Here is a 461,373-nt window from a genome sequence, read left to right as displayed (position 1 = left end):
CTTTTCTCGCTTTACCATGAATGGAAGCAGCGCCGCTTTATTTTTATGAGATTTTTATTAGAGCGCTACTACGGAAAAAAATCGAGCCTAGCCGTTTTAAAGCCGATTCAAGCAAACGAACAGGATTTACTGATCCACGTCCTGGAAAAATTCCAGCGTGGCTGCAAACATCCGATTATCGTTGAAGCAGATGGCAAAGAAACAGGTACTTTGGACGAAAATGAGCTCCTGCACGCCTACTTTACAGAAAAACGGCTTTCCGATAAAATCAGCGACCTTCTCTTTTCCTACTATTAGGGTATAATAAGAAGAAAAAATAGAGGAAGTCGCAAAAAAGGGTCTGACCCCTTTTGAGACCATTTTTAACTGTAAAGTGAGGACGTATGGTTTGGAAACATTAATTGTTAATAACATCGCACGGGAAAAGCGGTTTGCTTATTTGCGAAACAACCGTGTTGAGAATATTGTTTTTGACCGACCAGAGCATCGTTCGCTGGTCGGTAATATTTATTTTGGGACGGTGACAAAGGTTTTGCCGGGGATGAATGCGGCATTCATAGATATCGGTGTCGATAAGAATGCCTACTTGCACCGCAATGTGCTGCCATCTTATGTACAATCTTCTGAAAAAGAAAAGAATATTACGTCGTTCGTGCATCAGGGTGAGAAGCTGCTCGTTCAAGTGGATAAGGATGCGACCGGTACCAAAGGCCCAAAAGTGACCGGGATTATCGAAATACAGGGAAATCAACTTATTTATTTGCCGCATGGTCGTTATCTGGCTGTGTCCAAAAGAATCGCGGATGAATCGAAAAAGGCAGTCCTGCACCGCGTCGGAGCCGATTTGAAAACGGAAGAAGAAGGCCTTATTTTTCGTACCTCTGCTATTTACAGTACAGAACCGGAAATTCTCGCCGAGCTTGAGGTCCTGCGTGCGAATTATCAGGACCTGTTACAAAAAGCTGCACCGTTAAAGAAGCCGGGATTACTTTTTCAAAAAGACACCTTTAGCCAAATGATCATCGATCAAGTGGAGCGAATGAGGTCTGGTGAAGTCATTGTCGATGATCTAGACCTTAAGCGGATGCTTGAGCAGATCAGCACAAAGGTCAAGCTCACCTACTACAACGGCAAAGAGAATATTTTCTCTGTCAATAAAGTCGAACATGAAATCGATAAAGCCCTAAAACGCGTGGTCTGGCTCGACCATGGCGCCTATCTGATCTTTGATGAAACGGAAGCCTTGACGATCATCGATGTCAACACAGGGAAATTTTCCGGAAAGGTCGATTATCAAGATACCGTATTGAAAACCAATCAGCTTGCCGCAAAGGAAATCGTCAGGCAGCTTCGGCTCCGCGATATTGGCGGAATTGTCTTGATTGATTTTATCGATATGAAACGTGAACAGGACAGGCAAGCGATCCTCGACACGATTGAAATCGAATTGGCGAAAGATGAAAAACGAACGAAAGTGATAGGCTTTACACCGCTCGGCATCCTCCAGCTTACAAGGAAGAAGACCAAGGTTACCTTATCGGAGGCATTAAAGGAAAAATGCCCGGTCTGTGATGGAACGGGCCGCATTTTAAGTGCTGAAACGGTTGCGTTTCGACTTGAACGAGAGCTGCTGGAGCACCGATACAGTGAATTTGAGGCGATCCTCATCGAAACGACACAAGCGGTAAAAGAGACACTTCTGGGCATTCATGAAACCCATAGAGTGGCATTAGAGGACATGCTCAAGGTAAAACTTTATTTTTCTGTTCAGCCGTCAGCCGCTCCTTATTATTTTTTAAAGCAGTTTGGGGATGTAAGCGAACTTTCACAAAAAGAAGTTGAAAACTTGTAAGTGCCCAAAATTCTATTGACACTGTTGGCTATCCTATGTTAGGATTTTAATGTTATGTTTGTAGCACCCGTGCTACAACCGCACAGAACAGGTAGTAAGATTTTGCTTTTTGGCAAAACGCCTGTATATGGCGAGTCTGAGTTTATAAGGAGGTGCAGTTCATGTACGCAATTATCGAAACTGGCGGTAAGCAAGTGAAAGTCGAAGAAGGCCAAGCTATCTACATTGAAAAATTAGATGTTGAAGCTGGTGAAACAGTTACTTTTGACAAGGTTCTTTTCGTTGGCGGTGAAACTGTGAAAGTTGGCAGCCCTGTTGTTGCTGGCGCTACAGTTACAGCTAAAGTTGAAAAGCAAGGTCGTCAAAAGAAAATCATCGTTTTCAAGTATAAAGCGAAGAAAAACAACCGTAAGAAACAAGGTCATCGTCAACCTTACACTAAAGTAGTCATCGAAAAAATCAACGCGTAAGGTGTTGGAAATAGATGATTGGAATTACGATCGATCGTACTGAGTCTGGTTCCATTCATTCGTTTGTTATAAGTGGTCATGCTTTTTTCGCTGAAAGAGGCAAGGATATTGTCTGTGCAGGCATATCTGCTGTTTCTGTTGGCGCAATCAATTCGGTTCATGCCTTAACCGGTGTTACCCCGGAGATTGAACAGGGAGATGGCTTTCTCCGTTGTGTTGTACCGGATAATCTTTCGGAAGACATTCATGGGAAAGTTCAACTTCTTCTTGAAGGAATGATCATTTCATTACAGACGATTGAAGAAGAATACGGAGAGCACATAAAAATAACCTTCAAAAAGTAGGAGGTGGAATAAATGTTATTAAAATTAGATCTTCAGTTGTTTGCATCTAAAAAGGGAGTAGGTTCTACAAAGAACGGACGTGACTCTATCGCAAAGCGCCTTGGTGCTAAGCGTGCAGACGGTCAATTTGTAACTGGTGGTTCTATCCTTTACCGTCAACGCGGTACAAAGATTTATCCAGGAGCAAACGTAGGCCGTGGCGGAGACGACACTCTTTTTGCTAAAATCGACGGCGTTGTAAAATTCGAACGTTTAGGTCGTGACCGTAAACAAGTAAGTGTTTATCCAGTAGCTCAAGAAGCGTAAGGATTACATCAATGGAAACTCTAACCTGTTTGGTTAGAGTTTTCTTTTTGCTAACGAAAGTACACCTTCCATTTTAACTTCAGGAATAACTACTTCGTAAAAGCTTCTTTTTGCCTCTAAACCATTTTCAAATATAAAAATTAGCTTACTCATGTTTGTTTTTTTGATATACTAACAAGATATAGAGAATCCAGCACATAATGTGGGAGTGTACGTATGGGGAAAGAGTGGGATATCGTGGAAGTGCTTCGGCACACACGACATGATTGGTTAAATAAGCTGCAGCTCATCAAGGGAAACTTGGATTTAAATCGAATTGACCGAGCAAAACAAGTAATCGACGAAATTGTAATGGAAGCACAGAATGAGACAAAACTTTCAAATTTACATATGCCGTTGTTTGCTTCGCTGCTGTTAAAATCCAATTGGGAGAATCCGTCTTTTAAATTGGAATATGAGGTTCTGCTTGATTCAGAGTCCATCAAAATTGATGATCATATCATGACCAAATGGACAACGTCATTTTTTGCCTGCTTGGAGCAAGCAATTGAGGCATTTCAAGAGAATCATTTATCAATTACCATTGAACCGCAATCAGAAGGTGTTCGTTTCTTTTTTGATTTTAGCGGGATAATAATAAAAAGAGAATTGCTTGAAAAGTTCCTTGCTGACCACACAAAAGATTTGGCGGTCAAGGAATTCACGGAGAAGGAACTCGCACTAGAGCTTTTTATGCCTACGTTGTAAAAGAGTGAGATCTTCGTTTAAATGTTCATTTAGATAAAGTGCAAGACTGGAGGAATAAGATGTTTGTCGATCAGGTCAAAATTTATGTAAAAGGCGGAGACGGCGGCAATGGTATGGTCGCGTTTCGTCGTGAAAAATATGTTCCAAATGGTGGACCGGCCGGCGGTGACGGCGGGAAAGGGGCCAATGTGGTCTTTGAAGTAAACGAGGGTTTACGGACCTTAATGGATTTCCGTTATCAGCGTCATTTTAAGGCTCCGCGTGGGGAGCATGGGATGTCCAAGGGAATGCACGGAAGAGGCTCCCAGGATATGATTGTTAAAGTGCCGCCTGGAACAGTGGTCATGGATGCAGAATCAAAAGAGGTCATTGCTGATTTAGTGGAGCATGGACAGCGGGCTGTAATTGCCAAAGGCGGCCGCGGCGGACGTGGGAATACACGGTTTGCGACACCATCAAACCCGGCACCAGAGATTGCTGAGAATGGCGAGCCAGGGCAAGAGCGCGATGTTATTCTAGAGTTAAAGCTGCTTGCAGATGTCGGCCTTGTTGGATTTCCAAGTGTTGGGAAATCAACATTATTATCAGTGGTATCCTCTGCCAAACCGAAAATAGCTGATTACCATTTTACTACGATTGTTCCAAACTTAGGCATGGTAGAAACCGAAGATGGCCGAAGCTTTGTAATGGCCGATCTGCCAGGATTGATTGAAGGGGCAAGTCAAGGTGTTGGTCTCGGACATCAATTTTTACGTCATATCGAACGGACAAGGGTCATCGTCCATGTCATTGATATGGCAGCGATCGAAGGCAGAGACCCGTTTGAGGATTATTTGACCATTAATCGAGAATTAAAAGAGTATAATTTGCGCTTGACCGAGCGTCCGCAAATCATTGTAGCGAATAAAATGGATATGCCGGATGCAGAGGAAAACTTGAAAAAGTTTAAAGAGCAGCTTGAAGAGGATTATCCGATCTTCGCTATTTCTGCCCTATCTCGAAAAGGGCTCCGCGAACTATTATTTTCAGTCGCAGATAAAATTGAGCAAACCCCAGAATTCCCGCTTGAGCATGAAGAAGAAGAAACGGGCGTTCATCGTGTATTATATAAACATGAGCCAGACCCAGATACCTTTACGATTACAAGAGATCCGGACGGCTCGTTTGTACTAAGTGGAGAAAAGCTGGAAAGATTGTTTAAGATGACTGACTTTTCAAGAGAAGAATCGGTTCGCCGCTTCTCCCGTCAGCTTCGTGGTTTAGGGGTGGATGATGCCTTGAGACAAAGAGGAGCAAAAGATGGGGATATTGTAAAATTATTAGAATTCGAATTTGAATTTATTGAGTAATTTTTAGTTCCTGGGTAATGTGGCGGTAAACGTTGTAGGAGATCGAGGTAGTGGTAAAATGGATAATTTTGATAAAAAATATTATTTAGTCCGCGAAGATGTGTTGCCAGAAGCGATGAAGAAAACGATTGAAGTGAAAGAAATGCTTGACAGAGGCAAGGCTGAATCCATTGCGGACGCCGTTCAAAAAGTTGATTTAAGCAGGAGTGCCTTTTATAAATACAGGGACACTGTTTATCCTTTTTCAACGATTCAGAAGGAAAAGATTATCTCCCTCTTCTTTCATTTGGAGGACCGTTCTGGGACTTTGTCAAAATTGTTAAGTGTCGTGGCGTCGTCAGGCTGTAATGTTTTAACCATTCACCAAACGATCCCGCTTCAAGGCAGAGCGAATGTAACATTGTCGTTAAACACCTCGAATATTACAACCAATCTTGATGATTTACTGACTGAGCTTAGAAAGCTTGAATTTGTTGAAAAGGTTGATGTGCTGGGAACAGGCGCTTAGTGGACCATGTCTACTGAGCCTGCTCTCAGCTTTCTTTTTAAAAAATAGGGAGTGGGGAAGCAATGAAAGTCGGTTATTTAGGTCCGAAAGCAACATTTACTGAACTGGCGGTACAAAAGGTTTTTCCTAATTACGAACAAGAACCGTATCAAACGATTCCTGGCAGTATGGATGCGATTGTAGGTCAAAAAGTAGATCTTGCCGTCGTTCCGGTTGAAAACGCCCTTGAAGGATCTGTTAATATTACGCTTGATTATTTAACCCAAGTCGTGCAAATTCCAATTGTTGGGGAAATTACGCTTCCCATCAAACAGCATTTGATGGTTCATCCAGCGAATCAGGAGCATTGGCAAGAGGTAACAAGGGTATTTAGTCATTCACATGCCATTGCCCAATGCCATAAGTTTTTACATACCCATTTAAAAGGAGTACCGGTGGAAAATGTCTATTCCACGGCCGCCGCAGCAAAAATGGTGATGGAGCAGCCTGAACTTAAGGCCGCTGCAATTGCAAATGAACTTGCAGCGAAAGAATATGGACTGGCCATCGTCCAAAAAAATATTCATGACTTTGACTATAATCATACAAAGTTCTTCGTGTTATCAGAACAGGTGCTGGATTTTGAATCGATTACCGGCTCAGATCGTTATAAAACGACACTCATGGTTACGTTACCGTCAGACCAAGCCGGGGCTCTTCATCAAGTATTATCAGCGTTTGCCTGGAGAAAATTAAACCTTTCTAAAATTGAATCCCGGCCAATGAAAACAGGGATTGGCAATTACTTTTTCATTATTGATTTGGAAATGAAACTCGATGACGTGTTGATTCCCGGGGCAATTGCGGAGCTTGAGGCATTAGGCTGCGGAGTCAGAGTTTTAGGAAGTTATCCATCGTATCTGGTGGAATTGGACTAGTAGTAAAGAGGAAGACTCAAAAAAGGGTCAGACCCCATGATTAAGATATGGGGTCTGACCCTTTGTGATTCTTCCTATGTTTCCATCAAAAAGCCTGCTGCCCTTAGTGCGGTTTCGGCTTTATCTAAAATTTGAGTACTTGATGCAGAAATAGTATGGAGATGGAACCCGGCGGTTAACTCTGATAAAAGGGATGCATTGGTTGTTTGGATGTTTTCCATAAATTGTTTAACCTCTTGTCGATTCGAAACCATTATTGATGCCGTTAAATCACCGTATACGGAGTGTTCAATTCTAACATCCTTTACCAACACACCATGGTCAACGAGTAAATTAAGTTCTTTTGCGGTATCCTTGGGTAAATGTTTGCAGGCAATGATCCTTTCAAAAGTAGGAGCCCCTAAGTTCGGTTTTAAATAAATGTAGCCCTGGCTCGTGGCGATAATCGGTTCATTTTTTGCTTTAAGCAGCGTAATATCCCCAACAATGACTTGTCTGCTCACATTGGTCATCGCCGCTAGTTCACTGCCCGTAAGTGGTTCAGTGCTATCTTTAAGGTGTTGGAGAATTAACGACCTTCTTTCCTCTCCCAATATTTTTTTTTGATCAGCCATAAAAATCCTCCTAAAATGTTATCTATTTTACTATTCTAGCACAGTTTTTTTATTATATAACGGACACAGACTTAAATGATTGGACAATGCCAACAATTGTTTCCCCAAGCTGAATGATCTCTTCCGTTTTGGAGGAATGGCCAAATGAGATACGGATAAATTCTTTTGCCTCTTCGTTGGTTAATCCAAGTGCCTTCGTAACCTTTGCTGGAGTTTGCATTCCAATCTGGCAGGCACTTCCCGTAGAGATGGCAAATCCGAGCCGATTGCATTCAAGCATCATCCATTGTCCCTCAATACTTGAAATCCGCATCCCAATGATAGTAGGAAGCTGCGAATCATCGTCAGCTTGATAAAGTCTTACGCTTTTCTTTATTGGCTCCAGATTCTCGATAAAAGCCTTCCGCTTCCAAATACAATTAGTAGCATCCTCTTCTATTCTTCCAATGATTTTCTGGGCAGCGGCCGTCATGGCGGCAATCGCTGGAAGGTTGAGTGTTCCTGGCCGGAATCCACTTTCATGTGACCCGTTTGGAAAAAATGGTTTCCAAGGAATTTCAGGGTTTATATAGGCTCCCCCAATGCCTTTGGGTCCATAAAGTTTATGACCGGAAAAAGAAAAACTGCTGACAATGGGAGCAAGGTTCTTTAGATTTATCTTTCCAAACGACTGGACAAAATCACTGTGAAAATGAATTCTGTTTGCTTTGCATATTTTAGCGATTTCTTTAATCGGCTGGATTGTCCCAATTTCAGAGTTTACATGTTGCAGTGCCACTAAAATGGTTTCTGGTTTTATTGCATTTATTAGCAGCTCTTGATCAATTAAACCCTTTGAATTAAAGGGAAGCAACGTGATTTCATATCCTGCCTTTTCCAGTCTAGTTAAAACTCCATGGATCGATGAATGTTCTGCCATCCCGGCAATGATATGCTTTCCATTCTTTTGAGGAGAAGACAATAGAGCTTCAATGGCTAAGAAATTCCCTTCAGAGCCACCACTTGTAAAATAGAGTCCTCTTTTATCGATTCCTAACAAGCTAGCCAGCTCTTCCCGGCAATTTTCAAGTAAAACCTGTGCCTGCCCCCCGATATCATGAAGACTCTGGGTGTTTCCAAAATAGTCGGTTGCCACTTTTACATAAACCTCGGCTGCTTCATGATCTAATGGAGTTGTGGCGGCAAAATCAAAATATATCATGATCGGTCTCCAATCCTGTTTTTTTAAGGCAAAATTAACGCTTCTGGTTTTGATTTTTTTTTCTTCAGCTTCTCGCGTTTCGGATTCAAAAACCCCCTGGCCAAACACTTCCACATTTCTATAAAAATACTTGTTTTTAGTTTAATTCTGTGTAAATATATATGTCAAGACACCTGTTGTGTCAGGAGGGTGAAACATGACAAATAGTGATGTAGTAATAATTGGTAGTGGCATAGCCGCTTTACAGCTGGCGGTCCAATTAAATATCGATCTAAATGTGAGGATACTCACAAAGGGAAATATAAGAATGGCTAATTCTTATCTTGCTCAAGGTGGTATTGCAGCAGCCATAGGTGCAAATGACCACCCATCCAAACATATTGTTGATACGCTGGAAGCAGGACGATTTCATAACAATCATGATGCTGTTCAGCAAATCATTAACGCTGCACCTTTCCTCATCAGGAACATGGCACAACAAGGAAATATTTTTGATAGAAATCAAAATGGTGAATTATATTTAGGGATGGAAGGCGCCCATAGCGAAAAAAGAATTGTTCACGGCGGCGGTGATGCAACAGGCAAAAACGTGATGGAACATTTGATTAATAATCTTAAAGAAAATGTCTGTATCGAAGAAAATGTTGCAGCTTACGAATTAATTCTTAATGCAGACAAAAATCGTTGTATTGGAGTCAAAGCAAAAGGAAAAGACGGGAAGATACGCAAGTTCTTTGGCAGTTACATCATTATTGCGTCTGGAGGCTGCGGTCAATTGTTTAGTTACACTTCCAATGCCAAAACAGTCTGTGGTGACGGAATCGCTATGGCCTATTTAGCGGGTGCAGAAATCGTTGATATGGAATTTATTCAATTTCACCCTACACTTTTATATATAAACGGTGAAACAAAGGGATTAATTTCCGAAGCTGTTCGCGGCGAAGGGGCCATTCTGGTTACGGATGACGGTACTCCGATCATGGAGGGAGTTCACCCATTAAAAGATCTTGGACCAAGGCATGTTGTTTCACAAAAAATCTATGAATATCTAAAAAAAGATGTACAAGTATTTTTAGATATTAGTAAGATTGAAGACTTCAGGAAAAGATTTCCTTCCATAACATCTATTTGTGAGGAGCAGGGAATTTGTTTAACCGATGGAAAAATTCCTGTCGCCCCTGGCTGTCATTTTTTAATGGGGGGAATCAAGACGGACTTAATCGGGCGTTCTTCGATTGAGGGGCTATTTGCCATTGGAGAAGCATCGTGCACGGGATTACACGGTGCAAATCGTTTGGCGAGCAATTCTTTATTAGAGGGGCTATACCAAGGGGCTCAATTGTCAAAATGGATTAATGAAGCTCGAAAACAGCCACAGGATTTTGAGTCCAATGTTGATTATTTTCAACATGTAAAACACGAAAAAGTAAACTTGCCAGATATTCAGCGAATGAAGGATCTAATGATGGAGCGGGTAGGTATTGTCAGGAATGAAGGGAATCTGAGCAAGCAGCAAGCCTGGTTAAAGCAATTCAACGCCGACAAGATCATTTTAGATACTTGTTCAATTTCTGATATATCAAAGGTATTTATGTTGATTATTGCCAGTCTTATTACCAAATCAGCATTGCAAAGAACAGAAAGCCGTGGAGGTCATTATCGAAGTGATTATCCATATGAAGACGATCACCATTGGTTAAGAAAATCAATTATTCATAAATATGAACAGGGAATGGAGAAGAACCATGAATTCACTGAAACTGCGCTCGCTACTTGAGAATTTTTTTAATGAGGATATTGGGGAACAGGACATGACTACCGATTTAATTTTTTCAGATGATACAAACGGGCAAATTGTTTTTCTCGCAAAAGATAAGGGTGTCTTTTGTGGTGAGGAAATTATAAAAACTGGTTTTCAGCTTCTTAACAACGATATTAAGGCCCAAGTGTTTGTAAAGGATGGTCAAGTTATTAAGAAGGGACAAGAGCTTGCTTACGTTTCTGGAAAAATAGCAGATTTATTAAAAGGTGAACGGGTAGTCCTTAATCTTGTTCAAAGGATGAGTGGGATTGCCACTTTAACGCGAGAAACCGTTAATACACTGGATAGCGGTCATACGAAAATTTGTGACACAAGGAAAACGACTCCTGGCCTCCGTATGCTTGAAAAATATGCAGTTTGCTGCGGTGGTGGCTTTAATCACCGGTTTGGTCTCTACGATGGAGTGATGATAAAGGATAATCACATTTCATTTGCAGGTTCGATTTCAGAAGCAGTAAAAGCTGTTCGGAACAAGGCCGGTCATATGGTCAAAATTGAAGTCGAAGTTGAAACGAAAGAACAGGTAATAGAAGCAGTAAATGCTGGTGCTGATGTCATCATGTTTGATAACCGTACACCGGATGAGATTAGAGAATTTATCAAACTAGTCCCTCCTATGGTCATTACCGAAGCCTCGGGCGGGATCCAATTAACGAATATTGCTGACTATCGGGAAACTGGTGTAGATTACATTTCCCTTGGATACTTGACTCATTCCTATCGAGCGCTGGATATAAGTGTAAAAGTGTTATGGAATAAAGGAGATGAATAATTTGAACATCTTAGCAAGCTTACAAAAAAATGTTATGATTCCTGAAAAATATAAACAAATGACGAGAGAAGAGCTGGAGAATCGAGTCACGGGGATAAAACAACAGTTGGGAAAACGACTGTTTATCCCGGGTCATCATTATCAAAAAGACGAAGTCATTCAATTTGCGGATGCAACGGGTGATTCATTAAAACTGGCACAATTGTCGGCTGAAAACACAGAAGCAGAGTTTATCGTTTTCTGCGGTGTCCATTTTATGGCCGAGACAGCCGATATTTTAACAAGTGACCAGCAAAAGGTTTTCTTGCCTGATATGCGGGCGGGCTGCTCAATGGCTGATATGGCAGATATCCAGCAAACGGAAAGAGCTTGGGAGCAACTGCAGGAACTTTTTGGAGACACGATCTTGCCGCTAACATATGTTAATTCAACCGCCGCAATTAAGGCGTTTGTAGGGGAAAAAGGCGGGGCAACCGTTACCTCCTCTAATGCAGAAACGATGGTTAAGTGGGCATTTGAAGTGAAAGAGCGGATTCTTTTTTTACCTGATCAGCATTTAGGTCGAAATACAGCAGCTGACTTAGGGGTAGGATTAGATGAAATGGCAATTTGGAACCCGATCACAAACACACTTGAATATGATGGGGATTTTTCAAAAATAAAAGTGATTCTTTGGAAAGGGCATTGCTCGGTACATGAAAACTTTACTGTGCAAAATGTGTTTGCGACACGCAGTCAATATCCAGACATGAACATTATCGTTCATCCGGAATGCCGCCGAGAAGTGGTGGAATTAGCGGATCTGGCCGGGTCAACAAGTTACATTATCAATGCCATTGAAAAGGCAGCACCTGGTTCAGCCTGGGCTATCGGAACAGAGATGAATCTGGTCAATCGATTAATAAACACTCACCCTGATAAAAAAATCATCTCATTAAATCCGCATATGTGTCCTTGCCTCACAATGAACCGAATCGACTTGCCGCATCTTGTTTGGAGCTTGGAGACCCTTGATGATTCAAATAATATCATTAAAGTCAGCCCAGAGATTGCAGCAAATGCCAAGCTTGCATTAGAAAGAATGTTATTACATTCATAATTGGATGCCCGCAACTTGCGGATGGCTGGGGGCAACTAGTAGATAGGAGGGTCCAACTAGTGGATGGCTGGGGGCAACTAGCGGATAGGAGGGGCCAACTTGCGGATAGCAGCCTGCAACTTGCGGAAAGCCATCCAACTAGCTGATAACCATCTCCAACTGACGGATAGCCATCCCCAATTGTCGGATAGCTGGGTCCAACTAGCGGATAGCAGTCCTCAATTGTCGGAAAGCCATCCAACTGGCGGATAACCCCCTCCAACTAGCGGATAACCATCTCCAACTGACGGATAGTCGGGTCCAACTAGCGGATAGCAGTCCTCAATTGTCGGAAAGCCATCCAACTAGCGGATAACCACCCTCAATTGTCAGACGGCCGCCATCTAACCCCACATCCTATATAATAAGAAAAACGTGGGGTCAGACCCTTTTGAGACATCCTTATTCGGTGGATAGACATCCCTAATAAAATAATCAGATTCATAATTTTGGCTAGCTTAGCATAAGTTTTTTTGAAGAATGTTAGCACTTTGCCCATTTTCACATACACTATATGGACTTATGCCATAGGAGGGAAATCAGAGTGAAGATCCATATCGTACAGAAAGGGGATACTCTTTGGAAGATCGCCAAGAAGTACGGCGTGAATTTTGAAGAGCTGAAAAAGATGAATTCACAGCTCAGCAACCCTGATATGATTATGCCCGGTATGAAAATAAAAGTTCCAACTTCAGGTGGATCCATAAAAAAAGAAGCACCAATGGGGGCCAAACCGGGAACAACAATCAACTTAGGAGCCAAGAAAGAAATGCCGTTTGCTGAGCAACCGTTTGCCAAGGAGAAGCCAATACCAGCACCGATTAAGGAAGCACCAATCAAAGAAAAGCCTGTAAAAGAAATGCCAATCAAAGAAAAGCCTGTAAAAGAAATGCCAATCAAAGAAAAGCCTGTAAAAGAAATGCCAATCAAAGAAAAGCCGGTTAAAGAAGTCCCAATCAAAGAAATGCCAGTTAAAGAGGTCCCAATTAAAGAAGTACCGATTAAGGAAGTACCAATTGCAAAAGAACAACCAATTATCAAAGAAACACCTAAAACACCTTATACACCAAAAATGCCTCTGCAAATCATCCCTGAAATTGATATTAACAATTATTATATGTCCAACATGACAAATATGACCAACCAACCACAGCTGCCTCCTAAACCTGCCAATATACTTCCTGAGGTCAAAGAAGTTCCAAAAAAGGAAATACCAATCCCAGTTCCACCACCAATCAAAGAAATGCCAGTTGAACTGCCACCACAGGAGTATTGTGTCCCTATTACACCGGTGATGCCTGGCCCTGGATTCTGTCCGCCATTTGGAGGTTTCCCAATGCAGCCACCAATGCCATACCCATCCATGCCAAGTGCACCTTTTGCACAGCAGCCTGTAATGCAGCCTGGAATGGTGCCTGGTGGTCCGGGATTTGCTCCAACCGTCGCCGGTGCATCTATGACGCCACAACCATACTATCATGAGGAATCGTCGTCGTTTATGCCGCAAATGCCTGTGGTTAATCCAGCCTATCCAGGAGCTTCAATGGGTGCTCAACCACCTGCCTATCAACAGCCAATGATGAATCCAGGAGGATATGGCCAAATGCCAGCAGGCTACGGCCAAGCGCCAGGAGGATATGGCCAAATGCCAGCAGGCTACGGCCAAGCGCCAGGAGGATATGGAGAAATGCCAGCGGGCTACGGTCAAGCGCCAGGAGGATATGGCCAAATGCCAGGAGGCTACGGTCAAGCGCCAGTAGGATACGGAGAAATGCCAGCAGGCTACGGCCAAGCGCCAGGAGGATATGGCCAAATGCCAGCAGGCTACGGCCAAGCGCCAGGAGGATATGGTCAAATGCCAGGAGGATATGGTCAAATGCCAGGAGGATATGGCCAAATGCCAGGAGGCTACGGTCAAGCGCCAGCGGGCTATGGTCAAGCACCAATGGGGTACGGAGAAATGCCGGCAGGCTATCCACAAGGATTCCCAACAGGAGCACCAACGGGTTCCCCAATGGGAGGCACAGGAGGAATGCCAACCCAATATCCAACGGAAATGGGCCAACCGGCACAAGGTTTGCCTGGAATGATGTATGGAAATCCAGGAATGGGAAGCCCATACGGCTATCCACAAATGGATGGCCCACGCCCGCAAGAAATGGGTGTACAAGAGTTTGATTCTCCTGACATGAGGGGAACTGATGCCTATGGTCAAATGCCATACTCGCAGACTCCTCCGAGTCAAAGTCTACCAGTAGGAACGGGTGCAGGAGGGGATTGTGGTTGTGGATCCATGCAGCCTGCAGGAATGGTCTCAAATCCTGCCCCGAATCCTGTACCAAACAACTTTGTACCACCGACACCACCTATTTACAGTGCACCATATATGGGGCCTGTCAATGTCGCACAACCTCCCTATATGAATCCATATGGGATGGGGCCAGAAACAAATCCTTACGGCATGCCGGGTTACCGAGATGAAAGCAATTAATAGGTCAGTTAACCAAAAAGGAGACGATGATTATTATGATCGTCTCCTCTCTTATTTTCAGTCACAATTTTTTGAAAAAATTATCGAGTTGGTACCGATTCGAAAGTTTGTTTTTTTATTAAAAACAGATCAAAACACTTACATCATCAAGGGGTACAATACTCCTAGCAGGCTGCGGCTCCAAGAAGCGTTTACTGCGACACTAAAAAAGGAAGGGTTTTTAAAAACGTATTCGTTCCTAACCACTCCTATCAAAGAACTGCTTTTTTTTGAAGGCATTTATTTTGGCTGTATCGAATATATCCCCCCGCATAAAATACCTTTTTCTTATTATACGCAAAAAAATCGTCAGGAAGGGATTGACCTGTTAGAGCATTTTCACCAAACCACGGCATCATTTGAGAGCCGCTATCGAACATTGCTCTCAAAAGGTCATTTAATGGACAAATGGACAGAGAGACTTCATCTTTTTTCGAAAAATCTTCCCTTTCTAAAATATTTTATTGATGACTCAACGATCTCAGAAATGGTGTTTTGGGCGAATTGGTCCTTGTTAGGAATGGAACAGAATCGCCGCTTTTTTCAAAATGAAAAGCCTGTAATTCTTCATGGTGATGTTGCCCATCACAATTTTTTACGTGATAGGAAGGGGGATTTAAATTTAATTGATTTTGATTTGATTAGTATTGGTCCACCATCATTCGATTATTTACAATATGCCAACCGAATCCTTCCATATATCGACTGGTCGTTGGAAAAGCTTTCCAGTTTAAAGCAAATTCGGACCTATTTACAAGAAGAAGCCTTTTTGTATGCTTTAGCCTATCCTGCCGATATTTTTCGAGAATGGAATCGATTAATTAGGGAAAAATCATACAAAGATCATGTTAAATTAAGACAAGTGCAGGATTTATCCATCAATCAATTTTACACGAGGAAAAAATTTATTGATCATTTACAGGAAATAGTGAATTGAATTTTCACGAATGAAACCCCTTCGAAAATAACACCCTATAAAGGAGCATGAATTTATGCTCAGGATGTTATTCGAGGGGGTTTTTCGCTTGAACAAAAAACAGTGGATGATTCCTCTTTCCGCTTGTTTACTGTTAGGTGTGGCGGGATGTGCAAGTGACAATAATCGGGCCGGAGTAAATGGAAATAATCTAGCCCGTCCGATTGGGTATTATTCCAATGAAAACCACCCAAATAACGATTACGAGTTATTAAGGGATAATGATGGTGCCATTCCAGACATGCTGGATCATAGTCTCGGTGATGAGGATCAGACAATCAATCAACAAACGAGAACACAGCTTCAAACTAGAGATGAAAAAGGGAATCCGAAAAACCCGACAACTCCGAGGGCGAAAAGGGATCGGAATTTTTTCCAGCGAGATAACCGGTTTAGTACAAGTGATATGAATTATCACGGCCATCTAAGTGCAAAAAATGGGAATAATGGAGTGGTGACGGATCCTAACTTCCAGGATAATGTTACCAATAAGATTAAAGATAAAGTTGCAGATATAGACAATGTCCAGAATGTAAGGTCAGTGGCATTTGGAAATACGGTCCTTGTATCAGTAACCTTACACGATAAAAATAAGGCAGCTGATACGAAAAGAGCCATTAAAAATGCGGTGAAGCCTTACGCGAAGGGACGTTCCGTAACGGTGATTACAGACGAGGGAACACTTGGCCGGGACCGCAACATTCATAATGACAGCCAGCGCAATAAGGGTGGAAGTTAACACCTTAGCACCATCGTGTCATCAACCGGAAAAGGGCAAAGCCTGTGAGCTTTGCTCTTTTTATTTTCTTGATCGGGATAAAAAAGGAAAAAAAGGCAAAACTAGAATTGTAAAGATTGTTCAATTTTTAACAATAAGAGGTGAGTAACATGAGGGTCAATTGGATAGCAATGTACCGGTTTGGAGTAGCCGTATGTGCTGTTATTCTCTTCATGTTTATCGGTAGTGTTCCTGGGATTATGACGACAGGTTCTGCTGCTCAGCAGGGCAACCATCAAACACCACAAAAGCAGCAACCCCTAAACATGACGGTTATATTGGAAAGAATCTATCTTGATGGCGAAATAAGTCAGGAAGTAGTCCACGAGACATGCTGGTCCATGGCGGATTTTTGGGCAAAATATGACCAATGGCAGCTTACCGACATCGATGATTCGACCTTTGTATTTAGAAAACAAGTAGATGATATATCCCCATTACTTAAAGTAAATGGATTTTTTGGTGTAACCGATGATGGGATCTTGACTATTTTTAATGGACGGCCAGGTCAATCACGAATCATTCAATCTTTTTTTCAAATAGATATCAAGAAATTAGAAAGTAAAAAGCAAGAAGAGCTGATACAGGGTATTCCCATTAAATCAAAAGATCATTATGTCGAAGTATTAGAAACGTTTAAGCCCTATTCTGTAAAAAGAGAATAGAATTATGACCGAATCAGACTGATTGAGTTAAATCAGCCTGTTTTTTTTTGCTCATTTCTTAAATTGATTATATTTTGCGAGGCCATAATAAGTTTATCCGCGAATTTCTTATGCTTATCCGCGAATCCAAGCATTTATCCGCGAATCGCATGTTATATCCGTGATTTTCAACTATATATCCGCGAATCACTAAAACTGAATAATCCAACTTTTCTTCTAAATACGATTTTCTTCAATTCCAGTCTTTACTTATGTTAAAATGAAAGACAGCATGAATTCCAAAGTGTTCTATTGGAACGTGGGTTCAAACTAGGGGAGAGAATACGATTGTATGAATTTGTAAAAGGAACCGTTGAGTTTGTTGGACCGGAATATATCGTCATTGAGAATAACGGCATCGGCTATCAAATCTCAACACCTAATCCGTTTATATATGCGGGAAAAATGGAAACAATGGTTACAGTATATACCTATCATTACGTCCGCGAAGATGTGATCGCATTATATGGTTTTGAAACAAGAGAAGAGAAACGACTGTTTACAAAATTATTAAATGTTTCGGGGATTGGACCTAAAGGGGCGCTCGCCATTCTTGCATCCGGTGAAGTACAGCAAGTGGTTATGGCTATTGAAAATGAAGATGAAGGCTTTTTGGTCAAATTTCCAGGAGTCGGTAAAAAAACAGCTCGACAAATGATTCTCGACTTAAAAGGAAAACTGCAGGATATTGTTCCCGATTATTTTCCTAATCTTTTCAATGCTGATAAACTGCCGCTCCATACACAAGCGGGCAATACAGCCCTTGAAGAGGCATTGTTAGCCTTAAAAGCCCTTGGCTATTCAGACAGGGAAATTAAAAAGGTTACCCCTGAGTTACGAAAAGAAGAACTTTCAACGGATCAATACATTAAGAATGCACTAAAGCGGCTTTTAAAATAGGCGGTGATGATTCATGGATGAGCGGATTATTTCTAGTGAAGTGGACGAAAGCGAAATCAGTTTTGAACAAAGCCTAAGGCCGCAAACCTTAAAACAATATATCGGACAGGACCAGGTTAAGGATAATCTTGAAATTTTCATAAAGGCCGCAAAGCTTCGTAAGGAAACATTAGACCATGTTCTCCTGTATGGACCGCCTGGATTAGGGAAAACAACCCTGGCTGTCATTATTGCCAATGAAATGGGCGTGAACATTCGGACTACCTCAGGACCGGCGATAGAAAGGCCTGGTGACTTAGCTGCCATCTTGACGGCGCTAGAACCAGGGGATGTATTATTTATTGATGAAATTCACCGGCTCCCAAGACAAATTGAAGAGGTCCTGTACCCTGCAATGGAGGACTTTTGCCTTGATATCGTCATTGGTAAAGGCCCGAGTGCCAGGTCTGTCCGACTTGACCTTCCTCCGTTTACGCTTGTTGGCGCCACAACAAGAGCCGGATCCTTATCTGCCCCATTACGGGATCGATTTGGTGTTTTGAGCCGTCTTGAGTATTATAAGGAAGATCAGTTAAAAAATATTGTGATGAGAACAGCTGATTTGTTTGAAACGAAAATTGATGAGCCTTCAGCAACAGAAATTGCCAGAAGAGCAAGAGGGACCCCGAGGGTGGCCAATCGTCTCCTTCGCCGGGTTAGAGATTTTGCTCAAGTGAAGGGAAATGGTATAATTGACCTTAAACTTGCAAGAGAGGCCCTTGAGCTGTTGCAGGTTGACCGCCTTGGTCTTGACCATATAGACCACAAACTATTAAAAGGAATTATTGAAAAATTTCGCGGCGGCCCAGTTGGTCTTGATACAATTGCTGCCTCCATTGGTGAGGAAGCCGAGACGATTGAAGATGTGTATGAACCGTATTTATTACAAATTGGCTTTTTGCAGCGAACCCCACGAGGAAGGGTAGTAACAGGAGCTGTCTATCACCATTTCGGCATGGAAGTGCCCATGGATTGACGTATCCGTTATTTACTTTTTTGGGAAGATTTCAATAAAGTAAGGTGTGTTTTAGATGAAAGTAGATTTATTTGATTTTCACTTACCAGAAGAATTAATTGCACAAGTTCCGCTTAAAAATCGGACAGACAGCCGTTTAATGGTCTTAGACAAACAAACAGGCGAAATTAAGCATGAAGTCTTTAAAGACATTACAAACTATTTGCGTGAAGGGGATTGCCTGGTCTTAAATGATACCAAGGTATTGCCTGCACGCCTTTTTGGTGTCAAAAAAGAAACAGGTGCTAAAATAGAAGTCCTTCTTTTAAAACAACTGGAAGGCGACCAGTGGGAAACACTTGTGAAACCGGCAAAGCGTGTAAAGGAAGGTACCGAAATCGATTTTGGTGACGGTATTCTCACCGCTCTTTGCACAGGGACATCTGATCACGGCGGCCGTATTTTCGATTTTAAATATGAGGGCATTTTTTACGAGGTGCTTGACCAGTTAGGTGAAATGCCGCTGCCACCTTACATAAAAGAGCAGTTAGATGACAATGACCGCTACCAAACGGTATATGCCCGCGAACCAGGATCCGCTGCGGCCCCAACAGCAGGACTTCATTTTACGGAAACATTGTTGGAAGAAATAAAAGCAAAAGGGGTACATATTGCTTTTATTACGCTTCATGTTGGACTTGGTACGTTTCGTCCTGTGAGTGTCGACGATGTTTTAGAGCATGATATGCACGCTGAATTTTATATGGTAACGGAAGGGACTGCCCAATTGTTAAATGAGGTCAGAAGGAAGGGCGGTAGAATCATTACCGTCGGAACAACCTCAACAAGGACGTTGGAGACAATTGCATCTGCAAACGATGGACAGTTTACGGAGGGCAGTGGCTGGACGAATATTTTTATTTATCCTGGCTATGAATTTAAGGCGATTGATGGAATGATTACGAATTTCCACTTGCCAAAATCCACTTTAATTATGCTAGTTAGTGCTTTAGCGGGAAGAGAAAATATTTTGCACGCTTATAATACGGCCGTATCTGAACGCTATCGCTTTTTCAGTTTTGGCGATGCAATGTTCATCATTTAGTGGAAAAGGGGCGGAGCGCCGCAAAAATAAATTATACTAAACAATATTTGCTGCAAAAATATATTCTTCACTTTTGTAAAATTTAGTTTAGCTCTGCTCACACCGCCTTTTGGAAGGAGACAAAAATTTGACTGCGATTCGTTATGAATTAATTAAAACATGTAAACAGACAGGGGCCCGGCTTGGCAGAGTCCATACCCCGCACGGGTCTTTTGATACACCTGCCTTTATGCCGGTGGGGACACTTGCAACCGTAAAAACGATGTCACCAGAAGATTTAAAGGAAATGGGTGCTGGGATTATTTTAAGCAATACCTACCACCTATGGCTAAGACCAGGCCACGAAATCATCAAAGAAGCGGGCGGTCTTCATAAATTTATGAATTGGGACCGGGCGATTTTAACGGATTCCGGCGGTTTCCAGGTCTTTAGTTTAAGTGAATTCCGTAAAATCGAAGAAGAAGGGGTTCATTTCCGTAACCATATGAGTGGTGAAAAATTATTTTTATCACCGGAAAAAGCGATGGAAATCCAGAATGCCCTTGGATCTGATATTATGATGGCCTTTGATGAGTGTCCACCATATCCTGCAACATTTGAATATATGAAAAAATCCGTTGAGCGGACCTCACGCTGGGCTGAGCGCTGTTTAAATGCCCACCAGCGTCCAGAAGATCAAGGGCTGTTTGGAATCGTTCAAGGAGGAGAATATGAAGAACTTCGCAAACAAAGTGCGAGGGACCTTGTATCTCTAGATTTTCCTGGGTATGCTGTGGGCGGATTATCCGTTGGTGAACCCAAGGACGTTATGAACCGGATGCTTGAATTCACGACACCATTATTACCTACGAATAAACCAAGATATTTAATGGGTGTGGGCTCTCCAGACTCATTAATTGATGGCGCCATTCGTGGAATTGATATGTTTGACTGTGTCTTGCCAACACGTATCGCAAGAAATGGTACTTTGATGACAAGCACTGGTCGTCTTGTAGTAAAAAATGCTCAATATGCTCGAGATTTTGGACCGCTCGATCCAGAATGCGATTGTTATACATGCCGAAATTATAGCAGAGCCTATATTCGCCACTTAATAAAGTGTGATGAAACCTTTGGAATTCGTTTAACGTCTTATCATAATCTCTATTTTCTGTTAAGATTGATGGAGAAGGTCAGACAAGCCATCATGGAAGACAGGCTTGGTGATTTCCGCGAAGAGTTTTTTGAACGTTATGGTTTTAATAAACCAAACGCGAAAAATTTCTAATAGATGCTATTTGGAAAGGAGGGAAACAAAATGTCAGGAGGACTTGGTACAATCATTCCATTGATTTTAATGTTTGTGTTATTTTATTTCCTATTAATTCGCCCGCAGCAAAAACGCCAAAAGTCAGTTGCGAACATGCAAAGCGCATTGAAAAAAGGGGATAAAATCGTCACGATTGGTGGTCTTCATGGTTTCGTTGATTCAATTGATGAATCAAAGGTCGTGATTAAATGTGGTGACGGCAGCCGTCTTACATACGATCGTTCTGCAATTCGTGAAGTCACTGAAGCTAGCACTACAGCTGGTGAGGTAAATCTTTCAAAATAAAAACAAAGAGGAAGCCATTAATAACTGGCTTCCTTTTCTATTTATATAAAAATTTATAAGTTTTGGCTTCGAGAATTGTCCAGCTCCAGCACCCTAGCGGCTAGTGTCCTTCGCTCTCCGCCCTACGATAAGTCAACATCGAATCGCTCCGCTCTTCGTGTTTCCTTTATCTCAGTTGGAGTGCTCCAGGCCATACGCCGCTGACCAGGGCGCTTCCGCTTTTCTATTTACACGGCCCTGCGTGAATTGTTGGTTGCGATATTAACTCCTAGAATTCCGCCCATCATCGCAATTAAGGTATAGCAGATGTGATAAACGATTTGTTCTGGTGCAAACAGACGGTCATAACCAAGGTATTGAAACATAAAGACAACAAATGAATAAATCAGCCCTGTTACTCCCCCGATAAGCCAACCCTTTTCTTTTCGCATACCGCCAGAAAGAAACCCGCCGCCAAATAGCCCAATAAATGATAGGGCTGTAATGACATATTGAAGTGACCCTTCCCGAGCAGATGTAAACCTGAGGATAAATGCAAAAATAAGGCTGCATATCACGGCAAAAGCAAAGATAAAAATTAATCCATATAGGATGGATGTTCCAAAGCTTTTCGATTCGATTTTAACTCTCCCCCTTCTGTGTCTACAGACCTGACTTATTTTTCATCCATATCCCATGTCCAAGACAGTTTCTTTCCTAGTACAAGCGTATTCAGGAATGGGGAAAAGTAGAATATAATATTGCTGTTTTTCTAAAGTGTAATTGGATATTTCTTCCGTAATTATTTGCCTGTTTTTGCAAATAATATCGTTGAAAGAAAAAAGGGGCGAAGGTTTTGGAAGATTTTATCACAATTGTCATTCGAACAATATTTTTTTATATTCTCATTCTCGTTATTTTTCGTTTAATGGGAAAGCGAGAAATTGGCGAACTTAGTATCCTCGATCTTGTCGTTTTTATCATGATTGGCGAATTAGCGGTCGTTGCAATTGAAAGACCGAATGTCCGTATATTTCATGCAATTTTACCTATGGTAATATTAATGCTTATCCAAATTTTACTTGCGGTCATATCGCTAAAAAGTAAACGATTTCGAGATCTTGTTGATGGGAAACCAAGCATTATTATTAACAGGGGAAAGATTGATGAGGCTGCCATGCGGAAGCAGCGCTATAATTTCGATGATCTTATGACTCAATTAAGAGAAAAGGACATTCGCAGCATAGCTGATGTTGAATTTGCTATCTTAGAGTCATCAGGAAGCTTATCAGTAATTGAAAAATTAAAGAATAGTCAGAGTGAAGCAAAACAAGGTGACATCACGATTCCTTTAATACTAGATGGTCAAATTGATGAGGAAAACCTAAAGAAAATCAATAAAAACAACCTTTGGCTGCGTCAGGAATTGAAAAAAAAAGGATACAGGGATATTAAACAGATTTCTTTTTGCAGCTATGAGAATGGAAAATTTTATATTGATATTAAGGATGAAAAATAGGAAGACACGCCGTATTTACAGCATGTCTTCTTTGCATTTATCACAAACCAAGTTCACATTAGTAAGCGAAAAAACGACCAATCCATGGTATTCGTTTAAGCTCCTCCTGTTTAATGAGCTGGAATACAATCAGTAAAATGAAATATGAAATTGCCATTGTCACTGTCGCGGTCATAACGCGTATGACTAAATGTTCATTTAGCAGGTAATGGTTGAACAGCCAATAGCCTAACCAGCCGGAAGCACCCATGACTAGAAATCCTTTTAGATAATCTAGGATATACAAAGATATGGGGATTTTTTTTAATACAGTTGCAAAATGGAGACCGGTGACTAAAACAAAACCGATCACAATCCCTAAAGCGGCACCGGTAATTCCAAAGGATGCTTGGGAGGCGAGTAAGAAAATCACAGCGGTTTTGACAATCGCACCAATTAAACTATTAATCATCGCAGCTCTGGCAAGGTTTAGTGCCTGTAATACGGCTTGTAATGGACCCTGATAATAATAAAACAAAAAGAATGGTGCCATCAGTCGAATAAAATAAGAGTCCTTAGCAGACCCATACATAAGTTCCATAAGCGGGTCAGCCAATACATATAAGATAATAACTGCAAGTCCGCCTGTTAAAAAAACAAAGCGCAATGCTTGCTGCAAGCGGTACTCGATTAATTTATAGTTGTTCTTTGAATTGGCCTCACTGATGGCAGGCACAAGAGAGGTTGCTAATGAGAAAGTAACAAATGAAGGCAGCATTAATAGCGGCATAGCATAGCCGGTCAGGGCTCCATATTGTTTCGTTGCATTTACTGCAATCACCCCGGCAAGGGCTAAGCTGTGAGCCACAACGATTGGCTCAAAAAACCAGGAGATCGACCCAATCATGCGGCTCCCCATCGTTGGCAAGGCAATTTCCATTAGTTCTTTAAACGTCCGTTTTCCTTTTTGAACCGATTGAAAGAAATTTTTTCTAACCCTAAACCGTTTTTTTAATTTAAAAGTGGTTAGCAGATAGAGGAGGGAAACGAGTTCACCTAAAACCGAAGCACCCATGGCTGCGGCTGCGGCATATTCAACTCCATAGGGAAGAAATGTTTTGGTAGCCAAGGCAATTAAGGTAATTCTTACAAACTGTTCTAAAATCTGCGAGATGGCTGACGGACGCATGTTTTGCCGTCCCTGAAAGTATCCTCTTAAAACAGAAGAAATGGCAATAATCGGTATTGCAGGTGCAATAGCTATTAAAGGATAATACGTTCTGGGATCGGTAAAGAGTGTTGTTGATAGAATGGGCGCTAACAAGATTATCGCAGGCGTAATTATAAAGGATAAACCGATGGTGATCGCTAAAGAGACAACGAGAATTTTTTTTATCTCAGGATAATCCCCTTTTGCTTCTGCCTCGGCAATATTTTTCGAGATAGCCACGGGCAGGCCTAACTGCGTTATGGTTACCACGAGAATAAACGTGGGATAGGCCATCATATATAGGCCGACGCCTTCCTCACCAATGCTGCGCGCTAGGACAATTCGATAAATAAAACCAAGGACTCTCGTAATTAACCCGGCAACTAATAGGATAAAAGTCCCCTTTAAAAACTTAGACATTTAGGTTCCCACCTTCTCAAAAAAGAAGAATTCATATACAATTAACTATATGCCTAAGGGTGGACAAAGCATGACAAGTAGAAAAAGCTTTTTGCAATGGTTTCATAAATATGGGATTTATCAGATCCTCGGGAGGCAATGAGAATGGATGATAGCCACGCAAATGAACATTTTCGTACCCAAGTACAACCAGCATTAGCAAGTAAACTTGCAGAGTTTCGCCTGCTAGGGGTTGATTCTGTAACGGAAAAAGAGCTTTGGGGATACTTAGTGAAGAAAAAATGGAAAAAGGTAAAGGCTGAAATGAGGCTTTATGAAATGATCCAGGATATTCTCTCTGTTAGGGTGAGTGATTATATAAACTATGCCACGATTGAGACGTATAAAAAGACCGAGTTTTCATTGGATGATGAAAGTGAATTGAAAGAACTTTTAAGATAAGTTTACATTAATTTAATTTTAGTAAATTGACAGTCAATCCAACTTATTTCATAATGAAAGCAGTGACTTTTTATTATACTTATATAAAGCTGTACGTAATAGGGCACAGGCACATGCGCTAAGGAGGAACAATACATAATGGTAAAGCGTAACAGGATTATTGCTTTCTTTCTAGTGGTTCTAATTATTGGAAGCACAATGGGAGCAACAACTAAGAACATCTTAAACAATATTAAGCTGGGGCTGGATCTACAGGGCGGTTTTGAAGTTTTGTATGATGTTAAAGAAGCCAAAAAAGGTCAAAAGATTGACAAAAATGTAATGGCTAGCACGGCTGAAGCGCTCGATAAGCGGATCAACGTCCTCGGTGTAAGTGAACCGAATATCCAGATTGAAGGTAAAAATCGAATTCGTGTTCAACTTGCCGGGGTTACGGACCAAAATAAAGCCCGTGAAATATTGTCCACTCAGGCCAATTTAACTTTTCGTGATGCCAATGATCGTCTAATGATGGACGGTTCTGATTTAAAACAAGGCGGGGCTAAGCAAACCTTTGATGAAAACGGAGCACCAAGTGTTTCTTTAACATTAAAGAGTTCTGATAAATTCCGTAAAGTATCCGAAGAAATTATGAAGATGGCACCAAATAATGTGCTTGTCATTTGGCTTGATTTTGAAGAAGGGAAGGACTCCTTTAAAGAAGAGGTAACCAAACCAAATCCTAAATTCTTGTCAGCTCCGACGGTAAATCAAATATTCAATCAGAATAGCGTTTCGATTGTCGGCAGTTTCACCGCAACAGAAGCCCAATCCTTGGCATCGCTTTTAAATGCGGGCTCCTTACCAGTTAAGCTAGATGAGGTGTACTCTACTTCTGTCGGAGCTAAGTTCGGGGAACAGGCATTAAGTGAAACGGTTACGGCTGGAATCATCGGTGTCGCAATCATTTTCTTGTTTATGCTGTTCTATTATCGTTTTCCTGGCTTTATTGCCATCATTACGTTATCCATATATATTTACCTAGTCTTATTAATTTTCGATTGGATGAATGGTGCCCTAACCTTGCCTGGTATCGCTGCGATTATTCTCGGGGTCGGTATGGCCGTCGATGCCAATATTATTACCTATGAACGGATACGAGAAGAATTAAAAGTTGGAAAGTCGGTTAAATCGGCCTTCCAAGCGGGTGAAAAAAATGCATTTTCATCGATTTTTGACTCAAATATAACGACGATCCTGACTGCAGCAGTGCTTTTCTTCTATGGGACTAGCTCTGTAAAAGGATTTGCGACCATGTTAATTATCAGTATCCTAATGAGCTTTTTAACAGCTGTTTATGGGTCGCGGTTATTGTTAGGTCTATGGGTTCACAGTAATCTCTTTAATAAGAAACCTAGCTGGTTTGGGGTAAATCCAGCTAAAATTCATGACATCGCTGAAAACTTTGATACACTAGATCTTCCTACTCGCTTCGATAAGCTTGATTTTGTAAAACCTAGAAAGAAATTTTTCACTATTTCTGGTGTACTCATTGCTGCAGGTTTAATTGTACTGATTGTTTTCCGCTTGAATCTAGCAATTGATTTTACAAGCGGTACGCGTGTAGAAGTATTATCGGACAAACCATTAACGACTGAAAAAGTAAAAGCTGCTTTTGAGGATCACAATTTGAAAACAGATGATATTGTGATTTCTGGGAACAACAAGGAACGCGGCTCTGCTCGATTTGTTGGTGTTCTTAAAAAAGACGAAATCGCAAAATTAAAAGCAGATTTTAAAAAGGAATTCGGTTCTGAACCAAATGTTAGTACCGTTTCACCTACAGTAGGGAAAGAATTGGCGAAAAATGCCTTTATTGCCTTACTGCTTGCATCCGTTGGTATTATCATTTATGTAAGTGTTCGTTTTGAATTCTCTATGGCGATTGCTGCGATTGCCTCATTGCTGCATGATGCCTTCTTTATGGTTGCGTTCTTCAGTATTACCAGACTTGAAGTGGATCTGAATTTTATTGCAGCTGTCTTAACCATCGTTGGTTATTCGATAAACGATACGATTGTAACCTTTGACAGGATGCGCGAGAATATGAACAAGAAAAAACGGCTTAAAACAAATGAAGATATTGCCGATGTGCTAAATACAAGTATCCGTCAAACCTTAACCCGTTCTGTTAATACAGTTTTAACGGTTTTGATTACCGTCGTGGCTCTGATGATCTTTGGTAATGCATCCATTTTCAACTTCTCAGTTGCCTTATTTGTCGGTTTAATGGTTGGGGTGTATTCTTCAATCTGTATCGCGGGTCCTCTCTGGTATGTCTTAAAAACTAGAGAGCTTAAAAAGAAAGGCACGATTAGAACAGTTAAAGAAAAGAAAAAATACTCTGATCAACCACAGGTATAAACTTAAAGAAAAAATCGCAGACTTTCTGCGGTTTTTTCTTTTTATTGAATCCTATTTCCCGCTCCTGTATAATTAGAAAGTTGAGGGGTGAATCTACCAATGTTAAAATCAAAAACGAAATGGATTGTTCGAAGTTCTGATAACAATCTCGTTACCAAACTAGCTAATGAATTAAAAATAACACCTCTAGTTGCATCGATGCTTGTTAACCGTGGATTAGATACCGTAGATTCTGCACGGTATTTTTTATTTGGACAGGATGAGTTTCACGATCCCTATTTGTTAAAGGATATGGATATCGCGGTAAAAAGAATTCGTGAAGCCATCGAAACGCAGGAACCTATCCTAATTTTTGGCGACTATGATGCGGATGGTGTTAGCAGCACCTCTGTGTTAATGATCACCCTTCGAGATTTAGGGGCGAATGTACAATTTTACATCCCTAATCGTTTTCGCGAAGGGTATGGACCAAATGAACCCGCATTCCGCCATGCCAAGGAAAATGGAATTAAGTTAATAATTACCGTGGATACTGGAATCGCCGCAGTCCATGAAGCAAGTGTTGCGAAGGAAATCGGACTGGATCTTATTATTACTGATCACCATGAACCAGGACCTGTTTTACCAGAAGCGCTTGCAATCATTCATCCTAAACTGCCTGATAGCCAGTATCCATTTCGGGAACTAGCTGGTGTGGGCGTTGCCTTTAAACTCGCCCATGCCCTTTACGGGGAAATTCCTGAACATTTATTTGAAATAGCAGTTATTGGTACGATTGCTGACTTAGTATCATTAACAGGGGAAAATCGTCTTATCGCCAAAAAGGGCCTAGAAAAATTAAAAGTTTCCAAAAATATTGGTCTTAAAGCTATTCTTAAATTAGCTGGCGCTGACCTTAAATCCATTAATGAAGAAACGATTGGATTTACCCTGGCCCCCAGAATTAATGCGGTCGGACGCTTGGAAGATGCTGATTTGGCAGTCCAATTAATTCTGACTGAGGATCCGGAAGAAGCTCAAGCATTAGCAGAAGAAATGGATGAATTAAATAAGACCAGACAGGCAATTGTTAATACGATTACAACGGAAGCCATAGAAGAAGTTGAAAAACATTATCCAATTGAGACAAATAAAGTTCTTGTCATCGGCAAGGAAGGCTGGAATCCCGGCGTCATTGGAATCGTAGCCTCGAGACTAGTCGAGAAGTACTATCGGCCAACGATTGTGTTGAATTTTGACCCGGAAAAAGGGGTCGCAAAAGGTTCGGCTCGAAGCATTGCCGGATTTGACCTTTTTAAAAACTTATCAACCTGCCGGGAAATTCTGCCGCATTTTGGCGGACATCCTATGGCTGCAGGGATGACATTGAAACTCGAACATGTTGCCGAATTGCGTGAACGATTAAATGTCCTTGCAGAAGTACAGTTAACGGAAGAGGATTTAATTCCGGTCACGTATCTAGACGAACAAGTCCGGCTTGAAGATATCAGTTTATCCTCATTAGATGAATTAAATCTGTTAGCTCCTTTTGGCATGGGGAATCCTAAGCCGAAAGTTTTAATAAATAACGTAGACATAACCAGTATCAGAAAAATTGGCAGCGAGCAAAACCATCTTAAGGTACTAGTCAACGAAAATGGTGCCAATTTGGATGGTGTTGGTTTTGGCTTGGGTGGATTAGTTGACCAAATTTCTCCTGCCTCGAAAATTTCATTAATTGGAGAATTATCTATTAATGAATGGAACAATATACGTAAACCACAAATCTTTGTCCAGGATATGGCTGTTGCTTCGTGGCAATTATTTGACCATCGAGGTCAAAGACGAATCAACAATCTTTTAGCAGCAATACCTGCAAAAAATAGGAAATTTGTTGTTTTTAATAAAGATCACCTTGAAAAAATAAATCCTGAATTGAGACTTGAGACGGTTCTCATTCAAGACATAGAAGAAGCAAAGGCTTTTGATGCGTCCTTGACAAATATTGCTCTAGTCGATTTTCCACAATCAAAAGAGATGCTTGAAGTTTTATTAAAGGGTAAACAGCCAGCAAGAATCTATGCGTATTTTTATAAAGAATCGAGTGATTTTTTCAGCATCGTTCCAACCCGCGATCATTTTAAGTGGTTTTATGCCTATCTTTTAAAAAAAGGTCCAGTTGACCTTAAACGTGATGGTGATGCCATCGCCAAACATCGCGGTTGGACACAGGAAACAATTATCTTTATTTCAAAGGTGTTTTCTGATCTGGATTTTGTTACAATAAACAATGGATTTATAACTTTAAAAACTGGAGCGCAAAAGCGTGACCTAACTGACTCAACAACTTATCAAACAAAGCAGGCTCAGTATGCTCTTGAAAGAGATTTATTGTTTTCGTCTTTTCAGGAATTAAAAGGCTGGTTCGATCAAGTTATTCAAGCGTCGGTTAAAGCTGAGGAGGCAATTGAAGAATGGATTTAAAGCAATTTATAACAATCGTACCCGACTGGCCAAAGCCGGGAATTAAATTTAAAGATATTACCCCGTTAATGAATAATGGTGAGGCATATAAATATGCAACCGACCAGATCGTTTCATATGCTAAAGAAAAACAAATTGACCTAGTTGTTGGACCAGAAGCACGTGGGTTCATTATTGGCTGTCCTGTTGCCTATTCATTAGGTGTAGGTTTTGCTCCAGTCCGCAAAGAGGGTAAACTTCCGAGGGAAACCATTCAAGTTGGTTATGGACTAGAATATGGTAAAGATATCCTTACCATTCATAAAGATGCAATTCAGCCGGGTCAACGTGTTTTAATTACAGATGACTTGTTAGCAACAGGCGGCACGATTGACGCTACAATTCAATTGGTGGAGCAGCTTGGCGGCGTTGTTGCTGGTATCGCTTTCTTAGTTGAACTAAGTTATTTAGAAGGCCGTAGCAAACTAGACGGTTATGATGTTTTAACATTGCTTCACTATTAAAAAGAAACACGAGGGCACTCTTAGGAGAGTGCTCTCTTTATATAAAGAAAAGCTGAAAATTCGACATAAATATCGAATTTTGCAGAAAAAACACTGCAAACTCTTTACATCTTCGCTATTTTTTTCGATAATAGTAACAATCATTCTAATTTACGAACGATTTTCAAAAAAAATAATATGACCTGGTAGAGATATATTCAAGGACCTATGAAACAAAGTTGCAGACAGATATATAGTTCGATTTGCTAAATAAAAATGAGATGAGAATAAAGGTGATTTCATGGCGAATGATCAAGTCTTAACAGCCGACCAAGTCATCGACAAGACAAGGAACTACTTAAACGATGAGCATGTGGAATTAGTTAAAAAAGCATATGAATATGCCAAACATGCACATCGTGAACAATATAGAAAATCTGGAGAGCCGTATATTATTCATCCCATACAGGTAGCTGGTATTCTTGCCGACCTAGAGATGGATCCAGCAACCGTGGCTGCCGGTTTTCTCCATGACGTTGTGGAAGATACGAGTGTATCCTTAAAGGATATTGAGGAAGCTTTCAATAGCGAAGTAGCGATGCTTGTCGATGGGGTAACAAAATTAGGGAAAATAAAATATAAATCTCACGAGGAGCAGCAGGCAGAGAATCACCGTAAGATGTTTGTGGCAATGGCGCAGGACATCCGGGTCATTCTTATTAAGCTTGCTGACCGTTTGCATAATATGCGGACACTTAAACATCTTCCTGTCGAAAAACAGCGTCGGATTTCAAATGAGACACTTGAAATTTTTGCACCTTTAGCTCATCGTCTTGGTATTTCTAAGATTAAATGGGAGTTGGAAGATACCGCATTGAGGTACTTAAATCCGCAGCAATATTACCGGATTGTGAACCTAATGAAAAAGAAACGGGCCGAACGGGAGCAATATCTAGAGGATGTTATCGAAGAAGTAAAGAATCGGATGGGTGAGGTTTCAATAAAAGCCGAGCTTTCAGGCCGTCCAAAGCATATTTACAGCATTTATCGGAAAATGGCCTTGCAAAACAAGCAATTCAGTGAAATATACGATTTGCTGGCTGTTAGAATTGTCGTGAATAGTATTAAAGATTGTTATGCCGTCCTTGGCATCATCCATACCTGCTGGAAGCCAATGCCTGGCCGCTTTAAGGATTACATTGCCATGCCAAAGCCGAATATGTATCAATCTTTGCATACCACGGTCATTGGTCCTAAGGGCGACCCGCTTGAAGTGCAGATCCGCACGTATGAAATGCACCGAATCGCAGAATTTGGGGTTGCTGCTCACTGGGCATACAAAGAAGGAAAAACAATCAGCGATACCTCAACCTTTGAACAAAAGTTAACTTGGTTTAGGGAAATCCTTGAGTTTCAAAATGATACCGCAAATGCCGAAGAGTTTATGGAGTCATTAAAAATTGACCTGTTTTCTGATATGGTGTTCGTCTTTACGCCAAAAGGTGATGTGATTGAATTGCCATCTGGTTCTGTTCCGATAGATTTTGCTTATCGAATTCACTCTGAAATTGGCAATAAAACGATAGGTGCAAAAGTGAACGGCAAAATGGTAACACTTGACTACACACTTAAGACTGGCGATATTATTGAAATCCTGACCTCTAAACATTCCTATGGTCCAAGTCAGGATTGGCTAAAGCTGGCACAAACCTCACAGGCCAAAAATAAGATTCGGGCTTTCTTTAAGAAACAGCGCCGTGATGAAAATGTCATTAAAGGCAAAGAGCTAGTTGAAAAAGAAATCCGCAATATGGAATTCGATATTAAGGAAATCTTAACCCTTGAAAATCTAAAAAAAGTGGCAGATAAATTTAATTTTTCGAATGAAGATGATATGTATGCCGCTGTTGGGTATAACGGGGTCACTGCCCTGCAGGTGGCCAACCGCTTAACCGAGAAATGGCGGAAAAAACGTGATAAGGAACAATCTGCAAGCATCACAAATGCGATTACAGAGCTAAAGGCCTTTCCTTCTACCAAAAAGCGGGAGTCGGGTGTACGTGTCCAAGGAATTGACAACCTGTTAATTCGTTTATCTAAATGCTGTAATCCTGTCCCTGGTGATGAAATAGTTGGTTTTATTACAAAGGGTCGTGGTGTTTCTGTTCATCGTTCCGATTGTACGAATATAGATTCCAATGATGCTCAATCAAGGCTCATTCCGGTTGAATGGGAAACGTCCTTAAATGACCGCAAAGAGTATAACGTTGATATTGAAATCAGTGGTTTTGACCGAAGAGGACTTTTAAATGAAGTTCTTCAAGCAGTAAACGAAACGAAAACCAACATTAATGCTGTTACAGGAAAAACAGATCGAAATAAAATGGCGACCATTAGCATGACGATTGCGATTCACAATGTCAGCCATTTACAAAAAGTTGTCGAACGAATCAAACAAATCCCTGATATTTATTCGGTTCGCCGGATTATGAATTAAGGAGTTTCAATTATGAGAGTAGTAGTTCAACGCAGCAAAGCGGCTAAGGTAACGGTTGATGGCGAAATCACTGGTCAGATTACAAAAGGGTTTGTCCTCCTAGTTGGGGTGACCCATGAGGATCAGGAAGAGGATGCAGCATACTTAGCTGATAAAATTGCTAACCTACGGGTTTTTGAAGATACGGAAGGAAAAATGAATTTGTCCTTAATGGATGTCGGCGGGGAAATTCTTTCCGTTTCTCAGTTCACCCTTTACGGGGACTGCCGAAAAGGGAGAAGACCCAATTTTATGGCGGCCGCTAGGCCGGAACATGCGGTCGAGATATATGAAGCTTTTAATGGATTGCTTCGTGAAAAAGGAATTGTAGTGGAAACAGGGAAATTCGGTGCCATGATGGATGTAGAATTGATCAACGATGGTCCGGTAACGTTAATCTTAGAAAGTAAGTAGAAAAGCCTCGGCAACGTGTGAACGATGCTGAGGCTTTTTGTTTTTTAATTGCTTTTAAAATAGCGGGCCAGTCCATCATATAGTCCTGAGGCAGTATTTTCCTGAAATAAACCGGATTTAAGGGTCGTTTCTTCTTCAGGGTTACTTAGATAGCCAAGTTCCATAAGGACAGCTTTTTGACTATTTTCCCGAATGACATGAAAATCACCCAATCGAACGCCGCGGTCCTTTAATTTCGTTTGAGCAACGGTCGAAGCAAACACCGACTTGGCAAGTGCTTTTTGGTAGTCATGATAATAATAACCAGTCATCCCTCGAACACTTCGATCCAAATTACTGTCATAATGCAGGCTTATAAAGGCATCAGCCTTGTACGACCGAGCAGCATTCACACGGGATGGCAGCGGTATAAATGAATCATTGCTTCGTGTAAGGTAGACATTTGCTCCGGCCGCTCTTAGTTTATCATACAAGAGCTGGGCAGTGCGTAGTGTCAGTTTTTTTTCTAATGTTCCATTTGCACCTGTTGTCCCATTGTCGCCGCCGCCATGTCCCGGATCGAGGACAATCGTTTTATTTTTCAAATAGCTTTCGGCCCCGGACTTTTGAATCTGCGAATTATTGCCATTAATGGAGACAATCCAGCCGGCTACGTAGCCCGTTTTTCCATTCTTCAACTTAATTTCATACCAATCCTTGACGATGCTCTTTACGGTATAGGTAGTACCTTCGTTTGCAAGCTCGACGACATTGGATTGGACATTTGCTTCTTTTCGAATATTTGTCCCATTATGTAAGATGGTAACAGAACTTTCTTTCGCAGCTTGTCCAGATTGTGATTTGGCTGTTGTTTTATCAAGGTACCAGCCGGCAATCCAGCCCATGCTACCAGACTTAAATTCTATCTTTACCCAATTATTATTCTCTTCTAAAATAGCAAAGCTTTGTCCCTTTGAAACCGTCCCGAGGAGACTGGAATTTAAGGATGGTCCTGAGCGGACACTAAGACTATTGGCCGTAACGGTTCCATTGATGCCACTAATTTCGTTTTTAACAGTATTCTTAACAGTACCTGCTTGGGTGTCAATAAACTCTGAACTTACCCAGCCTTTAAGATTGGAAAAGCCAATCTCAATCCATTTATTTTGTTTGGAATAAATGGTTACTCTCGATCCCTTTGCTAATTTTCCAATCACTGGACTGGAAGCGGATGGTTGTTTCCTTACATTTAACGTATCACCTATGACCATCCCAGTTCCTTGCTGCTTAGTAGAAGAAGGGGCAGTTTTCTGTTCTTCTTTGATGGTTTTAATTTTTAAGAAGTCTTTGACAACCCATCCCTCACCAAAGGTTGAGGTGATTTTATACCAATATTCATTTTGTTCAAGGATCGTAACCTGTTGACCTTTATTTAACAAACCTACGATTTGAAAGCTTGTCCCTGGGCCGGAACGAATCCTTAATTGATCTGTGTTGGCCTCAGCGCTCGTAAGACTTTGCCCGGATGAGGATGTGGACGAGGCTTTTTTTGGTTCATTTTCTTTTGTGACAAGCCAGTTCACAACCCAGCCAGTTTGCCCTAGAGATAACTTAATCTCGATCCAATCACCTTTTTCGGTCACAATCGAATATTTTTCACCTCGTTTTGCGATTTTTAAAAGGGGATAACTTAAACCAGGGCCACCACGAACATTAACTTGATCACTTGAAATGAGTAGTGAATCTCCAGCTGCACTGCTTATGCCCTGCGGCAGGAAGGCTCCGAAAACTAGAATGATAGACAATAATAGCAAACTAAATTTTTTGTACATCGATAACCTCCTTTATCATTGTTTATTTTATCGTAAAATTCGAGGAAATACATTCCTAAAATGACTTATTTCGAATATATATCCAATTTTTTCTTTAAAAACAGTCCATTTGTTATGAGCTATTCTCACAAAAAAGAGATGCTTCATTGGTCTAATCAACAAAAATCAGTTTGTCGTGCAAGTTTTTCACGAATGGGGGAGATACTAGAAGAAAAGATAGAGGTGAACGATATGCGGTCGAGTGAAAAAGGAATGAACATCCAGTCCATCGATGGACGTGTATTCGGTGTGGATTTTCATGATTTTATTCAAAAAGAACAACATTCAAACTCATTTGAGCTTGCATCAGAATTTGGATTATCGATGGCAGATGTCAGAAAGTTAAAAAAACATCTGGAAAGGTCGTAAACTCTCTTGACATTACTTCTGATGCTCCGTATTATTATATAAATATAAAACATATTCGGATATAACCAATGATGGAGCAGAGTAATTAAGCTAACCCATGAATAGAGAGGAAATGCCTTAGGCTGAAAGCATTTCTGCATGTGCCTTAATGAATGAACACTCCGTAGGCTTCACTCTGAAAAAGCAAAGGCTTTAGTAGGAGTTGAACGTAGCAGGCGTTAACTGTTAAAGAGGAAGAGCATTCGTTTATGATCATGCTGTTCAACTAGGGTGGCACCGCGGGAATTTAAAACTCTCGTCCCTTGTATGTATATACAAGGGATGGGAGTTTTTTTGTTTTATTTAACTATTTACATAAATGATTTTTTTGAGGAGGTATACCACGATGTCTATTAGCATTCCAAGAGGTACACAAGACATTCTGCCTGGTGAGGTAGAAAAGTGGCAGCTGATTGAAGCAAAAGCAAGAGAGCTTTGTGAAAAATATCAATATCAGGAGATTCGTACTCCGATTTTTGAACATACCGATCTATTTTCAAGAGGTGTGGGCGACAGCACGGATATTGTTCAGAAAGAAATGTACACCTTTGAAGACAGGGGAAAGCGCAGTATCACGCTTAGACCGGAAGGGACAGCAGCGGTGGTTCGCTCGTTTGTCGAGAAAAAAATGTTCGGACTTGCCAATCAGCCCGTGAAGCTTTATTACATGGGACCTATGTTCCGTTATGAGCGGCCACAGGCAGGGCGGTTCCGTCAGTTTGTTCAATTTGGTGTAGAGGCATTAGGCAGTAACGATCCGGCCATTGATGCAGAGGTTATCTCTCTGGCGATGAACCTTTACAAAGAAATGGGCTTACAAAAATTGAAGCTGATCATTAATAGTCTGGGTGACAAGGACAGTCGAACTGCCCACCGTGAGGCATTAGTTAATCACTTTAAACCGAGAATCGGAGAATTTTGTCATGATTGTCAAAACCGTCTTGAAAAAAATCCACTTAGAATCCTCGATTGTAAGCAGGATCGTGATCACGAATTAATGAAAACAGCACCATCCATACTTGATTATCTAAATGATTATTCAAAGGCTTATTTTGAAAAATTGCAGCACTACTTAACACAGCTCGATATTCCGTTTGAAGTCGATGCCAACTTAGTGCGGGGCCTGGATTATTATAATCACACGGCCTTTGAAATTATGAGTAATGCCGAAGGCTTTGGCGCGATAACCACTTTATGCGGCGGAGGCCGGTATAACGGCTTAGCAGAAGAAATTGGTGGTCCTGAAACGCCTGGAATTGGTTTTGCCTTAAGTATTGAGCGGTTTATCGCTGCACTTAATGCAGAAGGGATCGAACTTGAAGTTAATCAAGGAATTGATTGCTATCTCGCTTCACTTGGGGAGGAAGCGAAGGATTACACTGTTGGACTATTACAGCAGCTCCGCCTGGCTGGTTTTTCGGCAGAAAGAGATTATTTAGATCGAAAAATAAAGGCTCAATTTAAAGCAGCCGACCGCTTAAAGGCAAAATATGTAGCAGTTCTTGGTGACGATGAGCTGAAAAATAACAAAATTAATGTAAAAAATATGGCTACAGGTGAACAAGTAGAAGTTGACTTAAACACCTTTATTAAACAATTTCAGGAATTGCAATCTTAAGGGGGATAAATATGTTTGGCAGATCGTATTTTTGTGGTGAAGTTCCAGAGACAGCAGTAGGCGAAAAGGTAACCTTAAAAGGATGGGTTCAGAAACGCCGTGACCTTGGCGGGTTAATCTTTATTGACCTGCGTGACCGTTCAGGCATTGTTCAAGTTGTGTTTAATCCGGATTTATCAAAAGAAGCCTTGCAAACAGCTGAGAAAATCCGTAATGAATATGTTCTAGATATTGTTGGTACGGTTGTTAGTCGTGAACCTTCAACCATTAACAATAACTTGAAAACGGGTACCATAGAAGTGCAAGCGGAAGCAGTTACCATTATCAATGAAGCTAAGACGCCGCCGTTTATGATTTCTGATAAAACGGATGCTTCAGAAGATGTGCGCTTAAAATATCGTTATCTAGATTTCCGTCGCCCGGTTATCTTTGAAACATTGAAAATGCGCCATCAAGTGACACAGCTTGTGAGGAACTTTCTCGATGGTGAGGGCTTTTTAGATATTGAAACACCTATTTTAACAAAAAGCACTCCAGAAGGGGCACGTGATTATTTAGTCCCAAGCCGTGTTCATCCGGGTGAATTCTATGCCTTACCGCAATCACCACAATTGTTTAAACAATTGCTTATGGTCGGCGGAATTGAACGCTATTACCAAATCGCCCGCTGTTTCCGTGATGAAGACTTGCGTGCTGACCGTCAGCCTGAATTTACGCAAATCGATATTGAAACGAGCTTCATGAGCCAAGAAGATATTATGGCGATGATGGAAAAAATGATGTCACAGTTAATGAAGGATGTTAAAGGCGTTGAAGTGCCTGCTGCATTCCCGCGTATGACCTACGCTGAAGCGATGAGCCGTTACGGATCTGATAAGCCTGACACTCGTTTTGGTTTGGAGCTTGTGGACCTTTCCGAAATTGTAAAGGATTCTGGCTTTAAAGTGTTTGCTGCAGCTGTAGCAAATGGAGGCCAAGTAAAAGCCATTAATGTAAAAGGTGCGGCTGAAAAATATTCACGTAAGGATATTGATGCCTTAACAGACTTCGTTGCTGTCTACGGTGCAAAAGGACTTGCATGGTTGAAGGTTGAAGCAGAGGGCTTAAAAGGACCGATTGCAAAGTTTTTCACAGAAGAGGATGCAAAGGCAATCACGGCGACGTTGGAAGCCGATGCTGGCGATTTACTACTGTTTGTTGCTGATAAAAAGAGAGTGGTTGCTGATGCCTTGGGTGCGTTACGGTTAAAGCTTGGAAAAGAATTAGGCTTAATCGATCCAAGTTTGTTCAATTTCCTTTGGGTTACAGACTGGCCTCTATTCGAGTACGATGAAGAAGAAGGCCGTTATTATGCTGCCCATCATCCATTTACCATGCCATTTAGAGAGGACCTTGAGTTATTAGATTCTGATCCAGCGAAGGTTCGTGCCCAAGCATACGACATTGTTCTAAACGGTTATGAACTTGGCGGTGGATCGCTCCGGATTTTTGAGCGGCCAGTTCAAGAAAAAATGTTTGCTATCCTTGGTTTTACTCCAGAAGAGGCAAAAGAACAATTCGGCTTCCTTTTAAATGCATTTGAATATGGTACACCGCCGCATGGTGGGATTGCCATTGGGCTTGATCGTTTAGTGATGCTGCTTGCCGGAAGTTCTAATCTTCGTGATACCATTGCATTTCCTAAGACAGCCAGCGCAAGCTGCTTGTTAACAAATGCACCTAGTGAAGTAGCTGAGGCGCAGTTGAAGGAATTAAATTTGTCATTAAATGTTAAAAAATAACAGTCATTTGCTTATTTGAAAACTTGAAGGCCTTTGCGTTATATGGTAATATAAAAACAACAAAGAAGAGTCCTGAAATGTTCGTTGTATTACCTAATGTTTTGACCAACATTATTTATTCGGGAGTCTGGAGTTTTCAGATTGCGTAAATGCCTCGCCCTCTTACGGGTATGGGGACTTACAATTTCGGGAACAGGACACCCACCTGCAAAAGTTGCGGGATCAAAACTAAGGATCGAGAGCAACGGCACCATTGGGACTCTTCGCTATTTTAAATTATTAACCTTCTGCTGCGGCTGAAGGTTTTTATTTTGTCATTAAAAGGATTATTCCTATCAAAATACTACTTGTTTTTATGAGCGTGTATGATATATTTTTATGGTGAAAATATAAATATAAATTGAATTTAATTTGGAGTGAATGGTATTGTTACATCAATTTTCTCGCAATGAGCTTGCTATAGGTAAAGAAGGACTGGATATTATGAAAAACAGCACGGTTGCTGTTTTAGGAATTGGCGGTGTGGGTTCATTTGCTGCTGAAGCCCTTGCCCGTTCTGGGGTTGGCCGTCTAATTTTAATTGATAAAGACGATGTTGATATTACCAACATTAACCGCCAGCTGATTGCTCTATTATCAACCGTCGGCAGACCAAAAGTCGAAATCATGCACGAGCGGATTAAGGATATTAATCCTGATTGTGAAGTCATCCCGTTGAAAATGTTCTATACAGAGGACACCTATGAAGAAATTTTTAGTCATAAATTAGATTTTGTCGTGGATGCGTCTGATACGATTGTTTATAAAATTCATTTGATGAAAGAATGCTTAAAGAGAAACATTCCAATTATTTCGAGCATGGGTGCTGCCAATAAAATGGATCCGACCCGTTTCCAAATTGCTGATATTTCTAAAACCCATACGGACCCGATTGCCAAGGTAATTCGCACAAGATTACGGAAAGAACGAATTCATAAAGGAATTCCTGTTGTGTTCTCAGATGAAAGCCCGATTGTCATTCGCGAAGACATAAAGAAAGAAGTCGGAAATGAAAATGCGCCGATCCGTAAAGCGCAAATGCCGCCAGCTTCAAATGCCTTCGTCCCATCTGCAGCAGGTTTAATAATGGCAAGCTATGTCGTAAGACAATTGTTAAAAGACATCAAAATTCAACGTGTTTCGGATGAAAAATAGCGGAAGAGAGGATGGCCCCAAACAAAGGGTCAGACTCACAACCTCTAAAGGCGATTAGATTTTGACAGATAACGTGAGGTAGGCCCCATTTTGGGACTACCTCTCTTTTTTATGGAAAGGTCAGGAAATTTTTACTAAAGTAAGGTACACTTGGTTGAGACAAGTTTGTTTTAGTGAGGAGTGGAACTTTGGAAACAATTGTTGAATTGAAGGATGTAACGAAAGTTATCAAAGGAAAAACAATCATTGATCATATTAGCTTCCAAGTGAATAAGGGAGAAGTCTTTGGCTTTTTAGGCCCAAATGGTGCGGGAAAAACAACGACGATTCGAATGATTGTAGGGCTAATGGGGATTACTTCAGGTGATATCACCGTTGGCGGCTTCAGTATTAAATCACAGTTTGAAGAAGCTGTAGGTCATATCGGAGCCATCGTTGAGAATCCAGAAATGTATAAATTTCTGACCGGCTACCAAAACCTTGTTCATTACGCAAGAATGTCCAATGGCATAACTAAAGAAAAAATTGCTGAGACTGTGGAATTGGTAGGATTAACGGACCGAATTAATGACAAGGTAAAAACCTATTCGCTGGGAATGAGGCAAAGATTAGGATTAGCGCAGTGCCTTTTACATAATCCAGATGTGTTAATCTTGGATGAGCCTACAAACGGATTGGATCCAGCTGGAATAAGAGAAATTCGTGATTATATTCGCTTGCTGGCTCGTGAAAAAAATATGGCAGTCATTGTGTCTAGTCACATGCTTTCTGAAATGGAAATGATGTGTGACCGCATTGGCATCATTCAAAATGGCCGTTTAATTGATGTCCAGCTTGTTCAGGAGTTTGTGCATGACACGGAAGTGACCTACGAGATGGAAGTTGTTCCAAGTGACAAGGCCTTAGCCTTGATTGAGACGACTATTCCTCATGCTCGGGCCAACCGTTCTAGAAATGGAATATCAGTGGAGCTTGTGAAGGAAGAGATCCCTGAGCTTGTTAAATTACTAGTTGCCAGCGACATTTCGATTTTTGGGATAAAAGAAGTGGCGAAAACATTAGAAGATCGCTTTCTTGAAGTGACGTCTGAAAAGGAGGCCGCAGCTCGTGGTTAATTTATTCAAAAACGAATGGATGAAAATATTTAAACGCCCAGGAACCTATGTGATGATTGCGATTTTACTCATTGCTGTTGTCCTAATGGGGGTTGTAATTAAGTCGGAACAAAATCAAATGGATATTGCTCAGGATAAAAATTGGAAGCAAGTCTTACAAGAGGAAAATAATGCGTTAAAGCAGCAAATGGCACAAAGTCAGTCAAAAATAGAAACACAATTTTTTAAAAAGGAAATTGCCATCAATGAATATCGTATCCAGAACGATCTTCCAATTAGAGAAAATTATTCGGTATGGACATTCGTGAAAGATTCATCCCAACTGATTATTTTAGCAGGCTTATTTGTCATTATTATTTCGGCAGGAATTGTGGCTAGTGAGTTTAACTGGGGGACCATTAAGTTATTATTAATCCGTCCCATTAACCGGACTAAAATTTTACTATCAAAATATATAACTGTGTTAGTGTTTGCCCTGTTCATGCTGGCGATTTTGTTTGTTTTTTCAACTGTGCTTGGTGTTATTCTGTTTGGCGCACCAGACCAGCCGGTTCCCTATTTAAATTATCATAATGGCCACGTTACTGAGCAAAGTCCGGTTGTCCACTTGTTAATTTATTATGGGTTAAGCTCGATTGACTTCATTATGTTAGTGACAATGGCGTTTATGATCTCGTCTGTATTCCGAAATAGTTCCCTTGCGATTGGGCTCTCACTGTTTTTATTGTTTACCGGCGCTCAATTTACTGCCTTATTGTCCATGAAATTTACCTGGGCCAAATACATCCTGTTTGCAAACACAGACCTGATGCAATATATAGAAGGCACACCAATGGTAGAAGGGATGACTCCTGCTTTCTCTATTATCATGCTGCTCCTCTATCTTGCTTTATTCCTAACTCTGGCGATTACCGTCTTCAAAAAACGCGACGTTGCAGCGTAATCCTACGAAGAAGTTATAAAGAGAATGTTTCAAAACAAAGGGTCAGACCCTTTTGAAACATCCTCTTACTACTTCCGTGACCTTGTTAATTTTTCATAGACTGTGGCGAGGGCTTGTTCGAATTTTCCTGTTTTCTTTGGCTGGTAATATTTTTTGTTTTTTAATTTGTTTGGTAGGTACTGCTGTGGCACCCAGCCGTTTTCAAAGTCGTGGGGATACAAGTAGCCGATGCCTCTGCCAAGTTCTTTGGCCCCTTTATAATGGGCATCCTTTAAGTGATCTGGTATTTCGCCCACGATTCCTTTTTGAATATCCTCCAATGCTGCTTGGATGGCCAAAACAGCAGAGTTTGATTTTGGTGATAAGCATAGTTCAATCACGGCATTCGCAAGTGGTATTCTTGCCTCGGGAAAACCAATTCTTTCGGCGGTTTCAATCGCTGCTAACGTGCGTGCGCCAGCTTGCGGGTTGGCTAGTCCTACATCTTCATAGGCAATCACAATCAATCTGCGGCTAATGCTCGGAAGGTCACCAGCCTCAATTAATCTGCCAAGATAGTGCAAGGCCGCATTGACGTCACTGCCGCGAATTGATTTCTGAAACGCCGACAGGACATCATAGTGCCCATCTCCATCTTTATCGGCGACAAGACTTTTCTTTTGTAAACATTCTTCTGCGGTTTCAACATCGATCGAAATGGTGCCATTTTCATCTTCATCTGTTGAAAGAATGGCAAGTTCCAGTGCATTTAAGGAACTTCTCACATCCCCATTGGAGCCTTGCGCAAAATGCATTAGGGCATTGTCCGCTATTTTAACCTTTAATTTTCCATAGCCGCGCTCATCATCCTCGAGGGCGTGAGTTAGTGCTTGCTTCACCTCATCAGGTGATAAGGGTTTTAACTCAAAAATTTGACAGCGGCTCCGGATAGCAGGATTAATAGCATGATAAGGATTACTGGTCGTAGCCCCGATTAACACGATCATCCCATTTTCCAAAAAGGGCAGTAAAAAATCTTGTTTTGCTTTATCTAATCGATGGACTTCATCAAGTAGGAGAATCACTTTCCCAGACATTTTTGCCTCGGCAGCGACGATCTCCATATCTTTTTTATTATTTGTCACGGCATTTAAGGTTCGAAACGCGTACTTGGTACTTCCAGCAATTGCGCTGGCGATCGACGTTTTGCCAATTCCTGGCGGTCCATATAAAATCATCGATGTCAGTTGTTTTGCTTTCACCATTCGGGCTATAATTTTACCGTCACCAACCAAATGCTGCTGGCCAACGACTTCTTCAATCGTTCTGGGACGCATCCGAAATGCCAAAGGTTTTTGCTGCATAGTTATCTCTCCAAAATAAGAATTCTTCTTATCTTAGATTACCATTTTCCCATGGAAAAGCATATTAAAGAAGAATGTGATATAATTTTTAATGCCTATCAATTTACTGAGATATTTTTATTTAATTTAGATAGATACATGAATAGAGGTGCTTGTATTGAAAATTTCTACAAAAGGTCGTTATGGTCTTACCATTATGATTGAGCTTGCTAAAAAACATGGTGATGGACCCACATCATTAAAGACGATTGCACAGGCAAATGACTTATCCGAGCATTATTTAGAGCAATTAATTGCACCATTACGAAATGCAGGATTAGTAAAAAGTATCAGGGGGGCTTACGGTGGCTATGTGCTATCTACTGAGCCAGCTAAAATAACGGCTGGTGACGTGATTCGCGTGCTCGAAGGCCCGATTACTCCAGTTGAGGGTATTGAGGATGAAGAACCAGCCAAGCGTGAGCTTTGGATCCGCATTCGCGATGCCATTAAAGACGTTTTGGAAAATACAACAATTGAAGACCTGGCCAATCATAGTGAAGATCATGAACCAGAGGGCTATATGTTTTATATTTAATAAATTAGGAAATAATAAAGAATTATTTTGATTGAAGGTGTAAAAATGGAACGAATTTATCTCGATCATGCCGCAACTACTCCAATTCACCCATTTGTAATCGATAAAATGCTGACAGTTATGAATGCTACATTTGGAAATCCTTCAAGCATACATTCATTTGGCAGGGAAGCACGTCATCATATTGATTTAGCGCGTGCCGCTCTGGCTCACAGCATTGGGGCGAAGGAAAACGAGATTATTTTTACAGGCGGTGGAACAGAAGCCGATAATATGGCTTTATTTGGAGTTGCTGAAAGCTTCCAACATCATGGCAAGCATATCATTACGACTCAGGTAGAACATCACGCTGTGCTTCATGCCTGCGAAAAATTAGAAAAAATGGGTTATGAGGTAACCTATTTGCCCGTTGATGAAACCGGGAAAATTTCCATCTCGGATCTCCAGGCTGCATTAAGGGATGATACCATTCTAGTTTCGGTTATGTACGGGAACAACGAAGTGGGAACGATTCAACCCATTACAGAAATCGGCAAGCTGTTAGAGGGACATCAAGCCATTTTCCATACGGATGCGGTTCAAGCATATGGAATGGAGGATATAAATGTAAATGCGAGCAAGATTGATCTATTATCCGTTTCTGCTCATAAAATTAATGGTCCAAAAGGAACAGGTTTTTTATATGCTCGGTCAAATGTAAAAATAGCGCCCAGGCTTTATGGAGGCGACCAAGAGAGAAAACGACGTGCTGGAACGGAAAATGTGGCCTCGATCGTAGGGTTCCATGAAGCAGTTTTAATTGCTAGTGAAGACCGGACTGCCAAAAGAAAAAGGTATATGGAACTGAAAGAAGCAATGTTACAAACGCTTCGAAACTTAAAGGTTGAATTTAACATAAACGGATCGCTTGAAAATTCCTTACCACATGTATTAAACTTAAGTTTTCCTGGGACAAGTGTGGAGGCGATGCTGGTCAATCTTGATTTAGCAGGTATTGCTGTTTCAAGCGGGTCAGCCTGTACGGCTGGTTCGATTGAACCTTCCCATGTTCTGGTTGCCATGTTTGGTAAACAATCAGACCGGTTAACCAATTCCATTCGGTTTAGTTTCGGCTATACGACCACTACAGAAGATGTGGTAAAGACGGCTGAAGAGATCGCAAAGGTTGTTTCGCGTCTGAAAAAATAAATCAACTATGCTTTGACAACAAAGAGGAGAGGTGAAAAAAATGGAGAGAAAAGACCCAAAAGATACAAGAGTTGTAGTAGGAATGTCAGGTGGAGTAGATTCCTCTGTTGCCGCACTTTTATTAAAGCAGCAAGGTTATGACGTCATTGGTATTTTTATGAAAAACTGGGATGACACGGACGATAACGGTTTTTGCACGGCAACGGAAGATTACGAAGATGTCATTCGCGTTTGTAATCAAATCGGTATTCCCTATTATGCGGTGAATTTTGAAAAACAATATTGGGACAAGGTATTTACCTATTTCCTAGATGAATATAAGGCGGGCAGAACACCGAACCCCGATGTCATGTGTAACAAAGAAATTAAGTTTAAGGCGTTTCTTGAGCATGCGGTGAATTTAGGGGCGGATTACCTTGCCACGGGTCATTATGCTCGTGTTGAATACCGCGATGGGGAATATAAAATGCTTCGTGGTCTTGACGAAAATAAAGACCAAACCTATTTCTTGAATCAATTGTCTCAGGAACAACTAAGTAAAGTCATGTTCCCAATTGGAAATCTTGAAAAACCTAGAGTACGGGAGATTGCTAAAGAAGCAAACCTGGCAACGGCCACGAAAAAGGACAGTACGGGTATTTGCTTTATTGGAGAACGGAACTTTAAAGAATTCTTAGGTCAATATTTGCCTGCGCAACCAGGTAATATGGAAACCTTTGATGGTGAAGTGAAGGGTAAGCATGAAGGGCTCATGTATCATACAATCGGCCAGCGTCATGGTCTGGGGATTGGCGGATCAGGAGAGCCATGGTTTGCAATCGGTAAGGATTTAAAAAGAAATATCCTGTATGTTGGACAAGGTTTTCATCATGAAAAACTATATTCTGATGCGATTACAGCTGTCAATGTAAGCTGGGTATCAAATCAAGATAAGCCTGCTGAATTTGATTGTACAGCCAAATTCCGCTACCGTCAGGAGGACCATAAGGTGACAGTTCGTCTCTTAGAGGAAGATAAGGTCCAAGTAATCTTCCACGAACCGATTCGAGCAATCACTCCAGGTCAAGCAGCCGTCTTCTATAATGGCGATGAATGCTTAGGCGGCGGAACGATTGATGAAGTGTATAAAAATGGTGAACGTTTAACATATGTTGGTTAAAATAAAACCCTGATTCCAGTAGTGGAGTCGGGGTTTTATTTATTTGGCGGATTAAAGGGTAAAGTTGGCGGATATTGCATGGTTCGCGGGAATACCGTGGTTCGCGGGAATAATCCAGAAGTTCGCGAGATTAATTAGAAAATTGGCGGGATTAATTCAAAAGTTGGCGGAAAAATCGGTGGAATTGGCGGGAATAATCGGAAAGGTCGCGGGAATAACGTGGTTCGCGGGAATAATCCAAAAGTTGGCGGGATTAATTAGAAAGTTGGCGGGATTAATTCAAAAAAAGGCGGGAATATCGGTGAAGTTGGCGGGAATAATCGGAAAGTTCGCGGGAATACCATGGTTCGAGGAATTAACCTAGAAGTTCACGGGAATAATCTAGAATTCCGCGGAATTAACACAAAACTCCGCTGTAATACAAACAAAATTCAACCGAAAATCCAATCCACCCGCTTCACCCTCAAAACAGTCTCGAACTATTCCAGTTAGGAAATTAATTTTTAAATAAAATATGATATACTTTCTCTTAGGATTGGAGTTGGAAAAATGGATAAAAACCAATTAGGTGTACAATACATGCAAGAAGGTAACTGGGAAGAAGCGGCAAAGGCTTTTAATGAGGCCATTGAAGAAAACCCAACAGATCCCGTAGCCTATATTAACTTTGGCAATGTTCTATCTGCCGTCGGCGATGATGAAAAGGCCTTGAAATTTTATAAAAAAGCAATCGAAATAGATGAAAATGCAGCAGCAGCTTACTATAGCATGGGCAATGTATTTTTCAGTCATGACAACTTTAGTAAAGCCCAATTAATGTTTGAAACTGCGATGAAAAAAGGACTCCAAACAAGTGACAATTACTTTATGTTAGGCTTGACACTCGTTCAGCAAGATCAAGGTCGATTGGCACTTCCATACCTGCAAAGAAGTGTTGAACTGAATGAACAAGATGCAGAAGCTCGTTTTCAATTTGGGCTATGTCTGGCACAGCTCGAACTGATTGACGAAGCCATCATTCAATTAGAATCATGCATTGAGCTGGACCCAAACCATTCAGATGCCTATTATAATTTAGGGGTTTCCTATGCATTTAAAGAAAACGCTGCGAAAGCCCTTGACATGTTTAATAAAGCCCTTGATATTCAGCCAGACCATTTACTCGCGGGTCATGCCAAAAAATTACTTGAAAATAATTTGTAAAATGAAATTACCAGCTGGAGGGAGGGAACCGAATGGAAAAGCAAGACACTCTTGATTTATTTGCCGAACAAGGAAAGTTTGTGAAAGGAAGACCGATTGTAACCATTTTTCACAACGAACAAAATCTTTACTCTGTGGTGAGAATCCGCGTCGATGAAACAAATGATACATATGATGACAAGGAAGCAGTGGTTACCGGGTATTTTCCGAAAATCCATGAACAGGAAACCTATATCTTTTTTGGTGAATTTAAAGAGCATCCAAAGTTTGGAATGCAATTTCACACCAATCATTTCCGCAAGGACATGCCTCAGACTAAACAGGGGGTCATAGCTTATTTATCTGGTGAAATGTTCAAAGGTATCGGGAAGAAGACAGCCGAGAATATTGTTGAAACATTAGGAGAAGATGCCATCTCCAAGATTCTCAATCAGCCTTCCATCCTTGATTCCATTCCCAAACTCCCTCCTGAAAAAGCAAAAATGCTTTACGATACACTGATGGAGCATCAAGGACTAGAGCAGGTGATGGTGGCCTTAAATCAATATGGCTTTGGCCCTTCAATTTCCATGCGGATTTATCAAGCATATAAAGAGACGACCCTCGATATTATTCAAAAAAACCCCTATAAGCTCGTCGAAGATATCGAAGGAATCGGGTTTGGCCGGGCGGACGAGCTTGGTTATCAGTTAGGTCTCACTGGAAATCACCCAGACCGGATAAAAGCCGGCTGCCTCTACACACTCGAAAGTGAATGTATGCAAAGTGGTCATGTGTACATGCATGTTGAAGACTTACTAGAACAGGTAAAAACACTTCTCGAGGACAACAAACGCGACCAAATTGAATACATAGATATTTCCAATGAGCTTATTATGCTAGAAGAAGAGGGCAAATTAATTGGTGAGGAAAAACGCGTTTATTTACCATCCTTATTTTTCGCGGAAAAAGGCCTTGTCACTAGCATTAGCCGTATTTTAAAGCAGACAGAATACAAGGATCAATTCCCCGAATCCGAGTTTCTCCTGGCATTAGGTGGATTAGAGGATCGTCTTGGGGTTCAATATGCTCCCACACAGCGGGAAGCGATTCAAACGGCGCTTATGTCGCCTATGCTCATCCTAACGGGCGGACCAGGTACTGGTAAAACGACTGTTATCAAAGGGATTGTTGAACTATATGCGGAATTGCATGGCTGTTCGTTAGAGATTAAGGATTATTACAAAAAGGATGAGCCATTCCCGTTTATACTCGCGGCACCAACAGGGCGAGCAGCTAAACGGATGACAGAGTCGACAGGTTTACCAGCTGTAACGATTCACCGGTTACTTGGTTTTAATGGAATGGAAGCATTAGACCATGCTGATGCCAGTCCGCTTGAAGGGAAAATATTAATTGTCGATGAAACCTCGATGCTCGATATCTGGCTTGCCAATCAATTGTTTAAGGCCTTGCCTGAACATATTCAAGTCATCATGGTGGGGGACGAAGACCAGCTTCCTTCCGTCGGTCCAGGACAAGTCCTAAAAGATCTGCTGCGCTCGGAACGGATTCCGACAGTTCGCCTAACCGATATTTACCGTCAGGCAGAGGGATCTTCAATCATAGAATTGGCACATGATATTAAAAAAGGATATCTTCCTGCTAATATTACGGCAAAACAGGCGGATCGTTCGTTTATCAAATGTTCCACAGCCCAGGTGGCACAAGTGGTGGAAAAGGTAGCGCAAAATGCGAAAAGCAAGGGCTATACCGCCAAGGATATACAAGTGCTAGCACCCATGTATAGAGGGCCTGCCGGCATTGATCGCTTAAATGTCTTGTTGCAGGAGATTTTTAATCCTAACCCTGACGGCAAGCGGAAGGAAATTGCCTTTGGAGATGTGAAATATCGTATTGGTGATAAGGTGCTTCAGCTTGTGAACCAGCCGGAAAGCAATGTTTTTAACGGTGATATTGGGGAAATTATTTCGATCATTTATGCAAAGGAAAATACGGAAAAACAAGATATGATCTATATTTCCTTTGAAGGAAATGAAGTGGAATATACAAAACAAGACTTAAATCAAATTACCCATGCCTACTGTTGCTCTGTCCATAAATCACAGGGCAGTGAGTTTCCAATCGTGATTCTGCCCATTACAAGAAGCTATTACCGGATGTTACGAAGAAATCTAATCTATACAGCGATCACTAGAAGTAAGCAATCGTTAATTATTTGTGGTGAAGAAGATGCCTTGCGAATGGGTGTGGAAAGAGCAGACGAACTGAGCCGACAAACGACCCTTTGCCAAAAATTGCAAGAATCCATCTTCGTTGTGACATCGGAAGAGGTAAAGACCAATGGCCAAGCTCCCTCCCCTGAATTGTCATATGAGGAAGAGTTCATGCAAGTGAACCCGATGATCGGAATGGAAAACCTTACACCTTATGATTTTATGTAAGGCTTGTTTCAAAAGACCTTGAAAACACTTTGAAAATTTGTCAAATCAATGGTTAAAGTTATTTTTAAAAAATATTCTTTTCTTCTGCCGAAAACTTTTCGGCAGTTTTTTTAATATGTCACCCCACTACTCCTAAAATCATAAGCCATGTCTCTTTTAATTATTTTTTGAAAAACGATCAGATGACGCTTACTGTAATCCCTCTTCATTATTTACATAATATATTTTTAATTCTTTTAAAAAAGTATTAAGTGCTGGATTTGTTTCATCTTTATGCCATAGTACACCCCAATTATAATTAAGATTATTACCTTCAATGGCTATCCTTTTATGGTTTTCATCCCCTAAATTTCTAACACATTTAGGTAATATAGAAATCGCAAAACCGGAATCTACAAGAAGGAAAAGTGCTTCTATTTGATTTACCTGGAAGGCGATTTTTGGGGAAAATCCTTCATCTTTACATAGTTTAACTATTAGGTTATAACTTCCAGGTGCCTCAGATGGAGACATGATGACAAATGGTTCGTCTTCTAACGACGCAATATGTACTTTATCCTGGGTGGACAAATGATGATCTATGTTAGCAATTATAACCATATCGCCTTTAATAAAAGTTTCCCATGAAAGGTTTGGAAACTTTTCTATTCCGAATGAGAACATAAAACCTAGGTCTATCTCTTTATTATTGATTGAACTCATAAGTAAGTCAGCATTCATTTGATAGGGGATTATTTCTATAAATGGATATGTTTTTTGAAACATCCTTAGGAACTTAGGGAGAACCTCCATATATTGAACAAACCCTATTTTTAAAGTCCCTATAATTCCTTTGTTTGCTTTACGGGTGGCAGCAATGGCTTCTTTATATTGTTCAACTATTTCTTTAGCCCTTTCATAAAAAATAGCTCCAGCAGAAGTTAATTCAACAGTCCGTTTATTCCTAAAAAAAAGCTTTACCTGAAGTTCATCTTCTAATAATGCAACCTGCTTACTTATTGCTGACTGAGACACATAAAGGTGCTTACTGGCTTCACTAAAATTCAAATGTTTGCAGACTTCAAGAAAGTATTGTAAGCGGTAAATATCCAAAATAACACATCCTAAATAATTATCTGATAAGTTTGACTATTAACAATATACTATCTTCATTATTCAAATAGTTCAAGTTTGGAATTACTGTTATTCCTTTTAAATGTTTCAAAATTCAAAATATTATAGTTAATATAAAGGAAGATGGCAGCGTTTCCATACACGATTTAATAAAGGCTGCCATTTTTAAGTATCAAGAATCATAGGAGGTTTTAGTGATGGTAAGTAATTTAGAAGAGAAGGATTCTAGCATCGCCCGTACAGTTCTCGGGCCGGTGCCGTCCCGAGAATTGGGAGTCGTCCTCATTCACGAGGCGCTCTTATCCGTGGTGCCTGGGGCAGAGTTTGCACCAGAGATCAATATGGACGGGCCCCGGATTTTTGAAGTCCTTCGGCAAAGCCTTACTGAGTACCGCCGGCTTGGTGGTGGGACAATCGTTGACCGCGGCGGCATGTCCTTTGGCCGCGACGTGTCACTTTACCGTCTGCTCTCCAAGGAGACGGGCGTGCATATTGTGGCATCGACTGGCCTAGGTCCTGAGCCGATGGTGGGCGCATATTTCACCACTCCACCGACAATGATGTTGAACCCGCCCAGACCAATGCCGGTCGACCACCTGGCAGACCTATTTGCAAGAGAAATCACAGAGGGAATTGTTGTGCCGCGTCGTGAGCGGTCGGGCGCGGCCGGCGTGATTCACGTCGCCGCCAGCAGAGGAGGCATCACAGTATTCGAGAAGCAGCTTTATCGCGCTGCTGCTCAAGCAGCATTGTTCACCGGAGCAGCGGTGTCGCTTCAGGTCGGTTCCGACGCTGAGCATGAGCTTGACATCCTTGAGCGTGAGGGCCTTGCACCAGGCCGGGTTATCGTGGGGGACCTAGATCGCTTGGATATCATCGAGCGGGGGGATATCGTCTCGGTTGCCCGTCGCGGTGCCATGGTCGCACTAGACCATGCCGGTTGGTCTCCACACCAGGGGTACATAAGCGATTATCAGCGGGCACAGTTGGTGTTAGAGCTATGCGAGGCGGGGCTTGGTGATCGTCTGCTCATTTCGAGTAACGCCGTTGGCTGTGCCTTCGGCCATGATACCCCGCTCGTCGGATTCGGCCACCTGCTGGGCTCGTTCATACCGATCCTGCGCCAGGCCGGAGGAACCGAGGATCATATGCGTCTTCTGTTAGAAGAGAACCCACAACGCCTACTCACCCTCGGAGCGGCAGACTTTGTGGAAAAACAGTCAAAGGAGTGGAGTATAATATGAGTCAGATAAATACAGTTCTTGGACCAATTACGCCGTCAGCACTTGGGATCACTGCGATGCACGAGCATATTGGGTTCGGGCAACCAGGCTGTTCATTAGATCCGAAGTGGTGGGCACCTCCACACCGAATGTTTGAAGCTGCGTGTGAGAAGCTTGGCCGCTTCCGTCAACTTGGTGGCAGTACCATTGTAGACTGCACGGGCATAGGGTTTGGCCGCGACATCGCCTACTATCAGGTCATATCGCGGGCGACAGGTGTGAACATCATTGCCTGCACGGGATTCTGGGCGGGCGAGGGGGTCCTGCCGTATTTCCGCGATAAGTCAATCGAGTACATGGCGGACCTTTTCTACAATGAGATTACCGTGGGGATTGAAGGGACGGGGGTGAAGGCGGGCGCCGTCAAAGTAGGCGTCAGTAATAACGGCCTAAACGAATTTGATGAGCGAATCTACCGAGCAGCGGCGCGGGCAGCAAAAGCTACCGGTGTCCCAGTCCTCACGCACCTATCGAAGGATGCAGATCGTCAGATGGACTTGTTTGAGATGGAAGGTTTGTCTCTGGATCGGGTGATCATCGGCCATGCCGATCACGCCTTTGATTGTGATCCGGAACGTGACTTTAGGGTAGCGAAGCGGGGAGCGTTCGTGGGATTTGATACCATCGGATACGATGCCGAGAAGGCAACAATGGAACACCCGGCACCACCGTGGTCGCGGTCTCGGGACGAGCGTCTTCGCCAAATAGTTAATTTCCTCGAGAAGGAGGGTGCGCATCGCGCTATCATCTCGACGGACTCCAACTGTTGGCCATTGGGGTTTGACTCCCCTCCACAATCTGTCGCAGAATTGCTCGAAGTTTTCCTACCGGACCTCAGGGCGGCAGGTATCAACGAACAGGCGATTGAGCAACTTCTGGTACGTAACCCTGTATACCTGCTAACGATGCAGGACCCGCAACCCTTCACCTGTGTGACACAGGTGAGCAGGAAGTTAAACGAAGGTGCCCGTATGAGCAAAGGACACGTTACATCATAACGTTCTAGATCACATGTGCCTTGCTGGAAAAGAATCCGCAGCGCCTTCCCTCTCATACAGGGCGGAAGTTGAGAAAATTAAAATTGAAGGAGTAATTAAAATGATGGACAATTTGGTACGTGTCATTCCCATTGCATGCACCTTCGGCCGTTCAGCCTCGTACGCCTATTACATCGATGCTCCGCAACCTGTACTAATCGATACCGGCGTCGTGGAGTCGCCCTACCAGGTAATGGCACCAGCACTTGCAAGGCACGGCCTACGACTCGAGGATGTACGCTGGATTCTACTTACCCACGGACACGCTGACCATATTGGCGGGACCCGTGCCATATGGGAGCAGACAGGGCGACGTGCTGAAGTCGCAATTCATCAGGAGGAGTCGACGTTACTATGCGAACGCCGCCGGCACATTACAAATCATGAGCGCCTCCAGGGGCAGTATCTGGACTCGTCCACTCTTGCTCAGCAGACGGGGATTCTAATGGAGGTCATTGGGGACGAGATGGAACCGACACGTGAACTCGTCGGTGGAGAGCGACTTAAACTAGGAGGCGATGTTTCCATAACCGTCATCCATACTCCTGGACACTCTGCCGGTTCGTTGACATACTTACTTGAGGGCTTGGACTGGGCTTTTGCGGCCGACGCTGTACAGGTGTGCGGTACCATCAATACTCGCTTCCCATCGTATGAGCAACCTACCCTCTACCGTCAAAGCCTGAAGCATCTTCTCGAGGATGTTCGACCCCAGCGTCTGTACTTGGGGCACAATTACCTAGACCCGAACGGAGTTGCTATAAGCGAAAGGGTGGATGGAGATGAAGTTCCTGCTGTGCTGCGAACGAGTCTCGAGGTAGAAGCGAAACTGGCTGACGCAGTCCGAAAGCACCTGACAGGCGTGACTCAATTCGATGTGAAAGATGGACCGTACGCACCGTTCACGGCGATTGCCGCCGAGCTTGGATACACGGGCGATTCGAAGATCTTGCCTTCGCCGTTTTTTATCACTATGCACGGTTACAGAGAGGAGCTCACCGGTATAAGAGTAAGTGGAGGAGAGTCTATATGATCCAGAAGCAGTACGATAGTACCGCACATGCCATTGCCGACATGCCTGATGGGGCTACGGTACTCGTTGCAGGCTTTGGGGGGAGCGGACTACCGTCGCATCTCATCAAAGCCCTGATGGAAAAGGGAACGAAGGATTTGACAGTCGTTTCAAACAACATTGGTGCAGTCAGCGAAGGTGTGGCAAAACTTATTAGCAACAACCAAGTACGCAAGATAATCTGTTCCTTCCCTGTTGGCCCGCACGCTACCGAGCTGCTTAAATACCTCGAAACGGGCCGCGTTGAATTGGAACTAGTTCCTCAAGGGACATTGGCGGAACGTATTCGTGCAGGAGGGGCTGGTATCTCTGCCTTTTACACACCTACGGGTGCGCACACCGAACTTGAAGAAGGCAAGGAGACCCGGGTAATAGATAGACGTGTGAACCTTTTGGAGTATGCGATCAAAGGTGACTACGCCTTTATTAAGGCACATCGAGCGGACCGCTGGGGTAACCTCATTTACCGGAAGGCACAGCGAAATTTCAATCCGGTGATGGCAACGGCAGCGCACACAACCATTGCCGAGGTAAGCGAGGTCGTGGAGGTCGGGGGGATTGATCCGGAGGCGATCGTGACCCCAAGCATCTACGTACATCGTTTGGTGGAAGTCGATTCACAAGATGAAAGAAGTGTGTTAAGGGATGAATAAAGTTAACGAACAGATGCATGGGTGGACAATGACAGAGGTGGCGAATCGGCTGGCTGCTGATCTGGAGGAAGGATGGTTCGTCAATCTCGGTATCGGGTTGCCAACACTTGTAGCTGAAGCGATACCTGAAAAAAGAGAAGTCATCCTTCACACCGAGAATGGTGTTCTTGGGATAGGCCCGAAAGCTCAACCTGGCCAAGAAGATTCGGACCTCGTGAATGCGGGAAAGGAGCCTATCACTTTACTGCCGGGAGGATGCTACTTTTCACAGGCAGAATCATTTGCGATGGTACGCGGTGGTCATCTTGACGCCGCAGTGCTTGGGGCTTTCCAGGTCTCAATGCACGGCGATCTCGCCAGTTGGAAACTCCCCAACTCCTCCCTAGGGCGTGTCGGGGGAGCTATGGATCTAACCGTTGGCAGCCGGCGTGTGTTCGTCTTCATGCAGCATTGCACCCGAGAAGGAGATTCAAAGATCGTTGAACGGTGCTCGTACCCGCTGACCGCGCCTCGCTGTGTAGACCGAATTTACACGAATCTTGCGGTGCTCGACGTGACCGACGATGGTCTTGTTGTCCGGGAACTTGCTCCCGGTGTAAAGCTTGAAGACGTGCAGGCCTGCACTGCGGCTCCGCTTTAGGGCTGCAGTGCCCTGCACACTTGACTCGCAAATAATCTTAGTAAAAGGAGGAAAAAAATGAGTGGAATAAATCTTGTTGAGGTAGTAGAGCACAGTAAATTTTCCAAATTTCATGGTACACTTTTGGCATGGTGTTTAGTCATTATTTTTGTTGATGGGTTCGATCTTTCGGCGCTAGGTGTATCCTTACCACACATGATAAAGGAATGGAGCCTTACTCCTTTGCAAGCTGGTACCATAGGGAGCTATGGAGCATTGGGGATGCTTATTGGTTCCATTATTTTAGGTCCTCTAGCGGATAAACTAGGCAGAAAAATAACGATAATGATATGCATAATTCTCTTCAGTTTATTTACACTCCTTTGTGGTTTTGCACCAAACGCTCCTTTCTTTTCCATATTTAGATTTATTGCTAGTTTAGGTTTGGGCGGTTTAATGCCCAATATCTTGTCACTTGCTACGGAATATGCACCTAAGAAGCAAAAAGGCACCTTACCTGTTCTAATTCTTTCTGGTATATCAATTGGAATGATGGCTGCTGCAGGATTAGGTATTTACCTAATTCCACAATTCGGATGGCGATCGATATATGTTTTGGGAGGAATCTGTATTATTTTTATTCCTTTCTTGATCAAATATCTCCCGGAATCTCCTCGTTTTCTTTTAGCGAGGAAAGAGAAATATAAACTTTATAAGATTCTAAAAGAACTTGATCCTTCCATACAGCCTGAATCAGTTGAAAGCTTAGTAGCGATACCGACTAAGAAACAGGTCATTGATTTGAAAGGACCGTTTAAAGAAGGACGTGCGTTCAGTACAATTATGTTTTGGATAGCATTGTTTTTAAGTACTGTGGTTACTTGGGGGCTAAATACTTGGTTACCTGAATTTATGATACAGGCAGGGTACCCTCTTACTTCTAGTCTAACGTTTATGATGGTATATTTCGGAGGTGGCCTAGGCGGTACTTTAATTGGGGCTTTGCTGTCCGACCGGATTGGGATAAAAAGGACAACAGTTTCATTATATTTAGTTGGTGCGGCAGCTTTGATGCTGCTTGTGTTGAAGCCAGATGCGGTTTTATTCTATTTACTTATATTCTTAGCAGGAGCTGGAACCGTCGGTACACAAATGGTTGCCTTTGCTTTCGTAACAAATTATTATCCGGAAAAGATTCGATCTACGGGTGCTGGATTAGCGCTTGGGATTAATAAGTTTGGAGGTTTCTTTGGTCCAACGTATGGCAGCCTTTTAGTAATGTTTGATTTTTCTTTGCAGGGGAATTTTATGGCTTTTGCAGTCCCTTGTATTTTGATAGCGCTTACTTTGTCCTTGATTCATACAAAGGAGGAACATATTTCATATAACCAAACAAGTCAAGTAATTAAAAGCTAAAGGGTCAGGGGGGCAGGTTCCCATTAATTAAAAAATTCATATACACCAAATTTTAGAATCCGATGTAAGTAAAATTTTACAGGAACAAAAACAAAATTTTGAAATCCATTCTTATTCCGGACATCTTAATAGAAGAATAATAACTCTAAAAGAAAAAAGGAAAAATTCAACAAGTAAAATTTAGACTATTAAGTCTTCTGTACCTTAAGAGCGAAGCGTGTAATCCAAACACACTTAATGAGGTGTTGGACGCCTATTGTAAAACACAGAAAAATTCATGTGTGACGCTTGTGTGACTAATGAAGATAAATAACAGCTGGAAACATTTAAAAAAAAAGGGTTTATTTACAGTCCACAATGGAAAACCTTACACCTTATGATTTCATGACAAATGACTGAAACTATAAATGTTCGAGAGGAGGTGGACACTCTTTGCGGACATTTTCTTTATTGAAAGGTCAGCCTGTATTTGAAACAAGCACTGGAACAAAGATTGGGGAAATTAGTGACCTATGTATTTCAAGCACCGGTAATGTCAAAGGTCTATTAGTAAAAAAAGGCGTGTTCTTCAAACAAACCTATTTTTTGGACATTCAAAAAGTGGCTGCCTTTGGCTGGGATGGAGTAATGGTCGAGGAAATCGATCAGATGCAAAAGCTAACTGAGAGTCCAGAATATACGTTAAACCATCAACATTCGTTAGATGGTATGATGATGCTCTCGAAGAGCGGTGAATCGCTCGGTTTGTTAAAAGATGTTTATTTTCAGGAAGAAGTGGGCACAATCGTAGGGTACGAAATCACGGATGGCTTCTTTTCGGATATCACGGAAGGTAAACAAGTCATTCAATCCGGGAAGCCCTTAGCGATCGGAAAGGATGCCATTATCGTAGATGTAATAGATACGTGAGGTGTCCTTTCATGTTAAAGTGTCCTAATTGTCAAAGTAAAGATATCGGCAAAATTGGTATCAACCAATACTATTGCTGGAATTGTTTTATTGAACTCTCAGTTAACAAAGGTATCATTAATACCCATCAAGTAGAAGAAGACGGGTCACTGAGTTCATTAGATGATTTGTTTGAAGAAGAAGAGCGTCGTTACACCCTATAATATTTTATAAGAGGTGAGACGTATGAATAAAACCATGTCGACAATGATTGTTATTGGTGCAGGGATGGCAGCCTATAATATCGCCCAAAGAAATAATATGATGTCTGCACGCAATATGAAAAAAATGCGGAAAATGGTAAAACGAGCGATATTTTAAGTCACGAGAAGCTTAAAGGGTCAGACCCCACTCAGCGACACAGATGAGGTGGCGGGGTCTGACCCTTTGTTTTAGTTTTCCATCTGTATATTTCCACTAAATCTCTCCAAAACTAACCAAAAGGAGGCATTATGGTGGATATACGTTTAAAATGGTATTACCGAATTGGTTTTTTGCTCCTTTTATTAAGTGCGATTTTTGTTTTTTTAAAGATAAGCTCCTTGTGGATGCCGATTGTTAGCATCGTTGCTACTATTATCCTCCCCTTCATTATTGGAGGGTTTATTACGTACCTGCTTCACCCAATCGTGGAAACCTTACATGAAAAAGGGGTCCACCGTGGACTAGCTATTTTTCTTATTTATTTTATTTTTTTTGGCGGAGTCGGTTTTGCCTTATACAAAGGAATACCGGTCGTCATTGACCAAATTAAAGAACTGTCTGAAAGTGCACCGATCTTTGCTGAGCAATACCGAGGCTGGATTAATATGCTTCAATCACATACAAGGGAATGGCCGGACGGCCTTCAAGAGCGAATGAATGAGGGCATTGATGCTTTTGAAAAAAAATTGGATTCATTGCTGACCATTATTGTCAATATTTTAGCTGATTTTTTGAATTCGGCCTTACTACTGATGATTATTCCGTTCATTGCCTTTTATATGTTAAAGGATTTTCAGTTACTAAAGCGAACGGCCTGGTATCTAACCCCTAAAAAATGGCGAAAAAAAGCCACTCTTTTTTTAAAGGATGTTGATCAATCACTGGGAGGATATATTAGAGGTCAACTCCTTGTTTGTGTCATTATCGGCAGCATCTCGTCCCTATTATTTTGGCTGTTTCATTTGAAGTATCCGCTCTTATTAGGTCTTATTGTTGGGGCTACGAATGTCATCCCTTATTTTGGGCCGATTATTGGTGCAGTCCCAGCCGTAATCGTGGCAGCTACGACATCTGTTAATTTAGTCATGATTACATTAGTCATTGTTTTTGGATTGCAATTTCTTGAGGGCAATATTTTATCACCATATATTGTTGGAAAAAGTCTGCACATGCATCCACTATTAATCATGGTTGCCTTGACTGCTGGAGGTGAAATCGGCGGTATTTTAGGGCTGATTCTGGCGGTCCCTGTCTTAGCCGTTATTAAAGTAGGGATTATCCATGCTAAAAATCATTTTGTTAATCCAAATTGACAAACGATTTGTTGGTGGATATAATTCGACATATAGCATATTTGTATGAAAATGTAGAAGGATTGAGTATGTTGTAGTCCATCTGTCGCGCTGCTTGAGCGTAGAAGAGAGGAGCTTCCTTGGCTGAAAGAGGCTCTAGATGAAGGATAACAGAAAGCTAATCCGGAGTGCAGCTAATCACTGCCGTCGCTGCCGCGTTATGGCAATAGTTGAGAGATGAATACTTCTATTTGTATTCATAATCAGGGTGGTACCGCGAGCACGCTCTCGTCCCTGTTAGGGATGAGGGCTTTTTTGTGCGCTTTTCATTGCCTTGTTTCAACTTCTAAACGGTGTTATGCGTTTCTTAAACTAAAGGAGGTTTAAAATATGAAAAACTTAACAGGAGCACAAATTCGTTCGATGTTTTTACAGTTTTTTAGTGAGGAAAAAGGCCACGCAATTGAACCAAGTGCATCACTAGTCCCACATGATGACCCATCATTATTGTGGATCAACAGCGGGGTTGCAACCTTAAAGAAATACTTTGATGGCCGTGTTGTTCCACAGAACCCAAGAATCACAAATGCCCAAAAATCAATTAGAACCAACGATATTGAAAATGTTGGAAAAACAGCTCGCCACCATACATTTTTTGAAATGCTTGGCAATTTTTCAATCGGCGAATATTTTAAAGAAGAGGCTATTGTCTGGGCATGGGAGTTTTTAACTTCTGATAAGTGGATTGGCTTTGACCCAGAGCTATTGAGCGTAACAGTTCATCCCGAGGATCATGAAGCCTTTGAAATTTGGAACAAAAAAATTGGCATACCTGAGGAACGCATTATCCGTCTTGAGGGAAATTTCTGGGACATCGGTGAAGGTCCAAGTGGTCCTAATACTGAGATTTTCTATGACCGCGGTGTAGAATATGGGAATGACCCAAGTGACCCAGAGTTATACCCTGGTGGTGAAAATGACCGTTACCTTGAAATTTGGAACCTTGTATTTTCTCAATTTAATCATAACCCTGATGGCTCCTATACTCCGCTTCCAAAGAAAAATATAGATACGGGGATGGGACTAGAGCGGATGGCATCGGTTGTTCAAAATGTTCCAACCAACTTTGATACGGATTTATTTATCCCAATTATTCGGGCAACTGAGGAAATCTCTGGTCAAAAGTATGGTGTAGACAAAGAAACAGATGTTGCATTCAAAGTCATTGCAGACCATATCCGGACTGTTGCTTTTGCAGTAGGTGATGGGGCATTGCCATCAAACGAAGGCCGTGGCTATGTGTTACGCCGTTTGCTGCGCCGTGCGGTTCGTTATGCAAAACAAATCAATATTAACCGTCCATTTATGTTTGAACTCGTACCAGTTGTTGGCGAAATTATGCAGGCCTTTTATCCAGAAGTAAAAGACAAGACAGAATTCATTCAAAAAGTCATTAAAAATGAAGAAGAGCGTTTCCACGAAACCCTTCATGAAGGCCTGGCAATTTTAGAAAGTGTTATTAATAAGGAGAAAGAAAACGGCAGTGATACCATCACTGGTGCCGATGTTTTCCGTCTTTATGACACATACGGTTTCCCTGTAGAATTAACAGAAGAATATGCTGAAGAAGAGGGTATGAAGGTTGATCATGCCGGCTTTGACGTAGAAATGGAGCAGCAGCGCGAACGTGCGCGGGCAGCTCGTCATGATGTCGATTCCATGCAGGTACAAGGCGGCGTCCTTGGCGATGTAACGGTCGAAAGTAAGTTTGTTGGCTATAACGAGCTTAAGACAACTTCCAAAGTGGCAGCGATTATTAAAAACGGTGAACTTGTTGATATGGCAGAAACGGGTGAAGAAGTACAGCTCATCCTTGACGTAACACCGTTTTATGCTGAAAGCGGCGGTCAAATTGCTGACCGTGGATTGATTGAAGGACAAGGTGTAGCCGTTGCTGTAAAGGATGTTCAAAAAGCACCAAATGGCCAAAACCTTCACAGTGCTGTTGTCAAGAGCGGCACGTTAAAAACCAATCAGCAGGTAACGGCAACGGTTGACGTTGAAAGTCGTGCTAAAATTATTAAAAACCACACAGCAACCCATTTGCTGCAAAGAGCATTAAAGGATGTGCTTGGAGAGCATGTAAATCAAGCTGGATCGCTTGTCGAACCTGACCGTCTTCGTTTTGACTTTTCTCATTTCGGGCAAATAACGGCGGAAGAACTAGAACAAGTCGAACATATCGTTAATGAACAGATTTGGCGAAACATTGAGGTAGACATCAGCTTAAAGCCAATTGCTGAGGCAAAAGCAATGGGGGCTATGGCACTGTTTGGTGAAAAATATGGTGAGATTGTCCGCGTCGTAAAAGTTGGGGATTTTAGTCTTGAGCTTTGTGGCGGCTGTCATGTACCGAATACATCTGTTATTGGCTTATTTAAAATTGTTTCTGAAGGCGGTATCGGGGCTGGAACAAGAAGAATTGAGGCTGTAACCGGTGAAGCAGCTTACAGATCATTAAATGAGCAAGTTGGTTTGTTAAAGGATGCTGCTGAAAAACTTAAAACAAATCCAAAAGATATCGTAACCCGTCTAGAAGGACTTATGGCTGAAATGAAACAGCTGCAGCGGGAAAATGAATCGCTTGCAACCAAGCTTGGCAATATTGAATCAGGAAACCTTGTCTCGAAAGCGAAAGAAATTGATGGCGTAACTGTTTTAACAGCAAGAGTTCAAGCGGCTGATATGAATAATTTGAGAAATATGGCGGATGACTTAAAGCAAAAGCTCGGATCTGTTGTCATCGTTCTCGGTAGTGCCCATGAAGGAAAAGTGAATTTAATTGCAGCGGTCACAAAGGATTTAATTGAAAAAGGCTACCATGCTGGAAAATTGATCAAAGAAGTTGCTTCACGCTGTGGCGGAGGCGGTGGAGGCCGTCCTGATATGGCACAAGCAGGCGGTAAAGACCCTGAAAAATTGGATGCTGCGCTTCAATTCGTTGACGAATGGGTGAAATCCATTTGATAATAAGACAAAGTAGTGTAAAATGTAGGTAATTAAACTAAAAAGCGGAAGCGCCATGTCCTGGGCTCCTCCGCTAGTCAATACAATTCTCGTCAACTAAAAAGCGAGGTGCATGAAATGAGCTCATTTGACAAAACAATGCGATTTAATTTTCCAGAAGAGCCGTTTGAACATGACGTTAATGATGTTCTTTTGCAGGTTTATGAGGCTTTACAGGAAAAAGGATATAACCCTATTAATCAAATAGTCGGTTATCTATTATCGGGAGATCCTGCTTATATTCCACGTCATCGAGATGCCCGTAATATTATTCGCAAGCTTGAACGGGATGAAATTATTGAGGAGTTAGTCAAATCCTATTTAAAACAACAACGAGAGGGTTAAGTATGCGTGTAATGGGTTTAGATGTAGGCTCTAAAACGGTCGGTGTTGCCCTAAGTGATGAATTGGGGTGGACGGCCCAGGGGCTGAAAACACTTAAAATCAATGAAGAAAAACAAGAGTTTGGTTTTGAGGAAATTGGGCAATTAATAAATGAGTATCAAGTAGATACGGTTGTAATTGGCTTTCCAAAGAATATGAACGGAACGATTGGACCACGCGGTGAAGCCAGCAAGCAATATGCGGTTGAAGTTGAGAACAGATTTTCTGTGCCAACCGTTTTGTGGGACGAGCGTCTGACCACCATGGCGGCTGAGCGAGTGCTGCTCGAGGCTGATGTAAGTCGAAAAAAACGGAAGAAGGTCATCGATAAAATGGCCGCAGTAATGATTCTCCAAGGCTATCTTAATAGCAAAAATTAATGAGGTGAAGAAATGACACACGAACACAATCACGATCAGGAAGATCGCTATATTACATTGGTAGATGAAAATGGCGATGAACAACTATTTGAAATACTTTTCACATTTGATTCTGATGAGTTTGAAAAGTCCTATGTATTCTTTTATCCAGTAGGTGCAAATGAAGATGAGGAAGAAGAAATTGATATTCTGACCTATGCCTACATCCCAACAGAAGACGGCGGTTTCGGTGAATTAATGGAAATCGAAACGGAAGAAGAATGGGATATGGTAGAAGAAGTTTTTAACACCTTTAACGAGGATCAAGACGAAGAATAATAGGAGGAACCGGCTAAAATTGGCCGGTTTCTTTTTTTTGTCTTGATAAGGCGAACCACTGCTAAATCTACACCACATTTCTCTGAATTATGTATAAATTTTACAAATTAATTGATAAATTGACATTTTTCACACTATATGATGAAATTATTACAATATACTTTTATTAATAATACATAACAAAAATTTAGATTGTTTAGGTAGTTTCTATTGGTAAAGGGAAAGGGGGAACAAGATGACGACAGACGAAAAAGGCGGAAAAAAAGAAATCATTCGCCAAAAAATGCTTGAACAGCACCATGAAGCAAAAATTGTCCGAAAGATTGTGTTAATGATTACAATTTTCCTGCTATTATTCATCGTCATAATTGGCGGCGGAGGTTATCTCTACATACAATCAGCACTTAAACCTGTAGCAGCTAACAGTAAAACCCAGAAAACAGTTGAAATTCCTTTAGGGTCATCTGTCACAGGAATTGCTGAGAAATTAGAAGCAAACGGAATTATAAAAAATGCAAAGGTATTTAAGTATTATGTAAAACTGAAAAATGAAGGCGGATTTATGGCAGGAGATTATCAGTTGAGCCCTGCTATGGATGTGCCGGAAATTGTCAGCCGTCTGAAGACCGGTAAAGTTCTTGCAAAAGCCAGCTTTAAAATCACGATTCCAGAAGGAAAGCAACTTAAGGAAATTGCTGCAATTATGGCAAAAGCTACTAAGCAAAACGAAGCTGATGTGTTTACTAAATTAAATGATAAAGAATTTATTAAAACGCTAATGGCAAAATACCCGGACCTATTAACAGACGAAATTTTGCATTCGACAGTCATGTATCCTCTAGAGGGTTATTTATATCCGGCGACCTATCCGTTTTATAAGCCAAACCCTTCAGTTGAAGAAATGGTCACAGCCATGCTTACTAAAACACGAACCGTGTTAAGTGATTATACAGAAGAAAGTAAGGAGAAAAAGCTGTCCGTCCATCAATTATTAACAATGTCCTCTTTAGTGGAGGAGGAAGCCACTGAAAATGCGGATCGTAAAACAATTTCAAGCGTTTTTTATAACCGCATGAAAATAGGAATGCCGCTCCAAACAGATCCAACCGTGTTATATGCGCAAGGTAAACATAAAGAAAAGGTGTTATACCAGGATCTAGAAGTAAATTCACCGTATAATACGTATAAAAACACAGGACTTCCACCTGGGCCGATTGCTAATTCCGGCAGGGTATCTATCGAAGCCGCACTCGAACCCAAAAAAACCGATTATTATTATTTCCTTGCAACTGCTGAAGGAAAGATAATTTTTACCAAAACCTTGGAAGAACATAATCAGCAAAAGGCAAAATATATTTCCAATAAAAAATAATGAATTCGTGGGGGAAAGATTCGCAATCCCCCTTTTTTTATGGTAGAATAATTCAGGTGTTTTAATAAGTATTCTATAGCGTAACTCACAGTAAGGGGAATTTGTGGCAGCTTATGCCCAAAGTGCACTCAAGTTTGGTTTTTTAAGTGCAACGTCATACCTGTGAACGCTATTTTTTCATGTCTAAAGAGCGTTCTTTTGAGAGAAAATAGTAGTATTTGACTTTAAGGACATTCGAAGAAGGCTTATAAAGGATAGAGGTGAGGGCAGCTTGTTAAATGAGAAGCTGCATTCTTATATTGAAAATCTAATTTCCGACCGAAATCCATTGTTAACAGAAATGGAGAGCTATGCGAGCGAGCATCAAGTTCCTATTATGGAGCTTGCTGGAATTGAAACCATGCTGCAATTACTGCGGATTCAACGCTCAAAAAAAATATTAGAGGTCGGGACAGCAATCGGGTACTCAGCATTAAGAATGGCGACAGTACTTCCAGAGGCTAAAATTGTAACGATAGAGCGTGATTTAGAACGGATTCAAGTTGCAAAAGAATTTTTAAATCGTTCGGGAATTGGCGAGCAAATCACATTAATCGAAGGTGATGCACTAGAGGTTGAGGAAGTTGTTCGTGGACATGCTCCATTTGATGCGATTTTTATTGATGCGGCAAAAGGTCAATATAAAAAGTTCTTTGAAATGTATGAAAATGATCTTAGCGATACCGGAGTCATTATTACGGATAATGTCCTTTTCAAAGGGCTTGTCGCTGAGCAGGAAATTGAATCCAAAAGGACCCGTAATCTCGTTAAAAAAATTGACAATTTTAATCACTGGTTAATGAGTCATCCAGAGTATGATTCCATCATTTTACCAGTAGGAGATGGGATTGCAATTAGTAAACGAAGAGGTGAGAGGAAATGAAAAGACCAGAATTGCTTGTAACTCCATTGACAGTTGATGATATTTTGCCATTAGCAGAGGCTGGGGCAGATGCGTTTGTTGTAGGTGAGCAGCGCTATGGTTTACGACTTGCTGGGGAATTCAACCGTGAAGATGTTAAGAAGGCGATTGAATTAGCCCATAGCAAAGGGAAAAAAGTTTATGTAGCCATGAATGCGATTTTTCACAATGAAAAAATAGCTGAGCTTGGTGACTATATCGAATTTGCAGCAGCGGCGAAGGCCGATGCGATCATATTCGGGGATCCAGCTGTTTTAATGACAGCAAAAGAAGTAGCTCCTGAGATGAAGCTCCATTGGAATACAGAGACGACCGGTACGAACTGGTTCACCTGTAACTATTGGGGAACGAAAGGTGCAAAAAGATCTGTTCTTGCTCGTGAGATTAACATGGATGCTATCATTGAAATAAAAGAAAATGCTGAAGTGGAAATTGAAGTACAAGTTCATGGCATGAGCTGCATGTTCCAATCCAAACGATCGCTGCTTGGTAACTATTATGAGTACCAAGGAAAAGTGATGGAAATTGAAAATCGTAAAATGGAAGAGAATATGTTCTTGCATGACAAAGAGCGCGCCAATAAATATCCCATATTTGAAGATGCAAACGGAACACATATCATGAGTCCAAATGACATTTGTATCATTGATGAACTCCAAGACATGTTAGAAGCCGGTGTCGACTCTTTTAAAATTGATGGGATTTTAAAAAGCCAAGAATATATTTTGGCTGTTACAAAGGCCTATCGTGAGGCTATTGATTTATTTGTTGAAGATCCAGATGCGTATGATGATAAAAAGGATGAATTATTAGCTTCGATTGAAAAAATCCAGCCAGCCAATCGTCCATTAGATACAGGGTTCTTTTTTAAAGAAACCGTATATTAAATAAATTTTTAAATAGGGAGGGGTTCAACTGTGAATACAGTTAAAGACAAAATTTCTGAAATCGTCGATGGAAAACGTGTCATTGTAAAGAAGCCGGAACTCCTTGCTCCAGCAGGCAATCTTGAAAAATTGAAAATTGCTGTTCATTATGGTGCAGATGCTGTATTTATTGGCGGACAAGAATATGGACTTCGTTCGAACGCAGATAATTTTACCTTCGAAGATATGAAAGAAGGGGTCGAGTTCGCTAAAAATTACGGAGCTAAGATTTACGTCACTACCAACATTTTTGCTCACAATGAAAATATGGACGGCTTAGAGGAATATATACATGCCTTGAAGGAAACGGGCATTGCCGGCATTATCGTGGCAGATCCGCTAATTATTGAGACATGTCGCCGGATTGCACCGGAAATCGAAATTCACATTAGTACCCAACAATCACTTTCCAATTGGAAAGCTGCTCAGTTTTGGAAAGAAGCGGGGGCGTCACGTGTTGTATTAGCTCGTGAGGTTGGGGCGGAAGAAATTAAGGAAATGAAGGAAAAGGTCGATGTTGAAATTGAGACCTTTGTCCATGGTGCGATGTGTATTGCCTATTCGGGACGCTGTACGTTAAGTAATCACATGACGGCTAGGGATTCTAATCGCGGCGGATGCTGCCAATCATGCCGTTGGGATTACGATTTATACAAACTTGAAGGCGGCGCTCAAGAAGTAGCCCTTTTCACAGATGAGGACGAGGCGTTTGCGATGAGTCCTAAGGATCTTAATTTAATTCAAGCTATTCCAAGAATGATTGAGCTGGGGATTGATAGCTTAAAAATTGAAGGCCGAATGAAATCAATTCATTATATCGCGACGGTTGTTAGTGTTTACCGGAAAGTAATTGATGCATATTGCGCAGATCCTGAGAATTTTGTCATCAAGAGAGAATGGTTAGAAGAACTTGATAAATGTGCAAACCGTGAAACGGCACCAGCGTTTTTCGAGGGTGTTCCAGGGTATAAAGAGCAAATGTTTGGTAATCATAGCAAGAAGACAAAGTTTGAATTTGTTGGTCTTGTGCTGGATTATAATGAGGATACACAAATAGTAACATTGCAGCAGCGAAATCATTTTAAACCAGGGGAAGAAGTGGAATTCTTCGGACCTGAAATTCACAACTTTACTCAAGTGATTGATAAAATTTGGGATGAAAAAGGTAATGAATTGGATGCAGCCAGACACCCACTTCAAATTGTACAATTTAAATTGGACAAACCGGTATACCCTAACAACATGATGCGAAAGGAGAACGCATAATGGGAAAACCGGTTGTTATTGGTGTAACCGGCGGCTCCGGCTCCGGAAAAACCAGTGTAACGCATGCTATTTATGAAAGCTTGAAGGATCATTCTATTTTAGTACTTGAACAGGATTATTATTATAAGGATCAGCATGATGTGCCATTTGAGGAGCGGTTGAAAACGAATTATGATCACCCGCTTGCCTTTGATAATGATTTACTGATTGAACATATTGAGAAGCTGTTACGCTATGAAGCAATTGAAAAACCAGTTTATGATTATTCAATTCATACTCGTTCGAATAAAGTGATTCCGATTGAACCAAAAGATGTTATTATCTTAGAGGGGATTCTTGTGCTTGAGGATGAGCGTCTCCGCAATTTAATGGATATTAAATTGTACGTTGATACAGATGCAGACTTGAGAATCATTCGCCGTTTAACGCGTGATATTAGAGAACGTGGACGGACATTCGATTCTGTTATTGAACAATATCTAAATGTTGTCCGCCCTATGCATAATCAATTTATCGAACCAACCAAGCGTTATGCGGATATCATCATACCTGAAGGCGGGCAAAACCATGTGGCTATCGATCTAATGGTCACAAAAATTCAAACAATTCTTGAACAAAAATCATTTTTATGACACAATAGCAAAAGAATAGACTAAAAAAATATAAATAGTGTGGATGTCCCAAAAGGGTCTTCGCCCCCGCTTTAAGCAAAATATCATTTGGCTTAAAGCGGGGAAGCAGACACTTTGTATTGGGGCATCCGCAACTATATATTTAACAAAAAGCATAATGTCTACATACATTACATACACAATTCTAATGGGGGATTGTGAAGACTAGAAGGAGTGAGGGTTTTGGCTACAGAGAAAGAATTTCCAATGACACAAGCAGGTAAAGAAAAACTTGTACAAGAACTTGAGCAATTAAAATCGGTGAAACGTAAAGAAGTGGTTGAAAGAATAAAAATCGCCCGTAGTTTTGGTGACTTATCTGAAAACTCAGAGTATGATTCTGCAAAAGAAGAACAAGCATTTGTTGAGGGGCGCATAACAACTCTAGAAAATATGATTCGTAATGCCAAGATTATCGCTGAAAGTGAAATGGCTGGCGACTCAGTTACATTAGGCAGATCCGTAACGTTTGTGGAGCTTCCTGATGGTGAAGAAGAGACATACTCGATTGTTGGAAGTGCTGAGGCAGACCCTTTCGAAGGAAAAATTTCGAACGATTCGCCTATAGCTAAAAGCCTTTTAGGTAAAAAAGTTGGCGATCAAGTTTCGGTTCAAACACCTGGCGGCGAAATGAGCGTTCGAATTGTCAGCATTAAATAATTTTATTTTTTCAGCTATTCTTGTGAATAGGGTTTGAAAATGAACAACCTCGTCAAAACTTTTGACGAGGTGTTTTTATGTGGAAAAAACGGGCAATTGGCTGGCTTTTTATATGTATAATCGGTTTGGTACTGCTTTTAGTTCGGCTCATGCAAATACAACTAATCGAGACAGAGACCTTCTCGAAGCATAACGTAAATCTCCTGGAGGAAAGTGTCAATCAAAGAACACAAGAATTAGTGATTGATAATGGCAGAGGTAATTTTCTTGACCGAAATGGAGTAATGCTTACACACAAAAAGGTATCCGTCCTTGTCCTGTTTCCATTTTTAAAAAAGATAGATTGGGATGCTAAAAAAGTGTCTGACATTTCCGGAATACCGGCAAATGTTCTTAGAATGGCAGTTGAAGGGGCAAAAAAACCGTTTGCCTATGGTGACCCGCAGCCAGTTGAATTAACTACGTCCCAAATGGAAAGAATTAATGCTTTAAATATCCCCGGCGTATTTGCCATTGAAAAAAAGTTTGAACGTTCAAATATACCAGCGGAACAGTTAATTGGCTTAACTGGGGAAAATGCAAACGAATTAAAGAAGCGTTATCCCAATAAAGAGTTATCAGAAAAAACCTTACTAGGTGTCTCAGGACTTGAGCAAAGCTTCGATGAATTCCTCCTTCCCGAGGGTAAATCCAAGCTCGTTTACCATGTGGATGGCAGCGGTGCTCCATTATTCGGCATTAATGTTAGATATGTTGATCCTGCAAACCCCTTTTATCCTGTCAATGTACGAACAACGATTGATAAAAACATCCAGCAAAAGGCTGAGGACTTAGTGGATCACTATCAAATAAACAAAGGGGGGCTCGTCCTTCTTAATATTCAAGATAATAGTGTGCTCGCTATGGTGTCACGGCCAACGATTAATAAAAAGGATCCCTACAGCGGAGCAGGAATTACAAATAAAATGCTAAAACAACAAATTATGGGTTCCGTTTTTAAAACGGTTGTCGCAGCTGCATCGATCGATAAAGATTTGGATGAGCCATCCCGTTTATTTAATTGCAGTAAAAAAATCAATGGTCAGCCAGAGTTAAAATATAACTACGGGATGCTCGATTTTACCAATAGTTTTGCTCGAAGCTGCAATCGTACATTTGGAGAATTGGCTAGAGAATTACAGAAAATAGACTCCCATCTTTTAGAAGATTATGCTGCTAAATTATCGATTACTAGTTCTGTTGGCTGGCAAGGAGATGTTTATCATACAAGTGACTTCAAACAGTTTATTGGAGAAGATAAAGGCAGAGTGTTTTTGACCAATGAGGCAAGAACAGATGCAAATTTTGTGGCAATGTCCGGAATTGGTCAACATGAGGTTCGTGCTACACCTTTAGCGGTTGCCAATATGATGGCTACGATTGCTAGAGGCGGTAAAAAAGAGATGGTGCGGGCTGTTTCGAAAATTGAGTATAAAAATGGGACGACCATGGTTGATTTTCCAGAGCAAGGCATAAAAGGGGATACGATCTCTCCTTATACGGCCATGAGGCTGCAAAAATTACTTCGGGAAGTGATCGTCAACCCTAATGGAACAGGAAGGTGGTTTAAAGCCCTGCCCTATGAGGTTGCCGGTAAATCAGGTACGGCAGAAACAGGCAAATACGAGGGCGGCCAGCAACTTCATAATAAATGGTTTGCTGGTTATTTTCCCTATCAAAATCCTAAATATGCCTTGGTGGCCGTGAATTTGGATGTAGTGGATTCGGAAGGCGGAGTTAATTTGTTATTTGCCGATATGGTCAAGATGCTGTATGAAAATGACAAAGGCAAAATCGAATGAAGTAGGTTTTTCCTTCAAGTTCTCTCTAAATCATGATAGAATATTGAGAGCCTTAATATACGGAGGGATAAATTTGAGTAACGATTTTAATTCTAGTTCACGTTCTGGTTATCGGGCGAAAAGAAAAAAAACAAATCTCGTCTTAAATAGTTTGATTGTCATTGTCCTGCTATTAATTATTTTTGTTGCATATAATATTTTTTCATCGGGAAATGACAATGCCTCACCAAAGAAAGAAAGTCCAAAAACGGAACAAAAAGATACAACAAATAAAGTGAATAAGGATAAAGAAGATCAGGTGGATCAACCGGGCACGAAGGATGACACTTCCTCTGATAGTCCTGCTGAAGAAGAACAGGCGAGTGAGGAAGCCTCAACCCCTAAAACGGCAGATGAATCCCAGGCAGTGGTATCAGATGGGGGCAGTTCATCGAACGTTGTCAAAACCATTGAAAACCCGGGCTGGAAGCCTGTGGGTACAACACAAACTGGTGAGCATACACCTCAATTCGACGGGGTGGATTGGCAGGAGATGCTGTCAGCCATTTCATATGCTACAGGACTTGATCAAAGCAATATGAAGGTGTACTGGCTTGGAAGCGATAAATCTACAAGTAATGCAGCTGTGGGCACCGTGTACTCTGCAGATAAACAACAAAAGTATCGGGTCTTTATTAAATGGGTCGATGGCGAGGGCTGGCAGCCAACGAAGGTCGAAGAGCTGGCAGAACTTGAAAAATAAAGAATAGGATGGGCCGCTATAAGTGGCTCCATCCTATTTCTTTTTAAAATGAACGACGGCTGTAAAGTAAGTTTGTCCATTCTCGTGCACATGCATTTGGTGGCTAACAGAATGAACACCCAGCAAAATGGCTTTATTCTCGTCAATTTGTTGTTCGATTTTTTTTTGCAATGTTTTAAGGTTATTAGCCTCAAAAAATTCTACTTTATCCTCAATAAGATCAAATTGAAAATTCATTTAAAACCATCCTTTCCCTAATTCTATTTTAGTTAAATGTCTAGATAGTAGCAATGTATTTGAAGAAAAGTAAGAAGTATGATAACATGTGTTTGAATTAATTCATAGTATACTCATAGGAATTGTGTGCTATTTGCAGACTGTTGTGAGTTTTTTGACACTTTTAAGCATTGGCTTTTGTGTAGTCAGACTCCCTGTGGCAAGCAGCTTTCCTTTGGTGGTAAAATAGTGGGTGCGGATACGATGCATGAACCCGAGGTAGATTATAATAAATGCATTCGTTAGAGCAAAAACAAGGGCTTTCCATATCTAACAAAGAATAGGAAACTGAATAGTATATAACATATGAAAGAGGTCAAAGCATGAAAATCGCCATCATTGGAGCAATGGAAGAAGAAGTAACCTTACTAAGAGATAATATTAATGAAAGTACCCAAGAATCTGTAGCAGGATGTGAATTCACTTTTGGTAACATGCGTGGTGTCGATGTCATCCTTCTCCGGTCAGGAATTGGGAAAGTAAATGCAGCTATGTCCACTACCATCTTACTTGAAAAATATAAACCTGATTGTATTATCAATACTGGCTCAGCAGGGGGCTATAATCCTGCTCTTAATGTAGGAGATGCTGTTATTTCCACGGAAGTCCGCCACCATGATGTGGATGTCACGGCTTTTGGATATGAGTATGGTCAGGTACCACAGCTGCCAGCTGCATTTTTAGCTGATGAAAAATTAATTTCTGTTGCTGAAACAGCAGCAAACGAACTAGAAAATTTCCAAATTGTGAAAGGGTTAATTGTCACGGGTGATTCATTTATGGAAGATCCGGCACGAGTAGAATTTGTTCGCTCAAAATTTAATGATTTACAAGCTGTTGAAATGGAAGCAGCTGCCATTGCACAAGTGGCTCACCGCTTCAGTGTTCCGTTTGTCATTATCCGATCACTTTCGGATATTGCCGGAAAAGAGTCCGAAATTTCATTTGATCAATTTATTGATAAAGCGGCAACCAATTCTGCAACCCTTGTGATGAAAATGGTAGAAGCTTTAAGATAGTTGTCAGGAGTGGAAAAATGAAGGTCTATAAAAATGTACATGAATTAATTGGCCAAACACCAATAGTTGAAATTACACAGTTTTCTTTGCCAAAGGGCGTTCGTATATTTGCGAAGCTGGAATTCATGAACCCTGGGGGTAGTGTTAAAGACAGGCTGGGTGTCGAATTGTTAAAAGAGGCATTTTCGAGCGGGAAGCTTCAAAAAGGTGGGACAGTGATTGAACCGACCGCTGGAAATACAGGAATTGGCTTGGCACTGGCTGCTATAAATACAGGGGTACAGGTTATTTTATGTGTACCGGAAAAATTCAGCATAGAAAAACAGGATTTGATGAAAGCCCTTGGTGCTAAGGTGGTGCATACCCCAACGGAGCAAGGAATGAAGGGGGCCATTGCTAGGGCGGAAGAGCTTTTGAAAGAAATCCCTGGTTCCTATTGCCCTCGGCAATTTGGCAACCCAGCTAATCCTGAAACGTATTATAAAACGCTTGGACCGGAAATATGGAAGCAAATGGACGGACATGTGGATGTCTTTATTGCCGGCGCTGGTACGGGTGGGACATTTATGGGGACTGCCCGGTACTTAAAGGACCAGAAACAAGAAATAAAAACCGTTATCGTTGAGCCGGAAGGATCCATCTTAAATGGTGGTGAATCTGGCCCGCATAAAACAGAAGGCATCGGAATGGAATTTTTACCGGGTTATATGGATCCAGCCTATTTTGATGCGATTCATACGGTGACGGATGACAGTGCTTTTCGTCTCGTCAAAGAAATAGCTGTGAAAGAAGGCCTTCTAGTCGGCAGTTCTTCAGGGGCAGCCTTCCATGCTGCATTAAAAGAGGCAAACACAGCAGCGGAAGGTTCAAATATCGTCGTCATCTTTCCAGACGGTAGTGAGCGGTACTTAAGCAAGAAGATTTTTGAAGGAGGTATTTAGTGTGAAAAGAAAAACCCAATTAATCCATGGTGGAATAAGTGAGGACCCTGCAACAGGAGCTGTATCTTTCCCAATTTATCAAGTAAGTACCTATAAACAAGAAGGCGTCGGTGGTCATAAGGGCTACGAATATTCCCGGACTGGTAATCCAACAAGACATGCGCTTGAAGAGCTCATTAAGGAAATTGAGGGCGGTAAAGCTGGTTTTGCGTTTGGTTCAGGGATGGCTGCGATAACGGCTGTATTCATGCTGTTTAACAGCGGGGACCATGTCATTCTAACCGATGATGTGTATGGTGGAACATTCCGTGTCATGACAAAGGTCCTGAAACGTGTGGGTATTGATTCAACCTTTGTGGATACAAGCAATTTAGAAAACATAAAAGAGGAAATCAGACCGAATACGAGAGCCATTTATATTGAAACACCTACTAATCCACTGTTAAAGATTACAGATATTGAAGCAGCAGCTAAGCTTGCAAAAGAACATAATCTGTTAACCATAGTTGACAATACCTTCTCCACTCCATACTGGCAAAATCCACTTGAACTTGGGGCTGACATTGTCATTCATAGTGCTACAAAATATATTGGCGGTCATAGCGATGTTGTGGCGGGCCTGGCTGTTGTGAACAGTGACCAGCTTGCCGAAGACCTTCATTTTGTTCAAAACTCCACTGGCGGGGTTTTAGGGCCTCAAGACTCATGGTTATTAATAAGAGGGATTAAAACATTAGGTATCCGCATGGAAGAAACAGAATTAAATACGAAGGCAATTGTGGAGTTTCTTCAAGAACATCCTAAGGTGAAGAAAGTGTTCTATCCAGGTATAGAGACACACCCAAATCATGATATTGCCAAGAAACAAGCAAGAGGGTTTGGCGGAATGGTATCCTTTGATGTTGGAAGTGCTGAAAATGCCGACCAATTACTAAGTAAAATTAAATATTTTACCTTAGCAGAGAGCCTTGGCGCAGTCGAAAGCCTCATCTCCGTTCCAGCAAGAATGACCCATGCCTCCATCCCAGCGGAACGAAGAGCAGAACTAGGGATCACCGACGGTCTAGTACGTATCTCCGTCGGCCTAGAAGACATCGAAGACCTAATCGAAGACCTAACACAAGCATTACAATCATGATAAAGTAACAAAGAAGGATGTCTCAAAAGGGTCTGACCCTTTGTTTTGAGACATCCTTTTTTCTAACCGAATAAAATGGGCTTCTGACTTATTTTAAAAAAGTTCTGAAAAAAAGGTTTACAAAGTATTTGTTCGTGGATATAATTACCATAGAAAGTTAAAAATTCCAAAGGAGGTCGAAGAAAATGATGTTATTTGCAACTGCTACAACCGTATCTGCACCCGTTGTTAACAAAACTGTATATTTGAATAACACGCATTCGACCAGACTGGAATGGATTGCTTAACGTAAGTGACAATACATATCCATGCCGCAGGGAGAATGATGCCTTGCGGTATTTTTGTGCCTAAAAATAGGTTAACGCCGCAGGGATTCCTCTTTCTGCGGCCTTTTTGTGCCCTTTTTACTCGCCATTTGGATATGTTTTGCATAAATTGAGGATGTTGTTGCAATTCATTAGAAAATTCATTTAAGGAGGTGGTGGTTGTACATGACCCTTAATATTTTATTCTTCTCGATTACGATAAAAAAACGGAATATTAGTCTTCAAGAAGCAGCATACGAGGAAATGGTTGAAAAGCTTTATGAGCAAAATAAAGACCGTCAAATTTCTATGCATCGTTTCATGTAAGATAGCTCTAAGTAAAGGAAGTGAAACAAAATGACCCTGAATATTTTATTTTTAACCATTAGTATTAAGAAACGGAAAATCAGCCCGGAAGAAGCTGCACATCAAGAAATAGTAGAGAGTATTTATGAAAAAAACAAAGATCGTCAAGCAAACATGTATCGAATGATGTAATTCTTAAAAAATTCAATTAAAAGAAAGGTGGTTTTAATTATGTGGTTTTTACTGATGCAAGGACGAGGGGCTAGCTTATGGGATATGAAAGATACCACCTAGTTAATCTAAAAAATAGGAGGTAATAAAATGCCGTTGCATATTTTATTCTTGTCATTAATATTTAAACCAAAGAGAGCAAATAAGAGTACCAATTAATAATTTCAACATAATTAATTCTTTTTGAAAATAGTTTTATATAATTATTAACAAAATGTTCGTTTTTCCTCTAGGTAGTTACTGTGTAAATATGATAAATTCATATTAGAAAATATCAGATCTATCTAAGGGGTGGAGAATATGATGTTTATGGTTGTGATGGCTCTCGTTATTACAGGGGCAATTGGTTTTGTCATTTTAGCTGAATTAAGTGCAGAATAAAAGAGTGAGCATCGGCCCAGATTGACCGATGCTCATTTTTTTGAGATAAGATAGTATAAAAATCTTCGAGAATGGTCCAGCTCCAGCGCCCTAGCGGCTAGTGTTCTTCGCTCTCCGCCCTACGATAAGTCAAGCACGAATGCGCCTCCGGCTCTTCGTGTTTCCTTTATCGCGTTTAACGGGGAGTAGATTCTCAACTGCCCGTAAGAACCCGATCGGTTCAACTAACAATCAGCGAGAAAAACGTTCGCTGATTGAAGTTTCACCTTATCTCAGTTGGAACGCTCCAGGCCATACGCCGCTAACCAGGGCGCTTACGCTTTTCTTTCTGTAAGTTCCATGAATTCGTCAATATCGTCAAGACAAATGCCGACTGCTTTTTCCCAAAAATCTTTCTTGGTGAGATCAACTTGCAAATGTTTTTGTGCTAGGTCTTCCACTGACATGGAGGCGGTGTCTCTTAACAAGGCCATGTATTTTTCTTCATATCCTTTTCCTTCCTCTAGGGCCTGAGCATAAATGCCAAGCGAGAAAAGGTAGCCAAAGGTATATGGGAAGTTATAGAACGGAACCCCGGTAATGAAGAAATGGAGCTTTGAAGCCCAAAATAATGGATGATATTCTTCTAAAGCATCTCCATAAGCCTCCTTTTGGGCGGCCAACATTAATTCATTTAATCGTTCGGCTGTAATGGTTTCCTGTTTTCTTTCCTCATAAAAGCTTGTTTCAAATAAGAAACGGGCATGGATATTCATCAGAAGGGCTATAGTTCGTTGAATTTTATCATCCAAGAGAACCAGCTTTTCTTCTTCATCCTTGGCCTTTTTTACTGCTGCATCGGCGACAATCATTTCCGCAAAAGTTGAAGCGGTTTCCGCTACGTTCATGGCATAATTACAATTAAGATACGGGACATCCCTCATGGCATAGGAATGAAAACCATGTCCAAGCTCATGCGCTAGTGTGGATACATTTGAGGGCGTACCAGAATAAGTCATGAAGATGCGGGATTGTTCGCTTTCTGGAAGATAGGTGCAGAAACCGCCAGGTGCTTTTCCGGGACGATCTTCAGCCTCAATCCAATTGTTTTCAAAGGCATTTTTCGCAAAAGCAGCCATTTGCTCGCCAAACAGTCCGAAATTTTGTTCAATAAATTCTGCGCCTTCTTGATAAGAAACCTTGGATTCCGATTTTCCATATGGTGCATCCAAATCAAACCAACTCAACTTCTTGAGTCCTAAAAGCTGTGCTTTACGCCCTAAATAGTCAACAAGCTTCTGTTTATTTTCCGAGATAACGGTCCACATGGTTTCCAGTGTTTCTTTCTCCATGCGGTTTATGCTGAGCGGCTCTTTTAATACATCTTCCCAGCCACGTTTCTTATAGACACTTAAACGGAAACCGGATAGATGGTTTAAGGTTTTAGCAAGAATCTCTGCTTGGTCCCCCCAAGCCTTCTCCCAATTTTTAAATACACCGGCGCGAACTTCACGATCAGGACTTGAGAATTTATTAGCGGCCTGCCCTACGGAAAGCAGTTTCTCCTCACCGTTATGATTTAAGGTTACTTTGATTTTACTAACGATTAAATCATATAATTGTCCCCAGCTATGGTAGCCGTCCACCTCAAGTGCGCTAATTAACGCTTCCTCTTCTTTAGACAGCTTCTCTTTTGCCTTTTCGCGACTTTCCGTTAACACAAATGCGAACTCCTGCAACGATTCATCGGCTGTAAGTTGCTGCCAAACTGCATCATCGAAGGTTGTCAGCAGGTTATCTAGTGTCCCAAGAGCTGTTTGGAGGACTGCGCTTAAACTGGTGATTTTTGCATCAAGTGAATACGCTTGTTTATCTTCCGTATTTTGCGCAAGTAAGCAGCCTGTAAATGCTTCTGCTTGGATGAGCTTTTTAGAGTTCCTTTCCAAATCTGAGAGCAACTCTTTCAAATAAGCAGCGTCCTTTATGGAATTAACTGGGTTCCAGTTATTTACTTTTTCTTCAAACAGGTGAATACTTTCCTCAGTTTGAATCAAGTGCTTTTGGAATTCAGAAGAATTACTTCCACCTGTAAAAAATACATCAAGATTCCAAACCTCTGAATATGGATTTGTCATTTTTGTACCCCCTTTATGTATGTACATTTTTTATTATAATCTTTATTGTGAAAAATTCTATTTTTTACGCTTTTCGAAATAAAAAGGCGTAAGCAGCTTTATTATTTAGTGATGAAATTCCACATTTCGGGTACGTGTTTATAGTATAATTTTATCTAGATTTATGTGGCAGGAGAGGAACCTAATTGACAAAAATTTTGCTTGTTGATGATGAAGTAAGAATGTTAGATTTACTATCCCTTTATTTAACTCCAAAGGGATATAACTGTATAAAAATGACCTCGGCGATAAATGCCATTCGTTACTTAGAAGAGGAGAAAGCGGATCTTATCCTATTGGACGTAATGATGCCGGAAATGGACGGCTGGGATGCATGTACGGAGATTAGAAAGAATTGGGATATTCCGATTATAATGCTTACGGCCCGCAGTGGAAAAATAGATATTATAAAAGGGTTACACATTGGTGCAGATGACTATATTTCCAAGCCATTTGATGAAGATGAACTAATTGCTCGAATTGAAGCCATTTTAAGAAGGAATAGGGTACATGTTGGAACAATTGCTTTTAAGGGACTTGCCTTAAATGAAGAATCCTTTCAAGTTTCCTACAATCAACATCCTATTTCTGTTACACCGAAAGAATTTTCTTTATTAGCGCTGTTATTAAAAAATCAAAATAAAGTGTTTACTCGTGAACATCTTTTAACCACCATATGGGGTTATTCCGCCGTAACGGAAGATAGGACAATAGATTCCCACGTGCGGAATTTACGAGATAAACTACGAAAATCCGGTTTTCCTGTGGATGATTATTTGACAACTGTATGGGGACTGGGGTATAAGTGGATGGATAAGGAATCGTAAATGTAATCCTCATAGTTTACTATGAAGTTTTTCAGGAGGAACACTAATGAAGACGCAAATAAAAACAATGCTTGTCATTCTTATAGGGATTTTGCTTATTGCAACAGGCTGTACAAGTAAGAGTCAGGACCAAAAGAAACGCACTGCCGAAAATAACGCTGAAACAAAAACAAAATTTGAAGTAGTCAAGGCAAACACATTCACATTAAAAAATATCCGCGGGATGGGCTATCCGAGCAATGACAATGCCCTCTATGTCGCTGGAAATAAAGGCTTGAAAATGTACAAAGATGGAACATGGTATGAAACTACAACGAATCGACATGACTATATTGGATTTCAAGCGGTAGAATCAGGTTTTATAGCAAGTGGGCATCCGCAAAAAGGAATAGACTTAAAGGACCCTCTTGGTTTAGTCCAAAGTGAGGATAAAGGGAAGACACTTCAACCATTAGCCTTCTATGGGAAATATAACTTTCATTTCACAGCAGCCAGTTATTTCGGAAAAGGCATGTATGTGATTAATGAGCAGCCCAATGATGATTTAAGTTTAGGTGTGAATTATTCTATTGATAACGGAAAAAAATGGAAAAAAAGTGCATTCAAGGATTTTAATGCCGACTCTCTTGGAATGATAGCAGTCCACCCGAAAAATGGAAATACCATCGCTATGTCCACAAGGTCAGGGATCTATTTTTCAACTGATAATGGGAATACGATGATGCTGAAAACCGAGCCGGTCATGGTAACCGCTTTGACATTTAACGGGGATTCGATTCTTTTTTCAAGCGTTGAAAACGATAAGATTTTATTAAAGACATTAAATCCCGCAACAGGGGAACAACTGAACATGGCCTTTCCATATCTAGATTATGATAATCCCATTACTTTTTTGGCTGTTAACCCTAATAATAGCAACCAAATCGCTTTTTCTACCTATAAAAATGATGTGTATGAATCGGTGGATGGCGGGAAAAATTGGAGCAATCTTCTAAAGGATGGCAAATAAACACTCGGAAAAAGGGCAGGAGATTCCATTCTCCCGCCTTTCTGCATTTCCTTATTTCTTTTTTCTTTCTTTTTCAGCTCGATAAAATTCGTGGAACATTTTCATGAGGGCTCGCTTTTCAATTCGTGAAACATAACTCCTTGAAATGCCTAGTTCCTTAGCGATTTCCCGCTGGGTCTTTTCTTTTTGTAAATCAAGACCAAATCGGCCAATAATGACTTCTTTTTCGCGTTCATCAAGGACTTCAATATATTTTCTTATTTTTTCTAGTTCCATGTTAAGCTGAATTGTATCAATAACATCTTCGGATTCTGACTTCAGCACATCAATTAAGGATATTTCATTTCCCTCTTTATCTTGGCCAATAGGATCATGCAGGGATACATCTTTTTTTGTCTTCTTTAGAGCCCGTAAATGCATGAGGATCTCATTTTCAATACAACGTGCGGCATAGGTTGCAAGCTTTGTGCCTTTTCCCTCTGAATAACTCTCGATTGCTTTAATTAAGCCAATCGTTCCAATAGAAATTAAATCTTCCGAATCCTCACCGGTATTTTCAAATTTTTTCACAATATGCGCGACAAGTCGTAAATTGTGTTCAATGAGCATATTGCGCGCTTGCGAATCTCCCTCTGCCATTAAACGTAGATATTTTCTTTCTTCTGCAGCAGAAAGGGGTTGGGGAAAGGCATTATTTTTTACATAGGAAACAAGAAATAAAAATTCCTTCATTAAATATCCGAGAGCTGTTAAGATTCCAGACATCCACATCCACCCCCGTGTTTTTCTAGACTCAAGCCTAGTATTAATTCCTATGTAGAAAAGAAGAAATTGTGTCTGTCCTGTTAACTTTATTTGTAAAAAATAAAATAAAAAATGACCATCCTAGCAACGCGCTAACAGGAGATGGTCATTTATTTTTATTAAACTTTTTTCAGTTTAAAGGAGCTAACCATTAGGAATGATAGAATCATCACAATAAATAAAAACGTTTGGGCTGGAAGATAAGGAATGGTTAAAAAGCTTAATGTTGCCAAACAGCCGGCTGCCGTAATCGGTAACCCAGTAAAGTAGCCATTATTCTCGGAAATATTAAATCGGGCCAACCTAAATGCCCCACAGCCAATATAGAATACAGTGAAAAATGAACCGGGTCCGCCAAATTCATGTAAAATTCCTTGATATAGTAATAGTGCAGGTGCTACTCCAAATGATATAATATCACTCATGGAATCTAATTGTTTCCCCAACTCTGATTCAATATTGAATTTTCTGGCTACCATACCGTCAAACCGATCGGTTAGGGCTGCAATAAAAATCAGAAGCAGGCTTAATCGTAAATTTCCATGTAAACCGAATACAATCGCAAATCCACCTAATGATAAATTTGTTAAAGTGATAACATTCGCTGTTTGGGATTTCAATTTTTTTATTGTCTGATCCAATACATCCAATAAAAACATTCTCCACACCACTCTCCTTGCTTTTTTGGTCATTATTGGGTTTGAAGCTAAAAATTATTTCGATAGTTTATTCTATATTATTTAATTCTAAGCGTTTTATGTCATTGCGTAAAGAGTATTTTTACACTATTTGGGGGTTTATTCATGATACAAGGGTTTTATCGGTTATTGATTGAATTAACGAATGGAAGGTGGACATCCAGCATTCTAAAGAGGTTTGCTCGTTCTCGAGTTAGTCGTTTTATTGTGCCATCCTTTGCGAATCTTTATCATTTGAATCAGGATGAAATGGAGAAGGGGCTGTCCGAATATCCGACCCTCCATGATCTATTTATTAGGACATTGAAAAAGGATGCAAGGATCATTGATAAGAGTCAGGATTCTGTTGTTAGTCCCGTGGATGCTGTCATTGAAGATGTCGGGACGATCAGAGAGACAAGTGACATTATCGTAAAAGGCAAAATCTATTCGATTGCAGAAATGATGGGAGATCATGAGCTTTTAACAAAATATGTTAATGGCACCTATATGATTTTGTATTTAAGTCCTAGTCATTATCATCGTATACACAGTCCAGTTGATGGAAAGGTGACAAAGCAATGGACACTTGGTTCAAAATCCTTTCCAGTAAATAAATGGGGATTGAAATACGGACGTGAAACTCTTTCTAAGAATTATAGGGTGATTACGGAAGTGAAAACGGCCTATGGTCATGTTGCCATTGTTAAGGTTGGGGCTATGTTTGTGAATTCCATTGAAACAACACACCAAGGCTCTGAGCTAGAAAAAGGCAGAGAAATGGCTTATTTTAGTTTCGGGTCAACCGTTGTTTTATTATTTGAAAGGGGGAAATTTCAACTCGATTCCTCCATTCATACCCCTAAGGATATAAAGGTTGGAGAGAAATTAGGCAGTTTGAGTAAATAAGCAAGCACTTCCCATTGTAATATCAGAATTTATAAGTTATGGCTTCGAGAATTGTCCAGCTCCAGCACCCTAGCGGCTAGTGTCCTTCGCTCTCCACCCTACGATAAGTCAACATCGAATCGCCTCCGGCTCTTCGTGTTTCCTTTATCTCAGTTGGAGCGCTCCAGGCCATACGCCGCTGACCAGGGCGCTTGCGCTTTTCTTACTGAAGACAAAAAGAAAAGCCCTTTAAGGGCGAAGTGATCAATTAAGAAGTCCGTTTTATTTTATTGACTAAGGAACGTCTGTGAATTTCAGTCTCGATGAGACCAATAAATTCTGGACTTAAATTTAATTCTCTTGCTTTAAAATAGGATTCAATTAATAATTCATCTGACAGTTTACGCACGTCAGAATTCACCTCCAGTTTAGAAAAAATGGTTCTATCTGCAAAAAATTATACATAAAATGGTATGTTCAAATGTTGTACCCTAAATCTACCAAATTTATTCTTTCAGAACAATCGTTCTATTTATCCACAGGTTTTAGTGGATAAGTTGTGATTATTTTGTTTATAAATTAACGAAATGTAAATGATTCAATGGGTATAATGTTAATAAGGTTATCCACAGGCATCGGAAAAGTAGATGTTTGTCGAAAAATATTTTTTTAAACTTCAAAAAGCTGTCATGTTTTTAAAAGTGAAGATGGATTTTATTAAAGAAGATTGGAAATTGGATCTCATGTATTATCGACATTTGAAGAACAATAAAGACATGAACAAATTGTCGTACTTTGTGAGTTAGACAGGATCCTTTCGCATTTCTTTTGAAACGAAGGGTAAAATTGGGTATGATGATACAAGAAATATAAGTGACAGATACATTTCGCACGTAACTTTTTATTTAGAAATTAATGAGGTGTTAACTTAGTGTTAAAACAATTTTTACCGGATGAACATGTGAAAAGCATTCTGGATATATCTCCTGAAGAGTTAAAATCAAGAGGGGTTAAAGGGATTATTACCGATCTCGATAACACATTGGTGGAATGGGATCGTCCTACTGCAACTCCTCAATTGATAAAATGGTTCGATGAAGTGAAAAAACACAATATCTTAGTAACCATTGTTTCGAATAACAATGAAAACCGAGTAAAGGCATTCTCAGACCCGCTGCGAATCCCGTTTATTTTTCGAGCACGGAAGCCGATGGGACCGGCTTTTCGTCGTGCGATTGCACAAATGGGGATTACAAAGGATGAGGCGGTTGTGATTGGCGATCAATTATTAACGGATGTGCTCGGCGGAAACCGCAGTGGCTTTCATACGATCCTTGTTGTCCCTGTTGCCCAATCAGATGGGTTCTGGACAAAATTTAATCGCTTGGCGGAACGAAGAATCTTAAACTGGTTCCGTAAAAAAGGTATGCTTCAATGGGAGGATTAATTAGTGAGTGAACAACAATATATTTGCATGGGCTGCGGTGTAAAGGTCCAAACGGAAGACCCGAATGAACTTGGCTATGCTCCATCTTCTGCTCTGGAGAAGGAAGTAATCATTTGCCAACGTTGTTTTCGTCTCAAGCATTACAACGAGGTACAAGATGTAAATTTAACGGACGATGACTTTTTAAAAATATTAAATGAAATGGGTAAGACAGATGCCCTTATTGTGATGATCGTCGATATTTTTGATTTTAACGGCAGCTGGCTGCCGGGCTTACACCGATTTGTTGGAAACAATAAGGTCGTGCTCGTTGGAAATAAGGTCGATTTATTACCGAAATCTGTGAAGCATAACAAATTGATTCACTGGATGAAGCATGAGTCGAAAGAACTTGGATTAAGACCTGAAGAAGTGTTTCTTGTCAGTGCTGCAAAAGGCGTAAATATTAGAGAAACGGCGGCTGCCATTGATGAACTGCGCAATGGTAAGGATGTTTATGTTGTCGGATGTACAAATGTAGGGAAATCTACTTTTATTAATAGAATTATTAAGGAAGTAACAGGGGAAGCAGACGTGATTACCACCTCTCATTTTCCAGGGACGACATTGGACATTATAAAAATTCCGCTGGATGATGAAAAGTCATTAATTGATTCACCTGGGATTATCAACCACCATCAAATGGCGCATTTTATTAATAAGAATGACTTAAAGATTATTACGCCTAAAAAGGAAATAAAGCCAAAGGTTTTCCAATTAAATGAGGGACAGACATTGTTCTTTGGGGGATTGGCACGTTTCGATTATATTAGTGGTGGCAGAAGATCGTTTGTTTGTTATGTTTCCAATGAGTTGAATATTCACCGTACAAAAATGGAAAATGCAGATGAGCTCTATCAAAAACATGTGGGGGAAATGTTGACACCACCGGGACCAGATGAGCTAGAATCATTTCCAGAGTTGGTTAAGCAAGAGTTTATGGTGAAAGAAGCGAAAACCGACATTGTTTTTTCCGGACTTGGCTGGATTACTGTAAATGAGCCTGGCGCAAAAGTAGCAGCCTATGTTCCAAAAGGTGTTCAAACATTAATGCGAAAATCTTTAATCTAATTCATATAGAGAAAAGGTAATGGGATGGAGAGAAACAAATGAGAAAGCTATATGGAGTTTTAGGTAACCCAATCGGGCACTCAATGTCTCCGATTATGCACAATGATTTGTTTTCATTTTATAACATTGATGCACATTATCTTCCATTTCTAGTTAAGGAAGATCATCTAGGGGATGCGGTTAAGGGATTGCGAGCGATTGGAGCAGGTGGTTTTAATGTTACGGTACCGCACAAAAGTAAAATCATTCCCTTTCTCGATGAAGTAGATGAACTTGCCGCCAGTATCGGTGCCGTAAATACGGTTGTGAATGAAGATGGTAAGTTGATGGGTTACAACACGGATGGGCCGGGCTTTTTAAAAGGGATATTGCCTTACGTTCCAACTGTTGCTGGAAAAAGAGTATTAGTAATTGGCGCAGGTGGTGCAGCAAGAGCTATTTATTTCACCCTTGCCAAGGAAAAACCGCTTTTTATCGATCTTGCTAATCGCACCGTGGAGACAGCAGGAAGCCTTATTGAACAATGTCCATACCCTATAACTTCAAGGGCCTTGACATTAGATGCTGCTAGTCGCAATCTAGGAGAATATGATTTAATTATTCAAACGACAATGGTTGGGATGTCACCAAATATATTGGAACAACCTTTGAGTTTGAACCATGTAAGCAAGCAGGCAACGGTTTGTGACATTATATACAACCCGTTGGAAACCAAGATTTTACATGAAGCCAAGTTAAAAGGGGCAACGATTCAAAACGGAATCGATATGTTTGTGTATCAAGGGGCGCTTGCCTTTGAAAAATGGACCGGCATATTTCCGGATGTACAGCGAATGAAAGAAAATGTTTTGGAACAATTAGGAGGAAAACGATGTTAACAGGTAAACAAAAAAGATTTTTACGTTCAAAAGCACACCATTTGGATCCTATTTTTCAAGTGGGTAAAGGTGGCGTGAATGAAAATATGATTAAACAAATCGCAGACGCTCTTGAAGCTAGAGAGCTTTTTAAGATCAGTATCTTACAGAACTGCGAAGAAGATAAAACTGAAGTGGCCGAACAGTTAGCAAAGGGAACTGGCGCGGATGTCGTTCAGATTATCGGCAATACGATTGTCCTTTATAAAGAGTCTGTTGAGAAGAAAACCATTGTCCTTCCATAAGGAGGAACTTTAAAAGGATGGCGAATGCATGAAGAAAGTTGGAATATTAGGTGGCACGTTTAATCCGCCGCATTTAGGACATCTATTGATCGCCAATGAGGTTCTTTCAACCCTTCAGCTTGATCAAATTTGGTTTATGCCGAACCATGAGCCGCCACACAAGAAAAAGCCAGATTCGGTTAAGGACGAGGATCGTCTGCAAATGATTAACCTAGCAATCGCAGGAAATCCAGCGTTTACGATTCAACCGATCGAGCTGGAACGGGAAGGACCATCGTATACTGTTGATACCATGAAATTACTTAATTCCAAATATGTTGACCATCAGTTTTACTTCATTATAGGTGCCGATATGATTGAATATTTACCTAAATGGCGTGAAATTGATGTTCTTGTGGAATTAGTCCAATTTGTAGGGGTTGATAGACCATCCTACAGTCATCAAACAGCATATCCTGTACTTTTTGTTGATGTCCCAGCAATAAATGTATCATCAAGTATGATTAGGGAACGCGTAAAGTGCAAAAAGACGGTTCGTTATCTATTACCCGATTTAGTTATTGATTATATTGAGGAGAAACATTTATATGCAACGTGAAGAAGCTTTAGAACTAGTCAAGAAACAATTAACTGAGCATCGTTATCAGCATACGTTAGGTGTCATGGAAACAGCTATTTCTTTAGCAGGCCAATATGGTGCTGATGTAAAAAAAGCGGAAATAGCAGCCATTTTTCATGATTATGCAAAATTTCGTCCAAAAGAGGAAATGAGAGAAATTATTAGTGCACAGGGATTTCCTCAGGATTTGCTGGAATTTAATTCTGAATTATGGCATGCCCCTGTTGGCGCATATTTAGTTGAAAGTGAAGCGGGCATTACGGATCGTGATGTGTTGGATGCGATCCGCTACCACACTTCGGGCAGACCTAATATGAGCCTGCTGGAAAAAGTTATTTATTTAGCGGATTATATTGAACCGGGAAGGCATTTTCCAGGTGTTGATGAAGTTAGAGAAATGGCCGAAAAAAATTTAGATCAAGCCCTAATTAAAGCTGTGCAAAATACCATTATTTTTTTAATGAAAAAGAATCAAACGATATACCCGGAGACCTTTTTTACCTACAATGACCTTATCACCAAACTGGAGGACTGATGAATGGATAATCAAGAACTACTAAAAATTGCAGTAAAAGCGGCAGATGATAAACGAGCTGAGGATATTTTAGCTCTCAATATGAAAGGGATTTCGTTGATTGCAGATTATTTTATTATCTGCCATGGTAATTCTGATAAACAGGTACAGGCAATTGCGAGAGAAATGAAGGAAAAAGCCCAAGAACATGGATATGATGTAAAACGAATTGAGGGTTTAGATGAAGCCAGATGGGTGCTTATTGATTTAGGTGATGTGGTTGCCCATGTATTTCATCGTGACGAAAGAAGCTATTATAATTTAGAACGTTTATGGGGCGACGCACCGCTTGAAGACATCCATAGTGAGCTTAATTCATGAGTTATGAGCAGTTTGCCTATTTGTATGACGAGCTGATGAAGGACGCTCCATATGATCAGTGGGTAAAGTTTGTCAATGAGAGGCTAGAAAAATATAAGGTCGGTGGACAGCGCCTTTTGGATTTAGCGTGTGGAACAGGTGAGCTGTCTGTCCGCTTTGCTAAAGAAGGTTTTCACGTAACAGGCATTGATCTGTCGGACGATATGCTGGCTGTGGCTCAAGCAAAAGCCGTGGATGAAGGGGTTAAAATCCCATTTTATCAGCAAGATATGGCAGATTTAGAAGGTCAGGGACAGTTTGATATCATTGGCATTTTTTGTGATTCATTAAATTATCTACAAACAGAAGAAGAGGTAAAGGCCACTTTTGCAAATGTCCTTGAACATTTGCACCAGGATGGGATTTTCCTTTTTGATGTTCATTCCATTTATAAAATCACCGAGGTTTTCATCAACCAAACCTTCGCACTTAATGAAGAAGAGGTATCTTATATCTGGAATAGTTTTCCGGGGGAATATCCTAATAGTGTTGAACATGAACTCAGTTTTTTCGTTTTGGATGAACGAATCGGGAAATATGACCGAATCGATGAACTCCATTTCCAAAGAACCTATTCTATCGAGCAATATGCTAACTGGTTAGAAGCTGCCGGATTTGAAGTGGTGGAGACCACTGCTGATTTCCAACCCATCGAACCAGAGCAACAATCAGAACGGATATTTTTTGTTGCTAAGAAAAAGTAGAAAAAGCCATCAATTGATGGCTCAGATTGTCGAGAAAGGGTATTTTTCTCGGCAATTTTTTTTATTAGAATTAAATACCTATTTTTATATCAACTTTAAAGATAATCCCTGCCAAGAGGCCTGTTGATTTCCGCTCCAGGTGCTTTGCTTTCCCCGGCGCGCCCGCGGAAAGCGAAGTGCCTGGAGTGCCAATCAACAGGATGCAAAGTCAATCTAGGTATACCATACACATTTTCATGTTTAGCTAAGTGTGTCGCAATCTTTTTCATGTTCTGGCAAGCAGCGGTAGAAGAGCCTGCTCACTTGCTTTTTTTATACCCCTTACCATTCACTCACAGTCATCCATTAGAGCTTCTTGAGGACAAAAACTGCCATGAAAGGAGGAAAAATGTTCTCAAGAAGGGCTATTGAGAACAAAACTCGCCTAGCTAACTAGAAAAATGTCTTCAAGAAGGGCTATTGAGAACAAAATTTGCCTGGATATCTAGAAAACTGTCCTCAATAAAGGCAATTGGAGGACAAAACTTACCTGGATATCTAGAAATATGTCCTCAATAGGGAGGGCTCTCGGGAACAAAAACTTATTTGAAATGTCCCGTGAATGTAGTAGTGAAAAACTTGCGAATTAAATAGAGATTTGACTTGTGTTTTAATGTATTGCGCCTCACATGTAAACCCGTTACGATATGCAATGTTCATTTTCATTTCTTTTTCTAATTGCCTTTCGGAACGAATGCCAAAGAGATTCCCTATGAACATCATTTTAAAAAGAATAAGGGGATCAGATGGACGGCCGTTATCATCACTATAAAACGGACGTACTTTTTCAAGAGTAAATGAAAAATCTACCTATTTATCAATTAAACGAAGAAGGTGATCATCGGGAACTAATTCATCAATAGACACAAATTCATATTCACTTTGGCTAGACTCTTTTGGTTTAAACAGTGTCACCACTTATTTTTATAAATTTGGTTGAACTGCTCGTCTTATTAATAACACCTGTTGATTGGCGCGGAAGGCACGAAGACTCCTGCGGGAGTACGGGGCAGGGGGAGACCCCACAGGCGCCATGCGCCGAGGAGGCTCCCCGGCGTGCCCGCGGAAAGCGAAGTGCCTGGAGTGCCAATCAACAGACATATCGAATAGTCTATTTAATAATAATGTTATTAAAAATTAACGCGTTAAATGGTTAAAGATACTAAATAAAATAAAGACTGTCGAGAGTTTCTCGACAGCCTGATAAGCCATCATTTGATGGATTTTTTTCTAAATGGATGAAGGATTTTGTCAATTAAAAGCGAATTATTGTTTAGAGAAATGCAATTCTACTTTATCAAGTTCCTCTTTGAACTTTGCATGTGTTGCTTGAAAGATGTGTTCAAACACCATCCCAAGCTCGTTATCCAATACCTTTATCCCTTCACCCGTTATGCCGCCCTTCACACAAACCTTTTCTTGTAAGGACGGTAAGGTATAATGCCCCTGCTTGATTAATTCACCAAGGCCTACAATCATTTCACTTGCAAAAATCGTCGCTGTTTCAGTATCAATTTCAGTCTCTTTTACCGCTGCTTGGATAAAACTTTGCAGCAGATAACTAAAGAAGGCGGGTCCGCAGCTGACAATGTCTGAAGCTACCCTTGTAATTTTATCATCGATACAAACGGGCACAGAAATCTTCGAAAGTAACTTTTCTACCCTTGTTTTCCAATATTCACTACAGTTATCTCCATAGGTAACTAATGATACCCCGGCTAAGGCACGATTGGTGATACTTGGAATCGCCCGGATGGTTGAACAAGTAATCTTTTTTTCAATTTGGCTTGTACTGACAGGACTCGTTATAGAGATCAGACATTTTTCAGGGCTTAAATGTGGGTTAATCTGTTCCAATATTTTAGACATGTCTAAAGGTTTTACACAAACAAAAACTAAATCGGACTGTGCTGCAACTTCTTCCGCATTCGCCCCAATCCTAATATCCTTATATTTATCTTTAAGCAACATGGCTTTTGATTTCGTTCTATTGGTAATTATCATTGAAGAAGGGAAAATGGCCTTTCCATCAATCAAAGCCTCCACCAATATTCTCCCCATATTTCCGGTACCAATGATTCCTATATTCATTTTTTCGCCCCTCCTTCGCATGCAATTTTCTTTTATAACCATATGAAAATAAATAATGAAATATACCTTAGAAAGGATGGTTCATCTTGAAAGATTGGCTGCTAGAACATAAAGTTCAAGTCGTAGTTGTCATTTTATTTATTTTTGGCGGAGCTTACTATTTTTATAGCAATGGAGAAGCAGAGCCTGCCCCAATGACCCCTTTGATTGCTGAAAATAAGGTGAATGAGGAGGGGGGGGATGCAGAAAATGAACACCCCGCTAAACAAGCACCAATGCCGGAAAAAATTATGGTTGATGTGAAGGGGCAAGTAAAACAGCCGGGTGTGTATCAAGCGAATACTGGTGAACGAATAATCGATGTAATTAGCCGGGCGGGGGGATTAACCGAGCAGGCAGACCAAACTCAAGTCAATTTGGCAGCACATGTAGAGGATGAAATGATGATTTACATTCCTGCCAAAGGCGAGGAAGGAGTCATTACACCGGATCCATCCGGGGGTAGTATGCCGGTGTCTGTTGGTGCTGGGCAGAGCCAAGGAAAGATAAATATTAATAAAGCTGATGAGCAGGAATTGCAAAATCTGCCCGGTATTGGGCCTGCCAAGGCTGCCGCAATTATTGATTACCGAAATACCAGCGGGCCCTTTAAAGTAGTTGAAGATTTACAAAGCGTTAGCGGAATAGGGGATAAAACTTTTGAAAAATTAAAAGAATTAATCGTGGTAAAATAATCCATCATTGACCAAAATGGACAAACACCAGTAAACTTAAAAGAAAGTAGTTTGGAGGAGTGGAAGAAGTGGAGCGAATTTCGTGGGATCAATATTTTATGGCTCAAAGCCATTTGCTTGCGCTTAGAAGCACCTGTACTCGGTTGACTGTGGGTGCAACCATTGTTAGGGATAAACGAATTATTGCAGGCGGCTACAACGGCTCCATTGCAGGTGGTGACCATTGTATCGATAAAGGCTGCTATGTGATTGATCATCATTGTGTTAGAACTATTCATGCGGAAATGAATGCATTGCTGCAATGTGCAAAGTTTGGGGTCCCGACATCCGAGTCTGAGATATATGTAACGCATTTCCCTTGTCTTCAATGCTGTAAAGCAATTATTCAGGCTGGTATTAAAACCGTTTATTATGCAGAGGATTATAAAAATCATCCTTACGCGATTGAGCTTTTTGAGCAGGCCCATGTAAGGGTTGAAAAAGTTGAATTAACGGAATCCTCTATTGATTTTAAGAAAATTAAGCAATAATATCCTCAAAGGACGCCGGATACTCTCGGCGTCCACCTCATTTAAAAAAAACCCATCAAAATTAGGATAACCATAAATGGAGAAGAAAAATAATGAATGGAAAATATCTTTATCTTGCTCTTGCTGCCTTATTGGGCATTCTAAGTGCTCTTGTAACGTTTTTTCCTTTTTTTCTGGTCACACTACTATATCTTTATCTTTTAACTACGTATAAAAGATTGGCAAGTGCCCAGCTAGTAGTCGTTATGGCGATAGTATCTGCTTTTTTTCTTGTAGGAAAGCATGCGGAAATGAATCATAAGTCGGTCATTCCTGTCACGAATACCCATTTTATAATTGAGTATATTCAAGATCCCAAAATTGACGGTGATTTATTACAAGTACAGGCCATCGAAAAAAATTTCAGGGAAAAAATCCTTATCCGTTATAAAATTCAATCGGAAAAAGAGAAAAAAATACTAGCAAATCAAAGCGTTTACCAACAAATTTGTGTGGTGTCAGGCACCATGGAAAAACCATCGACAGCCAAGAATCCGAATGGCTTTGATTATCGGAAGTATCTAGTCACAAAGGATATTTATTGGGTTGTAGAAATAATCGAAAATCCATTTCAACAATGTACCCCTGCCGCCACCACGCCGCTAGTCTTCATTAAACAACTTCGTTTTTCAGGTATCAACTATCTTAAAACTCACTTCCCGCCCGAAATTGCTGGATTGTCCGCCGCGTTAATTTTTGGCGACAGAAATATGATTGATCCAGATTTATTAGGAGATTATCAAAAAACGGGTATCGTCCATTTGCTGGCCATTTCCGGACTCCATGTATCCTTATTGATAGGCATGGTTTTTTATATCGGGATTCGAAGTGGTCTTACAAGGCAGTTCATGACGAATTTTCTTCTCGTTTTACTTCCGGTGTACGTCATCTTAACAGGGAGTTCACCCTCTGTGATCAGGTCGGCCATGATGATTTTTCTTGTTTTGATCACCGTTAAGTGGAAAAAACATCTAAAGCTTTTACCGATTGACGCGATTTGCATTGCCATTATGCTATATGTATTTATTTCACCTTACATTATTTTTGATGTAGGTTTTCAGCTATCTTTCACAGTCAGCTTAGCCATTATTTTGTCGGCACCACAGCTCCTGCAACTGTATCATGGAAAGGGAACAGCTATGTTGGCTACATCGGTGACGGCTCAGCTGGCGGCCCTTCCATTTTTGCTCTACCATTACTTCGAAATATCGATAATCGGAATTCTTGCCAATTTGTTATACATCCCGCTATTCTCATTTATCTATCTTCCTGGACTTTATTTATTATTTCTACTCCAGTTGATATTTGGGACAACTCCAAATCCTTTTTTAGCTATCTTTTTAAAAATCATTACTCTTTCAAATCAGCTTATTGATTTCCTCGCTAATTTTTCATTTTCCCGGTTTTGTCCGGGAAGACCAAACCTATTCATACTAATCCTTTATATTTTCCTTATCCTTGTGATTTTTTGCCTATGGGAAAGCGGAACCTATTTGAAAAAGAAATACCTTCTCATTTTTTTAGGTCTCCTGCTGTTTTCAACTCAGAGCTCGTGGAATTGGCTAAATCCGGATGGTGAGGTGACGATGATTGATGTAGGGCAAGGCGATAGTATATTGATCCATTTTCCACATGGGCAGGGTGATTATCTCATTGATACAGGGGGAACAGTCCATTTTTCAGTGGATCAATGGAAACAGCGTTCCAAGCCGTTTGAGGTAGGCCGTGACGTTGTTGTGCCATTATTAAAAGGAAAAGGGATTACCCGGATTAATAAGCTGATTCTTACCCATGGTGATATGGATCATATAGGAGGGGCTTTATCCATTTTAGCAGAGGTGAAGGTGGAACAAATTTTAATGCCTTCTGTGACGCAGCCTTCTGATACTGAACTTGCAATCATGGATGAGGCAAAGAAGCAGGGAATTCCAGTCATAAAAGTATCGACGGGTGTCAGGTGGAAAAATAAGGATAGCGAATTTAATATTCTTTCACCTGAAAAAAATTTCACTGGCGAGCGAAACAGAGGATCCATAGCTATTGCTGCCCAAATTGGCGGGGTGAGCTGGTTTTTTGGTGGAGATTTAGATCAAGAAGGAGAAATGAACATTCTAAAATGGGTTCCTCATTTAAAAATTGATGTATTGAAAGCGGGTCACCATGGAAGTAAAACATCTAGTGCTGAATCGTTTATTAATCAGATTAAACCTAAAGCTGCTCTGATCTCTGCAGGAGAAAAAAACCGTTTTGGTCATCCCCATCAAGAGGTGTTAGATCGTTTAAAGGAAACCAATACGAAGATTTACCGTACCGATTTGCAAGGGGCGATTACCTACACTTTTTATCATGGGAAAGGAACCTTTTCAACCTACCTGCCATAAGATAACGTACCTAATAAAAAAAGACTGCACAAGTTGCAGCCTCTCTATTAACACATATGTAGCTATTCCATTATGAACCGATCAATTTAACAATTGTTGCAATAATAAACATTGTTGCAAAAAAGCCAAAGGAAACAATAAATCCTACCCCAGAATCAATCGCATCATTACGGTTATCACGCATGTCTTTTTCAAAATGATTCACAACAACCCCTCCTATTTTCAACTTTAGTATAAGCTATTCGTCTAAAAAAATCCAGCATCCATTTCCAGTATTCAAGCTTTAAAATCCAAATTTAGGTACTGGTGGAACTCAAAAGAAAAGGTTCTCTTAATTCGCTTCCTGTACTGACAAGAGTTGTCAAAATATTTGACACGCCAAAGGCTACACTATACTTACGGACCTAATCTAGCACTTCAAATCACCATCAACCATGGTCTATTCTCTTCCAAAGGGAACTCCGCCAAGCAATAAAAGATCCTAGGGCTGTTTATTGCTGGCGTTCATTATAGATCGGGAATTAACTCTACTTCGATAAGTGGAGTTAATTCCCTATAAGTACTTGTCAAATCGTCCAAGCTTCATTACGATAAGATGTGAGTGAAACGAAGGGGAGCGCTGGACAATGGTATTAAGTATTTGGCAAAAAATCAAAAAAAAGGAATTTGCCCCTATTTATTTATTATATGGAACTGAGGCTTTTTTAATCAATGAAACAAAACAATTACTACTTGACCATATTTTAGACGAAGAAGAGAAGGATTTTAATTTTTCTGCTTATGATTTGGAGGAAACACCGATTGATGTGGCCCTGGAAGACGCGGAAACCTTTCCGTTTTTAGGAGAGCGAAAAGTCGTTTTTTTACATAATCCCGGTTTTTTAACAGCGGAGAAAACAAAAGAAAAGGTTGAACACAACTTAGCAAAGTTTGAAGCCTATCTGAAAGAACCCGCTCCATTTACGGTCATGGTTATTTCAGCACCATATGAAAAATTGGACGAGCGAAAAAAGATTACCAAAGAATTGAAAAGGCAGGCAGAACTAGTCGAGGCAAAGAAATTAAATGAACATGAATTAAAAAATTGGGTCAAGGAACGTGCCAAAAGCAATGGGATTGAATTTGAGGCCAGTGCGATAGACCAATTACTTGCATTGGTTGGCACCAATTTGTTTATGCTTTCAAGTGAAGTGGATAAATTGGCCCTCTATGCTGCAGAGCAAAAGCACATTGATCGAAACTTAGTAGAGAAGTTAGTGGCCAGATCGCTGGAGCAAAATATATTTACCTTGATTGAAAAAGTAGTGCAGAGAAGGCTTGATGAGGCATTACGCATTTATTATGATTTACTAAAGCAAAATGAAGAACCTATCAAAATTTTGGCCCTGCTTGCAGGACAATTTCGGTTAATTTATCAAGTAAAGGAGCTTTCAAGACGAGGGTATGGGCAGCAGCAAATTGCGGGATACCTAAAAGCGCATCCATTTAGAGTAAAACTTGCTCTCGGCCAGGCCAATAAATTTACTGATGAAGAGTTGGCTGCCCTTATGGAACTCCTCGCAGAGGCAGATTATCAGATGAAAACGGGCGGAATGAATAAATCCTTACTGATTGAAATGTTATTATTTCGCTTAAAAAAATAAAAAAAACGATTCCCCTCAAAGGAATCGTTTTTTTACGCTTATCTATTTTTTGTCTACCTCAGTGCTTGGCACCTAGTGGACTTTGCAAAATTATAGAGCGTTAGATTTTTTCATTAGACGTGATTTTTTACGAGCAGCAGCATTTTTGTGGATAAGACCTTTTGCAGCAGCCTTGTCTAATTTACTAGCAGCAGTAACCAATGCTTCTTTTGCAGCAGCAGCGTCGTTAGTAGTTACAGCAGCTTCTACTTTTTTAACAGCCGTACGCATTGCAGATTTAGCAGTTGTATTTTGAGCATTTTTCACTTCATTTGTTTTTACACGCTTAATAGCAGATTTAATGTTAGGCATTACTTTCACCTCCTACAAAGAATCGAGACTATATGAACTCGACTTTACATTCATCCATAATAATTCAGAACAAGAAGTATTTTATCAAACGAGAGCTTATTTTGCAATACACAATTAAAAAGGTAAACAATTTTAGCGTGCATGTTTTACAATCTCTCGGGAAAAAATAGGAAATAGTTTCTATTTATAGGTATTTTAAGATAGGAGTGGTGATAGATGGGTGAGTCGATAGATTTAAGTCAATACTCTGTTCGAACAGATTTGGCAATTGAAGCAAGAGAAATGGTTCTTGCCGGAAGGTCTGTGGGGCAGGAGGAGAACCTTTCGCATATTGAAGGCGTCATAATTAAGGAAAAAGATGTTGATGATATAAAGATTTCTTTGGTTGAGGTAACGAAACAAGGTGCAGAGCAGCTTGGAAAAAAAGCTGGCAGGTATTTAACGATAGAGGTGCAAGGAATTAGAGACCAAAACACCGAGGTACAGCAAAAAGTAGAAGAAATTTTCGCCAGCGAATTTAGCCATTTTTTAGAAGGGTCAGGAATCAAGAAAACAGATTCCTGTCTTGTTGTCGGATTAGGAAATTGGAATGTCACTCCAGATGCACTGGGACCAATGGTTTGTGAAAATCTGCTTGTTACCCGTCATTTATTCCAGCTTCAACCGGAAAATGTTGATGAGGGTTTTCGCTCCGTTAGTGCTCTGTCACCAGGTGTGATGGGATTGACTGGAATTGAGACGAGCGACATTATTTTTGGGGTGGTTGAAAAAACAAAACCTGATTTTGTAATCGCGATCGATGCTTTAGCCTCCCGTTCGATTGAAAGGGTTAATTCCACGATCCAGATCTCAGATACTGGAATTCATCCTGGATCAGGTGTTGGAAATAAAAGAAAGGAACTAAGTAAAGATACATTAGGAATTCCTGTGATTGCGATTGGAGTTCCAACAGTAGTAGATGCTGTCTCCATTACCAGCGATACCATTGACTTCATTTTAAAGCATTTCGGCAAAGAGCTTAAAGAAGGGAATCGTCCTTCTAGAGCACTTGCACCGGCAGGAATGACTTTTGGTGAAAAAAGAAAGCTGACGGAAGAAGACCTGCCTGAAGAACAGCACCGGAAGACGTTTCTTGGTATTGTTGGTACACTGGAGGAGGAGGAAAAAAGGAAATTAATTTACGAGGTACTCTCACCGATTGGACACAATCTAATGGTGACCCCAAAGGAAGTAGATGTATTTATCGAGGATATGGCCAATCTGATAGCAAACGGTTTAAATGCCTCACTCCACCATGCCGTGGACCAAGAAAATGCTGGTTATTATACAAAATAACGATATTTAAATGAGGAGCCCAATTTATAGGGGCTCCTTTTTACATACGTTGATCTTTGAACTTCGGCGGCTATCCAGCAAAGATTCCGCTGTTATTTTTCGGTTCTATCAATTCTACTATTGTCATAAGATTTACTAGAATCGTTAATGAGAGGTGGAACCATGAAAAATGCTAAACCATCAGGTCCGTTTTTGAGTGTTCAGGGAACAAGCTTACTTAAAATAATTGCTGCTCTATCATTATTTATAATATTGGTCTTTTCGATTAGCGGCCTTTTAACCTCGTTAAAGCCACAATATAGAATTATGTCTTCTTCGGTGAATCAAGCCGCCACAAATGTAAATAGTGAATTGCTTTATCAATTAATGGGTTGGGAGAATCATCATTTTTTAAAGGTTGAAAATAATTGGGCAACTGTTCCTCGACTTACCAGTTTAATCTTTAAGCTATCAAGCAATATTAATTTAAATGACCCGCGAAGTCTTCTAGGAAGAGAGCTCCCTGGATTCTATCAATTTGATGGACAAATTGTGGTAGCTGGTGAAGGAACAAATTATACAAATATGCCGGTTGAATCGGCACCGCCTATTGAGATCATGAAAGCAGAAAGGGAAGCATCCCTTCAGAATTTAGAGGGAATAGAAACACCAGCAGATAAAAAACCTCCAGCATCTCCAGGACAAACAACGGGCAATCATAAGGTAGTATATGTTTACTTTACTCATAATCGGGAATCCTATTTACCATATCTTAAGAGTGTTACAGACCCTAATCTCGCTTATCATTCGCAAATTAATGTAACCAAAATTGGTGATCATCTAAAAACCAGATTAGAGGATCTAGGAATCGGTACGTTTATTGATAAAACAGATATCCAGGCGAATTTAAATAAAAAAGGCTTAAATTATGCTAAATCCTATCAGGAATCTCTCCCGGTTGTTCAATCTGCAATGACGTCGAATCGTGATTTACAGTATTTTATTGATATTCATAGAGATTCACGACGCAAAGACCAAACAACTGTTGCGATTAACGGTAAATCCTATGCAAAGCTTGCTTTTGTTATTGGTGGGAATAACCCAAATCATGAAAAAAATCAGAAACTTGCGACCGAACTCCATAATCTTTTACAAAAAAAATTTAAAGGTTTAAGTCGAGGAGTTGTGGTGAAACAAGGTGCCGGATCGAATGGCGTCTATAATCAAAACCTATCAGATAATGCGATTTTGATTGAATTTGGCGGAGTCGATAATACGTTTGAAGAGTTAAATCGTTCGGCTGACGCTCTTGCAGAGGTGTTTAGTGAATATTACTGGCAGGCAGAGAAAGTAAATCAGGAAAGTAAGCAACCGTCCGATAAACAATAGTCGTAAGGGAGTACTTTTATGAAAAAGTTTATGATAAAAAGTTTAGGACTAGCCGCAATAGTATTAATAGCTGTATTAACAGGTATGCAATTAGCAAATAATGGAATTCATAAAATGAAGGGCTATGACGATCCAAACTTTCAAACTGCAGTCAGTTTTCACGAAAAAGACAATGAGGTAGGGGCTTCATTTCTAGGGAATGATCTCTCCAGCCATGATATTGAAGCTAAAAAGAAGAAACTTGAGAAAATCAGTGCCTATAACTTCTTCTCATCGATGGGAAAGAAAATGTCTGACGGCTTGTCAGGGGTCTCTGAAAAACTAATCAAACATATAACAGAATAAAAGATAGCGGCGCCGTTTTGGTGCCGTTTTTTTTGTAAAGAGATTTTGTGATTGAGCTCCAGCACTCAGGGAATTGTAAACATCGCTTAACGATCACTCCGCTTTTCGTATTGAATCTTGAAAGTTGTGCTGATATAATCAAAAATAGTGTACATGTGCGAGTATAGTAGGAGTGGAAGACCATGAATAGAGAAGAAAGATTGAAACGTCAATCAAAAATAAGAAATTTCTCGATTATTGCCCATATTGACCATGGGAAATCGACATTGGCGGACCGTATATTAGAAAAAACCAACGCCTTGACATCTCGTGAAATGAAAGATCAACTTTTGGATTCTATGGATCTTGAGAGAGAACGCGGGATTACGATTAAGTTAAATGCCGTACAATTAAAATACAAAGCAAAAGATGGAGAAGAATACATTTTCCATTTAATTGATACACCAGGACATGTCGATTTTACGTATGAAGTCTCAAGGAGCCTTGCTGCTTGTGAAGGGGCTATTTTAGTCGTTGATGCAGCGCAGGGAATTGAAGCACAGACACTGGCAAACGTTTACCTTGCCCTCGATAACGACCTTGAAATTTTACCTGTCATCAATAAAATTGATTTGCCAAGTGCTGAACCTGAACGGGTTCGGAATGAAATTGAAGAAGTAATTGGTTTAGATGCCTCAGAAGCGGTTTTAGCATCTGCTAAAGCAGGAATCGGCATTGAAGAGATTCTGGAGCAAGTGGTAAAAACTGTACCAGCTCCAACAGGAGATCCGGATGCTCCGTTAAAGGCACTTATTTTTGATTCTTTATATGATGCCTATCGAGGTGTTGTTGCCTATGTTCGTGTGGTGGAAGGAACAATTAAAGTTGGCGACAAAATCAAAATGATGGCAACCGGTAAAGAATTTGAGGTTAACGAAGTGGGTGTGTTTACACCGAAAACTACACTGCTAGATGAATTAACGGTTGGTGATGTTGGATTCTTAACCGCATCAATCAAAAACGTGGGGGATACGCATGTCGGGGACACGATTACAAATGCCAAGAATGGGACGACTGAGCCGCTGCCTGGTTACCGTAAGCTCAACCCAATGGTCTATTGTGGGGTATATCCTATCGATACAGCGAAATTTAATGACCTGCGTGAAGCACTTGAAAAGCTTCAGTTAAATGATTCATCACTTCAATTTGAACCTGAAACATCCCAAGCACTAGGATTCGGTTTCCGTTGTGGATTTCTCGGACTTCTTCATATGGAAATTATTCAAGAGCGGATTGAACGTGAATTTAAGATTGATTTAATAACTACTGCACCGAGTGTTATCTATGAAGTTCATATGACAGATGGGTCGCAAATAAAAGTTGATAACCCATCGGATTTACCTGAGCCGCAAAAAATAGACCGTGTGGAAGAGCCATATGTAAAAGCAACCATGATGGCTCCGAATGATTATGTTGGTACGATTATGGAACTTTGCCAACAAAAACGGGGTATTTTTGTTAATATGGAATATCTGGCAGAAAATAGAGTGAGCATAATCTACGAGATGCCATTAGCAGAAATTGTCTATGATTTCTTTGATCAATTGAAATCAAGTACAAGAGGTTATGCATCTTTTGATTACGAGCTAATTGGTTATAAGCCATCCAAGCTGGTAAAAATGGATATATTACTTAATGCTGAAAAAGTGGATGCGTTAAGCTTTATCGTTCATAATGATTTTGCCTATGATCGTGGAAAAATCATCGTTGAAAAGTTGAAAGAGCTTATTCCAAGACAGCAGTTTGAGGTACCTATTCAGGCAGCGATTGGCCAAAAAATTGTTGCCCGTTCCACGATTAAAGCTATGCGTAAAAACGTATTGGCTAAATGTTACGGTGGAGATATCTCTCGGAAACGAAAATTGTTGGAAAAACAAAAAGAAGGTAAGAAACGGATGAAACAAGTTGGTTCCGTTGAAGTACCTCAAGAAGCGTTTATGGCTGTACTTAAAATGGACGATAACAATACCAAAAAATAAAATCAAGAGGAGGTTAGGAATTGCCTGTGGACAGGCTCTTCTAGCCTCTTTTTGTTAAAGAAAGAGAGGGAGAAAGATGATTCAGGCAGCCTATCTGCATATCCCCTTTTGTGAGCATATTTGCCACTATTGTGATTTTAATAAAGTGTTTCTTAAAGGTCAGCCGGTTGATGAATATATCCAAGCACTAGACCAAGAGATGAGGATGACCCTAAAAGAGTTTCCAGCATCTCAGCTTCAAACCATTTTTGTCGGGGGCGGTACTCCTACATCCTTAAATGAACAGCAGCTTGAGAGTTTTTGTGAAAGTATAAATAGAAACTTACCTAAAAGTGACAGCCTTGAATTTACCTTTGAAGCAAATCCTGGGGATTTAACAAAGGAAAAATTACAAATATTAAAAGATGCTGGTGTAAATCGAATAAGTCTTGGAGTTCAAACGTTCAATGAGGATTTATTACAAAAAATCGGCCGTGTTCATAAAGTAAAGGATGTCTATCAAACCATTGAAAATGCCAAAAAAATAGGATTTGAAAATATCAGTATCGATTTGATTTTTAGTTTGCCTACGCAAACCGTACAGGATTTTAAAGATTCGTTAACAAAGGCATTTGCACTCGACATTCCGCACTTTTCGGCCTACTCGTTAATCATTGAACCGAAAACTGTTTTTTATAACTTATTAAAAAAAGGCAAGCTGCCAACACCAGGTGAAGATTTAGAAGCTGGCATGTATGAAATGTTAATGGAAGAAATGGAGAAACATGGTTACAACCAATATGAAATAAGTAATTTTTCAAGACCTGGCTTTGAAAGCAGACATAATCTAACCTACTGGAATAATGAGTATTATTATGGGTTTGGAGCAGGTGCACATAGTTATGTGAATGGAATAAGACGATCCAATACGGGGCCTTTGAAAAAATATATGGATCAAATAAACAACGGTCAACTTCCAATCTTAGAGGACCATCCAGTTACAAAAGCGGAACAAATGGAAGAAGAAATGTTCCTCGGATTACGGAAAAATAAAGGAGTGTCCATTTCTCATTTTATTGAGAAATTTGACCTAAACCCGTTAGAGATTTTTGATGTACAGCTAACGGAGTTAATAGCAAAACATTGGATAGAAGTGAAAAAAGATAATATATATTTAACTAACCAGGGAAGATTTTTAGGAAATGAAGTGTTTCAAGCCTTTTTGGGTGTAGTTTAGTGTTTCCTATTTCTTTTTAATTGACATCTTCCCACCTTTTTTGATAATTTATTAGTATAATTAGCACTCAGTAACCAGGAGTGCTAACAGAGGTGATGAAAGTTGCTAACAGATCGTCAATTGTTGATTCTACAGGTTATTGTTGATGACTTTATTCGATCTGCCCAACCAGTCGGCTCAAGAAGTTTGTCGAAAAAAGAGGAAATTTCCTTTAGTTCAGCCACAATTCGTAATGAAATGGCCGACCTTGAAGAGTTGGGGTTTATTGAAAAGACACATACCTCCTCAGGGCGTGTGCCTTCTGAAAAAGGGTACCGGTATTATGTTGATCATTTACTATCTCCTCAGGTTTTAAACCCGAAGGATATATCGATTATTCAATCGATTTTTGCAGAGAAAATCTTTGAGTTTGAAAAAATTATTCAAAGATCTGCAAAAATATTATCTGAGCTAACCAATTACACATCGATTGTACTTGGGCCGGCCGTAAGTATTAATAAGTTAAAAAGAATCCAAATCATCCCGTTAAACAAGGATACGGCTGTAGCGATTTTTGTAACAGATACAGGACATGTGGAAAATCGCACGTTTACTTTACCTGCGTCGATTGATGCTGGGGATTTAGAGAAAACAGTCAACATCTTAAATAATCGCTTAGCAGGGGTACCTTTAGAAGATTTAAATGACAAGATTTATAAAGAAGTTGCAATGTTACTAAAGCAGCATATCCATAATTACGACTTAATGATGCATACGATTGCAGAATCATTTAAGATGCCCATCACTGAAAAACTTTTCTTTGGCGGGAAAACAAATATGCTTAGCCAGCCTGAGTTTAATGACCTTACCAAAATTCGTACCCTCTTAACCATGATTGATCAAGAGGAGTGGATTTCGAATGTAATTAGGAATAATTCCAGAGGGATTAATGTTAAAATTGGCACTGAAAATAATAATAGTGCGATGGACAACTGCAGCCTCATTACGGCGACTTATTCTGTTGGTATAGAAAAATTAGGTACAATCGCCATCTTAGGGCCAACTAGAATGGAATATTCACGGGTAATCAGTTTATTGCAATTTTTAAGCAAGGATTTAACCACTGTCTTAACAAAACTGTATCAAAATATTTAGTACTGGAAATATTGAGTAAGGGTGAAATGCCTTTCGTTTCACCCCCTTTTCCATGAAATAAATAGTAGTCTAAATAATGACCCATGCTTTAAGGGAGGTGAGTAAGTTGACAAATGAACAGAATAAAACGATGAATCAAGAAGAAGAAACGAATGTTGAACTTACCGAAAATCAGACAGTTGAGCCTGTTTTCGATGAAGGAGAAGCAACACCACAAGCAGATGTAAGTGCCAACGAAGAACTGTTGCAAGAAATTGAAACATTAAAAAGCAAATTAGAGGAAGCCGATAATCGCTATTTACGACTTCAAGCTGACTTTGATAATTTCCGCCGCCGGTCTAGATTAGATTTAGAGGCGAGTGAAAAATATAGAGCACAAAAACTAATCGCGGATCTTTTGCCAGCACTAGATAATTTTGAAAGAGCCATGAAAATCGAAGCTGACAATGAACAAACCAAATCGTTACTCCAAGGGATGGATATGGTGTACCGCGGCTTAATGGACGCCTTGAAAAAAGAAGGTGTTGAACTGATCGAGGCGGTTGGAAAAGAATTCGATCCTCATCGTCATCAAGCTGTTATGCAGGGAGAAGATGAGAATTTTGGTTCAAATATTGTTACTGATGAATTTCAAAAAGGTTACCTATTAAAGGACAAAGTTATTCGCCCTTCAATGGTTAAAGTAAATCAATAATTCTACATATTTATTTAGGAGGAAAAGGTAATGAGTAAAATAATTGGTATTGACCTAGGAACAACAAACTCTTGTGTATCTGTTCTTGAAGGCGGAGAACCTAAAGTTATTCCAAATCCAGAAGGCAATCGTACAACTCCATCTGTTATTGCGTTTAAAAATGGAGAGCGTCAAGTTGGGGAAGTGGCAAAACGCCAAGCAATTACAAACCCAAACACAATCATTTCAATTAAGCGTCATATGGGAACAAATTACAAAGTGGATATTGAAGGAAAAGATTATACTCCGCAAGAACTTTCTGCTATTATCCTGCAATATCTAAAATCTTATGCTGAAGATTATCTTGGTGAGCCAGTTACTAAGGCTGTTATTACAGTACCAGCTTATTTTAACGATGCAGAGCGTCAAGCAACAAAGGATGCAGGTAGAATTGCCGGCCTTGAAGTGGAACGTATTATCAACGAGCCAACAGCTGCTGCACTTGCATATGGTTTAGATAAAACAGACCAAGACCAAACGATTCTTGTTTATGACCTTGGCGGTGGTACATTTGACGTATCGATCCTTGAATTAGGTGACGGCGTGTTCGAAGTTAAATCAACTGCTGGTGATAATCGCCTGGGCGGGGACGACTTTGACCAAGTGATTATCGATTATTTAGTTGAACAATTTAAAAAGGATAATGGCATTGATCTTTCTCAAGATAAAATGGCCGTACAGCGCTTAAAAGATGCAGCTGAAAAAGCGAAAAAAGATTTATCAGGTGTAGCTTCAACACAGATTTCTTTACCATTTATCACTGCTGGAGCGGCTGGTCCACTTCACCTTGAAGTTTCATTAACGAGAGCTAAATTTGATGAAATTACTGCCCATCTGGTTGAACGGACAATGGGTCCAGTTCGTCAAGCTCTTAGTGATGCTGGCTTAACTCCATCGCAAATTGATAAAGTTATTCTTGTTGGTGGTTCAACTAGAATTCCTGCAGTTCAAGAAGCGATTAAAAAAGCAACTGGACAAGAGCCTCACCGTGGTGTTAACCCTGATGAAGTAGTAGCAATGGGTGCAGCCATCCAAGGCGGCGTTATCACAGGTGATGTTAAAGATGTTGTTCTACTTGACGTGACTCCATTATCACTTGGAATTGAAACAATGGGCGGCGTATTTACAAAATTAATTGATCGTAATACAACGATTCCAACATCTAAATCACAAGTATTTTCAACTGCGGCTGATAGCCAAACTGCTGTTGATATCCATGTTCTTCAAGGTGAACGGCCAATGGCAGCAAACAACAAAACATTGGGACGTTTCCAATTAACAGATATTCCACCTGCACCACGTGGAGTGCCGCAAATTGAAGTTACATTTGATATTGATAAAAACGGTATTGTTAATGTACGTGCCAAAGATCTTGGCACAAATAAAGAACAGCAAATTACCATTAAGTCATCCACAGGCCTTTCAGATGATGAAATTCAAAAAATGGTAAGAGAAGCAGAAGAAAATGCTGAAGCAGATAAACAGCGTAAGGAAGAAGTGGAACTTCGCAATGAAGCTGACCAACTTGTCTTTACCACAGAAAAAACGTTAAAAGACCTTGAAGGTAAGGTTGACGAAGCTGAGGTTGCCAAAGCAAATGAGGCAAAGGATGCATTGAAGCAAGCGATTGAAAAGAACGATCTTAATGAAATTCGTACTAAAAAGGACGCACTACAAGAAATCGTTCAGGCATTAACTGTTAAACTATATGAACAAGCAGCACAAGCACAGCAAGCACAACAAGGCGGTCAAGAAGGTGCCTCACCTAAAGATGATGTTGTTGATGCAGAATTCGAAGAAGTAAAAGACGATAAATAAGTAATAAGTAGATAAACAACTTACGAAAAGGTCAAAGTCAGACTAGGGGCTTTGGCTTTTTCTCTGTGAATAGCAGTGTTTTTATTGCAATGTACTTCTTAAGGGTGTTAGAATAATCTTTATGTGACAGATTCGGGAGTGGGTAATCATGAGTAAACGGGATTACTATGAAGTGCTTGGCGTTAGTAAGAGCGCTTCAAAGGATGAAATAAAAAAAGCGTATCGTAAGCTATCTAAACAATATCATCCAGATATTAATAAAGAGCCGGATGCAGCTGATAAATTTAAAGAAATCGCTGAAGCATATGAAGTGTTAAGCGATGAACAAAAAAAGGCACACTATGATCAATTCGGTCATACAGATCCAAACCAAGGCTTTGGCGGCGGTGCTGATTTTGGCGGCGGTTTTGGCGGGTTTGAAGATATCTTTAATACCTTCTTTGGCGGTGGCGGTGGATCGAGAAGACGTGACCCTAATGCGCCAAGACAAGGTGCTGACCTACAGTATACAATGACAGTTACTTTTGAGGAAGCAGCATTCGGTAAGGAAACAGATATCGAAATTCCACGAGAAGAAACTTGTACCACATGTAGCGGAACCGGTGCAAAGCCTGGGACTAAACCTGATACGTGTCAGCATTGTCATGGTACAGGCCAGTTAAATGTGGAGCAAAATACTCCATTTGGTAGAATTGTTAATCGTCGTACATGTAATTACTGTAATGGTACGGGGAAAGAAATTAAAAACAAATGTTCAACCTGTGGTGGTAAAGGAAAAGTGCAAAAACGTAAAAAAATTCATGTCAAGATTCCAGCGGGTATTGACGATGGTCAACAATTACGGATAGCTGGTCAAGGGGAAGCAGGATTTAACGGCGGCCCGGCAGGTGATCTTTACGTAGTATTCCAAGTACGCCCGCATGAGTTTTTTGAAAGAGATGGCGATGACATTTATTGTGAAATGCCAATTACATTTGTTCAAGCGTCATTGGGTGATGAAATTGAAGTTCCTGCCCTAAATGGAAAAGTAAAATTAAAAATTCCTGCTGGTACTCAAACAGGTAAAAAATTCCGCTTAAAAGGAAAAGGGATTCCAAATGTGCGCGGCTATGGTGTGGGTGATCAATATATTATTGTTCGTATTATTACACCAACAAAGCTTACGGATAAACAAAAGCAGCTTCTAAAAGAATTTGGCGAGCTAAGTGGCAATTCTCCGATAGGCGAACACGAAGAAAGTTTTTTTTCAAAAGTAAAACGAGCGTTTAAAAGCGAGTAAGGGATGGAGTTGGTAGAATGAAGTGGTCAGAAATTAGTATCCACACAACAAACGAGGCGATCGAACCTATTTCTAACATATTGCATGAAGCTGGGGCGAGCGGTGTAGTCATTGAAGATCCATTTGAATTGACAAAAGAAAGGGAAGATCAATTCGGAGAAATCTACCAACTCAATCCAGATGATTATCCTGACGAGGGAGTTATCGTAAAGGCTTATTTACCGGTCAACAGTTTCCTAGGAGAAACGGTTGAAGCCATCAAGGATTCCATTAATAACCTAATTATTTATGATATTGATTTAGGATTAAATAAAGTATCGATTATGGAAGTTCATGAAGAAGAATGGGCAACGGCTTGGAAAAAATATTATCACCCTGTTAAAATTTCTGAAAAATTCACGATTGTTCCAACTTGGGAAATTTATGAACCGGTAAGCAGCGATGAATTAATCATAGAATTAGACCCTGGAATGGCATTTGGTACTGGTACACATCCGACAACCGTCATGAGTATTCAAGCTCTTGAAAGAACTGTTCAGCCAGGAGATCGAGTCATTGATGTTGGAACAGGCTCTGGAGTGCTCAGTATTGCAGCAGCAATGCTTGGTGCGGAGGACGTTAGAGCCTATGACCTTGACGAGGTTGCAGTGAAATCAGCAAGGTTGAACATCAAGCTAAATAAGGTGAGTAATACTGTATCCATCTCCCAAAACAATCTTCTAGATGGAGTCACTGAAAAGTCTGCTGATGTAGTAGTCGCCAATATCTTAGCGGAAGTTATTATAAGATTTACGGATGACGTAGCGCGAGTCGTAAAGCCCGGAGGATCTTTCATTGCATCAGGGATTATTCAGCAGAAAAAGGATTTAGTGAAGGAAGCGATCGTAGCCTCAGGCTTTGAAATCTCAGAAACCATTCTTATGGAGGATTGGGTTGCGATCATTGCTAAAAGAAAAAAGTGATTTTTCAAAAGGGGTGGCGGAACCCCTTTTTATTTATAAAGAAGGTTTTAGAGAGGGTGCAATCGTGTGCAACGCTATTTTGTTAAACAACGAGCAAATAATAATCAGTTTTTCATTGATGAAGAAGACCGCCATCATATCGTGAAGGTTATGCGGATGCAAATAGGCGATCAAATTATTTGCGTTGATTCAGAAGGAAAACAAGCTGTTTGCCGGCTTGCAGAATTTACCGATTCAAGTGTCGTTGCAGACGTTGTACAATGGAAAGATGAGATTACAGAGCTCCCCATCTCTATTACGATTGCTAGTGGTCTGCCTAAAGGGGACAAGCTGGAGTGGATTATCCAGAAGGGGACGGAGCTAGGGGCACAACAGTTTCTCCCATTTATAGCAGCACGCTCAGTGGTAAAATGGGATGAGAAAAAAAGTGCGAAGAAAATGGAGAGATGGCAAAAGATTGCTAAAGAAGCTGCCGAACAATCACATCGTGCTTTTTTGCCTGAAGTGGTTAGTCCTATGAGTTTTAAAGCTATGTTGGCAAAAAGTAATGACTTTGATTATAAATTAGCTGCCTTTGAGGAGGAAAGTAGAAATGGAGAAACGTCTGTTTTTTCTTCTACGCTCCAAAAAATAAAAAAAGGCGAATCCCTCCTTTTGGTTTTTGGACCAGAAGGTGGCTTAGCAGATGAAGAAGTTGAGCTTTTAAAAAATCAAGGCTTTGATTTATGCGGGTTAGGTCCGCGAATATTAAGAACGGAAACGGCACCATTATATTCACTTGCGGCTATTTCCTATCATTTTGAATTATTGAGGTGAGAATCCAATGGCAACAGTTGCATTTCATACATTAGGATGTAAGGTGAACCACTATGAAACAGAGGCCATCTGGCAGTTATTTAAACAAGAAGGCTATGAACGGGTTGATTTTGAATCCATTTCCGATGTATATATCATTAATACTTGTACAGTTACAAATACAGGCGATAAAAAAAGCCGTCAGGTTATTCGACGTGCAGTAAGAAAAAATCCCGATGCGGTAATATGTGTAACGGGTTGTTATGCTCAAACATCTCCAGCTGAAATTATGGCGATACCTGGCGTTGATATTGTCGTGGGCACCCAGGATCGTGTGAAAATGCTTGGATATATTGACCAATATAAAGCAGAACGTCAGCCAATCAACGGCGTTGGTAATATTATGAAGAACCGTGTTTACGAAGAGCTCGATGTTCCTTCTTTTACGGACCGTACACGTGCATCTTTAAAAATTCAAGAAGGCTGTAACAATTTTTGTACCTTCTGTATCATTCCATGGGCACGGGGTCTTATGAGATCACGTGATCCAAAGGAAGTAATCCACCAAGCACAGCAGCTTGTAGATGCAGGCTATAAGGAAATCGTTTTAACGGGTATTCACACAGGTGGTTACGGAGAGGACATGAAAGATTATAACCTTGCTGCACTCCTCCGTGAGTTAGAAGCAGAAGTAAAAGGGTTGGAACGACTCCGTATTTCATCAATTGAAGCGAGTCAAATTACAGATGAAGTCATTGAAGTGATAAATCAATCAAACATCGTTGTCCGCCATTTGCATATCCCAATTCAATCTGGTTCCAATACCGTATTAAAAAGAATGCGCCGTAAATATACAATGGAATTCTTCGGAGAAAGACTTGAACGTCTGAAAGAAGTTCTCCCAGGTCTTGCCGTTACTTCTGATGTAATTGTTGGTTTTCCTGGCGAAACGGAAGAAGAGTTTATGGAGACCTATAATTTTATAAAAGATCATAAATTCTCTGAACTCCATGTATTCCCATATTCGAAGCGTACAGGTACACCTGCTGCTCGTATGGAAGATCAAGTGGATGAAGAAGTGAAAAATGAACGGGTTCATCGTTTAATCTCCCTTTCAGACCAGCTTGCTAAAGAATACGCATCGTTATTTGAAGGTGAAGTTTTAGATGTCATTCCAGAAGAAGAGTACAAAGAGGAAGCGGCATCTGGTTTGTATGTCGGCTATTCTGATAACTACCTAAAAGTTGTCTTCCCTGCTACAGAAGAGATGATTGGTAAAATTGTAAAAGTGAAAGTAACCAAAGCAGGCTACCCTTACAATCAAGGACAATTTGTAAGAGTGGTTGAGGATTCGGCTTTAATCAAAGAAGAATTGTTTAATCAAGAAGAAGCCGCCATTTAAGGAAAAAGGACCTAACCCAGGTTCTTTTTTTTTGGGACATACTAATAACAAATGTAATATAAATTAAAACCGAAATCGGAGGGAGCTTAAAAATGGCTACTGCTAATATTGCTGCAATGATTGACCACACCTTACTAAAACCGGATGCTACAAAGGGTCAGATTGAAAAACTTTGCCAAGAGGCGAAGGCAAACAAATTTTTTTCCGTTTGTGTGAATCCAACTTGGGTTCGAACTGCAAAAGAGTTATTAACCGGCAGTGATGTGAAAATTTGTACGGTAATTGGGTTTCCTTTAGGTGCCGCCACTACTGAAACAAAAGCCTTTGAAACGAGAAATGCCATTGACCAAGGAGCCGATGAAGTAGATATGGTTATTAATATTGGTGCTTTGAAGGATAAAAACGATGATTTAGTCGAGCGTGACATTCGTGCAGTTGTCGAAACAGCAAATGGCAAGGCACTTACAAAAGTGATTATCGAAACGAGTCTGTTATCGAAGGAAGAAAAAATTCGTGCATGTCAGCTTTCAGTGAAAGCAGGTACTGATTTTGTGAAAACTTCTACGGGATTTTCATCAGGTGGGGCAACCGTTGAGGATATCGCCCTTATGAGGCAAACTGTTGGTCCTGATATTGGGGTGAAGGCCTCGGGTGCAGTCAGAAGCACACAGGATGCCCAACAACTCATTGAAGCGGGTGCATCGAGGATAGGAGCAAGTTCTAGTGTAGCAATAATCAATGGGCTGAAAGTGACATCAGATTACTAAGAAAAGCGCTAGGGCGCTGGGGCTGAACAATTCTCGAAGCCAAAACTTATAATTTCAAAAATAATCTCAAAAACCAGTATCGTTCATTTTACGATACTGGTTTTTGAGGCTTTCTGTCGTGTAAAAATAAAATCATTTCACCGAACCGTGTAGCAAAAGGTAAGACCAGCAACGAGGTAGCTACATTAAAAATGACACTTATATGCGCTAATTGCACATCCTTATGACTCGAAAGCCATGCTGCGTGCTCAGTAAGCAAAGGGATTAACGGGATAAAGACGAAGACTCCAAAAACATTCAGCCAAACATGGGCAAATGCCGCCAATCTAGATTCTTTTCCACCACCAATCGATGCAATCACCGCCGTTATGCAGGTTCCAATATTAGCGCCAAGTACAATGGCAATGCCTGCATCAAGTTGAAGGAGCCCTGCAGTTAAAAAACCCATGGCAATTCCAGTCATCGCCGTACTCGATTGAATGATCGAAGTAATGATCGTTCCTGTTAAGAGACTTAAAACTATATTGTCATTTATCGATAAGATAAACTTGTTTATAAAAGCCATAGACGTTAAAGGTCCCGATAAAATTTCGAACCCTTTCATTGCCGTAAACACAGAGGCAATCCCGAATATGAGCATGCCAATACTTCTGGCTTTTTTATTTTTAAATAAAATAAGAAATGCTCCACTAATAGCTAGAGGAACAAGGATGGCATCCAAATCAAATGTTATTAATTCCGTCTTAAAGGTTGTTCCAATATTAGTACCAAGAATAATCCCAATTGATTGAGGAAATGTCATGATTTTTGCGGAAATTAGTCCAATTGTAATGACCATTACAGCTGAACTGCTCTGAAGTAATGCCGTAATAAAAGTCCCTGTTAACATCCCTTTAAAAGGTGTACGAGTTAATGAAATCAACCATGTTTTTAATTTATTGGCAGATAAGTTAAATAACCCAAATCTAATAATTGTCATCCCAAAAATAAATAATAAAATACAAAGAACAAATAATAATATGTATAGCATTGGATTGGCCCCCCTCCGTTCATTGTATGGTCGTTTTGGGTGGGACATGCCATTTTTTTAGACGAGTTATTGGATCAATTGCATAAAAAATAAAAAGCTCGTTTGTTCATAAAGAAATTCAGTTGACCTTGTATCAAGGTTATATTATAATTGCAAGGTACATGGATTGAATGTTAGTGTGTTGTGTTTCGGAGGGAGGGAAAGAGAATGTCTAAAACCGTCGTTCGTAAAAACGAATCGCTTGAAGATGCTCTTCGTCGCTTCAAACGTACAGTATCAAAAACTGGTACTTTGCAAGAGGCAAGAAAGCGCGAATTTTATGAAAAACCAAGTGTAAAACGTAAGAAAAAGTCTGAAGCAGCTAGAAAACGTAAGTTTTAAGAGAGGGTGTATTATATGAGTCTTCTCGAGCGTTTGAACAATGATATGAAACAAGCGATGAAAAACAAGGAAAAAGACAAACTTTCGGTCATTCGGATGGTCAAAGCTTCATTGCAAAATGAAGCTATAAAGCTCGGAACAAAAGAGCTTTCCGAAGATGTGGAGTTAACAGTCCTTTCTCGCGAAGTAAAACAACGCAAAGACTCCCTCCATGAATTTGATAAAGCTGGTCGTGAAGACCTGGTTGATAAATTGCGTACAGAACTCGCAATTGTCGAGCTGTATTTACCGAAACAGCTTTCTGAAGAGGAACTGTCAGAAATTGTAAAAGAAACTATTTCTGAAGTCGGCGCTAAGTCAAAAGCGGAAATGGGAAAAGTGATGGCTGCTATTATGCCTAAAGTAAAGGGTAAAGCAGATGGGTCGCTGGTTAATAAATTTGTACAACAACACCTTTCATAGTATTCTGACATAAAGACTGTAGGTTCTAATGCCTATGGTCTTTTTATATATTTCAATAAAGCTGAAACCTTTTTGATTCCCAGACGTAAAGAATATTGTCAGATAGAAACAAAAGAGAGGGGGGCCTTGAATGATTGAATTTCTTACTGACCCAATTGTTGTAACCGTTCTCTTAACGATTGCGGGTGTTGGAATAGTGATGGAACTTTTTTCAGCAAAATTTGGTGTGGCAGGATTTATCGGAATTTTTGCATTGCTTTTATTCTTTTATGGACATTTTCAAGCCGGTCTTGCAGGATATGGAACATTATTATTATTCGTGGCAGGAATCTTATTGATTTTCTTGGAATTCTTTTTGCCCGGTGCCATTTCAGGAACGCTGGGTGTGGCAGCTTTAATACTAAGTCTGTTCTTAGCAGGAGAAGATACCTTGCAAATAGGGGTTTCTATTCTAATTGCTATTTTCATTTCAATCTGCGTTTTCTTTATAATGATTAAGATTTTTGGAAAAAAACTGGTCCTTTTTAATCAAATGGTTCTGTTTGATTCAGCAAGGAAAGAGGATGGATATGTATCGAATATTAACCGTACTGATCTGTTAGGAAAGGAAGGCATGGCCTTAACAATTTTACGGCCTGCGGGAACGATGATTATTAATAATGAACGCGTTGATGTGGTAAGTGAAGGAGGTTTTATCGGGCAAAATGCAAAAGTGAAAGTCATTAAAGTGGAAGGAGCCCGTATTGTTGTTAGAGAGGTCAAATAACTAGTAGGGGGTCATTATATGGATATAGTGTCCGGAGGTACCATATTTATTATTGCAGTTGTTGTTGTTGCCTTAATCTTCTTTGGAATTTTATTATCATTTGTACCAGTCATGCTTTGGATTTCGGCATTAGCTGCAGGAGTGCGTATTAGTATTTTTACATTAGTTGGAATGAGACTCAGAAGGGTTACACCAAGCAGAGTGGTTAATCCCCTCATTAAAGCACATAAAGCTGGTTTAAATGTCACGACCAATCAGCTTGAAAGCCATTATTTAGCCGGGGGAAATGTTGATAGAGTGGTTAATGCCCTCATTGCTGCACACCGTGCCAATATTGAATTATCCTTTGAGCGCTGCGCGGCAATTGACCTAGCTGGCCGGGATGTATTAGAGGCAGTTCAAATGAGTGTTAATCCTAAGGTGATTGAAACGCCCTTTATTGCTGGTGTTGCGATGAATGGGATAGAAGTAAAGGCAAAAGCGAGAATCACCGTACGAGCCAATATTGAGCGTCTCGTCGGCGGGGCAGGTGAAGAGACAGTTGTGGCTCGTGTTGGTGAGGGCGTTGTCAGCACAATTGGCTCCTCTGACAGCCATAGTAAGGTTCTTGAGAATCCTGATTTAATCTCGCAAACGGTTCTGTCAAAGGGGCTTGATGCGGGTACTGCCTTTGAAATACTGTCAATTGATATCGCTGATGTGGACATCGGTAAAAACATCGGAGCTGAATTACAGACAGAACAAGCGGAAGCAGATAAGAAAATCGCTCAGGCTAAGGCAGAAGAGCGCAGGGCCATGGCTGTGGCCTTAGAGCAAGAAATGAAAGCGAAGGTCCAAGAAATGAGAGCAAAAGTGGTGGAAGCTGAAGCTGAGGTACCACTTGCAATGGCTGAAGCGCTCAAATCAGGTAATATTGGTGTAATGGACTATATGAATTTTAAAAACATCTCAGCTGATACGGAAATGCGGGGCTCGATCGGAAAGATCACTGGAGAGAAGAAAGATGAAAAGTAACCCACTTTTAATTAAAAGGATGGTATGATTTTGGAATCGATATTATTTTTGATCATTGTCGGTATCCTTTCGACTATTTTTAGTAAATCAAAAAGCAAACGAGCTCCATCTGCGAATAAGCTATTTTCAAAAAATAGTATGAGGGATATACGAACGGTTTTTAAAGAGGTTACAAATATTGAGCCCATTAAAAAAAGCCCAACTAAAACAGAACAAAAAACACAATCCATAATTAATAATTTGAAAAACCTCGAACAAGAGTATCAACAAGTTAGACAGGGGTCTGAAGCAAGTCGAATTGGGATGGCGACATCACGGCACAAACAAGAAATGGTTAACGACTCCATCATGATGGTTAAACCAGAGGAAGGTGTACCGCCTGTTAGCTTAGAAAATCCAGATGCAAACACATTAATTAATGGGATTATATGGTCGGAAATTCTTGGTGAACCACGATCAAAAAAACCTTATATGGCAAAAAGACGCTGAGTTAATCAATCAATCGAATCGAAAAAGGTGTGCTAGAACCCCCTTTCATTTCATAAATATGAGATGAAAGGGGGTTCTTTTTTTATGGCGAAAAAATGGGGCCAACGTGTTCGAAACTGGATGGCTAATAAAATGGATCTTCCTCAAGATGTCATGATGGATTTGCCTCGGATTACGATGATTGGACAAATCCATATTTATGTTGAAAACCACCGTGGCCTGCTGGCCTTTACTGATAAAGAACTCCGATTGCTGCTAAAACAAGGTCAATTATTAATCAAAGGTAAGTCCTTTGTGATTAAAACCATTTTGCCTGAAGAAATTTTGCTGGAAGGAAAAATTGATCAGGTCATTTATATAAATGATAATGCGGGAGGAACAAAATGAAGAATCAATGGTTTGAATTCTTATATGGAAAAGTTACCGTAAAAGTTTCAGGAAAAGGCCTTGAACGTTTTTTAAATGTATTAACAAGAAATGGTTTGCATATTTGGAATGTCAAACGTCATGGAACAGAGACGATTACGTTTCAAATGAGGCTGCAGGATGCCTTAAGAATTAGACAGTTTGCCCGAAACAGTGGCTGCAGGATCTCCTTTTTACAACGGCAGGGTGCCCCCTTTTTATTTAGAAGACTATTGAAAAATAGCGGTTTTATGTTAGGAGCTGCAGCCTTTATTTTCCTTATTATGGTCCTATCCAATATGATATGGGGAATTGAAATAAAAGGGGCAAAACCAGCGACAGAATATCAAATACGCAAAGAATTGGACAAGATGGGCGTTAAAATTGGCAAAGTGCAATTTTTCGTAGAGAATGTAGAGGGGATTCAAAGACGCTTAACCAATAATGTTGGTGCACTTACATGGGTTGGTGTGGAATTAAAGGGGACAACCTATCACCTCCAAGTGGTAGAAAAGAATGAGCCTAAAAAAGCAGAGCAATTATCACCACAAAATCTCATTGCGAAAAAGAAAGCCATTATTGTCAAGATGTTTGTGGAAACTGGTCAAAAAGTCGTTGATATCCATGATCATGTTGAACCAGGGCAATTGCTGGTTTCAGGGGCATATGGTCAGGAGGGTACTCCAGAATATACTGCCGCTAAGGGCGAGGTCTGGGGGGAAACGTGGTATAAAAGCCATGCCGAGCTTCCGTTAGTAACCAATTTTAAAGTATACAATGGCAAGGAAGTTCAGAAGCATGCTCTTTTACTAGGGAATTGGGAAGTACCGGTTTGGGGATTTGGGAAACCTGACTTCAAGAATTATGATACAGAGAAGAATGTCCATAAAATCCATTTTCTCAAATGGGAGTTACCAATTAGTTATATAAATAAAACACTACGGGAGCGAGAAGAGTATCAGCGTACCTATTCCCAAAAAGAGGCTGAACAAATTGCAGTGGAACTTGCAAAAAAAGAAATAAAAAGCAATTTAGCGGAGGATGCTATAATAAAAGATGAAAAAATTTTACACAAGGCATTTCGAAATGGTAAAGTTATACTAGATATCCATTTCAAGATAATTGAAAACATTGCAGTCGGACAACCGATTTCCAAGGAGACTCCTGAATGACAGAAAAATTAACTACCATAAATGTACAGCTGGAAAATCCTGCAGAGGCGATTAACCTTCTCGGGAATTCCGATCAAAATTTAAAGATTATTGAACAAGAGCTTAGTGTTTCGATTATCACACGGGGTGAATCTGTCAGTTTGTCAGGCGATGAAGACAAGGTCACGATGGCAGAACAAATTATAGACAGATTAATTTTTGTGATTCGTAAGGGCATTAATATTGGTCCAAGAGACGTTCTATATGCGATCCAAATGGCACAAAAAGGAATGCTTGAATATTTTGTGAATTTATACGATGAAGAAATTGCTAAAAATGTCAAAGGAAAGTCCATCCGCATTAAAACGCTTGGCCAAAAACAATATGTGACAGCAATCAAGAAACATGATCTTGTTTTTGGGATTGGCCCAGCTGGAACAGGTAAAACCTATCTTGCTGTTGTGATGGCCGTTAATGCCCTTAAAAGTGGACAGGTGAATAAAATTATTTTAACAAGACCCGCTGTAGAGGCTGGTGAAAGTCTCGGTTTCCTGCCAGGGGATTTAAAAGAAAAAGTAGACCCATATTTAAGGCCTCTGTATGATGCGCTTAACGACGTACTAGGGGCAGAACACACCCAGAGGCTGATAGAGCGCGGGACGATAGAAATTGCTCCTCTTGCTTATATGAGAGGCCGTACCTTGGATGATGCCTTTGTGATCTTAGATGAGGCTCAAAATACCACCCAGGCACAAATGAAGATGTTCTTGACCAGGTTGGGCTTCGGTTCAAAAATGGTGATCACAGGAGATCAGACACAAGTCGATTTACCAAAGGGTGCTAAATCCGGGTTAATTGCGGCAGAAGAAATCTTGCAACATGTAAATGGGATTTCGTTTATCTTCTTAGAACAAAGTGATGTTGTTCGTCATCCACTTGTCCGTCGAATAATTGAAGCCTATGAAAAACAGGCCAATCAACATTAAAATGAGGGGTAAACCTGTTGAGGGTTTATCCCTTCTTTTTGAGCGTGAAACCTTTCGGTAAAACTGTTATCATTTTACATAAAGCTCGCTTTCAGTAATAATTAAGGTATCTTTTGTTTAAATCTTGATTTAGGGCCGTGGTTGGAGGGATTTAGTTGGACAAACTACAGCAACACTTCATACGGATACGAAAATTACTTGATCATACTTTTTTTCGAATATTGTTTTTTCTTGTTTTAGGAATTGTTCTATTTGGAGCTATCTACAGTAACGTAAAACCAGAAAAGCTTGATCTAAAATTGTTTTCCGTTGCTGAAAAAACAATTCGCTCGCCAGGGACAGTAGAGGACAAGGCAAGTACAGAAAATAAGCGTAAAGATGCGCTGGATCAAGTGCAAGATGTGTATACCTTAAAAAAAGAATATACACAAAACAGAGTTGATTTAATAACGTCTATTTTTCAATCAGCGATTGAAGTAAATGACGAAATCACAGCAGGACCAAAGAAACAGGAAGAAACCGCTGCCGAGGATAAACCGGTAAAAGAGGAACCGAGTGTTGAAGATAAAGTAACAAAGTTAAAAGCAAAATTGACGGACGATGTTTCGAAGGACCTCTCGAATCAAGTCTTTACTGCTTTATCCCAAGCCAGCAATGATGAATTGTCAATTGCCAAGGATTTAACTGTTACGGCTATCAACAATGTCATGACGAACCGAATTTCTACGGATGAAGTGGAAAATGCTAAGAAAAGAGTAGAGGAAGAATTAAAGTATACTGCCTTAAATGATAATTTAAGAGTGGCTTCCATTGATTTAGGAAGATATGCTGTCATTCAAAATGAATTTTATGATCCGAATGCAACGGAAGAACTTCGACAGCAGGCGGCTGAGAGTGTCGAACCTGTAAAAATTCTTCAGGGTCAAATCATTGTTGAAGAAGGCGAATTAATTAATCAAGATATTTACCGGCAATTAAAACTGGTAGGTCTCTTAAATAATGACAAATCGTTCAAGCCATTTATCGGCTTGGTGGTATTGATTGCCATTATTCTTTCTGCCATCTACTATTATTTTTATCAAATGAAGTCTCTTCCTGAGAAACGGCAAACGCATTTGTTGTTATATGGAATCATTTTTATACTCACCATATTCATTATGAAAATCATTAGCATGCTCCAGGTTTTTAATTTTTCTGGGATTGGTTATATTTTCCCTGCTGCAATGTGTGGAATGCTAATAAAGATTTTAATTGATGAAAAGCTAGCCATCATGATGTCGATTGTTATGGCAGTGTGTGGGAGTATTTTATTTAATGAAGGGATTACAGGAACCTTTAACTTCTCGGTAGGAATTTATATCCTATTTAGTACATTAGCAGCGATCCTTTTTTTGAATAAACAGAATCACCGAACGAAAATATTACAGGCTGGAACCTTGGCGGCAGCTGTCAATGTTATGTCAATCAGTGCATTAATTTTATTGCCGAACGGACAGTTTTCAGGAATTGAATTAGGATACTATCTTATTACTGCGCTTGTTTCGGGGATAGGTTCAGCCGTTTTAACGATCGGTTTGCTGCCATTTTTTGAGGCTAGTTTTGGAATTCTTTCAACGATGAGGCTGATTGAGCTATCTAACCCTAATCATCCGCTTTTAAGAAAAATCTTAATGGAGGCTCCTGGAACCTATCATCATAGTGTCATGGTGGCTAATTTAGCTGAATCTGCATGTGAGGCTATTGGGGCAAATGGGCTGTTGGCTAGAGTCGGCAGTTATTATCATGACATTGGTAAAACAAAAAGACCGAACTTTTTTATTGAAAATCAGATGCATGTTGACAATCCCCATGATCGGCTCCCGCCTGATAAAAGTGCGACTATTATTATTGGACATGTGAGTGACGGATCAGCCATTTTAAAGAAATACCACATGCCTAAAGAAATTATTGATATTGCCGAGCAGCATCATGGGACAACCTTGCTTAAATTCTTTTACCATAAGGCACTTCAAATTGATTCTGATTTAAAGGAAGAAGAGTTTCGTTATCCCGGACCAAAGGCCATGACGAAGGAGTCGGCAGTTGTGGGCATTGCTGACAGTGTTGAGGCTGCAGTACGCTCATTATCACAGCCAACACCAGAATTAATTGAATCGCTTGTTAAAAAAATTGTGGTAGACCGTTTAGAGGATGGTCAATTAAATGAGTGTGATATTACCATCAAAGAAATTGAAACTGTATCCCATACACTATGTGAGTCCTTAAAGGGGATTTTTCACTCAAGAATTGAGTATCCAGAACTGACAAAGACAAAGAAGGTGAAGCAAGCATGACATTACTTATTGATTGTATAGACGAGACGAATGAACTAACAGAACAACAAATGCTTGAAATTGAAAGGTTACTATCTTTTGCGGCTGAGAAACAAAGCATTGAAGAGCACAGTGAGGTATCTGTAACCTTTGTTACAAATGAGAAGATTAGAGAAATTAATCGGGACTATCGTGATAAAGATGCCCCAACAGATGTCATTTCTTTTGCCATGGAAGAGCTTGGCGAGGGAGAAGTAAAATTATTGGGTGTTGATATGCCGCGGGTTTTAGGGGATATTATTATTTCAATCCCAAGAACAAAGGAGCAAGCGGAGGAGTACGGTCATTCCTTTCAACGCGAACTTGGTTTTCTAGCTGTCCATGGATTTCTTCATCTTTTAGGGTATGACCACATGACGGAAGAGGACGAAAAGGTGATGTTTACATTGCAAAAGGAAATTTTAAATGAGTATGGACTCACAAGATAAACGAAAATCATTCCGCTTCATGAGCTCATTTACGTTTGCCCTAGCCGGAATTATAACCACCATTAGGATGGAAAGAAATATGCGTTTTCATCTCATTAGTTCCTTAATTGTTATAATGATTTCTGTTTATTTTTCGATTACAAAAATAGAATGGGCACTCATTCTTTTTGCTATTGGAGGGATGTTTGCCCTAGAATTACTGAACACAGCCATTGAACGTGTAGTCGATCTTGTTACAGCTGAGTACCATCCACTTGCCAAACAAGCAAAAGATATAGCCGCAGGAGCTGTCTTAGTATATGCAGCTCTGTCTGTTTGTATTGGAACCATTATCTTTTGGCCTTATGTTCTTAAATGGTTTTAATAAGCTAGTAAATTTTAGAACTACCTAATTTGAATTGCTTAAGCTAATCCGATAAAATAACTTAATCAGCTTTTTTTTTAAAGACAAGTTGATTTATGAGAAAATTCTAATTTTTTAAAATTTTATATTTCTTTTTTGCTACAAATAATGATTTTCTCTAAATTTTGAGGTAAAATAAAGAAACAGCAGATTCCTGCTGGAAGGGAAGACGTTTTGTGAACATTGAACAATTAGTTGAAGAAGCAAAGAGTGCAAGAGAAAAAGCCTATGTTCCTTATTCGAAGTTTGGAGTAGGAGCTGCATTGTTAACGACAAATGGAAAAGTATATCATGGCTGTAATATTGAAAATGCCGCCTACAGTATGTGTAACTGTGCGGAACGTACTGCCCTTTTTAAAGCCTATTCAGAAGGCGACCGGGATTTTCATATGCTTGCAGTAATAGCAGATACAGATCGCCCATGTTCCCCGTGTGGTGCTTGCCGACAAGTCATTTCCGAACTATGCCCAAGAGACATGAAAGTGGTTTTAACAAACCTAAAAGGAGATATTCAAGAAATAACGGTTGCCGAATTATTGCCAGGTGCCTTTTCATCGGAGGATTTACATGCAAAATAATGGGAATGGAAACGCATACAAATCAGGATTTATTTCAATTATTGGACGGCCAAATGTTGGGAAGTCTACCTTTCTGAATCGAGTAATCGGCCAGAAAATCGCGATTATGAGTGATAAGCCGCAAACAACACGCAACAAAATCCAAGGTGTCTTATCACTTCCTGACGCTCAAATGGTTTTTATTGATACACCAGGTATCCATAAACCAAAACATAAATTGGGCGACTTTATGATGAAGGTAGCACAAAATACGCTAAAAGAAGTTGATTTAATTTTATTTATGGTAAACGCCGTAGAAGGCTTTGGCCGTGGGGAAGAGTTTATCCTTGAAAAATTCCAAACAGTTAATACCCCTATCTTTCTGGTTATAAATAAAATTGATCAAGTTCACCCTGATGAATTGTTGCCAATTATTGAATCATATAAACAAAAATACGACTTTAAAGAAATTGTGCCAATTTCTGCTCTTGAAGGAAATAATGTTGAACGACTTTTAGAACAAATTAAAACCTTCTTACCTGAAGGACCGCAATATTATCCTGCTGATCAGGTAACCGATCATCCAGAGCGATTTATTATTACAGAGTTAATTAGAGAAAAAGCCTTGCATCTTACCAGGGAAGAAATTCCACATTCGTTGGCTGTTGTCTTAGATAAAATGGAACGGCGAGAGGGTAAGGATGTTATTCATGTAATGGCAACCGTAATCGTTGAGAGAGACTCACAAAAGGGCATTATCATTGGAAAGCAAGGCAGCATGCTGAAAGAAATCGGAAAGCGTGCTCGTGTTGATATCGAAAATCTCCTTGGGTCAAAAGTATTTTTAGAGCTTTGGGTTAAAGTTCAGAAGGATTGGCGCAATAAGATGTCTCAACTTCGTGATTATGGCTTCAACGAAGATGAATATTAAATCATAACCCTATTTAAAATATTAACTTATTGACAAGTTTATGCGTGGACAAATTAACAAATATTTCGTCTTATGATTTTAGCAAAGCAGGCTATGATAATTGTAAGGTTTGGGATTAACTTTAGGCTAGTCTAAATAATGAAAGGTGGGGTTTTCAATGATGGATTTTACGTGGAAAGTATTCCTCCAAACAGGTAATATTGACACATATCTTCTCTTCAAAGAGCTTGAGAAGGAAAACCAAGAAATACCCGGAAATCTGAATGAAGATCTAGCACAAATCGATTTTCCCGTTATATAAGTTTGTTTTCGCGCTACTTTAAGAAGGTGACATTTATGCTTCAGAAGTGTGAAGGCATCGTCATTAGAACGACAGATTATGGTGAAACTAATAAAATAGTGACTCTATACACGAGGGAATGGGGAAAGATTGGTGTAATGGCACGAGGTGCTAAAAAACCAAACAGCCGCCTTTCCTCCATTTCTCAGCTTTTTACACATGGATATTTTCTCCTGCAGATTGGTTCAGGTCTTGGAAGCTTGCAACAGGGTGAAATCATCACTTCGCACCGATCAATTGGTGAAGATATATTTTTAACTGCTTATGCCAGTTATATCGTCGAATTAACAGATAAATGTACAGAAGATAAGAAACTAAACCCATATCATTTTGAATTGTTATATCAAACATTGCATTACATGAATGAAGGCTATGAGCCAGATATACTCATGAATATTTATGAAATGAAAATGTTAAATGTGATGGGACTGTACCCCATCTTACATCAATGCTCCGTTTGTGGCAGTACAGACGGACATTTTTCTTTTTCGATACGGGAAGGCGGGTTGATCTGTCATCGATGTGTAGGGAAAGATCCATACCATTTTAAATTATCACCAGCTTCGGTTAAGTTATTACGGCTATTTTATAATTTTGATCTTTCAAGGTTAGGAAATATTTCAGTCAAGGAAGAAACAAAGGCTGAATTAAAAAAAGTGATTACTGCTTACTATGAAGAATATTCAGGACTAAATCTTAAAACAAAGAAGTTTCTTAATTCCATGGAACAATTTCGAAATCTCTTATAATCGTCTTGTTGACAATCGTTAAACTTTTAGTTACTATTTCTTTAATAAAATATTTGCTGTGACGGAAAGTAGTACTTAGTCAGTTCTATAAAAGCGAACCTAGGATGGTGTGAGCTAGGGGATAGGACACTAACGAAGGCGTTCTTGAGCAATTTGTGTTGAATAAACACGATTTGAAGGAGGCTGCTATTTTTTTAGCAGCAAATAGGGTGGAACCGCGGGTAACTCTCGTCCCTATGCTGAACAAGCATAGAGATGGGAGTTTTTTATTTTTATAAGAAAAGGAGCAAAAAAAATGAATGTAACGATGGAACAAATTGTTTCGCATGCGAAGCACAGAGGATTTATTTTTCCTGGATCTGAAATTTATGGAGGACTAGCGAATACTTGGGATTACGGTCCGTTAGGCGTTGAATTTAAAAATAATATTAAGCAAGCTTGGTGGAAAAAGTTTGTTCAAGAATCCCCATATAATGTGGGCGTAGATGCAAGTATTCTAATGAATCCTAGAACTTGGGAAGCATCTGGTCATATCGGTAACTTTAATGACCCCATGATTGATTGTAAAAATTGTAAGGCAAGGCACCGCGCTGATAAATTAATTGAAAATGCCCTTGATGCTAAAGGTATGGAAATGGTTGTAGATGGTTTGCCATTTGAAAAAATGGAGGAGCTGATCAAGGAACATAATATTGCTTGTCCTGATTGTGGCAGCCATGATTTTACAGGCATTCGTCAATTCAATTTAATGTTCAAAACCTTCCAAGGGGTAACAGAAACAAGCACAAATGAAATTTTTCTTCGCCCAGAGACAGCACAGGGAATTTTCGTTAACTTTAAAAATGTTCAACGGACAATGAGGAAAAAATTGCCGTTCGGTATCGCTCAAATCGGTAAAAGTTTCCGTAATGAAATCACGCCTGGTAATTTTACTTTCCGGACAAGAGAATTCGAACAAATGGAATTAGAATTTTTCTGCAAACCGGGTGAAGAACTTACATGGTTTAATTACTGGAAACAATTTGCTGAAGGCTGGTTATTGTCATTAGGCCTTACGAAGGAAAATTTAAGACTTCGTGATCACTCTGAAGATGAACTTTCCCATTACAGCAATGCAACAACTGATTTTGAATTTAAGTTTCCATTTGGTTGGGGCGAACTTTGGGGAGTTGCTTCAAGAACAGATTATGATTTGAAACAGCACATGGAATTTTCCGGAGAAGATTTCCATTATCTTGATCCTGAAACAAACGAAAAGTATGTCCCATACTGTATTGAACCATCACTTGGTGCTGACCGAGTAACACTTGCATTTTTGATTGATGCCTATGATGAAGAGCAACTGGAAGATGGTACTTCTAGGACGGTTATGCATTTTCACCCTGCATTGGCGCCTTTTAAAGCAGCCGTTCTTCCATTATCAAAAAAATTATCTGATGAGGCTAGAGAAGTATTTGCGAGTCTAGCAAAACATTTTACAGTCGATTTCGATGAGGCAGGATCGATCGGTAAACGTTACCGCCGCCATGATGAAATCGGTACACCATTTTGTATTACCTATGACTTCGATTCGAAAGAAGATAACATGGTAACCGTTCGTGATCGTGATACCATGGAACAAACCCGTATTTCAATTGCAGAACTAGTAAGCTTTCTACAAGAAAAGATGGTTTTTTAAATAAGAAAAGCGAAAGCGCCCTGGTCAGCGCCGTATGGCCTGGGGTTGGACAATTCTCGAAGCCTAAACTGATAAATTCTTATATAAAAATAAAGGTGCGGGCAACCGCACCTTTTGATTAAGAGGTTGCATACATTACATCTAAAAAGGAAGTAGTATATAATATTCCTATAACGAATTGTAATTAGTGGATTTTTCAATAAGTCATGTAAGGTGGTGAGGACAATCGAACTAACTAAGCGTCAAGAACATATATTACAGATTGTAAAAGATAATGGCCCTATTACGGGGGAGCACATTGCTGACCAATTAAGTTTGACCAGGGCTACATTAAGACCAGATCTCGCCATTCTAACCATGGCTGGATTCTTAGATGCCAGGCCGAGAGTAGGTTATTTTTATACAGGGAAAACAGGAGCGCAGCTATTAACCGAAAATTTGCAAAAAATCTATGTGAAGGATTATCAGTCCATCCCTGTAGTGGTCAGTGAAAATGTATCTGTATATGATGCAATCTGTACCATGTTCCTAGAAGATGTAGGCACTTTATTTGTAGTGGACCAACACTCCAGCCTTGTAGGCGTTCTTTCACGAAAGGACTTGCTGCGCGCAAGTATCGGAAAGCAAGAGCTTACTAGTATACCCGTTAATATTATTATGACAAGAATGCCCAATATTACGATGTGTGAACGGGATGATTTATTAATTGAAGTTGCCAAGAAATTAATTGATAAACAAATCGATGCCTTGCCGATTGTGAAAAAAACCGAAAAAGGCTTCGAGGTAATTGGAAGAGTTACGAAAACGAATATAATCAAAGCCTTTGTGGCCTTAGGTGATGAATAAAAGATATCTGCAAAGAGGAGCTGTTGAGGAAGAATGAGCTTGCCTATCATTTATGTTGTATCTGATTCAGTCGGTGAGACAGCTGAGTTAGTCACGAAAGCGGCAATTAGCCAATATAATGGGTCTGGTATAACATTAAAGAGATTTCCTTATGCTGAGGATCATGACCATATCGATGAAGTGTTATCGCTTGCTTCTCATGATAAAGGCATGATAGCTTTTACACTTGTAAAACCAGATATGCGTACATACTTAAAGGAAAGAGCAGTAGAAGAAGGGATTGTGGCTGTCGATTTAATAGGACCTATCATCGATCAAATTCAGATTTTCAGTGGGAAAACACCACTATGTGAACCTGGACTTGTGAGAAAGCTTGATGAGGATTATTTTAAAAAAATAGAAGCAATTGAATTTGCGGTGAAATATGATGATGGCCGTGATCCAAGAGGGCTTTTAAAGGCTGATATTGTCCTAATCGGGGTGTCAAGAACTTCAAAGACACCTTTATCACAATACTTGGCACATAAACGATTAAAGGTTGCAAATGTTCCACTTGTGCCAGAGGTGGACCCACCGGAAGAACTATATAAAGTTCCAATCGAAAAATGTTTTGGATTGAAGATAAGTCCGGAAAAGTTAAATAATATTCGACGGGAACGATTAATTTCTTTAGGCTTAAATGATCAAGCAAGCTATGCGAATATTGAAAGAATTAAAGAAGAATTAACCTTTTTTGAAAAAATCATTGAGAAAATTAATTGTCCCGTTATAGATGTAACCAATAAGGCAGTAGAAGAGACTGCGAATGTCATTTTAAATTATATTCAAAAAGGGAGATCCTAACACATAGTCAATTGATTATGTGTTTTTACATGTTAAAAAAAATGAGAAAAAGTTATGGTAAAATGATAACGAATATACTATAATAAAAAATTGTGATAAAAATATATCTTTTTAGGTTTAGAGTTGCATTGGAACGAATAAACTATTTATTGTTAGATGTCAAGGCAGCCCCCTAAAAAAAATTCGACAGAAATCCTTTTAGAAAAGTTCATTCATTTAGAAGGAATATGCGGAGTGATGTAGAATTAATACTTATGTAAAAGGCATTCCAGCTATTTTTGTCGATGTAGATTTTTGCACAATCAAAGATGAGATTGTCGAATTACTTCCAAATTTTCCGTAGAGTTTTTTTATCGCTTCCTATGGTCATCATGTGAAAGTTACGATTACATATGCAACGTGGAAAAATGTTGATTCAGGAAAGGAAGCTGCGAATTTAAATGCCAAGGCAAGGAGAAGAGGAATAAGCGGAAAAGGACAAAAGTGATTTCAATCTGAGGTCGAGCAAGACTTGTGATGAAATTAACAAAAATTTTGTCGAAATTTGCAGGAATCTAATAAGTGCCTGCCGAATATGTGTAAGTACAAATGGAGATGTTTTCATGGCAGACCGTATAGCCGAAGAAAAGATTGACCAAATTCGTCAGGCTGTTGATATAGTCGAAGTCATTAGCGATTATGTTCAACTGAAAAAACAGGGGCGAAATTACTTCGGATTATGCCCTTTTCATGGAGAAAGCACCCCATCATTTTCAGTGTCACCTGACAAACAAATTTATCATTGTTTTGGCTGTGGAGCCGGTGGTAATGTATTTTCTTTTTTAATGGAGCTTGAGGGGACCTCATTCCAAGAAGCAGCCATTAAATTAGCTTCGAAAGTAAATATTGACCTTGAAATTAATTTATCTGCCGGACATGGTGGTAAAAAGGTATCCAAAGATTTTCAATCGATGCTTGATGCTCACGAGCTATTAAGAAAATTTTACCATCACTTGCTGGTAAACACAAATGAAGGTCAACAAGCATTAGAGTATTTGCTAAGAAGAGGTTTTACCCAGGAATCGATTGATAAGTTTCAAATTGGCTATGCATTAAATTCATGGGATTTCGTTTATAAATTCCTAACTAAAAGGGATTTTTCGCCTGAATGGATGGAAAAAGCCGGTTTAATTATCAAACGTGAAAGGGATGAAACGTATTTCGACCGATTTAGGAACCGAATTATGTTTCCAATTTTTGACCGTCATGGTAATACGATTGCTTTTTCTGGAAGGTCACTTGGGGCTGAAGAGCCCAAATATTTAAATAGTCCCGAAACAGCAATCTTTAATAAAAGTAAAATTTTATATAATTATCATTTGGCTAAGCCAAGTATAAAGAAAATGCAGAACGCTGTTTTGTTTGAGGGATTTGCCGATTGTATTGCAGCAGATCGGTCTGGAGTAGAGAATGGTATTGCGACAATGGGGACATCCTTGACAGATGAACATATAGCCCTTTTACGTCAAAGCGCTCAATCCATAACCATCTGTTATGATTCCGATAAAGCAGGAATTGAAGCGGCATATCGGGCAGGTAACCATCTTCATGATGCGGGTTTTCAAATAAAGGTAGCCATGATGGCTGACGGACAGGATCCTGATGAATATATCAAAAAAAATGGCGCTGAAAAATTCCGCAAAGAAGTAATTGAGGCAAGTTTAACATGGATGGCATTTAAATTTCTTTACTTTCGAAGAGGAAAAAATCTTCAGTTAGAAGGAGATAGGCTTGCTTATATCGAAGAAATAATCAAAGAAATCAACAAGCTAAATAAAGCTGTTGAAAAAGATCATTATTTGCGACAATTGGCAGCTGAATTTTCACTTTCTTTAGAAGCCTTGCAGGAACAGCAAAAACAAATGTTCTTTGCTGAAAAAAGAAAATCAAATGGGAAAAATGAACCCGTGCATAAACCTGTAGTAATTACTAAGCATGTGGAGGATTTAAAGCCCGCCCATTATACGGCTGAAAGATGTCTCATAGCCCATATGCTTAAAAATCGCGATGTGGCGTATAAGGTTCAGGATTTACTTGCAGGAAACACGTTTAATACAGATGAACATCAGGCAATAATAACATACCTGTTAGGCTTTTATGAAGATCACATGGTACCAGACACTAGTTCGTTTTTAACCTATATACAGGATGCAAATCTTAGAAGAATGGTTGCCACCATTGAAATGATGTCCATAAATGATGAGTTAACGAACCAAGAATTAACTGATTATATCAAACAGGTGTTGAATTATCCAAAATTGTTAAAGATAAAAGAAAAAGAAGTGGAATTAAAAGAAGCTGAGCGTCAAAGTGAATTTGGAAAAGCTGCAGCAATTGGTGTTGAAATCAATCAGTTGCGTAAATTGTTATAAACTAAAATGAAGTGTTTTTGATTCTGGAAGGAGGGGGACATATGGCTGCTGAAAAATCCGCCCGTTCAAAAGAGGTTGAAAATGAATTAACCCTTGAACAAGTAAAAGACCAGTTAACTGCGCTGGGTAAAAAAGTTGGTGTCCTTGCCTATGATGATATTGCTGAAAAGATGGCTAATTTTGAGTTAGATTCTCATCAAATGGACGAATTTTATGAGTTCCTCGGTGATCAAGGAATTGAATTAGTTGGTGATAGCGAAGAGGAAGACCCAGATGCTAAAAAGTTAGCAAAAGAAGACGATGAGGAATTTGATTTAAATGATCTTAGCGTTCCTCCAGGAGTTAAGATTAATGATCCCGTCCGTATGTATCTGAAAGAAATTGGACGTGTAGACTTGCTTTCCGCGGAAGAAGAAATAAAGTTAGCAAACAGGATTGAAGGGGGCGACGAAGAAGCAAAACGACGCCTTGCAGAGGCTAACCTGCGCCTGGTTGTAAGTATTGCAAAACGCTATGTTGGACGAGGAATGCTTTTTCTTGATTTAATTCAAGAAGGAAACATGGGTCTAATTAAAGCTGTTGAGAAATTTGATTACCGTAAAGGCTTTAAATTTAGTACGTACGCAACTTGGTGGATTCGTCAAGCAATCACACGTGCAATTGCGGATCAGGCAAGAACGATTCGGATTCCTGTTCATATGGTTGAAACCATCAATAAACTAATTCGTGTGCAGCGTCAATTACTACAGGACCTTGGTCGTGAACCAACACCTGAAGAAATTGGTGAGGATATGGATTTAACACCAGATAAAGTAAGAGAAATTTTAAAAATTGCTCAAGAACCTGTCTCACTTGAAACACCAATCGGTGAAGAAGATGATTCACACTTAGGTGATTTTATTGAAGACCAGGATGCCACATCGCCTTCTGAACATGCTGCATATGAATTGTTAAAAGAGCAATTAGAAGATGTTCTTGATACATTAACAGACCGGGAAGAGAATGTCCTTAGACTGCGTTTTGGCTTAGACGATGGCCGTACTCGTACCCTTGAAGAGGTAGGCAAGGTCTTTGGAGTTACACGCGAACGTATTCGTCAAATTGAAGCGAAGGCATTGCGTAAATTACGTCACCCAAGCCGCAGTAAACGTCTTAAAGATTTCTTGGAATAAAATAATGTGGTACCATAGTTTACTTCGTAAAAGGAGTAAACTATTTTTTTATTATTTTACTGAATTGTCTTTCATTTTGCAAATGGCCATTTACAATTTATGGCTGTTTTAGACTGATTTTGTTTTTGTGCAAAAGGAAAATAAATGTGTTTCTAGGTTGCTAAAGGTGATAAAGTGTTAATCGGTTTGATTTATTTCTTCACTCCCAAATAAGGTTGTTATATTTGCATAATATAATATAATTAAAAATTTTTAAATATTGTGAATTTATAACAGCTTCTTTTATAATTGAAAAGAAAGCGCATACAATTATGCTTTGGGGGGATGAAAATGAATTTTGATTTTACATCTGAACAAGAGATGATTAAACGAACAATTCGCCAGTTTGCTGATGAGGTAGTAGCGCCTGGTGTTACCGACCGTGATAGAACAAAGAAATTCCCTGTAAAGATCTTTAAACAACTAGCAGAAATGGGGATTATGGGATTACCTTTCCCGGAAGAATACGGTGGGGGCGGCGCAGACACAATCAGTTTTGCAATCGTGGTTGAAGAACTAAGCAGGGTATGCGGCTCGACGGGAATAACTTATTCCGCCCATATTTCTTTAGGAGGAGCACCCCTCTTTTATTTCGGAACCGAGGAGCAAAAGCAGAAGTATTTAACCCCTATTTGTACGGGAGAATCCTTTGGGGCCTTTGGGCTTACAGAGCCAAACGCAGGTTCAGATGCCGGAGGAACAAGGACATCTGCTAATATAGAAAATGGTGAGTTTGTAATTAATGGGAATAAGTGTTTTATTACTAATGCCAGCTATGCAAACCATTTAGCCTTAACAGCTGTAACGGGTGAAAAGGATGGGAAGAAAGAAATTAGTGCTATTATTGTCCCAACAAATGTGCCTGGATTTACCGTGGTTGATAATTATGAAAAAATGGGTTTGAATTCATCGAATACAACGGAGCTTGTGTTGGAAGATGTAAGAGTTCCGGTTGCAAACCTTTTAGGGAAGCGTGGAGAGGGCTTTAGACAGTTTTTAATTACGCTTGATGGCGGTCGTATTGGAATTGGTGCAATGGCTGTAGGAATCGCTCAAGGGGCGTATGACAAGGCTTTGCAATATGCACAAGAAAGGAAGCAATTTGGCAAATCGATTTCTTCTTTTCAGGCCATTCAGTTTAAACTTGCTGATATGGCCTTGAAAATAGAGTTAGCACGGAATATGGTATATAAGGCTGCGTGGTTAAAGGATCAGAAAAGACCTTTTTCTAAGGAAGCGGCTATGTGTAAACTTTACGCCTCCGAAATGTGTATGGAAGTTACCAGCCAAGCCGTACAAATTCACGGCGGATACGGCTACATGAAGGAATATCATGTTGAGAGAATGATGCGTGATGCAAAATTGCTTGAAATTGGTGAAGGGACATCGGAAGTTCAACGAATGGTAATTTCACGATTAATTGGTTGTTAAAATGTTAATAGGGAAAGATAACAGGGGCTATGTAATTGGCCTCTTTTTCTTTTTTTTACAAAGATTATAGTAATAAAATAAGTTTGGGGCTTTTCCTTCTGTTAATTTTCAAGTAAAATAGTAGTTGTTTGTAGACTATATGTTTAAGCGATGTTCGTACATAAGGGAGGTTGTATTATGAATCGGAATCCGGTCATTCCTTACATTCTTGTCATGGTTTTTGGAATTATTTTAGTGTTTATCCTTTCTTTCAAAGGCCTTGGAGATATGAAGGAAGTCGCCAAGGATAATGGGGAAGGAAAGGGCAGTGAGACAACTGAAGTTGCTGCATCCAAACCAGAAGATATTTACACACAAACATGTGTAAGCTGCCATGGCGATCAATATCAAGGGGTAGTTGGTCCAACATTAAAGGGTGTTGGTGATAAGTATTCAAAAGAAGAGCTTATGACCATCGTAACAAAAGGTAAAGGTAATATGCCAGCTGGTCTTGTAACAGAAGAACAAGCGGGGGCTATGGCAGATTGGTTATCAAAGATTAAATAAGAAAAGAAGTCCTTTGCATCTGTGAAGGACTTTTTTTATACTTAAGTGAAATACAACCTCAATAAATCGATATTAATATAAAAGTGGTGGAATTTTTGAATACAGATAAATTATCAATGCGCTTAACTACGGTTGCGAAATATGTGCCTGAAGGGGCAAGAATGGCCGATATTGGTTCGGATCATGCTTACTTGCCATGTTATTTGGCAAAGAACTTAAAAATCACAGCCGCCATTGCTGGTGAAGTGGCTAAAGGACCTTACGATTCAGCAGTAAGAAATGTAAAAGCGGAGGGGTTATCCGAAATGATTTCCGTCCGAATGGGTGATGGACTTGAGGTTATTCAGCCAGGAGAGGTCAATTGTATTACGATTGCCGGAATGGGCGGTGCGTTAATCTCCAGTATTTTAGAAAATGGAAAAGATAAACTTAGTTCGGTTGAACGACTGATTTTACAACCGAATATTAGCGCCATATCGATTCGAAAGTGGTTATTAGAAAACAACTGGGAGTTAGTGGCGGAAGAAATCATTGAAGAGGATGGGAAAATTTATGAAATATTAATTGCTGATAAAGGCGATTCCCAAAGACCCTATCAAACAACCAAGGAATTAGGTCTATTATTGGGGCCATATCTTCTCCAAAGTAAAGACAATGCCTTTATAAAAAAATGGACGTTGGAAAAGAAAAATTGGCAGCGAATTTTCGAGGCGCTTGAAGGAGCATCTGAAACAGATGAAACAAGGGAAAAAAGGCAAGAACTAATTGATAAGATAAAATTAGTAGAGGAGGCATTGAAAAATGAAGAATCCTAATGGGCATGAAATTATCCAACTTTTTGAACAGTTTTCACCAAAGGGTTTAGCTATGGAAGGTGATAAGATTGGTTTACAAGTTGGCCGATTAAATAAGAAGGTTGAACGAATTATGATCGCACTGGATGTATTGGACAATGTAGTCGATGAAGCCATTGAAAAAAATGTCCAGCTTATCATTGCCCACCATCCCATTATTTATCGACCACTTAAAAATGTGCTTACTGATACGGTTCAAGGGAACATAATCGAAAAATTACTAAAACACGACATTGCGGTTTACGCGGCGCACACGAATCTTGATGTTGCAAAGGGCGGAGTAAATGATCTCCTGGCAGAAGCCTTAGGCCTAGAAGATGCAGAAGTCCTTGTGCCCACATTTGATACAAAGCTTAAGAAATTGGTCGTTTACGTCCCTGCAAGCCACGCAGAAGGGATTAGGCAGGCAATAGGAAATGCAGGAGCGGGGGCTATTGGCAATTACAGCCATTGTTCCTTTTCAACAAGCGGGACAGGCCGATTTTTACCTGGAGAAAAATCGGAACCATATATTGGGAATGTAGGTCAGTTAGAAGTAGTGGATGAAGTTAGAGTTGAGACGATTATTCCGGAGCCGCTTCTAAAGAAAGCGATCACGGCGATGATCAAAGCGCATCCATACGAAGAGATAGCCTATGATGTCTATCCGCTTGAAAATAAAGGTGAAGTGCTAGGGCTCGGAAGAATCGGTAAAGTGAAGGAAATGACCTTAGAGGAGTTTGCTGAAAGGGTAAAAACGGCATTAGAAGTCACGAATGTTCGAGTAGTAGGGGATTTATCATCAAAAGTAAAAAAGGCTGCTGTGTTAGGTGGTGATGGTAATAAATATTTCATGAGTGCAAAATTTAAAGGGGCAGATGTTTATGTAACAGGAGATATTTATTATCACACCGCTCATGATGCCATGATGCAGGGGTTAAATATGATTGATCCAGGTCATAACGTGGAAAAAGTAATGAAAAAAGGACTAACAAAGGCGTTAAAAAAAATGTGTCAAGAATCAGGATTTAACGTTGAAATTTTTCCTTCCGAAGTAAATACCGACCCATTTCAGTTTATATAAAAACAAAGGGGATGTCACAAACCAAGGGGTCAGACCCCACTACCTCATTATATCGTTGAATATATTGAGTGTTAAACGTGAGGTCTGACCCCTTTATGATATCTTCTTTTCATTTTACCTTATTCTTCTGTCTTTTTTACTTTTGGTAATATTTTATTTAATTGTACTTTCTTGTGACGTTCCCATGTTGCTGGATTATTTGGATCAAATTGTTCCAGGAACGTAATGACTTCTTTTGTAATGGGTGTTGGGGTAGAGGCGCCAGATGTAACAGCGACATTTTTGGCATCCTTTATCCAATCAATTTCTAATTCAGTTAAATCAGCAATGCGATAAGCTTTTGTACCAGCAACTTCCTCTGAAACTTGTGCGAGCCGATTGGAGTTATTACTTTTTGGATCGCCGACCACAATAGTCACGTCAGCTTCAGTTGCTTGCTGTGCCACTGCTTCTTGGCGTATTTGGGTCGCATGGCAGATTTCATTATAAACTTCGACATGAGGATATTTTTCTTTCACCTTATTCATGGTATCTGCTACATCCCACTGACTCATAGTGGTTTGGTTAGTGACGATTAATTTCTTACTTTGTACGGTTAAGGCTTCCACATCACTTGGAGTCTCAACGAGATGAACCATTCCAGGCGCAACGCCAACCGCACCCTCTGGCTCTGGGTGTCCTTTTTTACCAATATATATGACTTGATAACCTTGTTTTGTTTTTTCCTCAATCAAGTCATGTGTCCTTGTCACATCGGGACATGTGGCATCAATCGCGACAAGTCCTTTCTTTTTCGCAAGCTCTCTCACCTCTGGAGAGATGCCATGAGCAGTAAAAATAACGGTGCCTGATTCTACTTTATCTAGGATATCCATCCTATTTTTTCCATCAAGGGTAATAATTCCTTCTTCAGCAAAAGCATCTGTGACATGTTTATTATGAACAATCATCCCTAAAATATAGATAGGACGAGGTAAGGTTTTATCTAATGCAGCATTCCTGGCAATAACCATGGCATCGACCACACCATAGCAGTACCCGCGTGGTGAAATTTTAATGATTTGCATATATATTAGTCCTCCTAAAAGACATGTATTAGTAGTCTATTTATTATTTATTATATAAAACTAATAGATATAATACAAAGATACATTTTTCCTGAAAGAAAAGCGGAAGTGCCCTGTTCAGCGGCGTATGGCCTGGAGCGCTCCAACTGAGATAAGGTGAAACTTCAATCAGCGAATGTTTTTCTCGCTGATTGTTAGTTGAGCCGATCGGGTTCTTACGGGCAGTTGAGAATCTACTGCCCGTTAAACGCGATAAAGGAAACACGAAGAGCCGGAGGCGATTCGATGTTGACTTATCACTTATCGTAGGGAGGAGAGCGAAGGACACTAGCCGCTAGGGCGTTGGAGCTGGACAATTCTCGAAGTCACAACTTATAAATTCTTATATTAAATTAAAAGAAAATGCTGTTGCCAGCATTCTCTAATTAAATATACATTTTAGGAATGGAACTGCCTTTTTGATGTGAAGTAGTCCGCTTAGTATTCTTCGTATGGTTTATTTTTCTGGAGCTCTCTTTTTGGCTTTTTCGACTGGTAGCTTTTTTGGATGTGATCTTTTCAGCGGATTCATTATTTGAAGATTCCTCACTTGAAGATTCTTCGTCTGCTATTTTTTTAGTTTCTGCCGATGACGAATCTGTGTCCTTTGACGCATTTTTGAAGCCTCGATATAGCTTCCATATAGCGGGTATATTTCGGACCATTGGTCCATACTGCTGAATCATGGGTCCAATCGATTGTGCTGTTTGTAATACTTGCTGGGTATTATTCAAAATACCTGAAAGTCCTCCAGGATTGCTCAAGGATTGAAGTAAATTTCCTGCGCCGCCTGCACCACGCGCTGCTCCAGGCATTCCCATCAAACCACCTTGGCCGCCAGCTTGAGTCCCACGTCCGAGAATTTTTGAAAGTAACCCCCCGCCGCCAGATCTATTCATTTGTGTCGGTCCCATTCTAGACCCCATCATTGGATTACCTCCGCCGAAGGGACTTGATGGCGGTCTCATCATCTGATTTCTTCCGGCAAACGGGTTCATTCCTGGTCCCATTCCACCATTCATGGGCATTCTTGGTCTTGGTTGCATACTACGACCTCCTTTCACCAAAACTTGATATATTAAAATATGCATCTTTCCTCATTTGGTTTAGGTATAATACACAAGGAAAAAACTAAATTTAGGATTTAAAAAGTAAAAGATGAAATAAAAGGAGTGAGGCTGGTTATTTATGATGATTTTGACTATAATTACATGATGGAAATAAAAGTGGAATCTCTTGCTAAAGAAAGATAAACTACTCCATAAATACTAGATTTTTTAAATAAGGAGCCATTATATGAAAGTAAATCGATTTGAACGTTTTCAGTTTCAGCCTTTTATTATAGAATCTCTGAACAAGTTTGGTTTTCATGAGCCAACGGAAATTCAGGAGCGGATGATCCCATTAGTTCTTAAAGGGGAAAGTGCCATCGGTCAATCCCAAACAGGAACGGGTAAAACTTTTGCCTATGTGTTGCCGATCCTTGAAAAGATTGATCCAAAGCGTCAAGAGGTACAAGCAGTCATAACTGCGCCGACCCGAGAATTAGCTTCACAAATATATCAACAAATTTTAAAGGTGACAGAACATTGCAGTCCTGACAGTCCTATTATGGCAAGGTGCTATATTGGTGGTACGGATAAGCAGCGCACGATTGAGAAACTGAAGGTCCAGCCACAAATTGTTGTTGGTACTCCAGGCAGAATTAAGGATCTTATGGTTGAGCAAGCTTTGTTTATTCATACATCCACTATTCTCGTTGTCGATGAAGCAGATATGATGCTCGATATGGGTTTTATTGAAGATGTCGATCAAATTGCGGCTAAAATGCCTGAACATCTGCAAATGCTGGTCTATTCCGCAACAATTCCAGAAAAACTAAAACCATTTCTAAAAAAATATATGGAAAACCCAAAAATCGTGCATATCGAACCAAAGCATAAAGCAGCTGAAAATTTACAGCACTATCTTCTCCCTTCCCGGCATAGAAGCAAAAAACAGTTGGTTCATGATGCTCTTTTAGCCTATAATCCCTATTTAGCGATTGTGTTCACCAATACGAAGAAAATGGCTGAAGAGGTGGCCTACTTTTTAAACGAAAAGGGGTTGAAGGTCGGCAGGGTACATGGCGACTTAAACCCGCGTGAACGTAAAAAAATGATGAAGCAAATTCAAGATCTGGAATATCAATATATCGTTGCGACTGACCTTGCCTCAAGAGGAATTGATATTGAAGGCGTTAGTCATATCATTAATTATGAGCTGCCAACAGACTTAGATTTTTATATCCATAGGGTGGGAAGAACGGCAAGAGCCGGGAATTCCGGAATTGCTCTTACCATTTACGAAAGTTCTGATGAAGACGCCTTAAATCGTTTAGAAAAAATGGGCATTCAATTTAAGCATATTGACCTCAAAAACGAGGGCTTTGTTGAAATTGATGAACGAAATAAAAGGAAGACACGAGTACGAAAAGAGGATGCGGCAGATAAAACGGCTAAATCAATGGTGAAAAAACCGCAAAAGGTAAAACCTGGCTATAAAAAGAAAATGCAATGGGAAATGGATAAAATAAAAAAACGGCAGCGAAGAATCGAGAATAGAAAAAAATAATCTTGGTAGAGGAGAGAGAAGGATGTTGAAAATAGGCTCGCATGTCTCAATGAGTGGTAAAGATATGCTGCTTGCAGCTAGTGCTGAGGCTGTATCCTATGGTGCCAATACGTTTATGGTCTACACTGGTGCCCCACAAAACACAAGACGGAAAAAAATTGAGGATTTGAACATTGAATTAGGAAGAGAGCATATGGAGGCTAATGGAATTTCAGATATTATCGTCCATGCTCCTTACATCATTAATATTGGGAATACCACTAATCCAGACACATTTGAATTAGGGGTAAGGTTCCTACGCAGTGAAATTGAGAGAACAGAGGCCATTGGGGCGAAGCAAATTGTTCTCCATCCAGGTGCCCATGTGGGTGCCGGAACGGAGGCGGGGATCAAGAAAATTATTGAGGGTTTAAATGAAGTATTAACTGGTAAGGAACAAGTCCAAATTGCTTTAGAAACAATGGCTGGTAAAGGGTCAGAATGTGGCAAGTCATTTGAGGAATTGGCGATGATTATGGATGGAGTTAACTATAGTGATAAATTATCTGTTTGCTTTGATACCTGCCATACACATGATGCTGGCTATAACATTGTCGAAGACTTCGACGGTGTTTTAACAGAATTTGATAAAATTATCGGCTTAGATAAACTCAAAGTGCTCCATATCAACGACAGTAAAAATGAAAAAGGCATGCGAAAGGACCGCCATGAAAATATTGGATTTGGTCATATTGGTTTTAAGGCCCTAAATTATGTAGTCCATCATCCTCAATTGATGGATGTACCGAAAATTTTAGAAACTCCGTATGTTGGAGAAGATAAGAAAAATAAAAAACCACCATATAAGTTTGAAATAGACATGCTGCGCGAGCAGAATTTTAATGAGGATTTACAAGATCTCATTATGCGGTCATAATAAAAAGCTGTGCAATCATGCACAGCTTTTTACGTTTATGACAGATGTGTACCTAATCCTATTTAATTAGTTCCATAAAAAGTTTATTTACTTCACGTGCAGTTTCTGGACCAGCCGCTTTAGCAATTTGCTTCACAAGTTTTGCTCGTTGTGTGTCATCGAAAATATTAACATTTTTACCTCTTAAGTATTCCGCAATTTTCTTAGCCTGTTGTTGTGTAACTGCTATGTTAAATTGATCCGCATACTTAACCAGTTCTTCAGCTGTGATGGTGTTAATTTTATGATTAATGATGTTTTCAAATATTTTCACCCTCATCACTCCTCCATGCTAATGTATGAAGAAGTTGCGGGAGTGTGACAGTAGATTTAACAGGTGCATATCGTTTTTTCTAGAGCTGTTAATCTTTACAATTAGAATTTCCTGTTGTATACTACTGGAAGTTAAATCGGAATGATTCTTATAATTAAAGGTGAGAGCGTGGACTATGCAATCAATTATTGAAATTAAACATCTTTTCTATCGCTACGAGAAGGATACTGTTCTCGAGGATATCAACATGATGATACCAAGTGGGTCATTTTTGGCCATTGTTGGTCCAAATGGGTCTGGGAAATCCACATTGTTAAAGTTGATCTTAGGTTTATTAAAGCTGCAAAAAGGAGAAATCCTTTTATTTGGCAAAGATATTAGTAAATTTAAGGACTGGCATAAAATAGGGTTTGTATCACAAAAGGCAAATTCCTTCAATACTGGTTTTCCGGCAACCGCATTTGAAGTTGTTGCCAGTGGTTTAACCAAAAAATTAGGCCTTTTTACCTTTTTTAAGAAGGAACATGAAAAAGTGGTTAATGAGGCATTAGAGGCCGTAGGAATGCAAGGGTTTAGCAAGCGAAATGTTGGTGAGCTCTCTGGGGGTCAGCAGCAACGCGTTTTTATTGCACGAGCCCTTGTTAGTGAACCAAGCCTGCTCATTTTAGATGAACCAACCGTGGGTGTGGATGCAGAGAATGTTCATTCTTTTTACCAAATGCTTATTGATCTAAATAAAAGTCGTAATATGACACTTTTATTAGTCACACATGATATCGGTGCAATATCGGATAAGGTTACACATGTAGCCTGCTTAAATAAACATTTGCATTTTCATGGCGAAACAAAAGAATTTGAACAACTTAGTTCGGATGGGTTGTCTAAAGTTTATGGTCATGATATTCATTTGCTTACCCATAACCATGAACACGGAGGCGTTATCAATTGATTGAGGGGATTTTTCACTATGAATTTTTACAAAACGCTTTCTTAACTGGAATCTTAATTGGGATCATTGCCCCATTACTTGGTGTTTTTGTGGTGGTAAGGCGACTCTCATTAATTGCTGATGCTCTAAGCCATGTAACCTTGGCAGGGATTGCTGCCAGTCTTCTTATAGAAAGTAAAATTTCAATGATGGCAGGCTTGAATCCGCTCTATTTAGGAATGGTGTTTTCTGTTGGGGGATCCCTATTTATTGAAAAATTAAGAGGGGTTTACAAACATTATCAGGAATTAGCCATTCCGATTATCCTGTCAAGCGGGATTGGCCTAAGTGTTATTTTTATTTCACTTGCAAATGGATTTAATACAGACTTGTTTAGTTATTTGTTTGGCAGTGTAACAGCCGTAAGTAGAACGGACCTTTTGGTTATTTTTTTCATTAGTATTATGGTTATTTTAGTCATTATTTTATTGTATAAAGAGTTATTTTTACTTTCATTTGACGAAGAGCATGCAAAAGCTTCAGGTATTGCAGCTAAAAGTATTCATTTCATTTTTATTGTCATGGTTGCCCTGGTTATTGCGGCTTCGATGCGAATTGTTGGAATACTGTTGGTATCCTCCCTAATGACATTGCCTGTAGCGGCTAGCATCCGAATTGCAAAAGGATTTAAACAAACCATTTTTTTATCTGTCATCTTTGGGGAAATTTCGGTGTTAGGCGGCCTTTTTACTGCCTATTATCTTAACCTTGCACCTGGCGGAACGATTGTTATGATTGCTGTTCTCATATTAGTTCTGGCGATCTTTTATAAAAAATTAACCAGTGCAATAGGGGGTGGAACAAAGTGAACGTAAATGAAGCCATTCAATACTTAAAAGAGAATGGGTTTAAACAAACAGGTAAGAGAGAAGATATCCTCCAATTATTTGCGGATAGTGACAAATACTTAACGGCAAAAGATGTTCTTGACCAGTTAAAGGATGATTATCCTGGTTTGAGTTTTGATACCATTTACCGTAACCTTTCCTTGTTTGTAAACATGGGCATTTTAGAGATGACAGAGTTATCTGGTGAAAAGCACTTCCGGTTTACTTGTTCTAGAAGCCATCATCATCATCATTTTATTTGTCTAGAATGCGGGAAAACAAAAGAAATAGATACCTGTCCAATGGATGGATTAAGTGAAAATTTAAAAGGGTATGATATATCGGGTCATAAATTTGAAATTTATGGACGTTGTCCTGAATGCACCCATTAAAAAAACAGCTTGTGTGCTCACACAAGCTCAGGCTGTCGAGAAATTCTCGACAGCCTTTATTTTATTAATTATCTTTAACCATTCACCGCGTTAATTTGTAATATTATAAAAAATAGATTATTCGACTTGTCTGTTGATTGGCGCTCCAGGCACTTCGCTTCCCGCACCGCCCGCGGAAAGCGAAGCACCTGGAGCGGAAATCAGCAGGCCCCTTAGCAGGGGCAATTTTAATAATATAAACAATTCAAATTCCAATAAAATAAGAAAATTGCCGAGGAATATACTCTTTCTCGATAATCTGAGCTTGTGCTCACACAAGCTGTTTTTTTCGTAATCCGTCCTTCTCCTTTAACCAGTCCGATACCCAAAGTGCCGCCTCTTTCCAATTTTTCACTCGAATAACACCGGTGGGAATGGGATCCTGATTATAGGGGGTATCAAATAAGATAACAGGAATCTGACACTCCTCATGGATTGCCACGGCATTATCATGTTTATCCTCAAAAAAGATATCAATTTCATGCTTTTTAACTGATGCAATCTTATCATGTGAACCGACAAGTTCAATGTGATGAAAGAATAATCCCTGGTGTAAAAACCAGTCCTCTGTCACGTCGAGTAAATGCGCACCGCGGGCACTAATAAAAATCAGTTCATGATCCCTTTTCCATTTGTTTAGAACTTTAATGGCGTCCTTTGCAGGGGGAGAGTCTCTGTAAATAATCGGTTCATTTTCCACAAACCATTTTGCAAATTCCTCTTCTGGAACATTAACAAAAGGCGTTAATTCATATTGATTAACATCCTCATACAAAATATTTAAGTTAAAAGCCTTATTAATAAAAGGAATTATGGAGGTAGGGCTTGTTACCGTTCCATCAATATCAATGCCAAATTTTTTTTTCATTATTGTTGTCACCTTCATCTAGAGTATCTTCTTATATTTTACCAAAGACTGTCGCACAATGATGTACTTATTTATAAGTAATCGGAATTTGAAATAAAAAACTATTTAAGACAAACATTAACATATTAAAAATCACCCGGTAGCTAACAATAATAAATGCTCCTATAACTGAAAGTGAGGGATTAGGATGGCAGATGAAAGAGACATGAAAGTGCAGGAAGCTCTTCGAAGTTCAATTATTGGTGAGGAAATCCCCAATTTTCCTTCAGAATTCAGGGAGGAAACGGCATCAGAAATTGCTGCACCTATTAAAACTTCATACTCATTGAAAAAGGATGAGCATGAACCTGAAATTGGTGCTTCTGTACCGATAAGATCTTCCCGATACAAGGAGGAGTCAGCAGCTGAAATTGCTGCCCCAGTTCCTCTGACACGACCAAAGACAGAGAACAAGACACAGGGAAATGCCACTGCTGGAACTGGAATGGGAACACTTGCATTAGCGTTATCAATTTTATCACTGTTTGTAATGCCTATTCTGTTTGGTGCTGCAGGGATTGTGTTAGGGTTTGTTGCACGAAAAAGAGGTGCCACAAGCCTTGGTGCTTGGGCAATTGGTATTGGTGCGATATCAATTGTAGTAGGGATCTTTATTCTCCCGTTCTTTTAACATGACCTGCATAGGAGCAAAAAGAAACCCGGTACAGCTGCACCGGGTTTCTTGTCGTTTATTTCGTTACTTTTTCTTCTTCTGCTTTTTTGCGGAAATACTCTTCTGCAAGCTGATCAATTTCTTTTTTCAATTCTTCCACCATTTGTGCTTCTGGAACTTTACGAACGATTTCACCTTTTCTAAATAACAAGCCCTCGCCTCGTGCACCTGCAATGCCAATATCAGCTTCGCGTGCCTCACCAGGACCATTTACGGCACAGCCTAGTACCGAAACTTTAATGGGCGCTTTGATATTTGAAATATATTCCTCGACTTCATTTGCGATGCTAATAAGGTCGATTTCGATCCTTCCACAGGTTGGGCAGGAAATCAATGTAGCAGCATTGGAAGAAAGGCCAAATACTTTTAAAAGCTCTCTGGCAACTTTTACTTCTTCAACAGGATCGGCACTTAAAGAGATACGAAGTGTGCTTCCGATTCCTTTGCTAATTATGGCTCCTAGTCCTGCCGCACTTTTTACTGTGCCGGAAAAAAGTGTCCCAGACTCAGTAATTCCCAAATGTAATGGATAATCAAAAGCACGGGCGGCCTTTTCATACGCCTCGATCGCAAGATTTACATCCGATGCTTTCATGGAAACAATAATATCATGGAAATCTAAATCTTCGAGAATTTTAATATGATGGAGGGCACTTTCTACCATTCCATCTGCTGTTGGATAACCATATTTTTCAAGAATTTTCTTTTCAAGCGATCCGGCATTTACCCCGATGCGAATAGGAATGCCGCGCTCTTTAGCCGCTTTAACAACCGCTTCCACCTTTTCCCGTTTTCCGATGTTACCGGGATTGATTCTAATTTTATCAGCACCGCCTTCAATGGCCTTTAGCGCTAATTTATAATCAAAGTGAATATCAACAACAAGCGGGATATTAATTCTTTTTTTAATTTCTGGAATCGCATTAGCCGCACGTTCATCTGGACATGCAACCCGAACGATCTGACAGCCCGCTTCCTCAAGTCGTTTTATTTCTGCAACTGTCGCCTCGACATCATGGGTCTTGGTTGTAGTCATACTTTGAATAATGATTTCATTGTTACCGCCAATTGTTAAATTTCCTACTTTAATTGGCCGGGTTTTTGTGCGATGTATAATTTCACTCACGTGGAATTCGCTCTCCTTTAAAATGGATTCGAATAAAAGATATAAAATCAATCATTTATTAATTCCGTATTAACGGCAATAAACTTCATCAGTCTTTGGGTATGTAGTTAATAAGATTAACCAGCACATGTTTCGATTCCCAGTGGTGTCAGATGGAAGTTTCATCTTATTGTATCAGCCTACTACTATTTTTGACAAGATTTAGCGTCAATCCTATTTAGTTTGAGTAATCTGGAAAATGATATGTAGATCCAATTTGAATTTTTTCTGGTGACTTGCCTGGATTTAATTGTTGAAAATCTTCTATTAAATCAGCAATTGGAACGGGAAGTGGTTTATTTATTTGATGCTCGACAATGGAGATGACGGTTTCTCCCGGCTTTACCTTTGCGTCAAATGAAGGAATGTTCGTTGCGGGTTTCTTCGTGGTGGTCTCAATTTTTGCATCCACTTGAAGGGTATTGGAGGCAGGAAGAGTGCCAACTGTGAGATCAAAATAAATGACATATATCACTAAAATAGCTAGTAGAAATCCGAATAACTTTTTCATAGGACAAGCCTCCAAAATGGAATGTTTGTACATTCCTATGCTTGTCCAATCGGGATTAGAACGGCTAAATGAAAAAAATGATGCACTAAAACAAAGAGTCAGACCCCGCATTAAGCTTGGGGTCTGACTCTGTTGAGGCATTATTTTAGTTTGTCTTTTTTGGTTTCGGTATTTCTTTAATGGCTAGGGATAACACAACTAATACGACAAACCAATTAAGGAGAGAACTATTTGGTACCGAAGTTTTTACAGCGGTCATTATCGTGAAAAATAAAGTTGGCAATGTTTCACTGTATGCGGCCATTCTCCATAATTGTCCGTATTTTAGTTTTCTTCCGAAAAGATTTTTTAATGCTAATCCAAATAGGGCTAATACTGTAACCTCAATAAAACTTGCTGCACTTGCAAATAAATAAATCACCAAGGACATAACAGGGATAATAATCCCCTTTAATCCACTTACAGTGTCAATGATATTAAGTAAATCTTTATTATTGATATCAAGACCTTCTAGCATTGAATATGGGTATGTATCAATTCTTCCACCTGTTGACAAGGCAAACTCATTCTTTAACATTGCAAATGTATTTCCAGTATCCTCAACATCCGTTTTTGATATGGCTCCAGTTGGATCAATAATAATAGTAAAATCATCTTTATTGATGGTAACCGGTACATCAGTTTGAGCAGATAGTTGACCATTTTGAATGGAAAATGCGGGTGCTTCATCCTTAATGATTGCTTTTGCCGTATCTATGCCGGTTGAAAGGGCAGTGCTCAAATAAAATATGGACGGTAAAATGGATATAAAGGTTAGGAAAAATACATATAAGATTGTTTTTCCAATGCCTTGAAAACGAACTAAGGCAATATCCTTCGGAGAGTAGATACTTTTATAAAATTGTTTAAAAATATTCATAATGACCACCTTTATAAATAAACAGAATTATTTCGATGAGGGTTGAAACCAGTCAGGTCTAAGCATCTATTTATGGGCAACTGTATTTCTAGTCTCACCATTCTATTGTAGCTTTTGAAATGGGTATATACAAGAACGACGGAAATTTGAAACCAAATTAATTTAGTTTCGTAGAAAATAAAAGGTAGAAAAAAGGATGGGATACGGAATGGACATTGTTTATTGGGGAATCATAAGTATTTTATTTATTGTTGCCTTTGTGGGTTTGGTGTACCCTATCATCCCAAGTGTGATATTTTTGTTAGCAGGATTTTTATTATATGGAGTGTTTTTTAGTTTTGAATCGTTTAATTGGCTGTTTTGGCTTGTTCAAGGTTTATTGATCGTTCTGTTATTTGTAGCAGATTATTTTGCAAATTTGATTGGGATAAAAAAATATGGAGGCTCAAAGGCAGGGGTTTGGGGGAGTACCATTGGACTTTTGCTTGGCCCATTCGTCATCCCTGTGTTAGGAATCTTAATTGGTCCCTTTATCGGAGCTATTTTGGCAGAGCTGCTCGTTAACAGAAGGAATTTTACAGAAAGCTTAAAAGTCGGGTTTGGTTCTGTGATTGGCTTTATTAGTAGTATCGTGACAAAAACAGTCCTTCAACTTATTATGATTGGTTACTTTCTTCTTGTTGTTTTTTAATATGTGAAATGAATGTCCCAAAAGGGTCTGACCTCTCGTTTAACACTCAATATATAGTCGCGTATTAGGGAAAATTCAGCGATAGGTTGAGAATGTGGGGTCTGACCCTTTGTTTTTATTAGTTAATTCAAACCGCAAATTTCAAATGAACAATTTTGACAGTCTACTTCTTCTTTTAAAAAGCTTAAGTTCTTTACCGTAAACATTTGGTTTTCATATAAAATGATATCTTTCTCACGGAGATCTTTTAGTGCGCGTTGAATGACTTCTCTTGTACCGTACGTTAAATTGGCTAATTCTTGATGTGTTAAGGGCAGGTCAATCAGGATGCCATCCTCAGTCTTCACGCCGTATGAATTACATAAGCGGATGAGGATAGAGTATAATCCACCTTTTTTTCCATTCATAATCAAATCCTGGCATTTCATTTGTGCTTTTAAATACCCCGTACTTAACCAGGCAACAAGGGCATTCATAGCGTCGGGATCTGTTAAGATAAAGTCCTCAAATTGCTCTTTTTTAATGAGAAGCAGTTCGCAGTCTGTCAGTGCTTTGGCATAAAATTGATAATATGGGCTCGCTTTAAAAAGCTGGTATTCAACAATGAGCTCTCGGTCGTTTAAGATTTTTAATATAAATTCTTTTCCCCGTAAATGAACTCTGCCAAGGGCAATACTTCCTTTTAACAATAAGTAAACGTATTCAACAGAATCTTTTTCATGAAATAGAACAGAACCAGCTTTAAATTTCTGGATGGGCTCGCATTTTTGGAAAAACTGTGCCATTAAATTATAGATTGAAATACTGTTTGATTGCATATCTGTCACTCCTTTATCCCCTTACAATATTGATTAAATCATTTATTAACATCATGTCAATATGGGATTTACATGATTTGGAAAAAATATTAATGCGGTTATGACAAAAATCGTTGACAGCATGCTGTTTCGATGATTCATGACAATTTTTCGAAAATTGTTGAATGGTTAAGGTGAGCTGCCTTTTTTTAATGAGAATAAAAATTAATCAAACGGGCATTTTATTTATGTTGGCTTAAGCATTAAATTTGAAACAACCGACCATCTTTGATATCTTTAAAATAAAGCTTTAGAAATATTCTTATAAATCGTCATGATTGTAAGGAGGCTAAGGTTTTAAAAAAATAATATGTACATAGGAGGAATTATCATGGCATTTGAATTACCGAAATTACCTTATGCAGAAGATGCACTTGAACCACACATTGACAAAGAAACTATGAATATTCATCACACTAGACATCACAACACATATGTGACTAACTTAAATAACGCATTAGCAGGAAATGAAGAATTACTTTCTAAATCTGTTGAAGAAGTTATTTCCAATTTGGATGCGGTTCCAGAAGCTGCACGTACTGCTGTTCGCAACAACGGCGGCGGACATGCCAACCACTCTTTATTCTGGCAAATCCTTTCTCCAAATGGCGGCGGCGCACCTACTGGTGAATTAGCTGACGCAATCACAAGCAAATTTGGCAGCTTTGACAACTTCAAAGAAGAATTTGCTAAAGCAGCAACTACTCGTTTCGGTTCTGGCTGGGCATGGTTAGCTGTTAATAACGGTGAATTAGAAGTTTCTAGCACACCAAACCAAGACTCTCCATTAATGGAAGGAAAAACGCCAATTCTTGGTCTTGATGTTTGGGAACATGCTTATTACCTAAAATATCAAAACAAACGCCCTGATTACATTGCTTCTTTCTGGAATGTAGTAAACTGGGACGAAGTTTCAAAACGTTATAGCGCAGCAAAATAATTGTTTAAAATGAGGGAAGACAGCTACAGCTGTCTTCCCTCATTTTATATTGTATAAGAATGATGTTCTTGTTAAAGACTACCCTTATGAAAAAGGGGAGTTTTTTTATGGCAAAAAAATTTAAAATTTTGGGTGATGTTGAACTAACAAAAGATTTAACTCTTTTATTGATTATTGGCGGGTTATACTCATTAAGTGCCGCTTTGTCCAACACCTTCGTGAACATTTACCTTTGGAAACAAACAGGAAGATATACTGATCTGGCTTTATATAACCTTGCCATTGTCGTTTTACAATTGCTAACGTTTATCTTAGCCGGACGGTGGGCCAAGAAAATTGACAGGGTAATTGTGCTGCGAATCGGTGTCATTTTTTTAACCATGTTTTACCTTGCAGTATTAATCACTGGAACAAAGGCTGCAGCGTATTTACTGTTATTGGGGAGCCTGTTGGGGATAGGCTATGGTTTTTATTGGCTTGCCTATAATGTGTTAACCTTTGAGATAACGGAACCAGAGACACGAGATTTTTTTAATGGATTTTTAGGTATTTTATCTTCTGCGGGTGGAATGATTGGACCTATAGCGGCTGGAATCATCATTACTAGATTTGAAAGATTTACAGGGTATACGTTTGTTTTTGGTTTGTCACTAGGATTATTTGCGCTTGCAGTATTCATGAGCTTCTCATTAAAACCTAGACCTGCAGCAGGAAGGTACTGTTTTAAGCGGATTTTAGAAGAAAGAAAATTTAATGAAAATTGGCGTCTCATTACCAATGCCCATTTTTTTCAGGGTCTAAGAGAAGGGACGTTTTTATTTGTCATCTCTGTTTTTGTTTATATTTCAACAGAAAGTGAAATGGCATTAGGAACATTTGGACTTATTAATTCGGGAATATCCTTTGTTGCCTATTTTTTTGCATCCCGAATGATTAAGAAAAGTTTTCGGAAAAAGGCCATTCTGATTGGGGGAATCGTTCTCTACGCCGCTGTCCTGCTCATTATTTGGGATGTTAATTTTGTTAAATTGTTAATTTATGCTGGGATGATTGCGATTGCCTATCCGCTTTTACTCGTCCCATATATATCAACTACATATGATGTAATCGGATTAGGTTGGAAGGCAGCTGAAATGAGAATTGAGTATATTGTGGTTCGTGAATTGTTCCTGAATTTTGGCAGAGTTATATCTATTTTAGCTTTTTTAGTTGCAGTAACCTGGTTTAATGAAGAAAAAAGTATTCCTATTTTACTGTTTGTGCTGGGTGCAGGACATTTGTTGATTTATTTATTTATAAGAAGAGTTCGATTACCTGCAGCATAATGCGATGAGTGTTCACACTCATCGCATTTTTTTATGATCTTTTAAAAATTGGTAAGGGTTAATCATAGAAAAAAGGGGCATTTTCTTATAAAATAGAGAAGTTATGTAATGCCTTGAAAAAAGGAAGTGTAAATAAATTTTGAATAATAAAAAGAAAAAGAAGAAAACACATGTCCCATTCCGGTTGAATATTGTATTCTTCGTTGTATTTATCCTGTTTTCGGTCCTGATTTTACGGCTTGGTGAACTCCAAATCGTTTTTGGTGATGATTTTAAACGTGAAATTGAACGAACAGAAGATATTACGGTCAATAACCCAGTACCAAGAGGAAAAATGTATGACCGAGATGGGAAGACCATCGTGGATAATAGCCCTCTAAATGCGATTACCTACACAAAAAATCAAAATGTTACCCAAAAGGAAATGCTCGCAACAGCTAAAAAGTTAGCAAAACTTATTAAGATGGATACCACCAAAAAAATCCCTATACGTGATCAAAAGGATTTTTGGATTATGAAACACCCTGAGGAAGCAAAAGCAAAAATTACTAAAAAAGAGTGGAATCAATATAATCAAAAAAAATTAAATGATAAACAAATTTATCAATTGCAGCTTGATCGAGTGAGTGATGAGGAACTAGCAAGTATTAAAGGTGAGGAACTTGAAATACTTGCCATTTATTTGAAGTTTAATAGCGGTTATGCGTTAACACCACAAATTGTTAAAAATAAAGATGTTACCCCAGAAGAATTTGCGATTGTTAGTGAAAATCTCGAAAATCTTCCAGGTGTCGACACTACAACAGACTGGGAACGCAAGTATACATTTGGCGATACGTTAAAATCAATATTAGGCGATGTAACTACCTCTGAGAGCGGTATACCGAAGGAACAGCTTGAAAAATATCTTGCTCGCGGATACAGTCGAAATGAACGAGTTGGAAAAAGTTATCTTGAACTGAAATACGAAGATGTCCTTCATGGTCAGAAGGCAAAAGTGAAAAATGTTACCGACAAGTCTGGGAAAATTCTGTCTACTGAAGTCGTTTCTGATGGGAAGCGTGGAAAGGATCTTGTCCTAACAGTCGACATGGAATTTCAACAGCAAGTAGATAAAATTATAGAAGAAGAGATGTGGTCTGCTAAGAGCAAGCCAAACACGGGAATTATGGATCGAGCCTTTGTCGTCGTCATGAATCCCCATACAGGGGAAATTTTGGCCCTGTCGGGAAAACAAATAACGAAAGAAGATGGCAAAACTGTCATGAAAGACTATGCTAGTGGGAATTTTACAAGTTCTTATAATGTAGGGTCTGCAGTGAAAGGTGCTACAATCTTAACAGGATATCAAACTGGTGCTATAAAGCCGGGGGATTCCCTATTGGATGAACCGTTAGTTATTAAAAATACACCTGTCAAAAAATCTTGGCGGACCTTTGGCCGAATCAATGATCTGAGGGCATTACAGGTTTCGTCCAACGTTTATATGTGGAAAACTGTTATTGCGATGGCAAATGGAAAGTATATACCAAACGGTCCTCTTTCATTAGAAACTGCAAAGACATTCAATACAATGCGACAATCGTTCAGTCAATTTGGTCTTGGGACACGGACAGGGATTGACCTGCCTAATGAAATGAGCGGCTTTCCAGGTACTGAGAATATTCCCGGTAAACTTCTTGACTTTGCGATTGGACAATATGATACGTACACACCTCTGCAACTGGCCCAATATGTTTCTACGATTGCAAATGGCGGAAATCGTGTACAGCCGCATATCGTGAAGGAAATTCGTGAGCCAATAATGGAAGATAATGAGTTAGGACCCATTGTCGAAGAAATCCAGCCAAAGGTGTTAAATCGGGTGGATATGAAGGATGCATGGATTAAGCGGGTTCAAGAAGGATTTCGAATGGTCATGCAGGTGGGGGACGGAACCGGTGTAGGTCACTTTAAAAGTGCATCTTATAAACCTGCAGGAAAAACAGGAACGGCCGAGGCTTTTTATGATGGATCTGATAAATCAAAACGCGGTACCGAAGTATGGAACTTAAGCCTTGTTAGCTATGCACCATCAGATAATCCGGAAGTGGCCTTAGCTGTTGTAGTGCCATGGGCCTATCAAGGAAGCAGCGGCCCAAGTATAAACAGTTTAATCGGCCGAAGAGTACTGGATGCATATTTTGATTTAAAGAAAGCAAAACAAAATGGTGCAGGGGATGCAACTTCAGAGCAACAAGCAGGAACTACTCAAACAACTCAAAACAGCCATTAGGCTTAGCACAATCATACACTAAAAAACCTATCTCATTTTTTGAACTGAACCAATAAAGTTAGACAAATATTTTAGGCTACATTGAGGACCTGAGCTCGGTATTCTACCGGACTTAGGTCTTTTAATTTTGCCTTTATTCGTTTGTGATTATAATAGTGAATATAGTCTTCTAATTCTTTTTCAAAATGCTCAATACTATCAAACTCCTGTAGATAAAGAAGTTCAGACTTTAATAAGCCAAAGAAATTTTCAATAACTGCATTGTCCAAACAATTCCCCTTGCGAGACATACTTTGCGTAATCTGGTGCTGTTCTAATGTTTTTTGATACTGCTTCATTTGATAATGCCATCCTTGATCTGAATGGAGAATTACTTGGTCCCCAGGTTGAAGACGCTCTATCGCTTGATTTAACATATCGCCAACTAATTTATAAACAGGTCGTTTCATCACAGTATAAGCGATTATTTCTCCGTTACATAAATCAAGTACTGGTGAGAGGTAACGTTTCTCACCGAATAGGTGGAATTCTGTAACATCGGTTACCCATTTTTGATTCAGTTTCTCGGCAGAAAAATCGCGGTTTAATAGGTTTGGAGCGATTTTTCCTACATTTCCTTTATAAGAACGATACTTTTTCATTCGTACCAGGCATTTTAGGCCGATTTCATTCATTAAACGATTGATCGTTTTCGGATCGTGATGAAATCCTTTTTTCTCAAGTTCTTTCGCTATACGACGGTAACCATAACGACCTTTGTGTTCATGGAAAATCACTTTGATAGCTTCTTTTACTTCGGCATATTTATCAGCTTGATTTAATCGTTTTTCCCAATAATAATACGTACTACGTGGAATGTCAGCGACTTCAACTAAATCCACGACTTCATACTGATACTTTAGTTCAAAAATTACTTTCGCTTTGATTTTGTTTGTAATTTTTCCTGCATTTGAACTAAAGCATTCAACTTTTTTAGGTAAGCATTTTCCATTTCTAATCGGGAGATTTTCTCTTGTAGTGCTTCGACTGACCCTTCTGCAGGTATTGTTCTTTTTGAATCGATTTTCTTTGCCTTCTTTTTCACTGGTGGACGCCCCTTTTTCTTCTGTTCTAGGGCACCAATTCCACCTTGTTCAAATTTACTTCTCCAATTTCGAATTAGTCTAGGAGATGAAATATTGAATATAGCCGCTGCATCGTAAGATGATGTACCCGTTTCGTTCATATAATTCAGTACATCCATTTTAAACTGTAGAGAGTAGCTTGTATATTTTTTTTGAAAAGCTTCTATACCTTGTTGTTCATAAAGTCGAATCCATCCACTCACAATACTAAGGGATACCTTTGCCTCCTGCGCAATCGCCTTGATAGATTCGATCCCATGTAAATACCGTAAAACAATTTGTATTCTTTCTTCAACTGTAAATTTGGCCATAAAAAAACCCCCGTAAACGTTAGAATGGTGTCTAACATTTACGGGGCAGTTCATTTTTGAGATAGGTTTTTTAAATATAAGTTTCAATATTGGTGCATCATAATACTATTAAATTCTGAACCCTTTTTCAGAATTTCTCGAGTTCTGTTTTGTCCAATTTACGAAAGAGTTATACAACTTTACAAAACCTTTACAATTTATTAAAACAAGGTTTACAGTTGCGGCGTATTCTTAAGTATGTAAAGCAGACAAACTTACTCACCACCAATTATCTTAGGGGGAATAAAGGAAATGAAAAGTTTAAAAAAACTAAGCCTACTTACATTATTTGCAGCCCTTATGGTTTTCACTGCTGCTTGTGGAGGCGGAGCTTCTACTGATAAGAAAGAAGGAACAGATAACACAACAAAAACAGAAGAAAAAAAAGAACTTTCCGGATCATTATCCGTTTCTGGTTCATCTGCAATGCAGCCATTGGTGGCAGCAGCTGCTGAAGAATTTATGGCTGCTAATCCAAATGTTGATGTTCAAGTACAAGCTGGCGGATCTGGTACAGGTTTATCACAAGTGGCTGAAGGCTCTGTACAAATTGGTAACTCTGACGTTTTCGCTGAAGAAAAAGAAGGTATTCCTGCTGATCAGCTAGTTGATCATAAAGTAGCAGTTGTAGGTATGACTGCAGCTGTTAACCCTAAAGTTGGTATTAAAGATATTAAAAAAGATGACTTAATCAAAGTATTCACTGGAAAAATTACGAACTGGAAAGAGCTTGGCGGCAAAGATCAAAAGATCGTTCTTGTAAACCGTCCTGACTCATCTGGAACACGTTCAGTATTCAATAAATTCGCACTTGATGGCGCAACACCTGCTGAAGGAATTACAGAAGATTCCTCAAACACAGTTAAAAAGATTATTAACGAAACTGACGGTGCAATTGGTTACCTTGCGTTCTCTTACTTCACAGATGAAACTGTGACACCTCTTGCAATTGATGGTGTAGAACCTACTGCAGAAAATGTACAATCTGGAAAATTCCCAGTTTGGGCTTACCAACATTCATATACTAAAGGTGAACCAAATGAATTAGCAAAAGCGTTCCTTGACTTTATGATGTCAGATGATATCCAAAACACACTTTTAAAAGAACAAGGATATCTACCCGTTACAAAAATGAAAGTAGAACGTGATGCAAAAGGAAATCAAAAAAATCTATAAGAATAATGTTCAAAATTATGAACAGGGTAAATGCGAATGCGCATTTACCCTATTATCACGTAGTTTAGGAGTGATTGGTGCATTATGGAAAAGTTAGCTCCTGCAAAAGACAGGTTAGTGAAATCGAACAAAAATTGGATGGATGGGGAATTACGAGGGAAAATACTTGTTTTTTTGTGTGCTGTGATTATGATTACAGCCACCATATCCATTACGATTTTCTTGGGAACCAAGGGTTTACAATCATTCATAAAAAATGGAGTAAGTCTTATTGAGTTCATAACAAGTACACAATGGAATCCAACAAATAAAGCCAATCCAGAATATGGAGCACTGCCATTTATTTTTGGATCATTTGCTGTAACTTTTTTAGCAGCACTTATAGCGGCACCACTAGGGATTGGCGGAGCCATATTCATGACAGAGATTGCGCCATCATGGGGAAGAAAAATATTACAACCAGTTATTGAACTCTTAGTTGGGATTCCGTCCGTTGTTTATGGATTCATCGGGCTTACAGTTCTAGTCCCTTTTATCAGAGACCATGTAGGGGGATTAGGTTTTAGCTTACTCTCCGGAATGATTGTCCTTGCGATTATGATTTTGCCAACCATTACTACGATTGCAACGGACGCTATCAGTTCACTTCCCAATAACTTAAGAGAAGGTTCGTACGCGCTGGGGGCAACCCGCTGGCAAACAATCAGAAAAGTACTTATCCCGGCAGCACTTCCTTCCTTACTGACAGCAATTGTTTTGGGAATGGCTCGAGCATTTGGTGAAGCATTAGCTGTACAGATGGTAATCGGGAATGTAAGGAACTTACCTTCAAGTATTTTGGATGCCTCAGCTACATTAACAACGATTATTACGTTAAATATGGGTCATACCACATACGGAAGTGTGGAAAATAATACGCTTTGGTCCATGGGCTTAATTTTATTAGTTATGTCGTTTGCGTTTATTCTCCTTATCCGCTATCTTTCATCGAGGAGGAAGCTGTAATGAAAAGCAAAACAGCTGATCGAATTGCCACTGGAGTTTTCGTTGCCATTGCCATTATCATCATTGCCATTCTTATTGGTTTATTTTCTTATATATTAATTAACGGATTTAAATATATTTCATGGGATTTCCTAACCACTCCTTCTAGTAATATTCGTGCTGGTGGAGGCATAAGAGATCAACTATTCAATTCATTTTACATTTTAATCATAACTATGATCATTGCCATCCCCCTTGGTATTGGCGGGGGAATTTATATGGCGGAGTATGCAAAGCCAGGAAAAGTAACGGATACTATTCGTTCCTGCGTGGAAGTTTTATCATCCCTGCCATCTATCGTAATCGGGATGTTTGGTTTACTGGTGTTTGTTAATACAACAGGATGGGGATATACAATTTTAGGAGGAGCCTTGGCGCTTACGGTATTTAACTTACCTGTTATCGTTCGTGTTAGTGAGGATGCCATTCTTGCTGTTCCTCGGGATTTGAAAGAGGCCAGTCTTGCCTTGGGAATTACCCATTGGCATACCATTAAAACTGTCATATTACCGAGTGCGTTTCCATCGATATTAACAGGGATCATCCTTGCTGCAGGACGTGTATTTGGTGAAGCAGCAGCCCTTTTATTTACAGCCGGTCTATCTACACCAAGACTCGATTATGCAAACTGGAATCCTTTTTCACCGCAATCACCGTTAAATATCTTCCGTCCTGCTGAAACGCTTGCAGTTCACATTTGGTCGGTAAATACTCAAGGTTTAATTCCTGACGTAGAAGAGGTATCGAATGGTTCGGCAGCTGTGCTAGTAATTTCAGTTTTAATCTTCAACTTACTGGCAAGATGGATTGGAAGTCTAATTCATAAAAAAATCACAGCGACTAAATAAAGGGCAGGTGAGAACGGATGGTAACTACTATTATGGAAAAAGAATCGACAGAACAAACAGTACAATCAACCGTCCAGTTGCAAATGGAAAATATATTAAAAGTAAATAATTTAGAAATATTTTATGGTGAAAAACGTGCAGTCAACGGAATTTCACTAGATATTGAAAAGAATTCAATTACAGCACTAATTGGACCTTCCGGCTGTGGAAAATCTACTTTTCTTCGCAGCATAAATAGAATGAATGATTTGATTCCTGGCGCAAGGGCTGTTGGGGAAATCATGTACGAAGACCTTAATATTTTATCTGAGGAAATAAATGTTGTGGCATTAAGGAAGGAAATTGGCATGGTATTCCAGAAGCCGAATCCTTTTCCGAAATCGATCTATGAAAACATTACGCATGCCCTTAAATTTGCAGGAATAAAAAAGAAGAGCCAGCTTGATGAAATTGTTGAAGAAAGTCTGCAAAAGGCAGCGTTATGGGATGAGGTAAAGGACAGGCTTAATAAATCAGCACTCTCTCTATCGGGTGGGCAGCAGCAACGACTTTGTATTGCAAGAACCATTGCGATGAAGCCGACAATCATGCTCCTTGATGAACCATCTTCCGCACTGGATCCGATTTCCAATGCAAAGGTAGAAGAATTAATTGTCGACTTGAAAAAAGATTATTCTATCGTCATTGTTACACATAACATGGGGCAAGCTTCCCGTATCTCAGATAAGACAGCCTTCTTTTATAAGGGGGATTTAATTGAGTATGATGCTACGGAAAAAATCTTTACAAATCCTTCGGTAAAAAAGACGGAAGAATATATCTCAGGACGATTCGGATAAGGGGGGAAAGTTTGTGACCATAACTACATTAACAAGACAGGTGTTTGACGTTAATCATTTAGATTTATGGTATGGCGATCATCATGCCTTAAAAGATATTAACTTTCCAATAGAAAAGAAAGAAGTTACCGCTATTATTGGACCTTCAGGCTGTGGAAAGTCGACTTTTATTAAAACATTAAATTTGATGATTAATATGATTCCCAATGTAAAAATGACGGGTGAAATTAATTTTAATGGTCAAAATATTTTAAGTGAGAAAATGGATCTAGTTGAACTGCGTAAAAATGTAGGAATGGTTTTCCAAAAGGGAAATCCCTTTCCACAAACGATTTATGACAATGTTGCGTACGGCCCTAGGATTCATGGAATTAAACGAAAAGTTCATCTTGATGAGATCGTCACAAAATCATTAATGGATGTGGCCTTATGGGACGAGGTAAAGGATCGCCTGAATACACCTGCGCTCGGTTTATCTGGAGGTCAACAGCAAAGGTTATGTATTGCAAGAGCACTAGCTACAAAGCCAGATGTGGTGTTAATGGATGAACCAACATCAGCCTTGGACCCAATTTCTACTTTAAAGATTGAAGAATTGATATTAGAATTAAAAGAAAAATATACAATCGTTATCGTAACCCATAACATGCAGCAGGCTTCACGTGTTTCAGATAAAACAGCCTTCTTTTTAATGGGTGAATTAATCGAGTTAGATTCAACTTCCACTATTTTTTCAAACCCAACGGACGAACGTACTGAAGGGTATATTACTGGAAGATTCGGATGATGGGGTGACGCAGATGAGTACAAGATCGAATTTTGATAATGACCTAAAAGAGTTAAAAGATCTGTTGTTAAAAATGGCAAGTAAAGCAGAAGATGCTATTAAGGGATCAATGATTGCCCTTATTAATCAGGATTTAGAAAAAGCCCAACAGGTTATTGATGGGGATAATGAAATCGATATATTAGAGTACGAAATTAATGATAAAGCTATATCTTTAATTGCAAGACAGTCACCAGTTGCAACCGATCTTAGGAAAATTAATGTAGCGTTAAGGGTTTCATCTGAAGTAGAGCGCTTTGCTGATATCGCAGTAAATATTGCCAAATCAACCTTGCATATTGGTAAGCAAGCACATTTTAAAGAGATTATTGACATACCGAAAATGATGGAATTAGCCTTAGAAATGGTTTCTGATGCCATAACGGCTTATTATGCCGAAGATAGTACATTGGCAAAAAAATGTGCCGAAAAAGATGATAATGTGGACGAGATGTTTGGACAGTTAATTCAAGAGCTGTTGAGCTATATTCCAAATAATCCAAATTCAACAAACCAAATTATTCAATTAGCTTTTGTATGCAGATTTATTGAAAGAATTGCGGATCACGCAACGAATATTGCAGAAGATGTTATTTATCAAGTGACAGGAAATCGTGTTAATTTGAATGAATAGAAGGTAAAAAATAGATTTTAAGATGAAGCTAAGCAGTGCTTCATCTTTTTTTATGCCCTCAGGAGAAAGTGTCGAAAACGGGAGCTGTTTTTAGAAGAAACATGTAAATTATTGTAGTAAAAAGATTCCACTCATACCTTAGAAAAAATTTCCTTTTAATTAAGACAGCGAGCTGTATGGATTTTGCAGGATACGACAAATTGTGTTTATTGAATGCTTTCAGTTCTAGTGATAGGATTAAATTATTAATTATTAAGAATTATTAGCAATTTTATAACATATATTGGTTGGTTGCAGAATGGAGGAGGAAGACATGATCGAGGATATTATCAAATTAAGAAGTGATGGATTATCTTTTCGAAGGATTGCTTCAAAGTTAAACACAACTGTTGGAAAAGTTCAATATCGTTGGAATAAATGGACGGAACTCACTGAAAATAAATTAATAGAGCGCAGTCAAGATAAAGTGGCTAATGAGGCAGTGTCTACGGATCAGTCTAATATACCAGACATCCCTTTAAAGGGGGAGCTAAAAGCAAAGCTTGTTACAGACCGCAAGATCATTCTTTTCTGGGAGGTTTCCGAATTACCTAAGAAGATCATTGAACTATTTTTTACCCGGAAGTTTGAAGAACTCGTTACAGTTGTCCGGATCTATGATGTATCTGATATTTTGTTTAATGGAAAAAATGCTCATCATTTTAATGAAGTAACCGTTCCCTATCAAAGTGGACACTGGTTTATTAAAGGTTTGGCAGGAAATCGCAGTTATGTGGCTGAATTGGGAGTTTATCTCTCGGGCACCGATTTTTTCCCTATTTATCGCTCCAACTGTGTCCATACGTCAGCACCTGAAATACCAAATGGACAAGCATATAATCAGGATTTGATGCGAATTCAGCGTTATGAAGAGCAGCCTCCCAAATGGATGGAGCAAGTAAGTACGTACAGCTATTACTTGAATGAAAACAATGTGGAGGAGAAAAATGAATAATAAAAATTCCGAACAAGTTGAAGTGGAACCTTACCAAAACGCATTCGGAAATAAGCGGAAATTAAATCTATTGATCCTTTGTTGGGAATATCCACCTAATATTATTGGTGGTCTTTCAAGACATGTTTTTGGATTATCCACTCATTTGGCAGAAATGGGCCATGTGGTCCATCTATTAACAGCAGGAAAACAAGAACTTCCAGCGTTTGAAACAATGAATGGTGTAAATGTTCATCGAGTGACACCACTAAATGAACGAGACGACCATTTTTTTTCCTGGATTGCTGGACTTAACTTAGCAATGGCATTCAAGGCTGAACAATTAATGGAAGAAGTTCAATTTGACCTCATCCATGCTCACGATTGGCTGATAGGTGCAGCAGCTATTGCCATAAAGGAGTCGCATACAGTACCGTTATTAACGACTATTCACGCCACAGAACATGGCAGGAATAATGGAATCCATAACGAAATGCAGCAATTTGTCCATGACAAGGAACAACAGTTAATCACTGAGTCGGATCAAATTATTGTCTGTAGTGAATACATGAAAGATGGGCTGATGTCCATTTTTAATGAAAGAGACGAGAAGATAACGATTATCCCCAATGGAATTGATCCCATCACGGTAGAAAGAAATTTATCGGATTTGTTCCCAGAATTGATGGAAAAAAGATACATTTTTTCGATTGGCAGAATCGTTAAGGAAAAAGGCTTTGAAACAATCATAGAGGCGGCAGCCATTGCCAGAGAAAAAGAAATGGATTGTTTTTTTATTGTAGCGGGAAAAGGACCAATGCTAAAATTCTATCAACAGCAAATCACATCAAGGAAATTAACCAGCCATGTAGCCTTCATTGGTTATATTTCCGACGAACAACGGAATACTCTCATAAAAGGGAGTGAGCTTGCGGTTATTCCAAGTTTATACGAACCATTCGGGATTGTGGCACTGGAAACGATGATTATGGGGAAGCCCACTGTCGTCTCCAATACTGGTGGGATGCAAGGAATCGTAAAGCATTTACAGACAGGAATATTGATGGTACCTGGTGATGCCTGTAGTCTGCTCGAACAAATTGATTTTCTCATCCATAATCCAGTTAAGGCGGCAGAAATTGGTCAAAAGGGAAAGCAAATTGTGTATAGCCTATATGGATGGAAACGGATTACATCTGAAACATGCAGAGCAATGGAAGATCTGTTATTAAACCAACGAGTCAATGAGATAAAGCAGAACGCAACACTAAATAATTTGTGAATAAGGTGGAGGCGATGATGAACTTAATTGAACAACAAAATGTTAACCTAACATCAAAACAGCCATTACATGTGGATATCCTTCAATTGGTTCCAGGAATTTGGGTAAATGGTAAATACTTTTGGCTGCAAAACAGTATGGAAAAGGTTATCTACGATGAAGAATTAATCATGCATGTAAAGCAGGAACAATTGCATTCTAAAATTAGGTTTGCAAGTATTTATGTAAGTAATCATAGCAATCAGACAAAAGATATCAATATTTTAGCCATGCACCATTTTTCAAATGTAAGACAAGATCATCTATCCTTTGTATCCCCAACAGATAAACATATTTTTCATCATGCGAATAATAAAGTATTTCTAGTAAACGGGCAAAAAGATAAATCATCTATAAAAGAATACACAACCATACCTTTATGGAAGGCTTACACCGACCAAGTCTGGAGCTCAATTCAAAAAGGTACCTTAAAATATCAACCAATGGCTAAAGGTTCTGCTGCGAGTATTTTTTCGATGAAGATGTCCATCGCTCCACACGAGACCAGTAAAATGAACACTTGGACAATTTCTGGAGCCAGTAAAAATGAATTGATTTCATTGGAAAATGCTCTAATTAAAAGTATAGGAAACAGTTATCTTTGAATCCTGTTCTCTCCAGTTCTAATGCGCTTACGCTTTTCTTTAAAAACACTAGCATTTCCTTTTGAAAAATGATATTATAGAAAAGTCGTATGAACGAACTAGCTTAATCGTTTGGAGGGAAATTAACATGCGTGTAAATATTACGTTAGCTTGCACTGAGTGTGGAGATCGTAACTATATTTCAACAAAAAATAAACGTAACAACCCAGATCGTCTTGAGCTTAAGAAATATTGCCCAAGAGAAAAGCGTACAACAGCACACCGTGAAACAAAATAAGCAGTAGGGCTTCCTGCTGCTTTTTTTGTTGTCTAAAAATATGGAGGCTATGTAATGAACGATAAAAATGCTATCCGTAAACAGATTAAAGAAATTCTTTCGAAGCTTTCCAAGCCCCTTTACGAGGATTATTCCTATAAAATTGCCTGCCGTCTGTTTGCAGAGGAAGAGTGGAAAAAGGCTGAAGTAATCGGAATAACAGTTTCAAGGCAGCCTGAAGTGGATACATATCAAATAATACGTAAGGCCTGGGAACAAGGAAAACAAATAGTAGTTCCAAAGTGTGACCCAAAAGAAAAAGGATTATCATTTAGAACTTTAACGGAATTTTCTCAGCTTGAATCGGTCTATTATGGACTTTACGAGCCGATTGAGCTATTGACCAACTATGTTGAGACCGATATGATTGATTTAATAATAGTTCCAGGATTGGCATATACTAGGGATGGGTATCGCTTAGGATTTGGCGGTGGTTATTATGATCGATATTTAAAAAACTACCGCGGCAACACCCTATCACTTGCATTTAACGTTCAAATCACCTCGACCTTTCCCGTGGAAGACCACGATATTCCAGTAGAAAAAATCATTACAAATCAAGAAGTCATAAGAATAAAATGATAGAGGACCTAATGATTGTTATTATTATTGCAATAATTGCTCTTCTAGGATATCTACTTCGTTCTCTAACAAAATCCGGGGCACTTTCGGCCTTTATTGTGGGACTTGCTATCTATATAGGCTTTGGTATAAAAGGGCTCGTATTATTAGGTGCTTTCTTTGCATCTTCGAGTCTTTGGTCAAAATATAAAGCTTCCGCTAAACACCGGATTGAAGAAAAACTGGCTAAAGGAGCCAGACGGGACTGGCGCCAAGTACTTGCTAATGGCGGAGCAGCCGGACTTTTTAGTATCCTCCATTATTTTCATCCAGAATTCAGTTGGGTTATTGGGTTTATAATTTGTCTGGCCAGTGCTAATTCTGATACATGGGCATCTGAAATCGGAAGTTTAAGCAGGAAGAACCCCTTATACATACGAACATTTAAGCGGATTGAAAAGGGAACATCAGGTGCGGTCAGTTTATTAGGAAGTATTGCCGCACTTGCAGGTTCGCTTTTTATAGCGATTATTGGCTTTTGGCTGTTTCATTTAAATATCTCTTTAACCATCGTTATTTTTCTATTCGGATATATTGGTAATGTCATGGATACGTTATTTGGTGCCTTTTATCAACAAGAGTATGTTTGTCGGCATTGTGGCATCACAACTGAAAAAAAGAAACATTGTTTGTCACCGACGACTATAATTAAAGGGTTTACCTTTGTGGATAATGATATGGTGAATTTTCTATCAGGTTTCCTTGCTGCATGGTTAGCAATAGGAATTATTCATTAAATGACTAAACTTAATCATATCTTGGGAGGAATATTCATGTTAAGACGCATTAACAGAGTTGTGCTTATTGGGACAGGTTTTGTGGGTTCGAGCTATGCATTTGCACTTTTAAATCAAGGTATTACTGAAGAGCTAGTGTTAATTGATTTAAATAAAGAGAAGGCAGAAGGCGACGCAATGGATTTGAACCATGGTCTTCCATTTGCACCATCTCGTACCAAAATTTGGTATGGTGATTACAAGGATTGTGGAATAGCGGATTTAGTTGTTATTACTGCAGGTGCGAACCAAAAGCCTGGTGAAACACGACTTGACCTAGTAGAGAAAAATACGAAAATTTTTAAAGGCATTGTTGGTGAAATTATGGACAGCGGTTTTGATGGAATCTTTTTAGTTGCCACGAATCCGGTCGATATTTTGACTTATGCTGTATGGAAGTTTTCTGGGCTGCCAAAAGAGCGGGTTATTGGCTCGGGCACGATTTTAGATACTGCACGCTTCCGCTTTTTATTGGGGGATTATTTTGATGTTGATACCCGAAATGTACATGCTTATATCATAGGAGAACATGGTGATACCGAGCTTCCAGTTTGGAGTCATGCCGATATTGCCGGTACAACTATTTCTGAATGGACCAAAAATAAGCAAGACTGTAAGCAAGAAGATCTTGATAACATCTTTATAAATGTCCGTGATGCTGCTTACCAAATTATTGAGAAAAAAGGCGCCACCTATTATGGTATTGCGATGGGATTAGTACGATTGACAAAGGCCATCTTACGCAATGAGAACTCCGTTTTGACTGTGTCTGCCTATCTTGATGGGGAGTATGGACAAAAGGATATCTTTATCGGAGTACCTGCTGTGGTAAACCGAAAAGGAGTAAGAGAAGTCGTTGAACTCGATTTAAATGAAGAGGAACATGCAAAATTCTCGAACTCTGTTCAAGTACTTAAAAAAACCATGGAACCAGTATTTAACAATCTCTAAAAGTAAAAAAGGTTCCACAAAATAAGAGTCAGACCCCACACTACTCATTACTGAGTGTTAATTGTGAGGTCAGACCCTTTTAGCTTATTTTTAATAAAAATATGGATAAAACCCTTCTGTTCATCACAGAATAGTAATAGGAGGGATGATGATGTCTCGTATGTTAACATCCATATTTATGATTGGTTCAGTCGGATATTTTGCCTACCGCTATCGGTATCGACTTATTAATGTGCTCCTTGGATCGAACTGGATGCGAAGGATCGCTGTAGGTTCTATAATGAGTTTTCCAGGGTTAAAACAAAAAATGATGCACTCAGTATTTGGAAGACCATCTGAATGGTGAAAACCACAGATGGTTTTTTATTTTAGGCTCTATTCATTTTTATTGTTAATTTCCTTGGAACAATAAAAATGAATAGAGCCTTATATCAAAATAATTGTCTAAATGGTTAATTATGAAGAATTCAAGATGTTTCATTCATAGTAAAAGGTTCACTTCGTTTATAATGAAACAAACGAGGTAAAAATGAATACATATTAATAATTGAAAAGTAGCTATGGCTTAGAATTACATTATGGCACTATTTAAGGAAGTAGGGGAGAAATGAATAATAAAGAGAGTTACATCTTTTGGAGGTTGGCATATTCTTTCATCTCTGATCATGGATATCGAATTATTCAATTATTTGATAATCAAAAGGAACTATGGCTTGAAAAATTAGAAAATAAGAAAGCGCCGATTATACGTATGCTGCTCCATGATTTAGATTGGAGTAATGCCATGCAAAGAGATATTGAATTTACGGCTTCCAATGGGGAAAGAGTTCGTCAGCAAGTAGGCCGTAAAGAATTAAATGTGATGAATATTTATGTCAGCCAGTTTCCACCTGTTGATGAATATGAGTATCGTCTTTCAAAACCGTTTGTTTATCCTGAAGGAAACAAAACCACGGTAAGCTCTGTTCTTCTGGCCAAGGGGGAATACGACACTGGACTTGGGGTGATTTCCGAGAGGTTGGGCAGTGAAACGCACTTTTCATTTAATGATGCCTATTCTGAACAGGATGTTGAGGAAGTAAAAAAAGCTGCCCTGGATCATGCGATAAAAAAGGTAAAAACGGAAAAAGCGATTCTTTCGAATGGCAAACCGTTGTTTACCTATGTATTCATTGTAATCCAAGTAGCTGTCTTTCTCTGGCTTGAATTACATGGCGGGAGCACGAATACTTCGACACTGATTAAATATGGGGCCAAAGTAAATCAATTAATTTATGATGGAGAGTGGTGGAGATTTATTACACCAGTGTTTCTCCATATAGGATTTTTACATTTAGTAATGAATACATTTGCTTTGTATTTTCTTGGTCCGACCGTCGAACGAATATTTGGTAATGTTCGATTTTTATTTATTTACTTGTTTGCGGGTATTACGGGTTTCATAGCAAGTTTCATCTTTAGTTCAAACTTATCCGCAGGGGCAAGTGGAGCCATTTTCGGCTGTTTTGGTGCATTATTGTATTTTGGCGCGATGTTTCCTAAATTATTTTTCAGAACAATGGGGATCAATCTGTTCGTTGTCATTGGAATCAATCTTGTGTTTGGGTTCTCGGCATCTGGAATTGATAATGCTGGCCACCTAGGTGGATTGGCGGGGGGCTTCCTTGCAGCAGGTATTGTTCATTTTCCGAAGAAGAAAAAGCTATTATGGCAACTGCTGTTTTTCATCGGTTCAGCTGCGATCGTATGGGGTTCTTTGTCCTATGGGTTTAGTTCAACAGCAAAATCCGATGAAGAATATTCCAATTTACTAATGGCACAGGAATATGTACAACAAAGCAATTACGATCAAGCCTATACGGTATTAAAGGAATCAGAAGAAAACGTCACAAATCTATCGGAGAAGACCTATTTTCTCTTATCTTTCGTAGAAATTAAAAAAAATTTGCTTTCGGAAGCTAAAACGCATTTACAAAAAACTATCCAGCTTGATCCAAATTTTGATGAAGCCTATTTTAATTTAGCTCTCATTAATATGGAGGAAAATCAATTGGATCTTGCCAAAGAAAACGCAGAGAAGGCTGCTAAAATAGAACCTAATAAAAAGCAATATACTGATTTAGTCAGTGAAATTAATCAACAACTTCAATCAAATGGCGAAGGAGAATAGAAACAGTCTTGAGGAGAAAGGATGTATGGGTTATACTTTTTGGGTAATATCATATTACTTTCGATTTTAAAATTTTAAGAGGGGAGGGTTCCCCATATGAAAACAATTTATGATATACAGCAATTTTTAAAGCAATTTGGAACCTTTATTTATGTTGGTGATCGAGTTGGTGACCTTGAGCTAATGGAATCAGAGCTAACAGAGTTGTATCAAGCACAATTAATAGAACCAAGGGAATTTTCAACAGCACTATTAATTTTAAGACATGAAATACAATTTGAAAAAGAAAAAGCAAACAAAGATAGGTGAATTTAAGTGGCGGATCAATGGATAGCGGGTGTCGATCTTGGTGGCACAACTACTAAAATAGCGTTTATTACTTTGGATGGAGAAATTGTTTATAAATGGGAAATTCATACAGATAATTCGAATCAAGGCCAGAATATTACAGCCAATATTGCACTGGCAATCGATGAAAAACTTTCAGAGTTGGGGGAGACAAAGGCAAAGTTAATTGGACTTGGCATGGGTGCCCCTGGACCCGTAGATTATGAAACTGGCATTATCTTAAATGTGGTCAATTTAGGTTGGAAGGATAATTACCCTTTAAAGGACAGCCTTGAAGCAGCAACATCCCTTCCAGCTGCAGTTGAAAATGATGCTAACTGTGCAGCATTGGGAGAGATGTGGAAGGGTGCCGGAAACGGAGCAAAAAACCTTGTCTGTGTCACACTTGGGACAGGTGTTGGCGGCGGGGTGATCGCAAACGGAAATATTGTACAAGGGGTTAATGGGGCAGCTGGAGAAATTGGACATATTACAGCTGTTCCCTTTGGTGGAGCGCCATGTAATTGTGGGAAGACAGGTTGTCTTGAGACAGTTGCTTCGGCAACAGGAATTGTTCGATTAGCGATGGCGGAACTTCATAGCAGTGGTGCAGCAGGAGAATTAAGCGAATTACTAGTGAAAAATGGGAAAATAACCGCTAAGGATGTTTTTGATACGGCTAGAAACGGGGATTCATTGTCCACAAAGGTCTTAGACGAGGTCTCGTACCATTTAGGTTTTGCGTTAGCCAATATTGGCAACACACTTAATCCAGAAAAAATCGTATTAGGTGGCGGAGTCTCTAAAGCAGGGTCCATTTTATTGGACGCCGTACATGAACAATTTGCTAAGTTTGCCTTTTCGGCGGTAAGAAATTCTACAGAGCTTGCCCTGGCTACCTTAGGAAATGACGCAGGTGTACTCGGAGCCGCTTGGCTCATTAAAAATAAATTAAATCAATAAGCTTAAAATCCAGTGGAGTCCCAAAATCCCTATTGGGACTCCACTTTTTTAACATTTATCTCAAACTCCTTCATATGAATATTTATGATGGGAGGAGGAGGAAAATGGAGGTTAGTTTACGCCCCGGTGATACATGGTCCTATTTCAGCCGTTTGTTTATGATTCCACTTAATCTCATAGTAGATTCCAATCCAACACTAAATCCCACTAACCTGAAAATTGCTAAAAAAATACAGGTCCCAGGCTATGTATCCGTTCCTTATAAGATAAAAAAAGGTGATACTTTTTTAAACATAGCTGCATTAAGAAAAATCCCTGCTGATGCTCTTTTGCTTCTTAATCAAACCAAAGATGCCAATCATTTAATAGTGGGTGAGTCCATTTTTGTTCCGGAAAAAATAATGACTCCTGTTATTCAGACAAAATCTCCTGTGGATTATAAAAGGTTGGAGAAGGTAATCAAGAATCTCAAAGGGATTTATCCCTTTATTGAAGTATCCACGATTGGCCGAAGTGTCCTAAATCAATCCATCCAAGAAATCAAAATTGGAAAAGGTTCAAAGAAAATCCATATGAATGCCTCTTTCCATGCAAATGAATGGATTACCACCATGGTGCTGCTGTATTTGTTAAATCAATACTTATTGGCTATTACAAATGATCATATCATTAGCGGAGTGAAGGCTCTTAAGCTGTATGAAGAAGTGGAATTATCTATTGTCCCAATGGTAAACCCTGACGGAGTGGACCTCGTTTTAAATGGTCCGCCTTTAGGATTGAGGGAAGAGGTTGTGGACATCAATGAGGGGAGCAATGACTTCATTCATTGGAAGGCTAATATTAGAGGAATTGATTTAAATAATCAATTCCCTGCCAACTGGGAGATTTGCAAAAAAATCAAGAAGCCCAAGACACCTGCCCCGAGAGACTTTCCAGGGAATGAACCATTGACAGAACCTGAAGCAAAAGCGATGGCTGAGTTAGCGAAAAATAAACAATTTGACTGTGTCTTTGCCTTTCACACCCAAGGCGAGGAGTTTTATTGGGGATATGAAGGTCTTGAACCATCTGATTCTGAGAAACTTGCAATGGAACTTGAGCGAGTTAGCGGTTATGAAGCGATTCGCTATGTAAAAAGCCATGCGGGATATAAGGATTGGTTTATTCAAGAGTTTCAACGTCCTGGCTTTACCTTAGAACTAGGCAAAGGGATTAATCCTTTACCGCTTTCTCAATTTCCATCTATATTGAAACGGGCCCAAGCCATTTTCTTTACTGCACTTAAATCTTAAATTTTTATAGCCGCCTCACTTGTAATATCTTTTTATTCTCATTAAAATAAAGTGAATCTTTCATTAGTTAATAACCATTTTTATCAAAAGCCGATTCTTCTACGGAACTTTTCCTATTATTAAAAATATTTCAATTGTTGAAACATTTTTGATGAAAAATCGTACTAACAGTAGAGAGCGAAAAGAGGGGGAGGGAATTTGAAGAAGTCGAATGAACTTAATCGGTCAAATCGAGTTTTATTTCTATGGCATTTCATTTTGATCACCCTCCTTTTAGGTGCATGTGCAAATCAAGAACAGCCTAATCATAAAATTCCCGCTGCTCCTGAAAAAACTAAAGCGCCTGTTGCTATTGGTACAGAATGGAAATTACCTATCTCCATTCCAGCGGGGGAAGGTGAATTTTATAAGTTCATTGGTTGGCTTTCTGATTATCAAATTCTTTATGTAACCAATCTTGAACAAACTTCAAGTGTTTATAGATATAATCTATTATCAGGAAAGAGTGACTTCCTTTACCAAACAGAGAATCCTATCGTCAATGCGCAAATTAGCCCGTCTCACAAATATATATTAATTCATTCGGCGCCGTCATCCTATGAAGGATTGGTCACCATTATTAATATAAAAGGAATGGAACAGGTAAAACAGTCGATTCCCTCTCATGAATTAGTATTTGAATGGAATCCATATAACGAGTCAGAGATTCTCATTTCGAAATTTGATGAGAATTGGAGTTTTCAACTATTTTTGCTGGACATGAATAATGCTAAAACAACTGAGCTATTCTTACCACAGCCATTTGTTAAGTGGGTAACGGAAAAGAAGCTTGCGTTTTTAAATTGGGATGAAAATAATCCATCTTTAACTGCACCGCTTGTGGAGACAGGTTTAGAATCTGGTCTAGAAAAAATAGTTTTTCCAACCGCCATACAATTTTCAACCTTTCAAGATCTGCTCATGACGATTTCTGTAAATGAGCAGGATCAGACGATGGCCACCTATACATTTTTTGGAAATGAGATGAAACAGGTCTTCACTTTTTCAATCCCACAATTAACAAGGTTTTCAGATTGGTTAGTGCCATTTTATGACTATAATAAACAAAAGGGACAATTTATTACTTTTAGTCCCCTTTCTAGCGGTGAAGTGGATTCCTACACAGACGGCTTTAAACTGCTAAGCTATGATCTTAAAAAAGGGAGCAGCAAACTGATAATGGATGGTTTAGAAAATGCACCAGTCAGTTTTTCTCCTTCTGGGAGCGCCCTTCTTTATGGGAACCAGCTTGAAAAAATTATCGATATAAATGCTAAGAAAATATATGACTTGATAAAAGAGTGACTATAAAAAGCATCATTCTTTTTTTCTTTTGTGCTTAATATGATAAAATCAATTGAACAATAAATAGTTAAGAGAAGGTGTAGATGTGGCAATAGTAGATGTAGCAGTTATTCCACTCGGTACAGCAACTCCTAGTGTTAGTAAATATGTGGCAAGTGTCCAAAAAGTATTAAGAAAATATGAAAAAGAAGGAAAAATTCATTTTCAGCTGACACCGATGAATACAGTCATTGAAGGGGACTTACCTGTTCTTTTCGAAGTTATCCAAGCCATGCATGAGGTTCCTTTTTCAGAAGGAATCATGCGGGTGGCCACGACCATTCGAATAGATGACCGAAGAGATGTTAACAGAAGTATGGAATATAAAGTAGAAAGAGTTAAGAGTCTATTGAGTGAAGAATGATAAGAACCAATGGGCACTAAAAAAAGACTGTCAGCTGACAGTCTTTTTTGATTTGTCCACATTAAGGATTAGACGCAGTTTATTAATGAATTCCGGTTGGATATCCGGATTTAAGGAGTGTCATAACTGCAAACCAGCCGAAAACCAAAAATGAAGCAATACCCCAAAATGCGCCTAAGAAGTTTTTATTCTTTAGTGCATTGAATCCACCGTAACCAGCTAGGATGGCTACAAGAACGAAAATAATTACTAAACCCATCATAAATCCCCCTTTTTAGTATTACTAGGCAAGAAGCCTAACAGTTTAAAATCTTATGTACCTATATTATATACATTCGTTTCCTATTTTATATTCTTTTCGGATATTTGTCGAGGACTAAAATACAATGCTAGATAGCATGACTTTCTACGTATATGTGATATAGTGTAAAATAATTATAGTGTAATTCGGATAGGAGGAATCTTTAATGAAATGGCAGCAAATTCCATTAGGGGCATTGCAAACCAATTGTTATATCGTTGAAAATCCTGATAAGACCTGTTTAATATTTGACCCAGGTGATGAAGCGGCAAAGCTTATTCATTTATTAAACCAAAGAAAATTAAAGCCAATTGCGATTGTTTTAACACATGCCCATTTTGATCACATTGGGGCAGTAACTGTAGTAAGAGAAGCTTACAAAATCCCCGTTTATGTACATAAACAGGAAGAAAAATGGCTGAGTGATCCTGCTTTAAATGGCTCGCAGTTATTTATGCATGTTGAACCAATCAGAGTAAGTCCAGCTGATCACCTCATTCAGGATGAAGGGGAAATGGAAATCGGAACTTTCAAGTTTCATGTATCTCATACACCAGGTCATTCACCTGGCAGTGTTTCCTGCTATTTCGAGAAGGATGATGTAGTAATCTCTGGTGATGCTTTATTTCAGGGAAGCATTGGCCGGACAGATCTTCCTGGAGGGAACGAATCACAATTATTAAAGAGCATTCACGACAAATTGTTAATCCTGCCGGAGGAAACCTATGTCTTGTCAGGTCATGGCTCAGTCACAACGATTGGAGAGGAAATGGACAGTAACCCATTTTTAAATGGGTTTTAAGCTTCTCCGTTTGGTGGTAAAATAAAAGACCCTTCTAAAGGAAGGGTCTTTCGGGGGATGTTCTTTTTATATAATGGGAGGGATATTGTTAAGCTACTACTCTAACAATATAACAAAGTTAACACTATGTCAATAGTGTTAATTGATAGGAGTTACGATGATCACATACTTAAAACAATTAATTTCAAATTCACCGACAAGATTAATTTCTTATGCTGATTTTATTACTGCAGTCCTTTATCATCCTCAATATGGCTATTATATGAAGGACAAACAGAAGATTGGACGTAAAGGAGATTTCATTACGACTAGCAATATTTCAGATGTATACGGGAGGTTGGTTGCAAAATGGTTTTGCAATATTTGTGAAACAACCAAGCTGCCCCCAGTCTTTTGTGAAATAGGTGCAGGAAATGGCCGGTTTGCACATGCCTTCTTGCAGGAGTGGAAGGAAACGGGACAATCTCCCATCCAGTATACCATCGTGGAAAGCAGCCAATATCATCGGAACTTACAGCGAGAATTACTGATCCCCGATTTTCATGTTGTTCAAGTGGAAAGTCTTAGCGAATTAGAGCCATTTGCAGGGATGGTCTTTTCTAACGAACTCTTTGATGCATTACCTGTCCATGTCATTGAAAAAATTAAGGATCAGCTTTTCGAAGTCATGGTTGGGATTCAAGAAGACGGCGTATTGTATGAAAAGAAATTACCGTTAACCAATCCAGATATCCTATCTTTTGTAGAGAAAAGTGGAATCCATTTACATGAAAAGCATAGAATCGAAATACCATTAGCAATGGGCGAGATGATGCACGAAATTTCGAGGGTTCTTTCCAAGGGACTTGTTATGACAGCTGATTATGGTTATACGAATAAAGAATGGCAGGACCCACAGAGGACATTAGGAAGTTTAAGAGGGTATTACCAACACAGGATGATGCATGATGTCTTGCAGTATCCAGGAGAAATGGACATCACCACCCATATCCATTTTGATTCACTACTTCAAATAGGTCAGCAGGTTGGTCTGCACGCGGTATCGAAGTTAAGACAGGATGAGTTTTTATTAAAGGCGGGTATTTTAAAGGAATTAGAAAGTCATTATGATTCGAATCCTTTTTCAGAGGTTAGTAAGCGAAATAGGGCGATTCGCAGTTTAATTATGCCATCAGGAATTAGCTCTTATTTTCATATCATCGTTCAGGAAAAAGGAATGCACGTAAGTGAAAGCGACATATTTATGAAATAAAAGAAAAAAACGCCGGAGCTCCGGCGTTTTTTTTCTTCAGTTAAATCAATGTCCTCCACCAAGCGGCATCATGAATGTTGTCCAATATGTAAAGCCTGCGAAGAAAATAGTTAAATATGCACCGAAGACGTACAAATACATACGCTCGGAAAGCTTTAAATAGCTAAGCAGAACAAAGAATCCTGTTTGTGCTAAGAAAAGCATTGCTGTTTTGTCCATATCCCCTAGATACAACATTACGGTAAAAATACCAGTCCAGAAACCACAAACTCTGAACATACGATCCATATGTAACCCCCCTTTTTACCTTATGATACCATCATTACAATATTATAAAGTAAAAGGAGGCATAATGTAAATAATGGTTTCGAATTAGTTTGATACAAGTACTTGATAAGAACAAGTTTCACAACCAGAGAACATGTTTTCTTTTTCAACTAACTCAACGGATTCAAACAATGCCCCAAACATGCCCTTTAAAAATTCATGGTGCATACTGCAGACTGTTTCTGTATGATCCTCAGCCACTTCTTTAAATGGGCAATTAAATATTTGGAAATAGATTTTTGTTTGATCACCATTGGCTTCAAATTCAGGATAAAAACCCGCCAGAGTAGCAGCACTTTTTAGTATTGTTAGCTTTTGTTCAAATTCTAATTCTTCACCAAGTGATCTTTTTGACATTTCTTGTTCAATAACTTCGGCACCAAAACGTTTACCTGTTAAGAAAAGTGCTTCTTTACCAGCCTCACCAAGTGAAATCATTGTTTGGATAGCCACTTTTGATAAGAGCATGTAATCACGGAAAGGGAAATGAAGTTGAATGACATCATCAGATAAGCGATATAATCTGCTTGGCCGACCGCCTTTGCCGGTTTTCTTTGTTTCAGATGCTAACATATTAACATCTTCTAACTTTGATAAATGTAGTCTTGCTACGTTTGGATGAATATTAAAATTTTCCGCCACCTCTTGTACTGTAACTTCTTGATGACGTTTTGTAATGTATTGATAAATGTAATAGCGTGTTGGATCTGATAAAACATTTGTTATCTTTAATGTTTGTTCCATCACTGTTCACCTCGGACCCCCATAATTTATTCCATTATAATACAGCCCAAGTAACATGGGAATGAGGTTAACAATGTTAACACTATATGTTTAGAAAATGTTCACAATTTCCGACTTTATATTGTAACAAATTATCTTAAAAATACGCTTGTACGAGATTTTTTGTAATGTCAATGCCTTTTTTATGGCAAAAAAAAAGCGGAGGGAGAATCGCCCGCTTTTTAGTGCTTTCGTTTTTTCTTTATTTCGGAATAGAGGATATAAGGCAAAATCCCAAACCATCGATACCAAAAATCTGCCTTTGTTTGCTTTCGTTCAGTCCGAAGTCGTTTTCGTTCATCTTTCGGCTGGTCTGCATATTTAACAATTGTTTGGGTCATGTATTTTACATAATCATTTGTTTTCATGGACACACCTACTTTTATTAGTCACAGTAAATTATGTCCATTTATCAATTATTTCAAACAATTATTTGCCATCGCCCCATTTGATGATTTTTTTTGACCTTGTATCAAAATAACCATATCCAAAAATTGGCTCTCGGGCATGCAGGGTAAGAGTGAAATTAATTTTTTGCAGATAACTGGAGGGCGGTTCAGCTTGGTAGTCCAACGTTCCGTGAACATACATTATTTTTCCTTTGGCGGGGACAATCCCTCCCGTTTGCAGCATCGATTCCATTTTCTTTATTGAAGAAAGAAAATAATACTCTTGGTTCAAAATTGCCGTTGTTTCAAATGCCATTTTCCTTTCAGTTAGTAATTGATTTATATGCATGGAGAAAACCAGTAGAAAAATAATAAGCAGACATAAGGTAAGGGGGTAGGTGAATCCCTGCTCGGTATTTTTCATGTGCCGGTACTCCAATTTACGAAGGAGTAAGCAGTAACAGAATACTCTATTCCCCTGAGGTCGGTAACAGTAAGTTTAACGGCATTATTAACAATGGTGAAGGAATAGGCAGCAATATTTTGGAGGAGGATTTCATGTCCTGTGGAATTCACCCGTCTCCTTAGGCTGGATCCATATTTCTCGTATATAATCGTCTCGGAGTCCTTCGTTAAGATTAACCGTCCCCCGGCCACTTCGGCACGAGACGCTTGGTGTATTTCTTTTTTGATTTGGGTACAGAAAACTTCCCATTCCAGCGACTGTAATTCGAGTAGTGACCCCTTATTATTAAGGATGATCTCAAATGTTGGTGACATGAAAAAAATAAGGATGGAGAAAATGGTAAAAGCAAACAGTACCTCGACCAAAGTAAAGCCTTTTTCATTCGAGCACACCACAAACTTTGTCTTCTGGCTGGTAAGTATTTTTTTCAAACGTTACACACACCTCCTTTTGGTTAGCTACACCGGTGTCTTCCCAAGTAATAGAGTATTCGATGTTGTTTTGAATCAAGGTGTAGTTGGTAAAGATTCGGCTATCAAGTAATTTCGCTTCTAGTTCCTCATACATAATCTTCCGGGCTGTTTTCTCTATCTCCACTTGTCGGGACTGATCCCTTAACTCCATCAATAAAGGCAGTAAAAATAAACTTATCATTAACAAGGCTGACAGTGATAACAATAGTTCAAGCAAAAAAAATCCTTTATTGCTCCGTAACATAAAACCGTCCCTTTCCAATCAAAACGGTTATCTTATAATTCTTATTTTTCGATTTAATATAAAAGGTACCAAACTTATTCACATTTCCATCACTTAGAAATTTGAAATACAAGGGCAGGGAACCTTCCACGAAAGTAAAGGAGGTTGAGTAATTTCTCTCGACAATCAATGGCAGATCCGTGCGCATAAACATGTAATATCGATATTGGCCAGGCAGAATAACAACTGATACATCATGCTGGTGAGAAATAGCATATTGCTGCGCATAGAGCAAATCTGCCTGCAATTGGGTTAGGAGGACCCTATCATCCACTGTCGTGTGCTGTGGCTGTAAGGCGAAGACGGTGATGGAGGATATGATCATAAAGATAGAGAGAACAATCAACGATTCGATTAAAGTGAATCCCTTTTGAGTATTGTACATTTTTGGTTAATTTTCGTTTGCAACCGCTGTGACGTTGCCACTCGAATCAATAACCACATTTTGCCCATTAGGACAACCTTGTCCATCACCTTTTAAATATCCATCCGTTTTTAGTTCCGCGAGTGTCGGCACCTTATTGTTATGTTCCATTTCATAGGATTGAACTTGAGCTTGAACCATTTTTACGAATGCTTCACAGCCTTTATTGTTGATATTAGAATTATGCTTGGCAACGTTCGGAATTGTGATAATAAGCAATATCGAAATAACTAGCATAACAATCATCATTTCTATCAGTGTAAAACCTTTTTCATTATTCATGATTTATATCCTCCATTTTTAAATGCCATCCAGAAGATGGAACATTGGTAATAAAATAGCTAAATACATGGATACAATGAGAAATCCAATCAATAAGTAAAGGATGGGCTGAATCGTTTTTAAGCTTTTTTCGATTCGTTCCTCCATGTTCAAAACACAGTGTTTACTGAAAAATAGCAGCTCCTGCTCCAATTTACCATTCACTTGGCCGTGCTTAACAATCATGGGAAATTCCTTTTCGAAAAAAGAAAATGCAGCTAATATCGTTTCCAATTTTTCTCCAGTAACCAGCCTGTTTTTAATCTCATTCGCTACACAGCTGTAGAAAGGTTGTTTATGATTTTTTTCAAAAAGAGTGAGGGCCTCTGAGATGAAAATTCCGCCTGATAATAGGAGACTCAGTTGTATGGAAAAGTAGTGAGTAAACAGTAATTTGAGGATCCTGCCGATAATAGGAATGCGAACAAGCTGTGACCTCTGCTGCAAAGTGGAGAGTTTTCGAAAGACGAGAGTATAATAAGCTGCTGTCAGAAAGAGGAGCCCAAGGATAGTGCCGATCATCGTTGGGAAATATTGATCAAAGGCATAGATAACTTTTGTAAAAAAATTCTCTTTAAGTCCGAGCGATGAAAATAGGGTGGTAAATCTGGGCAGCAAGGTGTTCTCGATAAAAATGAATAGAAAACCAGTAATAAAGATAAGTAACATGGGATATTGCAGCAATTTTAACAGCTTCTGCATATCCCTATCTTTTAATAAAGCAAGTTCACTTCCATCTAACAGTGCATCCGCAAAACTGCCATGCTGTTCAGCATAATAAACATAACCGACCAAGTCTTTGTGAAAATCAAGATTGTGTAAGACTTCATGAAATGGAGTGCCTTTTTTTAATTCTACTAAACACCCATATAATTCCTCCTTTCGTTTTGGTGGTAAGTGTAATGCTATGGATTCAATTGCTTCCGCAATTGGGTATCCCCGGGCAAGGAGTTCACCAGTTCTTTTTAAAAAACTTGCTTGCTCATTCACAGGCCATTTATGGCGTTTCATCCTCATACACCAGCCGATCATATTCTGATTTTTGAATATATCCAAGCGCAATCCCTTTGTTAATGACTTCCTTTAGTGTCCGGTAATGGAAGTCCAGTTTTTCCCCTTTTGCCACTTTCATGGCAGTATTCAGGTTTCTGCCTGATAAAAATTCAAAGACACTCGCTCTTTTCCATCTTCCAGAGGAATAACACATGGGTGAACATTCCCCATCACAATAAGGACATGTCAGTTCAACCAGCCTTTGAGCGGTAACAGCAATAAGTGTTTGCTCAACTTCTAACCAATTCACTCCAAATTCGCGCAGGCGGTAAACCGCACCCTTTGCGTCCCGTGTATGCATCGTTGACAACACTAAGTGTCCAGTAAGTGCAGCTCGGACGGCTATTTTTGCAGTTTCTGCATCGCGAATTTCGCCAACCATAATAATGTCGGGATCATGACGAAGGATGGCCTTTAATCCGGCTGCATAGGTAATGCCCGCTTTTTCATTTACTTGAACTTGAAGGACTGAGTCATAGTTTTTTTCGATGGGATCTTCGAGTGTGATAACATTGCGATGAAATAAGTGGGCCGTTTCATTCAATAGGGAATAGAGGGTTGTCGTTTTGCCTGATCCAGTTGGTCCGGTAAATATAATTAATCCATGTGCGTGTTTGAGAAGGGCAAGTAGTTTTCGTGTCATTCCCGGAAATAATGAGAGCTGGTGAAAAGGGATCTGTTCTTGCTGGGGTAATAGCCTGATAACAAGGCTTTCTCTGTTGTTGGATGGAAGTGTGGATAGCCTAAGGCCAATCAGTTGTCCTTCAATTTCACAAAAAATGGCTCCACTTTGTGGGCGTCGTCTTTCTCCGATATCCATATTAGCAGTGAATTTAAAATGGGAAATTAATTTGTCGCATTCATCTTTTGGAAGGGATAATCGGGGAATGAGTTTGTTGGTTAAACGGATTTGAACAAGTGTGTCTTTCTTCCGAGGAATAATGTGAATATCTGTTGCCTGGTTACGTGCAGCATCCGATATAATCCGATTCGCTAAACTTTCAATTGAACTAACAATGGTTACCACCACCTTATTATTTTTTCCTTGCTAAATATTCGACAGGTTTCCCTCTTTTCCTTCTTAATTTTTAAAATAAAAAAATTTTTTTTGAACAAAAAGAATGTCAGATGTCAGGCACCATGTGAAATTTTCACATGGTGCCTGACACCTGTTGAAACATCCTGATTAGATTGCTTTATCGGTTAAATAAAAGAGTCCGCCATTGATAAAGGAGATGTTGATCTTTGGTTCGTATTGCTCTTGGAGTGCTTTTTTTTCAGTTTCATAGTTGTCATTTTCTTCTTCTTCCACGTCTTCATAAAAATGATTCAATAGCTGTAGGTCTTTATCCCAACGTATTCGGGCTTCATCTGCCCATGAATGGTCATCTTCTGCAATGACTGATTTTAAATAGGTTTCAATTCTGCCCATGCCGCTCTTTGGTCTTACCAAGGGTGAGAGGGTAAACGAATAGTCTGGAATTTTGGGTGTTAAAGGGATCTTTAGTAAACGGTCATGAAAATTTTCGACCATTTGTCCATTAATGAGCTGTAAGCCGATCGATTTAAAAATATCACGCTTGCGGTCACATTGATAAGAGATTTTCACATTCATACATAACCATGGCAATAAGGGCGTTTGATTATTGAGATGGCGATGATTTTCATATAACCGAATGTAGCTGGCTAAATTTTTGGTGGAATGAAATATTTGATGAAGCCTTGGGGACCCAAAGTGAATAATTTCCCCTTTTGTATTTTCTGGTGCTAGTTCTTGATCGGTAATGAAGGTTAGTCTCATTGGGTTTGGGATCCCGCCTGTTTTCTCTAAATAGTGCCAATAAAAGGGACGGTTCATCAACTCCTTATCAAGTTCAATTGATAATTGAACAGTTAAATACCCAGAGTTATTTTCAATAATGGGACAATCATTGGCCTGAAAATACTTCAAAAGAAAGTTATGAATTTCCTGCTGCTGCATGTGAATCACCTTCCTTCATGGTTTGAGCAAATTCAATCATCGAAGATAAATTCTCCATTTTTATCCGCATTTCACCTTCAGAACTGGATTGTCCGAAAATATCAATTAAGTGGTCTTCAATATTGCCAAATTCGAGCTTGGTTAAAATATCGTCGAGTTCGCCGATGACCTTTTCAAATAATTGTATTTTTTCATACAACAATTTCAAAATATGTTCTTCGACGGTATTTTTAATGGCAAAATTATATATCATAACATCCTTTTCCTGACCAAGACGGTGAATTCGGCCAATCCGCTGCTCGAGTCTCATCGGATTCCATGGTAAATCAAAGTTAATGATATGGTTGCAAAACTGCAGGTTAATTCCTTCACCACCTGCCTCTGTTGCAATCAGCACTTGGGCATGCTTTTGGAACAACTCTCGCATCCAGTCCTTCTTTCCTCGTTTAAAGCCGCCGCGGAACGGTACAGAAGAGATTCCGTGCTGTTTCAAAAACCATTGAAGATACATTTGAGTTGCCCGATATTCGGTGAAAATAATGACTTTATCATTTACCTTTTGAATTAATTCAAGCGCTTTTTCCGCTTTTGAATTTTGCTGGACAGCCTCCACCTTTTTAATCAAAAATTGAATTTGCTCTTCAAAGGCTGGTGTGGGATTCTCTTTCTTTTGCAGCATGTTTTTAAGCGTATAAAAAACAGCTTCCCGGCTGCTGCATGCCTCACGTTGTAAAGTCATAACGGAGAATGCACTTGTTTGGAGCCAATCACTATCGTTCCTCATAGTTGTAATGGACTCATATAGTTCTTTCTCTTGTGGTGAAAATTCAATTGGAATGGTTTCAACCTGCCTTTTTGTCCATTCAATCCCTGTATCTGCCCGCCGGTTTCGAATCATGACCTTGTTCACTAATTCCTTTAGATGTTCATCATCATTTAAGGAACGAGCATCTCGTTTGTATTTTTCGTAGAAGGCGGTCTCGCTCCCTAAATGACCTGGTTTTAAAAGGGAAACAAGATTAAAGATTTCTTCTATTCGGTTTTGGATCGGCGTGGCTGTCAAAAGTAAACAAAATTTCTTTTTCAAGTTTTGAACAAATTCGTAGTTTTTAGTTTTGTTATTTTTCAGTTTGTGTGCTTCATCAATAATAATGAGATCGTAGTCTTGTTTAAAAATGATATCTCGATGTGGATTACGTTTAGCGGTATCAATCGATGATACAACAACATCGCACTGTTCCCAAACATAGCTTTTCCTTTGCGTAATCGCCGGTATAAAAAATTTACTGTTCAATTCAATGGCCCACTGGGTAACTAAGGATGCAGGAACGAGAATTAAGACTTTTTTCACTAACCCGCGGATCATGTATTCTTTTAGAATCAATCCAGCCTCGATTGTCTTTCCTAGTCCTACTTCATCAGCCAGGATCGCTTTACCATTCATATTCTCAATGACTTGTTTCGCTGTTTCAAGCTGGTGCGGAAGGGGTGTGAGGTTTGGCAAATGATTCGGCGCTTGCAAACCTTCAAACTCAGGGACGATTAAATGGTTTTCAACTCCGATTGCTAGTTTAAAAAGCTCCCAATTCCCCCATGGTCCATCATTCTCAATTCTATGTAGAAAATCCTCCTGCCACGAGGAATCAAATTCAATTTCAACAGACATCATTTCAGCTCCATTTCATACACGGATATGGCCCAGTAATCACCAATTTACTTGATTTAAGGCGTTCGCATTTTTCTAATAAAGTTATTGCTCAAAGTATTGTTTTAATGGTAGGATGATAATAGCATTGAATGTTTTAAATATTTTAATAAAGTAATTTATTTTACGAGTATAATTAGTATGACCAAATCGAAAATTATTATCATGCGAATGACAACAAGGGGAGAGACTACGTTTGTAGCGCCGAAGGAGCAAGCAGAAATGTGAATCTCTCAGGCAAAAGAACTCTTGTTTGACGCAACTCTGGAGAGCGCTGCCGCATATGAGCAGCCACCAAAGGGGAAAACCATCACAGGTAAACTTTCAGGTGCAAGGACAGAGACCCTCTTATGTATAAGGGAGGTTTCTGTCCTTTTTTATGTTTTTGAATCTGTTATCCTATGTCCAGATGTTATTCTGAAACGATACTAGGTAACATGGTACCTGATGTTGTAAATGGCTCAATCTTTAGTTAGTTTTACGAGGAATGAACATGTAAAAGATCTGAGGGGGATTATGGATGTCAGAATTAAAACGAACTCCGCTTTTTGAAGTTTATAAAGATAATGGAGGAAAAACCGTCGATTTTGGAGGCTGGGAGCTGCCTGTCCAATTCTCAAGCATTAAGGAAGAACATGAAGCAGTTCGGACAAGAGTCGGCTTGTTTGATGTTTCTCACATGGGAGAAGTCGAAGTAAAAGGTGCCGATAGCTTAAACTATCTGCAAAAAATGATGACCAATGATATCTCAAAATTAAAAAAAGGCGGGGCTCAATATACTGCAATGTGCTATGAAAACGGCGGTACTGTTGATGATCTGCTCGTATATAAGATGGAAGAAAATCATTATTTACTAGTTGTAAACGCATCGAATATCGAAAAGGATTACAAATGGCTTGAAGATCATGTTGAGGGTGATGTCAGCCTCGAAAACCTGTCTGAAAAAATGGCCCAGCTTGCTCTTCAAGGCCCACTTGCTGTAAAAGTCTTGCAAAAGCTTTCCAAGGATGCGGATTTAAGTGGAATTGGCTTTTTCAAATTTCAACAAGAAGTCAATTTAAATGGCAAAAAGGCACTCGTGTCTAGAACCGGATATACAGGTGAGGATGGGTTTGAAGTATATTGTGATGCAGCAGATGCCGTCGATCTTTGGAAGGCCATTTTACAAGCAGGCGAAGAGGAAGGGGTTCTTCCATGCGGATTAGGAGCACGTGATACTCTTCGTTTTGAATCTGTATTAGCTCTATACGGCCAAGAACTTTCGCCGGAAATATCTCCGCTTGAAGCTGGAATTGGTTTTGCCGTCAAATTAAATAAAGAAGCTGATTTCATTGGAAAAGAAGCTTTAGTAAAGCAAAAAGAAAATGGGTTAGCTAGGAAATTGGTCGGAATCGAAATGGTTGACCGTGGCATTCCTCGGCATGGATACCCGGTTTATCAAGGAGAAGATAGAATTGGCGAAGTCACAACGGGTACACAGTCACCTACTTTAAAGAAAAACATTGGTCTTGCCCTTATTAAAACTGAGTTTTCAGGGTTAGATACTGGGGTAGAAGTAGAAATTCGCGGCAAACGCCTTAAAGCTACAGTAGTTCCAACACCTTTTTATAAAAGAGAAAAGTAAAACATGAAGGGAGTTAGGTTTATGAAACATCGCTATTTACCTATGACTGAGCAAGATAAGAAGGATATGCTTGAAACGATTGGTGTTTCTTCAATTGATGAACTGTTTAGCGATATCCCTGAAAAAGTAAGGTTCAAGGGTGAGTATAATATTAAGGCGGCCAAATCTGAAACGGCCTTAATGAAAGAACTTTTAAAGTTAGCCGGTCGAAATGCTGATCTTAAAAGAAATGTATCGTTTCTAGGTGCTGGTGTTTATGACCATTATATGCCTGTAATCGTTGACCATGTTATTTCTCGTTCTGAATTTTATACAGCCTATACACCTTATCAGCCGGAAATTTCTCAAGGTGAGCTGCAAGCCATTTTTGAATTCCAAACGATGATCTGCGAATTGACAGGAATGGATGTTGCCAACTCCTCGATGTATGACGGCGGTACAGCCCTAGCAGAAGCAGCCATGCTTAGTGCCGGACATACAAAACGGAAAAAAATTGTTGTTTCCAGTGCGGTTCATCCTGAGTATCGTGATGTCTTAAAGACGTATGCAAAAGGGCAATATCTTGAAGTCGTAGAAGTCCCGGTTAGAGATGGTATTACAGATATAGAAGAGTTAAAGGCATTAGTTAATGATGATGTTGCTGCTGTTATTGTCCAGTATCCAAATTTCTTTGGTAGAATCGAGCCATTAAAAGATGTTGAGGCTATCATTCATGCACATAAAGGAATGTTTGTGGTTAGCAGCAATCCACTTTCTCTTGGAGTATTAACACCACCAGGGAAATTTGGAGCAGACATCGTGATAGGCGATGCCCAGCCATTTGGGATCCCGACTGCATTTGGCGGTCCACACTGCGGATATTTTGCGGTCACCACTAAATTAATGCGAAAGGTCCCAGGACGTCTTGTTGGTCAGACAGTAGATGATCAAGGACGGCGTGGATTTGTATTAACACTACAGGCGCGTGAACAGCATATCCGCCGTGAAAAAGCGACCTCCAATATTTGCTCGAACCAAGCACTTAATGCCCTTGCAGCATCTGTTGCGATGACAGCTTTGGGTAAAAAGGGTGTCCAGGAAATGGCTGCAGCCAATTTACAGAAAGCCCATTATGCAAAAAATGCGTTGAAAGAGGCAGGGTTTGAAGTGGTTCTTGACGGCTTCTCATTTAATGAATTTGTTGTAAAAGTAAACAAACCTGTTAAAGAAATCAATCAAAAGTTGTTACAAAAGGATATCATCGGTGGCTATGATCTAGGACGTGACTATCCAGAAATGTCTAATCATATGTTAATCGCGGTTACAGAACAGAGGACGAAGGAAGAAATCGATACATTCGTGAAAGAATTGGGGGATTTGCATGCATAATCAGGATCAAGCACTCATTTTTGAACGTAGTACTCCTGGCCGAATCGGATACAGCCTGCCGGAAATGGATGTTCCGGAATTAGAGATCAGCAGTCTTCTTCCCGAAGGTTATTTACGTGAAGAGGAGCCTGAACTACCTGAGGTGTCCGAGCTTGATATCATGCGCCACTATACTGCTCTTTCTAATAGAAACCATGGTTTAGATTCAGGATTCTATCCACTCGGGTCTTGTACGATGAAATATAATCCGAAAATCAATGAAAATGTTGCTCGCTTTAATGGCTTTGCCCATGTACACCCATTACAGGACGAAAGCTCTGTCCAAGGGGCACTTGAACTATTATACGATCTCCAGCAGCATTTAATTGAAATTACCGGCATGGATGAAGTAACCTTGCAGTCAGCAGCAGGCGCCCATGGAGAATGGACTGGATTAATGTTGATCCGTGCCTACCATGAAGCAAATGGTGATATGAAGCGAACAAAAGTGATCGTTCCGGATTCTGCCCATGGAACAAACCCTGCCTCAGCGACAATTGCTGGTTTTGAAACCATAACGGTGAAATCAACTGACAAGGGACTTGTTGACCTTGAGGATTTAAAACGGGTTGTCGGGGATGATACAGCTGCCCTCATGTTAACGAATCCAAACACGCTTGGGCTATTTGAGGAACAAATTCTAGAAATCACAGAAATTATTCATGATGCAGGCGGCAAGGTTTATTATGACGGAGCCAACTTAAATGCCGTTCTATCAAAAGCTAGACCTGGTGACATGGGCTTTGACGTTGTCCATTTAAACCTTCATAAAACCTTTACAGGACCACACGGAGGCGGGGGACCTGGTTCTGGTCCAGTTGGGGTTAAGGAAGATCTGATTCCATTTTTACCAAAACCAATTATTTCGAAGCGTGGCGACGAGTATGTACTTGATTATGATCGTCCACAATCCATTGGCCGCGTTAAGCCATTCTATGGAAACTTCGGCATCAATGTTCGTGCCTATACGTATATTCGTTCTATGGGACCTGATGGCTTGAAGGCAGTAACGGAGTATGCCGTTTTAAATGCAAATTACATGATGAGAAGATTGGCTGAATATTATGATTTACCATTCGACAAACATTGTAAGCACGAGTTTGTTTTAAGTGGAAAGCGTCAGAAAAAATTAGGGGTACGTACTTTAGATATCGCAAAACGTCTGCTTGATTTCGGCTACCATCCGCCAACCATTTACTTCCCGTTAAATGTGGAAGAATGTATCATGATTGAGCCGACGGAAACAGAGTCCAAAGAGACCCTCGATTCATTTGTCGACAAAATGATACAAATTGCCAAAGAAGCGGAAGAAAATCCAGAAATCGTACAAGAGGCGCCACATACGACTGTTATCGGCAGATTGGATGAAACTTTAGCTGCTCGTAAACCTATTTTGAAATATCAAAAGAGTTAATAAGTGCAGAGTCCAGATTCAGAAATTGAATCTGGACTTTTTTTATTTATATCTAGATAATATTTTTTCTTATGCATAGGTTCATACTAAATAATAAAACGTGGAGGGATATAAGTGAAAAATCAAAACCATATTCCATTGACAGCATCAGAATTAGGAAACCTTTGGATGACTTATCAGGACAAAACAATGCTAATGAGGGTGCTTGAGCACTTCCTTGAACATGTTGAGGATCTAGAAACCGAACAAATTTTAAAGTCGTGTCACGATTTTTCGAAACATGCCGTTGAAACAATTCGTACTATCTTTAAGGATGAGGGAGCAGCCGTCCCATTGGGTTTCACTAAAGAAGATGTATATAAAGGTACACCAAAATTATTCGACCAGGTCTATGATTTAATGTTTTTACACATGATTGATAAATTAGGAATTAGTCTATTTGCACTCTACTCAACCATGTCATTCCGAAAAGATATTAGAAATTTCTTTAAGCAATTGACGGATAACGCCCAAGATGAATTAGACAAGGTGACAGAAATTCTATTGACGAAAGGAGTTCTTGTCCGTTCGCCCTATGTGACAATGCCAAAAGAGGTTACATTTATTAAAGATAATAATTATTTATCAGGGTTTAACTTGTTAAATAAGACAAGAGCCTTAAATACAATTGAGGTTTCACTTATACATCACGCCATTGAGACAAATCTGGTTGGCTTGCAATTAATGATAGGGTTTGCGCAGGTAGCAAAAGACAAACAGGTAAAGGAGTATTTTGTCAAAGGGATGAAATTATCCATGAAAGTAGAAACAACTTTAGGTGAATTTTTGCGCAAAGATTATATAGAACCGCCTGCGACACCCGCTGGAAAAGCTACCAATTCTACAGTTGCCCCTTTCTCTGATAAGTTAATGATGTTTATCACCAGCCTGTTAAGTACTTTTGGTCTTGGGAGTAATGCACTTGGGGGAGCATTTAGCTTACGAAGTGATTTACCAATAACAATGGCTCGGATAACATTGGAGATTTATGCCTTTGCTAAAGATGGTGGAGAAATCATGATTAAAAATGGTTGGATGGAAGAACCTCCTCAAATTGAAGATCGACGCAAATTGACTAATTCCTAAATAGAAGGATATATACTAACAAAGAGGATGATCAAATAGGTTTAACCCTATTGATGCATCCTCTTTTAATCTTATTTCTTCGCTTTCACTTTCCCAGTCCATTTTTTGAACCCGCCTTGCAGCTGGGTAAGGTCTCGGTACCCTTTGCGGTGCAAGAATTGTGCTGCACGAGCGCTGCGCATGCCGTTTTGATCATATAGGTAGACAGGCATGTCCTGTCGAATTTCTTTCATGCGCATTTTCATTTGTGACATTGGAATATTACGTGCTCCTAAAATATGGCCGCCATCAAACTCGTTTGCTTCACGAACATCTATTAGCTGTGCCTTTCTGTATCCCGCACGGAATTCTTCCTCTGTTACCGTTTTAACAATTCTTTTTTGATAGAAAAAAGTAAAAACGGAGTAGATAATAACTGCTGCAATAATAATCAATAAGGTGATAAGTGAATTCAACTTTTTTTTGCTCCCTTCAAGCTTTACTACACTAGTATTTATTATATAAGTCAATCAGAGAAATATAAAGATTAAAAAGGAAAAAATCTTTAAGATTGCTTAAGTTCATTATATCAGAAACATCTCATTTTGAATTCATATCAGATTTTGGTAGACTAAACCTTGAATAAATTAATTAAAAGAGGTTTTCGAATGGAAAAAGAAGTATGGCGTTTTATTGATTCTGGTCATGGGTCACCATCATTTAATATGGCGTTAGATGAGGCCTTGCTCGATTGGCATAGTGAAGGAAAATTCCCACCGGTTATCCGTTTCTATGGTTGGAACCCGCCAACCTTATCAGTGGGCTATTTTCAAAAGGTTGAAAAAGAAATAGATATGGAGGCTGTGAAGGCACATCAATTAGGCTTTGTTAGAAGACCTACAGGCGGTCGTGGCGTTCTCCATGAACATGAGCTAACATATAGTGTCATTGTTTCCGAAGATCATCCTGAGATGCCCAAAACGGTGACTGAGGCATATCGTGTTATTTCAGAAGGGATTTTAAAGGGCTTCCATCATTTAGGCCTTGAGGCATATTTTGCCGTACCGAAAACGGCGGAAGAACGAGATGCGCTGAAAAATCCGCGCTCTGCCGTTTGCTTTGATGCGCCAAGTTGGTATGAACTTGTGGTAGAAGGCCGGAAGGTAGCAGGAAGCGCACAAACGAGACAAAAAGGAGTCATTCTTCAGCACGGATCGATTTTATTGGATATAGATGAAGATAAGTTGTTTAGCCTATTTAAATATTCGAATGAACGGGTTAAAGAACGTATGAAGAAGTCGTTTAAGGATAAAGCGGTTGCGATTAACGCCATCAGCCCAAGGAAAATCACGCTAGACGAAGCAAAAGATGCTTTTTATAAAGGCTTTGCTGAGGGATTAAATATTGAGCTGGAACCTTATCAGTTAACGGAAGAGGAACTGGCATACGTTAATAAAATTGCCAAAGAACGATATGAAAGTGATGAATGGAATTATAAAAGGTAGTAAGCGGCGGCTGCCGCTTTTTTCTTTTTCCTAGTACTTTTTTTAAAAAGAGGCAAACCTCGAATTTTGTTGAAATATCCTGTTATCTGCCAAAAATCCTATAAAAGCTTTTCTTTTCTTCTAAATATAGTTTTTTTTGAGTTTGACAAAATAAATGTAATTAGCTTGTTTCACAATATATAGTGGTGTCAAAAATATTTTTGGTACTATATATTGATTTTTATCGTTTGTCTATGGTAACGTAAGTTTATTAAGACAACTAGATATAGCAAAACTTACTAGATTCTAACACAGGATAAAGATTTTATTTTTTGAAGGAGTTGTTCTCATGTCTGTAGTTTTTAGACAAAAAATGAATATTGATTTTGAGAGGTTGAATGAGGATATCCGCCTATTCCCCCAAGTACATCCGGTTACCCCAGATATGAAAATAACTCATAAAGGTGTATCAAGATTGGTTATGCTGGATCGTTACACTTTTAAAGACACAGCAAAAATTACCCTTACAAATGGCGACTTTGTTGTTTTAACGATTAAAGAGGATCCAAAATTTCCTGCTCGCGGTCTTGGTACTATCAAGGAAATTGACTGGGAAAAGAAAAGAGCGAAGGTTTTGGTGGAAGAGGAATTTAGAGGTGTCCTTGATGATCCTGAAGAGGTAAGTAGCGGTGTAATAAGCCGCTCTTTAGATGTCATTGAGAAGCCGCTGGAGCTCTTCTACGAGCAGATAGCAAAAAGGAATGCTACAGGTCTTGCAATGGTGGAAGAAACGGAAGAGAAGAAAAAAGAATGGACTGAGAAGTTTTATCAGGAACTTGTTAATTTGAACTTTATTCCTGCCGGAAGGGTGCTTTATGGTGCAGGGGCAAATACGGATGTTACTTACTTCAACTGTTATGTAATGCCGTTTGTTCCGGATTCACGTGAAGGAATTTCTGATCACCGGAAGCAAGTGATGGAAATCATGAGCCGCGGCGGCGGTGTGGGTACGAACGGTTCGACCTTAAGACCGCGAAACACCTTGGCAAGAGGTGTCAATGGTAAGTCATCTGGATCGGTTTCATGGTTGGATGATATTGCGAAATTGACGCATTTGGTTGAGCAAGGTGGATCCCGTTAACTACTCCAACGGCGGGATTAAAATCTCGTGAATTGCTGGAACACCCTTAGAGCTTTATCAACCACAACGTGACTGGCAACGGTGAGCGTGAGGGTTTGAAAATGATAAGGATTGGGCAATCAGCAGCGAAGCGTCTCTGGAAACGGAGATGAACGTTCAACGACTATTGAAACTTCCTAAGGTTGTTACTAAGGAAAGAGTAAACCGGTATTCCGGAAACGGAATTTTGGGGCACGAGACAAAGATGTTTATCTTTGATGATATAGTCTGCTCTCATGTGAAAGCATGAGAGCTAGGCAGAAATGACCTAGCCGCTCAAATAACTGAGTGTAACAAAAAAGCGTGGAGCACAGATGATCATGCTAGCGGACTGGCATCCAGACATTATTGAATTTATTATCTCTAAAATGCAGAATCCAAGAATTTTACGATTCTTAATTGAAAATACAAAAGATGAAACGATTAAAAAACATGCAAAAGATAAGCTTAAGTTTACACCATTAACTATGCAAGAAACTGCTATGTATCAAGGTATCGTAAATTATAAAGATTTCCCTGGAACTGGCGGGTTTGAAGGAAATGTCATTGCACATGCGGAAGAAAAATTACAAGAAGGCGGGAACTACACCGTTCACAATTCTGAATTCCTTACTGGAGCAAACATATCTGTTTGTTTAACGAAAGAGTTTATGGAAGCAGTTGAAAATGATGGGGAGTACGAACTGCGTTTCCCATATGTTGAACACTATAGTCAAGAAGAAATGAAAGTTTACAATGAAGAATGGCACAAAGTCGGTGATGTTCGTGAGTGGGAAAAACTTGGCTACAAAGTTCGTGTTTATAAAAAAATCAAAGCAAAAGAACTTTGGAATCTAATTAATATTTGTGCAACCTACTCAGCAGAACCAGGAATTTTCTTTATCGATAACGCTAACGACATGACTAATGCAAAAGCATATGGACAACAAGTCGTTGCAACAAATCCGTGTGGAGAACAACCACTTGCACCATTTTCTGTTTGTAACCTTGCAGCAGTGAATCTCGCGGAGATGGCTGATAAGGAAACAAAAACAGTTAATTTTGAAAAGTTAAAACATACTGTTGAAGTTGGCGTAAGAATGCAGGATAACGTCATAAACGCCACACCGTACTTCTTAGAAGAAAATAAAAAGCAGGCACTTGGCGAGCGCCGTGTAGGACTTGGCGTAATGGGCTTGCATGATCTTCTTATCTATTGTGAAACAGTGTATGGTTCACCAGAAGGTAACCAACTTGTTGACCAAGTATTTGAAGCAATTGCGACTACTGCGTATAGGACATCAGTTGAATTAGCAACAGAGAAGGGGAGCTTCCCGTTCTTAAATGGTGAAACATACGAAGAAACGAATCGCTTAAGACAGGCATTTATCAACACAGGCTTTATGAAAAAAATGTCAGAAGATATTCGCCAGTCTATTTTAGAAAAAGGAATAAGAAATTCACATTTGCTAACCGTTGCACCAACGGGTAAAGATATTGCCCCCAGTGTTCGTAAGAGCGCTGCGTAAACTTAGCTATATGCGGGAAACCCTGGCGTATCTCTTACTACCTTGTCTTGCCAACTGTTAATAGGTAAAAAGGTAAGAGTGTTGGCGAAAGCCTACCAGACAATCCGCAGGGAAGTCGTGGCTGACCCCTCAACGACTACATGCTGAGCAACCATATTAATTGCAAGAACACCCGTTCTGTTTTTTTCTAAAAGAAAACAGTTCGGAGGTTTATTATGATTAAGAAATGTCTTAACTGTGACAAGGAAATTAAGATAAACCCAGTCATTTTGATAGGAAAAAATTTTGTTCCCGCCAATGCCAATCTATTTTTCACAAAAATTACCCTCCAGATTTCTGAAAGGAATTATCAAAGAAGAAAGAAATTAAGTGTGATTTTTGTGGGAAAATATTGCTAAGAAAACCATCTATAATATTTAATACAAACTTTTGTAACCAAAAATGCAAACAAGCATATCAAATTCAAAATGGTCATCTAATTAACCAACACTTAAAAGATCAAGTTGAAATTGAATGTGCTTATTGTAGAAAAAAATTTAGTGTACCAAGGAATAGAGAGAATTCTGCAAGATATTGTTCTAGACATTGTCTTGGTAAATCTAATGGTGCAAGGGGAAAAGTTTTATATAAAAATCAAATCTTAGTTACTTGTAGTAATTGTGGAAAAGATTTTGAAAAAAAGCCTTCTACTTTACGACCATTAAATTTTTGTTCTATAGCATGTATGGGAAAATATTATAGTGAAAATAGAATGTTTTCTGGTGAAAATAGTGGTACTTGGAACGGTGGAGATATTAGCTATTATGGACCAAATTGGTTAAGTCAAAGAAGATTAGCTAGGGAACGAGATCAATTCACTTGTCAAAATTGTGGAGTTACAGAAGAACACTACGGTAAGGAACTATCAGTTCATCATATTATCCCTTTTCGAAATTTTAAAGGAGATTGGGAAAAAGCGAATGAACTTTCAAACCTTATTTGTCTCTGTGAATATCCTTGTCATCGAAAAAGACATTCAAAAATGGTTGATGATATAGTCTGACCCATATGGCGACATATGGAGCGGGTACTGATAATCCCGCCCTCTGTAAGATTTTTATAGAGAGTAACAAACGTGAGTACTGGTACAATGGTCGGCGTTTCCACCGGATTAGAGCCTTATTTCTCATTCTCATACTTCCGCAGTGGACGCCTTGGCAAATTTATTGAAGTTAAAGCAGACATCGTACAAGAATATTTAGACCAGCATCCAGAAGCAGACCCAGAAAATCTTCCAGAATGGTTTGTTGCTGCTATGGAACTGGCTCCTGAAGCCCATGCAGACGTCCAATGTGTCATCCAGCGCTGGATTGACAGTTCGATCAGTAAAACAGTCAATGCGCCAAAAGGATACAGTGTAGAACAGGTTGAAAAGGTATATGAACGACTATATCGCGGCGGTGCAAAAGGTGGTACCGTTTATGTGGATGGTTCACGTGATTCACAAGTATTAACTCTGAAGGCTGAAGATAATACAAATGAACAATTATCCATGTTTGACGAAAAACCAAAGCAGCATGTAGTCCTTGTTGATACCATCAGTGATCTTCGCTCTACAGATGTAACAATTGGCTCTGAAGTTGGCAACACCTGCCCAGTCTGCCGTAAAGGAAAAGTTAAAGAAATCGGCGGATGTAATACGTGTACAAACTGTAATGCCCAATTAAAATGCGGTTTATAGACTTATTTTAAAAGTATGGAAAAAATTTCCATACTTTTTTTATTACAATATTATTTTAAAATAACTTTGTAATGGAATTGTAATATCGCTGTGACACCCCTGTTATCCTTTCCTTGTATAGTATGAGTATCCAATCACACCAAGGGGGAATAACAAAATGTTAAAGAAAATTATTGCAGCTCTAGTTATGACAGCTACAATAACAACGTCTTTGTTTACCACTACGGGTGATAAAGCAGAAGCGGCCTATTATCATACAAAAGCAATTTCAGTAGCAAAAGCAAATCTTGGTGTTCCCTATAGATGGGGTGGGATTACACCTAATGGTTTCGACTGTTCTGGTCTTGTAAAGTATTCTTTTAGTAAGGCAGGAAAAACACTGCCACGGACAGCAGCAGACATGTTTTACACAAAAGGGTATCGAGTAAGTTCATTACAGGTTGGAGATTTAATGTTTTTTGCCCCAACGAAAGCGAGTAAGCCTACTCATGTTGCCATTTACATGGGGTCTGGAAAAATGATTATGGCTTCATCCTCAAAGGGTGTCATGATCACCTATACCAGCAACAGCTACTGGAAACCAAAATACATTGGCGCAAAACGAATATAATAAAGCAGAATGTAAAAAAAGCATCGGGGGTATCCGATGCTTTTTTTTACCGAAAATTTTTGGAAAAACTTCTCTATGCTAATGTTTATTATCTTCCCTCCTAACAACCCATACTACTAAAAACAATAAAGAAAAGAGGGAATAAGCATGGACCCTTTTATGCCGCAGTTGGTTTATATTGAACCGAAAGCATTAGAGTATCCGTTAGGTCAGGAATTAAAAGAAAAGTTCACCAAACTGGGTCTTGAAATTCGAGAAACAACTTCTCATAACCAAGTTAGAGGTATTCCTGGTGATAACGAGCTTCAGCAATACCGTAATGCTAAATCAACTCTTGTGGTTGGAATTAGGAGGACACTCAAATTTGATACTTCAAAACCATCAGCTGAGTATGCGATTCCGCTTGCGACAGGCTGCATGGGCCACTGTCATTATTGTTATTTGCAAACGACACTGGGCAGTAAACCCTATATTCGAACCTATGTAAATTTAGATGAAATTTTTGAACAGGCTCAAAAATATATGGATGAACGCAAGCCAGAAATTACGCGCTTTGAAGCCGCATGTACATCAGACATCGTGGGATTGGACCATCTAACCCACTCATTAAAGAAAGCGATTGAGTTTTTTGGGCAATCCGAATATGGCCAGCTTCGTTTCGTAACCAAATTTCATCATGTTGACCATCTCCTTGATGCGAAGCATAATGGAAAAACCAGATTTAGGTTTAGTGTTAATTCTCGCTATGTCATTAAAAATTTCGAGCCTGGGACGTCTTCCTTTGAAGACCGGCTAAGGGCTGCAAGAAAGGTAGCGAATGCCGGCTATCCATTGGGTTTTATCATTGCACCCATTTACATGCATGACGATTGGCAGGAGGGCTACCGAGAATTGTTTGAACGGTTAAGTGAGGAGCTAAAAGGTGTCGATCTTCCCGACTTAACCTTTGAACTGATCCAACACCGGTATACAAAACCCGCAAAAAATGTTATTGCAAAGCGATATCCGAAGACAAAATTAGAAATGAATGAAGAAAAGAGAAAGTACAAATGGGGAAGGTACGGGATAGGAAAATATGTGTATCCAGATGAAGCAGCGAGAGATTTAGAAAGTACCATTCGAGCGTACGTTAAAGAATTTTTCCCTAATGCTGTTGTCCAATATTTCACCTAAAAAATTTTCTCTTTGTCCGCCGTACTAATTTGGAATCAAGCTGATTAAAGATGTAACAATGAGTTCATCTTTAGGAGTGGCTGCCATGAAAATAGACGGCGTTTTTTCTGGAGGGGGAATAAGGGGGTTTGCACTCATTGGAGCCTATGAAGAAATTGAAAGCGAGGGCTTTCAATTCGTAAGGGTCGCAGGAACAAGTGCAGGTTCAATCGTTGCCGCATTAATCGCTGCTGGCTATACGAGTAAAGAAATTTATCAATTAGTAGATGAGTTTAATCTGCCCAAAATGCTCGATTCCCGTAAAACGATTATCCCATTCTCGATTGCTAAATGGCTGCTTGTTTATTGGAAGCTAGGTCTTTATAAGGGAAATGAACTTGAAAAGTGGTTAGCGGAAAAATTAGCAGCAAAAGGGTTAAGAACCTTCTCCGATCTGCCTCCCCAGTCCCTTAGAGTAATTGCCTCCGATCTTTCTAATGGTCAAATGGTTGTATTACCAGATGATTTAGAGAAATACGGGATTTCCCCGGGGTCGTTCCCAATCGCAAAAGCAATCAGAATGAGCTGCAGTGTCCCGTATTTTTTTGAACCTGTTAAATTACGGTCAACTGATGGTATGAACATATTAGTAGATGGCGGGGTGCTCAGTAACTTCCCTATGTGGCTTTTTGATAAGGATAATGTTAAAAAGGTCAGACCGGTCCTGGGTATTAAACTTAGTGCAAGTGAGTATGAGCATGAAAAACATAAAATAAGGAACGGGATCCAATTATTCAGTGCACTTTTTGAAACCATGAAGGATGCCCATGATCAACGGTATATCTCTAAACATTATGTAGAAAATATTATTTTTATTAAAGCTGAAGGGGTATCGCTAACCGAATTTGATGTAACAGATGAAAAAAAACGAAAATTATTTGATATAGGTAGAGAACATGCAAAAACGTTTTTGAAAAATTGGGGTTATTGATTATCCCCCATCAATAATAGCGATTAACAGAAAAAAATCGAGTGTCTAAAAAGACGCTCGATTTTTCTTTTTACCTTTTTTGCCGTCAATGACGGTCAAGTGAGCAGGAGATTTCTTTTTTGTCTTGTTGTGTTTTTTCAATGTTGATAAGGTCCCCAGAGATGAACTCCTAACAGTGGAGTCTCCACCCTTCTGCTGTAATCGTTTTTTTGACTTTTTTGCTGCTTTAAGAAATGCCCGCTGCTCTTTTTTCTGAGGGCTGGAATTTGAAAACTTGCGAACAAGGAAATAAATCGCTAAACCAATCACTGCGACAACAGCTATGCCCTGAATAAAACCGGCAGGATTAGCCGTAATGGAACCATACACGCCAAGTAGTGCAAGAATGATAAGTACCCCAATAACAATTGCGGATGTCCGATTTTTCAAGAAAGCCACCTCCCTAAGAGCATCTTAAGCATTTTTTTATTCTTTTAAACACGGTATGATATAGATTTAAACAATTTCCTCACTTTTTAGATCATACTCTGTTTCTTGTTCTCTTTTTAACAATTCTTTAAATGATAGAATGGCCACTTCTACTTGGTCGTTTTGAGGTTCCTTTGTTGTTAATAACTGTAACCATAGTCCTGGTAAACCTAAATATTTTAACACGGGTATATCACGTAGTTTGTTCGTGATTTGCAAGACTTCAAAGGCAATTCCTAACACCACTGGAATTAAAAGAAGACGATCAACGACCCTTAACCAAAGTGGAGAAGTAGGCACTAGCATATAGACAAAAACACCTACGATGACTGTAAAGAGAATAAAACTGCTGCCGCAGCGGTAGTGTAAGCGGGAATGAGCCTGAACATTTTCAACCGTCAACTCTACCCCGGATTCGAATGTGTTAATTACTTTATGCTCAGCACCATGATATTGAAACACTCGTTTTACAAGTGGGGTGAGTGATACAAAGTAGATATAAAACAGGAGCAGCAAAAGCTTAAAGAATCCCTCTACTAATACTTGAGCAAAATCTGAAGGGAAAATGGGTTTTGTTAACACTGCTAAAAAGACAGGAATTAAGGTAAATGCGAATTTCCCAAATAAGAACGATATAACACCTATAGCAGCAACTCCAAGATACATTGTTAGTTTAGAGACTTCTTTTTCTTTAATGGTGTCATCGTCTTTTGGATCCACATCATATCTCTCTGTGGAGAAATTTAAGTGTTTGGAACCATTAGCGCTTGATTCAATAATGGCAATAATCCCACGCAGAAACGGAATTTTTTTTAATTTTGTTAAATTAGGATTTGCTTTCCGTTGTAAATGAAAGTATTCAACAGAACGATCTTTTCTGCGAACTGCGGTGACATAATGATGTTTTCCGCCAAACATGACTCCTTCAACGACCGCTTGGCCGCCATAAACAGGCTTTTGAGAATTGGACATGGTTTTTAACACCAACCTTAACAAAGTTGCACAATAGCAGAAATAAGAAATCTGTTTGTACTTAACTGTATTCTACTAGAAAAATGAAAAAACCTCTAGGATGACATAATATTTCCATTAAAATTCAAAAAAATTTTTTAGACGTAAGGATTGAGAACTTTAGGGCATATTAAAGATGGAATTTAGCATGAAATATCCTATATAAAACGAAAGTGATTCGAATGGTTAAAGTATTCCCAAATAGAACCAGAGAATAAACGGAGGTTTTATCATGATTAATGAACAGCATCTGAATAATTATCCGCAACCCATGTCTTTTTTAATGATGGTATTTTGGACAGGTTTATTTGGAGGAGTATTTTGGGGGACAATTGCGTATATTGCCTTTTATTTTAATTTCACTGAAATTAGCCCCAATGTCATCTTAGAGCCTTGGACCTTGGGAGATTGGAAATATGGATGGTTAGGGAAAATAATCTCCATCATTTTTTTAGGTGTAATTTCCATTATAGTTGCATTTATTTACTATGCTGCTCTCAAAAGATTTCAAGGTATTTGGTTTGGACTTGGTTTTGGAGTTGTCTTGTTTTTATTAGTGTTTTTTATTTTAAATCCGATTTTTCCAGGAATTAAACCATTTTTAGAGCTAAGCAGGGATACAATCATTACATCTATTTGTTTATATATGTTATATGGAATCTTTATCGGTTATTCCATCAATTATGAGTATGAACTTAATAAGGTACAAGAGAAAGAGGCAACAACCTAAGATACAATTAGTCGGATAGTGACAGTTTATGATAAAATATTTTTATCTGCAGTTGGATTAAAAAGGGAGAGTGGAGAGTAATGGAAAAAATAGAAAAACTAAGATCATCTTTTTCAGCACAGGGTATTGATGGGATTTTAATTACAAGTCCATATAATCGCCGATACATATCTAATTTTACAGGGACAGCGGGTGTTGTCTTAATAAGTGCGAAGCAGGCGCAGTTTATTACAGACTTCCGCTATATTGAACAGGCATCTGAACAGTGTCAAGGTTTTGATATCGTAAAGATCTCTAGTACGATACCAGAAGAAGTTGCACAGCAAGTGAAAAAATTAGGTATCCAAAAGCTCGGCTTTGAGGAGGATTATTTAACGTATTCATCCTTTAAACAATTTGACAAGGAAATTGACGCTGATCTTGTTCCAATTTCAGGTGTGATTGAAAAGTTACGCTTGATTAAGACTGATGCAGAGATTAAGATATTAAAGGTGGCAGCAGATATTGCAGATGCTGCATTCAAACACATCTTAGATTTTCTACGTCCAGGAAGAACAGAATTAGAAGTTTCAAATGAATTAGAGTTCTTTATGAGAAAGGCTGGCGCTACGTCTTCTTCTTTTGATACAATAGTTGCTTCAGGTCATCGCTCTGCACTTCCACATGGTGTTGCTAGTGAAAAAGTAATCGAAGCTGGAGACATTGTAACAATGGACTATGGGTGTTACTATAATGGGTATGTTTCCGATATAACGCGAACGGTTGCCGTTGGTGAGCCAGATGCAAAGCTAAAAGAAATTTATGAAATTGTTCTTGAAGCACAGCTTCGTGGTATGGCAGGATACAAACCGGGTATCACTGGTAAGCAAGCAGATGCTATAGCTCGGGACTACATAACAGAAAAGGGTTATGGGGAATACTTTGGCCATTCAACTGGCCATGGTATCGGACTTGAGATTCATGAAGGTCCTGGATTGTCAATGAGGTCTGATATTACTTTAGAGCCTGGAATGGTGGTAACATGTGAACCCGGTATTTATATCCCAGGTTTAGGTGGCGTTCGAATTGAAGATGATACATTGATTACGAACAATCATAATGAGGCACTTACACACTCAACGAAAGATCTAATTATATTGTAATGATTTAGGAGGATTTAAAGATGATATCTGTGAATGATTTTAAAACAGGATTAACAATTGAAGTAGATGGCGGCCTATGGCGCGTTCTAGATTTCCAACATGTAAAACCAGGAAAAGGAGCTGCTTTTGTTCGCTCCAAACTTCGTAACCTTCGCAATGGCGCTATTCAAGAAAAAACCTTCCGTGCAGGTGAAAAAGTAGAAAAAGCACAAATCGATAACCGCAAAATGCAGTATCTTTATGCAAGCGGTGATTCTCACGTGTTTATGGATATGGAATCCTACGAACAAGTTGAACTTCCTGCAGATAATATTGAATATGAATTAAAGTTTTTAAAAGAAAACATGGAAGTGCACATCATGATGTTTAATCATGAAACACTTGGAGTGGAACTGCCTAACACAGTTGAATTAGAAGTAACTGAAACAGAGCCTGGAATTAAAGGGGATACAGCTTCTGGCGGTACTAAGCCAGCAACTCTTGAAACAGGTCTTACTGTTCAAGTTCCATTCTTTATTAACCAAGGTGATAAATTAATTATCAATACAACAGAAGCATCTTATGTATCAAGAGCTTAATAACATTTGAAAAAGGATGTCCCAAAACAATGGGACATCCTTTTGTTCTAATATCAGAATTTATAAGTTTTGGCTTCGAGAATTGTCCAGCTCCAGGGCGCTTCCGCTTTTCTATTTTTACACAATTTATCCATAGTTTCTCCTAAGTTTCTGCACACTTTTTCATTACATTAAGGGTGTAAACAACTTAAAGGAGAAGATGAACATGAACATGACACATTATATGGGGTTATTAGCAGACAATCAGCCTTGGAATTTGTTGATTTTTATGGCGGTTCCAGTAATATGTGCTGAAATCTTGGCCATTTCAGAAATTGCCATTTTATTTACAAGAAAATTAGATGGTGCTCTAAAAACATTGAATAAAGTAACCGGTATTTTTGCAGGCTTTTATTTTACAATAGTTTTCATTTACTTAATGAAGACAGCCTACATCCCACTAACTTTAAACGGGGAGTGGAAAGGCTGGATTGACGTTGTAGCAGTTACTTTCTATCTACTCGGAATTGTTCCATTCCTTGGTATGGCACTACTTGATTTAGGACTTATTTATAGAAATAAAACAGTGGAAGAGAAGCTTAAAATACATGCAATCTTTGTTAGTATTTTTCTAATCGTTGCCCACATTGCGATGATCTTTGGAATGATTGACCCTGCATTAGGATCAAGTACCCCAGCGGGTCATGATATGATGAACATGTAAAGATTAAAAGGAGGATGGCTCGCCAACCTCCTTTATTTAAAATATAAGAATTTAAAAGTTTTGACTTCGAAAATTGTCCAGCTCCAGCGCCCTAGCGGCTAATGTCCTTCGCTCTCCGTCCTACGATAAGTCAAGCACGAATGCGCCTCCAGCTCTTCGTGTTTCCTTTATCGCGTTTAACGGGCAGTAGATTCTCAACTGCCCGTAAGAACCCGATCGGCTCAACTAACAATCAGCGAGAAGAACATTCGCTGATTGAAGTTTCACCTTAACTCAGTTGGAGCGCTCCAGGCCATACGCCGCTGACCAGGGCGCTTGCGCTTTTCTTACTAGTTTTTACTTATACAAACTTTTAAAACTTCACTAAATAGTAAGAATTTAGAATCTGATGATGAAAGCCTATTTGTTAAAATGAACTAGTAAAAGAAATATCGGAAAGGGGTGAAACAGAATATGAAACGTATAACATCTCTCTTGTTCCTTTTCATTCTAGCTGCAATAGTGGCTGCGGGATGCAGTTCTAAACTTGAAGATCAGAGTTGGAAACTTGATAAAAAACATATGCCATTACCTGATTATGTATTAAATTCATCAGAAAAAGTTCAAGAAACTTATATTATGGCATCCACGTACCCAGAGGTTGTAGCTTCGGTTCCGTGTTACTGTGGTTGTGTATCTGATGGTCATAAGAGCAACTTGGATTGCTTTGTTCAAAGTGTGGGCGAAGAAAATGCCGTACAACAATGGGATTCACATGGTATATCGTGAGACACTTGTGTCAACATTGCCCGGGAGGCAATAGATATGCATCTAAACGGAAAAAGTCCTGAGAAAATTTATGATCTAATTACGAAAAAATATGAAGACCTTGGGGAGCCAACCCCAACACCTGAACCAAAGTAGGGGTAACCCATGAAAAAAATATTAATCGGGTTTTACATTATAATTATTATTGGAATTATCGTTTGTATAAGTAATAGTGATATTTTCGGTAAAAAGAATTCCCAAGCTATATTAGCAGGTGAAAAAATTTATAGTAAAAATTGTCTAGTCTGTCACGGCGAAACCGGAAAGGGCGAGGGTAAAAAAGCTGGAACGGCTTTAAACAACCAGCATTTCTTAAACACTGTAACGGACAAAAATATTTATCATTATATTAAGTTCGGTAGAGAGGGAACTGGGATGCCAGCCTATGGTCCAAGATTGTCAGAAAAAGAGTTGCAAAATCTTGTCGCTTTTATTCGAGATTGGCAAACAGAAGATATAGATTTTGATGTCCCAAAAACAATTTCTGGAAATTCTACTAATGGGGAGAAACTATATAATTTATATTGTGAAAATTGTCACATGGCCGGCGGAGCGGGAATGTTAGGAATGGGAACAGCCCTAGCACATCCTCAATATCTGAAATATACATCTGATAAACAAATATGGATTAGTACTGCATACGGTCGTGAAGATACACGGATGGGTACGTCCTTAAAAGGACTAAAAGGTGTTCGGCAACTTAAGGAAGAAGATATCTCAGATATAGTTTCCTATATTCGTTCCTTAGAAAACAAACGATAAAAAGAATGCATTAATTAATTTGATAAAACTTTCAAAAACTGTATCCATTTATTGGATACAGTTTTTTTGAATTCAAAAATTTTCATTATTAGGTAAATGTGAACATTATGTGGTAGTTTTTTGTCAAAAACGTAACGATTTCATCCCTTTAACAAAATGTTCATGAGTGCTTTAACAAATAGGGGTAGAGAACGATTATATTTATTTCAAAGAGGACTATAGTGAAAATCAGAACTGTCTAGAGATGAGTTTTTTAGGTCAAGGAGGATTTATATGCATAATAAAAAGTGGTTAGCATTGTTCATCATTGCATCATTCTTAACTAGCTTTATCAGCTCAAAGGCTAGTGCAGAATCCACATTTCAAGCTGAAAAGTTTCCTTTTAAGGAAATGCAGGTACAAGTAATGCCAGAGTTTGATTACCCGGAGGATTGGGGATCCAGAGATGTTCCATCATTACTAGTAGGCCAGTATGGAACGATTACAAACAAAAGCGGTCAAGATTATGATGGAAAAATTGAAATTCCTGTACCAGCGATGGAAAAGGGGTTTGAAGCCTATTTAGTAGCAGAATTCCCTGAGGAGAATAAGCCGGAAGTACAGAGACCCTATGACGTTGATAAAGAAAAAGGAATTGTAACCTGGAAGCCTGCTAAGGCAATTAAGAATAACGAGACTTACAAATTTGTCATTGAATATTATACACAAACTATCAACGTAAAAGACAACAAGAGTTTTACATACCAGCTAATTAATAATGCGCTAATTGAACAATTGGACGTTATCTTTTATGCCCCCATGAAAGCGAAAGAGATTTCACTAGAGCCGAAGACAGAAAATACGACAAAAAGTGAGTATGACGAAGAACTATATTACTACCAATATAAGAATGTAAAAGCAGGAGAAAATTACAAGTATACGTTCTCCTATAAGAAAGACGGAACAGAATCAACAATGGAGGCCATTAACAAACAGCAGCCTCCAAATGATGAGAACCATAGTGGTGTTACGGCAACGGATCAAGTGAAAAAAGGAACAAGTGACAATTCTAAGCGTCCGATTATCGGTGTTGGCGGAGCCTCTATTATCGGTATTGCCATTATCATCGCTGGCCTATTTGTTTTCCTAGGGTTGAAGGGTAATTCCCAAGCGGGTCGTCGTACTGCAGCTAAAGCAACTAAAAATAAACCACAACCAAAGCAGCCAACGACTAAAAAAGACAACAAGACTGCATATACCGAAGAAAAGAAAGAACTGCGTAAAAAGCTTTTAACTGGAAAGATAGACCATGAAATGTATGAAGAAGAAATGAAAAAATTGATTTAATGAGGTGAGAAGAATGAAAAAAAATACGATTGTCATGCTTGGTGGCTTTATTATTGCGGGTGCTATTGTATTCCTGCTTATGGCCGCAACTCCAGGTTCTAGTGGTGTGGAACTAACTTTGAAAGAGCTTTTATCAACACAAGAGCAGCATAAAGACGACTTTGTTACAGTTGAAGGCTTATTAATGGAAGACACGATTAAATGGAATCCAGATAAAATCGAATTGAAATTTGATGTGAAAGATAATGATGGCAACATCATGCATGTTATCCATAATGGCACAAAACCAGATAACTTCTCTGAAGGTGTTATTACCATTCTTCAAGGTGCTCCGGCCAAAAAAGACACCTTTGTGGCTGAAACGGTGAAAACAAGATGTCCTTCAAAATACGAAGGAAAAGATATAAAAGACTATGACCCAGAAACGCATAAAGACAAGTTAAATCAACCACCGAAAGAAAAATAACAGGCTCAGTTAAGAAGGTGACGAAATGTATTTATTTTCCAATGCAACAATTTATACAGGTTTAGCCATTGCCATTTACTCACTCCTCATCACAACCTTGGGGATCAGTACGAAAAACCAAAAGCTCGTTAATAGTGGAAAAGGTGGAATGGTTGCATTATTTGTATGTTCATCCATGGCAATGCTTTCCTTGTTCTACCTTTTGGCAACCTCTCAATTTCAATATGAATACGTAAACGATTATACGAGCAGCGAACTGCCAATCATTTATAAACTTACTGCATTGTGGGCTGGAAATGCAGGCTCGTTGTTATTATGGACTTTCTTCTTAACTCTTTACATGATCATGATTGCCTATTCAAGAAAGATGAAAGGGAACCCAATGGTTCCTTACATTTCAGCTATCCTATCGGCTAACGCTGTTTTCTTCTTCTTTATCCTTGGATTTGTGGCAAAACCATTCCTTTTGCTGGATACCGTACCGATTGAAGGGAAAGGCTTAAATCCAATGCTTCAGAACCCAGGTATGATTATTCACCCGGTTACACTTTATCTTGGTTATGTGGGTTTAGCCGTTCCATTTGCTTTTGCAATGGCAGCGTTAATCTTGAAAAATGTAGATGATTTCTGGATCAAAATGACAAGACGTTGGACCATTATCGCATGGTTGTTTTTAAGTCTTGGAAATATCTTTGGCGGACAATGGGCCTATGTTGAGCTTGGCTGGGGCGGTTACTGGGCATGGGATCCAGTTGAAAACGCATCCTTTATGCCATGGTTAACGGCTACAGCGTTCTTACACTCCGTTATGATTCAAGAACGAAAAAACATGTTGAAAATTTGGAATATCAGCTTAATTATTGTTTCTTATGCATTGACACTATTTGGAACCTTCTTAGTACGAAGTGGTGTTCTTACATCTGTCCATGCGTTTGCAAACTCAAATCTAGGATTATATTTCTTAATCTTTATGGGAGTCGCTGTCATCCTAGCATTGTATGTGTTGATGAGCCGTTACAACCTGCTTAAACGCAGTGCAGGAGAATTTAATTCCTTTGTTTCAAAGGAAAGCAGCTTCTTGGTTAATAACCTATTATTAGTTGGAGCGGCCTTTGCTGTATTTTGGGGGACGATTTTCCCACTAGTTTCTGAGGCAGTGCGAGGTACTAAAGTTACAGTTGGACTGCCATTTTTTAATAAAGTTGAAGCACCGATTCTCTTATCGATGATGTTTGTCATGGCTGTCTGTCCAATGCTGGCTTGGCAAAAATCCACAGTGAAAAATCTTAAGAAAAACTTTATGATTCCTGCTATCCTTGCAGTTCTTGGTATGATTTTGATGGTTGTTTTAGGCATACAAAAAGCATGGGCAGTTATTGGCTACGGGGTTATCATTCTATTATTAATCACTCACTTCTTAGAGTTTTATAGAGGTGTGAACGCTAGAAGAAAAATGACGAAAGAAAAACCAATTGTTGCCTTGTATCGTTTGATGATTCGCAATCGCCGTAGGTATGGAGGGTATATCGTCCACCTAGGTATTGCATTTATTACAATGGGAATCATTGGTTCACAAAACTATGACTTAGAGACCATGAAAACCGTATCTCTAGGACAATCGATTGAACTTAAGGATTACCGCATCAATTATGATCGTCTTGATCAAAAGAAGGAAGGTATAAACGATATTGTTTATGCAGATGTTACCGTCTTTAGAAGTGGTAAAAAACTAGGTACCTTCCAGCCAGAAAAAGTATTTTATGGCAATTGGGAACAACCATCGTCCGAGGTGGCAATCATTTCCTCCATTAAAGAAGACTTATACATTGTTTTAAGTGCTTGGGAAGATGATGGTAAAGCTACATTTGTTGTAAAGGTGAATCCAATGATGAATTGGTTATGGTTTGGTTCCATCATGATTGTAATTGGTGCACTGTTTGCTGTATGGAACGGAAAATATGGAAATGTCACTCCGAGATACACGGGAGTACGCAAAGAGGTGTCGTAAATGAAAAATAAACTTTACCTTGGGCTCCTAATTATTGCGTTTGTCTTTCAAGGTTCCTTCCTTCGAGTTGAAGCAGCAAAACAAATTGACTATAAATCGGCTGAATTTAAAGCGGTTGCCCAGCAATTTGCCTGTACATGCGGCTGTGGTCAGGATCATTATGAATGTGATCCAAATACGTGTAATCTCACTACTGAGTTTAAAAAAGACTTAGTAGGAATGATGAACAAGGGCTGGGATAAGGATAAAATCCGTGAATACTATGTCAATATTTATGGTGAAGAGATATTAACTTCTCCTGAGAAAAGCGGTTTTAGTTTAACCGCTTGGGTTCTTCCATTTGTCGTTTTAGGTGTAGCTGCAATAGCTGTGTTTATGATTATTCGCAAATGGGTGAAGAAAAAAGGTACAGAGGAAGTATTCACTGAATACAAGAACACTGAGGAGGAAGTAGAAGGGGAAATCCTTTCTTCTATGATCGATGAAGAACGCAAAAAGTATCTTTAGGATGTGAACAAAATGCAGGATATCACAATCATTTCGATGATTTTTACAGCAGCATTGGCACTTGTTTGTCTGTTTTTAATATTAGCACCTTTATTTAAATGGGATACTTATATACAAAGTAATTCGAAGACTCAGGATTTAGCATCAACAAAAGAAGCACTCCTTACCACGCTTAATGAAATAGAATTTGAATACAAGATGGATAAAATCTCACACGCTGATTATAAAAATTTAAAAAGACAGTATGAAAATGAAGTAGCTAGCATTATGAAAGAAGAAGAACAATTGGTAGACACAAGCGTTGATCAGGATTTAATGGCGGAAGTGGAAAAAGAAATTGAAGCTCAAATGAAGAGCTATACAAACAAAAAGGGGGAAGGAAAGTGATTAAAAAAATCACAGTCTTCTTCCTAGGACTAATGCTGTTAATCCCATTCCAGGGTTTAGCAGCATCCGATCCAAAGATTACAATTGATATGCATTACATTGTTGTCAGTCCAGGTGAAGATGGCTCAACGAACTTAATGAACATGGTGAACTATACCAATACTTCTGCTGAAGAATTTAGTGGGGATGGAAAGAGTGAAACCGTTTTAAAGGTAACCTTGCCCGAGGGTTTGAAGGATCTTAATTTCTTAGATAACAAAACGGCTTTTAAACAGGTTGACAATGGCTTTATAACGACAACACCAGTACCAGGTAATCAGACAACCGTGCTGCCTTACAGCTATAGAATGCCAAAAGATAAAGAAATCAGCCTAACCGTTGATTATCCGGTTCAAATGATGCAATTTTTAGTACCAGAAGGCATGGGCAGCATTGAAGTAAAGGGCGTAGAAGCAACCAGTCAAGGGCTCTTCAAATTTGATGACCAAAACTATTTTGGCTACAGTATTGAGGGCTTGAAGGCAGGACAGACCTTTAGATTCGTCTACAACAAAGACGTACAGCCACCTGCAGATAAAACAAATCAAGCTGCTTCAAGTGAAACAAAAAACAATAGTGCTGTTACCCATACTGCACCAGCATTCCATAACCCAGGGCACCTAAGAATGTGGGCACAATCACCGTTGCACCGCTTTAACCCACACGTCTTTTTAATTGTGATCGGAGCAATTATAATCGCTGGAATAGCCTATTTCGCTTACTTTAAAAGAAAAAGTAGATTGGAAGAGGAAAGACTAGGGGCAGATAAGGAAGAGAAAGCTTTCAAGCAGCTTATGGCAAAACAAAAAGCAATTATGGATAAGATTATCGAATTGGAAGAAACATTTGGCGACGGAAAGCTTTCAGAAAATGAATACCATGCAAAGTTGGATGCATATAAACATCATTTAGTCCAAGTTAAATTGAATTTACGTAATTTTACTGAGTAACAGCTGGGATGGGAGGGACTACAAATGATAGAAATAAAAAAGCTTACGAAGCAAGCTGATAATAAGCTGATCTTACGTGGCATAGACCTCTCGATAAAAAAAGGGGAAACAGTAGCTATCTTAGGTCCTAATGGAGCCGGTAAAAGTACGCTTTTAAAGGTGCTGGCAACCTTAATAAAACCTACATCAGGGCAAGTAATGGTCAATGGTTTAGAGTTGAAAAAAAATCATATAGAAATAAAAAGATTATTGGGCTATTTACCCCATTCCAGCTTGCTTTATGATCATTACTCCCCATTAGAAAATCTCGTTTTCTTTGGCAATATATATGGGGTGAAGAATGTTGAACAAAAAGCAACTGAACTTGTAAAAGAAGTAGGATTGTCTTTCTTTTTAAATGAGCCTGTCAAAAACTTTTCTCGTGGTATGATCCAAAGAATCGCGATTGCACGGGCAATCGTTCATGACCCGGAAATTCTACTTTTAGATGAACCACATACAGGATTGGATCAAGGAGCTATTTCAATCTTGAACAATGTCATTTTATCTATGAAAGAAAAAGGTACAACTACATTGATGGTTACACATGACTTCAAACAAGCAGCCGAAATTTGCGACCGAGTAATCATGGTGAAAAATGGGAAAATCGTAGACGACTTTAAGATTGAGGATCGCAACCTGGCGTTAGTTTCTGAAAAATATGAGCATCAAATGGAGGGTGTATCATGAACCTTTTGCGAACTGCCCTCTTCTTAGCTAAAAAAGATTTATATTCAGAGCTAAAAACAAAACAAATTATGGTTACCCAAATGATTTTCGCAGGACTAGTCATTGTTGTTTTCAGCTTTGCCTTTGACCCGGCAAATAACACCACAAAGGCTGTTATTCCAGGAGTCATCTGGGTCATCATCGTCTTTGCCGGTATTTTAGGTCTTAACAGGTCATTTATTTCCGAACAGAGAAATGATACGATTCAAGGTCTATTAGTCGCTCCTATGGAGGCAGCAAGTATTTATTTAGGAAAGTTCCTTGCTAACTTCATTATGATGCTGATCGTCGAACTAGTTTCCATACCCTTTTTATTCTTATTATTTGATTATAAATTTTATGGCAGTATGCCTTATTTTATATTAGTCGTTTTCTTGGGAAGCTTTGGATTTATTGCAATTGGAACATTCTTAGCGGCATTGGCTGCCAATTCCAAAAGCAGTGAAATGCTTCTTCCACTACTGCTATTTCCAATAACCACTCCTATATTAATTGGTGTGGTGCAGGCTACTCGGATTATATTAACGAATATGGATAAATTTTCAAGCGCACTTGCATGGATCCAATTGGTTACGGCATATGATGTCATCTTTTTTGTAATATGTTTCTTATTAATAGATTATGTACTGGAGGTTTAATAGATGAGTATGAATCTCGAACGAGAGAAAGCGGTACTCCCTGAAACGCAACTAACTGAAACCAAAAAACTCAATCTATCTAGTATTTTGTTTGGCGCGTCAGTTATTTCTATGTTAGTTGCCCTTTATTTTATCTTTATCTTTTCAGCAGAAGAAAAAACGATGGGCGCTGCACAAAAAATCTTTTATTTTCATGTAAGCTCAGCGTGGCTGGCATTCATGGCGTTTTTTGTTACCTTTGTTTTTAGTATTTTATTTCTAATTAAACGGAAAAGAATATTTGACACCTATGCTTATATTTCTGCTGAAATAGGCGTGGTATTTACGATTATTGTCTTAACAACGGGTCCGATTTGGGCAAAATCATCATGGAATACATGGTGGGTATGGGAACCGCGGTTAATTACAACGTTGATTCTTTTCTTTATCTATATAGCCTACATTATGATTCGCCAAATGGATGGCGTTTGGGATAAAAAAGCAAGACTTACTTCAGTGTTTGGAATAATCGGGTTTGCCGACGTTCCAATCGTATTCTTTGCCATTCGTTGGTGGCAAACGAAGTTTCACCCAATCGTCTTTGGTGAAGGGGCTTCTCAAACTGGAGGTGGAATTGAGGGCACGATGTTAACAGCACTGTTTGTATCACTTGCGGCTTTCACCATTCTTTATGCCTACCTTCTTCAAAAAGGTGTTTCTTTTGAAAATATGAAGATAAAAGTAGAGCGCTACAAAGAAAAAGTAAGAGAAGATATGGAAAAATAGGAGGAGTTTATCATGGGTTTTGAATTTATGTATGGTGCATATTCCGTTGCATGGGTTGTTATTTTTGCTTATATGTTCATTCTAGGAAAAAGACATACAAAGCTTAAAAAGGAAATTGAGTTTTTGAAGCAACTTGATAAATAATTTAGTAGAGAAGCGGATGTCCAAAAAGGGCTAAGCCTTTGGGACATCACTTTGTAAAAAACCTTACGGGTGTGTCAGGGGGATACATGATGAACAAGCGAGTCATCAAATTACTCGTATTGACTCTTATTGTAGGTATGTTCGGCTTCTTTGGTTATAGTTTAGCTACGAAAGGTAAAAACACGGATGTCGGTGATAAGGCTTATAATTTCGAACTTCCCAAATATGAAGGTGGTACTGCTAAACTCTCTGATTATAAGGGCGAAGTGGTTATATTAAACTATTTTGCAACTTGGTGTGCACCGTGTAAAGAGGAATTTCCTGAACTGGCAGCATTTCAAAAGGATTATGGAGATAAGTATCCTCTCCTCATGATCAATCGTGGTGAAACCATTGACCGAATTAAAAAAGCTACGAAAGACAATAAAGAAGGAATGGTCTATTTATTTGATTATAATGCTAAGGTGGCCCAACGATTTAACGTAACCGGCCAGCCTGAAACATTTGTCATCGATCAAAATGGAGTTATTAGAGAGCACTTTAATGGTGCTATCACAGAAATGCAGTTGTATAACTGGGCAAAAAAGTATGATCAAGAATAAAACGTTAAAAAGGATTGAACCCTAGATAAAATGGTTCAATCCTTTTATTTTTTTCATTATTGTGTCCCTTGATATTTAGGCTGATAATGAAATTCTGCTGAAATCCTAGCCTTTACCTTAATTTGCCCCGGTTCAATTTGTGTTGAACTGATGCCTTTTACAAAGGTTTCTGCAGAATGATAGGAGGGCTGTACCGTACTTCCCTCTTCAACGACTAAACTAGGTGTTGCAATTAACGTAACATTTAGCGTAGATGCAATGGTTTTGGCCTTTTCGCTGGCATTGTGGAGTGCATAAGTTAAGGCCTGAAGATAGTAGGCTTCTTTATTCTTCGCTGTAAATTGAACATTAGAAACAAAATTCGCTCCATTTTGAACAGCTGTATCTATTACTTTTCCTACCAATGATAAATCTTCTAATTTCACCTGTAGGAGGTGAGTAATTTTATAGCCGCGAAATAGTTGTTTTCCTTGGTCAAAATCATATTCTGAATCAATCCGGTAATCAAATGTTTGCACGTCTTTTTGCGGAATTCCCATGGCCAGAAGCGTGGTAATTACTTTTGTTACATCCTGGGAGTTTTGCTGTTGTGCAGCGTTCAATTCCTTCTTTTCAGTGATGACCCCTAAATTTACCGAGGCTGAATCCGGCGGAATAGCCAGTTCACCTTCTCCGGTAACTTTTATTACGTTTCCTTTATGATGTGGTCCATTTCGATTGGGCGGTTGGTAATTATACAATCGATGATTCCTCCTCACAATATAACCTCCTATAAAATACGGATGTCCCTCAGAAAATGTTCCGATTTTACTCTTTTCTTTTTGATAAGTTTTGTTCTAGTAATCTAATCTAAAAAATAGAAATGAATTAACAGATTTGGAAGTCATAATGTGTCCAAGCAGGCATACATTTTAAATAATGAGAAAGGAAATTTAAGGAGGCAGCATACGTGGAAACGATTCTTCATTTTTTACCCAAAAATATTGCTAACCTAATCAGCCAAATCCCTCCTGCCCAAAAAGAAGAATTAGAGGAAATCCGAATTCGTATTAATCGTCCTATTGAAATAACACTAAAGGGTGCTCCACGGTTTTTATCGTACATTATTCAGCCAGAGGATACCATGCATCTTCTAAATAAAATAAGCCATTTCTCTATATACACACTAGAAGAAGAACTTAAACGTGGTTATATCACAGTATCTGGCGGCCATCGAATCGGACTAGCTGGGAAGGTCATCCTTGAAGACGGAAAGGTCAAAGCAATAAGGGATGTTTCGTCTTTTAACATAAGAATTGCCAAAGAAAAGGTAGGAATAGCCGAACCACTAATTCCTTATCTATTTCAAGGGAACTGGAAGCATACCATGGTCATTGGACCACCGCAAACAGGAAAAACCACACTGTTAAGAGATATTGCTAGAATTATTTCTTCTGGGAATCCGACAAAAGGTATAAGGGCAAGTAAAGTGGGGATTGTGGATGAGCGCAGTGAAATTGCCGGATGTGTGAATGGAGTGCCCCAGTTAACCTTTGGACATAGGCTTGATGTATTAGATGCCTGTCCGAAGGCAGAGGGAATGATGATGATGATTCGTTCAATGAGTCCTGATATCTTGATTGTGGACGAAATTGGTCGAAGAGAAGATGCAGAGGCTATTCAAGAAGCCGTACATGCAGGAATCAAACTTATCATGACCACGCACGGCTCAAATATAGAAGAAATTAAAATGAGGCCGTCCTTAAAGGAAATTATTGAACAAGGTATATTTGAGCGGTTTGTTACACTTAGCAGATCGTCAGGCCCAGGAACAATTAAACATATTCTCGATGCAAATGGGCTTGAAATGTCTCAAAAAGTGAGCGTGACATAAATGATTAAATTAATAGGTGCCATCATTATTATTGTTGCGACGACCTGGACAGGGTTTGAGGCTGCGCGAAGTTTTAGTGAACGGACGAAACAGCTTAGAGCGTTAAAGTCCGCACTTCAATCACTTGAGGCTGAAATTATGTATAGCCATACACCTTTACATGAAGCAGCAAGGAGGTTAGCATCTCAGTTTTCAAAGCCACTGTCCGTGTTTTTTGAAGCCTTTGCCAAAAGACTGACGGATACGGAAACAACCGTCAAAGATGCATGGGAAACTAGTTTAAAAGAAGTTTGGAAATATACCGCGTTAAAACAGGGGGAATTTGAAATTATGAAGCAATTTGGGGAAACTCTTGGCCGTCATGATCGCTTTTCCCAGCAAAAACATATTATGCTAACTCTTTCCCATCTTGAAAGAGAAGAAGCGGACGCCATCGACCGGCAGGCAAAATATGAAAAAATGGTAAAGAGTCTAGGGTTCTTATCAGGATTGTTACTGATTATTTTATTATTTTAGGGGGAAAAGCAATGGGTTTAGAAGTGGATATTATTTTTAAAATCGCCGGTGTAGGTATCGTTGTTGCCTTTTTGCATACCGTTCTTGACCAGGTTGGCAAAAAAGAGTATGCACAGTGGGTTACATTATTCGGGTTTATTTATATTTTATTTCAAGTTGCGACGATTGTAGATGATCTTTTCCAAAAAATTAAATCGGTTTTCTTATTTCAATAGAGAGGGGGGCTCTGCCATTGAAATCATCAAAATAATCGGGATTGCTCTAACTGCAACATTTCTAGCCCTAATCATTAAAGAGCAGAAACCAAATTTTGCCTTCCTCTTAGTTGTGTTTGTAGGCTGTACCATCTTTCTCTTTTTAGTGGATAAGATTTTTGAAATTATTCATATGCTAGAAAAACTGGCAGTCAATGCAAAGGTAAATATGGTTTATGTGGAAACAATTCTTAAAATCATTGGAATTGCCTATATTGCCGAATTTGCCACCCAAATAACCAAGGATGCAGGTCAGGGAGCAATCGCCTCAAAAATAGAATTAGCAGGAAAAATCATCATTCTTGCCATGGCCATCCCCATATTAACGGTATTAATCGAAACCATTATTAAACTAATTCCTAGTTGAGGAGCCCTTAAAAAGAGGTGTGAAAATGAAGCAAAAGTTGCAGTTTATTCCTATAATGATTCTTCTTTTCTTATTTTTTTCCATTCCAACTGTCCAAGCTGCCGAAGAATCTAAAGACACCTCACCCCTAATTTCACCACAAGAGATGGTTGATCAACAGCTGGAAACATTGGATTTATCTGAATTAAAACAGTTTTGGGAGGACATTTCCAATAAATATGGCGGATTTCTTCCTGAAAGCCAAAAAGGGAGTCTGTATGAGTTTGTTAAGGGGGACAAGCAATTCTCATTTAAGGAATGGGGAAAGGGAATTTTAAAATTTGCTTTTTACGAGTTTGTCGCAAATGGGAAATTATTAGGGTCGTTAATCATGTTAACCATTTTTAGCATGTTCCTGCAAACCATGCAAAATGCTTTTGAAAAGAGTGCGATCAGTAAGGTTGCCTATTCCATTGTTTATATGGTACTTGTCATCATCGCACTTAATAGTTTTCATATTGCGATAAACTACACAAATGAAGCGATTGGGAACATGATCTCCTTTGTGCTAGCCCTGATTCCCCTGCTTCTAGCGCTAATTGCCGCTTCTGGAGGATTAGTATCTGCTGCATTTTTTCATCCAGTTATTTTATTCTTGATGAATATGAGCGGTTTATTTATGCAATATTTTATCCTCCCGCTCCTCTTTCTAGCTACCTTGTTGAGCATTGTTAGTACGATGTCAGAACAATATAAAGTATCGCAATTAGCTGCACTTTTAAGAAATTGGAGTATTGGGTTAATGGGCCTTTTTTTAACGGTATTTCTTGGCGTTATTTCAGTTCAGGGGGCATCTGCTGCTGTAACGGATGGTGTTGCGATTAGAACCGCCAAATTCGTGACAGGAAACTTTATTCCGGTCATTGGGAGAATGTTTACTGATGCTACAGATACGGTTGTAAGTGCATCGGTCCTATTAAAAAATACAGTGGGCATCGCCGGTGTTGCCATCCTATTAATCATTGTTGCTTTTCCTGCTATTAAAATATTAATGATTGCCTTTATATATAAATTTGCAGCTGCCATTCTTCAACCGCTTGGTGGAGGCCCCATCATTAAATGTCTGGATATTATAAGCAAAAGTGTCATCTATGTTTTTGCTGCTTTAGGGATCGTGTCAGTCATGTTCTTTTTAAGTATTACAGTCATTGTAGCGGCTGGAAATTTAACGATGATGATGAGATAGGGGGACCAAAATGGAGTTTTTGAAAGAGTGGGTAACGAATATTATTCTTTTTATTCTGTTAGCAACTGTCATTGATATGCTGCTTCCAAATTCAAGTATGCAAAAATATACGAAGATGGTAACAGGACTCCTCTTAATAGCCATCATACTTACCCCTATCTTTAAGCTAATCTCAAAGGACTTTGAATCGGCACTTGGTTCCATCTCCTCCTACAAAGCACCAGAAGAAAAAAATATGAAAAATGTAATAGATTTAAAGAAAAAAGAAATACAAGCCTCCCAACATGCATATATTTTAGAAGAATTGGCTGTCCAGCTAAAAAAGGGTGTTAAAGAGGAGTTGATGGAACAATACGGATTGGAGATTGACAAGATTGATCTAGAAATAAATGAAAAAAGCGACCAAGCATTCCCTGAAAACCTCCAAAAGGTTATGGTTCTTCTTAAACAGCCAGAAGATGGTGTGAAGACAGTCGAAGCGATAAAACAAATCGAAATTAACACTGAAAAACCTCTTCCATCTAAAGAATCAACAGAAGAAACAGACAAAATTGCCTCATTTCTTTCACAGAAATGGAATGTAACAAAAGAAACAGTCAAAGTTTCGATTGAAGGGGGGATTGAAAAAAAGAATGGATAACAAAGGACCATTATCATGGCTCAAAAAAATACTTAAATTGGATAGTAAGGGCGAAAAGAAACCTGGTAAATATCAGTATATGATTCTCGTGCTCTGTATTGGTGCCGCGTTTATGCTTGTAGGAAATATCGTGTTTAAAAATGAATCAACTCCTTCTGCTATACCGACAGCAGCTAACGAAAAGGTGAGCTCTGAAGATGTCCCGACCTTTGGCTTGAAAAAAAGTTCTGATAATAAGGCAATTACCCAATATGAGGAAAAATATGAAGAGCAGATGAAAAAGGCGTTACAGGATATGTTGGGTGTAGAGGATGTGACTGTTGTCGTGACAATTGATTCCACAGATAAAAAAGTGCTTGAAAAAAATCGCGTAACCAAATCCCAAACAACGGATGAAACAGATCGTGAAGGAGGACAGCGTAAAGTTGTCGATAATTCAACCGATGAACAACTTGTCATTATCCGAGATGGAGAAAAAGAGGTTCCGATTGTTGTCGAAACAAAAAAACCGGAGATACGCGGTGTTCTTGTAGTTGCCAAGGGTGCAGATAATATTGAGGTAAAAAAATGGATTAAGGAAGCTGTTACAAGGGCCTTAGGTGTACCTAGCCACAGAGTAGCTGTTATGCCTAAAAAATAAAAGGGGGATTTTATTATGCTTTTAAAAAAACAAACTGTTTGGTTATTAACAATGTTAAGTTTAGTAGTGGTGCTATCAGTGTATTACATTACATCTCCGGAACAAAAGAAGAGTGACCTAGCTGCAGTTCAACAAAATGCTAAAGATCAAAATCAAGGTAAAACCAAAACAGAAGCCAAGGAAGACGTTCAAACCAAAACAGAAGCAAAAGACGATAAAACAGTGGTTTCCAGCGTTGCAGGTGATGCTGCCTTTGAAGAACTTCGCATGAAACTAGAGGACTATCGCAGCCAAAAGCAGGAAGATTTAACCACTCAGTTAGCCTCCACTGATCTTCCGGCAGATGAAAGAAGTAAAGTAAAAGATCAAATGGATAAATTGAATCAAATCGCTCAAAGCGAACAATTACTTGAAACATTTATTAAAACAATGGGATATGAGGATGTACTAGTAAGAGCCGATGGGCAAAAGGTCATCGTGACAGTTAAAGCCAAGAAGAAGCCTTCTGCTTCAGACGCCAATAAGATTATGCTTGAAGTTAAAAAAGAAATCAACGAAACCAATTATGTGGCTGTAGAATATCAACCAGCAAAATAATTCCTGAACAAAGAGGAAAGTTGACGACTTTCCTCTTTACTTTCGTTTAAAAACATTAAAATAGGAAAAAATAATTATTTGAATTGGTTCAGGCTGTTAATATTCCTTTTTTAGCTTAATAATATTAAGATGGAAGAGTAAGAAATTGGCGATTTGAATGGTGTTTAAAATAAGATTATTGAACTTTTACTAGATATTATCGTATAGTATTAGTAGTTAGTACTAATAAATGTTGTACAAGGAGTGTTACTCATGTTAAAAGTACAAGAAATTCGCGAATTGATTAAATTGGTAGACCAATCAAGTATTGATGAATTTGTATATGAAATTGATGGTTCAAAAATCAAAATGAAAAAAAATACAACTACTATGGTTACACAAGTGAGTTCCGCTGCACCGAGGACAGAAACTGAGCGAGCAATTCAACCTGCCCCTGCCGCAGCTGTAGTATCCCCTGCCGCAGTTCAAGAAGTTTTAACGGAAGCTCCAAAGTCAGAGGAAGTTCCTACTGCTGATACTGCAAACTTACATAAAATTACTTCGCCAATGGTAGGTACCTTCTATGCATCACCAACTCCAGATACGGACGTATATGTGAAAGCTGGCTCCAAAGTTTCAAAGGATTCCATCGTTTGTATTGTCGAAGCCATGAAACTATTTAACGAAATAGAAGCAGAAGTAAACGGTGAAGTGGTTGAAGTACTTGTTAAAAATGGTCAATTAGTAGAATATGGACAGCCTTTATTTTTAGTAAAGCCTGAATAAGGAGCGTTTACAGGATGATAAAAAAACTGTTAATTGCAAACAGAGGAGAAATTGCAGTTAGGATTATTCGCGCCTGCCGAGAAATGGGAATAGAATCAGTTGCCGTTTACTCTGAAGCAGATCGTGAAGCACTGCATGTTCAACTGGCAGATGAAGCTTATTGTATAGGACCAACTTCGTCAAAAGACAGTTATTTAAACGTGACAAATATTATTAGTGTAGCAAAGTTAACCGCCTGTGATGCGATACATCCTGGTTATGGATTCCTTGCTGAAAATGCTGATTTCGCAGAGCTGTGCCGTGAATGTAATATCACATTCGTAGGCCCGAGTCCTGAAGCTATTATCAAAATGGGTACGAAGGATATTGCCAGGGAAACCATGCGTGAAGCGGGCGTACCGATTGTTCCGGGTTCAACTGGAATTATTAATGATATCGATGAAGCTCTGGAACTCGTTAAAAAGATTGACTATCCAGTTATAATCAAAGCGACAGCGGGCGGAGGCGGAAAAGGCATCCGTGTCGCGAAGAATGAACAGGAGTTAGTGAAGGGAATTAACATTACCCAACAGGAAGCATTAACGGCATTTGGAAATCCGGGTGTATATATAGAGAAATATATTGAGGATTTTCGTCATGTCGAAATTCAGGTGCTTGGGGATAATTACGGTAACACAATCCATTTAGGAGAAAGAGACTGCTCCATCCAGCGCAGATTACAAAAGTTGCTTGAAGAATCGCCTTCACCAGCTTTAGACGGAGAAATTCGTGCCGAAATGGGAGAGGCGGCAGTAAAAGCTGCAAAAGCAGTTGATTATTCAGGTGCTGGCACGATAGAATTTATATATGACTACCGCAATCGCAAATTTTACTTTATGGAAATGAACACTAGGATTCAGGTGGAGCATCCCGTTACGGAAATGGTCACAGGAATTGACCTTGTTAAAGAACAGATTCGAGTGGCAAACGGTGAAAAACTAACTATAACTCAACAGGATGTCACTTTTTCAGGATGGGCAATTGAATGCCGGATTAATGCCGAAAATCCGGAAAAGAACTTCCTTCCTTCAGCCGGGAAAATTAAAATGTATTTACCGCCTGGTGGATTAGGAGTTCGTGTTGATTCTGCAGCCTATCCGGGATATACCATTCCACCTTACTATGATTCCATGATTGCGAAAGTCATCACATATGCTAACAGTCGGGAAGAAGCCATTTCAAGAATGAAACGGGCCTTAAGTGAGTTTGTAGTAGAAGGCATTCATACAACCATTCCCTTCCATTTAAAACTGCTGGATCATGAAAACTTTATTGAAGGCAGCTTTAATACGAAATTCCTGGAATTGCATGATGTGATGAAGTCTAATTAATATCAGGAGGTGTTATTAATGAGCGAATTTAGTGTCTTAGAAATGGATCAAGGAAATAACGGACATGGAAAAATTGAAATTGCCCCTGAAGTAATTGAGGTTATCGCCGGGATTGCAGCTTCCGAGATCGAAGGTGTAGCTGGCATGCGTGGCAATTTTGCTACAGGTGTAGTGGAACGACTAGGTAAAAAAAATCACGGTAAGGGCGTTAAAGTAGAGCTAACCGAAACAGGTATAAAAGTGGATGTGTATTGTTTAATGAAGTTCGGTACTTCTATTCCTACTGTAGCTGGGAAAATACAGGATAACATTCGACAAGCTCTACTTAATATGACCGCATTAGAAGCAGAGGAAGTAAACATTCATGTAGTAGGGATTCAATTTGAAACCCAAAAGATCGAACCAGAGATTGATTCAGAACTTTAGTGTAGAGGACCAAAGGAACTAAATCCTTTGGTTTTTCTATTTTCAAAAGGCTCTGTAAAACGGTATTGTCGGGTAATCCCGCTTTCTAATAATTAAAAAAATAATCCATACCGTGCGAATCCATTTTAGTTATGCTATTATCTTTTTATGTGCAAGCAATCTTATTTGATTTAATCCATCTTACTGTATGAAAAATAGACAAAAATTATTTAATATAACTAAAGGAGTTAACGGTATAATGAAAAGAAGAACAGCAAGGGAAAAAGCGCTACAGGCCTTATTTCAAATCGATGTTAGTAACACCGAACCAGCTTTAGCAATTGAACATGTTTTAGAGGAAGAGGCTGGTGACGAATACCTAACTAAACTGGTTTTAGGGGTTGTGGAACAAAAAGGTGAAATTGATAAACTAATCACGGAATTTCTTGAGAAATGGTCTTTAGATCGCTTAGCAACGGTCGATCGTAACTTATTGAGAATGGCTACATATGAACTGAAATACTTAAGAAATGAAATTCCAGAAAATGTAATCTTAGATGAAGCAATAGAGATAGCCAAAATATACGGAGATGACCAATCAAGTAAGTTTATTAATGGAGTTCTTTCAAAGGTAAAACAAAGGATTCTTAACAATTAATTGATGGGGATAATTGAATAAGGAGAGAAATGATCATGACTGCTCAAATTATTAATGGAAAAGAAATCGCTGCAAAAAAAAGAGTAGAAATTGCTGAAGAGGTTGCCAGCATTAAACGTCAGGGAGTCACACCGGGATTAGCTGTTATCCTAGTCGGAAATAATGATGCTTCCCGTACCTATGTTAGAAATAAAGAAAAAGCATGTCACGAACTTGGCATGAACTCTTTATTAATTGAAATGAACGAGGAAGTTTCCGAAGAAGAATTACTAGAAAAAATTAAAGAATTGAATGAAACACCTGAGATTCATGGTATTTTGGTGCAACTTCCATTGCCAAAACATATTGATGAAAAAAAGGTAATCGAAGCCATCTCACCTTTAAAGGATGTCGATGGTTTTCATCCCATCAACATTGGCAGAATGATGACCGGGCAAAATGCTTTCTTGCCATGTACACCATTTGGGATTATGGTGTTGCTGGAAGAATCAGGCATTTCTATTCCAGGTAAGCATGTTGTCGTGGTAGGGCGCAGCAATATAGTTGGCAAGCCTGTCGGACAATTATTTTTAAACCAAGATGCTACAGTGACTTACTGTCATTCAAAAACAAAGGATTTAAAACAACATACAAATCAAGCCGATATTTTGATTGCTGCTGTTGGGATACCTAACTTTATTAAGGCTGACCATATTAAAGAGGGAGCCGTCGTCATTGATGTAGGAATCAACCGCAATGAGGCCGGAAAGCTTTGTGGAGATGTTGCTTTTGATGAAGTCTGTGAAAAAGCAAGCTTTATCACGCCAGTTCCAAAGGGTGTGGGCCCAATGACTATTACAATGCTCATGTATAATACCTTAAAATCAGCTGCTGAAAGTTTAGAACGCGATTAAGTAGAATATTGTCCTTATCTTATTACAATTTGGTCCTATCGTCTGTTTGTACAGACAAAAAAGGGGGTTAAATATATAATAGATAAGGACAGTTTTATTAGGAAATGGTGACTAGAAACACCATTTACTTTTTTGGTTAAAAAAGGAGCTCTATATGCAAGAACAAAGATATTTATCTGTAAATGCGTTAACCAAATACATAAAAAGAAAATTTGATGCAGACCCTCATTTACGTGAAGTTCATGTAAGAGGAGAAATTTCGAATTTTAAACAACATTCGAGCGGACACATGTACTTTACCTTAAAGGATGAAAAAGCCAGGATTCTGGCCGTCATGTTTGCGGGTCAGTCCCGTTTTATGAAATTTTCACCTGAAAATGGAATGAAAGTCATTGTAAAAGGCGATGTCAGTGTATATGAGCCCAGCGGACAATACCAAATATATATTAAAGAAATGCAGCCAGATGGCATTGGCGAATTGTTTTTAGCATACGAACAATTAAAACAAAGGCTGGACGCAGAAGGGTTATTCGCACCTGAAATGAAAAAGACCATTCCCTTGTATCCTAGAACAGTCGGGGTCATTACTTCTCCAACAGGTGCGGCAATTAGGGATGTCATTACCACCATTAAAAGGCGTTATCCCATTGCCCATATTCTCGTGTTCCCTGCCCTTGTCCAAGGTGATAACGCTGCACCTTCGATTGTAAAGGCCATTGAAAAAGCAAACAGTATGGAGGAAATAGATGTTTTGATTGTCGGACGTGGTGGTGGCTCGATTGAGGAATTGTGGGCATTTAATGAGGAACTGACAGCCCGTGCCATGTATGCCTCTAAGATTCCGATTATTTCAGCAGTCGGTCATGAAACAGACTTTACTATTGCTGATTTTGTAGCAGACTTACGTGCTCCCACGCCAACAGGTGCTGCAGAACTCGCCGTCCCTCATATAGAAGAGTTAGTCGACAGAATTCTGCAGCGGCAAACCCGTCTTCTTCGCGCGATGAATGGAAAATTCCAGCTCGAAAAAGAACGGTTAAATCGGGTTCAAAAATCTTATGCTTTCCGCTATCCTCACCGTCTTTATGAGCAAAAACTAGAACAGTTAGACAAATTAACCGAATCGTTAGTACGGGGTGCCTCCCGATTATCAATAGTAAAAAAAGGTCAACATGAGATTCTATATAAACGATTGCTGCGAAATCATCCTAATGAAGCATTGCAAGAAGCAAAAAAACGGCTGGACCGTGTGGGTAGAGACATGAACCGCTCAATGCAGCAAGTCCTTGTCAAAAAGCAAACTGACTTTGACCGAATGCTTTCGACCTTACAAGCTTTGAGCCCATTAAAAATAATGGAGCGCGGCTATAGTTTGGCCTACTCGGAAGATAATCACTTAGTAAAAAGCGTCAAACAGGTACAAATAAACGAGCAAGTTCAAATTCAGTTAACAGATGGAAGCCTTTTCTGTAATGTAGAAACCATAAAGGAGAGAGAAAATAGTAATGACTGAAAAAAAAGTAAGTTTTGAAGAGGCAATGACGAAGCTAGAAGAAATAGTAGATAAGTTGGAAGAAGGAGACGTACCTTTAGAAGAAGCGATCATCTACTATAAACAAGGTATGGAACTTTCAAAACTATGTCATGATAAATTGAAAAGTGTCGAAGACCAACTTACACAAATTATTACGGAGGATGGACGGAAAGAGAATTTTTCGATTGCAGAGGAGGAATAGCGTTTGGAAACCGGGTTATTAGATGCATTTGCACAAGAATATAAACACCTTCTTGATTTAGAGCTTCGATCACTAGTTGAAAAACTGGAAGCTCCTTCAGTGATCAAGGAGTCCATGATCTATTCCCTCGAAGCTGGCGGTAAAAGAATCCGTCCGCTATTACTATTTGCAACCTTAGACGCGTTTGGAATTGATCCAAAAAAAGGATTGCATGCTGCGGCGGCAATAGAGATGATTCATACATATTCCTTAATCCATGATGATTTGCCAAGCATGGATAATGATGATTTAAGAAGGGGGAAACCGACTAATCATAAGGTTTTTGGTGATGCGATAGCTGTATTAGCGGGAGATGCCTTATTAACGTATAGTTTTGAAGTGATCGGTAAGCTCCCTAATGATTTTACTACGTCTGAAACAAAATTAAAGTTAGTTATTGAAATGGCAAAAGCAGCTGGTACGGAAGGAATGGTCGGCGGTCAAGTGGCTGATATGCAAGGAGAAGGAAAGAACCTCTCGCTTGATGAACTTGAGTATATTCATGTACATAAAACAGGAAAGCTGCTTAAATTTAGCGTTGTTGCCGGGACCATTTTGGCGGGGGCAAGTTCAGAGCTAAGGGAACACCTTTCAGCCTTTGCACATCACCTTGGGCTTGCTTTTCAAATACAGGATGATATCTTGGATTTAGTAGGTAATCAACAAGTCATCGGAAAACCTGTAGGCAGTGATACGACAAATCACAAAAGTACCTATCCACAATTATTATCATTAGATGGTTCACGAACAGCTTTACATAATCAAATTAACCTGTCAAAAGAATATCTAAAAAGGACAGGCTTAAATACAAACCTGCTTAGGGAAATAACGGATTTAGTTGCTTCTAGAGACCACTAAAGGGTGTTTGAGGCAATGAATGAAGTGTGTTATAATTGTTTTCAATGAAGAGAACGTTGTTAATGCCGTTATCACTTTATCGTGTTAGCGGCTATTTTTTCAATAGAAAAGTGGAAGCGCCTGTTTAGCTGCGCTTTGAACTAGACAATTCTCAATGCTCAGAAATAGACAGAAAATGTATGAAAGTGAGTGGTCCAAAAATGGATTTATTATCAATAAAGGACCCATCCTTTTTAAAAGGGATGTCGAATAAAGAGTTAGAAGCATTAAGTCAAGAAATTCGCCAATTCTTAGTTGAAAAGCTGTCTGTGACTGGAGGTCATATTGGACCGAATTTGGGTGTAGTGGAATTAACCATTGCGCTGCATAAATGTTTCGATAGTCCAAAAGATAAGATTCTCTGGGATGTTGGCCATCAATCCTATGTTCATAAAATTTTAACTGGCAGAGCCGGTGAATTTGATACATTAAGACAATTTAAAGGCTTATGTGGTTTTCCAAAGCGAATCGAAAGTGAGCACGATGTTTGGGAGACTGGTCACAGCTCCACATCGCTTTCGGCGGCAATGGGAATGGCAATAGCAAGGGATTTAAAAAAGGAAAAATCCTTTGTTGTACCTGTAATTGGTGATGGTGCACTAACTGGTGGTATGGCGTTGGAGGCTTTAAATCATATTGGGCATGAAAAGAAAGATATGATCGTGATTTTAAATGATAATGAAATGTCGATTGCCCCAAATGTGGGTGCTCTTCATAATATTCTTGGTCAATTGCGGACTGCAGGTAAATATCAATGGGTGAAAGATGAACTTGAGGTTTTATTGAAAAAGGTACCGGCTGTTGGTGGTAAACTAGCGGCAACAGCTGAACGAATAAAGGATAGTCTAAAATATTTATTTGTATCTGGTATGTTTTTTGAAGAGTTAGGTTTCACCTACTTGGGTCCAATTGATGGACATAATTTTGAGAATTTATTTGAAACGATTAGTTTTGCTAAGAAGACTGAAGGACCTGTTATCCTCCATGTTATTACAAAAAAGGGAAAAGGTTATAAGCCTGCTGAAAGTGATAAGATCGGTACATGGCATGGAACTGGTCCATATAAAATGGATACGGGTGATTTTGTTAAACCGTCTAAAAAGCAGCCGCCAGCATGGAGCAGTCTAGTTAGTGAAACTGTCCGAAAGTTGGCCCGGAAGGATGATCGCATTGTGGCGATTACGCCGGCGATGCCAGTAGGGTCTAAGCTAGAAGGCTTTGCCAGCGAGTTTCCTGAAAGAATGTATGACGTAGGGATTGCTGAACAGCATGCTGCCACAGTGGCGGCAGGACTAGCAACTCAAAAAATGAAGCCTTTTTTAGCTATTTATTCAACATTTTTACAACGGGCCTATGACCAAGTTGTTCATGATATTTGTCGGCAAAACCTAAATGTTTTTATTGGTATTGATCGAGCAGGATTAGTTGGTGCTGATGGTGAAACACATCAAGGTGTCTTTGATATCGCTTTTCTAAGGCATATCCCTAATCTCGTCTTGATGATGCCTAAGGATGAAAATGAAGGACAACACATGGTTTACACGGCCTTGAATTATGATGATGGTCCAATCGCGATGAGATTCCCTCGTGGAAACGGAATTGGTGTAGAAATGGATAAGGATTTACACAACATTCCTATAGGTACCTGGGAAGTCTTAAAAGACGGAGAAGACGCCGCTATTTTAACATTTGGTACGACCATCCCAATGGCATTGGAAGCAGCCATGATGCTTGAGAAACGGGGCGTTTCTACAAGAGTTATTAATGCCCGCTTTATTAAGCCGCTAGATGAAAAAATGCTCTCCTCTCTGTTCAAGGAAAATATTCCAGTCCTTACAATTGAGGAAGCAATCCTTCAAGGTGGTTTTGGAAGTTCTGTTCTTGAGTATGCTCATGATCATGGATTTTTCCATAATCAAATTGATAGAATGGGGATTCCTGACAAATTTATAGAACACGGTGATGTAGGTTCCCTTCTAGAAGAAATTGGTTTAACAAAAGACCAAGTGGTGAAAAGGATTTTTACATTAGCAAGGAAAAAACAGCAAAGGGCTTAAGACATGAAAAATAAAGAGCGGTTAGACGTTTTACTGGTGGAAAGGGGTCTATTTGAGACTCGAGAAAAAGCGAAAAGGGCCGTTATGGCTGGAATTGTCTATACGAATGAAGAGCGTATGGATAAGCCAGGTGAGAAAGTCAATACGGATATCCCTCTAAATGTAAAAGGGAAAGTGCTTCCGTATGTCAGCAGAGGCGGATTAAAACTTGAAAAGGCTTTAAAGGTGTTTGATGTAAATGTATCAGGCAAGGTGTTATTAGATATTGGGGCTTCAACGGGAGGATTCACGGATTGCGCTTTGCAGAATGGGGCGAAAATGTCCTATGCTCTCGACGTTGGTTACAATCAACTAGCTTGGAAATTAAGGCAGGACGAACGCGTCGTGGTCATGGAAAGAACCAATTTTCGTTATGTTACTCCCTCCGATCTTAAAGGAGAAATGCCAAACTTTGCTTCGATTGATGTATCGTTTATCTCTCTAACATTAATATTGCCTGTGGTAAAAACCCTACTCATTCCCGGCAGTGATATTATTGCCCTTGTTAAGCCTCAATTTGAGGCTGGACGTGAGCAGGTTGGGAAAAAGGGGATTGTCCGTGATGGGAAGGTCCATTTGCAGGTAATTGAAAAAATTATTCATTTTTCTATTCAGCAAGGATATACAGTCACCAACTTGTCCTTTTCTCCAATTACTGGTGGAGATGGCAACATAGAATACTTACTTCACCTGAAATGGGAAGGAGAACGGGAAGTGGGGATCAATCAATTGCCTGTTCTGCCAGCTGATATTGTAAAAGAATCACACAATGAATTTCATACAAAACAAACGGAAGGATAGGCGATGCCTATCCTTCTTTATGTATAAAACTGTATTTTTATAAATAAAAAAATGTACATTTCTGTAAAAATGGGCTAACATATGGATAGATACGACATTTTAGTATACTATACTCTAATGTTTTCTATTTTATGAGGTGAAAAAATGAATAAAGGTCAACGACATATTAAAATAAGGGAAATTATAGCTAGCAATGATATCGAGACACAGGATGAATTAGTGGATGAATTAAAAAGTGCTGGCTATAATGTTACTCAAGCGACAGTGTCACGCGACATTAAAGAATTACATCTTGTTAAAGTACCCTTAACAGATGGCCGATATAAATACAGTCTTCCGGCAGACCAACGATTTAATCCATTACAAAAGCTAAAAAGATCACTAATTGATGCGTTTGTAAGGATTGATTCTGCAGGTCATTTATTAGTCATGAAGTGTTTGCCTGGTAACGCTATGGCCATTGGAGCGTTAATCGACAATCTTGATTGGGAAGAGATATTAGGAACAATTTGCGGTGATGATACAATGTTAATTATTTGTCGGACACCGGAAGACACAGAAGTAATCACCAATAGGTTCCTTGATATGCTTTAAATTGGGGGAGAGTTCCTTGTTAGCAGAATTATCAATTAAAAATTTTGCCATTATTGAAGCCTTATCCATTTCGTTTGAAAAAGGATTAACAGTATTAACTGGGGAGACAGGTGCAGGTAAATCGATCATTATTGATGCCATCCATTTACTGGTTGGCGGTCGAGGATCGGCGGAATTTGTCCGTCACGGTGAAGAAAAAGCAGAAATTGAAGGTTTATTTCTCCTTGATGATCCGAATCATCCGATTATGATGAAGGCATTAGAATTTGGCATAGATATAGAAGAAGGTATGGTTGTACTGCGCCGTGATATTGCTCGAACGGGGAAAAGTGTTTGTCGGATAAACGGAAAACTAGTGACGATTTCAACACTTCGAGAAATCGGTGCCACACTTGTCGATATTCATGGACAACATGAACATCAAGAGTTGATGGATGAAACGAGACACCTGCCATTACTTGATCAATTTGGGGCAGAAGAGATTCTACCTTCACAAAATGAATATTCTCAAGTATTTCGTCGATATGAGCATACACTACATAAACTCAAATTATTAACTGAAAATGATCAACAAACAGCTCATCGCCTTGATTTAATTCAATTTCAATTTGATGAAATCCAAAACGCTAATTTAAAACCCCATGAAGACGAAGAGCTTTCGGAGGAAAGACGGAAATTAGGGAACTTTGAACGGGTTTTTGAAGCGATTCAATCGGGATATACGGCCTTACAAGGCGAACAGAAGGGCTTGGATTGGATTGGGATGGTAATGGGCTACCTCGAAGATGCTGCAGCCTTAGATTCAAACTTTAAGGAAATAGCTGATTCCGTTTCCAATAGTTTTTATCAATTAGAGGATGCCTCACGTTCATTACGAAATGAATTGGATCTTTTAGAGTTTGACCCTCAAAGATTAAATGAAATTGAAGATCGGTTAAATGAAATTAACCAGCTTAAACGAAAATATGGCAAAACGATTGAAGAAATCGTTGAGTATGCTGCAAAAATTGAAGAAGAAATTGAAACGCTGCAAAATAAAGAAACACATATCGAAGAACTTGAAAAAGAATTAACTTCGATTAAAAAAGATTTAACCCTTGAAGCTAAACAATTAACAGAACTCCGTCATAAATGGGCCGAAAAGTTAACAAAATTAATCCATAAAGAGTTAAAAGAACTTTATATGGCCAAAACGATTTTTGAAATACGGATTGAATCAGATCTTCAACATTTTTCAAAATCAGGTGTTGACCATGTTGAGTTTTATATTTCAACCAACCCTGGAGAGCCTTTAAAACCTTTGTCAAGAGTCGCCTCCGGAGGAGAATTGTCTAGGATCATGCTGGCTTTAAAGAGTATTTTTTCCAAGCACCAAGGAGTTACGTCGATAATTTTTGATGAGGTGGATACTGGTGTAAGTGGAAGAGTCGCTCAGTCAATTGGTGAAAAGATATATAAAGTGGCCTTTGGTTCACAGGTTTTATGCATTTCCCACTTACCTCAAGTAGCTGCGATGGCTGACACACACTTGTATATTGCCAAGATTATTAAAGGCGGAAGAACCAAAACCTCTGTCACTCCATTGAATTTGGAAGACAAAATTAAAGAAATAGGTCGAATGATCTCTGGGACAGAAATCACTGATTTAACCAAAAAACATGCAGAGGAATTATTGCAATTAGCAGTAAAAACTAAAGAAAATTGAAATGCTATCCAAATTGGGTAGCTTTTTTATGTTGAACCAAGTTATAAATGATTGTCAAGGAGGCAAAATTAAAGATGTAGCCATTTTTAAATGTAGTGAAAAGAAGCGAGGAGAGTGAAGAATGTGAAGTTAGAAATAATTAGAAAGATTATTGGTGGAATTCTCCTTGTTTCATTAATTAGCCTTATTTTTTTTCAGCCTTTACAAAAGTACCTTTCAATACCAAAATCAATTACAGTTTTCGAAGGACAGGATTATACATTTCAAAAGGCTGCACCGGTATCAGCCACATTATCTTCTCACAATTCGAGTATCACACTTAATCAGGGAAAGCATACAGTATCCGTTAACGCAAAAGAGAATGGTAAAAGTGAAATGCTGTTAGAATATGCTGGGATTCCAATAAAAAAGGTCGATGTACGTGTTTTAAAAGATTTTCGAGTCGTACCTGGCGGTCAATCAATTGGTGTTAAGTTAAATACTGTCGGTGTTTTAGTGGTTGGTCACCATCTAATCAACACTGAAAATGGGAAAAAATCTCCAGGAGAAATTGCAGGAATTAAAATTGGAGACATTATTACTGAAATTAATGGAAATAAAATAGAAAAAATGACGGACGTTGCTCCCTTTGTCCAAACTGCAGGCCAAGATGGTAAAGCTCTCGATATGGTAATAAGTCGAGAAAGCGGAAAATTTTCAACAAAACTTACTCCTTTGAAAGATAAAGGAGAAAACACTTTCAAGCTTGGTTTATATATTAGAGATTCTGCCGCAGGAATTGGGACCATGACATTTGTTCACCCACAATCTAAAAAATATGGTGCCCTCGGACATGTCATATCAGACATGGATACAAAAAAACCTATAGTCGTCGAAGATGGTCAAATTGTCCGTTCTACCGTAACCTCAATTGAAAAAGGAAGTAATGGGGATCCTGGTGAAAAGCTCGCTCGCTTTTCTTCAGACCGTGAAATCGTTGGAAATATTCAAAAGAATAGCCCGTTTGGGATTTTTGGAGAATTAAATAAAGAATTAAAAAATGGTGTTTTGGATAAACCACTTCCAATCGCCTTATCCCATCAGGTAAAAGAAGGACCTGCGAAAATTTTAACAGTGGTCAGTAACGATCAAGTAGAAGAATTTGATATAGAAATTGTTAGCACAATCCCGCAAAAGTTTCCAGCTACCAAAGGCATGGTTATAAAAGTAACCGATCCTAAGCTTCTTGAAAAGACAGGAGGAATTGTACAAGGAATGAGTGGAAGTCCGATTATTCAAGATGGTAAGCTTGTCGGAGCCGTTACCCATGTCTTTGTCAATGATCCTACATCAGGCTATGGAGTTCATATTGAATGGATGCTAAATGAAGCTGGAATTAATATATACGAAACACCACAGAACAAGGCAAGCTAAACCGAAAAGCAGAAGCACCTGTTTAGCGGCGTACATTAGCCGCTGGGTGCTGGAATTAGACAATAACAAATGCGGATGCGCTCTAGCCGCCTCTTTAAGCAAAATAGGTGAAATGACCTGTTTTGCTTTTTTTACATAATAATTATTCGACAAAAGTCCTCTATATAATGGGAAAAGTGCGATTTTCGTCGAAAAAAGAAGGAAAATAAAGAAAAGATAAGATTTTATCACTATTTTAAGAAATATTAAAAAAATCAGAGGAATTTTTGTTGCATTGTCGAATTTCTAATTTAGAATATAATTAAGAGATAATTGATGATACGAAAGTTTAAATTAAAATAGAGATGGGAACACATGAGGAGGAACAGTAATTGAAAAAGATTAAAGTTTGTGTCGTTGATGATAATAGGGAACTTGTAGGATTATTAGAGGACTATATTTCGTCCCAGGATGATATGGAAGTAATCGGCATTGCCCATAATGGCCAGGATTGCTTAGATATGTTAGCAACAGCGGACCCTGATGTTCTTGTATTGGATATTATCATGCCGCATCTAGATGGTTTGGCTGTACTTGAACGGCTGCGTGACCTTAAAAAAGGATCGCTTCCCAATGTTATTATGCTGACAGCTTTTGGACAAGAAGATGTAACCAAAAAAGCCGTTGAACTTGGTGCTTCGTATTTTATTCTGAAACCGTTTGATATGGAAAATTTAGGGAATCACATTCGTCAGGTTAGCGGTAATAGCAATACGTTTACACGAAAGACTCCTTCAACAAGCTATCGTTCCCAATCTGAGCAAAAACCTAAAAATTTAGATGCAAGTATTACAAGTATTATTCACGAAATTGGTGTGCCTGCGCACATTAAAGGGTATCTTTATTTGCGCGAGGCGATTTCAATGGTATACAACGATATCGAGCTTTTAGGTTCGATTACAAAGGTTCTATACCCTGACATTGCGAAAAAATATAACACGACAGCCAGCCGTGTTGAGCGTGCCATTCGCCATGCTATCGAAGTCGCTTGGAGTCGTGGAAATATCGATTCTATTTCTTCTCTTTTTGGTTATACAGTAAGTATGTCTAAAGCAAAGCCTACAAACAGTGAATTCATTGCCATGGTTGCAGATAAATTACGGCTTGAGCACAAGGCTTCTTGAAACAACCAATAAATGTAACAGTGGATGTCTCAAACGGGTCTGACCCTTTTTTTTGAGACATCCACTTTCTTTTTCTTTGAGACATATAATAAAAAAAATACCCATGCTGGGAAGTGAAGGATATGACGCAAATTTTTGCACACCGGGGTTACTCTGCATCTTTTGCTGAAAACACAATGGGCGCCTTTTTCGAAGCTGAAAAGGCAGGCGCTGACGGAATTGAGCTTGATGTTCAATTGACAAAAGATGGCGAAATAGTCGTTATCCACGATGAAAAAGTGGATCGAACTACGTCAGGAAATGGGTTCGTTAAGGATTTTTTATATAAAGAGATCAGAAAATTAAATGCGAATAAAAAGGGAATAAAAAAAGAGCCGATCCCATCTTTGACAGAAGTTCTCGAATGGATGAAAACCAACAAGTTAATCTGTAATATTGAACTAAAAAATGGACTTATTCCATATGAAGGAATGGAAGAAAAGGTCATACAACTTATTCGTAAGTATGGTTTAATGGACAGAGTAATTATTTCCTCATTTAATCATTATAGTATTGTCTACAGCTACAGAATTGCTCCTGAAATTGAAACGGCACCGTTATTTATTGAAAGTATTTATATGCCCTGGGTCTATGCCCAATCCATTCGAGCTCAGGGGATTCACCCAAAGCACTCATCAATGTCTGATAATATCATCCTAAACACACTGGAAAATGGAATAGCTGTTCGCCCATATACGGTTAATAAAGACGATGACATGCACCGATTTTTTAAAATGAATTGCACAGCCATTATTACTGACGACCCCGTTAAGGCAATCAGGATTAGGAAACAATATGAAAAGAGGCCATAAATTAACGGCCTCTTTCATTTTGTCCAGCTCCAGCACCCTAGCGGCTAGTGTCCTTCGCTCTCCGCCCTACGATAAGTCAACATCGAATCGCCTCCGGCTCTTCGTGTTTCCTTTATCTCAGTTGGAGCGCTCCAGGCCATACGCCGCTGAACAGGGTGCTTCCGCTTTTCTTATTTATATTTACTTTGAACTTTATTTCTTTTACGGTCGCGGTGAAAAATAAAACCTGCCACAAATCCTAGGCCCACGATGAAAAAAATCAATCCGACTAGAAATTGCAGCCATAAATTAGGAAAAGGTGCTTGGAGAATGCCAAATGTCATATCTCGCATTAATTTAATACCCAAAGCAGCTAAAGCACCGGGAATTACTAAAATAATGAGGGCAATAATACGTATCATAAATAAATCCTTCCGATTTCAAGTTTTAATTAATATCCTATCTAGATTATATCTCAAGAAAATATTATTACATAGATGAAAATTGTCAAGAATTGTGTTTCGTTGTAAAATTAAACATGAATAATATTGCAGGTTGTTTTGCGAATAGAATGAAAAAAATTTCATTATTTAAAAAGGGGCAATACCGATGCAAAACATTATGATTGTTGGCGCTGGTAAAGGTGGAACGGCAATCTTAAAAATATTAAAAGAGACAGAAGTGCTTAAGGTCAATGTAGTTATTGATCGGAATTTGGACGCACCAGGAATTTTGTTAGCACGGGAAGAGGGAATTAAAACGGGGACAAGTTGGCAGGCATTTCTTACTGAAGATATTGACATCGTTATTGAAGTAACGGGGAATGAAACTGTTTTTCAAGAAATAAGAAATGCTAAAAATAAGAAAACTGTGTTAATTCCAGGAAGTGTAGCCTTTTTATTATCGAAGCTAATGGAGGAAAAGGAAGAGCTTATTGTAAAACATAGAAATGAGTCTTACCAGCAGGAACTCATCTTTAACGCGACAAATGATGGAATGGTAGTTATAGATGATCACGGAAAAGTGATCTTGTTTAATAAGCGTGCTGAAGAAATTATGTCAGTAAAAAAAGAGAATGCGATTGGAAAACAAGTCTTAGAAGTTATCCCAACCAGCAGGCTTCCCATTATTCTAGCAACTAGGAGAATAGAAGCAAACCAGGAAATGGTGCTGGGGAATGATCGGAAAATTATTACAACTCGAATACCCATTATTGAAGAAAATGGCACATTAATTGGAGCCTTTGCAGTCTTTAAAGATATTACTGAAGTGGTTAATTTAGCAGAGGAAATAACCGATTTAAAGGAAATTCAAACCATGCTTCAAGCGATTATTCATTCCAGTGATGACGCCATTTCTGTTGTAGATGAGAATGGGAGGGGAATTCTAATTAATCCTGCCTATACACGGATTACGGGGCTTACTCAAGAGCAGGTGATTGGACAACCGGCTACAGCTGACATTTCTGAGGGTGAAAGCACGCATATGAGGGTGCTTCAAACAAGAAGAGCTGTTCGTGGGGTGCCTATGAGAGTAGGACCAAACAAAAGAGAAGTAATTGTAAATGTCGCACCCATCATCGTTAAAGGGAAATTAAAGGGTAGTGTTGGTGTAATTCATGACATGTCAGAAATGAAATCATTAAGTAGAGAATTAAACCGAGCTAGGCAAATTATCCGAACGCTAGAAGCAAAATACACATTTGAAGATATAATTGCCCAATCTGAAGAAATGATGCTGGCAATTGAACAGGCAAAGCTAGGAGCTAAAACACCTGCTACTATCTTACTCCGAGGTGAATCTGGCACAGGGAAAGAGTTATTTGCTCACGCTATACATAATGCAAGTGATCGAAAATACAATAAATTTATTCGCGTCAATTGTGCTGCCATCTCTGAAACATTGTTAGAAAGTGAATTATTTGGTTATGAAGAAGGGGCCTTTTCTGGAGCTATGCGGGGAGGGAAACGTGGTTACTTTGAAGAAGCGAATAACGGAAGTATTTTTCTAGACGAAATTGGTGAACTGCCAGCTAATACCCAGGCAAAACTGCTAAGAGTTCTGCAAGAGAACGAAATCATTCGGGTTGGCGGCACAAAACCTCTTAATATAAATGTCCGAGTCATTGCTGCTACCAACGTTAATTTGGAAAAGGGTATTGCCAATAGTTCCTTTAGGGAAGACTTATATTACCGTTTAAATCGTATGCCTATCCATATACCACCATTAAGAAATCGTAAAGAAGAGATTCCTGTTTTATCGGAGAGGCTGATTGAAAAAATAAATCGTGATTATGGACGGAATGTTGAAGGAATTACTCAAGCAGCATTACTACAGTTAATGGAGTACAACTGGCCGGGAAATGTACGTGAATTAGAAAATATTCTCGGCAGAGCTATTATCTTTATGAATTATAACGAACCGTTGATTGACCTTCACCATCTACCTGAATTGATCAATAAAAAATTGCCAAAGGACTCATTTGGTCTAAAAGAGAATGGGATTTTTACTGTTGAAAAATCTTTGTCTGATATGGTAGATGAATACGAAGGGAAAATTATTCAGCAAACCCTTTCACGCTTAAATGGAAATAAAACGTTAACCGCTAAAACGTTAGGTTTGTCAGTTAGAAATCTATATTACAAACTCGATAAATATAATCTTGAAAAAAATAGCATGCAATAAATTGCTCACAATGAAAAAAATTGCAGATTAAAGTATAAGAAATAAAGCGTTTTCATAAAAAGTGTTTTGGCACAAAAGTTGCATATTAATATATGGGAGTTGCATTTAGAGGAGAGAGGGTTGATGACAACTTGTTGCTAGATTCACTGATGGACAAAGCAACCCATGATGGTATCCATACGGTAGCAGTTGCTGCGGCAGACGATGCTGAAGTCATTGAAGCTGTAATGGATGCAGTAGAACGAAATCTTGCTCACTTTATTTTGTACGGTGATCAAGAAAAAATTACTTCACTGATAGAAATGAAAAAACCGGAACAGCTGAAGCAGAATAAACTAAAAATAATTCAAGTCAATTCACTGACATCTGCAGCAGAGTTGGCAGTTAAGGCTGTTTCTAATAAAGAGGCACACGTATTAATGAAAGGCAATGTTCCAACTAATATCCTTTTAAAGGAAGTCTTGAATAAGGAATATGGTCTTAGAACTGGGAATGTTTTATCTCATTCAGCTTTTTTTGAGATTCCTGGCTACGATCAATTTATTATTGTAACAGATGCGGCGATAAATATTGCACCAAATCTTGAACAAAAGGCACAAATAATTAGTAATGCTGTATCACTCGCTAAGTCTGTTGGAATTGATAGACCGAAAGTTGCCCCAATAGCTGCTGTTGAGGTAGTAAATCCAGCCATGCAGGCTACTGTGGATGCGGCGTCATTAACAATGATGAATAAGCGCGGTCAAATTTCCGGCTGCATCGTGGATGGACCACTTGGTCTGGATAATGCCGTTTCAGCTCTTGCAGCTAAACACAAAGGTATTACCAGTGAAGTTGCTGGGAAAGCAGATATTTTACTGGTACCTACCATTGAGGTAGGGAATGTATTATATAAATCGTTAATTTACTTTGCTAAAGCAAAGGTTGGTGCTGTGATTGCTGGAGCAAAGGCACCAATTGTGCTGACATCACGATCCGATTCAGCTGAAAGTAAACTTTATTCACTTGTGTTAGCGTTATGCTGTGTTAAAAAATAGATATTCGCCATTCGAGGAGGAAGAATCACATGGAAATTTTCAAGTACTTAGAAAAATACGACTATGAACAACTAGTTTTTTGTCAAGATAAGCAGTCAGGGTTAAAAGCTATTATCGCTATTCATGATACAACACTTGGACCTGCATTAGGCGGTACTCGGATGTGGACGTATGCTTCAGAAGAGGCTGCCATCGAAGATGCTCTGCGCCTTGCTAAAGGGATGACATATAAAAATGCAGCAGCAGGGTTAAACCTTGGTGGTGGGAAAACCGTCATTATTGGCGATCCTCGCAAAGATAAAAGTGAAGAATTATTTCGTGCATTTGGCCGCTATGTCCAAGGGCTCAATGGCAGATATATTACAGCAGAAGATGTAGGGACAACTGTTGCAGATATGGATTTAATTCATGAAGAAACAGATTTCGTTACAGGCATATCCCCTGCCTTTGGTTCATCAGGTAATCCGTCGCCAGTCACAGCTTACGGGGTTTACCGCGGAATGAAAGCGGCGGCGAAGGAGGCGTTTGGCACAGACTCCCTTGAAGGAAAAGTAGTGGCTGTTCAAGGTGTTGGTAATGTTGCTTATACCTTATGCCAATATTTGCATGAAGAGGGCGCACGTTTGATTGTCACAGATATTAATAGAGAGGCTGTAAATCGTGCTGTAGAAGATTTTGGTGCCCTCGCAATCGATCCAGATGAAATTTACGGTGTCGAATGTGATATTTACGCTCCATGTGCACTAGGAGCAACCATCAATGATGAAACCATTCCCCAATTAAAAGCTAGAGTGATTGCTGGTTCAGCAAATAACCAATTAAAAGATACTCGTCATGGAGATATTATTCATGAAATGGGCATTGTTTATGCTCCGGATTATGTAATAAATGCTGGTGGTGTTATCAATGTTGCAGATGAGCTTTATGGATATAACCAAGAACGGGCAATGAAAAAGGTGGAGCAACTTTATACAACCATTGAAAAAGTAATTGAGATCTCAAAACGCGATGGCATCCCAACCTATGTTGCAGCAGATCGGATGGCAGAAGAAAGAATTGAACGAATTCGTAATTCAAGAAGTCAATTCCTGCAAAATGGCCACCACATTCTAAGTCATCGAATTTCAAGATAAGCGATGAATTAAATTACACTGAATGTAAGACATACTGTAGTAATTAAAATGTAATAAGGCAGAGCGCTGAATTTAGATTCAGCGCATTTGCCTTTCATTAGACGTTTTTGTTAAATGGAGGTTAGGACGTTGCCAGTTAAAGAATATCGGATGCTTATCATCAATCCAGGCTCAACATCCACCAAAATTGGAGTCTTCGATAATGAAATTTCCATTTTTGAAAAAACGATCCGTCATGAAGCGGCAAAACTAAATTCGTTTGCAAATATTATTGATCAATATGAATTTAGAAAAGATACAATTTTGGCTACACTGGATAATGAAGGAATAAATATTTCCAAATTATCAGCGATTTGTGGTAGAGGAGGTTTACTTCGTCCCATTGAAGGAGGTACATATGGTGTCAATGATTTGATGCTGAAGGATTTACGTGTTGGTTATGCTGGTCAGCATGCATCAAATCTTGGCGGGATCATAGCCTATGAGATTGCCTCAGGACTTAATATCCCTGCCTTCATTGTTGACCCAGTTGTTGTCGATGAGCTAGACCCTGTAGCCAGAATCTCAGGCTTCTCCTTAATTGAAAGAAAGAGTATCTTCCATGCCTTAAATCAAAAAGCTGTTGCGAGAAGAGTCGCAAAGGAATTAGGGAAAAATTATAATGAATTGAACTTAATTGTTACCCATATGGGTGGAGGGATTACAGTCGGCGTCCACAGACAAGGGAAGGTCGTCGATGTGAACAACGGTTTACACGGTGATGGGCCATTTAGTCCAGAGCGAGCAGGAACTGTGCCTGCCGGTGATTTAATTGCCCTTTGTTTTTCAGGTGAGCATTATAGAGATGAAATTATGAAAAGACTGGTTGGCCAAGGGGGACTCGTCGGCTACCTTGGTACAAATGATGCGGTAGAGGTGGAACAAAGAATCGCAGCAGGAGACCAACAGGCAAAATTAGTTTACGAAGCAATGGCTTATCAGGTTGCAAAAGAAATTGGTGGCGCAAGTACTGTTTTTTCTGGTAAAGTGGATGCTATTGTATTAACTGGAGGCCTTGCTTATGGTGAAGGATTTGTGAAATCTATCACCGATAGGATTAATTGGATTGCTGACGTAATTGTTCATCCTGGTGAAAATGAACTTCAAGCATTGGCTGAAGGAGCCCTTCGTGTTTTACGTGATGAAGAAGAAGTAAAGGTATATCCAGGGAATTTTACCACTGCAAAAATTTAAAGGTAATGGGGAGGAAACATAAGTGGCACAAGAATACGATTTGGTCATTCTCGGCGGTGGAACAGGGGGCTATGTGGCTGCTATTCGCGCCTCGCAGCTTGGCTTAAAAACTGCAATTGTTGAAAAAGGGAAATTGGGTGGGACGTGCCTTCATAAAGGGTGTATACCTAGTAAAGCATTACTTAGAAGTGCAGAGGTTTATGCCACAACCAAACATAGTGAGGACTTTGGGGTTATCACTAGCGAAGTTTCGTTGGATTTTGGTATAGTACAAGCAAGAAAAAATAAAATTATTGACCAACTACATAAAGGTGTCCAGCATTTAATGAAGCAAGGAAAGATTGATGTGTTTGAAGGGCTTGGCCGTATTCTTGGTCCGTCCATTTTTTCACCCATGCCCGGAACGATTTCAGTTGAAATGAACAATGGGACTGAAAATGAAATGCTTCTGCCGAAAAATGTCATTGTGGCGACCGGTTCAAGACCAAGGACACTGCCTGGCCTTGAAATTGACGGTGAGTATGTGATGTCTTCCGATGAAGCCTTACAGCTTGAATCGGTACCAAGTTCCATTCTCATCGTTGGCGGTGGTGTCATTGGGATAGAATGGGCATCCATGCTAGCCGATTTTGGGGTAGAGGTTACAGTTATTGAATACGCAGACCGTATTATTCCAACAGAGGATAGAGAAATTTCAAAAGAGATGCAGCGTTTATTAAAGAAAAAAGGTATTAAAATTGTAACAAGTGCAAAAGTCCTTCCAGAAACAATCGTAAAGGAACAAGGGGTTGTTATTTCTGCTGAAGTGAAGGGCGTTCTGAAAGAATTTAAAGCAGAAAAACTCTTGGTGTCAGTTGGACGCCAGGCTAACATAGAGGGGATTGGGCTTGAAAATACAGACATTCAGGCGGAAAAAGGTTTTATTGTAACAAATGAATGTTTTCAAACAAAGGAATCCCATATTTATGCAATTGGAGATGTCATCGGCGGGTTGCAGTTAGCCCATGTAGCCTCACACGAGGGAATTATTGCTGTCGAACATATTGCAGGGGATAAACCGTCACCCATGGATTATAACTTGGTATCAAAATGTATTTACAGTAACCCAGAGGTTGCAAGTGTGGGTATTACTGAGGAACAGGCAATAGAAAAAGGTCATAAAGTAAAAATAGGAAAATTTTCTTTCCGGGCTATTGGGAAAGCATTAGTTTTTGGTGAATCAGATGGTTTTGTTAAAATTGTGGCTGACGAGGTTACCAATGATATTCTAGGGGTGCATATGATTGGTCCGCATGTAACGGACATGATTACAGAGGCTGGGCTTGCGATGGTATTAGATGCATCGCCATGGGAGATTGCCCATACCATTCACCCACATCCCACTTTAACAGAGGCCATAGGAGAAGCTGCACTAGCAGTTGACGGGAAAGCGATTCATTCATAGATGGATTTGAAGCGAATAAATGGGAGGTAAGAAATTAATGACAGAAAATCGTCATATAGCTTTAGGTTTAAGCGACGGAAAAGTATTAGAAATGTATGAAACGATGCTATTAGCCCGACGAATTGATGAGCGGATGTGGTTATTAAATCGGGCAGGGAAAATACCATTCGTTATTTCATGTCAAGGTCAGGAAGCCGCACAAGTAGGAGCAGCGTTTGCGCTTGATCGTGAAAAGGACTATGTGCTTCCCTATTATCGTGATATGGGTGTCGTGTTAACATTTGGTATGACACCAAAGGAACTTATGCTTTCAGGATTTGCAAAAGCTGAGGATCCAAACTCTGGCGGCAGACAAATGCCAGGACACTTTGGTCAAAAGAAGAATCGGATTGTAACTGGTTCTAGTCCTGTAACGACACAAGTGCCTCATGCAGTTGGAATTGCACTGGCAGGAAAAATGGAAAGAAAAGATCTTGTGACATTTGTAACCTTTGGAGAAGGTTCATCCAATCAAGGTGATTTCCATGAGGGGGCCAACTTTGCTGGTGTCCATAAACTCCCCGTGATATTTATGTGTGAAAATAACCAATACGCTATATCAGTACCAATTGAAAAACAATTAGCTTGTGAAAAGGTTTCGGACCGGGCAATTGGTTATGGGATGCCAGGAATTACGGTTGATGGTAATGATCCATTAGAAGTTTATTATGCTGTGAAGGAAGCTGCAGACCGTGGTCGACGTGGTGAAGGCCCAACATTAGTCGAAACCGTTTCATACCGTCTGACACCACATTCTTCTGATGACGACGATCGTTCCTACCGTGCACCGGATGAGGTGGCAAAAGCCAAAACAAAAGATCCGATTATTACATTCGGCGCTTATTTAAAGGAAACCGGCGTTTTGAATGATGACTTGGAAAAAGAAATCAACGACCGGGTGATGAAACAGGTGAATGAAGCGACGGATTACGCTGAAAATGCTCCATACGCTGAACCAGAAGAAGCGTTGAAATATGTTTATGCGGACACGGATAAGTAAGGGGGATGTTACATGGCGATTATTTCATATATTGATTCAATAACAATGGCCATTCGCGAGGAAATGGAAAGAGATTCAAAAGTTTTTGTCCTCGGTGAAGATGTAGGAGTTAAAGGTGGCGTTTTTAAAGCGACACAAGGCTTGTATGAACAATTTGGCGAAGAACGAGTCATTGACACACCCCTTGCCGAATCAGCTATCGCAGGGGTAGGAATTGGTGCAGCTATGTACGGCATGCGGCCTATTGCTGAAATGCAATTTGCTGATTTTATTATGCCCGCTGTAAACCAAATTATCTCGGAAGCAGCCAAAATTCGCTATCGTTCGAATAATGACTGGAGCTGTCCAATCGTTATTCGTGCGCCATATGGCGGTGGTGTCCACGGCGCCCTTTACCATTCCCAATCTGTGGAATCGGTATTTGCCAATCAGCCTGGATTGAAAATTGTCATGCCTTCTACCCCTTATGATGCGAAAGGGCTATTAAAAGCAGCGATTCGTGATAATGATCCAGTTCTATTTTTTGAGCATAAACGGGCATACCGGTTAATTAAAGGAGAAGTTCCAACCGAAGATTACACCTTGCCGATTGGAAAAGCTGATGTGAAGCGTGAAGGTGATGATATTACGGTCATCACGTATGGACTATGTGTTCATTTTGCCCTTCAAGCTGCAGAAAAATTAGCTAGTGATGGAATTTCAGCACATATTCTTGATTTACGAACTGTGTACCCACTTGATAAAGAGGCGATCATTGAAGCTGCATCGAAAACAGGTAAAGTTTTACTTGTAACAGAAGCTAACAAAGAAGGAAGTATTATCAGTGAAGTCTCAGCCATTATTGCTGAGAATTGTCTATTTGAATTAGATGCTCCTATTAAACGTCTAGCTGGACCAGATGTACCGGCCATGCCGTATGCTCCTACGATGGAAAAATACTTTATGATGAACCCTGATAAAGTCGAAAAAGCAATGCGTGAACTCGCTGAATACTAAATTGTAAAGCAGACGCTAGATAATAGGAGGTTTAATTAGTGACAATCGAAAAAATTAAAATGCCTCAGTTAGGTGAGAGTGTGACTGAGGGTACCATTAGTAAATGGTTAGTTTCTGAAGGCGATAAAGTAAATAAATACGATCCTCTTGCCGAGGTCATGACAGATAAAGTGAACGCAGAAGTCCCATCCTCCTTTTCCGGTGTGATAAAAGAGTTGATTGCGGAGGAAGGGGATACCTTAGCGGTCGGAGAAATGATTTGTATCATTGAATTGGAAGACAGTGGGTCTGAGGAGACGGCTGTGGAAGAAAAAACGCAAGCTACTATCTCAAGTAATACTGAGGCTTCAGTTGAAAATTCCCAAAGAAATAAAGCTCGTTATTCGCCAGCTGTTTTAAAAATCTCACAAGAACATGGCATTGATTTAACCCAGGTGTCAGGCACCGGTGCAGGTGGAAGGATTACAAGAAAAGATCTATTACAATTAATCGAGTCTGGAAATATACCGATCCCAGGACAAAAGCTGGAATCAACAAATGAGCCTTCTGCTCCTAAACAAGAAGTAAATCAGTCAGTTTCTGTAGAACGTCAAGCTGTACCGGCTGTAAATGTCCCGGTTGCTGCTGGTGACATTGAGATTCCCGTTACTGGTGTACGTAAAGCGATTGCGGCTAATATGCTTCGCAGTAAACATGAGGCCCCGCATGCCTGGACCATGATTGAAGTGGACGTCACCAATTTGGTGGAATATCGAAATAGTCTTAAAGACGAATTTAAGAAAAAAGAAGGCTTCAATCTAACTTTCTTCTCGTTCTTCGTAAAGGCTGTTGCTCAAGCATTAAAAGAATACCCCCAGATTAATTCGATGTGGGCGGGAGATAAAATCATTCAGAAGAAAGACATTAACATTTCTATTGCTGTTGCTACCGATGATGCCCTTTTCGTGCCTGTCATTAAAAATGCTGATGAGAAAACGATTAAAGGAATTGCCCGCGAAATCACTGAATTGGCTATAAAAGTGAGGTCTGGTAAGTTAAAGTCAGAAGATATGCAGGGTGGAACATTTACCGTGAACAATACCGGTTCCTTTGGCTCAGTCCAATCCATGGGGATCATTAATTACCCGCAAGCGGCAATCCTTCAGGTGGAGTCCATCGTCAAGAGACCAGTGGTCATGAACAATAACATGATTGCGGTCAGGGATATGGTGAATCTCTGTCTGTCGCTGGATCACAGAGTATTGGACGGCCTCATTTGCGGCCGCTTCTTACAACGTGTGAAAGAAATCCTTGAAAATACCTCAAAATCTACAACATCAATATACTAAACTAAAATAACCGCTGCCATGTTTTAGGGCAGCGGTTATTTGTTTTCATAAGATAGGAAAGTATAAAAATATTTGAGAATTGTCTAGCTCCAGCGCCCTAGCGGCTAGTGTCCTTCGCTCTCCGCCCTACGATAAGTCAACATCGAATCGCCTCCGGCTCTTCGTGTTTCCTTTATCTCAGTTGGAGCGCTCCAGGCCATACGCCGCTGACCAGGGCGCTTCTGCTTTTCTTATTGCTTCATTTGTATTTGTACCATAAAATAGAAACGAGTAGAATAAATTGAATTTTATTTCAATTCGGAAAGAAAGGGGATAGGGAGATGGAAAAAATAAAAAATCAATCTTTTCCACGAAAGACACCAGAAGATTGGCAAGAAAAAGCAGAAGCCTCTTTAAAAGGGAAAACGATAGAGTCATTAAATAGCACTACATATGAAAACATTATTTTGAAACCGCTTTATATCCGCCAAAATGAGCAGCCTGTTCCAGATTTTTCAGGAGGTTCCGATTTTAGGAGAGGGGTAGAACCGCTCGGATATATCACGAATGAATGGAAGGTGGCACAGCGTTTAACATACCAAACATCGGAGGAATTGAAAGGCAAACTTTTAGAAGCACATGAAAAAGGGCAATCAGCCATCTCCTTTGAGATATCGCCGGTATTGTTTGAAATAAATGAAGACCTTTCAACCATATTAACTGGACTCAACCATAACTATCCATTAGCCATTAATGCAAAAGAGTGGCATGCATCATTTCTTAACGTAATAACAAAAATAGCAGCAGACCAAGATGATACAGGTGAAAAAATCAGCGGTTATATTGCTTCTGACCCTATTGCCCTTTTTGCTGGGGAGGGGAATGTTTCCCATGAAATGTTGCAGGAGTGGATTAAGAATATTAACCTAGCAAATAAAAAGGTACCAAACTTACGAACGATTTTACTTGATACGGTCCCATATCACAATGGTGGAGCCAATGCTGTGCAAGAACTTGGAATTGCTATTGCCGAAGGGGTCTATTATCTTGATATGCTGCAAGACGGTGAAATGGAACTTGAACAAATTTTAGCAAAAATCGTTTGCCAATTTTCGATTGGCAGTAATTTTTTCATGGAAATTGCGAAACTTCGAGCAGCCAGGGTACTCTGGAATCGAGTAACTGAGTTGTATGGAGCAAGTCCTAGAGCTCGTGGGCTGATCATTTCTGCTGAAACCTCTACTTTTACTAAAACCATCCAGGATCCACATGTCAATCTTCTTCGAGCAGGAAATGAAGCATTTGCCGCTGTTATTGGGGGGATTCAATATTTGCATGTAACTCCTTTTAATCATCTCACTGGCACGACTCCATCTTCAGAGAGAATAGCTAGAAATACACAAATGCTGTTAAAAGAAGAGGCACACCTGAAAAAAGTGATTGATCCTGCTGGAGGGTCATGGTACGTCGAAGCATTAACAAACGAACTGGCGGAAAAGGCCTGGAAATTCTTTCAGCAAATCGAAGCTCAGGGCGGTATTCTGGAAGTTTTAAAATCCAATTGGCTGCAGCAGGAAATCGCAGCAGTTTATGAGAAAAAGAAACTTGATATTCAGACAAGAAAGCAAAGTATGATTGGCACCAATGTCTATGCTCATTTAGAAGAACCCGAACCTAATCCCCTCCTCAGAAATACGAATTCAATTATTGCTGATAAGATTAATTTTTCATTAAAAATAGAAGCCATCCCCGCACGGAGGCTAACGGAACCGTTTGAAGAATTGCGCCGTAAGGCAAGACAGCTTGAAGAAAAAACAGGCTCTGTCCCATCGGTTGGAATGATTTGTCTAGGGGAATTAAAGCAGCATAAAGCAAGGCTTGATTTCATGAAAGGCTTTCTTGCAGCAGGTGGTTTGAAAACAGTCCAAAGTATGCCGATTCTAACCTTTGAACAGGCTAAACAATTTATTTTAGAAACGCCTATTTCCTACTACTGTCTGTGCGGAACTAATGACCAATACGAAGTGGTCGGTCATGAAATTCTAAGCGCTTTAAAAGTGGAATTTCCGGAACAGTCTTTTTACTTAGCTGGTCTTCCCGACAAGGAAAATCAAGCACAGTGGAAGAATGAAGGAATTAAGCAGTTTATTCATGTACGGACGAATTGCTATGAAACTCTTTCAAGCATCCTTAATGAAATGAAGGTGACTAGGAATGAAAAAACAAAGGCCTAATTTTCAACAAAGCTCATTGTTTACTGCCCCTAAGTTTCTTACAAAAGAAGAGTGGCAGGAAAAGGTGCAACAAGAAATTGAAACTTCGATCGATGATATATTGTTCGCGACGAACGAGCAAATTCTTCTCAAGCCCATTTATACAAAAGAGGATCGGGAAGGATTAGAACATCTTGATGATCTGCCAGGTCTGCCGCCTTTTACAAGAGGACCATACCCGACGATGTATGTGAATCGTCCATGGACGGTCAGACAATACGCAGGCTTTTCAACAGCGGAGGAAAGCAATGCATTTTACCGCCGCAATCTTGCGATGGGACAGAAAGGATTATCGGTTGCATTTGACTTAGCTACTCACCGCGGCTATGACTCCGATCATCCGCGAGTCGTTGGGGATGTTGGTAAAGCTGGTGTTGCTATTGACTCTATCCTAGATATGAAAACACTTTTTGATGGAATACCTTTGGATCAAATGTCGGTATCCATGACCATGAACGGTGCCGTTTTGCCAATCCTGGCTTTTTTCATAGTGACGGCTGAAGAACAAGGGGTAAGCCAAGAGAAACTTTCAGGAACGATTCAAAATGACATTTTAAAAGAATATATGGTCCGTAATACGTACATTTATCCACCAGATATGTCGATGAAGATTATTGCCGATATCTTTGAATATACATCCAAATATATGCCAAAGTTTAACAGTATTAGTATATCTGGTTATCATATGCAAGAGGCAGGGGCACCAGCCGATTTAGAACTAGCCTACACACTGGCAGATGGCTTGGAATACGTACGGACGGGTCTTAAAGCCGGTATTGAGGTTGACTCGTTTGCACCAAGGCTATCATTTTTCTGGGCAATCGGCATGAATTATTTCATGGAAGTCGCCAAAATGCGGGCAGCAAGATTGATTTGGGCAAAGATGATGAAATCCTTTAATCCCAAAAATGAAAAGTCATTGGCCTTACGGACTCATTCACAAACGTCTGGCTGGAGTTTAACTGAGCAGGATCCATATAATAATGTGACTCGTACATTAATTGAAGCCCATGCTGCGGCAATGGGACATACCCAATCACTCCATACAAATGCTTTAGATGAAGCAATAGCCTTGCCAACTGATTTTTCGGCTCGGATCGCTCGTAACACCCAATTATTTCTACAAGAGGAAACACAAATTACAAAAGTAATTGACCCATGGGCTGGTTCCTACTATGTAGAAAAACTGACAGATGAGTTAGTAAAAAGAGCTTGGACACATATTGAGGAGATTGAAGAGCTTGGAGGAATGGCCAAAGCGATTGAAACAGGTCTGCCAAAAATGAGAATTGAAGAGGCAGCTGCCCGACGTCAGGCACAGATTGATTCTGGTAAGGAAACAATTATTGGTGTTAATCGTTACCGATTAGAAAAAGAAGAAGCCATTGATATACTAGATATTGATAATACGGCTGTCCGCTTAAAACAACTCGAAAAATTAACTGTCTTAAAAGCTGGCAGAGATGACACAAAAGTAGAAGAAGCACTACAGACTTTAACAAGAGCTGCAGAAACAGGTGAACAGAACCTATTAGAGCTTGCCGTCAAGGCGGCAAGAGTGCGGGCTACACTTGGTGAAATTTCCGATGCAATTGAGAGGGTGGCAAGCAGACATAAAGCGGTAATTCGTTCCATTAGTGGTGTCTATAGTTCAGCCTTCAGCAATGAAGAAGAAATTCTTGAAGTGAAAAAAATGTCGGATGAATTCCTTGAAAATGAAGGAAGAAGGCCGAGAATTTTAGTAGCAAAAATGGGACAGGACGGTCATGATCGTGGGGCAAAAATCATTGCCACAGCCTTTGCGGATTTAGGGTTTGATGTTGATATTAGCCCATTGTTCCAAACGCCAGAAGAAACAGCCATTCAGGCAGTTGAAAACGATGTTCATGTAGTGGGAATGAGTTCGCTAGCGGCAGGTCACAAAACATTATTACCACAATTAGTAGCGGAATTGAAAAAGCTGGACAGGGAAGATATCTTAGTCGTCATTGGGGGCGTTATTCCTGCGCAGGATTATCAATTTTTATTTGATCACGGGGCAGCGGCGATTTTTGGACCGGGAACCATTATTCCAGTGGCAGCCCAGAAGGTAATAAAGGAGATTTATTTAAAACTCGGTTATGAGGAAGTGGCGCAATAAATGGACACGGATCAAAAACCGGAATGGAGTGACCCGAATAACCCCGATAGTTTTTCAAGTTTAGTAAGAAAGGGGCACGAGCTTGAAGGTCAGGGAGGTTTGATTGAAAAGAATATCCGTTTTCAAAAACGCAGGTCCTTGGAACCGTCAATAGATGATCTTTATGAAGGTGTCATAAATGGTGAGAGGAGCCATCTAGCACGAGCGATAACACTAATTGAAAGCAACGCAGAGCATCATTTTGAAAAGGCTCAGCAGCTGTTGCAAAAGCTCCTCCAACATACCGGTAAATCGGTACGGATTGGCATTACCGGTGTTCCTGGTGCCGGTAAGAGTACCTTTATTGAGGCCTTTGGTATGTACCTCTGCAGCTTAGGACATCGAGTAGCGGTGTTAGCGATTGATCCAAGCTCTAAGATAAGTGGGGGTAGTATTCTAGGTGACAAAACAAGGATGGAACAATTATCAAAAAACACAAACGCCTTCATCCGTCCATCACCTACAGCAGGGAAACTTGGCGGGGTACATCGCAAAACAAGAGAAGCAATGCTAATTTGTGAAGCTGCAGGTTTTGATGTCATTTTAATTGAAACCGTCGGGGTAGGGCAAAGTGAAGTGATTATCCGGGATATGGTCGATTTTTTCATGCTGCTGGTCCTAACGGGAGCGGGTGATGAACTGCAGGGAATGAAGAAAGGGATTATGGAACTAGCCGATGCCATCATCGTTCATAAAGCAGATGGAGAAAATAAACAGAGGGCTGAACAAACAAAACAAGAATATAATCGTATTCTCCACTTTTTACAGCCAGCTACAAAAGGCTGGACAACGCGGGCCTATACTTGCTCTTCCGTCACACATGAGGGAATCAGTGAAATCTGGAGGATGATTCAATCGTTTGAAGAGGTTGGAGATACAACTGGTATCTTTAGCGAAAGGAGAAAAAGTCAAGCTAGAGAGTGGCTATATTCTATGATTACAGATCAGCTTCAATATCATTTTTACCACCACAAAGGGGTAAAAATGGCGCTCCCTAAACTGGAAAATGAAGTCATTTCAGGCGAAAAGACTGTGGCCACAGCAGTCGAAACATTATTCCAGCAGTTCTTATCCATCACTAAAGATTGAGCTGCCATTTTAATGGCAGTTTTCTTTTTACTTTGGCGTTCTTTTCATTTGGAAAAAACATATTGTAACTGTTATGATGTAGTTATATACAGTAGATAAGGAGTGGTTTTTAAATAATGAGTATGAATTTTAATTTTTTCATGAATGATGTGGTTAACCAAGCACGTCAAGAAATCGCGTCTGCAGGGTATAAAGAACTGAAAACACCAGCAGATGTAGAAGATGCTCTTGCACAAAAGGGGACTACTTTAGTAATGATTAATTCTGTTTGTGGTTGCGCTGGTGGCATTGCAAGACCTGCAGCAGCCCATGCACTTCATAATGATAAACGTCCAGACCATCTTGTTACCGTATTTGCTGGTCAGGATAAGGAAGCAACGGAAACAGCTAGAAGCTATTTTACTGGCTATCCACCATCCTCACCATCTTTTGCCCTATTAAAAGACGGTAAAATTGTTTCTATGATTGAAAGACATCAAATTGAAGGCTTCGATCCTGCGACAGTTGTCTCAAAGCTACAACAAGAATTCGATCAACATTGTGAAGAAATTTAATCAATTAACCGAAATGTGGATGTCTCAAAACAATGGGTCATCCTTTTTTTATGGAAAAAATTACTTAAAAAAAACATTGACGAATTTTTAAAAATATATTTGCATAATTATTGGTTTGTGTTAAAATTCATTACGTTGAATAAATATTAATTAAATGAACTACTAATCTTGGGAATTAGTGGAATGCAACTGTTGGAAATAAAAAGTATGAATAACACTAATTTTCAGTAAAGTTATAGGAGGAAAACAAATGAAAAAAGGACTACTAATATTTTTAACCATGATTATGTCGATCGTTTTACTTGCAGCCTGTGGGTCAACAGAAAAAGAAAGTAAGAAAAGCGGAGATAAGAAGGTACTCGTGATGGCAACTTCAGCCGATTATCCTCCATTTGAATATGTTGAAACTGGAAAAAGTGATGAGATTATCGGCTTTGATGTGGATTTAGCAAAGACAATTGCTAACAATTTAGGATACGAAGTGAAAGTAAAAGATATGGATTTTAGCGGTCTCATTCAATCACTTAAATCAGGACAAGCCGATTTTGTATTAGCTGGTATGACGCCAACAGAAAAAAGAAAGAAAAATGTAGACTTTAGTGATATTTATTATACTGCCCATCACTTAATTGTTTCTAAAAAGGAAAGCGGCATTAAAACCATCGAAGATTTAAAAGGAAAAACAGTTGGGGTCCAACTTGGTTCCATTCAAGAAGGACAAGCAAAAGAGATTAATAAAAAAGTTCCAATTAAAATTGAAAATCGTAATCGTATTCCAGACATCATCCAAGAAATTAAAAATGGTCGTTTCGATGCAGCAATTATTGAAGACACTGTGGCCAAGGGGTATATGGAGAAAGAAACAGATTTTCAAGGATTTACTATAAGTGATAATCCTGAAGAAGCAGGCTCCGCTATTGCATTCCCAAAAAACAGTGATTTAACAGCTGAATTTAACAAAGAGTTAAAGAAAATCAAAGAAAACGGCGAGATGGATAAATTGGTTGTAAAATGGTTTGGCGGGGAAAAATAAGCTGAAATATACTAGAGACGTTCAATGCTGAACGTCTCTACCATTTTTATTCAATTGATAATAATTAATATAGAAAGGACGGAAGATGAATGAACTTAGATTTTACTCAATTCATTCCCTCCATGCCATATATTTTAAGAGGCATTTTAGTTACCCTTCAGATTGTAATAATAGCAGCCATTTTAGGGTTTGTACTTGGAGTAATCTTATCTTTATTTAAAATTAGCTCCGTAAAAATTCTTAACTGGATTGCAGATTTCTATACCTCGATTTTTCGCGGTACACCATTAGTATTGCAATTGATGTTGATTTATTACGGGTCTCCACAAATTATTGGCTATCAAATTGAGCCATATACAGCGGCCATATTATCCTTCGGTCTAAATTCCGGTGCCTATATTTCAGAAATCATTCGTGCAGGGATTCTTGCCGTCGATAAAGGTCAGCAAGAAGCTGCGATGGCATTAGGTGTGCCATATGGAAAAATGATGTGGGATATCATTCTTCCGCAAGCCCTAAAAAATATCCTTCCGGCCCTAATGAATGAATTTATCACTCTAACAAAAGAATCAGCAATTGTCACAACCATCGGAGTGATGGATATTATGCGACGGTCCTATCAGGTGGGAGCAGAAAATTACTCTTTCTTTGAACCTTTATTAATTGCCGGAGTCATTTATTACTTAATGGTTATAATCTTGACCTTCTTAGGAAAAGCGCTTGAAGGGAGAATGAGACGCAGTGATTAAAGTAGATAATTTATATAAAAATTATGGTCAGCTAGAAGTTTTAAAAGGAATTACCACCAACATTCAAACCGGGGAAGTTGTGGCGATTATCGGCCCATCAGGGTCAGGGAAATCAACTTTTTTACGTTGTTTGAATTTGCTTGAAGAACCAACAAGCGGAAATGTCTGGATTGGTGACCAAGATGTGACGGATAAGAAAACTAATATCCTGAAGGTACGGCAAAATGTTGGGATGGTTTTTCAACATTTTCATTTATTCCCGCATAAAACCGTGTTGCAAAACCTTACCTATGCACCTATGAAGGTAAAAGGGTTATCTAAAGAACAAGCAGAAAAAATTGCTTATGGGCTGTTAGAACAAGTAGGCTTATCAGAAAAAGCAGCTGAATACCCTACAAGATTATCAGGGGGACAAAAACAACGGGTAGCCATTGCGAGAGCCTTAGCGATGGAGCCTGAGGTTATGCTCTTTGATGAACCAACATCCGCGCTCGATCCAGAAATGGTAAAAGAAGTACTAGAGGTAATGAAATCTTTAGCCCATACCGGTATGACGATGGCGATCGTGACACATGAAATGGGCTTTGCTCGTGAAGTGGCTGACCGTGTCCTATTTCTTGATGGTGGTGTGTTACTGGAGGATGCTTCGCCAAGCGAATTTTTTACAAATCCGAAGAGTCAGCGGGCACAGGAATTCCTGGAAAAAATGTTATAATAACGATATCCTAAAGATGGTCATGATGATCATCTTTTTATTTTTGAAGGAGAACTATTATGAAATTTTCGATTGGATATCGGACTATTAAAACGGCTGTTGGGACTGCCCTTTCCATCTTCATTGCTCAAAAACTTGGGCTCTACAATTTTGCTTCTGCGGGAATATTAACCATTCTATGCATTCAAGTAACAAAAAGAAAATCGCTTCGGACAGCTTGGGATCGATTTTTGGCTTGTGTTTTAGCTATGCCATTTTCTGCCATCTTTTTCGAGGGCATTGGTTACCACCCCATAGTTATTGGTTTAATGCTATTCTTTTTTATTCCTACTATAATGATGCTTAAGGCTAAAGATGGTGTTGTGACAAGCAGTGTGATTATTTTACATATTTTTATGGCTCACAGCATTTCATGGGCTATTTTTTTTAATGAGCTTGGGGTTATTACAGTGGGGATTGGTGTCGCTCTCCTCATTAATCTTTATATGCCTAGCGTTGATCAAAAACTTAAGGACTATCAACGGAAAATCGAGGGGGATTTTAAAATCATTTTCTGTGAGATGGTACGTTACTTAAGAACAGGGGAAAGCCTTTGGGATGGAAAAGAAATAACGGAAAGTGCACGTTTGCTGGAGGAGGCAAAATTGCTGGCCCTAAGGGATGTCGAGAATCGCATATTAAGAGATGAGAATATGTACTTTCATTATTTTAAAATGAGAGAGAAACAATTTGAAATTTTGGAACGAGTTTTACCAATTGTCACTTCGTTAACAAGCACGGTGAAGCAGGGGAAAATGGTGGCCGCTTTCCTTGAGGAACTTTCTGAACATATTCACCCAGGGAACACAGCTCATATATATATTAATAAATTAAGAGGAATGAAAAAGGAATTTGAAGAAATGGACCTGCCCAAAACAAGAGAAGAATTTGAAACACGGGCCGCTCTTTTACAATTAGTAAATGAATTAAACGAATATCTAATTATAAAAAGTTCTTTTAAAGTGAATAATCAGAACGTGAATGAAAGGAAACGAATTGAAGCAAACTAGGGAAAAAAAGGCAGGTGGATGTTTTGATAAATATTTTATCGCCTATCCTGATTACTTTTTTTCTATCGCCTCTTTGGCCGCTAGGGCCAAATCCTATTCCGGGTGACCCGTTTGTTATTGTTAACAAAAGTAAAAATGAATTGGCTTTAATTGCTGAAAATAAAGTTCAAACGATTGTTAGTGTCGGGACGGGAAAGACACAGGAGCTAACCCCAGAAGGCCTCTTTACGATTACGGTTAAGGCAAAAGATCCATATTTTCGAAAAGGAAATATTCCTGGCGGAGACCCAAAAAATCCACTTGGGGCTAGATGGATTGGTTTTGATGCAAGGGGAACAGATGGCCGAACCTATGGCCTTCATGGAACAAATCAGCCAGCTTCGATCGGGAAATATGTGTCCCAGGGCTGTATCCGCACCCAAAATGAGGTTGTTTCCTCGCTCTTTCCATTAATTCCTTTAGGAACAAAAATACTAGTCATTACTTCAAAAAAGTCATTTGAGGAGTTGGCACAAGAAAACGGAGCAATTGAATAAAGGAAAAGGGACTGTTTCGATTGTGAACTGGCCCCCAGCTTGTTAGTGATGTTTAACAAGTTTGGGGTGCCGTTCATTCGAACAGTCCCTTTTTATGTGAATTTATAAGTTTTGGCTTCGAAAATTGTCCAGCTCCAGCGCCCTAGCGGCTAGTGTCCTTCGCTCTCCGCCCTACGATAAGTCAACATCGAATCGCCTCCAGCTCTTCGTGTTTCCTTTATCTCAGTTGGAGCGCTCCAGGCCATACGCCGCTGACCAGGGCGCTTCCGCTTTTCTTATGACAAAAATGTACCTATTCCGATTAACAGGGTTGAGGCAAGCATAGCAAAAAGCATTAAATAAACAATAATTTTTCTGGTTTTCTTTTTTCTCAATATGGGTACCTCCCTTAAGCTTTTAATGCTTATTTATATTGTACAGGGAATTGGGAAAATGGACAACGGAACTACTTAGCAAATTTGGGAAGGATTTATGAATTTTTTAGCGAATATTGTTATTGTCTGATTAATTTAAATATTAGAACAGAGGGGTATGCATGATTAAAAAAGTCGATCATATTGGAATTGCCGTGAAATCCCTTGCGAATACACTTCCATTTTATACGGATGTATTAAAGCTGCCTTTATTGGGGCTAGAAGTGGTGGATAGTCAAAAAGTCAAAGTTGCCTTTCTACAAGCCGGTGAAACAAAGATCGAGCTGCTGGAACCGACATCAGAGGAAAGTTCAATTGCTAAATTTATCGAAAAACGCGGTGAGGGGGTTCACCATGTCGCACTTGGAGTTGAATCAATTGCAGCGCGAATTACCGAAATGAAAGAATACGGGATTCAAATGATTGATGAGCAGTCAAGACCTGGTGCAGGTGGAGCAAATATAGCATTTATGCATCCAAAATCAGCAAAAGGAGTATTATACGAGCTTTGTGAGAAGAAAGGGTGAAGGGGTATATGATAGATATCTATGAAAAAATTAATGAGCTATATGATAGGCGCCGAGAGGTCGAGCTGGGTGGTGGGGACGAGCGAATCGATACTCAGCATGAAAAAGGGAAGTTGACTGCAAGGGAAAGGATCGAACTGTTAGTAGACAAAGGAACATTTGTGGAATTAAATCCATTCATTGAACACAGGACGAATGACTTTGGTCTTGATGAGCAAAAAGGACCTGGGGACGGGGTGGTGACTGGTTTCGGAAAAGTAAATGGCCGGCCTATTTATTTATTTTCTCAGGACTTTACTGTTTTTGGCGGTGCATTAGGAGAAATGCATGCGAAAAAAATAGCCACTGTTATGGATTTAGCTGCCAAAAATGGTACTCCATTTGTTGGTCTTAATGATTCTGGCGGGGCGCGGATTCAAGAGGGTGTCGTATCCCTCGATGGATATGGCCATATCTTTTATCGGAATGCCATTTACTCTGGAGTCATTCCGCAAATCTCGGTAATTTTGGGTCCATGTGCTGGCGGAGCTGTTTATTCACCCGCCATTACTGATTTTGTGTTTATGGTTGAAAAAACAAGTCAAATGTTTATTACCGGCCCAAAAGTAATCGAAACAGTAACAGGAGAGAAAATTTCTGCGGAGGACCTTGGCGGAGCGAATGTTCATAATTCCATTAGTGGTAATGCTCATTTTCAAGCAGAATCTGAAAGTGAGGTTTTGCAAAATGTTCGCCGGCTGTTAAGCTATCTTCCGCAAAATAATGAAGAAAAGCCACCCAAACTTGAGGTGAAGGATGACTTTGATTATCGCCCGGATTTAACCGATGTAATTCCCTTTGATGCCGTGCGGCCTTATGATGTCCGCAAAGTAATCGAACAGGTAGCAGATGAGGATTCCTTCATGGAGATTCAAAAGAACTTTGCCAAAAATATCGTAGTTGGATTTGCCCGTATTAAAGGTGAAACCGTAGGGCTTGTCTGCAATCAGCCAAAGGTGATGGCGGGCGGCTTGGATATCGATTCATCCGATAAGGCGGCCAGATTTATTCGAACCTGCGATTCTTTTAATATACCAATTATTACGTTTGAAGATGTAACCGGTTTCTTTCCGGGTGTGAAACAAGAGCACGGGGGAATTATTCGCCACGGGGCAAAAATTTTATTTGCCTATTCTGAAGCAACCGTGCCGAAACTGACTGTGATCTTAAGAAAGGCCTATGGGGGAGCCTATGTGGCGTTAAATAGTAAGTCGATTGGGGCTGACTTGGTATTTGCCTGGCCAAATGCTGAAATTGCTGTAATGGGCCCACAAGGGGCTGCTAATATTATTTTTGCAAAGGAAATAAACAAGAGTGATAACCCTGAGCTGTTAAGACAACAAAAAATTGAAGAATATCGTGAAAAATTTGCCAATCCCTATGTTGCTGCAAGCAGAGGTATGGTCGATGATGTTATCGATCCGCGCGAAACAAGAATAAAAATTATTCAAGCGTTGGAAATGCTAAGGAATAAAAAAGAGTCCAGACCCTACAAAAAGCATGGAAATATCCCACTATAATTAGCGAATATCTCTTTCATTTGATGATTTAAGTTAGGAAGAGGTATACTGAGATAGTGAGTACATAAATTGGAGGGTCAACAAATGGTTAATCAAGAACGTCTTTTGAATGAGTTTTTAGAACTTGTACAAATTGACTCCGAAACAAAATTTGAGAATGAAATTGCAAAGGTATTAAAACAAAAATTTTCTGATTTAGGTCTAGAGGTTTTTGAAGACGATACAACGGCTGTTACAGGCCATGGAGCAGGTAACTTAGTTTGCACTCTTCCTGCAACAAAAGAGGGAGTAGATCCTATTTATTTTTCTTGTCATATGGATACCGTTACACCTGCTAAAGGGGTTAAGCCATCCATTAAAGATGGCTATGTGGTTACCGATGGCACGACGATCTTAGGAGCAGATGATAAAACGGGCATCTCTGTTATGCTTGAAACAATCCGACTTCTCAAAGAGCAAAATCTTCCACATGGCTTGATTCAATTTGTTGTCTCTGTTGGCGAAGAATCTGGCTTACTTGGTGCAAAGGCAATCGATCCTTCCTTGTTGAAGGCAAAATATGGTTATGCGCTTGATAGTGATGGTTTAGTCGGCAATGTTGTTGTGGCAGCACCTACACAAGCTAAAGTGCAAGCCATTATTTATGGAAAGACAGCTCATGCGGGTGTGGCACCTGAAAAAGGAGTTTCTGCCATCACGATTGCCGCTAAATCGATTGCGAAAATGCCGTTAGGAAGAATTGACCATGAAACCACTGCCAATATTGGCCGTTTTGAAGGCGGGAAGGCTACCAATATCGTTTGTGACCGAGTGGATATCTTAGCGGAGGCACGTTCGCTTATCCCTGAAAAAATGGAAGCACAAGTTAAGAAAATGAAAGAAGCATTTGAAACGGTTGCATCTGAAATGGGCGGAAGAGCGGAAGTTAATGTCGAAGTAATGTATCCAGGCTTTAAATTTAGCGAAGGCGACCATGTTGTGGAAGTTGCTCGCAAAGCTGCTGCAAAAATTGGCCGCAGCTGTGAGCTTCAACAAAGCGGCGGCGGAAGTGATGCGAACGTATTTAATGGCTTTAATATTCCAACCGTAAATCTTGCTGTTGGATATGAAGAGATCCACACAACGAACGAGCGCATGCCTGTTGAAGAGTTGTATAAGCTAGCAGAAATGACCATTGCAATTATCGATGAAGTAACAAATCAGTAACCTAATCAAAGGAGAGCCATTTGGTTCTCCTTTTGCTATACTTAAAGTATAAATCGTCTAAGGGTGTGTTCGGCATGAAGGAAATGTATCCGAAAAACGGACGAGTCATTTTACATGTTGATATGAATAGCTTTTATGCATCTGTCGAAATGGCCTATGATCCCACGCTTAAGGGAAAGCCGCTCGCAATAGCAGGAAATGTAGAGGAACGGCGAGGCATTATTGTTACCTGCAGCTATGAGGCAAGAAAATATGGCGTAAGAACAACTATGCCACTGTGGGAAGCTAGAAAGCTTTGTCCACAGTTAATTGTCATGAAGCCCAATTTTGAGCGGTACCGTACTGCATCAATGGGCATGTTTGAGCTCCTTCGTGACTATACAGAGCTTGTAGAGCCCGTTTCCATCGATGAAGGTTATATGGACATAACAGAAAGCTTTGAATTTGGCAGCCCCATTGAAATTGCTGAAAGCATCCAAAACAGGGTTCTCAAACAGCTTGATTTACCTTGCAGTATTGGTATTGCCCCTAATAAATTTTTGGCGAAAATGGCCTCCGATATGAAAAAACCAATGGGAATTACGATACTAAGAAAGCGTGATATTCCGAAAGTGCTTTGGCCCTTAAACACAAATGAGATGCATGGGGTCGGCAATAAGACCGCAGAAAAGCTAACTACCATTGGTATACAAACGATAGGTGATTTAGCAAAAGGAAATGACATTCAGCTTAAAACCCTGCTGGGGATCAATGGAATTCGGATCAAAGAGCGAGCAAATGGAATTGACAACCGCTCGGTTAATCCGGAATCGGTTTCGGATTTTAAGAGTATCGGGAACTCCACCACCTTGCCTCGAGATATTAGCAATCAACAAGAATTGTTTCATGTACTGGAAGCGTTGGCTGAAACAGTTTCAGTAAGGTTAAAGCGAAAAAATGTTCTAACATCAACTCTAGGTATCACGATACGTTATAAAGATCGTAAGACGATAACAAGAAGTAAGAAACTTCCGAATCCGATTAGTCAGCAAGAGGATGTGGCTTCGTTTGCCAAGCAGCTTTTCCTGCATGCATGGAATGGCGATCCTGTCAGATTGTTGGGGATTACGGGGAATGACTTAGTGGAACAGGACCATGCATATAAGCAGTTGGATTTATTTTCCTATGAAAAAGATGCCAAAAAGGAGCCGTTACTAAAGACATTATCCAGTCTTCGAGAAAAGTATGGGAAAGCAATTATTGAAAGTGCCGGTACACATAATGTAGACCCCGCACATAAAATTGGAACAGGAACAAGCTTTAATAAAGATTTTCTACGTTCTTTCCCTGATAAAAAAACAAAAAAAGAGGATGTCTAAAACAAAGGGTCAGACCCTTTTAGGACATCCTCTCTTTCCGTTTATTTACAAATATCCACATCTAAATAGGATACGGGCCACCAGAATCTGCCGTCTTTTTCTAACAGTTGATCTGCTTCCTTAGGTCCCATAGAGCCTGAAGCATAATTAGGGAAGTCTGCTTTTGTTTTTTCCCATACTTCCGAGATTTTATCTACAAACGCCCAAGAGTACGCTACCTCATCCCAGTGAGTGAAATTGGTGGCATCACCGCGCATACAGTCATAAAGCAGCTTTTCATAGCCTTCGGGAGTATTCATTGTATGAATGCCTGTATTTGCAAAACTTAATTTCACCTCTTGAGCATCTAAGTGCCCCCCGGCTTTTTTGGCATTTAAATGCAGGGTAATTCCTTCCTCTGGTTGAATATGAATCACGAGCAGGTTTGGATTTAACATTTTTTCGGTTTGATAATATAAATTCATCGGTATATCCTTGAACTGAACAACAATTTTTGTCGATTTAGCGGCCATCCGTTTGCCTGTCCGAATATAAAAAGGGACACCAGCCCAGCGGAAATTATCAATCATAATTTTTCCGGCCACGAACGTTTCAGTATTCGATTCATTGTCTACCATGGCTTCTTCTCGATACTTTGGAACTTGTTTCTCGTCGATAATTCCCTCATCATACTGGCCGCGAACAAAATATTGATTTACTTCTTCTCCTTCAATCGTTCTTAGTGCTCGAAACACTCGTACCTTTTCTGAACGAATTTCATCAGTACTCAAATTAATAGGAGGTTCCATTGCCAACAAAGCTACCATTTGCAGCATGTGATTCTGGAGCATATCTCTTAAAGCGCCGCTTGTTTCATAATAGCGTCCCCGCTCTTCCACACCCAATGTTTCACTAGAGGTAATTTGGATATTTGAGATATAACGATTATTCCAAAGCGGTTCAAAAATGGCATTTGCAAAACGAATAACTTCGATATTACGCACCATTTCTTTCCCTAAATAGTGGTCAATTCGATATACTTCTTTTTCCAAAAAGGCACTTCTAATTTGTTTATTTAACTTCTTGGCAGACTCTAAGTCATGACCGAATGGTTTTTCAATGACAAGTCGTTTATAGCCTTTTACGTCGGTTAATCCATCAGCATTTAAATGCAGGGCAATTGGACCAAAAAATTCAGGTGCCATTGCTAAGTAAAAAATTCGATTGCCTTCAAGCTTATAGTTTTCATCGATTTGATTGGCAAAGTTTCTCAATGAAACGTATGAGCTGGAATCCGCTACATCATGTGATTGATAATAAAAATGGGAAACAAACTCGTCAAGATTGTCTTTTTCACCTAATGCGGAGATAACTGAGCTCTTAACGGATTGTTGGAATTCATCATTTGTAAGGGTTCTTCTGGCAACCCCAATGACAGCAAATTTTTCTAATTTATTCCGCGAAAATAATCTGTAAAGGGAGGGGAACAGCTTTCGTTTTGCCAAATCACCAGTTGCACCAAATATCATAATCAATGAAGTCATATTTTGCTCCACGTTTTGTAACCTCTTTTCTTATAGCCTGTTGGATATGTAGTTTTTTGTTATACCAAGTATTAAATTTAGCTGTTTTTATTAGGTTACGCAAATATATTGAATTGCATGTACCAAAATTGTCGATATTTGTTTAAGAGAACGTGCACTAGAGTAATTCAAAAAATTTTGTGATATATTTAACCATATTGAATGAACGGTAAAGAGAGGAGCTTTCAAATGGATATTTTTTTCTTAGGGACTGGTGCGGGGATGCCGGCGAAGCTGCGGAATGTAACCTCTATCGCACTCAAACTGCTGGAAGAGCGTGGTGCTGTTTGGCTATTTGATGCAGGCGAAGCCACCCAGCACCAGATTTTACATACATCCATCAAACCGAGACGGATCGAAAAAATTTTTGTAACCCACCTACATGGCGACCACATCTATGGGCTGCCGGGTCTGTTATCGAGCCGCTCCTTTCAAGGAGGCGAATCAGAGGTAACCATTTATGGACCGAAAGGCATTAAAGAATACATACAGGTTAGTCTTTCTTTGAGTCAGACCTATTTAAAATACCCTTTAACCATCACTGAAATCGATGAAGGGGTTATTTTTGAAGATGAGCAGTTCACAGTAGAAGCCCGCTTACTTGAACATGGTATCCCTTCCTACGGCTATCGGATTGTAGAGAAGGATCGGCCGGGCACCTTGCTTGCTGATAAATTGAAGGAAGCGGGAGTACAGCCGGGACCTATCTTTAGAAAAATAAAAAATGGGGAAACAGTTACACTTGAAGATGGCAGAACCATTGAGCCCGGCGCGTTTCTGGGTCCTTCACAAAAAGGGAGAATTGTCACTATTCTAGGTGATACACGATACTGTAAGAATGCAAGGTTATTAGCAAAAGATGCAGATCTTTTAATCCATGAAGCCACCTTTTCAAGTGGAGAAGAAAGGCTTGCCTACGATTATTTTCATTCCACAACCCACCAGGCTGCAGATATTGCAAAACAGGCAGGTTGTAAACGGTTATGTCTGACACACATAAGTTCTCGTTACGACCGGCATTCATGGCAAGAGCTAGTAGTTGAAGCACAGGAAGTTTTTTCGAATACTGACATCGCTGAGGACTTTAAAGAAATAAATATACCACTTAAATGAACAAGCACCTTCAGTAAATAACTTAATCGTTAGTTCATTTTTAATTCGCAAATATAAAGTTTAAATTCGCAAATTAAATCTAGATTATCGCAAATGCCCTATTCCTTGTCTCTTAGCTCACTTAGACGGTAGGTGGTGCCTCTCCAGACAATTCCGCCCCGTTTAAAGGTGAGGAAGCTTGCTCGTATTATTGAATAAATAAATAGTAAAGCCGTAATTGGAAAAACAAAAAACAAGACAGGTGAGAAAATAGTCATCCGCTTGATGATTACATAATAGAGAATGCCACTGGTAACGATATTTCCAAGGCTTAGCAGGGCAATTGTTTTGTTTGCTGAGAAAATGGTTAGGAAGGGAAGAACATTGGTTACAAATACCCCGAAGATGGAAAAAAACACCATACTAATTCGATAATTAAGACCAGCGAACGTATTTTTTTCAAGCCCTACAAAGGCCTCTTTCAGGCTCCCATACCATTCGACTTCGATTAGTCGGAGGGCTGTCACAATTCTTTGGCGATAGCCCGCTTTTTTCATTTTCATGCCCAGCTGCAAATCATCGTCCGGCCTCATTTTTAGTTTTTCATGGGTGCCAAACGATTCATAAGCCGCTTTAGAAACAAGATTGAATGCCCCAATTCCTGTTCCGATTTTCGAATTGGGATTGTTGGCCATCCAAGGACGCTTGTAATAGGAAAATCCGAACAGGAAGAAAGCAACAAATGATTTGAGCCAAAAATAGTTGGCATTTAAATTTGGTGAAGCTGTTAAATGGTCCAGTTGGTGTTTTTCAAAGTAATGCAGGGCCTTTGCAAAGGCCTCTGGTTCATATTTTACATCGGCATCTGTAAATAAAATCCACTTTCCTGATGCTTCAAGTGTTCCTCTATATAGGGCATGATTCTTTCCAAGCCAGCCTTCTGGTAATTCTGAAACATGAATGACCCTAATTCGTCGGTCTTCTTTTGCTAAATTATCCATTATCCATCCTGTCTTATCGCTGGATCGATCATTAACGAGGATCCATTCCACGTTGGTATATGATTGTTTCAACTGACTTTGGATACTTTCCTTTATTTGCTTTTCTTCATTTCGAGCTGCTACTACAACAGACAAGACTGGTCCAGTTTTTAGTTCCTCTTCTTTTTCGAGGGAATCTAAATGTCGTAAACCGATTAGTGCATCAAGGAGAAAAATAATCCAAACAACAATGCCTAAAGTGAATAGAATAGTTAATATGGTCTCCATTTTCCCAGCCCTTTTTAAAAGTCTATTTCCGAGTTTTTTTCATGACGATCTACCTTTATGTTTAGTGTAAGGTAAGCGGAGACAAACAGACCTTTATTTTATGAGTTTTTTCCGACTTTAAGTTCAGTACATAAGGCATCTCCCATTTTCATTGATTGGGCTGTGGCTGCTTTAATACAAGAGATAAACGCTTGCTGCACACCGCTTTCCTCAAGAACACGTATGCCCGCCTCCGTTGTTCCGCCAGGGCTTGTCACTTCCCGCCGTAATTGCTCAGATGATTTGGAGGAGTTTTTCACCATCTCAGCTGCGCCAATTAGCGTTTGTACAATGAGTTCCTTTGCCATTTGCTTTTCGAGTCCAATTTCGACGGCACTATTTTCCATCGCTTCGATCAAGTAATAAATATAGGCAGGCCCGCTTCCAGACAGTCCTGTCACAGCATCTAACTGCTCTTCCTCTACAAATTTGGCTAATCCGACTGACCCAAACAGTTTTTTTGTCGTTTCTAATTGTTCCTCAGAGACCCGTTCATTTACAGCAATGGCAGTGGCCGATTTACCAACTGCTGCAGAAGTATTTGGCATCGCTCTTGCGATCGAGAGGGGGTTTCTTGCTAATGTTTCGAGCGTATTTATCGAAATCCCTGCTAGAACAGAAACAATAAGCATCTGCTCGGTTAAATGTTCGCGAATAGAATCGACCGCCGTGGCCGCATCTTTTGGTTTCATCGCAAGCATGACAATATCTGCACCATCAAAAAGCACATTCAAATCATACGTACCCTGAATCCCGTAGCGACTCTCAAGATTTGCTAATCTTTCCTGGTTTCCATGATTGGTCACCCAAACATTTTTTCTATCGATTAAATTATTTTCAAGAATACCTGAAATGATTGCTTCTGCCATTGAACCTGCACCAATCATTGCTATTTTTCTCATTACGCTTCCTCCTTTTTTTGTCTCATATCTAGATCGTTTAACAGAAGGCAGACCCTAATGAGACATTTCCTTTTTCGTTTAAATGCAAAAAGACCCTTCATCCATAAAGGACGAAAGGTCTAGCTTCCGCGGTACCACCTTCATTTCCCCTTGTTCAATAGAATGACAAAAGGTTCACTCGACTCCGATATCGCCGGATATGCGTTAGGTTTTCCTAAGTGCTCATAAGGTAGGTTCAATAATCAAGAGGGTGGTGAAGTCTTTCAGCCTAGCGAACTTCACTCTCTATCACCATTGCTCATTTACTGGCCTTACTCATCGCTTCATTAAATTAATTTTTATTAGTGATTATGCTTGAAAAAGGATCTATCTGTCAAGATATAAGTTGTATGAATTTTTTATTTTTTCTAAATAGTAATTTGGAAATAATGTCGATTGAACCGGAAATCGCTAAACTCTTATTAATAATGGAATAGACACTTAATGTTCTAATTACTAGAATGTCTGAAGCCTCAGAACCAGTTGCCCAACTTGACTATTTACTCCCTATCGTAGAAATTAGTAGTATTAATAATAAGCCTGTGTTCTATCAAGCAAAGCTTTGGTAGAATGGGATAACTTTGATGAGGTGTATTCATGATTAGGGAACAATTGAAAGATAAAAATATTGTTATTACCGGTGCTTCCGGCGGAATTGGCGCGGAAATTGCCAAGCTTTGTGCAGCTAGTGGTGCCAATCTTGTTTTGTTAGCTCGAAGCGTTGATAAACTTGAACAGCTGAAAGCTGACCTACAGCAAAATAATCATGTGAAGATTGATGTGTTTCAGCTCGATGTTTCAGATACCACAAAAGTGAAAGAGGTTTTTGAACTGATTTTTGAGAAAATAGGTCAAATTGATATTCTTGTCAATAATGCTGGCTATGGAGTTTTCCGTGAAGCCCATGAAGCAACCATGGATGAAATCAAGGGGATGTTTAATGTCAACGTGGTAGGCTTGATGGCGTGCACAAGTATGGTCTTACCAAAAATGCGCGCTCGGCGGTTTGGACATATAATTAATATTGCTTCACAAGCTGGGAAACTGGCGACACCCAAATCTAGTGTTTATTCAGCCACTAAGCATGCCGTTCTCGGCTATACGAACGCATTAAGAATGGAGCTGTCAGATTACAATGTACAAGTAACATCGGTAAACCCTGGCCCGATTGCTACTAACTTCTTTAACATTGCCGATGAACAAGGGACGTACGTGAAAAATGTCCAGCGCTTTATGCTGCAGCCGGAATATGTAGCCCAAAAGGTTGTTGACAGCATGCTGACGAAAACAAGAGAAATCAACCTCCCGCGCTGGATGAATATGGGGAGCGTGGTTTACGTTCTTTTTCCACGACTGTTTGAACGGATTGGAAAAAAAATGCTCAATCAGAAATAACGATAAAGAGTGGTATAATGGGATAATTCGTTATGAATTTTTACAGTTTAGATGGGAACTGTCTTCGGGGAAGGAGTCAGGGATTTGAATATAAAAGTAACTCAAAAAATAATTAAAGAAATGTGCGGATCTGTCTCCTTCAAGCGAGGCGATGCTTTCTATCGTTCTAATAAAGTAACATTTGAACAATATAGTTCTACCAGATGTGAAGCAACCGTATCAGGAACAGAAGATTTCCATGTTGTGATTGAAAAGGAAGGGGAAATTGGCAGCTTTCAAACCAAATGTAGTTGTCCGAAGCTCGCTTCCTTTCAAAAGGATTGTCAGCACATTGCCGCGGTATTATTAGCATTGGCTGATTATCAACGGAAGGGAATCATTCCTGTGGGCGATCCCTCAGCGGAACGTAAGGACTTGGCCCAAGGATTATTGAATATCTTCAATAATCAGCCTAAACGGTCAAGTGGTCATCAGCTTCATTTTGAAAACAGACAAATGCTTACGGTGGAGGTTAACTGTAAGGTAGTTCTCATCGAAGAACACTCCTTACTTGGCATTGAGTTAGTGATTGAACAAACCAAAATAAAATTTATCAGGAGTTTTTTAGAGGCTGTGAACGAAGGTCGTTGCATCCAGCTTTCCACTTCACTTTTGTATAATCCGAGCCTTCACTGCTTCCAAAAAGATGCTGATTCCATGATTCAGCAACTCATTCAAGTCATCCAAGATGGGGCTGACTCATTTGACAGTAGCAGCCCTGCGCTGATACCTGTTCCACCGTCTTCTTGGAAACAGCTGCTAGTTATATTGAATAGGATGCCACTAGTTAAACTCGAATATGATGGCCGCAGCTATGATGGTTTGCAAATAACAGACGAGCTGCCCCCATTACAGTTTGATTTTAGCGAGGCAGAGGGTAAAAACTACTTACTAAAGGTAAACGGGTTATCCCATATGGTTAGTCTTGATGTATATGACTCCGTTTTATCAGCTGGAAAAGTAATCAGAATGAACAGTGAGGATGCGCGGCGTTTGGCGGATCTTAAACAAATGCTGGATGCTTCAGGAACAAACCAAATATTGATTCCACTGGGACAGATTCAATATTTTTTTGACAAAGTGGTTCCGGGTTTAAAAAAATTGGGTCATGTCCAATTTTCCGAAACTCTGGCAAGGGAGTTCATGAAAACACCCTTGATTGCCAAGCTATACTTGGATCGGGTGAAAAATCGTCTCCTTGCAGGGCTGGAGTTCCACTATGAAAATTTTGTTGTCAATCCTTTGGAGGACCAAAGCATTCTTGCAGGTTCTCGAATTATTAGGGATGAAGAGAAGGAGCAAAAAATTCTTCAGTTAATGGATGAAAGTTCTTTTGCCAAGACGGATGGTGGTTATTTTTTGCATAATGAGGAATTAGAATATGAATTTCTTTACCATATTGTTCCGAAACTGCAAAAACTTGTCCAAATTTATGCGACAACAGCGGTACGAAATCGGATTTTTCGAGGAAATTCCAAGCCGGCATTGAGTGTGAGGATAAAAAAAGAAAGAACCAATTGGCTGGAATTTAAATTTGAACTGGACGGCATCCCCATGCAGCAAATTAAAGAAGTTCTAAGTGCACTGGAGGAGAAACGAAAATATTATCGTCTACGAAATGGCGCACTTCTCTCGTTGGAGACAAGGGAGTTTGAAGAAATACAACGCTTTTTAAAGGCGGTGCCAGTGCAGAATAATGATCAGGAAAACAGCTTTGAATTATCTATATTGCAGGGGCTTCCACTGCTTGATTTGGTGGATGACAGTTCTGTGCTTAAAGCGGAGGACTCATTTCGCCAATTCCTTGAAAACCTTCGTAATCCGGAGGGTTTGAAGTTCACGGTTCCATTGAGTCTTGAGTCCGTTTTACGTGACTATCAAAAACGCGGGTACCAATGGATGAAGACATTGGCCCATTATGGGTTCGGCGGCATTCTTGCCGATGATATGGGACTGGGGAAAACACTGCAAAGTATTACGTTTATTTTGTCAGAGCTGACGGTTATTCGTGAAAAGAAACAGCCGGTTCTGATCGTTTGCCCATCCTCCGTATCGTATAATTGGCTAAGTGAAATCATGAAATTTGCCCCGCAAATTCAAGCTGTGGTTGTCGATGGTAAACAGGCTGAACGGTCACGCATACTGAAGGAAGCCGTGGAAGTGGAAATGGATGTCATTATCACCTCCTATCCCTTACTAAGACGAGACAGCAGCTGGTATGAGAAGCAAACATTTCACACGGTCTTTTTTGATGAGGCGCAAGCCTTTAAGAACCCGGTTACCCAGACGGCTCGCACCGTAAAAAAACTTTCTGCCCATTATCGATTTGCACTTACGGGAACACCGGTAGAAAATGCGTCTGAAGAGCTATGGTCCATTTTTTACGTTGTCTTTCCTGAACTATTTAAGGGTTTGAAAGAATTTAGCACTCTTACCAGGAAGAAAGTTTCTCGGAGAGTCCGGCCTTTTTTACTGCGCAGAATGAAGGAGGATGTGGCCTCTGAGCTTCCGGAAAAATTAGAGTTTGTGGAAACTGCTGAATTGCTTCCTGATCAAAAGAAGCTCTATGCTGCTTATTTGGCTAAGCTGCGCGAGGATACCTTTAGACACCTTGATAAGGATACGATTCGAAAAAATCGGATCAAAATTCTCGCGGGCTTAACAAGATTGCGGCAGATTTGCTGTCACCCCGGCCTATTTGTCGAGGGGTATAAAGGCAGCTCTGCCAAATTAGATATGCTAATGAGAATTGTTGAGGAATCAAGACTTTCTGGACGAAGAGTACTCATTTTCTCTCAGTTTACGAAAATGCTTAAGCTGATTGGGAGACAATTAGCATTGAAGGATCTTCCCTATTTCTACTTGGATGGACAAACTCCTTCTGAAGAACGTTTGGAAATCTCCAATAGATATAATGAGGGGGAACGTGACTTTTTCTTAATTTCGTTGAAGGCTGGGGGGACCGGTCTCAATTTGACTGGAGCGGATACGGTCATCATGTATGACATTTGGTGGAACCCAGCGGTTGAGGAGCAGGCCGCTGACCGTGCACATCGCATCGGTCAAAAAAATGTGGTCCAAGTGATTAAGCTTATTACTCGTGGAACGATTGAAGAAAAAATGAGCGAGTTACAGGATAAAAAGAGACACTTGATCGAAGAGATTATTGATTCTGGGGAGAGAAGTCACTCTATCCTAACGGAAGAGGATATACGCGAAATTCTTTCTTAAATTTATGTGGATGTGCAAAAGGGTCTGACCTCACGTTTAACACTCAAAATAGTCGCCTATTACGAAAAGTTCAGCGATTTGCCTGAGGTTGTGGGGTCTGACCCTTTGTTTCTTAATTAAGAAATTATAAAAATCTTTGAGAATTGTCCAGCTCTATAAGAGTAAGCATTGGAAGCTTAACTTCGCACGAAGGAAAAGCGATAGCTTTTCCGAGGAGGCTATACGCCGCTGACCAGGGCGCTTGCGCTTTTTCTTAAGGGAATTTAAGGAAGCTGAAAAAAATCAGTCGAGTTTATAAACGACTGATTTTTTTATGGTGTCAGGGATCTAGTCCGTTATCGAGTGTTTGTAATCGACCGAACTTGAGGAAACAGAAGGAATTCGGTAGTTTATCGCATTCTTAAACGACCGAACACAAGGAAAAAGAAGGAGTGGGGTAGTTTATGGCGTGCCTAAACGACCGAACATAAGAAAAGAGAAGGAGTAGGGTAGTTTATGGCGACTCTAAACGACCGAGCACAAGAAAAAAGAGGGTGTCGGGTAGTTTATGGCGTGCCTAAACGACTGAATACATGAAAAAAGGAAGTACTGAGCCTAGCAAGATCCTAATTTCTTAAACCTCAGAAATAAAAGAACCCAAATATCGTAGTAATCCTAACTACCCTTCGGAAAAAGAATCCTTAATTCCTCCTTCAATTTTTTTATTAATCCGTTAAAAACTCATACACCATATCATTTACAATATCATATAAATTCGCAGAAGGTTCTTCTTCTTTTATTTTAAAAATTCGCCTATTCAGCTCCTCTAACTCTTTCTCACCAATTGGCAGGGAATCCGGATTACCATACTGTTTAAAACAATTTCTTATCATTTTGACCACAAGCTTTTTCTCCATCTATGTACACCTCATCATCATTATATCCTTTTTTACAGTTGGAAACGTGTCAAAAAATTACCATTGAATACGAACGTATATTCGTTTAAAATGTGAATATAATAAAAAAGAACAAACGTTCGATAAAAACAATGGGGGAACGTCATGATTGACTACAGCGCATTGCCGCAAAATCAAATTTTGTGTGTGGACATGAAGAGCTTTTATGCAAGCTGTGCCGCTATCATCCTCGGACTAGACCCTTTGAATTGCTATTTAGCGGTGGCTGGCAACAAGGAACGGCAGGGAAGTGTTGTGCTTGCTGCCTCACCACGTCTAAAAAAAGAATTTGGGATTAAAACAGGTTCAAGACTGTTTGAGATTCCCGATGATCCGAGGATTCAAGTTGTCGAGCCGAAAATGGCGACCTATTTGCGCATTTCAACAGAAATTACCCGGGTATTCAATCGTTATGTTCCAAAAGAAGCTATACATGTTTATAGTGTTGATGAAAGTTTTATTAAAGTAGACGGTGCCATTCATTTGTGGGGCGATGCCCATACGATTGCCAAAAAAATAAAGGGTGATATTGAGCGGGAATTTCAACTGCCATGTGCAGTGGGAATTGGTCCCAATATGTTATTAGCGAAGCTCTGCCTTGACCTTGATGCCAAGAAAAAAGGAGTTGCCGAATGGACATATGAAGATGTTCAGATAAAACTTTGGAATGTGTCGCCCCTTCGAGAAATGTGGGGAATTGGCAGGCGTGTCGAAAAAACATTAAATGGTATGGGTATTTTTACAGTAGGTCAGTTAGCCCGCTACGATTTAGAAAAGCTGGAAAAGAAATTTGGGATTATGGGAAACCAGCTTTATTATCATGCTTGGGGGGTGGATCTTTCCGATTTGGGGGCACCAATTATCCAAGGACAGATCAGCTTTGGAAAGAGTCAAATTCTGCTAAGGGATTATAAAAAGGAAGAAGAAATTAAGGCGGTTATTTTAGAAATGTGCGAAGAAGTTGCCCGAAGAGCACGAACACATCGAAAGGCAGGAAGAACGATTAGTCTTGGAGTCGGTTACAGCCAAGATGAATTTGGCGGCGGTTTTCATCGTTCTAGAACCATCGAGCAGCCAACAAATGTGACGATGGAGCTTTACCGTGTTTGTCTTGAGCTGTTTCATGAGCACTATACTGGAAAGACGGTCCGGCAAATTTCAATTGCCATCAGCAATATTGTTGATGACCGAGAGCTTCAGCTTGATCTGTTTGACATGGGTGCCTATAAGAGGAGAGAACTAGGCTATGTGGTCGATTCCGTCCGCAGGCGCTTTGGTTCAGGCTCTCTACTCCGGGCTGTTTCTTATACGGCGGCAGGAACGGCTAAACACCGGGCGACACTTGTTGGCGGACATAAAAGGTAATAATCGATTCTGAATATGAAAGAAGGAAATGCAGATGATTCGCGACCGCGGGAGAATTAAATGGACGTCGATGATGCTTCCTGAACATGTGAAGATGCTCAGGGATTGGGTAAAAGAAGACCGATACGAACAGAAAAAGGAAATGGATGAACAACAGCTAGAGCTTATGAACGAGATCTTATCCGAAGCAATTGAATTTGATCGGTTTGTTACGATTACCCATTATCGAAACCGAAATTATGAAATCGTAATTGGAAAAATTCATTACTGGGATGAACTAACACAAAGGCTTCATGTGGTAGACCGCTTTAAAGAGATGCACCGGATTCCCATTCAGGCAATTGCTGACATCAGGATAACAGATGTATAAAACAGAGGAGCGCCCAGCGACTAGTGTACGTCGCTAAACGGGCGCTTCCGCTTTTCTTAACTAGGTAATACACGATCAACGTATTTTTGTAAAAATTCATCAATCACGCGTTCATAATCCGCACGGTTTTCATTAAAGGACTGGGCATGTCGGCCGTTAGCAGCCATAAAGAGCATTTTAGGTCCCTTTTTTTGCTCAAATAAATCTTTTGTCATAGAAGGGAGAATAAAATCATCCTTTTGACTGTGAATGAACAAAACGGGATGCTTGATATTTTCAATGACGGAAATGGGCGAAACATTTCGAATCGAATACTTATCACGAAGGCGTAAAAAGGCATCACCGATGGGCAGTAATAGACCTGGAATGAGCTTGAAGTCCTTTTTAATGAGGTAGGCAAGCTGCTCTTTAAAATCAGAAAATGGGCAATCTGCAATGTAAAAATCTGCGCCGTCCTCCAAAAGTCCAGCGTATAAAAGCATAGTAGCAGCCCCCATTGATTCACCATGAATTCCTAGTTCAAGATGAGGTCCTTTTTCTTTTTTGAGCCAATCAACAACCGTTTTTAAATCAAATTTTTCATAATGGCCAAAGCTGGTTGTTTTTCCGCCTGATTCCCCGTGACGACGATGGTCGTAAATTAGCGCATTAAAGCCACGCTCAAAGAAAAGATTCGCATATTTAATCGAATTGATTTTTGTTTCGGTCACACCATGAGAAATAATGATATAGCGATTGGTCTGGTGTGGTTCAACCAAAAGGGCTTTGATTGGATAACCAAAAGGAGAAGGAATGTCCACTTCCCGCTTTGGAAGGGACTCAAATTCATCCGGATTATACCGGCCGGCTTCCTTTTCCCGTTTTAAGATTAATTCCTCATCCTTCTTTTTCATATACATGAGCCGGTTTGTAAAGTACAAGCCGAGAGATAGCCAGAAGAATAATAAAACAAACAATGCACGAAATGCCTTTTTCATATTGGCACCTCCCGAGGTAATTGATATTTACTGTAACATATGAAAAATAAGTTCCCAGCGCCCATAAATTGATAGTATTTATTTTACCATATCGCTCCTTATCCAAACAAAAAGCCGCTGTTACCCATGAGCGGCTTTGATCATCATTTATTGCTCAGCATTCTGCCTCTTCGTTGGGTGGAGTGCCTTTTCTAGTTCTTCGGAGGCAATCATCCGCTTGCCTCCACCAGCTGCTGTGTCTGCATAGTTCTTCCCTTGCTGACTGTATCCTTTATCGCGTTTCTGGCTCATAATCTTAATCTCCCTTCAAAGTAGTCTCATTTAATAAGATGGATTACCAGTAGACTGATTATTCACTGAAAAAAACGATTCTAGACAATTTGGGTATGAAGTCGATAATAGCCTGTTTCAATGGGCCTTGAAAGATGAGGACGAACAAGTTCGATGGCATTCATTAGCAGAGGAAGATCCACGCCCGTATCAATCCCCATTCGCTCCAACATGTAAACAACATCCTCTGTCGCAGCATTTCCTGCAGCACCCGGTGCAAATGGACAGCCTCCGAGTCCACCGGCAGACGTATCAAACCGTTCGATCCCTGCTTGGAGAGAAGCCAAAATATTCGCGAGGCCCAGCTTACGTGTGTCATGAAAATGGGCTGTTAACAGGGTATCTGGGAATGCACTCTTTAGTTTAGAAAATAAAGAGTAGGCTTCATTTGGTGCCGCCATTCCGATTGTATCAGCAACGCTCAATTCATCAACACCTGCCTCAATGAATTCATGGCAAAGCTTTAATGTATCATTTTCAGTCATTTTCCCTTCGTAAGGACAATAAAAGGCAGTTGAAATACAGGCGCGGACAAAATAATTCTTTTCTTTTAGTTCGAGGATGAGGGGTTTTAATTCTGTCATACTATCCTGAGTTGATTTATTAATGTTTTTTAAATTAAAGCTATTGCTGACACCAACAAATAGGGCAACAGCTTGACAATTACTGGAATAAACCCGATTAATTCCTATACGGTTAGGGGCAAGAACAATATTTTTTGTCTTTCCATCAAGGCAATCAGCCGCAATTTCAGCAGCATCGCCCATCTGTGGAACCCATTTCGGTGACACGAACGAAGTCAGTTCCATTTCCTGCAGTCCAGCCTTTCTCAAACTGGCGATAAATTGCTTTTTTATGTCAGTCGGTACAAATAACTTCTCGTTTTGCAGCCCGTCACGTGGACCTACTTCGATAATCGTCACTTTTTTAGGTAAATTAAACATCATTTTCCCCCTTTAATGTTCATACTTTCATTGTAGTAGGGTTATTTTCTAAAAATCAAGAAAAAAGGGAATTTTGACAAAATTAGAGGAATTTTTTGAATTAAACTCGAAGATATAAAAGGATTTATGAAAACGCTTCATTGGTTGTTTATAGGTCAAACTTTTAATGTTGAGGGGGAGAGAGCAATAATGAAAAAAATTTGTGTATCCTTCGAGGATGCTGTTGCTGATATTCAAGATGGGGCTACATTAATGGTTGGCGGATTTGGTTTGTGCGGTATTCCAGAAAACCTTATCTTAGCATTAGCCGAAAAAGGTGTGAAGGATTTAACGGTCATTTCAAATAACTGCGGAATTGATGAGTGGGGCTTAGGGCTTCTACTAAATAATAAACAAATTAAAAAAATGATTGGCTCCTATGTGGGTGAAAATAAAGAATTTGAGAGACAGGTGTTAACAGGGGAACTAGCGGTAGAATTGACACCGCAAGGTACATTGGCTGAAAAAATCCGAGCAGGAGGGGCAGGAATTCCGGCGTTTTATACTCCGGCCGGTGTAGGCACACCGATTGCTAACGGGAAAGAAACGAAGGTCTTTAATGGCAGAGAATATTTGTTAGAGGAAGCGCTAACGGCCGATTTTAGTTTAGTTAGAGCATGGAAAGGCGACAAAATGGGAAATCTTGTCTACCACAAAACCGCACGTAACTTTAATCCGCTGATCGCCGCAGCTGGTAAGGTTACCATTGCCGAAGTGGAGACCCTTTATGAAATTGGTGACCTGGATGCTAATTTTATCCATACTCCAAGCATTTATGTTCAAGCCATGATTGAGGGAAAACAGGAAAAACGAATTGAGAGATTAACCACCGTGCAAAAGTAGAGTAGATAGGAGGAGAGAGCACCATGACGAATGAGAAAGGATCTGTCAGAGAGAGAATTGCAATTAGGGCAGAGAAGGAAATAGAAAATGGTTTTTATGTCAACCTAGGTATCGGAATGCCAACCCTTGTTGCTAATTATATGTCACCTAATAAACAAGTGGTGTTACAGTCAGAAAACGGTCTTCTCGGCATTGGACCATACCCAGAGGAGAACGAAGTGGATCCCGATTTGATAAATGCCGGTAAGGAGACGGTTACGGCCATTAGTGGTGCTGCCTATTTCGATAGTGCCGAATCGTTTGCAATGATTCGCGGCGGACATGTAAACTTAGCCATTCTCGGTGGAATGGAAGTATCTGAAACGGGTGACTTAGCAAATTGGATGATCCCCGGAAAGATGATAAAAGGAATGGGCGGTGCGATGGATTTAGTTCACGGGGCCCAGAAAATCATTGTTATTATGGAACATGTAAATAAAAAAGGTGAATCGAAAATATTAAAACGATGTACCTTGCCGTTAACAGGAAAAGGGGTAGTTAATCGGATTATCACGGATCGGGCAGTTCTGGATGTGACAGATTCTGGATTACGACTCGTCGAAGTCGCTATTGGCTTTACAGTAGAGGATATCATTCATTCTACAGAAGCTGCCTTACATGTAGACAACAACGTGAAATTAGATGCATATTAATGGTGAAAGCAGGCTGTCCAAAAGACAGTCTGCCTTTTTCATGTAGGCTATTGTGCGAAATGGTATAATAGAAAGAGATTTTTTTGATGGAGGAGTTTAGAATGAAAAAGCAAAAGAGACAAACTAATCAATCTAAACCTAAAAAGGAAGATGCAGCGGTAACGCTAAAAGATTTGATTAACGTAGACCTAATCAAGCAATTAAAAGAGCAACAAGACCAGCTCAAGGCTGAGGAGGAAAGAAAAAAAGAAGCGGAAGACCAACGAAAACGGGAAGAACGCCGATTAAAAGAAAAAAACAAATCGTTTGAAGAACTGTTAAACGAGAGCGGGATGAACTGGAAGGAATTTAAATAAACATGTTAAAGGAGAGCAAAAGCTCTCCTTTTTATATAAGAAATTATAAGTAGTGGATTTGTGAAATGTCTAGCTCCAGGCCATACGCCGCTGACCAGGGCGCTTCCGCTTTTCTTAACGGTGTTCTTTATAAATACTAGCTTTTGTTAGCTCTTTAATCACTGTGATTTCCCCATCTGTCAGCGGCTGGCTCTTAACTGCACTGGCATTTCTCCGAATCTGTTCTGGACTGCTGGCCCCGGCAACAACTGCAGCCACTACAGGGTTGGCAAGATTATACTGGAGGGCAACCTCGGTAAATGGCCGGCCGTCAGCCACTTTTTCTTTTAAGATCGGCAAGAGAGTACTTAAGTGCTCGTAAGTATAATCTAGGTAGCCTTTTTCAGACGCCTTTTGTAACAGCCTATCACTCAGTAATCCCTTGGCAAGTGGACCTCGGGTGACAACACTAATGCCATGCTCTTGTAAGAGGGGCAATGCTTCTTCCTCAGGTCTTCGGTCTAATATACTATATTGCATCATCACAGAGATCATCCTGGATTTTTTCGCATACTCTCTGATCACATTTGGACGAATCGATGAGATACCATAGTAGCGAATGAACCCTTCTGCTTTCAACTCTTCAAATGCTTCAATTGTTTCATCAATCCGATCTTCTAAAGTACCGCCATGTAGTTGATATAGATCAATATAGTCCGTCCCAAGCCGCTTTAAACTGGATTTCACTTCTTCCTTTATATATGCCTTGGAAGCATCCCAAGTCCAGCCGGTTTGATCTGGTTTCCAGCGGTTACCAACCTTCGTTGCAAGCACTACCTGTTCCCGAACAGTCTTTAACGACTGCCCTACTATTTTTTCATTAACACCAAAATCATATAAATCAGCGGTATCAAAATAATTAATTCCTTCTTCAAGTGCGGCCTCAATAATATTTCTTGCTGCTTTCTCATCTGTGCCAATAGACATACAGCCAAGACCCAATTCCGATACATATAAATCCGAATGACCTAATCTTCTCTTTTTCAAGAAAATCCCTCCGCTCTTTTCTACTGTTTAGCTCCAGTGACTAGTGTCCTTCGCTAAACGGACGCTTTTCTTTTAATTTTATAAAATAACGGGGAAGACTACAAACGGAAGGTCTTATTCATTTCATCACGCTCCATTTAAAGTATAATAAAAAGATACGTAAGTCTTACGGAATAGAACAGGAGTTGACAATAATGACAAACTTAGAAGAAAAGACAATCCGGAGTGAAGAATTATTCTCTGGAAAAGTAATCAGCCTTCATTTACAGGATGTAGAGCTGCCGAATGGAAAACAAGCTAAACGAGAAATTATTAAACATCCTGGGGCTGTAGCCATATTAGCTATTACCGATGAAAATAAAATCGTCATGGTGGAACAATATCGTCAAGCATTAGAGAGAACGATTGTCGAAATTCCCGCTGGAAAACTTGAAAAGGGTGAAGAACCGGCGAGTTGTGCACGAAGAGAATTAGAAGAAGAAACCGGCTATGAATGCCAAAGTCTAGAACTAATAACCTCATTCTATACATCACCAGGATTTGCTGATGAAATTGTCCATGTCTTTTTAGCAAAAGGACTAACGAAAAAAGAAAATTCTGCCGCACTTGATGAAGATGAATTTGTTAGTCTTGAAGAATTAACACTCGAAGAAGCCCAGCGATATGTAACAGACCAAAAAATTTATGACGCAAAAACCATTTTTGCCGTTCAATATTTACAATTACAAGAGGCGCTGAAACATAAATGAATCATTATTATGTAGATCTACATATCCATATTGGACGTACATGGACGGGGAAACCGGTTAAAATTACAGGAGCTAAATCATTAACGTTCACGAATATAATTGAACATGCCCGGCATGAAAAAGGACTTAATATGGTTGGAATTATTGACAGCCATTCACCGGAAGTCATATTGGAGATGGAGAGTCTTATTCAGAGTGGTGAAATCATCGAACATCCAGATGGAGGCTTGCGATTTGGTGATTTAACGGTAATCCCGGGTTCTGAATTGGAGATTTACGATGAACAAAGTAATGGACCGATTCACTTGCTATGTTATTTTCCGTATCTTTCCATCATGAAAGAGTTCTCTACTTGGCTTTCGGGGCATTTGAAAAACATTCAATTGAGTTCTCAACGAATTTACGTAACAGGTTTGGTCTTGCAAAAAAAAGTAAAAGACTTAGGCGGTATTTTTATTCCTGCTCATGTTTTTACTCCTTTCAAAAGCTTATATGGGAAAGGGGTAAATAAGTCTCTAGCAGAGGTGTTAGATCCAAATTTAATTGATGGAATTGAACTAGGTCTAAGCTCTGATACGAGCATGGCAGATCAATTAGGCGAATTACATGATTATACATTTGTCACAAACTCGGACGCACACTCGCTGGCAAAAATTGCCAGAGAATACCAAGTAGTGGCGATGGAAGAGCCTACGTTTTTAGAATTGCAAAAAGCATTAAAGGGGGAAGACGGACGAAAGATAATCGCTAATTATGGGCTTGATCCATTACTTGGAAAGTATCATAAAACGGTTTGTGCAAAATGTCTGAATCCCATAACGAAGGATGAGCAAATCTGTCCAAGTTGCGGTCATAAAAAGATTATTAAGGGCGTAGCTGATCGAATCCTTGAATTGAAGACGGCTGAGACAAGTCCTCCTGGGCGACCTCCCTATGTACATCAAGTTCCGCTAGAGTTCATTCCTGGCTTAGGACCACGTTTACTTGAAAAGCTTGTCAATCATTTTGGCAGTGAAATGGCTATTTTGCATGAAGTCCCTTATGGGGCATTAAAGGAAGTTGTCCCTGAAAAAATCGCCGACGTGATTATGAGAGCTAGAGTAGGAAAAATAAACCTGGCAGCTGGCGGGGGCGGTAAATATGGAAAGATTGCAGATCAATAAGCAATGAAACGAAAACGAAGGTGTCCTAAATAAAGTGTTAGACCTCACAGCCTCAACATATCGCTAACTTTTCCTATAGGCGACTTCTTTTTGAATGTTAAACGTGAGGTCCAACTCTTTAGGGACACCCTCTTTTTTTTAATTTGAAATCTACTAATTTTGGTCATAGAAAAACTAGACTGGCATAAACTGTAGTAACCGATTGAGATTAATAGGGGGAAACGCAGATGAAAAAACGATTGTACCAGTCAGATGCCGCTAGTTATTTCCGTGAGCATTCCTCAATTTTTTTATTTATAGTCATATTATTTCTAATGGGGGTAATCTTTGGTGCTATTGTTGTCAATAGTATGAGCATTACTCAGAAGGAAGATTTATTCTATTATTTATCCCAATTTTTTGGTCAAGTCTCTAATGCAAAGGTATCAGAAGACAACGATTTATTTTTGCAAAGCTTTTTCCATAATAGTAAATTCATTGGACTTATGTGGATCCTAGGTATATCCATTATTGGTCTGCCTATCATTCTCGTTCTCTTATTTATTAAAGGAATGGTGGTCGGATTTACTGTTGGGTTTCTTGTTAGTCAGATGGGCTGGAAAGGCTTTATGTTAGCGTTTGTTTCAATCCTTCCACAGAATTTGATTATTATTCCTGTGTTTATTTTAATGGCTGCATTCTCAGTAATCTTCTCAATAAGAATGATAAAAAGACAATTTATGAAGAAATATGCACAGCCCATTCTGCCCTTCTTTAAAAGATATATTTTTGCTCTACTTATCGCAGTAATATTTATTTCAGCTGCCTCAGGAGTGGAAGCATACCTATCACCATGGCTGATGAAAACGGTGATAAGTTCGACTGTTTTAAAATAATTATCATTTAATATAAAATATAAATAACAGTTTATAATGATTTTATTTTGAATCTCTTTTGTCATCTGTTATAATGAGAATTAACAGTGGCGAGGGAGGGCCTTCATGATGGAAACTAGAATAGATAGAATAAAGAAACAGTTGCATTCGGCGAGTTATAAACTAACCCCTCAACGTGAAGCAACCGTTCGAGTTTTGCTAGAAAATGAAGAGGATCATTTAAGTGCAGAAGATGTGTACCTCCTCGTAAAAGAAAAATCGCCTGAAATTGGTTTAGCAACTGTTTATCGAACATTGGAATTGTTAACGGAATTAAAAATTGTCGATAAAATAAATTTTGGTGATGGTGTTTCTCGATATGACCTTCGCCAGGAAGGTGCAGCACATTTTCACCATCATCTTGTTTGTATTGAATGTGGTGCAGTTGATGAAATTCAAGAAGACTTACTTGAAGATGTAGAAGCTGTGGTAGAACGAAGATGGAATTTTAAAATAAAAGATCATCGCCTTACCTTTCATGGAATCTGTTACCGCTGTTTAGATAAAGCCAAAGAAGAAGAAGAAAAAACTGAATAACTCTAAAAACAGGAGCTCTTTTTACGGAAAAGGGCTTTTTTCTTTTGTAGGATAGGGAAGAATAGGTATAAAACTTGTACAACTTGGCATACCATTTACTAGATAATCGTAAATGGGGGAAGTAAGATGATGTCTTTTATTAAAATTGTACTACAAACCTTAAAGGTTTTTATCATATTCACCGGATGCACGATTCTCTTTTATTATGGTATCATGTGGGTAACTGAAGAATACCAAAATTATCATCGCTATGATGGACCGGAAGGAGCTGCGCTGAAGGTTTCGAACGCAGTAGATGAAGATAGTTCTTCCTTGTTAGATCGGCTGATGTTGTTTTATTTAAATGGGGAGTAATAGTGATGGAAGAACATTTAAAAGATTTTATGAATTACTTAATAGTAGAAAAAGGGCTTGCGAAGAATACGATTATTTCATATCAACGCGATTTAAAAAGCTACCTTCATTATTTGAAAACTGAGGAATCGCTCCAATCATTAAATGGTGTGCAGCGTGTGCATATCGTTCATTTTTTAAATTTTTTAAAGGATCATGGAAAATCGTCGAAAACCATGGCACGACATATTGCCTCTATTCGTGCTTTTCATCAATTTTTATTACGTGCTAAGGCAACAGACCAAGACCCATCCGTTTTAATCGAAACACCAAAGCTTGAAAGAGCTCTTCCAAAGGTATTGAGTTTACAGGAAGTAGAAGTCCTTTTGGAGGCACCGAACCCCCATGACCACTTTGGTATCAGGGACAAGGCCATGCTGGAACTCCTTTATGCTACAGGGATCCGTGTGAGTGAATTAATTGGACTTCAATTGGAAGATGTCCATTTAACAATGGGATTTATTCGCTGCCTGGGAACAGGAAATAAAGAGCGTATTATTCCAATTGGAAGGACGGCGCTAGGAGCAATCCAAAATTATTTAGACCATGGCAGACCCCATTTTGTATCAACAAAACATCGGGATGATGCTTTGTTCTTAAATCATCAAGGGCATAAGTTAACAAGACAAGGTTTTTGGAAAATATTAAAAAAGTTGGCGAAAGAAGCGGGAATTGATAAAGATCTGACTCCGCAAACCCTTCGTCATTCTTTTGCCACACATTTACTTGAAAATGGTGCAGACTTAAGGGCAGTTCAAGAAATGTTAGGGCATGCAGATATTTCAACTACTCAAATCTATTCAAATGTTACAAAAACAAGAATTAAGGATGTGTACAGTAAATTTCATCCGAGAGCTTGATAGAATGATAGTTTTAAAGTGTTAAAAAGTCGCCTTGAATTTTGGCGGCTTTTTTCTTGTAATTTTATATACATTTAGTAAAATAAAGATGTCAGACTTCTGACGAATAAAATAATAATAGGGTTTCATAATCCTATTTCCTAGCGGACAATATATTAATGTCTGGTTCTTTAATTGCAACCGTTTTCGATGGAAATTGGTGGAGCGCTGTGCAAATCATTCAATATAAATGGTTGCGTGAACGCCATAAAGGTTTTCTACGATAAAAGGAGGAAGAAATGGTATGACTGCAAATACATATAAACGTATTTTTATCATTGTAATGGATTCAGTTGGTATAGGAGAAGCACCTGATGCCGAAAAATTTGGTGATAAAGGCGCAGATACTTTTGGTCATATTGCCGAGAGAATGAACGGGCTTCATATGCCAAATATGGCAAAGTTGGGATTAAGTAATATCCGTGAAATTAAAGGAATTGAAAAGGCTGATAAGCCGTTAGCATTTTACACAAAAATGATGGAGGCATCAAACGGGAAAGATACCATGACAGGACATTGGGAAATAATGGGTTTGAACATTCAAACACCTTTCCGCGTGTTCCCTGATGGTTTTCCAGATGAACTTCTTTCTGAATTAGAACAACGGACCGGCAGAAAGATTATTGGCAATAAACCGGCAAGTGGAACAGAAATTCTCGTTGAACTCGGTGAAGAGCATATGAAAACGGGGGCATTGATTGTCTATACTTCGGCAGACTCTGTTCTTCAAATAGCAGCCCACGAAGAAATTGTTCCACTTGAAGAGCTTTATAATATTTGTAAAATTGCCCGTGAATTGACACTTGATGAGAAATACATGGTGGGCCGTGTCATTGCCCGGCCATTCTTGGGTGAACCAGGAAACTTTACACGGACGCCAAACCGTCACGATTATGCATTAAAGCCATTTGACCGCACGGTGATGAGTGAATTAAAAGACGCTGGTTTTGATGTGATTGCCATCGGGAAAATTTCAGATATATATGATGGAGAAGGTGTGACAAAATCATTAAGAACCGTTTCTAATATGGATGGTATGGATAAGCTCGTCGAAACATTTGATATGGACTTCACTGGAATCAGCTTTTTAAACTTGGTAGATTTTGATGCCTTATATGGCCATCGCCGTGATCCTGAAGGTTATGGGAAAGCACTACAAGAATACGATGCCCGCCTGCCTGAAGTATTTGCAAAAATGACGGAAGACGACTTATTAATGATTACAGCGGACCATGGTAATGATCCAGTTGCTCCTGGCACGGATCATACTCGTGAATATGTACCGTTACTTGTTTACTCTAAAAAGTTAACCGAAGGAAAAGAACTTCCATTACGAGAAACATTTGCCGACCTTGGAGCAACCGTTGCGGAAAACTTTAATGTAAAATTACCAAACTACGGCAAAAGCTTTTTAAATGAATTGAAATAGGGAAGGGAATGATGATCAATATGGAGAAAATCCAAAATGCTGCTAGCTTTTTACAAAAAAAATATTCAAATACGCCCAAAGTGGGACTAATACTAGGATCTGGGCTGGGAGTTCTAGCTGATGAAATCGTGAATCCTGTTAAAATACCATATAATGAGATACCTGATTTTCCTGTTTCAACCGTAGAGGGCCATGCTGGTCAGCTCGTATTTGGAGAACTAAATGGTGTAGAGGTTGTTGCAATGCAAGGCCGATTCCATTTTTATGAAGGATATAGTATGGATAAAGTGACATTCCCTGTCCGTGTTATGAAAGAATTAGGGGTTGAAATTTTAATTGTCACCAATGCAGCCGGTGGCGTAAATGAAAGCTTTACTGCTGGGGATTTGATGATTATAACAGATCATATTAATAATATGGGGACTAATCCATTAATTGGACCTAATGATTCAAAGCTAGGCGTCCGCTTTCCTGATATGTCTGAGGCCTATACGAAGGAATTACGTACGATCGCAAGAGAAATTGCTGCCGGCTTAAACATTAAAGTACAAGAAGGGGTCTATTTCGGAAATCCTGGACCTGTATATGAAACACCAGCAGAAATACGAATGGTTCGCGTTCTCGGCGGAGATGCGGTTGGAATGTCCACTGTACCTGAAGTGATTGTTGCCCGCCATAGTGGGATGAAGGTTCTAGGTATTTCATGTATCTCTAATATGGCAGCAGGCATTCTTAATCAACCGTTAACACATGATGAAGTCATTGAAACGACAGAAAAAGTGAAAGCTGACTTTTTACGCTATATAAAAGAAATCGTAAAAAGGATTGGATAAAAAGAAGACGCATTGTTTTCACGCTGCTACAGGGCGACATGGAGCAGGAAATGTCTCATGGAGCAAGCTATAAATTGTGTTTAAGGATTGCAAAATAAAAAAATTAGTGGTGATAATTGATGAGAATGGTTGACTTAATTGAGAAAAAAAGAGATGGGCACGAACTATCAACAGAAGAAATTAAATTTATTATTAACGGTTATACAGATGGTTCCATTCCAGATTACCAAGTTAGTGCATTAACAATGGCTATTTATTTTAAAGGAATGACTGAAAAAGAGAGAGCCGATTTAACCATGGCAATGGTTGAATCAGGTGATCAAATTGATCTATCCCAAATCGAGGGGATTAAGGTCGACAAGCATTCAACAGGAGGAGTAGGTGATACAACGACACTTGTTCTTGGCCCTCTTGTTGCTGCATTGGATGTTCCAATTGCGAAAATGTCTGGGCGCGGATTGGGTCATACGGGTGGAACAATTGATAAATTAGAAGCAGTGAAAGGCTTCCATGTAGAAATTGAAAATGATGAATTTATTGAATTAGTTAATAAAAATAAGATTGCTGTAATAGGTCAAAGCGGAAACTTAACACCTGCTGATAAGAAGTTATATGCATTACGAGATGTTACAGCGACAGTCGATAGTATTCCACTTATTGCCAGCTCTATTATGAGTAAAAAAATTGCTGCTGGTGCAGATGCAATTGTCCTTGATGTAAAAACGGGTGCCGGTGCCTTCATGAAGACATTGGAGGATTCAAAGGAATTAGCAAGAGCAATGGTACGAATCGGCAATAATGTAGGCAGAAAGACAATGGCTGTTATTTCAGATATGAGCCAGCCGCTCGGATTTGCAATCGGAAATGCACTAGAAGTGAAAGAAGCAATTGACACCTTAAAAGGGGAAGGACCTGAGGACTTAACAGAATTATGTTTAACGCTTGGTAGTCACATGGTCTACTTAGCGGAAAAAGCTAGTTCATTGGAAGAAGCACGCGGACTCCTTGAAAATGTCATTAAAGATGGATCTGCACTTGAAAAACTTAAAGTATTCTTAAGCTCCCAAGGTGGAGACGCCTCTATCGTGGACGATCCATCAAAAATGCCCCAAGCAAAGTATGTGATTGAGCTTGAAGCAAAAGAAGATGGCTACGTGGCAGAGATTGTGGCAGATGAAGTAGGAACGGCAGCGATGCTGCTTGGAGCTGGACGTGCAACGAAGGAATCTGTGATTGACCTTGCGGTAGGTCTTGTGTTAAGAAAAAAAATTGGTGACCAAGTGAAAAAAGGCGAATCCTTAGTCACGATCTACAGCAACTTTGAAAATGTAGAAGAAGTAATCGAAAAACTTTATCAAAATATTAAGGTTACCACCTCCAAAGTAGAGGCACCAATCCTTATTCATGGAGAAATAACAGAATAAAACAATAGCAATTAGATGTCACTTAAGGGTGTCAGGCACCATGTGAAAAATTCACATGGTGCCTGACACCCTTTTTTATTTTCCATGATAGGAAAATATTGTATAAAGTTATTTATTTTGGAAAAAATGGAGCATATAAAGAATGGAGGGTTATGCGAATGAAACGACTTGTCTCTTTCATAGTGACATCTTTTTTACTTACAAGTTTGTGGAGTCCATCCGCTGCATTTGCAGCTGAAGAAAAAAAGAATGCTGATATTGTCAGCAATGTAAAATCCGCTATTTTAATTGAACGTGATACAGGGACAGTTCTCTATGAGAAAAATAGTAACGAAGAGCTGCCGCCTGCAAGTATGACCAAAATTATGACGATGCTGTTAATTATGGAAGCATTGGATCAAGGAAAACTGACATGGAATGAAAAAATAAGGGCAAGCGAGTATGCAGCCTCAATGGGTGGTTCACAAATTTTCCTTGAGCCTGGCGAAGAAATGACAACAAAAGAGATGCTTAGAGGAATTGCCATTGGTTCTGGAAATGACGCCTCGGTAGCGATGGCTGAGAGAATTGCAGGTTCTGAAGAAGCATTTGTTGATAGGATGAATGCTAAGGCAAAAGAGCTAGGGCTCAAGCATACGTTCTTTAAAAATACAACAGGACTTCCCGTCACAGGGCATTTCAGCACTGCAGCTGATATGGCTGTTATGGCAAAAGAACTGTTGAAATATGAAGACATTACAAAATTTACGGGAATGTATGAGGCGTATCTTCGGGAAAATACAGACAAAAAGTTTTGGCTTGTTAATACCAACAAATTGGTCCGCTTTTATCCAGGGGTGGATGGGTTAAAAACAGGTTTTACCGCTGAAGCAAAATACTGCTTAACCGCAACAGCCCAAAAAGACGGCATGCGAGTGATTGCTGTTGTATTTGGTGCCCCAACCTCAAAGGAAAGAAATGCACAAGTGACCAAAATGCTAAATTATGCCTTTGCACAATATCAAACACATCCAATGTATAAACGGAATGAAACAATTGGTCAAGCCAAAGTAAGTAAAGGGAAGGAAAAGTCTGTTCAAGCTGTTACAAGCGAACCACTTTCATTACTGACAAAAAAAGGTGAAAAGACCGAAGATGTGAAACAAAAAGTAGAACTGAAAAAAAACCTTAATGCTCCGATAAAGAAGGGGGATCAGATAGGGACGATTAAGCTCATGAAGGGCGGTAAGGTCATCCTTGAAAGCCCTGTAGTGGCGAATAAAGATGTAAAGGAAGCCGGGTGGTGGACGCTATATAAGCGATCATTTGGCATGTTTACAAAAGCCGGAAAATAATTGAACTAATCGGATTCGTATCTGCATAGGCCTCTATAGTAGATGTTCGTGGTGGCAGCGTTGTCGAAACTACAAAGTACATTACTAATTTTATCGAAATACGACTAGTTTTGTATTTATAGAAGGATATTACCGTTTGAAAATAGAATTCACTCACTATACCAGATTAAGGAGGCCAGGCATAGTGAGTTTAAACATTGAGATGGAAACAAAACACGATGTCTTATGTATTCGCTTAAGTGGTGAATTAGATCACCATACAGCCGATGAATTGCGTGAACAAGCAACATCTGTAATTGAGAAAAACGACATTCGTCATATTGTCTTAAATCTAGAACAACTTACCTTCATGGATAGCTCTGGATTAGGGGTTATTATAGGCAGATACAAACAAATAAAACAGGTGCACGGTGAAATGGTGGTCTGTGCGATTTCCCCTGCAATACAAAGATTATTCGATATGTCAGGTTTATTTAAAATTGTCAAATTAGAACCGACAGAAGAATTTGCATTGCAAAGATTGGGGGTGGCCTGAGTGAAGAATGAAATGAATCTTCAATTCAGTGCTTTAAGTCAAAATGAGTCATTTGCCCGTGTAACTGTTGCAGCATTTATTGCCCAACTTGATCCTACAATGGATGAGCTGACAGAAATTAAAACCGTCGTTTCAGAAGCCGTAACCAATGCCATTATTCATGGTTATGAAAATGATCCAAGTGGAATTGTGTATATTCAAGTTTCGATTGAGGATGGTCTGATCGATATGACCATTAAAGATGTTGGTTTAGGAATTGTAGATGTGGAGGAAGCTCGTCAGCCATTATTCACAACAAAGCCGGATTTGGAACGTTCCGGTATGGGTTTCACTATCATGGAAAATTTCATGGATGAGGTAGAGGTTCATTCACAGCCAGGTCGAGGAACCGAGGTTAGATTACGGAAGCATTTAAAACTTAACAAAATGCTTTGCAATTAAGGAGACTTGCCGATGGATGTGGAGGTCAAGAAAGATAATAGTCAAACGTATTTAAAGGATCATGAAGTGAAAGAACTCATTAAAAAGAGCCAAACAGGGGACCAACAAGCTAGGGATTTAATTGTTGAAAAAAATATGCGTCTCGTCTGGTCTGTTGTACAACGGTTTCTAAATAGGGGTTATGACCCAGATGACTTGTTCCAAATTGGTTGTATTGGATTATTAAAATCAGTTGATAAGTTTGACCTTTCCTACGATGTCAAGTTTTCTACCTATGCTGTACCAATGATCATTGGAGAAATACAACGTTTTATTCGTGATGATGGAACGGTGAAGGTCAGCCGATCTCTTAAGGAAATGGGCAATAAAATCCGAAAAGCAAAGGATGAATTATCAAAAACATTTGGGAGAATCCCCACTGTTAATGAAATTTCAGCCCATTTGGACCTTTCACCTGAGGATGTAATCCTTGCACAAGAAGCAAGCAGAACACCTTCGTCCATTCACGAGACTGTTTATGAAAATGATGGAGACCCGATTACATTATTAGATCAAATTGATGATGGAAACGAAGGAAAATGGTTTGATAAAATTGCCTTAAAAGAAGCAATTAGGGAATTGGATGAACGTGAAAGATTGATCGTTTATTTAAGATATTATAAAGATCAAACTCAATCTGAAGTGGCGTTAAGACTAGGGATTTCCCAAGTGCAGGTTTCAAGACTAGAAAAAAAGATATTACAGCAAATGAAAGACCGTATGGATCTCTGATCCATGCGGTTTTTCTTTTTATTACATGAAAATAGTAGATATTATCCATACTATTTATGAGGAAATCATTGTGTGGGAAGTGAATGTTTTGGAAAAAACAATCTACATCCGCATGCGGCATCGTGTTCATGTCCGGCCAGAAGAAAGAATTTTTTTAAAGGATGTTGCCCAGATCATTGCCCCAGAAGCGGTCCTCTCAAACTTACAATCATTAATGATTTACCAAGTAACAGAAATGGATAGGAATATGATCGTGATAGATGTCATGGAAGTGATCAAAAGAATCACCAGCGCGTTTGAGGACATAGAAGTTCAATCCATTGGTCCTGCTCAAACAATTGTTGAAGTGATTTTTAAAAAACAAGGGGTTTCTATCCCTATTTTTATTCTCATTTGGTTTTTATTATTTTTTGGTTCTGCCATGACGATTATGAATTTTCATGATGATGTAAGTATGAAGAGTGTTCAAGAAAAAATATATACCATTATTACTGAAAAAAAAGAAGCAAAGCCATTACTTTTCCAAATTCCCTATTCGATAGGGTTAGGCCTTGGAATGGTTCTATTTTTTAACCATGTTTTCAAAAAACGGTTAAATGAAGAACCCAGTCCGCTTGAAGTAGAAATATTTAATTATCAACTCGATTTAGATAATTATGTAGTAATTCACGAAAATAAAGAAAGTATGAAGCAAGTAAATGACGATTAAAATTTTACTGGTTATTTTTATAGGATTTGCAAGTGGATTGTCTGTTGGTGCTGGTTTTGTTGCATTTCTTACCGTACTTGGGGTTATCCCAAGGCTGACACAGCTTTCTAAAACAATGGGGTTGATCCAATACTATGAATGGGCAGTAGTCTTGGGTGTTCTTAGCGGTGTGCTGGCAAGCTTAAGAGACCCTGCCTTACATATTTCGACTTATTTTTTAATTCCCCTAGGACTTACCGGAGGGGTGTTTGTTGGGATGTTAGCAGCAGGGCTGACAGAGGTTGTGAACGTTTTCCCTATCCTAGCCAAAAGGATACGAGTAGATGGGCAGATTATCATTTTAGTCATGGCAATTGTAATAGGGAAGATATTTGGCTCCATTTTTCAGTGGCTTTATTTTATTGATAAATAACCACAGATGGTTTCATGGTCCAGATATCTGCAACGGTTAAAAGCGTTACAGCAGAGTAAGATCATTTTTCGATAAAAACACTAATCAAGGCGTTTACTCTTTTCCAATGAAGGGATATCAAAGTATGAGTATTCGGAGGCGTGTCATCTTAATAACTGATGGTGATGAATATGCTAGAAAGGCTGTTGAGCACGTTTCAAAAGAGATTGGTGGACGTTGTATTACCAATTCTCATGGGAATCCTACCAAATTAACAGGTCCAGAAATCGTCAAGTTAATAAAAAAGGCTCCACACGATCCGGTTTTAGTGATGTTTGATGACAGCGGCATAGTTGGCGAGGGGGCTGGTGAGGCAGCTATGAAATATGTTGCCACACATCAAGATATCGAAGTGTTGGGTGTTATTGCGGTAGCAGCAAATTCACGCCATGAGGAATGGACCAGGGTGGATGTGAGCATTGATCGTGATGGTGTGTTGACACCATACGGAGTAGATAAGTTTGGTATACCTGAACTGGAATTCGGAAGAATAAATGGAGATACCGTCTATTGTCTTGATGAACTAGAGATACCGATTATCGTAGGTGTTGGTGATATTGGTAAAATGGCAAGGCGTGATTCATACAAACTTGGTTCACCAATCACCAAAAAAGCTGTTGAACTAATCCTTGAAAGGAGTAGCTTTCATGTCAAGAAGCAATGAGCAAAAATGGCCTATCCCTGAATCCGTACAGGAAATAGAAAATTATATGAAACAACGGGTGGGACTTGGCATTAGCTTTGACTTAGGTGTAAGGAAGCTGAAAGTCCTCAAAAAAGATGTACAAATTTATTATTGTAATGGTCTTTGTGATACACGTTTTATTATTGAATTAGTCGAAGAGTTAGTCGAAATTAATGATCATGAAAATCGCTCAACAGACATTTATAAAGTCGTTTATAATCGACTTGTCAATCAATCCGTACAGCCTATTCAGACTCTGGATGAACTCGTAGATTTTGTTTTATCTGGGCAAATCGTTGTGGTCATTGAGGGTGAAAACACAGCGCTGGCAGTTGATGTTAGAAGTTATCCCGGACGTTCTCCTCAAGAACCTGATACCGAAAAGGTGGTCCGCGGGTCACGGGATGGTTTTGTGGAAAATATCATCCTAAATACGGCATTAACAAGAAGGAGAATCCGGGATGAGCGGCTCCGCTTTGAAATGTTTAAGGTTGGTGAAAGGTCAAAAACAGATGTTGCATTGGGCTACTTGGAAGATGTTGCAGATGCAGATTTATTAAATATTCTAAGAAAAGAAATTAAAGCAATCAAAGTGGACGGTATCCCAATGGCTGATAAAACCATTGAAGAATTTATTGTTAAACAAGGATGGAATCCCTTTCCATTAGTTCGATATACAGAAAGAGCAGACGTTGCAGCTGCACATATATTAGAAGGACATGTGATTATTTATTGTGATACTTCTCCAAGTGTAATTATTACGCCGACAACTTTTTTTCATCATGTTCAGCATGCGGAAGAATTCCGGGAATCACCGGCAATGGGGACGTTTGTGCGATGGACTCGGTTTTTAGGTGTCTTAGCTTCACTTGTATTGCTGCCGCTTTGGTTATTATTTGTGTTAGAACCTTCCCTTTTACCTGAAAAGATTGCCTTTATTGGACCGAATGAGCAAACGAATATTCCCGTTGTTGTGCAATTGCTTTTGGCGGATTTTGGGATAGAATTTTTAAGAATGGCGGCCATACATACTCCGACTCCATTATCAACAGCCATGGGCTTAATTGCTGCTGTTTTGATTGGACAAATTGCGATTGATGTTGGTCTATTTGTGCCAGAGGTAATTCTTTATGTTGCTGTGGCAGGGATTGGTTCTTTTGTTACACCAAGCTATGAGCTTGGTGTAGCAAATAAAATTGTCAGAATGGCCCTTACCATTTTGGTAGCCATCTTTCATACGCCTGGATTAGTCATTGGAAGTACGCTGTTGTTCTTGTTTGTAGTAAAAATACGTGTGTTTAATACCCCATACTTTTGGCCGTTTCTTCCTTTTGAACCAAAAGGATTTTTGCAGATTGTCGTCCGCAGGGCTATACCTGGTTCCTTATTGAGACCAAGTATTGTCCACCCGCGAAATCGTTACCGGCAGCCGCCAAAGGCAAACGAGAAGTAATTGCGATTTTTATTTAGTTATGCTAAAGTATTTTTAACTAAATTTTTGGATAATGATTGAAAAATAGGCAGCATCTTTTGCGGATTCTGTCTATTTATCTTTAGGTTGTCTACATAGACTATAGTAGTCGCAACGGAGAGAGGGAAAAAAATGTATTTTTACGGTACCACAGGGGTTAATAAAAATGGGCATTTGGAAATTGGAGGAGTAGATGCCATTGAAATGGCACAGCAATTCGGAACTCCGCTCTATGTTTATGATGTAGCCTTAATAAGGGAACGGGCACGGGGATTTAAACAAACTTTTGACGATTTAAATGTTAAAGCTCAGGTTGCATATGCCAGTAAAGCCTTTTCAACCATTGCTATGATTCAATTAGCCGAGGAAGAGGGGTTATCACTTGATGTGGTATCTGGCGGTGAATTGTATACGGCTATTGTAGCTGGCTTTCCAGTCGAAAGAATACACTTTCATGGAAACAATAAAAGCCGAGAAGAATTAGAAATGGCACTGGACAAAGGAATCGGTTGCATTGTGGTTGATAATTTTTCGGAATTAGAGCTTTTAAAAACCATAACCATTGAGAAGGAAGCGAACGTTAGCATTCTGTTAAGGGTAACACCAGGAATTGAAGCACATACCCATGATTACATCTTGACTGGGCAAGAAGATTCGAAATTTGGTTTTGATCTTCAAAATGGCCAGGCAGAAGATGCTTTAAAAATGGCACTCCAAATTGAAAACTTTGATGTCCTTGGACTTCATTGCCACATTGGATCACAGATATTTGAAACGACTGGTTTTTTATTAGCAGCAGAGAAAATTGTTGAAAAAATGGCCGAGTGGAGAAAAAGACTTTCTTTTGAAGCAAAGGTGTTAAACTTGGGCGGGGGCTTTGGGATTCGATATACAAAAGAAGATGAACCGATCCCTCCATCACAGTATGTCCGTGAAATCATTACAGAAGTTAAGCATTTAACTGAGCAACATGCCTTAAAAATGCCAGAAATATGGATTGAGCCAGGTCGTTCACTTGTCGGAGATGCAGGAATTACACTATATCAAGTAGGGTCTTCTAAAGAAGTCCCTGGTGTTAGAAAATATTTAGCTGTTGATGGTGGAATGAGTGATAATATTCGCCCTGCCTTATATCAGGCCAAATATGAAGCAGTTCTTGCCAATAATCCACTTGCCAAAGCAGATGAGACCGTATCAATTGCTGGAAAATGCTGCGAATCTGGTGATATGTTGATTTGGGATTTACCACTTCCTAAAGCAGGGGAAGAGGATATTCTCGCTGTATTTTGCACCGGCGCTTACGGTTACTCAATGGCAAATAACTATAACCGTATACCACGTCCAGCGGTCGTTTTTGCTGAAAATGGAAAGACTACCCTTGTCGTAAAAAGAGAGACCTATGAAGATTTAATCCTACATGATTTACCGTTAAAATAAACAAAAAGGTGGATGTCCCAAAATGGTCTGACCCATTGTTTTGGAACATCCATCTTTTATTTATATGTCCAGCTCCAGCACCCTAGCGGCTAATGTCCTTCGCTCTCCGCCCTACGATAAGTCAAGCACGAATGCGCCTCCGGCTCTTCGTGTTTCCTTTATCTCAGTTGGAGCGCTCCATAAGGAAGGCTTCGGCAGAATTGGCATTGCACGAAGGAAAAGCGGTAGCTTTTCCGAGGAGGCCATACGCCGCTGACCAGGGCGCTTGCGCTTTTCTTATGAAAATATTGATTTAATTGCATCAATCAACCAAATGAAAAATTGTTTTACTTTTTCTAAAAATCCTTGTCCTTCTTCGGATTGAAGGAAATTTGAAATTCGATCCTTGGCTTTATTCAATTGATCACTCACCTGATTCCAGTCAATGTTTAAATCCTTTAATTTGTTAAAAAAGTCCATTAACCGCTTTATTTCTTCATCCGTTAGAGTAACATTTAAATCCTTTGCTGCTTGGTCAATTATGTTTCGTAATTCCTGATCATTTTTTGGTTTATTTTTGGCAATTTCTTCTTTTACTTTTGCAATCAGGGCCGCAGCATTTTTAGCGCCGATGGAATCACCCAATTTGGCTGTTTCTACCATTTCTTGGTTGGCGGCCTGCTTCACGTCTTCTGGAATGGTTTGATCAGCCGAAATTTCATAAGCTTTAATAATCCCTGTTAAGGCTGCAGTGCCAGAAACCGAAATGGGGGCGGTAATATAAATATTTGCATCTTTCACCCCTGCTGTAATCAGAGCGTTTACATACATTTCATCAGTAACCCAGTTGATATTTTTTGTTTTTACTGTTATTCCTGATCCCTGTGATGCAATTGTAATAGCGGAAGATGAAATGGCTTTGGTACCAATGAGAGATTTTGATACATATTTTCCTAAATATTGATGCTCTTCTTGATTGGATACGGTAACGATTTGAACATCTTGGGATGCACCCATTTCAGCTAACAGGTTATTTTTTTGTTCTTCCGTTAAATTTTCACCTAATGTGACAATCATGTCTCCTTCAGCCATGTCTGCAAAACTTCGAACAGGATGGAAGATCATAACCGTTAATAGTAGTAGAATTAATATTTTTTTCATTTTGTGCCTCCTTGAGGTTCTAAAGGTAGTTTTTGAAGTTCTTTTTACTAATATAACCGAAACCTTTATAATAAACGAATTAATTAGTCATTAAGTTTCATAGTTTTTGAAATTTAATTGGAATTGCATATTTTCTAGAGAAAATAGATTATTTTTGTTATATGGTGTAGAATGGTGTTCAGGAAAGAACTCTTTTGGAGGAAAGGTTTTAATGAAACGAAATTGGTTATTGTTTAGTATTCTTATTGGCATCTCATTAATATGGGGGATTATATACTGGATTTTTATTGTACCTAGACCTTAATAATAATTATCTATTTGATGATTGTCCATTTTTTATGTATGATTGTGTTTAGTGAAACATAATTAATTCCACTACATATAATGAATAATGTTTATTAATCATTTGTTTGGAAAAAATATACTATGTTAAACCAGTGTTTTAATTCGGTTTATTTAATATAATGAGGGATCAAAATGTTAATTCGTTATAAGAAAACATTAGAAAAAATTGCCATGGGCTTATTGTCCTTTATGCCGAGTGAAAAGGACCTAAAGAAGCTCCAGGTAACCATGAAGGAATATGAGACAGATGAGGAATTGCAGCTTTTTCTTTGGAAAGAAGAAGATATTATCGGGCTTTTAGGTGTCCATTATGATAATAATGCAAATGCAATTATCATTCAGCATATTTCTGTAAACCCTTCTCACCGTCAGCAGGGGATTGGTAAAAAAATGGTGAAGGCATTAAAAGAAATGTATCCAGATAAAGAAATTAATGCAAATGAATATACAGCAGCTTTTATCGATAAATGTGATGTATGCTAGATTTACATCAAAAAGGCAACGGAATTATTCGTTGCCTTTTTTCCGGTTTATCGATTGATTTCTTTCTTTAATCACACTGGATCGATCTCGTAATTTATGACGATGAATAAGATTGTCATTAGACAAATTACTTTCTTTACCCCAGTGAATCCCTTTTTGTAGACAATAATGATTACACATTTCCAATAGGTGAGGATCACAGATGGGTAAATTAAAGCTTTTATATCCTTGTTCATTTTCGATTATGCCTAAGCGGTCTATTAAAAGCTCTTTAAGGAGAAGGTAATCTAAACCAAGTTTTGCAAATGAATCAGTCTGAATTTCGAAAATCTCCATTGCTTTTTTTAATGTTCTTACTGCTCCATTCAAATTGCTCCTCCGGTGATGATAACAGGAGACAGCCAATAAAATAAGGCCTACCCAGATAGACGTTTTGTTTTTAGTAGTCGTTTTTTTCCAATATTCCTCTAGTATTTCGTGGCACTCAAAATAATCCCGGTCACCATGAAAATGGGCTAGGAATTGAATATATGCTTTTGGATACAAGGAATCCCTCCTTATAGAAAGATTGTAGTTTTAGTTTAACATAATCAAGTAGATTCCATTGAGGAAAATTCCTGCCCAAAGGTAAAAACCCGTCACAATGAACGGGTTTCTAAACAGGTGCAATTATCATTTTTACTTAGTAAACCCAGGAAGCACCCACGATAATTAACAAAATGAATAAAACCACGATTAAAGCAAAGCCAGCTCCAAATCCGCCATCCATATTAAAAACCTCCTACAAATTTATTGTCTTTTCCTTGTCATAATATGTAAGATGTTTGTCCGTTGATATGGGCAAACACCCCAATTTCTTTATAAAGAGTGGAAAGGTTGATTTTTCTATTGGATAACCCTTCATGAATCCTCTATACTATTAATAGTTAAATTGAATCAACAAATTTTATTTTTTAAGAATCTTGGTGAATAAGAAATGCCGTATCAGGTGAAAATTGATGCTTTTGAAGGGCCGTTAGATTTACTGCTCCATTTAATTAATCGGCTCGAAATTGATATATATGATATTCCAGTTGCTGAAATTACGGAGCAATATTTAATCTATATTCAAACGATGAACGAGCTGCAATTGGATGTTGCCAGCGAATTCTTAGTTATGGCGGCTACCTTACTGGTCATTAAGAGTAAGATGCTTTTACCAAAGCATGAAGAGGTTTTAGATGAAGTTGACCCAGAAATGTCCTATGAGGATGACCCGAGAGACGAACTTGTTGAGCGCTTAATTGAATATCGTAAATATAAAGAGGCTGCACATGACCTAAAAACGATGGAAGAAGAACGCGGTCTTATCTATACTAAGCCGCCAAGTGATCTTTCAGATTTTGCACAGGAGAAACAGTCGGATAATACGGAGCTAAATGTCTCCCTGTATGATATGTTGGCTGCTTTTCAAAAATTATTACGTAGAAAGAAATTACAGCGCCCAATGGCAACGAAAATTGCTCGACAAGAAATATCGATTGAAAAAAGAATGTCAGAAATTATGGGTGAATTAAATCATATAAAAGGGAGAAAAAACTTTAATGAGTTATTTCCCTATCCCGCAAAAGAACATATCGTGGTGACGTTTTTGGCCATTTTAGAGCTGATTAAAAGAAAAGTAATTGACGTGGACCAAAAAGAAAACTTTGGTGATATTTTTGTCGAAGCTGTCAAGGAAGGAGCAGAAGTAGTTGGACATCATTAATTGGAGCAGCATCCTGGAAAGTCTATTGTTTGCAGCGGGAGATGAAGGGCTCTCACTAAAACAATTAGCCGAGGTTTTAGAAGTAGATGAACTAAAAGCAAGTGAAATCATTGAGGATTTACGGCAAGAGTATGATCAGAATTCCAATAGGGGCATTATGATTGTTCAGCTTGCAGGTACATTTCAGCTTGCAACGAAAAAAGAAAATGCAGCCTATTTAAAAAAGCTAGTGGATTCGCCCCATACATCCACATTATCACAGGCTGCTTTAGAGACGCTAGCCATCATTGCCTATAAACAGCCGATTACACGGGCTGAAATAGAGGAAATCCGTGGTGTAAAAACGGAAAGACCCATCCATACGCTTATGACTAAGGCATTAATAAAAGAAGCGGGTCGAGCAGAGGGAACGGGAAGGGCTTATTTATATGGTACAACGAAAGAATTTCTTGATTATTTTGGTTTGAAAAATTTAAAAGAACTTCCACAGCTTCCGGAAAAAATAGAGGAAGAATTTGTACAGGAGGAAGCGGACTTATTTTTTGAGAAATTTCAGGAAACGATTAACTCTTAAACTCCATCTTCTGTTTAAATTTATGCTAAAATATATATAAGTTTCAAAATTGTTTTTCTATTTACGCAAATTTGTATAGCAGTTCGATAAGGAGCGGGATTACATTGCTAATTAAAGAGTGTAAAGGATTTGAACTAGAAAAGGAAAAGTCAAATACCTCAGAGGACTTTTTTAACAGAAGTGAGGTTACCTACATTGAAGATGGACAGGAAAAGACGCTTCATGTTCTATATGTAAGGTATTTCGATGAGGTGTTTCAAGAGTTTACTCCTTACAAGCAAGATCCTATTTTTGTACAAGAAAACAAGGAAGTGAATTTTAAGGATATCGTCGCACTTGTTTGTCTTTTGAAAAATCCAGGTCTTCGGAGCCGAAAGCGACTATATATTAATTCTAAGCATGAATTTGCTTCCAATTTTGAAGATATTAACTTTAATAAATTGCCGGAAATATTTCTGGCTCTAAAACAAAACAATGGGTATGAACTTCTTTCGCCACTGGAGTTTATTATGCAGCCACAATAATTCAATTAAAATGAGGAAAACCTAGGGGGGCATTATGGGGAATACATTGGTAAAAACACAACTTAATGATGTGAAGGAATTCTTAACAAAGACAAAAACAACACTTGAAGATTATTTAAATAATACAACGATTTCTCAATTAAATTTAGAAAATGATGAAGAGCGTACCTACAGTAAATTGATCTTTGCAAATTTACGTAAGTTAGTTGTATATAGCGAAGAAGGATTAGAAACATGCTCGGTTATTTTACAAAGTGAACCTTTTCAAAAAGCCGCAGCTGAAAAAACTCTCTATAAAATTTATCATCAATGTATTGAAGAGTTTTTCTCACCAAAAAATGATGCTTGGTTTGAAAATAGCCGCTCTGCTTATACAGGTAGGAATTCTATTAAATTTTATCGAAATGTTTCAGATAGTGTTGTGGAATTGATCAAGAGTTTGGAAAGTGATTTCCAAAGAATTCGGGAAGAACTTGAGTATTATGAAACAGACTACAGAACAAAAATGATCCAGTCAAAATAAAAAGAAAAACAAAAACAAAAACAAGACTGTCCTTAACGGGGCAGTCTTTTCTCGTTCTTAATAAGTGAAATTCTTCATACGATTTAGAAGGATTAATGTTAAAAGGAATGAGGGAACTGAATGGATCGATTTAGCCGATATGTGAATGAATTATTTAATTGGAATGAGGAAATGAAACAATTTCTTCAATCAGAAAAGGTGGGGCAAGACTCGGAACTGTGGGGAGAGTTAGATGAATTTACGGAATTAATTGAAAGTACAAAAAGAGAGTTATCAAACGAGGAATTACTTAGACTTCAAGCAAGGGCTGAGAATATTCATGAACAAATGGAACATTACTTTAGAAAAAAACAAGAGGTCGGAACCATTTGGGTGACTGAAAAAGCACTTCCCCCTGGAGGCCATACCTTACCAGAACTTTCCTATCCCTATAATGCCTTAGAACCATATATATCCGAGGAAATTATGAAATTGCACCACGATAAACATCATCAGTCATATGTTGATGGTTTAAATCGAGCAGAACTAAATCTAAAAAAAGCTAGGGAAACAAACGATTTCTCCATGGTAAAGCATTGGTCGCGAGAGCTTGCTTTCCATGGATCAGGACATTACCTTCATACGATTTTTTGGAAAAACATGAGTCCAAATGGCGGGGGAAGTCCTCATGGTTTATTAAAGGATGAAATAGAACATTATTTTGGAGGGTTTGATGACTTCAAAAGGCATTTCTCAGAAGCTGCCAAGCAAGTAGAGGGAGTAGGCTGGGCACTTTTGGTGTGGTCACCGCGTGCAAGGCATTTAGAGGTGTTACAATCAGAGCGGCATATGCTCTTGACACAATGGGATACGATTCCACTTCTTGTACTGGATGTTTGGGAACACGCATATTATCTTCAGTACAAGAATAACAGGGCAGAATACGTGGACCAGTGGTGGAACCTCGTAAACTGGCACGATGTTGAAATGAGGTATGAAAAAGCTGCAGATGTTAAATGGCCCGCATTTTAGGAATTATTTCCATAGGAGGATGTCTCAAAAGGGTTTGAACCCTGTATTTTGGGACATCCTTTTATTTTTGTGTCATAACAGAACTCGTCCTGAATAAACTTGTATAAAGCTTAAATGGAGACAAGTTGACAGTTAAGAAGGAGACGAGGTTAATCTAATGAGAATGATTTCAAAGCTAATAATTATTTCCCTCATGGTCTCACTAGTGTTCGTAAACATTCCTCAAAAGGTTGATGCTTCCCCTGGAGTAAGTGCAGCAAGTGCCGTGTTGATTGAACAGAAATCGGGGCGAATCTTGTTTGAGAAGGATGCACATACAAAGAGAAGGATCGCAAGTATAACCAAAATTATGACAGCCGTTCTTGCGATTGAATCGGGAAAAATGAACCAATACGTTAAAGTGAGTGAACAAGCAACACGTGCCGAAGGGTCTTCGGTATATTTAAAACCGGATGAAAAGTTGAAGCTTAAAGATTTGGTCTATGGCTTGATGTTGAGATCGGGAAATGATACAGCTGTGGCCATTGCTGAATATGTTGGCGGGAGTGTAGATGGTTTTGCCTATTTAATGAATCAAAAGGCTAAGGAAATTGGCATGTATAATACTCATTTTGCTAATCCCCATGGACTTGATGATCATGAAAAGCATTATTCCACTGCGTATGACATGGCCATATTAATGCGATATGCCATGCAAAATAAAACCTTTCAAACAATCTCCGGAACAAAGGTTTATCGAGCACCCAATCCTACCGAAAATTGGGAACGAGTTTGGAAAAACAAAAATCGTTTATTGACGAAATATAAATATGCTACTGGTGGGAAAACAGGCTATACAAAACGAGCAAAACGAACGCTTGTTACAACAGCGACAAAAGGAGATATGAGCCTGATTGCTGTAACCTTAAACGGACCGGATGATTGGAATGATCATATTTCCATGTATGAAAGTGGATTTAAAGGATTTGATATGGCGGAAGTACTAGCAAAGGGCAAAATAGATCTTACAAAATATAAAATTTATAAAGACCATTTATATGTAAAAAAATCGATTGTTTACCCGGCGACTAGTAAAGAAATGGACATGTTTTCTGTTAAATTCAAGCTAACTAAGCCTAAGAAAAACCTAGAGGACGTAAAGAATGATCAAATAGTCGGGAAGGCTGCTATTTATCTCGAGGGGAGAGTCGTACAGGAAACGCCCATCTATTATGAGGTTAATCAGAAACAAAAGAAGCAAAGTTTGTTTGACTTTTTAAAAGAAATTTTTCTTTCGTTTAATGGTGTGAATAGTAATGGTTAACTACATATGGGTGTTTATGACCATTGTAGGCATTGTATTTGCGCTGTTCAACGGCACGATGGAGGCTGTCAATAAAGCGGTGTTTGATGGAGCAAAAGAAGCCGTAACCCTTTGTATTGGCCTTATTAGTGTTCTAGTTTTCTGGCTAGGAATGATGCGGATTGCCGAGGAATCAGGTCTCCTTAAGAAACTGTCAAAGTTATTTCGCCCAGTCGTGAAAATTCTATTTCCTGAAGTCCCAACCAATCATCCAGCGATGGGTTATATTTTATCCAATATGATATCCAATATGTTTGGTTTAGGAAATGCAGCAACACCTTTGGGAATCAAAGCAATGGAGGAACTAAAAAGATTAAATGGAGGAACAAACATAGCAAGCCGATCCATGGTTACTTTTTTGGCCCTAAATACCGCAAGCATTACCATTATCCCAACAACCGTTATCGCGATAAGAATGAATTATCATTCTGCATCACCCACTGAAATTGTAGTACCCACTATTATTGCCACAATCTTGTCCGCAATAGGGGCAGTTCTCATTGACCGTTTTTTTTATTATCGCAGAAGCCGAAAAGAGTGATGAAATAATGGAGTTTATCTCATATATATCGCTGACCTTTATACCATTGTTAATTGGTTTTATCCTCTTATATGGGACATTTAAACGGGTGCCAACGTATGAAAGCTTTGTTGAAGGCGGCAAAGAGGGGATCAAAATTGCTGTTTCGATTATCCCCTTTCTGGTTGGAATGATTGTCGCTATCTCTATATTTCGTGCATCAGGTGCCCTCGACGCCCTAATGAATTGGATTAGGCCGTTTATGAAGACAATGGGGGTTCCTGCGGAAATAGTTCCCTTACTGATTATCAGACCTATTTCAGGGACAGCGGCTCTTGGAATGACGAGTGATTTAATTGCTGTTTATGGGCCAGATTCCTTTATTGGTCGACTAGCGTCTGTTTTACAAGGAAGTACTGATACTACCTTTTACGTATTAACTGTTTATTTTGGTGCGGTTGGAATTAAAAAAATGGGGGATGCCCTAAAGGTCGGTCTCCTTGCCGATGTGGTGGGAATCATTGTTTCGATTCTAGTGGTGGCCTTTATATTTGGTACTAAATAGTTTTTATAATATTAGAATTTATAATTTTTACTTCGAGAATTGTCCAGCTCCAGCGCCCTAGCGGCTAGTGTCCTTCACTCTCCGCCCTACGATAAGTCAACATCGAATCGCATTCGGCTCTTCGTGTTTCCTTTATCTCAGTTGAAGCGCTCCAGGCCATACGCCGCTGACCAGGGCGCTTCCGCTTTTCTTAGCATGTTCCTTTTGGAGCATGCTTTTTATTTTTAGCTTTAATTAATACCCGTTACTTTGAAAAGTGGAGAAATTGTGTCATAATTCATTAGAATAGAAATGTGATTAGGGGTTTTATTAGTAAATAAGAAGTATTCTTGTTCACTAGTTGGTTTCTTTATATCCGGAAAAAATTTTTGAGGTGAAATAATGGAAAGATTGCAAAAGGTAATTGCTCGAGCGGGGATTGCTTCGCGGCGAAAAGCTGAGGAGCTAATCAAAGAAGGGCGAGTAAAGGTAAATGGGAAAGTGGTTAAAGAGCTCGGCGTCAAGGTGTCACCTTCTGATAAGGTAGAGGTAAATGAAGTCCAGATTGAGAAGGAAGAACCAGTTTACTTTCTTTTATATAAACCTAGAGGTGTTATTTCTAGTGTAAGTGATGACAAGGGGAGGAAGGTCGTCACTGATTTTTTCTCACATTATAAAGAAAGAATTTTCCCTGTCGGCCGACTTGATTATGATACATCTGGATTATTGTTATTAACAAATGACGGAGAGTTTGCTAATTTACTAATGCATCCTAAGAATGAAATGGATAAAGTGTATGTGGCAAAAACAAAAGGAATTCCATTAAGGGAAAATCTTCGGAAATTAGAAAAAGGCATTCATCTTGAGGATGGCAAAACAGCACCTGCTAAAGTTAAACTGCTTTCTGCAGATAATAAAAAGCAAACGGCTATCGTTGAAATTACGATTCATGAAGGACGGAATCGTCAAGTTAGACGGATGTTTGAAGCAATTGGGAATGAGGTTTTAAAATTAAAACGTGAACGTTATAGCTTTTTGACCTTAAACGGTTTAAAGACAGGAGAGGCTCGGGAATTGACTCCACATGAAGTTAAACTGCTCAGGGCTCTTGCTATGGATACATCAAAGAAAAATTCATAAAATCGTCACATTTACTTTCTCTCGTTAACACTGTGCGAGTGTTGCAAAATGCTATAATTAAAGACAAACTGTGTCGTGAGTGATTTACTGGAGGGTTATTAATGAAGAAACGGCGATTAGTAATGAGAACAGTTATTTTACTTATCCTAGGTGCTGCCGTTGCCTATTCTCTTTATGCCAATCTTACAAAAGATAATAAACAAAAAGTCGCGGTTGGGGAAATAGCGCCTGATTTTGCACTGGTTGATATGCAGGGCAATAAACATCGTCTTTCAGAATATCGAGGGCAGGGTGTATTTTTAAACTTTTGGGGAACTTGGTGCCCTCCTTGTAAGAAAGAAATGCCTTATATTAATAATCAATACAATCAGTATAAAGATAAGGGTGTTCAAGTCTTATCTGTAGATATTCAAGAACCAGAACTTGCTGTCAATCAATATGCAGAACGTCTTAAGCTTGATTTTCCGATAATGATTGACACTGAAAAGGAAGTTATGAATGTGTATGGGGTTGACCTGCTTCCAGCCACATTTCTTATTGATCCAAATGGAAAAGTAGTGAAATATTATACTGGAGAGCTGACTGAAAATAAGATTAAGGAATTTATGGAGTCAATTAAACCTAAGGGATTGTAGGGAGTTTTTTACAATGAATGATGTTAAATGTGAATGCGGGCATGTGAATCCGCATGGAACCGTGCTGTGCGAAGCCTGTGGAAAAGTGTTGAATGAAGAAGATAGGAACAATAAAGAGCTTCTTGACATGCGCTATGAGGGAAGTGCACGACGGTCACAAACCTATAATAAAACCTTTATAGATAAAATTTGGAATTTCTTCTCATCTGTTAAAGTTGGAGTTTGGATCATTATCATTATCTTAATTGCTTCCACACTAGGTACGATTCTTCCGCAGGAAATGTACATCAACCTTCCGCCTGAAGTGTATTATGAGCAGGAGTATGGCTGGTTCGGAAAATTATATTATCAATTAGGCCTCCACGACTTATACGGTTCATGGTGGTACTTAATATTAATCGCAATGCTAGGCACCTCACTTGTTATTTGCAGTCTTGATAGGGTAGTCCCTTTATACAAGGCGCTTAAAGCTCAAAGAGTAACAAGACATGAGGGCTTCTTGAAGCGTCAACGTGTTTTCGGTGTCACAGAGCATCCAGAGGGGGATAATCTAACCACTCTCAAAAAGCATTTCGAAGAAAGACGTTATCATGTACGTGAAGAAAATGGCGATTTATTAGCAGAAAAAGGTCGTTTTTCTCGTTGGGGCCCATACATAAACCATGTAGGGCTGATCATCTTCTTATTTGGAGCAATGCTCCGGTTTATCCCAGGTTTTTATGTGAATGAGAATCTATGGGTAAAAGAAGGAGAGACAGCTGTAATCCCTGAAACGGGAGAAAAATATTATTTAAAAAACAATCAATTTATTTTGCAGCACTATGATAAAAATGAAGATAAGACGTTTGAAAAAGCGATTGAACAAGCAGGACAGGTGGTGAAAAATTATCAATCTAATGTTGTGCTATACAAACGAGTTAGCCAAAACCTCCCTGGGGAAAAGCCGGAATTAGAGAAAGAAAAGGAATATAAGGTACGTGTTAATCACCCCCTAACGTTTGAAGGTTATTCTGTTTTTCAATCCTCCTATCGAAGTGAGCTAAAAGCAATGTCCTTTGCCCTGACAAATAAAAAGACGAGTCAGGCATTTGGGGAGTTGAAAATTGACCTTGAGGATCCAAAGGCAAAGTATGATCTCGGTAATGGCTATACAGTCGAGATTCTTAATTATTTTCCAGACTTTGAATTTAATTCAGACGGGGAGCCAACAACAAAATCGCGTGTCCCCAATAATCCTGCTTTCATTTTTCGGATGACTACCCCTGATATTCCAAAAGGGGAAACTAGTTTTGTTGCGATTAAGCAAACCATTGAGCCGTTTGGAGATAATCAGAATAAAATGTCGTTTAAAGGGATTGAAACCAAAAATGTGTCAGGATTCACAGTGAGAAAGGACTCTTCCCTATGGGTAATTATTATAGGTGGGATCATTTTCATGATAGGTGTTATCCAAGGTGCCTATTGGAATCATCGTCGGATTTGGATACAAAATAAAAATGGACAGGTTTGGATTGCTGCACATACAAATAAAAATTGGTATGGCATAAAAAATGAAATTGAAACCATTCTGAAGGATACAAAGCTGGCCATACCCGATGATCAACTTCAAAGGGAACCTAAGGAAAAGGAGGGAGTCTAGTTGGCAACACTAAGTAGTAATTTATTATTTATTGCTTTTATTTTATATTTAGTTTCGATCATGTTTTATGGTGGCTCTATTAAAGCAAAAGCAGGGATGAATGAAAATAAAGGAACCAATAAATGGGGGACCATTGCTGTATTTTTAACCATTATTGGTTTTATATCGCAACTTGGATATTTTGTCACCAGATGGATTGCAGCAGGACACGCTCCGGTAAGTAATATGTTTGAGTTTACAACTTTTTTTGGAATGGCTCTTGTAGGTGCATTCATTGTAATTTATTTTATTTATCGAACAACATTATTAGGACTTTTCACAATGCCCGTAGCGATCTTGGTTATTGCTTATGCAAGTATGTTTCCAAGGAATATTACCCCGTTAATCCCAGCATTACAAAGCTATTGGCTTCATATTCATGTAACCACTGCCGCAATTGGTGAAGCCATTCTTGCAATTAGCTTTGCAGCGGGATTGATATATCTTGTAAAATCGATTGATCAAACAAAATCTAACAAACGAACATTTTGGCTCGAAATGGTCATGTTTGCCTTAGTGACTGTACTAGGATTTGTCGCTGTGTCATCCGTATTTGCAGGAATGGGCTATCATGAAAAGTTTAATTGGATTGATAAACATGACAATGCAGCCATAATGGAATATACGATGCCTCCGATCACAGGACCACATGAAGGCGAATTAGTGACAAAAGATGGATTTACACCGTGGATTGATGTACCAGCTATTATAAATGCTAAAAAGTTGAATACAGTCATTTGGTCATTATTAGCGGGTCTTATTTTATACGGATTAATCAGATTGATTCTTAGAAAGAGAATTGCAGCCGCTCTAAAACCACTTGTAAAAAACATTAAGCTTGATTTTGTCGATGAAATCAGTTATCGCTCTGTTTTAATTGGATTCCCTGTCTTTACGCTAGGTGCACTTATCTTTGCGATGATTTGGGCGCAAATGGCGTGGTCTAGATTCTGGGGTTGGGATCCGAAAGAAGTGTGGGCCTTAATCACATGGTTATTTTATGCAGCATTTTTACATCTACGTCTTTCAAAAGGCTGGCATGGAGAAAAGTCTGCATGGCTTGCTGTAATAGGGTTCGTCATCATAATGTTCAATTTGGTTGCTGTAAATCTTGTGATTGCCGGGCTTCATTCATATGCGGGGTAAACATTCAAAAATGGCATAAAACAAGATTATAGCCTTCACTTAGGAAAAGTGAAGGCTTTTTTAAAAATTAAGTAATTATTTCTAAATTTATTAGATTGTCAAATTATTGACACTTTTAATAGGAGTAATTACCCTTAAAATATAGCAAAAAGTGCTACCATTTTGTAAAATAAACACCATGGGGTGATTAATTATGGAAAAAGACGTAAAAATTTTAGTTGTAGATGATGAGGAAAGAATTCGCCGATTATTAAAAATGTATTTAGAGCGAGAAGAATATATTATTGATGAAGCTGAAGATGGTAATGAAGCATTGGCAAAAGCATTTGCAAATGATTACGATGTGATTCTGCTTGATTTAATGATGCCAGGTAAAGATGGAATAGAGGTTTGTCGTGAATTAAGAGAAAAAAAGGCGACTCCTGTCATTATGTTGACAGCAAAAGGGGAAGAAATCAATCGTGTTCAAGGCTTTGAAGTCGGCACAGATGATTATATTGTCAAACCATTCAGCCCAAGGGAAGTAGTCTTGCGTGTTAAAGCGCTTTTAAGACGTTCATCACAAACGAGTTACTTGCAAACAGAAACAACAACAAAAGACGTTATTGTTTTTCCACATTTAACCATTGATAACGATGCCCATAGAGTAACGGCTGACGGCAAGGAAGTAAGCTTAACTCCTAAAGAGTATGAATTACTCTATTTCTTGGCAAAGGCACCGGATAAAGTGTTTGATCGGGAACAATTACTGAAAGAAGTTTGGCATTACGAATTTTTCGGTGATTTACGAACGGTTGATACACATGTAAAACGACTTCGTGAAAAATTAAATAAGGTTTCTGAACAAGCTGCAAGAATGATTGTAACGGTTTGGGGAGTGGGCTATAAATTTGAGGTAATTAATGAATGACCTTTTTACGAAGTGTTGTAGGTAAACTTTGGTTTACAATTCTTTTCTTAGTATCATTTGTACTGTTTATCTTAACAGTCATGCTTTTAGAATTTACCCAAAACAACAACATTCGTGAAACCAAAGATGATTTAACCAATACAGCTGAAAAAATTGCCCATGTTTTGGAAGAACATCCGAATGAGAAATTACCACTTGGATTAGAAATCTCTTGGGATATTATTGATGATGTTACCAAAGTGGTTGTTGTAAAAAATAAAAATGAAGTATATTATTCTCCAAATACTGAAAATAATAAAAAATTAACGATTACAGATATAAAAAATGATAAACAATTATCACAGGTCTTTGTGAACAACAAGACAGTTGAGAAAGTATCTGACCTTTCAATTAATAACAGCAATAACGATGCCAATTACTCCATAATTGGTGTTCCACTCCATCTGCCCGGTGAAAAAGGCGGAGCGGTATTTATTTATCAATCACTAGAAATAACGCAAGAAACTACGCATTCCACAACAAAATTTATTTTACTTGTTGCGGGTGTTGCAATCATACTAACCACTATTTTTGCCTTCTTTTTATCTACTAGGATTACAGCTCCGCTAAGGAAAATGAGGGAGGCTGCATTTGAAGTAGCAAGAGGCAAATTTGACACAAAGGTCCCTATCCTGACCCATGATGAAATAGGGGAGTTGGCAACGGCCTTTAATCAAATGGGCAGGCAGCTAAAGTTTAATATGAATGCTCTTAATCAAGAGAAGGAGCAGCTTTCTAGTATCTTAAGTAGTATGGCAGACGGGGTCATTACCTTTAATCGAGATGGAACCATTCTAATCACGAATCCACCTGCTGATCGTTTTTTGCAATATTGGTATTATGAAAAGGGGGAGCTCGGACCGGATTCTGAGTCGATTCCTTCACAGGTCATGGATCTTTTTCAGCTGGCGGTTGATACAGAAAATGAGCAAATTGGTGAAATATCACTTCAAGGTCGCCATTGGGTTATTTTAGTCAGTCCGCTCTACAGTAATCGATTTATTCGAGGCGCTGTAGCTGTTCTGAGGGATATGACTGAGGAAAGAAAATTGGAGAAAATGAGAAAAGACTTTATTGCCAATGTTTCACATGAGCTAAGAACACCAATTTCCATGTTACAGGGCTACAGTGAAGCCATAGTTGATGATATTGCCGAATCACAAGAAGAGAAAAAAGAAATGGCGAAGGTCATCTATGACGAATCCTTACGGATGGGCCGGCTTGTAAATGAACTCTTGGACCTAGCTCGAATGGAGGCTGGACATATTCATTTATCGATGGAAGAAGTTAAGCTCACTTCGTTTATTAATAGAATTATTCATAAATTTCAAGGGTTGGCAAAAGAAAACGAAATTCAATTGTTTGCAGAAATTGAAAATGGTATAGAAGCGGCTTTGTTTGACCCTGACCGAATTGAACAGGTGCTCACCAATCTAATTGATAATGCGCTTAGGCATACACCCAAAGATGGTCTAGTGAAATTAACTGTAACCTCGGAAGTCATGGGGATCAAGATTGAAGTCAAAGATTCTGGTTCTGGAATTCCTGAAGAAGACCTGCCATTTGTTTTTGAACGCTTTTATAAGGCGGATAAAGCCAGGACTAGAGGCAGAGCTGGAACAGGGTTGGGATTAGCGATTGCAAAGAATATTATTGATGCTCACCGCGGCACAATTTCTGTTCAAAGCAAAATGGGCATAGGAACAACATTTTCCTTCTTAATTCCACGAAAAAAGTAATATTAACCAATATTTTGCCGATTGTTCTTGATTCACGAGGAACAATTAATTTAGTCATATTCAAGCGGAGTGTTACTCATGAATACAAATAAGGCTCATCCAATAGGATGAGCTTTTTCTAACTAAAACCCAACTGCTTGGAATTATTTGCAGTAAATATATTCCATTTTGTTAGAAAAAAGTCTATATTTATAGGGGTGAAACCTTTTATACATATATATCGACTAATACTATGAACGGGGAGGGGATTTGATGGACTCCGTTTTCGATGAACTATACCAAAAATATCATCATGACGTTTTTCAATTTCTTTTTTATATGGTTAGGAACAAAGAACAAGCTGAGGACCTCGTCCAAGAAGTCTATATTCGGGTATTTAAGGCCTATAATCGTTTTGAGGGAAAAAGCAGTGAAAAAACATGGCTGTTTTCGATTGCAAGAAATGTTGCGATTGACTCTTTTCGTAAACAAAAGGGCTGGAAAGAAAGATTACTGGAAAAATTTGATTGGTCAACCAATCAGGTAAAGGATGAGTTTCCAATTCCAGAAGAAATTACCGTCCAAAAAGAAGAAATCAGATGGATTTACCAATGTCTTGAGTCTTGCACCTTGGATCAGCGGTCAGTCATTATTTTAAGATACTTACAGGATTTATCGATAGCGGAAACAGCTCAAGCGCTAGGCTGGACGGAAAGTAAGGTTAAAACAACACAGCACCGCGCATTAAAAGCATTAAAGAAGCAAATGGAAATGTTTTTTGAAAAGGAGGGATTATCTAGTGAAAAAGTCAGAGTGGAGCGATAGAGAGCTCGAAGAACTATTAAGGCAAATGCCCAAAATACAAGACCATCGCGATCCTCGTGACATTTATCAAAATCTTTCTTTTAAAAAGCGAAAACTGAAACCACGGCTGCTGCCTGGTCTGGCTGCTGCGGCTGCACTGCTTCTATTTTTCATCTTAATACCAAATTTAATGGATGGTACAAACCGTTCATTTGATAACGCCCAAGAGCAAAAATCCACAACAAGCAAAGAAATGGATGCTGCTCAGCAGGATTCAACAATTGCACTGAAAAAAGAAGCTGTCCCTTATGAAGAAAAAGCAAAATCAGGTACAGCACAAATGGAGCCTAATGGTACTGAAACGATTAAAACAGCTATTTATGATGATCAAGTCGAGAATGGAACAGTGTTAACCTACTGGATTCCAGATTTGCAAGCGCAATACCTCATCCCGGTTTCAACCATAATACCAGATTCTAAAAATCAGTCTTGGTTAAATCTATTTAATGAAAACATGGCAAATTTAAGAGAAGAAGAATGGGGATTAAGTGACTTTTATCCATTAAACATGACGATGAAACTGGACGATAACAATCAAGATGTCTTGATTGATTTACCAGCAGATCATCAATATGGACAGGGATCCGCTACTGAAACGAATTTTATGAATGTACTGAATAAAAATATAGCTTCTAATAGCAATAGCAAAAAAATTAAATTCACAACAAACGGCAAAATTGGAATTGAATTAGGTAATTTTGGTCATGTGGAAGAAGTTGAGGTGATTCCTCGAGGAAAACATGCTTATTTCTTTTATTATCCTGCGAATAGCGACATACCATTATTAACACCATCTAATGAAACCTATAAGGATATTTTTTCTGCAATAGAGGCAATGAAAACAGAGCCATCAGGTGTTGATTTAAAAAGTTCTCTTACCCATTTACTTCCAATCCATCATGTATCCATAAAGGATAAAACTTTGATTATTTCATTTAAGGGAAATACTAGTATGCAGGATAACCAACTTTCCTCCATTTCTTTTGAAGCCTTGCTTTTAACAGCAAAGGAGTTTGGCATGGAACAGGTAATCGTACAAGATTCCTCATTGACACATATAGGTTCATTTGATTTAACTAAAGAGAACAAGGTCCCACTAGCACCGAACTTTCGAAGTATTCAATAAACAAAAAATCAACCCTTTGTGGTTGATTTTTTTGCATGATAAGAAAATATTAATTTTGGCTTTGAGAAATGTCCTGCTCCAGGCGCCATCGGCTAGTGTACTTCGCTCTTCTCCCTACGATAAGTCAACATCGGTTCGCTCGGCTCACCGTGTTTCCTTTATCTCAGTCGAAGCGCTCCAGTCCATACGCCGATAGGCGGGCGCCTTCCGCTTTTCTTGGAAAAGATGCGGTCACAGAAGAAGGTAAAGTTTATATTGAATTATCTCTGTAAAATGAATAAAAAACAGCAAAACTCCAAATTATAACAAGTATGCTCAAAGTTCCCTCTGTGAAGCAATATGTTCTAAATGTGAATAGACGAACATAAGTTATGGAGGAAAGGACAAGGTATAAGGAGGAAAAGAAAGGCATGCGTGACTACATAAAGAGATTTTTAATTGCCATAATTATGGCGCTTTGTGTCAGTTTATTATTTTTAGGTGGAAAACATTCGGAAGCAGCGGGTATGCCGCAGCCAATAGAAAGTAATGATCACTGGATTTGGCCATCTGATGGTGTCATTTCCGATACATATGGAACAAGGCATGGAAATCATAAAGGAATTGATATAGCCGGGAAAATAGACGCTCCGGTGCTTGCTGTTGAGGATGGAGTGGTTGTTAAGTCGTACTACTCCACTTCATATGGAAATGTAATCTTTATTAAACACCCAAGTAATTTTGTTACCGTTTATGCACATTTAAACAAGCGTTTAGCTGCACAAGGTCAGATGATTAAACAAGGTGACGTCATTGGTAAAATGGGCCGAACAGGTCAAGCAACTGGAACACATCTTCATTTTGAAACACATCAAGTAGAATGGCGATATGATAAGAAATATGCGATGGATCCAGAAAAGCTGTTAGGGAAAGCGGATGTGGGTGAATCCGTACAAGCTGGGATTGCTAGTATTGGGGATACAGTATTAGAGGTAAGTTCGCATCTTCACCCGCAAAGTAATGATATGAGAGTACAAACAATCCGTTCATCCAATCCAGGTAAATATTTAGTTAAACAAGGGGATACTTTGTACTCGATTGCAAAGAACCAAAATATGTCAGTAACTAGAATAAAAGACCTTAACCATCTGACGTCAGATTTGATAATACCGAATCAAATCCTAATTGTTCAGCAATAGGTAACGCGGCTGTCTCAAAATGGTCTGACCATTTTTGTGGGACAGCCTCTTTTTTGATTTATAAGAATTTATAAGTTTTGACTTCGAGAATTGTCCAGCTCCAGAAGAGCAAGCTTCGGAAGCATTACTTCGCACGAAGGAAAAGCGATAGCTTTTCCGAGGAGCGCCTTAGCGGCTAGTGTCCTTCGCTCTCCGCCCTACGATAAGTCAAGCACGAATGCGCCTCCGGCTCTTCGTGTTTCCTTTATCGCGTTTAACGGGCAGTAGATTCTCAACTGCCCGTAAGAACCCGATCGGCTCAACTAACAATCAGCGAGAAGAACGTTCGCTGATTGAAGTTTCACCTTATCTCAGTTGGAGCGCTCCATAAGGAAGGCAACGGCAGCATTGGCATCGCACGAAGGGAAAGCGTAAGCTTTTCCGAGGAGGCCATACGCCGCAGAACAGGGCGCTTCCGCTTTTCTAATAAAAAGAGGACAAAGTAATTTTTATACTTAACAAAAGTGGCTTTCTTTAGTATAATAAAGTAGTAATTTCATATCGATCTATCTTCGGGGCAGGGTGAAATTCCCGATCGGCGGTATAAGAGTAATACTCTTGAGCCCGCGAGCCTTATTATTAGGCAGGATTTGGTGCGATTCCAAAGCCGACAGTATAGTCTGGATGGGAGAAGATGGAGGTTCTGCGGACGTTCAAAATTGTGATATTTGGAACGTTTATTAAGCGTACCTTTGTAAACTCCCTCAAGTAAATTTGTCTTGAGGGAGTTTTATTTACATAAGGTCTGTTGCTGAACCTCTCTTCCTAACGTGATGGATCCAAAAAAGGAGAGAGGAAGATGAAAAAGAAGATGAAAACAAAAAGAATGACTGTAAAGGCTTATGTTTCGATTGGGATGTTAAGTAGTATTGCGTATTTATTAATGCTTTTAAATTTCCCACTACCACCATTTCCAAATTTTTTATTTATTGATTTCAGTGACATTCCAGCATTAATTGCCGCTTTAATTTTTGGACCGGTGGCTGGAATTTTAGTTGAGTTATTCAAAAATGTTCTTAATTATATTGCGACAGGAAGTCAGACAGGAATCCCTGTAGGACATATTGCTAACTTTCTAGCAGGTATTGTGTTTATCCTGCCAACATATTATGTTTATAATAAACTTAAAACAAGAAAGGGAATGACAATTGCGTTAATTATCGGAACCGTTACAATGGCAATTGTGTTGAGTTTATTGAACTATTTCTTCATTTTACCAGCCTATACAGTTCTGATGGGGTTCCCGGATATGCGTAATTTGGTCGTCCCAGCCATCTTACCTTTTAATGTAATAAAAGGTGTCATGATGTCGTTCATCTTTATGTTACTGTTTGTTCGGATGCAAGGATTGATTAATAAATTTTCCAACATTAAAAATGCATAAACCAAAACAAAGGCCTCCGATTTGAGGCCTTTGTTTTGGTTTATTTCCATAAGAAAAAGAGGATGTCATTTTAGGGGGACATCCTCTTAGTAGCTTAAAAATATCTTTTTGACAAAATATTATTCAAATTTAGTTGGATTACCTTCAAATGGCTCATCAGCAACTTTAATTGAATCTGTTGGACAACCTTCAAATGCATCCATCATGTCGTCGATTAAAACATCTGGAATTTCAACAATTCCTTCGTTTTCATCAAGTGTTACAAATGCAATGCCTTCATCATCATAATCATAAATATCTGGTGCAGCTGCGCCACATGCTCCACATGCGATGCAAGTTTCCTTATCAACAATTGTATACTTTGCCATGAAAAAAACCTCCCAGTAAAATAACAAAAAATATTCTAACTTGTTTCCCAAACTAATATGGAAACGCATTACTACATCTATTGTAAAACTGTATGGTCAACTTTTCAATAGAAAAATGCTATTTAGAAATGAGTTAATTCATTTCAATTTGTTAAACTTCTACATATTTGCCCAACAAGTTATTCGATTTCATGGTAAAATAAAATCAGAAAAAATGGGAAATTTGTCGATAATATGCGAAAAAAGTGGTGGAGTAAAAATGTTGCAATTAGAAACCATCATTCTTTATTGTTTAAAACAATTAAATAGTGAACGGACCATTTATTCCGTCTATCATCTTATAAAAGGAAAAAAGTCATCACAAACCATCCAAGATGCTCATTTATTTTCGTTGAAGAGATTTTTTGGGATATATGAATCATTATCCCGTGAGTCTTTTGATGAAGTTATTGATAAAATGCTTGCAAACAAGTGGATTGTCAGTAGTGGCGATCAACGATACCTTTTAACGCAGTCTGGACATGAACTTTTAGAAAATGCTTCATTTCCCGTTTATATCAATGGCTGGAGTTATCATCCCTTTACAACCTTGTTTTGGGAAAGGCTTTCGCTGTTTATTCAAGTGACTTCGAATCTTGTTTACGGGGAAACAAGGTATCTTCCCATTCAAAAAAATAAGGATGTTCACCTATGGTTAAAATCAGCTTTAAAAAAGCTCAAAATACCTAGGAATGAGTTGGGGGCAGTCTTATTTTCTGAATTAATGGTATGCTTTAATGACGAAAAGGAGATCGATCCATCCATATTAGTGTTTCAATTAACTGGTTTTCAGCAAATAGGTTTAACACCGCTCCAGGCAGCAAAGAAGTTAAAGTTGGATATACACGATTACCAAATCGGCTTTATTCATGCACTCCATTATCTATTGCAAACCATTGAAAAGGATACTCATCGATTTAGCATCCTGCCTGCACTTATTAAAGACTTGAAGCAGGATGATGAATTAACCATTACATCTAGAAAAACGTGGAAACTTTTAGAGCAGGGATACTCTATCGATCAGATTGCGAATTTTAGGCATTTAAAGATAAGTACAATTGAAGACCATCTTGTGGAATTTGCCTTACATGTTGATGGTTTCTCAATCGATCGATATGTTAATAAAGAGTTACAAAAAAAGATAGTAGAAATTTCTCAGCTTCTTGGAACTAAGCAGCTAAAGCTGATAAAGGGAAAATTGAAGGAAGCAACCTATTTTCAAATTAGGTTAGTGTTTGCAAAGTATGGTGAAAATGAATGCAATTAGAAAAGCTTTTAGAAAAACACTTTGGCTATCAATCATTTAAAATTGGGCAAAAGGAAGTTATCTCATCCATCCTTGCCGGGAAACATACATTAGCTATGCTCCCAACAGGAACGGGAAAATCATTATGTTATCAACTTCCTGGTTTTATACTAAAAGGGCATATTTTAATTATTTCTCCTCTTCTTTCTTTAATGCAGGATCAGGTAGAGCAAATGAAACTGATAGGAGAAAAAAGGGTCATTGCACTAAATTCGTTTCTTACTTCCACAGAAAGAAACCATGCGCTTCGTCATTTAAAGGAGTATAAGTTTATCTTTATTTCTCCTGAAATGTTAGGGGTACCTTTTATCATAAGTATGCTTCAACAACTATCTATTTCGTTATTCGTAGTCGATGAAGCTCATTGTATATCCCAGTGGGGTTTTGATTTTCGGCCAGATTATTCAAAGTTAGGCAACATTCGAGAAAAGTTAGGTAATCCTTTAACACTCGCACTTACCGCAACCGCTACAAAAAAGGTACGTGAGGACATTGTTGTTTCACTAGGACTAGAAGAAATCATTAAAATAGAATCGACGATTGATCGACCAAATATAGCCTTTTTAGTTGAAGAATTAAACACCTATCATGATAAGCAGAACCGAGTGCTCGACCTTGTTAAACAATTGCAAAAGCCAGGAATCATTTATTTTTCAAGTAAAAAGGCGGCAGAACAAATGGCTTCGTTACTAGTAGAGAAAGATATCTGTCAGGCAATGGCCTACCATGGGGGAATGGATCAAAACACAAGAATATTGATTCAACAACAATTTCTCCATAATCAACTTGATGTTATTTGTGCAACCAGTGCGTTTGGAATGGGAATAAATAAGGAAAATATTCGGTTTATTATCCACTATCATATGTCGATGCAAATAGAATCCTATCTCCAGGAAATCGGCAGGGCAGGCCGTGATGGACTGCCAAGTGTTGCCATCCTATTATATTCACCAGGTGATGAGCAGCTTCCACTTCAACTTGCAGAAGGGGAATTGCCAACAGAATTGCAAATAGATTGGTTGTTTACACAAGTACAGCAGGATCAATTGTTCAGGGATGGTAAAATTGAACTAAATCAGCAATTATGCGATCATGGCCGGTTTTCAGAAGTTCAGTGGAGAATCATCAAGGATTTCATCAATAATTCATCACTTGAGAAAAGCTCCCTTAAAGGTTTACAGTTGGATTTAAAGAAATTTGTTAAAGAAAGATTAGAAGTAAAGATAACTAATATTTATCGAATGAAAAAATTCGTGGAAGACACAACGTGCAGACGTGCATGTATTTTAGATTATTTTGATGAGCAATTGGTAAACAAAGTACCCTCATGCTGTGATCTTTGTGGTTTGACACTAGATCAATATCATTCTGTTGAAAATACAGTGCCAATAAATAGGGAAGAAAAATGGAAGGATTACCTTGCCAAAATTCTATTCAAGAGTGAGTTGAGTGAATGAAGAAGAAATATCATGCACTGATTGCAGGCTTAACTGATAAAGAGCTTCTTTATCATCTGTATTTAACACAAATCATTCTCTTGGTTATTTCCTTTATTTTAGGATTTATATTTTTTGACCATTTTTCATATTTAGCCAATTTTCACTTCCATGACCTAAATATTTTAAAAATAGGTATTCCTGCTGGTGTAGCTGTTGTCATCTTGGATATTGTGTTAATGAAATGGCTGCCTTTTTCTTTTTATGATGATGGGGGATTGAATGAAAGGATCTTTAGAAAAAGAAATATTTTCCATATTTTAGTGATTGCCTTTATTGTTGCCTTTAGTGAGGAACTACTTTTTCGAGGGATCATTCAGACAAAGGTGGGGCTGATCCTAGCTAGTATTATTTTTGCTATCATTCACTACCGTTATCTTTTTAATTGGTTTCTATTTTTAAATATTGTATTACTTAGTTTTTTTATTGGTTTGATTTTCGATTGGACCGGAAATATAGCGGTTACCATCATGATGCATTTTGTCATTGATTTTGTTTTAGGCGTATATATAAAATGTAGACCTTCTATCATTGAGGACGAACAAGGAGGAGTAGCTCCGTGAATAAAGAAGAACCTTATAGAGACCAAGCGGAAAGATTAAAAAAACGGATTCAAAAAATTAATGAAATGGCCGAAGATAGTGCTGGTCCAAATCGAAGTGATAAATTTCCTCCAAGGGAGCAATTGCACCGTCAAAAAAAGAAGAAAACAAAATGGAAGTTAAAATATCCAGTCATTCGGTTATTAGTATTGTGTTTTATCCTCCTTCCAATTATTATTTTTAGTATTATATCCTACCGAGAAAGTGGTAATCGTCTTAAGGGAACGGAAAAAACATCAGGAGACTCAGTCGGATACGAAACCATCAATCTTGAAAAGTCGACTCAAGATGAAAAAAGCATTTCAGCGGAATCAAAGGAAAGTAATCAAAATAGCATCGAGACGAGTGATGTTGGTGAAAAAAGTGCAGATCCTGGCGCAGAATCAAAGCAGACTGCTTCGAGTGATCATTCTAATCCTACTATTCCGACATCCAGTCCAAAGGACACTGCTATTAAACAAGGTTCAGATAAAAATAGTCCTCAGCCGGCTGTAACAGAAACCAGCAAGTCTGATACAAATAAAACCGTTAAAACCACTAAGCTGGTTTATCACACTGTCCAGCCACAAGAAACATTATTTAGGATAGCGATGAAGTATTACAAATCTCAAAAAGGTATCGCCATTATTAAGAATGCGAATCACCTTCAGAGTGAAAGCATTTATGCTGGTCAAGTTTTAAAAATACCATTAAACAATTAGCCGGTCTCTGATCGGTTTTTTTGTTTTCGAAGAACATAATTTATAGGACAAGGTCATATGTATATAGAGAGAAATGGAGGGTGATAAAAAATGGATTCTCCAATCCAATTACTTGAACATACTGATCCGGCAACAAAACAAATGTTAGAAAACGTTAGGAAAAGAAAGAAAAAGTTTGATGATGCTAAAATGTGGCATTATTTTTCAATATATTTAACGCTTTTTTTTGCTTTTTTATTTATTTTATATTTTTATAAAAACGTCTACACTCACTATTCTTTTTCTTATATATCCATGTTATCTGTTTCATTAAATGATTCGATAGCAGTGTTTTTATTTGCGATCTCCTTGATCGGGTTTGGTGCAATGAAACTGCTAAAAGAACAAAAGGAAAAAAAAGAAAAGGAATATCAGGAATTAAGATGTGAAATAGTTGATCGCAGTAAAGACTTATGGAAAAAAGAAGAGGAATGGAAAAATAGACATGTGGTTTTCGAAGTGATGAAAAAGCAATATGATATTAACCTGTACCACGAAAAAAAATAAGAAGCAGAAAATGGAGCTGCTTCTTATTTTTTATCAGAAGATTGTCTTTTTTCCTTGCTCATCTTTTAAAATTTCTACAGCTTCTCGAAAACGCTGAGAATGAATGATTTCTCTTTCACGAAGGAACCTTAAACCATCATTTAAATCAGGGTCATCACTCATGTTGATAATCCATTGATATGTCGCTCTGGCTTTTTCTTCTGCAGCAATATCTTCATATAGATCAGCTATTGGATCGCCTTTAGCTGCAATATAGGATGCAGTCCAAGGAACACCGGAGGCGTTTTGGTAGTATATGGCTTTATCATGGTTGACATAATGGTCGTCAAGTCCGGCTGCAATCAGCTGCTCTGGAGTGGCATCCTTAGTTAATTTATAAATCATTGTGGCAATCATTTCCAAATGAGCAAACTCTTCAGTTCCAATATCTGTTAAAAGACCAATTACCTTATCAGGAATGGAATATCTTTGATTTAAATAACGTAAGGCTGCTGAAAGTTCCCCGTCCGCACCACCATACTGTTCTATTAAATATTTTGCAAGCCTCGGGTTACACGTACTTACACGGACAGGATATTGTAGTTTTTTTTCGTAAATCCACATTTTATAAAGACCTCCCTCTAAACTTTGCTAACAATCTAGCTCAACACCTATGCGATTTACCCTCATCGCTATGGGACTCTTTTGCTGTTAAACTTGCCATGGCCATGGTGTATCATCCCAGTTCCAAGGATATCCTGAGTAGCTGTTGCCATATTGTTGTAAAGGGCCGAATTGACTTTCAAATTGCTTTTTTAATTTCTTTCTCTCTTTTGCATAGTGATTAAATTGATTTATGGCTTCAAGATCATCGTTATGTGTGTCTAAGTATAAGGTAAGTTCAACTAAAACAAAGTCGACTGCCTGAAGTTGTTCCATTAGCTGATAATATTCTGCTGGTACCTGTTTCACTGTGGCAGTCCTCCTTTGCCTGGCTCCAGTGGACCATACCACGAATCATAAAAGTCCTTCCAAAGTGTACCTGCCTTCAGGGCCTCGAATGGTGTAAATTGTGGTAAATTCGGCGGTTGGTAACCCATATATATATTAGGTGGGGTAGAGTAAGCTTTTTCAAGGATTGGTTTACAAGGGTCATACGGACTCGCATAAGGATGATACGTTTTAAAATGAGTATTCATAGTCGTCCTCCCTTTTTCAATATCAGTTAATCATATGAAATAATTTTTGATACATGACATAAATCTTTAATATATTAAAGGATAATTCATTAGATTGTAGAAGTATAATTAACATAGAGGATTAAGACTACGAGGTGATGAGAAATGTTCGTAAAAAATATCATGATACCAAGACATGAATGTTATACGGCACAGGCTGATGTAACCCTTAGGGAAGCGTTGGCACTACTAGAAGCACATAAAATTGATGGTTTACCAATATTAAAGGGTGATAAATATGTTGGAGTTGCCACAAGATTTAATATCTATCAAGGTTTTTTCCTTTCAGGAAAGGCAAGGGAAGAATATTTGACTTCTACCTTAGTTAAAGATATTGCTTCATATGAAGACAAGTTTTTACATGGGGGAGAAATGTTCGAAAAAACATTGCTCGATTTAAAGGATTTCCCATTATTGGCGGTTGTGGATTCCAATGGAACCTTCCTTGGAGTTGTAACACGTTCTGATGTAATAAGTTCATTTGAAAGTGCGTTTGGCGTCAATCGTCCTGGTGTTAGGATTGCTTTTACCTCAGTTGAAACTGAAGGACGAATTGCTCGCCTTTCGGAAATTGCCCATCAATTTCATGAACATATTATCTCACTTGTCACTTTCGATGAAAAAGACAAACTAGTGCGTCGAATTGTTATGAAGATTGAAAAGAAAGATAATATTGATAGATTTACTAAAAAGCTTGAAGAATATGGGTTCCGTATTTTAAGTATTCAAGAGGACTAATTATAACAATAAGGCAAAGAAAGAAATTCCTTCTCATATATTGTATGGGGAGGATTTTTATGTTTAAAAGTAGAAGCATGCACATTCTTACTTTATTTTGTGGGTATTACCAAATTGAATGGTATTTAGCTGGGTGCACACAGTAGCCTTTTTAAGTTAGGTGTCCTTTATGGTATGATTTTCGTATAACTGTAAGTAGGGGAAATGGGGAAAGAAAACATGATTATTTTTTTGGGTGGACTATTTTTAATGGGGGTATTCCTGCTCTTATATATGTGGCGAGAAGCATTTTTAAATAAAGTTGTGGAACAGGAACTATATTTTTCAGACTTTCCAGCATCATTTGAGAGGGTATCTATTTTTTTTATTTCGGATATTCATAGACGGACCATTTCTGATAAAGTTATTCAACAGGTAAAAGAAAAAGCTGATTTTGTAGTAATCGGGGGGGATTTGACTGAGAAAGGTGTCCCTTTTGAAAGAGTAAAAGCAAACTTAATAAAATTAAAGCAACTTGGCCCCGTTTATTTCGTTTGGGGGAATAATGATTATGAAGTGGATTTTCGAAAATTAGACGCGATATTGCTTGATTTTGGCGTAAAGGTGTTAGACAATACTGCCGTGACATTCGAATCAGCATTCGGCGAAAAATTATCTTTACTTGGTGTGGATGACATGAGTCAACAACGAGATCGCTTAGAATTGGCACTACAGGATGCAGAGGATAGCAGTTTCAAAATAGCGGTAAGCCATTTTCCGGCCATTACGGAAAAGATCCTCCCTGAGCACGATATTCGCCTAGTACTAAGTGGACATACACATGGCGGACAGATCCATATATTAGGGTACAGTCCATATGAAAGAGGAAAGCTTAAAAAGTTTGTGAACACCGTTCTGTTAATAAGTAATGGATATGGAACCACTGCTCTGCCATTAAGGTTAGGAGCCCCTGCAGAATCACACCTCCTTACGTTAAAAAGGGGACCAGAAAATTTCGGATGATGTAGACAATTCACCAATAGAACCCTAAGGCATACACTGAAAACAAGAGTTATGTCACGGCAGGGGGCAAAAGCATGCGCTTAGAACGCTTAACGGCCAATAAAATAAAAATATTTTTAACCTCTGATGATTTATTTGACCGAGGACTTTCGAAAGAAGATATTTGGAAAGATTCGAGTAAATGGAATCAGCTTTTTCATGATATGCTTGAAGAAGCGAGTGAGGAATTAGATGTGGATATCCAGGGTTCTGTAGCCGTAGAAATCTTCTCCCTGCAGGCTCAAGGGATGATCCTAATCATAACGGTTGACGAAGTAAAAGACGATGAGGATTTACAATATGATGGCTATATTGAAATGCAGGTAAGAGTTGAAGGCTGTGAAGAATTATTATACGAATTTAAAGATTTTGAAGATATTATTGGTCTATCCAAAAGACTATCTATTGTAGATATTTTTGGAGGAAGCCTTTATGCATGGAATAACCGTTATTATCTTTTACTGGAAAACGTTGAAACAGCAAAAAAGGAAGTGGCTGCATGTATCTTATCAGAGTTTGGCAATCCCTCCATTTTGAGTCCAATCGTTCTTGCTGAATATGGTAAACCTGTTATGGAACATTTCGCTGTGGAAACCATTCTTCATTTTTTTAAATAAACGTTGGTCTGAATAAGATTAAACTTTAAAGGGGGCATTGGCCCCTTTCTAAATGAAGAGAGGATAGACATGTATAAAGGAAATCCTTTTAAAACGGAATTGATAACGTTTACATATTGACGTTTTTCTAAAAGAAGTTTGTGCTTTATTTCTTGCATAAATCCTTTAAACGTGTATACTTGTGTCTGAAAGAGGACAACATTCGTAAAGCATTTTCTAGGAGGATTACAAAATGGTAGCCGAAAAAGCTAATGAACAGACTAATCAAGAGGGAGAGCAAGATGTGTTAAAATCAACACAAACTGTTATTCATAAGGCCCTTGAAAAGTTAGGTTATCCTGAAGAGGTATATGAGCTCTTAAAAGAGCCGCTACGGTTATTGACAGTTAAAATCCCAATAAGAATGGACGACGGTTCGATAAAAATATTTACTGGATACCGTGCACAACATAATGATGCAGTTGGCCCAACAAAGGGCGGTATTCGCTTTCATCCAGATGTAACGGAAACAGAAGTGAAAGCCCTTTCAATCTGGATGAGTTTGAAATGTGGTATTGTTGACCTTCCATATGGCGGTGGTAAGGGCGGTATTGTTTGTGACCCCCGGAATATGTCTTTTAGAGAACTTGAAAGATTAAGTCGTGGATATGTAAGAGCAATCAGCCAAATTGTTGGTCCAACCAAGGACATTCCAGCACCAGATGTGTTTACCAATTCGCAAATCATGGCGTGGATGATGGATGAGTATAGCCGAATCGATGAATTCAATTCTCCTGGATTTATTACAGGTAAGCCGCTTGTATTAGGCGGTTCCCATGGACGAGAATCTGCAACAGCAAAAGGGGTGACCATTTGCATTCGCGAAGCAGCTAAAAAGAAAGGTATTCAAATTGAGGGTGCCCGAGTGGTCATTCAGGGCTTTGGTAATGCAGGAAGCTATTTATCTAAGTTTATGCACGATGCAGGTGCGAAAGTTATCGGTATATCAGATGCATACGGTGCATTGTACGATCCAAACGGTCTTGATATTGATTATCTATTAGATAGACGAGACAGCTTTGGAACTGTAACAAAATTATTTAACAATACAATAACAAATAAGGAATTGCTTGAACTTGATTGTGATATTTTAGTTCCGGCTGCGATTGAAAATCAAATTACAGCGGAAAATGCCCATAATATTCGTGCTGGCATCGTTGTTGAGGCAGCCAATGGCCCTACGACATTAGAAGCCACTGAAATATTAACTGAACGTGGAATTCTACTTGTTCCAGACGTGTTAGCTTCAGCAGGTGGAGTTACTGTTTCTTACTTTGAGTGGGTTCAAAATAACCAAGGTTACTATTGGACTGAGGAAGAAGTTGAAGAAAAACTTGAAAAAGTTATGGTGAAATCATTTAATAATATTTATGATACTGCCCAAACACGCCGAGTAGATATGCGGCTTGCTGCCTATATGGTCGGGGTTAGAAAAATGGCAGAAGCAAGCCGCTTTAGAGGCTGGATATAAGTTAAGACAGAAATAAAAGGTTTGTTTGTTGAAACCCAGTAAAAAATCTCCTATCATGATACGGTAGGAGATTTTATTTATTTGTTTTAAGGAGATGTACTAAGAGCAATGGAAGATGTCATTATAATTGGTGGAGGCCCTTGTGGTTTAGCAGCAGCAATTGCCTTACAAGAAATCGGCAAAAAGCCTTTAATTATTGAAAAGGGGAATGTGGTTAATTCCATTTATCATTATCCAACTCACCAAACCTTTTTTAGTACGAGTGAAAAATTAGAAATTGGCGGGATGCCTTTTGTAACGGATAGTTACAAGCCTAAGAGAAATCAGGCCCTTGTCTATTACCGTGAGGTTGCAAAGCGAAAACAGCTTCGTATAAATGCGTTTGAAACCGTCATGAAAGTCACGAATCAAAATCAGCAATTTCAAGTGGTCACAGATAAAGGTTCGTATACCACCAATTATGTGATTATAGCTACTGGCTACTATGATCATCCTAATTATATGAATGTCCCTGGCGAAGGCTTATCAAAGGTTTTTCATTATTTTAAAGAGGCCCATCCATATTTTGATAAAGATGTTTGCGTAATTGGTGGAAAAAATTCAAGTGTAGATGCTGCTTTAGAACTTATTAAGGCGGGAGCGCGGGTAACAGTTTTATACCGTGGTGAAGAGTACTCTCCAAGTATTAAGCCATGGATTTTACCTGAATTCGAAGCATTAGTGAGGAATGGTACAATTCTAATGGAGTTTCGGGCACATGTGAAAGAAATATCTGAGAAACAGCTAGTTTATCTAAAAGATGGGGAAGAAAAGACAATTAACAATGATTTTGTTTTCGCTATGACTGGCTATCATCCAGATCACCGATTTATTGAGAAAATGGGTGTGAAAATTGATGAAGAAACAGGAAGGCCAAAATATAATCCAGAATCAATGGAAACAAATGTGGATGGGATATATATCGCCGGAGTCATTGCCGCAGGAAATAATGCTAATGAAATATTCATTGAAAATGGAAGGTTTCATGGTGAACAAATAGCACGTTCTATTTTAGAAAAAGAAACTAAAGGATGATCTGTGATGAAAAAAGTAGTTCTTTTAACAACCGGTGGTACAATTGCAAGTAAACCAAATCAGTCTTCAGGGAAATTAGCCTCTGGTGCTTATACGGGAGAAGAGTTGGCTTCCATGTGTAATTTACCTGAAGACATTGAAGTAGTTGTGGAATCTGTCTTTCAAAAAGCGAGCATTCATATTACATTTGAAGATTTAGTGCATCTAAAGAATAAAATTGAAAATTATTACAAGGATGATTCGGTTTCCGGCGTGGTTGTTACCCATGGGACAGATACAATGGAGGAAACTGCTTACTTCCTTGATTTAACCATTAACGATTATCGGCCGGTAGTTGTAACAGGTTCGCAGCGTTCTCCTGAAGATTTAGGAAGCGATGTGTATATTAATTTGCGGCACGCTATCTACTCAGCTTGTTCCAGTGACTTACATGATGCAGGCACCGTCGTTGTGTTTAATGAACGTATATTTGCCGCCAGATATGTGAAAAAAGAACATGCATCTAATATTCAAGGTTTTAATGCCTTTGGCTTTGGTTATCTTGGGATTATTGATAATGATCGCGTCCAAATTTTTCAGAAACCCATAATAAGAGAACATTTTGCCATTAAATCCTCGATTCCACAAGTCGAAATAATTAAATGCTATATTGGTGCTGATGGGAAATTTATTAAGGCTGCTCGTGAAGCGGGGGTAGCTGGAATTGTCTTAGAAGGCGTAGGCAGAGGCCAAGTGGCCCCTAAAATGATGGAGGAGATTGAAAAGTCAATTAATGAAGGGATCAAATTAGTAATTACAACAAGTGCTGAAGAGGGATCAGTATATACAACCTATGATTATGAAGGTAGTGCCTATGATCTTTATAAAAGAGGAGTAATTCTTGGCAGTGACAATGACTCGAAAAAGGCAAGAATTAAACTTGCTGTGGCGTTGGCAAGCAGCTTAGATACTATCAATTTTGAGTAACAAAAGCTCCTGTGACATATGGATCCATAAGTAAATGATGATATGGTGGTATGAGAATTGGAATGAATCTTTCATTTTCTTTATAAGTTATACATGATACGATATAGAAAACCGATTGGAAAAGAGGTAGAACATGCTCGGAATTTTATCTGCCGGAGTAGCCCCTGGTTTGGCCCTACTAAGTTATTTTTATTTAAAAGATGAATATGAGCCAGAGCCAATCTCCTTTGTTCTTCGGACATTTTTGTACGGGGCTCTATTGGTGTTTCCAATCATGTTTATTCAACATGTCCTTGATACAGAGCATTTGCTAAATTCGCATCTTTTTGATGCCTATCTTAGTTCCAGTCTATTGGAAGAGTTTTTTAAATGGTTCATCTTGTTTTATGCGATTTATCAACATGTTGAATTTGATGAACCATTTGACGGAATTGTCTATGGAGTAGCCGTATCTCTTGGTTTTGCTACAGGTGAAAATATTTTCTATTTAATTGCAAATGGGATTGAGCATGCGATGACACGTGCTTTATTGCCAGTCTCAAGTCATGCCCTTTTCGGTGTGATTATGGGCTTTTATCTAGGAAAGGCTAAATTTACCAAGGGCAGCAAAGCAAAGTGGATTATCTTATCTTTGCTTTTGCCATTTATTTTACATGGTTCCTATGATTTTATCTTAATTTCCCTAGAAAATTGGCTATATATTATTTTGCTTTTTATGATTTTCCTTTGGTGGTTTGGTTTACGTAAAGTGAAAAAAGCAAAAATATTAAGTGCCAACCATTTCAAAAAAGAATATCCAATCCAAACGAGGATGTCCCAAAATAAAGGGTCAGACCCCACTACCTCAACATTTCGCTGAATATAGGCGATGATGTATTGAGTGTTTAACGTGAGGTCAGACCCTTATGGGACATCCTCTTTTTAATTAATCTGTATGAAATGGAATAAAAACACCAATTAAACAAAAAATAGGGTTACTGCAAAAAGATTCATAATGGGGGTTATTATTCCATGATTAAGAAAAGCATCCTACTCAAATACTTCATCCTTCTCTCTTTCTGCATCATCCCATTTTCTATAGTGGATAGCCAAAAGGTGCATGCCTTTTCCAACCAGGTCATCCAAAAGGGAGCCGTTGGCGAGGATGTCATTGAGTTACAATCCAGGCTCACACATATTGGCTTTTACCATGGGAAAATCGATGGGGTATTTGGATGGGGGACGTATTGGGCATTAAGAAATTTTCAATATGAATTTGGGTTACCGATTGATGGAATTGCTGGGGCAACAACCAAGGCGAAGTTAACAAAAGCTACAAAATATAACAAACAAACAGCACAAAAGCCATCAACACCTAAACCAGCTGCACAAAAGCCGACGGCAGCGAACACACCAAATGGGTTCTCGCAAAATGAGATCCGCTTAATGGCCAATGCTGTCCACGGAGAATCAAGGGGAGAACCATATATCGGGCAGGTGGCTGTTGCAGCCGTCATACTTAACCGGGTAAATAGTTCATCGTTTCCCAATACCGTATCAGGGGTAATTTTTGAACCTGGGGCATTTACAGCTGTTGCAGATGGACAAATTTGGCTGACACCGAATGAAACATCCAAAAAAGCAGTTTTAGATGCTGTAAATGGATGGGATCCGACAGGAGAAGCATTATACTACTTTAATCCTGCTACAGCCACAAGTGGATGGATCTGGGGAAGACCACAAATAAAACGAATTGGCCAACATATCTTTTGTAAGTAGAGAGGTGAATAGATTTGATTAGAGGAATATTGATAGGGATTCTCGCTATAGGTGTTGCGGGAACAGCATATTGGGGCTACCAAGAACACCAAGAAAAAAATGCGATACTTATTAATGCGGAAAACAATTATCAACGAGCATTTCACAATCTTTCATATCGAATGGATCTATTGCACGATAAAATTGGTTCTACTCTTGCCATGAATTCTAAAGAAACCTTGTCTCCATCATTAATTGAAGTGTGGAGACTTACTTCGCAAGCACACGGAGATGTTGGGCAGCTGCCTTTAACCTTATTGCCTTTTAACAAAACGGAAGAATTTTTAGCGAATATTGGAAATTTTAGCTATCGTACTGCTGTTAGAGACTTAGGTAAGGAACCGTTAACAGATAAAGAATATGAAACATTAAAAGTACTCTATAAACAGTCTGGTGACATTCAAGGTGAACTTCAGAATGTGCAGCATATGGTTTTGAAAAATAACTTGCGTTGGATGGATGTCGAACTTGCCCTTGCATCTGGGAAAGAAACAACGGATAACACAATTATAGATGGCTTTAAAACAGTTGAAAAAACAGTTTCAGGCTATGAAGAGGCAGATTTTGGACCAACATTTGCGAATATGCAAAAAAAGGATGAAAATTTTAAGAAAATAAAGGGGAAAACCATTACACGTAATGAGGCCATCACCATTGCAAAAAAATATATTAAGCTTGATGGCAATGCGCAAGTGAAAGTTACTGACAATGGAAAAGGATCCGATTACGGCTTTTACAGTGTGTCAATCAAAAATAAACAAAGCGGGCAAGAAGCAAGTATGGATATTACTAAAAAGGCCGGTCATCCCATTTGGTATATTAATAATCGGGAAATAAAGAAACCAGTTCTAAGTCTTAATGATGCAGATAACAAGGCAGCTGCATTCTTAAAAGATACAGGGTTCAAAAATATGGAGGTTTTTGAAAGCACACAATATGATAATATTGGCGTCTTCAACTTTGTTACAAATATAAATGGAGTTAGGATTTATCCTGAATCCATTAAAGTCAAAGTTGCCCTAGATAATGGGGATATAATTGGGGTTTCTGCTGAGGAATATTTAAAATCCTTCCAAACAAGAACTATTGAAAAACCAACTATATCAATAGAACAAGCTCGAGCAAAAGTAAATCCAAAATTAAAAGTCATGGAAGACCGTAAAGCCATGATTGTAAATGATTTAAATGAAGAGGTATTATGTTATGAGTTCCTTGGGACTATTGAAGATAGTACGTACCGAATATTTATTAATGCCAAAACTGGTTTTGAAGAAGAAGTAGAGAAAATGAAGGATGCGGAAACTATTTATAAAGATGTACTTTAAGGAGGAGCATTTGCTTTTCCTTTTTTTAGGTATGGTTACACCATGTTTAAGAATAAAAAAATACAGGGGCTCCAATAATATACATATATAATAATTGGAGTGGTGGGTATGAAAATGGTAGAGCGGATTTTAATTAAAGTTGTGATCGTCCAGTTTATCTTTTTATTTTTATCCCAACTATTCTTCCACCAGTTGGATATTTTTCCGCAAATTAAACAATTAACAAAATACGAAGGGGTAAATGAAAATACATTTACGGAGATCCTCCAAACCTTTCAAGGTGGAACAAAATAAAGCAGGCCATCCTGCTTTATTTTTTATTGGCTTTGTTATTTCTTTATTGAAAAGGGTAAAAAAAAAGGGGCATTTCTTTTTCTTGTGGTAAAATAATAGAGAAGAGTAGACGAACATGAAGGCATTTAGGAGGATTTATGAAAAAGAAATTATCAATTGCAATTGACGGCCCTGCTGCAGCCGGAAAGAGTACAGTAGCAAAAATTGTGGCAGAAAAACTTTCTTATATTTATATTGATACTGGTGCGATGTACAGGGCATTGACATATAAAGCGATCGTTAACCGTGTAGATTTGGAAGATGAGGTTTCATTGTTGGACACGCTCTTATCTACTGAAATTAAATTATTACCTTCTGAAAAAGGGCAGTTGGTCTTCCTTAATAATAGTGATGTGACCAATGAGATTCGAACGGCCGAGGTAACTAATTCTGTTTCTTATGTTGCCCGACATCAGAAGATACGTAAAGAAATGGTTAGAAGACAACAAGCTTTCGCTACAGAAGGTGGAGTTGTGATGGATGGCCGAGATATCGGAACACATGTATTGCCAGCTGCAGAAGTAAAGGTGTTTTTGCTTGCAAGTGTGGAGGAAAGAGCGGAAAGGCGCCATAGTGAAAATATTCAAAAGGGATTCCCTTCTGATTTAGATAAATTAAAAGAAGAAATTGCACGCAGAGATAAAATCGATTCAGAAAGAGATGTAGCACCCTTGAAGAAGGCTGATGATGCGATTGAAATTGATACAACCTCTTTAACCATTGCTGAAGTTGTTGAAAAAATTATGGCATTGGTGCTTGAAAGGATTGGATAAGTGTGGCTTTTTATGACTTTGCAAAGTCTGTAGTAACGATTATTTTCAAACCATGGTATAGGATTAAAGCAATTGGTGTTGAAAATTTCCCCAAAGAAGGTGGTGTTCTTCTTTGTTCCAATCATATCCATAATTTTGATCCAATTGTAGTAGGGATCATGGCACCTCGGCCCGTACACTATATGGCGAAGGAAGAGATTTTTCACGTTCCTGTGTTGGGTGGTATCGTTAGAAAGTGTAATGCCTTTCCAGTTAAAAGGGGATTTAGCGACCGTGAGGCACTAAGAATGGGCTTAAAGGTATTAAAGGATGGCCATGTCTTCGGCCTTTTTCCAGAAGGAACAAGGAGTAAAACTGGAGAGTTAGGAAAGGGATTGGCAGGAGCAGGCTTTTTTGCTCTAAGATCTGAAGCACATGTTGTCCCTTGTGCTGTTTTAGGGCCTTATAAAAGTTTCAATAAGCTTAGGGTTGTTTATGGGAAACCGATTGATATGAGTGAAATGAAAAAAGCAAAAGCATCAGCCGAGCAGGTGACTGAATTAATTATGTCAGAAATTGATAAACTTATAAAAGAGCATCGATAGGTTCTGCTTGACAAAAAAGGCTATTTGTAAGAAGTTTATAAAAAGAGATTTTTTTTGAATATTCCTTGCAATTGCCCTTGTTTTTTATATATGGTGTTTGCTGAGTGGTATTCACCCAATCATATATAGTATTTTAGGAGTAAATGGATTAAGGAGGAATACATATGTCGGAAGAAATGAATCAAGTAGAAGTGAAAAACTTTGAAATTGGGGACAAAGTAACAGGACAGGTTACTAAAGTAGAAGAAAAACAGGTGCTTGTCAATGTTCCAGGTAGTAAACTAGATGGAATTATCCCAATCAGTGAGCTTTCAAGCTTGCATGTTGAAAAAGCTTCTGATGCGGCGAACATTGGTGATGAACTCGAACTTGAAGTGTTAAAAGTGGAAGAAGAGGCCTTGGTCCTTTCAAAAAGGAAAGTAGATGCGGAAAAGGCTTGGGAAAGTTTAGAACAACAATTCCAAAATGGCGAAATTCTTGAAACAGAGATAAAAGACGTCGTAAAAGGCGGCCTTGTTGTTGATCTAGGTGTTCGTGGATTTATCCCTGCATCATTAGTTGAACCGTATTTTGTTGAGGATTTCAGTGACTACAAAGGACGTACACTTGCGTTTAAGATTGTTGAACTTGATAAGGATAAAAATCGCCTAATCTTATCCCATCGTGCAGTTGTGGAAGAAGAAAAAGGTAAACAAAAGCAAGATCGTCTTAGTGCCCTGCAAATAGGCCAAATCATTGAGGGAACTGTACAAAGAATAACCGATTTTGGTGCATTCGTTGATATTGGCGGAATTGATGGTCTTGTTCATATTTCTCAATTATCCTATGAGCATGTTGATAAACCAACAGATGTTGTTCAAGAAGGACAGCAAGTTAAAGTGAAGGTTTTAAGTGTAGATCGTGATAATGAAAGAATTTCTTTATCCATTAAAGAAACACTTCCTGGACCATGGACGAATATTGCTGAAAGAGCTCCTAAAGGTAGTATTTTAGATGGGAAAGTTAAACGCTTAGTATCTTATGGTGCGTTTGTAGAAGTTTTCCCAGGTGTTGAAGGTCTTGTTCATATTTCTCAAATTGCCCATAAGCACATTGGAACACCACATGAAGTATTAAAAGAAGGGCAAGAAGTAAAAGTAAAAGTTCTAGAAACAAATGAACAGGATCAACGTCTATCGTTAAGTATTAAAGAACTACTTGAAAAAGATGAAGAAGAAAACTTTGATTACGAGCTTCCTGAAGAGTCAAAAGGCTTTCAGCTTGGAGAAATGATTGGAGATAAATTAAAGAATTTAAGAAAATAATGGTGATTTAAATGTCTAGATCTGAACGGAAATGGGATCACATTCGCTTTGCACTTCAAAACCAGCAAAACCATTCGACAGTTTTCGATGATATTAAATTTATTCACCAAAGTTTACCGAATATCAGTTTAAATGATGTTCGGTTGGATGATTCAATTGGCGAACTTTCATTAAGTTCGCCAATTTTTATCAATGCAATGACCGGCGGCGGTGGAGAAAAGACATATCTTATAAACCAACAATTGGCAATGGTCGCTAGAGAAACCGGACTAGCTATGGCCGTTGGCTCACAAATGTCTGCAATAAAGGATCAAAGTGAAAGATATACTTATGAAGTGGTACGAAAAGAGAACCCTAAAGGGATTGTTATTGCTAATTTAGGTTCGGAAGCCACTACGGAATATGCCAAAGCGGCCATTGAGATGATCGAAGCAAATGCCTTGCAGATTCATTTAAATGTGATTCAAGAACTAACGATGCCTGAGGGTGACCGGGATTTTAGTGGTGCCTTAAAAAGAATTGAATCCATTGTTAACGGGGTGGATGTTCCTATTATTGTCAAAGAAGTAGGATTCGGAATGTCGATGGAAACAGTAGAATCTCTTAGATCAATTGGAGTCATGGCGGTTGATGTTGGAGGCTCTGGCGGTACAAATTTTGCGGAAATAGAAAATAAGCGTCGAGAAAAATCTCTCTCATTTTTTAATGAATGGGGTATTCCTACTCCGATTTCAATCATAGAAGCAGCATTTACGGCTGAAAAAATTTCGATTATTGGCTCGGGTGGTTTTTTGACTGGACTGGATATCGCTAAAGGTATTGCAATTGGTGCCAGTGCGATTGGAATGGCAGGCTTTTTCTTGCAAGTTCTTGTTGAAAAGGGGATAGAATCGTTAATTGATGAAATTGAAATCCTGCATAAGGAATTAGCGATGATTCTAACGGCTTTAGGAGCAAAATCTTTATCTGAATTAAAAAAAGCACCCTTAGTCATATCTGGTGAAACCTATCATTGGTTACATCAGAGAGGAATTGATACAAAACAATATAGTCAGCGTTCGATCAAATAAAGCTCCCGCATATGCGGGAGCTTTTTCTTTAAACAGCGCTAATCAGGCACTTTCGCTATCTCTTTCCATCATTCAATCCACGTGCCTCTTCTGGGCTTGATAGTTTGGTAGCACCTGGGTAGTGTAAGGCTTGATCACGATCTGATTCCACTCTTCTACTTGCTTTGAGTTTTTTCTCTTGTCGGTCTTTTCCCATTATTCACACCTCCTCTTAATAAGATGATTCACCACCGAAATATTATTCCGAGAAGTATGAAAGTACATAAAAATTACCAATAATAAAACTATTGAGGTGGTGAGAGTATGGAAGGGTCAATGTTTTATTGGATCGCTTGGTCATTTTGGATATATCTTACATTCATGCTGGACAAAAAAAATCCATATCGGTTAATGCTGTCGGCGATTCTTCTCATTGTGATCCTATTATCAAATATAAAGTTTATGGTAGGCGGATTTGAGATACACGCCAGTGGTTTTTGTTTATTAATTATATCGTATTTATTTTTCAGCCAAGAAAAACTAAGAGTCATTATCTATTACTTTATTTGTTCGTTAATCGTGTCGATTGCGTATGTTACCTTTCATTTATTCGAAATATTCGACCCCATATGGATAATTTTTAAAAAAGAATGGATGATGGGTATTTGCTTTGGTTATCTAGCTATTCTTCTTCAAAAAACACTAAAAGGGCGATTGCTTATTATCATTTGCGGAACCATGCAAGGGGAAGTTTTATATGCCTATACCTTAAGTAGGATTCCGTTTCCCTATTCGATTGGAACATTCGAATATTTAGATGTGTGTGCCTTAATTCTTTCGTTGTTGGTAGGATGGAGTGCAATTGAACATGCAGGGTCCTATATGCAAAATCACTTTCACTTTTTTGAAAAAGCTAAACAAAAATCATCTTAATCATGAATCTTGTTAGGCTTACCATTGCTAGAAGTGATTAAGATTGATAAAATAATTAAAGTTAGGCCCTTCTTTATGATAGAAGGGTTTCTTTACTTAATAAGAACTTTAAATGGAATAATGCTAACATAACAATTTTTTTGTGAAATATATGAGAGAAAGGATGGCGATCATAATGGTTAAACCAGTTATTGCCATTGTAGGAAGACCGAACGTTGGAAAATCAACTATTTTTAATCGAATTGTAGGTGAACGTATTTCTATCGTCGAAGATATTCCAGGAGTAACTAGAGATCGTATTTATAGTTCGGGTGAATGGTTAACACATGACTTTAATGTGATCGATACAGGTGGAATTGATATCGGAGATGAGCCGTTTTTAGAGCAAATTCGTCAACAAGCAGAAGTTGCCATTGATGAAGCGGATGTCATTATCTTTTTAACAAATGGACGAGAAGGCGTAACAGCTGCAGATGAAGAAGTAGCGAAAATTCTATATAGGTCTAAAAAACCGATTGTTTTAGGTGTCAATAAGATTGATAATCCTGAAATGAGAGAACAAATTTATGATTTTTATTCACTTGGCTTTGGTGAACCTATCCCTGTTTCGGGATCACACGGACTAGGACTGGGCGATTTATTGGACGAAGCAGCAAAACACTTTCCAAAAAATAAGCAAGGCGAATATGCTGATGATGTGGTCAAGTTTTCTTTAATTGGACGACCAAATGTCGGCAAGTCCTCACTCGTCAATGCCATTTTAGGGGAAGATCGAGTCATTGTCAGTAATATCGCGGGTACAACTCGCGATGCAGTTGATTCTCCGTATACGTATGAAGGGCAAAAATATGTCATTATTGATACGGCAGGGATAAGAAAAAAAGGGAAAGTGTATGAGAGTACTGAAAAGTATAGTGTGCTCCGCGCATTAAGGGCTATTGAACGTTCTGATGTCGTTTTAGTGGTCATTAATGCTGAAGAAGGAATTATTGAGCAAGACAAAAAAATTGCCGGCTATGCCCATGAGGCTGGACGCGCTGTAGTCATTGTAGTGAATAAATGGGACGCAATTGAAAAAGATGAGAAGACCATGAAAGAGCTTGAACAAAAGATTAGGGAACATTTTTTATTCCTTAGCTATGCTCCGATTGTATTTTTATCGGCAAAAACCAAAAGACGGATTCATACCCTATTGCCAATGATCAATACAGCGAGTGAAAACCATTCGATGCGTGTTGAAACAAGCGTATTAAATGATGTTATTATGGATGCCGTTGCCATGAATCCAACACCAACTGACAAAGGAAAACGGTTGAAAATATATTATGCTACCCAAGTAGCCATTAAACCTCCAACCTTTGTTGTGTTTGTAAATGAACCAGAAATGATGCATTTCTCCTACGAGCGTTTTCTGGAAAATAGAATTAGAGACGCTTTTGGATTTGAGGGAACCCCTATCAAAATTTTTGCTAGAGAAAGAAAATAAAGATAAGGAGGGTGTATAATCATGGAGGATCAAAAAGCAGCTATAGCTGTTGTAGGTGCAGGGAGTTGGGGTACAGCACTATCCATTGTACTTGCAGATAACGCCCATGAGGTTCGTCTATGGAGCCATAATGAAAACCAAGTGAAAGAAATCAATGAATACCACACTAATAAAAAGTATTTACCTGATATTTCTCTGCAGGAATTAATTGTGGGATATGCTTCGTTAAGTGATGCTCTTAAAGGGGTAGAAATTGTTATTTTAGCAGTTCCTACGAAGGCCATTCGTGAAGTCCTTGGGAAGATGCGCGCCGTCCAATCGGCACCATTAACGATTGCCCATGTTAGTAAAGGGATCGAGCCTGATACGCTTGTACGTATTTCTGAAATGATCAAAGAAGAAATGCCTAGTGAACTCCTAAAGGATGTTGTGGTACTGTCTGGTCCAAGCCATGCGGAAGAAGTTAGCCTAAGACACCCAACCACGGTAACCGTTTCTTCAGAAAATATGGAAGCTGCAGAAAAAATTCAGGATTTATTCATCAATCATAATTTTCGTGTTTATACGAATTCCGATATCATTGGTGTTGAAATTGGCGGAGCCTTGAAGAATATTATTGCATTAGCTGCTGGAATAACAGATGGGCTCGGATATGGGGATAATGCTAAGGCAGCATTAATGACCCGTGGTTTGGCAGAAATAGCCCGTCTTGGTACAAAGATGGGTGCAAATCCGTTAACTTTTTCTGGCTTAGCGGGTATAGGCGATTTAATTGTTACCTGTACGAGTGTTCATTCACGAAATTGGAGAGCAGGTCATTTACTTGGTAAGGGTAAAACACTTCAAGAAGTTCTCGATAATATGGGGATGGTGGTTGAAGGTGTCAGAACAACGAAAGCGGCATACCAGCTAGCCGAAAAATACAATGTTAACATGCCAATCACCTCTGCACTTTATAATGTTTTGTTTAATGGGAAGAATGCAAAAGACGCGGTAGATGTTCTAATGGCTCGCGGTCGGACTCACGAGATGGAAGATTTAGTAAATGTGCTTGAGGCAAAAAACACAGAAGATTAAAAATGTGCTTTTTGTGAAGAAAATAGGCATTCTTCTGATGCGTTTTATACCTAGATTGCATACAATGCAACGAAGCAACCTAGTAGTATGACAGTGGAGAATGGGTTATTTAGTCCTGATTTAGCTGAAGTAAAGAATTCGCCCCTCTTTACTTCAGTTTTTTTGTGGTGAATAGGCGGAATGGCGCACAAAACTTTATGGTAAAAGGGCTGGCTATGATATAATTAACTTTCGAAAAAGGGGGAATAAGGATTGTCACCAGCTATGATAAAAATGTGGATTTCTGTTGCAGGAATGGCTCTAATGTTTCTGGCCATTATATCCATTTATTTAAGTAGGTATAAGTTAAAAGGGGTATTCCGATTTATTACAGCAATTTTTGCTTATTTATTTATGATTATTGCAGGATTGACATTACTCATTGTATTCTTCACTTAATTGCTTCCAATACATATATTTAAAGGTGATTGTATGAAAAGAAAAAGGCTTGGCAGTACGCTTATATTAATAGCTGTTCTTTTATCGGGTTGTATGTATCCAAAAGAGGAATTATCACAGAACCAAATCCCTTATAAGGATCAAATTCAAACAGTTCAAACCGCTGTAAATGATTTTCAAAAAGATAATGGTGGTATTTTACCGATCAAAACAATGGAGGCAGAAACGCCTATTTTTCAAAAATATCCGATAGAATTTAAAAGGATTTCACCGCAGTATATAGCTGCCCCCCCCGGAAATGCTTATGAAAGCGGGGGCACTTTTCAATATGTGCTTGTTGATGTGGAAAAAAAACCCACTGTAAAATTATTGGACTTAAGGATGACTGAAACCATTCGTGATATTAAATTACGAATAAAATCCACAGGTTATCCTCCCTATAAGAAACAGATTGCCAAAAATGTGTTTTCCTTAGATTATAAACAACTTGGTTATGAAAAACAGCCCTATGTTGTTAGTCCATTTACGAATCAAAACCTCTCCTTAGTTATAACGGGAGATGCTGAGATCTATGTCGATTATCGGCCCGATCTATATCAAGCACTAAAAAAAACGAACATGGACCTAAAGCCTGGTGAGGATATTCGCTCCATACTCGTGAATGACTCAATGTTTGTTCCTGCATATTCCCTTCCATACACGGTCGATGCAAAAACGAAAGAACCTGTTTTTTTAGAAGAATAAGATGTTTAAGTCATAACCCTTTTCCTATAAAAATATATTGTAGGAGAAGGGTTTTTTTTGCTAAACAATAATAACGCGATATGGGCACTTTGGCTTGGTCATATCCGTAAAGAATAGTTAGAAACCCTCCATAAAATCGAATCTTCAGAGTAATACAGATATCCATGCATACATGAATTTTTAATAAGGGGGTAAAAATTTTTAGAAAAGTGTCATAAGAAGATAGGACAACGTCATAAACATATACTGTCCAAAAATACCTAAAATGGATGATATTATCCCACTTTACTCTATGATCGGGAGGGGATCACTTGGAAAAGGTTGATATTTTTAAAGATATTGCCGAAAGAACTGGCGGTGATATTTATTTAGGAGTAGTAGGTGCAGTACGAACAGGCAAATCTACATTTATTAAAAAATTTATGGAGCTTGTTGTCTTACCGAATATAAACAGTGAAGCAGAAAGATCACGGGCACAAGATGAGCTGCCACAAAGTGCAGCGGGAAAAACTATCATGACCACCGAGCCCAAATTTGTTCCCAATCAAGCCGCCACTGTTCATGTCGAGGAAGGGCTAAATGTCAATATTAGGCTGGTAGATTGCGTAGGCTATACAGTGCCAGGTGCAAAAGGTTATGAGGATGAAAATGGACCGAGGATGATTAATACACCATGGTACGAAGAACCGATTCCGTTCCACGAAGCTGCAGAAATTGGCACAAGGAAGGTAATTCAAGAACACTCTACTATAGGGGTAGTAGTTACTACTGATGGAACCATTGGTGAAATCCCTAGAAGCAACTATATTGAAGCAGAAGAAAGAGTGATTAATGAGCTGAAGGAAGTTGGTAAACCATTTATTATGGTGGTAAACAGCGCTCAGCCATATCACCCTAGTACTGAAACACTAAGATCTAGCTTAGCTGAAAAATATGATATCCCAGTTATTGCTATGAGTGTGGAAAGTATGCGTGACAGTGATGTCCTTAACGTCCTCCGTGAAGCACTTTACGAGTTCCCGGTTCTTGAAGTCAATGTAAATCTTCCGAGTTGGGTAATGGTCCTTAGAGAAAACCATTGGCTCCGTGAAAGTTATCAAGAGGCTGTTAAGGAAACAGTTAAAGATATCAAGAGATTACGAGATGTTGATCGTGTTGTTCAGCAATTTAGTGACTTCGAATTCATTGAAAGAGCTGGGCTAGCGGGCATTGAAATGGGTTCTGGGATTGCCGAAATAGATTTAATGGCTCCCGATGAATTGTATGATGATATTTTAAAAGAAATTGTCGGTGTTGAAATCAGAGGGAAGGATCACTTACTTGAACTAATGCAGGATTTTGCACATGCAAAAGCTGAATATGATCATATCTCTGATGCATTAAAAATGGTCAAACAAACTGGTTATGGTATTGCTTCGCCAACCCTTTCAGACATGAGTCTAGAGGAACCGGAAATCATTCGTCAAGGTGCTAGGTTTGGTGTCCGACTCCGTGCGGTGGCACCTTCGATTCATATGATCAAGGTAGATGTCGAGTCTGAATTTGCTCCAATCATTGGGACGGAAAAACAAAGTGAGGAGCTAGTTCGCTACCTTATGCAGGACTTTGAGGACGATCCTCTTTCAATTTGGAATTCAGATATCTTCGGCCGCAGCTTAAGTTCCATTGTTCGTGAAGGAATCCAAGCAAAGCTTTCGCTGATGCCTGAAAATGCGAGATATAAGTTAAAAGAGACATTAGAGCGAATTATTAACGAGGGATCCGGTGGTTTAATTGCCATTATTCTCTAGGTTTTGGACTCCATATCGGAGTCTTTTTTTGTTTTTAATTCAATATTCTATTGCAAAAAGTCAAATATAGTAGAAAAAGTATGAACAAAAGAAAAGATTACCATTATTTCATGAAATCTTCTTGATATGCTCAATTGATTATGATAATCTTTTAACAGATTACGTTATAGTGATTAAAGCCTTATTTCATAAGGTTTTACTAAAAAAAAGAATTATGTCACTGAAGTGGTCAATATGGATTACTTTGGTAATAAAACGCGCTATGACGTATAGAAATTAGAAAAATTGTTTAGAAATGTAGATAAGTAATCTTATTTACGAATCTTGATAATTCTTTGGGAGGAGGTGAATGGCATGAACAAGACAGAACTTATTAATGCAGTTGCTGAAGCTAGCGAGCTTTCAAAAAAGGACGCTACAAAAGCAGTTGATGCTGTTTTTGATGCAATTTTAGATGCTTTAAAAAATGGTGATAAAGTTCAACTAATTGGTTTTGGAAACTTTGAAGTACGTGAGCGTGCAGCCCGTAAAGGTCGTAACCCACAAACAGGCGAGGAAATTGAAATCGCTGCAAGCAAGGTTCCAGCTTTCAAACCAGGTAAGGCGCTTAAAGATGCAGTAAAATAATTACATAATTATTGCTTTAAGCGATAGGCTTAAGCAAAAAGGTCATGGAGAATTCCATGGCCTTTTTTCTAATATCAGAATTTAAAAGTGTTGACTTCGAGAAATGTCCAGCTCCAGCGCCCTAGCGCTTTTCTTTTTTTTTTGCTTGCATTGAAATGATTGTGATAATATGTAGTTGTCGTTTATACTTAATAGATATACTCTAGGAGGAATTTAGTATGTCAGAAGTCAATCGTACCCAAATTGAAGAAGCGGTACGTTTAATATTAGAAGCAATCGGTGAAGACCCAAACCGTGAGGGTTTGCTGGATACACCAAAAAGAGTAGCAAAAATGTATGAAGAAGTCTTTAGTGGATTAAATGAGGATCCAAAGGCGCATTTTGAGACTATTTTTAGTGAAGATCATGAAGAATTAGTGTTGGTTAAGGATATTCCATTCTATTCAATGTGTGAACACCATCTTGTACCTTTCTTTGGAAAAGCGCATGTCGCCTATATTCCGCAGAACGGACGTGTCACAGGCCTAAGTAAATTAGCTCGTGCGGTTGAAGCAGTAGCGAAAAGGCCACAGCTGCAAGAACGAATTACATCGACTGTTGCAGATAGTATCATGGAAAAGCTCGATCCGCACGGAGTAATGGTAGTAGTTGAAGCAGAGCATATGTGTATGACGATGAGAGGAGTAAAAAAACCTGGCTCTAAAACCGTTACCACTGCCGTTCGAGGAGTCCTAGCAGACGATGCCATTGCACGGTCTGAAGTACTATCTTTAATAAAATATTAGTGTCGAGTGATAGAAGACATGTTTGGAGTGATGAAATTGGAAAAACGAAATCCACAAAATGGTGATTATGTCGTCATCAAGGCACTGGACGATGGTGTCAATGTAATAGGTTTGACTAGAGGTACGGATACAAGATTCCATCATTCAGAAAAGCTGGATAAGGGTGAAGTATTAATTGCTCAATTTACCGAACATACTTCAGCTATTAAAATTAGAGGAAATGCAAAAGTTCTTACTCAATTTGGTGAAATTGAAAGTGAAATGAAGAAATAAGCTAGGTATCATTCATCTATGGATATGAGTGGTTGTCTATGGAGATTCAATGATTATTTTGTGAATATCTGCCCAGATGATGCCTTTTATGATATAATGATGACTGCCTTGTTAATGAAAATGAACAGGATTTTTCTTTATTTTAGGGACATGAAAATTACATTCAAAATTGACAATAATAAAATACATACAGACATTACTTCATGGAAGCAAGGGTGATTTACGTGCAGGACATTCGACAAAAATTTACAATGATTAAAGAGCAGGTCGAAAAGAGAGTTTTTGACTCATATCTGCTTGATTATATTGAAACACCTATTATTGATGAAGATAAACTTCTAATCATTATCTCAATAATGGAAAACCTCGAATTGTCATTTAGTGAAATTCAGAATTATGCATTGTCAACCATGCTAATTCAAACAGCCCTTGATACCCATGAACATATTACAAATGCATCTCATGATGAAAAAAATCGTCAATTAACAGTTTTAGCTGGTGATTATTTTAGCGGTCTTTACTATAAACTTCTTGCCGATGCCGAAGATGTAAAAATGATAAAATCACTTTCAAAGGGCGTAAAAGAAGTCAATGAAAATAAGATTCTTGTCTATCAGAGTGAAGTTGATGGAACTGAAACATTGATGACCAGCATCAAGCGGATTGAAAGTTCGATCCTATCAAAGCTCTCAGATTATTTTAAAGTGAATTTATGGAATGATTTCCTTGCTCACTTGTTATTATTTAAACGGTTATTAAATGAAAAAAAACAATATTTTCATTCAGATCGGTCCGTTTTATTTGAATCATTGAAGAATATTATTTTCTCCGGAAATGATGCAAAATTAGAAGACTTAACAGGTGAACAACGAAATCAACTATTGCTGATATGCGACCAATATTTAGATCGTTCAAAGCATGTGATTGAGCAGGGGTTAAAACAGGTTCCCTACTTAAATGATGTACTTGAAAAAAGGATTACATCATTATTGAGTCAATACCAGCCATGTGTTAAAACTTTTGTGGAAGAAGGGTAAAACATGCAGCAATCGAAAGAACAGCGCGTTCACAATGTGTTTGAAAAGATATCTGATAACTATGATAAAATGAATTCAGTTATTAGTTTTCAGCAGCACATAAAGTGGCGAAAAGACACCATGAAAAGGATGAATGTTCAACCTGGCTCAAAAGCTCTCGATGTTTGCTGTGGAACGGCGGATTGGACAATCGCCTTAGCTGAAGCGGTTGGTCCAAACGGTGAAGTAACGGGTTTAGATTTTAGTCAAAATATGCTGAATGTTGGCATTGAAAAAGTGAAAAGTCTAGGACTTAAACAGGTTAAATTAATCCATGGTAACGCTATGGAACTGCCCTTTCCTGATAACAGTTTTGATTATGTTACGATTGGATTTGGCTTAAGAAATGTCCCAGATTACCTACAAGTTTTAAAGGAAATGCACCGGGTAGTAAAGCCGGGAGGAATTGCTGTTTGTCTGGAGACTTCACAGCCAACTTTAGTCGGTTATAAGCAGCTCTATTATTTTTACTTCCGTTTTATTATGCCATTGTTCGGAAAATTGTTAGCAAAAAGCTATCGAGAATACGCTTGGTTACATGAATCCGCGCGTGATTTTCCCGGCATGAGGGAGCTCGCCAAAATGTTTGAACAAGCAGGTTTTTTAAATGTGAAATACAGACCATACAGTGGTGGTGCAGCTGCAGTTCATATTGGCAAAAAGAATTAACTTATTGAGATTGAAGACAGGATGAAAAGCAGGGTGAATACAAATGAAATTAAAAATGATGTATTCATTTTTGAATTCGGATATTAACATAATTGAACGAGAGCTGGAAGAAAGGATTCAACCAGAGTCTCTTCTTTTGAAACAAGCTTCAATGCATACCTTACAAGCCGGAGGAAAAAGAATTCGTCCTATTTTTGTGTTGCTCGCAGGAAAATTTGGTCAATATGATATACATGTGATGAAAAATGTTGCCGTTGCTCTTGAACTAATCCATATGGCATCGCTTGTTCATGATGATGTGATTGATGATGCTGATCTAAGAAGGGGTCAGCCAACAGTTAAATCAAAATGGGATAATAAAGTTGCCATGTATACAGGTGACTTTGTTTTTGCCCTTGCATTGGAATTAATGACCAATATTGAAAAACCTGAAGCCCACAAAATTTTAGCAAATACCATTGTTGAAGTAACAGTAGGGGAAATACAGCAAATAAAAGACAAATACCGTTTTAATCAAAACATGCGCGACTATCTGCGGAGAATCAAAAGAAAAACGGCCTTGCTAATTGCAGCCAGCTGTCAACTAGGGGCGGTTGCCGCAGGAGTGGAAGAGGCTTTCCATAAGAAGCTTTTCCGTTTTGGCTATTACGTTGGAATGTCTTATCAAATTATTGATGATATTTTGGATTTCACCTCTACTGAGGAGCAGTTGGGGAAGCCTGCTGGAAGTGACCTTTTACAAGGCAATATTACAGCACCGGTTTTATATGCTATGAAGGATTATGAAATACGCAAGGAAATTGAACGGGTACATGAAAATATGGACTCAATGGAAATTTTGAAAATTATTTCCCTTATAAAACAATCAGGTGCCATTGAAAAATCATTTGCTTTGAGTGATCAATATCTGGATAAAGCATTAGAAGTATTAGAGGAATTACCAGAAAATAAAGCTAAAAAAACACTTCGAGATATTGCAAAATACATTGGTAGACGAAAATTCTAACATACATAAACTTTATCTTCTGTTTAATTCCAAAATAGAAATATTCACAACCTTGCTAAATATTCAAAAAAATGATAACATTTTCCATGGATTGTTAACTGCTAACAATCATTATACATATTAATCTAATTTAGGAGTGGGATTCATGGAAAAAACATTTTTAATGGTAAAGCCAGACGGGGTACAGCGTAATCTAATTGGCGAAATTGTTGCACGTTTTGAAAGAAAGGGCTTTCAATTGGTCGGTGCAAAATTAATGAGCATTCCAAATACGCTTGCTGAAGAGCATTATGGAGAGCATAAGGAACGTCCTTTCTTTGGAGAATTAGTGGATTTTATTACTTCAGGGCCTGTATTTGCTATGGTTTGGCAAGGTGAAAATGTGATTGTTACTGCCCGCCAAATGATGGGCTCTACCAATCCTAAAGATGCAGCTCCTGGTACTATTCGTGGAGATTTTGGGCTCACAGTTGGGAAAAACGTTATTCACGGATCTGATTCACCAACAAGTGCTGAGCGTGAAATTGGCTTATTCTTTAAAGAAGCAGAGTTAGTCGACTACTCAAAGCTAGTAAACGAGTGGATATATTAATCTAAGCTGTAAATGTGGATGTTCCAAAAGGGTCTGACCCTTTGTTGTGGAACATCCTCTTTTTGTGTACAATATTAAAAATTTATCCTTATTTTCTGAATAGTTATACTAGGCTTATTTTGCTCAATATGTTATATTGATACATAATTCTTTAATGAGTTGAAGGAGGAAAGAGTATGGGAATGAGATATTTAACGGCTGGAGAATCCCATGGACCACAGCTAACGACAATATTAGAAGGCTTACCAGCTGGAATGCCACTAATCGCTTCAGATATAAATGATGAACTAGCAAGACGGCAAAAGGGCTATGGCCGTGGAAGACGCATGCAAATTGAAAAAGATACAGCAGAAATTGTTTCAGGTGTTCGTCATGGCCAGACTCTTGGCTCACCTATAGCATTGGTCGTAAAAAACAATGACTGGAAACATTGGACATCTATTATGGGGATTGAACCAGTAGATGAAGACCAAGAGAGTGAAATGAAACGTAAAGTAACAAGGGCCAGACCAGGTCACGCAGATTTAAATGGAGCTATTAAATATGGTCACCGAGATATGAGAAATGTGTTAGAACGTTCTTCAGCACGTGAAACCACTGTAAGAGTGGCGGCTGGTGCCGTTGCGAAAAAGTTATTATCATTGGTAGGTGTGGAGATTGTTGCACATGTTTTAGAGATAGGCGGAGTAAAAGCCAATTTTGATGACTCCCTGACGATAGCTGCTTTAAAACAGCGGACAGAAGATTCTCCAGTTCGAACCGCAGATCCTGAGATAGAACAAGAAATGATGGCCGCTATTGATGATGCAAAGAAAAATGGTGATTCCATTGGCGGGATAGTTGAAGTGATTGCTACAGGGATGCCGGCAGGGGTTGGAAGTTATGTTCATTATGATCGTAAATTGGATGGAAAGTTAGCTGCTGCGATTATGGGAATCAATGCATTTAAAGGTGTCGAAATTGGGATTGGCTTTGAAGCTGCTAGAAAGCCTGGGAGTCAAGTCCACGATGAGATTGCTTGGGACAAAGACCAAGGGTTTTATCGCAAGACGAATCGCCTTGGAGGTTTTGAAGGCGGGATGACGACAGGTATGCCGATTGTTATTAGGGGAGTGATGAAGCCTATCCCAACACTTTATAAACCACTCATGAGCGTCGATATTGAGACGAAAGAACCCTTTGCTGCCAGTGTTGAACGCTCTGACAGTTGTGCTGTGCCTGCCGCTGCGGTTGTCGCAGAGAATGTAGTTGCATGGGAACTCGCAAATGCTCTTATTGAACAATTTTATAGTGATCGATTTGAGACCTTTGTTGATGAGATTAATAGACAGCGTGAATTTGCGAGGGAGTTTTAATGGAGAAGATTCAAATACAAACAGAGTCAAAAAAATACTCCGTCTTTGTTGGAGAAGGTGTAAGAAAAGAAATCGGCTCGTTCTTGGCGACTCAATTTCCTGACCTGACAAAAATTTTAATTATTACCGACCAAACGGTTGCCAGGATTCATCTAGAAAAACTACAGGATGTACTAAAACCCTGGAATCCTGTCATTTTCACTGCGCCTGCTGGTGAAAAGGCAAAGACCTTTGATGTTTATTATCAGGCACTATCAACTGCACTTGAAAATCGACTCGATCGAAAATCCGTCATTCTTTCTTTTGGCGGCGGTGCGGTGGGAGATTTAACTGGCTTCGTGGCGTCTTCCTTCATGAGAGGGATTCCTTTTATTCAAGTACCAACGACCATCCTAGCTCATGATAGTGCGGTTGGCGGAAAAGTAGCGATCAACCATCCACTAGGGAAAAATATGATTGGTGCATTTTATCAACCTGAAGCTGTCTTTTATGATCTTGAACTATTAAAAACGCTGCCATCTCAAGAAATTCGTTCAGGATTTGCTGAGGTTATTAAACATGCTCTAATTGCAGATCCTTCCTTCTATCAGTGGTTATTAGAGAATGTCCATGATTTAAATTCCTTAACATTGGAGCAATTAACGTATTCCTTGGTAAAGGGTATTAAGATTAAGAACGAGTTTGTTTCTCGAGATGAAAGAGAAACGGGGGTTCGTGCGTATTTGAACTTAGGACATACACTGGGGCATGCAATTGAGGCAGAAATGGGTTATGGGAATTTTACTCACGGTGAAGCCGTTATGATTGGAACGATTTTTGCATTAAAGTTAAGCAATGAACTGCTAGGACTTGAGTTTCAGTTGAATGAATTTATTGAATGGGTTAAAAAATTAGGATATGAAACTAGCTTACCCATTCAATTATCGGATGAGAGCTTAATAAACAAAATGAAACAGGATAAGAAGTCGGTTGGTGAATCCATTCGATTTGTGTTATTAGAACAAATTGGGTCGCCAAGGCTTCAAGAAATATCTGAAAAAGTATTATTAAAAGAGTTAAAAAGTTTTAAATTAAAGGGGGATATTAAATGATTAGAGGGGTGAGGGGAGCTACGACGGTTCAAGCAAATACTGAAGATGCGGTTATCACTGCTACAGAAGAGCTAATCGCTGAATTAATTACGGTGAATCCAATTCAACCTGATTCCGTCGCCTCCGTTTTTATTTCAACGACAGAAGATATAAACGCTGTATTTCCTGCTAAGGCAATGCGGAAATTTGCTGGGTGGAAGTATGTACCTGTCATGTGTATGCAGGAGATACCAGTTACCAATTCCGTAAAGATGTGCATTAGAATTATGATGCATGTAAATACAAGCTTGCCTCAAGAAAAAATCGTTCATGTATATTTAAAAGATGCAAAAGTATTAAGACCTGACTTAGGCAACAATCAAGCATGATGATCTGAGGCGAATTTTCAAAATAACATACATTTAAACGAATGGAGTGTAAGGCCATGAGATGGAAAGAGCAGTTATTAACACTGACTCCTTATCAGCCAGGAAAATCAATCGAAGCAGTCAAAAAACAATTTAATTTAGAGCGAATTATTAAGCTCGCGTCTAATGAAAATCCCTTTGGATGTTCAGAACAGGCACTTTCTGCTCTGCAATCAAATTCAACAAGCTTAGCTATTTACCCAGATGGGTATGCTACCAACTTAAGAGAGACACTTGCTGCGTTTTTGGAAGTTGAAGAAAATGAACTTATATTAGGAAACGGTTCCGACAATCTCATCCAAATTATTTCACGCGCGCTCTTGCACCCAAATGCAAGTACAATCATGGCGACGCCAACCTTTTCACAATATAAGCACAATGCTGTGATTGATGGAGCTATCATAAAGGAAATACCACTTATCAATGGTGACCATGATTTAGACGGTATGTTGGCAGCCATTGATGAACAGACGAATGTTATTTGGGTTTGTAGTCCTAATAATCCTACAGGTACATATATTCCAGAAAATAAATTAATCCCGTTCCTTGAAAAAGTACCATCACATATTCTTGTTGTTATTGATGAAGCCTATTTTGAATATGTAATCGCGGATGATTATTATGATTCGATCAGTTTAACACGTAAGTATGAAAACCTAATTGTGCTAAGAACATTTTCAAAAATTTATGGACTCGCAGCCCTAAGAGTAGGATATGGTGTAGCAAATAAAGCTATCATCAAAGCACTCGAACCAGCAAGAGAACCGTTTAATGTAAATTCTTTAGGCCAATTAGCAGTGCGTGCAGCGATCAAAGATCAGGAATTTGTTGAATCTTGTAAAAAGATAAATAGGCAGGGCCTTGCTCAGTTTTATGATTTTTGTGAGCAGCATCAGCTTGAGTTTTATCCATCCCAGACCAATTTTATCTTGATCGATCTAAAAGTAGATGGGGATAAGGTTTTTCAATATTTGCAAGAGCGAGGGTATATTGTCAGGTCTGGAAAAGCGCTTGGGTTCCCAACAGGGGTTAGGATTACAGTGGGCTCTTCTGAACAAAATGAAGGTGTTTTAAATGCATTGCATGATTTTTTAAAAGAGAACTAAGGAGAGCAGTTCTCTCTATATAGGGGGATTTAAATTGAATGGCCGCGTTTTTGTAATTGGCTTAGGATTAATTGGTGGTTCCTTAGCATTATGTATAAAGAAAGAAAATAGTGAGGCAACGATTGTAGGATTCGATATTAATAATGAGCAAGCCAGACTTGCAAAAATGCTTGGTGTCATTGATGAGATAGCTGAAAATATCCAGGATGGTGCCATCGATGCCGATTTAATCATTATTGCCGCTCCTGTAAATGACACGAAGGACATTATTCAGCTACTTTCCGGACTCCCGCTTAATCCAGAAGTAATTGTGACAGATACAGGCAGTACAAAAAGAAAGATTGTCGAAAGTGCCAGTTGCTTATTCCAACGAGGGATTACATTTATTGGTGGACACCCAATGGCAGGGTCTCATAAAAGTGGAGTTTCAGCAGCAAAAGAAATTTTATTTGAAAATGCTTTCTATTTGTTAACTCCTGAAGAACATGTTGAACAGTCAAAGGTAGCCACTTTACAAAAATGGTTAAGAGGAACAAATGCGAAGTTTTTGTCGATTACTCCAGAAAATCATGATTATTTGACAGGTATTGTCAGCCATTTTCCGCATATTATTGCTGCTTCCATCGTTAGACAAACCGAAAAACTTTCTGAAAACGAAGGTCTCATTCCTCGACTTGCCGCAGGTGGTTTTCACGATATTACACGCATTGCTTCAAGTAGTCCAGAAATGTGGAAGGATATTTTACTACACAATCGTGAAGTTTTAATTGACCTGCTAAATCAATGGTTGAACGAAATGAATGGTGTTAAAACATTATTAGAACAAGGTGATAGTTCAGTAATTTTTGAATATTTTAAACAGGCAAAGAAATTCCGTGATGGATTGCCGCAGAAGGAAAAAGGAGCTATACCAGCATTTTATGATTTATTTGTTGATATTCCAGATTACCCTGGTGTGGTTTCCGAGATAACAGGTTATTTAGCCAAGGAAAAAATCAGTATCACGAATATTCGTATCCTTGAAACACGAGAAGATATTATAGGAGTTTTAGTAATCAGCTTTCAAACTGAAGAAGATCGGGAGCGAGCAGAACGCTGTATTGAAAGGTATTCCAGCTATGCAACATCCATTGGTTCCTAGCTGGAGATAGGGCTCCGATCCTCAAGTGCTAAAGCTGAGCACTTTTCCGGGTGCATGGATATATATTCTGAAACTAGTAAAAAGGTGATATAGATGGCGACATTAAAGCTGAAAACGAGCATTAATCGTTTATTGGGTGAGATAACAATCCCAGGAGATAAATCAATCTCACACAGATCTGTTATGTTTGGTTCTATTGCTCATGGTGAAACAAGGGTTACCAATTTTTTACCTGGTGATGACTGTTTAAGTACGATATCGTGCTTTCGAAAGCTTGGGGTAACAATAGAGGAATCTGACAATCAACTCCGTATATGGGGGAATGGGTTTGAAGGATTAACAGAACCTGTGGAAGTATTGGATGTTGGAAATTCCGGAACCACCATCCGTTTGTTAATGGGGATATTGGCCGGTAGACCTTTTTTCTCTTCTCTTGTGGGTGATGAGTCAATTGCAAAGAGACCAATGACAAGGGTTACCATTCCATTAGCAAAAATGGGGGCAAAATTGGATGGCCGAAAAGATGGTGCCTTTACACCCATTTCCATTCGTGGAGGGCTATTAAAGCCTATTCAATACGAGCTGCCCGTTGCAAGTGCACAAGTTAAATCAGCACTGATTCTTGCAGGACTGCAAGCAGATGGAGTTAGTACCATTATTGAACCTGCTGAAACCCGTGATCATACCGAAAGAATGATTCGACAATTTGGCGGTGAAATCCACAAAGACAACAAAGTCATCACGGTTAAAGGTGGACAAAAACTGACAGCATCTACAATACATGTTCCCGGTGATATATCGTCTGCTGCCTTTTTCCTTGTTGCAGGCGCTATTATACCTGAAAGTGAAATTGTTTTAAAAAATGTAGGCTTAAATCCAACTAGAACAGGAATTATCGAGGTTATGCAGAAGATGGGGGCAAACTTAGAGATTATTCAAAAAGATGATCACTCTTTTGAACCAACAGGTGATCTCATCATTAAGACATCTAATCTGAGAGGGACAGTGGTTGAGGGAGATTTAATTCCAAGACTAATTGATGAAATTCCTATTATTGCACTTCTTGCAACCCAGGCAGAAGGAAAAACAGTGATAAAGGATGCGGAAGAATTAAAGGTAAAAGAAACCAATCGGATTGATACGGTAGTTCAAGAGTTAAGAAAATTAGGTGCTTCCATAGAAGCGACTGAAGATGGAATGATTATCTATGGGAAATCTCATTTAAATGGCGGTATAGCTTCAAGTCATGGTGATCACCGGATTGGCATGATGCTGGCCATGGCTGCCCTGTTATGTGAAAATGATGTTGAACTTGAACAACCCGAAGCGATTTCGGTTTCTTATCCAAACTTCTTTTCACATTTAAATAGCCTCATCCACTAAAAGCTGCGAATCTTTGCAGCTTTTCTTTTTTTAATCGGTTCAAAGTCATAGATTTAAGTTTCTCTGCATAGCTTGTCTTAAAGAAAGTAAATAGGTGGTGGACGATGTATATTATTGAAAATGCCAATATTTTAAAAGACAAGTACCTTAATACTTGTTCGCTATTAATATCAGATGATCGAATAACCAAGATACAAACTCATTTTCATAAATATCGAGTAATGAGAATGAGTGCTGAACCCTTTATAATGACTCCCTCTTATGTCTTTCTAAGTTCTAAAATTCCTCTTCAAAGTTCCTTTCAAAATGTAAAAACCTGTTTGATCGAAGATTTTTTGCTAAAAGGTTGTACCACTTTATTTACCTACGCTGAGATATCATACGAAAAAGAACTTCTGGTAAAAATAAATGAACTAAAAACCGCGTTAATTAGCTGTCCGATTGATTTTATTATCGGTGTGAAAATTCCTGCCCGTTTAATTACTCCAGCCTTTATCAGGAGTTGTAAAAAGTTAAAAGTCCCGGCTATCTTTGTTGATCTTCAAGACTTAGAAGAGTTGCAGAGAATACCTTGGGGTTGGATCAGAGATGCGTTATTTCCCTTCAATAGTCCATTTATTCCATTAATTTCTTCTACACAAAAGAAGGAAGCAAAGGTAGTTTTGTCGAAATGGAAAGATATGATGGTTAGAGAAAAAATCCCAGCCATTTTTGAGGTAGTAGAAGAAAATCAACCATTGACGATTCCTGTCTTAAATAAAATAGGTTTATACCCCCAAAAAGGAAGCCTTATGAACGGTACGGAAATAAGTTATAATTTATATACGAAGGGTAGAGAAATCAAGAATGTTGATGAAGCTAGTTTATTCCATTATCATGATGATAGACTGGTAGTTACAGTTCACAAAGGAAAGGTTATCCGTTCAGGAAAAAAGGTTTTATTTAAACCTGGAAATGGAGAACATGTTAAGGTGCAAACCCCATCATATTTTTCTTTGTAGAATCAGGGGGAGAAGAGGTTAAAGCCAATGGATAGAGTAAATAAAATTATTAGTTTATTAGAAAACGGCCAACATAATGAGGCCTTAAATGAATATAATGTTGTATTACAAAGCGGTTTTCCAGATGAAAAATTTCTTCTTGGAGAAGAACTGTTCCAGTATGGTTTTCTTAATGAGGCAAGGGCACTGGTTGAAAACCTATTAGAAACATATCCTGAAGAAGGAGAACTTCTTGTTCTGCTGGGGGAAATTTTAGTGGAAGCGGGAGAAGAGGAGGAAGCAATCCTCGTATTAGAAAGAATCTCAGAGCAAGATTCAAATTTTGGACAGTCATTATTATTGTTAGCTGATCTATATCAAATGCAGGGTCTTTATGAAGTTTGCGAAAGAAAGTTATTAAAAGCAAAAGAGATATTACCGGATGAAGTTATTATTGATTTTGCACTAGGAGAACTTTATAGTGAACAAGGTGAAGTTATTAAGGCGATGAATGCATATGAGACGGTTCTGCGAGAAGAAAACGAAATTGCTGGTGTTAATATACAAGCACGGTTAGCTGATTTATTAAGTGCCTCCGGTGCGTTTGAAGAAGCCCTAACTTACTATGATAAGGCGTTGGATGAAAAATTAGAGATAAACACATTATTTGGCTATGGTTTTACAGCACTTCAAGCAGGTTATAACCGTACTGCTATTGAAAAGTTTAATGAATTAAAAGAGCTTGATCCTGAATATCATTCACTATATTTACATCTTGCTAAAGCGTATGAACGAGAGGAAGAACTTGAAAATAGTTTACAAACCATTAAAGATGGCATAAAACAAGATGAATTTAATAAAGAATTATTTTTCTATGGTGGAAAAATGTCCATCAAACTTGGAAATATGGAAGATGCAGAGCAATATTTCCGAGATGCCCTTGCCCTGGATCCTGGCTTTATGGAAGCAGCTATTACCTTAAATAAGATCTTTTTTCAGCAAGAACGATACGAGGATGTTCTGGAATTGATATCTCAGCTAGATATCACGGGAGATGAAGAGCCGCAGCTTCTTTGGGATTCTGCCCTTGCCTACGATAAACTTGAAGAATATTCTTACGCATTAGACAAATATGAAAATGCATATACTTTTTTTAAGACAAACGAAGACTTTTTAAACGATTATGGATATTTTCTAATTGAAGAAGGAAAAAGCGACCGAGCCGCCGAAATTTTTAAACAGCTGCTAAAAGGGGATCCAACAAACGTCGAGTATATGGATTTACTCGAACGTCTTACCGATGTGAAAGATTAAAAAGCTGATTATGCAGAGGAGGGAAACTATCATGGCAACCCCTGTTTCTGTCAACGAGAAGAAGGACTTTATTCGCTGGTTTTTAAATCATTATCAATTAAAGAGAAGAGAATGTGTTTGGATTCTTAACTATCTAATGAGTCACGATCAATTAATGGAAAAGGTACATTTTGTTGAGCAAGCACAGTATTGTCCGCGTGGTTTAATTATGTCTACACATTGTGTGGATAAAGTGCCGTTTCGTTTTTATAAAGAAAATGTCATGACCACAGATGCTGAAAAATCCTTTCATGATATTCGGTTAAATCGAGATGAGGATATTTTTATTCAATTAAATTTTCATGCCTCTAATCAAGCACACCAGTATGCAGCAGTATTAGAAGAGAATCCCTTTGTTCCTAAACATCTACAAGTGAATGAAAAGGATGGAATCATTGCTGAACAGTTACTACAACGGAGTATTGAACGTTTCCAACGAGAAAAGCTGCTACAGTTAATTGATGAGGCCCTTGATCGACAAGATGAAAAAGCGTTTAAGTTATTAACAGAAAAATTAAACCAATTAACCGTAACAGAACAAAAAGGAAGTTTGCGATAAGCAGGCTTCTTTTTGCTGTTTAGAACTGAAAACAGTTAGATGGAGAAATCTTTCTAAATATTCTACTTTTTATCTTTTATTATTTTATAAAATAATGATATGATAGGACTAGTGAATTCAAAAGGTTGGTGCAAAATATGAAATGGATACCTCAAGAGGTGGAGACCTACTTGAATGCTAAGGAATATGTGGATACAGCTGTCATTCCGCTAACTTCTCTATCATTTGGAAGTGAGATGAAGCAGTCAGCTGCCACGGTTGAATTTATCACACTTTTAACTGGTCAGTTAGAAAGGCAGTTTACAGGCAGAATTTTATTATTTCCTTCATTTACATATTTAAAGCTGGAAACAAGTGATCAGCTTTTAAGTGATTTGTTAAAATGGGAAGAAAACATTGTGAAGAGTGAATTTAAGCACATATTTTACATAACCTCGGATCTTAATTGGCGCTTGCATGAGCAGAAATTAAGCGGTTCGCTAATTTGGCTTCCATCTTTGCCTTTAGACAACATGACTACTTCTCAAAAAATGGAATTAATTGATAGTCAGGTAAAGCAGCTATTAACACTCTTTACTCAAAAGTGGAATGAAATTGGGTAAAACTAACCATATTATATGTTTTTAAAATAGTATGATATTGACCTTGCTTGCCAATTGATATATCATTGTTATGTCCTAGTTTTATAAGTGTTTAATGATGGTCCGCTGGACTTAACTTTGTGAATAAGGGGGGATAAACATGGGTAAAGAACGCGTTTCAAGACGTCAATTTTTAAGCTACACTTTAACAGGGGTAGGAGGCTTTATGGCAGCAGGAATGCTAATGCCAATGGTCCGCTTTGCTGTTGATCCTGTACTTAAGGCTGAAGCAGGCGGAGACTTTGTTGCTACAAAGCAAAAGGTTTCTGAATTAACTGGAGAGCCGGTTCGGGTTGACTTTTCTTTTAAACAAAAAGATGCTTGGTATGAATCAGAAGTAACCAATACTGCTTGGGTTTATCGTGATGATAAAACAGATAAAATTGTGGCCTTATCACCAGTTTGTAAACATTTAGGCTGTACGGTTGCCTGGAATACCGACAAGTCACATCCAGAGCAATTCTTCTGTCCATGTCACGGTGGCCGGTATGAGAAAAATGGTCAAAACATTGCTGGAACACCACCATTGGCACCACTTGATGTATATCCATTCAAGGAAAAAGACGGTTATCTTTATTTAGGAAAAGCTGAACCACGGAAGGAGGCGTAATCATTGTTAACCAAAATTTACGATTGGGTAGATGAACGTTTAGATATTACGCCAATGTGGCGGGATATCGCAGACCATGAAGTACCTGAGCACGTTAACCCTGCACATCATTTTAGTGCATTTGTATACTGCTTTGGCGGTCTAACATTCTTTATTACAGTCATTCAAATTCTCTCTGGTATGTTCTTGACTATGTACTATGTACCAGATATTAAAAATGCTTGGGAATCTGTTTATTATTTGCAAAATGAAGTTGCATTTGGACAAATTGTCCGTGGCATGCACCACTGGGGTGCGAGTTTAGTTCTTGTAATGATGTTCTTACATACATTACGCGTCTTTTTCCAAGGCGCTTATAAAAAACCTCGTGAGTTGAACTGGGTTGTCGGAGTACTAATTTTCTTCGTAATGCTTGGTCTTGGTTTAACAGGTTACTTATTACCTTGGGATATGAAAGCGCTGTTTGCAACAAAGGTTACACTTCAAATTATCGATGCAACACCGATCCTTGGCCCTTACCTCAAAACTTTGATGGCAGGTCATGAATCGATTGTTGGTGCGCAGACATTATCTCGATTCTTTGCCATCCATGTATTTTTCTTACCTGCGGTATTATTTGGCCTAATGGCAGCTCACTTTATTATGATTCGTAGACAAGGTATATCTGGACCGCTTTAAAATTAGTGTTTTCTGACATAATAATTTCTAATACAGAAAAAAGGAGGGGATTGCTCGATGCATCGCGGTAAAGGTATGAAGTTTGTCGGCGACTCACGTGTAATAGCACCCGAAATGCGCACGCCAAAACTTCCGAAAGATTACTCTGAATACCCTGGTAAAACAGAAGCGTTTTGGCCGAACTTTCTACTGAAAGAATGGATGGTAGGAGCAGTATTTCTTGTAGGCTTTTTATGTTTAACCGTTGCCCATCCAGCTCCGCTTGAAAGAATAGCGGATCCAACTGATACAGGTTATATTCCATTACCAGACTGGTATTTCTTATTCTTGTATCAATTGCTAAAATATTCATTTGCCTCTGGTCCATATACAGTAATAGGTGCAATGATTATACCTGGACTTGCTTTCGGAGGATTACTACTAGCACCATTCCTAGATCGTGGTCCGGAACGACGCCCGAAAAAGCGTCCGCTCGCAACCGGCTTTATGTTGTTAGCTCTAGCGGCAATTGTGTTTTTAACTTGGCAATCTGTTGCCACACATGACTGGGCAGCTGCAGAGCGCCAAGGGAAAATTGTGGAAAAAGTAGATATTGATAAGACTAGTGATGGATATAAAATTGCTAGTGAAAATACATGTATAACCTGTCACGGTGATAGTTTTCAAGGTGGAGCTGGCGCTCCAACACTTGTTGGCACAGGCTTGTCTGCTGACGAAGTGGCCAAGATTGCTAAAAACGGTAAAGGTAAAATGCCAGCTGGGGTCTTTAAAGGTGATGACGCACAGTTAAAAACACTGTCTGAATTTATCTCAGGCCTCGGCAAATAAGTTATACTTAATAAAAAGCTGACGTGGTATCGTCAGCTTTTTTATCATGCTAATTCTAGACATCAGAAGAAAGAGGTGTACGTGTGCGCTGGATTTACCCACTCCTAGCAAATCGATCGATTTTAAAGATTTTGCTGCTTATTAATATTGCTGGAACGGTCTACGGTTATTATTGGTATGGATGGCAGCTAAAGGAAACTCCAACTATATTTCTACCTTTTGTACCTGACAGCCCTACAGCCAGTTTATTTTTTGTTTTAGTCCTTATTGCCTTCCTATTGAGGAGAAATTGGCCTTTAATCGAAGCTCTTGCCATTGTAACATTATTTAAATATGGAATATGGGCAGTTGTTATGAACATCCTTGTCTATTTTGTTCAAGGAGAACTTGATTGGATTGGCTATATGTTAATATTTTCTCATTTTGCGATGGCTGTTCAAGGGATATTGTTTGCTCCATTTTATCGATTTAAATGGTGGCATTTAATGGTGGCCGCTATTTGGACCTTACATAATGATATTATTGATTACGTATTTTTTATGTTGCCAAGCTATCATATGCTTGATCGGTATATCCCGCAAATTGGATATTTTACTTTCTGGCTGTCCATTCTATCAATTTGTCTTGCCTATTATTTTGCAATCCGGCCAAAAAGGTTTAAACTTGAAATAAAATAGTTTTCATTTGGTCTAACCTTGTCCATCATTACATACATTTTATTAGTAATGAAAGGGGGGACAAGGTTTGAGAATCAGATGGTTTTTCTTTTTAGCAATTATCATTATGCTCACTCCCATAACTGTTTATGCTGAACAACAATCGCCAATGGAGAAGCTGGATGATATATCCGACGAAGCTCTCCAAATGGTGAAGTTTCAAAGATATGAGGATGCAAAAAAAATGCTTGACTATTTTTCTGACCAGTTTACGAGTATTACTGGCACAGAAAAACCTTTATCAGTGGACGAGGTTAGAATTGTTAATACTTCTCATGATGAAGCGATGGAAGCTGCCGTTAGTCCCAACATGAAATATGAAGAAAGAATAAATAAACTAACAAAGTTTCGTCTTGTTATTGATGCATTAGCAACGAGTCATCAACCCTTATGGACAGAAATGGAAGAACAAATAATGACCACCTTTCATCAAGCAAAAGAAGCAGCAGTTCTTGGTGATACGGCCCATTTTCATACAAACTTTAACACCTTTTTATCTTTATATAATGTCATTTATCCAAGTATGAAAATTGATGTACCGGTAGAAAATATTCAAAGATTAGATGCGCGAATCGATTTTATCAATGAATATCGTTCGCAAGTTGTCAAGGATCCAAAAAGTCAGCAGGAATTGATTGCCCTTGACACAGATTTGAAAAATCTTTTTGCTAATATGGAGGAAGATGAGGCAGATCCATCAATATGGTGGGTTATTATTTCTACAGGTAGTATTATTATTATGACATTATCCTATGTAGGCTGGAGAAAGTATCAAGGTGATAAAGAATTGAAAAAGAATCGGTCAAGAGACTTAAAGGATTGATATGTCTAATCGGCTAAACATTGTACGCAATAACATCACGAGCTGATTTGGAGGTTACTATGTACTACCTAATTTATTTTGCCATCATTGTTATTATCCCTATATGGGCACAAGCGAAGGTGAAAAATACTTTTACAAAATATTCCCGGATATCGACATCATCCTATCGCAGCGGGGCAGAGGTTGCCAGGGAAATTCTAAATACAAATGGTTTATATAATGTTGACGTAGAAGAGGGTCATGGATTTTTAAGTGACCATTATGATCCAAGAAGCAAAACGGTTCGACTGTCACCAGAAAATTTTCATGGCAATTCGATTGCCGCTGCGGCGGTTGCGGCTCATGAATGTGGACATGCAATCCAAGACTCAGAAGGATATGCATTCTTACGCTTTCGTCATGCCTTAGTTCCTGTTGCCAATCTCGGCTCCAATGTTTCGTGGGTCTTCATTTTAATCGGGATTTTTGCTCATTTGAGTGGGATGATTTTGCTTGGCATTATTTTTATGGCAGCGGCTGTTTTATTTCAACTTATAACTTTACCCGTTGAGTATAATGCTTCTAACCGTGCAATGGATCAAGTGGTATCGCTTGGATTAATTGGTAATCAAGATGAAAGAAAAGCTAAAAAGGTCTTAAACGCTGCTGCACTTACGTATGTTGCAGCCGCAGCAGTAGCTGTTCTCGAATTATTAAGACTCGTTCTAATCTTTACAGGTATGAATAGAAATGAGGATTAAAAAGCAATGTCCCTGTGACATTGCTTTTTAATCCTCAATTGGCATTTTATTCTCATCGAGTGTAAATCCCTCTCCGAGTACATCGTGTACAACAGAAATGGATATAAATGCATGAGGGTCAACAGAGGTAATTAAATTTTTTAGGCGGATTAATTCGTTTTTAGCAACCACACAATATAACACATCACGTTCATTTTTTGTATAGGATCCGTACCCTCGAAGTGCAGTCACACCGCGGTCCATTTCCTCCATAATTTTTTTGGCAATTTCCTCGTCTTTTTCTGAAATAATCATCGCTCCCCGTGCTGAGTATGCACCCTCTTGCATGAAATCAATGACCTTTGCACTAATAAAAACAGCAACCAGTGTATACATAGCTTGTTTATAATTTAGGTATGTAAGTAATGATAAGGTAATGACACATGCATCAAATAAGAACATCGTTTTCCCCATATTCCACCCAAAATACTTTTGGACAAGCCTCGCAATGATATCTACTCCACCAGTTGTCCCTCCGGCGCGAAAAATGATACCTAACCCTATCCCGGTAAAGACACCTGCAAACAAGGCTGCTAACGTTAAGTCATGTTGGAGCGGCATATCAATACTATATCGTTGAAAAATCCATAAAAAAATCGAAACACCGACTGTGCCCATTATGGTGTATAAAAATGAATTGCGTCCTAAAATCTTCCATCCAATAAAAAACAAAGGAATATTAAGGATTAAGTTTGTATAAGATGGATCCCATTTAAATAGGAAATAAAATAGTAGTGTAATACCGGTGAAACCACCTTCAGCCAGTTTATTCTGCATATTAAAAGTAACCAGACCAAATGACATAATAGCCGCACCTACGAGAATAAATAAAATGTTTTTTAATTTTAGCTTAAATAGCATATTGATTGATTTCACCTCTTCCATATTTTTCTCCTTTAGGCGTTCTTATTATAGCGAATTAGTGTGATAAGAGCAATGAGAAGAGGAAAAGAGTCAAATTGAGTCGAAAACATTTGTAAAACGGAAATAATTTAGCTAACATAAAAAAGAAATATAAATATATTTAATATGCCCGATTTAGAAAATGAGGTGAAATAAATGGCTAACGGAAAATCAATGAAGGAGCTTCAGGTAGAAGTCGATACATACATAAGTCAATTTAAAGAAGGATACTTTAGTCCACTAGCGATGCTTGCAAGACTAACCGAGGAGCTTGGCGAGCTTGCAAGGGAAGTAAACCATTACTATGGTGAAAAGCCCAAAAAATCCAGCGAGACAGAAAAGGCGATTGAAGAAGAACTTGGCGATCTTCTTTTTGTGACAATATGTTTTGCTAATGCCTTACATATTGATTTGGAAGATGCCCATGATTACGTAATGAATAAATTCAATACCCGGGATAAAAACCGTTGGACAAAAATTGAACCAGAAAGTATGGAGTGATGAACATGAAAGATATTAAAATTATTATTGCCGGACCCCGTGGCCGAATGGGCAGTGAAGCTGTAAAATTAGCAGCAAACACGGAGTACTTTAAACTGGTTGCAGCTATTGATCATAAATACGATGGAATGATGCTAAGTGATGTAGATGGTTTTCAATCTGTTGGGAATGTTCCGATATACACAGATATTGAAAAGTGTCTTCAAAACATCGAAGCGGATGTATTAATAGACTTAACCACACCTGAAGTTGGTATGCATCATGCAAGAACGGCTCTTAAATATAATGTCCGGCCTGTAGTAGGGACTACTGGCTTTTCGAAGGAAGATTTAGAGGAGCTGCAACAAACATGTATGGAAAAAGAGTTAGGTTGTATTATTGCGCCAAACTTTGCGATTGGGGCCGTTTTAATGATGAAATTCTCTCAAATGGCTGCTCAATTTTATCAGGATGTTGAAATTATTGAAATGCATCATGACCAAAAGCTTGATGCCCCATCAGGAACAGCGGTAAAAACCGCAGAAATGATTGCATCTGTAAGAGAAACTAAAAAACAGGGTCATCCTAATGAAAAGGAAACCATAAAAGGAGCAAGAGGTGGAGACTACGAGGGAATGCATATTCATTCTGTTCGTTTGCCTGGACTTGTAGCCCACCAAGAAGTTTTATTTGGGGCAAATGGTGAGACATTAACAATCCGACATGATTCCTATCATCGCGGCTCCTTTATGTCAGGTGTAAAAGTGGCCGTTGAAACAGTCATGAAGCAAAATACATTTGTTTATGGACTTGAAAATATTTTAGGTTAGGGGTCAAAATTATGAATATTGCATTAATTGCTCACGATCAAAAGAAAAATGACTTAGTTCAATTTGTTACAGCTTATCAGGCTATTTTTGCAAAGCATACCCTTTTTGCAACAGGAACAACTGGTTCAAGAATAAATGAAGCAACAGGATTAGACGTGACCCGTTTTATGTCTGGTCCGCTAGGTGGAGACCAGCAAATTGGGGCTAAGATTGCTAAAAATGAAATGGATGCGATTTTCTTTTTTCGGGATCCATTAACAGCCCAGCCGCATGAACCAGATGTAACAGCTCTTGTAAGACTATGTGACGTTTATTCTATTCCGCTTGCAACTAATATGGGTACGGCTGAATTGTTAATTAGAGGATTAGAGTTGGGTTTATTGGAATGGAGAAACATCACCAAAGAGAATGGTGACGGTAATGGAAAATAAGAAAGTACAAATACTAGCATTTGGTGCCCACGCTGATGACGTAGAAATCGGCATGGCTGGTACGATTGCTAAACTCGCTGCAGAAGGAGTAAAAATCGGTATTTGTGATTTAACAGATGCTGATCTTTCTTCAAATGGGAACGTGGCGTTAAGAAAACAGGAAGCAGCTAACGCAGCCGGAATTTTAGATGTTTCAGTTCGCACTTCATTGGGTTTTCCTGATAGAGGCTTATTTATGAAGGAAGAATATATCCGAACGGTTGCTGCTGTCATTCGAACATACAAGCCGCAAATCGTATTTGCACCTTATTTTGAAGATCGTCATCCAGATCACGGAAATTGTGCCCGCCTTGTAGAGGAAGCGGTTTTTTCAGCCGGGATTAAGAAATATACAACCGATGATGACAATGAGCCACATCGAGTAGAAAAACTGTATTTTTATATGATCAATGGTTTTCATAAACCGGATTTTACTATTGATATAACACCATTTATTGATCAAAAGCTTGCCGCGTTGAGGGCCTATAAAAGCCAATTTGAATTAACGGCCCAAAGCTTTAATACACCACTAGTGAATGGCTATATCGAAACGGTGGAGTCAAGGGAAAGAATGTTTGGCAAATTAGTAGGTGTAACATATGCTGAAGGCTTCAAGACAAAGGTGCCTCTCCTTTTGAAGCATGATTTGATGGGAGAATAATAATGAAGAAATTAAAAATAGGAATCACCTGCTATCCCACTGTAGGAGGTTCAGGTGTTGTTGCAACAGAATTAGGGAAAATGCTTGCGGAAAAGGGGCATGAAATCCATTTCATCTCCTCAAGTCTCCCTTTTCGGTTAAATAAAATGTACCATAATATCCATTACCATCAGGTAGAAGTAAATCAATACTCTGTATTTCAATACCCTCCCTATGACATTGCTCTAGCTAGTAAAATGGCAGAGGTGGCGAATCGTGAAAAATTGGATATACTTCATGTCCATTATGCTATTCCTCACGCTGTTTGTGCGATTTTAGCCAAGCAAATGTCTAACCGGGACATAAAAATAGTTACAACCTTACATGGTACTGATATAACAGTTTTAGGTTATGATCCTTCTTTAACCGATGCGATTAAATTTGGAATTGAAAAATCAGATGCTGTGACTGCCGTGTCTAATTCATTAGTGAAGCAGACCTATGAGCTTATCAATCCAGATAAACAAATTGATACCGTTTATAATTTTATTGATGAACGAATCTATCATAAAAGCAATGCAGAAGCATTGAAGGATCAATTGGAAATTAAAGAAGCGGAGAAGGTTATTATCCATGTTTCCAATTTTCGAACTGTCAAGCGGGTGACAGATGTTGTAAAAACATTTGCGAATATTTCCGCCAATATGCCTGCAAAACTACTGCTGGTTGGTGATGGGCCAGAAGTGACCATTGTATGTAAACTTGTAAAGCAGCTTTCGCTAGAGGACAAGGTAATTTTCTTAGGCAAACAAGAGAATCTTGAGGAATTGTATTCCATAAGTGATTTGCTGCTATTACTGTCAGAGAAAGAGAGCTTTGGCCTTGTCGCCTTAGAGGCAATGGCCTGCGGTGTACCTTGTGTCGGTACGAATGCCGGTGGGATTCCAGAAGTAATCGCACATGGCGAAAATGGATTTATTTGTGAAGTAGGCGATATAGAGGCTATTTCCGAAAAATCCATTTCTCTATTAAAGGATAAACTTCTTCATCGGAAATTTTCCACCCAGTCATTAGAAACAGTAAGAACAAAATTTAAGGCCGACCAAATTGTTGAACAATACGAGCAGCTTTATTGGAAGCTGCTGAATTAAGGTGAACTAGATGAAAGAACCATTTTTATCAGCCATTCCCGTTTTAGAACGCTTAGAGGCTTCAGGCTATGAAGCCTATTTTGTAGGCGGATCGGTTAGAGATTTTCTTTTAAACAGGTCGATAAGTGATGTGGATATTGCGACATCCGCGACACCCGAAGAAGTCAAAGAAATTTTTCATAAGACGGTCGATATCGGTATTGAACATGGAACGGTTCTTGTCTTATTCAATAATACATCATACGAAATTACCACTTTCAGAACAGAGGGAGAATACCAAGATTACCGTAGACCAAAAGAAGTAGCGTTTATTCGTAATCTTCATGAGGATTTGCAACGTAGAGATTTTACGATGAATGCGATGGCCATGAATCGGAATGGAACCATCATAGATCCATTTAATGGGCAAGCAGCAATTATGAAAAAAGTGATCCAGACTGTTGGTTCTGCAACGGAACGTTTCCAAGAAGATGCATTAAGGATGATGAGAGCGGTTCGGTTTGTCAGCCAGCTCTCCTTTTCTATTGAAAGAGAAACTCTTCAGGCGTTAACAAAGCTGGTTCCATTGCTTAAAAATATTGCTGTGGAACGAAAAAGAGCAGAGTTTGAAAAACTACTGATTGGAGATGATTGTAACAAGGCATTGGAAATTTTACTAGACACCCATGTATTCTCCTTTTTACCAGGCTTAGCTAATCAAGATGTACAGCTTGAAAAGCTAATTGAACTTGACAGTAAGGGACTAAATAAAAAAGAAATGTGGTCGTTACTTTTATTTTGCTTAAAATTAAAAGAAAAATCGATCGAAAATTTCTTGCGAGCTTGGCGGCTTCCCATAAAGGATATAAAGGATGTTCAGCGTATTTTGTTTTTTTTAGAGAAAAGGCTTGAACGAGAATGGTCCGCTTATGATTTATACTTGGCGGGAAGCGATATCATTACCTCAACCGAAAAGTTATACCATCTGATTATGAGAGAAGAGCAATCCCCTCATCCGTGGCTGAAATTATATCAGCAGCTGCCAATAAAACAGCGCTCTGAACTGGATGTAACGGGAGGAGACTTAATGGATTGGTTTAATCAACCCGGAGGTCCGTGGTTAAAGGAAACCATTTTAAAAATTGAGCATGCAATTGTGGAAGGAACTGTAAAAAACGATAAACGAAAGATTAGGGAGTGGCTAATGACGTGCAGTCAGAATTAAGGAAGAAACTGCTCGATGCCTTTACTAATGCTGGCAAAACTTTTTTATCTGGGCAGCATCTGGCCGAACTAATTGGCTGCTCAAGGACCGCTGTTTGGAAACATATAGAGGAATTAAGAAAAGAAGGTTTTGAATTAGAGGCAGTTAGAAATAAAGGATATCGAATTGTAAAAACGCCGGAAAGAATAACAGCAGATGAAATTAGACTTGGGTTAACCACAAATTTCATAGGCAAAAACATTCATTATGAAGAGAGCGTAGATTCTACCCAAAAAATTGCGCATCGCTTATCAAATGAAGACATGCCTGAAGGCACCGTCATTATTGCCGAAGAACAGCGCGCGGGCAGGGGAAGAATGAACCGAACTTGGGATTCTCCTAAATTTACAGGAATATGGATGAGTCTTATTCTAAGACCTAATATTCCACTTACAAAGGCCCCTCAGCTGACACTGTTAACAGCAGTAGCAATTGTTCAAGCCATCGAAGAGGAAACTGGACTCCACCCGGAAATTAAGTGGCCGAATGATATTTTATTGAACGGAAAAAAAGTGACAGGAATTTTAACAGAGTTACAAGCTGAAGCAGACCGCATTCATTCAATTATTATTGGGATGGGGATTAACGTGAACCAAAAGGAAGAAGATTTTCCTCGTGAACTACAAGAAAAGGCAAGTTCACTTTCTATTGAAAAAGGTGAAGTTATCTCGCGTGCCGGGTTAATCAGAAGTATTTTTAAGCATTTTGAAAAATTATATTTACTCTATTTAGAACAAGGTTTTCTCCCTATCAAGCTTTTATGGGAAGGGTATGCCATTAGTATTGGAAAAGACCTAAAAGCCCGAACGTTAACGAATGTGATCGAAGGGAAAGCACTAGGAATCACGGATGATGGAGTATTAAAATTGGAGGACGCCAAGGGCTTTGTTCACCATATCTATTCAGCCGACATTGAAATATAATCCAGCTTGCGCTTTTCTGTAAATTTGCTATAATTTCCTTGGGCAGTATCTTCCGAGAACTGCACCTTTTTGTAAACCAAACTGATAACTAAAAAGGTTTCTGCCTAGATCCGTATTACGGACCGGGACAGAGGGATGGAACATGCAAATGAGTAATTGGATCCTCTGCCTTCAGAAGGATCTTTTTTATTTGCTCTGCAAAGAAAGTTTTATCACCTCTCCCACTATTAAAGGAGGGAATAATGATGAAGCAAACAACAGATTTTTTGAAAATGAAAGAAAATAACGAAAAAATTGTCATGCTTACAGCTTATGATTATCCATCAGCAAAACAAGCAGAGCAAGGAGGGGTTGACGTTATTTTAGTCGGAGACTCTCTTGGAATGGTTGTATTAGGTTATGATTCCACCATACCGGTAACGATGGAGGATATGATTCATCACACTAAAGCTGTAAAACGAGGGGCAAAAGATACATTTATTGTGACAGACCTGCCATTTTTAACTTATCACCTCTCTGTTAGAGATACATTAATCAATGCAGGTAAGCTAATGCAAGAAGCAGGGGCACATGCCGTTAAACTGGAAGGAGCGGATGATGTAGTCGATAAGATTGCAGCCCTGACAAAAGCAGGTATACCAGTTTGCGGACATTTAGGCTTAACCCCGCAGTCTGTTGGAGTATTGGGTGGATATAAAGTTCAGGGTAAGGATGCTCAGGCCGCCCAAAAATTATTAAACGATGCAATGGCAATTGAGCAAGCAGGTGCATTTGCGCTTGTACTTGAATGTGTGCCGAAGCAGTTGGCTGAGGAAGTTTCTAAATCTATCACGATACCTGTAATTGGAATAGGCGCTGGCCTTAATGTCAATGGCCAAGTTCTTGTTTATCATGATATTTTAGGCTATGGCGTTGAACGTGTACCAAAATTTGTGAAGCAATACCATGCTGTCAATCCATTTATGATAGAATCCATTCAGGCGTATGCATCCGATGTTAAAAGTGAACAATTTCCTGATGATAAACACTCTTTTTCTATGAAAGAAGAGGAACTAAAAGTCCTCTATGGAGGTAAAAAATGAAAGTTATAACATCCATAAAGGACATGCAGGCAGAAATAAGTAAACAAAAGGCTTTGGGAAAAGAAATTGGTTTTGTTCCTACAATGGGTTTTTTGCATGAGGGTCATTTAACCCTTATCTCACAAGCAAGACAAGAAAATGATATAGTTGTTATCAGTATTTTTGTCAATCCATTGCAATTTGGCCCCAATGAGGATTTTTCAAGCTATCCTCGGGATTTTGAACGGGATCGGGCTTTAGCCGAGGCTGAGCAGGTTGATTTTCTTTTTTATCCGTCTGTGGAGGAAATGTATCCGCACGTGCCAACAGTAACCGTTGTTGTACAAGAACGAACAGACGTGCTTTGCGGCAAATCGCGACCAGGCCATTTTGATGGTGTCGCCACAGTCCTTACGAAACTTTTTACAATTGTTACCCCTACCAGGGCGTATTTTGGAAAAAAAGATGCTCAGCAGGTTGCTGTGGTGGATGGTCTAATTTCCGATTTCAATTTTCCAATCGAGTTAATTGCAGTCAACATTGTACGGGAAAATGATGGACTTGCCAAAAGTTCACGAAATGTTAATTTATTACCCGAGGAACGGCAACAAGCAACCGTCCTGTTTAGGAGTTTGGAAGCAGCCAAACAAGCTATTAATGAAGGCGAGTGGAATCCTAATATACTAATTAATAATATTAGCGAAATGATTTCAAGTGAATCAAATGCTGAAATTGATTATGTCGAAATTCTTTCCTATCCCCAGTTAACACGATTGGAAAAATTAACTGATACCATTATCATTGCTCTCGCAGTAAAATTTTCTAAGGTTCGTTTAATCGATAATTTCATTATTCAAATAGATTAGAAAAAGCAACCACAGGGGAGGAATTCTTTTGTTTCGGACCATGATGAATGGAAAAATCCATCGAGCTACAGTAACAGAGGCAAATTTAAACTATGTAGGTAGTATTACGATAGATGAAGATATTTTAGATGCAGTAGGAATGATTGCCAATGAGAAGGTGCAAATTGTCAACAACAACAATGGTGCCCGTTTAGAAACGTATATCATTCCAGGTGAAAGGGGCAGCGGTGTTATATGTTTAAACGGTGCAGCCGCCCGCCTTGTACAAGTAGGAGATGTAGTTATTATTATTTCATATGCACTTGTATCAGATGAAAAGGTACAAACTCACACACCGATAGTGGCCATTTTGGATGAACACAATCGGATTAAAGAATTAATCAATAAGGAACCAGCACTAACTGTTATGTAAGAAAAGGATGTCTTAAAAGGGTCTGACCTCACTTTTACCATTCAATCATAGTCGCCGATTAAGAAATGTTCTGCGCTATGTTGAGGTTGTGGGGTCTGACCCTTTGTTTTTTTGCTATCCTTTTTCTTCTACATTTTAAAAATTGTCGAGACAATGGTAGAATTTAAATCATTATTACTTTAGTTTTTACTTTTACATATTTACGGCGTATGTGCTACCGTTTTAATGAACGAAGGTTTGGGGTGTTAAGGAAATGATAAATAAATTCGTTGTAGTGGATTTGGAAACAACAGGAAACATTCCAAAAAAAGGCGATAAAATTATCCAATTTGCAGCTGTGGTCATTGAGAACGGAAAAATTACAGAACAATTCTCGTCTCTAATCAACCCACAAAGACCGATTCCGGTTTTTATTGAAGAATTAACAGGAATCAATGATAAAATGGTCAAGGATGCACCATTATTTGCGCAAATAACGGAGAAGGTTAAAAGATTATTGGATGGTGCCTATTTTGTCGCTCATAATGTATTGTTTGACTTGTCTTTTCTTCAAGAGGAATTAATCCAAGCAGGCAGTGAGGGGTTTTATGGGTCCGTTCTTGATACAGTGGAAATGGCCAGAATTCTATATCCTACCGCTGATGGCTATAAACTATCAGATTTAGCAGAAATGGAGAACCTGGAACATGATCGGCCGCATCAAGCAGATAGTGATGCCTTGGTCACAGCAGAATTATTTCTGATTCTGCTCAAGCGATTATCGGCATTGCCAAAAATTACGCTTCGGCAGCTAACTCATTTATCTGGAGGGTTAAAAAGCGATCTTCAACAACTTTTAAATGAAATTATTGACTCTATAGATGGTAAACATGAGAAATGTTCCGAAACGATTGAAATATTTCATGAAATAGCATTAAGGAAAAACCTGAGCGATCCTGAGAAGGATGTTAGCAAAGAAGAGGTTGATTATCCTCTAAGCGAACAAGACAAGATAGATATCATTCGACATGGCTTTCAATTCTTTGAGAGTAGGTCCGGACAATTTCAAATGATGGATACCGTTTATCGCTCCTTTCAAGAGCAAAAACATACCTTAATAGAAGCTGGAACAGGAGTAGGGAAATCGTTGGGGTATCTTCTCCCAATAGCTTTCTTTTCAAAACAACATAAGCATCCCATAGTTGTAAGTACGCACACCATTCAACTTCAGGAGCAATTGTTGAAAAAAGAAATACCACTATTAGCGAAAATCCTTCCTTTCAATTTGGAGATTGTTCTTCTTAAAGGAAGGAATCATTATTTAAATTTAGAAAAGTTTCACCTGACGTTAATGGATGAAAATGATAATTACGATACTACCTTAACAAAGATGCAAATACTTGTTTGGCTGACGGAAACCAAAACGGGTGATAAGGACGAATTAAATCTTTCAAGCGGGGGGCTGCTTTATTGGAACAAAATTAAAGAAGAGCCTGCTGTATTTTCACATAACCAGGGTTGGCAAGACCGTGATTTTTATTTGAAAGCAAAAAGGAAAGCACAAACTGCAGATATCATCATTACTAATCACTCCTTACTATTAAGTGATATCAAAGGAGAAGGATCGATTTTACCTGAATTTCAATATGCGGTTATTGACGAAGGACATCATCTAGAAAAAGTGGCTAGTCAGTTTTTTGGTTATTCTTTGGACTATTTATCTACTCGATTGCTTCTAGGACAATTTGGACTTTATGAGCAAAAACAGCTATTTTACGAGTTGGAGCGGCTGCTAAACTCATTTCCTAATTCGGAGAAAAAACTGCTGCATACCTTTGAACTGAATCAAATGGTAGTAGATCTTAACTATGAAATGGATGAATTTTTTAAATTAATTGCTCTTTTTGCAAAAAAGAAGGCCGCAAATAAAAAGGGATTGAATCGGATAAAAGTCCGCTTTTCTCCAACTAAGGATAGTGGGAGGGAGAGGAACGCGCTTATTCATAGTGCAGAAAGAGTTTCTTTTATACTCAAGGATTTATATATGGCCATCAGTGATCGTCTTGATTGGATCAAAAATGTAAAAGAATCATTAAAAAGTGTGCAAGAAAACAAAATTGAGGAAATCTTTACTTTCTTAAATGAACTCGCCGAGCTACGTGATACAGTGATAAACTGTTTTATTAAAGAATCACAGGATGTAAAGTGGATAGAAATGGATACGCGGTCCCCACAAAATGTAACAACCTTTTTAGCTCAGCCGGCAACTGTTGCTGAAAAGCTTAGGGAAAAGTTCTTTAACAAGAAAAAAGCAGTGGTCCTTACTTCTGCCACCTTATCGGTTACCAAATCCTTTGATTATATTATGAAGGAAGTAGGACTGGATCAGGTTTCAACCAACCTAATGACGATACCTTCACCATTTGAGTATAAAAATCAAGTTCAGCTTCTTATTCCAGAAGATTTGCCAGAGGTTAATTCAGTGACATTGGATGAATACGTGATTGCCATAACAGAACATATCATCACTATTGCTGAGGCGACAAAAGGAAGAATGTTGATCTTATTCACTGCAAATGACATGCTGAAGAAAACATATGAATTGATTAAGGAAAGTGGTTTTCTAAATGAATATGTCCTTATTGCGCAAGGTATAACAAGTGGAAGTCGAACTAGGCTAACGAGAAACTTTCAGCGCTATGAAAAGGCAATTCTGCTTGGGACCAGTAGTTTCTGGGAAGGAGTAGATATTCCTGGTGAGGATTTATCCTGCCTTATTATGGTCAGGCTCCCATTCAGCTCGCCGGATGAACCGCTCACAGAGGCTAAATGCCAGTTGATCGTACAGCAAGGAGGCAATGCCTTCTCTGAATACTCACTTCCTGAAGCGATTCTTCGTTTTAAGCAGGGATTCGGACGGTTAATAAGGACTGAAACGGATCGTGGAATTATAATTGTTTTTGACCGAAGAATTGTCACAACAAAATACGGAAAATCTTTTTTGAAATCTATTCCTCCTGTCAATGTTAAAAAAGGCCCTATTGAAGAATTAGTAGATTTTATTAATAATTGGTTATGATAATGGGCAAAATGACACATCCTATTCATAATGGGAGGACTGTGTATGAAAATATTGCTTATTATAATTGCTTTATTTTTTCCAAGCCACTTGTTAGTAAAAGCTGAAACATCATTTTCGAGTAATGTGGAAAATATTGACTTAAATATAAAGGAGCATCAAGCAGCGGTCACTTTTTTGGGCCTGTCTGCGGGTGAGGCCACACTAGTACAAGGTCCTAATGGTAAAACAATTTTAGTGAATGTTGGTGGGAAAGGAACTTTGGCTGAATTAGAAGGGTGGCTTTCCCTTTATGATGTAAAAGAAATATCTACGCTCATTCTAACTAAGGATGAGCGGGAGCTGAATATTCATACCATTAACCAGTTAATGACGAAATATCACATTAAAGAAATCGTGACGACACCAGAACTTTCTTTACAATTAAAAAAATTTTTATCCCCATCTAAGCCTATTTCACTTATAGTTTGGGGAGAGGGCACAAAAAAAGAGATTCTGCCTGAAATGATGGCTGAAGTTCAATTCGTCGGAAATGATGAAAATGAAGGATTGGATTTAATGTTGAGTATTTTCAAGTACAATATTTTTTTAATGACTTCTTATAGTGAGCGAGCGGAGCAAACTTTTCTAAAGAAAAATCTTAACGATGTTCATGTCTTTAAGATACCCAATAGTATAAACAAAGACAGATTATCTGAGCAATTAATCCAAACGCTCAATCCGCAAATTTCGATCCTTTTTGCTGCCGAGGCGGATTATCCAGATCCAGACTTACTTCAAGATTTGCATGGGATATGGTCAGAGGTGTATTTTACCAAGAAACACGGAACCGTAACAGTTAAATTCACAGAATCAAATTATGAGATTATCACTATTCCTGCAGAAGCAGAAGAAGAATGATTACCATTCTGAAAAAATTCAATTAATTTTAATCAGATTCATCACACATCGGTGATTATCCTGTTATAATAATATTTACAATATATCGTATATAAAGAAGTGAATCGAAATGAAAAAATGGGTTGTAATTCTCGTATTATTCGTAATCATCGTTATTGGCATTTTGACAAAAGTATACTTTTCTTCTATTTCACCAGTTAAAGCTGCTGAAAAAAAGGCTGTCACAATCGCAAGCAATAAAGTTCAATTTAGTGAAGTGACAGATTTTCATATATACAATAGTATCGAAACAGTAAATGTGATTGAAGGAAAAAATAAACAAGGTGAAAAAATCATCGTCTGGATTCCTGATAAGAGTAAGAAAGTTATTGTTAAAAAAGTAAAAGATGGCATTTCTCGAGACGATGCTGTTCAAAAATTATTGCAAGAAAAAAATCCTAAGAAGATTATTTCAGTCCGGCTTGGAATGGAAAAAGATATTCCATTATGGGAAATTTATTACCGTTCTGAAAATAATTTAATAAATTATTATTATGTTCACTTTGAAACGGGTGAATGGCTAAAAAAAATTGAAAATCTATAGTCTGTATTGACTGGAGGAAGGAAGAGGCATGGCAGTGAAATTAGCAAATCGAGTAATGGCACTTACACCATCAACAACATTAGCCATTACAGCAAAAGCAAATGAATTAAAGGCACAAGGGGAAAATGTTATTGGATTAGGGGCGGGGGAACCAGACTTTAATACACCCCAACATATTTTAGATGCTGCCGTACAATCAATGAATGAAGGTCATACAAAATACACACCTTCTGCGGGATTGCCAGCCTTAAAAAAGGCAATCATCAAGAAATTTGAAACGGATCAGGGATTAATATATAAACCTAATGAAATTATTGTTGGGAATGGGGCAAAACATGTTCTGTATACTTTATTTCAAGTAATCTTGAATGATGGGGATGAAGTAATCATTCCAACCCCTTATTGGGTAAGTTACCCCGAACAAGTTAAATTAGCTGGCGGAGTTCCAGTTTATGTTGAAGGTCAGGAACAAAATAACTTTAAAATCGTTCCAGAACAATTAAAAGAAGCTATTACAGATAAGACAAGAGCGGTTATTATTAATTCACCTAGTAACCCAACAGGGGTCTTGTATTCGGCTGAAGAACTTCTGGAGCTAGGTAATATTTGTCTTGAAAAAAATATTCTAATCGTGTCCGATGAAATCTATGAAAAGCTTATTTACTTTGGTGCTAAGCATGTTTCAATCGCAGAACTTTCTCCTGAGCTTAAAGAGCAAACTATTGTTATCAATGGTGTTTCCAAATCCCATTCAATGACGGGGTGGAGAATAGGGTATGCTGCGGGGAATAAAGAGATTGTGCAGGCCATGACCAATCTTGCTAGTCATAGTACATCCAATCCAACAACAACGGCCCAATATGCAGCCATTGCAGCCTACAACGGCTCACAGGAAACAGTGGAAGAAATGCGTTTAGCGTTTGAGAAGAGATTAGAAATCATATTTGATAAACTAGTTGCCATTCCTGGTTTCAGCTGCGTAAAACCGCAAGGTGCTTTTTACCTGTATCCTAACGTTAAGCAGGCAGCCGAAATGACTGGTTATACGAGTGTAGATGACTTCGTTGAAGCTTTACTTGTTGAGGCGAAGGTAGCCGTTGTCCCAGGGTCAGGGTTTGGGACACCAAATAATATTCGCTTATCCTATGCAACATCACTAGACCAATTAGAAGAAGCCGTAAAAAGAATGCGGGAGTTTGTGACTGCAAAAGTTAAAAATTAACATATCAACAAGAATTCAATTTAATCGGATCTACCAAAAGTCTGCGTCCTGCAGACTTTTTTCTTTCCAAAGATGGATACCGAATACTCTTACTTGAATAGACGGTTCGTGTTATACTAATCGGGAGGTGTCCAACAATGAAATCAAATATTTTAGCATGGCTCCAAGAAGGGAATATAACGATTCCTTCTTTATTGTTTTCGGAATACCGAAACCTAAATTTAAACGAAACTGAACTAGTTCTTTTACTAAATATCCTTACTTTTATAGAAAAAGGAAATGAATTTCCTACTCCTGAAGAGCTTTCGGCAAGAATGACAGTTTCCATCTCAGATTGTAACGAAATGTTAAGAAGACTGATTCAACGCGGGTTCATTGATATTATTGACCAATATTCAAATGATGGGATACGGTTTGAAAAATATTCAGTAACACCGTTATGGGAAAGGCTTGTTGAACAGTTTTTACAAAACAATAAAGTCACGAAACAAATTGAAAAGAAAACGGAAGAAACTGATGTTTATACTTGCTTTGAAAAGGAATTTGGCCGGCCTTTATCCCCCTTTGAATGTGAATCTCTAGGTATGTGGATGGATGACGATCATCATGATCCTATAATTATAAAAGCTGCTCTTCGTGAGGCAGTCATGTCCGGTAAATTAAACTTCCGCTATATTGATAGAATTCTTTTTGAATGGAAGAAAAACGGAATTAAAACGATTGAACAAGCAAAAAACCAAGGGCGGAAGTTCCGTCAAAAACAAACTGAAAAAGGGCATGCTAAGGATGATACTCATCAGCCAGCAGTTCCCTTCTATAATTGGTTAGAGCAATAAGTAAAACTTCCAATCAACAAGCCAGGATCAGTGGAGCGAGAGAACTTTCTCTCGTTTATTTTAATAATATAAGAATTTATAAGTTTTGACTTCGAGAATTGTCCAGCTCCAGCGCCCTAGCAGCTAGTGTCCTTCGCTCTCCGCCCTACGATAAGTCAACATCGAATCGCCTCCGGCTCTTCGTGTTTCCTTTATCTCAGTTGGAGCGCTCCAGGCCATACGCCGCTGACCAGGGCGATTGCGCTTTTTTTATTTTAAATAGTAGGTGATATTTTGCTGAATAATACACAAATTCGATATTGTTTAGATGAAATGGGTAGAATGTTTCCAGATGCCCATTGTGAATTAATCCATTCAAACCCATTTGAACTAGTCATTGCGGTTTCATTATCTGCACAATGTACCGATGCACTTGTCAACAAAGTAACGAAGGTGTTATTTGAAAAATACAAAACACCAGAAGATTACTTAGCAGTGTCGCTGGAAGAACTTCAAACTGATATTCGTTCAATTGGTCTCTTCCGTAATAAAGCTAAAAACATACAAAGTTTATGCCGGATGATAATAAATGAATACGACGGAAAAATACCAATGGACCGAGATGAGCTGACTAAACTGCCAGGGGTGGGTAGAAAAACAGCAAATGTAGTTGTGTCAGTGGCCTTTAATATTCCTGCTATTGCAGTAGACACGCACGTAGAACGTGTCAGCAAACGTCTCGGCATTTGCCGCTGGAAGGATTCTGTAATGGAAGTAGAGAAAACTCTTATGAGAAAGGTTCCGAAAGAACAATGGTCGGTGACACATCACCGGTTGATATTTTTTGGACGCTATCATTGTAAAGCGCAAAATCCTCAATGTCCAAGTTGTCCATTACTAGAGCTTTGCAGAGAAGGTAGAAAAAGAATGAAAGGGAAGGTCGCTGTCAATGGATAAAAGAACAGAGACAGTTACTACTATATTGCTGAAATGGGAAAGCATTAAGGCCCAACTTGAACAAATATTTCGTGACCGTAATCAGAAGAACGCTAAAGAATGGATGGAAGAGGGGATTGTCCTCTTCATAAAATTCTTGTGTGTGACAAACGAAGAAACCTACTCTTTTTCTGATGAGATTTCCTATCAGCAATTTCGTTTTAAGCCAGTAAATGTTGAAGAAAGATTAGGATTTATTGTGTCAAGACCAACTTTATTTCACTCCTATCGGCAGCTATCAGAACTAATGAATGAACAAGAAAAGCAATTTAGTAAGAGCCAAATAGTAAAAAAATCGTCTAGCGTATAAGCCTAGACGATTTTTTTTACTATATAAGAAAGTATTAAAGTCTTCGAGAATTGTCCAGCTCCAGCGCCCTAGCGGCTAGTGTCCTTCGCTCTCCACCCTACGATAAGTCAACATCGAATCGCCTCCGGCTCTTCGTGTTTCCTTTATCTCAGTTGGAGAGCTCCAGGCCATACGCCGCTGAACAGGGCGCTTATGCTTTTCTTAACTAGTTTTCACGTGTTCCGGTACCCTGACTACTGGAAGGAGTGCCAGGAAGTGTGGCTGGAGGGGTCGTACCACCCTGGTCATTGCCAGTTCCGTCCCCGTTTCCAGTTCCGTCCCCGGTACCAGTACCAGTCCCGGTACCAGTACCAGTCCCGGTGCCAGTACCAGTCCCGGTGCCAGTACCATTTCCGTTTCCAGTTCCGTTTCCAGTTCCGTTTCCATTGCCAGTTCCGTTCCCATCTCCGTTTCCATTGCCAGTTCCGTTCCCATTTCCATTCTCAGTACCATTTCCTTGATCAATTTCTACTTCTGGTTTTGGAACCTCAATAGATGTTGAAACAGGATCACTCTTTTTAGTTCCGTTTACGGCCAAAATAGAGATGGTATATTTCTCACCTGGTGCTGCCGGTATCGTCAAGCTTGTTTCTGCCTGAACAAGATGTTGTGGGTTAGAACTGTTATTAATGGTTATATCAAATTGAATATTTTTGTTTGCTGCATTATTATAGTTCCACGTTAGTACGATATTCTTAGTTACATCATCATATTTAGCCGCTAGATTTGATGGGGCATCAAGTTTGTTATACTTCTGAGAAACCTTTTTAGGTCCATGTCCCTTAACGGCATATTCAGTAATCACTTCACTATTTGGCGTAAATTCGCCTGCTAGAACTGGAGGCATCGTGCCTTTTTCAATTCTAACCTTTTGAACACTATTCGGCATTTCAAAATCAGGGGTATCAATATCCTCTGAGACGTACGCCATTAAATTCTTAAATAGTAGCTGAGCGATTCTTTGGTCCTGGACATCTGTTATTGGAGTGGATCGATCCTTATATCCCGTCCAAACAGAAGCCGTATAATTGGTTGTATAGCCGGTGAACCATGCATCAGGAACCGCAATTTTCTTTATATTCCACTTGTTCATTTCATCTTCAGTATAGTTAGTTGTACCTGTCTTACCTGCAATCGGGAGTCCAGGAACTTTAGCTCTTGTGCCAGTACCTGGGGATACAAGGACACTTTTCAACATATCCGAAATCATAAAAGCAGTAGAATCCTTCATTACCGCTTTTGGTTCTGGTGCTGTACTAATCGTGGTACCATCTCGCAATTTTATTTTCCTAATAGCGTGTGGCTTCGTGTAAAAACCATTATTGCCAAAAGCACTATATGCTCCAGCCATTTGAAGTGGAGAGACCCCAGTTTCAAAGCCGCCAATGGCGTATGATTCATAGATTTCTTTTAATGGGATGCCTAAGCTAACAGCAAATTCCTTTGCTTTATCCAAGCCAACCTGCTGGAGTGCTTGGACTGCAGGGGTATTTCGTGATAATTGCAGAGCCGTTCTTATCGTCATAGGTCCCTTATACTTTTGATCCCAGTTTCCAAATTTCTTTCCGGAGGAATAGGTTATCGGTTTATCGTCAATCATTTCATATGTGCCCCAATTTAAATATTCAATTGCAGGACCATAATCGAGTACTGGTTTGATGGTAGAACCAGGTTGGCGTTGAGTGTCAGTTGCATAGTTAAAGCCGCGTTTAACTTTCTGGTTTCTTCCTCCGCCAATCGCACGGATTTCACCTGTTTTTGTATCAAGAAGGGCAATTCCTGCCTGAAATTCTTCATCTGGGTAAGGAATTACATCCTTATCCTTTGTATTGAGAATTTCGTCAACATGTGTTTGCGCCTTAGTATCTAAAGTAGTATGAATCGTCAAACCATCTGTAAAAATATCAAAATCAGTTGTTGCTTTAACTTCATCGATAACAGCATCCACGAAGGAATCGAAGGGTTTGTCGTCAACATTGCGCTGGTCTGGAGGTAGAACCGTAGATGCAACTGAAACCTTTTTCGCTTCATCCATTTCCTGCTTTGTAATAAATCCATGTTGATTCATTAACGTTAAAACAATATTTCTTCTTTTTTCAGCTAAATCCGCATGTTCAAATGGATTATAATTATTAGGACTTTGCGGCATCCCAGCGATTTGTGCGGCTTCCGCTAAAGTTAAATCCTTTAATTTTTTTCCATAATAGATCTCTGCTGCAGTTGCAAGGCCATGACTGTTTTGAGATACATAGACCTTATTCACATACATTTCAAAAATTTGATGCTTCGTGTATTGCTGCTCAAGTTGATAGGAGAGCCATGCTTCCTGAACTTTTCGCTTTAATGTCTTTTCCGGTTTTAAAAATGTATTTTTAACAACCTGTTGTGTAATCGTACTGCCACCTTCTGCACCAAAACCACGCTGGAAGTTGGCTAGCACCGCACCAGCTAAGCGGATCGGGTCGATCCCATGATGTTTATAAAATCGGTAATCTTCTGTTGCTAAAACGGCATTTTCGACTACCTTTGGTATGTCCTCATAGTTTACATATTCACGATTTACTGCACCAACTTCAGTAATCTGATTATCATCTTTATCTAGAATCTTTGAAGGGATTGGGTCTTTTAATAGTTTCGGGTCAAGTTTAGGAGCATCCTTTATTAAATAGGCGAAAGTCCCCACTCCGGCAAGCATTCCAACAATTCCGAGGACAACAAGACTGAGAAAGATTTTTTTGAATAGTCCACCGGATTTCTTTTTGGCCTTTTTCTTACCGTTTGATTGGAGTTTCTTTCGGCGCTCCTCTCTTGATTGATATTGTTCAGACATAATATGTTTCCTTCCTTTCTAACCTGCTAGAAAATTGAAGCCGATCTAGAGACGATCTATGACCTTAATATAGTCAATCCTTGGTTGAAATCCAAGTGGTATGTGATATCCCATTTGTTCAATTTCTTCTTTAGTTATTGATTTTCTGCCGCCATTCTTCATTCTATCCCAATAGGACAATAAGTGCCGAGCTTCAAGTAAATATACCTGTTCAAATCTTGTGAAACGAAGGATAACAAAACAAATGCCTCCTTGATTCATTACTTCTTCCATATGCTGGATCTGGTGTTGATGGAAATTTTTTAATGGGAAAGAGGTCGGGTTTTGTGTTTCTTTTGCTTCAAAATCAATATACTTACCTTTATATACCCCATTATAGTCAGTAGTTGACGCAAGTTTAAAATAGGCCTCTTTTATAACGGCAGCACTGCGATTGGGATAATCTACCTGGACAATTTGAACGGGTGTTGGCTTCTTATGTATGACCGCAATTTGTCTTTCCCGGTAATATTCGTTTGTTTCATTTAAATCTTCCTCAAGCGTCATACCTCTATTACTATAAGATCCATTTTTTTTGTGGTTTATTACCTTTGCTGTCTCACGCTCTTTCGGTACAAACTTCTTTCCGTTTGGATAATTAAGATTCATGATTTCCACCTCTCAAGCTATACCCTATCATATCAAATCTTAGCGAGGTTGGGGTGTATAAAATACATACTCTGACACACTCTAATAACAATTGTACCGTGAATGTCCATTATAAGCATGATTCATTTTTCGTAAAAGTTTTAAAACCATCCTTACTCAAACTCTACTAAAAATAAGGGAAGATGAATATGAATATGAATCATCTTACGATACAGGAACAAGCAATCATTCGTCAAATTCTAAGTGAAACCAATAAAAAAAATATCGATAATATTACGAGAACCAACGCGTACTTTGCTTATTTTAAAAAAAATCCGGATATTATTTGGTCATTTCTTGCCAGTATGGTTTCAAGAAATGGGGGATGGAATATGTGCGATCTCGAGGGTGCCATTTTTCCTGAACTTTTACAAGCAGAAATAAGAAAACAACTTTTCCTTACGTATGAGCGGGCCAATTGGCTTATCTTCCATGATGTGTTCCCACAGTTATTGCTCTATCAATATTCGACGAAATTAAATAGACCCATGTTTCATTTACTTCCTTTTTTTAATGTTTCAGAATTCATTCAAAAAGAATGGGTTAGGTATTGGAAAGAAAACGATAAGAAACGGCTAACTACTGTATTAATTATTAATGAGCAAAATGTCATTCAAGCACCTGTTATTGAACATCCTGTTTATAAGAAAAGGGTATTTCATTCGATGATATTTTCCTTTCAAGATTGGCTTCATTTCAGCTGTGTCCTGTTTCCTACATGTGGTGGAGAACTATATGGGGCAAGTGCCAATGGTTTTAAATCCCTTTCTAAGAGGATTAATTTAGGAAAAAGACTAGCAAGTATCCTTTTTCATCCTCGATTGTTTCCGTATTTTTTGGAATTCGCAGAAAAGACCCCTCACACAGGTTCAAGATATGATTATGAACAATATTTTAAAATAATGACCGTACGGAAAACACCATTGTTAAGAACAACCTTTCCTGTCATCGAACATCGTCGTCATAAATATGAAGATTGGAGTAAGCATCGCTTGATTTCTCCCGTTTGGTTATATGGTTCTGTCAACCATCGTCATCCTATTCATCTAACTGATTGGTATTTTGCAAAATCAAACCAGCTGGAATTATTGCTTGTGCTCCAAAAGTCACTTGATTTAAAAAAATGGAAATAAAAAAGCAAGGAAGGTTCCTTGCTTTTGTGTCTTACTTTACTCTGCAGGACGATTTGGTCCATCAAGCTTTTTATCACCATAGCCTGTTTTTTGTTCTGAAACTGATTTTGTTTGTTTGTTAGTTGGATTATTCTTTTTAGCCATTAAAAACACCTCCTATCCTAGCATGTGCGGTTTTTCATTTTTTCATGCGAATAAGCGCGTTGTCGAAAAGGAAAGAAATCCATGTGGATTTTTCACTTTCTTTGACGAACTTCTTCTAGTTTTGTCAGGGGAGAAGGAAGCTAAAAAAAGAAGGAGAATAATACGTAATAGATAAGCGCGAGGAGGGTTTAATAAATGAATAAGCCATTGTCCGAAAAGGAAAAATTGCTCATTAAGTTGACAGAGATCCATGATCAACTGGAAGAACTAGAGTCTGTTCTAGAAGCCTCATTCTCTGACCATCGCATTAGCTTAAACAGGGCGGAACAAGTTAAGATAACGGTGCCGGTTAAAAGACTGTCAGACATAGGAGAAAAAATAGCCAGTGTGAACTTAATTTCTAATGGTGAATTTTCTGACCCCTCTTTATACGAAGTGTCAAAACAATTAAAGCTTGAATTAGGTTTTTAATTAAAGTTAAAATGTTAATAGTGAAATGAGAGTAGCAGGCTAAACTTTGCTACTTTTTATTTTGAAGATGTGGAAGGGATCGTTAAAGATGTCAGAGGAAATTCAACAGTTAACTGAAAGACTTTTACAATATAATTACTTATTCCTAAAGTACTATCAGGAAGGAAGAGAGACAGGAGTTTCGTATGATTTTCATGAAGTTATAAAACCATTTGCTAATGAAGTAAAGCAGGTAAATGATGAGTGGAAGAGTGCCATGAAGAAATGGCTCCCAACGATAAACCATAAACATTTACATCTAAAGCAAATTGACACGACTTCAGAACATATTGAGCAGCTATCTATTCAGTCTTTTTTTCCAGAAACAAGTAAATCTAGATTTTTAAATTTTCATCGAACGGTTGAATATTTCCTACTGGAGATATTGAACGAAGTTAGAAAGTAAAAAAGAGATGCAGATTTGCATCTCTTTTGTCTTATGGCCAGTTTTCTTACTTTGAATTTTTATTCTGCCAAGCTTGAGCGTGTCCACAATTAGTGGACATTGCAGAAAAAAACTTGGCTCTACTGATGTTCGATGAGGGAGTTTTCTTTATCCGATTCAGGTATAACCGCGCCTTGGATTTCAAGCTCGCGGACAAGAAGGCGATATTCTTTTATACTAATTTCATTGTGAATGTACGCTTTCTTTGCAAAATCCATTAGTGCATTAACGTCATCAGTGGAATAATCCCGACTTTGATTAAATTTGCTTTTTAATTCACGAATGTCCATTAATAGTTCCTCCTTCATCTTTTTTATATCGTACCATGAAATAGGAGGATTCCTAGTTTTTAAAATATTTAAACTTCAGACAAAATTCCTGTGATTTTGACAATGTAAATCATTTTCAGAGAATCACCATTCATCTCTTGCCTTCATAATGTGTAATAGAGAATTATAAAGAGGAGATGTTTGCCCATGTTTGGTAAAAAAAGACCAAATAACCACTTTCAAAATGGATACTCGGGGCAAATGATGCACCAAGTTCCAGTGGAACCACAATGGAAGCATCAGCAATATATTCAGCGAAATCAACCCATCCCATATCAAATGCAAACCCAGTCAAAGGATTGGATGATGTACCAACAACCAAACCTTTATTATCCGCAAAGTATACAGGGATATGGTCAAACGTATCAACCAGGAATCTTCCCACAAAATATACCAAACCCGAATCCAGGATATTCTCAAAAGGATGCCCAATTCCTTTTTCAAAACCCGCTTCAACCAAAGGATGAAATGGTACAACAACAACCTTATATGCCTATGAATGGATATCCTGTGATGAATCCTTATCCAAAAAACAGTATTATGCCAAAACAACCAGGCGGTGTCCAATCAATTATGAATTCCTTCAAGTCTCAAGACGGATCGGTAGATCTTAATAAAATGGTGAATACGGCCGGCCAAATGATGAATGCTGTAAATCAAGTGTCAACGCTGGTTAAAAGTTTCGGAGGGATTTTTAAAGTATAAAAGGAAAAGACGGCTATTTTATAAGCCGTCTTTTCCTTTATAAGTTATGAAAGTATAAAAATCTTCGAGAATTGTCCAGCTCCAGCGCCCTAGCGGCTAGTGTCCTTCGCTCTCCGCCCTACGATAAGTCAAGCACGAATGCGCCTCCAGCTCTTCGTGTTTCCTTTATCGCGTTTAACGGGCAGTAGATTCTCAACTGCCCGTAAGCAGCCGATCGGTTCAACTAACAATCAGCGAGAAGAACGTTCGCTGATTGAAGTTTCACCTTATCTCAGTTGGAGAGCTCCAGGCCATACGCCGCTGAACAGGGCGCTTCCGCTTTTCTTATGTTAGTCTTCTATTTCAATAATCTTCCCTTTTTCTTGAGGAATACGTATTTGTAATAACCCATCTCGGTACGAAGCCTTTACCTGTTTCTCATTGATAACATGTGGTAGTGAAATCGTTCTTGACGATTGTTGTCGAAGGAATTTCCGACTATACACTTGCGTCTGATCATTTTCCTGAGTTTCTAACTCATTATTTACAACAGTAATAGTTAGATAATTTCCAGTAATGTTTAATTGAATTTGCTCCCGTTTAACACCAGGAAGTTCTGCAGAAATGATATGTTCCTTACCGGTTTCTTCTGTTTCAATTTGAAAGCCTGCACCAGTGGGAAAAGGAGACTTGAAAAAATCATCTATGGTTTGTAAAAACCCTCGAATTGGTTTTTCAGTAAAGAAATCGTTCATTGATTTTACTAATTCACGAAAAGGTTCAGCCATCTGGTTTTTATGGTTATTTTTATCGTTCGGAAACATGGATGACATGATCATTCCCTCTCTTTCCATTATTTTTCTCCATATCATATGCTATGAAATCTAGGTAGGTGCCGTCATAAAATTGCAATAACTTTTTGAACAAATTATTACAATCTTGCATAATGTGATTTGAATCACACTGATTGGTTATGAAAATTTGTACGCTAGAGTAGTAATTAATGGATGGAAAGCGAGGAAGCTATATGTTCTGTTATCAATGTGAACAAACCCCATCAGGCGGTTGTACAGTAATGGGTGTTTGCGGAAAAGATGAAACAATTGCTAGCTTACAAGATACAATTATTTTTGGATTAAAGGGCATTGCTGCCTACCGTACACATGCGAATCAATTAGGTTATACCGATCCCTTTGTTGATTCAACAACACATGAAGCACTTTACTTAACGTTAACCAATTCTAACTTCAATGTTCAGGAACATATTGCTATGGCAATGAAGGTAGGGCAAGCAGCTGTCCGTGTCATGGGTATCCTTGATGAAGCCCATACGAATCGCTTAGGCATTCCCCAGCCAATCCGTGTTAGCCAAAATAAAATTGAAGGCAAGTGTATTGTTGTTACAGGCCATAATCTGTTTGCATTAGAGGAGTTATTGAAACAAACAGAAGGCAATGGTATCAATATTTATACTCATTCTGAAATGCTGCCTGCCCATGGATATCCAGCATTGAAAAAATATGCTCATTTAAAAGGAAACATCGGCAAAGCCTGGTATGACCAACGTCGGCTTTTTGAAAAATTTCCTGGAGCCATTCTTGCAACAACAAACTGTGTCATGCCTATTAAAGGAAAGTACGCTGACAGAATGTTTACATATGAAGTGGCAGGACTCGAAAATGTGGAGAAGATTATCAATGATGATTTTACACCATTAATTCAAAGGGCATTAGAACTTCCTGAAGCAGCGATAGAATCGGATGAAACATTACTCACCGGCTTTCATCATGAAACAGTATTAGGACTTGCCCCAGAAGTAATTGATGCAGTTAAAGCTGGGAAAATTAAACGCTTCTTTGTAATTGCAGGATGTGATGCTCCAGGGCATGGCGGAGATTATTACCGCGAGCTTGCCACTTCACTCCCGCCTGAGACAGTGATTTTAACCACTTCCTGTGGGAAATTCCGCTTTAATGATGTTGACTATGGCGTTGTCCCTGGAACCAATATCCCAAGATATATTGATTTAGGTCAATGCAATAATTCTGGCTCAACGGTAAAAATTGCCTTGGCATTAGCCGACGCGTTTGGCTGTGAAGTGAATGAACTTCCGGTTAGTATTGTATTATCATGGTTTGAGCAAAAGGCAGTAGCCATTCTGTTAGGGCTTTTCAGTTTAGGAATTAAAGATATTCGAATTGGACCGAAGCCTCCTGAATTTATTTCGGAAGGTGTCTTAAATGTTCTTCAAGATACATTTAACCTAAAATTAATTAGCACAGCAAAAGAAGATATGGAAGAGATGCTATTAGGAAGATAAGCATAAACACCGCAGTCGATATCGACTGCGGTGTTATTATTTTTAAAAAAATTTTTGAATATGCAAAAGTCTAGCTTCTGACCCTGGTTTGGCCCAGCATATTTCAAATTATAGTAAATTGATTTCCTCCAAGAGAGCATCAATTTCTAGAATCATGTCGCCTTCATCATCAACTTCAATGATTTCGTCTTTTTTCATTTTCGTAAGTGTTCTGCTAATGGTTTCTCTAGTCGTTCCAATCATATTGGCTAGGTCTCTATTCGTGAATTCGGACTTTAGTAAAATGGTGCCGTCAGTTTGTTCCACTCCATGCTTCTGTGCAAGCCGAATGAGGAGCTTGACGATTTGTTCATACGTATTATTCAGAATTTGTTCTTCTAGACGATTTTGTAAATCAACAATTTTCTCACCAAGTACCTTAAATACTTTGATACAAAGCTCGGGATTTTCAATGAGTACTGTTTCAAATTTCGAAATTGGAACAGCAATGAGGGTAGAAGATTCGAGAACTTCGGCGTATGCAGGGTAATCGCCTTTTCTAAAGAAGCCAACATGTGGAAACATTTCACCCTTTTTAGCTATTGCGACAATTTGTTCCTTACCATTGATGTCACTTTTATAGATTTTAATTTTTCCGTTATAAATAAAATAAACATTTTCCAACGGGTCGCCCTGAAGAAAAACATGACTTTGTTTTTTCCACTCCCTAACGATAGAGATATTCGTAATCTTCGATAATTCAAAATCATTTAATTCACGAAAAAGACTAAATTCGGCTAATACAGTTTTTATTTCTTCAATTTTCATGGAATCACCTTCAAATCCTTATCAGTTACTATCTATTGTAACATTCATTCAAACTGTCTTTAATGAATTCTTGTCAAATAACCAAAAAAGCGCGGAATTTAAATGAATGGAAAAATCTGCAATCATTATCAATATAATAAATTTTAATTTTCTACTTTAATAACGAACGTCTATTCGCTAAAATGAAGGTAATGAGGTGAGATGTATGAAATTAAGAAAAAGCCTGCAGGAAATCATAGAAGAACTGAAATTAAATCATGGTTTTATTGAAAATATTGTTAAATGGCAGACCATCGAGGAAAAGCCAGCCCGTTCAGTTCCGTTACCAACAGATTTACATCCGTTATTAAAAAAATCCCTTTTCGACAGGGGAATAGAACAGTTATATACCCATCAAAAATCAGCTTATGAAAAAATTCTCGAGGGTAATAGTATTGTTGCAGTAACGCCGACGGCTTCGGGAAAAACGCTGTGCTATAATTTGCCCGTTTTGCAAACGATTCTTGCAAATCCAAGTACGAGGGCTCTCTATATGTTTCCAACGAAAGCGCTAGCCCAAGATCAAAAAAGTGAAATCAATGAATTGATAGAGGCGTCAGGTGCTGATATTAACAGCTATACGTATGACGGAGATACACCAGCGAATATTCGCCAAAAAGTAAGAAAGGCTGGACATGTTGTCATTACTAACCCAGATATGCTTCATTCAGCAATTCTGCCCCATCATACAAAATGGGTGTCCCTATTTGAAAATCTAAAGTTCGTGGTAATTGATGAGCTGCATACATACCGTGGTGTATTTGGCAGTCATGTTGCCAATGTTATAAAACGGTTAAAGCGTATTTGTCATTATTACGGAAGCAATCCTGTATTTATTTGCACCTCGGCTACTATTGCCAATCCCTTAGAGCTTGCAGAGGCACTAACCGAAGAAAAGATGCACTTGATTGACAATAATGGCGCTCCAAGTGGAACAAAACATTTTTTATTCTATAATCCGCCAATTGTGAACAAGCCCTTAAATATTCGCAGAAGTGCTACCCTTGAGGTTCGTAATATCGCCGGTGCACTTTTGAAAAATAAAATTCAAACAATCGTTTTTGCAAGAAGCCGGGTTCGAGTTGAAATTATTTTAACTTATCTGCAAGAATTAGTGAAAAACCAGCTAGGTCCCAAATCAATAATGGGGTATCGCGGGGGGTATCTTCCAACAGAACGGAGGAAAATTGAAAGAGGTCTTCGTTCAGGAGAGATCTATGGCGTTGTCAGCACGAATGCACTGGAGTTAGGAGTGGATATTGGACAGCTTCAGGTTTGTATTATGACAGGTTATCCAGGCACCATTTCGAGTGCATGGCAGCAGGCTGGAAGAGCGGGGCGGAGGCATGGTGAAGCTTTAGTTATTCTGGTGGCTAGTTCTAGCCCTCTTGATCAATACATTATCCAGAACCCGGATTACTTTTTTAATAAAAGCCCTGAAACAGCTCGGATTAACCCGGATAATCTGATTATTTTAATTGATCATATGAAATGTGCAGCCTATGAGCTCCCCTTTAAGGCGGGAGAGCAGTTTGGACAAGTTGGAACGGAAGAATTACTGGAGTACCTAACAGAGGAGCGGGTTTTGTACCGGAATGGAGATAAATGGTATTGGATGAATGATTCATTCCCGGCTCATAACATTAGCTTACGGTCAGCTTCCCAAGAAAATGTCATAATCGTTGACCAATCAGACGTAGCCAATGTCAAAGTTATCGGAGAGATGGATCGCTTTTCTGCAATGACGCTTCTCCATGATGAAGCCATTTATTTACACCAAGGGATCCAATTCCAGGTTGAAAAGCTTGATTGGGATGAAAAAAAGGCTTTCGTTCGGGAGGTGGATGTTGACTATTACACTGATGCCAATTTAGCTGTTCAATTAAAAGTGTTGGAAGTTGACAAGCTTCAAAAGTTGGACGATGCCGAAATAGGTTATGGCGATGTAAGCGTGAGAGCCATGGCGACCATTTTTAAAAAAATTAAATTTGAGACACATGAAAATATCGGATCAGGCCCGATCCATCTACCAGAAGAAGAGCTCCATACGAATGCTGCTTGGATATCCTTAAATAAACCGTTAGCCGAAATGGGACATGAACGGCTCGAACAAGGACTTGTCGGGGCGGCCCATGCTCTCAATCATATTGCTCCATTATTCGTAATGGCCGATCCCCAAGATATCCATGTCATTCCACAAGTGAAGGCAGATCATAACGAAAAACCGACAATTTTCTTCTATGATCGATATCCTGGTGGAGTGGGTTTAAGCGAAAAGATTCATTCCGGGATGGGACATGTTCTAAAAGAGACATTAAAAATGATTAACCATTGTCAATGTCAATCTGGTTGTCCTTCGTGTATTGGAACAGACGCAGTTAATGAAATGGCCAAAAAAGGTGCAATTAATATTATTGAGTTTTTCTTACAACCCTCGCGTGCCACCAAGGAAGTGTAGAAATGTCGTTAAAAAATAAATTAAATCGTCTTAAACCTCATCTGTCAGTCGGAAACGAGATTGACAAAGTAATTCATCTTCCTGAACCGGCAGCCTTTGAACTGCCATTTCAAGAAAAATGGGAGCAAGAAAATGTCATTCCCTATTTTTGGGACGAGGATTATTGTCTAATAAGGGAAGTGAAGTATCCACTCTCTTTTCAACATGGGCAGTATTGTTTTCGAGATTTCCTGACAGCTATTGATGTTTGGAATAAACAGCCAATCAACCATCCATTATCAGCTGAAGGACACCGGGCAGAAGAATTATTCTTTTTTGATACTGAAACAACCGGTCTTGGCGGTGGGGTAGGAAATACCATCTTTTTACTTGGATATGCCAGCGTTTCAGGTGACCAACTTATTTTAAGGCAGCATATTCTGCCCCATCCTGGCGCAGAGGTTGCCCTATATCAAAGCTTTTTGGAAAAGGTGAATTATCGTACTTTGGTCACCTATAATGGAAAATCTTTTGATTGGCCCCAAGTAAAAACTAGACATACTTTAGTAAGAGAACACGTACCGAAGCTGCCATCATTTGGACATTTTGATCTGTTTCATGCAGCGAGGAGACTCTGGAAGCATAAATTAGACCGAATGAAGTTGTCCATTGTCGAGAAAGAGGTCTTAGGCGTAGAGAGGGTGGATGATATTCCTGGATATTTGGCTCCCATGATTTATTTCGATTTTATTGAAAGTAAACAACCTGAGGGCATGATTGGAATTCTTAAACATAATGAAATCGACATTTTGTCTCTCGTAACCTTATATACCCATCTAACCTTTCAACTTTGCGGCATCGACCATCATCAAACCCGACCGGAAACATATGAAGTGGGGCGATGGTTCGCATCTTTAGGAGAAGAAAAAGAAGCAGAAAAGATATTAACGAAACTTACCGCAAATAGTCATGATAGGACTTCCTATCAAGCTAAGTTGATTCTCGCATTTCAACAAAAAAAAGAGCATAATTGGGACCAGGCTCGGAACTTGTTTCTGGAAATTGTCGATTGCGATGATGAAAAAATGAAGTTGGAAGCATGTCTGGAACTTGCCAAAATATATGAACATAGACTGAAAGATTATCAGCTTGCGATGGAGTATTGCGAAAAGGGAATAACCATACTAATAGATTCTAAAACGATTGCTAAAATGAAACGGGAATTGAAATTAGATCAATTTAAAATCAGGCAAAAAAGATTGGAACGAAAAAATGCTAAATTTCCCAGGTAAGCGCAAAATTCGATAAAAAAAGTGTTCATTATATTTTTTTCACCAACATTCGATTCTTTGCCATAAATTCTTAACAATTTACGGTGAAAATCCTTCAATTCCATATTGTTTATCATAGTCGAAAAAGGTAAAATGTAAAATTGGATTGAGAAAAAAACGACTATAAATCTTATGGAGCTGGTAGTATGTATAAAGCGATTTTATTCTTATTTTTTATTGTCGTCTGTTTGACTGCAGTTGTGTTAACAAGCTTAAAGGACAGCTTTTATTCCATTTTATAGAAAATTAGGAATACAAACGAGGAACTTTCAAGTCTTTTAAAAATTCAATTACGAAAAATAGGTGTTTTCATTAGTACAAGAGTAGCTCCTTTAACATAGGCTGTTAATGTAAACAGAATATTTGAAGGGAGATTATTATATGTATCTTGGAACCAATTTTATGCCGCCAGTCATTCATCCGACACAACAAATTGTGAACCATACGTTCTCTACGACGGTGGTCCCACATATTCATCCAGTGCACACAACAACGGTAAATCACCACCTGTATCAACACAAACATTATTGTCCGCAAACAGCATCTTGTGCAGAAGAAGTTTGCAATCAGCAAATAAATTGCTGTAACCCATGTGCACCAGTTGCACCGCCGCCAATAATGCCAGTTGCAAATGCTCTACCAAATGCACCTGGCTTTGGCGGAATGGGTGGTCCTGGTTTTGGCGCAGGCGGACCAGGCTTTGCACCAGGAGGACCAGGCTTTGCACCAGGAGGACCAGGTTTTGCTCCAGGGGGACCAGGCTTTGCACCAGGACCAATGATGGGCCGTAGACCATAATGATTTAAGCGAAAATTACAGGGGCTTTTTAGCCCTTGTTTTTTATTTCCTTTTACTATATGTTATGCTTTTTACACTAAAATGTTTGTCCATTTTATAAATTTTTTCTTTGAGGAGAACAATTTTGAAAAAAGTTCTAGCCATATCGGGTTATAAACAATTTGAACTTGGAATTTTTAAAAAAGACCATCCGTCCGTTATTTACATAAAGGCAGCAATGAAAAAGGCCATCATTCCTATGGTAGAGGAGGGCATAGAGTGGGTGTTAATTAGTGGGCAATTAGGGGCGGAACTATGGGCTGCAGATATTGTCTTCGAATTACAAATGGAGTTTCCGGATTTAAAACTCGCAGTTATAACTCCTTTTTTACATCAAGAGGCATCTTGGAATGAAACGAACAAAGAATGGTATGCCTCTGTCCTGGAAAAAGCTGATTTCATTGATTCTGTTACAAAAAAAGGATACGAAAAGCCTTGGCAGTTTCGGTTGAAGAATCAATTTTTTATTGAAAAAAGTGATCGGCTCTTGCTTCTTTATGATCTGGAAAAGGAAGGAAGCCCAAAATATTTATATGATTTGGCAGTACAATACCAAAACAAACATCCTTATCCGATTGAACTTATTACATTTTACGACTTACAGATGATTGTGGAGGAAGAGCAACTTAAACATTCCGATTTTTAAGGAAAAATTAAGATTTTTATCTAAATAATCAACTGAATTATAGTATTCTTTATATAAAGGTAAAAGAAAATTGACAAAAGGACTTATTTTTGGAAAAATAATAGTTAATGATTGGCTAAACTAGAGGTGATTTGAATGTTGGCTGATAAGGTAAAATTAACAGCTAAGGATATTTTAGAAAAAGAGTTTAAAACCGGTGTTCGAGGTTATAAACAAGAAGATGTTGATAAATTTTTAGATTTAATTATTAAAGATTATGAAACGTTTCATCAAGAAATTGAAGACCTTCAACAAGAAAACCTTAGGCTGCGTAAACAGCTTGAAGAGACATCAAAACGACAACCAGTGGCACAACCTGCTGGGACAACGAATTTTGATATTTTAAAGCGCTTGTCTAACTTAGAAAAGCATGTTTTTGGTAATAAACTATACGATTAACAATTTGTACCACTATTTCCTAATAAAAACCATTGATTAAACTACAGGAAATACATATAATAAAAAAGTATCATTAATGACGTTCGGGTAATCGCTGTAATGAGCTTATTGCAAATTGCAGAGGAAAGTCCATGCTCGCACGAGCTGCGATGCTCGTAGTGTTCGTGCCTAGTGAATTCATAAGCTAGGGAAGCTGAGTCTAGCATTCAGTTGACGGCTGGGAAAATACCTAAGTCCTTCAAGGATATGGTATGAATACCTATAAAAGTGCCACAGTGACGTAGCCTTTCCAGAAATGGAAAGGGTGGAACGGGTAAACCCCACGAGCGAGAAACCCAAATAATGGTAGGGGCGCTTTCTCTGAGGAATTGAACGAGGAGAAGGACAGATTCAACCTTGAATCTGTAGATAGATGATTACCACCTAAGTACGAGACATCATATGTCGTTTGCAGTACTATGGTACAGAACATGGCTTACAGAACGTTATTAATGGGATTGTATGCTGGATATTAACGGCTCTCCTGAACGGGGGAGCTTTTTTATTGTAAATAATTGCATCTAGTGCAAAGATTTTGTCAATAATGAAAGCGAATAAGATAATGAAAAATAAGGAACAAATACATACATTTTAAACTTATTTAAGGGTGAAGATATGGGACAATATCAATTAATTGCTACCGCAGCCATGGGACTTGAAGCCTTAGTTGCAAAAGAAGTACGTTCGTTAGGATATGATTGCGAGGTTGAAAATGGAAAGATCCTCTATACAGGAGACGAGTCAGCGATCGCGCGCAGTAATTTATGGCTTCGAACTGCTGATCGAATTAAAATAAAGGTTGGCGAATTTAAAGCATATACATTTGATGAATTATTCGAAAAAACCAAGGCACTTCCATGGGAACAATTTTTACCGGAAGACGCAGAATTTCCTGTAATCGGCAAATCGGTTAAATCAAAGCTATTTAGTGTTTCTGATTGTCAGGCAATTGTTAAAAAAGCTGTCGTGGAACGGTTGAAAAAACATTATAAACGGAATACGTGGTTTGAAGAAACTGGTGCTCTTTATCGAATTGAAGTTGCCTTATTAAAAGATGTTGCGACGATAACCATTGATGCGAGTGGCCAAGGCCTCCATAAAAGAGGATACCGGATCGACCAAGGGGAGGCACCGTTAAAAGAAACGCTTGCCGCGGCGTTAGTAATGTTAACCAATTGGAATGCTGACCGTCCCTTTATTGATCCTTTTTGTGGATCGGGTACGATTCCAATCGAAGCGGCAATGATTGGTCAAAATATTGCACCAGGTTTTAATCGAGAATTTGTTTCTGAAGCATGGAATTGGATGCCAGCGAAAGTTTGGGATGATGCTCGAATGGAAGCGGAAGACATGGCAAATTACGACCAGCCTTTAGATATAACTGGTTCAGATATTGATCATCGAATGGTCAAAATTGCTCAAGAAAATGCCTTCGAAGCGGGTTTCGGTGATATCATTCATTTTAAACAAATGCAGGTGAGAGATATCTCAACCAGCAAAGATTATGGTGTGATTGTTGGTAATCCTCCGTACGGGGAGAGACTTGGGGATAAACAGGCTGTTGAACAGATGTATGCTGCAATGGGGCAGGCATTTAAGAAGCTTGATACATGGTCTATTTATATCATGACCTCTAATGAAAACTTTGAGCAATTATATGGAAAGCCAGCTACGAAAAAAAGAAAGCTGTTTAATGGGTTTATTCGAACCGACCTATATCAATATTGGGGGAAGAAACCCCCGCGTCAAAATGAAACAATAAAAATAGACTAACCATGTAGCGTCATTCTTTGACGCTATTCTATTTTGGAGGGGACTAGATGCAGAACCGTTTGCCGTTTGATATTTCCAAAACTGAATCCTTTTATGAAAAATTAAGTGAATGGATTGGCGATGTTTTTTATGAAATATTGCCAGAAGCAGGTTTTGAGTTAAGAGATGAACAGATTTATATGGCTTTCCAATTGGAAAATGCTTTTAAGGATAAAAAAGTAATGTTTGCAGAAGCAGGCGTAGGAACTGGGAAAACAATTGTTTATTTGCTTTATGCGATTATGTATGCACGCTACACGAACCGACCGGCCATCATTGCCTGCGCAGATGAGACTTTAATTGAGCAGTTAGTTAAAAAAGAGGGCGATATTGCCAAACTAGAGAAAATACTAGAACTGAATATTGATGTCCGTTTGGCTAAGTCGAGGGATCAATACCTTTGTTTAAAAAAGCTTGATCAAGTTCGAAATAATCATTTTTCTGATGAGATTTCAGATATGTATCTCAAGTTGCCGGATTTTGTCCATTCAGTCGGTTCCATGCAGTCGTTTGAACGGTATGGTGACAGACGAGATTTCCCCTCTTTGTCTGATGAAATATGGAACGAGGTTAACTGGGACACCTTGCAGGATTGTTTTGCCTGTGAAAAGCGCCATCGCTGCGGCCTGACATTGCACCGAGAATATTATCGGCATTCAACGGATCTCATTATCTGCTCGCATGATTTTTATATGGAACATATTTGGACAAAGGAATCCCGCAAGCGGGAAGGGCAGCTCCCATTGTTACCAGAGCATTCTTCCGTTGTGTTTGACGAAGGTCATTTGCTTGAGTATGCAGCACAGAAGGCTCTAAGTTACCGCTTTACCGATTATACGTTAGATACCTTGCTGACAAGACTAATGGAAAACGAAGTACGCGAAAAAACGTTGTATACCATTGAAGAGGCACTTTTAGATAATGAAGCATTTTTTGATGCAATAGCCCAATTTTCCATCCAGTCACAGGGCTCTGATAAACAAGTAATCACTAAGCATCCGATCGTAATGAAAACTTGCCGTAAACTATTATCAACTCTGCAAGCCTTAGAGGAAGAACTAGTATTTGAAAGTGAATTATATGTTATAAATGAGTATGATTTAAAGATTGTGGAGGAGTATCTGGAGCAAATCACCTACTCTTTATCACTCTTCTTGCAAGAGGTAAACGGAATAACTTGGTTTGAAGAAAGTGGGGGTGAGCGGACACTTGTCATCATGCCAAAAATGGTAGAAGAAGTGATGCGAGAAGAAGTATTCTCTCAGAAAAAGCCATTTATCTTTTCTTCTGCAACACTTTCGAATCAAAAGTCGTTTGATTATATGGCAAAAAGCCTGGGTGTGAAGGAATACTTATCCTTTTCGGTGGCTTCACCATTTGCCTATGATGAAAAGATGGAAATTCATCTTCCTAGATTCCCAAAAGAGGACATGGCCGAGAAGACCAGTTATCTAATTAACACGATTCATCAATCAGAAGGTCGAGCACTCATCCTTTTAAATAATAAAGAAGAATTGACCTATCTTAAGAAGCATTTATCAGGTGTTATTCCTTATCCCCTTTATTTTGAAGGAGACGAGGAGATTAGTACACTCGTTTCAAAATTTCAAAATGAAGAAAATGCGGTTCTGTGTTCCATTCACCTATGGGAAGGCCTGGACATCCCAGGAAGATCGCTTGAAAATGTCTTGATTTTTTCACTGCCATTTCCACCTAATGATCCAGTTTTCACGGCTAAAAGAAATGGGGTAGACAACCCCTTCTTAGAAGTCGATTTACCTTATATGCTTCTTCGATTGCGTCAAGGAGTTGGGCGGTTAATTAGAAGTGAACAAGATCAAGGAATGGTTCATATATTGTTGGTTAAAGATATCAATCCGAGGGTATTGCAAGAGATAAAAGTAGTGTTGCCTACAATGCCAAAGGACAATTAAACCAATAAAAAGCGGAAGCACCATAGATGCTCCCGCTCAGGCTGTCGAGAAACTCTCGGCAGCCTTTATTTTATTTAATATATTTAAACATTCCCCGCGTTAATTTATTAAAATATTATTAAAAAGACTATTCGACATGTCTGTTGATTGGCGCTCCAGGCACTTCGCTTTCCGCACCGCCCGCGGAAAGCGAAGCACCTGGAGCGGAAATCAACAAGCCCCTTAGCAGGGGCAATTTTTAATAATATCGGCAATTCAAATTCCAATAAAATAAAAAAATTGCCGAGGAAAATACCCTTTCTCCACAATCTGAGCGGAAGCCCCATAAGGTGCTCCCGCTTTTTCTAGCTTTTTTATTCATTAGTAGAATAATTCCTGTTTAAGTGCCTCTCGATCGATTAGGTAAAAGCCTTCCTCGTCCAAGGTAATAACATCCTTCTTTTTCACTTGATTAATGGTTCGACTGACTGTTTCTCGAGAAGTTCCTATCATATTGGCTAATTCTCGATTGGTGAATTGAGTGGTTAGTTTATAACGTGAGCCAACCTTTTCACCGTTGGATTTACATAGTCTAATTAGCAGTAAAATGATTTGTTCAAACGTGTTATGAAGTACCTGTGCTTCTAATCTTCCTTGTAAATCAACAATTTTTTCACCCAACACCTTAAGGAGTTTTATACAAAGCTCCGGATAAGAAATCAATATTTCTTCAAATTTATCAATGGGGATGACCACAAGGTGAGCATCCTCCATTACTTCAGCATGGGCAGGGAAACTTCCTTTTCTGAAAAAACCTGCATGGGGAAACATTTCTCCAGGTTCAAGGACAGAAATTAATTGTTCTTTACCTGATAGGTCCGTTTTGTAAATTTTAATTTTTCCACTATGAATAAAAAACACGCGGTCAAGTGGGTCATCCTGCATAAAGACATACATTTTATGTTTGTAAAAGCGAGTCTGAGCTATTTTTATAATCGGATTTAGCTCTTCTAAGGATAATTCCTTGAAGATTGGTACAGCTGACAATCTTTTGATTATATCCTCTTGTATCATTTAACATCACCTTCATATTATTAATTCGATTTAGCTCCATTGTAGCAGTGATTTCACACCCATTATGTGACCTACATCATAGGAGAATACTTTTTGAAAATTATTCTCATCGATGTGCTAAATATCACACTGATAAGATGAGGTCGTTCACTGTGTGAGCATTACATGGAAGGTACAATACGAATTGGGAACGAAATATGAAAGGGTGAATTTTGTATGGAGATACAACGGGGGACTTCATTAAAAAAAGCAGTGAAGACAAGAAAAAATAGCTTATTAAAATCGATTCTAGTTATTACGATTTTAGTAAGCTTCACTGTTTTGTTAGTTGGAGGCTATTGGATCTTTAAGGAACAGGCACCTAGACCATTGGAGGTTACCAATGAAAAGGGCGAAGTGCTGTTTACAAAAGCTTCGATCATGGGTGGTCAGGCAGTTTTTCAAAAGTATGGTTTAATGGATTACGGCACAGTATTAGGGCATGGTTCCTATATGGGTCCAGACTATACGGCTGAAGCCCTTAAAATTTATACAGAGGGAATGCAGGATTTTAAGGCAAAGGAGAAATTTAATAAGGACTTTGCCTCATTAACTGAGGATGAAAAATCCGTTATTAAAAATAACGTCATAAAAGAAATGCGTAAAAATCGTTATGACAGCGCTCAAGATAAAATGGAATTAACAAATGCACAAGCGTTCGGACTGGAAAGAGTAAGAGCGCATTATCAAGAAGTTTTTACAAAAGGAGACGGCTGGGGATTAAAGGCAAACTTGATTAAAGAAGAAGATATGCCAAAAACAGATCGTGCCTATGTTGCAAAAGGTGATCAAATTACGCAAATCTCCGATTTCTTTTTCTGGACTGCCTGGTTATCAAGCACTGTTCGTCAAGGAGATAAAATTACTTACACAAATAACTGGCCATACTACGAGGATGCGGGGAATCATTTATCCTTCTCGTCTATCTGGTGGAGTGGAGCCAGTATCACGCTATTTGTTTTAATGGTTGGGATTATTCTATTCGTTTTCTACCGCTATCAATTTGGCATGAAGGAAGCGTATAAGGAAGGTCATTTCCCGCAAATTGATTTAAATAAAATGCCGGTAACGAATTCTCAAGTGAAGAGCGGAAAGTATTTTGTGATTGTTTCTGCCCTGTTTTTTGTTCAATGTATGTTTGGGGCATTACTAGCCCACTATTACATCGAACCAGATAGTTTCTTTGGGATCAAATGGATTCATGATATTCTTCCGTTCAATATAACAAAAGGTTATCATTTACAATTGGCTATTTTCTGGATTGCTACCGCTTGGTTAGGAATGGGAATTTATATTGCACCGCTGGTTGGTGGTTATGAGCCTAAGAAGCAAGGCTTACTCGTTGATATTCTATTCTGGGCATTGGTTGTCCTTGTCGGCGGCAGCATGGTAGGTGAGTGGCTTGGAGCAAACGGATACTTAGGAAACCAATGGTTCTTATTCGGACATACAGGCTGGGAATACATTGAACTAGGACGTGTGTGGCAGCTGATTCTGATTGTCGGGATGCTCATTTGGCTGTTCATCGTTTATCGAGGCATTCGTGCAGGCCTACAAAGAGAATCTGATAAGGGTGGTTTGATCCATCTATTATTCTATTCTGCCATTGCCGTACCAGCATTCTATATTTTTGCCTTATTCATCAATCCTGGAACAAGTTTTACATTCGCTGATTATTGGCGCTGGTGGATTATCCATTTATGGGTAGAAGGTATCTTTGAAGTATTCGCAGTCGTTGTCATTGGTTTCTTATTAGTTCAATTAGGTCTTGTTACGAAGAAATCAACGGTCAGACAACTATATTTCCAATTGATCCTTCTTCTGGGCAGCGGGGTAATCGGGATTGGCCACCATTATTACTATAATGGATCCGCAGAGGTGTGGCTCGGACTAGGGGCTGTATTCTCAGCATTAGAAGTAATTCCTTTAACACTTTTAATCTTAGAAGCATATGAACAATACAAAATGATGCGTGAGGGCGGTGTGAATTTCCCTTACAAAGGAACTTTCTGGTTCTTAATCTCTGTTGCCATCTGGAACTTAGTGGGCGCAGGGGTGCTCGGATTCTTAATTAACTTGCCAGCAGTCAGCTATTTTGAACATGGACAATTCTTAACACCGGCACATGGTCATGGTTCGATGATGGGTGTTTATGGTATGTTTGCATGTGCCGTGCTCCTATACTCATTGCGAAATATTGTGAAACCAGAAGCATGGAACGATAAATGGCTTAAGTTTAGCTGCATCATGTTAAACGCAGGACTTGCAGGAATGGTATTCTTATCCTTGCTGCCTGTTGGTATCATACAAATTAAAGAAGCCTTTGACCACGGCTATGCTGCATCACGTTCAGCAGCCTTCCTCCAAAAGGATATTGTCCAAACCTTATTAACATGGCGTGCGGTGCCTGACACCATTTTCCTTATTGGCGTAATGGTATTATTGGTATTCTGTGTGAAGGCACTCTTTAATTTACGTAAACCAACACATCAGGAGGGAGAAAGACTCCCTGTGAAGGATTTAGCATTCGATGATGAAGAATAATAAAGATAAATCCGTAAAGCTTAGCTTTGCGGATTTTCTTTTTTACTATTTTCATAGCATTCAAAGCAGTAGATTTCTTTATCATCTGTTTGAACACCATTAAAAAAGCCAGCTAAACAAAACACTTCTTTGTTGCAGATGGCACATGTACCGACAAGCTCTTTCACATTCCTTCCCCCTGACACAATTATTGATTTAATTAAAAACATCTTTGAAGTGTGAGACTAAGGAAATAATAAATGAATTCTAGGTTGGCTTATCCATTCCCTTCATTTTACGTGAATTTTATTCACGTCCTCATCAACAGATAACTATTTTCAGAATAATATGCTAAAATTTAAGGGATGAAAAGGGGGGAATGTAATGAAAATTGCTCAATTAGAAAAGGAATTTTTGGACTACACCAAAAAAATATCTGCGTATAATGAAGCACTGGGATTAATTTATTGGGATTTAAGAACAGGAGCACCGAAACAGGGGGTAGAACAACGCGCGGAAGTAGTTGGAATGCTATCTTCCGAAGTGTTTAAAATGTCTACTTCCGAAGAGATGGCGGCATACATAGCAAATTTATCGAAACAAACACTGCCTGAAACGACAACTAAAATTCTTCAAGAATGTAAAAAGGAATATGAACGAAACAAGAAAATACCAGCAGATGAATATAAAGAGTTCGTAATCCTTCAATCAAAGGCAGAAAGCGTTTGGGAAGATGCAAAGGTGAAATCTGATTTTGCATTGTTTAGTCCATATCTTGAGAAGCTGGTAGCGATGACCAAACAGTTCATCTCCTATTGGGGATATGATGAGAATAAATACGATGTATTATTAGATATGTACGAACCAGGTATTACAGTGAAAGTGTTGGATCAAGTTTTCGGCAAGTTAAGGGCGGAAATAGTTCCTTTGGTAAAGCAGATTTCACATGCACCAGAAAAGCCAAAAACAGATTTTCTATTTGAAAGATTTCCAAAGGAAAATCAACGAGAATTGAGTTTGAAAATCCTCGACAATATGGGGTTTAACTTCAATGCAGGAAGACTAGATGAAACCGTTCATCCTTTTGCAACGGGCTTAAACCCTGGAGATGTACGAGTCACCACCAATTATAACGAACACGACTTCCGTACCGCCGTCTTTGGAACGATTCATGAGGGCGGTCACGCCCTTTATGAGCAAAATATATCAAAAGACTTAATCGGCACACCGCTGTGCACAGGCACCTCCATGGGAATTCATGAATCTCAGTCTCTTTTTTATGAAAATATTCTAGGGCGTAGTTTTTCATTTTGGAAAAATAACTATGAACTGTTAAAGGAATATGCAGATGGCCAGTTTGATCAGATAGAAGTTGAAGATTTTTATCGAGCCATAAATGAGTCTAAGCCATCATTCATTAGAATTGAGGCAGATGAATTAACCTACCCGCTTCATGTAATTATCCGTTATGAGATTGAAAAGGGGTTATTCAATGATGAAATAGAGGTCAAGGATTTACCTCGAATCTGGAATGATAAATATGAAGAGTACTTAGGCGTTCGTCCTGAAAATGATGCAATGGGTGTTCTACAGGATGTGCATTGGGCAGGGGGCAGCTTTGGCTATTTTCCATCCTATGCCTTGGGATATATGTATGCTGCTCAATTTAAACATAAAATGCTTGAGGACTACCCAAACTTTGAACAACTAGTCGAGGAGGGTAACCTCCTCCCAATTAAAGAATGGCTGACCCAAAATATCCACCAATATGGAAAGCTTAAAAAACCGCTAGATATCTTACAGGATGTAACCGGTGAGGGGTTAAATCCCCAATATTTAATTGATTACCTATATGATAAGTATAAAAAGGTTTATCATTTAAATTAAACAAAATTACCGTAATTGTTATAAATTATACAAAAAAGGATGTCTCACAACAAAGGGTTAAACCCTTATGAGACATCCTCTTTTTCAAATTGGTTTATTAACTACCATTTGCTCCACGTTTGAAATCCTTTTGATCCAGGAGGTGCATTCTGGATGATGTCAATAAACGGTATCGTGTAAGCAAAAAGGATAAGGGCGGCGGTAATACCGAGCCATAATTTCCAGTTTTCAAATACCATTGGTGCTGCTTCTTCTGTATTTTCTGCTTCTGCAACAGGGAATTCTTCTTCCCCTTTAGGAGCAAAGAAAGCAAGGTTGATAAAGATAATTAATACAAGGATGATGCCAAGGAATAAAATTGAACCACCCACTGCTTGAGCAATTTGATAAGGAACCCATTCAGCGGCCTGTTTAGCCCCGCCGTAAGTGGAGAAAGCTGATCGTCTTGGCCCGCCAAGCAAACCTTGGATATGCATAGCCCCTGACATAAATACCATTCCGACAAACCAAACCCATGCCTGGATAATTCCTAATTTATTCATCGTTTTTGTTAATTTACGTCCTGTTAAATGTGGAACAAGCCAATAGGAAATTCCAAAGAACGTTAATACCACAGATGTAGCTGCTGTTAAATGGAAGTGACCGGTTACCCAAATCGTGTTATGGACCACTTGATCCATTTGGTTGGATGCATTGATAATACCACCTGCACCTGCAGGGATAAAAGAGGCCATTCCAATAAACGGTACTGTGAAACGAGCATCATTCCATGGAAGTACTTTAAACCAGCCAAAAAGACCAGTAGCTCCTTTTGAGCGACCATATCTCTCAAATGTGGCGAATAAAGAGAAAGCAGTCATTAGAGATGGAATAATAACCATAAATGTTAAGATAACTTGAAGAAATTTCCAAGCCGGATCAATACCTGGCTCGGTCAATTGGTGATGGAACCCAACAGGTATAGAGAATAATAAGAATAAAATAAAGGACAACCGTGCTAACGAATCAGAGAAAATTTTTCCGCCAATTATTTTTGGGATAATCGCATACCAACACATATAAGCTGGCAGTAACCAAAAATAAACTAATGGGTGACCAAAATACCAGAATAAAGTACGACTAACTAATACGTCAACAGTGTCGACTAATCCAAGTGACCATGGGAGCAATTGGAATAAAACAGTAGCGGCAACACCTAATGTAGCAACAATCCAAAGCACTGTATTAATAACAGCCATGAAACTTAATAGCGGACTAGGTTTTCCAGGATTATTTTTCCGCCATTTGGCATAAGTCATGATTTGTGCCGCACCATCAACCCAGCTTCCGACCACAACAAAAGTTAAACCTAAATAGAAAATCCAGTGGGCTTTTAGTGGTGCATAAAACGTATAAAGCACGGATGCTTCCTTCAGTAATACCATGGTAGCAGCCATTAATGTACCGACCAGCATGACCCAAAAGCCAACCCAGCCTGTACGTCTGGCAGCATTAGAATGACCGCCAGTTGTTCTGCTTACAGCAGCATATTGAAAACCCATAATAAAGAAGGTTGTTAACACAAGTCCCATTAATACGCCATGGACCGTTAAGATTTGATAGTAATCAATTCCCCAAGGAAGTTCCCATTTACCAGAACGGACTAATGTCTGCAAAAGACCCATCAATCCGCCAAGAGCAAGAGCCGCAAAGGCCACAAAAAAGTGTGCCATGGAAAGTTTTGCATCACGAGGGTCTACTTTTACTTTTACAGCTGCACCGTTAACCATTATTTTACCACCTCAATCTTCGCACTCATTAAATGATGTCCAGTACCACAATATTCATTACAAACAATTAAATATTCGCCTGCTTTATCAAAAGTTGTCGTATATTCACTCACATAACCGGGTTCAAGCATCATATTAATATTTGTACCAGCCATTTCGAAGCCGTGAATAACATCTTTGGTTGTGGCAATGACTTTAACTTTTGCACCAAGCGGCACTTCTACTTGTGCAGGGGTATAGGAGAAAGCGGATGCTACAAAAACTAATTCATAGTCCCATTCTTTTCCTTCCACCTTATGTAGACCTGGTTTATTGAAAGGCTTTGTTTGATCGACCTTTTCAGGATTAATAGTTGTTAAACAGCTGGCGGGCTTGTTGCCAAGGTAGAAGGCGCTAACACCTACTACAGTTAAAAAAATAACCAAGCAGCTAATGCCAAAAGTCAGCCATATTTTTTCAAATTTATGCATGTGCATGGATTCTTCCCCCTTTAATCGTTAAAAACGTTCTACAAAAAGATAGTAGACCCCAACCCAAGTGACGATGATAAATGCTCCCAAAAGGAAAACGGAAGCTAATGTCCCTTTGAGAGAAGAGCTGTCTTCCACTTCTGTTTTTTGGTGTGTTTTCAGTTCCACCTTTGCCATCCCCAAGACCCCCCTTTAGAAAATTAATAAATAATTTAGTAAGTTCTCTTTCATAATACAAAACAATTGCGAAAGAAAAATATGAAATTTCATAGTTCACAAATTGTTCATTCCTTAGGTAACTACTATGTTAAAGTTAATAACTTGTTGTAACAGTGATTTATATCACTTCACAAAGGGGGTAAATGTGAACAAACTATGAACAATCACACCTTAGCTGTGATATAAGGAATTGTCGTGGTTTCATAAATATTAAAAATCCCTATTTCTTGGAAAAATTCACACTCTTGAAAATCAAAAATATGATAAAAATAAATACCTTATTTTCTTGTGAAAGTGAGTGGTTTTTTTGGAAAAATATTATTGCGAACATTGTCGCCTTCTATATAATGAAATGGAATATTGTAAAGTTTGCGGATCCTTAGCCAGTAACAAAATAAAGATTGAAGTTCAAACCCAATCGGAAAAACAATAATTGGAGGAAAGCAGAGAGCCTCTCTTAATTGGAAAAGTTTATCTAATGAAGGAATTCATAATTCGCGATATAATTTAAGAGCACAGCAACAACCTTCAAAACGTTTGCTTCCCAATCGATGGGAAGCCTTTTTTTTGCCCCTCTTAAGAAATAAAAATCTTCGAATAATATTCAATGAATTGGAAAAAATAACCCTATAAAGATGGAAGGAGAATGATGATGCCTGCCATTATATCTGTTTCAGAGGTTATTCCCCCATTTGAAATCAAACAAGAACAAGCATCGGAATTTGCACGAGAGCTTTTTGCTGACTCATTTAAAGATATTGAAAGACTATTAAAAGCTTTTCAGAATGGACAAATTGAAAAAAGATATTTTGTTAAAAATTTAGACTGGTTTAAAGAGAATCATACCTTTGAAGAGAAGAATAATGCTTATATTGAGTCTGCGGTTACACTGGGAAAGGAAGCAATCGTAAACTGCTTAACTAATCAAAGCTTTCTTAAGACAGCCATCTCGACGGAAGAAATTGATGCCATTATTTTTGTCTCCTCAACGGGAATGTCCACTCCAAGTATTGATGCTAGAATCATGAATGAATTGCCGTTTAATCCACATACAAAGCGGGAACCCCTTTGGGGACTTGGCTGTGCTGCAGGTGCCGTTGGATTATCACGTGCATATGAATATTGTTTAGCATTTCCCAAGGCAAAAGTCATCGTACTTTCTGTGGAGCTCTGCAGTTTGACGTTTCAAAAGAATGACCTTTCTAAAAGTAATCTTATTGGAACATCGCTTTTTGCAGATGGAATTGCCTGTGCCTTGGTTTGCGGGGATGAAGCGGGAGCAGAAGAATTTAGAAGAAAAAAAACATCTCCTTCGATTATTGCTACGCAGTCCACATTAATGCCAAATTCCTTGGATGTAATGGGCTGGGAAATAAGAAATGCAGGACTATTTGTCATATTTTCCCGTGATATTCCTCAAATTATTGAAGGCTGGCTGAAGCCCAATGTTAGGGATTTTTTAGCCGCACATCAAATAGAGCTTGAACAAATTAACCATTTTATAGCTCACCCCGGTGGAAAAAAAGTCTTGGATGCTTATGTAAAGTCCTTAAACATTCCACCTTCCATGAATGCAGTGTCGTTGGATGTATTAAAGCAGTATGGAAATATGTCGTCTGCAACAATCTTTTATGTTTTGAGGCGGTATATGGAGATGGACATTCACAAAGACGCCTTGGGATTAGGGACAGCACTTGGACCGGGTTTTAGCTCAGAATTATTACTGTTGAGGTGGAAATAATGGCCCATGACCTTCCATTCCTTCTATTCATCAGTTTTATCATGATCGAACGGATTGTCGAACTTTTCATTGCTAAAAGCAATGAAAAATGGATGAAAAAACAGGGTGCCGTTGAGTTTGGTGCAAGCCATTATAAATTAATGGTAGTTATGCATATCCTGTTTTTTATGGTATTACCAATCGAGCAGGTTTTATTGGAACTTGAACTTTCCCCTTTTTGGCCTCTTTTCCTTGGGCTATTTTGTTTAGCGCAAATTATGAGAACTTGGGCCATCTCGTCACTCGGCCGGTATTGGAACACAAAAATATTGGTCTTAGCAAATGCCAACGTAGTGAGAAAGGGACCATACCGCTTTTTGAAACATCCGAATTATCTGGTGGTAGCTATTGAATTGTTTGTTATCCCAATGCTGTTTAACGCCATATTTACTGCTCTTCTATTTACCGTTCTAAATGTCATGATGCTGAGGATTCGAATTCCAGCAGAAGAAAAAGCACTAAGGTCCTTAACAGGGTATGAAGGGGTTTTTCGAGACTGCAATCGCTTTTTACCTAGGTTTGTTAAATAACTGTGACAGTTTTTTATGGGATATTGAAAATGATTATCACCTGTGCTAAAATAATTCCAACGATGAAAATCATTCTCAGTGATACTCCGATAAGGTAGGTGTTACATATGGCTTTTGCCTTTGTTGGTGGAACGGTTATTATATATGCATTTGTCATGAAGCACGTCTTAAAAAATGTTACTCAATAAAAAATTATTTTTGAATGAGCCAGGGAGAAATCCTTGGTTTTTTGTTTTGTTCGGAAATTTGTTTATTTAAAGAGAATGTCATAATAGGAAAAGTTTGAATAATCGTATAAAATAAATATTATTACGATGATGGTAAGGGGAATAAATAAAATGGTGCAAATAGCCAATCCAATGGAAACGATTCAAACACTTAAACAAAAAATGGTGTTGATATATGAATATTTACTAAAGCATCATGATGTTGAAAACGCCGAAAAGGTGAAACAACTTGCAAGAAAGTTAGAAAATCGAGAATTTCTTTTTGCATTCTGCGGTCATTTTTCAGCTGGAAAATCTACCATGATAAATCAGGTGGTTGGGGAAAATTTATTGCCGTCAAGCCCGATTCCAACGAGTGCAAACTTAGTCAAGGTTAAATCTGGTGAGGATTATGCAAAGGTTTTCTTTAAAAATGAAAAGCCAAGACTTTATTTGGCTCCTTATGATTATGAGCTTGTAAAAAATTATTGTAAAGATGGCGATAAGATTGAAGAACTGGAGATCAGCCACAGTGATTCTCAATTACCATCCAATACGGTCATTATGGATACACCAGGTATTGATTCAGCTGATGATGCCCATCGCATCGCCACGGAATCAGCCATACATTTAGCTGACCTCATCTTCTATGTCATGGACTATAACCATGTCCAAGCAGAATTGAATTTTTTATTTACAAAGGAATTAACGGAGGCAGGAAAAGATGTTTACTTAGTCATTAATCAAATTGATAAACACAAAGAGGATGAATTAAGTTTTCAAGACTTCCAAAAAAGTGTTGTCGATGCTTTTGCATCCTGGGGTGTGAAGCCAGCAAGAATTTTTTATACTTCTTTAAAATTTAAAGATCACCCGTTTAATGAATTTACACACCTTCAGACCTTTATTGCTGATAAATTATCGACAAAGGATGAACTGTTGGTTCCTTCTATTTTTCATTCATTAAGAAAAATTGCTTACAATCATGTTGAACAAGCGAAAAAGCTTGAAGAGGAGAAGCTCACACAGTTCCTAGAGATATTGAACGAATTAACAGAGCTAGAAAGACAAGATTTAACTTTTTCCTATCAAAAACTCACTGCAGATTTTAAGAAGCTCAATAAAGATAGTCGCGAAAAGGAAAAGGAATTTGATGAGCAAATTGCTCAAATAATGAAGAATGCTTATCTTATGCCCTTTCAAACAAGGGAATTAGCAGAATCCTTTTTGGAGAGTTGTCAGCCTGACTTTAAAATTGGTTTCCTGTTCTCTAAACAAAAAACAGTAGAAGAAAAAAATAAGAGAGAAGAGAGCTTTTATCAGGATCTTCTTGAAAAAACAAAATCACAGCTTGAGTGGCATGTGCGTGAATTTTTACTTAATCAATTAAGGGAAACGGAACTTGATCAGGCGGAGCTTCAGAGCTTAGCCCAATCCTTTTCCATTCCCGTCCCAATAGAAATAGTAAGAGATACAGTAAAGTCTGGTGCACGAGTAACCGGTGACTATGTGCTTCATTATACCGAGGATGTTGCCAATGAAATAAAAAGAATGGCTAGATCCCAGCTAAGTGATTTTAAAATGAACTTCTTTGAAGCTTTTAACAAGCAGATTAAAGAGGTAAGGGAACGGTACGAAACGGAATTTAATCAGTTGGAGAGATATGTTCAGGCATTAGCTGAGATTCAAAAACATGAACAGTGCATCACTTCACAAGAAAATGAAATCAATGAAATTCTTGAACAATCAGAAAACCTCCAAGGGGATGTTTATCAGCTTTTTGCCCAAGAGGAAGAAGAATTTGAAGTGGTTAATAGCCAAGGAGCATCGAAGCAGACCAAAGATATTTCTCAAAAAACAGTCGCAGTAGTTAGGAATCCTGAAAATACAAAAAATGAAAACCACGGTGCCGATGATCATTTGACGTTGACAACAGCTAGACTTCGTCGTGCTGCAGACCAAATTAAAATCCTTCCAGGTTTTCAAAAGCTCGGAAAAGAATTGATAGATAGAGCGGATCGATTAGCAAACAAAGGGTTCACCGTCGCATTATTTGGAGCGTTTAGTGCAGGTAAATCTTCTTTTGCTAATGCTCTCATGGGAGAAAAGGTGTTACCTGTTTCGCCCAACCCCACGACTGCTGCTATTAATAAAATCAAGCCAGTTACAATCCAATTTCCACATGGAACGGTAAGGGTAAAGTTCAAGGAAACAGAAACAATGCTGGAGGATGTTAATCGTTCTCTTAGAATTTTTGATTTACACGCGAGTGATTTTAATGAGGCAGCAAAAATAATTGACCAGCTTATGTTGGCTAACAGTCAAACAGGTTTACTGGAAAAAACACATTTTTCTTTTTTACAGGCCTTTAAAAAGGGTTATACCTCTTTTATAGCATTACTGGGAACTACAAAAATTACTGATTTAACAGACTTTCATGAGTTTGTCGCCAAAGAAGAGAAATCTTGTTATGTTGAGTGGATTGAGCTTTATTATGATTGTGAATTAACAAGGAAAGGAATTACGTTAGTGGATACGCCAGGAGCCGATTCGATTAATGCTAGGCATACGGGTGTAGCCTTTGATTATATTAAAAACTCAGATGCCATCCTCTTCGTTACCTACTACAATCATGCGTTTTCAAAAGCTGATCGTGAATTTTTAATTCAGTTAGGGCGTGTGAAGGAATCGTTTCAAATGGATAAAATGTTCTTTGTTATTAATGCCATTGATCTTGCTGAAAATGAGGAAGAAAAGGTAACCGTGGCTAAATATGTAGAAGAGCAGTTAATTAAATATGGAATAAGAAATCCACATCTCTATTCCCTATCTAGTTTACTAGCCCTAAACGAAAAGCTGAACGGCAGCCCTTTTGCTTCTTCAGGAATGAGCTCATTTGAACAGGGATTTTATCAGTTTATTTCCAAAGATTTAACTGAAATGGCCTTATCCTCAGCTGAAAAGGAATTGGCTCGTGTTCATGAATTGGTAAATATGCTTATTCAACGTTCGAGAGAAGACAATACAGTTAAACAGCAAAAACGAATGGAGATTGAAAAGGAAAAGGCATTAATTAAGACATTAACTGAAAAACAAACCGTCCATCCACTACATGAACGATTGATCCAGGAAGCAGAAGAATTAGTTTATTACATTAAGCAACGTGTATTCTTGCGCTTTAGTGATTTCTTTAAAGAAGCATTTAACCCTTCGTCGTTAAGGGATGATGGACGAAATTTGAAAAAGGCATTGCAAACAGCACTTGATGAATTACTAGAAAGTCTAGGCTATGATTTGGCCCAGGAGATGCGAGCAACCACGGTTAGGATCGAGAGATTTATTGCTAAACTTTTGAATGATTATCATTTGGGGCTGACACGAAACCTTCTAGACATTAACCGGGATCTTTCTTTTTCAGCGTTTGAAACAGGCTTAAGTTTAGAAATTGATTTTCCGATTGCTTATAACGATGTAAATCATCAGTTGTTTTCAAAAGCAATGGCCTATTTTAAGAATCCAAAGTCTTTTTTTGAAAAGAATGATAAGCAACTCATGAGTGAGGAGCTTTATAATCGTTTATTTAATCTTGCGGATCACTATTTAAAGCATGAGACCACTCGTCTGAATGAGCATTATGCTGCCGAGTTGAAGAACGAATTTAACCGATTAATAAGGGAAGTGAAGGATCAGGCGGATGATTTTTATTTAAGCCTTCTTTCCGCCTTTGAAGGGGAAGTTTCCATTGAACGGTTATTAGAAATTGAGCGCAATCTCAGAGAAGTATAGTCATCTTATGGTATAATGGTTCACGTGTTGTTTTTTTAGAATACCAATAGGAGGACTGAAAAATTGGAAAATCAAAAGCCTTCACTTATGCTTGTTGATGGTATGGCCTTGTTATTTCGTGCCTTTTATGCCACGGCCGTTACAGGTCAATTTATGATAAATTCAAAAGGGGTTCCAACAAATGGAATCCATGGTTTTGTAAAGCATTTATTTACGGCAGTATCTTCATTTAAACCGACTCACCTGGCTGTTTGTTGGGATATGGGCAGTAAAACCTTCCGAACTGAGTTATTTGCTGACTATAAAGGGAACCGCGGGGAAGCTCCGGTAGAATTGATTCCGCAATTTGATTTAGTGAAAGAGGTCGTAGAATCCTTTGAAATTCCTAATATTGGTTTGACTGGTTATGAGGCAGACGATTGTATTGGGACGATTGCTCAGCAAATGAAGGATTTTGCCCATGTATCAATCCTAACAGGTGACCAAGATATCCTTCAGCTGCTTGACGACAGCATTTCGGTTATTTTATTAAAAAAAGGTTATGGAAATTACCTGGTTCATACCCCAGAAACTTTCTTTGAGGAAAAAGGGATTTCACCGCGTCAGATGATCGATTTGAAAGCGCTGATGGGCGATCCTAGTGACAATTACCCTGGAGTGAAGGGGATTGGTGAAAAAACGGCCTTGAAGTTATTGCAGGAGTTTGAGCATGTAGAAGGGATCATCTCAAACCTTGACCGTTTATCAAAATCCAATAAAACAAAAATAGAACAAAGTCTGGACATGCTTCATCTATCCAGGCTTCTTGCGGAAATAAAATGTGATGTTCCAGTAAGTTGTGATCTAGAAGCCGCCGGACTTCGAATTCCAAAAGAAAAAGCATTAAATAAATTAACTGAAATCGAGCTTCGCGGTATCCAAAGACTGTTGCCGTTTGAAGAAGCTGTTATTTCGTAATTAGAAGAAGGGTGTTCCAAATTTTTGGGACACCCTGTTATTTTATTTTTTATTACTTTTTTTGGCTGCATTTTCTAATTTGCTTTTTGGTTCCTGTGCCATTTCCACGTCTTGTCCATAGCCTTGAGGATTGACCCCATGAGCTTTAACTCCCCGACTTACATTACCCTGTTTAGTCATTCTTACTCACCTCCCTCTTTTTTAGTATTTCCACAAGGAATAATAAAACTCCAGTTTCTTAACAATAATGGTAGAGGTGATAGGATGAACAAAGGTGTGTATCTAGCCCTTTTTAGTATTGGGCTCGCTCAAGGTGTGAAAATTCCAATCCATTATATAAAAAAGAAAGAATGGCGGCCAGACCTATTCTTTGGTACTGGGGGAATGCCAAGTTCCCATTCTGCAGGTGTATCAACCCTTACCACGTATATTGCCTTACAAAGAGGATTGCCGACTTTTGATTTTGCCCTTTCCCTCGTGTATGGGTTAATTGTGATGTATGATGCACAAGGGGTTCGCCGCCAGGCAGGAGAGCTCACTTTAAAAGTGAACTCCATGAATGATTTAATTGAAAAGATTAATAAAGAAGAAAGTGTGGAATTTAAACAAGAATCACCTAAGCTTAAAGAAATGCTGGGACACCAGCCTGAGGAAGTTATCGGGGGAGCATTATTAGGCGTTTTGGTTGGTGTCATTGGTCATCTGTGTACAAAAAAGGATAGAAAATGGCCTAAATTTAAGGTAAAATTTTAGAGGGATGTTAGATCTTGTAAGGGAGAGGGTTGGTTAAGATTTGGAAACTGTGGGAAGTTATTTGCATTTTTTGGAAGGGAAGGGTTTTCAATTTCAAGAAGATGCAATTGGCTTTATTTTCTTCGGAAAGCACTATACAAATGCATCCGATGAACTCATTAATACAGCAATTGAACTGACATTAAAGGCTCAAAAGAGTTTTGATGGCAGTTTTTATGTATCATTACTGGAAACCTTAACGTCTAACCACATAACGACAAGGGAAGACGCAATAAAGTTTATAAAAGAAAAAGAATTACTTGTGATATAGCATATGAAAAAGAGGATGTTGAATCATCCTCTTTTTTAACCTTCTAAACCTTTATTTTTTCTGAGTAAAGGCCTTTTATTGACCGGCATCTCAGCGAAAACCATCCCCATAAAAATAAAAATACAACCAAATAAAGCACTAAGGGTTAATCGTTCATTTGCCCAAAAATAGCCGGCAAATGCTGCAAAAACTGGCTCCATTGCAAAAATTAACGCTACTCTTGTTGCAGATGTATACTTTTGAAAATTTGTTTGTATAAAAAAGGCAAGGGCTGTTGCAAAGACACTAGTAATAAATAAAGCAATGATGACCTCTTGCGAGCGGAGTATATCCATTGTGACAGATTTTCTCCAATCCTCAAAAATAAAAGAGGAGATCGTGGAAAATATACCAACTGTAATAATTTGAATAACAGTTAATAAAAGGGTGGGATATTTACTACTAAATTTCCCTGTTAAAATAATGTGCATGGCAAAACTAATCGCACAAATAAATACCAAACCGTCACCCATATTAAAGCCTGAAACATCGGTCAGTGTTAGTAAAAATAATCCCACTGTTGCTATTATTACTCCAACTAAAGCATTCCTGTTTGGAAATTGTTTTAGTAAAAACATGGAGAATAATGGAACCAAGACCACACTAAGACCTGTAATAAATCCTGCTTTTGAGGTAGTCGTATACAATAGACCAATTGTTTGTGTTACATAGCCTAAAAATAGCCAGAAACCAATGAAAACACCTGAGAAAAGTAATTTCCAGTTCAATTGTTTTAATTGTTTACGATCAAAAATAATTAAGCAAAGAAATAATATTCCTGCCGCAATTGAAAACCGAATTCCGTTAAAGGCGAATGGTGGTAAAAAATCTATGGCATTTTGGACTAAAACAAACGTAGTACCCCATATGAATGTAACGAAAAGTAAGCTTAAATCTGCAAAAATGGGTCTTTTCATGATGACTTATTAGTCTCCTCACTTGGATTTTTTTTGATCGCCATTCTTGCCAGTTCATCAGCCACTTTATTTTCGGCACTTGGGATCCATTTCATAAAAAATAAATCGATTTTTTGGATTAATTGTAAGGCTTTTTCTAGTAAAGGGGCATACAGCTTATTTTTGACAAACTCTTTTTCGATTGCGTTATTCACTAATTCTGAATCTGTTCGAAATGATACAATCGAATCACCATATCCGTTAGTTAAGCATATATCAAGTGCTTTAATAAAAGCATGAAACTCCGCTTCGTGGTTTGACATAATTCCTAGTGGAATAGAATGTTTTTCAGTAGTGCCGTTTGCTTTAATAAAAATCCCAGCCCCACTTGGACCAGGATTACCAGCACTCGCTCCATCAATATAGACTTCGATCAATGCTGAACCCTCCCATTTATTATAAAAGAATTTTAACATAGTTTGACATAGTAATGCAGGAAATTATTTTTGCTACTGTCTAAATAGGTATAATAAAAATATAGATAATTTTTTCCTAAATGAATAAGCTAGTTGATAAGACGAGAAAATCATTATTGAAAGGCTGAAAATTATGAACTATAGGCTTGAGTGGATTTATAAAGTAACAAGTAATGAAAAAGTCCAATGTTCATCGGAATGGATACCGGGTGAATTAGCTGTTCAATTTGGCGAAGAGCTTGAAATGAATTCCAAAATAACGGATTTGTATTTTTATGATGAAAAAGGGACATCTTGGATTTTAAAGGAAATGAAAAAGCTGTTAACGGAAATTGAGGAAGACCCCCATGAGATTACAGTTTACTTTGATGGCGGATTCCAAAAGGAAACAAATCAAGCGGGACTTGGAGCTGTGATTTTTTATAAACAAGGAAAGAAGAAATACCGCATTCGTGCCAATGAACGATTTGATGAAATGGAATCCAATAATGAAGCAGAGTATGCTGCCTTTTATTTTGCGCTTAATATTTTGGAAGATTTAGGGGTACATCATCTAACATGCGAATTTAAAGGGGATTCACAGGGTGTTTTAAAACAGCTTGAAGGGGAATGGCCTTGCTACGAAGAAACCCTAAACAAGTGGCTTGATCGAATTGAGGAAAAAATGAAAGCACTTGGTATGGAGCCGAAATTCACGGTTATTCCAAGAAAAGATAATAAGGAAGCAGATAAATTGGCTACCCAGGCATTAGAAGGGAAGGAGATCTTCGCTAAAACATTAATTCTATAAGAAGAGGAGTTTAATATGAATGAAGCCCTTTGTTAGAAAAGAACTATTGAGCCAAGTAGAAGGTTTAATGAACCAATATTGTGATGGATGCTTTTTACATCAGCATCTAAAAAAAGAAGGCGGGCGCAGGGTGGCACATCGTTTTTGTATTTCCCAATGTACGGTGGGGGAAAAACTTAAGGAATACGGAAAAAAATTAATTTAAAAAAGGCTGACGACATTCGTCAGCCTTTGACCGGTTATGATTGTTAAGGATTATAGCTTTACTACGTTAGCAGCTTGTGGTCCACGGTTTCCTTCAACGATTTCGAAAGAAACTTCTTGACCTTCTTCTAATGATTTGAAACCTTCACCTTGAATTGCGCTGAAGTGTACGAATACATCGTCTCCGCCTTCAACTTCGATAAAACCAAAACCTTTTTCGTTGTTAAACCATTTTACTTTACCGTTTTGCATGTACTTCTTCCTCCTAAAACTATCGTGACACCATCTCTTGATGTCATAGTAAAATATTATCATGTAGCAGAATTGCCATAAGTGTTATTCGGTACATGATGCTTTAAATATACAATAATGAAAAAAGACAGTCAAGAAAAGGAAAGCGGTTTTTTTACCGAAAGTACAAGGTTTTGCTATATTTATGAAAAATTCTGAATAAATATCGTCTTTGAACATAATTATTCCTTTTCCTCATAAGTTAAATTAATAAAATTACCTTTAAAGGTGGGAGCCCTGCATGTACCGTTTTTCAGTTGGAGGAGAAGATTGGATTTTAAGATTCTCACCACAAGTTTACATTGAAGCAGATGAAAAACAGGCAATACTGTTGTCACTACTTCATATTGGAGATGACTTAGCCGATTTTTCTCATGGTAATGCTTTTATTATGTTTGTAAAGAAAATAGGAGCGATCGTTTTTGATGTTGAGCGAATTCCATCCTTAATCTTAACTGTATCGAATATCGTTCCAAAGGAGAATTGGTATATTCAGGAGTCGAACAGTTTTTGCCAATTAACTAGTAATTTAGTAAAATTTAATAGAGAATTATAGTTTCAAGACAGAATGTAAAAAATAAGGCAGCCTAACCGAGCTGCCTTATTTTGATGCTTTACGAATTTGGTTAGAAGTGGGAAAATGAATCAGGGATGCTGTAAAAAGGAGCAAAACTAAGATGAAATTAATAATAGCTGAGAAACCCGATCAAGGTTCAACATTAGCTTCTATATTTAAACATAAAAAACAAAATGGTTTTATTGAAATTTTTCCAAATGAGACCTTTACAAAGGGCGCCTATGTCACTTGGGCTATAGGTCATCTTTGTCAACTCGTTTCACCAGAGAAGTATGAACCAAGTTGGAAAAAGTGGTCATTGGACAATCTTCCTATTATACCAGACCATTTCAAGTACGAAGTAACAAAAGATAAAGCAAAACAATTTGCCATTATCAAAAAGCTCGTATCCAATCCTGATGTTACAGAAATTATCCATGCAGGTGACGCGGGGCGCGAGGGTGAATTAATCATCCGAAATATTTTACGGCTATCCAATTGTAAAAAACCAATGAAACGCCTGTGGATCTCCTCATTGACACCGAATTCTATTCGGGAAGGATTTAATAAATTATTAGATGAAAATGATACAAAAAGTCTATATTTTGAGGCTTATACACGTGCTTGTGCTGATTGGATTGTCGGTATGAATGGGTCCAGACTTTATAGTTTACTGCTGCAAAAAAAAGGCTTTTCAGATGTGTTTTCCGTTGGACGGGTGCAGACACCAACGTTAGCCCTTATAGTGAAAAGAGAACTAGAAATTGAGAATTTTAACTCCGAGCCCTTTTGGGAAGTAATTGCTCAGTTTGCCATGAATGGCAAGAAATATAGCGGCAAGTGGCAGAATGATGGGGAAACCCGTGTGAAGACAAAGGAAATGGCAGAAAAAGTAGCGGCCTTTTGTCGAGCAAAGCCGGCGGAAGTAGCAGAGGTTGTTTCTGAACGAAAGGAATTTTTACCTCCACTTCTTTATAATCTATCGGCTTTACAAGCGGAGGCGAATAAACGCTACAAATTTTCACCCAAAATAACGCTGGATATCATGCAAAAACTCTATCAAAAAGGCCATGTATCCTACCCACGCTCCGATTCACGATATGTAACGAAAGAAGAAGCCAATACCTTTCCTGATATTCTTAAAAAGCTGAGTCATATTAACGACTATGCTGGCTTTTTTCCACTACCAATCGATTCTTTAGTCGATAACAAGCGATATGTTAATGAAAAAAAAGTTACCGATCACTATGCGATTATCCCCACAGAACAAATTCCCAATCTGGATCGGCTTAGTCCAGATGAGCGGAAAATCTATGATTTAATAGTGACTAGTTTAATTGCTGCACATTACAATAAGTCTATTGCTGAATATACAACGGTGACCACATTAGTAGAAGGACGAGCTTCTTTTATTTCGAAGGGGAAGGTCCAACTTGAAGAGGGATGGAGAAAAGTACTGAAGCAAAAGGAACGTGAGGATGAACCTGAACTTCCACACCTTACCAAAGGAGAGCAGGGGAAAACAGTAAAAGTTGATGTAAAAGAAAGCCAGACGCAGCCACCAAAACGGTATACGGAAGGTCAGCTAATTACTTTAATGAAAACTGCAGGTAAGCATATAGATGATAAAGAACTTGAGAAAGTTTTAACTAGGACCGAAGGACTGGGAACGGAAGCCACGAGAGCGGGTATCATTACGATGTTAAAGGACAGATTATACATTGAGGTAAAAAAGAATGTTGTTTATCCTACTGCAAAAGCACGAATCTTAATTGATGCAATCGGACAAGAAATTTTGGCATCTCCTGAAATGACAGCAAAGTGGGAACAAAGACTTAAAGAAATATCCGAAGGAACTGCAGTGCCTAAGCTATTTATGGAACAAACGAAAAAGATGGTTGTCCATTTAATAACCTCTAGCACTGACCGAGCTGACAGTTGGACTTTTTCGGAGGAGGTTACACAAAACTTCACCCCCGGAAAACAAAAAGGAAAGCGAAGAGCATCCACAAAACTTGGGGCATGTAAAAAGTGTGATGGAGATATCATTGATAAGGGCAGTTTTTATGGCTGTAGTAATTATAAGAAAAATCAATGTAATTTTACGATTTCTAAAAAAATTTTGGGAAAAAATATTACCCAAAAAAATGTTAAACTACTCTTAACAGAAGGAAAGACCGAGCTGATAGAAGGATTTGTAAATAAAGAAAAAACCTTTAATGCTAGGCTGTTTTTGGATGAGCAGGAAAAAAGAGTAAAATTTCTATTTGAAGAAATGGTTCCAAAATAATTTAGAAAAGGTTCATTCTGTGACAAAGAGCCTTGTCACTCATTTTTTTCTATAGTAAACTTTTAGTTGAGTAATTTTTTGGAGGTCAAGGGATGCCAACACCAAGTATGGAAGACTATATCGAACAAATATATATTTTGATTGAAGAAAAAGGATACGCTCGTGTCTCAGATATTGCTGAAGCATTGTCTGTACATCCCTCCTCAGTAACGAAAATGGTGCAAAAACTTGATAAAGATGAATATTTAGTTTATGAAAAATACCGAGGACTTAGTTTGACATCAAAAGGTAATAAAATCGGCAAACGTCTTGTTTTTAGACATGAATTACTTGAACAGTTTCTCAAGATCATCGGGGTTAAAGATGAAAATATTTATCATGATGTAGAAGGTATCGAGCATCATTTGAGCTGGGATTCCATTGATCGAATCGGCGATCTCGTGCAGTTTTTTGAAGATGACCAGAACCGGGTTGATGCTTTAAAAGAAATTCAAAAACTAAATGAACATGAATGATAAAAGAGGATGTCTATGATAAGACATCCTCTCTTTAAAATAAATTAGGGAAATGTTCAAAGGACTGTTTCGTTTCTGGCAGTAAAGACATCGTTCCGTCCATTTCCTGGATGGTTTGCACACCTTGGATACGGCCGATTTCTGCATCCATTAAAGCTTTTCGGTAGGAAATGATTCGCCCCTCGGAAGTAACAAAACTAATGATTTCTCCAAAGTGATTGCGATGTACTGCTGTGATTGTTTCCACAATACCTCCACCTTTCCATAGTATTATTTCTCTTTTTTATGAATTATAAACAATTAAATAAAAATTCGATAAAAAAGAAGCATCGAAAAAACGATGCTTCTTTTTAAAAGTAGATGTGTCCAGTCATACGCCGCTGACCAGGGCGCTTTCGCTTTTCTTATTCCCATGAAAAGGGTGTTTCTTGATAAACATAATAATTTAACCAGTTTGAAAAGAATAAATGACCGTGTGAACGCCAACGATTAATCGGCGGCTGGGTAGGGTCGTTGTTCGGAAAATAATTTTCAGGGATATGAATTTGAAGTCCTTTTTTTAAGTCCCGCTCATATTCCTGTGCAAGTGAATCGGATTCATATTCCAAGTGACCTGTAATCATAACATGTTTGCGATTTTTGGAAGCAATCAATAATGGACCGGCGTCTTCTGAAGCAGCTAATAATTTTAGTTCTTGATTTTTCAATATGGCTTCAATGGAAACATCGGTATAGCGGGAATGAGGAGCATAAAATTCATCGTCAAACCCACGTAATAAAATATCATTTTGCTCAAAAATCTGGTGAGCGTATATCCCGGAACATTTTCGCTGTAACTCAAATTTTCCGATGCCATAATGATAGAAAAGCGCTGCCTGAGCACCCCAACAGATATGTAGAGTTGAGGTTACATTTTGATCTGCCCAAGTCATAATTTCGATTAATTCAGACCAATATTTCACCTGATCATATTCTAGTAATTCTACAGGAGCACCGGTGATAATCATTCCATCAAATTTCAAATTTTTTATTTGTGAGAAAGTTGTGTAAAACTGCTCCAAATGCTGTTTGCTCGTATGGGTAGATTCATACGAGTTTGTTTTTAAAAAGTTCACATTTACTTGCAAGGGTGAATTTCCTAATAAACGTAATAACTGTGTTTCTGTTTTTTCTTTTTCAGGCATTAAATTCAAAATCAAAATCTTTAAAGGCCTGATATCCTGACTTACTGCCCGTTCATCGTCCATAATGAAAATATTTTCCTGTTCAAGAACCTCACGAGCAGGCAGGAGCTTTGGAATATTAATTGGCAAGTGACCATCCCCATTTCTTATACTAAAATATTAATACACTGGCTTACACAGAAGTCAAAGAAAATTAAAAAAATTCGATATTTACATTATAAACATTAAAATAATTTGAGAAAAGAGAATAATTTTTTTTAGAAAATAATTTATCGGAAAGAAATCTTTTATTTGATACAATAAAGGCGTAGTTTAAATTTAATGCTGAATGCGGGGGATTAGTGTGGCTATGAAAACATCTGTAAAGTCAGACATTGAAATTGCTCAAGCATCAAAAATGAGGCCAATCATAGAAATTGCTGAAAAAATTGGTTTAGTAGAGGATGATCTTGAGCTTTACGGCAAATTTAAAGCGAAAATTTCTAATGAAGCATTAGCAAAAATCAAGACCAATTCCAGTGGGAAAATTATTCTCGTCACGTCGATTAATCCAACACCTGCGGGAGAAGGTAAATCGACAGTAACCGTTGGATTAGGAGATGCATTTAATCAGATTGGCAAAAAAACTATTATTGCCATGCGGGAGCCTTCCTTGGGACCTACAATGGGGATCAAAGGCGGTGCAACTGGCGGCGGTTATTCTCAAGTTCTGCCAATGGAGGATATTAATCTTCATTTCACTGGAGATATTCATGCGATTACAACAGCAAATAATGCCCTGGCCGCATTAATCGATAATCACCTCCAACAAGGAAATGAACTAAAGATTGATCAGCGCCGCATTGTATGGAAACGGGCTGTTGATTTAAATGATCGTGCCCTTAGAAAAGTAATTATTGGTCTTGGAGGTCCGCTTCAAGGTGTTCCTAGAGAAGATGGCTTTGATATCACTGTCGCATCGGAAATTATGGCTGTTTTATGTTTAGCAACCGATTTGAAGGATCTAAAATTACGATTAGCACGTATGGTAGTTGCCTACAATATTAACAAAGAACCTGTAACTGTAGGGGATTTGGGGGTTGAAGGAGCCTTAACGTTATTGTTAAAAGAAGCGGTTAAACCAAATCTTGTCCAAACAATTGAACATACTCCTGCACTCATACATGGCGGACCATTCGCAAATATTGCCCATGGATGCAATAGTGTAATTGCTACAACTGCCGCTGCGAAGTTAGCCGATTATGTAATAACAGAAGGCGGCTTTGGAGCAGATTTAGGAGCGGAGAAATTTTTACATATTAAATCAAGAAGTGCTGGAATTAAGCCGGAGGCAGTAGTGATTGTTGCTACTATTCGTGCCTTAAAAATGCATGGCGGGGTAGGGAAAACGGAGTTAGCCAAAGAAAATATTTTATCCTTAACTCTTGGATTTGCTAATTTACAAAAACATATTGAAACGATTAAAAGTTTTGGTTTACCAGTGGTGGTTGCCATCAATAAATTTATCACTGACACAGATTTAGAAGTTCAAACCTTGCTAGAGTGGTGTGAAAGAGAACAGGTGCCTGTTGCCTTAACGGAAGTTTGGGAAAAAGGGGGATCAGGCGGGATTGAGCTTGCTGAAAAACTATTAGAGATAATTGAAAAAGAAGAAAATCATTTTCACCCATTATATGAATTATCTGATTCAATTGAACAAAAGATTAGAACCATTGTTCAAAAAGTTTATGGTGGTAAGGATGTAGAATTTTCACCAAAAGCAAAAAAACAATTAATGGATTATGAAAAGTTTGGCTGGTCTAATTTGCCAGTCTGTATGGCAAAATCGCAATATTCTTTGTCCGATGACCCTACTAAATTGGGTAGACCTACAGATTTCACTGTAATCATAAGAGAATTTAAACCATCGATTGGGGCTGGTTTTATTGTGGCGTTAACAGGAGAGGTCATGACCATGCCGGGACTTCCTAAAAAACCAGCTGCCTTAAATATGGATGTGGATGAAAACGGGAATGCCGTAGGTCTTTTCTAACTGCTATTAGCAAGATCGCATTCTCATTCTATGTGCAGCTTTATTACACGCGGAGCGTTGAGTTAATACAACAGACGTTTCGTTTTATAAAGGAGTCGACAAATCCAATGTTTGATCCAACTGCCTTTGATAATATAAAAGTGATTATTGAAGGTGCCTTATATGATAAGGACTTAAGTGGGGAAATTGTTATTATTGATCGGAATGATGTCATCAACATGGCGAAAATGGCCCGTCGCTTTGACCTTTCATTTCATTTACCGGAAAGTTCTATTACAGCCAGGATCGAACTGGAATCAAAGCTTATTAATTTAGCTGCTGAGCTATTGCCAGGCAAACAAACAGACAAATTTGCCGGGTGCTATGTGAGGCTGCAATTTTTTCTTTACCATGAGGGAGAAATTGATTACCAAGAGATCAAGAACATTCTCTTGGAAGTGTGGGGAACAACGAGAAATATTATGTTAACCACGCATTTAAATCCATTAGAATCGAATCGGATAATCAAAACGGTTCTAACGGTGGACTTTGAGCGATTAATTACAGAAGACCAAATGGATGACTTAGTTGAAATGACGGAGTTTATGATAACAACGGTAGAGCAGCTAAACGAATAAACTTATGCTTTTAAGTAAAACCAGCATGGATGACTGCTGGTTTTATTTGCATTTAATGTATTTACAATCGCACATTTCCAAGGTACGATAATACTAACTAGATATTAAGACCTCGTACTAAAAAAAGAAGGGGAGATGACGTTGGTTAAAACGGCATGGGTGACCGATAGTACAGCCTACTTAGATGATGAATTAAGGAACCATCCTGATTTATATATAATTCCATTAACAGTTTTGCTAGATGGTGAAGAATTTTCTGATGGGATTGACCTAACCCCTAAGGAGTTATTTGCGAGATTAAAGCAGCTAAAGAATCCCCCGATGACTTCTCAGCCGTCTGTAGGTGCATTTCAATTTTTATATGAAAAGCTAGCCAAGGAATACGATCAAGTTGTAACCGTTCTCATTTCTGGAAAACTAAGTGGTACGTTTTCTTCAAGTACACAAGCAGCAAAGCTCGTCGATATTCCGGTGACAACCTTTGATTCGCAAATCCTAACTTATCCAATGTCAGCATTACTTAAAAAAGGGATGGAGTTATTAACAGCCGGTCACAGCATTGACTCGATCCTTGAGCAGCTTGAGCAAATAAGAGATACAAACGAAACCTACGTTTTAGTAGGAAGCTTGGAGCAGCTTCATCGTGGAGGAAGGATGTCAGGTCTGCAATTTTTCCTCGGCAGTATGCTTAGTGTGAAGCCGATCATATCAATAGAAAATGGAACACTAAACGTCAAAGAAAAAGTGCGCGGTGAAAAAAAGGCGAAGGAAAAAATCCTCGATTACTTCCGATTAGCCTATGAAAAACATCAATTCAAAGAAGTGTATATTCTGTATGGTTTACATGAAGAACAGGCTGAAGAATGGCGGCTTGAACTGAAGGAACAATTCCCAAAAGTTAACATTATTTGTTGTCCACTAGGGGCAGTAATTGGTGTTCATGCAGGAGAAAACACACTTGGGATTAGTTGGTTTAATGGATTGAAATAACTTTGCCCCCACTTGTGAATACTAAAATGGCTAAACATTTTAGTTGAAAGGGGAAAGCTTTATGAGTAAGCAAGGAAGACAAAATGCCAACCAAACCAGGGAACAAATCGAAAAGCAGGATCTTCGAAATGATGTTGAATTAGGCAATGAGTTTCAAATTGGCAATAATAAGTCTCAAAGCCAGAAAAAAAGCGGGCGCCAAGCAAACAAAAAATAACCTCGAACTTCGGGGTTATTTTTTAGTTGCCATCCATGTTAAAATAGCAAGGGTGAAGGCAGGTGCTTGAATAATGAAAGACATAATTGCACGTGCGGAAATTTTTGTCCGCGATGAACTAGGAGAAGATGCTACTGGACATGATTGGTTCCATGTTGACCGTGTCCGGAGAAATGCCTTACATATTTGTAAAGTCGAAAAGTCAGGAGACCCGTACATCATTGAACTAGCGGCTCTTTTACATGACATTCCAGATGAAAAACTAAACGAATCTGCTGAAAAAGGAAAAGCAAAACTAGCTTCATTTTTCAATACGATCATTCTTTCTGATAAAGCGCAGGATCATATTACACAAATCATTGAATCAATATCATATAAAGGCGGAAAAAAAACGAAGCTGGAGAGCATGGAGGCGAAAATTGTCCAGGATGCGGACCGTTTAGATGCGATTGGGGCGATAGGTATTGCGAGAGCCTTCGCATATGGCGGTAAAAAAGGGCAGCCTATCTATGACCCTGCCATCAACGTTCGAGAAGAAATGAGCTTAGAAGAATATCGAAAAGGAAAATCAACAAGTATCCATCATTTTTATGAAAAGATGTTAAAGTTAAAAGATTTACTTAATACAACAGAGGCAAAAAGGATGGCGGAACGCCGGCAGCAAATGATGGTTGGATTTTTAAAACAATTTTATCAAGAATGGGATGGACAGGATTTATGAAAATGCTCACAGTCGAAAATATTTCGAAAACGTACGGTGAAAAACAGCTCTTTAACAATATCTCCATTACGATTAGTGAAAAAGAACGGGTTGGCTTAATTGGTATCAATGGTACTGGGAAATCCACATTATTGAAAATAATTGCTGGATTGGACAGCCCTGATGACGGTAAAATCATCACGGCAAAAGACTATTCGATTTCTTTTTTAGACCAACATCCAGAATTAAATGCAGACAAAACAGTCTTGGAGCAAGTTTTTCACGGAGAAGCACCAATTTTAAAATTGATGCGCGAATACGAAAAAACTTTATTGAGACTAACTATTAATCCAAATGATACAAAGGTACAAGAAGAGCTTTTTCAATTACAAAAGCAAATGGATGCATTAAATGCGTGGGATGCAAGTACAAATGCCAAGTCAATCTTAATGAAATTAGGCATTGAGGACTTTACAAAGAAAATTGGCGAACTTTCCGGCGGGCAAAAAAAACGGGTTGCCTTGGCCCAAGTATTAATTGCTGAGCCTGATTTATTGATCTTAGACGAACCAACCAACCATCTTGATTTTGATTCTGTTAAATGGCTGGAAGACTATTTAAGCAGATATAATGGCTCGATTTTGCTTGTCACCCATGATCGTTACTTTTTAGATCGTGTTGCCAATCGCATGTTTGAATTGGATGGAGGCAATCTTTACGCTTATAAAGGAAATTATGCAGCCTTTTTAGAGGCAAAAGCGATTCGTGAAGAAAATGAAGCCGCAACCTATGAAAAAAATAAAAATCTTTTTCGTAGAGAGCTCGAATGGATTAGACGTGGTGCCCAAGCGAGGTCAACGAAACAGAAGGCCCGTATCGACCGCTTTGAAGACCTTGATAATAAGCTTTCTGGCAGTAAACCTTCCGGTGAAAAACTAGATATATCTTTAAATGGCAGCCGGCTTGGTAAACAAGTGTTTGAACTGAAAGATGCTTCTAAGCGCTACGAGGAAAAAGTCATTCTCCATCATTTTGGTTTACTAGTTAAACCAGGCGACAGGATTGGGATTATCGGCAGGAACGGGGCCGGCAAATCGACATTATTAAATATTTTAGCAAAGAAAATTCCGCTTGATGAAGGTGAATTCATCATGGGACAGACAGTAAAAATGGCCTATTATACGCAAGAAAGCGAAGATATGGATGATAGCAAGCGGATGATCGAGTACATTAAAGAGACGGCTGAGGTAGTAGACACCTCGGATGGTAAAACGATTTCTGCTGCGCAAATGCTTGAACGCTTCTTGTTTCCACCGTTTATGCACGGGACGCCAATCCGTAAGCTATCTGGTGGAGAAAGACGTCGTCTTTATCTGTTAAAATTACTAATGACTGCACCAAACGTCCTCTTGTTAGATGAGCCGACAAATGATCTTGATACGCAAACATTGACCGTACTGGAAGATTATCTTGAGGATTTTCCAGGTGTTGTGATTACAGTTTCCCATGACCGTTACTTCCTTGATAAGGTGGCAGAACAGCTATTAGTTTTACGAGGAGAAGGAAAAATTGATTCTTTTTATGGGAATTACAGTGACTATCTTGAAAAAGAATCAGTTCTTGAAGCTCAAAAGACCGCTGTATCAAAGTCAAATCCTGTCAATAAGGCTCCGGAAAAGGAAAAAAAGAAAAAGTTGACCTTTAAAGAGAAAAAGGAATGGGAAGAAATTGACGACGTTATTGCGAAAACTGAGTCCAGTCTTGAAGACGTAACAGCTGAAATGGCAAAGGTAGGCAGTGATTTTACAAGAGCACAGGAATTAATGAAACAGGAAACGACATTAAATGAAAAGCTCGAGTATTTAATTGAGCGCTGGTCTTATCTAGCAGAACTTGCTGATAATTAATGTGGATGTTCCAAAAGGTAAGATCCTTTTGGAACATCCATTTTTAAACAGGGTGCTTCCGCTTTTCTTAATAAGCATTACCGATGAATGAACTATAACTTATATGTTAAACTTGAAAAATAGAAACCAAATAGAATTAGGTGATTGCATTGAAAATAAAGGCGATTGAACCGACGCCAAGTCCAAACACCATGAAAATCAATTTAGACCAAGAACTCCCGCTGGGAAAGAGTCATAATTATAAAAAAGACACAGCTGCTGACGCCCCGCCAATCATCCAGTCCATCCTCCAAATTGAAGGAATAAAAGGTGTGTACCATGTAGCTGATTTCCTGGCAGTGGAACGAAACGCTAAATATGATTGGAAGGAATTATTATCGAAAGTGCGCCAAGCATTTGGCGAAAACGCTGAAGAAGCCTCTCAAAGCAAGAAGATGGATGAACATTTTGGTGAAATAAAGGTTGAAGTACAAATGTTTAAGGAAATTCCACTTCAAGTAAAGTTGTCAGATAGCTCAACGGAACGCAGGTTTGGGATGCCTGATTACTTTTTAAAAGCTAGAGAGCGAGCACAGCTACCTGAAGATAATTATATCTTGTTACGTAAATGGGACAATCAAGGTGTGCGGTATGGTGAATTTGACCAAATTGGACAGGAAATCATCGAGGAATTAATCGCAGCCTATCCTAAAGGCCGTTTAGAAGCACTGGTTACAAAAGCACAAATAAGTGATTCCCCTTCCGAAAATAAATCGAAACGGGCTCGTAAAAAGGTAACCATAGACGATTTTAATAAACCGGATTGGCAGGTTCGCTATCAACTGCTAGAGCAAATGGAAGACCCTGAAATAGAGGATATACCGGTACTTGAGAAAGCACTAGCAGATGAGAAACCTTCTATTCGAAGACTAGCAACCGTTTACCTTGGTATGATTAAGGAAAAAGAAGTGCTGCCTCTTTTATATATGGCGTTAAAAGATAAAACAGTAACAGTCAGAAGAACAGCAGGCGATTGCTTATCTGATTTAGGTTTTCCAGAGGCTGCGGAAGAAATGGCAGCGGCATTACAAGATCCTAGTAAATTAGTCAGATGGAGGGCAGCGATGTTCCTTTATGAAGTCGGTGATGAAAAATCACTCCCAGCTCTTCAGGCAGCTGAAAACGACCCTGAATTTGAAGTAAGTCTGCAGGTTAAAATGGCAATTGAAAGAATTGAAGGCGGCGAGGAAGCGAAAGGTTCTGTCTGGAAGCAAATGACTGAAGCGAGAAAATTAGATCAGTAATTTTGAATTACAGCATATTTTATAGTATTCTTAAACTGAAGAAATGGAGTGGTTAATCATGTCAAATGCATATGAAGAATATATGAAACAAATGGTTTTACCAATGCGCGAAGAGTTAACAAGAGCGGGCTTCGAGGAGTTAACAACTCCAGAAGACGTTGAAACGTTTATGGACAAAACGGATGGAACAGCACTAGTTGTCGTAAATTCTGTTTGCGGCTGTGCAGCTGGATTAGCACGTCCTGCTGCAACGCAAGCCATATTAAATAGTGAGAATAAGCCAGAACATCTAGTAACCGTTTTTGCCGGTCAGGATAAAGAGGCAACTGCAAAAATGCGTGAGTATTTTGAAGGAATTGAACCTTCTTCACCCTCAATGGCATTAATAAAGGATAAAAAGGTTGTTCATTTCATTCCAAGACATGATATTGAAGGCATGCCAATGGAAGCCGTTATGGAAAATCTTATGAATGCATTTCAAACACATTGCTAATGAGAAGGATGTCATCTGACGTCCTTTTTTTTTATGCACCGAAGATCAACAATAATGAAAATAATATAAACTGATTTTTCCATTTTCCTGATAAAAGAAGTATAATAATTTGTAAGAATCGGATATTTAGAAAATCTCTTAAAATAAAGGTGTGAACTAGACATGAACAAGTGGCTCCGTAAATCACTCTTTGTCATGATTTCTATTTTAACATTTGGCCTTGTTACGCCAACGCAGCTAAACAATACAGTTAATGCGGAGAAATTAAGCGACCACGATGCTGTCGAAACATCAGTAACAAGTAGAGCTGCTTCCGCAAATAGTTATATAGAAGAATCAGAGTTTAATAAACAAGAGTTTATTGAACAATTAACGAAGGAGGCTGAATTACAGTCCTATCAAAAATTTGGTACAAAGATAAAGCCAGTTATTGAAAATGAATTTCGTGAAATTATTTTACCGAATATTGAAAAGGCACTCGAGGAAACTGCATCCCAGTTTCCTGAGGAGGATTTAAAAAATCTTACGATTACCGAACAGCCGGGTGCAGGCCATTCTGAAAAAATCTTTAATGTAAAAAATGACGTTTCAGGGAAAAATATCCTCCTTTTTCATGTAAGGCGAGACAATCCACCGAAAGCTGGATACTGGTTTAATTTTCATTATCATACCTATCATGATGGTTTCCAAAGCCACCATGACTTAGGATCGATTTATTGGGATAAAAATACACCCCCTAAGTGGATGAGTTAAATATAAAAAAATTTTTTTAATAAATGAAACCTTTTTAAGAGAAACTCGTAAATAGACTATTACCTTAAATGGAGGAATGAAAAAATGGCTGTAAGTTTATCAAAAGGTCAAAAAGTTGATTTAACAAAAACAAATCCAGGACTAACAAATGTTATTGTTGGACTTGGCTGGGACACCAATAAATATGATGGCGGAAATGATTTCGATTTAGATTCATCCATTTTCCTATTAGGTGAAAATGGAAAAGTAACAAATGAAACCGATTTTGTTTTCTACAATAATCCACAGGGCGCTGGCGGTGCAGTTGTACATACTGGTGATAATCGCACAGGTGCTGGTGATGGTGATGATGAACAAGTTAAAATTAATTTAACCACTGTTCCTGCAAACGTTCAGCGGATTGCTTTTACAATTACCATCCATGATGCTGATAGTAGAAATCAGAACTTTGGACAGGTTTCCAACGCCTATGCACGAATTTTTAATGAAGCTACTGGTGAAGAGCTGATTCGTTATGACCTTGGTGAGGACTTCTCGATTGAAACAGCAATTGTGGTCGGGGAATTATATCGCCACAATGGTGAATGGAAATTTAGTGCCATTGGCAGCGGCTATCAAGGTGGATTAGCAGCGTTAGCAACTGATTTTGGCTTATCGATTGGTTAATATTTTTAAATGAAGAGTGGATGTCCCAAAAGGGTCTGACCTCTCGCTTACAACAATATATATAGCTATAAGTTGGCTTTCTATAACTGTATATGAGGTTGAGGGGTCTGAATCTTTGTTTTGGACATCCACTTTTTTTAATTTTGCTTACAATCTAGGAGGAATTTTCTTAATGTCGGTTTTACAACATATAATAGACACTTATTCTCAGTTCTTTAATTGGGAAATGTGGGGAGAAGTTCTAACAAATCCAGTAAGTTGGGGTCTAATTGGAACGTTGGTTATTCTTGAAGGATTACTTTCTGCTGATAACGCCCTTGTTTTAGCGGTTATGGTTAAACATTTACCACCAGAAAAACGGAAAAAAGCCCTATTTTATGGGTTATTAGGTGCTTATGCGTTCCGTTTCATTGCCATTGGGATTGGTGTTCTCCTGATCAAGCTTTGGTGGGTGAAAATATTAGGAGCTGGTTACCTTGCTTGGTTGGCCATTAAGTACTTCTGGGATAAACGAAAAGGTGCTGAAAGTGAAGAACAAGAAGAAAAAGGTATGAACCAAAATGGTCTGCTGATTCGCTTATTTGGGAACTTCTGGGGAACCGTGGTTGCGGTTGAATTAATGGATATTGCCTTTTCGGTTGATAGCGTTTTGGCCGCGTTTGGTGTTAGTGAAGCCGTTTGGGTACTATTAATTGGTGGTATGCTTGGTGTGTTAATGATGCGTGGTGTTGCAGGTGTGTTTTTAACATTAATCGACCGGGTGCCAGAACTTGAAACATCGGCGTATATTTTAATCCTGATTATTGCCTTAAAAATGCTTCTAGCTGTATTTCATATTGAAATGGGTCATATTACATTCTTTATCATTTTATTAATTACGTTTGGAGCTACCTTTGTCGTCCACTTTAGGAATCAAAAAAAGGAAGCCAGCAAGGCAAACAATTCATAATGTTAATGAAAGAGTGGGGAGCTGACGAAAGTCGCCTCCTCTCTTTTTTAGATACTAAGAGATAATTCCTACCTTTAAATGAGGAGAACATAGTCATGGAATTTTTTACATATTTTTATGAGGATGAAATAGAGCGATTTTTCTTTCGAAAACCAGAGAAGTATAGTAAATATACAAACCGAGAGCTCTTGTCTTATGGATTAGGTGCAACACTCTACATGCCAGCAACACGTCCCAATATCCACCAAGAAATTCTTTCCAAGAAACACGATGGTTTAACCTCTCTTGTCATTGATCTCGAAGATGCGGTAGGCGATAACGAAGTCCAAGTTGCCGAAGGCATGCTTGTTACAGAACTAGTAAAGTTACATAAAGAAATTAATAGAGGCCTATTAAGCTTTGTTGATTTACCGCTCATGTTTATTCGAATTCGTGACATTGAACAAATGAAACGAGTAACAGAGCAATTAGGAGATGCTACTCACGTGCTGACAGGCGTGGTCCTGCCTAAGTTTAGTGCTGATCATGGTGAAGAATTATTAGAGATGGTTCGTCAGATACATTCAAACTTGAATCCTTTTTATGCTATGCCAATCCTGGAATCAGCCAAAATAATTCAGAAAGATACGAGAATAGAAGAATTAATGAATATTAAGCAGCTTCTCGATCGATACAAGAAGTATATTCTGAATGTTCGAATCGGTGCAACGGACTTTTGCGGCTTTTACGGAATCCGAAGAAGTGTGGACTCAACTGTCTATGATATTGCTGTATTAAGAGATTGCATTTCTGATATCATAAATGTTTTTCAACGGTATGAGAGTCCATATGTGGTTTCAGGGCCAGTTTGGGAATATTTTTCCTCTGCCAAAAGAATGTTGAAACCACAGCTTCGTCAAACTCCATTTCGTGAGCGGTATGGAGATGAGGGACTGAAGTGGAGAGCCAAGTTAATTGATCAAAACATGGATGGGTTGATTCGTGAAATCCTTATGGATATTAGTAATGGGTTAACCGGTAAAACAATCATCCATCCATCACATATCAAAGTCGTTCAAGCTCTTAATGTTGTTTCTTACGAAGAATACGTGGATGCTAGCAATATAGTAAATGTCAGTATAGGAAATAACGGGGTTATGAAAAGCGACTTCGCAAATAAAATGAACGAAATTAAGCCTCATTACTACTGGGCAAAGAAAATTCTCTTAAAATCACAGCTTTACGGGGTGTTACATGAAGAATATACAAACATCGACCTTATTAAAAAAGAAGTACACGTATAACATCCTTGACTCAATTGAGACGGAATTAGAAATAGTTGAAAATCCGTATTATATTCCCATTGAAGAGCTATTTACAATGGCGGCCCGAATAAATAAGAAGCGATCATTTTTGTTCGTAAGTAAGGTTTTAGGTAAACATTTGCCGATAGACCCTAGCAAAGGTTTGCTTATTGCGGCAATGCTAGCCACTCGATATGGAGAATCGGTCAGAGGATTGGGATATGGGGAAAAAACAAGCTTGTTGTCCTCCTTTTTTGCAGGTGATTCCTTTAAAAGTCACACATTTATTCCGGCAGCCATTAATCCTGTGGTGATTGGTTTTGCTGAGACAGCTACAGCTCTCGGACATGCTTTCTTTGATTGTTTTGAAGCGGCGGCGTTTTTTCATACGACCAGAGAAGTAATCAATGAAGGAAGTCCTGTGCTAACGTTTGAGGAGGAGCATTCTCACGCAACCTCCCATCGCTGTTATATTCCTACAGAAATGATCGATCATCAACGTGAGATTATTCTGGTTGATGATGAAATTACAACGGGAAAAACGGCCTTAAATATTATTCAATCTATTCAGGCTAAATACCCTAGAAATGTTTATACGGTTGTAAGTATTTTGGACTGGCGTTCACAAGAAAATCAACAAAAGTTTTCAAGTCTTGAGCAAAAATTAGGGATTAATATTAATGTTGTTAGCCTATTATCAGGTCAAGTAAAGGTGCACAAATTAAAAGAAATCGAAAACCAAGCAAAATTGAATAGATGGTATGAGTATAGGGTTCCGTCAATCGAGGTAATTGATCTTTCCTCCTATTTCACGGAGACGACTTTTTCATCAAGGAACCCGTTGAATAAAGCACGTTTTATTAAGGAGACAGGACGGTTTGGTTTAAGTAGTCTAGAAAATAGATCTCTCCACGAAATGGTTTCTGCAGCAGCAACATTCTTAAAACAAACAAGGACTGGGAAAAGTACATTATGTCTTGGAACTGGAGAATTTATGTATTTGCCAATGAAATTGGCAGCTGAAATGGGCAAAGATGTATTTTACCAGTCTACTACAAGAAGCCCAATCTTTTTCGAGAACATAGAGGGTTACGGGGCAAGATTTGGAAGTAACTTTTCCAATCCAGAGGACCAGGAGGTTACTCATTTTGTTTATAATATTCCTCCGGGACAATATGACGAATTATTCATCTTTTTCGAAAGAAAAGTAGATAATGATCAACTGCAGTCAATGCTTAAAGAACTAGAAAAAACAATGATAAAATCGATTAAAATTGTCTTTTTTTCAGGAGACAGGGGTGAAGAATATGCAAAAAATAACTAATAAACCAGCTAAAATAGGAACCTATCGTGAAGAGGATGTTCTTTTTTTATTAAAGGATCTTAGTGAAGTAAAGCTTGAAGATTCCGCAGTAAATCGAGAATCAAAGATCCAATCAGGGGGACATTATAGTGAGTCCTTGCCAATTGAGTACCAGCCGCCAAAAAAGTATGTCGATTTATTTTGGAATACATTGCAAGAGTATAAACAAAAAATGGCTTTATGTGTTGGGATAGTAGCGGAACAAATCTATCAATTAAAGGGTAAAAAAGCAGTACTTGTTTCTCTTGCGCGGGCCGGGACACCTGTTGGCATTTTAATTAAAAGATATATTTATATGCGCTACGCTGTTTCCTTACCGCATTATAGTATTTCAATCATCCGTGATCGCGGGATTGACGAAAATGCACTTCAATATATTTCTCAAGCCCATCCGGAAGGCATCATTCAATTTGTAGATGGCTGGACAGGTAAGGGGGCGATATCGATAGAATTAACAAAGGCCTGCCATGAATATAGTAAAAAAACTAGCATTAAACTTGATGATACCCTTGCCGTGCTTGCTGATCCAGGTCACTGCACAAGTCTTTTTGGAACAAGAGAGGACTTTTTAATTCCTAGTGCTTGTTTAAACTCAACCGTTTCCGGATTGGTAAGCAGGACCGTACTAAATGATCTATACATCGGAAAAGAAGACTTTCATGGAGCTAAATTTTACCGTAACCTACTCGATGACGATGTCTCAAATGAATTTATTGAATTGATTACATATGAGTTTGACCATGTTTGGAAAAAAGCCGAGACGATTGCTTCTGATAGAATTCATGAGACGATTGAAACCGGGTTCTTAGGAATGGAAGATGTTAAAAGAATTCAAGCAGAATTTTCCATTGAAAACACCAATTATATCAAACCAGGTGTAGGTGAGACGACAAGAGTTCTACTTCGCAGGGTTCCTTGGAAAATTTTAATGCGGGATCCTTCAAGTCCATTTGTGAGACACATCCTCATGCTGGCTGCGGAGAAAGGTGTCGAGGTTGTGCCATATCCTAAATTGAAATATTTATGCTGCGGTATCATTAAATCGGTTAAGGGGATGTCATCATGATCTTTGCTTCCGATCTTGACCGGACCTTGATGTATTCCAAACGAGCAATAGAAGAGTTTGGGGAACCGAGAGAATCCATTCTTAGACCAGTTGAACAAAAGGATGGCAACTGGGTAGGTTATATGATGGAAAGCTCTTTTCTTAAGTTAAAAGAGCTATCACAGCAATGTTTATTTGTACCAGTTACTACGAGGACAACTGCGCAATTTAAGAGATTTGTCATTTTTGAACGGGAGATTCCCATTAAATATGCGATTACCGCAAATGGTGCCAATATTCTTTATCAGGGTGTGCCGATGAAGGATTGGTCAACCGCCATTCACAAAAGCTTGCACTTGGAATCTGTTTCACAAGTGGAATTACTTTCTATTTTACAAAGGGAAGGGTTCCATCTTAACGGGGAAAAGAAGCAGGCAGAAACTTACTTTTTTTATTACATACTAAATTGTCTTCCATCTGCTTCTGAACAAGAGTCGATCCAAATTGTGGCCGCTAAATATGGTTGGAGGATATCCTTGCAAGGCAGGAAACTCTACTTTATTCCGAAGGCAATCAGTAAAGGTATCGCGCTCGACTATATTTGTAAAATAGAAGGGTCGAAGGCGTTTGCAGGGGCAGGGGACTCCATTTTGGATTGGGACTTTTTGCAGAACTGCCAATATCGATTTGTACCCAATCATGGGGAGCTTGCCAAGGTGCTGGCAAGAGTGTCAGGCACTGATAGCCACTTTCTTACAGAACATAGCGGTGTTAGTGCTGGGGATGAGATTCTCCAACAATTCCATCAACTATTATCACTTACAAACTAATTTTTTTTCGTGCTGCGATTTAATATAAAATAGTAAAAACAAGAAAATAAACTAAAACAGACAAAGAAGAATAGGATAGACATGGTTAGTGATTGGATCGCTGGAGAAAGTAGTATCGTAAAGATAAGGCTGAATACAAATAAATCGAGGTAGACAAATAGGTCGGATACCATTACTTCCATAAGTGTATTTAATTCCTCGTGTACCTGTTCCATCCTTGGCCGCTTATATAAAAATCTCATTCGAGTCACCTACTTTAGTGTGAGTACTCAAATAGTATGTAAGGACAAGGAAAAAGGTGAAAAAAGAGGTAATAACCGAGAGAATGAAACATTTTTTTGTCTCTTTCGTATAAACAAATGAACCAATTAATTAACTGTGATATGATGATAAGGAAACCTTACATAATTTGCTAGTCGCTAAAGCTGGACAATTCTCAAAGATTGCTTTTTCTAATTTGTGAATGAAAGCTTTCGCTTTTAGAGGGAAGGGATTATGAATGTATCCACCATTAAATCAATTAAACGTCCGTCCTGTATCCCTTTCATATGAAAATTGGCAGGGTGTGCTAAAAAAAACACTGCCGGAACGGCCAAATTATTCATTGGAAAATGGCACAATTCAAATTGGGCAAGTACTAGGAAAGTTTTTTGGAATACCAATTGACACGGATGATTATTATAACCAGTTATTTGATTACGTCCATAATAAAGAATGGAATTTGCAATTACTTAGTGAGGATTCCTTTGATAAAACGATTAATAATGCTCACTTCCAAGCCATTCAAAAAGTGATTAATATTAATAATGATCAGAAGCTGTCGATTAACCGTTTCGCGGCATTTCTTGATGGGGAACAGCTTTTGCTCAAATCAAAGGTGCCAGTGGTCCATCGGAAATTAAGAGAAGCCATGATTTCCACACTAGAGCTGTTTACAAAACTTGAGTCTAACGGGCTGAAAAATCATGAGTTAAGGCGAATTCTCGTCGACCTTGTCAAGTGGTCAATCAACCACTTACAACCAGAGTTGGAGCATGCAGACCCCAAACATGCGATGCCCAAATTTTTGTGGTATGGGAATTTTAAAAAAAGTCATCAATATTTTTTATATTATTTAATCAAGCTTGGCTGTGATATCGTTATTTTCCATCCAGAAGGCAGCGATATTTTATCAGGAATGATTGATGAACCAATATTTACTCATCATTTCCCAAATAAGCAGCCTGCAGAGCCATTTCCCAAAGAAAAACGAACTCGGAAAACAACCGTCGCCTATCGGGCCTCAAAAGAAATTGAAACGATCTTAAACCAAGAGGGTTCGGGACTATATAAACCTTGGCAATTAAGGGATTACACGCCATCATCACTGACGTTGAAAACAACCTATGACGAACTTTTTATTCTTTGTAAAGAGATCGCCATGATACGCCCCGATTTTGAGGTGAGGAACGGACAAGTTAAAATTCCATCTATATTTGCAAAAGTACAAGGTGTAAGTAAAAATCGTAAAGAATACTGGGATCGACTTCATTCTCTAAGCCAATTAGATCATAGCTTATTGATTCGAAAGCTGCCGTTTACGATTCCAAGCACAAGTGATTTTCGCTTTCATTATCGAAACGCTCTTGGCAAAGATGGTCTGGCGGTACCAGAAAAGATCATGCAAGCACATTATTGGCCCTATTCTTTTTTAGCTACGGGTCTTCAAAAAGGAATTGCCACCGCCATTAGACATACCTGTGAGAAGCCAGGATTAAAACCTTTCCCGACTGAAAGTATCGAAGATGTAAAGATGTTTTTGTTTACGCAGGCGATGTTTATGCCTAAACCAATCATTCAATTAATGGAGAGATTCGATTACTCTCAGCATGTTCCGAAATTAATGATTTACAATAACGAAACGAATGGACCCCTATCAAGGTCGGATGCGGCATTGCTGCTGCTCCTTAATCAATTTGGGATTGATATCATTCTGTACAACCCACCAGGGCATAATGATATTGAAAATTATCTCGATGAACGATTATTTGATAAACACTGGCTTGATGACGTGGTATTTGACCTGGAATTCAAAGAGCCATCACTATTCAAAAAAGGTCTTTTTCAAGGAATCTTAAAAAATTTAAGGGGAGATTAAACAGTGAGCTTATCGCCAAATCCATCTAGTGGTTTAACACCAACAGGGACAGAGGATGTCCTTACGGAAACAAAAGTGTCTGATATAAAACTGGCACTTCGCAAAGAACCAGAAATTCAAAATTTAGCCCGTACGATTGATGAACGTGATCAAATTCAAATATTAGAATTTGGGAAAGAGCCTGCAGTGCAAATCTCGCGGTTTTCTGATCAAATATTAAGCAATATGCGGACGACAAAAGTGGAAGATTCAGGTGAACTTCTGAAGCATTTGGGCCGCATCATGGATAAATTCGATGCGAAAGATTTTCAAAAGACTTCAGGCGGCTTTTTTGGAAAGCTTTTTAAAAAGGGCGAAAAAATGGTCGACAAGTTATTTGGCAAGTACCAGACCATGGGTTCGGAAATTGACAAAGTATATGTGGAAATTTCGAAATACCAGCATGAAATGGTCGATGCTACCAATATGCTTGAGCAAATGTATGAACAAAATTATCAATATTATTTAACACTTGAAAAATATATTGTAGCTGGTGAATTAAAGGTAGAAGACTTGAAAAACACACAGCTTCCACAGCTTGAAGCACGTGTTGCTGCCGGTGACCAGCTCGCGTCCATGCAGTTGGATTCATTAAAGAATGCGATCGAACTGTTAGAGCAAAGGATATATGATTTAGAAATGGCAAAAATGGTTTCTTTACAGACAGCACCGCAAATCCGCTTACTACAAAGAGGTAATACCAAACTAATTGGAAAAATAAATTCTGCCTTTGTTACGACAATCCCAATTTTTAAAAATGGTTTAATTCAAGCAGTCGCAGCGAAAAGACAAAAGCTTGTTGCTGATTCGATGAGTGAACTTGATCGCAGGACAAATGAAATGCTGCTTAAAAATGCTCAGAACATTTCGCAGCAAAGCACCGATATTGCAAGATTAGCCGGTGGTCCAAGTATTAAAATTGAGACGATTGAAGAATCCTGGAATGTTATCATCAAAGGAATGCAGGAAACGAGAGCCATTGAAGAAGAGAATAAACGGGCCCGTATTGAGGGGACTAAGCGTCTAGAACAACTGCAGGAAAACTTTAAAAAATTGAAACAATCATAGTTACTATATGGTTATTATTTACTAAATAATTTAATGGGGTGAATGATTTGGCTATTAATTTGCAAAAAGGTCAACGAGTTGATTTAACGAAGAGTAATCCAGGGTTATCTAAAATCATGGTAGGTTTAGGCTGGGATCCAGTCCAAAGCGGAAAGGGCGGCGGTTTGTTAGGCGGTTTATTCGGCGGCGGCGGCTCTGCCAATGTTGATTGCGATGCCTCTGTAATTATGCTAGGCGCCAATGATAAGCTGCAAAACAATAAGGATGTCATTTACTTTGGAAACTTAAAAAGCAATGACGGCAGCGTCCAACATTCAGGTGATAACCTGACAGGTGACGGAGATGGCGATGATGAGCAAATCATGGTCGATTTAAGCAGAATACCGTCCCATATTCAAAAGCTTGTTTTCGTGGTAAATATTTATGATTGTGTTAAGAGAAAACAACATTTTGGCATGATTCAAAATGCGTTTATCCGTATTGTGAATCCAGGCAATAATCAAGAACTTATCCATTACAACTTATCCGATAATTATAGTGGACTAACATGTCTTGTAACAGGTGAGATTTATCGCCACGGCACTGATTGGAAATTTGCTGCAATCGGCAGCGGCACGAATGCAGCCAGCCTTAGTGAAGTTGTACGTTCTTATAGCTAATTATAAAGTGCTAGCGCCTGTTAGTAGCTTCAAAAGTTGAAATTTATGTATACAAGTGTTTTGTAAAAGCTCGTAAAGAGGTGATCTATTTGGGTATTAACTTAGCAAAAGGACAGAGAATTGATTTAACCAAAACAAATCCTGGGTTAACCAAGGTGATTGTCGGGCTTGGTTGGGATACGAACCGCTATCACGGTGGTCATGACTTTGACTTGGATGCTTCTGCTTTCTTAACCGATGCAAACAGCAGAGTGATTCAGGATGCCGACTTTATTTTTTATAATAACTTAGTGGATCCTTCAGGAGCCGTCGAACATACAGGTGATAACCGAACTGGTGAAGGGGACGGTGATGATGAACAAATTAAGATTGATTTTAGCAAAGTTCCATCCCATGTGCATCGAATTGCGATAACAGTCACGATCCATGAGGCTGAAGCAAGAAATCAAAATTTTGGTCAAGTCTCCAATGCCTTTGTTCGTCTAATGGATGAGGAGACAGATAGAGAGGTTCTCCGCTTTGATTTAGGCGAAGACTTTTCAGTTGAAACAGCTGTTGTAATTTGCGAACTGTATCGTCATAACGGTGATTGGAAATTTAACGCTGTTGGAAGTGGTTTCGCAGGCGGTTTGGCAGCCCTTTGCCGAAACTTTGGTTTAGAGGTTTAATCATTAAATGGAGAAGTTGCTGAATTGATGCAGCTTCTCTTTTTTATATTATCTACCAGTTTTTCCTTTAAAGTTACAACTAGCTCTACTTATTCCCCCATGATATAATTTCTATTAAACATATAAAATGGGGGGTAAAATAATATGCCAAAATGGATTGTTAGTTTGTTCATTGCTGGACTGTTTTTATCTTCTATCACGACTTCACAGGCTTCATTTGATGGAATTATACTTGGAGATTATTCAAGAGGCTCATTCCTCTATCAATCACTTAAAAGAAATCCATCCTTACAAGAGTTAGAGCAAATCATTGTGTTGCCAAAGCAGGCGTTTGATCAGAATGAAGCGGCAGCCATGATAATACGAATCGGATCTTTACCTACCTCTCTTTTGAAAAAAATCACTCAACATGGAATAAAGGTTAAGCTTTTCACCGGTAAACTTACAGATAATCCTACAGCGAAACAATTGGGGGGGCAAGTTCCACGCGGGTACCAAAATCAATTAACATGGGATGATGTTCCTGGTATTGGCGGCTCCCAAGTTGTACTTGCTAAAATTGGTTCCAGTGAACCAGGAAGGGGTCACAGCTCGGTTAATTTAGAATTACATGAACTAGCACATTCGATTGACAAATATGTTTTGGGGGATGTTAGTGGGACAGAGGCATTTCAACGTATTTGGGAGAAAGAGCATGAGTCATTGTTTCCAAATAACAACTATTTTTTATATCGTGAAGAGTATTTTGCGGAAACGTTTGCGATGTACTATTTAAGTCCAGAGACTAAAGAAATCTTGCGCAAAAAAGCTCCATATACGTATCAATTTATTGAAAAGGAAATCTAGGTTTGTGTTAAAATGGAATGGATGTAAAGATAGGAGTGTCGGACTTGAAACAATATTTAGAACTTTGTGAGCATGTATTGAAAAATGGTACTGTAAAAGGTGACCGGACAGGTACCGGAACGATTAGTACCTTTGGCTACCAAATGAGATTTAACCTGGAGGATGGTTTTCCACTCCTAACAACAAAGAAATTGCACCTTAAATCAATTATTTATGAATTACTATGGTTCTTGAAAGGTGATACCAATGTTCGCTATCTTCAGGATCATGGAGTCCGCATCTGGAATGAATGGGCAGACGAGAACGGAGAATTAGGGCCTGTCTATGGTCATCAGTGGCGTTCTTGGACAGGTGCCGATGGGAAAACGGTTGATCAAATCAGCGAATTAATCGGGCAAATTAAAACAAATCCCAATTCACGCAGATTGCTTGTGAATGCATGGAATGTAGCAGAAATCGATAATATGGCATTACCACCATGTCATTGCATGTTCCAATTTTACGTGGCCGATGGAAAATTATCCTGTCAGCTCTATCAACGTTCCGCCGATGTATTTCTTGGTGTGCCATTTAATATAGCTTCCTATGCACTTTTAACCCTCATGATTGCCCAGGTGTGCGATTTACAGCCAGGCGAATTTGTCCATACATTTGGGGATGTTCATATCTATCAGAATCATCTTGAACAGGTGAAAATACAAATGGAAAGAGAGCCGCGGGCATTGCCAACCTTAAAAATCAATCCGAACGTGAAGGATATCTATTCGTTTGAATATGAAGATTTCACGTTAGAAGGCTATGATCCACATCCACATATCAAAGGAGTCGTCAGTGTATGATTTCCTTTATCGTTGCGATGGATAAAAATCGTGTGATCGGAAAAAACAATCAGCTGCCATGGCATTTGCCAGAGGATTTGAAATTTTTTAAAAGGGTAACAATGGGACATCCTATTGCTATGGGAAGAAAAACACATGAATCGATTGGCCGTGTTCTTCCAGGCAGAGAAAATATCATCATAACCCGCAATCCTGACTACCATAGTGCAGAATGTACTGTTTTTTACTCAGTCGAGGAATTTGTAAATTATAGCCGTGAGATAAAAGAAGAAATCTTTGTCATTGGCGGAGCAGAAATTTTTCGAGAGACATTTCCATATGTAGATTGTCTCTATATAACCTATATTGATGAAAAATTTGAAGGGGACACTTACTTTCCAGCATTTACGCTTGACCAGTGGGTTTTATCATCTTCTGAAAAAGGGATAAAAAATGAGAAAAATCCCTATGATTATGAATATAGGATCTATCAGCGAAAAAAGTAGACTACGGACATTGACTTAATTAATTGAAATTGTTAAATTGTCTATAGTGAAGGTTTATTAAAAAAGAAAATGCTAAATATCACATTTCTTCCATTTTTATTAGATATTGTGAAATTACTATGAATTATAACCGTTTATTAACGCAAAAAGATGTTTCAATACTATAATCATAGTAGAAATATACAACAATTAAAGGGGATGTAAATCCATGTTTTCTAATATTGGAATACCCGGATTAATCTTGATCTTAACATTGGCACTGATTATTTTTGGACCTAAGAAACTCCCGGAAATCGGAAAAGCCTTCGGTCAAACATTAAAAGAATTTAAAAAGTCTACCCGCGAACTGACAGAGGATGTAATGGAAGACATTAACGAAGAAAAGAAAAATTTGACTAAATAAGGTGTAAGATATTATGTCTTGCACCTTTTTCTCTCGAAGTTTATAACTATAAGGATGCGTGAAAACATGGTAACCTTTCAAGCAATATAACGGTTTAGTATTTCCTTGTAAGGAACAACTAGTCTGTTTGCTGAGAGATTGCACACACGTGTCCATTTTTCAACCTTTGAAATTGGCAGGGGAAGTACATGGATGATAAAGAATTAAATTTAGTTGATCATTTAGAGGAATTACGAAAACGGATTATTATTTCGGCGCTAGCATTTGTCGTCTTTTTTATCGTTGGATTTATTTATGTAGACGATATCTATAGATGGTTTGTTGGCAATACGAAACTGCTGGTTCTCGGACCTAGTGATATTATGTGGATTTATTTTATGCTTGCAGGCGTTGTTGCCATTACAGGTACAATTCCGGTCTTAGCATTGCAAATTTGGTTGTTTGTAAGGCCTGCATTAAGGCCAGTTGAAAGAAAAATAACCGTTTCATATGTTCCCGCTTTATTTATCTTATTTATCTTGGGTCTTGCATTCGGATATTTTGCCATTTTTCCAATGGTCCTAGACTTTTTAGTGAATATGGGTCAAGATATGTTTGTCACAAACTTTACGGCTGAAAAGTATTTCCGCTTTATAATGAATATGACCCTTCCATTTGGCGTTTTGTTCGAGCTTCCTGTAGTAGTGATGTTTTTAACCTCACTTGGAATTATTAATCCATTTGTTTTAGCAAAAATTCGTAAATATGCCTATTTTGTACTGATTATTATTGCTGTTGTCATCACACCACCAGATTTCATGTCTGATTTTGTGGTAACTTTGCCGCTCTTACTTCTTTATGAAGTAAGCATAAATTTATCTAAGTTTGTCTATCGCAAACGATTAAAGAAACAGCAAGAAGCGGAAAATGAGGATGAAACAGAAGAAGTCGCAAAAGCATAATATATATTCAACAAAAAGACCTTAAGGGAATATTGCCCTTAGGGTCTTTTTATCGTTAACATCATTCCCACCTTTTAAAAACAAATTAGTATAAGAATGCAGTTAAGGATACTTTGTGTACTTTTTTGAAAATTCAGGACGAATGGCCTATGACTGTACTAAAATTTTCTTGAAAACAAGTTTTTACTTATTTTTATGATAGGTGGAGGGGTTAGCGGATGAAGAGACAGAAAACAGTATATGAAGCCGCGATCGACCATGGTTTTAGCCGGCGTGACTTCTTAAAAATGTGTACGGCATTAGCTGCCACACTAGGTCTAGAGTTTACACAGTCAGACCAAGTGGTGAAGGCCATGGAAATAAAGACAAGAGTACCTGTTGTTTGGCTGCAATTCCAGGATTGTACCGGTTGTTCAGAGTCATTTATTCGATCATCGCAACCAAAGACTGAAAGCGTTTTACTTGAGATGATTTCACTAGAATATTCTGAAGTACTATCTGCACCTTCTGGCTATCACGTAGAGGCTAACATGAAAAAAGTTTTACAGGATTATAAAGGAGAATATGTACTTGCTGTCGAGGGGAGCATCCCTGATGATGATGCCTTCTTAACGGTTGGAGGACAATCGGCGAAGGAAACCTTCCTAGAAATGGCCTCAGGCGCAAAAGCGATTATCGCCTATGGCTCTTGTTCATCATGGGGTGGAATCGCTGCTGCTCAGCCGAATCCTACCGGTGCCAAGCCAGTCACTAGTTTTGTAAAAAACACTCCAACCATCCTAGTTCCTGGCTGCCCGCCAATTGCAGAAGTGATGACGGGTGTAATTGCTCATATTATAACTTTTGGGAGATTACCGGAATTAGATCATTTTGGTAGACCGAAAGCATTCTATCGGCACCGAATCCATGATAAATGCAATCGACGTGCTTATTTTGATGCAGGTTTATTTGTGGAGTCCTTTGATGATGAAGGGGCTAAACAAGGTTATTGCTTATATAAAGTGGGCTGTAAAGGCCCAACCACCTACAACTCATGTGCGGAAATGCGCTGGAATGGCGGCGTAAGCTATCCTATTCAATCCGGTAACCCGTGCATCGGCTGTTCTGAAAAAGACTTCTGGGATAATGGTCCTTTCTATACACGCAGAGCCAAAATACCTGGAACACAAACAACCATCAATCCTGATGCAGTCGGATTAGCAGCGATTGGCGTAACAACGGCCGGGATTGCTGTACATGCGGCAGGAACGGTTGTCAAGAAGAAGATCGACGAAAAACGAGGTGAGGAACATGAGTGAGCGCATTGTTGTAGATCCAATAACAAGAATTGAAGGTCACCTTCGTGTAGAAGTAGACGTAGATGATAAAGGTGTTATTAAAGAAGCCTATAGTTCCGGAACAGCTGTCCGTGGTCTTGAATTAATTGTAAAAGACCGTGACCCGCGTGATATTTGGGCATATGTACAAAGAATATGTGGTGTTTGTACAACCGTGCACGCCCTTGCATCCATTCGTTCAGTTGAAGATGCGTTAAAAATTGACATTCCAAGAAATGGTCATTTAATTCGTGACATTATGAATGAAACGCTTTTTGTTCATGACCATATTGTCCATTTTTATCATTTACATGCATTGGATTGGGTCGATGTAGTCAGTGCTATCAGTGCAAATCCAGCAGAGACATCCAAGCTGGCTCAGTCTATTTCAAGCTGGCCAAAGTCATCTCCGGGCTATTTCACAGATGTCCAAAACAAAGTAAAGAAATTAGTGGAAAGCGGTCAATTAGGAATGTTTGCAAATGGTTATTGGGGTCATAAAGCCTACAAACTTCCTCCAGAAGTGAATTTACTAGCGGTTGCCCACTACTTAGAAGCATTAGATTGGCAAAAAGAAATCGTTAAAATACATACCATCTTTGGCGGTAAAAACCCTCATCCACACTATGTCGTGGGAGGAATGGCTACACCGCTAGATATTGACAGTGATAATGGCGTGCATGCAGAAAGATTAATGCATGTATCACAGCTAATTGACCAAGCAAGAGAATTTGTCACGCAAGTTTATATTCCTGATTTACTAGCAGTTGGGTCATTTTATAAAGATTGGACCTATGGCGGCGGCTTAAATAATTACCTGTGTTATGGTGACTTCTCTACGGGCAGTATTTATGATACGAAACTTTACCGGATGCCAAGAGGGATTATCTTAAACGGAAATCTTAATGAAGTTTTGGATGTAGATCTGAAAGATCCTAAACACGTACAAGAATTTATTGATCACTCCTGGTACACCTATGATGGAGAAAAAGGTGGAAAAGGAAAGCATCCATTTGTTGGAGAAACGACATTCAATTATACGGGACCAAAAGCACCATTTAAAACATTGGACACGGATAAACAGTATAGCTGGCTAAAAGCACCGCGCTGGAAAGAACATCCGATGGAAACGGGCCCATTGGCAAGAATGATGGTTGGTTATGCATCAGGTAAGGAAGAAATTGTGAATATTGTTGATGATACCTTGCAAAAACTCGGCTTACCTATAACTGCATTGCAATCAGCATTAGGAAGAACCGTTGCTCGTGGTCTCGAAACAGTCTTAATTTCCGGTTGGCTGCGTAATGATATGGATGAATTATTGAAAAATGTGAAGAGTGGCAACCAAACAACGTTTGATCGTTCAAAATGGGATCCAAGTACATGGCCTGAACGTGCAAAAGGTGTAGGCTGGATGGAAGCACCACGCGGTGCCCTCGGTCACTGGATTGATATTAAGGATGGAAAAACAAATAATTATCAAGCTGTAGTCCCATCCACATGGAATGCTTCACCACGTGATCATAAAAATAACATCGGTGCCTATGAGGCAGCACTTAAAGGTACACCAATGTTAAATAAAGAGCAGCCGCTCGAAATTATGCGGATCATCCATTCGTTTGACCCATGTCTTGCTTGTGCCGTTCACTTAACGGATTTAGAAACAAATAAAACGACTGAAATTCGTTTAGGTTAGGAGTTGATAAAATGGGTGCGCCAAAATTACCGACTCAACCGCCTGGCCCGTTCCCTGAATCTCCAGTGATCAACAGCGAGAATACGTTTCACCCAGAAAGACCCATCGTTTACAAGATGGTAAAAAATGAAGTGAGGGCCTATGTTTGGCAATTACCTGTCAGGATTTTTCACTGGTTAAATATGCTCGCCATTTTAGTATTAATGGGGACCGGGATTTATATAGGAAAACCATTTGCCTCGGCTGGAATTCCAGGAGAAGCGTACTATTCCAACCTAATGGGCTGGATGAGATATATTCACTTTTTTGCTGCATTTATCTTTGTCGCGAACCTTCTATTTCGTTTGTATTGGGTAGCAATCGGAAATAAATTTGCGACATCTAACCCGCTTAGATGGGTCTTTTGGAAAGAAGTAGTGGAAACGATTAAGTTTTATTTATTTTTAAAAAATAAAAAGCCTCATTATGTAGGCCATAACCCATTGGCGCAGTTAAGCTACTGGATCTTTATTGGTCTTGGTTCATGGATCGTCATGATGACCGGGTTTTATATGTACTTTGAACCGCAGCAAGAATCCTTTTGGGCAAAGCTGTTTGTCTGGATTCCTTATCTGTTTGGCGGTGAAAGCTTTTCGATTCGTTCCTGGCATCATCTTGCTGCATGGGGCTTTATGTTATTTACACTGATTCATGTGTACATGGCCTTCCGTGATGACTATCTTGAACGGAATGGCTCCATCTCATCCATGATTACAGGCTACAAAACAACTACGAATAAATCAGTTGGTGAAAAAAATGGAAAATAAAATTACGATTCTTGGTATTGGCAACACCCTCTTTTCTGATGAGGGTGTTGGCATTCACCTTTTACCAATCCTTGAAGATGCATTAAAAAATGATGAAGATATTGAAATCATCGAGGGTTTAACCGACGGGATGAAATTGCTAGGACCTGTTGAGGATGCCGAAAACCTTATTATCATTGATGCCATCAATGCCGGTAAGGAAGGTGGGACGATCATTACATTGGAGGGTGATGAGATTCCGGCTTACTTTGGAATCAAAATGTCCATTCATCAGCTAGGTTTTCAAGAAGTCTTATTCGCTGCAAAAATGCGTGAACGTTATCCAAAGCAAATTGTCATGTTTGGGATGCAGCCGACCTCCTTACAATTAGGAATTGGGTTGACCGAGACTAACCAAAGCAAGCTTGAAGAGCTGGCTAACGTGGTATTGGAACAAATCACTCGGTGGAGAAGTGTGTCATGAGACGGGGCGAATTTCTAAAGGAAATGACAGGCAGCCTTTTTCAAACGGTAAAATCCGTTTATGAGCCTTTTTTTAGTGAGGATTTGAAAAAGGTGGAAGTTGCAGCCGACCGTGCCATAGGCATCACTTGGCACCCTTTTTTGCAAGTACAGGAGCTATCTTCCAATCTTGAAATGAAATTTATTTGCGGCAAGCCCGTAATCGTAACACGTAATGGTACGAACATGCAGGCAAGGGATGGAGTCTGTCCTGTATGTTCGAACATTATTATAGTCACAACACTATATTCAAGTGTAAAATGTTTGAATTGTCAAAAAGAATACAATTTTAAGACACTTTTCGGTGATTTACAGCTTAAATCCTACCCGTTAAAACGGAAGGATGGTCTTTATTTGATTGGGTTTCAAAAGGATAAGAAACAGGGTGGTTGGTTTGCATGAAATGGCGTTAATGGGAGATATTCTCCAGCTTGTACAAGAGGATGCTGCTGCAAATGGTATTCAAAAGATAGAAAAGGTTGAATTAATCGTTGGAGAAATTGCTAATACCATGCCAGATGCGTTACAAATGGCATTTGAGATTTTCCGTGATCAAAATCTTCATTTTTTTACTGCCAAAGCAGAACTGATTATTCATCTAGAAGAAGCAAGGGCAAAGTGTGTGCTTTGTGGAGAGGTGTACAGGCCCGAACAGAAAATTGCCTTATGTCCAACCTGTCATATCCCATCTGGAAAGGTACTGACAGGGGAAACATTTCAGGTTCTATCATACGAGGGGAGTAATGGAGAATGAAAGTGATATTAAGAACAGATGTGTTGACAAATAACAATAAGGCTGCAGACTTTAACCGCGAGCTTTTCCAAACTACAAAAACCTTGGTGATTAATCTAATGAGTTCCCCAGGTGCGGGAAAAACGACATTACTCGAAGAAACAGTTCGAGAGCTAGAAGGCAAATATCGAATTGCTGTGATTGAAGGGGATTTAGCAACCGAAAGGGATGCCGATCGGCTTCGAGCAATGGGGGCAAGGGCCGTACAAATTAATACCCACGGTGGCTGTCACCTGGATGCACGCATGATAGCCGCGGCATTAGGAGAACTTGATTTAGAAGAAATTGATATTCTTTTTATTGAGAATGTGGGAAATCTCGTTTGCCCATCCGGCTATGATTTAGGGCAGCACCATAAAGTGGCGGTTTTAAGTGTACCAGAAGGAAATGATAAAATCCCCAAATACCCACAAATGTTCATGCGGACTGAACTTGTGCTGGTAAATAAAATTGATTTACTTCCATACCTTGATTTTAATGTGGAGGAAGCAAGAAAGGATTTAACGGAAATCAATCCAGCGTCCAATTTACTCCCACTTTCTGCGCGTACCCAGGAAGGGCTGTATGAATGGTTTGCTTGGATTGAAGGAGCATACGTCAAATGTTTACAGCAGTGAAGATTGCCGTTCGCGGCAGAGTTCAAGGCGTCGGCTTCCGCCCATTTGTTTTCCAGCTTGCCGATAAATACCAGCTAAATGGCACTGTACAAAATAATATGGATGGCGTCAAAATTCATCTTGAAGGAAATTCAGCGGCTGTTCATACCTTTTTATGGGACTTGAAACATAATGCACCTAGACTTTCAAAAATAAATGAGATAGAGGTAGAGAAGACTGAGCCCCAGTATCATACCGATTTTAAGATTATTCAAAGTGAACGCTGCGGTGCATCGATGCTCATTATCCCCATCGATTCCGCAACATGCGACGATTGCTTACATGAAATGAACAATCCAAATGATTTTCGCTATCAATACCCATTTATCAATTGCACCCAGTGCGGGCCGCGGTACACGATTATTGAGTCATTACCATATGACAGGCCTTATACCTCGATGAAAGGTTTTCCAATGTGCGAGGATTGCCAAAAAGAGTATGAGGATCCAACCAACCGACGTCATCATGCCCAGCCGATTGCCTGTCCAACTTGCGGACCGAAAGTGTGCTTACATGACGAGAATGGCTTGGAGGTTGCTTCAGAAAATCCAATCAAAACTACTGTCCAGTTACTAAAAGAAGGAAAGATATTAGCGATTAAAGGAATTGGCGGCTATCATTTGTGCTGCGATGCTAGGAATGAGCAGGCCGTGGCTGCATTAAGAAAAAGGAAAAACCGGCCATTGCGGCCGCTGGCGATCATGGCTGCTTCTATATCAGTAGTGGAGGAGCTTGCACAAGTAAGTAAGGCCGAAAGTGAATTGTTGAAATGCCCGGAATCACCGATTGTGATCTTAAAGAAACATGAAAAGGATCCACTTGCAGAAAGCGTAGCACCCCAAATGAGTACGATTGGGGTAATGATTCCTTATACACCGCTCCATCACTTACTCTTTACGGATCCAAACCTATCATGTCTTGTGATGACTAGTGCTAACCCATCTGGTATGCCGATCCTATACAAGGATGAGGAGGCTTTTCATTATTTAGAGGGTATTGCCGATTTTTATTTGGTTCATAACCGTGAAATTCTTCATCCTGTTGATGATTCGGTTGTTCAATTCAATGATGGAAAATTGGATTTTCTTCGCCGGTCAAGGGGATACGTCCCAGACCCTTTTCCAACAAGGCAAAAGATGACTGGAATCATTGCGTTTGGTGGACAGCAAAAGACAACCTTTGCGATTGGTCGTAATGAGCAGATTTTTGTCGGTCCACATATTGGTGACATGGAAAATATCGAAACCATTAACCATTACAAACAAGAAATGGAGCATCTATTAAAGTGGATTAATATTCCTAAAACCACCGCGGTCATCGATGCACACCCAGACTACTATATTCACAAACTAGTAAAAGAATACGAGTTCGAAGAAGTGATTGAAGTTCAGCATCATCATGCCCATATGGCTGCCTGTATGGAGGAACACCAAATTTCCGGTCAATCTTATGGGATTATCCTTGATGGAACTGGATATGGTATGGACGGTAACGTTTGGGGATTTGAAATCCTCTACGGCGATGCAGCAGGGTTTAATCGCTTAGCTCATTTACACTATACTCCTCTTCCCGGAGGTGAAAAGTGTATTCGCGAACCGTGGCGGAATGCTGCCGCCATGTTAATTTCCCTGCAAGGTGACGAAGGGACATCACTCGCTAAGTCTATTTTTACAGATAAAGCTTTTGAGATTGATATTTTGGGGAAGATGATCGATGCAAAGGTAAACACTAGCTATGCTGGTACATGTGGCAGGCTGTTTGATACCGTTAGTGCCCTTTGCGGTGTAACGAAAGTGTCTAGTTATGACGGGGAAGCAGCGATTCAATTAGCCGAACTGACTGATGACAAGATCCTTTTCGAACCATACAGCTTTGAATTAATAGACAAAGAGTTGTTAACGATTAATTTTTCCCAAATGATAAAGGACATTGCTGTAGATAGATTATTGGGGATAGATGTTCATTTAATAAGTGGCAGATTTCACGAATCCGTTGTCCAAGCGATTGTCACAGCTATGGAAATTTTAAATAATAAAAATCCTTCTACCGAGAAGACAGTCGTATTATCAGGTGGAAGTTTCCATAACCGTTACCTCAGAAAGAGGATTGCAGCTGAATTAAGCAAAAGGTCTTTTCATGTGTTTGTGCCTGAAAAGGTTCCGTGTAATGACGGGGGCTTATCATATGGACAATTAGTGGTTGCTGAAGCAAAAAGGAGGGTTTCATCATGTGTGTTGGAGTACCAGCAAAAATTGTAAAGAAAATGGAATACAGTGCAGTTGTTGATGTGATGGGTTCAAAGACAACAGTCGGGACCATTTTTGTTCCTGAAGTTGACCTTGGTGATTACGTCATTGTTCATGCAGGCCAAGCCATGAGTATTGTTGACGAGACATATGCAAAACAGAGTGTGGCAGAATGGAGGAGGCTTATCAATGCTCGAAATTCTGAAACAATCTAATAACCCGGAAATTTGTAAGCCCTTAGTGGACGCCGTCATTGAAAAGGCAAAGGAGTTCCAGCAAAAATTTGGCCGGAGGCCAGCCTTTATGGAGGTTTGCGGGTCACACACGATGACACTTGCGCGGTCAGGTGTGAAGCAATGTTTGAAGGAAGATGTGAATCTTATCTCCGGTCCAGGATGCCCAGTCTGTGTAACCGATCAACGTTCGATTGATGCCATGATTGCCTTGGCCGAGGGGGAAAACCGGATTATCTGTACCTTTGGCGATATGATGAGGGTCCCTGGTTCAGACAAAACATTGTTAGATTCCAAGATAGCCGGCAAGGATATCCGTGTCCTATATTCCCCAATGGATGCGGTAAAAGCGGCTGCAGACAATCCTGACAAAGAAGTTATTTTTCTGGGGGTAGGCTTTGAAACGACCATCCCTATTTTGACACTCATGGTAGGTGAAGCGGAAAAACGTGGGATTACCAATTTTTCGATTTGGATGACAACCAAACTAGTTGAACCTGTTCTTCGCTACTTACTTGATGCCGGTGAAGTAAATTTAGATGGATTTTTGCTTCCAGGCCATGTATCAATTGTGTTGGGGGAAGAGTCCTATCACTATTTAGTCGATGAATATCAAATTTCGGGTGTAATTGCTGGTTTTGAAACAGCAGAACTACTCTCAAGTATTTATAAGTTGATTGATCTGGCTTTAACGGAAAGGGTAGCGATTGAAAATAACCACCCTGCTGTTGTCACAAAAACGGGTAATCAAGTCATTCATCACTGGATGGAGCAGTATTTAACGGAATGTGATGAGGCATGGCGCGGCATTGGTGTTATTCCGAACAGCGGACTCGATTTAAAACCAGAATATGCCCAGTTTAATGCCAAAATACGCTTTCCAGTGGTGATAGGTGAACCACGGAAAACGAAGTGCCGCTGCGGGGAGGTAATTCGCGGATTAATTTCACCGAATGATTGTCCGTTATTCGGAAAGGCCTGCCACCCGATGAACCCAATCGGCCCATGTATGGTTTCGGCAGAAGGAAGCTGTGCAGCATATTATCAATACATGAGGGAGACTTTCTAATGGAGAAATATATTAGCTTAGCTCATGGGGATGGCGGGGAATTAAGCCATCGGTTAATCAAAGAAGTATTCATAGCAGCATTTGGAGACGGGAATAAAGCTCTATTAGATGCAGCAGCCATCACGATAACAACACACAAAATGGCCGTTACAACTGATTCCTTTGTGATCAAACCGATTTTCTTTCCAGGCGGTTCCATTGGGAAGTTAGCGGTGGCAGGGACAATCAATGACCTGGCCGTAAGTGGTGCAAAGCCAGTTTTTTTAACTTGCGGGTTTGTGATTGAAGAAGGTTTTCCCATTTCTGATTTAAAGAAAATTGTCACTGATATGGCCAATGAAGCTCGAAAAACGGGTGTAACAATTGTTGCTGGCGATACGAAGGTAGTTGAACGCGGCAGCGCGGATGGAGTATACATCAATACAACAGGAATTGGACTATATGAGCCTGGAATGGATTGCAGTCTTGAATTTGAAGAAGGGGACGCGATCATCGTATCTGGTTCAATAGGCGATCATGGTGTAGCTGTCTTAGCAGCAAGAGGTGAACTTGGCATTTCTGTGCCCATTAATAGTGATTGTGCATCGTTAAATAGAATGCTAGAAGAAGTACTAAAGCAAACGGATGGAGTGCGGATCATGCGTGACCCGACAAGAGGCGGACTTGCCACTACTCTCGTTGAAATTGCTGAAGACTTTCATTTGACAATGAAACTAAATGAAGTAAGCATTCCTGTAAAGGAAGAAGTGCATGGGGTTTGTGACCTATTAGGGTTTGATCCACTATACCTTGCAAATGAAGGGAAAGCGATTATCGTTGTTGCTGACAATGAGAAAGAAAATGTGATTGATATATTGCATGAGTTCCCAGAGGGCAGGGATGCGGTGGTAATCGGAAGTATCATCAGCAAAGGAAGGGGACAATTGCTATTAGAAACTCCGCTTGGCTCAAAACGTTTGTTAACGAGATTATCAGGTACCATGTTTCCTAGAATATGTTAAGCAAAAGCCCACATTCTATCGTGCAGAATGTGGGCTTTTAGCTTATTTTTTATTCTGTTCCTTCACCCAGTTTTATATCTGTACAAATACATTATAAAGAACAATAATCTTGTTTTCATCAAAAGCTGAAACCTGTATAATACATAGAAGAAATGATAGGGAAGTGAATGTATGAGCAAAATCAAAATTGTAACCGATTCAACCTTAGACATATCAAACGAAGCAATAGAAAAGCTTGGTATTATTATTGTACCTTTGACTGTAACTATAAATGGAGAAAACTACTTAGACCGGGTCGAGATTGATCCAGTTGAATTTATTAAAAATATGAGTGATTCGAAGGAATTACCTAAAAGCTCCCAGCCTGCGACAGGTGCATTTTTGGAAGTCTATGACCGTCTTGGAGAAGAGGGCTATGAGGTTTTATCCATTCATATGACAGGAAAAATGAGCGGAACGGTACGGTCTGCAGAAGGTGCAGCCCAAATGACAGACACCAAAGTAACGGTTGTTGATTCAAAGTTTATTTCGAAAGCCCTTTCTTTTCAGGTGAAGGAGGCAGCCGAGCTGGCTCAGCAGGGGAAGAGCATGGAGGAAATACTTGAGAGGCTTGAAATCATACGTGAACATACCAAATTGTATATCATGGTCGACACGTTAGAGAACCTAGTTAAAGGTGGGCGAATTGGGAAAGGAAAGGCCTTTATTGGTTCACTCTTAAATATTAAACCAATTGCCTCGCTTGAAGGGGCAGAATATAATCCCGTAACAAAAGTTCGCAGCCATTCTCAGGTTGTTAAATTCATGGCCAAGCAGTTTGCTGAGGATATCAAGGGGAAAACCATTCGTGGTGTTGGGATTGCTCATGCAGAGGCATATGAGCTAGCGGCAAAAATTAAGGATAGTATCTACGAATTAACCGGGTATCAGGCGGTGGAAATGGATTATACAGGTCCGATCGTTAGTACCCATACTGGACCGGGGGCGCTTGCGTTAATGTATTATACGGAATAAAGCTTATAAAAATGGATGGTAGTCTAATGACACCATCCATTTCATTTTGTCTTGACTAGTTTACCATTCGATTCGGGAACTTCAAGACCTAACCTAGATAAATGCTTGCGTATCCCAACACGTTCCCACGTTTTGAGGATAGTGCTTTCTAAGGTCCTTTTAGGATAAAAAATGCCGATATTCGTTAATTCCTCAAAGGTCAATCCCTGTTGAACATAGCGGGTGATTTTTTCGTCTCGCCGCTCAATAATGGCAAGAAATTTATCCATTGCATCGTTAAATTCTTGCTTAGAAAAAACGCCTTTTTGATGCCCTGTGATATAGGTATCAGCATCAAGGGTCAACAGCCGTTTGCCTGAGGCAATAAATTCCTCTATATTTCCATCGGTCCCATTATACCAAGGTCCAAACGAGGTCATGTCATAATCGCCGCTAAAAACAACACCCAAGTCTGGAAAGTAAGGGCAAGCTAGACCGCTCGTGTGCCCTGGCGTGTGTAAAAATGTTACTTTAACCTCTCCGAATTTATAGTCTGTTTCATACTCATACGCTCCAGAAATTTCTCCGAGATTTTTCACTAACTCCTGGGGAAGGGCTTTTTTCCACCTTTCAACGCCTGCAAATCCCCATTCCTGGTATACTCCATTAACACTAGCGACACCTTCAACGGTTAACGATGTTTCAAATTCAATTGGATTAATCAATTTGGTCACGCCCTCGAAGAGATGGTTATGGAGAGTGTGGTCAGGGTGGTAGTGGGTATTCATAATTAGGTTTACACCGAACTCTTGGTCAATTTCTTTAAGATGCTTGGCTTCCGCACCAGTATCAATCAGTACCTTTTCAGGACAGTCGATATAGAGACTTCTAGAATACGGAACCTTACTTAGACTTGCTCCTTCTACTAACACAATTGGACCAATTTTTTTCACTGCCATCACCTCTAAGCTTATTTTTAAACGCATTACGACTGAATGCTCATTCATAATATCATAATTTTCCGAAAAGTAAAAGATGAACCTTTTCATTAAAAAAAGAGCGGATTTTGGGTATTAATAGATTTTTTGGTAAAAATAAAAAAAATTGATGGAACAAAGGTGTTGCACATGTTTAAATGGATCACCGGGAAAAAATCCCTAGCGGAAATGAAAACCCATAGTCACAATATTGATGAATTAAAGGAACAAATAAAAAATCTACTCCATGTGGGAGAAAATCTCACTTTTAGAACGTTAAAACGAAATGGACAAAAATTAGTCTTTTGTTATATTGATAGCCTGATTAATAATACCAGTCTTGATCAATTTGCAATCGGTCCGATTCAAGAGCATCCTCTATCGGAATGGACTTCTGAAGCCCTTGCACAAATTCTTCCCATTGCTAATTTATCTGCTCATAATCAATTAGAAGATGTGGTAGAAGGTATTAACAACGGTAAGGTTTACATTTATGTCGAAGGACAGCCGTATGGGATACTAGCTGATGTTAGTAAAACAGTTGAACGAGGAATAGAAAAGGCAGAAACGGAATCACTAGTTTATGGCCCCAAAATTTCCTTTACAGAATCACTTGATGGCAATATTAATATTTTAAGGAAAAACATTAAAGATTTAAACTTGTGTATGGAAGATATGACGATTGGAACTAGGTCAAAAGCAAAAGCCAAGCTTATCTATATTAAGGACATAGCCGATGAAGTACATATAAACAACTTTCGCGAGAAAATAAATCAATTAAAGATAGACCATGTGGCAGGCAGTACCGTCCTTGGACAATTAATTGAAAATAATAGTTGGACGGTTTTTCCACAATTAGTCACAACCGAGCTGCCTGATCGAACCTCGATTGCTTTAATGAGCGGCAAAGTAGTAGTGTTAATGGATCGAAGTCCCGATGCTTTATATGGACCAGCACCATTCTTTTCTTTTTTTGAATCGACAGAAGATGTGTACATGCGCTGGAACATGGGCCTTGCGTTACGTCTTCTGCGTTTACTGGCAGCATTTATATCCGTTCTTCTTACACCCGCCTATGTGGCGGTTTTGACCTTCCATTATGAAGTTATTCCATCCCCCTTGCTTGTTTCCTTAGGACAATCAAGGTCGAACGTTCCCTTTCCGCCCGTATTTGAAGCACTGCTTCTTGAATTTTTTATTGAACTTTTACGCGAAGCCGGTGCCAGACTGCCAACAAAAGTGGGTCAAACTATGGGTATCGTTGGTGGTATTGTTGTTGGTCAAGCAGCAGTTGATGCCGGGTTCACGAGTAATATTTTAATCATAATCATTGCTTTAAGTGCTTTGGGTTCTTTTACAACACCTAGTTACTTAATGGGGACTTCCATTCGTATGATTCGATTCCCAATTATATTAATGGCTGGATTATGGGGTGGCATTGGGATCATGGTTTCATTTTGTTTTCTTCTAATCCATCTTATTAGATTAGATACGGTAGGCAGTCCCTACCTTTCTCCCGTCTATCCCTTTAGGTGGAAGGATCTAAGATACAGTTTTTTTAAACTGCCATCTCAATATCTTGCCAAAAGACCATTAACGAATCATCCTGGGGACGATACTAGATTTTCTGAAAAAAAGGCAAAGAAAAAGGATGTAGATGAATAGGAGCGGTTAGAATGAAAGTAGATTTACATCCAAAGGAAAGTTTACTATTTAATGCAGCTCTCCTAATTTTTATCATACATGGATTCCAAACAGGAGTAGGGATAGTTGGATTACCTAGAATTGTCTTCTTAGCGGCAAAACATGACGCATGGATCTCTGTCTTTTTAGGAGGAGTTACTACTTCTGTTGTTTTAGCAGCAATGGTTTTAATGCTAAGAAGATATGATAGTGCAGATTTATATGGTATCCAAGTAGATGTTTTTGGGAAATGGCTTGGAAATACCATGAATGTGCTGTATATGGTTTATATGACGTTCTGTTATTTTATCATCCTAATGAATTATATTGAAATTGTTCAAGTATGGATTTTTCCTGATTTACGAACATGGCAAATCTCACTTATATTGATTCTTTTAACCACCTATGCGGTAAATGGAGGAATCCGCGTAGTTGTAGGGGTAGCCTTCCTTTCAGTAATGGGGACTGCTTGGTTAATCTTCATCCTAATTGTGCCGGTTCATTATTCTGATCCTAAACACATCTTTCCTATTTTGAATGTGGATTTCCTCCAGTTATTAAAAGGAAGTTATAAAACGACACTGTCACTATTAGGTTTCGAACTACTGATGTTTCTATATCCATATGTAAAAGAGAAAAAGAAGGTATTTTTGTTTTCGCAAATAGGTAATTTGTATACAACAATCACTTTTACACTAGTTACACTGATTTCGATAACTTTTTTTGCGGAAAACGGCTTAGCAAGAACCATATGGCCCGTTTTGTCGATGTTCAAAATCGTTAGATTGCCTAATTTAGAGCGATTTGAATTTATTGCTGTTTCGTTTTGGATGTTAATCATATTGCCAAATATGTGTGGGTATTTATGGGCAATATCAAAAGGGTTTAGCAGGGTCATGAACTGGAAGCAAAGAAAAGGAATCTGGATGATTGCACTAGTCGTATGGGGAGGAACTTTTTTTATAAAAGCAAGGTATCAAATGAATCAAGTAACAGATTTTGTTGCACACATAGGTTTTGTGTTTGCCATATGTTACCCAGTCCTTCTTTCAATGATTGTTTTGATGAAAAAGTGGTATATAAGGAGGAAACACGCACGTGTGGAAGATCCATAATCGCAAAACAACCTTAATCCTTGTTGTTTTACTAGTCGTACTGTTAAATACGAGCTGTGTTCAGCAAAATCCACTTGAGAAATTAGGTCTTATAACCATTTCAGGATACGATTTGGTTGAGAAAAATAAAATTAAGGGAACCGTCATCGTTCAAAAATTTGATCCTTTGACAAAAACGGAATCAAGAGTCATAACATCCATAGCAAAGACTAGCAAGGGATTACGGCAGCGAGAAAATTTACAATCTAACCAAAGATTGGTTTCCGGCCAGATGCGTACCGTGATCTACAGTAGAGAACTTGCTGAGAAAGGTATTATCCAGCTTGTCGATACATTAAATCGAGATGCATCGATTGGAAATATGGTCTATTTAACCATTGCGGACAAGTCCGCATCTGAGGTTTTGAAAAATGGTCAAAATAAAGCCAATTTAAATCTAGGAACATATGTATATAATTTGATTCAACAAAATGTTGATGGTGAACAAATTATTTCCCCTACCTTGCACGAGTTTAACCATAATTTATATGAAGTGGGTATGGATCCCGTACTTCCAATTCTAAAAATAAAAAATAATAATGTCGTCATTTCGGGTGTAGGTCTGTTTAAAAATGACCGTTTAGTAGATGAAGTAACCCAAGGAAAACTTTTCTATTTAAAAATATTAATCGATTCCTATAAAGCCGGGTCTCAAGAAATTGGCTTTGATAGGAAACATTTAAAGAATATATTATTAAAAAAGCAAAAGTTTTCGGATGATCCTGTCTACAATAAAGTATTTTTAACCATTGATAATATTCGAACAAAAACAAAAATTAAATTAGTGGATAAAAAAAATCTCCATTTTAAAGTAAATATAAAGTTAGATTCAAGATTATTAGAAATGTCGGAAGCCATGGATTTGGGTACTCCCGAATCCATGAAGTTTCTTGAAAAAAATCTTAATCAAGTCATGCAAAAGAATGTAGAGAAATTACTTCTTCATTTTCAAGCTTTAGGAATTGATCCAGTTGGATTTGGAAATGAATATGAAGCCCATGATAGAGGTAAACCGGAAACGATGCGAGAGTGGCGAGAAAAATATAAACATGCAACCTTTGACGTCAATATAAAAAATACCATTGAACGAACAGGGGTCGTCGATTAAAGAAGGCGGTTTACTTTCATCTGACTCTTAACTTTGATACACTATTTGCGAAGTGAAATAGAAAAAGTTGTAGGTGATAGGATGAAGGTCCGCTTTCTGTTATTATTTGTCATTATTAGTACCCTTTTATTGTCGGCATGTGGGGAAAATAAAATTGAAAATGCCGTGGATTGGCCTGTAAATGAGTTTACGGCAACAACTCAAGACAACAAACCATTAGGTTTAAAGGATTTAAAGGGCAAGATTTGGATTTCCGATTTTATTTTTACCAGCTGTGCAGATGTATGCCCGCCGATGACCTCAAATTTGACTAAATTACAAAAAATGGTCGAAAAGGAAGGCTTGAAGGATGTTGAATTTGTTTCCTTTAGTGTTGATCCGACAGTCGATACACCTGAAATATTAACCCGTTATGCCAATCAATTTGGTGTGGATTTCAAAAATTGGACGTTCCTAACAGGTTATTCTCAAGATTTTATTGAAAGCTATGCCGCTAAAACCTTTAAGACGATTGTTAAAAAACCAGAGGAAGGCAATCAAGTCATTCATCAGACTTACCTTTACTTAGTGGATAAACAAGGTCATATTAAAAAAACATACAGCGGCTATAAGAATGTACCTTTTGATGAAATAATCCACGATATCAAGGCATTGCAATAGACCTTTTCATGGTCTATTTTTTTTGACGGTAATAGGAGATAAAGTACAATTTGTTTTGAATGATTATGGTCGTGGTATAATAAAAATAGTATAGAAGGCAGGTGAAATGAAGATGAAAAAGTTTTTCCCCCTGCTAATTCTTTCAGGTTTTTTCTTATGTTCGTGCAGCCAGTCAAATCCGCTGGAGTTGCATCAAGAGAAAAAAGTCTCTGCTCAAGTTTTTGAACAAATCCCTGCTGATTTTATTCCCCGAAAATTGACTGTCTTATCTGCAGGTGATTCCTTAACACAAGGTGTAGGTGATAGTACGAAACAGGGTGGCTATTTGCCTTATTTAAAAACCATGCTCGAAAAAGAAAAAGGAATACAAGAGGTGGATTTTTATAATTTTGGGGTAAAAGGTAATCGGACGACACAGCTTTTAAAAAGACTTCAATCTCCAGAAATGAAGCCTGTATTGCAGAAAGCAGATTTGGTTATTCTTACTATTGGCGGTAATGATATTATGAAAGTCATAAAAGACAATATCTCAGATCTGCAAGTTTCTGATTTTATAAAAGAAAAAGAGGCCTATCGGAACCATGTAACCCAAATTATCGAGACAATCCTCCAGGAAAACCCTCATGCATCGATTGTGCTATTAGGTTTATACAATCCATTTTCAAAGTGGTTTTCGGATATTAAAGAACTGGATGAAATTGTTGCCGATTGGAATCTAACCGGCCAAAATGTGATTGCCAATTATCCTAATGCTTATTTTGTTAACATAGAGGACGTATTTTTGAATGCAGCTGAAAATCTTTTGTATACGGATAATTTCCATCCGAATGATAAGGGATATGAGCTGATAGCAGAAAGGCTTAATGAGACATTGGGAAAACTAGTATTACCTGACCTTGAGAAAAAGCCATATACGGTCAGTGCTGAGGAGAATTAGATGAAAAATAAATGGAAAATTGGGTTCCTTATCTTGATCGGAATCAATCTTTTGATTGCAATTATTTTATTATCATTAGTGATGACTCCAACGGATGAAAAGAAAATCAGTAACCTAAATAGTCTATCAGGAGAGTATGTATCCTTTCATGTACAATCAAATAAGTATGACTTAAATAGGCTTATTAACCATTATCTTAAAGAAGAGGCATCAGATTCTTCCATTGATTATCGTGTCCTCTTGGGAGATGAAGTAGAACTTTATGGGATTATCCCGTTTTTTAGTGAAAAATTAAACTTGAAACTAACGTTCGAGCCAAAAGCACAAAAAAACGGCGATTTAGTCTTGGAGCAAAAATCAATGTCAGTGGGTAAATTACATTTACCAATCGCCTATGTTTTAAACTTTATTAGTGAAAACTATAAGCTGCCAAAGGGAGTCGAGATTAGACCAAATGATCACCAAGTTTATGTTCACATGCAACAATTAAAATTAAAAAGTGATCTAAAAATTAAGGCTGACAAATTTAATTTAAAAAAGGACGATATCTCTTTCACGATTTTAGTCCCTGTGAAGTGATATTAACAATATGAAAAGGTGCCTTGTTTAGTGGGCACCTTTTTGAAATTAATCTTTGATGGTAATAAATTGGAATTTGGGTTCCCCACTTGATAAACCAAGAAAAACAATGGTGTAGCTTTCATTCGCCCTAAATTGTGACTGTGGCATCGGGATCAGAATTTCTTTGCTGCTACCTTTGCGTGCCTCTAGGTCAACGGTCATCGGAGTTAATCCTAAATAATCTGTTGCTTGTTTATAAGACACATTTGGGAAAATAACGTCACGATCCTTAACGGCAAAATCAAGTGCAGGGGAATCAGGTGATAAGTGGATAAAGCGGACCTTTGCTTCATTTAAAGGAACCTCTGGCTGGTTCAAAAACACGAGCAGACGCATTTTTTTGACCGGGTCTATGGTTGTTAACAAATACGACTGTCCGGACTCAATCGTTATTTTTTTGTTTAATACACTATCGACCATATTACCAGCAGGATAGATATCAATATGATATTTGCCAGACTTCAATAATAAATCCTGACTTACATGTTTAAAGGCTAAATCTTTTATAACCCGATTTCCATTTATATATACATCAACATTTGGTGAGTCTGGGGAGGTATGAAGGAGACGGACTTTGGCATCGCCTTGGAATGATTGAGCATTCGTGCGCATGAGGTTCATTGCTTTATTCATGTATTTATAATGCTTAAGATAGAAATGCATGTGTAAATTTGGGTTTGTATATTTATAATACTGTGCTAACAAATCATACATCGTCGCCTTTTGAAGATAATCAGCTTGGTTTCTTTTCTCAGACATGGTTTCAACTCCTTCCGATTGGATTACACGATAATTTATTCAATCAGATATGGGTAGGTGTCTAAATTCCAACTTGGCTGCGGGCGGTAAAGTTTATTTTTCAACAAACATTCGGTATACTTTTATGTAATATGAAAAGGGGTGGGAATTTGGAAACTAATCACCAGTTAGCAACATTTGCCGGAGGCTGTTTTTGGTGTATGGTAAAGCCGTTCGATGAACAACCGGGGATTATTCGTGTTTTGTCAGGGTATACCGGTGGCAAAGTAGAAAATCCTACCTATC

At 38.9% G+C, this 461,373-nt stretch carries 477 protein-coding genes, 2 other RNA genes, 9 pseudogenes, 2 riboswitches and 3 other annotated features (2 of these 493 only partly in view); of the genes and pseudogenes, 405 read left to right on the top strand and 83 right to left on the bottom strand.

What is annotated here, in order from left to right; translation table 11 throughout:
• The 9 genes from AC3ANL_RS19035 to pheA all read left to right on the top strand — a co-directional run.
• A protein-coding gene (locus AC3ANL_RS19035) for a M50 family metallopeptidase (protein ID WP_488325957.1) crosses the window boundary here: on the top strand, positions 1–297 show its 3' end. 573 nt of this gene lie to the left of the window's left edge; only the last 297 of its 870 coding nucleotides appear in the window; its start codon lies beyond the left edge, outside the window; its stop codon occupies positions 295–297.
• A gap of 142 nt (positions 298–439) precedes the next feature.
• Entirely contained in the window at positions 440–1,852 is a 1,413-nt protein-coding gene (locus AC3ANL_RS19030) for an Rne/Rng family ribonuclease (RefSeq protein WP_488325956.1), read from the top strand.
• Between the two features lie 66 nt (positions 1,853–1,918).
• Positions 1,919–2,000, top strand: a sequence feature (ribosomal protein L21 leader region).
• Positions 2,001–2,013: 13 nt separating this feature from the next.
• Complete coding sequence (rplU, locus tag AC3ANL_RS19025) at positions 2,014–2,322, top strand: 50S ribosomal protein L21 (RefSeq protein WP_488325955.1); 309 nt, start codon at positions 2,014–2,016, stop codon at positions 2,320–2,322.
• A 14-nt stretch (positions 2,323–2,336) separates the two neighbouring features.
• Positions 2,337–2,666 carry a ribosomal-processing cysteine protease Prp gene (locus tag AC3ANL_RS19020; RefSeq protein WP_488325954.1) on the top strand — a complete coding sequence of 110 codons (330 nt, stop codon included), beginning with the start codon at positions 2,337–2,339 and terminating at the stop codon, positions 2,664–2,666.
• 12 nt (positions 2,667–2,678) lie between these two features.
• On the top strand, positions 2,679–2,972 hold the full coding sequence (gene rpmA, locus AC3ANL_RS19015) for a 50S ribosomal protein L27 (protein ID WP_488325953.1): 294 nt from the start codon (positions 2,679–2,681) through the stop codon (positions 2,970–2,972).
• A gap of 216 nt (positions 2,973–3,188) precedes the next feature.
• Complete coding sequence (locus AC3ANL_RS19010; RefSeq protein ID WP_488325952.1) at positions 3,189–3,719, top strand: Spo0B C-terminal domain-containing protein; 531 nt, start codon at positions 3,189–3,191, stop codon at positions 3,717–3,719.
• A gap of 59 nt (positions 3,720–3,778) precedes the next feature.
• Entirely contained in the window at positions 3,779–5,068 is a 1,290-nt protein-coding gene (gene obgE, locus AC3ANL_RS19005) for a GTPase ObgE (RefSeq protein WP_488325951.1), read from the top strand.
• 58 nt (positions 5,069–5,126) lie between these two features.
• Positions 5,127–5,576, top strand: coding sequence for an ACT domain-containing protein (locus AC3ANL_RS19000; RefSeq protein ID WP_488325950.1), 450 nt, complete (start codon positions 5,127–5,129; stop codon positions 5,574–5,576).
• Between the two features lie 62 nt (positions 5,577–5,638).
• A complete protein-coding gene (gene pheA, locus AC3ANL_RS18995; protein ID WP_488325949.1) occupies positions 5,639–6,493 on the top strand; it encodes a prephenate dehydratase in 855 nt (284 codons plus the stop codon).
• Positions 6,494–6,567: 74 nt separating this feature from the next.
• Here the strand turns inward: pheA and AC3ANL_RS18990 are convergent, their stop codons facing one another.
• Both AC3ANL_RS18990 and AC3ANL_RS18985 read right to left on the bottom strand, forming a co-directional pair.
• The gene (locus AC3ANL_RS18990) at positions 6,568–7,107 is read right to left on the bottom strand and encodes a 3H domain-containing protein (protein WP_488325948.1); all 540 of its coding nucleotides are present in this window, start codon (positions 7,105–7,107) and stop codon (positions 6,568–6,570) included.
• Positions 7,108–7,159: 52 nt separating this feature from the next.
• Positions 7,160–8,308 (bottom strand): IscS subfamily cysteine desulfurase, encoded by a 1,149-nt coding sequence (locus AC3ANL_RS18985; protein ID WP_488325947.1) that lies wholly within the window; start codon positions 8,306–8,308, stop codon positions 7,160–7,162.
• Between the two features lie 196 nt (positions 8,309–8,504).
• Here AC3ANL_RS18985 and nadB point away from each other — a divergent pair, with 196 nt between their 5' ends.
• The 5 genes and pseudogenes from nadB to AC3ANL_RS18960 form a co-directional block, all read left to right on the top strand.
• On the top strand, positions 8,505–10,085 hold the full coding sequence (nadB, locus tag AC3ANL_RS18980) for an L-aspartate oxidase (RefSeq protein ID WP_488325946.1): 1,581 nt from the start codon (positions 8,505–8,507) through the stop codon (positions 10,083–10,085).
• Positions 10,054–10,902 (top strand): carboxylating nicotinate-nucleotide diphosphorylase, encoded by an 849-nt coding sequence (nadC, locus tag AC3ANL_RS18975; protein WP_488325945.1) that lies wholly within the window; start codon positions 10,054–10,056, stop codon positions 10,900–10,902. The genes nadB and nadC overlap by 32 nt, the downstream gene beginning before the upstream one ends.
• The gene (nadA, locus tag AC3ANL_RS18970; protein ID WP_488325944.1) at positions 10,895–12,001 is read left to right on the top strand and encodes a quinolinate synthase NadA; all 1,107 of its coding nucleotides are present in this window, start codon (positions 10,895–10,897) and stop codon (positions 11,999–12,001) included. The genes nadC and nadA overlap by 8 nt, the downstream gene beginning before the upstream one ends.
• A 99-nt stretch (positions 12,002–12,100) precedes the next feature.
• A complete protein-coding gene (locus AC3ANL_RS18965) occupies positions 12,101–12,253 on the top strand; it encodes a hypothetical protein (RefSeq protein WP_488325943.1) in 153 nt (50 codons plus the stop codon).
• Positions 12,254–12,554: 301 nt separating this feature from the next.
• Positions 12,555–12,671, top strand: a pseudogene (locus AC3ANL_RS18960) (LysM peptidoglycan-binding domain-containing protein); the annotation flags it as partial.
• A gap of 326 nt (positions 12,672–12,997) precedes the next feature.
• Here the strand turns inward: AC3ANL_RS18960 and AC3ANL_RS18955 are convergent.
• Positions 12,998–13,081: pseudogene (locus tag AC3ANL_RS18955) on the bottom strand (hypothetical protein); the annotation flags it as partial.
• Positions 13,082–14,517: 1,436 nt separating this feature from the next.
• On the opposite strand from AC3ANL_RS18955, the gene AC3ANL_RS18950 reads away from it, so the two are divergent.
• The 8 genes from AC3ANL_RS18950 (at position 14,518) to yajC (ending at position 21,621) form a co-directional block, all read left to right on the top strand.
• Positions 14,518–15,507, top strand: a complete 990-nt coding sequence (locus AC3ANL_RS18950) for a phosphotransferase (protein WP_488325942.1) — start codon at positions 14,518–14,520, stop codon at positions 15,505–15,507.
• A gap of 88 nt (positions 15,508–15,595) precedes the next feature.
• Positions 15,596–16,285 (top strand): YhcN/YlaJ family sporulation lipoprotein, encoded by a 690-nt coding sequence (locus tag AC3ANL_RS18945; RefSeq protein ID WP_488325941.1) that lies wholly within the window; start codon positions 15,596–15,598, stop codon positions 16,283–16,285.
• Between the two features lie 149 nt (positions 16,286–16,434).
• Positions 16,435–16,989 carry a BofC C-terminal domain-containing protein gene (locus AC3ANL_RS18940; RefSeq protein ID WP_488325940.1) on the top strand — a complete coding sequence of 185 codons (555 nt, stop codon included), beginning with the start codon at positions 16,435–16,437 and terminating at the stop codon, positions 16,987–16,989.
• A gap of 327 nt (positions 16,990–17,316) precedes the next feature.
• Positions 17,317–17,928: a Holliday junction branch migration protein RuvA gene (gene ruvA, locus AC3ANL_RS18935; protein WP_488325939.1), complete on the top strand. Its 612-nt coding sequence runs from the start codon at positions 17,317–17,319 to the stop codon at positions 17,926–17,928.
• Positions 17,929–17,941: 13 nt separating this feature from the next.
• A complete protein-coding gene (ruvB, locus tag AC3ANL_RS18930) occupies positions 17,942–18,943 on the top strand; it encodes a Holliday junction branch migration DNA helicase RuvB (protein WP_488325938.1) in 1,002 nt (333 codons plus the stop codon).
• Positions 18,944–18,998: 55 nt separating this feature from the next.
• Complete coding sequence (gene queA / locus AC3ANL_RS18925; protein WP_488325937.1) at positions 18,999–20,027, top strand: tRNA preQ1(34) S-adenosylmethionine ribosyltransferase-isomerase QueA; 1,029 nt, start codon at positions 18,999–19,001, stop codon at positions 20,025–20,027.
• Between the two features lie 127 nt (positions 20,028–20,154).
• Positions 20,155–21,294, top strand: coding sequence for a tRNA guanosine(34) transglycosylase Tgt (gene tgt / locus AC3ANL_RS18920; RefSeq protein ID WP_488325936.1), 1,140 nt, complete (start codon positions 20,155–20,157; stop codon positions 21,292–21,294).
• 30 nt (positions 21,295–21,324) lie between these two features.
• Positions 21,325–21,621 (top strand): preprotein translocase subunit YajC, encoded by a 297-nt coding sequence (yajC, locus tag AC3ANL_RS18915; RefSeq protein WP_488325935.1) that lies wholly within the window; start codon positions 21,325–21,327, stop codon positions 21,619–21,621.
• Positions 21,622–21,848: 227 nt separating this feature from the next.
• On the opposite strand, the gene AC3ANL_RS18910 is transcribed toward yajC, so the two are convergent.
• Positions 21,849–22,178: a TIGR04086 family membrane protein gene (locus AC3ANL_RS18910; RefSeq protein WP_488325934.1), complete on the bottom strand. Its 330-nt coding sequence runs from the start codon at positions 22,176–22,178 to the stop codon at positions 21,849–21,851.
• A gap of 278 nt (positions 22,179–22,456) precedes the next feature.
• Here AC3ANL_RS18910 and AC3ANL_RS18905 point away from each other — a divergent pair, with 278 nt between their 5' ends.
• Complete coding sequence (locus tag AC3ANL_RS18905) at positions 22,457–23,119, top strand: DUF421 domain-containing protein (protein ID WP_488325933.1); 663 nt, start codon at positions 22,457–22,459, stop codon at positions 23,117–23,119.
• 58 nt (positions 23,120–23,177) lie between these two features.
• Here AC3ANL_RS18905 and spoVB read toward each other — a convergent pair whose 3' ends face one another.
• Positions 23,178–24,728 carry a stage V sporulation protein B gene (gene spoVB / locus AC3ANL_RS18900; protein ID WP_488325932.1) on the bottom strand — a complete coding sequence of 517 codons (1,551 nt, stop codon included), beginning with the start codon at positions 24,726–24,728 and terminating at the stop codon, positions 23,178–23,180.
• Between the two features lie 144 nt (positions 24,729–24,872).
• Between spoVB and AC3ANL_RS18895 the strand changes: the two genes are divergently transcribed.
• The 6 genes from AC3ANL_RS18895 to dtd all read left to right on the top strand — a co-directional run bounded on the left by AC3ANL_RS18895 (position 24,873) and on the right by dtd (position 33,467).
• Positions 24,873–25,169: a post-transcriptional regulator gene (locus AC3ANL_RS18895; RefSeq protein WP_488325931.1), complete on the top strand. Its 297-nt coding sequence runs from the start codon at positions 24,873–24,875 to the stop codon at positions 25,167–25,169.
• 138 nt (positions 25,170–25,307) lie between these two features.
• Positions 25,308–27,572 carry a protein translocase subunit SecDF gene (gene secDF / locus AC3ANL_RS18890; RefSeq protein ID WP_488325930.1) on the top strand — a complete coding sequence of 755 codons (2,265 nt, stop codon included), beginning with the start codon at positions 25,308–25,310 and terminating at the stop codon, positions 27,570–27,572.
• 99 nt (positions 27,573–27,671) lie between these two features.
• A complete protein-coding gene (gene recJ / locus AC3ANL_RS18885) occupies positions 27,672–30,035 on the top strand; it encodes a single-stranded-DNA-specific exonuclease RecJ (RefSeq protein WP_488325929.1) in 2,364 nt (787 codons plus the stop codon).
• Positions 30,026–30,538, top strand: coding sequence for an adenine phosphoribosyltransferase (locus AC3ANL_RS18880; RefSeq protein WP_488325928.1), 513 nt, complete (start codon positions 30,026–30,028; stop codon positions 30,536–30,538). The genes recJ and AC3ANL_RS18880 overlap by 10 nt, the downstream gene beginning before the upstream one ends.
• Positions 30,539–30,818: 280 nt before the next feature.
• A complete protein-coding gene (locus tag AC3ANL_RS18875; protein ID WP_488325927.1) occupies positions 30,819–33,014 on the top strand; it encodes a RelA/SpoT family protein in 2,196 nt (731 codons plus the stop codon).
• Positions 33,015–33,026: 12 nt separating this feature from the next.
• The gene (gene dtd / locus AC3ANL_RS18870; protein WP_488325926.1) at positions 33,027–33,467 is read left to right on the top strand and encodes a D-aminoacyl-tRNA deacylase; all 441 of its coding nucleotides are present in this window, start codon (positions 33,027–33,029) and stop codon (positions 33,465–33,467) included.
• A 44-nt stretch (positions 33,468–33,511) separates the two neighbouring features.
• On the opposite strand, the gene AC3ANL_RS18865 is transcribed toward dtd, so the two are convergent.
• Complete coding sequence (locus AC3ANL_RS18865; RefSeq protein WP_488325925.1) at positions 33,512–35,278, bottom strand: N-acetylmuramoyl-L-alanine amidase family protein; 1,767 nt, start codon at positions 35,276–35,278, stop codon at positions 33,512–33,514.
• A gap of 114 nt (positions 35,279–35,392) precedes the next feature.
• Here AC3ANL_RS18865 and AC3ANL_RS18860 point away from each other — a divergent pair, with 114 nt between their 5' ends.
• From AC3ANL_RS18860 to AC3ANL_RS18830, 7 genes are all read left to right on the top strand, one after another.
• Positions 35,393–35,686: a hypothetical protein gene (locus AC3ANL_RS18860; RefSeq protein ID WP_488329851.1), complete on the top strand. Its 294-nt coding sequence runs from the start codon at positions 35,393–35,395 to the stop codon at positions 35,684–35,686.
• Between the two features lie 59 nt (positions 35,687–35,745).
• Positions 35,746–35,992: a binding site (T-box leader), on the top strand.
• Positions 35,993–36,071: 79 nt separating this feature from the next.
• Entirely contained in the window at positions 36,072–37,343 is a 1,272-nt protein-coding gene (hisS, locus tag AC3ANL_RS18855) for a histidine--tRNA ligase (RefSeq protein ID WP_488325924.1), read from the top strand.
• 11 nt (positions 37,344–37,354) lie between these two features.
• Positions 37,355–39,124, top strand: coding sequence for an aspartate--tRNA ligase (aspS, locus tag AC3ANL_RS18850; RefSeq protein ID WP_488325923.1), 1,770 nt, complete (start codon positions 37,355–37,357; stop codon positions 39,122–39,124).
• Between the two features lie 66 nt (positions 39,125–39,190).
• Positions 39,191–39,388, top strand: a non-coding RNA gene (gene ssrS, locus AC3ANL_RS18845) — 6S RNA.
• A 162-nt stretch (positions 39,389–39,550) separates the two neighbouring features.
• Positions 39,551–40,318, top strand: coding sequence for a tRNA threonylcarbamoyladenosine dehydratase (locus AC3ANL_RS18840; protein ID WP_488325922.1), 768 nt, complete (start codon positions 39,551–39,553; stop codon positions 40,316–40,318).
• 188 nt (positions 40,319–40,506) lie between these two features.
• A complete protein-coding gene (locus AC3ANL_RS18835) occupies positions 40,507–41,433 on the top strand; it encodes an ABC transporter ATP-binding protein (RefSeq protein WP_488325921.1) in 927 nt (308 codons plus the stop codon).
• Positions 41,426–42,376, top strand: a complete 951-nt coding sequence (locus tag AC3ANL_RS18830; RefSeq protein WP_488325920.1) for an ABC transporter permease — start codon at positions 41,426–41,428, stop codon at positions 42,374–42,376. Before AC3ANL_RS18835 ends, AC3ANL_RS18830 begins: the two co-directional genes overlap by 8 nt.
• 68 nt (positions 42,377–42,444) lie before the next feature.
• Here the strand turns inward: AC3ANL_RS18830 and AC3ANL_RS18825 are convergent, their stop codons facing one another.
• Entirely contained in the window at positions 42,445–43,719 is a 1,275-nt protein-coding gene (locus tag AC3ANL_RS18825) for a replication-associated recombination protein A (RefSeq protein ID WP_488325919.1), read from the bottom strand.
• A gap of 157 nt (positions 43,720–43,876) precedes the next feature.
• Here AC3ANL_RS18825 and cymR point away from each other — a divergent pair, with 157 nt between their 5' ends.
• The 6 genes from cymR to recD2 all read left to right on the top strand — a co-directional run bounded on the left by cymR (position 43,877) and on the right by recD2 (position 50,290).
• Positions 43,877–44,296 carry a cysteine metabolism transcriptional regulator CymR gene (gene cymR, locus AC3ANL_RS18820; RefSeq protein WP_488325918.1) on the top strand — a complete coding sequence of 140 codons (420 nt, stop codon included), beginning with the start codon at positions 43,877–43,879 and terminating at the stop codon, positions 44,294–44,296.
• A gap of 45 nt (positions 44,297–44,341) precedes the next feature.
• Positions 44,342–45,484 carry a cysteine desulfurase family protein gene (locus AC3ANL_RS18815; RefSeq protein ID WP_488325917.1) on the top strand — a complete coding sequence of 381 codons (1,143 nt, stop codon included), beginning with the start codon at positions 44,342–44,344 and terminating at the stop codon, positions 45,482–45,484.
• Between the two features lie 40 nt (positions 45,485–45,524).
• On the top strand, positions 45,525–46,643 hold the full coding sequence (gene mnmA / locus AC3ANL_RS18810; protein ID WP_488325916.1) for a tRNA 2-thiouridine(34) synthase MnmA: 1,119 nt from the start codon (positions 45,525–45,527) through the stop codon (positions 46,641–46,643).
• Between the two features lie 64 nt (positions 46,644–46,707).
• On the top strand, positions 46,708–47,007 hold the full coding sequence (locus tag AC3ANL_RS18805) for a hypothetical protein (RefSeq protein ID WP_488325915.1): 300 nt from the start codon (positions 46,708–46,710) through the stop codon (positions 47,005–47,007).
• A 185-nt stretch (positions 47,008–47,192) separates the two neighbouring features.
• Positions 47,193–47,846: a tetratricopeptide repeat protein gene (locus tag AC3ANL_RS18800; RefSeq protein WP_488325914.1), complete on the top strand. Its 654-nt coding sequence runs from the start codon at positions 47,193–47,195 to the stop codon at positions 47,844–47,846.
• A gap of 32 nt (positions 47,847–47,878) precedes the next feature.
• Positions 47,879–50,290, top strand: coding sequence for an SF1B family DNA helicase RecD2 (gene recD2, locus AC3ANL_RS18795; protein ID WP_488325913.1), 2,412 nt, complete (start codon positions 47,879–47,881; stop codon positions 50,288–50,290).
• A 189-nt stretch (positions 50,291–50,479) separates the two neighbouring features.
• Here recD2 and AC3ANL_RS18790 read toward each other — a convergent pair whose 3' ends face one another.
• The gene (locus tag AC3ANL_RS18790) at positions 50,480–51,382 is read right to left on the bottom strand and encodes a LysR family transcriptional regulator (RefSeq protein WP_488325912.1); all 903 of its coding nucleotides are present in this window, start codon (positions 51,380–51,382) and stop codon (positions 50,480–50,482) included.
• Positions 51,383–51,600: 218 nt separating this feature from the next.
• Between AC3ANL_RS18790 and AC3ANL_RS18785 the strand changes: the two genes are divergently transcribed.
• The 22 genes from AC3ANL_RS18785 (at position 51,601) to AC3ANL_RS18680 (ending at position 72,514) form a co-directional block, all read left to right on the top strand.
• Complete coding sequence (locus AC3ANL_RS18785) at positions 51,601–52,647, top strand: phosphotriesterase family protein (protein ID WP_488325911.1); 1,047 nt, start codon at positions 51,601–51,603, stop codon at positions 52,645–52,647.
• Complete coding sequence (locus AC3ANL_RS18780; protein ID WP_488325910.1) at positions 52,644–53,684, top strand: phosphotriesterase family protein; 1,041 nt, start codon at positions 52,644–52,646, stop codon at positions 53,682–53,684. Before AC3ANL_RS18785 ends, AC3ANL_RS18780 begins: the two co-directional genes overlap by 4 nt.
• 100 nt (positions 53,685–53,784) lie before the next feature.
• Entirely contained in the window at positions 53,785–54,756 is a 972-nt protein-coding gene (locus AC3ANL_RS18775) for an MBL fold metallo-hydrolase (protein ID WP_488325909.1), read from the top strand.
• Positions 54,753–55,448, top strand: a complete 696-nt coding sequence (locus tag AC3ANL_RS18770; protein ID WP_488325908.1) for a 3-oxoacid CoA-transferase subunit A — start codon at positions 54,753–54,755, stop codon at positions 55,446–55,448. The genes AC3ANL_RS18775 and AC3ANL_RS18770 overlap by 4 nt, the downstream gene beginning before the upstream one ends.
• Positions 55,441–56,088 carry a 3-oxoacid CoA-transferase subunit B gene (locus AC3ANL_RS18765; protein WP_488325907.1) on the top strand — a complete coding sequence of 216 codons (648 nt, stop codon included), beginning with the start codon at positions 55,441–55,443 and terminating at the stop codon, positions 56,086–56,088. The genes AC3ANL_RS18770 and AC3ANL_RS18765 overlap by 8 nt, the downstream gene beginning before the upstream one ends.
• 57 nt (positions 56,089–56,145) lie before the next feature.
• Positions 56,146–57,483, top strand: coding sequence for an MFS transporter (locus AC3ANL_RS18760; protein WP_488325906.1), 1,338 nt, complete (start codon positions 56,146–56,148; stop codon positions 57,481–57,483).
• Between the two features lie 432 nt (positions 57,484–57,915).
• Positions 57,916–58,392 (top strand): PRC-barrel domain-containing protein, encoded by a 477-nt coding sequence (locus AC3ANL_RS18755; protein WP_488325905.1) that lies wholly within the window; start codon positions 57,916–57,918, stop codon positions 58,390–58,392.
• An 11-nt stretch (positions 58,393–58,403) separates the two neighbouring features.
• Positions 58,404–58,595 carry a hypothetical protein gene (locus tag AC3ANL_RS18750; RefSeq protein ID WP_488325904.1) on the top strand — a complete coding sequence of 64 codons (192 nt, stop codon included), beginning with the start codon at positions 58,404–58,406 and terminating at the stop codon, positions 58,593–58,595.
• A 22-nt stretch (positions 58,596–58,617) separates the two neighbouring features.
• The gene (locus AC3ANL_RS18745) at positions 58,618–58,752 is read left to right on the top strand and encodes a YrzQ family protein (RefSeq protein WP_488325903.1); all 135 of its coding nucleotides are present in this window, start codon (positions 58,618–58,620) and stop codon (positions 58,750–58,752) included.
• Positions 58,753–58,886: 134 nt separating this feature from the next.
• On the top strand, positions 58,887–59,948 hold the full coding sequence (locus AC3ANL_RS18740) for an AI-2E family transporter (RefSeq protein WP_488325902.1): 1,062 nt from the start codon (positions 58,887–58,889) through the stop codon (positions 59,946–59,948).
• A gap of 369 nt (positions 59,949–60,317) precedes the next feature.
• Positions 60,318–62,954: an alanine--tRNA ligase gene (alaS, locus tag AC3ANL_RS18735; protein ID WP_488325901.1), complete on the top strand. Its 2,637-nt coding sequence runs from the start codon at positions 60,318–60,320 to the stop codon at positions 62,952–62,954.
• 117 nt (positions 62,955–63,071) lie between these two features.
• Positions 63,072–63,338, top strand: a complete 267-nt coding sequence (locus AC3ANL_RS18730) for an IreB family regulatory phosphoprotein (RefSeq protein ID WP_098529895.1) — start codon at positions 63,072–63,074, stop codon at positions 63,336–63,338.
• Between the two features lie 2 nt (positions 63,339–63,340).
• Positions 63,341–63,757 (top strand): Holliday junction resolvase RuvX, encoded by a 417-nt coding sequence (ruvX, locus tag AC3ANL_RS18725; RefSeq protein ID WP_488325900.1) that lies wholly within the window; start codon positions 63,341–63,343, stop codon positions 63,755–63,757.
• 12 nt (positions 63,758–63,769) lie between these two features.
• Positions 63,770–64,075, top strand: a complete 306-nt coding sequence (locus tag AC3ANL_RS18720) for a DUF1292 domain-containing protein (RefSeq protein WP_488325899.1) — start codon at positions 63,770–63,772, stop codon at positions 64,073–64,075.
• Positions 64,076–64,310: 235 nt separating this feature from the next.
• Positions 64,311–65,447, top strand: coding sequence for an endolytic transglycosylase MltG (gene mltG, locus AC3ANL_RS18715; RefSeq protein WP_488325898.1), 1,137 nt, complete (start codon positions 64,311–64,313; stop codon positions 65,445–65,447).
• Positions 65,448–65,718: 271 nt separating this feature from the next.
• On the top strand, positions 65,719–66,369 hold the full coding sequence (locus AC3ANL_RS18710; protein WP_488325897.1) for an O-methyltransferase: 651 nt from the start codon (positions 65,719–65,721) through the stop codon (positions 66,367–66,369).
• Positions 66,366–67,295: a peptidase U32 family protein gene (locus AC3ANL_RS18705; RefSeq protein WP_488325896.1), complete on the top strand. Its 930-nt coding sequence runs from the start codon at positions 66,366–66,368 to the stop codon at positions 67,293–67,295. Before AC3ANL_RS18710 ends, AC3ANL_RS18705 begins: the two co-directional genes overlap by 4 nt.
• A gap of 30 nt (positions 67,296–67,325) precedes the next feature.
• Positions 67,326–68,600: a peptidase U32 family protein gene (locus AC3ANL_RS18700; RefSeq protein WP_488325895.1), complete on the top strand. Its 1,275-nt coding sequence runs from the start codon at positions 67,326–67,328 to the stop codon at positions 68,598–68,600.
• The gene (gene udk, locus AC3ANL_RS18695) at positions 68,597–69,232 is read left to right on the top strand and encodes a uridine kinase (protein ID WP_488329777.1); all 636 of its coding nucleotides are present in this window, start codon (positions 68,597–68,599) and stop codon (positions 69,230–69,232) included. The genes AC3ANL_RS18700 and udk overlap by 4 nt, the downstream gene beginning before the upstream one ends.
• Positions 69,233–69,454: 222 nt before the next feature.
• Positions 69,455–69,931, top strand: coding sequence for a transcription elongation factor GreA (gene greA / locus AC3ANL_RS18690; protein ID WP_488325894.1), 477 nt, complete (start codon positions 69,455–69,457; stop codon positions 69,929–69,931).
• Between the two features lie 77 nt (positions 69,932–70,008).
• Positions 70,009–71,772 carry a peptidoglycan D,D-transpeptidase FtsI family protein gene (locus tag AC3ANL_RS18685; RefSeq protein ID WP_488325893.1) on the top strand — a complete coding sequence of 588 codons (1,764 nt, stop codon included), beginning with the start codon at positions 70,009–70,011 and terminating at the stop codon, positions 71,770–71,772.
• Between the two features lie 73 nt (positions 71,773–71,845).
• Positions 71,846–72,514 (top strand): YrrS family protein, encoded by a 669-nt coding sequence (locus AC3ANL_RS18680; protein WP_488325892.1) that lies wholly within the window; start codon positions 71,846–71,848, stop codon positions 72,512–72,514.
• A 33-nt stretch (positions 72,515–72,547) separates the two neighbouring features.
• Here AC3ANL_RS18680 and AC3ANL_RS18675 read toward each other — a convergent pair whose 3' ends face one another.
• Positions 72,548–72,751, bottom strand: a complete 204-nt coding sequence (locus tag AC3ANL_RS18675) for a DUF2536 family protein (protein WP_488325891.1) — start codon at positions 72,749–72,751, stop codon at positions 72,548–72,550.
• 362 nt (positions 72,752–73,113) lie between these two features.
• Here AC3ANL_RS18675 and mtnN point away from each other — a divergent pair, with 362 nt between their 5' ends.
• From mtnN to AC3ANL_RS18650, 5 genes are all read left to right on the top strand, one after another.
• On the top strand, positions 73,114–73,809 hold the full coding sequence (mtnN, locus tag AC3ANL_RS18670) for a 5'-methylthioadenosine/S-adenosylhomocysteine nucleosidase (protein WP_488325890.1): 696 nt from the start codon (positions 73,114–73,116) through the stop codon (positions 73,807–73,809).
• 17 nt (positions 73,810–73,826) lie between these two features.
• The gene (locus AC3ANL_RS18665; RefSeq protein WP_488325889.1) at positions 73,827–74,750 is read left to right on the top strand and encodes a PLP-dependent cysteine synthase family protein; all 924 of its coding nucleotides are present in this window, start codon (positions 73,827–73,829) and stop codon (positions 74,748–74,750) included.
• Between the two features lies 1 nt (position 74,751).
• Positions 74,752–75,888, top strand: a complete 1,137-nt coding sequence (locus AC3ANL_RS18660; protein ID WP_488325888.1) for a bifunctional cystathionine gamma-lyase/homocysteine desulfhydrase — start codon at positions 74,752–74,754, stop codon at positions 75,886–75,888.
• Between the two features lie 491 nt (positions 75,889–76,379).
• Complete coding sequence (locus AC3ANL_RS18655; RefSeq protein WP_488325887.1) at positions 76,380–76,520, top strand: YrzI family small protein; 141 nt, start codon at positions 76,380–76,382, stop codon at positions 76,518–76,520.
• Between the two features lie 30 nt (positions 76,521–76,550).
• Positions 76,551–76,691 carry a YrzI family small protein gene (locus AC3ANL_RS18650; RefSeq protein ID WP_488325886.1) on the top strand — a complete coding sequence of 47 codons (141 nt, stop codon included), beginning with the start codon at positions 76,551–76,553 and terminating at the stop codon, positions 76,689–76,691.
• Positions 76,692–77,425: 734 nt separating this feature from the next.
• Here the strand turns inward: AC3ANL_RS18650 and AC3ANL_RS18645 are convergent.
• The gene (locus AC3ANL_RS18645) at positions 77,426–79,225 is read right to left on the bottom strand and encodes a M3 family oligoendopeptidase (RefSeq protein WP_488325885.1); all 1,800 of its coding nucleotides are present in this window, start codon (positions 79,223–79,225) and stop codon (positions 77,426–77,428) included.
• Between the two features lie 185 nt (positions 79,226–79,410).
• On the opposite strand from AC3ANL_RS18645, the gene AC3ANL_RS18640 reads away from it, so the two are divergent.
• Positions 79,411–80,091 (top strand): response regulator transcription factor, encoded by a 681-nt coding sequence (locus AC3ANL_RS18640; RefSeq protein WP_488325884.1) that lies wholly within the window; start codon positions 79,411–79,413, stop codon positions 80,089–80,091.
• A 46-nt stretch (positions 80,092–80,137) separates the two neighbouring features.
• Complete coding sequence (locus AC3ANL_RS18635) at positions 80,138–81,100, top strand: F510_1955 family glycosylhydrolase (protein ID WP_488325883.1); 963 nt, start codon at positions 80,138–80,140, stop codon at positions 81,098–81,100.
• Between the two features lie 51 nt (positions 81,101–81,151).
• Here AC3ANL_RS18635 and sigK read toward each other — a convergent pair whose 3' ends face one another.
• A complete protein-coding gene (gene sigK, locus AC3ANL_RS18630; protein ID WP_488325882.1) occupies positions 81,152–81,865 on the bottom strand; it encodes an RNA polymerase sporulation sigma factor SigK in 714 nt (237 codons plus the stop codon).
• A gap of 158 nt (positions 81,866–82,023) precedes the next feature.
• On the bottom strand, positions 82,024–82,563 hold the full coding sequence (gene pssA / locus AC3ANL_RS18625; protein ID WP_488325881.1) for a CDP-diacylglycerol--serine O-phosphatidyltransferase: 540 nt from the start codon (positions 82,561–82,563) through the stop codon (positions 82,024–82,026).
• 144 nt (positions 82,564–82,707) lie between these two features.
• Between pssA and AC3ANL_RS18620 the strand changes: the two genes are divergently transcribed.
• Positions 82,708–83,490: a phosphatidylserine decarboxylase gene (locus tag AC3ANL_RS18620; RefSeq protein WP_488325880.1), complete on the top strand. Its 783-nt coding sequence runs from the start codon at positions 82,708–82,710 to the stop codon at positions 83,488–83,490.
• Positions 83,491–83,737: 247 nt separating this feature from the next.
• On the opposite strand, the gene sda is transcribed toward AC3ANL_RS18620, so the two are convergent.
• On the bottom strand, positions 83,738–83,878 hold the full coding sequence (gene sda, locus AC3ANL_RS18615; RefSeq protein ID WP_488325879.1) for a sporulation histidine kinase inhibitor Sda: 141 nt from the start codon (positions 83,876–83,878) through the stop codon (positions 83,738–83,740).
• 522 nt (positions 83,879–84,400) lie between these two features.
• Between sda and AC3ANL_RS18610 the strand changes: the two genes are divergently transcribed.
• The 8 genes from AC3ANL_RS18610 to AC3ANL_RS18575 are packed head-to-tail and all read left to right on the top strand — an operon-like array spanning position 84,401 to position 89,445.
• Complete coding sequence (locus AC3ANL_RS18610; RefSeq protein WP_488325878.1) at positions 84,401–84,916, top strand: YqeG family HAD IIIA-type phosphatase; 516 nt, start codon at positions 84,401–84,403, stop codon at positions 84,914–84,916.
• Positions 84,917–84,919: 3 nt separating this feature from the next.
• Complete coding sequence (gene yqeH / locus AC3ANL_RS18605; RefSeq protein WP_488325877.1) at positions 84,920–86,026, top strand: ribosome biogenesis GTPase YqeH; 1,107 nt, start codon at positions 84,920–84,922, stop codon at positions 86,024–86,026.
• A gap of 38 nt (positions 86,027–86,064) precedes the next feature.
• On the top strand, positions 86,065–86,904 hold the full coding sequence (gene aroE, locus AC3ANL_RS18600) for a shikimate dehydrogenase (protein ID WP_488325876.1): 840 nt from the start codon (positions 86,065–86,067) through the stop codon (positions 86,902–86,904).
• Positions 86,898–87,188 (top strand): ribosome assembly RNA-binding protein YhbY, encoded by a 291-nt coding sequence (gene yhbY, locus AC3ANL_RS18595; RefSeq protein ID WP_488325875.1) that lies wholly within the window; start codon positions 86,898–86,900, stop codon positions 87,186–87,188. Before aroE ends, yhbY begins: the two co-directional genes overlap by 7 nt.
• A 28-nt stretch (positions 87,189–87,216) precedes the next feature.
• On the top strand, positions 87,217–87,786 hold the full coding sequence (locus tag AC3ANL_RS18590) for a nicotinate-nucleotide adenylyltransferase (RefSeq protein ID WP_488325874.1): 570 nt from the start codon (positions 87,217–87,219) through the stop codon (positions 87,784–87,786).
• A complete protein-coding gene (gene yqeK / locus AC3ANL_RS18585) occupies positions 87,776–88,342 on the top strand; it encodes a bis(5'-nucleosyl)-tetraphosphatase (symmetrical) YqeK (protein ID WP_488325873.1) in 567 nt (188 codons plus the stop codon). The genes AC3ANL_RS18590 and yqeK overlap by 11 nt, the downstream gene beginning before the upstream one ends.
• A gap of 3 nt (positions 88,343–88,345) precedes the next feature.
• On the top strand, positions 88,346–88,702 hold the full coding sequence (rsfS, locus tag AC3ANL_RS18580) for a ribosome silencing factor (RefSeq protein WP_488325872.1): 357 nt from the start codon (positions 88,346–88,348) through the stop codon (positions 88,700–88,702).
• On the top strand, positions 88,699–89,445 hold the full coding sequence (locus tag AC3ANL_RS18575; RefSeq protein ID WP_488325871.1) for a class I SAM-dependent DNA methyltransferase: 747 nt from the start codon (positions 88,699–88,701) through the stop codon (positions 89,443–89,445). The genes rsfS and AC3ANL_RS18575 overlap by 4 nt, the downstream gene beginning before the upstream one ends.
• 681 nt (positions 89,446–90,126) lie before the next feature.
• On the opposite strand, the pseudogene AC3ANL_RS18570 reads toward AC3ANL_RS18575, so the two are convergent.
• Both AC3ANL_RS18570 and comER read right to left on the bottom strand, forming a co-directional pair.
• Positions 90,127–90,393: pseudogene (locus tag AC3ANL_RS18570) on the bottom strand (transposase); the annotation flags it as partial.
• 357 nt (positions 90,394–90,750) lie between these two features.
• Positions 90,751–91,575, bottom strand: a complete 825-nt coding sequence (gene comER / locus AC3ANL_RS18565; protein WP_488325870.1) for a late competence protein ComER — start codon at positions 91,573–91,575, stop codon at positions 90,751–90,753.
• Between the two features lie 86 nt (positions 91,576–91,661).
• On the opposite strand from comER, the gene AC3ANL_RS18560 reads away from it, so the two are divergent.
• From AC3ANL_RS18560 to AC3ANL_RS18550, 3 genes and pseudogenes are all read left to right on the top strand, one after another.
• Positions 91,662–92,309, top strand: coding sequence for a helix-hairpin-helix domain-containing protein (locus AC3ANL_RS18560; RefSeq protein ID WP_488325869.1), 648 nt, complete (start codon positions 91,662–91,664; stop codon positions 92,307–92,309).
• A 68-nt stretch (positions 92,310–92,377) separates the two neighbouring features.
• Positions 92,378–92,824: pseudogene (locus tag AC3ANL_RS18555) on the top strand (ComE operon protein 2); the annotation flags it as partial.
• 107 nt (positions 92,825–92,931) lie between these two features.
• Positions 92,932–95,259 (top strand): DNA internalization-related competence protein ComEC/Rec2, encoded by a 2,328-nt coding sequence (locus AC3ANL_RS18550; RefSeq protein ID WP_488325868.1) that lies wholly within the window; start codon positions 92,932–92,934, stop codon positions 95,257–95,259.
• A gap of 70 nt (positions 95,260–95,329) precedes the next feature.
• Here the strand turns inward: AC3ANL_RS18550 and AC3ANL_RS18545 are convergent, their stop codons facing one another.
• Positions 95,330–95,443 (bottom strand): YqzM family protein, encoded by a 114-nt coding sequence (locus AC3ANL_RS18545; RefSeq protein ID WP_488329776.1) that lies wholly within the window; start codon positions 95,441–95,443, stop codon positions 95,330–95,332.
• Positions 95,444–95,885: 442 nt separating this feature from the next.
• Here AC3ANL_RS18545 and holA point away from each other — a divergent pair, with 442 nt between their 5' ends.
• Complete coding sequence (gene holA, locus AC3ANL_RS18540; protein WP_488325867.1) at positions 95,886–96,902, top strand: DNA polymerase III subunit delta; 1,017 nt, start codon at positions 95,886–95,888, stop codon at positions 96,900–96,902.
• A gap of 90 nt (positions 96,903–96,992) precedes the next feature.
• Here the strand turns inward: holA and rpsT are convergent, their stop codons facing one another.
• Entirely contained in the window at positions 96,993–97,253 is a 261-nt protein-coding gene (gene rpsT / locus AC3ANL_RS18535; RefSeq protein WP_488325866.1) for a 30S ribosomal protein S20, read from the bottom strand.
• Between the two features lie 216 nt (positions 97,254–97,469).
• On the opposite strand from rpsT, the gene gpr reads away from it, so the two are divergent.
• The 13 genes from gpr to deoC all read left to right on the top strand — a co-directional run bounded on the left by gpr (position 97,470) and on the right by deoC (position 112,425).
• Positions 97,470–98,588 carry a GPR endopeptidase gene (gpr, locus tag AC3ANL_RS18530; RefSeq protein WP_488325865.1) on the top strand — a complete coding sequence of 373 codons (1,119 nt, stop codon included), beginning with the start codon at positions 97,470–97,472 and terminating at the stop codon, positions 98,586–98,588.
• Between the two features lie 162 nt (positions 98,589–98,750).
• Complete coding sequence (gene spoIIP / locus AC3ANL_RS18525; protein WP_488325864.1) at positions 98,751–99,956, top strand: stage II sporulation protein P; 1,206 nt, start codon at positions 98,751–98,753, stop codon at positions 99,954–99,956.
• Positions 99,957–99,974: 18 nt separating this feature from the next.
• Entirely contained in the window at positions 99,975–100,301 is a 327-nt protein-coding gene (locus tag AC3ANL_RS18520; RefSeq protein ID WP_488325863.1) for a DUF3679 domain-containing protein, read from the top strand.
• Between the two features lie 182 nt (positions 100,302–100,483).
• Positions 100,484–102,319, top strand: a complete 1,836-nt coding sequence (gene lepA / locus AC3ANL_RS18515) for a translation elongation factor 4 (protein WP_488325862.1) — start codon at positions 100,484–100,486, stop codon at positions 102,317–102,319.
• A 76-nt stretch (positions 102,320–102,395) separates the two neighbouring features.
• Complete coding sequence (hemW, locus tag AC3ANL_RS18510; RefSeq protein ID WP_488325861.1) at positions 102,396–103,535, top strand: radical SAM family heme chaperone HemW; 1,140 nt, start codon at positions 102,396–102,398, stop codon at positions 103,533–103,535.
• 102 nt (positions 103,536–103,637) lie between these two features.
• Entirely contained in the window at positions 103,638–104,669 is a 1,032-nt protein-coding gene (gene hrcA / locus AC3ANL_RS18505) for a heat-inducible transcriptional repressor HrcA (protein WP_488325860.1), read from the top strand.
• A gap of 106 nt (positions 104,670–104,775) precedes the next feature.
• Complete coding sequence (gene grpE, locus AC3ANL_RS18500) at positions 104,776–105,363, top strand: nucleotide exchange factor GrpE (protein ID WP_488325859.1); 588 nt, start codon at positions 104,776–104,778, stop codon at positions 105,361–105,363.
• Between the two features lie 30 nt (positions 105,364–105,393).
• Positions 105,394–107,220, top strand: coding sequence for a molecular chaperone DnaK (gene dnaK, locus AC3ANL_RS18495; protein WP_488325858.1), 1,827 nt, complete (start codon positions 105,394–105,396; stop codon positions 107,218–107,220).
• Between the two features lie 148 nt (positions 107,221–107,368).
• Entirely contained in the window at positions 107,369–108,499 is a 1,131-nt protein-coding gene (gene dnaJ, locus AC3ANL_RS18490) for a molecular chaperone DnaJ (RefSeq protein WP_488325857.1), read from the top strand.
• 17 nt (positions 108,500–108,516) lie between these two features.
• Complete coding sequence (gene prmA, locus AC3ANL_RS18485; RefSeq protein ID WP_488325856.1) at positions 108,517–109,461, top strand: 50S ribosomal protein L11 methyltransferase; 945 nt, start codon at positions 108,517–108,519, stop codon at positions 109,459–109,461.
• Between the two features lie 66 nt (positions 109,462–109,527).
• Positions 109,528–110,277 (top strand): 16S rRNA (uracil(1498)-N(3))-methyltransferase, encoded by a 750-nt coding sequence (locus AC3ANL_RS18480; RefSeq protein WP_488325855.1) that lies wholly within the window; start codon positions 109,528–109,530, stop codon positions 110,275–110,277.
• Between the two features lie 7 nt (positions 110,278–110,284).
• Complete coding sequence (mtaB, locus tag AC3ANL_RS18475) at positions 110,285–111,658, top strand: tRNA (N(6)-L-threonylcarbamoyladenosine(37)-C(2))-methylthiotransferase MtaB (protein ID WP_488325854.1); 1,374 nt, start codon at positions 110,285–110,287, stop codon at positions 111,656–111,658.
• A 92-nt stretch (positions 111,659–111,750) separates the two neighbouring features.
• Positions 111,751–112,425, top strand: coding sequence for a deoxyribose-phosphate aldolase (gene deoC, locus AC3ANL_RS18470; protein ID WP_488325853.1), 675 nt, complete (start codon positions 111,751–111,753; stop codon positions 112,423–112,425).
• Between the two features lie 88 nt (positions 112,426–112,513).
• Here deoC and AC3ANL_RS18465 read toward each other — a convergent pair whose 3' ends face one another.
• Positions 112,514–113,455, bottom strand: coding sequence for a Na/Pi symporter (locus tag AC3ANL_RS18465; RefSeq protein ID WP_488325852.1), 942 nt, complete (start codon positions 113,453–113,455; stop codon positions 112,514–112,516).
• Between the two features lie 207 nt (positions 113,456–113,662).
• Here AC3ANL_RS18465 and rpsU point away from each other — a divergent pair, with 207 nt between their 5' ends.
• The 24 genes from rpsU to AC3ANL_RS18345 all read left to right on the top strand — a co-directional run bounded on the left by rpsU (position 113,663) and on the right by AC3ANL_RS18345 (position 135,772).
• On the top strand, positions 113,663–113,836 hold the full coding sequence (rpsU, locus tag AC3ANL_RS18460) for a 30S ribosomal protein S21 (protein ID WP_007087607.1): 174 nt from the start codon (positions 113,663–113,665) through the stop codon (positions 113,834–113,836).
• A 15-nt stretch (positions 113,837–113,851) separates the two neighbouring features.
• Entirely contained in the window at positions 113,852–114,298 is a 447-nt protein-coding gene (locus AC3ANL_RS18455) for a GatB/YqeY domain-containing protein (RefSeq protein ID WP_488325851.1), read from the top strand.
• Positions 114,299–114,428: 130 nt separating this feature from the next.
• Positions 114,429–115,064, top strand: a complete 636-nt coding sequence (locus tag AC3ANL_RS18450) for an NfeD family protein (protein WP_488325850.1) — start codon at positions 114,429–114,431, stop codon at positions 115,062–115,064.
• An 18-nt stretch (positions 115,065–115,082) separates the two neighbouring features.
• Complete coding sequence (gene floA, locus AC3ANL_RS18445; protein ID WP_488325849.1) at positions 115,083–116,078, top strand: flotillin-like protein FloA; 996 nt, start codon at positions 115,083–115,085, stop codon at positions 116,076–116,078.
• Between the two features lie 30 nt (positions 116,079–116,108).
• The gene (locus AC3ANL_RS18440) at positions 116,109–116,567 is read left to right on the top strand and encodes a hypothetical protein (protein WP_488325848.1); all 459 of its coding nucleotides are present in this window, start codon (positions 116,109–116,111) and stop codon (positions 116,565–116,567) included.
• Positions 116,568–116,651: 84 nt separating this feature from the next.
• A complete protein-coding gene (gene yqfC, locus AC3ANL_RS18435) occupies positions 116,652–116,954 on the top strand; it encodes a sporulation protein YqfC (protein ID WP_488325847.1) in 303 nt (100 codons plus the stop codon).
• Positions 116,951–118,144 (top strand): sporulation protein YqfD, encoded by a 1,194-nt coding sequence (gene yqfD, locus AC3ANL_RS18430; protein WP_488325846.1) that lies wholly within the window; start codon positions 116,951–116,953, stop codon positions 118,142–118,144. The genes yqfC and yqfD overlap by 4 nt, the downstream gene beginning before the upstream one ends.
• Complete coding sequence (locus AC3ANL_RS18425; protein ID WP_488325845.1) at positions 118,141–119,109, top strand: PhoH family protein; 969 nt, start codon at positions 118,141–118,143, stop codon at positions 119,107–119,109. Before yqfD ends, AC3ANL_RS18425 begins: the two co-directional genes overlap by 4 nt.
• 155 nt (positions 119,110–119,264) lie before the next feature.
• Positions 119,265–121,442 (top strand): HD family phosphohydrolase, encoded by a 2,178-nt coding sequence (locus AC3ANL_RS18420; protein ID WP_488325844.1) that lies wholly within the window; start codon positions 119,265–119,267, stop codon positions 121,440–121,442.
• Positions 121,439–121,909 (top strand): rRNA maturation RNase YbeY, encoded by a 471-nt coding sequence (gene ybeY / locus AC3ANL_RS18415; protein ID WP_488325843.1) that lies wholly within the window; start codon positions 121,439–121,441, stop codon positions 121,907–121,909. The genes AC3ANL_RS18420 and ybeY overlap by 4 nt, the downstream gene beginning before the upstream one ends.
• A complete protein-coding gene (locus AC3ANL_RS18410; RefSeq protein ID WP_488325842.1) occupies positions 121,887–122,273 on the top strand; it encodes a diacylglycerol kinase family protein in 387 nt (128 codons plus the stop codon). Before ybeY ends, AC3ANL_RS18410 begins: the two co-directional genes overlap by 23 nt.
• A gap of 215 nt (positions 122,274–122,488) precedes the next feature.
• Entirely contained in the window at positions 122,489–122,890 is a 402-nt protein-coding gene (locus AC3ANL_RS18405; RefSeq protein WP_488325841.1) for a cytidine deaminase, read from the top strand.
• Positions 122,880–123,800 carry a GTPase Era gene (era, locus tag AC3ANL_RS18400; protein WP_488325840.1) on the top strand — a complete coding sequence of 307 codons (921 nt, stop codon included), beginning with the start codon at positions 122,880–122,882 and terminating at the stop codon, positions 123,798–123,800. The genes AC3ANL_RS18405 and era overlap by 11 nt, the downstream gene beginning before the upstream one ends.
• A 157-nt stretch (positions 123,801–123,957) precedes the next feature.
• Positions 123,958–124,101: a YqzL family protein gene (locus AC3ANL_RS18395; protein WP_488325839.1), complete on the top strand. Its 144-nt coding sequence runs from the start codon at positions 123,958–123,960 to the stop codon at positions 124,099–124,101.
• A 35-nt stretch (positions 124,102–124,136) separates the two neighbouring features.
• On the top strand, positions 124,137–124,889 hold the full coding sequence (gene recO / locus AC3ANL_RS18390) for a DNA repair protein RecO (RefSeq protein WP_488325838.1): 753 nt from the start codon (positions 124,137–124,139) through the stop codon (positions 124,887–124,889).
• A gap of 49 nt (positions 124,890–124,938) precedes the next feature.
• Positions 124,939–125,128, top strand: a binding site (T-box leader).
• A gap of 56 nt (positions 125,129–125,184) precedes the next feature.
• A complete protein-coding gene (locus tag AC3ANL_RS18385) occupies positions 125,185–126,567 on the top strand; it encodes a glycine--tRNA ligase (RefSeq protein ID WP_488325837.1) in 1,383 nt (460 codons plus the stop codon).
• A 213-nt stretch (positions 126,568–126,780) separates the two neighbouring features.
• A complete protein-coding gene (gene ccpN, locus AC3ANL_RS18380; RefSeq protein ID WP_488325836.1) occupies positions 126,781–127,413 on the top strand; it encodes a transcriptional regulator CcpN in 633 nt (210 codons plus the stop codon).
• Positions 127,414–127,446: 33 nt separating this feature from the next.
• Positions 127,447–128,256, top strand: coding sequence for a pyruvate, water dikinase regulatory protein (locus tag AC3ANL_RS18375; RefSeq protein WP_488325835.1), 810 nt, complete (start codon positions 127,447–127,449; stop codon positions 128,254–128,256).
• Between the two features lie 602 nt (positions 128,257–128,858).
• Positions 128,859–130,667: a DNA primase gene (dnaG, locus tag AC3ANL_RS18370; protein WP_488325834.1), complete on the top strand. Its 1,809-nt coding sequence runs from the start codon at positions 128,859–128,861 to the stop codon at positions 130,665–130,667.
• A gap of 41 nt (positions 130,668–130,708) precedes the next feature.
• Positions 130,709–131,839: an RNA polymerase sigma factor RpoD gene (gene rpoD / locus AC3ANL_RS18365; protein ID WP_488325833.1), complete on the top strand. Its 1,131-nt coding sequence runs from the start codon at positions 130,709–130,711 to the stop codon at positions 131,837–131,839.
• A 330-nt stretch (positions 131,840–132,169) separates the two neighbouring features.
• Entirely contained in the window at positions 132,170–133,309 is a 1,140-nt protein-coding gene (locus AC3ANL_RS18360) for an acyl-CoA dehydrogenase family protein (RefSeq protein ID WP_488325832.1), read from the top strand.
• Positions 133,310–133,486: 177 nt separating this feature from the next.
• Complete coding sequence (cccA, locus tag AC3ANL_RS18355) at positions 133,487–133,855, top strand: cytochrome c550 (RefSeq protein WP_488325831.1); 369 nt, start codon at positions 133,487–133,489, stop codon at positions 133,853–133,855.
• Between the two features lie 95 nt (positions 133,856–133,950).
• Positions 133,951–134,670, top strand: coding sequence for a tRNA (adenine(22)-N(1))-methyltransferase (locus AC3ANL_RS18350; protein WP_488325830.1), 720 nt, complete (start codon positions 133,951–133,953; stop codon positions 134,668–134,670).
• Positions 134,657–135,772: a Nif3-like dinuclear metal center hexameric protein gene (locus AC3ANL_RS18345; RefSeq protein ID WP_488325829.1), complete on the top strand. Its 1,116-nt coding sequence runs from the start codon at positions 134,657–134,659 to the stop codon at positions 135,770–135,772. The genes AC3ANL_RS18350 and AC3ANL_RS18345 overlap by 14 nt, the downstream gene beginning before the upstream one ends.
• A gap of 119 nt (positions 135,773–135,891) precedes the next feature.
• Here the strand turns inward: AC3ANL_RS18345 and AC3ANL_RS18340 are convergent, their stop codons facing one another.
• Together AC3ANL_RS18340 and vrrA are read right to left on the bottom strand one after the other, a co-directional pair.
• Entirely contained in the window at positions 135,892–136,839 is a 948-nt protein-coding gene (locus AC3ANL_RS18340) for a 4-hydroxy-3-methylbut-2-enyl diphosphate reductase (RefSeq protein ID WP_488325828.1), read from the bottom strand.
• 425 nt (positions 136,840–137,264) lie between these two features.
• Positions 137,265–137,924 (bottom strand): VrrA/YqfQ family protein, encoded by a 660-nt coding sequence (vrrA, locus tag AC3ANL_RS18335; RefSeq protein ID WP_488325827.1) that lies wholly within the window; start codon positions 137,922–137,924, stop codon positions 137,265–137,267.
• Between the two features lie 250 nt (positions 137,925–138,174).
• Between vrrA and AC3ANL_RS18330 the strand changes: the two genes are divergently transcribed.
• Positions 138,175–139,491 carry a DEAD/DEAH box helicase gene (locus AC3ANL_RS18330; RefSeq protein ID WP_488325826.1) on the top strand — a complete coding sequence of 439 codons (1,317 nt, stop codon included), beginning with the start codon at positions 138,175–138,177 and terminating at the stop codon, positions 139,489–139,491.
• Between the two features lie 22 nt (positions 139,492–139,513).
• Positions 139,514–140,407, top strand: coding sequence for a deoxyribonuclease IV (locus tag AC3ANL_RS18325; protein ID WP_488325825.1), 894 nt, complete (start codon positions 139,514–139,516; stop codon positions 140,405–140,407).
• 58 nt (positions 140,408–140,465) lie between these two features.
• On the opposite strand, the gene AC3ANL_RS18320 is transcribed toward AC3ANL_RS18325, so the two are convergent.
• Positions 140,466–140,720, bottom strand: a complete 255-nt coding sequence (locus AC3ANL_RS18320) for a DUF2624 domain-containing protein (RefSeq protein ID WP_488325824.1) — start codon at positions 140,718–140,720, stop codon at positions 140,466–140,468.
• Between the two features lie 175 nt (positions 140,721–140,895).
• On the opposite strand from AC3ANL_RS18320, the gene AC3ANL_RS18315 reads away from it, so the two are divergent.
• Genes AC3ANL_RS18315 through zur form a run of 3 tightly spaced genes read left to right on the top strand, consistent with a single transcriptional unit; the run spans position 140,896 to position 142,927 of the window.
• Positions 140,896–141,669 carry a metal ABC transporter ATP-binding protein gene (locus AC3ANL_RS18315; RefSeq protein ID WP_488325823.1) on the top strand — a complete coding sequence of 258 codons (774 nt, stop codon included), beginning with the start codon at positions 140,896–140,898 and terminating at the stop codon, positions 141,667–141,669.
• Positions 141,666–142,517, top strand: coding sequence for a metal ABC transporter permease (locus tag AC3ANL_RS18310; protein WP_488325822.1), 852 nt, complete (start codon positions 141,666–141,668; stop codon positions 142,515–142,517). The genes AC3ANL_RS18315 and AC3ANL_RS18310 overlap by 4 nt, the downstream gene beginning before the upstream one ends.
• A complete protein-coding gene (gene zur, locus AC3ANL_RS18305) occupies positions 142,514–142,927 on the top strand; it encodes a zinc uptake transcriptional repressor Zur (RefSeq protein ID WP_488325821.1) in 414 nt (137 codons plus the stop codon). The genes AC3ANL_RS18310 and zur overlap by 4 nt, the downstream gene beginning before the upstream one ends.
• Before the next feature lie 310 nt (positions 142,928–143,237).
• Here zur and AC3ANL_RS18300 read toward each other — a convergent pair whose 3' ends face one another.
• Positions 143,238–143,834 (bottom strand): 5' nucleotidase, NT5C type, encoded by a 597-nt coding sequence (locus tag AC3ANL_RS18300; RefSeq protein WP_488325820.1) that lies wholly within the window; start codon positions 143,832–143,834, stop codon positions 143,238–143,240.
• A 307-nt stretch (positions 143,835–144,141) separates the two neighbouring features.
• Between AC3ANL_RS18300 and AC3ANL_RS18295 the strand changes: the two genes are divergently transcribed.
• Positions 144,142–144,504, top strand: a complete 363-nt coding sequence (locus AC3ANL_RS18295) for a hypothetical protein (protein ID WP_488329775.1) — start codon at positions 144,142–144,144, stop codon at positions 144,502–144,504.
• Positions 144,505–144,562: 58 nt separating this feature from the next.
• Here AC3ANL_RS18295 and ispG read toward each other — a convergent pair whose 3' ends face one another.
• The 3 genes from ispG to AC3ANL_RS18280 all read right to left on the bottom strand — a co-directional run bounded on the left by ispG (position 144,563) and on the right by AC3ANL_RS18280 (position 147,141).
• On the bottom strand, positions 144,563–145,663 hold the full coding sequence (gene ispG / locus AC3ANL_RS18290; RefSeq protein ID WP_488329774.1) for a flavodoxin-dependent (E)-4-hydroxy-3-methylbut-2-enyl-diphosphate synthase: 1,101 nt from the start codon (positions 145,661–145,663) through the stop codon (positions 144,563–144,565).
• Positions 145,664–145,889: 226 nt separating this feature from the next.
• On the bottom strand, positions 145,890–146,222 hold the full coding sequence (locus AC3ANL_RS18285) for a LysM peptidoglycan-binding domain-containing protein (RefSeq protein ID WP_488325819.1): 333 nt from the start codon (positions 146,220–146,222) through the stop codon (positions 145,890–145,892).
• Between the two features lie 145 nt (positions 146,223–146,367).
• Complete coding sequence (locus tag AC3ANL_RS18280) at positions 146,368–147,141, bottom strand: DUF1189 domain-containing protein (RefSeq protein ID WP_488325818.1); 774 nt, start codon at positions 147,139–147,141, stop codon at positions 146,368–146,370.
• A gap of 208 nt (positions 147,142–147,349) precedes the next feature.
• Here AC3ANL_RS18280 and AC3ANL_RS18275 point away from each other — a divergent pair, with 208 nt between their 5' ends.
• Positions 147,350–147,832, top strand: a complete 483-nt coding sequence (locus AC3ANL_RS18275) for a DUF456 domain-containing protein (protein ID WP_488325817.1) — start codon at positions 147,350–147,352, stop codon at positions 147,830–147,832.
• Between the two features lie 122 nt (positions 147,833–147,954).
• On the opposite strand, the gene AC3ANL_RS18270 is transcribed toward AC3ANL_RS18275, so the two are convergent.
• Positions 147,955–148,650 carry a Crp/Fnr family transcriptional regulator gene (locus AC3ANL_RS18270; protein ID WP_488325816.1) on the bottom strand — a complete coding sequence of 232 codons (696 nt, stop codon included), beginning with the start codon at positions 148,648–148,650 and terminating at the stop codon, positions 147,955–147,957.
• Positions 148,651–149,020: 370 nt separating this feature from the next.
• Between AC3ANL_RS18270 and AC3ANL_RS18265 the strand changes: the two genes are divergently transcribed.
• The 3 genes from AC3ANL_RS18265 to AC3ANL_RS18255 all read left to right on the top strand — a co-directional run bounded on the left by AC3ANL_RS18265 (position 149,021) and on the right by AC3ANL_RS18255 (position 153,229).
• Positions 149,021–149,629, top strand: a complete 609-nt coding sequence (locus AC3ANL_RS18265) for a superoxide dismutase (protein ID WP_488325815.1) — start codon at positions 149,021–149,023, stop codon at positions 149,627–149,629.
• Between the two features lie 107 nt (positions 149,630–149,736).
• On the top strand, positions 149,737–150,954 hold the full coding sequence (locus tag AC3ANL_RS18260; RefSeq protein ID WP_488325814.1) for an MFS transporter: 1,218 nt from the start codon (positions 149,737–149,739) through the stop codon (positions 150,952–150,954).
• A 136-nt stretch (positions 150,955–151,090) separates the two neighbouring features.
• Positions 151,091–153,229: a peptidoglycan D,D-transpeptidase FtsI family protein gene (locus tag AC3ANL_RS18255; protein WP_488329773.1), complete on the top strand. Its 2,139-nt coding sequence runs from the start codon at positions 151,091–151,093 to the stop codon at positions 153,227–153,229.
• Between the two features lie 71 nt (positions 153,230–153,300).
• Here AC3ANL_RS18255 and AC3ANL_RS18250 read toward each other — a convergent pair.
• Together AC3ANL_RS18250 and AC3ANL_RS18245 are read right to left on the bottom strand one after the other, a co-directional pair.
• Positions 153,301–154,296: pseudogene (locus AC3ANL_RS18250) on the bottom strand (IS3 family transposase); the annotation flags it as partial.
• A gap of 80 nt (positions 154,297–154,376) precedes the next feature.
• Positions 154,377–154,664 (bottom strand): annotated as a pseudogene (locus AC3ANL_RS18245) (helix-turn-helix domain-containing protein); the annotation flags it as partial.
• 291 nt (positions 154,665–154,955) lie between these two features.
• Between AC3ANL_RS18245 and AC3ANL_RS18240 the strand changes: the two are divergent.
• The 20 genes from AC3ANL_RS18240 (at position 154,956) to AC3ANL_RS18145 (ending at position 172,132) form a co-directional block, all read left to right on the top strand.
• Positions 154,956–155,879 (top strand): phosphate ABC transporter substrate-binding protein, encoded by a 924-nt coding sequence (locus AC3ANL_RS18240; protein ID WP_488325813.1) that lies wholly within the window; start codon positions 154,956–154,958, stop codon positions 155,877–155,879.
• A 138-nt stretch (positions 155,880–156,017) separates the two neighbouring features.
• Complete coding sequence (gene pstC, locus AC3ANL_RS18235) at positions 156,018–156,884, top strand: phosphate ABC transporter permease subunit PstC (RefSeq protein WP_488329772.1); 867 nt, start codon at positions 156,018–156,020, stop codon at positions 156,882–156,884.
• Positions 156,884–157,771: a phosphate ABC transporter permease PstA gene (pstA, locus tag AC3ANL_RS18230; protein WP_488325812.1), complete on the top strand. Its 888-nt coding sequence runs from the start codon at positions 156,884–156,886 to the stop codon at positions 157,769–157,771. The genes pstC and pstA overlap by 1 nt, the downstream gene beginning before the upstream one ends.
• Before the next feature lie 32 nt (positions 157,772–157,803).
• A complete protein-coding gene (pstB, locus tag AC3ANL_RS18225; protein WP_488329771.1) occupies positions 157,804–158,610 on the top strand; it encodes a phosphate ABC transporter ATP-binding protein PstB in 807 nt (268 codons plus the stop codon).
• A gap of 13 nt (positions 158,611–158,623) precedes the next feature.
• Complete coding sequence (gene pstB, locus AC3ANL_RS18220; protein ID WP_488325811.1) at positions 158,624–159,397, top strand: phosphate ABC transporter ATP-binding protein PstB; 774 nt, start codon at positions 158,624–158,626, stop codon at positions 159,395–159,397.
• A gap of 13 nt (positions 159,398–159,410) precedes the next feature.
• The gene (phoU, locus tag AC3ANL_RS18215; RefSeq protein WP_488325810.1) at positions 159,411–160,070 is read left to right on the top strand and encodes a phosphate signaling complex protein PhoU; all 660 of its coding nucleotides are present in this window, start codon (positions 159,411–159,413) and stop codon (positions 160,068–160,070) included.
• 313 nt (positions 160,071–160,383) lie between these two features.
• Entirely contained in the window at positions 160,384–161,064 is a 681-nt protein-coding gene (locus AC3ANL_RS18210) for a DUF4912 domain-containing protein (RefSeq protein ID WP_488325809.1), read from the top strand.
• On the top strand, positions 161,057–162,325 hold the full coding sequence (locus tag AC3ANL_RS18205; RefSeq protein ID WP_488325808.1) for a glycosyltransferase family 4 protein: 1,269 nt from the start codon (positions 161,057–161,059) through the stop codon (positions 162,323–162,325). Before AC3ANL_RS18210 ends, AC3ANL_RS18205 begins: the two co-directional genes overlap by 8 nt.
• Positions 162,326–162,339: 14 nt before the next feature.
• Positions 162,340–162,969 carry a hypothetical protein gene (locus tag AC3ANL_RS18200; protein WP_488325807.1) on the top strand — a complete coding sequence of 210 codons (630 nt, stop codon included), beginning with the start codon at positions 162,340–162,342 and terminating at the stop codon, positions 162,967–162,969.
• Between the two features lie 127 nt (positions 162,970–163,096).
• Positions 163,097–163,246: a 50S ribosomal protein L33 gene (rpmG, locus tag AC3ANL_RS18195; protein ID WP_015594975.1), complete on the top strand. Its 150-nt coding sequence runs from the start codon at positions 163,097–163,099 to the stop codon at positions 163,244–163,246.
• Positions 163,247–163,300: 54 nt separating this feature from the next.
• Positions 163,301–163,867 carry a 5-formyltetrahydrofolate cyclo-ligase gene (locus AC3ANL_RS18190; protein WP_488325806.1) on the top strand — a complete coding sequence of 189 codons (567 nt, stop codon included), beginning with the start codon at positions 163,301–163,303 and terminating at the stop codon, positions 163,865–163,867.
• An 11-nt stretch (positions 163,868–163,878) separates the two neighbouring features.
• On the top strand, positions 163,879–164,643 hold the full coding sequence (locus tag AC3ANL_RS18185; protein WP_488325805.1) for a DUF92 domain-containing protein: 765 nt from the start codon (positions 163,879–163,881) through the stop codon (positions 164,641–164,643).
• A gap of 36 nt (positions 164,644–164,679) precedes the next feature.
• Complete coding sequence (locus tag AC3ANL_RS18180) at positions 164,680–165,633, top strand: L-lactate dehydrogenase (RefSeq protein ID WP_488325804.1); 954 nt, start codon at positions 164,680–164,682, stop codon at positions 165,631–165,633.
• A gap of 151 nt (positions 165,634–165,784) precedes the next feature.
• Entirely contained in the window at positions 165,785–165,979 is a 195-nt protein-coding gene (locus AC3ANL_RS18175; RefSeq protein ID WP_488325803.1) for a hypothetical protein, read from the top strand.
• A 261-nt stretch (positions 165,980–166,240) separates the two neighbouring features.
• Positions 166,241–167,803: a rhomboid family intramembrane serine protease gene (locus AC3ANL_RS18170; RefSeq protein ID WP_488325802.1), complete on the top strand. Its 1,563-nt coding sequence runs from the start codon at positions 166,241–166,243 to the stop codon at positions 167,801–167,803.
• Positions 167,804–167,899: 96 nt separating this feature from the next.
• A complete protein-coding gene (locus AC3ANL_RS18165; RefSeq protein ID WP_488325801.1) occupies positions 167,900–168,112 on the top strand; it encodes a YqgQ family protein in 213 nt (70 codons plus the stop codon).
• Positions 168,113–168,118: 6 nt separating this feature from the next.
• The gene (locus tag AC3ANL_RS18160) at positions 168,119–169,093 is read left to right on the top strand and encodes an ROK family glucokinase (RefSeq protein WP_488325800.1); all 975 of its coding nucleotides are present in this window, start codon (positions 168,119–168,121) and stop codon (positions 169,091–169,093) included.
• A 104-nt stretch (positions 169,094–169,197) separates the two neighbouring features.
• A complete protein-coding gene (locus AC3ANL_RS18155; RefSeq protein ID WP_488325799.1) occupies positions 169,198–170,385 on the top strand; it encodes a M14 family metallopeptidase in 1,188 nt (395 codons plus the stop codon).
• A gap of 198 nt (positions 170,386–170,583) precedes the next feature.
• Positions 170,584–171,729 carry a YqgU-like beta propeller domain-containing protein gene (locus tag AC3ANL_RS18150; protein WP_488325798.1) on the top strand — a complete coding sequence of 382 codons (1,146 nt, stop codon included), beginning with the start codon at positions 170,584–170,586 and terminating at the stop codon, positions 171,727–171,729.
• A gap of 85 nt (positions 171,730–171,814) precedes the next feature.
• The gene (locus tag AC3ANL_RS18145; RefSeq protein ID WP_488325797.1) at positions 171,815–172,132 is read left to right on the top strand and encodes an MTH1187 family thiamine-binding protein; all 318 of its coding nucleotides are present in this window, start codon (positions 171,815–171,817) and stop codon (positions 172,130–172,132) included.
• An 82-nt stretch (positions 172,133–172,214) separates the two neighbouring features.
• Here AC3ANL_RS18145 and AC3ANL_RS18140 read toward each other — a convergent pair whose 3' ends face one another.
• The gene (locus tag AC3ANL_RS18140) at positions 172,215–172,394 is read right to left on the bottom strand and encodes a DUF2759 domain-containing protein (protein ID WP_488325796.1); all 180 of its coding nucleotides are present in this window, start codon (positions 172,392–172,394) and stop codon (positions 172,215–172,217) included.
• 205 nt (positions 172,395–172,599) lie between these two features.
• Between AC3ANL_RS18140 and AC3ANL_RS18135 the strand changes: the two genes are divergently transcribed.
• Positions 172,600–173,235 carry an MBL fold metallo-hydrolase gene (locus tag AC3ANL_RS18135; protein WP_488325795.1) on the top strand — a complete coding sequence of 212 codons (636 nt, stop codon included), beginning with the start codon at positions 172,600–172,602 and terminating at the stop codon, positions 173,233–173,235.
• Between the two features lie 157 nt (positions 173,236–173,392).
• Positions 173,393–174,487, top strand: coding sequence for a class I SAM-dependent methyltransferase (locus tag AC3ANL_RS18130; RefSeq protein ID WP_488325794.1), 1,095 nt, complete (start codon positions 173,393–173,395; stop codon positions 174,485–174,487).
• A gap of 45 nt (positions 174,488–174,532) precedes the next feature.
• On the opposite strand, the gene AC3ANL_RS18125 is transcribed toward AC3ANL_RS18130, so the two are convergent.
• From AC3ANL_RS18125 to AC3ANL_RS18070, 12 genes are all read right to left on the bottom strand, one after another.
• Positions 174,533–174,775: a DUF2626 domain-containing protein gene (locus tag AC3ANL_RS18125; protein ID WP_488325793.1), complete on the bottom strand. Its 243-nt coding sequence runs from the start codon at positions 174,773–174,775 to the stop codon at positions 174,533–174,535.
• A gap of 84 nt (positions 174,776–174,859) precedes the next feature.
• Positions 174,860–175,558 carry a helix-turn-helix transcriptional regulator gene (locus tag AC3ANL_RS18120; protein ID WP_488325792.1) on the bottom strand — a complete coding sequence of 233 codons (699 nt, stop codon included), beginning with the start codon at positions 175,556–175,558 and terminating at the stop codon, positions 174,860–174,862.
• Positions 175,559–175,779: 221 nt separating this feature from the next.
• The gene (locus AC3ANL_RS18115) at positions 175,780–175,965 is read right to left on the bottom strand and encodes a YqzE family protein (protein ID WP_488325791.1); all 186 of its coding nucleotides are present in this window, start codon (positions 175,963–175,965) and stop codon (positions 175,780–175,782) included.
• Between the two features lie 61 nt (positions 175,966–176,026).
• Positions 176,027–176,410: a competence type IV pilus minor pilin ComGG gene (comGG, locus tag AC3ANL_RS18110; protein ID WP_488325790.1), complete on the bottom strand. Its 384-nt coding sequence runs from the start codon at positions 176,408–176,410 to the stop codon at positions 176,027–176,029.
• On the bottom strand, positions 176,407–176,883 hold the full coding sequence (comGF, locus tag AC3ANL_RS18105) for a competence type IV pilus minor pilin ComGF (RefSeq protein WP_488325789.1): 477 nt from the start codon (positions 176,881–176,883) through the stop codon (positions 176,407–176,409). Before comGF ends, comGG begins: the two co-directional genes overlap by 4 nt.
• Positions 176,831–177,169, bottom strand: coding sequence for a competence type IV pilus minor pilin ComGE (comGE, locus tag AC3ANL_RS18100; protein ID WP_488325788.1), 339 nt, complete (start codon positions 177,167–177,169; stop codon positions 176,831–176,833). The genes comGF and comGE overlap by 53 nt, the downstream gene beginning before the upstream one ends.
• Entirely contained in the window at positions 177,153–177,593 is a 441-nt protein-coding gene (gene comGD / locus AC3ANL_RS18095) for a competence type IV pilus minor pilin ComGD (RefSeq protein ID WP_488325787.1), read from the bottom strand. The genes comGE and comGD overlap by 17 nt, the downstream gene beginning before the upstream one ends.
• Before the next feature lie 6 nt (positions 177,594–177,599).
• A complete protein-coding gene (comGC, locus tag AC3ANL_RS18090; RefSeq protein ID WP_488325786.1) occupies positions 177,600–177,914 on the bottom strand; it encodes a competence type IV pilus major pilin ComGC in 315 nt (104 codons plus the stop codon).
• Positions 177,915–177,932: 18 nt separating this feature from the next.
• Positions 177,933–178,964 carry a competence type IV pilus assembly protein ComGB gene (gene comGB, locus AC3ANL_RS18085; protein WP_488325785.1) on the bottom strand — a complete coding sequence of 344 codons (1,032 nt, stop codon included), beginning with the start codon at positions 178,962–178,964 and terminating at the stop codon, positions 177,933–177,935.
• Positions 178,951–180,036, bottom strand: coding sequence for a competence type IV pilus ATPase ComGA (gene comGA, locus AC3ANL_RS18080; RefSeq protein ID WP_488325784.1), 1,086 nt, complete (start codon positions 180,034–180,036; stop codon positions 178,951–178,953). Before comGA ends, comGB begins: the two co-directional genes overlap by 14 nt.
• A gap of 156 nt (positions 180,037–180,192) precedes the next feature.
• Complete coding sequence (locus tag AC3ANL_RS18075; protein ID WP_488325783.1) at positions 180,193–180,987, bottom strand: YqhG family protein; 795 nt, start codon at positions 180,985–180,987, stop codon at positions 180,193–180,195.
• Complete coding sequence (locus tag AC3ANL_RS18070) at positions 180,965–182,653, bottom strand: DEAD/DEAH box helicase (protein WP_488329770.1); 1,689 nt, start codon at positions 182,651–182,653, stop codon at positions 180,965–180,967. The genes AC3ANL_RS18075 and AC3ANL_RS18070 overlap by 23 nt, the downstream gene beginning before the upstream one ends.
• A 210-nt stretch (positions 182,654–182,863) precedes the next feature.
• A riboswitch (glycine riboswitch) is annotated at positions 182,864–182,951 on the top strand.
• Positions 182,952–183,212: 261 nt separating this feature from the next.
• Between AC3ANL_RS18070 and gcvT the strand changes: the two genes are divergently transcribed.
• The 4 genes from gcvT (at position 183,213) to AC3ANL_RS18050 (ending at position 188,262) form a co-directional block, all read left to right on the top strand.
• On the top strand, positions 183,213–184,316 hold the full coding sequence (gene gcvT / locus AC3ANL_RS18065; RefSeq protein WP_488325782.1) for a glycine cleavage system aminomethyltransferase GcvT: 1,104 nt from the start codon (positions 183,213–183,215) through the stop codon (positions 184,314–184,316).
• A gap of 21 nt (positions 184,317–184,337) precedes the next feature.
• On the top strand, positions 184,338–185,684 hold the full coding sequence (gene gcvPA / locus AC3ANL_RS18060; protein ID WP_488325781.1) for an aminomethyl-transferring glycine dehydrogenase subunit GcvPA: 1,347 nt from the start codon (positions 184,338–184,340) through the stop codon (positions 185,682–185,684).
• Complete coding sequence (gcvPB, locus tag AC3ANL_RS18055) at positions 185,677–187,137, top strand: aminomethyl-transferring glycine dehydrogenase subunit GcvPB (protein WP_488325780.1); 1,461 nt, start codon at positions 185,677–185,679, stop codon at positions 187,135–187,137. Before gcvPA ends, gcvPB begins: the two co-directional genes overlap by 8 nt.
• Positions 187,138–187,251: 114 nt before the next feature.
• Positions 187,252–188,262 (top strand): DUF3231 family protein, encoded by a 1,011-nt coding sequence (locus AC3ANL_RS18050; RefSeq protein ID WP_488325779.1) that lies wholly within the window; start codon positions 187,252–187,254, stop codon positions 188,260–188,262.
• Between the two features lie 71 nt (positions 188,263–188,333).
• Here AC3ANL_RS18050 and AC3ANL_RS18045 read toward each other — a convergent pair whose 3' ends face one another.
• Positions 188,334–188,717 (bottom strand): rhodanese-like domain-containing protein, encoded by a 384-nt coding sequence (locus AC3ANL_RS18045; protein ID WP_488325778.1) that lies wholly within the window; start codon positions 188,715–188,717, stop codon positions 188,334–188,336.
• Between the two features lie 192 nt (positions 188,718–188,909).
• Here AC3ANL_RS18045 and AC3ANL_RS18040 point away from each other — a divergent pair, with 192 nt between their 5' ends.
• From AC3ANL_RS18040 to AC3ANL_RS18005, 8 genes and pseudogenes are all read left to right on the top strand, one after another.
• Entirely contained in the window at positions 188,910–189,746 is an 837-nt protein-coding gene (locus AC3ANL_RS18040; RefSeq protein WP_488325777.1) for a lipoate--protein ligase family protein, read from the top strand.
• Positions 189,747–190,074: 328 nt separating this feature from the next.
• A pseudogene (locus AC3ANL_RS18035) lies at positions 190,075–190,863 on the top strand (ribonucleotide reductase N-terminal alpha domain-containing protein); the annotation flags it as partial.
• A 326-nt stretch (positions 190,864–191,189) separates the two neighbouring features.
• Positions 191,190–192,374, top strand: a pseudogene (locus AC3ANL_RS18030) (vitamin B12-dependent ribonucleotide reductase); the annotation flags it as partial.
• Positions 192,375–192,804: 430 nt separating this feature from the next.
• Positions 192,805–193,455 carry an HNH endonuclease gene (locus AC3ANL_RS18025; RefSeq protein ID WP_488325776.1) on the top strand — a complete coding sequence of 217 codons (651 nt, stop codon included), beginning with the start codon at positions 192,805–192,807 and terminating at the stop codon, positions 193,453–193,455.
• Positions 193,456–193,530: 75 nt separating this feature from the next.
• Positions 193,531–194,133, top strand: a pseudogene (locus AC3ANL_RS18020) (hypothetical protein); the annotation flags it as partial.
• 157 nt (positions 194,134–194,290) lie between these two features.
• Positions 194,291–194,743: a C40 family peptidase gene (locus AC3ANL_RS18015; protein WP_488325775.1), complete on the top strand. Its 453-nt coding sequence runs from the start codon at positions 194,291–194,293 to the stop codon at positions 194,741–194,743.
• 147 nt (positions 194,744–194,890) lie between these two features.
• Entirely contained in the window at positions 194,891–195,916 is a 1,026-nt protein-coding gene (gene splB / locus AC3ANL_RS18010; RefSeq protein WP_488325774.1) for a spore photoproduct lyase, read from the top strand.
• Positions 195,917–196,001: 85 nt separating this feature from the next.
• Positions 196,002–196,886, top strand: coding sequence for a patatin-like phospholipase family protein (locus AC3ANL_RS18005; protein WP_488325773.1), 885 nt, complete (start codon positions 196,002–196,004; stop codon positions 196,884–196,886).
• Between the two features lie 45 nt (positions 196,887–196,931).
• On the opposite strand, the gene AC3ANL_RS18000 is transcribed toward AC3ANL_RS18005, so the two are convergent.
• Both AC3ANL_RS18000 and AC3ANL_RS17995 read right to left on the bottom strand, forming a co-directional pair.
• Positions 196,932–197,324, bottom strand: a complete 393-nt coding sequence (locus tag AC3ANL_RS18000; protein ID WP_488325772.1) for an SA1362 family protein — start codon at positions 197,322–197,324, stop codon at positions 196,932–196,934.
• 57 nt (positions 197,325–197,381) lie between these two features.
• Positions 197,382–198,326: a DUF1385 domain-containing protein gene (locus AC3ANL_RS17995; RefSeq protein ID WP_488325771.1), complete on the bottom strand. Its 945-nt coding sequence runs from the start codon at positions 198,324–198,326 to the stop codon at positions 197,382–197,384.
• A 271-nt stretch (positions 198,327–198,597) separates the two neighbouring features.
• On the opposite strand from AC3ANL_RS17995, the gene AC3ANL_RS17990 reads away from it, so the two are divergent.
• The 17 genes from AC3ANL_RS17990 (at position 198,598) to AC3ANL_RS17910 (ending at position 211,687) form a co-directional block, all read left to right on the top strand.
• Positions 198,598–199,095, top strand: coding sequence for a YqhR family membrane protein (locus AC3ANL_RS17990; protein WP_488325770.1), 498 nt, complete (start codon positions 198,598–198,600; stop codon positions 199,093–199,095).
• Between the two features lie 80 nt (positions 199,096–199,175).
• Positions 199,176–200,237 carry a M24 family metallopeptidase gene (locus AC3ANL_RS17985; protein ID WP_488325769.1) on the top strand — a complete coding sequence of 354 codons (1,062 nt, stop codon included), beginning with the start codon at positions 199,176–199,178 and terminating at the stop codon, positions 200,235–200,237.
• A 20-nt stretch (positions 200,238–200,257) separates the two neighbouring features.
• Complete coding sequence (gene efp / locus AC3ANL_RS17980) at positions 200,258–200,815, top strand: elongation factor P (protein ID WP_488325768.1); 558 nt, start codon at positions 200,258–200,260, stop codon at positions 200,813–200,815.
• 205 nt (positions 200,816–201,020) lie between these two features.
• The gene (locus AC3ANL_RS17975) at positions 201,021–201,518 is read left to right on the top strand and encodes a DUF6803 family protein (RefSeq protein ID WP_488325767.1); all 498 of its coding nucleotides are present in this window, start codon (positions 201,021–201,023) and stop codon (positions 201,516–201,518) included.
• Between the two features lie 453 nt (positions 201,519–201,971).
• A complete protein-coding gene (locus AC3ANL_RS17970; protein ID WP_488325766.1) occupies positions 201,972–202,421 on the top strand; it encodes a PCYCGC motif-containing (lipo)protein in 450 nt (149 codons plus the stop codon).
• 9 nt (positions 202,422–202,430) lie between these two features.
• Positions 202,431–203,087 carry a cytochrome c gene (locus AC3ANL_RS17965; RefSeq protein WP_488325765.1) on the top strand — a complete coding sequence of 219 codons (657 nt, stop codon included), beginning with the start codon at positions 202,431–202,433 and terminating at the stop codon, positions 203,085–203,087.
• Between the two features lie 273 nt (positions 203,088–203,360).
• Positions 203,361–204,413 (top strand): hypothetical protein, encoded by a 1,053-nt coding sequence (locus tag AC3ANL_RS17960; RefSeq protein ID WP_488325764.1) that lies wholly within the window; start codon positions 203,361–203,363, stop codon positions 204,411–204,413.
• 13 nt (positions 204,414–204,426) lie between these two features.
• Entirely contained in the window at positions 204,427–204,879 is a 453-nt protein-coding gene (locus AC3ANL_RS17955; protein ID WP_488325763.1) for a cytochrome c maturation protein CcmE, read from the top strand.
• 25 nt (positions 204,880–204,904) lie between these two features.
• Complete coding sequence (locus tag AC3ANL_RS17950) at positions 204,905–206,887, top strand: heme lyase CcmF/NrfE family subunit (RefSeq protein WP_488325762.1); 1,983 nt, start codon at positions 204,905–204,907, stop codon at positions 206,885–206,887.
• Positions 206,888–207,394: a cytochrome c-type biogenesis protein gene (locus AC3ANL_RS17945; RefSeq protein WP_488325761.1), complete on the top strand. Its 507-nt coding sequence runs from the start codon at positions 206,888–206,890 to the stop codon at positions 207,392–207,394.
• Positions 207,395–207,406: 12 nt separating this feature from the next.
• On the top strand, positions 207,407–207,781 hold the full coding sequence (locus AC3ANL_RS17940) for a hypothetical protein (RefSeq protein ID WP_488325760.1): 375 nt from the start codon (positions 207,407–207,409) through the stop codon (positions 207,779–207,781).
• On the top strand, positions 207,778–208,770 hold the full coding sequence (locus AC3ANL_RS17935; protein WP_488325759.1) for a hypothetical protein: 993 nt from the start codon (positions 207,778–207,780) through the stop codon (positions 208,768–208,770). The genes AC3ANL_RS17940 and AC3ANL_RS17935 overlap by 4 nt, the downstream gene beginning before the upstream one ends.
• A gap of 24 nt (positions 208,771–208,794) precedes the next feature.
• Entirely contained in the window at positions 208,795–209,499 is a 705-nt protein-coding gene (gene ccmA, locus AC3ANL_RS17930; RefSeq protein ID WP_488325758.1) for a heme ABC exporter ATP-binding protein CcmA, read from the top strand.
• Complete coding sequence (locus AC3ANL_RS17925) at positions 209,496–210,176, top strand: heme exporter protein CcmB (protein WP_488325757.1); 681 nt, start codon at positions 209,496–209,498, stop codon at positions 210,174–210,176. The genes ccmA and AC3ANL_RS17925 overlap by 4 nt, the downstream gene beginning before the upstream one ends.
• A gap of 3 nt (positions 210,177–210,179) precedes the next feature.
• Entirely contained in the window at positions 210,180–210,941 is a 762-nt protein-coding gene (locus AC3ANL_RS17920) for a cytochrome c biogenesis protein (protein ID WP_488325756.1), read from the top strand.
• A gap of 12 nt (positions 210,942–210,953) precedes the next feature.
• Positions 210,954–211,085, top strand: a complete 132-nt coding sequence (locus tag AC3ANL_RS17915) for a CcmD family protein (protein WP_488325755.1) — start codon at positions 210,954–210,956, stop codon at positions 211,083–211,085.
• 86 nt (positions 211,086–211,171) lie between these two features.
• On the top strand, positions 211,172–211,687 hold the full coding sequence (locus tag AC3ANL_RS17910) for a TlpA family protein disulfide reductase (protein ID WP_488325754.1): 516 nt from the start codon (positions 211,172–211,174) through the stop codon (positions 211,685–211,687).
• Positions 211,688–211,743: 56 nt separating this feature from the next.
• Here the strand turns inward: AC3ANL_RS17910 and AC3ANL_RS17905 are convergent, their stop codons facing one another.
• Positions 211,744–212,427 carry an SIMPL domain-containing protein gene (locus AC3ANL_RS17905; protein WP_488325753.1) on the bottom strand — a complete coding sequence of 228 codons (684 nt, stop codon included), beginning with the start codon at positions 212,425–212,427 and terminating at the stop codon, positions 211,744–211,746.
• Between the two features lie 209 nt (positions 212,428–212,636).
• Here AC3ANL_RS17905 and spoIIIAA point away from each other — a divergent pair, with 209 nt between their 5' ends.
• The 23 genes from spoIIIAA to AC3ANL_RS17790 all read left to right on the top strand — a co-directional run bounded on the left by spoIIIAA (position 212,637) and on the right by AC3ANL_RS17790 (position 233,185).
• Positions 212,637–213,560 (top strand): stage III sporulation protein AA, encoded by a 924-nt coding sequence (spoIIIAA, locus tag AC3ANL_RS17900; protein ID WP_488325752.1) that lies wholly within the window; start codon positions 212,637–212,639, stop codon positions 213,558–213,560.
• The gene (spoIIIAB, locus tag AC3ANL_RS17895; protein WP_488325751.1) at positions 213,561–214,076 is read left to right on the top strand and encodes a stage III sporulation protein SpoIIIAB; all 516 of its coding nucleotides are present in this window, start codon (positions 213,561–213,563) and stop codon (positions 214,074–214,076) included.
• Positions 214,077–214,087: 11 nt separating this feature from the next.
• On the top strand, positions 214,088–214,291 hold the full coding sequence (gene spoIIIAC / locus AC3ANL_RS17890) for a stage III sporulation protein AC (protein ID WP_026572556.1): 204 nt from the start codon (positions 214,088–214,090) through the stop codon (positions 214,289–214,291).
• 25 nt (positions 214,292–214,316) lie between these two features.
• Positions 214,317–214,697, top strand: coding sequence for a stage III sporulation protein AD (gene spoIIIAD, locus AC3ANL_RS17885; protein ID WP_488329769.1), 381 nt, complete (start codon positions 214,317–214,319; stop codon positions 214,695–214,697).
• Positions 214,698–214,722: 25 nt separating this feature from the next.
• Positions 214,723–215,922, top strand: coding sequence for a stage III sporulation protein AE (gene spoIIIAE / locus AC3ANL_RS17880; protein ID WP_488325750.1), 1,200 nt, complete (start codon positions 214,723–214,725; stop codon positions 215,920–215,922).
• A gap of 10 nt (positions 215,923–215,932) precedes the next feature.
• Positions 215,933–216,562, top strand: a complete 630-nt coding sequence (spoIIIAF, locus tag AC3ANL_RS17875) for a stage III sporulation protein AF (protein ID WP_488325749.1) — start codon at positions 215,933–215,935, stop codon at positions 216,560–216,562.
• Positions 216,555–217,202 carry a stage III sporulation protein AG gene (gene spoIIIAG, locus AC3ANL_RS17870; protein WP_488325748.1) on the top strand — a complete coding sequence of 216 codons (648 nt, stop codon included), beginning with the start codon at positions 216,555–216,557 and terminating at the stop codon, positions 217,200–217,202. The genes spoIIIAF and spoIIIAG overlap by 8 nt, the downstream gene beginning before the upstream one ends.
• Positions 217,203–217,217: 15 nt before the next feature.
• On the top strand, positions 217,218–217,799 hold the full coding sequence (locus tag AC3ANL_RS17865) for a SpoIIIAH-like family protein (protein ID WP_488325747.1): 582 nt from the start codon (positions 217,218–217,220) through the stop codon (positions 217,797–217,799).
• 252 nt (positions 217,800–218,051) lie between these two features.
• On the top strand, positions 218,052–218,564 hold the full coding sequence (accB, locus tag AC3ANL_RS17860) for an acetyl-CoA carboxylase biotin carboxyl carrier protein (RefSeq protein ID WP_488325746.1): 513 nt from the start codon (positions 218,052–218,054) through the stop codon (positions 218,562–218,564).
• Positions 218,565–218,578: 14 nt separating this feature from the next.
• The gene (gene accC / locus AC3ANL_RS17855) at positions 218,579–219,934 is read left to right on the top strand and encodes an acetyl-CoA carboxylase biotin carboxylase subunit (protein WP_488325745.1); all 1,356 of its coding nucleotides are present in this window, start codon (positions 218,579–218,581) and stop codon (positions 219,932–219,934) included.
• 18 nt (positions 219,935–219,952) lie between these two features.
• Positions 219,953–220,360, top strand: coding sequence for an Asp23/Gls24 family envelope stress response protein (locus AC3ANL_RS17850; RefSeq protein WP_488325744.1), 408 nt, complete (start codon positions 219,953–219,955; stop codon positions 220,358–220,360).
• A 238-nt stretch (positions 220,361–220,598) separates the two neighbouring features.
• On the top strand, positions 220,599–220,997 hold the full coding sequence (gene nusB / locus AC3ANL_RS17845; RefSeq protein ID WP_488325743.1) for a transcription antitermination factor NusB: 399 nt from the start codon (positions 220,599–220,601) through the stop codon (positions 220,995–220,997).
• A 35-nt stretch (positions 220,998–221,032) separates the two neighbouring features.
• Positions 221,033–221,890: a bifunctional methylenetetrahydrofolate dehydrogenase/methenyltetrahydrofolate cyclohydrolase FolD gene (gene folD, locus AC3ANL_RS17840; protein WP_488325742.1), complete on the top strand. Its 858-nt coding sequence runs from the start codon at positions 221,033–221,035 to the stop codon at positions 221,888–221,890.
• 154 nt (positions 221,891–222,044) lie between these two features.
• Positions 222,045–223,403, top strand: a complete 1,359-nt coding sequence (gene xseA, locus AC3ANL_RS17835) for an exodeoxyribonuclease VII large subunit (protein WP_488325741.1) — start codon at positions 222,045–222,047, stop codon at positions 223,401–223,403.
• Positions 223,396–223,626 (top strand): exodeoxyribonuclease VII small subunit, encoded by a 231-nt coding sequence (locus tag AC3ANL_RS17830; protein ID WP_488325740.1) that lies wholly within the window; start codon positions 223,396–223,398, stop codon positions 223,624–223,626. The genes xseA and AC3ANL_RS17830 overlap by 8 nt, the downstream gene beginning before the upstream one ends.
• A gap of 3 nt (positions 223,627–223,629) precedes the next feature.
• Positions 223,630–224,523, top strand: a complete 894-nt coding sequence (locus AC3ANL_RS17825) for a polyprenyl synthetase family protein (RefSeq protein ID WP_488325739.1) — start codon at positions 223,630–223,632, stop codon at positions 224,521–224,523.
• A gap of 200 nt (positions 224,524–224,723) precedes the next feature.
• On the top strand, positions 224,724–226,619 hold the full coding sequence (gene dxs, locus AC3ANL_RS17820; protein ID WP_488325738.1) for a 1-deoxy-D-xylulose-5-phosphate synthase: 1,896 nt from the start codon (positions 224,724–224,726) through the stop codon (positions 226,617–226,619).
• A gap of 3 nt (positions 226,620–226,622) precedes the next feature.
• Positions 226,623–227,459, top strand: coding sequence for a TlyA family RNA methyltransferase (locus AC3ANL_RS17815; RefSeq protein WP_488325737.1), 837 nt, complete (start codon positions 226,623–226,625; stop codon positions 227,457–227,459).
• A gap of 144 nt (positions 227,460–227,603) precedes the next feature.
• A complete protein-coding gene (ahrC, locus tag AC3ANL_RS17810; RefSeq protein WP_488325736.1) occupies positions 227,604–228,053 on the top strand; it encodes a transcriptional regulator AhrC/ArgR in 450 nt (149 codons plus the stop codon).
• Between the two features lie 16 nt (positions 228,054–228,069).
• Positions 228,070–229,758 carry a DNA repair protein RecN gene (gene recN / locus AC3ANL_RS17805; RefSeq protein WP_488325735.1) on the top strand — a complete coding sequence of 563 codons (1,689 nt, stop codon included), beginning with the start codon at positions 228,070–228,072 and terminating at the stop codon, positions 229,756–229,758.
• 123 nt (positions 229,759–229,881) lie between these two features.
• Entirely contained in the window at positions 229,882–231,171 is a 1,290-nt protein-coding gene (gene spoIVB, locus AC3ANL_RS17800) for a SpoIVB peptidase (protein WP_488325734.1), read from the top strand.
• 371 nt (positions 231,172–231,542) lie between these two features.
• A complete protein-coding gene (spo0A, locus tag AC3ANL_RS17795) occupies positions 231,543–232,334 on the top strand; it encodes a sporulation transcription factor Spo0A (protein ID WP_488325733.1) in 792 nt (263 codons plus the stop codon).
• A gap of 122 nt (positions 232,335–232,456) precedes the next feature.
• On the top strand, positions 232,457–233,185 hold the full coding sequence (locus tag AC3ANL_RS17790; protein ID WP_488325732.1) for a glycerophosphodiester phosphodiesterase: 729 nt from the start codon (positions 232,457–232,459) through the stop codon (positions 233,183–233,185).
• Positions 233,186–233,355: 170 nt separating this feature from the next.
• On the opposite strand, the gene AC3ANL_RS17785 is transcribed toward AC3ANL_RS17790, so the two are convergent.
• A complete protein-coding gene (locus tag AC3ANL_RS17785) occupies positions 233,356–233,586 on the bottom strand; it encodes a DUF2627 domain-containing protein (protein ID WP_488325731.1) in 231 nt (76 codons plus the stop codon).
• Between the two features lie 187 nt (positions 233,587–233,773).
• Between AC3ANL_RS17785 and AC3ANL_RS17780 the strand changes: the two genes are divergently transcribed.
• The 17 genes from AC3ANL_RS17780 (at position 233,774) to AC3ANL_RS17700 (ending at position 254,215) form a co-directional block, all read left to right on the top strand.
• Positions 233,774–235,849: a sigma 54-interacting transcriptional regulator gene (locus AC3ANL_RS17780; protein ID WP_488325730.1), complete on the top strand. Its 2,076-nt coding sequence runs from the start codon at positions 233,774–233,776 to the stop codon at positions 235,847–235,849.
• Between the two features lie 131 nt (positions 235,850–235,980).
• Positions 235,981–236,886: a phosphate butyryltransferase gene (gene yqiS, locus AC3ANL_RS17775; RefSeq protein WP_488325729.1), complete on the top strand. Its 906-nt coding sequence runs from the start codon at positions 235,981–235,983 to the stop codon at positions 236,884–236,886.
• A 29-nt stretch (positions 236,887–236,915) separates the two neighbouring features.
• The gene (bcd, locus tag AC3ANL_RS17770) at positions 236,916–238,019 is read left to right on the top strand and encodes a branched-chain amino acid dehydrogenase (RefSeq protein WP_488325728.1); all 1,104 of its coding nucleotides are present in this window, start codon (positions 236,916–236,918) and stop codon (positions 238,017–238,019) included.
• A gap of 114 nt (positions 238,020–238,133) precedes the next feature.
• Positions 238,134–239,252, top strand: a complete 1,119-nt coding sequence (buk, locus tag AC3ANL_RS17765; RefSeq protein ID WP_488325727.1) for a butyrate kinase — start codon at positions 238,134–238,136, stop codon at positions 239,250–239,252.
• A gap of 22 nt (positions 239,253–239,274) precedes the next feature.
• On the top strand, positions 239,275–240,696 hold the full coding sequence (gene lpdA, locus AC3ANL_RS17760; RefSeq protein WP_488325726.1) for a dihydrolipoyl dehydrogenase: 1,422 nt from the start codon (positions 239,275–239,277) through the stop codon (positions 240,694–240,696).
• A 37-nt stretch (positions 240,697–240,733) separates the two neighbouring features.
• Positions 240,734–241,735, top strand: a complete 1,002-nt coding sequence (locus AC3ANL_RS17755) for a thiamine pyrophosphate-dependent dehydrogenase E1 component subunit alpha (RefSeq protein WP_488325725.1) — start codon at positions 240,734–240,736, stop codon at positions 241,733–241,735.
• Positions 241,736–241,747: 12 nt separating this feature from the next.
• Positions 241,748–242,731 (top strand): alpha-ketoacid dehydrogenase subunit beta, encoded by a 984-nt coding sequence (locus AC3ANL_RS17750; protein WP_488325724.1) that lies wholly within the window; start codon positions 241,748–241,750, stop codon positions 242,729–242,731.
• 38 nt (positions 242,732–242,769) lie between these two features.
• Positions 242,770–244,059 carry a dihydrolipoamide acetyltransferase family protein gene (locus AC3ANL_RS17745; protein WP_488325723.1) on the top strand — a complete coding sequence of 430 codons (1,290 nt, stop codon included), beginning with the start codon at positions 242,770–242,772 and terminating at the stop codon, positions 244,057–244,059.
• Between the two features lie 320 nt (positions 244,060–244,379).
• Positions 244,380–246,272, top strand: coding sequence for a methylmalonyl-CoA mutase subunit beta (locus AC3ANL_RS17740; RefSeq protein ID WP_488325722.1), 1,893 nt, complete (start codon positions 244,380–244,382; stop codon positions 246,270–246,272).
• Positions 246,253–248,451, top strand: a complete 2,199-nt coding sequence (gene scpA / locus AC3ANL_RS17735; protein ID WP_488325721.1) for a methylmalonyl-CoA mutase — start codon at positions 246,253–246,255, stop codon at positions 248,449–248,451. Before AC3ANL_RS17740 ends, scpA begins: the two co-directional genes overlap by 20 nt.
• Positions 248,452–249,579: a methylmalonyl Co-A mutase-associated GTPase MeaB gene (meaB, locus tag AC3ANL_RS17730; protein ID WP_488325720.1), complete on the top strand. Its 1,128-nt coding sequence runs from the start codon at positions 248,452–248,454 to the stop codon at positions 249,577–249,579.
• A 116-nt stretch (positions 249,580–249,695) separates the two neighbouring features.
• Positions 249,696–250,133: a BrxA/BrxB family bacilliredoxin gene (locus AC3ANL_RS17725; RefSeq protein WP_488325719.1), complete on the top strand. Its 438-nt coding sequence runs from the start codon at positions 249,696–249,698 to the stop codon at positions 250,131–250,133.
• Positions 250,134–250,383: 250 nt separating this feature from the next.
• Positions 250,384–251,166: a transporter substrate-binding domain-containing protein gene (locus AC3ANL_RS17720; protein WP_488325718.1), complete on the top strand. Its 783-nt coding sequence runs from the start codon at positions 250,384–250,386 to the stop codon at positions 251,164–251,166.
• An 89-nt stretch (positions 251,167–251,255) separates the two neighbouring features.
• Positions 251,256–251,915: an amino acid ABC transporter permease gene (locus AC3ANL_RS17715; RefSeq protein ID WP_488325717.1), complete on the top strand. Its 660-nt coding sequence runs from the start codon at positions 251,256–251,258 to the stop codon at positions 251,913–251,915.
• The gene (locus AC3ANL_RS17710) at positions 251,908–252,630 is read left to right on the top strand and encodes an amino acid ABC transporter ATP-binding protein (protein ID WP_488325716.1); all 723 of its coding nucleotides are present in this window, start codon (positions 251,908–251,910) and stop codon (positions 252,628–252,630) included. The genes AC3ANL_RS17715 and AC3ANL_RS17710 overlap by 8 nt, the downstream gene beginning before the upstream one ends.
• A gap of 59 nt (positions 252,631–252,689) precedes the next feature.
• Positions 252,690–253,679: an aromatic acid exporter family protein gene (locus tag AC3ANL_RS17705; RefSeq protein WP_488325715.1), complete on the top strand. Its 990-nt coding sequence runs from the start codon at positions 252,690–252,692 to the stop codon at positions 253,677–253,679.
• A 23-nt stretch (positions 253,680–253,702) separates the two neighbouring features.
• On the top strand, positions 253,703–254,215 hold the full coding sequence (locus AC3ANL_RS17700) for a L,D-transpeptidase (protein WP_488325714.1): 513 nt from the start codon (positions 253,703–253,705) through the stop codon (positions 254,213–254,215).
• 275 nt (positions 254,216–254,490) lie between these two features.
• On the opposite strand, the gene AC3ANL_RS17695 is transcribed toward AC3ANL_RS17700, so the two are convergent.
• The gene (locus tag AC3ANL_RS17695; protein WP_488329768.1) at positions 254,491–254,550 is read right to left on the bottom strand and encodes a hypothetical protein; all 60 of its coding nucleotides are present in this window, start codon (positions 254,548–254,550) and stop codon (positions 254,491–254,493) included.
• A gap of 200 nt (positions 254,551–254,750) precedes the next feature.
• On the opposite strand from AC3ANL_RS17695, the gene mce reads away from it, so the two are divergent.
• The 4 genes from mce to AC3ANL_RS17675 all read left to right on the top strand — a co-directional run bounded on the left by mce (position 254,751) and on the right by AC3ANL_RS17675 (position 259,278).
• Complete coding sequence (gene mce / locus AC3ANL_RS17690) at positions 254,751–255,155, top strand: methylmalonyl-CoA epimerase (RefSeq protein ID WP_488325713.1); 405 nt, start codon at positions 254,751–254,753, stop codon at positions 255,153–255,155.
• 8 nt (positions 255,156–255,163) lie between these two features.
• Positions 255,164–256,714 (top strand): acyl-CoA carboxylase subunit beta, encoded by a 1,551-nt coding sequence (locus tag AC3ANL_RS17685; protein WP_488325712.1) that lies wholly within the window; start codon positions 255,164–255,166, stop codon positions 256,712–256,714.
• Positions 256,715–256,798: 84 nt separating this feature from the next.
• Positions 256,799–257,920: a tripeptidase T gene (locus AC3ANL_RS17680; protein WP_488325711.1), complete on the top strand. Its 1,122-nt coding sequence runs from the start codon at positions 256,799–256,801 to the stop codon at positions 257,918–257,920.
• 74 nt (positions 257,921–257,994) lie between these two features.
• On the top strand, positions 257,995–259,278 hold the full coding sequence (locus tag AC3ANL_RS17675) for a DNA polymerase IV (RefSeq protein WP_488325710.1): 1,284 nt from the start codon (positions 257,995–257,997) through the stop codon (positions 259,276–259,278).
• Positions 259,279–259,319: 41 nt separating this feature from the next.
• Here AC3ANL_RS17675 and zwf read toward each other — a convergent pair whose 3' ends face one another.
• Positions 259,320–260,786, bottom strand: a complete 1,467-nt coding sequence (gene zwf / locus AC3ANL_RS17670; protein ID WP_488329767.1) for a glucose-6-phosphate dehydrogenase — start codon at positions 260,784–260,786, stop codon at positions 259,320–259,322.
• 243 nt (positions 260,787–261,029) lie between these two features.
• Between zwf and rnz the strand changes: the two genes are divergently transcribed.
• On the top strand, positions 261,030–261,953 hold the full coding sequence (rnz, locus tag AC3ANL_RS17665) for a ribonuclease Z (RefSeq protein WP_488325709.1): 924 nt from the start codon (positions 261,030–261,032) through the stop codon (positions 261,951–261,953).
• 98 nt (positions 261,954–262,051) lie between these two features.
• On the opposite strand, the gene AC3ANL_RS17660 is transcribed toward rnz, so the two are convergent.
• Entirely contained in the window at positions 262,052–263,200 is a 1,149-nt protein-coding gene (locus AC3ANL_RS17660; protein ID WP_488325708.1) for a glycosyltransferase family 2 protein, read from the bottom strand.
• Positions 263,201–263,298: 98 nt separating this feature from the next.
• The gene (proC, locus tag AC3ANL_RS17655) at positions 263,299–264,141 is read right to left on the bottom strand and encodes a pyrroline-5-carboxylate reductase (RefSeq protein WP_488325707.1); all 843 of its coding nucleotides are present in this window, start codon (positions 264,139–264,141) and stop codon (positions 263,299–263,301) included.
• Positions 264,142–264,777: 636 nt separating this feature from the next.
• On the opposite strand from proC, the gene AC3ANL_RS17650 reads away from it, so the two are divergent.
• Complete coding sequence (locus AC3ANL_RS17650; RefSeq protein WP_488325706.1) at positions 264,778–265,575, top strand: SDR family NAD(P)-dependent oxidoreductase; 798 nt, start codon at positions 264,778–264,780, stop codon at positions 265,573–265,575.
• An 84-nt stretch (positions 265,576–265,659) separates the two neighbouring features.
• Complete coding sequence (locus tag AC3ANL_RS17645; RefSeq protein WP_488325705.1) at positions 265,660–268,845, top strand: DEAD/DEAH box helicase; 3,186 nt, start codon at positions 265,660–265,662, stop codon at positions 268,843–268,845.
• 704 nt (positions 268,846–269,549) lie between these two features.
• Here AC3ANL_RS17645 and AC3ANL_RS17640 read toward each other — a convergent pair.
• Positions 269,550–269,741, bottom strand: coding sequence for a YqzH family protein (locus AC3ANL_RS17640; RefSeq protein ID WP_488325704.1), 192 nt, complete (start codon positions 269,739–269,741; stop codon positions 269,550–269,552).
• 144 nt (positions 269,742–269,885) lie between these two features.
• Between AC3ANL_RS17640 and AC3ANL_RS17635 the strand changes: the two genes are divergently transcribed.
• Both AC3ANL_RS17635 and AC3ANL_RS17630 read left to right on the top strand, forming a co-directional pair.
• Positions 269,886–271,145 (top strand): Y-family DNA polymerase, encoded by a 1,260-nt coding sequence (locus AC3ANL_RS17635; RefSeq protein WP_488325703.1) that lies wholly within the window; start codon positions 269,886–269,888, stop codon positions 271,143–271,145.
• 34 nt (positions 271,146–271,179) lie between these two features.
• Complete coding sequence (locus tag AC3ANL_RS17630) at positions 271,180–271,515, top strand: YolD-like family protein (RefSeq protein WP_488325702.1); 336 nt, start codon at positions 271,180–271,182, stop codon at positions 271,513–271,515.
• Between the two features lie 56 nt (positions 271,516–271,571).
• Here the strand turns inward: AC3ANL_RS17630 and AC3ANL_RS17625 are convergent, their stop codons facing one another.
• The 3 genes from AC3ANL_RS17625 to AC3ANL_RS17615 all read right to left on the bottom strand — a co-directional run bounded on the left by AC3ANL_RS17625 (position 271,572) and on the right by AC3ANL_RS17615 (position 273,766).
• Entirely contained in the window at positions 271,572–272,492 is a 921-nt protein-coding gene (locus AC3ANL_RS17625) for an alpha/beta hydrolase (protein WP_488325701.1), read from the bottom strand.
• Between the two features lie 147 nt (positions 272,493–272,639).
• Positions 272,640–272,783: a hypothetical protein gene (locus AC3ANL_RS17620; RefSeq protein ID WP_488325700.1), complete on the bottom strand. Its 144-nt coding sequence runs from the start codon at positions 272,781–272,783 to the stop codon at positions 272,640–272,642.
• Between the two features lie 80 nt (positions 272,784–272,863).
• Positions 272,864–273,766: a hydroxymethylglutaryl-CoA lyase gene (locus AC3ANL_RS17615; RefSeq protein WP_488325699.1), complete on the bottom strand. Its 903-nt coding sequence runs from the start codon at positions 273,764–273,766 to the stop codon at positions 272,864–272,866.
• A gap of 189 nt (positions 273,767–273,955) precedes the next feature.
• Here AC3ANL_RS17615 and AC3ANL_RS17610 point away from each other — a divergent pair, with 189 nt between their 5' ends.
• The 3 genes from AC3ANL_RS17610 to AC3ANL_RS17600 all read left to right on the top strand — a co-directional run bounded on the left by AC3ANL_RS17610 (position 273,956) and on the right by AC3ANL_RS17600 (position 275,696).
• On the top strand, positions 273,956–274,648 hold the full coding sequence (locus tag AC3ANL_RS17610; RefSeq protein ID WP_488325698.1) for a CoA transferase subunit A: 693 nt from the start codon (positions 273,956–273,958) through the stop codon (positions 274,646–274,648).
• A gap of 23 nt (positions 274,649–274,671) precedes the next feature.
• On the top strand, positions 274,672–275,340 hold the full coding sequence (locus tag AC3ANL_RS17605; protein ID WP_488325697.1) for a 3-oxoacid CoA-transferase subunit B: 669 nt from the start codon (positions 274,672–274,674) through the stop codon (positions 275,338–275,340).
• Positions 275,341–275,441: 101 nt separating this feature from the next.
• A complete protein-coding gene (locus AC3ANL_RS17600) occupies positions 275,442–275,696 on the top strand; it encodes a YqkE family protein (RefSeq protein ID WP_488325696.1) in 255 nt (84 codons plus the stop codon).
• A 114-nt stretch (positions 275,697–275,810) separates the two neighbouring features.
• Here the strand turns inward: AC3ANL_RS17600 and AC3ANL_RS17595 are convergent, their stop codons facing one another.
• Positions 275,811–276,722, bottom strand: coding sequence for an aldo/keto reductase (locus AC3ANL_RS17595; RefSeq protein WP_488325695.1), 912 nt, complete (start codon positions 276,720–276,722; stop codon positions 275,811–275,813).
• Positions 276,723–276,916: 194 nt separating this feature from the next.
• On the opposite strand from AC3ANL_RS17595, the gene AC3ANL_RS17590 reads away from it, so the two are divergent.
• From AC3ANL_RS17590 to lysA, 18 genes are all read left to right on the top strand, one after another.
• Entirely contained in the window at positions 276,917–277,471 is a 555-nt protein-coding gene (locus AC3ANL_RS17590; RefSeq protein ID WP_488325694.1) for an NUDIX hydrolase, read from the top strand.
• Positions 277,468–278,634 carry an endonuclease Q family protein gene (locus AC3ANL_RS17585; RefSeq protein ID WP_488325693.1) on the top strand — a complete coding sequence of 389 codons (1,167 nt, stop codon included), beginning with the start codon at positions 277,468–277,470 and terminating at the stop codon, positions 278,632–278,634. Before AC3ANL_RS17590 ends, AC3ANL_RS17585 begins: the two co-directional genes overlap by 4 nt.
• 227 nt (positions 278,635–278,861) lie before the next feature.
• Positions 278,862–279,509 (top strand): stage II sporulation protein M, encoded by a 648-nt coding sequence (spoIIM, locus tag AC3ANL_RS17580; RefSeq protein ID WP_488325692.1) that lies wholly within the window; start codon positions 278,862–278,864, stop codon positions 279,507–279,509.
• Between the two features lie 108 nt (positions 279,510–279,617).
• The gene (gene fur, locus AC3ANL_RS17575) at positions 279,618–280,085 is read left to right on the top strand and encodes a ferric iron uptake transcriptional regulator (protein WP_488329766.1); all 468 of its coding nucleotides are present in this window, start codon (positions 279,618–279,620) and stop codon (positions 280,083–280,085) included.
• 126 nt (positions 280,086–280,211) lie between these two features.
• Positions 280,212–280,439 (top strand): YqzK family protein, encoded by a 228-nt coding sequence (locus AC3ANL_RS17570; protein WP_488325691.1) that lies wholly within the window; start codon positions 280,212–280,214, stop codon positions 280,437–280,439.
• Positions 280,440–280,444: 5 nt separating this feature from the next.
• Positions 280,445–281,338: a site-specific tyrosine recombinase XerD gene (gene xerD, locus AC3ANL_RS17565; protein WP_488325690.1), complete on the top strand. Its 894-nt coding sequence runs from the start codon at positions 280,445–280,447 to the stop codon at positions 281,336–281,338.
• 283 nt (positions 281,339–281,621) lie between these two features.
• The gene (gene deoB / locus AC3ANL_RS17560; RefSeq protein WP_488325689.1) at positions 281,622–282,806 is read left to right on the top strand and encodes a phosphopentomutase; all 1,185 of its coding nucleotides are present in this window, start codon (positions 281,622–281,624) and stop codon (positions 282,804–282,806) included.
• Between the two features lie 20 nt (positions 282,807–282,826).
• The gene (locus AC3ANL_RS17555) at positions 282,827–283,639 is read left to right on the top strand and encodes a purine-nucleoside phosphorylase (protein WP_488329765.1); all 813 of its coding nucleotides are present in this window, start codon (positions 282,827–282,829) and stop codon (positions 283,637–283,639) included.
• A 119-nt stretch (positions 283,640–283,758) separates the two neighbouring features.
• Positions 283,759–285,063 carry a pyrimidine-nucleoside phosphorylase gene (locus AC3ANL_RS17550; protein WP_488325688.1) on the top strand — a complete coding sequence of 435 codons (1,305 nt, stop codon included), beginning with the start codon at positions 283,759–283,761 and terminating at the stop codon, positions 285,061–285,063.
• 158 nt (positions 285,064–285,221) lie between these two features.
• Positions 285,222–286,397, top strand: coding sequence for a D-alanyl-D-alanine carboxypeptidase family protein (locus AC3ANL_RS17545; protein ID WP_488325687.1), 1,176 nt, complete (start codon positions 285,222–285,224; stop codon positions 286,395–286,397).
• A 184-nt stretch (positions 286,398–286,581) separates the two neighbouring features.
• Positions 286,582–286,932 carry an anti-sigma F factor antagonist gene (gene spoIIAA / locus AC3ANL_RS17540; protein WP_488325686.1) on the top strand — a complete coding sequence of 117 codons (351 nt, stop codon included), beginning with the start codon at positions 286,582–286,584 and terminating at the stop codon, positions 286,930–286,932.
• Complete coding sequence (spoIIAB, locus tag AC3ANL_RS17535; RefSeq protein ID WP_488325685.1) at positions 286,933–287,373, top strand: anti-sigma F factor; 441 nt, start codon at positions 286,933–286,935, stop codon at positions 287,371–287,373.
• Positions 287,374–287,385: 12 nt separating this feature from the next.
• Positions 287,386–288,144 (top strand): RNA polymerase sporulation sigma factor SigF, encoded by a 759-nt coding sequence (gene sigF / locus AC3ANL_RS17530; protein WP_488325684.1) that lies wholly within the window; start codon positions 287,386–287,388, stop codon positions 288,142–288,144.
• An 88-nt stretch (positions 288,145–288,232) separates the two neighbouring features.
• The gene (locus AC3ANL_RS17525; protein ID WP_488325683.1) at positions 288,233–288,853 is read left to right on the top strand and encodes a stage V sporulation protein AA; all 621 of its coding nucleotides are present in this window, start codon (positions 288,233–288,235) and stop codon (positions 288,851–288,853) included.
• Positions 288,843–289,265: a stage V sporulation protein AB gene (locus tag AC3ANL_RS17520; RefSeq protein WP_488325682.1), complete on the top strand. Its 423-nt coding sequence runs from the start codon at positions 288,843–288,845 to the stop codon at positions 289,263–289,265. The genes AC3ANL_RS17525 and AC3ANL_RS17520 overlap by 11 nt, the downstream gene beginning before the upstream one ends.
• A 124-nt stretch (positions 289,266–289,389) precedes the next feature.
• Positions 289,390–289,968: a stage V sporulation protein SpoVABEA gene (gene spoVAEA, locus AC3ANL_RS17515; protein ID WP_488325681.1), complete on the top strand. Its 579-nt coding sequence runs from the start codon at positions 289,390–289,392 to the stop codon at positions 289,966–289,968.
• Positions 289,952–291,442 (top strand): spore germination protein, encoded by a 1,491-nt coding sequence (locus AC3ANL_RS17510; RefSeq protein WP_488325680.1) that lies wholly within the window; start codon positions 289,952–289,954, stop codon positions 291,440–291,442. The genes spoVAEA and AC3ANL_RS17510 overlap by 17 nt, the downstream gene beginning before the upstream one ends.
• Positions 291,443–291,592: 150 nt before the next feature.
• Positions 291,593–292,897: a diaminopimelate decarboxylase gene (lysA, locus tag AC3ANL_RS17505; RefSeq protein ID WP_488325679.1), complete on the top strand. Its 1,305-nt coding sequence runs from the start codon at positions 291,593–291,595 to the stop codon at positions 292,895–292,897.
• Between the two features lie 276 nt (positions 292,898–293,173).
• On the opposite strand, the gene AC3ANL_RS17500 is transcribed toward lysA, so the two are convergent.
• Positions 293,174–294,037, bottom strand: a complete 864-nt coding sequence (locus AC3ANL_RS17500; protein WP_488325678.1) for a DUF1002 domain-containing protein — start codon at positions 294,035–294,037, stop codon at positions 293,174–293,176.
• 477 nt (positions 294,038–294,514) lie between these two features.
• Here AC3ANL_RS17500 and AC3ANL_RS17495 point away from each other — a divergent pair, with 477 nt between their 5' ends.
• Entirely contained in the window at positions 294,515–294,865 is a 351-nt protein-coding gene (locus AC3ANL_RS17495) for a GNAT family N-acetyltransferase (protein ID WP_488325677.1), read from the top strand.
• 24 nt (positions 294,866–294,889) lie between these two features.
• Here the strand turns inward: AC3ANL_RS17495 and AC3ANL_RS17490 are convergent, their stop codons facing one another.
• Together AC3ANL_RS17490 and AC3ANL_RS17485 are read right to left on the bottom strand one after the other, a co-directional pair.
• Positions 294,890–295,411, bottom strand: coding sequence for a DUF309 domain-containing protein (locus tag AC3ANL_RS17490; protein ID WP_488325676.1), 522 nt, complete (start codon positions 295,409–295,411; stop codon positions 294,890–294,892).
• Between the two features lie 136 nt (positions 295,412–295,547).
• Positions 295,548–295,634, bottom strand: a complete 87-nt coding sequence (locus tag AC3ANL_RS17485) for a YjcZ family sporulation protein (RefSeq protein WP_101650965.1) — start codon at positions 295,632–295,634, stop codon at positions 295,548–295,550.
• 207 nt (positions 295,635–295,841) lie between these two features.
• Between AC3ANL_RS17485 and AC3ANL_RS17480 the strand changes: the two genes are divergently transcribed.
• The 18 genes from AC3ANL_RS17480 (at position 295,842) to AC3ANL_RS17395 (ending at position 313,507) form a co-directional block, all read left to right on the top strand.
• Positions 295,842–296,612: a segregation/condensation protein A gene (locus AC3ANL_RS17480; protein WP_488325675.1), complete on the top strand. Its 771-nt coding sequence runs from the start codon at positions 295,842–295,844 to the stop codon at positions 296,610–296,612.
• Entirely contained in the window at positions 296,599–297,186 is a 588-nt protein-coding gene (scpB, locus tag AC3ANL_RS17475; protein ID WP_488325674.1) for an SMC-Scp complex subunit ScpB, read from the top strand. The genes AC3ANL_RS17480 and scpB overlap by 14 nt, the downstream gene beginning before the upstream one ends.
• Before the next feature lie 104 nt (positions 297,187–297,290).
• Positions 297,291–297,710, top strand: coding sequence for a hypothetical protein (locus tag AC3ANL_RS17470; protein ID WP_488325673.1), 420 nt, complete (start codon positions 297,291–297,293; stop codon positions 297,708–297,710).
• Positions 297,711–297,744: 34 nt separating this feature from the next.
• A complete protein-coding gene (locus AC3ANL_RS17465) occupies positions 297,745–298,233 on the top strand; it encodes a YpuI family protein (protein WP_488325672.1) in 489 nt (162 codons plus the stop codon).
• Between the two features lie 120 nt (positions 298,234–298,353).
• Positions 298,354–299,244, top strand: coding sequence for a superoxide dismutase (locus AC3ANL_RS17460; RefSeq protein ID WP_488325671.1), 891 nt, complete (start codon positions 298,354–298,356; stop codon positions 299,242–299,244).
• Between the two features lie 157 nt (positions 299,245–299,401).
• Positions 299,402–300,547 (top strand): D-alanyl-D-alanine carboxypeptidase family protein, encoded by a 1,146-nt coding sequence (locus tag AC3ANL_RS17455; RefSeq protein ID WP_488325670.1) that lies wholly within the window; start codon positions 299,402–299,404, stop codon positions 300,545–300,547.
• Positions 300,540–301,127: a nucleoside recognition domain-containing protein gene (locus AC3ANL_RS17450; protein WP_488325669.1), complete on the top strand. Its 588-nt coding sequence runs from the start codon at positions 300,540–300,542 to the stop codon at positions 301,125–301,127. The genes AC3ANL_RS17455 and AC3ANL_RS17450 overlap by 8 nt, the downstream gene beginning before the upstream one ends.
• 7 nt (positions 301,128–301,134) lie before the next feature.
• Positions 301,135–301,671, top strand: a complete 537-nt coding sequence (locus AC3ANL_RS17445) for a spore maturation protein (RefSeq protein ID WP_488329764.1) — start codon at positions 301,135–301,137, stop codon at positions 301,669–301,671.
• 381 nt (positions 301,672–302,052) lie between these two features.
• Positions 302,053–302,790 carry a 23S rRNA pseudouridine(2605) synthase RluB gene (rluB, locus tag AC3ANL_RS17440; RefSeq protein WP_488325668.1) on the top strand — a complete coding sequence of 246 codons (738 nt, stop codon included), beginning with the start codon at positions 302,053–302,055 and terminating at the stop codon, positions 302,788–302,790.
• Between the two features lie 101 nt (positions 302,791–302,891).
• Positions 302,892–303,425, top strand: a complete 534-nt coding sequence (gene resA, locus AC3ANL_RS17435; RefSeq protein ID WP_488325667.1) for a thiol-disulfide oxidoreductase ResA — start codon at positions 302,892–302,894, stop codon at positions 303,423–303,425.
• Between the two features lie 13 nt (positions 303,426–303,438).
• A complete protein-coding gene (resB, locus tag AC3ANL_RS17430) occupies positions 303,439–305,064 on the top strand; it encodes a cytochrome c biogenesis protein ResB (RefSeq protein WP_488325666.1) in 1,626 nt (541 codons plus the stop codon).
• Entirely contained in the window at positions 305,065–306,249 is a 1,185-nt protein-coding gene (gene ccsB, locus AC3ANL_RS17425) for a c-type cytochrome biogenesis protein CcsB (protein ID WP_488325665.1), read from the top strand.
• A gap of 193 nt (positions 306,250–306,442) precedes the next feature.
• A complete protein-coding gene (locus AC3ANL_RS17420; RefSeq protein ID WP_488325664.1) occupies positions 306,443–307,159 on the top strand; it encodes a response regulator transcription factor in 717 nt (238 codons plus the stop codon).
• Positions 307,156–308,937, top strand: a complete 1,782-nt coding sequence (locus AC3ANL_RS17415) for an ATP-binding protein (RefSeq protein WP_488325663.1) — start codon at positions 307,156–307,158, stop codon at positions 308,935–308,937. The genes AC3ANL_RS17420 and AC3ANL_RS17415 overlap by 4 nt, the downstream gene beginning before the upstream one ends.
• Positions 308,938–309,189: 252 nt before the next feature.
• On the top strand, positions 309,190–309,741 hold the full coding sequence (sigX, locus tag AC3ANL_RS17410) for an RNA polymerase sigma factor SigX (RefSeq protein WP_488325662.1): 552 nt from the start codon (positions 309,190–309,192) through the stop codon (positions 309,739–309,741).
• A complete protein-coding gene (locus tag AC3ANL_RS17405; protein ID WP_488325661.1) occupies positions 309,716–310,906 on the top strand; it encodes a negative regulator of sigma-X activity in 1,191 nt (396 codons plus the stop codon). Before sigX ends, AC3ANL_RS17405 begins: the two co-directional genes overlap by 26 nt.
• A 410-nt stretch (positions 310,907–311,316) precedes the next feature.
• Entirely contained in the window at positions 311,317–312,084 is a 768-nt protein-coding gene (locus tag AC3ANL_RS17400; protein ID WP_488325660.1) for a peptidoglycan DD-metalloendopeptidase family protein, read from the top strand.
• A gap of 543 nt (positions 312,085–312,627) precedes the next feature.
• A riboswitch (FMN riboswitch) is annotated at positions 312,628–312,763 on the top strand.
• A gap of 159 nt (positions 312,764–312,922) precedes the next feature.
• Entirely contained in the window at positions 312,923–313,507 is a 585-nt protein-coding gene (locus AC3ANL_RS17395; RefSeq protein WP_488325659.1) for an ECF transporter S component, read from the top strand.
• A gap of 119 nt (positions 313,508–313,626) precedes the next feature.
• Here the strand turns inward: AC3ANL_RS17395 and AC3ANL_RS17390 are convergent, their stop codons facing one another.
• Positions 313,627–313,875 carry a ferredoxin gene (locus tag AC3ANL_RS17390; RefSeq protein WP_098533024.1) on the bottom strand — a complete coding sequence of 83 codons (249 nt, stop codon included), beginning with the start codon at positions 313,873–313,875 and terminating at the stop codon, positions 313,627–313,629.
• A 259-nt stretch (positions 313,876–314,134) separates the two neighbouring features.
• On the opposite strand from AC3ANL_RS17390, the gene AC3ANL_RS17385 reads away from it, so the two are divergent.
• From AC3ANL_RS17385 to AC3ANL_RS17365, 5 genes are all read left to right on the top strand, one after another.
• Positions 314,135–315,181 carry a YpbB family protein gene (locus tag AC3ANL_RS17385; protein WP_488325658.1) on the top strand — a complete coding sequence of 349 codons (1,047 nt, stop codon included), beginning with the start codon at positions 314,135–314,137 and terminating at the stop codon, positions 315,179–315,181.
• Positions 315,172–316,677 (top strand): RecQ family ATP-dependent DNA helicase, encoded by a 1,506-nt coding sequence (locus tag AC3ANL_RS17380; protein ID WP_488325657.1) that lies wholly within the window; start codon positions 315,172–315,174, stop codon positions 316,675–316,677. The genes AC3ANL_RS17385 and AC3ANL_RS17380 overlap by 10 nt, the downstream gene beginning before the upstream one ends.
• Positions 316,674–317,279 carry a CPBP family intramembrane glutamic endopeptidase gene (locus AC3ANL_RS17375; RefSeq protein ID WP_488325656.1) on the top strand — a complete coding sequence of 202 codons (606 nt, stop codon included), beginning with the start codon at positions 316,674–316,676 and terminating at the stop codon, positions 317,277–317,279. Before AC3ANL_RS17380 ends, AC3ANL_RS17375 begins: the two co-directional genes overlap by 4 nt.
• Positions 317,276–318,019 (top strand): LysM peptidoglycan-binding domain-containing protein, encoded by a 744-nt coding sequence (locus AC3ANL_RS17370; RefSeq protein WP_488325655.1) that lies wholly within the window; start codon positions 317,276–317,278, stop codon positions 318,017–318,019. Before AC3ANL_RS17375 ends, AC3ANL_RS17370 begins: the two co-directional genes overlap by 4 nt.
• Before the next feature lie 90 nt (positions 318,020–318,109).
• On the top strand, positions 318,110–318,565 hold the full coding sequence (locus AC3ANL_RS17365) for a DUF2663 family protein (protein ID WP_488325654.1): 456 nt from the start codon (positions 318,110–318,112) through the stop codon (positions 318,563–318,565).
• A gap of 33 nt (positions 318,566–318,598) precedes the next feature.
• Here AC3ANL_RS17365 and AC3ANL_RS17360 read toward each other — a convergent pair whose 3' ends face one another.
• The 3 genes from AC3ANL_RS17360 to AC3ANL_RS17350 all read right to left on the bottom strand — a co-directional run bounded on the left by AC3ANL_RS17360 (position 318,599) and on the right by AC3ANL_RS17350 (position 319,743).
• Positions 318,599–319,168, bottom strand: coding sequence for a manganese catalase family protein (locus tag AC3ANL_RS17360; protein ID WP_488325653.1), 570 nt, complete (start codon positions 319,166–319,168; stop codon positions 318,599–318,601).
• An 87-nt stretch (positions 319,169–319,255) separates the two neighbouring features.
• The gene (locus AC3ANL_RS17355) at positions 319,256–319,516 is read right to left on the bottom strand and encodes a spore coat protein CotJB (protein WP_488325652.1); all 261 of its coding nucleotides are present in this window, start codon (positions 319,514–319,516) and stop codon (positions 319,256–319,258) included.
• Positions 319,513–319,743 (bottom strand): spore coat associated protein CotJA, encoded by a 231-nt coding sequence (locus tag AC3ANL_RS17350; RefSeq protein WP_488325651.1) that lies wholly within the window; start codon positions 319,741–319,743, stop codon positions 319,513–319,515. Before AC3ANL_RS17350 ends, AC3ANL_RS17355 begins: the two co-directional genes overlap by 4 nt.
• 144 nt (positions 319,744–319,887) lie before the next feature.
• Between AC3ANL_RS17350 and AC3ANL_RS17345 the strand changes: the two genes are divergently transcribed.
• From AC3ANL_RS17345 to fni, 14 genes are all read left to right on the top strand, one after another.
• Positions 319,888–320,520, top strand: a complete 633-nt coding sequence (locus AC3ANL_RS17345) for a CBS domain-containing protein (protein WP_488325650.1) — start codon at positions 319,888–319,890, stop codon at positions 320,518–320,520.
• Between the two features lie 219 nt (positions 320,521–320,739).
• Entirely contained in the window at positions 320,740–321,522 is a 783-nt protein-coding gene (locus tag AC3ANL_RS17340) for a metallophosphoesterase (protein ID WP_488325649.1), read from the top strand.
• Positions 321,523–321,596: 74 nt separating this feature from the next.
• The gene (locus tag AC3ANL_RS17335; RefSeq protein WP_488325648.1) at positions 321,597–322,178 is read left to right on the top strand and encodes a genetic competence negative regulator; all 582 of its coding nucleotides are present in this window, start codon (positions 321,597–321,599) and stop codon (positions 322,176–322,178) included.
• 232 nt (positions 322,179–322,410) lie between these two features.
• On the top strand, positions 322,411–323,688 hold the full coding sequence (locus AC3ANL_RS17330) for a Glu/Leu/Phe/Val family dehydrogenase (RefSeq protein WP_488325647.1): 1,278 nt from the start codon (positions 322,411–322,413) through the stop codon (positions 323,686–323,688).
• Positions 323,689–323,796: 108 nt separating this feature from the next.
• The gene (locus AC3ANL_RS17325; RefSeq protein WP_488325646.1) at positions 323,797–324,762 is read left to right on the top strand and encodes a YpdA family putative bacillithiol disulfide reductase; all 966 of its coding nucleotides are present in this window, start codon (positions 323,797–323,799) and stop codon (positions 324,760–324,762) included.
• A 6-nt stretch (positions 324,763–324,768) separates the two neighbouring features.
• Positions 324,769–325,728: an asparaginase gene (locus AC3ANL_RS17320; RefSeq protein ID WP_488325645.1), complete on the top strand. Its 960-nt coding sequence runs from the start codon at positions 324,769–324,771 to the stop codon at positions 325,726–325,728.
• A 133-nt stretch (positions 325,729–325,861) separates the two neighbouring features.
• A complete protein-coding gene (prsW, locus tag AC3ANL_RS17315; protein WP_488325644.1) occupies positions 325,862–326,587 on the top strand; it encodes a glutamic-type intramembrane protease PrsW in 726 nt (241 codons plus the stop codon).
• Between the two features lie 152 nt (positions 326,588–326,739).
• Positions 326,740–327,486, top strand: a complete 747-nt coding sequence (sleB, locus tag AC3ANL_RS17310) for a spore cortex-lytic enzyme (RefSeq protein WP_488325643.1) — start codon at positions 326,740–326,742, stop codon at positions 327,484–327,486.
• Positions 327,487–327,500: 14 nt separating this feature from the next.
• Positions 327,501–328,850: a germination protein YpeB gene (ypeB, locus tag AC3ANL_RS17305; protein ID WP_488325642.1), complete on the top strand. Its 1,350-nt coding sequence runs from the start codon at positions 327,501–327,503 to the stop codon at positions 328,848–328,850.
• 108 nt (positions 328,851–328,958) lie between these two features.
• Entirely contained in the window at positions 328,959–329,144 is a 186-nt protein-coding gene (locus tag AC3ANL_RS17300) for a YpfB family protein (RefSeq protein WP_488325641.1), read from the top strand.
• Positions 329,145–329,281: 137 nt separating this feature from the next.
• A complete protein-coding gene (cmk, locus tag AC3ANL_RS17295; protein ID WP_488325640.1) occupies positions 329,282–329,956 on the top strand; it encodes a (d)CMP kinase in 675 nt (224 codons plus the stop codon).
• A gap of 2 nt (positions 329,957–329,958) precedes the next feature.
• Entirely contained in the window at positions 329,959–330,540 is a 582-nt protein-coding gene (locus tag AC3ANL_RS17290; protein ID WP_488325639.1) for a lysophospholipid acyltransferase family protein, read from the top strand.
• 164 nt (positions 330,541–330,704) lie between these two features.
• Positions 330,705–331,844 (top strand): 30S ribosomal protein S1, encoded by a 1,140-nt coding sequence (rpsA, locus tag AC3ANL_RS17285; protein WP_488325638.1) that lies wholly within the window; start codon positions 330,705–330,707, stop codon positions 331,842–331,844.
• Between the two features lie 11 nt (positions 331,845–331,855).
• Positions 331,856–332,914, top strand: coding sequence for a type 2 isopentenyl-diphosphate Delta-isomerase (fni, locus tag AC3ANL_RS17280; RefSeq protein WP_488325637.1), 1,059 nt, complete (start codon positions 331,856–331,858; stop codon positions 332,912–332,914).
• A 55-nt stretch (positions 332,915–332,969) separates the two neighbouring features.
• Here the strand turns inward: fni and AC3ANL_RS17275 are convergent, their stop codons facing one another.
• Positions 332,970–333,110: a YpzI family protein gene (locus AC3ANL_RS17275; RefSeq protein ID WP_007084885.1), complete on the bottom strand. Its 141-nt coding sequence runs from the start codon at positions 333,108–333,110 to the stop codon at positions 332,970–332,972.
• Between the two features lie 107 nt (positions 333,111–333,217).
• Here AC3ANL_RS17275 and AC3ANL_RS17270 point away from each other — a divergent pair, with 107 nt between their 5' ends.
• From AC3ANL_RS17270 to AC3ANL_RS17130, 29 genes are all read left to right on the top strand, one after another.
• The gene (locus AC3ANL_RS17270; RefSeq protein WP_488325636.1) at positions 333,218–333,826 is read left to right on the top strand and encodes a YphA family membrane protein; all 609 of its coding nucleotides are present in this window, start codon (positions 333,218–333,220) and stop codon (positions 333,824–333,826) included.
• Between the two features lie 175 nt (positions 333,827–334,001).
• Positions 334,002–335,312 (top strand): ribosome biogenesis GTPase Der, encoded by a 1,311-nt coding sequence (der, locus tag AC3ANL_RS17265; protein ID WP_488325635.1) that lies wholly within the window; start codon positions 334,002–334,004, stop codon positions 335,310–335,312.
• Between the two features lie 21 nt (positions 335,313–335,333).
• Positions 335,334–336,389 carry an NAD(P)H-dependent glycerol-3-phosphate dehydrogenase gene (locus tag AC3ANL_RS17260; RefSeq protein ID WP_488325634.1) on the top strand — a complete coding sequence of 352 codons (1,056 nt, stop codon included), beginning with the start codon at positions 335,334–335,336 and terminating at the stop codon, positions 336,387–336,389.
• A gap of 252 nt (positions 336,390–336,641) precedes the next feature.
• Positions 336,642–336,827: a DUF2768 domain-containing protein gene (locus AC3ANL_RS17255; protein ID WP_488325633.1), complete on the top strand. Its 186-nt coding sequence runs from the start codon at positions 336,642–336,644 to the stop codon at positions 336,825–336,827.
• 33 nt (positions 336,828–336,860) lie between these two features.
• Positions 336,861–337,571, top strand: coding sequence for a hypothetical protein (locus tag AC3ANL_RS17250; RefSeq protein ID WP_488325632.1), 711 nt, complete (start codon positions 336,861–336,863; stop codon positions 337,569–337,571).
• Between the two features lie 311 nt (positions 337,572–337,882).
• Complete coding sequence (spoIVA, locus tag AC3ANL_RS17245; protein ID WP_488325631.1) at positions 337,883–339,361, top strand: stage IV sporulation protein A; 1,479 nt, start codon at positions 337,883–337,885, stop codon at positions 339,359–339,361.
• Between the two features lie 354 nt (positions 339,362–339,715).
• A complete protein-coding gene (gene hbs / locus AC3ANL_RS17240; protein WP_024030636.1) occupies positions 339,716–339,988 on the top strand; it encodes a non-specific DNA-binding protein Hbs in 273 nt (90 codons plus the stop codon).
• A 218-nt stretch (positions 339,989–340,206) separates the two neighbouring features.
• The gene (gene folE, locus AC3ANL_RS17235; RefSeq protein WP_488325630.1) at positions 340,207–340,773 is read left to right on the top strand and encodes a GTP cyclohydrolase I FolE; all 567 of its coding nucleotides are present in this window, start codon (positions 340,207–340,209) and stop codon (positions 340,771–340,773) included.
• Between the two features lie 30 nt (positions 340,774–340,803).
• A complete protein-coding gene (gene mtrB / locus AC3ANL_RS17230) occupies positions 340,804–341,046 on the top strand; it encodes a trp RNA-binding attenuation protein MtrB (RefSeq protein WP_488329763.1) in 243 nt (80 codons plus the stop codon).
• A 224-nt stretch (positions 341,047–341,270) separates the two neighbouring features.
• Positions 341,271–342,083, top strand: a complete 813-nt coding sequence (locus AC3ANL_RS17225; protein ID WP_488325629.1) for a heptaprenyl diphosphate synthase component 1 — start codon at positions 341,271–341,273, stop codon at positions 342,081–342,083.
• A 3-nt stretch (positions 342,084–342,086) separates the two neighbouring features.
• The gene (locus tag AC3ANL_RS17220) at positions 342,087–342,791 is read left to right on the top strand and encodes a demethylmenaquinone methyltransferase (RefSeq protein ID WP_488325628.1); all 705 of its coding nucleotides are present in this window, start codon (positions 342,087–342,089) and stop codon (positions 342,789–342,791) included.
• A 43-nt stretch (positions 342,792–342,834) separates the two neighbouring features.
• Positions 342,835–343,797 (top strand): heptaprenyl diphosphate synthase component II, encoded by a 963-nt coding sequence (gene hepT, locus AC3ANL_RS17215; protein ID WP_488325627.1) that lies wholly within the window; start codon positions 342,835–342,837, stop codon positions 343,795–343,797.
• Positions 343,798–343,942: 145 nt separating this feature from the next.
• Positions 343,943–344,389 (top strand): nucleoside-diphosphate kinase, encoded by a 447-nt coding sequence (ndk, locus tag AC3ANL_RS17210; protein WP_488325626.1) that lies wholly within the window; start codon positions 343,943–343,945, stop codon positions 344,387–344,389.
• Between the two features lie 182 nt (positions 344,390–344,571).
• Entirely contained in the window at positions 344,572–345,744 is a 1,173-nt protein-coding gene (gene aroC / locus AC3ANL_RS17205; protein WP_488329762.1) for a chorismate synthase, read from the top strand.
• Positions 345,744–346,835 (top strand): 3-dehydroquinate synthase, encoded by a 1,092-nt coding sequence (gene aroB / locus AC3ANL_RS17200; protein WP_488325625.1) that lies wholly within the window; start codon positions 345,744–345,746, stop codon positions 346,833–346,835. The genes aroC and aroB overlap by 1 nt, the downstream gene beginning before the upstream one ends.
• The gene (gene aroH / locus AC3ANL_RS17195) at positions 346,832–347,203 is read left to right on the top strand and encodes a chorismate mutase (protein WP_488325624.1); all 372 of its coding nucleotides are present in this window, start codon (positions 346,832–346,834) and stop codon (positions 347,201–347,203) included. The genes aroB and aroH overlap by 4 nt, the downstream gene beginning before the upstream one ends.
• 56 nt (positions 347,204–347,259) lie before the next feature.
• A complete protein-coding gene (gene hisC, locus AC3ANL_RS17190) occupies positions 347,260–348,348 on the top strand; it encodes a histidinol-phosphate transaminase (protein WP_488325623.1) in 1,089 nt (362 codons plus the stop codon).
• 34 nt (positions 348,349–348,382) lie between these two features.
• The gene (locus AC3ANL_RS17185) at positions 348,383–349,489 is read left to right on the top strand and encodes a prephenate dehydrogenase (RefSeq protein WP_488325622.1); all 1,107 of its coding nucleotides are present in this window, start codon (positions 348,383–348,385) and stop codon (positions 349,487–349,489) included.
• A 93-nt stretch (positions 349,490–349,582) separates the two neighbouring features.
• A complete protein-coding gene (gene aroA / locus AC3ANL_RS17180; protein WP_488325621.1) occupies positions 349,583–350,872 on the top strand; it encodes a 3-phosphoshikimate 1-carboxyvinyltransferase in 1,290 nt (429 codons plus the stop codon).
• A gap of 104 nt (positions 350,873–350,976) precedes the next feature.
• Positions 350,977–351,873: a hypothetical protein gene (locus AC3ANL_RS17175; protein WP_488325620.1), complete on the top strand. Its 897-nt coding sequence runs from the start codon at positions 350,977–350,979 to the stop codon at positions 351,871–351,873.
• Between the two features lie 27 nt (positions 351,874–351,900).
• Positions 351,901–353,166, top strand: a complete 1,266-nt coding sequence (locus AC3ANL_RS17170) for a tetratricopeptide repeat protein (protein WP_488325619.1) — start codon at positions 351,901–351,903, stop codon at positions 353,164–353,166.
• Positions 353,167–353,197: 31 nt separating this feature from the next.
• A complete protein-coding gene (locus tag AC3ANL_RS17165; RefSeq protein WP_488325618.1) occupies positions 353,198–353,764 on the top strand; it encodes a ReoY family proteolytic degradation factor in 567 nt (188 codons plus the stop codon).
• Positions 353,765–353,934: 170 nt separating this feature from the next.
• Positions 353,935–354,366, top strand: coding sequence for a YpiF family protein (locus tag AC3ANL_RS17160; protein WP_488325617.1), 432 nt, complete (start codon positions 353,935–353,937; stop codon positions 354,364–354,366).
• 139 nt (positions 354,367–354,505) lie between these two features.
• Positions 354,506–355,015, top strand: coding sequence for a QcrA and Rieske domain-containing protein (locus AC3ANL_RS17155; protein WP_488325616.1), 510 nt, complete (start codon positions 354,506–354,508; stop codon positions 355,013–355,015).
• A gap of 3 nt (positions 355,016–355,018) precedes the next feature.
• Complete coding sequence (gene qcrB, locus AC3ANL_RS17150; protein WP_488325615.1) at positions 355,019–355,693, top strand: menaquinol-cytochrome c reductase cytochrome b subunit; 675 nt, start codon at positions 355,019–355,021, stop codon at positions 355,691–355,693.
• Positions 355,694–355,750: 57 nt separating this feature from the next.
• The gene (locus AC3ANL_RS17145; RefSeq protein ID WP_488325614.1) at positions 355,751–356,521 is read left to right on the top strand and encodes a c-type cytochrome; all 771 of its coding nucleotides are present in this window, start codon (positions 355,751–355,753) and stop codon (positions 356,519–356,521) included.
• 83 nt (positions 356,522–356,604) lie between these two features.
• On the top strand, positions 356,605–357,198 hold the full coding sequence (lhaT, locus tag AC3ANL_RS17140) for a lipoprotein heptaprenylglyceryl N-acetyltransferase LhaT (protein WP_488325613.1): 594 nt from the start codon (positions 356,605–356,607) through the stop codon (positions 357,196–357,198).
• Between the two features lie 67 nt (positions 357,199–357,265).
• On the top strand, positions 357,266–358,060 hold the full coding sequence (gene ypjB / locus AC3ANL_RS17135) for a sporulation protein YpjB (RefSeq protein ID WP_488325612.1): 795 nt from the start codon (positions 357,266–357,268) through the stop codon (positions 358,058–358,060).
• A gap of 59 nt (positions 358,061–358,119) precedes the next feature.
• Complete coding sequence (locus AC3ANL_RS17130) at positions 358,120–358,800, top strand: zinc metallopeptidase (protein ID WP_488325611.1); 681 nt, start codon at positions 358,120–358,122, stop codon at positions 358,798–358,800.
• Between the two features lie 27 nt (positions 358,801–358,827).
• Here the strand turns inward: AC3ANL_RS17130 and AC3ANL_RS17125 are convergent, their stop codons facing one another.
• Complete coding sequence (locus AC3ANL_RS17125; protein ID WP_488329761.1) at positions 358,828–359,700, bottom strand: YitT family protein; 873 nt, start codon at positions 359,698–359,700, stop codon at positions 358,828–358,830.
• A gap of 198 nt (positions 359,701–359,898) precedes the next feature.
• Between AC3ANL_RS17125 and AC3ANL_RS17120 the strand changes: the two genes are divergently transcribed.
• From AC3ANL_RS17120 to AC3ANL_RS17040, 17 genes are all read left to right on the top strand, one after another.
• Positions 359,899–360,243 (top strand): nucleotide pyrophosphohydrolase, encoded by a 345-nt coding sequence (locus AC3ANL_RS17120; protein WP_488325610.1) that lies wholly within the window; start codon positions 359,899–359,901, stop codon positions 360,241–360,243.
• Positions 360,244–360,248: 5 nt separating this feature from the next.
• Positions 360,249–361,052, top strand: a complete 804-nt coding sequence (gene dapB / locus AC3ANL_RS17115) for a 4-hydroxy-tetrahydrodipicolinate reductase (RefSeq protein ID WP_488325609.1) — start codon at positions 360,249–360,251, stop codon at positions 361,050–361,052.
• Positions 361,053–361,063: 11 nt separating this feature from the next.
• Positions 361,064–361,483 (top strand): methylglyoxal synthase, encoded by a 420-nt coding sequence (gene mgsA / locus AC3ANL_RS17110; protein WP_488325608.1) that lies wholly within the window; start codon positions 361,064–361,066, stop codon positions 361,481–361,483.
• Positions 361,473–362,183 carry a bacillithiol biosynthesis deacetylase BshB1 gene (gene bshB1, locus AC3ANL_RS17105; RefSeq protein ID WP_488325607.1) on the top strand — a complete coding sequence of 237 codons (711 nt, stop codon included), beginning with the start codon at positions 361,473–361,475 and terminating at the stop codon, positions 362,181–362,183. Before mgsA ends, bshB1 begins: the two co-directional genes overlap by 11 nt.
• 2 nt (positions 362,184–362,185) lie before the next feature.
• Entirely contained in the window at positions 362,186–363,313 is a 1,128-nt protein-coding gene (gene bshA, locus AC3ANL_RS17100) for an N-acetyl-alpha-D-glucosaminyl L-malate synthase BshA (protein WP_488325606.1), read from the top strand.
• A 10-nt stretch (positions 363,314–363,323) separates the two neighbouring features.
• Entirely contained in the window at positions 363,324–364,517 is a 1,194-nt protein-coding gene (locus tag AC3ANL_RS17095) for a CCA tRNA nucleotidyltransferase (protein WP_488325605.1), read from the top strand.
• Positions 364,502–365,479, top strand: coding sequence for a biotin--[acetyl-CoA-carboxylase] ligase (locus tag AC3ANL_RS17090; protein WP_488325604.1), 978 nt, complete (start codon positions 364,502–364,504; stop codon positions 365,477–365,479). Before AC3ANL_RS17095 ends, AC3ANL_RS17090 begins: the two co-directional genes overlap by 16 nt.
• A 245-nt stretch (positions 365,480–365,724) precedes the next feature.
• The gene (gene panB, locus AC3ANL_RS17085) at positions 365,725–366,561 is read left to right on the top strand and encodes a 3-methyl-2-oxobutanoate hydroxymethyltransferase (protein ID WP_488329760.1); all 837 of its coding nucleotides are present in this window, start codon (positions 365,725–365,727) and stop codon (positions 366,559–366,561) included.
• A complete protein-coding gene (gene panC, locus AC3ANL_RS17080) occupies positions 366,558–367,406 on the top strand; it encodes a pantoate--beta-alanine ligase (RefSeq protein WP_488325603.1) in 849 nt (282 codons plus the stop codon). Before panB ends, panC begins: the two co-directional genes overlap by 4 nt.
• A gap of 28 nt (positions 367,407–367,434) precedes the next feature.
• Positions 367,435–367,818, top strand: coding sequence for an aspartate 1-decarboxylase (gene panD / locus AC3ANL_RS17075; protein WP_488325602.1), 384 nt, complete (start codon positions 367,435–367,437; stop codon positions 367,816–367,818).
• Positions 367,819–368,071: 253 nt separating this feature from the next.
• A complete protein-coding gene (gene dinG / locus AC3ANL_RS17070) occupies positions 368,072–370,876 on the top strand; it encodes an ATP-dependent DNA helicase DinG (protein ID WP_488325601.1) in 2,805 nt (934 codons plus the stop codon).
• Between the two features lie 45 nt (positions 370,877–370,921).
• Positions 370,922–371,776, top strand: coding sequence for a ComEC/Rec2 family competence protein (locus tag AC3ANL_RS17065; protein WP_488325600.1), 855 nt, complete (start codon positions 370,922–370,924; stop codon positions 371,774–371,776).
• Positions 371,777–371,885: 109 nt separating this feature from the next.
• Positions 371,886–372,359, top strand: coding sequence for a cell wall elongation regulator TseB-like domain-containing protein (locus tag AC3ANL_RS17060; protein ID WP_488325599.1), 474 nt, complete (start codon positions 371,886–371,888; stop codon positions 372,357–372,359).
• Positions 372,360–372,393: 34 nt separating this feature from the next.
• Positions 372,394–373,581 carry a pyridoxal phosphate-dependent aminotransferase gene (locus AC3ANL_RS17055; RefSeq protein WP_488329759.1) on the top strand — a complete coding sequence of 396 codons (1,188 nt, stop codon included), beginning with the start codon at positions 372,394–372,396 and terminating at the stop codon, positions 373,579–373,581.
• 137 nt (positions 373,582–373,718) lie between these two features.
• A complete protein-coding gene (locus tag AC3ANL_RS17050; RefSeq protein WP_488325598.1) occupies positions 373,719–374,417 on the top strand; it encodes a DnaD domain protein in 699 nt (232 codons plus the stop codon).
• A gap of 273 nt (positions 374,418–374,690) precedes the next feature.
• On the top strand, positions 374,691–375,353 hold the full coding sequence (gene nth / locus AC3ANL_RS17045; protein WP_488325597.1) for an endonuclease III: 663 nt from the start codon (positions 374,691–374,693) through the stop codon (positions 375,351–375,353).
• Complete coding sequence (locus AC3ANL_RS17040) at positions 375,346–375,702, top strand: YpoC family protein (RefSeq protein WP_488325596.1); 357 nt, start codon at positions 375,346–375,348, stop codon at positions 375,700–375,702. The genes nth and AC3ANL_RS17040 overlap by 8 nt, the downstream gene beginning before the upstream one ends.
• Positions 375,703–375,907: 205 nt before the next feature.
• Here the strand turns inward: AC3ANL_RS17040 and AC3ANL_RS17035 are convergent, their stop codons facing one another.
• Positions 375,908–378,571 (bottom strand): PBP1A family penicillin-binding protein, encoded by a 2,664-nt coding sequence (locus tag AC3ANL_RS17035; protein ID WP_488325595.1) that lies wholly within the window; start codon positions 378,569–378,571, stop codon positions 375,908–375,910.
• Between the two features lie 45 nt (positions 378,572–378,616).
• Positions 378,617–379,219, bottom strand: coding sequence for a Holliday junction resolvase RecU (gene recU / locus AC3ANL_RS17030; protein WP_488325594.1), 603 nt, complete (start codon positions 379,217–379,219; stop codon positions 378,617–378,619).
• Between the two features lie 194 nt (positions 379,220–379,413).
• Between recU and AC3ANL_RS17025 the strand changes: the two genes are divergently transcribed.
• From AC3ANL_RS17025 to AC3ANL_RS17015, 3 genes are all read left to right on the top strand, one after another.
• A complete protein-coding gene (locus AC3ANL_RS17025) occupies positions 379,414–380,391 on the top strand; it encodes a DUF2515 domain-containing protein (RefSeq protein WP_488329758.1) in 978 nt (325 codons plus the stop codon).
• Between the two features lie 339 nt (positions 380,392–380,730).
• The gene (locus tag AC3ANL_RS17020) at positions 380,731–381,006 is read left to right on the top strand and encodes a hypothetical protein (protein WP_488325593.1); all 276 of its coding nucleotides are present in this window, start codon (positions 380,731–380,733) and stop codon (positions 381,004–381,006) included.
• An 88-nt stretch (positions 381,007–381,094) separates the two neighbouring features.
• Positions 381,095–381,451 (top strand): YppE family protein, encoded by a 357-nt coding sequence (locus AC3ANL_RS17015; protein ID WP_488325592.1) that lies wholly within the window; start codon positions 381,095–381,097, stop codon positions 381,449–381,451.
• Between the two features lie 119 nt (positions 381,452–381,570).
• On the opposite strand, the gene yppF is transcribed toward AC3ANL_RS17015, so the two are convergent.
• Positions 381,571–381,780, bottom strand: coding sequence for a YppF family protein (gene yppF, locus AC3ANL_RS17010; RefSeq protein ID WP_488325591.1), 210 nt, complete (start codon positions 381,778–381,780; stop codon positions 381,571–381,573).
• Between the two features lie 186 nt (positions 381,781–381,966).
• Here yppF and AC3ANL_RS17005 point away from each other — a divergent pair, with 186 nt between their 5' ends.
• A complete protein-coding gene (locus AC3ANL_RS17005) occupies positions 381,967–382,524 on the top strand; it encodes a YppG family protein (protein ID WP_488325590.1) in 558 nt (185 codons plus the stop codon).
• A 329-nt stretch (positions 382,525–382,853) separates the two neighbouring features.
• Here AC3ANL_RS17005 and AC3ANL_RS17000 read toward each other — a convergent pair whose 3' ends face one another.
• Positions 382,854–383,357 carry an Hsp20/alpha crystallin family protein gene (locus AC3ANL_RS17000; RefSeq protein WP_488325589.1) on the bottom strand — a complete coding sequence of 168 codons (504 nt, stop codon included), beginning with the start codon at positions 383,355–383,357 and terminating at the stop codon, positions 382,854–382,856.
• A 173-nt stretch (positions 383,358–383,530) separates the two neighbouring features.
• Between AC3ANL_RS17000 and hcp the strand changes: the two genes are divergently transcribed.
• Complete coding sequence (gene hcp, locus AC3ANL_RS16995) at positions 383,531–384,823, top strand: hydroxylamine reductase (protein WP_488329757.1); 1,293 nt, start codon at positions 383,531–383,533, stop codon at positions 384,821–384,823.
• 108 nt (positions 384,824–384,931) lie between these two features.
• On the opposite strand, the gene AC3ANL_RS16990 is transcribed toward hcp, so the two are convergent.
• Positions 384,932–385,630 (bottom strand): Crp/Fnr family transcriptional regulator, encoded by a 699-nt coding sequence (locus AC3ANL_RS16990; RefSeq protein ID WP_488325588.1) that lies wholly within the window; start codon positions 385,628–385,630, stop codon positions 384,932–384,934.
• Positions 385,631–385,835: 205 nt separating this feature from the next.
• Here AC3ANL_RS16990 and AC3ANL_RS16985 point away from each other — a divergent pair, with 205 nt between their 5' ends.
• The 8 genes from AC3ANL_RS16985 to AC3ANL_RS16950 all read left to right on the top strand — a co-directional run bounded on the left by AC3ANL_RS16985 (position 385,836) and on the right by AC3ANL_RS16950 (position 395,143).
• Positions 385,836–388,127: a DEAD/DEAH box helicase gene (locus AC3ANL_RS16985; RefSeq protein ID WP_488325587.1), complete on the top strand. Its 2,292-nt coding sequence runs from the start codon at positions 385,836–385,838 to the stop codon at positions 388,125–388,127.
• Between the two features lie 2 nt (positions 388,128–388,129).
• Positions 388,130–389,398, top strand: coding sequence for a ribonuclease H-like domain-containing protein (locus AC3ANL_RS16980; protein ID WP_488325586.1), 1,269 nt, complete (start codon positions 388,130–388,132; stop codon positions 389,396–389,398).
• A gap of 420 nt (positions 389,399–389,818) precedes the next feature.
• Positions 389,819–390,235, top strand: a complete 417-nt coding sequence (locus tag AC3ANL_RS16975; RefSeq protein ID WP_488325585.1) for a CotD family spore coat protein — start codon at positions 389,819–389,821, stop codon at positions 390,233–390,235.
• Positions 390,236–390,359: 124 nt separating this feature from the next.
• Positions 390,360–390,920 (top strand): SLOG family protein, encoded by a 561-nt coding sequence (locus AC3ANL_RS16970; protein ID WP_488325584.1) that lies wholly within the window; start codon positions 390,360–390,362, stop codon positions 390,918–390,920.
• A 135-nt stretch (positions 390,921–391,055) separates the two neighbouring features.
• The gene (gene gpsB, locus AC3ANL_RS16965; protein WP_488325583.1) at positions 391,056–391,358 is read left to right on the top strand and encodes a cell division regulator GpsB; all 303 of its coding nucleotides are present in this window, start codon (positions 391,056–391,058) and stop codon (positions 391,356–391,358) included.
• A gap of 79 nt (positions 391,359–391,437) precedes the next feature.
• An RNA gene (gene rnpB, locus AC3ANL_RS16960) (RNase P RNA component class B) lies at positions 391,438–391,841 on the top strand.
• A 171-nt stretch (positions 391,842–392,012) separates the two neighbouring features.
• Entirely contained in the window at positions 392,013–393,170 is a 1,158-nt protein-coding gene (locus tag AC3ANL_RS16955; protein ID WP_488325582.1) for a THUMP domain-containing class I SAM-dependent RNA methyltransferase, read from the top strand.
• A gap of 47 nt (positions 393,171–393,217) precedes the next feature.
• The gene (locus AC3ANL_RS16950; protein ID WP_488325581.1) at positions 393,218–395,143 is read left to right on the top strand and encodes an ATP-dependent DNA helicase; all 1,926 of its coding nucleotides are present in this window, start codon (positions 393,218–393,220) and stop codon (positions 395,141–395,143) included.
• A gap of 360 nt (positions 395,144–395,503) precedes the next feature.
• Here AC3ANL_RS16950 and AC3ANL_RS16945 read toward each other — a convergent pair whose 3' ends face one another.
• Positions 395,504–396,196, bottom strand: coding sequence for a Crp/Fnr family transcriptional regulator (locus AC3ANL_RS16945; protein WP_488325580.1), 693 nt, complete (start codon positions 396,194–396,196; stop codon positions 395,504–395,506).
• A gap of 216 nt (positions 396,197–396,412) precedes the next feature.
• Between AC3ANL_RS16945 and AC3ANL_RS16940 the strand changes: the two genes are divergently transcribed.
• The gene (locus AC3ANL_RS16940) at positions 396,413–398,779 is read left to right on the top strand and encodes a nitric-oxide reductase large subunit (RefSeq protein WP_488325579.1); all 2,367 of its coding nucleotides are present in this window, start codon (positions 396,413–396,415) and stop codon (positions 398,777–398,779) included.
• Between the two features lie 20 nt (positions 398,780–398,799).
• Here AC3ANL_RS16940 and AC3ANL_RS16935 read toward each other — a convergent pair whose 3' ends face one another.
• Positions 398,800–398,946, bottom strand: coding sequence for a hypothetical protein (locus tag AC3ANL_RS16935; protein WP_488325578.1), 147 nt, complete (start codon positions 398,944–398,946; stop codon positions 398,800–398,802).
• A 196-nt stretch (positions 398,947–399,142) separates the two neighbouring features.
• Between AC3ANL_RS16935 and AC3ANL_RS16930 the strand changes: the two genes are divergently transcribed.
• Complete coding sequence (locus AC3ANL_RS16930; protein WP_488325577.1) at positions 399,143–400,645, top strand: carboxypeptidase M32; 1,503 nt, start codon at positions 399,143–399,145, stop codon at positions 400,643–400,645.
• 101 nt (positions 400,646–400,746) lie between these two features.
• Here the strand turns inward: AC3ANL_RS16930 and AC3ANL_RS16925 are convergent, their stop codons facing one another.
• Genes AC3ANL_RS16925 through AC3ANL_RS16915 form a run of 3 tightly spaced genes read right to left on the bottom strand, consistent with a single transcriptional unit; the run spans position 400,747 to position 403,061 of the window.
• The gene (locus AC3ANL_RS16925) at positions 400,747–402,414 is read right to left on the bottom strand and encodes a b(o/a)3-type cytochrome-c oxidase subunit 1 (RefSeq protein ID WP_488325576.1); all 1,668 of its coding nucleotides are present in this window, start codon (positions 402,412–402,414) and stop codon (positions 400,747–400,749) included.
• Positions 402,414–402,890 (bottom strand): cytochrome c oxidase subunit II, encoded by a 477-nt coding sequence (locus AC3ANL_RS16920; RefSeq protein ID WP_488325575.1) that lies wholly within the window; start codon positions 402,888–402,890, stop codon positions 402,414–402,416. The genes AC3ANL_RS16925 and AC3ANL_RS16920 overlap by 1 nt, the downstream gene beginning before the upstream one ends.
• 21 nt (positions 402,891–402,911) lie before the next feature.
• Positions 402,912–403,061, bottom strand: a complete 150-nt coding sequence (locus tag AC3ANL_RS16915) for a cytochrome c oxidase subunit 2A (protein ID WP_488325574.1) — start codon at positions 403,059–403,061, stop codon at positions 402,912–402,914.
• A 694-nt stretch (positions 403,062–403,755) separates the two neighbouring features.
• Between AC3ANL_RS16915 and AC3ANL_RS16910 the strand changes: the two genes are divergently transcribed.
• From AC3ANL_RS16910 to AC3ANL_RS16895, 4 genes are all read left to right on the top strand, one after another.
• The gene (locus tag AC3ANL_RS16910; RefSeq protein WP_488329756.1) at positions 403,756–404,844 is read left to right on the top strand and encodes a type III polyketide synthase; all 1,089 of its coding nucleotides are present in this window, start codon (positions 403,756–403,758) and stop codon (positions 404,842–404,844) included.
• Positions 404,844–405,413 (top strand): isoprenylcysteine carboxyl methyltransferase family protein, encoded by a 570-nt coding sequence (locus AC3ANL_RS16905; protein WP_488325573.1) that lies wholly within the window; start codon positions 404,844–404,846, stop codon positions 405,411–405,413. Before AC3ANL_RS16910 ends, AC3ANL_RS16905 begins: the two co-directional genes overlap by 1 nt.
• Before the next feature lie 338 nt (positions 405,414–405,751).
• Entirely contained in the window at positions 405,752–409,405 is a 3,654-nt protein-coding gene (locus tag AC3ANL_RS16900) for a dynamin family protein (protein WP_488325572.1), read from the top strand.
• Positions 409,406–409,468: 63 nt separating this feature from the next.
• Positions 409,469–410,362 carry a 5'-3' exonuclease gene (locus tag AC3ANL_RS16895; RefSeq protein WP_488325571.1) on the top strand — a complete coding sequence of 298 codons (894 nt, stop codon included), beginning with the start codon at positions 409,469–409,471 and terminating at the stop codon, positions 410,360–410,362.
• 42 nt (positions 410,363–410,404) lie between these two features.
• Here AC3ANL_RS16895 and sspL read toward each other — a convergent pair whose 3' ends face one another.
• Positions 410,405–410,542, bottom strand: a complete 138-nt coding sequence (gene sspL, locus AC3ANL_RS16890; RefSeq protein ID WP_488325570.1) for a small, acid-soluble spore protein L — start codon at positions 410,540–410,542, stop codon at positions 410,405–410,407.
• Between the two features lie 84 nt (positions 410,543–410,626).
• Here sspL and AC3ANL_RS16885 point away from each other — a divergent pair, with 84 nt between their 5' ends.
• Together AC3ANL_RS16885 and AC3ANL_RS16880 are read left to right on the top strand one after the other, a co-directional pair.
• A complete protein-coding gene (locus AC3ANL_RS16885) occupies positions 410,627–411,115 on the top strand; it encodes a divergent PAP2 family protein (protein WP_488325569.1) in 489 nt (162 codons plus the stop codon).
• 40 nt (positions 411,116–411,155) lie between these two features.
• A complete protein-coding gene (locus AC3ANL_RS16880) occupies positions 411,156–411,425 on the top strand; it encodes a DUF6123 family protein (protein ID WP_488325568.1) in 270 nt (89 codons plus the stop codon).
• Positions 411,426–411,460: 35 nt separating this feature from the next.
• Here AC3ANL_RS16880 and AC3ANL_RS16875 read toward each other — a convergent pair whose 3' ends face one another.
• Together AC3ANL_RS16875 and AC3ANL_RS16870 are read right to left on the bottom strand one after the other, a co-directional pair.
• Positions 411,461–412,381, bottom strand: coding sequence for a DMT family transporter (locus AC3ANL_RS16875; RefSeq protein ID WP_488325567.1), 921 nt, complete (start codon positions 412,379–412,381; stop codon positions 411,461–411,463).
• Positions 412,378–412,797: a reverse transcriptase-like protein gene (locus AC3ANL_RS16870; protein WP_488325566.1), complete on the bottom strand. Its 420-nt coding sequence runs from the start codon at positions 412,795–412,797 to the stop codon at positions 412,378–412,380. Before AC3ANL_RS16870 ends, AC3ANL_RS16875 begins: the two co-directional genes overlap by 4 nt.
• Positions 412,798–412,969: 172 nt before the next feature.
• Here AC3ANL_RS16870 and AC3ANL_RS16865 point away from each other — a divergent pair, with 172 nt between their 5' ends.
• Together AC3ANL_RS16865 and AC3ANL_RS16860 are read left to right on the top strand one after the other, a co-directional pair.
• Complete coding sequence (locus AC3ANL_RS16865; RefSeq protein WP_488325565.1) at positions 412,970–413,626, top strand: reverse transcriptase-like protein; 657 nt, start codon at positions 412,970–412,972, stop codon at positions 413,624–413,626.
• 19 nt (positions 413,627–413,645) lie between these two features.
• The gene (locus AC3ANL_RS16860; RefSeq protein WP_488325564.1) at positions 413,646–413,831 is read left to right on the top strand and encodes a zinc-finger domain-containing protein; all 186 of its coding nucleotides are present in this window, start codon (positions 413,646–413,648) and stop codon (positions 413,829–413,831) included.
• Positions 413,832–413,881: 50 nt separating this feature from the next.
• Here the strand turns inward: AC3ANL_RS16860 and cspD are convergent, their stop codons facing one another.
• On the bottom strand, positions 413,882–414,082 hold the full coding sequence (cspD, locus tag AC3ANL_RS16855) for a cold-shock protein CspD (RefSeq protein ID WP_007084796.1): 201 nt from the start codon (positions 414,080–414,082) through the stop codon (positions 413,882–413,884).
• A 280-nt stretch (positions 414,083–414,362) separates the two neighbouring features.
• Here cspD and AC3ANL_RS16850 point away from each other — a divergent pair, with 280 nt between their 5' ends.
• From AC3ANL_RS16850 to mntR, 3 genes are all read left to right on the top strand, one after another.
• The gene (locus AC3ANL_RS16850) at positions 414,363–414,677 is read left to right on the top strand and encodes a hypothetical protein (RefSeq protein WP_488325563.1); all 315 of its coding nucleotides are present in this window, start codon (positions 414,363–414,365) and stop codon (positions 414,675–414,677) included.
• Positions 414,678–414,798: 121 nt separating this feature from the next.
• Positions 414,799–416,967 carry a DNA topoisomerase III gene (locus AC3ANL_RS16845; RefSeq protein ID WP_488325562.1) on the top strand — a complete coding sequence of 723 codons (2,169 nt, stop codon included), beginning with the start codon at positions 414,799–414,801 and terminating at the stop codon, positions 416,965–416,967.
• A 92-nt stretch (positions 416,968–417,059) separates the two neighbouring features.
• Positions 417,060–417,482: a transcriptional regulator MntR gene (gene mntR, locus AC3ANL_RS16840; RefSeq protein ID WP_488325561.1), complete on the top strand. Its 423-nt coding sequence runs from the start codon at positions 417,060–417,062 to the stop codon at positions 417,480–417,482.
• Between the two features lie 34 nt (positions 417,483–417,516).
• Here mntR and AC3ANL_RS16835 read toward each other — a convergent pair whose 3' ends face one another.
• Together AC3ANL_RS16835 and metA are read right to left on the bottom strand one after the other, a co-directional pair.
• On the bottom strand, positions 417,517–417,729 hold the full coding sequence (locus AC3ANL_RS16835; RefSeq protein WP_488325560.1) for a DUF3892 domain-containing protein: 213 nt from the start codon (positions 417,727–417,729) through the stop codon (positions 417,517–417,519).
• Between the two features lie 157 nt (positions 417,730–417,886).
• Complete coding sequence (gene metA / locus AC3ANL_RS16830) at positions 417,887–418,795, bottom strand: homoserine O-acetyltransferase MetA (protein ID WP_488325559.1); 909 nt, start codon at positions 418,793–418,795, stop codon at positions 417,887–417,889.
• A 220-nt stretch (positions 418,796–419,015) separates the two neighbouring features.
• Here metA and AC3ANL_RS16825 point away from each other — a divergent pair, with 220 nt between their 5' ends.
• The 15 genes from AC3ANL_RS16825 to AC3ANL_RS16755 all read left to right on the top strand — a co-directional run bounded on the left by AC3ANL_RS16825 (position 419,016) and on the right by AC3ANL_RS16755 (position 433,794).
• A complete protein-coding gene (locus tag AC3ANL_RS16825) occupies positions 419,016–420,698 on the top strand; it encodes a formate--tetrahydrofolate ligase (protein WP_488325558.1) in 1,683 nt (560 codons plus the stop codon).
• A 107-nt stretch (positions 420,699–420,805) separates the two neighbouring features.
• Entirely contained in the window at positions 420,806–421,315 is a 510-nt protein-coding gene (locus AC3ANL_RS16820) for a hypothetical protein (RefSeq protein ID WP_488325557.1), read from the top strand.
• A gap of 141 nt (positions 421,316–421,456) precedes the next feature.
• Positions 421,457–422,305 carry a DegV family protein gene (locus AC3ANL_RS16815; RefSeq protein ID WP_488325556.1) on the top strand — a complete coding sequence of 283 codons (849 nt, stop codon included), beginning with the start codon at positions 421,457–421,459 and terminating at the stop codon, positions 422,303–422,305.
• A gap of 61 nt (positions 422,306–422,366) precedes the next feature.
• On the top strand, positions 422,367–422,522 hold the full coding sequence (locus tag AC3ANL_RS16810) for a hypothetical protein (protein WP_488325555.1): 156 nt from the start codon (positions 422,367–422,369) through the stop codon (positions 422,520–422,522).
• A 73-nt stretch (positions 422,523–422,595) separates the two neighbouring features.
• Positions 422,596–423,243, top strand: a complete 648-nt coding sequence (locus AC3ANL_RS16805; protein ID WP_488325554.1) for an HD domain-containing protein — start codon at positions 422,596–422,598, stop codon at positions 423,241–423,243.
• A complete protein-coding gene (locus AC3ANL_RS16800; protein ID WP_488325553.1) occupies positions 423,240–425,129 on the top strand; it encodes an ABC-F family ATP-binding cassette domain-containing protein in 1,890 nt (629 codons plus the stop codon). Before AC3ANL_RS16805 ends, AC3ANL_RS16800 begins: the two co-directional genes overlap by 4 nt.
• 149 nt (positions 425,130–425,278) lie before the next feature.
• Complete coding sequence (locus AC3ANL_RS16795) at positions 425,279–426,412, top strand: conserved virulence factor C family protein (protein WP_488325552.1); 1,134 nt, start codon at positions 425,279–425,281, stop codon at positions 426,410–426,412.
• 58 nt (positions 426,413–426,470) lie between these two features.
• Positions 426,471–426,905, top strand: a complete 435-nt coding sequence (locus AC3ANL_RS16790; protein ID WP_488325551.1) for a BrxA/BrxB family bacilliredoxin — start codon at positions 426,471–426,473, stop codon at positions 426,903–426,905.
• Positions 426,906–427,067: 162 nt separating this feature from the next.
• Entirely contained in the window at positions 427,068–427,658 is a 591-nt protein-coding gene (locus tag AC3ANL_RS16785; RefSeq protein ID WP_488325550.1) for a YpjP family protein, read from the top strand.
• Positions 427,659–427,742: 84 nt separating this feature from the next.
• The gene (locus tag AC3ANL_RS16780) at positions 427,743–428,324 is read left to right on the top strand and encodes a TerD family protein (protein ID WP_488325549.1); all 582 of its coding nucleotides are present in this window, start codon (positions 427,743–427,745) and stop codon (positions 428,322–428,324) included.
• Positions 428,325–428,496: 172 nt separating this feature from the next.
• The gene (locus tag AC3ANL_RS16775; protein WP_488325548.1) at positions 428,497–429,273 is read left to right on the top strand and encodes a TerC family protein; all 777 of its coding nucleotides are present in this window, start codon (positions 428,497–428,499) and stop codon (positions 429,271–429,273) included.
• A 95-nt stretch (positions 429,274–429,368) separates the two neighbouring features.
• On the top strand, positions 429,369–430,556 hold the full coding sequence (locus tag AC3ANL_RS16770) for an HpcH/HpaI aldolase/citrate lyase family protein (protein WP_488325547.1): 1,188 nt from the start codon (positions 429,369–429,371) through the stop codon (positions 430,554–430,556).
• Entirely contained in the window at positions 430,507–431,880 is a 1,374-nt protein-coding gene (locus AC3ANL_RS16765; RefSeq protein WP_488325546.1) for a phosphoribosyltransferase family protein, read from the top strand. Before AC3ANL_RS16770 ends, AC3ANL_RS16765 begins: the two co-directional genes overlap by 50 nt.
• Positions 431,864–432,985: a cysteine protease StiP family protein gene (locus AC3ANL_RS16760; protein ID WP_488325545.1), complete on the top strand. Its 1,122-nt coding sequence runs from the start codon at positions 431,864–431,866 to the stop codon at positions 432,983–432,985. The genes AC3ANL_RS16765 and AC3ANL_RS16760 overlap by 17 nt, the downstream gene beginning before the upstream one ends.
• Positions 432,982–433,794, top strand: a complete 813-nt coding sequence (locus AC3ANL_RS16755; protein ID WP_488325544.1) for an HAD family hydrolase — start codon at positions 432,982–432,984, stop codon at positions 433,792–433,794. The genes AC3ANL_RS16760 and AC3ANL_RS16755 overlap by 4 nt, the downstream gene beginning before the upstream one ends.
• On the opposite strand, the gene AC3ANL_RS16750 is transcribed toward AC3ANL_RS16755, so the two are convergent.
• Positions 433,791–434,036 (bottom strand): hypothetical protein, encoded by a 246-nt coding sequence (locus AC3ANL_RS16750; protein ID WP_488325543.1) that lies wholly within the window; start codon positions 434,034–434,036, stop codon positions 433,791–433,793. The two genes, AC3ANL_RS16755 and AC3ANL_RS16750, sit on opposite strands and share 4 nt — an antisense overlap.
• 257 nt (positions 434,037–434,293) lie before the next feature.
• Here AC3ANL_RS16750 and AC3ANL_RS16745 point away from each other — a divergent pair, with 257 nt between their 5' ends.
• From AC3ANL_RS16745 to AC3ANL_RS16645, 21 genes are all read left to right on the top strand, one after another.
• On the top strand, positions 434,294–435,931 hold the full coding sequence (locus AC3ANL_RS16745; protein WP_488325542.1) for a YceG family protein: 1,638 nt from the start codon (positions 434,294–434,296) through the stop codon (positions 435,929–435,931).
• A 3-nt stretch (positions 435,932–435,934) separates the two neighbouring features.
• A complete protein-coding gene (locus AC3ANL_RS16740; protein WP_488325541.1) occupies positions 435,935–437,038 on the top strand; it encodes a toxic anion resistance protein in 1,104 nt (367 codons plus the stop codon).
• 47 nt (positions 437,039–437,085) lie between these two features.
• Positions 437,086–437,697, top strand: coding sequence for a TerD family protein (locus AC3ANL_RS16735; RefSeq protein ID WP_488325540.1), 612 nt, complete (start codon positions 437,086–437,088; stop codon positions 437,695–437,697).
• A gap of 89 nt (positions 437,698–437,786) precedes the next feature.
• Positions 437,787–438,365, top strand: coding sequence for a TerD family protein (locus AC3ANL_RS16730; RefSeq protein WP_488325539.1), 579 nt, complete (start codon positions 437,787–437,789; stop codon positions 438,363–438,365).
• Positions 438,366–438,509: 144 nt separating this feature from the next.
• Entirely contained in the window at positions 438,510–439,211 is a 702-nt protein-coding gene (locus AC3ANL_RS16725) for an anthrax toxin lethal factor-related metalloendopeptidase (RefSeq protein WP_488325538.1), read from the top strand.
• Between the two features lie 44 nt (positions 439,212–439,255).
• Entirely contained in the window at positions 439,256–440,050 is a 795-nt protein-coding gene (locus tag AC3ANL_RS16720) for a thymidylate synthase (protein WP_488325537.1), read from the top strand.
• Positions 440,047–440,535, top strand: a complete 489-nt coding sequence (locus tag AC3ANL_RS16715) for a dihydrofolate reductase (RefSeq protein ID WP_488325536.1) — start codon at positions 440,047–440,049, stop codon at positions 440,533–440,535. Before AC3ANL_RS16720 ends, AC3ANL_RS16715 begins: the two co-directional genes overlap by 4 nt.
• A gap of 208 nt (positions 440,536–440,743) precedes the next feature.
• Positions 440,744–440,938: a twin-arginine translocase TatA/TatE family subunit gene (gene tatA / locus AC3ANL_RS16710; RefSeq protein WP_488325535.1), complete on the top strand. Its 195-nt coding sequence runs from the start codon at positions 440,744–440,746 to the stop codon at positions 440,936–440,938.
• Between the two features lie 188 nt (positions 440,939–441,126).
• Positions 441,127–441,879 (top strand): twin-arginine translocase subunit TatC, encoded by a 753-nt coding sequence (gene tatC / locus AC3ANL_RS16705; protein WP_488325534.1) that lies wholly within the window; start codon positions 441,127–441,129, stop codon positions 441,877–441,879.
• A gap of 218 nt (positions 441,880–442,097) precedes the next feature.
• Positions 442,098–443,177: a hydrogenase small subunit gene (locus AC3ANL_RS16700; RefSeq protein ID WP_488325533.1), complete on the top strand. Its 1,080-nt coding sequence runs from the start codon at positions 442,098–442,100 to the stop codon at positions 443,175–443,177.
• Positions 443,170–444,891 carry a nickel-dependent hydrogenase large subunit gene (locus AC3ANL_RS16695; protein ID WP_488325532.1) on the top strand — a complete coding sequence of 574 codons (1,722 nt, stop codon included), beginning with the start codon at positions 443,170–443,172 and terminating at the stop codon, positions 444,889–444,891. Before AC3ANL_RS16700 ends, AC3ANL_RS16695 begins: the two co-directional genes overlap by 8 nt.
• A 116-nt stretch (positions 444,892–445,007) precedes the next feature.
• Positions 445,008–445,697 carry a Ni/Fe-hydrogenase, b-type cytochrome subunit gene (cybH, locus tag AC3ANL_RS16690; RefSeq protein WP_488329755.1) on the top strand — a complete coding sequence of 230 codons (690 nt, stop codon included), beginning with the start codon at positions 445,008–445,010 and terminating at the stop codon, positions 445,695–445,697.
• Complete coding sequence (locus AC3ANL_RS16685; RefSeq protein WP_488325531.1) at positions 445,687–446,160, top strand: HyaD/HybD family hydrogenase maturation endopeptidase; 474 nt, start codon at positions 445,687–445,689, stop codon at positions 446,158–446,160. Before cybH ends, AC3ANL_RS16685 begins: the two co-directional genes overlap by 11 nt.
• A complete protein-coding gene (locus AC3ANL_RS16680) occupies positions 446,157–446,600 on the top strand; it encodes a hypothetical protein (protein ID WP_488325530.1) in 444 nt (147 codons plus the stop codon). Before AC3ANL_RS16685 ends, AC3ANL_RS16680 begins: the two co-directional genes overlap by 4 nt.
• Positions 446,584–446,952, top strand: a complete 369-nt coding sequence (locus AC3ANL_RS16675; RefSeq protein WP_488325529.1) for a hydrogenase maturation nickel metallochaperone HypA/HybF — start codon at positions 446,584–446,586, stop codon at positions 446,950–446,952. The genes AC3ANL_RS16680 and AC3ANL_RS16675 overlap by 17 nt, the downstream gene beginning before the upstream one ends.
• Complete coding sequence (gene hypB / locus AC3ANL_RS16670; RefSeq protein ID WP_488325528.1) at positions 446,949–447,608, top strand: hydrogenase nickel incorporation protein HypB; 660 nt, start codon at positions 446,949–446,951, stop codon at positions 447,606–447,608. The genes AC3ANL_RS16675 and hypB overlap by 4 nt, the downstream gene beginning before the upstream one ends.
• Positions 447,593–449,905: a carbamoyltransferase HypF gene (gene hypF, locus AC3ANL_RS16665; protein ID WP_488325527.1), complete on the top strand. Its 2,313-nt coding sequence runs from the start codon at positions 447,593–447,595 to the stop codon at positions 449,903–449,905. The genes hypB and hypF overlap by 16 nt, the downstream gene beginning before the upstream one ends.
• On the top strand, positions 449,875–450,108 hold the full coding sequence (locus AC3ANL_RS16660; RefSeq protein WP_488325526.1) for a HypC/HybG/HupF family hydrogenase formation chaperone: 234 nt from the start codon (positions 449,875–449,877) through the stop codon (positions 450,106–450,108). The genes hypF and AC3ANL_RS16660 overlap by 31 nt, the downstream gene beginning before the upstream one ends.
• A complete protein-coding gene (gene hypD / locus AC3ANL_RS16655) occupies positions 450,083–451,195 on the top strand; it encodes a hydrogenase formation protein HypD (RefSeq protein ID WP_488325525.1) in 1,113 nt (370 codons plus the stop codon). Before AC3ANL_RS16660 ends, hypD begins: the two co-directional genes overlap by 26 nt.
• Positions 451,195–452,196 carry a hydrogenase expression/formation protein HypE gene (hypE, locus tag AC3ANL_RS16650; RefSeq protein WP_488325524.1) on the top strand — a complete coding sequence of 334 codons (1,002 nt, stop codon included), beginning with the start codon at positions 451,195–451,197 and terminating at the stop codon, positions 452,194–452,196. The genes hypD and hypE overlap by 1 nt, the downstream gene beginning before the upstream one ends.
• A gap of 171 nt (positions 452,197–452,367) precedes the next feature.
• The gene (locus AC3ANL_RS16645; protein ID WP_488325523.1) at positions 452,368–453,210 is read left to right on the top strand and encodes a DegV family protein; all 843 of its coding nucleotides are present in this window, start codon (positions 452,368–452,370) and stop codon (positions 453,208–453,210) included.
• Between the two features lie 41 nt (positions 453,211–453,251).
• Here AC3ANL_RS16645 and AC3ANL_RS16640 read toward each other — a convergent pair whose 3' ends face one another.
• Positions 453,252–454,148: an MBL fold metallo-hydrolase gene (locus AC3ANL_RS16640; RefSeq protein WP_488329754.1), complete on the bottom strand. Its 897-nt coding sequence runs from the start codon at positions 454,146–454,148 to the stop codon at positions 453,252–453,254.
• Between the two features lie 168 nt (positions 454,149–454,316).
• Here AC3ANL_RS16640 and AC3ANL_RS16635 point away from each other — a divergent pair, with 168 nt between their 5' ends.
• The 6 genes from AC3ANL_RS16635 to AC3ANL_RS16610 all read left to right on the top strand — a co-directional run bounded on the left by AC3ANL_RS16635 (position 454,317) and on the right by AC3ANL_RS16610 (position 460,287).
• Positions 454,317–455,831, top strand: a complete 1,515-nt coding sequence (locus AC3ANL_RS16635) for a spore germination protein (protein WP_488325522.1) — start codon at positions 454,317–454,319, stop codon at positions 455,829–455,831.
• Between the two features lie 11 nt (positions 455,832–455,842).
• Positions 455,843–456,964 (top strand): GerAB/ArcD/ProY family transporter, encoded by a 1,122-nt coding sequence (locus AC3ANL_RS16630; RefSeq protein WP_488325521.1) that lies wholly within the window; start codon positions 455,843–455,845, stop codon positions 456,962–456,964.
• Positions 456,948–458,111, top strand: coding sequence for a Ger(x)C family spore germination protein (locus AC3ANL_RS16625; protein WP_488325520.1), 1,164 nt, complete (start codon positions 456,948–456,950; stop codon positions 458,109–458,111). Before AC3ANL_RS16630 ends, AC3ANL_RS16625 begins: the two co-directional genes overlap by 17 nt.
• Positions 458,112–458,192: 81 nt before the next feature.
• The gene (locus tag AC3ANL_RS16620) at positions 458,193–458,771 is read left to right on the top strand and encodes an SCO family protein (protein ID WP_488325519.1); all 579 of its coding nucleotides are present in this window, start codon (positions 458,193–458,195) and stop codon (positions 458,769–458,771) included.
• A gap of 112 nt (positions 458,772–458,883) precedes the next feature.
• A complete protein-coding gene (locus tag AC3ANL_RS16615; RefSeq protein ID WP_488325518.1) occupies positions 458,884–459,708 on the top strand; it encodes an SGNH/GDSL hydrolase family protein in 825 nt (274 codons plus the stop codon).
• On the top strand, positions 459,709–460,287 hold the full coding sequence (locus AC3ANL_RS16610) for a YpmS family protein (RefSeq protein WP_488325517.1): 579 nt from the start codon (positions 459,709–459,711) through the stop codon (positions 460,285–460,287). It begins immediately after the preceding gene.
• A 48-nt stretch (positions 460,288–460,335) separates the two neighbouring features.
• Here the strand turns inward: AC3ANL_RS16610 and AC3ANL_RS16605 are convergent, their stop codons facing one another.
• Positions 460,336–461,088 carry a DUF4397 domain-containing protein gene (locus AC3ANL_RS16605; protein ID WP_488325516.1) on the bottom strand — a complete coding sequence of 251 codons (753 nt, stop codon included), beginning with the start codon at positions 461,086–461,088 and terminating at the stop codon, positions 460,336–460,338.
• 200 nt (positions 461,089–461,288) lie between these two features.
• Here AC3ANL_RS16605 and msrA point away from each other — a divergent pair, with 200 nt between their 5' ends.
• A protein-coding gene (gene msrA / locus AC3ANL_RS16600) for a peptide-methionine (S)-S-oxide reductase MsrA (RefSeq protein WP_488329753.1) crosses the window boundary here: on the top strand, positions 461,289–461,373 show its 5' end (the start). Its footprint extends 407 nt past the window's final position; only the first 85 of its 492 coding nucleotides appear in the window; its start codon is at positions 461,289–461,291; its stop codon lies off the right edge, out of view.

The sequence above is a fragment of the Neobacillus sp. DHD-1R genome (assembly GCF_057747995.1).
This window is presented reverse-complemented; position numbering and strand designations above follow the sequence as displayed.

Bases quoted from the DNA above. Each gene is read 5' to 3' on its own strand.
- rplU (WP_488325955.1), top strand. From the start codon at position 2,014: ATGTACGCAATTATCGAAACTGGCGGTAAGCAAGTGAAAGTCGAAGAA.
- AC3ANL_RS19020 (WP_488325954.1), top strand. From the start codon at position 2,337: ATGATTGGAATTACGATCGATCGTACTGAGTCTGGTTCCATTCATTCG.
- rpmA (WP_488325953.1), top strand. From the start codon at position 2,679: ATGTTATTAAAATTAGATCTTCAGTTGTTTGCATCTAAAAAGGGAGTA.
- AC3ANL_RS19010 (WP_488325952.1), top strand. From the start codon at position 3,189: ATGGGGAAAGAGTGGGATATCGTGGAAGTGCTTCGGCACACACGACAT.
- obgE (WP_488325951.1), top strand. From the start codon at position 3,779: ATGTTTGTCGATCAGGTCAAAATTTATGTAAAAGGCGGAGACGGCGGC.
- AC3ANL_RS19000 (WP_488325950.1), top strand. From the start codon at position 5,127: ATGGATAATTTTGATAAAAAATATTATTTAGTCCGCGAAGATGTGTTG.
- pheA (WP_488325949.1), top strand. From the start codon at position 5,639: ATGAAAGTCGGTTATTTAGGTCCGAAAGCAACATTTACTGAACTGGCG.
- AC3ANL_RS18990 (WP_488325948.1), bottom strand. From the start codon at position 7,107: ATGGCTGATCAAAAAAAAATATTGGGAGAGGAAAGAAGGTCGTTAATT.
- AC3ANL_RS18985 (WP_488325947.1), bottom strand. From the start codon at position 8,308: ATGATATATTTTGATTTTGCCGCCACAACTCCATTAGATCATGAAGCA.
- nadB (WP_488325946.1), top strand. From the start codon at position 8,505: ATGACAAATAGTGATGTAGTAATAATTGGTAGTGGCATAGCCGCTTTA.
- nadC (WP_488325945.1), top strand. From the start codon at position 10,054: ATGAATTCACTGAAACTGCGCTCGCTACTTGAGAATTTTTTTAATGAG.
- nadA (WP_488325944.1), top strand. From the start codon at position 10,895: ATGAATAATTTGAACATCTTAGCAAGCTTACAAAAAAATGTTATGATT.
- AC3ANL_RS18950 (WP_488325942.1), top strand. From the start codon at position 14,518: ATGAAAGCAATTAATAGGTCAGTTAACCAAAAAGGAGACGATGATTAT.
- AC3ANL_RS18940 (WP_488325940.1), top strand. From the start codon at position 16,435: ATGAGGGTCAATTGGATAGCAATGTACCGGTTTGGAGTAGCCGTATGT.
- ruvB (WP_488325938.1), top strand. From the start codon at position 17,942: ATGGATGAGCGGATTATTTCTAGTGAAGTGGACGAAAGCGAAATCAGT.
- queA (WP_488325937.1), top strand. From the start codon at position 18,999: ATGAAAGTAGATTTATTTGATTTTCACTTACCAGAAGAATTAATTGCA.
- yajC (WP_488325935.1), top strand. From the start codon at position 21,325: ATGTCAGGAGGACTTGGTACAATCATTCCATTGATTTTAATGTTTGTG.
- spoVB (WP_488325932.1), bottom strand. From the start codon at position 24,728: ATGTCTAAGTTTTTAAAGGGGACTTTTATCCTATTAGTTGCCGGGTTA.
- AC3ANL_RS18895 (WP_488325931.1), top strand. From the start codon at position 24,873: ATGGATGATAGCCACGCAAATGAACATTTTCGTACCCAAGTACAACCA.
- secDF (WP_488325930.1), top strand. From the start codon at position 25,308: ATGGTAAAGCGTAACAGGATTATTGCTTTCTTTCTAGTGGTTCTAATT.
- recJ (WP_488325929.1), top strand. From the start codon at position 27,672: ATGTTAAAATCAAAAACGAAATGGATTGTTCGAAGTTCTGATAACAAT.
- AC3ANL_RS18880 (WP_488325928.1), top strand. From the start codon at position 30,026: ATGGATTTAAAGCAATTTATAACAATCGTACCCGACTGGCCAAAGCCG.
- AC3ANL_RS18875 (WP_488325927.1), top strand. From the start codon at position 30,819: ATGGCGAATGATCAAGTCTTAACAGCCGACCAAGTCATCGACAAGACA.
- dtd (WP_488325926.1), top strand. From the start codon at position 33,027: ATGAGAGTAGTAGTTCAACGCAGCAAAGCGGCTAAGGTAACGGTTGAT.
- AC3ANL_RS18865 (WP_488325925.1), bottom strand. From the start codon at position 35,278: ATGTACAAAAAATTTAGTTTGCTATTATTGTCTATCATTCTAGTTTTC.
- AC3ANL_RS18860 (WP_488329851.1), top strand. From the start codon at position 35,393: ATGAGCTATTCTCACAAAAAAGAGATGCTTCATTGGTCTAATCAACAA.
- hisS (WP_488325924.1), top strand. From the start codon at position 36,072: ATGTCTATTAGCATTCCAAGAGGTACACAAGACATTCTGCCTGGTGAG.
- aspS (WP_488325923.1), top strand. From the start codon at position 37,355: ATGTTTGGCAGATCGTATTTTTGTGGTGAAGTTCCAGAGACAGCAGTA.
- AC3ANL_RS18825 (WP_488325919.1), bottom strand. From the start codon at position 43,719: ATGCAGCAAAAACCTTTGGCATTTCGGATGCGTCCCAGAACGATTGAA.
- AC3ANL_RS18815 (WP_488325917.1), top strand. From the start codon at position 44,342: ATGGAACGAATTTATCTCGATCATGCCGCAACTACTCCAATTCACCCA.
- mnmA (WP_488325916.1), top strand. From the start codon at position 45,525: ATGGAGAGAAAAGACCCAAAAGATACAAGAGTTGTAGTAGGAATGTCA.
- AC3ANL_RS18800 (WP_488325914.1), top strand. From the start codon at position 47,193: ATGGATAAAAACCAATTAGGTGTACAATACATGCAAGAAGGTAACTGG.
- recD2 (WP_488325913.1), top strand. From the start codon at position 47,879: ATGGAAAAGCAAGACACTCTTGATTTATTTGCCGAACAAGGAAAGTTT.
- AC3ANL_RS18785 (WP_488325911.1), top strand. From the start codon at position 51,601: ATGGTAAGTAATTTAGAAGAGAAGGATTCTAGCATCGCCCGTACAGTT.
- AC3ANL_RS18780 (WP_488325910.1), top strand. From the start codon at position 52,644: ATGAGTCAGATAAATACAGTTCTTGGACCAATTACGCCGTCAGCACTT.
- AC3ANL_RS18775 (WP_488325909.1), top strand. From the start codon at position 53,785: ATGATGGACAATTTGGTACGTGTCATTCCCATTGCATGCACCTTCGGC.
- AC3ANL_RS18770 (WP_488325908.1), top strand. From the start codon at position 54,753: ATGATCCAGAAGCAGTACGATAGTACCGCACATGCCATTGCCGACATG.
- AC3ANL_RS18765 (WP_488325907.1), top strand. From the start codon at position 55,441: ATGAATAAAGTTAACGAACAGATGCATGGGTGGACAATGACAGAGGTG.
- AC3ANL_RS18760 (WP_488325906.1), top strand. From the start codon at position 56,146: ATGAGTGGAATAAATCTTGTTGAGGTAGTAGAGCACAGTAAATTTTCC.
- AC3ANL_RS18750 (WP_488325904.1), top strand. From the start codon at position 58,404: ATGTTAAAGTGTCCTAATTGTCAAAGTAAAGATATCGGCAAAATTGGT.
- AC3ANL_RS18745 (WP_488325903.1), top strand. From the start codon at position 58,618: ATGAATAAAACCATGTCGACAATGATTGTTATTGGTGCAGGGATGGCA.
- alaS (WP_488325901.1), top strand. From the start codon at position 60,318: ATGAAAAACTTAACAGGAGCACAAATTCGTTCGATGTTTTTACAGTTT.
- AC3ANL_RS18730 (WP_098529895.1), top strand. From the start codon at position 63,072: ATGAGCTCATTTGACAAAACAATGCGATTTAATTTTCCAGAAGAGCCG.
- ruvX (WP_488325900.1), top strand. From the start codon at position 63,341: ATGCGTGTAATGGGTTTAGATGTAGGCTCTAAAACGGTCGGTGTTGCC.
- AC3ANL_RS18720 (WP_488325899.1), top strand. From the start codon at position 63,770: ATGACACACGAACACAATCACGATCAGGAAGATCGCTATATTACATTG.
- mltG (WP_488325898.1), top strand. From the start codon at position 64,311: ATGACGACAGACGAAAAAGGCGGAAAAAAAGAAATCATTCGCCAAAAA.
- AC3ANL_RS18705 (WP_488325896.1), top strand. From the start codon at position 66,366: ATGAAAAGACCAGAATTGCTTGTAACTCCATTGACAGTTGATGATATT.
- AC3ANL_RS18685 (WP_488325893.1), top strand. From the start codon at position 70,009: ATGTGGAAAAAACGGGCAATTGGCTGGCTTTTTATATGTATAATCGGT.
- AC3ANL_RS18675 (WP_488325891.1), bottom strand. From the start codon at position 72,751: ATGAATTTTCAATTTGATCTTATTGAGGATAAAGTAGAATTTTTTGAG.
- mtnN (WP_488325890.1), top strand. From the start codon at position 73,114: ATGAAAATCGCCATCATTGGAGCAATGGAAGAAGAAGTAACCTTACTA.
- AC3ANL_RS18665 (WP_488325889.1), top strand. From the start codon at position 73,827: ATGAAGGTCTATAAAAATGTACATGAATTAATTGGCCAAACACCAATA.
- AC3ANL_RS18655 (WP_488325887.1), top strand. From the start codon at position 76,380: ATGACCCTTAATATTTTATTCTTCTCGATTACGATAAAAAAACGGAAT.
- AC3ANL_RS18650 (WP_488325886.1), top strand. From the start codon at position 76,551: ATGACCCTGAATATTTTATTTTTAACCATTAGTATTAAGAAACGGAAA.
- AC3ANL_RS18645 (WP_488325885.1), bottom strand. From the start codon at position 79,225: ATGACAAATCCATATTCAGAGGTTTGGAATCTTGATGTATTTTTTACA.
- AC3ANL_RS18635 (WP_488325883.1), top strand. From the start codon at position 80,138: ATGAAGACGCAAATAAAAACAATGCTTGTCATTCTTATAGGGATTTTG.
- sigK (WP_488325882.1), bottom strand. From the start codon at position 81,865: ATGTCTGGAATCTTAACAGCTCTCGGATATTTAATGAAGGAATTTTTA.
- pssA (WP_488325881.1), bottom strand. From the start codon at position 82,563: ATGTTTTTATTGGATGTATTGGATCAGACAATAAAAAAATTGAAATCC.
- AC3ANL_RS18620 (WP_488325880.1), top strand. From the start codon at position 82,708: ATGATACAAGGGTTTTATCGGTTATTGATTGAATTAACGAATGGAAGG.
- aroE (WP_488325876.1), top strand. From the start codon at position 86,065: ATGAGAAAGCTATATGGAGTTTTAGGTAACCCAATCGGGCACTCAATG.
- yhbY (WP_488325875.1), top strand. From the start codon at position 86,898: ATGTTAACAGGTAAACAAAAAAGATTTTTACGTTCAAAAGCACACCAT.
- AC3ANL_RS18590 (WP_488325874.1), top strand. From the start codon at position 87,217: ATGAAGAAAGTTGGAATATTAGGTGGCACGTTTAATCCGCCGCATTTA.
- yqeK (WP_488325873.1), top strand. From the start codon at position 87,776: ATGCAACGTGAAGAAGCTTTAGAACTAGTCAAGAAACAATTAACTGAG.
- rsfS (WP_488325872.1), top strand. From the start codon at position 88,346: ATGGATAATCAAGAACTACTAAAAATTGCAGTAAAAGCGGCAGATGAT.
- AC3ANL_RS18575 (WP_488325871.1), top strand. From the start codon at position 88,699: ATGAGTTATGAGCAGTTTGCCTATTTGTATGACGAGCTGATGAAGGAC.
- comER (WP_488325870.1), bottom strand. From the start codon at position 91,575: ATGAATATAGGAATCATTGGTACCGGAAATATGGGGAGAATATTGGTG.
- AC3ANL_RS18550 (WP_488325868.1), top strand. From the start codon at position 92,932: ATGAATGGAAAATATCTTTATCTTGCTCTTGCTGCCTTATTGGGCATT.
- AC3ANL_RS18545 (WP_488329776.1), bottom strand. From the start codon at position 95,443: ATGCGTGATAACCGTAATGATGCGATTGATTCTGGGGTAGGATTTATT.
- holA (WP_488325867.1), top strand. From the start codon at position 95,886: ATGGTATTAAGTATTTGGCAAAAAATCAAAAAAAAGGAATTTGCCCCT.
- rpsT (WP_488325866.1), bottom strand. From the start codon at position 97,253: ATGCCTAACATTAAATCTGCTATTAAGCGTGTAAAAACAAATGAAGTG.
- gpr (WP_488325865.1), top strand. From the start codon at position 97,470: ATGGGTGAGTCGATAGATTTAAGTCAATACTCTGTTCGAACAGATTTG.
- spoIIP (WP_488325864.1), top strand. From the start codon at position 98,751: ATGAAAAATGCTAAACCATCAGGTCCGTTTTTGAGTGTTCAGGGAACA.
- AC3ANL_RS18520 (WP_488325863.1), top strand. From the start codon at position 99,975: ATGAAAAAGTTTATGATAAAAAGTTTAGGACTAGCCGCAATAGTATTA.
- lepA (WP_488325862.1), top strand. From the start codon at position 100,484: ATGAATAGAGAAGAAAGATTGAAACGTCAATCAAAAATAAGAAATTTC.
- hemW (WP_488325861.1), top strand. From the start codon at position 102,396: ATGATTCAGGCAGCCTATCTGCATATCCCCTTTTGTGAGCATATTTGC.
- dnaK (WP_488325858.1), top strand. From the start codon at position 105,394: ATGAGTAAAATAATTGGTATTGACCTAGGAACAACAAACTCTTGTGTA.
- dnaJ (WP_488325857.1), top strand. From the start codon at position 107,369: ATGAGTAAACGGGATTACTATGAAGTGCTTGGCGTTAGTAAGAGCGCT.
- prmA (WP_488325856.1), top strand. From the start codon at position 108,517: ATGAAGTGGTCAGAAATTAGTATCCACACAACAAACGAGGCGATCGAA.
- mtaB (WP_488325854.1), top strand. From the start codon at position 110,285: ATGGCAACAGTTGCATTTCATACATTAGGATGTAAGGTGAACCACTAT.
- deoC (WP_488325853.1), top strand. From the start codon at position 111,751: ATGGCTACTGCTAATATTGCTGCAATGATTGACCACACCTTACTAAAA.
- AC3ANL_RS18465 (WP_488325852.1), bottom strand. From the start codon at position 113,455: ATGCTATACATATTATTATTTGTTCTTTGTATTTTATTATTTATTTTT.
- rpsU (WP_007087607.1), top strand. From the start codon at position 113,663: ATGTCTAAAACCGTCGTTCGTAAAAACGAATCGCTTGAAGATGCTCTT.
- AC3ANL_RS18455 (WP_488325851.1), top strand. From the start codon at position 113,852: ATGAGTCTTCTCGAGCGTTTGAACAATGATATGAAACAAGCGATGAAA.
- AC3ANL_RS18450 (WP_488325850.1), top strand. From the start codon at position 114,429: ATGATTGAATTTCTTACTGACCCAATTGTTGTAACCGTTCTCTTAACG.
- floA (WP_488325849.1), top strand. From the start codon at position 115,083: ATGGATATAGTGTCCGGAGGTACCATATTTATTATTGCAGTTGTTGTT.
- yqfC (WP_488325847.1), top strand. From the start codon at position 116,652: ATGGCGAAAAAATGGGGCCAACGTGTTCGAAACTGGATGGCTAATAAA.
- yqfD (WP_488325846.1), top strand. From the start codon at position 116,951: ATGAAGAATCAATGGTTTGAATTCTTATATGGAAAAGTTACCGTAAAA.
- AC3ANL_RS18425 (WP_488325845.1), top strand. From the start codon at position 118,141: ATGACAGAAAAATTAACTACCATAAATGTACAGCTGGAAAATCCTGCA.
- ybeY (WP_488325843.1), top strand. From the start codon at position 121,439: ATGACATTACTTATTGATTGTATAGACGAGACGAATGAACTAACAGAA.
- AC3ANL_RS18410 (WP_488325842.1), top strand. From the start codon at position 121,887: ATGAGTATGGACTCACAAGATAAACGAAAATCATTCCGCTTCATGAGC.
- era (WP_488325840.1), top strand. From the start codon at position 122,880: ATGCAAAATAATGGGAATGGAAACGCATACAAATCAGGATTTATTTCA.
- AC3ANL_RS18395 (WP_488325839.1), top strand. From the start codon at position 123,958: ATGATGGATTTTACGTGGAAAGTATTCCTCCAAACAGGTAATATTGAC.
- recO (WP_488325838.1), top strand. From the start codon at position 124,137: ATGCTTCAGAAGTGTGAAGGCATCGTCATTAGAACGACAGATTATGGT.
- AC3ANL_RS18385 (WP_488325837.1), top strand. From the start codon at position 125,185: ATGAATGTAACGATGGAACAAATTGTTTCGCATGCGAAGCACAGAGGA.
- AC3ANL_RS18375 (WP_488325835.1), top strand. From the start codon at position 127,447: ATGAGCTTGCCTATCATTTATGTTGTATCTGATTCAGTCGGTGAGACA.
- dnaG (WP_488325834.1), top strand. From the start codon at position 128,859: ATGGCAGACCGTATAGCCGAAGAAAAGATTGACCAAATTCGTCAGGCT.
- rpoD (WP_488325833.1), top strand. From the start codon at position 130,709: ATGGCTGCTGAAAAATCCGCCCGTTCAAAAGAGGTTGAAAATGAATTA.
- AC3ANL_RS18360 (WP_488325832.1), top strand. From the start codon at position 132,170: ATGAATTTTGATTTTACATCTGAACAAGAGATGATTAAACGAACAATT.
- cccA (WP_488325831.1), top strand. From the start codon at position 133,487: ATGAATCGGAATCCGGTCATTCCTTACATTCTTGTCATGGTTTTTGGA.
- AC3ANL_RS18345 (WP_488325829.1), top strand. From the start codon at position 134,657: ATGAAGAATCCTAATGGGCATGAAATTATCCAACTTTTTGAACAGTTT.
- AC3ANL_RS18340 (WP_488325828.1), bottom strand. From the start codon at position 136,839: ATGCAAATCATTAAAATTTCACCACGCGGGTACTGCTATGGTGTGGTC.
- vrrA (WP_488325827.1), bottom strand. From the start codon at position 137,924: ATGCAACCAAGACCAAGAATGCCCATGAATGGTGGAATGGGACCAGGA.
- AC3ANL_RS18330 (WP_488325826.1), top strand. From the start codon at position 138,175: ATGAAAGTAAATCGATTTGAACGTTTTCAGTTTCAGCCTTTTATTATA.
- AC3ANL_RS18325 (WP_488325825.1), top strand. From the start codon at position 139,514: ATGTTGAAAATAGGCTCGCATGTCTCAATGAGTGGTAAAGATATGCTG.
- AC3ANL_RS18315 (WP_488325823.1), top strand. From the start codon at position 140,896: ATGCAATCAATTATTGAAATTAAACATCTTTTCTATCGCTACGAGAAG.
- AC3ANL_RS18300 (WP_488325820.1), bottom strand. From the start codon at position 143,834: ATGAAAAAAAAATTTGGCATTGATATTGATGGAACGGTAACAAGCCCT.
- AC3ANL_RS18285 (WP_488325819.1), bottom strand. From the start codon at position 146,222: ATGAAAAAGTTATTCGGATTTCTACTAGCTATTTTAGTGATATATGTC.
- AC3ANL_RS18280 (WP_488325818.1), bottom strand. From the start codon at position 147,141: ATGAATATTTTTAAACAATTTTATAAAAGTATCTACTCTCCGAAGGAT.
- AC3ANL_RS18275 (WP_488325817.1), top strand. From the start codon at position 147,350: ATGGACATTGTTTATTGGGGAATCATAAGTATTTTATTTATTGTTGCC.
- AC3ANL_RS18270 (WP_488325816.1), bottom strand. From the start codon at position 148,650: ATGCAATCAAACAGTATTTCAATCTATAATTTAATGGCACAGTTTTTC.
- AC3ANL_RS18265 (WP_488325815.1), top strand. From the start codon at position 149,021: ATGGCATTTGAATTACCGAAATTACCTTATGCAGAAGATGCACTTGAA.
- AC3ANL_RS18260 (WP_488325814.1), top strand. From the start codon at position 149,737: ATGGCAAAAAAATTTAAAATTTTGGGTGATGTTGAACTAACAAAAGAT.
- AC3ANL_RS18240 (WP_488325813.1), top strand. From the start codon at position 154,956: ATGAAAAGTTTAAAAAAACTAAGCCTACTTACATTATTTGCAGCCCTT.
- pstC (WP_488329772.1), top strand. From the start codon at position 156,018: ATGGATGGGGAATTACGAGGGAAAATACTTGTTTTTTTGTGTGCTGTG.
- pstA (WP_488325812.1), top strand. From the start codon at position 156,884: ATGAAAAGCAAAACAGCTGATCGAATTGCCACTGGAGTTTTCGTTGCC.
- pstB (WP_488329771.1), top strand. From the start codon at position 157,804: ATGGAAAAAGAATCGACAGAACAAACAGTACAATCAACCGTCCAGTTG.
- phoU (WP_488325810.1), top strand. From the start codon at position 159,411: ATGAGTACAAGATCGAATTTTGATAATGACCTAAAAGAGTTAAAAGAT.
- AC3ANL_RS18210 (WP_488325809.1), top strand. From the start codon at position 160,384: ATGATCGAGGATATTATCAAATTAAGAAGTGATGGATTATCTTTTCGA.
- AC3ANL_RS18205 (WP_488325808.1), top strand. From the start codon at position 161,057: ATGAATAATAAAAATTCCGAACAAGTTGAAGTGGAACCTTACCAAAAC.
- AC3ANL_RS18200 (WP_488325807.1), top strand. From the start codon at position 162,340: ATGATGAACTTAATTGAACAACAAAATGTTAACCTAACATCAAAACAG.
- rpmG (WP_015594975.1), top strand. From the start codon at position 163,097: ATGCGTGTAAATATTACGTTAGCTTGCACTGAGTGTGGAGATCGTAAC.
- AC3ANL_RS18190 (WP_488325806.1), top strand. From the start codon at position 163,301: ATGAACGATAAAAATGCTATCCGTAAACAGATTAAAGAAATTCTTTCG.
- AC3ANL_RS18185 (WP_488325805.1), top strand. From the start codon at position 163,879: ATGATTGTTATTATTATTGCAATAATTGCTCTTCTAGGATATCTACTT.
- AC3ANL_RS18180 (WP_488325804.1), top strand. From the start codon at position 164,680: ATGTTAAGACGCATTAACAGAGTTGTGCTTATTGGGACAGGTTTTGTG.
- AC3ANL_RS18175 (WP_488325803.1), top strand. From the start codon at position 165,785: ATGTCTCGTATGTTAACATCCATATTTATGATTGGTTCAGTCGGATAT.
- AC3ANL_RS18170 (WP_488325802.1), top strand. From the start codon at position 166,241: ATGAATAATAAAGAGAGTTACATCTTTTGGAGGTTGGCATATTCTTTC.
- AC3ANL_RS18165 (WP_488325801.1), top strand. From the start codon at position 167,900: ATGAAAACAATTTATGATATACAGCAATTTTTAAAGCAATTTGGAACC.
- AC3ANL_RS18155 (WP_488325799.1), top strand. From the start codon at position 169,198: ATGGAGGTTAGTTTACGCCCCGGTGATACATGGTCCTATTTCAGCCGT.
- AC3ANL_RS18140 (WP_488325796.1), bottom strand. From the start codon at position 172,394: ATGATGGGTTTAGTAATTATTTTCGTTCTTGTAGCCATCCTAGCTGGT.
- AC3ANL_RS18135 (WP_488325795.1), top strand. From the start codon at position 172,600: ATGAAATGGCAGCAAATTCCATTAGGGGCATTGCAAACCAATTGTTAT.
- AC3ANL_RS18130 (WP_488325794.1), top strand. From the start codon at position 173,393: ATGATCACATACTTAAAACAATTAATTTCAAATTCACCGACAAGATTA.
- AC3ANL_RS18125 (WP_488325793.1), bottom strand. From the start codon at position 174,775: ATGGATCGTATGTTCAGAGTTTGTGGTTTCTGGACTGGTATTTTTACC.
- AC3ANL_RS18120 (WP_488325792.1), bottom strand. From the start codon at position 175,558: ATGGAACAAACATTAAAGATAACAAATGTTTTATCAGATCCAACACGC.
- AC3ANL_RS18115 (WP_488325791.1), bottom strand. From the start codon at position 175,965: ATGAAAACAAATGATTATGTAAAATACATGACCCAAACAATTGTTAAA.
- comGG (WP_488325790.1), bottom strand. From the start codon at position 176,410: ATGAAAAATACCGAGCAGGGATTCACCTACCCCCTTACCTTATGTCTG.
- comGE (WP_488325788.1), bottom strand. From the start codon at position 177,169: ATGTTACGGAGCAATAAAGGATTTTTTTTGCTTGAACTATTGTTATCA.
- comGD (WP_488325787.1), bottom strand. From the start codon at position 177,593: ATGTACAATACTCAAAAGGGATTCACTTTAATCGAATCGTTGATTGTT.
- comGC (WP_488325786.1), bottom strand. From the start codon at position 177,914: ATGAATAATGAAAAAGGTTTTACACTGATAGAAATGATGATTGTTATG.
- comGB (WP_488325785.1), bottom strand. From the start codon at position 178,964: ATGAAACGCCATAAATGGCCTGTGAATGAGCAAGCAAGTTTTTTAAAA.
- AC3ANL_RS18075 (WP_488325783.1), bottom strand. From the start codon at position 180,987: ATGCAGCAGCAGGAAATTCATAACTTTCTTTTGAAGTATTTTCAGGCC.
- AC3ANL_RS18070 (WP_488329770.1), bottom strand. From the start codon at position 182,653: ATGTCTGTTGAAATTGAATTTGATTCCTCGTGGCAGGAGGATTTTCTA.
- gcvT (WP_488325782.1), top strand. From the start codon at position 183,213: ATGTCAGAATTAAAACGAACTCCGCTTTTTGAAGTTTATAAAGATAAT.
- gcvPA (WP_488325781.1), top strand. From the start codon at position 184,338: ATGAAACATCGCTATTTACCTATGACTGAGCAAGATAAGAAGGATATG.
- gcvPB (WP_488325780.1), top strand. From the start codon at position 185,677: ATGCATAATCAGGATCAAGCACTCATTTTTGAACGTAGTACTCCTGGC.
- AC3ANL_RS18040 (WP_488325777.1), top strand. From the start codon at position 188,910: ATGGAAAAAGAAGTATGGCGTTTTATTGATTCTGGTCATGGGTCACCA.
- AC3ANL_RS18015 (WP_488325775.1), top strand. From the start codon at position 194,291: ATGTTAAAGAAAATTATTGCAGCTCTAGTTATGACAGCTACAATAACA.
- splB (WP_488325774.1), top strand. From the start codon at position 194,891: ATGGACCCTTTTATGCCGCAGTTGGTTTATATTGAACCGAAAGCATTA.
- AC3ANL_RS18005 (WP_488325773.1), top strand. From the start codon at position 196,002: ATGAAAATAGACGGCGTTTTTTCTGGAGGGGGAATAAGGGGGTTTGCA.
- AC3ANL_RS17995 (WP_488325771.1), bottom strand. From the start codon at position 198,326: ATGTCCAATTCTCAAAAGCCTGTTTATGGCGGCCAAGCGGTCGTTGAA.
- AC3ANL_RS17990 (WP_488325770.1), top strand. From the start codon at position 198,598: ATGATTAATGAACAGCATCTGAATAATTATCCGCAACCCATGTCTTTT.
- AC3ANL_RS17985 (WP_488325769.1), top strand. From the start codon at position 199,176: ATGGAAAAAATAGAAAAACTAAGATCATCTTTTTCAGCACAGGGTATT.
- efp (WP_488325768.1), top strand. From the start codon at position 200,258: ATGATATCTGTGAATGATTTTAAAACAGGATTAACAATTGAAGTAGAT.
- AC3ANL_RS17975 (WP_488325767.1), top strand. From the start codon at position 201,021: ATGAACATGACACATTATATGGGGTTATTAGCAGACAATCAGCCTTGG.
- AC3ANL_RS17965 (WP_488325765.1), top strand. From the start codon at position 202,431: ATGAAAAAAATATTAATCGGGTTTTACATTATAATTATTATTGGAATT.
- AC3ANL_RS17960 (WP_488325764.1), top strand. From the start codon at position 203,361: ATGCATAATAAAAAGTGGTTAGCATTGTTCATCATTGCATCATTCTTA.
- AC3ANL_RS17955 (WP_488325763.1), top strand. From the start codon at position 204,427: ATGAAAAAAAATACGATTGTCATGCTTGGTGGCTTTATTATTGCGGGT.
- AC3ANL_RS17950 (WP_488325762.1), top strand. From the start codon at position 204,905: ATGTATTTATTTTCCAATGCAACAATTTATACAGGTTTAGCCATTGCC.
- AC3ANL_RS17945 (WP_488325761.1), top strand. From the start codon at position 206,888: ATGAAAAATAAACTTTACCTTGGGCTCCTAATTATTGCGTTTGTCTTT.
- AC3ANL_RS17940 (WP_488325760.1), top strand. From the start codon at position 207,407: ATGCAGGATATCACAATCATTTCGATGATTTTTACAGCAGCATTGGCA.
- ccmA (WP_488325758.1), top strand. From the start codon at position 208,795: ATGATAGAAATAAAAAAGCTTACGAAGCAAGCTGATAATAAGCTGATC.
- AC3ANL_RS17925 (WP_488325757.1), top strand. From the start codon at position 209,496: ATGAACCTTTTGCGAACTGCCCTCTTCTTAGCTAAAAAAGATTTATAT.
- AC3ANL_RS17920 (WP_488325756.1), top strand. From the start codon at position 210,180: ATGAGTATGAATCTCGAACGAGAGAAAGCGGTACTCCCTGAAACGCAA.
- AC3ANL_RS17915 (WP_488325755.1), top strand. From the start codon at position 210,954: ATGGGTTTTGAATTTATGTATGGTGCATATTCCGTTGCATGGGTTGTT.
- AC3ANL_RS17910 (WP_488325754.1), top strand. From the start codon at position 211,172: ATGATGAACAAGCGAGTCATCAAATTACTCGTATTGACTCTTATTGTA.
- spoIIIAB (WP_488325751.1), top strand. From the start codon at position 213,561: ATGATTAAATTAATAGGTGCCATCATTATTATTGTTGCGACGACCTGG.
- spoIIIAC (WP_026572556.1), top strand. From the start codon at position 214,088: ATGGGTTTAGAAGTGGATATTATTTTTAAAATCGCCGGTGTAGGTATC.
- spoIIIAE (WP_488325750.1), top strand. From the start codon at position 214,723: ATGAAGCAAAAGTTGCAGTTTATTCCTATAATGATTCTTCTTTTCTTA.
- spoIIIAF (WP_488325749.1), top strand. From the start codon at position 215,933: ATGGAGTTTTTGAAAGAGTGGGTAACGAATATTATTCTTTTTATTCTG.
- spoIIIAG (WP_488325748.1), top strand. From the start codon at position 216,555: ATGGATAACAAAGGACCATTATCATGGCTCAAAAAAATACTTAAATTG.
- AC3ANL_RS17865 (WP_488325747.1), top strand. From the start codon at position 217,218: ATGCTTTTAAAAAAACAAACTGTTTGGTTATTAACAATGTTAAGTTTA.
- accB (WP_488325746.1), top strand. From the start codon at position 218,052: ATGTTAAAAGTACAAGAAATTCGCGAATTGATTAAATTGGTAGACCAA.
- accC (WP_488325745.1), top strand. From the start codon at position 218,579: ATGATAAAAAAACTGTTAATTGCAAACAGAGGAGAAATTGCAGTTAGG.
- AC3ANL_RS17850 (WP_488325744.1), top strand. From the start codon at position 219,953: ATGAGCGAATTTAGTGTCTTAGAAATGGATCAAGGAAATAACGGACAT.
- nusB (WP_488325743.1), top strand. From the start codon at position 220,599: ATGAAAAGAAGAACAGCAAGGGAAAAAGCGCTACAGGCCTTATTTCAA.
- folD (WP_488325742.1), top strand. From the start codon at position 221,033: ATGACTGCTCAAATTATTAATGGAAAAGAAATCGCTGCAAAAAAAAGA.
- xseA (WP_488325741.1), top strand. From the start codon at position 222,045: ATGCAAGAACAAAGATATTTATCTGTAAATGCGTTAACCAAATACATA.
- AC3ANL_RS17830 (WP_488325740.1), top strand. From the start codon at position 223,396: ATGACTGAAAAAAAAGTAAGTTTTGAAGAGGCAATGACGAAGCTAGAA.
- dxs (WP_488325738.1), top strand. From the start codon at position 224,724: ATGGATTTATTATCAATAAAGGACCCATCCTTTTTAAAAGGGATGTCG.
- AC3ANL_RS17815 (WP_488325737.1), top strand. From the start codon at position 226,623: ATGAAAAATAAAGAGCGGTTAGACGTTTTACTGGTGGAAAGGGGTCTA.
- ahrC (WP_488325736.1), top strand. From the start codon at position 227,604: ATGAATAAAGGTCAACGACATATTAAAATAAGGGAAATTATAGCTAGC.
- AC3ANL_RS17790 (WP_488325732.1), top strand. From the start codon at position 232,457: ATGACGCAAATTTTTGCACACCGGGGTTACTCTGCATCTTTTGCTGAA.
- AC3ANL_RS17785 (WP_488325731.1), bottom strand. From the start codon at position 233,586: ATGATACGTATTATTGCCCTCATTATTTTAGTAATTCCCGGTGCTTTA.
- AC3ANL_RS17780 (WP_488325730.1), top strand. From the start codon at position 233,774: ATGCAAAACATTATGATTGTTGGCGCTGGTAAAGGTGGAACGGCAATC.
- bcd (WP_488325728.1), top strand. From the start codon at position 236,916: ATGGAAATTTTCAAGTACTTAGAAAAATACGACTATGAACAACTAGTT.
- buk (WP_488325727.1), top strand. From the start codon at position 238,134: ATGGAGGTTAGGACGTTGCCAGTTAAAGAATATCGGATGCTTATCATC.
- AC3ANL_RS17755 (WP_488325725.1), top strand. From the start codon at position 240,734: ATGACAGAAAATCGTCATATAGCTTTAGGTTTAAGCGACGGAAAAGTA.
- AC3ANL_RS17750 (WP_488325724.1), top strand. From the start codon at position 241,748: ATGGCGATTATTTCATATATTGATTCAATAACAATGGCCATTCGCGAG.
- AC3ANL_RS17740 (WP_488325722.1), top strand. From the start codon at position 244,380: ATGGAAAAAATAAAAAATCAATCTTTTCCACGAAAGACACCAGAAGAT.
- scpA (WP_488325721.1), top strand. From the start codon at position 246,253: ATGAAAAAACAAAGGCCTAATTTTCAACAAAGCTCATTGTTTACTGCC.
- meaB (WP_488325720.1), top strand. From the start codon at position 248,452: ATGGACACGGATCAAAAACCGGAATGGAGTGACCCGAATAACCCCGAT.
- AC3ANL_RS17725 (WP_488325719.1), top strand. From the start codon at position 249,696: ATGAGTATGAATTTTAATTTTTTCATGAATGATGTGGTTAACCAAGCA.
- AC3ANL_RS17720 (WP_488325718.1), top strand. From the start codon at position 250,384: ATGAAAAAAGGACTACTAATATTTTTAACCATGATTATGTCGATCGTT.
- AC3ANL_RS17715 (WP_488325717.1), top strand. From the start codon at position 251,256: ATGAACTTAGATTTTACTCAATTCATTCCCTCCATGCCATATATTTTA.
- AC3ANL_RS17705 (WP_488325715.1), top strand. From the start codon at position 252,690: ATGAAATTTTCGATTGGATATCGGACTATTAAAACGGCTGTTGGGACT.
- mce (WP_488325713.1), top strand. From the start codon at position 254,751: ATGATTAAAAAAGTCGATCATATTGGAATTGCCGTGAAATCCCTTGCG.
- AC3ANL_RS17685 (WP_488325712.1), top strand. From the start codon at position 255,164: ATGATAGATATCTATGAAAAAATTAATGAGCTATATGATAGGCGCCGA.
- AC3ANL_RS17680 (WP_488325711.1), top strand. From the start codon at position 256,799: ATGGTTAATCAAGAACGTCTTTTGAATGAGTTTTTAGAACTTGTACAA.
- AC3ANL_RS17675 (WP_488325710.1), top strand. From the start codon at position 257,995: ATGAAGGAAATGTATCCGAAAAACGGACGAGTCATTTTACATGTTGAT.
- zwf (WP_488329767.1), bottom strand. From the start codon at position 260,786: ATGATATTTGGTGCAACTGGTGATTTGGCAAAACGAAAGCTGTTCCCC.
- rnz (WP_488325709.1), top strand. From the start codon at position 261,030: ATGGATATTTTTTTCTTAGGGACTGGTGCGGGGATGCCGGCGAAGCTG.
- AC3ANL_RS17660 (WP_488325708.1), bottom strand. From the start codon at position 263,200: ATGGAGACCATATTAACTATTCTATTCACTTTAGGCATTGTTGTTTGG.
- proC (WP_488325707.1), bottom strand. From the start codon at position 264,141: ATGAGAAAAATAGCAATGATTGGTGCAGGTTCAATGGCAGAAGCAATC.
- AC3ANL_RS17650 (WP_488325706.1), top strand. From the start codon at position 264,778: ATGATTAGGGAACAATTGAAAGATAAAAATATTGTTATTACCGGTGCT.
- AC3ANL_RS17640 (WP_488325704.1), bottom strand. From the start codon at position 269,741: ATGGAGAAAAAGCTTGTGGTCAAAATGATAAGAAATTGTTTTAAACAG.
- AC3ANL_RS17635 (WP_488325703.1), top strand. From the start codon at position 269,886: ATGATTGACTACAGCGCATTGCCGCAAAATCAAATTTTGTGTGTGGAC.
- AC3ANL_RS17630 (WP_488325702.1), top strand. From the start codon at position 271,180: ATGATTCGCGACCGCGGGAGAATTAAATGGACGTCGATGATGCTTCCT.
- AC3ANL_RS17625 (WP_488325701.1), bottom strand. From the start codon at position 272,492: ATGAAAAAGGCATTTCGTGCATTGTTTGTTTTATTATTCTTCTGGCTA.
- AC3ANL_RS17620 (WP_488325700.1), bottom strand. From the start codon at position 272,783: ATGAGCCAGAAACGCGATAAAGGATACAGTCAGCAAGGGAAGAACTAT.
- AC3ANL_RS17615 (WP_488325699.1), bottom strand. From the start codon at position 273,766: ATGTTTAATTTACCTAAAAAAGTGACGATTATCGAAGTAGGTCCACGT.
- AC3ANL_RS17610 (WP_488325698.1), top strand. From the start codon at position 273,956: ATGAAAAAAATTTGTGTATCCTTCGAGGATGCTGTTGCTGATATTCAA.
- AC3ANL_RS17605 (WP_488325697.1), top strand. From the start codon at position 274,672: ATGACGAATGAGAAAGGATCTGTCAGAGAGAGAATTGCAATTAGGGCA.
- AC3ANL_RS17600 (WP_488325696.1), top strand. From the start codon at position 275,442: ATGAAAAAGCAAAAGAGACAAACTAATCAATCTAAACCTAAAAAGGAA.
- AC3ANL_RS17590 (WP_488325694.1), top strand. From the start codon at position 276,917: ATGACAAACTTAGAAGAAAAGACAATCCGGAGTGAAGAATTATTCTCT.
- AC3ANL_RS17585 (WP_488325693.1), top strand. From the start codon at position 277,468: ATGAATCATTATTATGTAGATCTACATATCCATATTGGACGTACATGG.
- spoIIM (WP_488325692.1), top strand. From the start codon at position 278,862: ATGAAAAAACGATTGTACCAGTCAGATGCCGCTAGTTATTTCCGTGAG.
- fur (WP_488329766.1), top strand. From the start codon at position 279,618: ATGGAAACTAGAATAGATAGAATAAAGAAACAGTTGCATTCGGCGAGT.
- AC3ANL_RS17570 (WP_488325691.1), top strand. From the start codon at position 280,212: ATGATGTCTTTTATTAAAATTGTACTACAAACCTTAAAGGTTTTTATC.
- xerD (WP_488325690.1), top strand. From the start codon at position 280,445: ATGGAAGAACATTTAAAAGATTTTATGAATTACTTAATAGTAGAAAAA.
- deoB (WP_488325689.1), top strand. From the start codon at position 281,622: ATGACTGCAAATACATATAAACGTATTTTTATCATTGTAATGGATTCA.
- AC3ANL_RS17555 (WP_488329765.1), top strand. From the start codon at position 282,827: ATGGAGAAAATCCAAAATGCTGCTAGCTTTTTACAAAAAAAATATTCA.
- AC3ANL_RS17550 (WP_488325688.1), top strand. From the start codon at position 283,759: ATGAGAATGGTTGACTTAATTGAGAAAAAAAGAGATGGGCACGAACTA.
- AC3ANL_RS17545 (WP_488325687.1), top strand. From the start codon at position 285,222: ATGAAACGACTTGTCTCTTTCATAGTGACATCTTTTTTACTTACAAGT.
- sigF (WP_488325684.1), top strand. From the start codon at position 287,386: ATGGATGTGGAGGTCAAGAAAGATAATAGTCAAACGTATTTAAAGGAT.
- AC3ANL_RS17520 (WP_488325682.1), top strand. From the start codon at position 288,843: ATGACGATTAAAATTTTACTGGTTATTTTTATAGGATTTGCAAGTGGA.
- spoVAEA (WP_488325681.1), top strand. From the start codon at position 289,390: ATGAGTATTCGGAGGCGTGTCATCTTAATAACTGATGGTGATGAATAT.
- AC3ANL_RS17510 (WP_488325680.1), top strand. From the start codon at position 289,952: ATGTCAAGAAGCAATGAGCAAAAATGGCCTATCCCTGAATCCGTACAG.
- lysA (WP_488325679.1), top strand. From the start codon at position 291,593: ATGTATTTTTACGGTACCACAGGGGTTAATAAAAATGGGCATTTGGAA.
- AC3ANL_RS17500 (WP_488325678.1), bottom strand. From the start codon at position 294,037: ATGAAAAAAATATTAATTCTACTACTATTAACGGTTATGATCTTCCAT.
- AC3ANL_RS17495 (WP_488325677.1), top strand. From the start codon at position 294,515: ATGTTAATTCGTTATAAGAAAACATTAGAAAAAATTGCCATGGGCTTA.
- AC3ANL_RS17485 (WP_101650965.1), bottom strand. From the start codon at position 295,634: ATGGATGGCGGATTTGGAGCTGGCTTTGCTTTAATCGTGGTTTTATTC.
- AC3ANL_RS17480 (WP_488325675.1), top strand. From the start codon at position 295,842: ATGCCGTATCAGGTGAAAATTGATGCTTTTGAAGGGCCGTTAGATTTA.
- AC3ANL_RS17465 (WP_488325672.1), top strand. From the start codon at position 297,745: ATGGGGAATACATTGGTAAAAACACAACTTAATGATGTGAAGGAATTC.
- AC3ANL_RS17460 (WP_488325671.1), top strand. From the start codon at position 298,354: ATGGATCGATTTAGCCGATATGTGAATGAATTATTTAATTGGAATGAG.
- AC3ANL_RS17455 (WP_488325670.1), top strand. From the start codon at position 299,402: ATGAGAATGATTTCAAAGCTAATAATTATTTCCCTCATGGTCTCACTA.
- AC3ANL_RS17450 (WP_488325669.1), top strand. From the start codon at position 300,540: ATGGTTAACTACATATGGGTGTTTATGACCATTGTAGGCATTGTATTT.
- AC3ANL_RS17445 (WP_488329764.1), top strand. From the start codon at position 301,135: ATGGAGTTTATCTCATATATATCGCTGACCTTTATACCATTGTTAATT.
- rluB (WP_488325668.1), top strand. From the start codon at position 302,053: ATGGAAAGATTGCAAAAGGTAATTGCTCGAGCGGGGATTGCTTCGCGG.
- resA (WP_488325667.1), top strand. From the start codon at position 302,892: ATGAAGAAACGGCGATTAGTAATGAGAACAGTTATTTTACTTATCCTA.
- resB (WP_488325666.1), top strand. From the start codon at position 303,439: ATGAATGATGTTAAATGTGAATGCGGGCATGTGAATCCGCATGGAACC.
- AC3ANL_RS17420 (WP_488325664.1), top strand. From the start codon at position 306,443: ATGGAAAAAGACGTAAAAATTTTAGTTGTAGATGATGAGGAAAGAATT.
- AC3ANL_RS17415 (WP_488325663.1), top strand. From the start codon at position 307,156: ATGACCTTTTTACGAAGTGTTGTAGGTAAACTTTGGTTTACAATTCTT.
- sigX (WP_488325662.1), top strand. From the start codon at position 309,190: ATGGACTCCGTTTTCGATGAACTATACCAAAAATATCATCATGACGTT.
- AC3ANL_RS17400 (WP_488325660.1), top strand. From the start codon at position 311,317: ATGCGTGACTACATAAAGAGATTTTTAATTGCCATAATTATGGCGCTT.
- AC3ANL_RS17395 (WP_488325659.1), top strand. From the start codon at position 312,923: ATGAAAAAGAAGATGAAAACAAAAAGAATGACTGTAAAGGCTTATGTT.
- AC3ANL_RS17390 (WP_098533024.1), bottom strand. From the start codon at position 313,875: ATGGCAAAGTATACAATTGTTGATAAGGAAACTTGCATCGCATGTGGA.
- AC3ANL_RS17385 (WP_488325658.1), top strand. From the start codon at position 314,135: ATGTTGCAATTAGAAACCATCATTCTTTATTGTTTAAAACAATTAAAT.
- AC3ANL_RS17380 (WP_488325657.1), top strand. From the start codon at position 315,172: ATGCAATTAGAAAAGCTTTTAGAAAAACACTTTGGCTATCAATCATTT.
- AC3ANL_RS17375 (WP_488325656.1), top strand. From the start codon at position 316,674: ATGAAGAAGAAATATCATGCACTGATTGCAGGCTTAACTGATAAAGAG.
- AC3ANL_RS17365 (WP_488325654.1), top strand. From the start codon at position 318,110: ATGGATTCTCCAATCCAATTACTTGAACATACTGATCCGGCAACAAAA.
- AC3ANL_RS17360 (WP_488325653.1), bottom strand. From the start codon at position 319,168: ATGTGGATTTACGAAAAAAAACTACAATATCCTGTCCGTGTAAGTACG.
- AC3ANL_RS17350 (WP_488325651.1), bottom strand. From the start codon at position 319,743: ATGAATACTCATTTTAAAACGTATCATCCTTATGCGAGTCCGTATGAC.
- AC3ANL_RS17345 (WP_488325650.1), top strand. From the start codon at position 319,888: ATGTTCGTAAAAAATATCATGATACCAAGACATGAATGTTATACGGCA.
- AC3ANL_RS17340 (WP_488325649.1), top strand. From the start codon at position 320,740: ATGATTATTTTTTTGGGTGGACTATTTTTAATGGGGGTATTCCTGCTC.
- AC3ANL_RS17335 (WP_488325648.1), top strand. From the start codon at position 321,597: ATGCGCTTAGAACGCTTAACGGCCAATAAAATAAAAATATTTTTAACC.
- AC3ANL_RS17330 (WP_488325647.1), top strand. From the start codon at position 322,411: ATGGTAGCCGAAAAAGCTAATGAACAGACTAATCAAGAGGGAGAGCAA.
- AC3ANL_RS17325 (WP_488325646.1), top strand. From the start codon at position 323,797: ATGGAAGATGTCATTATAATTGGTGGAGGCCCTTGTGGTTTAGCAGCA.
- AC3ANL_RS17320 (WP_488325645.1), top strand. From the start codon at position 324,769: ATGAAAAAAGTAGTTCTTTTAACAACCGGTGGTACAATTGCAAGTAAA.
- prsW (WP_488325644.1), top strand. From the start codon at position 325,862: ATGCTCGGAATTTTATCTGCCGGAGTAGCCCCTGGTTTGGCCCTACTA.
- sleB (WP_488325643.1), top strand. From the start codon at position 326,740: ATGATTAAGAAAAGCATCCTACTCAAATACTTCATCCTTCTCTCTTTC.
- AC3ANL_RS17300 (WP_488325641.1), top strand. From the start codon at position 328,959: ATGAAAATGGTAGAGCGGATTTTAATTAAAGTTGTGATCGTCCAGTTT.
- cmk (WP_488325640.1), top strand. From the start codon at position 329,282: ATGAAAAAGAAATTATCAATTGCAATTGACGGCCCTGCTGCAGCCGGA.
- rpsA (WP_488325638.1), top strand. From the start codon at position 330,705: ATGTCGGAAGAAATGAATCAAGTAGAAGTGAAAAACTTTGAAATTGGG.
- fni (WP_488325637.1), top strand. From the start codon at position 331,856: ATGTCTAGATCTGAACGGAAATGGGATCACATTCGCTTTGCACTTCAA.
- AC3ANL_RS17275 (WP_007084885.1), bottom strand. From the start codon at position 333,110: ATGGGAAAAGACCGACAAGAGAAAAAACTCAAAGCAAGTAGAAGAGTG.
- AC3ANL_RS17270 (WP_488325636.1), top strand. From the start codon at position 333,218: ATGGAAGGGTCAATGTTTTATTGGATCGCTTGGTCATTTTGGATATAT.
- der (WP_488325635.1), top strand. From the start codon at position 334,002: ATGGTTAAACCAGTTATTGCCATTGTAGGAAGACCGAACGTTGGAAAA.
- AC3ANL_RS17260 (WP_488325634.1), top strand. From the start codon at position 335,334: ATGGAGGATCAAAAAGCAGCTATAGCTGTTGTAGGTGCAGGGAGTTGG.
- AC3ANL_RS17250 (WP_488325632.1), top strand. From the start codon at position 336,861: ATGAAAAGAAAAAGGCTTGGCAGTACGCTTATATTAATAGCTGTTCTT.
- hbs (WP_024030636.1), top strand. From the start codon at position 339,716: ATGAACAAGACAGAACTTATTAATGCAGTTGCTGAAGCTAGCGAGCTT.
- folE (WP_488325630.1), top strand. From the start codon at position 340,207: ATGTCAGAAGTCAATCGTACCCAAATTGAAGAAGCGGTACGTTTAATA.
- mtrB (WP_488329763.1), top strand. From the start codon at position 340,804: ATGAAATTGGAAAAACGAAATCCACAAAATGGTGATTATGTCGTCATC.
- AC3ANL_RS17220 (WP_488325628.1), top strand. From the start codon at position 342,087: ATGCAGCAATCGAAAGAACAGCGCGTTCACAATGTGTTTGAAAAGATA.
- hepT (WP_488325627.1), top strand. From the start codon at position 342,835: ATGAAATTAAAAATGATGTATTCATTTTTGAATTCGGATATTAACATA.
- ndk (WP_488325626.1), top strand. From the start codon at position 343,943: ATGGAAAAAACATTTTTAATGGTAAAGCCAGACGGGGTACAGCGTAAT.
- aroC (WP_488329762.1), top strand. From the start codon at position 344,572: ATGAGATATTTAACGGCTGGAGAATCCCATGGACCACAGCTAACGACA.
- aroB (WP_488325625.1), top strand. From the start codon at position 345,744: ATGGAGAAGATTCAAATACAAACAGAGTCAAAAAAATACTCCGTCTTT.
- aroH (WP_488325624.1), top strand. From the start codon at position 346,832: ATGATTAGAGGGGTGAGGGGAGCTACGACGGTTCAAGCAAATACTGAA.
- hisC (WP_488325623.1), top strand. From the start codon at position 347,260: ATGAGATGGAAAGAGCAGTTATTAACACTGACTCCTTATCAGCCAGGA.
- aroA (WP_488325621.1), top strand. From the start codon at position 349,583: ATGGCGACATTAAAGCTGAAAACGAGCATTAATCGTTTATTGGGTGAG.
- AC3ANL_RS17175 (WP_488325620.1), top strand. From the start codon at position 350,977: ATGTATATTATTGAAAATGCCAATATTTTAAAAGACAAGTACCTTAAT.
- AC3ANL_RS17170 (WP_488325619.1), top strand. From the start codon at position 351,901: ATGGATAGAGTAAATAAAATTATTAGTTTATTAGAAAACGGCCAACAT.
- AC3ANL_RS17165 (WP_488325618.1), top strand. From the start codon at position 353,198: ATGGCAACCCCTGTTTCTGTCAACGAGAAGAAGGACTTTATTCGCTGG.
- AC3ANL_RS17155 (WP_488325616.1), top strand. From the start codon at position 354,506: ATGGGTAAAGAACGCGTTTCAAGACGTCAATTTTTAAGCTACACTTTA.
- AC3ANL_RS17145 (WP_488325614.1), top strand. From the start codon at position 355,751: ATGCATCGCGGTAAAGGTATGAAGTTTGTCGGCGACTCACGTGTAATA.
- AC3ANL_RS17130 (WP_488325611.1), top strand. From the start codon at position 358,120: ATGTACTACCTAATTTATTTTGCCATCATTGTTATTATCCCTATATGG.
- AC3ANL_RS17125 (WP_488329761.1), bottom strand. From the start codon at position 359,700: ATGCTATTTAAGCTAAAATTAAAAAACATTTTATTTATTCTCGTAGGT.
- AC3ANL_RS17120 (WP_488325610.1), top strand. From the start codon at position 359,899: ATGGCTAACGGAAAATCAATGAAGGAGCTTCAGGTAGAAGTCGATACA.
- dapB (WP_488325609.1), top strand. From the start codon at position 360,249: ATGAAAGATATTAAAATTATTATTGCCGGACCCCGTGGCCGAATGGGC.
- mgsA (WP_488325608.1), top strand. From the start codon at position 361,064: ATGAATATTGCATTAATTGCTCACGATCAAAAGAAAAATGACTTAGTT.
- bshB1 (WP_488325607.1), top strand. From the start codon at position 361,473: ATGGAAAATAAGAAAGTACAAATACTAGCATTTGGTGCCCACGCTGAT.
- bshA (WP_488325606.1), top strand. From the start codon at position 362,186: ATGAAGAAATTAAAAATAGGAATCACCTGCTATCCCACTGTAGGAGGT.
- AC3ANL_RS17095 (WP_488325605.1), top strand. From the start codon at position 363,324: ATGAAAGAACCATTTTTATCAGCCATTCCCGTTTTAGAACGCTTAGAG.
- panB (WP_488329760.1), top strand. From the start codon at position 365,725: ATGAAGCAAACAACAGATTTTTTGAAAATGAAAGAAAATAACGAAAAA.
- panC (WP_488325603.1), top strand. From the start codon at position 366,558: ATGAAAGTTATAACATCCATAAAGGACATGCAGGCAGAAATAAGTAAA.
- dinG (WP_488325601.1), top strand. From the start codon at position 368,072: ATGATAAATAAATTCGTTGTAGTGGATTTGGAAACAACAGGAAACATT.
- AC3ANL_RS17065 (WP_488325600.1), top strand. From the start codon at position 370,922: ATGAAAATATTGCTTATTATAATTGCTTTATTTTTTCCAAGCCACTTG.
- AC3ANL_RS17060 (WP_488325599.1), top strand. From the start codon at position 371,886: ATGAAAAAATGGGTTGTAATTCTCGTATTATTCGTAATCATCGTTATT.
- AC3ANL_RS17050 (WP_488325598.1), top strand. From the start codon at position 373,719: ATGAAATCAAATATTTTAGCATGGCTCCAAGAAGGGAATATAACGATT.
- AC3ANL_RS17040 (WP_488325596.1), top strand. From the start codon at position 375,346: ATGGATAAAAGAACAGAGACAGTTACTACTATATTGCTGAAATGGGAA.
- AC3ANL_RS17035 (WP_488325595.1), bottom strand. From the start codon at position 378,571: ATGTCTGAACAATATCAATCAAGAGAGGAGCGCCGAAAGAAACTCCAA.
- recU (WP_488325594.1), bottom strand. From the start codon at position 379,219: ATGAATCTTAATTATCCAAACGGAAAGAAGTTTGTACCGAAAGAGCGT.
- AC3ANL_RS17025 (WP_488329758.1), top strand. From the start codon at position 379,414: ATGAATCATCTTACGATACAGGAACAAGCAATCATTCGTCAAATTCTA.
- AC3ANL_RS17020 (WP_488325593.1), top strand. From the start codon at position 380,731: ATGAATAAGCCATTGTCCGAAAAGGAAAAATTGCTCATTAAGTTGACA.
- AC3ANL_RS17015 (WP_488325592.1), top strand. From the start codon at position 381,095: ATGTCAGAGGAAATTCAACAGTTAACTGAAAGACTTTTACAATATAAT.
- yppF (WP_488325591.1), bottom strand. From the start codon at position 381,780: ATGGACATTCGTGAATTAAAAAGCAAATTTAATCAAAGTCGGGATTAT.
- AC3ANL_RS17005 (WP_488325590.1), top strand. From the start codon at position 381,967: ATGTTTGGTAAAAAAAGACCAAATAACCACTTTCAAAATGGATACTCG.
- AC3ANL_RS17000 (WP_488325589.1), bottom strand. From the start codon at position 383,357: ATGGAAAGAGAGGGAATGATCATGTCATCCATGTTTCCGAACGATAAA.
- hcp (WP_488329757.1), top strand. From the start codon at position 383,531: ATGTTCTGTTATCAATGTGAACAAACCCCATCAGGCGGTTGTACAGTA.
- AC3ANL_RS16990 (WP_488325588.1), bottom strand. From the start codon at position 385,630: ATGAAAATTGAAGAAATAAAAACTGTATTAGCCGAATTTAGTCTTTTT.
- AC3ANL_RS16985 (WP_488325587.1), top strand. From the start codon at position 385,836: ATGAAATTAAGAAAAAGCCTGCAGGAAATCATAGAAGAACTGAAATTA.
- AC3ANL_RS16980 (WP_488325586.1), top strand. From the start codon at position 388,130: ATGTCGTTAAAAAATAAATTAAATCGTCTTAAACCTCATCTGTCAGTC.
- AC3ANL_RS16975 (WP_488325585.1), top strand. From the start codon at position 389,819: ATGTATCTTGGAACCAATTTTATGCCGCCAGTCATTCATCCGACACAA.
- gpsB (WP_488325583.1), top strand. From the start codon at position 391,056: ATGTTGGCTGATAAGGTAAAATTAACAGCTAAGGATATTTTAGAAAAA.
- AC3ANL_RS16955 (WP_488325582.1), top strand. From the start codon at position 392,013: ATGGGACAATATCAATTAATTGCTACCGCAGCCATGGGACTTGAAGCC.
- AC3ANL_RS16950 (WP_488325581.1), top strand. From the start codon at position 393,218: ATGCAGAACCGTTTGCCGTTTGATATTTCCAAAACTGAATCCTTTTAT.
- AC3ANL_RS16945 (WP_488325580.1), bottom strand. From the start codon at position 396,196: ATGATACAAGAGGATATAATCAAAAGATTGTCAGCTGTACCAATCTTC.
- AC3ANL_RS16940 (WP_488325579.1), top strand. From the start codon at position 396,413: ATGGAGATACAACGGGGGACTTCATTAAAAAAAGCAGTGAAGACAAGA.
- AC3ANL_RS16930 (WP_488325577.1), top strand. From the start codon at position 399,143: ATGAAAATTGCTCAATTAGAAAAGGAATTTTTGGACTACACCAAAAAA.
- AC3ANL_RS16925 (WP_488325576.1), bottom strand. From the start codon at position 402,414: ATGGTTAACGGTGCAGCTGTAAAAGTAAAAGTAGACCCTCGTGATGCA.
- AC3ANL_RS16920 (WP_488325575.1), bottom strand. From the start codon at position 402,890: ATGCACATGCATAAATTTGAAAAAATATGGCTGACTTTTGGCATTAGC.
- AC3ANL_RS16915 (WP_488325574.1), bottom strand. From the start codon at position 403,061: ATGGCAAAGGTGGAACTGAAAACACACCAAAAAACAGAAGTGGAAGAC.
- AC3ANL_RS16910 (WP_488329756.1), top strand. From the start codon at position 403,756: ATGCCTGCCATTATATCTGTTTCAGAGGTTATTCCCCCATTTGAAATC.
- AC3ANL_RS16905 (WP_488325573.1), top strand. From the start codon at position 404,844: ATGGCCCATGACCTTCCATTCCTTCTATTCATCAGTTTTATCATGATC.
- AC3ANL_RS16900 (WP_488325572.1), top strand. From the start codon at position 405,752: ATGGTGCAAATAGCCAATCCAATGGAAACGATTCAAACACTTAAACAA.
- sspL (WP_488325570.1), bottom strand. From the start codon at position 410,542: ATGACTAAACAGGGTAATGTAAGTCGGGGAGTTAAAGCTCATGGGGTC.
- AC3ANL_RS16885 (WP_488325569.1), top strand. From the start codon at position 410,627: ATGAACAAAGGTGTGTATCTAGCCCTTTTTAGTATTGGGCTCGCTCAA.
- AC3ANL_RS16875 (WP_488325567.1), bottom strand. From the start codon at position 412,381: ATGAAAAGACCCATTTTTGCAGATTTAAGCTTACTTTTCGTTACATTC.
- AC3ANL_RS16865 (WP_488325565.1), top strand. From the start codon at position 412,970: ATGAACTATAGGCTTGAGTGGATTTATAAAGTAACAAGTAATGAAAAA.
- AC3ANL_RS16860 (WP_488325564.1), top strand. From the start codon at position 413,646: ATGAAGCCCTTTGTTAGAAAAGAACTATTGAGCCAAGTAGAAGGTTTA.
- cspD (WP_007084796.1), bottom strand. From the start codon at position 414,082: ATGCAAAACGGTAAAGTAAAATGGTTTAACAACGAAAAAGGTTTTGGT.
- AC3ANL_RS16850 (WP_488325563.1), top strand. From the start codon at position 414,363: ATGTACCGTTTTTCAGTTGGAGGAGAAGATTGGATTTTAAGATTCTCA.
- AC3ANL_RS16845 (WP_488325562.1), top strand. From the start codon at position 414,799: ATGAAATTAATAATAGCTGAGAAACCCGATCAAGGTTCAACATTAGCT.
- mntR (WP_488325561.1), top strand. From the start codon at position 417,060: ATGCCAACACCAAGTATGGAAGACTATATCGAACAAATATATATTTTG.
- AC3ANL_RS16825 (WP_488325558.1), top strand. From the start codon at position 419,016: ATGAAAACATCTGTAAAGTCAGACATTGAAATTGCTCAAGCATCAAAA.
- AC3ANL_RS16820 (WP_488325557.1), top strand. From the start codon at position 420,806: ATGTTTGATCCAACTGCCTTTGATAATATAAAAGTGATTATTGAAGGT.
- AC3ANL_RS16810 (WP_488325555.1), top strand. From the start codon at position 422,367: ATGAGTAAGCAAGGAAGACAAAATGCCAACCAAACCAGGGAACAAATC.
- AC3ANL_RS16805 (WP_488325554.1), top strand. From the start codon at position 422,596: ATGAAAGACATAATTGCACGTGCGGAAATTTTTGTCCGCGATGAACTA.
- AC3ANL_RS16800 (WP_488325553.1), top strand. From the start codon at position 423,240: ATGAAAATGCTCACAGTCGAAAATATTTCGAAAACGTACGGTGAAAAA.
- AC3ANL_RS16790 (WP_488325551.1), top strand. From the start codon at position 426,471: ATGTCAAATGCATATGAAGAATATATGAAACAAATGGTTTTACCAATG.
- AC3ANL_RS16785 (WP_488325550.1), top strand. From the start codon at position 427,068: ATGAACAAGTGGCTCCGTAAATCACTCTTTGTCATGATTTCTATTTTA.
- AC3ANL_RS16780 (WP_488325549.1), top strand. From the start codon at position 427,743: ATGGCTGTAAGTTTATCAAAAGGTCAAAAAGTTGATTTAACAAAAACA.
- AC3ANL_RS16775 (WP_488325548.1), top strand. From the start codon at position 428,497: ATGTCGGTTTTACAACATATAATAGACACTTATTCTCAGTTCTTTAAT.
- AC3ANL_RS16770 (WP_488325547.1), top strand. From the start codon at position 429,369: ATGGAATTTTTTACATATTTTTATGAGGATGAAATAGAGCGATTTTTC.
- AC3ANL_RS16765 (WP_488325546.1), top strand. From the start codon at position 430,507: ATGAAGAATATACAAACATCGACCTTATTAAAAAAGAAGTACACGTAT.
- AC3ANL_RS16760 (WP_488325545.1), top strand. From the start codon at position 431,864: ATGCAAAAAATAACTAATAAACCAGCTAAAATAGGAACCTATCGTGAA.
- AC3ANL_RS16755 (WP_488325544.1), top strand. From the start codon at position 432,982: ATGATCTTTGCTTCCGATCTTGACCGGACCTTGATGTATTCCAAACGA.
- AC3ANL_RS16750 (WP_488325543.1), bottom strand. From the start codon at position 434,036: ATGAGATTTTTATATAAGCGGCCAAGGATGGAACAGGTACACGAGGAA.
- AC3ANL_RS16745 (WP_488325542.1), top strand. From the start codon at position 434,294: ATGTATCCACCATTAAATCAATTAAACGTCCGTCCTGTATCCCTTTCA.
- AC3ANL_RS16725 (WP_488325538.1), top strand. From the start codon at position 438,510: ATGCCAAAATGGATTGTTAGTTTGTTCATTGCTGGACTGTTTTTATCT.
- AC3ANL_RS16715 (WP_488325536.1), top strand. From the start codon at position 440,047: ATGATTTCCTTTATCGTTGCGATGGATAAAAATCGTGTGATCGGAAAA.
- tatA (WP_488325535.1), top strand. From the start codon at position 440,744: ATGTTTTCTAATATTGGAATACCCGGATTAATCTTGATCTTAACATTG.
- tatC (WP_488325534.1), top strand. From the start codon at position 441,127: ATGGATGATAAAGAATTAAATTTAGTTGATCATTTAGAGGAATTACGA.
- AC3ANL_RS16700 (WP_488325533.1), top strand. From the start codon at position 442,098: ATGAAGAGACAGAAAACAGTATATGAAGCCGCGATCGACCATGGTTTT.
- AC3ANL_RS16695 (WP_488325532.1), top strand. From the start codon at position 443,170: ATGAGTGAGCGCATTGTTGTAGATCCAATAACAAGAATTGAAGGTCAC.
- cybH (WP_488329755.1), top strand. From the start codon at position 445,008: ATGGTAAAAAATGAAGTGAGGGCCTATGTTTGGCAATTACCTGTCAGG.
- AC3ANL_RS16685 (WP_488325531.1), top strand. From the start codon at position 445,687: ATGGAAAATAAAATTACGATTCTTGGTATTGGCAACACCCTCTTTTCT.
- AC3ANL_RS16680 (WP_488325530.1), top strand. From the start codon at position 446,157: ATGAGACGGGGCGAATTTCTAAAGGAAATGACAGGCAGCCTTTTTCAA.
- hypB (WP_488325528.1), top strand. From the start codon at position 446,949: ATGAAAGTGATATTAAGAACAGATGTGTTGACAAATAACAATAAGGCT.
- hypF (WP_488325527.1), top strand. From the start codon at position 447,593: ATGTTTACAGCAGTGAAGATTGCCGTTCGCGGCAGAGTTCAAGGCGTC.
- AC3ANL_RS16660 (WP_488325526.1), top strand. From the start codon at position 449,875: ATGTGTGTTGGAGTACCAGCAAAAATTGTAAAGAAAATGGAATACAGT.
- hypD (WP_488325525.1), top strand. From the start codon at position 450,083: ATGCTCGAAATTCTGAAACAATCTAATAACCCGGAAATTTGTAAGCCC.
- hypE (WP_488325524.1), top strand. From the start codon at position 451,195: ATGGAGAAATATATTAGCTTAGCTCATGGGGATGGCGGGGAATTAAGC.
- AC3ANL_RS16645 (WP_488325523.1), top strand. From the start codon at position 452,368: ATGAGCAAAATCAAAATTGTAACCGATTCAACCTTAGACATATCAAAC.
- AC3ANL_RS16640 (WP_488329754.1), bottom strand. From the start codon at position 454,148: ATGGCAGTGAAAAAAATTGGTCCAATTGTGTTAGTAGAAGGAGCAAGT.
- AC3ANL_RS16635 (WP_488325522.1), top strand. From the start codon at position 454,317: ATGTTTAAATGGATCACCGGGAAAAAATCCCTAGCGGAAATGAAAACC.
- AC3ANL_RS16630 (WP_488325521.1), top strand. From the start codon at position 455,843: ATGAAAGTAGATTTACATCCAAAGGAAAGTTTACTATTTAATGCAGCT.
- AC3ANL_RS16620 (WP_488325519.1), top strand. From the start codon at position 458,193: ATGAAGGTCCGCTTTCTGTTATTATTTGTCATTATTAGTACCCTTTTA.
- AC3ANL_RS16615 (WP_488325518.1), top strand. From the start codon at position 458,884: ATGAAAAAGTTTTTCCCCCTGCTAATTCTTTCAGGTTTTTTCTTATGT.
- AC3ANL_RS16610 (WP_488325517.1), top strand. From the start codon at position 459,709: ATGAAAAATAAATGGAAAATTGGGTTCCTTATCTTGATCGGAATCAAT.
- AC3ANL_RS16605 (WP_488325516.1), bottom strand. From the start codon at position 461,088: ATGTCTGAGAAAAGAAACCAAGCTGATTATCTTCAAAAGGCGACGATG.